We start from the raw sequence: 456,763 nt of genomic DNA on the forward strand, positions 1-456,763 counted from the left end.
GTCAGCATCCGGGCTGTCGTAATATCCATTGCCCTGGCGATAGCCGGTTTGATTGCGCGCAGGGTCTTTCAACGCCTCCAGTGCGGCAGCGTGCTGACCATATTCTGCAACCAGCTCGGTGATATCAAATCCCTCCATCCCCGGCGACAAGGCATAGGCCGGGCGGGTCAATCCGCCTGCCCTTTCAAACGCCTCAAGCCGCGCACGCTCGTCCAGTTCTGTGACCTTATCGACGAGCTTCACCCCCAACTCATCAAGGGCTGCATTGATCTGTGGGAATTTTCTGGGTTTCACGGACGGCTCCAATTTGCGGTTCGCGTGTTCCATACCCGTGCGGGCCGGGCTTGTGCAAGATGAGCCACCCCAAACGCTTGGCAAAACAGAAATTTCCGTATTCACTGGTCGGATTAGTAGTACGAGGGTCGCCATGCAGCAGGAATTCACGCTGGGCATAGAAGAAGAGTATCTGCTGGTCGATCGCGACAGCCTGCAACTTGCGCAAGCACCCACTGCCCTGATGGAGGCTTGCCAAGCGGATTTCGAAGGACAGGTCAGCCCCGAATTCCTGCAATGCCAGATCGAAGTCGGCACCCGGCCACATTCAACAGTCAAATCAGCCCGAGAAGACTTGAAACGCCTGCGCTCATGCGTTGCGGGCCGGGCTGCAGAATACAACCTCGCGCCAATTGCCGTGTCCTGCCACCCGTTTGCCGACTGGAAGAAACAGCACCACACCCGCAAAGATCGCTATGACGCGCTGCAACATGCCCTTGGTGGCGTGGCCCGGCGCATGTTGATCTGCGGGATGCACGTTCACGTTGGTGTCGAAGACCCTGCCCTGCGGGCCGACCTGATGCCTCAGCTGTCCTACTTCCTGCCGCATCTGTTGGCCTTGTCGACGTCGTCGCCCTATTGGAACGGAGAGGACACTGGCCTGTCATCTTATCGCCTGACCGTTTTTGACAACCTGCCGCGCACGGGTTTGCCGCCGGTTTTGGCCAGCTGGTCGGATTATGAACGCACTACCGGTATTCTGGTCGAACTTGGCGTGATCGAGGACACGACAAAAATCTGGTGGGATCTGCGCCCGTCACACCGCTTTCCCACGCTGGAAACACGGATCATGGATGTGCAGCCACGTATGGAACACACACTGTCGCTGGCAGCCTTAGTCCAGGCCCTGACCCGAATGCTGTGCCGCCTGAAGGACCGGAACTTGCGTTGGCGGCACTATGACCAGTTCCTAATCAGTGAAAACCGTTGGCGCGCGCAGCGCTATGGCGTGGGCGAAGGTCTGATTGACTTTGGCGACCGTTCAATAAAACCCATGCCCGAGTTGATGGGCGAACTGATGGGAATGCTGGCTGAAGACGCCGAGGCACTGGGCACCATGACCGAGCTGGCGCGTCTGCAGCAAATCGCACAGACCGGCACGTCGGCCACCCGACAGCGCCGCGTCCATGCCGAAGCTGCAGCACGCGGCGATGATCCCGGCAAAGCCGTCGTGCAGCACCTGATCGAAGAATTTCATCACGATCTTTAATGCCCCTGCCGATTGCTGGCCGTGCAAAATTTCTGTAAGAATTCAGAAATAAACAGTCGTTCAATTCATTTGGCAGCGTGGGAGGCAAGCCTTGGATTTCGCACTGACAGAAGAGCAAACCGCAATCTTCGACATGGCGTATGATTTCGGGCAGGACAAGATCGCCCCGAACGCACGCCAGTGGGAGGCTGACGGAACCATCCCCAAAGACCTTTGGCCGCAAATTGGCGAGTTGGGGTTCGGCGGGCTTTATGTCTCGGAAGACAGCGGCGGGTCCGGCCTTACCCGTCTGGACGCGACATTGGTGTTCGAAGCGCTGTCAATGGCTTGCCCTTCCGTCGCGGCCTTTCTGTCGATCCACAACATGTGCGCCAAAATGTTGGACAGTTTCGGAAGCGACGATCTGAAATCCCGCATCATGCCGGATGTGCTAAGCCTCAATACCATCCTCAGCTATTGCCTGACGGAACCCGGATCAGGCTCGGACGCGGCTGCACTGAAAACCCGCGCGGATCGCACGAATGAGGGGTATACGCTGAACGGCACCAAGGCCTTTATCTCGGGTGGTGGTTACTCTGATGCCTATGTCTGCATGGTGCGCACCGGCCAGGATGGGCCAAAGGGCATTTCAACGGTTTATGTCGAGGACGGCACGCCGGGCCTCAGCTTTGGCGCGCTGGAACAGAAGATGGGCTGGAAATGCCAGCCGACAGCGCAGGTGCAATTCGATGACTGCCACATCCCGGCCGGAAATCTGGTGGGCACCGAAGGGGATGGGTTTAAATATGCGATGAAAGGTCTGGATGGCGGGCGGCTCAATATCGCCTCTTGTTCCCTGGGGGCTGCCCAGTCCGGGCTCAACATGACCTTGCAATACATGTCTGAACGCAAGGCATTTGGCCAATCGATTGACCAGTTTCAGGCGCTGCAATTCCGGCTGGCGGATATGGAGATCGAACTGCAAGCCGCCCGTACCTTCCTGCGGCAGGCCGCCTGGAAGCTGGATCAGGGCACGCCCGATGCCACCAAGTTTTGCGCCATGGCCAAGAAATTTGTGACCGAGACTGGATCGAAAGCTGTCGACCAATGCCTGCAATTGCATGGTGGCTATGGTTATCTGGCCGATTATGGCATCGAAAAACTGGTGCGCGATCTGCGCGTTCACCAGATTCTGGAAGGCACCAATGAAATCATGCGGGTCATCGTCGCCCGTCAAATGCTTGCCGAACACTGAGGAACACATGCCAGACATCGACATCCGCATCACTGGTCGCGCCGGGCGCATCACCCTGACCCGACCAAAGGCCCTGAACGCGATGACCTATGATATGTGCATGGCCATCGACACGGCCCTGCGCAACTGGCGCGAAGATGATGCCGTGGATCTGGTCATTATGGACGCCGAAGGCGACAAGGCCTTTTGTGCGGGCGGCGATATCGCCGACCTTTACGCGTCAGGTTGCAAGGGGGATTTCGATTATGGACGTACCTTCTGGCGCGATGAATACCGGCTGAATGCGCTGATCTTCGAATACCCCAAACCGGTCATCAGCTTTCTGCAGGGTTTCACCATGGGCGGTGGCGTGGGCATTGGATGCCATGGCAGCCACCGGATCGTTGGGGAAAGCTCGAAGATTGCTCTGCCGGAATGTTCGATTGGGCTTTTGCCGGATGTTGGCAGCACATTGATGCTGGCGCTGGCCCCCGGTCGTCTAGGCGAATACCTGGGCACAACCGGTCATCGCATGGGCCCCGGAGACGCCGTCTTTGCCGGTTTTGCCGACCACTTCATCCCGATATCGGATTGGTCCGCCTTAATCGAGATGCTCGAGGCTTCGGGTGATGCCGAACTGATTGCAAAACATTCCACGCCGCCGCCCGAAAGCACGTTGGAACAACAGCACTCCGTTATCGAAGCCCTATTCGCCGGGGAAAGCCTCGGCGATGTCCTAAACGCATTGACCCATTCCAGCGACGCAATGGCTGCGGACGCGCTGACGCTGATGGGCCGCAATTCGCCGCTGTCGATGGCTTGTACGATCGAAGCGCTGCATCGCCTACGGGGGCCCAGCCTGACGCTGCGCAAGGCGTTGGAACTGGAATACCGCTATACGTTCCGCGCGATGGAGCATGGCGACTTTCTGGAAGGAATTCGCGCCCAGATCATCGACAAGGACCGTAATCCACAATGGCGGTTTGCCGACCAATCCGTACCAGCGGTGGCGGTGTCGAAAATGCTGCAGCCACTGGGCAAAGACATGCTGACATTTGAGGAGGTTTGAGAGATGAAAATCGGGTTTATCGGTCTGGGCAACATGGGCAATCCAATGGCCGCCAATCTGGCAAAAGCCGGGCATGAGGTGACTGGTTTTGACATGGCCGAGGTCAGCGTCTCTGGTGTTGCCATGACCGGTTCGGGTGCCGAAGCTGCCGCAAACGCCGATATCGTCATCACCATGCTGCCAAACGGAAAAATCTTGCGCGCTGTCGGAGATGAGATCATCCCTGCAATGCAATCCGGGTCTGTGTGGATCGATTGTTCAACCGTCGATGTCGACAGCGCCCGCGCCGTCGCGGATCAGGCAAAACAGGCTGGAATTCTGGCGGTAGATGCCCCTGTTTCGGGTGGTATCGGCGGCGCAGCGGCTGGCACTTTGACTTTCATGGCAGGTGGCAGCGATGCCGCATTTGCGAAAGCCGCGCCGCTGTTCGATATCATGGGTCAAAAAGCCGTTCATTGCGGTGAATCCGGCGCCGGTCAGGCTGCCAAGATCTGCAATAACATGATCCTCGGTGTCACCATGATTGCCACGTGCGAAGCTTTTGCCCTGGCAGATAAACTGGGCCTGGACAGGCAAAAGATGTTTGATGTGGTCAGCACATCCTCGGGCTATAGCTGGACCATGAACGCCTATTGTCCCGCGCCCGGCGTGGGGCCGGAAAGCCCAGCAGACAACAATTACCAACCCGGTTTCGCCGCTGAATTGATGCTGAAAGACCTGCGTCTAAGCCAACAAGCCGCCGAAAGCTCGGATGCCGATACGCCGATGGGTCAGGCCGCAACCGCGCTTTATGAACAGTTCGTTGAGTCTGAGGGCGGATTGGGCATGGACTTCTCTGCCATGCTGCCGCGGTTCGAAAAGCGCGGTCGTAGTTAGGCGCGCTGCGTGGGCGGCTTCTTGCCCACGGGGTTGACCATACAGGAACCAACGGCCATTTGTCTTTAACTACGGCATGTTTGCAGAGGGAAGTTAGATGTCGCGAGTCTTAACTATTTCCACGTCAATCCTCGCGCTCGCGCTCGGCGCTGGGCTTGCCGACGCCGGGAACGGCAAAGGGAAAGCCGGGCATTGCCCTCCTGGACTGGCCAAGAAAGCCGTTCCGTGTGTGCCGCCGGGTCAGGTTAAGAACCTCTATCGCACGGGCGACTACATCAACCGCGACTATCGCTGGATCAACGACCCGTATCGCTATGGGCTGAACCGTGGCAGCTACATCCGCGCAGGTGACTATGTCTATCGCGTCGATCCTGATACACGAAAAGTGCTGAACCTAATCGGTGCGGTGGCTGACATCCTCAACTGAGGATCAGCCCCCTATTCCGCAGCAACACGCGCGCCCTCAAGCATCTGCTTCAGATACCGCCCCGTATGGCTGCGTTCCACTGCAGCCACATCCTCGGGCGTGCCTGTCGCGACGATCTCACCACCACCATCGCCACCTTCGGGGCCGATATCAATGATGTGGTCGGCGGTTTTCACAACGTCCAGGTTGTGTTCGATCACCACAACCGTATTGCCCTGATCGACCAGTTCATGCAGCACTTCCAATAGCTTACGGACGTCTTCGAAATGAAGACCGGTGGTCGGCTCGTCCAGGATATACAAAGTCCGCCCGGTTGAACGCTTGGACAACTCCTTTGACAGCTTCACCCGCTGCGCCTCGCCACCAGACAGCGTAGTCGCCTGCTGACCGACCTTGATATAGCCAAGCCCGACTCGTGCCAACGCATCCATCTTGTCGCGGATCGAGGGCACGGCCTTAAAGAACTCCTGCGCATCTTCCACTGTCATATCAAGAACATCGGCGATGGACTTACCCTTGAACTTGATCTCGAGCGTTTCGCGGTTGTAGCGCGCGCCCTTGCAGGTTTCGCAGGTGACGTAAACATCGGGCAGAAAGTGCATCTCGATCTTAATGACGCCGTCACCCTGACAGGCTTCGCACCGGCCACCCTTGACGTTAAAGCTGAACCGACCGGGCTTGTAGCCGCGCGCCTTGGCCTCCGGCAGACCGGCGAACCAGTCGCGGATCGGGGTGAAGGCCCCGGTGTAAGTTGCTGGATTCGAACGTGGAGTCCGTCCGATTGGACGTTGGTCAATATCGATGACCTTGTCCAGATGTTCCAGTCCCTTGATTGTCTCACAGGGTGCCGGGGTCTGACGCGCACCGTTCAGACGCATCGAAGCGGTTTTGAACAACGTCTCAATCGTCAATGTCGATTTGCCACCGCCCGACACTCCGGTCACGCAGACAAACTTACCCAGAGGGAAATCGGCGGTGACGTTCTTCAGGTTGTTGCCCGTCGCCTTAACCACCGAGACCTTTTTCTTATTCCCCTTGCGCCGTTCTGTTGGAACGGCAATTTCCCGTGTGCCTGCCAAATACTGGCCGGTCATAGAGGCTGCATCTGAAGCGATCTGTTCAGGTGTGCCCTTACTGACTACCTGTCCGCCATGAACACCGGCTCCAGGTCCTATATCAAACACATAGTCGGCCTCACGGATTGCCTCTTCGTCATGTTCGACGACGATCACCGTGTTGCCCTGATCGCGCAGGTTCTTGAGCGTGCCCAGAAGGCGGTCGTTGTCCCGCTGGTGCAGCCCGATTGAGGGCTCATCCAGCACGTACAGAACGCCGGTCAGGCCGGAACCGATCTGGCTGGCCAGACGAATCCGCTGGCTTTCGCCCCCGGACAGTGTTCCACTTGAACGGGACAACGTAAGATATTCTAATCCAACGTTATTCAAGAATCCCAACCGTTCACGAATCTCTTTCAGAATCGCCCGTGCGATCTCATTCTTCTGAACGCTGAGATGGTTCGGAGCATCCTCGACCCAAGCCAGAGCCTCTTTGATCGACATCTGAACAACCTGCCCCACATGCAGACCTGCGATCTTGACGGCCAAAGCCTCGGGGCGCAGACGATAGCCGTGGCATGCGCCGCACGGCCGGTTGTTCTGGTAGCGTTCGAACTCTTCCCGAATCCAGGCGCTGTCGGTCTCGCGATAACGGCGCTCCATATTGGGAATCACGCCCTCGAAACTGCGAGTGACCTGATACACCCGACCGCCTTCGTCATAACGGAACTGGATTTCCTCATCGCCAGACCCGCGCAGAAACACCTGTTGTACCTTTGTGGGCAAATCTTTCCATGGGGTGTTCTTGTCGAATTCGTAATGGCGGGCAATCGCCTCGATCGTCTGCAGGAAATAGGGTGACTTGCCTTTGCGCCACGGGGCCAGTGCCCCGTCGTAAAGCTTCAGCGTCTGATCCGGCACCACAAGACGTTCGTCAAAAAACAGTTCGACCCCCAGGCCGTCACAATCCGGGCAGGCACCAAAAGGCGCATTGAATGAGAACAGGCGCGGTTCAATCTCGGGGATCGTGAAGCCGCTGACCGGGCAGGCAAAATTTTCACTGAATGTAATGCGTTCTGGATCACCTTCGCGCGGGGCGGTTTCCAGAACCGCGATCCCATCTGCCAAATCCAAAGCGGTGCGCAAACTGTCGGCCAGTCGAGTCTCCATCCCTTCGCGCACGACCAGGCGGTCGACCACAACGTCAATGTCGTGGCGGAATTTCTTGTCCAGCGTGGGCGGCTCGTCCAATTCGTAGAACTCGCCATCCACCTTGACGCGCTGAAATCCCTGTTTGCGCAGTTCGAGGAATTCCTTTTTGTATTCTCCCTTGCGGTCCCGCACGATGGGGGCCAGCAGATAGCCGCGCATGCCCTCCTCCATCGTCATGATGCGGTCGACCATGTCCTGTACCTGCTGTGCTTCGATGGGCTGCCCAGTAGCCGGACTATAGGGTGTCCCCGCGCGCGCAAATAACAGACGCATATAGTCGTAAATCTCGGTCACCGTCCCAACGGTCGAACGCGGATTTTTCGACGTGGTTTTCTGTTCAATCGAAATCGCCGGGGACAGGCCGCTGATATGGTCTACATCCGGCTTTTCCATCATATCCAGGAACTGACGCGCATAAGCCGACAGGCTTTCGACATAGCGACGCTGACCTTCGGCATAAATCGTATCAAACGCCAAAGACGACTTGCCAGAACCCGACAACCCGGTGATCACCACCAGCTGATCGCGCGGGATATCCACGTCAATGCCCTTGAGGTTATGCTCGCGCGCACCGCGCACCTCGATATTTTTCAGCTCAGCCATTTTGGCCCCCAACACACAAGTGTCCTAGAAATAGGCGAGCGGCTCCGAGTCTCCAATAGAAAAGTTAGAACAAAGTGTGAACAATCGGATTATTGCCGACATCTCCTGACAGTATGACCCCGATCCGATGCGTGCCCCGGAAGGGGTTGATTGAATATTCGGTATTTCAGGAAAATGGCGCGGTTGACGGGGCTCGAACCCGCGACCCCCGGCGTGACAGGCCGGTACTCTAACCAACTGAGCTACAACCGCGCATTTAGGGTCTATGTGCGATCCATTAACCCGGATCAAAGGCTGGCAGCGATGGCGCGGTTGACGGGGCTCGAACCCGCGACCCCCGGCGTGACAGGCCGGTACTCTAACCAACTGAGCTACAACCGCCCGCTGCCCGTTCGTTGCTGAACGTTGGGGTGTATTATGGCCACGCCCCGGCATCGTCAAGCGGGGTTTTGAAGTTTTTTTAAAGAAGGCAGAAATTGTTTCCGGGCTTCGCGACACACCTTCTTCGGAACCAGACCTTTCCGAAGCTACCGCAAGACCCCAAACACACTTTATCTAAAATGATTCTTAAACATGGAAATGTCGAAATATCCAAGGATTTTTCCTTCAATCGATTCCATCGAAGTACACTCATAAGTTGTATGCTTTCTAAAAAACCCGAACATAATCCTCGATATATCTGTATCTAGCAAAACGACCTTTTGGGCGGCTTGAAACCCCCGCCATTATTCAGCCACATTGCGTGTGCAAGAGGCGACACTGCCCCCACAAAATCAAAAATACGTGTCGGCAAACTTGCGCAGGCAAGTCTCGAAGTGAAGTATCCCAGCGGATAACAAAATCTCGGGTTACGAGATCGGAAGGAAGCTTAACGCAATCAAAAGTCATGATTTGTGATGACCTATCGGTTGCGTTGTTAATGATGGAAATAGCGGAATGTCAGTTGCAAATCAGAATTACCCGGGCGCCAGCCCAACCGGTCATGAATATGTTGACGGATTGATTTGGGGGACCTCTTGGAACCTTGGCACAAATAACGGAGGACCGGCTGGCACGATTACCTATTCATTCGGGGACTCGTCGGTTCAGGGCTTCGTAGATTTTCTCCCCCATGAAAAACAGGCGTTCCGCCAAGCCCTGGCCGTGATCGAACAATACATCCCGATTGATTTTGTCGAGGTCAATTTCCTATCGCCTCAGGGGACGCCTTATTACGAAAACATCTCGTGGGGTCTAGTTACAACCCAATCCCTTGATGGCGGCCTCGGCGCACACCAAGTGCCCGGAAGCGATCCCATTCTGCAAGGGTTTGGTATCAACACCCTGTTTGGCTGGTTCGCATACGATACTCCTCTGTTCAGCCAATCCGCGCTGGCAAAGGGCGGCGAAGGATTTGCAACCATTGTGCATGAGATCATGCATGGCCTCGGCCTTGCACATCCGCATGACAATGGTGGACAATCAACCGTCTTCGATGGTGTGACACAGGCGTTCGATGACTATGGAACCGATGGTCAGAACCAAGCCGTCTACACGATCATGTCCTATAATTCTGGCTACCCGCAGGTTGTGCCACTGCCTTCGTTCAACTACGGCGGCGTAGCCTCGCCCATGGCACTGGACATCGCCGCTCTTCAAGCGATTTATGGAACCACGTCAAACAATACGGGCAACAACGTCTATTCTTTGAAAGGGTCCAATGCTCCCGGCACCTATTGGGAAGCGATCTGGGATACGGGTGGAACTGATACAATTTCAGCCAGTGGCCTTTGGAAAAGCGTGAGGATCAGCCTGAAGGCAGCTGATCTGGAAGGCCACGATGCTGGGGGAACGCCGTCGCACGCGGCCGGGGTCAGCGGTGGCTTCACGATCGCCAATGGTGTTGTCATTGAAAACGCTGCTGGTGGCCACGCCGGAGACTTCCTTTATGGCAACGACGTTGCAAACCTCATGGTCGGTAATGGTGGCAATGACCTGATTGCAGGCGGAAATGGCAACGACACCATTAAAGGCGGCCAAGGAAACGATTTCTTGATCGGTGGTCAAGGCAACGACACCCTGACCGGCGGCAACGGTTTGGACAATTTCATCATCAAAGACAGCGATGGCAACGACACCATCACAGGTGGCCTTGGGATTGATACCCTCTCGTTCAACGGCTCATCTGCTGCGACCGTGGATCTGTCGGTTACGACCGCTCAGGATACCGGATACGGCATGGATACGATCACCTTGGTCGAAAACGCCGTAGGAACTGCGCAGGACGATCAGCTTACTGGCGATGATCTGGCAAACACCTTTATTGGTAACGATGGAAACGACACGCTTGACGGCCAGAAAGGCGCGGATCTGCTTCAGGGTGGCGTTGGCAAAGATACGATTTCCGGTGGCAATGGTTGGGATACACTGCGTGGTGGCAACGGCTCTGATATCATTGACGGTGGTCTAGGAAATGATGCGATCTTCGGTGGCAAAGGGATCGACACGATCATCGGCGGCGCCGGCGTGGATACGATGACCGGCGGTATCGGAACGGATACGTTTGTTTTTAATGATATCACCGACAGCGGTACCAAAGGGTCTCTGGCCGACAAGATCACGGATTTCACCCAAGGCGAAGACAAGATCGATCTGAGCGGTATCGACGCCAGCACGGTTCTTGTTGGCGATGACGCTTTCGTCTTCAACGGCACGACCCCAATCGGATCGTCCGACGAAGGTGAGATCTATTTCGTCAAGCAGGACAACGCTGGCACGGCATTCGACCAGACCCTGGTTTACGTTGACACAGACAATGACAGTGATCCTGAGATGGTCATCAAGCTATCTGGTCTACACGACCTGACAGCGAACGACTTCATCCTGTAAGGCTGTATGCGAAATCAACAGGCAGCAGGTTTATGCTGCCTGTTTTTTTGTGTCCGCAGCATAGAAATTTTACCCTTTGGGTACCCTTGCAAGCCTGCGGAACACTCTGTATTAGGCGCGCTTATGGGTGATTAGCTCAGTGGTAGAGCGCTTCGTTCACATCGAAGATGTCAGGAGTTCAAATCTCTTATCACCCACCATTCCTCTCATTGGTAGGCACCATCCAAATTTCCTTGTCTTGACGGATACTTGCCAGATTTCTCCTGGGCTGCGTATCCTGTTTTGGACGGCCGCATAATTTTGTGGCGCCTTGGGATGGAGTAGGATCGTGGCCAGATTGAAGCGGGACATCGGCCTCGTTGGGCTAACCTTCATCTCGGTTGGTGGAATCATTGGCTCTGGGTGGCTATTTGGTCCGCTGCTGGCGGTGCAACATGCAGGGCCTGCTGCCATCTTTTCATGGATCATTGGCGCCGCGGCCATGTTCATTCTGGCAATCACCTTCGCCGAAATATCGGCCATGCTGCCGATCCCAGGGGGCATCGCGCGGGTGCCGCAGTTTTCACATGGCAATATCGTCTCGATGACGATGGGTTGGACCGCCTGGATCGGCTATAACACCACCGCCCCGATCGAGGTCGAGGCGATGCTGAAGTACCTGGCCCCCTACGCCCCTTGGCTCCACACAGCAGACACAGGTGACCTGTCTGGCGCGGGAATCACCGTGGCGCTGTTCTTCATGCTGCTGTTCGTCGCGGTTAACGCGTTAGGCGTCAAGTTCTTCACTCAGGTGAACGCGACGCTGACATGGGCCAAGATCGCAATTCCAATCGTATTGGCCGCCTTGTTGATCGGCAATCGGTTCGACACTCAGAACTTCACTCAACCAGATGGATTCGCACCCTATGGGCTGCAAGGCATCATGGCTGCTGTCTCGACCGGAGGCGTTATCTTCTCCTTCATCGGCTTTCGTCATGTGGTTGATATGGCCGGTGAGGTTCGAAACCCCAAATTCGCCATCCCTGCCGCACTGATTCTGTCCATCGTGCTTTGCGCGTTGATCTATGTGGGCTTGCAAATCGCCTTTATCGGTGCACTCGACTCGAAAATGCTGAGCAACGGTTGGGCCAGCTTGAGTTTCGGCGGTCAGGGCCCGTTGGACGGCGTCATCATATCGGTCGGGTTTGTCTGGTTCCTGAGCGTACTGAACATCGGGTCGGTCATCGGTCCGTTCGGCAATGGCCTTGTCTCAACCGGATCAAATGCGCGGATCGCTATGGCTTTGGCAAAAAACGGATTTTTACCGTCACGCCTGATGATGCTGTCGTCGTTCGGAGTGCCCCTTTGGGCACTGGCACTGAATTTCCTGATCGGTACCCTGTTCCTGCTGACGGTTCCCTTTACCACTGTCATCGCCTTGAACGGCGCCGCCATCGTGCTGTCTTTTGCAGTCGGCCCTATCGCCGTCGTGTGCCTGCGCCATCTGATGCCGGATCGCCCCAGATCCATCCGCATCCCCGCCGTGAAACTGGTTGCGGTCTCGGCCTTCGCCATCGCAACCCTTGTGGTTTATTGGAGCGGTTGGGACACGGTCTGGCGTCTGGGTGTCGCCCTTGCCATCGGGATGGCCCTGCTGCTGGTACGGTTCCGCAACAGGTTGGATGAGATGGACGTGACCGAAGCGCTATGGCTGCTCCCTTATCTGGTGGGTGTCGGCCTGATCTCATATCTCGGACAGTTCGGGGATGGCGCGCTGAAGCAAATCCCGTTTGGGTGGGATATTGCGCTGTGCGTGTTGTTTTCTGCTGTGATCTTTGGGTTGGCAGTACGTTCTGCCCTGCCCCAGGAAAAGTTCCAGGAATACATCGACGAAGAAGAGATTCTGGACCCGAAAAAACCCATCATTGGTTTGTAAAAAAGGCGGGGTCTCCCCCGCCTTTGATTTGCTCAATGCGCTGTTGCCGATGGGCTGGCACCTTCGGCCGCTTTGGCTGCTGCTGCGGCGGCCTCTTCTGCGGCTTCATCCCATTCGACAGGCTCAGGCTCGCGGATCAGCGCGTGTTTCAGAACTTCCGAGACATGTGTAACCGGGATGATTTCCAACCCTTCTTTCACGTTGTCCGGAATTTCCGCCAGATCCTTTTCGTTTTCTTCCGGGATCAGAACGGTCTTGATACCACCGCGCAGAGCCGCCAGCAGCTTTTCTTTCAAACCACCAATCGGCATCGCGTTACCACGCAGTGAAACCTCACCCGTCATCGCGATATCCTTGCGCACCGGAATACCGGTCAGCACAGACACGATCGAGGTCACCATCGCCAAACCGGCGCTTGGGCCATCCTTGGGCGTGGCACCATCCGGCACGTGGACGTGAATATCCAACGTGTCGAATTTCGGCGGCTTCACCCCGATCTGGGGCGAGATTGACCGCACATAGGACGAAGCCGCGTCAATGGATTCTTTCATCACATCGCCCAGCTTACCGGTGGTCTTCATCCGACCCTTACCCGGCAGTTTCAGCGCCTCGATATGCAGCAGGTCGCCACCTACGGATGTCCACGCCAGACCGGTGACCACACCGACCTGATCATCTTGTTCGGCCAGACCATAACGGAATTTCGGCACGCCCAGGAATTCATCCAGATTGTCAGGCGTAACAATGACTTCTTCCGCCTCATTCTTGATGATCTTGGTCAGCGATTTCCGCGCTACCTTGGCGATCTCACGCTCAAGGTTCCGCACGCCCGCTTCGCGAGTGTAAGTGCGGATCATCTTTTGCAGCGCCTCATCCGTCAGTTCAAACTCCTTGGCTTTCAGACCATGGTTTTTCACTTGTTTGCTGATCAGGTGCTGCCTGGCGATCTCGCTCTTTTCTTCTTCGGTGTAACCGGCCAGCGGGATAATCTCCATCCGGTCCAGCAGAGGCCCTGGCATGTTGTAACTGTTCGACGTGGTCAGGAACATCACATTGGACAGGTCATATTCGACCTCAAGGTAATGGTCCATGAACGTGCTGTTTTGCTCAGGATCCAACACCTCAAGCATGGCCGAGGCCGGATCGCCACGGAAGTCCTGACCCATCTTGTCGATCTCGTCGAGCAGGATGAGCGGGTTCGTAGTTTTTGCCTTTTTCAGCGCCTGGATGATCTTGCCGGGCATCGAGCCGATATAGGTCCGACGGTGGCCGCGAATCTCGGATTCGTCGCGCACGCCACCCAGCGAGATGCGAATGAACTCGCGCCCCGTTGCCCGTGCAACCGATTTACCCAAGCTGGTCTTACCAACACCCGGAGGACCGACAAGGCACAGGATCGGGCCCTTCAGCTTTTTCGAACGCTGTTGAACTGCCAGATATTCGACGATCCGTTCCTTGACCTTTTCCAGGCCATAGTGATCGGCATCCAGAATGTCCTGCGCCCGGCCCAAATCCTTTTTGACGCGGGATTTGGTGCCCCACGGCAGTGACAGAATCCAGTCCAGATAGTTACGAACAACGGTGGCCTCAGCCGACATTGGGCTCATGTTGCGCAGCTTTTTCAGCTCGCCTTCAGCCTTTTCACGCGCCTCTTGCGACAGCTTGGTCTCGTTGATCTTGGCTTCCAGCTCAGCGACTTCATTACTGCCGTCCTCGCCGTCGCCAAGCTCCTTCTGAATGGCCTTCATCTGTTCATTCAGATAATACTCGCGCTGCGTCTTCTCCATCTGGGATTTGACGCGCGTCTTGATCTTTTTCTCGACCTGCAGAACCGACATTTCGCCCTGCATCAGACCATAGACCTTCTCAAGCCGCTCGCTAACGCTGAGGGTTTCCAGCAGTTCCTGCTTTTGCTCGACCTCGATACCCAGATGACCTGACACAAGGTCGGCCAGCTTGGCAGGTTCGGCGGTTTCACCAACGGCGGTCAAGGCTTCTTCGGGGATGTTTTTGCGCACTTTTGAGTAGCGCTCGAACTCATCCGCAACGGTGCGCAGAAGCGCCTCGGTCGTGGTGACATCGCCCGGAATTTCGGTCAAATATTCGGCACGAGCCTCGAAAAACTCTTCATTTTCAAGGAACTCGGTGATCTGCACGCGTGCTTGACCTTCGACCAGCACCTTTACGGTACCATCGGGCAGCTTCAGCAACTGCAAAACATTGGCCAGAACACCCGAGCGGTAAATTCCGTCTTCTGCCGGGTCATCATCACCCGGATCAATCTGGCTAGACAGCAAAATCTGTTTGTCGTCCTGCATCACCTCTTCCAGTGCGCGGACGGATTTTTCCCGACCCACGAACAGCGGTACGATCATGTGCGGGAACACCACAATATCGCGCAGCGGAAGTACGGGGTATGAGGAATTAAGGGGCTCTTGCATGCTCAATCCTTATCGTTGGCAAGATGGCTCCGGTCCCTGTTCAGGCAACGCTCGGCCATCTCCTGTCTTGGACGTTAAAGGTGGGGCCTCATCGCCCTTTTTCAACCTTACCGCCATGTATCGCGATTCAGAATGGCCCGAGGTTTAGCGGACTGCAAGGCGTCCAACGAACATATCCACGGAATTTAACAAAACATGCCAACAAGGTTTAGAATGCGTGCGTTAGAACACCCTTTGAACTGCACGAGACAGAAAAAACCCGTGCCCGTCCTCATTTTTGCACTCCAAACCCGTCTTCGAGGAATGGCAAACAAATCCACCGAATTTACCAGTCACACCATATTCGGCCCGATCAAATCCGTCGCGATGACGGTTGAGAGGACGGCACAGCATTTCGACCGGCCCGGTATTTGCCATGAAGAAATCATGCCCCCAATCGGATTGGCAATTAGACGGGCGCGGCATGGCTGGATCACCCCGGCGCTCGATGATGGTGCAGTAGATATCTGCGGCGTTCAGCTCTTGCCCGACCGAGCATTGGATGTTTTCCGACGGAGTTTCAAAAGTCCAGACGTCGGCATAAGCCGACGTCACAATCGCAGATAGAACAAGTAAGAATCCAAATAGGCGAGGCATCGTAACCCCCAACGAAAAACAGAAAATTTCTTGGTTAATCAGTCTGTAGATTACCAAAAAATCAACGTTCTGTCATCAAGGGTTCAGCGCTACAGCGGTTCGATATCGCCTTGCGCGCTCTGTGCGTGAAACTCTGCCTGCCATGCCTCGAATGTTCCGGCTGCAATGGCATCTCGCATGCCCTGCATGATTTCCTGAAAGTAATGCAGGTTGTGCCAGGTCAACAGCATGCCCGAGATCATCTCCTTAGACCGGAACACGTGATGAAGGTAGGCCCGCGAATAGTTCGAACAGGCCGGGCAAGAGCATGCCTCATCCAGTGGTCGCGGATCATCGGCGTGACGGGCGTTCTTAATGTTCACAACGCCATAGCGAGTGAACACCTGGCCAGTGCGCCCCGAACGTGAAGGCAAGACGCAGTCCATCATGTCGATGCCACGCGCAACTGCGCCGACGATGTCGTCCGGCTTGCCGACCCCCATCAGATAACGCGGTTTATCGGTGGGCAAGAAGTCAGGCGCATAGTCGAGGCAATCGAACATCGCTTCCTGCCCCTCACCCACAGCCAGACCACCGACTGCGTAACCTTCGAAACCGATGGCTTTCAGGGCCTCAGCGCTTTCTTCGCGCAAGTCCTGTTCCAAACCGCCTTGCATAATGCCGAACAACGCGTGACCAGGGCGATCCCCGAAGGCTTCGCGTGAGCGTTCGGCCCAACGCATCGACAGGCGCATCGACTCGGCGATGCGGTTGCGGTCGGCAGGCAAGGCGGGGCATTCGTCGAAACACATGACAATGTCAGACCCCAGCAAGCGCTGAATCTCCATCGACCGTTCCGGCGTCAGCTCGTGTTTGGATCCATCGACATGGGATTTGAACGTCACGCCCTTTTCGGTCAGCTTGCGCAGACCGGCCAGTGACATGACCTGAAACCCACCCGAGTCCGTCAGAATGGGTCGGTCCCAGTTCATGAATTTGTGCAACCCACCCAACCGGTCGATACGTTCCGCCGTGGGACGCAGCATCAGGTGATAGGTGTTGCCCAGCAGAATATCCGCCCCGGTCGCCCGCACACTTTCCGGCATCATCGCCTTGACCGTCGCTGCGGTGCCCACTGGCATAAAGGCCGGCGTGCGCACTTCACCCCGCGGCGTGTTAATCACACCGGTTCTGGCCTTGCCATCGGTGGCTTTCAGGTCAAATGAAAAACGCTCGGTCATGGGGGGGTGCCTCGGGGTCTCTGAACCGGGCAGCATTTGCCCGATCTGTCGGTCCAATGCAACCCGTCAGGGAAGCGAGGCGACGCGGTCTGTGAACAGATTCACCACCCCTGCCCCATCTACATCCCGACACACACGAACCGGAGGTCGCGAAGGATCGGGACGAGTCGCGCCAACTTCAGCCCCCTCGGTCGCCACGCGCAACCCTGTTTCGACCATATCGAACATTGGTTCATGGGTGCAGGCAATCACAGCCGTCGAGTCGTGTAACCCACATCCCTCTAGCCCGCCAACCTCTTTGTAGAACTTCAAATAGAACCGAGAGATATCGCGCAGGAACCCTCCCATATTCGGTGATCGGCCCGCCAACGCCTCGAAATCCGCGGTTTCATAAAGGGTTTTCAACGTCACATCCAAACCCACCAATACGGTCTGTGGTGGTGCGGCAAATACCTTATCTGCAGCCTGGGCGTCGTGATAGATGTTGGCTTCGGCGAATTGAGTGACGTTCCCGGGGCAGTAAACCGCGCCCCCCATGATCACCAACCGTTTGATATTTGTCGCAAACTGCGGATCCAAACGCATAGCAGCGGCGACATTCGTCAGTGGACCAACTGCGCAAACGACTAACTCGTCCTTATGCTCACGCGCCATATCGACCAAAAACTCAGCTGCTGTCAGCGTATGATTGGCCCCAATCTCTGGAATCTCGGTCACATCGCCAAAACCTTCAGGCCCATGCACATGATCCGAGGGGTCATGACTACTTTGTCCCACTGCAAAGGCCGCACCTTCGGCCACTGGTACTTCCAACCCCAGTTTATCCAGCAAAAACCGCGCATTGCGGCTGGATTGGTGAATGTGTGTGTTACCGAAAACCGTCGTCAGACCGATCAGGTCAATCTCGGGCGCGGCGGCGGCATAAGCGATGGCCATGGCATCGTCGATGCCGGGGTCTGTATCAATGATCAGTTTCATAGCGCCCGATACCGCAAACAAGACGGGATGCAAAGCGGTCACATTCCTGAACTTCCACCCCGCATCCGCAGCTTCAAAGATTTGCATCTGCGACTGTTCACCCCATACCAGAGTTGAAATCGGGCGACTCAATCCCCACATGTATACCATAGTACACAATAAAAGAGGACAGATATGATCGAAGACCAGATTATTGGCTTGCTGACGTCCAATATCATTTACGTGCTGGCGGCGGTGCTGATCGTCGTTGTCATTTTCAAGGGCATTAAAATCGTCCCTCAATCGGAAAAATACGTGGTCGAACGGTTTGGCCGCCTGCATTCGGTGCTTGGCCCCGGCATCAATTTTATCGTTCCTTTTCTGGATGTTGCACGTCACAAGATATCTATTTTGGAACGCCAGCTGCCCAACGCGACCCAAGATGCGATTACCAAAGACAATGTTCTTGTGCAGATCGACACCTCGGTGTTTTATCGCATTCTCGAACCGGAAAAGACGGTGTATCGTATCCGTGATGTAGACGGTGCGATTGCGACAACTGTGGCCGGTATCGTACGGGCGGAAATCGGTAAAATGGACTTGGATGAGGTCCAATCGAACCGCGCACAACTGATCGAACGCATTCAGGAAAGCGTCGAAACCGCCGTGGACGACTGGGGTATCGAAGTGACCCGGGCCGAGATTCTGGACGTGAATTTGGATCAGGCCACCCGCGACGCGATGCTGCAGCAGCTGAACGCGGAACGCGCCCGCCGTGCGCAGGTAACCGAGGCCGAAGGTCAAAAGCGCTCGGTCGAGCTGCAGGCAGATGCCGAACTGTATGCCGCCGAGCAAACCGCCAAGGCGCGCCGCATTCAGGCCGAGGCTGAAGCTTATGCAACCGGCGTGGTCGCCAAGGCCATTCAGGATAACGGCATCGAAGCCGCGCAGTATCAGGTTGCCCTGAAACAGGTCGAGGCTCTGAACGCCCTGGGCAACGGCACCGGTTCGCAAACGATCGTTGTGCCCGCCAATGCGCTGGAGGCCTTTGGCGACGCCTTCAAGATGCTTAAAGGAGGAAAATAATGGCTGATCCCTTCTGGCTGACCTGGTGGCTATGGCTGGCCGGAGCGCTGGCCTTGGGTATCCTTGAGATCGTACTGCCCGGCTTTATCTTTCTGGGCTTTGCGATCGGGGCCGCTGTTACAGGGGTGTTGCTGGTTATCCCCGGTCTCACACCGTCTCTGCCAATCCTTCTGTTGATCTTTGCGGCACTGTCGCTGATCGCCTGGTTGGTGTTGCGCCGGGTGTATTCCCTGCCCCATGGTCAGGTGAAAACCTTCCGGCACGACATTAACGATTAAAAGTTTCTGGCGCCCCTCAGGGGGCGTCATTGCGCCTCTGGACGCTGCCGTTGGCTTTCCCTATATAATTGCTCAGGTAACAGACCCGAGGCACAAATGACTCATCCGAGTGAACACCTAGAAGGCACCCCACTGATTGCACCTTCGAGCGTTGAACACCCCCTATATGACAACGTGGTAGAAGCATGCCGCTCGGTCTTTGACCCTGAAATTCCAGTGAATATCTACGACCTTGGTCTGATCTACACGATTGACATCACTCAAGAAAACGCGGTGAAAATCATCATGACGCTAACCGCACCCGGCTGCCCGGTTGCCGGTGAAATGCCTGGTTGGATCGTCGAAGCGGTAGAGCCCGTCGCGGGCATCAAAGAGGTTGACGTCGAGCTAACATGGGAACCCCCCTGGGGCATGGAAATGATGTCCGACGAAGCGCGACTTGAGCTTGGCTTTATGTAAGCCGGGCAAATATCCCCCTGACATAAAAGCTTTATATTTCTGTCATCACCGCGTTGAAAAACCGTTACCAAAACCTGGTGATAGTTTCCACGTGTCCATGCTTGCACCCCACCAAGCGCTGGCCGGGCCTGTGCTTGCCCCCCCGTTAAAGACCCGGCTTAACGACCAGAACACTAGACCGCTCTTGCCCGAGAGCGGTCTTTTTCATGGCAAAGCACAACTTATTGCACGCCACATTTGGATTTAATTTCCGCCGCTCGTTCATCCAAGGCTTCTACATAATCGCCTGACAACATGGACAATCTCTTGTTTTCGGTTCCTGTTATTAGACCCAAAAGCGCCCCAGCGGGCAGAATTGATACCACACTTTCCACTTGCTGATCCTGCGCATGCTTTTTTTCGGCTGCAATAGCGCGCAAGTCGCCTTCGGCAGTTGCACAATTAACGGGATGCCTTTTTAACTTTGCCTCAGCCAAGGCCGCGCTTGAAAGTAACGGAGACATGGCAACAACTGACGCCAATGTAATGCTTTTGCAGGTAAATTTAATCTTGGTCATTTTGCTTCACCCTATATCTAACTGCCTGAAATTGCCCATGCTCAGCTAAGGTCAGCTTGTTTCAAAACGCAAGAACAATCCCCAAAGTCGCGAATTGTTAGGTAAGAATGGCTGCTATGCCTTGAGCCATTGCCTGGTCGGCACTAAATTGAAGGCTACGCGCGACAACGGAGATCACAATGTTCGGCATTCCCGGCAAACAGGCCGTGACCATGACGCCTAAGGCGGCAGAGCAGATTGCCCGCCTGATGGATACTGGCGGCCATGCGGGCCTGCGCATCGGCATCAAAAAAGGTGGCTGCGCTGGCATGGAATACACGATGGACTATGTCGATCAGCCAGAAACGAACGACGAAGTCGTAGAACAGGATGGCGCGCGGATCATGATTGCACCGATGGCGCAGATGTTCCTGTTTGGAACCGAGATCGACTATGAGGTCTCGCTGCTGGAATCCGGGTTCAAGTTCCGCAATCCAAATGTCGTTGACGCTTGTGGGTGTGGCGAATCGATTAAGTTCGACGAAAAACTGTCTTCTCAACCTTAAGTCCCCCGAAGTTAACGACCCCCTACCTTCGACTGCGGTGGAAGCTGCCGTTTTGATGGCTGCGCTGGAACCGCAATTGTCAGCCCGAGCTGGCGATGCTATCCGGTTCCAGAATTTACGAATTTCAAGGAGATCGGGATATGCGGCGCAAGCTGGCGGCTGGGAATTGGAAGATGAACGGAACCACAGCAGCGCTGAGCGAGTTGGACGCTCTGGCCCGCGCCTTTCCTTCGCCGACGATCGACATTCTGATCTGCCCGCCTGCAACGTTGCTGCACCGTGCCGTCGAAACTGTACGCGAGACCGGTGTCGCCACTGGAGGACAGGACTGTCACGCTGCGCCCTCGGGCGCGCACACGGGTGATATCAGCGCGGATATGCTAGTCGATGCCGGAGCCAATGCCGTCATTCTGGGCCATTCCGAACGTCGCGAAGATCACGGTGAACAGAACGAAACCGTCCGCGCCAAGGCCCGCGCAGCCATGGATGCCGGGTTGAAGGCGATCATTTGCGTCGGCGAAAGTCTGGAACAGCGTGAGGCCGCCAATACGCTGGATATCATCGGCGGCCAATTGTCGGGTTCGATCCCGGATCAGTCGACCGGTGAGAACCTGATCGTCGCTTATGAGCCGATCTGGGCCATCGGCACAGGTAAGGTGCCTACGCTGGAAGAAATCGGAGAGGTTCACGACTTTATCCGCAACCGTCTGGAGCGGCGCTTCGGCGAAGGAGTCGGGCGGTCCGTGCGCCTGTTGTATGGGGGTTCGGTCAAGCCCAACAATGCCGCCGATATCTTTGCCGTGTCGAATGTGGACGGCGCGCTTGTCGGTGGCGCCAGCCTGAAGGCGCAGGACTTCTCGGGCATTATTGATGCGCTGCAAAAGGCCTGAGCGGTAGCTCAGGCCAGTTTCATTGTCACCAGACCTGTCACGATCAGAACCGCCGCGATGATACGCGCGGCATTTACTGTTTCGCCCAACAGCATGATTCCGACAAGAAACGCCCCTACTGCGCCGATGCCGGTCCAGATGACGTAGGCCGTGCCCAAGGGCAGTGTACGCATCGCCATGGCCAGCAAACCGAACGAGCCAACCATGGACACCCCCATGATGGCGGTCGGCCAAAGCCGCGTGAAACCCGCGGATTGCTTCATGGCGACGGCCCACACGATTTCAAGCAGGCCAGCGAACAACAGATAAATCCAGGACATAGGGACACCTCGAAACTCTTCGGGTCGTCCCGTATGATCACCCTAATGGGGAGGTCGTCCTCTGCCACCGATGTGGGAAGGTTGGCCACAACTTCAAGTGGCTGGCAAAGAAAAAGGCCGGGCAGATTGCGCTGCCCGGCCTGAACGAAGGGTTCTCTTCGCTAGTTCGTTATGATTTCCGGCCCCATGAAGGTATTGGGCAGGAAGGTCGATATCCACGGGATATACGTCACCATGATCAGGAAGACGAACAGGACGGCCAGGAACGGCAGCGCCGCCTTCACCACACCCATCATCGGCATGCCCGCCACGCCGGATGTCACGAACAGGTTCAAACCGACTGGGGGCGTGATCATCCCGATCTCCATGTTCACCACCATGATGATGCCCAGATGGATCGGGTCGATGCCCAGCTCAATCGCAATCGGAAAGACCAGTGGTGCAACGATGACCAGTAGACCCGAAGGCTCCATGAACTGACCGCCAATCAGTAGGATCACGTTAACCACGATCAGGAACGTCACCGGCCCCAGACCAGCCGAGAGCATGGCGCTGGCGATGTGCTGTGGCACCTGTTCGTCTGTCAGCACATGCTTCAGGATCAGCGCGTTGGCAATGACGAACAGCAGCGTGACGGTCAGCTTACCGGCCTCGAACAAGGTGTGTTTGGTGTCAGGGTGGAAGAAGGCCGTGATCAGTGCATAGGGTTTCTTGATCAGCGACAGGTTCGCCTGACCCTCTTCCGTGCTAAGTGGCCCCATATCCTTGTAGACAAAGCTAGCAATCAGGAACGCGTAGACGGCCGCCACAGCCGCAGCTTCGGTTGGGGTAAAGATACCGCCATAGATCCCGCCAAGGATGATGACGATCAGGAACAGCCCCCAACCGGCTTCGCGTGCCGAGGTAAAGACCTCGCCCCACCCTTTCCATTCACCTTTCGGCAGGTTCTTGACCTTAGCCATGACATAGATGGTGATCATCAGCATCAGACCGGCCATCAGGCCCGGAATAACACCGGCAAGGAACATACGCCCGACCGAGACTTCAACGGCCGCGGCATACACAACCATCACGATTGACGGTGGGATCAGAATGCCCAGCGTACCCGCGTTACAGATCACACCGGCGGCGAATTCCTTGGAATAGCCCACTTGGCGCATCCCGGCGATCACAATCGAGCCGATGGCCACAACAGTTGCCGGAGACGATCCGGACAGCGCCGCGAACAACATACAGGCAAACACGCCCGCGATTGCAAGACCGCCCGGCAAGTGGCCCACACAGGCAATCGAAAACCGGATGATCCGCCGCGCTACACCGCCCGTCGTCATGAATGATGACGCGAGGATAAAGAACGGGATCGCCAGCAGTGTGAAATGCCCCTCAAACGCTTCGAACAACGTGCCAGCCACCGAAGCCAGCGAACTGTCGGAATACATCAGCAGGAACAGGGTCGAGCTTAGGCCCAGAGCCACCGCAATCGGAACCCCGATCAGCAGCAGGCCGATGACCATCGAGAAAAGGAATACAACGTCCATCAGTCATGCTCTCCTTGCTGAGCGCGCACTTCTTCGATCTCGTCCTCAACCTCATGGCTGGCGACAATACGATCGGCCTCGCCCCGCCAAATCTGAATGGCGGCCTGCGTAAAGCGGATCACCAGCAGCAGCATCGACAACGGTAGGATGAAATACGGGACGACTTTAGGCAGTTTCTCGTAGGCCTCGTCGTAGTTGATCATCGCTTCCAAGAATCGCAGCGGCGCGACCATGGGGATATCGTCGACCTCGTAGAAACTCTGACTGCGGGCGTCGAAATTGAAACCTGTCGGGAACCAACGGCCCGACGTGGGCGGCAGGTCAGCGAATACAGCCCAATAGTCATACGCGCCTTTGAGCATCAGCAGCGAAAACACCAGACAGCACCCCACTGCAACTAACGCCAGAACACGACGTGGCGCCGGGGCCAGCATATTCAGGATGGCATCCACACCCAGATGCGCGTGCTTTTTCACCGCATATGACGCCCCCAGCAGCACCAGCCAGCCAAAGGTGAACACCGTCAGCTCAAGCGCCCACAGAATGTTGGAATTGAACACGAACCGCGCGATCACATTGGCAAAGGTCACGGCCGTCATCAGGCCCAGCAACAACGCGATCAGGGTTTCTTCGATATGGTCGACCAGCCCGCCTTGGCCGGATTTCGCACCAGACATCTCTTTAGTCCCCGCAAATTTTTTGTGATGAGAGTGATAGCGGGCGGGCCTGTTATGTCGGCCCGCCCGGCCTGCGCGTCAGCAACTCCCCAGCCCCCTGACGCGCGGCCTCAACCGGGATCAGAACCCGGCGTTGATTGCCTGAGCAGCGTCGATCTTGTCCTGACCCACGTCGTCGGCGAACTTGTCCCAAACCGGTTTCATCGCATCGACCCAGGCCTGACGCTGTTCGGGGTTCAGATCACGAATGATTCCACCCGCGTCGGTGATCGAGGCTTTGGCCGCTTCGTTCACAGAAAAGGCTTCTTTGTTCCGGGTCTCGGTAACCTCTGCCAGAATGGTCAGAAACTGTTCACGCACTTCTGGATCAAGGCTGTCCAGCCAATCCACCGAGGTTACGACCAGATAGTCGATAATGCCGTGGTTGGTCTCGGTGATGCCGTCCTGCACCTCAAAGAACTTCTTGCCATAGATGTTCGACCAGGTGTTTTCCTGCCCGTCCACAACGCCCTGTTGCAGCGCGCCGTACACTTCCGAGAATGCCATTTTCTGCGGGCTGCCGCCGATGGCCTCCATCTGTGCAACCAGCACGTCCGAAGACTGTACGCGGAACTTCAGGCCATCCGCATCCGACGGATCGACCAGCGGCTTGTTGGCCGACATCTGCTTCATGCCATTGTGCCAGAACGCCAGACCTTGCAGGCCACGGCGCTGCATGCTGTCTTTCATTGCCTGACCTTCCGCCGAGGCCTGGAATGCATCCACAGCGTCGATGTTCTTGAACATGAACGGCAGGTCAAACAGGCGGAACTGCTTAGTGAACTTCTCGAATTTCGACAGCGACGGTGCAGCCAATTGCACGTCGCCCTGCAGCATCGCCTCAAGCACCTTGTCGTCGTTATAAAGTGTTGAGTTCGGATAGACCTCAACGCACATCACGCCGTTCATCTCATCATTCACGCGCTGTTCCAGCAGCGATGCCGCGATGCCTTTGGGGTGCTTATCAGTGTTCGTCACATGCGCAAACTTCACAACGATTTCACCATCGTCGCAAGCCGCCATGCCAGTCGTCGCAATTGCGGACAGTGCAATCGCCGTTGCAGCGGTTGTCAGAAATTTCATCAGCCTTTTCCTCCCGGACTTCCTAGATACTCCAATTGGCGCTTGATTAGCGCCGGATGCCGGGAAGTGAACTGAATCAGCAGGTACGGCTCAACGATTTGTTACAACGCGCCACATTCGAATTTTTTCCCTTTTAAATTAGTCTGTTAAATGGTGAGCTTTCGATTAACCTATAACGCAATATGACCCGCTGTGTGAAAATCCGCACACGCCTGACGATCGTTGTGCGGATTTTCGCACTTCTCTCGAATCACTTCGAGAGAATCAGGTCTCTCTTGGCTTGATCCAACCGCAGCCCGCGCCAGCGGGCTGCCCTGCCCAACGCCTTTAACCGCATGATAATGCGGTCAAAGGGGACGGGAGAACCTGCGACTACCTGCGGTAATCCTCTGGGCGAATCTGATATCTGGCCAGTTTGTCATAGAAGGTTTTGCGCGGCAGCTTCAGCGCCTTTGCCGCCTCTGATGCCTTTCCGTTGTGCCGCCCCAGCGCTGCAATCAGCAATGACCTCTCAACCCGCGCCATCTGTTCGCTCAGCCCCAAGTCGACGGCTTGTGAAACCTCTTCGGGCATCCCCAGAACAAACCGCATCGCCGCAGACATCAAGGATCGCGCGTTCCCTGGCCATTCTCTGACCATGAGCGTGGCGAGATGATCCGATGTTATCTCGGGTTCCGCAATGCCCGACTGTTCGGCGGCCTGAGCCACATAGTGGCGAAAGATCACCGGTATATCCTCTGGCCGTTCCCCCAAAGACGGAATGCGCACGCGCATCACATCCAAGCGATAGAACAGGTCCGCATGAAACCGCCCCTCAGCAGACAGTGCGGCCAAGTCCGCCGTTGTGCCCGCCAAAATACGCGCACCCACGCCCTGCTCGACCAACTCCAGCGCGGCATACTGAGTGGCCTCTGGCATAGCTGAAATCTCATCCAAAAACAGTGATCCCCCCGCGGCATCTTCGCAGACCTGGATCAGCGCCTCAGGCGTCAAACCCGATGACGGCTGTTTCACGAACGAGCCATGAACCTGCGGCGACATCAGATGAACGACCTCGGCCACTTTCGAAATCCCGCTGCCTGCGGGCCCGGTAACCAGCACCTCGGCCCCGGTGGGGGCGACAGTCCGAACACGCTCTCTCAACGCTTCGGCCTGTGCGGATAGACCGAACAGCAACCGCGCGGCCGGATCTCCGCGCATCAGTTCGTTCTTCAAGGCTCGCCGTTCCAAAACCTGAGCGCGAGCAGCAAAAGCCTTATTTAACACCTCAAGCAGGTCCGCAGCCGCACAGGGTTTTTCCAGAAAATCGAAAGCGCCCTGTCCCATGGCCCGCACTGCCATGGGAATATCCCCTTCGCCTGTCAACAGAACAACCGGCAGTTCCGGGTCGACCTCATTGGCGTAGTTCAAAAGGTGAAACCCGTCCCGCCCCGGCATGCGGATATCCGACACGATCACACCCGGAAAATCATCACGAATGTGGTCCTTGGCCGCCACAAACGACCCCGCCGTGACCGGATGGTATTCTGCTAATTCCAGCGTCTGCGCCAATGCCTCGCGAACGGCGGCGTCATCATCGACCAATAGAACCTTGCGCGTCATGCCACTTTATCTTCCCGGTAATATTCAAGCTCGACCGTAAACATCGCACCTGTTCCGGCGTTGAACCCCCGAATGTTACCGCCAAAACTCTGTACCAGACCATACGAGATCGAAAGGCCAAGACCCATCCCTTCGGACGAACCAACAGCCTTTGTCGTGTAGAACGGCTCGAACAGTTTTTCCGTGTTTTCAATGCCCGGCCCGATATCTCGCACAGTAACAGTCAGCTTCTTTCCGTTGTTGATTGCAACTCGAATAAGCCGATCATCCTGCTGGCTCATCGCGTCTGCGGCGTTGTTGATCAGGTTTACAAAGACCTGAACCAGCCGCACTTCCCCGCCCCACGCATATACCGGCGTTTCTGGGGGATGCCATTCCATCGTGACGCCCTCGGTACGCAGGCGCGCTTCGGTCAGCTCCACAGCCGTGTCAATCACCTGCACCAGATCGACCTTGCCCATTGGCTCACTTTCGTTGCGGGCAAAAGCGCGCAGGTTTTTGATGATCCGCGCCATCCGGGCGGCCATATCAGAAATGCGTGTCAGGTTTTCGCCAGCCTTTTCTGCGCGACCTCGCGACAGGAACGCAGCCCCATTGTCAGCAAATTGACGGATCGCCATCAGAGGTTGATTCAATTCATGACTGATGCCTGCCGACATCTGACCCAATGCGCTTAGTTTGCCGGCCTGAATAAGTTCCTCTTGCGCGTGTTTCAACGCGGCCTCAGCCTCTTGCCGCTCGTGAACCTCGCGGCGCAAAGCAGTGTTGACCGCCGTCAGAGCATGGGTGCGCTCGGCGACGCGAATCTCAAGTTCCGAATTGGCCTCGGCCAGGGTACGCCTGCGCTCGGTCGCCAGAAACAGCAGGGCGCCAAAGGCCAGGCAGATCGCCGCAACGGTAGCCGCCTGCAATCCGGCCAGTCGCCGTGCGGGCGCCACATCCATGACCACTTCGCCCGTCATACCGATCACCGGCAAATCCCGACTGAGATGTAAGGCGCGCTGCGGCAGATATGGCCCCCACCCCAGCTGCCATAACTCGAACGAACCAAGGCGGGTTTCGGAAAACACAACCCTTTCACCGCTCGGAGGGATCAATCCCAATTGCCCCTCTGTGCGTTGCCAAAATAACAGTTCGGATCGGTTGGAAATGAACACCAAGCCGGTGCGATCAACAAAATACACGGCTTCTGTACTACCGCGCCAGGTCTGCTCGATACCCTCGACATCGGCGATGACGATCAAAGCGCCTAAGACTTTACCATTGGGTGCAAAGTCCGGCGCAGCGTAGGTGAAAATCCGGCTTCCCATCTTGGGCAGGACGCCGTGGGAACTGCCTAATGCGCCTTGCATCGCACGTTCGAACGCAGGTTGACCCGAAACATTGCCGCCTACAACGTCATGCGCTGCCGCCAATACGCGCCCCGAAGCATCAGCATACAAAACATCGACAGCCGCAGTTTTGTCAGCAACCTCCAGCAACAAGGCACGGGCAACAGCCAAATCCACAGGATTGTTCAGGTTGCGCAATTCAGGGTGCCCTGACATTAGAACGGCCAGCTCCTGATACACCTGCAACTGAGTACTGAGCCGATCTGCAGCCAATTCCAGATCCGCTTCTGCCTTTTCACTCAGCTGCGACAGCGCCTGCCGATACCCATAAGACCACACCCCGGCGGACAACAGCCCGACGGCACACAGAAAACCCAAGATCAACCAAACCCTTTGCATGACTTAGGGTCTTGCATTCGACGGACCACATGGCAAGTCTGCCGAGCATGAAGACGGTGTTCCAATCCCCGGTCGAACCGGATTTTTTTCAAAACCCCTATCCGTTCTATGACGCCGTCCGTGCGCATGGGGACCTTGTATATTGGGAGGATTACCAGAAGGTCGCAGCAGTTTCGCACCGTGCTGTACAGGCCTTCCTGAAAGATCGCCGCTTTGGTCGGGAGGTTCCCACCGAACTGCAACGCCCTGGGCCCGACCACTTGGCACCCTGGTTGATGACCGAGGCGCATTCCCTGCTTGAGGCTGAACCACCCCGCCACACGCGGCTGCGCGCACTGGTCATGCGCGCCTTTACGTCGCGTGCGATTGTCGCGTTGGAACCTTCCATCCAAGACCTCAGCCACAGCTTGATCGACCAATTCCCCGGCACGCCTTTCAACCTGCTGGACGCGTTTTGCACGCAGGTTCCCGTGATCACCATCTGCCGTCTTCTGGGTGTACCCGAAGAAATGTCGCCGGATCTGTTACGATGGTCGCATGCCATGGTGGCAATGTATCAGGCCAACCGGACACGCCAGACCGAGGACAAAGCCGCAGACGCCGCGCGTGATTTTACACTTTTCCTCACTGACTATATCGAACAGCGCCGGACCGATCCCCAGGACGATCTGATCACCCGCTTGATCGCGGCCGAGGAAGAGGGTGAAAAGCTTTCGCACGATGAACTGGTCGCCACCTGCATATTGCTGCTGAATGCGGGGCATGAGGCGACGGTTCATTCATTGGGCAACGGTGTGAAAACGGTTCTGCAACTAGGATTTGATCCCCGAACTTGTGATCCGGACAAGTTGGTCGAGGAAATCCTGCGTTACGATCCGCCCCTTCATATGTTCACGCGCTATGCGTATGAAGATGTTGAGGTTTTCGGCCACGACTTCAAACGTGGAGAAGAGGTTGCCCTGCTACTGGGTGCCGCAAACCGTGACCCTTTGATCTGGAGCGATCCGGGGCGCTTTGACCCCTCGCGCCCGATTGTCACCAATACCAGTTTCGGTGGCGGTTTGCATTTCTGCGTCGGTGCCCCGCTGGCCCGGTTAGAGATGCGAATTGCGTTACAAGCGTTGTTCGACCGATGCCCAGAGTTGCGCTTGGTCGACGAACCGGGTTATTCGAATACCTATCACTTCCACGGGCTGACCCGGTTGATGGTTCAGCTCTAAGCGGCTTTAGCTTTCGATCAGCGCATTCAGCGGCAGCATTGTGGTGGATTTGATCTCTTCCATCGACAGCAAGGCGGTCACGTTATGCACGCGCACCTCGGAAATTAGGGTCTGATAGAAGACGTCATAGGCCCGCGCGTTTTTGACCCGCACCTTCAAGATATAATCAATGTCACCGGCCAGTCGGTGTGCCTCTTGCACTTCGGGCCGGTCACGCAGGGCCTTGAGGAACTTGCGCTGCCATTCTGCCTCATGTTCAGAGGTTCGGATCAGAACGAAGAATGTGGCCTCAAACCCCAGCGCTTCGGCGTCCAGCAAAACGGTCTGCTGACCGATGACTCCGGCCCCTTTCAGCTTGCGGATTCGATTCCAGACGGGGGTCTTGGAGCTACCGACACGGGCAGCTATTTCATCCAGCGATTGGCTGGCATCGCGCTGTAGCTCGGCCAAAATTTTCCGATCCGTGTCATCTATCCGCACCGACATTCCAATTTTCCCTTTGTTTCGAAACCAGCGTCCCAATTGGCGATGCCAGAAGAACATTTGTCCTTATTTGGTCGCCCATATGGCGCATTACCGGGAATATTTCCTATATTGCAGGTCAAGTCAAACCAAGCGGAACAGAACATGCAGTTTACGCATTCATATGATGGCACAGGGCACGTCGACTTTGTCGGCGCAGGTCCGGGCGATCCGGAATTGCTGACGCTCAAGGCGCTGAAAGCCTTCGCGCGCGCTGACGTCGTACTGCATGACCGCCTGATCAGCGCCGAGGTTCTGGAACTGGCTGGAAAGACCGCTGTTCTGGTCGATGTCGGCAAGGCCGGGTTTGGTTCGTCATGGAAGCAGGAAGACATTGATGCCCTGCTTGTGGATTACGCTCTGAAAGGTCAGCGCGTGGTACGGTTGAAGTCTGGCGATCCGACCGTTTTCGGGCGCCTGGATGAAGAGATCGAAGCGGTTCAGGCCGCAGGCATCACCTGGCAAATCGTGCCTGGCATCACTGCTGCGTCGGCAGCCGTCGCCGGGATTGGTCAAAGCCTGACTCGCCGTGGCCGCAACTCGTCCGTGCGCATCCTGACCGGCCATGACATGAAAGGATTTGCCGATCACGACTGGACGGCGCTGGCACGTGCTGGTTCCGTTGCGGCGATCTATATGGGTAAGAAATCCGCCCGCTTCATTCAGGGCCGCCTGATCATGCACGGTGCCGACCGGGACACGCCGGTGACGCTGGTCGAAAATGCCTCGCGCCCCGATCAACGCATTCTGGCTACCAATCTGGACCAACTGCCCAATGACCTGGCCGCCGCTGAAATGGACGGCCCCGCCCTGACCTTTTATGGCCTCGCCCCGCGCCAAGCGGCCCAGGCCCTGACCGAATTCAAGAAGGAGCACGCCTGATGGCCCGCGCTTTTACCCCCAAAGTAGTGACCGCCAACGATCTGTTGGAAGGTGACGTCATTTACCTGACCGAGGACGACCGCTGGTCGCGTGATCTGCGCGAAGCGGAACTGATCACTGACGAAGCACATGCGCAGGTTCGCTTGCTGGATGCCCAACGCCAGGCCAACAAGATTGTCGGTGCCTATCTGGCGGATGCCGTCGCTGGCGCAACCGGCCCCGAACCCACCCATTTCCGCGAGGATTTCCGCCGTACCGGCCCGTCAAACTATGCCCACGGCAAGCAGGAAACAGCAACGCAGCCCCGGGCCTGACCTCTGGCCTAATCTCTCCCCTTCAAGGCCCCTTGGTATCGGGGCTGCAACTAAGGACAGCTAGACATGTATCGCTACTCCGAATTTGACCACGATTTTCTGGCAGAGCGTAACGCACAGTTCCGCGCCCAGGTCGAGCGCCGCATTGACGGTTCGCTGACCGAAGATGAATTCAAGCCCTTGCGCCTGATGAACGGCCTGTATCTGCAGTTGCACGCCTATATGCTGCGCGTCGCGATCCCTTACGGCACGCTGTCCAGTGCGCAAATGCGCCAGCTGGCTCTGCTGGCCGAGAAATGGGACAAGGGCTATGGCCATTTCACCACCCGCCAGAACATTCAGTACAACTGGCCGAAACTGAACGACGTTCCGGATATGCTGGACGCGCTGGCCGAGGTTGGCATGCATGCCATCCAGACCTCGGGCAACACCATCCGCAACGTGACAGCCGACCATTTTGCCGGCGCCGCGGCTGATGAGGTCGCCGATCCACGCCCCTATGCCGAACTTCTGCGCCAGTGGTCCACCGACCACCCGGAATTCCAGTTCATGCCGCGTAAGTTCAAGATTGCCATCACCGGCTCGGAAGAGGACCGCGCCGTGATCAAGGCGCATGACATTGGCCTGCAACTGATCGAGCGTGACGGCGTTCTGGGTGCTCGCGTTATCGTGGGTGGTGGTCTGGGCCGCACGCCGATGATTGGCAAGGAACTATCCGAATTCGTCGCCTTTGACGACCTGTTGGCGTATCTCGAAGCCACCGTTTCTGTGTGGAACCAGATCGGTCGCCGCGACAACAAGTACAAGGCGCGCATCAAAATCACCGTGCATGAGCATGGTATCGACGCCATCCGCGCCAAGGTGAACGAACGCTTCCTGAAGGTTCGCCCGCAGTTCAAAGGCGCGGATATGAACCTGCTGGAAGAAATCAAAGGCCACTTTGCGCCTCCGGCCTTCCGTGAAGGTTCGGTTGCCTCGTTCGAGAGTGCCTACACCAATGATCCGGTTTTTCGGTCGTGGGTCGACACCAACATCGCGCCACACAAGAACGCAGACCATGCGATCGTCACGATCTCGATCAAAAAGCACGGCCAGACGCCGGGCGATGCAACTGCCGAGCAAATGCGCGTAATGGCCGATCTGGCCGAAGAGTTCGCCTATGACGAACTGCGCATCAGCCATGAGCAGAACGTGATCCTGCCGCACGTCCACAAGTCGGACCTGCCCGCGATCCACGCGAAGCTGAAAGAGTACGAGCTGGCGACCGCCAACATCGGCCTGATCAGCGACATCATCGCCTGCCCTGGCATGGACTACTGCGCCCTGGCGACAGCGCGCTCAATCCCTGTTGCCCAGGAAATCGCGACTCGCTTTGATGACCTCAAGCTTGAGCATGATATCGGCCACCTGAAGATCAAGATCTCGGGCTGCATCAACGCCTGTGGTCACCACCACGTTGGTCATATCGGTATTCTGGGTCTAGACCGTGCAGGCGTCGAAAACTACCAGATCACTCTGGGTGGTGACGGCACCGAGAACGCGGCCATCGGCGATCGCACGGGTCCCGGCTTTGCCTATGACGAAATCGTGCCTGCCGTGGAACGCATCGTTGACACGTATCTTGAGCAACGCGAAAGCGCAGAGGAAGAATTCCTGCAAACCTATCGCCGGGTAGGCATGGCACCATTCAAGGCTGCCCTCTACCCCGAGGCGCAGGCCAATGCCGCTTGACCTAATCCAGACGGAACTGGGTAAAGATCGTGCTGAACTGACCGAACAGGTCGAAGCACTGAACGCCCAGTTCCGCCATCACAGCGCTCATGATGTGATGCACGGCGCGATTGAAGAGATCGACGAGCTTGCTCTGGTCTCAAGCTTTGGGGCTGAATCGGTTGTGCTGCTGCATATGGCGGCTGTGGTGAACAAGGCCACACCGGTTTTGTTTGTGGATACGCAAATGCTGTTTACCGAAACGCTGGAATACCAGCAGGAGGTGAGCGAGCGTTTGGGCCTGTCGAATGTCCGCATCATTCGGGCCGAGGACGAAGACCTTGAGCGTGACGACCCATACGGTGCTTTGCGGCTGAACGACATGGATGCGTGCTGCAACCTGCGCAAGACCTTCCCGCTGCAAAAGGCACTGGCGGGATTCGACGGCTGGATTACCGGGCGCAAACGGTTCCAGTCCGGCTCGCGGTCCGCCCTGGATTTCTTTGAGGTCGAGGACGGAACCGGTCGGATCAAGGTCAACCCGCTGGCCCATTGGGCGCCCGAAGATGTGCGCGCCTATATGGAAGAGAACAACCTGCCCCGGCATCCGCTGGTGGCCAAAGGATACCCTTCGATCGGTTGTGCGCCCTGCACCTCGCCGGTCAAAGAGGGCGAAGATCCCCGCGCCGGACGTTGGCGCGATCAGAACAAGGAAGAATGCGGCATCCATTTTGTCGATGGTAAGATGGTGCGCGCAGGAGAGAAAACATGAACGTAATCGTAACGGATACGGGGTTCGCCCCCGATGACTGGACCGATGGCTTTGTCACACTGGAAGATGCGGCCAATGACGTGGTCGCACTTGACGTGGCCTCGGATACGGACCCGGATGAGTTGTTTGACCGCCTAGGCAACGCCAAAATGGTGCGTGTGGATTTTCCATCCTCGGCCGATGGTCGCGGCTTCACCATTGCTCGCGTCCTGCGCCTGAAGGGCTACACCGGGCGCTTGCGTGCCAAGGGCCATGTGCTGGCCGACCAATATGCGATGGCCCGCCGCAGTGGCTTTGACGAGGTCGAGATTGATCACGCGCTTGCCAACCGCCAGACGGAAGATCAGTGGCTGGCCCGCGCTAACTGGAAAGATCACCACTATCAGGACCGCCTGCGCGGCTGAGATCGCAATCGCCAGCTTGTGACTAAAGGGGGCAAACTGTCCCCTTTTCCTGCCTTGAAACAACGTTTAAACGGAGATGCCGGTCACGCTGACCGACAGTGAAACCATGACAGAGATGAAGCCCGTGACCGAAGCAACCGCCGTGAAGGCCCCCGTTCTGCCGGACGCCCAGACCGTAACCGACGTCAAACACTGGACCGACAGCCTGTTCTCGTTCAAGGTGTCGCGCCCTGCCTCGCTGCGGTTCCGCTCGGGTGAGTTCGTTATGATCGGCCTGTTGGGCGACAACGGCAAGCCGCTGTTGCGCGCATATTCCATCGCCTCGCCATCTTGGGACGAAGAGTTGGAGTTCTACTCGATCAAGGTGCAGGACGGCCCGCTGACTTCGAAACTGCAGCACATCAAACCGGGTGACCAGATCATCCTGCGGCCCAAACCCGTTGGCACGCTGGTCCATGACGCCCTGCTGCCTGGCAAACGCCTGTGGTTCTTCGCCACTGGCACCGGCTTTGCGCCCTTCGCCTCGTTGCTGCGCGAGCCGCAGACCTATGAGGATTATGACGAGGTCATCATTACACACACCTGCCGCGAAGTGGCGGAACTGGAATACGGCCGTCAACTGATTGACAGCATCCGTCAGGACGAGATGCTGGCCGAATTGATGGGTGAAGGCTTTGCCGACAAGATTCGCTATTACCCCACCACGACCCGCGAAGAGAGCCCCAAGATGGGCCGCATCACCAACCTGCTGAAGGACGGGACCGTGTTTTCCGATCTGGGCATCGAAGGCGGCATCAACCCTGACACCGACCGTGCCATGGTCTGCGGTTCGCTGGCCTTCAACCTGGACATCAAGGCGATCCTGGAAGAGTTCGGCCTGCGCGAAGGCGCCAATTCCGAACCCAAGGAATTCGTGATCGAAAAGGCCTTTGTGGGCTGATCTTCTGTCGCGGGCCGCTGGAATTACCGTGGCTCGCGCATAAACCCGCTGCAAACCTGTGAATTTCAGCCATTTCCGCGCGGATGGCGCTTGAAACGGGCCGCGCAGCAGTCTAAATTTCGGGCTCGAAATTCTGCAATCATCAAAGGAATGAACCAATAGCTCGCAGACCTCACAACGCGCCGCCGCAGCGAGACACCGGCCCGCGCGTCAATGATAAGATCCGTGCCCCCGAAATTCGCCTGATTGGCGCCGAAGGTGAAAACGTCGGGGTGGTTCATCCCGCCAAAGCAATGCAAATGGCCGCCGATGTCGGACTTGATTTGGTTGAAATCTCGCCCAATGCGAACCCGCCTGTCTGCAAGATCATGGATTTCGGCAAGTTCAAGTACGAACAGCAGAAACGCGAAAGCGAAGCACGCAAAAAGCAAAAAATCATCGAGGTGAAAGAGGTCAAATTCCGACCCAACACCGACACGCATGATTATGATGTGAAAATGCGCAACGTGTTCAAGTTTCTTGAAAACGGCGACAAGGTCAAAGTCACCCTGCGTTTCCGTGGTCGTGAGATGGCGCACCAGAACCTGGGCCGTGAGTTGTTGGAACGCGTGGCCGAAGACGTCAAGGATCTGGGCAAGATCGAAAACATGCCCAAAATGGAGGGCCGTCAGATGATCATGATGATCGGGCCTCTGCCGCAGAAATAAAGTTCTGACAGAATGAATGATCAAAGCCCCCTTTTCATAAGGGGGCTTTTTTCATTTCAAGCGCGCTGTCCCACACCGCTAGATCACGGACGCAATAGCCTTGCTCAGCTTGCTGACCATCTCATCAATCTGCGCGTCTTCGATGATGAAGGGCGGTGCCAACAGGATGTGATCCCCCAGTTGCCCATCGCGTGTGCCAGACATGGGATAGCAGATCAGGCCTTCGGCCAGCGCGGCCTTTTTGATCTTGCCAGCCACCCCAAGCGCGGGGTCAAGCGGTGCCTTGGTGTCACGATCCGCCACCAGTTCAATGCCCCGGAACATTCCCCGACCCCGAATATCTCCGACATTCGGATGCTGGCCCAAAGCAGCCTCAAGTTTGGATTGGACCCTTTGACCCATGACCGCCACCCGAGCAGGCAGATCGCGTTGTGTCATTTCGCGGACAACTGCCAGGGCTGCCGCTGTCGCGACCGGATGGCCGATATAGGTGTGGCCGTGCTGAAAAAAACCAGACCCATTGCGGATCGCATCAAAAATCTGTGCGGTACACATCATCGCACCGATGGGTTGGTATCCAGCGCCCAACCCTTTGGCGATGCATAGAATATCCGGGGCAACCCCATCGTGATCACAGGCAAACAGATGCCCGGTCCGACCCATGCCGCACATCACCTCATCCAGGATCAACAACACACCATACTGGTCGCAGATTTCGCGGATGCGTTTGAAATACCCTTCAACCGCTGGCACCGCGCCCAAGGTTGCGCCAACAACCGGCTCGGCCATGAACGCCATCACGGTATCAGGACCCAGCCGCAGGATCTCGGCTTCAAGCTCATTGGCCACGCGCTGACCGTAGTCAAAGCTGCTCTCGCCGTCGGGTTTCTCCGCGTATTCATAGCAGGGCGCGATATGAGTCATCTCGATCAGCATCGGTGCGAACTGCGCCCGCCGCCACGCGTTGCCTCCGGCTGACAAAGCCCCCAGAGTGTTCCCGTGATAGCTCTGCCGCCTGGCAATTACATGTCGCCGCTCAGGCTGGCCAATTTCCAAATAGTACTGCCGCGCCAGCTTGATCGCAGCCTCGGTCGCCTCGGATCCACCCGACACGAAATACACCCGGTCCAAGTCACCCGGAGCATGCTCGACCAGCAAATCCGCCAACGTTTCGGCCGGTTCCGAGGTCATGAACCCGGTATGCGCAAAGGCGATCTGCTCGACCTGTTCCTGCACTGCCCCGATGACGGATGGGTTGGAATGCCCCAGACACGACACCGCAGCATCACCACAATCCAGATAGCGGCGGCCCTGCGCATCAATCAGGTAACACCCGTCCCCACCAGCCGCGATCGGCAGCTCTGATTTTGTATGGCGTGGAAATACGTGACTCATTTGACTGCCCTTTCCAGCTTGTCAACAAGCGCCGACACCGACGCGGCATTGTCTTGCCACAGGGTCCCGCTCTCATCCGTCAGGCTGTTTTCAAACCCGACGCGAACGTCCCCGCCCTGCCCAGCAGCGTATGCCAGACAGGCATGTTCATGCGCGCCAAAGGCACACACCATCCATGGCGACGACCCTTTGGGAAATCTGTCCAGGTCCTGCGGGGTAGATTGCTGGCCGGCCGTATAGCGCCCCAGAACAAAAATACACTCCGCCTGATTTTCACGCACAATTCCGGCCTTTTGCCATTGCGCCAGCAAATCGGCATCGTCAGCATCGTACAGAATATGCTGCACCCGCGTCCCCTGCGCGGCACACAGGCCGTAAACCCGATCGGCCAATTCAGGCGAGCGCGCAATCTCCCGTATGGAAATCGACGCCCAATCCGGGCACACCTGCTCCAGACACGCAAACTGGGCGACCACATCGAACACGCCCGCGGCCTCGGTCGTGATTTGCAGGTCCAGCCCGGGTACACTCTGACGCAGCGCGGCCATCGTTTCCCGGTATTGACCAGCGTCCAGAGAATGCTGCCCCTCCGCATCCCTGATATGCAGATGCAATCCGTTCGCGCCCGCCGCAAAACAGGCGCGTGCGGTCTGGATGATCTGATCAGTGGATACCGGCAATTCCGGGTGATCCGACACCCCACGCCGCGCGCCATTTGGGGCGACAAGAACATAGGGCCGTCCGACAGTTTGGATTTTTGATTGCGAGTCCGACATGCACATTCCTCGGCTAATACTTGCCCTATCTAATCTGCCAAAAATTGTTTTTTACTTGCTATTTGCATAACATTTGTTTTTTTACAGCTATGAACAGCACACCAACCCAGATCATCGACCATCTGCGTCAAGAGATTGAACAGATGCCAGCTGCCCTGCAAGCTGCTGCCAAATACATCATCGACTACCCCGGAGATTTCGGCCTTGATCCGATCCGTACCACAGCCACCCGGATCGGCGTCAGCTCGAATGCTCTGGTTCGATTGGCCCAACGCATGGGTTTCGATGGTTTCGAGGCCTTCCGCACCCCATTCCGCAATGCTCTGGTCACCGACAGGGAAAGCGATTTGGGACAAGATTGGTTGAGCGCCCTGCAGTCCGAGGATACCCATGGCTCCAACCAAGCCAAACTGGCACAGAACGAACAGAACGTCGTCACACGGTCGCTGCGCCTCATGAAACCCGATAAAGTGCGCGAGGCCATCCAGTACATGACCAGGTCTCGCCGGTGTTTCGTGACGGCCACGCGTGCCAGCTATGCGCTGGCCTATTATTTTTCCTATACAGGGCGCATGGCGCATCCGGGCATTCAACTGGTGCCGCGCCATGTGGGATCCGCAACTGACGACCTATTGGATGCGGACCAACAGGATTGCCTGATCGCTATCACTGTTCATCCCTACTCGGCAGATACAATCCAATCGATGCGAATTGCGAAGCAACAGGGGCTGCGCCTGATCCTGATCTCGGACAGTGACGTGATCGCACCTGGGATCGAGCCTGATGTTGCCTTCACCGTCAGCACTCGCGCCCTGCATCCGTTTTCCTGTTTCGCCGGCGCAATGGCCGTACTGGAGTGCCTGCTGGGTCATCTTTTTGACGCAGGAGGTGAAGCTGCCCGTCAACGGCTGGAAGCCTATCAAAAAGCTCGCGAAGACACCGGCGCATACTGGCAGCCCTCAAAACCCCCAAAACTACGCCGTACGTAAAAAGCCCCGACTTGCGGCCGGGGCTTCAAGGGTTTTCTACCATTCAAATACAGGCTTCGACGGCCCGTTTTGTCATGACACCAACAAGATGCGCGCGGTATTCTTTGCTACCATGCAGATCACCGATCATGTTTGCCGGATTGATACGTAGATCCATCAGAGCATCGGCCCTGAACTCTTTGTTCAAAGCTTCCTCCGCTTCGGACCAACGGAAGACACCGTCTTCACTGGCGCCGGTTACAGCAACGCGAACCCCATCTGCAAAACGTGCAAGGTAGACACCCACCAGTGCAAACCGCGACGCAGGCTGCAGGAACTTCTGGTAGCTCGCCGCCTGTGGCACCGGGAACCGGACTGTGGTGATGATCTCACCTTCATCCAGTGCGGTCGAGAACATCCCTTCAAAGAAATCATCCGCCGCAATCTGGCGCGTATTGGTGATAATTGTCGCGCCCGACCCCAAAACGCCCGCCGGATAGCAAGCTGCTGGATCGTTATTGGCAACCGAACCGCCAATGGTGCCGCGATTGCGCACCGCGGGGTCACCAATCTGACCAGCCAACGCCGCCAGTGCAGGATAGCTGCCCGCCGCCTCTGCCGCGACGGTTGCATGTGTTGTAGCTCCCCCAATCGACACCGAGCCGTCGTCGTCGACACATACACCCTTCATCTCGGCAATCCCGCTCAGCGAGACCAGAGCGGAAGGTGCCGCCAGCCGTTGTTTCAGCGTCGGAATCAGTGTTTGCCCGCCTCCTAGGGCTTGGGCATCCTCAACCGCCAGAGCAGCAACTGCATCCGCAATGGTCGAGGGTTTCTCAAACTCGAAATTGTACATTTCGTCTTCCTTTCCGAAAGGCGCGGAACCGCCCTTCATCTGGCTGTAATTATTTCGGAGAGCGCGAGGGGCAGCCCCTCGCACCCCAAACCACTCAGCTGTTCATCGCCGCCCAAACGCGCGATGGGCTCATTGGCATGTCGATGTGATCCACCGCCTTTCCACCCGAGTTCAGCGCATCCAGCACCGCGTTCACCACTGCGGGTGGTGAACCGATCGCGCCAGCCTCACCACAGCCTTTGACACCCAGCGGGTTGTGCGTGCAGGGCGTTTGGCTGGAGTGGTCGACCGCATAGAACGGAACATCATCGGCACGCGGCATGGCGTAATCCATGTAGGAGGCGCTCAGCAGCTGGCCGTTCTCGTCATATGCGCAGTTCTCTAACAGCGCTTGGCCAATGCCCTGACCGATACCACCGTGCACCTGGCCATCCACAATCATCGGGTTGACGATGTTGCCGAAATCGTCCGCGGCAGTGAACTTTTCGATGCTGACCTGTCCAGTTTCCGGGTCGACCTCAACTTCACAGGCATAGGCCCCTGCGGGGAAAGTAAAGTTGGCCGGATCATAGAACGCGGTTTCCTCCAGTCCCGGTTCGACCTCCAGCGGGTAATTGTGCGGAACATAAGCCGTGAGGGTCACATCTCCCCAAGCAACCGATTTATCGGTTCCTGCGACACTAAACTGACCGTCCTTGAGTTCGATATCAGCCTCGGACGCCTCAAGCAGGTGCGCCGCGATCCGTTTGGCTTTCTCGATCACCTTCTCGGTTGCTTTGACCATGGCCGAGCCGCAAACCGCCAACGAACGAGAACCATAAGTGCCCATGCCGAATGGAATCTTGGAGGTATCGCCATGCACGATCTCGACCATCGACTCATCAATGCCGATCATGTCAGCCACAACCTGCGGAAAGGCGGTTTCATGCCCTTGCCCATGGCTGTGTGCACCAACCATGACACTGATCGAACCGGTCGCGTTCACCCGAACGGTCGCCGCATCATAAAGACCCGCACGAGCGCCAAGCATGCCAACGATGTTCGAAGGCGCGATACCGCAAGCCTCAATATAGCAGTTGATGCCCAAACCTCGCAGCTTGCCCTTTGCCTCGCTTTCCGCACGACGCGCGGCAAACCCTGCAAGATCGGCCGCAGTCTCAAGCTTGTCCATCGTCCCGTTGTAGTCCCCGGTGTCATAGGTCAGCGCCACCGGCGTGTCATAAGGGAACTGGGTGACAAAGTTCTGACGGCGCAGGGCAATCGGATCGACGCCCAACTCGCGCGCGGCCTTGTCCACGACACGCTCCAGTTGGAATGTCGCCTCGGGCCGCCCTGCTCCTCGGTACGCATCCACCGGCACCGTATTGGTGAACATCGCCTTCACGTTCACCTGAATAACCGGCGTCTTGTAATTGCCCGCCATCAGCGTGCCGTGCAGCCATGTTGGAACCGAGCTTGAGAACGTCGACAGATAAGCGCCCAGATTGGCAAAGGTGTTGGTGCGCAGACCGACAAAGTTGTTATCTGCATCAAGCGCCAGCTCGATGGTGCTGACGTGATCGCGGCCATGGGCGTCCGACATAAAAGCCTCGGACCGGCTGGACGACCATTTGACCGCACGGTTGCAGGCCTTGGCGGCGAAGGTGCAGAACGCCTCTTCGGCATAATGGAAAATCTTGGTGCCAAAGCCGCCGCCGACATCCGGGGCCACAACGCGCACCTTATGTTCGGGCAAGCCCAGAACAAATGCACACATCAGCAATCGGATCACATGCGGGTTTTGTGACGTTGTGTACAGCGTGTATTCATCCGTGCCGCGCTTATATTCGGCTACGGCCACGCGCGGCTCCATCGGGTTCGCCACCAGACGGTTGTTCACAAGATCCAACGTGGTCACATGCGCCGCATTGGCGAAAACCTCGTTTACCTTGGCATCATCTGCCTCACCCAACTGCCAGTCATAGCAGATGTTGTTCTTCAGATCGTCATGAACCAGCGTCGCGCCACCCTGCGCGGCGGCTTTCATATCCATGACGGCAGGCAATTCCTCGATGTCGACGTCAATCGCCTCGGCGGCATCACGTGCCTGTTCAAGACTGTCAGCGACAACCGCCGCAATCGGGTCGCCCACATGGCGTACCTTGCCTTGCGCCAGAATGGGGTGCGGCGGCTCTTGCATAGGCGCGCCATGCTTGTCGGTGACTTCCCAGCCGCAGGGCATTCCCCCCACACCTTCGAAATCTTTACCGGTGAATACCTTGACCACGCCGGGCATACCCTCGGCGGCCGAGGTGTCGACGCTTTTGATCCGTCCATGCGCGATGTCGGAACGCAAAAAATGTACATAGGCCTGGCCGGCCACGTTAATATCGTCGGTATAATTGCCGTCTCCGGTCAGAAAGCGCACGTCTTCGCGGCGCTTGGAACTGGCTCCGATGCCACTGTCTTTGGGCATTGCTTGTTCTCCTCCCATTAACGGATGCTTATGCACCCTTTGTCATCCCACGGGCGTCTCGCTTACGCCCGCAGCGGCATCATTCGGCAGCGATGCTGCTGACGTCCTGGCCTGACGCGGCCATGATCGCCTTAACGATGTTGTGGTATCCGGTGCAGCGGCACAGGTTGCCTTCCAGATACTTGCGGATTTCAGCTTCGGTCGGGCGCGGATTGTCTTTCAGCAACGCAGCCGTACTCATCACCATGCCTGGCGTACAGAAACCGCATTGCAACCCGTGATGATCCTGAAAGGCCTGTTGGATAGTGTTGAGCGAACCATCGTCGTTGGCCTGCCCTTCAATCGTGCCGACATCTGCGCCGTCAGCTTCTAGCGCCAGCATGTTGCAGGATTTGACCGCCTCGCCATTCACATGGACCACACACGCGCCGCATTGTGCAGTGTCGCATCCTACATGCGTTCCGGTCAGTGACAGATGATCGCGCAGAAAACTGGACAGCAATGTCCGGCCCTCGACATCACCGCTCACGGATTTTCCGTTCACGGTCATTGAGACCTGTGTCATTCGCTCCTCCCAAAATGAAACTCCCTGGCCCGAGTTAAACACGGGAATTTTTGTTTGAGAACAAAAATATTTAGCGATTTGTCCAGGAGGTCATTTGGCTAGCCTTCATAAGTATTACGTTGACTCAGAAAGGCAAATTATCGCCGCGATGCCCGCGGTTGCGGCCGCGTCGGAATCTCTTTAAGCAACCCACCCACGCCCATTGCGGCAATGTCTGTTCCGGTCGTGTTGATCCCGCAGGCGACACGGGACAGCACCCAATCGGCCCCGTTCAACGCTGGTGACCGCGCGCATCCCGGCAACCCGATCACCGGTCGCGATCCAAGCGAGCCAAGAAATAGCAGATTGCCCGGATCGACCGGCATGCCGAACCGATCCACTTGCCCACCTGCAGCCCGCACCGCCTGAGGGGCGACATCAGCCACATCCGAGGTGGCCGACCCGGTCAGGATCATCGCTACCTGGCCTTGTATCTCAGAGACAGCTTGCGCAATCGCATCCGTCTGGTGCGGGACGATGCGGACATCGGTCATCTCCATCCCCAGTGCCTCGACCCGGCCCCGGATTGCGGCAATGCCTTTTTCATTCGAAGGCCCGCCGGGAATGTCGGTCACCACCAGCCCGGCTTTTTTGTAAACTGGTGTGGCAAGGCGGATGGCACCCTTTGCCACGTGTGAGGCTTCAAGAACATCCGCGCTTGGAACGGCATAGGATATGACTTTGATCGTCGCGACCATACCTCCGGCGCCCATCTGCTGATGTTGCGGCACGGTGGCAACTGTGATCATTGGGTTGACCTGATTGAACGCCTCAAGCGCTTCGACTTTTAGAACCACAACACCCGGCCCGTCCGCTAACAGATTCACGCGCCCGGTGAACGGTTGGGTCACCCTGAGCGCGGCAGCTTTCGGATCGGGCGCCAGGGCATCGGCCAGCATCCCAGCGGCCTTGTCCTCATGACAATCTCCGGGCTCCAGCCGGGCGACCGTGACGGCCTCATACCCAGCGGCGGCCAGTTGTTCCTGATGCTCGGGCGTCAGAACGATCCCTTTGCGCAGCTTGGCGTCCTGGACCTGCACGGAATGCGCAAGGATGGCTCCGGCAGCTTGATCGACGGGAACGGAGCCGAACTTCACGCTTTGCCTCGCAGCACGGCTGTCATTTGCGCCAAAATGGCCACGGCGATTTCCGAAGGCCCCGCAGCCCCGATATCCAACCCGATGGGGCCATGAATGCGGGCGATCTGTGCGTCGTTAAAGCCGGCCTCTTTCATCCGTGCCACCCGCTTGGCATGAGTTCGGGTAGATCCCAGGGCGCCGATATAGAACACGCCCGCCTGCAAAGCTGATTCCAAGGCTGGATCGTCCAGCTTTGGGTCATGGGTCAACAGCACCACCGCCGTGCGCGCGTCCAAGCCCAGTTTGGCCACCGCCTCATCCGGCCAATCGGTCAATATCTTCTCACCCGGAAATCGTGCGTCCGAGGCAAAGGCGTCGCGAGGATCGATGATAACCGGGTCATACCCGGCGATACGCGCCATCGGCACTAACGCCTGCGCGATATGTACTGCGCCAACAATGATAAGCCGCAGCGGGGGATTATGGACCGCGACGAATGTTTGGCCATCTTCCTCAAACCCCGAACGGTCCATACGCAACCGGTCTGCATAAGCGTTGCGGCGCAGGGCTCGATGACCGGTTTCGATGTTCACTTCGTATGCCACGGGGTCACGCCCGGCACGCGCCTTAACCAGCTCCCGCAGCATAGGTTCGGGCAGCACGCTGCCCACCGGCTCGACCAGAACCCGGATAGTACCACCACAGGCCAGACCCACGGCAAAGGCGTCCTCGTCGCTGACGCCGAATTCCAACAGGCGCGCTTCGCCTTCGTCGATCGCCTCCAGCGCCTCGACCACAACGGCGCCTTCGACGCAACCGCCCGAGACCGAGCCTTCGATCCGTCCATCCGCACCTATGACCAGTTGCGCACCAACACGGCGCGGGGCACTGCCCCAGGTCTCCACCACTGTGGCCAGGGCTGTGGGCTGCCCTTCACTGAACCAGCGCAAGGCCGTTTCCGGGCTGTTGTCGAATCTGTCCATTAACACTCTCCGCCAGCGTTCTGACCCAACATAGGCAGGTTTCGCCATATGAAAAGGAAACCCGGTCATCAACTCTGTGCGTGAGTTCGAAGTTCGGAACCTTCGGCGCAATTTAGCCCGGATACCCGCCATAACCGCAAGGGATTGATTGTCACGGAGCCTGATTCTAGCTTACACGCGCCACTAGTGCATTCTAGTATGCGCATATTTTATTTTCGCAAGGGAGACAGAGACTTGAAACGCATTTTTACACTCGGAACAGCAATTGCCCTGTTGGCGTCAACCGCAGTCAGCGCGGACACATTCCTGCGTTATGGCGAAGTTGAAGGGTGGAAGGTCTTCATCGACCAAGAAAAGAAATCCTGCCTGATCGAGGCCGTAGATAGCGCTGAAAACGTGGTGCAGATGGGGCTGACCGAAGATCGTGGCGTAGGCTATGTGGGCGTATTCACCAAAGCCAAGACCGACATCAAGCGTGGCGAAAAAGAAGCCGTGGCGATTCTGCTGGGCGACAACGTTTATGTCGGCGAAGCCACCGGCATGAAGGGTAACATTACCAAGGGCTATTCTGGCGGCTATGTTCTGTCAGATGATCCCCAATTCGCTGAGGATATCGCAAAACAAAAGGTCATGATCGTGTTCCCGGAAAAGGAATTCGCCTTCACCGTTGATTTGACCGGCACCTACAAGGCCATGGAAATGGCGCGTAAGTGCAACGAAGAACAGCTGGGCTAAGGGTCAGCCGGAAAGCGCGGTCATCAGCCGCGCTTTCTCACCCATATCATCAGGCTTTGAGATTGCGGCGGCTAGGTCTTCCAGTGACGCAATTGAATGACCGGCGCGGAAACTGTCCACATGCGGCAGCATGGCCACCACGCCCTGCGCCTTGGGCATGAACCCATCCCAACGCAACAGAGGATTAAGCCAGATCAGGCGGCGAGACGACAGATGAAGCCGTTCCACCTCTCGACCCAAGGCGTCGGGGTCACCGCGATCCAGCCCGTCTGAGATCAGCAAAACCACCGCCCCCTGCCCCATAACCCTGCGCGACCAATCGCGGTTGAACGCGTGCAGGCATTCTCCGATCCGGGTTCCGCCCTCCCAGTCTTGCGCTTCGGCACCAGCCGCAGCAAGTGCTGCATCCACATCGCGTTGTTGCAAATGACGGGTGATGTTGGTCAGGCGTGTGCCAAAGGTAAAGGCATGCACCTTGGCCCATCCCGCCCCCTTGGTGTTCGAAACAGAGTGCAGGAAGTGCAAGATAAGCCGGCTGTATTGGCTCATCGATCCCGAAATATCACACAGCACCACAAGGTTGGGCCAACGCGGCTTGGGCTTTAGGCGGGCGATATCGCGCAGTTCTCCGCCTTGACGCATGGCCGCTCGTAAGGTCCGCGCACGGTCAATCCGGTGCCCCAGATGGCTGGCTTGCCCACGGCGAGATTCGATCGGCTTTACGGGCAAAGCCAATCGCGCCAGCATGCGTTTGGCCTGCGCGATCTCGGCAGTACTCATCTGTTCGAAATCCAGGCTGCGCAACAATTCCTCGGTCGACGCGGTTTTTGAGGCGTCGATCTCCAGCTCTGTTTCGCCCTCGCCCTCATCAACGTCTGGCGGGTCACGTTCGACTCCGTCCAACAACGCCTCAGCCGCACGCTTTTCGGCGGCGTCGGCCTTGCGTTCCTCTTGCACGCCACGGATCGCGGGCAACATCAAGGACATCATATGTTCAAGATACCGCGGGTCGCGCCAATACAGACGAAAGACCTGCGCGAACACCATGCGATGTTCGGGGCGGTTCACGAAACAAGCGTGCAAAGTCCAGTAGAAATCCTGTTTCTCTGTAAATCCTGCTGCCTGAACGGCACGTATGGCATCAACCACCCGACCTGTCCCGATGGGCAAACCGGCCTTGCGTAAGGCTCGCGCAAAATGAGTGATGTTTTGCGCCAGCTTTGGATCGTCGGGGATATCAAGCGGCAGTTGTTCGGCCATCAGGCCAATTCCAAATCAGCTTTCGCCTGATCCAAAATCCGCTTAGCCTCGGACCCCTGCAGCTTTTGAATGTCGTCTTGGTATTTCAGGATCGCGCCCAGCGTGTCGCCGATCACTTCGGGGCTTAGGTTGATCACGTCCAGCGCCAGCAAGCATTTGGCCCAGTCTACCGTCTCGGCCACGCCGGGTTTCTTGAACAAATCCTCGGTGCGCAGACGTTGGACAAAAGCAACGACCTCACGGCTGAGCGCCTCGGCCGCTTCGGGGGCTCTGGTGTGAAGGATTTCGATCTCACGGTCGAAATCGGGATAGTCGACCCAGTGATATAAGCAACGCCGTTTCAGCGCGTCATGCACTTCGCGCGTGCGGTTTGAGGTCACGATCACGATCGGTGGCTCGGGCGCTTTGACAGTACCCAGTTCGGGAATGGTGACCTGAAAATCGCTGAGCGCTTCAAGCAAAAAGGCCTCAAAGGGTTCGTCGGTTCGGTCCAGTTCGTCAATCAGCAGGACCGGCGCACCATTTTCGTCCGGGCGCATGGCCTGCAGCAATGGGCGCTCGACAAGGTACTCATCCGAGAACAACTCAGACTGCAAGGTCCCGCGATCTGCCCCGCCCGCCGCCTCGGCCGTGCGGATTGCCACCATCTGTGCCGGGAAATTCCATTCGTACACAGCCGAGGACGCATCCAGCCCCTCATAACACTGCAGTCGGATCAGCCGCCGGTTCAGCCCGGCGGCCAGTGCCTTGGCAATCTCGGTTTTGCCAACTCCGGCTTCGCCCTCCAGAAACAAGGGGCGACCCAGTTTCAGCGAAAGGAACACAACCGTAGCCAACGCCCGCCCGCAGACATAGCCCTGCGCGCCCAGCATTTTTTGAACGGCGTCGATGGAATCCGGCTGTGTCATGTCAATCTTCTCCTTCGCCTCAACTGGTCATGGCTGTGTTCAAGCGTCAAGGCCATAACCTTTCCAGACATACGGTGATCTGAGTCGTTGACAAGGTCTTTTCCGGCGGCGGGCTCTGTGCTAGCCGGTGCGCCATGACCGATAGCATCACGATCCGCCGCCCCGACGACTGGCATCTGCACTTGCGCGACGGCGCTATGCTGCAGGCCGTCTTGCCCGAAACCGCGCGACATTTTGCCCGTGCCATCATCATGCCGAACTTGGTGCCGCCTGTCGTGCGCGGCGATCAGGCCGCCGCTTATCGCGACCGTATCCTGGCTGCCCTGCCCGATGGCATGAGCTTTGAGCCGCTGATGACGCTGTATCTGACCGAAGACACCGATGCCGACGATGTCGCCGCCGCGCATGCCAGCGGGTTGGTCAAAGCGGTCAAACTGTATCCGGCGGGCGCCACGACCAACTCAGCCTCGGGCGTGCAGGATTTCGACAATGTCCGCTCGGTGTTGGAAAAGATGGCCGAGATCGGACTGCCCTTGTGCGTCCATGGCGAGGTCACCGACCCTGAGGTCGACATCTTCGACCGTGAGGCCGTGTTCATCGACCGTATTCTGGATCCGATCCGCAAGGCGACACCCGGACTGCGCGTGGTGATGGAACACATCACCACCAAAGACGGTGTGGACTATGTGAAATCGAACAACGCTGATCTGGGCGCGACCATCACGGCGCACCACCTGATCATCAACCGCAACCACATTCTGGTCGGTGGGATCAAACCGCACTATTACTGCTTGCCTGTCGCCAAGCGAGAGGAACACCGACTGGCGCTGCTGGCCGCTGCAACCTCGGGCGATGCGCGGTATTTCCTGGGCACCGACAGCGCGCCGCATACGGATGCCAATAAGGAAATGGCCTGCGGTTGTGCCGGCTGTTTCACCGCGACAAACACAATGTCGCTGGTGGCCGAGATGTTCGAATCCCAAGGTGCGCTGGACAAGCTGGAAGGCTTCGTCTCGCTCAACGGGCCTGCGTTCTACCGCCTACCGGTGAACGAAGACACCATTACCCTGACCAAAGGCGCCCCCGTGGAATACCCGAACAAAATCGAGACCGAGGACGGCCCCGTGACGGTGTTTGAGCCGGGCTTCGCTTTGCACTGGCGCGTGGTTTAACCCGCCAGCATCCGTGCCAAATCGCGGGCGCGACCGCCGGTGCGCAGCATCGACCAGATCGCGTCCGCCTCTTCGCCACCGATCAGCTTGCCTGCCTTACCGCGCACGCGGTCTTCGCGATCAGACAGGGTCATCGGTGCCATCAGATCATGCGTTACCTCAAGCTGCGCACCGTCACGGCGCAGCAGGGTCAGATGCGCCTGCGTTTCCGTCAGGGTCTCATCCGCCTCAACCGCGATCCTGTCGCGTAAAGATATCAGTCGCGGGTCAGCACAGACCTTTTCCGAATAGCTGCCCGGCAAGGCCGTATCATGGCCAAGCGCCTGCATGGCGATCACGGTGCGATATGAAAACTTCGCCCCCAGCCCGGTCGTCGGAGACATCTGGTTACAAACGCTCATCCAGCGCGGGTGGGTCTTGATCTTGATCTCGGCCACTTCGGGTTCGGCGATATCCAGATCACGCGCGGCCTCAAGCGCGGCGTGTAGGCCGTGGCAACAGGCATGGAACTTATGGCTGACTGTTTCGAACAGCCATTCATCGCCCAACCCATCTAAAGCGGTTTGCGCATCCGCCTGGCCGCTATGGGTCGCACCAAACCCATACTGACCTTCCAAAGCGTTCATGTTCGGCGTGAAGCCTTTAGCGATCAGCAACGCTGCCTCGACCCCGGCCGAGGCCGCAAGCCCTGCATTATAGGGCTTTCCCATTGTTCCGAATTGCGTCTTGAGGCCAGCCGCGCGGGTGGCCGTCAACCCAAGCGTTTTTTGCATCTGATCCGCGTCGAAGCCGAGGATGCGCCCTGCCGCAACGGCCGCACCGAACGCGCCTGCCGTAGCGGTTTGGTGAAACCCCGCCTGATAGTGATCCCTTCCAAGCCACAGCCCTACACGGATCGAAACCTCCATCCCCACCAGCGCGGCTTCGAGGAAATCGACTAGGATGCGGTCATCCCATTCACTCAGCGCCAGCGCGGCGGGCAGAATCGCAACAGAAGGGTGACCGATATGGGCAAAGTGCGTGTCATCGTAATCCAACGCATGCGACACGGTGCCATTGACCAATGCCGCCCCACGCAACGGCGCCGCCTCACCGCCAAAAAGATGCGCCTGCGCGGCGCCCTCTTCGCCTAACACAAGGTCACGCACCGTTTTAGAGACACGCTCATAAACCCCGGCCCGACCTACAGCAATCCAGTCTAATACAGACAAAGACGTGACGACTCGCGTTTGCATTGTCGTCTCGACGGGTCCGGCAGCAAACCCTGCAAGTGATGTGGAAAAATCGCTCATGGGCGCAGTCTAGCGTGCGCCGTATGCGGGTAAAGACCTAGCCGTACAAATCCGCAGCACGGGTTTCGAACGCCTGCACGATCCGGTGCATGGCCTCGTTGAACACAACACCGATGATACCTTGCAGGATGGCGTTCTTGAATTCAAAATCCACATGGAAGGACACGTTGCAGCCCCCCTGAGGCGCGTCTGCGAACTGCCAATCGGATTTCATGTATTTGAACGGGCCGTCCAGATATTCCGTGTCGATCTTCATCTGATCAGGAAACAGCGTCACCCGGCTGCCAAACCTTTCACGGAAAACTTTGAACGAGATGATCAGGTCCGCCTCCATCACCTGCGCCTCACCCGCGGCATAGGTCCGGCGAATACGGGCCGCGGCACACCAGGGTAGAAATTCGGGATACTTCGCCACGTCCGCGATCAGGTCGTACATCTGCTGCGCCGTATACGGCAGGTGGCGGGTTTCCGAATGAGTAGGCATGGCGTCCAGTATTAACAGGTGACAATGGCGCGTGATTTCGTATGTTGCGCGCCAAAGATCAAGGGGGCAGCGATGAGCGACCGTGCATATGTGATAGATGAGATGATCTCGGCGAAGGCCATCGCCGCCCGGATCGAGGAGTTGTGTCGCGAAATCAGCACTGAATACAAAGACACCGACAAGCTGGTCGTGGTCGGCCTGTTGCGCGGTAGTTTCGTCTTTATTGCCGACCTAGTGCGCGAGCTGGACCTGCCGATCGAGGTGGATTTCCTTGAAGCTTCATCCTATGGCGATTCAATGGAAAGCAGCCGGGAAGTTCGCATTCTCAAGGACTTGCGCGGCGCTATCGAAGGGCGCGACGTTCTGGTCGTCGAGGATATCGTCGATACCGGTCACACACTGAACCACGTCACCCATTTGCTGCAAAGCCGTAAACCCGCGCGACTGAGATCTATCGCTCTGCTAGACAAACCCAGCCGGCGCGAGGTCGATTTCCGATCCGACTGGATCGGGTTCGAGATTCCGGATGAATTTGTTGTGGGTTATGGAATCGACTACGCGCAGCGCAATCGTAACCTGCCGTTCATCGGCAAGGTTCGCTTCACAGAGGATTGATCGGGCCCAGTACCTGTTGAATGGCGGCTACGAAAATCCCGGTACCGACCGGGATCAGCGCATCCGGGAAATCGTAGTCTGGGTTGTGCAGTTGTGGGTGACCCACTCCTGAGCCCAGCCAGAACATAGCAGCTTTGGCGTCTTTGCCGAACTGCCCAAAATCTTCAGAGAACTTCTGCGGGTAAGCCGTCACTTCACAAGGTACATCCGCTTCAGAGCAAGATCGGCTTAGGATATCGACGGCGTCAGACGCGTTCACGCAGGCTTCGAAGACGTCTTCATAGGTGATCTCGTATCTAAGCCCTTGATCCAACGCCGCTTGCGCAACCAGCGCCTCGGCCTCTTCGATCAGACTTTGCATCCGCGCATCAGCGACGGTGCGCAATGTCACCCACAGCTCGGCCCGGCCCGGCGCCACGCCAAAGGTCGGTTCACCAAGATTGACATGCGTCACGGTCGTCAGCGCGAAATTGGCGTCCAGCGAACCGCCATTTCCCAGCCGTGCCATTTGCGGCATCAACGCGGCCAATGCCCCCGCGGGTGAGATCCCATCCTGCGGCGCCGCCGCGTGCGAGGTCTTACCCTTCAAAACAACCTTCATCCCGCGCGACGCACAGTTTGCCGGACCCTCACACAGCTGTACGTCCCCCAACGTCAGCCCTGGTAGATTGTGCAGGGAAAACAGGTAATCCGGCGCGATCTCCGAAAACTTAGGGTCGGCCCGGTAGGCGATAGCCCCTCGCCCGGTTTCCTCGGCAGGTTGGAAGATTAATACTACCCGTCCCTGCAGAGGACGGTTTTGATTTAAGTGATCTGCTACACCAAGAACCATCACCATATGGCCGTCATGCCCACACAGATGCCCCTTGCCCGAAATGCGTGAAGCATAGGCTGCTTCGGACTGCTCTTGAATGGGCAAACCATCAAGCTCGCATCGAATGGCAACTGTCGGTCCGGCCTGCCCGCTGTCGAACACACCCGCCACGCCGTGCCCACCGATTCCAGTCAAAACCTGATCTGCGCCACGGGCACGCAATTCGTCCGCGATCCGAGCGGCCGTCAACTCTTCCTGGCCCGAAAGTTCCGGGGATTGGTGCAGTTCGTGACGCAGGCGGGTAAGCTGCGCGCGTGTGTCAGGTGTCACCCTTGCTCCAACTTCTTCTGGCGTGCATCGCGCAGGCGGGCAAAATCGTCGCCCGCGTGGTAGGACGACCGAGTCAGAGGCGTTGCCGACACCATTAGGAAGCCCTTGCCAAAGGCTGCTTTCTCATAAGATGCGAACTCTTCCGGCGTGACAAAGCGGTCGACGCCATGGTGTTTCGGCGTGGGCTGCAGGTATTGGCCGATGGTCAGAAAATCGATGTCAGCGGCGCGCATGTCATCCATCACTTGCCGGACCTGCTGTTCGTCTTCCCCCAGACCGACCATGATGCCCGATTTAGTGAAAATCGAAGGGTCCATTTCTTTGACCCGCTGCAACAGGCGCAGCGAATGGAAATAGCGCGCACCGGGGCGCACTTCGGGATACAGCCCTGGGACGGTTTCAAGGTTGTGGTTGAACACGTCCGGCTTGGCTTCGACTACAACTTCCAGAACCGAGGGGTCACACTTCAGAAAATCTGGCGTAAGAATCTCGATCGTTGTCTTAGGCGAACGGTGCCGTACGGCGCGAATGGTCTGCGCGAAATGCTCCGCCCCACCGTCGGCCAGGTCATCGCGGTCCACAGACGTTATGACCACATGGTTCAGCCCCAGTTTCTGCACGGCGTGTGCCACGCGTCCGGGCTCAAACGCGTCCAGATCATCTGGGCGGCCGGTGGCAATGTTGCAGAATGTACAGCCGCGGGTACAGATCTCGCCCATGATCATCATGGTGGCGTGGCCCTGGCTCCAGCATTCGCCCACATTCGGACACCCGGCCTCTTCGCAGACCGTAACCAGATTGTTCTCGCGCATGATTTTGTGAGTTTCGGCATAGCCCTTACCACCGGGTGCCTTTACGCGAATCCACTTCGGCTTTTTCGGTTGCGCATTGTCCTGACGATGCGCCTTTTCGGGATGACGTTGTTCGGGGATCTTCAGATCACGCACGGTTTGCTTTCCTGACTTTGGGTCATTTTGCTTCGACATAATATAAACTGCAGCGGTTAGCTACGCCACCCATGCATAGCTGCCATAACAGCGCACTATGCAAATGCAGAAGATCACCCAGCAAATCCCGACAAAGTTTTATTGAAAACAGCACGCTTTGAGGACTTCACAAGAATTCGCGTTCGCAGCAACAATCACGTTGAAGCTAATTTAGAACTGTTTTAAATCTTCAGCAGTTCACAGATGAATCACAGGAAATTGAGCATGAAATCCGGTACTAAACTGCCTGACGTAACCTTTCACACCCGCGTCCGTGACGAGGCTGTCGAAGGCCCCAACCCGTTCCGTTGGGAAGACAAGACCACTGCAGATTACTTTGCCGGTAAACGGGTGATCCTGTTCTCGTTGCCCGGCGCATTCACCCCTACCTGTTCGACCTACCAACTGCCCGGTTTTGAAAACGGTTATGCCGAATTCAAGGAAAAAGGCATCGACGACATCTATTGCATGTCAGTGAATGACAGCTTTGTCATGAACAAATGGGCACAGGACCAAGGTCTGGAAAACGTCAAGGTCATTCCAGACGGATCTGGAGAGTTCACTCGCAAGATGGGCATGCTGGTCGACAAGGACAATCTGGGTTTTGGCATGCGCTCGTGGCGCTATGCCGCCATCGTCAATGACGGTGTGGTTGAGGCATGGTTCGAAGAGCCCGGCCTGATGGATAACTGCCCTGAAGACCCCTATGGCGTGTCGTCCCCGGACAACCTTAAAAAACACCTGAACGAAGCCAAAGAACCCGCACTGGCCTAAGCTTCGCGCTAAATCAAAGCAAAGGCCCGCCCATGGCGGGTCTTTTCATTTCAGGCGCGTGTTGCGGTGACGATGCCTTCTCCGACTTGGCGGATGACCTGAGCCAGACCGTCGAACCAATCCTCGCCCACAGTCGATGCACGCCGGACCAGACCAACCGTCCGCGCCGGTTGCGGCGTGCCAAAGCGCAGCAGTTTCAATCCGGGAACAGCGTCAGATTCCGCGCGCGCGGCCAGTTCGGGCATGAGAGTCAGACCAAACCCCTCAGCCACCAATCGTGACAACGTCGCAAGCGATGACGCACCCATATTGATCAGGCCGCTGCTTCGATCCCGACCGCAGACCTCAAGCGCCTGATCGGTCAGACAGTGACCGTCATCAAGCAACATCAGTTGCGCGGTCTGCAGGTCCAGCGGCCGTAATGCTTCGGGATTGGGGACCATGCCCTTCAAGCGCGCTGAACTGCCAGCCAACAGGAAGCGATCCTGAAACAGAGGCAGCTCAAACAACTCACTCCCACCGGCGGGCAAAGCCATGACGCCGGCGTCGATTTCCCCGGCGCGCAGCATAGTCAGCAAACGCTCTGTTCTGGCTTCGCGCACCTGCACGCGCAACGACACATCGGACGATCGCAACCCAGCCAGCACACCCGGCAGTAAATACGGCGCGATCGTTGGGATGATCCCGATCGCCAACGACCTGTGCCCCCCAGAGCGATCCTTGGCAAACTGATCTAACCTGTCCGCCGCTCCAAGAACCTGACGCGCATGATCCAGCACGTCGCGCCCTAGCGGGGTCAGCAGAATATCACGCGCCTGACGTTCGAAAAGCGGACCGCCCAAACTGTCCTCTAACGCCTTGATCTGCACGGACAAGGCGGGCTGAGACACGTGGCACACCTGGGCGGCCCGACCGAAATTGCGCTGTTCTGCGACTGCACTGAAGTATTTCAGCTGTCTAAGGGTAAAATTCATAACCTTTGATTATCACCCATCCACCCAAGTGCAACCAAAACATATCGCACCGTTATCCGATCATGCGATTGCGCTCGGACTGCCCTTCATAATGCCGCTTGAGCCGCTGCAACGCGATCCGCAACACGATCTTGCCCGAGCGCGCCGACCAGCCCATCCGCTTTTCCGCAAGCTCTAGCCCTTCGAGGTAGCAACAGCAGCGCAAAGCAACATCGCTGAGACCCGGACCCAGATCTGACAAAGCATGTTCAACCCGATCCCGTGCGTCCGACGCCCCGTGCCCAGCATGGGCTTCACTGTTGAAACCACCGCGCCCCCCTGCAGTCAGAAAATGGTCCCAATTCTGTGCGACCTGAGGACCAATCTGCGCCAGTTCGAAATCCTCACGCAGGCGTTCGCCCGCCGCCACAAGTGTTTCATCAAGAAAAGGCTTTCCGTCCCGATCTCGCCGACGTGCCAATGCGATCAGGGGGCTTTCCGCTGCACTATAACGAATCCGCCGAGGCCGGTCGGGTTTTGCAGTCACGCTCTGACAGGGCGCCATTTGCGCTTGGAACGGCGCTTGTGCATCTGCCATTCCAAATTCACTACGCTCACGCGCTTTGTTCTCGGCCTCGGCAATAAGGCGGCTCAGTGCCGAGCGGCCCGACGAAGAAATCCGATACCGCGAAATCCGTCCGGGATTGTCGCAGGAAATCCAGTCTTTCAGCGCCAGCGCCTGCGCAATCTTGCAATCCACAACCGCTGTTCGTGTGGCGCCGCTGTCTCCGGTGTCGCGGACCACCACGGCCTTGTCCATTTCCTCAGCCACCGCAAGCACTGACCCCGTTTCACACAAACGGCGCAAAATTCGCAGTGCCTCGCGGTAAAATTCTTCGTCCTTGGCGGCGGCGGTTTCCTCTTCGGTCACAGCCAAGGCCCCGAATTGGATCGGGCCCGTGCCATCGGCTGAATCCGAGAAATGCGTTTCCGCCAGAGATTGTAGCGCGGCATCCACCAAGGGATCGTCCCGTCGCATTTCGATGCGCCTGATTTGTCTAAGTATGGTCGAAGCATGGCACCCTGCGGATCGCGCAATATCGCGGATCGACTGTCCGGTCTCTGTGTGGGCAAGGTATCGTTGTGCCCCCTCAGGTACCCAAGCCGGAATGGTGAATGCCATGTTGTTTTCCATAGTTACTTGCCCTCGTCGACACAACAATCTGTTTTCAATCGCCCCCGATGAATTTGTTAACCAATTCTAACTAGAGTTGCTTTCGTTACTCGTTCGTTAACCCGCAGCGACAAGGACCAGATTTGATTCAAAAACATAAACACTCATGAAGTCAGAGTTCGGCGCGAACCCAATCAAGGCAACACCCGCTTAGGTTGTGTCACACATTCAGGGACGTTCACTCACACAAGGGAACCCCGGAATGCAGGACCTGATGACCATGATTACCACCCTCCGCCGCCCTCGCCTGTTGGCACGGGCCGCGAAACACGGGGCGCAGGACTATGACCGGGATCGGCACCTGCAGCGCATCCTTGGCTATGGATCACTACCCGGCACGGGCGCGGCTCTGATGCGGCTGATGGAAATGGAGCGAGAGGTTAACGCGCAGCGCGTAGAAGAGGACGCAGCCTATTCGCTGGTCCGTCATTTGGACCTGCTGATCGCGTTGTTGGGCGAGGCGCAGCTGTTTCAGGCCAGCCGCGCCGCGCAATATCAGTGATCAGGTAAAGGCATCCGGCATGGATGCTTTTTTCTTGTCAATGTACTCGTTCAGAGCAGCATTGATTGCCGGGTCGAGTTGCGGTTGCTGGTAGTTGGCCAGCAGATGCTCGACCCGAGCAGAGGCCAGTTGACGCGTGTCACGCCCGCCTTCATCTTCCCAGGTTTCGAACGGTTTGTAGTCCAGCATTTCCGACTTCCAGAACGCGTCCTTGAAGTTCGCCTGCGTATGCGCACAACCCAGATAGTGGCCGCCAGGACCGACTTCGCGGATCGCATCCATCGCCTGCGCGTTCTCGTCGTAAGCCACGCCTTTGGCCAAGCCGTGCAGCACGCCAAGTTGATCCGCATCCATGACGAACTTCTCGAAATCCGCAACCAGACCGCCTTCGAGCCAACCGCAGGAATGCAGCATGAAGTTCACGCCTGACATCAGGCCCATGTTCAGCGAGTTTGCTGTTTCGTAAGCAGCCTGCGCGTCGGGCAGTTTCGAGCCACAGAACGACCCGGCCGAGCGGAACGGCAGGTTTAGGCGACGCGCCAGCTGACCCGCACCATAGGTGACCATCGACGCCTCAGGCGTACCAAAGGTCGGCGCGCCCGAGTTCATATCAATCGACGACACGAAGGCCCCAAAGATCGCCGGGGCACCCGGACGGATGATCTGGCTATACGCGACACCGGCCAGAACTTCGGCCAGAACCTGCGTCAGCGTCCCTGCCACCGAAACCGGTGCCATCGCGCCACCCACGATAAAGGGAGAGATAATGCAGGCCTGATTGTTAGCCGCGTAAACTTCAAGCGACCCCATCATCACGTCGTCGAAGGTCATCGGCGAGTTGATGTTGGTCAGCGAGGTCATCACTGTGTTTTCCTGCACGAACTCTTTGCCGAACAGGATCTCGCACATCTCCACCGAATCCTGCGCCCGGCTGGGATCGGTGACCGAGCCCATGAATGGCTTGTCCGACAGGGTCATATGCGCCATCAGCATGTCCAGGTGACGCTTGTTCACCGGCACGTCGGTCGGTTCGCACACAGTCCCGCCCGAGTGGTGCAACCACTTGGACATATAGGCCAGTTTCACGAACTTGTTGAAATCGTCCATGGTCGCATAGCGACGGCCACCTTGCGCGTCGCGCACGAATGGAGGGCCGTAGACCGGCGCCAGCACCAGATTGCGCCCCCCGATGACAACCGATTTTTCGGGGTTGCGCGCGTGTTGTGTGAACTCGCTGGGGGCAGTTTTGATCAGCTCGCGCGCCAGACCGCGCGGGATGCGAACACGTTCTCCATCGACATCGGCTCCGGCATCTTTCCAGCGCTGCAACGCACCTGGATTGTCGACGAAATTGACGCCGACCTCAGCCAGAATGGTTTCCGCATTGGTTTCAATGATCTCCAACGCTTCCGCGTTGAGGACCTCGAAATTCGGAATATTCCGTTCGATGTATTTTGCAGTTTCGATTCGAACTGCGGTGCGCTCGGCCCTGCGGGCGGCACCACCACCGCCTCTGGCTCTGCGTCGGGTGTTTGCCTCTGCCATGAGATAATCCCGTTAGTCATGTTCACGTTGCAAATCGTGTTACCGGAACCGCAGATCACACCAGACGTGGATTACGGCGCTATAGGGGTAAAAGCGACATGATCGCCTATTCGATGTCGTTTGAACCACTAATTCCTGACGCTCATGATAAAAGCATGGAACCGAAATCGCAAAATCCGTCTAACCGCTAGCTGAGCGAAAACTCCTTTACGCGACAGAATTTGGGTACGTCGCATTTCGCAAGATGGTTGTGAGAAATCTAAATTGACGGGCTGACAAACCTCAAAGGTTTTTACGCATCGCAACCGAATTCCCGGCGACTTCAGTTTCGATCCAGCCGAGATGCGCGTAAATCGCCCTCGTATCTTGCATCAGACGATGGGTACGCAGTTCCATAAAGGTGCAGCCAACTTCGCGCGCTTCGGCCTCGGCGCGTGACAGCAGTTTTCCAGCGACACCTTGTCCTTGGGCCGACGGTGACACGGCCAGATTGATAACCTTCATCACAGCACCCTGTTGCGCAAACACAATAACACCAGCCAACCCATCATCGCAGCGGGCCAGGACCACGCGACGTTCCGCAATATCTTGCGCCAAACCACTCATCACATCAGGCAGATCATCGATAGAACTACGCGCTTTGGCATAAGCCGCCCTGATGCAGTCTGTGACCGCCTCGACGTCATCCTGCGTTGCATCCGTGAAACGAATGACGGCCATTGATCCCATCTCCTTCCGCATCTGACTGAAATCGCCTTCATAACGCTTGCACATAACCGCCGCGCGACCTAAGAGCCAGTCATGAGCCAGACATCCCATGACCGCCTTCTGATCATCGACTTCGGCAGCCAGGTGACGCAGCTGATCGCACGCCGCCTGCGCGAGTTGAATGTCTATTGTGAAATCCACCCCTATCAAAACGTCACGATGGACTTTGTACGCGAAATGGCGCCCAAGGCCGTGATCTTTTCCGGTGGGCCGGACAGCGTGACGCGCGAGGGGTCCCCCCGCGCCCCGCAAGAGATTTTTGACTATGGCGTGCCGATCCTTGGCATCTGCTATGGACAGCAAGTCATGATGCATCAGCTTGGCGGCAAGGTCGAAAGCGGCCACGGCACTGCCGAGTTCGGTCGCGCCTTTGTCACTCCGAAAAGCCAACTGGATATTCTGAACGGCTGGTTCGCGGATGGCGACGAACAAGTCTGGATGAGCCACGGAGACCACGTCAGCGACATCGCCCCCGGGTTCGAGGTCTTCGGCACCTCACCCAACGCGCCCTATGCGATCACGGCTGATACCAACCGTCACTTCTATGCGGTTCAGTTCCACCCCGAGGTGCACCACACGCCCAAAGGCGCGAAACTGTACGAAAACTTCGTAAAGCTGGCTGGCTTCAACGGCGATTGGACCATGGGTGCCTATCGCGAACAGATGATCGAAAAGATTCGCGAGCAAGTCGGCGACAAAAAAGTCATCTGCGGCCTGTCCGGCGGCGTCGACAGCTCGGTCGCGGCGATCCTGATCCATGAAGCGATTGGTGATCAGCTGACTTGCGTGTTTGTCGATCACGGCCTGTTGCGCAAGAACGAGGCCGAAGAAGTCGTCGGTATGTTCCGCGACAACTACAACATTCAGCTGATACACGCAGATGAAAGCGACCTGTTTTTGGGAGAGCTGGACGGCCAATCCGACCCGGAAACCAAACGCAAGATCATCGGAAAGCTGTTCATCGACGTGTTCCAGAAACACGCTGATACGATCGAAGGGGCCGAATTCCTGGCCCAGGGCACGCTCTATCCCGACGTGATCGAATCGGTTTCGTTCTCGGGCGGCCCCTCGGTCACGATCAAATCGCACCACAATGTCGGAGGCCTGCCTGAAAAGATGGGCCTGAAACTGGTCGAACCCCTGCGAGAGCTGTTCAAAGACGAGGTTCGCGCACTGGGCCGCGAACTTGGCTTGCCGCAGAGCTTCATCGGGCGCCACCCCTTCCCCGGGCCGGGTCTGGCGATTCGCTGCCCAGGCGAGATCACCCGTGAAAAACTGGAAATCCTGCGCGAGGCCGACGCCATCTATATCGACCAGATTCGCAAACACGGTCTGTATGATGATATCTGGCAGGCTTTTGTTGCCATCCTTCCGGTACGCACCGTCGGTGTGATGGGTGACGGACGCACATATGATTATGCATGTGCGCTGCGGGCTGTAACCTCGGTCGATGGCATGACCGCCGACTACTATCCGTTCAGCCACGAATTCCTCGGTGAGACCGCCACGCGGATCATCAACGAGGTCAAGGGCATCAACCGATGCACATATGACATCACCTCGAAACCTCCGGGAACGATTGAGTGGGAATGACAAAAAGCCGGGCTTTGACCCGGCTTTTTTGTTTAAGTCCTGCAAGAAACCCATAGGTTTTAAATTAGAATTTCGCGATTCCCGCAGGCAGGTAAATGGACAGCAGCAGACCGCAGATCGGCAAAGCCGCGCTTTGGATGACGGGGGCAATTGCCTCTTTCTCATCGATGGCGGTTGCCGGCCGCGAATTGAGCGTGGCCCACGATACATTCGAAATCATGTTTTACCGCAGCCTCGTCGGCATCCTCGTTGTAGCGGTGATTCTGACACTGTCGCGCAAATGGGATCAGGTCTCGACATACAGACTGGGGCTGCACGGCGTCCGAAACCTGACGCATTTTATTGGTCAGAATTTGTGGTTCTACGCGGTAACCGTCATTCCTCTGGCACAGGTTTTTGCGCTTGAGTTCACGCAACCCATCTGGGTGATCCTGCTGTCTCCGCTGCTGCTGAAGGAACGGCTAACACCTGTACGCGCGCTGTCTGCCTTGATTGGTTTTGCCGGTGTCCTGCTTATTACCCGCCCCGGTGCCGTGCCTCTGAGCGCTGGTATTTTGGCTGCTGCCATGTCTGCGGTATTCTTCGCATTTACAACGATTTCCACCAAAACCCTGACCCGTTTTGCCAGCATTGGATGCATCATGTTCTGGCTGACCGTCATGCAGGCTGTCCTGGGATTGATGGCCGCAGGGATCGATGGGCAGATCGCTCTGCCAACCGCGAACACGATCCCCTTCCTGGTATTGATTGGGTTGGCAGGACTACTGGCGCATTATTGCATCACCAACGCTCTGGCTATTGCGCCTGCGACTGTGGTTGTACCGTTCGATTTTGTCCGCCTGCCCACAATTGCCGTGATCGGAATGATTCTGTACCACGAGCCGCTGGATCACTGGACGCTGCTAGGGGCCGTCGTGATCTTTTCGGGCATCTTTTTGAACGTGCACGCCGAAAATCGTAACAGTTTGGCAACAGTTTCCCGACACACTCACCCTGAATAACGCACCGTCACTAGTTGACGGTAATATAACCCTCAAGAAAGTATCGAGCACCACAAGACAGATCGGCCTTCACCACTCGATAGTCCGGTCTGAATAACAGGACACCTTTTGGGAGGACAGAATGAAAAAAGCGCTTCTACAGGCGTGCGCGGTGTGCGTTGGGACAACAGGAGCTTACGCCGGCGGTCTGGATCGTAGCGGACAGGGTGTCAATATCCTGTTCGAAGAGGGATCAGTTGTACAATTCCGTCTCGGCTATACTGATCCAAGCGTAAGCGGCACTCAAAATGGCGTGGATTCCGGCAATGTTGCCGAGTCATTCTTCACACCGCATTTAGCCTATAAACATGCTTTTACAGACAGGCTGGATTTCGCACTGGTCTATGATGAGCCGTTCGGCGCGGATATCGAGTATCCGTCAAACTACCCGTTGTCGATTAACCCGACAACGCCGTTTGGTGGGCGCACGGATGTTCTGCGCGCCAAAGCGGATGTGGACGCAATTACTGCGCTTGTTCGGTATAAATTCGACGGTGGCTTCAGCGCTATCGGAGGTCTGCGCGCGCAACGTTTGAAAGCCAACGTGGCAGTACCCGCCGCTGCGGGGTACGAAGTCGACACAGATTCTGACATCGCATTTGGGTATGTCGTCGGCGTTGCGTGGGAAAAGCCAGAAATTGCCGCACGTGTGGCTCTGACTTACAACTCAAAAATCACACACGATTTTTCCCAGACAGAGTCATTCAACTTCGTGCCGCCTGTATTCCCGCCTAGTGCGGTACTGGTCACAGCGGAAACCGAGTCTGAGATTGAATCACCTCAATCCATCAATCTGGATTTCCAAACCGGTGTAGCCCCCAAAACATTGCTGTTTGGTTCAATTCGATGGGTGGACTGGCCGCAAACTGTTTTTGCGCCGCCCAACTATGTCAACATTGTCGGGGATAACCTCGTCGACTACGAAGATGATACGTTCACGTATACGCTGGGGCTCGGCTATCAGTTCTCGGAAGAGTTTTCGGGTGCGGTAACTGCTGGATATGAAACATCCACTGGTTCCGAAGTCACAAATTTGGGCCCGACAGATGGGTTCTGGAGCCTTGGGCTCGGTGGAACCTACTCTCTCGAACGCGCTCAGATTTCCGGTGGTGTCCGGTATACAGACATTGGAGACGCCACTACCACCACCGGGGGAGAATTCAGCGGCAACAGCGCTTGGAGCGTCGGCTTCCAAATCACCTACTCGCTGGGCTGATCCGCAACAGAGTGAAACGTTGGACCCCGCCCTTCCGGCGGGGTTTTTCTTTGCGGGCTATCCAAAATATGAATTCCAGAAACCTCATTGCGTTAAAGCCACAGTTTCCGTGAATTCGTCGGTATCACAATCTCACATTAGTTTTCTCTCTGTCGGTCCCTGGCCGGATCAACTAGGGGACCGGCACAACAAAAAAAGAGGACACTACATTGTTGAATCCAGGCAAAATTTCAATATTAGCAATGATTTCACTGACCCCGGCTATTGCAGGCGCACAGGAATTTAACGGTGCTGCCACCTTGGGCTATGGACAATCTTCCATTTCCAACGGCGGTGGCGATTTCGGCACCTTCACCGGCGATTTCACCGGTACTTTGAGCTTCGACAACGGTCTGCACTGGGGCTTTGACGCCAAGTATTACAAGGCCGATCCCGACAATGTTTCCGGGGATGTTTCCCTGTGGGATCTGGGCACGACATTGAACTACCAATTTGACAACGGCGGCGTTCTTGGTGGCTATCTCGACTATGCCGATTTCGATTCTGGTCTGGGGCTCAACCTTTCCAGCGATGTGACTTCGTACGGTATTTCGGGCGGGTATGTCGTTGAAAATGCCGGGTTCGAAGCCTGGATCGGCGAATCGGAAACCTCCCCAAGCCTGCCAAACGGCACGGATTGGACCGATTTCGGCGCACGATTCCGCTATCAAGTGTCGGATAGTGCCGTATTCGGCGGTCACTATGTTCGCAGCGACGTGTCAGGTGGTGGCGTAAACCTTGACCTATATAGTGTTGGCCTTGGCGGTTACTATCGGTTCAACAGCGGTTGGGGGACTTATGCAGGTCTCGTGCATCAGTCGTTTAGCGATCTTGATTTGGACTACACAACGCTTGGCATCGGCGTGGATTATAACCTGCTTGAGATCAGCGAGATCCCAGGCCAAGTGTCTCTGGAGTTGGCCAGAACGGATATCGATGTCGGCGGTGCAAGCGGCGATATCGACACCCTTCGCTTTGGTCTGACCTTCCCTCTTGGCGGTCGCACTTCCTCCACTCCGCTCAACAGCGTAGCGCGTGCGGCGATGGCCCCGCGTCACAACGCTCTGACAACGCTGGAAGACACCACTTTCTGAGGGTTTAGTACAACCTGCAAATCTCTGGAAAACCCTGCCTGTGCGGCAGGGTTTTTCTTTGCGCGGTTTCCAACTCGGTAGAATCTTGGAAAATAAAAACGGGCAAGGCCGTACTAATACACCTTTCCCCAACGAATTGGGCGAACTTTTTTGCTTGGCGTGTTCTGGGCTATGCTGATGCGTTGGCTGGTTACCCCAATCCAGCGTTTAACTTTTTTGCGCCGTCCGCGCCTTTGTATGGCTTTTTTGTTATGGGTCTGTTGGACGAAGCGGCTCCGTTTTCCCTGCGGGCCGGGGGCGATTTCATATCTAGACCGTACTGACCTGGGCTCTAAAGTCAGTGACGACGGTTTTTGGCGTCACCACAGGGGCATTGTTTTTTAAACGATGAGCACCTGATCTGATCTCTCGCCATAAAGGTGGGGCTTAGATACTAGACGGTGCAGCCGCCATCAGGCCGTTGATCCAAATCCGTTCGGGTACACACGATTGACGCCACCCGCTGCCCGTTTTAGCAAGGTCGGAAAAAAGGACGGCGGACAATGATCTACAGCTCGGCAAAAGATTGGCGCAACGCGGCGCGAAAAAAGGTGCTGTTCTTTGGCATGTCGGGCCTGGGCAAAACCTATGTGTCGAACGTGCTGCGCGACTCGGGCGATTGGTTCCACTATTCGATCGATTACCGCATCGGTACCCGGTACATGGGTGAATACATCGCCGACAATGCCAAAGCCGAGGCGATGAAAGTCCCCTTTCTGCGCGAACTGCTGTTGTCGGATTCGATCTTTATCGGCTCGAATATCTCGTTCGAGAACCTGACGCCTGTCGCCGCCTATTTGGGTAAGCCCGGAAATCCGGCGCTAGGTGGTTTGGAACTGCCCGAATACAAACGCAGGCAGGAACAATTCCGGCAGGCGGAGATTCACGCGCTTCTGGATACCGAGTATTTCATCGACCGGGCACAACGTCTGTACGAATACCCGCATTTTATCTGCGACACCGGCGGGTCGATCTGCGAATGGGTAGACCCGGAAAATTCTACAGATCACGTGTTGTCCGAACTGTCTCGCCAAACCTTGATGATTTGGATTCAAGGGGATGAAGATCACACGGCAGAGCTGATCAGCCGCTTTGATAAAGCGCCCAAACCGATGTCTTATCAGCCCGAATTTCTGGTCCGTGTTTGGGAAGACTATCTGACCCAGTATAACTGCCGATCCGAGGATGTAGACCCCGACGCGTTCATCCGCTGGACTTACGCGCAGGCGCTGGCGCATCGGCAACCCCGCTATCAGGCGATGGCGGACAATTGGGGTGTAACAGTCACCGCTGATGACATGCACAAGGTCCGTGATGCCACTGATTTCGATGAGTTGATCGAACGCACCCTTGAGACCCGCGCAAACCGGGCTTAATTACCGCCTCTACACTGTAACTCCAAAGGCTTGTACCTGATGCCGATCAAGATCCCCTCTGACCTGCCCGCATTTGAAGTTCTCACCCAAGAGGGCGTATCGGTCATGGCCGAGGATCAGGCAATGCGTCAAGACATTCGCCCCCTGCGGATCGGGTTACTGAATCTGATGCCCAAGAAGATTCAGACTGAAAATCAGTTTGCCCGCCTGATCGGGGCGACTCCGTTGCAGATCGATTTGTCGCTGATCCGGATGACGGAACACCGCACCAAGAACACCGCGGCCGAGCATATGGCCGAATTCTATCGCCCTTTTCAGGAGGTGAAGGACGAGAAATTTGACGGGCTGATCATCACCGGTGCCCCGATTGAGCATTTGGAATTCGACAACGTCACCTATTGGGACGAAATGCGCGAAGTGTTCGAATGGACGCAGACCAATGTGCATTCTACCTTTGGTGTGTGCTGGGGTGGAATGGCGATGATCAATCACTTCCATGGCGTCAAGAAACATATGTTGGACGCTAAGGCGTTTGGTTGTTTCCGGCATGCGAACCTTAATCCGGCCTCGCCGTTCCTGCGCGGATTCTCGGATGATTGCGTGATTCCGGTCAGCCGCTGGACGGAAATGAAACAAAATGAGATTGACGCCGCTAACGGTTTGGTAACTCTGCTGGGCAGCGACGATGTCGGTCCCTGTCTGGTCGAAGATCGGAACCATCGTGCCATCTATATCTTCAACCATTTCGAATATGACAGCGATACGTTGAAACAAGAATACGACCGCGATGTTGCCAACGGCACGCCGATCAACGTGCCCATGAATTACTATCCGGACGACGATCCAAGCCAGACACCACAGAACAGATGGCGCAGCCATGCGCATTTGCTCTATGGCAACTGGATCAGCGAGATTTATGGGACAACGCCCTATGATATCAATCGGATCGGTGTCGATCAGACCGATCTGAGGGCCTGATCCGGTGATGCGCGTCGGCCTCATAGCTTTGACTTTGCTGGTCTTGCTGTGGGCCCTCGCACTCTGGCGCGCTGGTCGGAATGAAGCCCGTGCCGAAGCCGCCTTTCCCCCCGAAGGTCAAATCGTCGAAGTCAATGGCATCCCAGTGCATGCGGTGGTGATGGGTGAAGGCCCGGATGTTGTGCTGATCCATGGGTCCAGCGGCAACACGCGCGACATGACCTTTGCCCTGGCTCCTATCCTGGCGGAAAACTACCGTGTGATTGTGTTTGACCGACCGGGTCTGGGGTATAGCGCCAGCTTCAATCCGGACGGTGAGACCATTGAGGAGCAAGCGGAAATCCTGCAAAAGGCTGCCGCGCAACTAGGTGCGGAAAAGCCCATCGTCGCAGGGCAAAGCTATGGCGGATCCGTCTCACTTGCTTGGGCTGTTACGCGGCCAGGCAATATCTCGGGGCTGGTCCTGATCGCAGCTGCCGCCATCCCGTGGGAGACACCTCTGGACGGATTCAACACATTGGCGGCGACACCCACCGGCAATGTCACCGCCCTGCCCCTGATCACTGCCTTTGTGCCCGAATGGTACGTTGAAAAAGCTTTGGACAAGGTGTTCGCACCGCAGACCGCACCCGAAGGATATGCCGACCATTTCGGCCCCGGACTAACCATGCGCCGGGCTTCGATGCATGCAAATGCCAAGCAGCGCGCCAATTTGCTGGAAGAAGTCCGCGCCCTACAACCGCGATACGGCGAGATCGACGTGCCGACCGAGATCGTCCATGGTACCGCCGATGATACCGTTGGGTTGGGCTGGCATTCACATCGACTGATCGAACAAATCCCCGGCGCGGAACTGATTGAACTGCCTGGAATTGGGCACATGCCACAGGTCGTTGCTGCACCAGAAGTTGCTGCCGCCATCGACCGTGCCGCACAACGAGCGGGTTTGCGTTAGACCCGTCGCTAATCCATAGTAGGATATGGATTTTATGGCGAGGTAACACATGGCCCGTTCCGAAAAAGGCTCCATCGAAAAGTACTTTAAGAATGACGCCCCGAAAGAGGTGCGTTCGGCCATCGAAAAGTCCGAAAAAGGCGACATCCTGAACCCCACCTACCCTTACGACGAACGAATGAAGCGTAAGGAATACGAAAAACAGATGGAAAAGCTTCAGATCGAACTGGTCAAGATGCAGTCCTGGCTCAAGGAAACTGACCATCGCATTTTGCTTATTTTCGAAGGTCGGGACGCCGCTGGCAAAGGGGGCACGATCAAGCGGTTCCGCGAAAACCTGAACCCACGCGGCGCACGCAATGTTGCGCTAAGCAAACCCTCGGACACTGAGCGCAGTCAGTGGTATTTTCAACGCTATATCGCACATCTGCCTGCCGCTGGTGAGATCGTGTTCTTTGACCGCAGCTGGTATAACCGCGGTGTTGTTGAAAACGTCTTTGGCTTTTGCACAGCAGAAGAACGTGAACGGTTTTTCCGACAGGTCCTGCCGTTGGAAACCGGTTTGGTGAATGACGGGATCAAACTGTTTAAATTCTGGCTCAATGTCGGACGAGCAGAACAGCTCAACCGTTTTTTGGCGCGTGAAACCGACCCACTGAAGCAGTGGAAACTCAGCCCGATTGATATCGCGGGTCTGAACAAATGGGATGAATACAGCCAGTCGATCGAAGAAACCCTGACGCGCAGCCACACGGAACACTGCCCCTGGACCATCGTGCGATCCGACGACAAGAAACGCGCGCGGCTGGCGGCCATTCGTACGGTTCTGCACGCGCTGGACTATGACGAAAAGGACGAAGACGCCATAGGCGCGAATGACCCCGATATCTGTGGCGGGCCAGAGATTTGGGATGCGTGACAGGTGGTGGACGAATGTCTTTTCGCGAATTATGTCATGAATTCTATAACTTGAAAAAGGGCACCTGAAGCAGGAATGACAAAACGCGGGTATCACCACGGGAACCTGAAACAGGCTTTGATCGAGGCTGCCCTGTCTCTGATCGAAGAAAAAGGTCCGACCGGCTTTACCCTGTCCGAAGCTGCGAAAACCGCCGGCGTCACCCCCGCTGCGGTTTACCGGCATTTCCACGGGCGCGAAGACCTGATCGCCGAAGCCGCCCGGCAAGGGTTCGAGATGTTCTCGGATCTGATGCAATACGCCTATGACAAGGGCCAGCCCTCGGCGCTCGCCGCGTTCGAGGCGACAGGCCGTGCCTATCTGGCATTTGCCCGCAAACATCCTGGCCACTACATCGCGATGTTCGAAAGCGGGATTTCGATCAATCGAACGCCTGAACTATCCTTGGCCGCAAACCGTGCCAAAGCAGTACTGGAGAAAGCGGCGGCTGATCTGTCGCAACACATTCCACCGGAAAAGCGCCCGCCCGCATCCATGTTCAGCGCCCATATCTGGGCCATGAGCCACGGCGTTGTTGAACTTTACGCCCGCAACACTGGCGCCAGTTCCCCATTTTCACCCGAAGACTTGCTGGAATCCGGCATCGGCATTTATTTGCGGGGTTTGGGGTTGGTGCCGCAGGACGACTGACAATCAGAACCTGCTCAGCGGCTGTGGTGCGCTGAGGCCAGAGGTGACGTTAATCAACTCCATTTCCCCCATGCCTTTGATATCCACGCGCCCGATATCCGCGACCTGGAACTCATCAATCAAGGCAAATTTCATCTCTTCTGGGGCGACGATATGCATTGGGTTTGCAAAGACTTGCAGGCGCGAAGCAATGTTCACAGCCGGACCGAACACGTCATAGACGTATTTCTGTATCCCAACGACAGAGCCCACCGCAGCCCCCATGCCCAAGCCGATCCGGGCCTGCCATTTATGGGGGTGACTTTCATTGCGCCGCTCCAGATACCGCAGGAAGCGAACGGCGCAATGTGCCACGGCCGTGGCATGATCCGGTGTCGCGTCAGGCATTCCAGACACCGCCAGATAGGCGTCACCGATGGTCTTGATCCGCTCGCATCCGAATTGTTCGACGATACGGTCGAACGCAGTGAAGATGTCGTTCAACTCGCTTAACGTGACGGTTGGATCGGTCTTGGCGGCGAAATCGGTAAAGCCCACGAAATCCAGCATCACCACCGACACCTGATCATATAGCTGAGGCGTGACGACACCGAAGGTCTTGAACTCTTCGTACACTGCCCGCGGCATAAGGTTCAGCAGCAACCGCTCGACACGCTCTTTCTCACGCTCCAATTCGCGCGTGTTGCGTTCGACCATCGTCGAGTAGCTATCGATCATGCTTTCCAGCTCGCGGATGCGAGTAATGTTCTGGCATTCCACAACCAAAACCTGTTCAGACAAGCCATTCGCAAGCGATACAGCCGTTGCAAAAATCAGCGTTCTGCGTTTCGGCTTGATCTGCAATTCAACGGTGTATCGAAGCCCCGATTGCTTGACGTCCTCCAATTCACGCTGATCCAAAGATGGGAGCAAATCCAGCAGAGTCTGTCCTTCGGTCGGAACCCCAAACCATTCGGCAAACGGCCCATTGTGAAACACAAAACTCAGGTCTGAGGCACGCACAACAGCCACGCCAACTCCGATCGCCCGTAGCAACTGTTCGTTTATCGCTGAAATACTCATGCGGCGTCACGGGTTACAATAATTGCGCGTTTGGATTCAATGGCGTTCAAGGCGATCTTGATGTGACCGTCTTCCATACCGTGCATAGAAAGGGCCTCGGCAAATAGTTCGGCCATCTCATCAAAATCCGCATGAGAGATATTCAGGTGTCGATGAACCGCCTCAATCCTGTCATCGCTAAAGGAAGCAGGACCACCAACCAGAGAAGACACGAACTTGGTCTGGTGATCGATCAGGCGCGGCATGTCGATGTCTTCGAAATGACCACCGATCTGATCGGAGTCCAATGCCATTTCATAGAACGTCATAACGATCCGACTGATCGTTTTGAATCCGCCGTATCTTTCATAGATTGTCTGACTCACACCGCACACCCAAGCTTCAACCACAAAAACACTGAAAGCTTATATCAAACTGACAGTTTTGTTAACGCTTATGCGAGGGTTACCAGATCAATGGTCACGAACGCCCTTTGGGCGGCCTATGTAACTAGTTAGACGTTCAGGTCTTCGGCGCAGGGAATAAAGCCCGCAAACCCACCCTGTGCCAACAACCTGTCCTGCCCGCCTGCGCGCCAATACAGTTTGCGCCGCGCGGCTTGCAGCTCGCGGCGTAAACGGAACCCCAATGGCCCCTTGTCCAACCCGCTGTTGGTTTTCTGATCCTGCGACCGCTCGCTAACCTTGACGGGTTCGGCAGTCTGTTCCTGCTGCTTGGACCACATCATCTGCACCCCCACCGCCGGAAAACACTGACACATGCGCCAGTCGGGACGTGGGAGCGAGATAAAGTCGTCCAGATGGTCCGAATACTCCTCAGACCAGGACAGCAGTTTGCGACAAGCCGCTTGCGTCAGAATGTAGGCAGCAGAACTGGGCGCCATTTCCAACATTGGGCGAACTGGAACGTCTGCAATCGACTCAAGCGGCCCGAACCGCATGGAACGTGGCGAATAATCCAGCTTGATCAGATCAAAACCCGCATCATCCGCCAGCAAAGCCGCGATGACGGCCCCGGCCTGAGCCGACATTTCAACGTCATCCTCAAAAATCGCAACCTTGCTCAGGTTCTGATCCACAGCAACCCGCCAAACGGCGCGGTGGCTTTCAAAGCAGGCGATTTCGCTTTGTGTAAGCCCCCATCGGGTACCGGTGCCGGGAACGTAGCAATTGTCATCCAGTGCGCCGGGTTGCTGACCGTCCACTGCGCTGAACCGCTGTGCGCCACGCAATCCTGTGTCGGCGAACTGACCTTCCATGAACTCGGCTCGCTCGGGCACCCGATCCAGGTTAATAAAATAGGCAGCAACTCCCGATGGCAGTTCGTAATGTCCCACGGCGCATCCTTTCAAACACTGTCGTCAGATACACACCGCTGAGCCGGACAATCAACCCCACCAGGGCATGACCACGCTGACCCTTGCCGTCAACGTGAGGCAGGAAAGGCAGATCGCCCTTCCTGCCGATCCGATCAGGTGCTGATCGTGTTATGTTCGGGGCCATAGGGGAAGCCGGTGATGTTTTCGGCACCAGAATCCTCGACCACAAGGATGTCATGCTCGCGATACCCGCCTGCGCCTTTCTGGCCTTCGGGGATCCACAGCATCGGTTCAATGGATACGACCATACCGGGCTCCAGCACAGTGTCGATGTCTTCGCGCAGCTCAAGCCCAGCCTCGCGACCGTAATAGTGGCTGAGAATGCCGAAGGAATGACCATAGCCGAACGAGCGGTATTGCAGCAAACCTTCGTCAGCGAAGAACCGGTTGATCTCTTCACAGATTCCAGAGCAGGTCGCGCCGGGTTTGATCAGGCTCAGGCCCAACTCATGCGCAGCGACATTCGCCTTCCAGATGCGCAGGCTTTCGGCGTCGGGTTCACCCAGAAACAAGGTGCGTTCCAGCGCAGTGTAATAGCCCGAGATCATCGGGAACGTGTTCAGCGACAGGATATCGCCCTTTTGCAGCGCCCGTTTTGTGACCGGGTTATGCGCCCCATCGGTATTCAGACCGGACTGGAACCAAACCCACGTGTCGCGATATTCTGCATCTGGATAGGCGCGCGCAATCTCAGCCTCCATCGCGTCGCGACCGGCCATGGCGATCTCAATCTCGGTCGCGCCTTCGCGGATCGCGGCGTGGATGGCCGCGCCACCGACATCAGCCGTACGCGCACCACCTTTGATCAGATCAATTTCTTCCGCGGATTTCACCATGCGCGCAGCCATCGTATCCGGTGCGATATCCACCAGTTCCGGCCCGCCCAACATGTCCAACGCCGTATCGCGCATTGCCAGTGTCATGTGATCGCCCTCGATGCCGATCCGTCCCGCAGGCCCAATCAGGCTGGCCACCGCACGCCAATAGTTGTTCCGTTGCCAATCGGTATAGATCACATTCTCTTCGACCGAGCGCCTCCAAGGCTGGCCAGCGTCAATATTCGCCGAAACCGTGGTGCAGCTTTCTTGGGTGACAACGCAGCCATACGGGCGTCCAAACGCGCAATACAAAAAGCCCGAGTAGTAGGCGATGTTGTGCATCGACGTCAGCAGCACCGCCGGGATATCACGTGCCGCCATCGTCGCACGCAGGCTGGCCAGACGTCGGTCATATTCTGCCTTGCTGAACGGGAGCGGCGCCTTGTCACCATTGTGGCTGGTGAAGAACTCGGGGCGATTGTTCAGGTCTTTCATCATCTCTCTCCTCAATGCCGGACAGGCAAAGCCCGGCCACAAGTCCCGGCGTTCAGGACAAGCGGCCTCGGGAACCGAGAGCCATGCACCCCGCGTCGCGTCACGACGCCATCGTGACCGAGGTGCATGGTGAAATCGCTAAATCAGCTTTCGAGTCGCGTCAAGCCGGGCTGAGACCTCGCAAGCGTTCAGACCGGCGCCGCAGCAGTTCGACCGTGGTCAGCAGCGCAATCGAGATCACAACAAGAATGGTCGCAACCGCCAGAATGGTCGGGCTGATCTGCTCGCGCAGGCCAGTGAACATCTGCCAGGGCAACGTTTTCTGACTGGCCGAACCGACGAACAGAACCACAACAACCTCATCAAACGACGTGATAAAGGCGAACAAGCCACCCGAGATTACGCCCGGCAAGATCAGCGGCATCTGGATTTTGAAGAAGGTCCGTACTGGCCCTGCCCCCATATTCGCCGCGGCCCGAGTCAGGGATCGGTCAAACCCGACCAACGTCGCCGTCACCGTAATGATAACGAACGGAATACCCAGAACCGCATGAGCCAGAACAACTTTGATGTATCCGACAAAGTTCTTGTCCATGCCCAATGTTCCCTCCATGAAACGACCGATGTCGCTGTAGAAAAAGAACATACCCGTGGCCGAAATGATCAGCGGCACAATCATGGGCGAGATCAGGATACCCATGATCGCCCGACGACCGGGCACGTGCGACTGGCTGAGACCAATGGCAGCAAGCGTCCCCAGTGAAACCGAAATGATGGTCGCGATTGGCGCGATAATCAGCGAGTTTTTGAAGCTGCGCTGCCATTCATTGTTGGTGAAGAAATCACGGTAATGCTTCAGCGAGTAGCCTTCGGGGTCCAAACGCAGCATCTCAGGCGTGAAGGTAAAGAAGTCCTGCGCGTTGAACGATAGCGGCAAAACCACAAGGATGGGCGTGATCAGGAACACGAAGATCGCGCCGCAGATAACCCGAAACAGGTAATGTCCAAACACCTGCTGGCCCGTCAAATAGGGCAGCAGCCTTTGCCGATAGCGCCCCTCGTACAGCCAGAAGATGAAGAAGGCAAAGAACCAACCGGCCAACAAGCCGACGATCAACCCCGTAAATCCGGCGAACAGAAAACCGATCACCCCCATCCCAAGAATGGTGATCCAGCGTGCGACACGTTCATTGTCCAGAACCGTGATATAGACCCAGGCCAGCGCCGCCATCAGCGCGGCACCTATCAGGATGCCCAGCAGGGCACTGCCCTGCCCGGCCCCGACGAACATGCCGAGGAAACCTCCGGCGGCGGCGACTGTGGGCAGAACCATCGACAACGGCTTGCGGGATATTGGTGTAAGTGCTGCCATGATATTTTATCCCAATTTCACGTTATCGATGCCCACGATCTTGTCGTAGCACCAGTACAGAAGCATGACGACCGCCAGCAGGATCGTCCCCAACGCCGCAGCCAGTCCCCAGTTCAGCGAGGACGAGATGTGATACGCAATCCGGTTCGAGATGAAGACACCCTTGGTGCCACCCACGATCTCGGGCGTGATGTAGTAGCCAATGGCCAGAATGAACACGAGGATCGAACCGGCCCCAATTCCCGGAATTGATTGTGGGAAGTAAATCCGCCAGAAAGTAGTCCAGTTGGTGGCCCCCATCGACTTGGCCGCACGGGTATAAGACGGCGGGATCGTCTGCATCACCGAATACATCGGCAGGATCATGAACGGCAGCAGGATATGCGTCATCGCGACGATCGTGCCGATCTGGTTGTTGATGATCACAAGTCGCGCATCATCTGCGACCAACCCAAGCCAAACCAGAGTTTCGTTAATGACACCTTGTTGTTGCAGCATCACTTTCCAAGCCGAAGTTCGCACCAGAAGCGATGTCCAGAAGGGCAACAGCACCAGGATCATTAGCATGTTTGAAACACGCATCGGCAAATTCGCCAACAGGTAGGAAACCGGATAGGCCAGCAGGATACAAGACCCAGTAATGATCAGGGACATGAACAGCGTACGGCCAAACAGCTTTACAAGTATCTGCTTGTCTTCCGGCTGCGCAGCAACTCCGTCGGGCGTCAGCCTTAAATCGACGGCGGCAAGAAAATAACCGGGGGTCACGTTTCGGGAATGGGTCTTGATCACACGCCAGTTTTCGACGTCCCCCCATCCTTTGTCCGCGTCAATAAGCTTTTCTTTGAACGGCGCATCCGCTTCAGGGTCCCATTTCCGGATTTTTCGACCGGATTTACGGAACAGGGACGAGATGCCCGGTTCTTCATAGTTCAACCGTGATCCCAACCGGGTGTGTTTCTTTTCAGCAACCGCAATGATCATGTCATTGACAAAGGCGTCATAGACGGCCTCGTCCGGCAGTTCGCCGCTTTTTTCATCCCAATTTTCCAACGCCACGACCGTCAGAGGCAGCGTTTTTTCCACGATACCGTTTTCCACCGAACGGAACAGCATCGACGCAATCGGAATTATGAACGAGAACAGAACGAACAGAAGAAGGGGCGCAATCAATAACAGAGCGCGCAGCTTTTGCCGTCTTAGTGAACGTGCCAGAGATTGCTTGAGCGGCGTTCCGTCCGCGGCCAGCATCGGTCCTGCGTTTTGGCTTGCGTCAGTCATCAGTGCCCCTTGGTTTTATGGGTCAAGGGGCAGCGTGCCGCCCCCTGACTGGTTTTTTGAACTTGAAAGGTTACTGCGACAGCCAAGCCTGGAAACGTGCGTCCAGATCATCGCGGTAGTCAGCCCACCATTCGTAGTTGTTCACAAAGGTGTTCTTCGCGTTACGCGGATCAGTCGGCATGTGCGGTGCCATGTCGATACCCAGATCGGCATGCTTATCGACCAGAGGCGCCGAGGACTTACGTGCCGGACCATACGAGATGTATTTTGCCTGATCCGCCAGACGCTGTGTATCGGACGAGAACCGGATGTAATCCAAGGCCCGTGCCTCACGCTCAGGGCTCAGACCAGCTGGGATCGCCCAGCCGTCCAGATCAAACATCTGCCAGTCCCAAGCCATGCCAACAGGCTGATTCTGCTCGACAATCATCGAGAACAGACGGCCATTATAGGTGGACCCCATAAAGATCTCGCCATCAGCCAAAAGCTGGACCGGCTCGGCGGCGGCCGACCACCAGATCGTCTGATCCTTGATCGTGTCCAGCTTGGCCAACGCACGTTCAACACCCTCTTCAGTTTCAAGCGTGTCGTATACGTCTTCGTAAGCTACGCCATCACAAAGCAGGGCCCATTCCATATTGGCGATTGGGCGTTTGTTGAGTGCGCGTTTGCCTGGATACTTCTCAAGGTCGAATACATCGCACGCTCCGGTCGGAGGCTCTACACCTTCTGGCACCATATCGGTGCGATAGCCGAAGGTTGTCGAGTATACGATCGTCGGAATATAGCAAGGTGAGACAAGTTGATCACCAAAGTCCTCAGACGCAGGTGTCCCATCGGGCGCAGGGGCCAAATGCACGTCCGGGTCGATTTCAATGATCAGACCTTCGTCGCAGGCACGAATATTGTCAGCGGCTTCAAGATCGACAACGTCCCACGTGACGTTGCCCGCTTCGTTCATAGCGCGCAGCTTAGCAACACCTTCGGGCGAGCTGTCATCATTCAGAATGGTAACACCAGTCTTTTCCGAATAGGGCTCGTGATACGCTTTCAACTGCGATTTGGAATACGCGCCGCCCCAGGAGACGATTGTCATCTCTTCGGCCATAGCGCCACCAGCAATTGCGGCAACCGCACTCGCCAATAGAGTGGTTTTGGTAACTTTCATTGTTAACTCCCTGTTATTCCCGTTAATTTTAGCTTTTCAGATCAGGTCACGGGGTGCCTGATCATCTGATATCCCGCGCGTCCGGGCAGAGCGCGCGGGTATTTCCTTGCTCAGGCGTCAAGCGCCCGGCAATCATGGGCCAGCCAGCCGATTTCAACCTCTTGGCCCGGCTGCAGTTTTACCGCATCCGGCGCGTTTCGGGTTTTGATGATGAAATCGTCGTTCCCCGCAACAGACAGGCGGAAGCGGAACACGTCACCCATATAGATGAATTCTTTGACCGTTGCCTTCAGCGTATGCGCATCGGCGTGCAGACGATCTTTGTTGAACTCGACCCGTTCGGGGCGGATGGAAACCTTGGTCCGATCTCCCGGGTTGTGGACGTTTACCGGTTTGGCGTCAATCTCAGACCCATCGTCCAAAGCCACCACGCATGAATCGCCGTCGATGGATTTAACAACGCCTTCCAACGTATTGTTTTCGCCAATAAACTGCGCAACGAAGCTATTTTCGGGCTCTTCGTACAGAAGATCGGGTGGGGCCAATTGCTGAATGCGCCCATCGTCAAACACTGCGACACGGTCCGACATCGTCAACGCTTCGGTCTGGTCGTGTGTCACATAGACCGTGGTGATCCCAAGCTCATGCGCCAGTCGGGTGATTTCAAACTGCATATGTTCGCGCAGCTGTTTGTCCAGCGCGCCCAGCGGTTCGTCCATCAGCACCAGTTCGGGTTCGAAGACCAGCGCCCGCGCCAAGGCGATACGCTGTTGCTGACCACCCGAAAGCTGCGCCGGGCGGCGGCTGCCAAAGGCCCCCATCTGAACCATATCCAGCGCGCGCTTGACCTTTTCCTCGCGCTGATCCTTGCCCATTTTCCGCACTTCCAAAGGAAAGGACAGGTTTTCGGCCACGGTCATGTGTGGAAACAGGGCATAGTTCTGGAACACCATCCCGATGCCACGTTTATGCGGGGGAATATTGTTGATCGGTTTCCCGTCCAACATGATCTCGCCATGTGTGGCGGTTTCAAACCCTGCCAACATCATCAGGCAAGTTGTCTTGCCAGACCCTGACGGGCCCAACATTGTCAGAAACTCACCTTTTGGTAACGAGAGGTTTAGATCTTTTACAACGAGTATTTCACCATCATAAGACTTTTGGACACGTTGAAACTCGACGAACGCAGCGTCATTGGACATATACCGACTTGGCTCCCTGTGCGGTCTGTTGGTTGCCCGGTTTATCCGGATCTCAAAGACCATTGGGGACATTTAAGGACATGCAGGGCGCGCCGCGCAACCAAAAATATATTTGAAGCACTACAATTTTGGATACGGTCACCCCTTCAATGATGCGAATTCAGTTCCCGCATGTGCCACGCAAGGCTTTGATTGCTGGACAAAACCGGCTTTCCTAGCCGCTCCTGAATCTCACGGATCGCATCAAAAGTTCTTAGATTTGTGCAGCTTAGAAAAATAGCTTCAACCGAAGAATCAGCACCAAGCTTGAGCGCTGCATCAACCACAGAGCGCCGCGAAATGCGCACAACTTTCGATTCTTCAGCCTCTCCGAACGAGCCGAAAACATCCATTGAAACCCCATTTTCGGCGAATGCCCGACGTAATGGTTCGTTCACATCTTGTATATATGGCGACAGCAGCGCGAATTTTGAGACTCCCAAATGCGCCGCGCAGGCCGATGCGGCACGCAAAGGGTTGGTGACCACAGCAGTATTGCAGGTCTCTTGCACCATACGCTCGACCTGTTCGGATCCGATGACGGAACTGGCGGATGTGCATCCATATCCAACCACCTTGTAGGGGCGAATTTTCGGCAGCAAATCCGCCGCTGCGGGCAAAGCCTTTTCCATTTGCGCCAAGGTATCAGTCGTAACCTCTGTCCCACTTGGAATACGCGAGACATAGATCGGATAGGTTCGATCGGCGAAATAGGCATTGAACTCTGGCTCAATGGTCTCATCCGTTTGCAAAACGATCAGGCCCATTGGTGAGGCAGCTGGATCATCCGCATCCAACGTATAGGGAAGATAGCTCATATCTGGGGCAACTCCGGGCCGACTCTTGGGCTGATAAAGCGCGGTGCGCCTTGCGTGATGACGATATTTTCTTCGTGGACCAGTATTTTATCGCCCACGGCGATGCCTGGCTCTAATGTCAGGACCATCCCGGGTTCCAATACCGTGTGATCCGATGGGATCAGAGAAGGCCATTCCGTCAACGACATGCCAAGGCCATGTCCCAACCTCCCTGCACCGGTGTCTTCGCTGTTTCGGGACAAGATCGCGTTCATTGCGTGGAACAGATCAGCTGCAGTTGCGCCTTGGCGTGCCGCTTCAAACCCCGCATCTGATGCTTCGATCAACGTGGCATAAGCGTCGCGCACCTGCGCCGACGCCTGCCCGACCGACCAATTTCGGTCGTAATCGCAAAAATACCCGTCCCACACCAAACCCGTGTCCAGCATTAAAACATCCCCCGGCACCAATGCGGTTGGACGGGCTGGAGAAATCACATCGGCATACCCGCCCTGCTCGGCCCCGCCAGCCAGATACGGCACCCAATCCGCGCCTTCCTCAAGGCACAGCATCTGAAAACGGCGGAACACCTCGTCCAAAGCAACATCTTCAGCGGCGATCTCGGGCACGCGTTGAAAAGCCCTGCCCCCGATTGCGCAGGCGGTTTCGATCTTGGCGATCTCTGCCTCGGATTTCACCATCCGCAACGCACGGAGAATACCTCCGTCGCTGCCCAGACGACGGGAACCCAACCTTTCCTGCAACCTGTTAAGATCGGCCATAGGCATGCGAACATGGGTTTCGTGACCGTCCGGCAGACCGATTACCGCATCTGCAGGGCAGATTTCGCACAAAGCGTCGGCCAGCAGGCTAACACCATCGTCGGTCAAGTCCGGTGCACTCCAGGTGCGAATGTCTTCGATCCAGGTTGTCGCCATCAATGCCGACCCGATCGAGGGGATGACAGCGATCGGTTTGCCAGTTGCGGGCACGATCAGGTACCACGGACGTGTCGGGCTTTCCCAAAATCGGGTCAGGTATCCTGTAAAATAGCGAACCTCGGGTTCTGTGGTCAGCAACAGCGCCGACAGCCCCACTTGCGCCATCCGATGTTGCGCACGCTCGGTCCGCGACTGGAATTCGGACGCTTCAAAGCCCCTCATTCGGCAATCTCTGAAATAATGCACAGAACACGAGCATTTGGCTCGATGCCCAGACCCGCCCGCGCATCTGCATTCATCACGGCGGCAACCCCCGCCCCGCCCGAAGCCGTTGTAGCGATGCCAGCATCGGCCATTGCGGGAAGATGTTCAGTCACCTGCTCATCGGTTAGGGTCAGGAAACTGTCGGCATCCCTGGCCAATCCGTTCAAGGCAATCAGAGACGGTTCCTTGCAATCGAGACGCCCCATGACGCTGTCCGGACCATCGGCGAACACGCAGGCGCCAGCCTCAATACTGGCTTGCAAGGCCGGAGCTGCATCGGGTTCGACAACGATGATCTGAGGTTCTTGCCCCCAAGCCGTCCTCATATAGGCTGCGGCCGCTCCGGCCAAACCACCAACACCGGCCTGCAACATGATATGGGTCGGCACTTGCGGGCATTGGCGCACAGCTTCGGCGGCCATCTGCAGGTACCCCTCCATCAGAGTATGCGGCAGTTCGTAATACCCCTCCCACGAACTGTCCGACAGCAATATCCATCCGTTATCCCGCGCTGCTTTACTTGCAGCCTCCATGCTGGCGGCATAGTCCACGCCCTCGCGCACAACATCAGCACCCTGAGCGCGCAGGCGTTCGGCAAAACTTTCGGGTACGGTGTCTGCGATATAGACGACAGAATTGGCCCCGAAACGGCTCGCACCGGACGCGACGCTTAGGCCGTGATTGCCTGCGCTGGCGGTGACATAGGTCCGACCCGCCAGTGTCGAGGCGTCCGGGTTTTCCGCGATATCCGCCGCATGGCGCGCGATGACATAGGCCGCACCCAAGGCTTTGAACGACCCCAGATCCATCCGACCACGTTCATCCTTTGCCCACAGGTGTGCGACATCGGCCAACCCCTTCACTTCGGTCAGAGGCGTTTCTTTGTCCGACAGGCAGCGTGCGATCAATTCTGACGCGCGCGCGACATTGGTCGAAGGGTACGGCGCGGCCTCGATCAGTTTCTGGCCGCCGCGATGAGGGTTGGATGTGATTTTCAATTGAGCGTCTTTCCTGAGTTGCCCATTGACGTGATCGGATTCGTCAAGTTCTGTCAACAAAACTCGGTCACCACAGGAGCGTCCCATGGCCCATGCCAATCCGGCATTCAGCCCATCTGAGTATGATCGTCGGCTGGCAAAGACGCGTGCTGCCATGGCAGCAGCTGGTCTGGATGCGCTGTTCATTGAAGACCCGTCTAATATGACATGGCTGACGGGATATGAGGGTTGGTCATTCTACGTGCATCAGGGCGTATTGGTTCTGCATGACCGTGATCCGATTTGGTGGGGCCGCAATCAGGACGCCAACGGTGCCCGGCGCACGGTCTGGATGAAAGACGATCGGATTCGCGGGTACGCGGATCACTATGTGCAATCGACCGCCCGCCACCCGATGCAGGACCTTGCGGCTTTGATCCAGGACTGTGGACTGGCAGCGGGTCGGATCGGTGTCGAATTGGACAACTACTATTATTCGGCCAAGGCGCATCTGACCTTGATGGCCGAACTGCCGCAGGCCGAACTGGTCGACGCGAATGGGTTGGTGAACTGGCAACGCGCGGTGAAATCAGACGAGGAAATCACCCTGATGCGCAAGGCCGCGCGCATCTCGGAACATGTCACCGACGGCGTGATTGACCGGATTGAACCCGGATTGCGCAAGAACGAACTGGTCGCGCAGATTTATCACGATGCAATCTCGGGTGTGGGCGAAGACTGGGGGGATTACGCTGCCATCGTGCCCTTGCTGCCTTCGGGCAAGGATGCTGCCGCACCGCATCTGACATGGGATGGTGCGCCCTTCAAATCCGGCGAGTGCACGTTCTTTGAACTCTCTGGCTGTTACCGCCGCTACCACACGCCTTTCTGCCGGTCAGTTTTTCTGGGTCAACCGCCCGATTTTCTGTTGCGAGCCGAGGCGGCGCTGGTCGAGGGGCTTGAGGCTGGGCTGGACGCCGCCCGCGCGGGCAATCAGGCACGTGACATCGCGTTGGCCCTGGCCGCCCCGCTGGAGCGCGCCGGGATCGAACGCGGTGCGCGATGCGGCTATCCGGTTGGCCTCAGCTATCCGCCGGATTGGGGCGAGCGCACAATCTCTTTGCGCCCCGAGGATGAGACCGTTCTGGAACCCGGCATGACCTTCCACTTCATGCCCGGTCTTTGGATGGACGACTGGGGGCTTGAGATCACAGAGTCGATCCTGATCACCGAAACCGGAGCCGCGGAATGCTTTTGCAACCGGCCCCGAAAACTGTTCGTAAAGCCATGACCCTGCTAAGAACCACGGAAATCCTTGCCGATCTGATCGCCTTTGAAACGGTATCCGCTGACAGCAACCTTGAGATCATCCGCTATCTGACCGACCGCCTTGAGGCTTTGGGCGCGCGCTGTATCGAAACGCGGGATGCAACGGGCAAAAAGGCCAATGTCTTTGCCACGCTCGGGCCGGAAATGGCGGGTGGCATTTTGCTGTCAGGCCATACGGATGTGGTTCCGGTGGCCGATCAGGACTGGACAACGAACCCGTTTGAGATGACCGAAAGGGACGGCAAACTCTACGGTCGCGGCACCTGTGACATGAAAGGGTTTATCGCCGCCGCATTGGCCTTTGCCGAGACCTTGGACGTAAGCAAACTGACCCAACCGCTGCATTTCGCCTTTACCTATGACGAAGAAACCGGCTGTCTGGGCGCGCAGAACCTTGTCAGTGACCTATCCGAACGCGGCATCGTACCGGACATCGCCATCATCGGCGAACCAACCGAGATGCGCGTGATCGAAGGGCACAAGGGCTGCTTCGAATACACCACCAGTTTCGTTGGGCTTGAAGGGCATAGTTCGGCCCCTGATGACGGCGTCAATGCGGCTGAATACGCGGCGCGCTATATCGGCAAACTACTGGAGCTGCGTCATATCTTGAAATCGCGCGCGCCAAAGGGCAGCCCGTTTGAACCGCCCTGGACCACGGTCAATGTCGGGCGCATCTCGGGCGGTGTTGCCCATAATGTCATCGCCAGCAAAGCCGAGGTCGCGTGGGAAATGCGCCCCGTTCAATCCAGCGACGCCGAACTGGTCAGAAGCACCCTATCAGATTACGTCAAGCACAGCTTGTTGCCCGAAATGCAGGCCGTCCACCCCGACGCGAGCATCACGCAAGAAGCCGTGGCCGAGGTCGAAGGGCTTGAACCCATGGACGAAAACGCCGCGCGCGAATTGGTGGCCGAACTGACCGGCGCCAATGGCACTGGCGTCGTCGCCTTCGCCACCGAGGCCGGCCTGTTCCAACAACTGGGCGTACATGCCATTGTCTGCGGGCCGGGCTCGATCACCCAAGCGCACAAAGCGGACGAGTATGTCGAGATCGAGCAGCTTGATCTGTGCTGCCGAATGCTGAACCGCCTGGGCCGCCGCCTGATCGCTTAACCAGCTCCGTGTGTGCGGTTATAGGCCGAGCGCGCGGGTTGCACATGCGCGGCGCGCGCATCCTCGCCCGGATCATAGACCTCCATCACCAGCGGATAGCAGGCGGCAGCGTCCGAGGAATGCTCCGACGAACAATCCCCTCCGGGACAGGCCGAAAGACCGACGATCAAATCGATCTCGGCGTAGAACTCAAGATAGTCGCCGGGGCGCACCGGGCTTGCCTTCATGAAATACTGCCCGGTGTCTCGGGTGAACCCGGTACACATGAACACGTTCAGGACGTCATGCACCAGCATCTCGGCCTCGTGCAGCGGCAGGATGCAATGGCAGGCCAGCGCACGGGTCAGGTTGGAATGGCAGCAATAATGGTAATCGTCGCCGGACAACAACCGCCCCGTATAGGGATCGCAGCGCGTGCCGATTACGTCATGGACCGAACCGCCGAACGCGTCGAACCCGTACCAATCCAGCGTATCATCGACGACAGTCGCTATAGGGCGCATGTTGGGAAAGCTCGACCACATGCGATCCCCGGTCGACAGATGGGTGCCGTGCAGAGCGCGGGTTTTGCCGGAATAGAACCGCTCGGACAGGTCGTGCTTGTTCCACATGTTCAGGTCGCCGACCTGCGGCCCATCGACCGACAAGACACGAACAAACGCCCCGGCGGGCACGTCGATGCAGGCCGCATCACGTGGCGCTGCGATAGCCTCGGCCGTTTTGCTGGCTCCTTGCCGCAGTTTGGTCAACGCGGTCAGGTCCGGTTGCGTCAACGTCTCGGGCGGGTAGCAAATGACCGGTTGGATGGCCTTGCGGTCATCTGCATCCGTTGGTGCCGCAAAGTTCGGGTTTACCAGTTTCATCAACGCTCTCCCCATGCTTTTGCACAGGCTTAGCGCATAATGAACGGGTTCGCCATCGGCTCTTGCGCGGTGTTGATCCAGGTTGTTTTGGTTCTGATGTAATCCAATATTGCCTCAACCCCGGCCTCGCGCCCATAGCCCGATTGGTTGAACCCACCAAAGGGCGCAATCGGTGAGATCGCACGATACGTATTCACCCAGCAAATCCCTGCTCTGATCCGTTTCGACACCCGATGCGCCCGCGCGAGATTCTGCGTGAACACGCCTGACCCCAGCCCATAAGGTGTGCTGTTCGCCAGCGCGATCGCTTCATCCTCGGTATCAAACGGCAACAGAGACATCACTGGCCCGAACATTTCGACCTTTAGCGTTTCTGTATCAGCCGAGGCGCACTGAACCAGTGTTGGCTTCATGTAATTCCCCGGTCGATCCGCGATCTCGCCCCCAAAGCGGACCGTCGCGCCCTGCCCGCGCGCTTTGGCCAGCGTTTCCTCGATCCGTCGCACCTGTGTTGCAGTGCAGAGCGGCCCCACATGCGTTTCCGCCTGCAGTGGGTCACCCAGCCGGATGCCGCTGGCCTTTTGCTCAATCCGTTCGATCAGCGGTTCCAGAATGGATCGATGCACCAAACCTCGTGTTCCTGCTACGCAACTCTGCCCCGAGGCGCCAAAGTTCCCGGCGATCAGACCATTGGCCGCGCCATCCAGATCGGCATCTTCAAACACCAGAATAGGGGATTTGCCCCCCAGTTCCAACGAGGTGACAGCAAAGTTCTCGGCCGAGTTGCGCACCACATGCCGCGCAGTCTCTGGCCCACCCGTAAAGGCAATACGGTCAATATCCGGGTGGCGGGTCAGCGGAATGGCGCAGTTTTCAGCGTCACCTGTGATGACCGAGACGACACCGGGTGGAAACCCGGCCTGTTCAACCAACCGCGCAAACTCCAGCATCGGCGCAGGCGCAATTTCTGAGGCCTTCAGAATAACCGAGCACCCCGCCGCCAGTGCCGGACCCAATTTGGTCGCCGTCAGGAACATCTGCGCGTTCCATGGCACGATCGCAGCAACAACTCCGATAGGTTCGCGGGTCGTAAAGACGTGCATGTCGGGCTTGTCAATAGGCAGAACCGTTCCTTCGACCTTATCCGCCAGACCCGCGAAATAGCGGTAGTAGTCCGCTACATAACCCGTTTGTGCCGAAGTTTCCGCCAGCAGCTTGCCGCTATCGGTCGTCTCCAGTTCACCCAACTTAGTCGCATGTTCGGCCACCAGATCGGCCAGCCGGTACAACAGCTTGCCGCGTGCGGTCTGCGTCATATCCCGCCACGCCGGATCGTCCAAAACGCGTTTGGCAGCCGCAACTGCGCGATCGACATCCGCGGCCGAGGCACAAGCGAACGTGGCCCATCCCTGCCCCGTCGCTGGGTTTTCTGATGTCATGGCCTGTGCGTTTGACCCTTCGGACCATTTGCCATCAATGAACAGTTGAAAATGCGGAAGATTTCCCATGGTGGTCCTCACTGAAAAGCTGGCATAACGTCATCGATGAACCGCGCCAGAGAGGCGCGTTTACGTTCGTTGGTCATGCCGCTGTCGACCCAGAACGAAAACTCATCATATCCCAGATCCTCGTACCGTTTGATCCGGTCAATCACCTGCTGCGTGGTTCCTACGGTCAGATCGCGGCCCAGCTTTTCGGTGGTATACATCGGGTTGGCGTCCATTTCGGCCTGCGTGATCGGTTCGATCAAGCCCTGCTGGATTGGTCGTTTATTCAGGAACCACGCACCGAAATAGTTATAGTAGCGCCGCAAATCCTGAATGCCCTGCGCCACGTCATCGTCATCCTTGCCGACATAAGTGTGATGCAGCAACATAATCTTGGGTCGCGGTCCTGCATAGCTATCGCAGGCATCGTTGAACCGACCCATCAGTGTTTCGATCTCCTCCATCCCCTGCCACAGCGGCGTGACCTGAATGTTGAATCCGTTATGGACGCCAAATTCGTGGCTGTTCGGGTCTCGAGCGGCGATCCATATAGGCGGGCCACCATCCTGCAACGGTTTCGGGGCCGAAGTCGTGGCCGGGAAGGTGTAGAACTCACCATCATGCGCGCAGTCCCCTCGCCAAATTTGCGGCAATAGTGGCGTAGACTCTCGCATCCTTTGGCCGGCTTCCCAAGCGTCCATCTCGGGCATCAGACGCTCGTATTCAAAGGAATAGGCCCCGCGTGCAATGCCCAATTCGATCCGACCCTTGGTGATCTGATCTGCCGCTGCGGCCTCACCGGCCAGCTTGATCGGATGCCAAAATGGCGCGACCACCGTACCCGTGCCAAGGCGCACATTCTTCGTATGATGCGCCAGATCGACCAGAGACAGGAACGGATTCGGCGCAATGGTGAATTCCATGCCATGATGCTCGCCCGTCCAAACCGCGCGCATGCCGCCCTCATCGGCCATTTTCACCAGACTAACGAACTCGTCATACAGAACGTCATGCGGCTGATCCGGCGTCAGGCGTTCCATATGGGCAAACAGCGAAAACTCCATCAATCGGCTCCTTTAGCGAAAACTGTGAATGTCGCCGCGTTCGGCGTCGCCCAGATACAAGGCGAAATCCCCGGTCTGAACCTCGCGTGCAAAGCGGGTCATCATGTGGTGAATGCCTTGGGTGGCGAAGGTCAGGTTGGGCAGGTTCGCAACCGGTACCCACTGGGCATTCGTAGATGCGCAGGGCTGATCTGCTGACGCCAGGAAAAACGTATATTGCAGCTTGGTCTCGGCGTCATTGAACGACGAATAGACCTGTTCGATCCGCGCATGGATACCGCGTTCCGACAACCCCTGCGCCAGCCTGTTCCGTTGACCACCAGTCTCAGCCCCCGAGACTTGAACCGGGCGAAACGCAGCGCCATGGCGTTCCAGAAGCACTTGGTCGCCAGCAGTAATAATCGCACCGCAAACCGTTGGGACTTTGGCGTCCATCTCGGCCTCAAGACCCAGGCTGAAATACGATCCGCCCACATAGCCCAATCCGTCGCCCGCAACGTGTGAGAATTCAAGCACACGGCCCATCAGGATGGTATGATCGCCTGCCGGAATGGCCTGATGGGTTTCGCAACAAAACTGCGCCACCGCTCCGTCAATCAGCGGCAAGTTATGCTCGCCGTTATGATGGGGAACTTTCGCGAACCGGTCGCCTTTATACCCTGCAAAAGTGTTCGAAACCTCTTGCTGACCTTCAGCCAGAATGTTGACGGCGAAATGACGGCAATCGGTGAACACTTCATAGCTGGACAGGAACTTGCCTGGGCACACCAGCAGCAGCGGCGGGTCTAGAGACACCGAGGAAAACGAGTTTGCCGTGAATCCAACCGGCACGCCATTTTCATCGCGGGTGGTCACCACTGTCACGCCGGTCATGAAGCTGCCAAAGGCATCGCGCAGGGCGCGTGGGTCCAACGTGGTCATGTCAGGCACTCCTGAACAAAGGGCAACAGCGTGGCGTTGACCTGCGCCGCATGGGTCATCGGCATCATGTGTGCTGCACCGGGGATGATCTCTGCCCGCCCCTTTGGTGCAAGGCTGGCCATCTGTAGCGACATAACGGGGGTCGAGTTCGGCTCATCCGCGCCGGTCACAAACATGGCCGGACATGTAACCGCAGCCAACTGCGCTTCGGTCGGGCCGTCGCTTTCGGCAAAGACCGTATAGGCCGCCTTATAGGCGCGTGGATCGACCTCTTGCAGCCATCGCGCGCAGGCGTCGCGTTCCGTTAATGCACTCTCTGCAAACCACCGGCGCAGAGTGACCGAGGCGTCGTTCGGCTGCTGCGCATCAAGCGCATGAGCCCGCGACAAAACCGCTTGTCGCGCCGCGTCAGAGCGCTTGTAGATGGCGTTCAGGGCCGCAACCCCTTTGACATTTCGATTGTCCGAGGCCGCTATTTGCGTCGCAATCAGCGCACCCATCGAATGCCCGATCAGCACCGCAGGCTCGTTCAACAACGCGGCAATCGGCGCGGCGAAGCTATTCAGTCCACTTGACGCGGTAAATGGCGTTTCCCCGTGACCCAGCATGTCCGGGCAAACCACGCGATACCCAGCAGAAACCAAAGGCTCGATCTGCCCGCCCCATGCTTCGGCCCGCAGACCGACGCCGTGCAACAGCACGACCAGAGGCCCCTCGCCCACGTCAATCGCGGCCAGATCATCGAACTTAGACCGAGGCCGGGTTGTCCACGTCATGACCCAAATCCTTCAAGTCCTGATAACGATCCCCGATCCGGTGGTGCGGACGCCCCGTCGTCGCCCCGCCCAGCACAATTACAACCTCATCAGCGCGCGGTGCGTCGGGAATGGCGAATTGCAGCGTCAGATAATGCGACCGGCGACCGGCATCGTTCTTGTCCATCAGCGGCACCATGATCGGTGCGTTGGCTGGCCCTCGGGTATTGGTGAAAGACAGGTAGGATTTCGCTCCAACCGCCTGCCGGAAATGATTACCGAAATGCAGCGTGTGGATCAGGCCCGAGGCATGCTCGACCTCTCCGTCCAGCCCGACAACAGCGGCCTTACCATAGGCTTCGATTGCATCGCCGCTGCCAGCCAACGCAATCATTCGTCCGGTCAGTTCCTCACCTAAAACAGGGGCAAAGCGCAGAATCTCAGGCCTCAGGTCCTCGACATAACGTCCGGCCCACGGGTTGGTGACCACAGCCGCCACCGCGAACATCCGCCATGGGCGGTCTGCCTTGCGAAACCCTTCAACCAGAACCTCTTCGTCGTAGGTCACGATTTTTCGAATATTTGGCTGCACAAACGCCCCCTGTGATTGATTGGCGAACTATCCTCGGCCAGGGGCTGCTTTGACAAACGAAAGAACTTTGGTCTTAGGTATTAGTGACTCTAATATGTAGGTTACAAATGCCCAAAACCCTGCCCCCGCTCACGTGGTTCAGATCGTTCGAAGCCGCCGCACGACGGCTCAGTTCCACCGCAGCCGCTGATGAGATCGGCCTGACGCAATCCGCCGTCAGCCAACAGATCAGATCGCTGGAAACGCGGTTGGGTGTGGTGTTGTTTCACCGCCACGCGCGTGGCCTGTCGTTGACCGACGAGGGCCGCAAGCTGCTGCCACAGGTCGAAGCCGCGCTGGAGATGCTGCACTCGGCGGCGTCACCGTATCTGGCCGAGGAACGCGCGCGTCACCTTACCGTTGCGGCGTCGGTCAGCGTGCTGGAATGGGTGATATCCCCTGCGTTGCCGCAATTCCGGTCGCGAAACCCGGACACATCCGTGCGTTTTGTCAGCACGATCTGGCCGGATGAATACTCGGCCTCTCGCGCGGATATCGAAATTCGGTTCGGGTCTGCGAAACAGGTGGGTCGGGACGCAACCGAACTGTTGCCCAATGACCTGATCGCCGTTAAATCACCCCAGTTGGACGGCGACCTACCGGACCTGCCGTTGATCGAGGCGGTCGGCACATCCGGCAATTGGTCGTCCTGGTCCGAGGCAACTGGGTACAAAATCCCAAGCCCCACCTTCTACGTGGATTCTTACGGTCTCGCTCTACAACTCGCCACCACTGGAAACGGGGTGGCTTTGGTCAACGCTTTGGTCGCGGAACACGCATTGCGCACCGGTCGGGTCATACGTGCCACCGAAGCCTCGGCCTCCGCAACCGAAGGGTATTTTCTGGCGGCCCAACGCCGCTCGCCCGAGGTAGACGCATTTCTGGAATGGTTTTCCGGCGCACTGCCTGAGGTAAGTCGCATTTAACGTCTGATTCAAACAAGTGGATGTCGCATCTGAGGATATCCACAGGCCGTATTTTAGTGAATTCTGGCGAAAAAGGTCCGATTCATGCGATATTCCGGCTTCCGAGTCATCAAAGAGGCGCTCACCGGCCACAAAGGGTGGAAACCGGTCTGGCGTGAGCCCGACCCCAAGGCGCATTACGACATCATCGTCATCGGCGGTGGTGGTCATGGGCTGGCAACAGCGCACTACCTGTCCAAGGTCTATGGTCAGCGCAATGTGGCAGTGGTCGAAAAAGGTTGGATCGGCGGCGGCAATGTGGGGCGGAACACGACGATTGTGCGCTCGAACTATATGCTGGACGGGAATGAACCGTTCTACGAGTTCTCAATGAAGCTGTGGGAAGGGCTTGAACAAGACCTGAACTACAACGCCATGATGAGCCAGCGCGGGATCATCAATCTGTTCCACACCGACGGTCAGCGAGACGCCTATACAAGGCGCGGCAACGCGATGATCCTAAATGGCGCGGATGCCGAGTTGCTAGATGCGGATCAGGTCCGCAAAGAGCATCCCTATCTAAATTTCGACGATGCCCGCTTTCCGATCAAGGGCGGCTTAGTTCAGCGCCGCGCGGGTACTGCCCGTCATGACGCGGTGGCCTGGGGGTTTGCGCGATCGGCTGACCTGCACGGCGTCGACATCATCCAGAATTGCGAGGTCACAGGCCTGCGGATTGAGAATGGCAAATGCCTGGGCGTTGAAACGACTAAGGGCTTCATCGGCGCGAACAAAGTAGGCTGCGCGGTTGCGGGCAGTTCCGGCCGCGTGATGGGAATGGCCGGAATGCGATTGCCCATCGAGAGCCACGTTTTGCAGGCGTTTGTTTCCGAGGGTCTGAAACCGGTTCTGCCCAGTGTCATCACCTTTGGCGCGGGCCATTTCTATGTCAGCCAATCCGATAAGGGAGGGCTGGTCTTTGGCGGTGATATCGACGGCTATAACACCTACGCCCAACGCGGCAACTTGCCCGTGGTCGAGGATGTTTGTGAAGGCGGCGTGGCCTTGATGCCAATGATCGGCCGCGCCCGTCTGTTGCGGATGTGGGGCGGTGTGATGGACATGTCGATGGATGGCTCGCCCATCATCGACCGTACGCCGGTCGAGGGGCTCTATTTCAACGGCGGTTGGTGTTACGGCGGGTTCAAGGCAACCCCAGCCTCGGGTCATTGCTTTGCGCATCTGTTGGCGAAGGACGAGCCGCACCCGGTAGCCACCGCCTACCGCCTCGACCGGTTCCAGACGGGCCGGATGATCGACGAAAAAGGCGTGGGCAACCAGCCCAATCTGCACTGAGGGGACTGTACAATGATTATCAACCATCCCCTTTTGGGTCCGCGCGATGCCTCGGAGTTCACATATCTGGGTGATGCCTCACTGATCGATCGCCCGGACTGGCAGTCTGAAAACGCAGCTGAGGCGTTCTATGAATACGGCTATGTCCGCGACAACCCGGCCGGTGAGCATCAGGAACTGTGGTATCACGAGGCCGGAGACCGATCCTGGCTGGTCGTAACGCGCAACACGCTGACGCATGAGATTTCAAAGGTGGAACTGGCCCGTGACGTGGCCCGCGCACGGGGGCGGTCCAAATGACGCAGACAAACCGGCTGAATGGCGGCCAGATCGACCGCAACACCTCTTTGTCCTTCAAATTTGACGGGCGCAGCTATACGGCGCATCCCGGCGATACTCTGGCCTCGGCCTTGCTGGCCAATGACGTGCGGCTGATCGGGCGGTCGTTCAAATACCACCGCCCTCGCGGGCTGCTGACCGCCGGGTCCGAAGAACCCAACGGCATGGTCGAACTGCGCACCGGTGCCCGCAAGGAACCCAACACCCGCGCCACAACAATTGAAATGTTCGACGGGCTTGAGGCGAAGTCGCAGAACCGCTGGCCCAGCCTGAAATTCGACGCGCTGGCCGTGAACGATATGTTCTCGAACTTCCTGTCGGCAGGGTTTTACTACAAGACCTTCATGTGGCCTGCCGCGTTCTGGGAAAAGCTCTACGAACCGATGATCCGCCGCGCCGCCGGTTTGGGATCGCTGTCGCAAGAGGCTGACCCGGATGAATATGACAAAGGGTTCCGTCACTGCGATCTGCTGATCATCGGCGCTGGACCCTCTGGCCTGATGGCTGCCCTGACCGCAGGACGTGCCGGGGCAGACGTTATTCTGGCGGATGAGGATTTCACCCTTGGTGGACGTCTAAACAGCGAGACCTATGCGCTGGGTGACCACAGCGCCCCGGACTGGGCGGCTCAAGCGGTTGCAGAGCTATCGTCTTTGCCCAACGTCAGGCTTATGCCGCGCACCACAGTCATCGGCGCGTTTGACCATGGCGTCTATGGCGCAGTGGAACGGACTGGGGATCATTTAGCCACCCTACCAGTGGGCAAACCCCGTCAGATTCTATGGCGTATTTACACTCAAAAAGCACTGCTTTGTGCCGGAGCCACGGAGCGCCCCATCGCGTTCGAAAACAACGACCGGCCCGGCATCATGATGGCCAGCGCATTGCGAACCTATGCCAACCGGTTCGCTGCCACCGCGTCGCAACGTGTGGCGATCTTTACCAACAATGATGACGGCCATCGCACCGCAGCCGATCTGCATGCCAAGGGCGTCACAATCACTGCCGTCGCGGATGTGCGCGAGGACGCACCTACCTGCTATGATTATGAGGTCCTGAAAGGCGCACAAGTTATTGATACCAAAGGCCGCCACGGGCTGACCTTTGTCGAGGTCGCCTTGGCTGACGGCTCAACCCGTACTCTGGAAAGCGGGGCGCTGGGCGTGTCCGGCGGCTGGAACCCGAACGTGCATATGACATGTCACCAGCGCGGACGCCCGATCTGGGATGACGCTTTGGCCGCCTTTGTGCCCGGAGAAAACCTGCCCGTCGGCCTGTCGGTTGCTGGTGCTGCAAACGGGGTGATGTCGACACATGGCGCCCTGCAATCCGGTGCGGAAGGCGCGGCCAACGCGCTGGAAATGACAGGTGTCCTGCCCGACTTGCCCGAAGCTGAGGATGCTCCTGTCTCGCAAACGCCATTCTGGTATGTGCAAGGATGCAAGCGCGCCTGGGTGGATCAGCAGAACGACGTAACCGTTAAGGACGTCAAGCTCAGCTATCAGGAAGGGTTCCGATCAGTCGAGCACCTGAAACGCTATACCACGCTGGGCATGGCAACGGATCAGGGCAAGACCTCGAACATCACCGGCCTTGCGATCATGGCCGAGGTGGCCGGCAAGTCGATCCCCGAGGTCGGAACCACCATATTCCGCCCGCCTTACACGCCCGTGCCGATTGGCACTTTCGCGGGCCGGATGAAGGGGCAGGAATTTCACCCGACCCGCCTGACGCCCTCGCATTATTGGGCCAAGGAACGCGGCGCCGTGTTTGTCGAGGTTGGCAACTGGCTGCGTGCGCAGTGGTTCCCCCTGCCCGGTGAAACCCATTGGCGGCAGTCCGTGGATCGTGAGGTACGCCAAACCCGCGCCTCGGTCGGGGTGTGCGATTGTACGACACTGGGCAAGATCGACGTGCAGGGCACCGATGCGGCCGAGTTTCTGAACCGCATCTACGCCAATGGCTTCGCAAAGCTGGCCGTAGGAAAAACCCGGTACGGACTGATGCTGCGCGAAGACGGAATGGTCATGGATGACGGCACCGCCGCGCGGATGGCCGAGGATCACTTCGTCGTCACCACAACCACGGCGAACGCTGTAAGTGTCTACCGCCACATGGAATTTGCGCGCCAGTGCCTGTATCCGGACATGGATGTGCAGTTGATTTCAACCACCGAAGCCTGGGCACAGTACGCCGTGGCCGGCCCCAATTCGCGCAAACTGCTGCAAAAGATCGTGGACCCAGAGTTTGATCTCTCGAACGACGCCTTCCCGTTCATGGCCTGTGGCAACGTCACCGTCTGCGGTGGGCTACGGGCGCGGTTGTTCCGAATCTCGTTCTCAGGCGAGCTGGCCTACGAAATCGCGGTGCCCTCACGTTATGGCGACGCGCTGATGCGGCGGCTGATGGCCGAGGGTGAGGAATTTGACGTGGTGCCATACGGCACCGAAGCGCTGGGCGTGATGCGGGTCGAAAAAGGCCATGCCGCAGGAAGTGAACTCAACGGCACCACCACGGCACTGAACCTTGGCTTGGGCAAAATGGTGTCAAAGAAGAAAGACAGCATCGGTTCGGTCCTGTCCGAACGCGAAGCTCTGGTCGAGCCGGATGTCCTGCGACTTGTCGGGATCAAACCTCTGCAACCCGAAGATAAGGTCACAGCAGGCGGACATCTGATGAACAGCGAAGGCCTAGTCGATGCGGCGCATGATCAGGGGTATGTCACTTCGGCTGTCTACTCGCCGATCCTCAACAGCAATATCGGTCTGGGCCTTGTGAAAAACGGGGCTGAGCGGCTGGGCGAGAAAATGCGTCTGGTCTCCCCCCTGACTGACCTGACCGTCGAGGTGGAACTTGTCTCGGCCCATTTCGTCGACCCTGAAGGAGAGCGTCTACGTGCATGATCTTGTTGCTATAACCGCCCTGGGCGGGACTGACCCGCACGTGGACACCGTCGGAGGTGTCACATGTACCGAAATGCCCGGCGTGGCGCTGGCTTCGGTCGCGGCCCGGATGGGGCAGGAAGACAATACTGCCGCTTCTCTGGCCACGTTGATCGATGCCCCCACCCCCGATATTGGTCGCTGGGCCGGTACAACGATCAGCGCGTTCTGGGCCGGCCCCGATCAATGGATGATTGAGGCCCCCTTTGACACCCACGAAGCGCTTGCCGAACAGGTCAAAACCGCCACGGGAGATGCCGCCTCGGTCACCGAGCAAACGGACGGCTGGACGCGGTTCGACCTGAACGGAGATCATATTCCTGCGGTTCTGGAACTCCTGTGCCAGCTTGATCTGCGCAAGCTTGACCCAGGCAGCGCGGCGCGCTGTTCGATCCATCATATCGGTTGTTTTGTTCTGTGCCGTACACCCGAGAGCTTCAGTTTCTACGGTCCACGATCCTCGGCCGGTTCACTGCATCATGCCCTTTTGACGGCGATGCGCTCGGCACTTTGATCCATCGGTCAGACCGACGGGAGCGGCGCGTTATCTTCAACGCGAAAACGGTTGATTCTGCGGCGATCTTCGCTGGGGCTTAACCCGAAGGCCGCCCGATAATGCGTCACCAGAGGCGCGACAGAACCGTACCCGACGGCTGAGGCGATCTGGGGGATCGGGTCTTTGGTATAAACCACCATCTGCCGCGCAGCCTTCATACGCATGGCGCGGTAATAGTGGCTGGGGCTTTGACTGGTTGCCTGTTTGAAAGCCCTTTCGATCTGTCGGGGCGTCACCCCCATCCGCTGCGCCACCTCTGCCACGGAAATCGGCTCGCTCATATGCGCAGCGAACAACGCAACACTGCGGGAAACCAGAGGCGGCAGGTTATCGCCCGTGTCGGGCGCAGTTGCTCTGGGTACCTGCTGTTGCACACCGGCGCCGCGCATCATCGGGTGCTGGAACCAACAGGCGACTTCATGTGCGACGTCCCCACCCAGCCTATCCTGAATAAGATGCAATGCCAGATCAAACCCTGCCGCCGCGCCCGAAACGGTTGTTCGACTGGCATCTCTGACGATCACTTCACTGCGGGCATCCATGTCAGGGAATTCCGCTTCGAACGCGGCCTCATAACACCAATGAACCGACACCGGATGACCTTGCATGACACCCGACCTAACCAACGGAAAAACACCCGCGCTGATCCCGCCCAGAACCGTCCCGTGGCGGCCTAGACTGCGCAGGGCACCGTTGCCAAAACTCGGGTTGTCGAAGACCGAAGTCGGACTGCTGAGAAGGAAAACAATGTCAATGTCCTTGCAGGCTGCCAGAGATCGCTCGGCTTCGAATCCGACACCTGCGCTGGATTGGACCTTTTGGCCATTCTCGGAAATCAGCGACCAGAGGAAAGCTTCTTGCCCCGCGATTTCATTGGCCGCCCGCAGAGGCTCGATCACCGAGGTCAGGCAAGCCATGGGAAAGCCATCAAACAGCAAAAAGCCAATCTCGATTCTGTTTTCAGTCCGCATGGACCTGTCCTAGCAGGAAATCCGCCGCTGCCCTAAGCGAAGTTTCAAGCCCAGCGGATCAACCCGATGATGGCTGATGTTGCGTAAAACCCCTGTAGCAAAAGAAATGTCCAGCGACGATCGATCACAGCCCAGGCTGCGAACAGACCCGACGACAATAGCAGAAGCGTAAAACCCAACAGCTCCGCCCCGATATTCGAAGCGATCAGCAAGGCATAGGCCATCGCCAAAACGGACCCGGTGATTTCAAACACCGTAGTCAGATTGCGACGCGAGGTTTCGAGTTTTTCCATGCTTCACCCCTGTCCTGCCATGCGGTTTATCGGAGCGGGCTCAGTGATAAAAAATGTCATTTTGGGCCTTTGATGTTTTGTCTTTTCCTGTGACTAGACCAAGGTTATCATGTGACTCAAATGAATGATTGTCATTCGGTGATCGTATTTTGTCATATGGCGACACATGAACGAACGTCTGGAAATTGACGCCCTGCGCGCCTTGCTGGCCATTGCGGCACATGGTGGCGTGACCCGCGCAGCGGAACATCTGGCGCTGTCTCAATCTGCGGTCAGCCACAAAATTCGTCGGCTAGAGCAGGCGTTGGATTGTAACTTGCTGGCCCGCCGCGCCGGTGGCCCCTTGTTTACCGAGGCCGGTCAACGGCTGTGCGACTATGCACGCCGGATCACTGATTTGCATGACGAAGCGTTGTCATCTTTGGGCAAGAAACCTCTGACCGGAACCATCCGCTTGGGCATGACCGAGGACACCGCCACAAGCGACATCGCCCGAATTGTGGGTCGTTTCACGCGGTTGTACCCTGACATTCGTGTCCGCACCCGCACCAGTCAAAGCCTAAACGTGCAGACCTGGTTGAAAGCCGGAGAGTTGGATGTGGCGGTGATGCAGATCTTTCGCCAGGACATTCTGCCTGACGATTTGATCCTGTTTGAAGACACGCTGCACTGGGTCAAATCGCCGGAATTTCACTTGGATTTATCCTCACCCGTGCCATTTCTCTCCTTCGATAGCCAATGTTTTTACAAACAATGGGGCATGGGACGAAAGCTGCACCAGTTCGACAATGTTCTAGAGTGCCCGAGTGCGGCGGGCATCCAATCGGCGGTGCGGTCGGGTTTGGGTGTTGCATTGTTGAACGGTATGCACATCACTTCGGACATGGAAATCATCGACAAGCTTTTCCCTGTCCCGCCCCGTATCGCCTTTGTCGCGCGCACGCATCTAAAGCGCCGAAACCCGGCTGCAATAGCTCTCATTCAAGAAATCCGTAAAGAGGTTGAGACCACGATGCCTGTGACCGACGCAGGCTGAGTTAACTCGCCCCGAGATTGAACGCTTTGGACATGCGTTCCCGGCGACGTTCGATCGATTTGTGAAACGCCAACTTGCTGAACAAAACAAGCGGGAACATCACCCGTTCCCCTAGCCCGTCGATGATGACCAGCTTTCCGCCGCGTTCCTGCGCGCGGACGATGTTTTCAAACCCCATGTCACCGACAATGATCTGCCCTTTTTTGAGATCGTCCATCAGTTCCATGAACTCATCATGCAGCCGTTGGCGCGCCTCCCTGTCCGACGCAACCGCGCGCTTTTCGGATTGCAGGGTCGGCGCAAGCCCACCATCTGAACCGGTCAGTTTTTCAACAACCAATGCCGGGCCTTGCGACGTCGGCGCATACCCCATGAACCGCGCGAGGCGTTCGATTTCCGGGCAGCCGCGATTCAACGCGGCCAGATATTCGTTCGCTTCTCGATTCCACTGCCGCAGATTGCCATAGCGCCAGGCCGCATATCGCGGAATCGTATGATGTCGAATAGGTTCATCCACCCGAACTTTCAACAACGCGCCTTCAATTTCAGGGTGTTGGAAAATCTTGTAGTTGCGGCTTTCGCGCAGCGGGGTGTGGCCGCTTAGGTCAATCATGTCTGTCAGGTCCCAATCATGAGAAACGTGCGCCGCAGGGGCACTTAGTGCTAAAATCAGTGCCCTTCATAGGGCGTTCTGATTTCCGTGACAATTCACCTTTGTTTCAGCCTGAACTAGCGATGACGCTTCCTGAACCTGTTTGATCAACCAGTTCCGAACCGCCTCGGCGACCTTTGCCTGTCTGGGCGTGCGTTGGGTGACGACGTGGTACCCCTCTTGCACCGGGGTTGCAAAAGAAACGGGTTGGCACAAGCGCTTGGCCTCAAGGTCCCCAGCGACAAATTCCCGGTTGGCCAGCGCGATGCCTTGCCTGGCGATTGCTGCATCGATGGCCAGCGAAGTCTGGCTGAACGCCATGGTCTTTAGCCCGGATACAGGCACCTCTCCCAAAGCGGCCTCCAGAAACAGGGGCCACTGGCCATGGGTGTCTTCGAGCAGAACATGGTTGATCAGGTCTGCAGGCGACTGAATGGGGCTATGCCCTGACGCGAGATCAGAATGGCAGACAGCGATCAACTCTGCAGAAAACAAAGGCTCGGAGACCAATCCCGGACCAAACGGTGGCTTACCCTGCCGGATCGCGATATCGACCCCGTCCGTCTGGAAATTCGCCAGCGTGTTCGACGCATCCAGACGTAGCCGGATATCGGGATGATCCTGTGCGAAATACCCCAATCTCGGCACCAGCCACCGTGTAGCAAAAGAAGGGGTTGAACTGATCGTGGCAACAACGTCTTGCGGTGACAAGTTTGCGGTTGCCTCGGCCATCAAGTCAAAAGCGCGACGGAGCGGTGCAAGATAGGCCCGGCCCTCATCAGTCAGGGACAGCCCTCTGGCCTGCCTGTGGAACAGCTTGATTTGCAATACTTCCTCAAGCGCCCGCACCTGTTGGGCCACAGCGCCTTGCGTGACGCCCAACTCATCAGCGGCCCGGCTGAAGTTCAGATGGCGCCCTGATGCTTCAAACGCCTTTAATGCGTTCAAGGGGGGTAAATTACGCATGGTTAGGGATTCAACACGATAGATTTTCTACAAGGTTAAGGCAGAATTACTGATTGGTCAAACGCCACCGCTGACGCCATTTTTCATCCTAGATAGACATAATGAGGTGCAACATGTCGGACAACAAAGTCGCAATCATCATGGGCGGCGGCAGCGGCATGGGCGCGGAAAGCGCCCGTCGTTTGGCAGCTGATGGGTTCAACGTCGCCATCCTGTCATCATCGGGTAAAGGCGAAGCATTGGCTTCTGAATTGGGTGGCATCGGCTTGACTGGCACCAACAAGTCCAGTGCAGACATGCAAAGGTTGGTGGACATGGCCATGGACCGCTGGGGTCGCGTGGATGTGTTGGTGAATTCAGCTGGTCACGGCCCCCGCGCCCCGGTTCTTGAGATCAGTGATGACGACTGGCACGAAGGGCTAGAGGTCTATTTCCTCAACGCGGTAAGGGCCGCGCGGATCATCACCCCGATCATGATCGACCAAAAGTCCGGAGCAATCATCAACATCTCGACCTTCGCGGCGTTCGAACCCGACCCGGTGTTTCCAACGTCTGGTGTGATGCGGGCGGGTCTGGCAGCCTACACCAAATTGTTCGCGGACAAACATGCGACTGAAAATGTGCGCATGAACAACGTGCTGCCGGGCTTCATTGACAGCCTGCCGGAAAACCCGGACTGGAAGGCCCGCATCCCGATGGAACGATATGGCAAGGCCTATGACGAAATCGCAGCAACCGTAGCTTTTCTAGCGTCGGACGGTGGAGCATATATCACCGGCCAGAACATCCGAGTAGACGGTGGACTGACACGGTCGGTGTAACACCGGCGACCGCCCTGCCCCGGCTCATAACGCTGTACGGTCATTTGCTGTTATCCGCCGGGCTCTGGGACTGGGCCTTTTGACCGGCCCAAAGCCCTATATCGTCGCCGTCGATAATGATCGCCAGATCCCAGAATTTTCGGATCTCTTCTTCAGCGAACTGCGCAGCCATCGGTTCATCCGGTACGCGCTCAACGCGGAAGCCGAACTGCTCAAATCCGCTGTAATCTATGCGGCTTAGAATGACCGGATACACCTCGCGTTCCAACGCGGCTGCGGCAAGAAATCTTGCCACATTGTATACTGATTTCATGGGGCTCACGATCCGAACACCGATATGCGTTGGCCCGCCCTCATCCCGTTCCCAAAGAGCAACGGAAGGGATCAGGCCCATTTCAGGAAATACAACATTCCCGTGCGGCTTGGGTTCTTGATCGCCAGAGATCAGATCATCCAATTGAACAGGTCGTTTAGGCGTTGTTCTGCTTAGGATATCGTACCATGAAATATCTGTCATTTTCTGCACTTGGCCTCTGCAATGATTTCGGCCGCTTTCGCCGCCCCCGGTTCTGGCAATTCAATTTTATTCAACGCGGTCCGATAGACCTCCAGATCACCTTGATCCAGGCAGTCTGAAACCGTTCGCTCGAGTTTCATGAACTCTTTCTCGGTGATGATCGCGCACAGATCGCGGTCAGCCAACGCCTGGGCGCGTCGTTCCTGATTGTCCAGATACGGTGCTGATTGGGGGATCAGGATTGCCGGAATCTTGTTGTACAGGATCTCGAGAACAGAATTGTATCCCGCCGCCGAAATGACCAAATCCGCGGCCAGGCAAAGGGTTGTGGCCTCAAAGGTCTGAACAACGTGAGTATTTGACCAACCGAAGGTGGCCGGCTGAACCTTGCTGCCCGGCCAGGTTACGACAAGATGCAAACAGTCTGACCGGTCCTCAAGCATCCCGGAAATTGCCTGAAGTTGCGCCGACCGGTCCGACGCCACGCCGCCGCCTAACATGCTGACAACCAGATGATCAAACTCACGCCCGAACCGTTCAGCCAGCCGACCCCTAAGTCCTTGGCGTTCATCACCCGACTGGACCACACGGCGAAAGATCGGGCCAACGTTGCGAACGTGATCGCCGTAACTGTAGGTGTCGTTTAGCTCTTCAAAGGCTTCGGATGGCACTATGACCTTGTCGAATACGGCCTCACGCTGGAGCATTCTTGGCCTGGACCGCCCATCAGGCCACAACCCACGCCGTATCCAAACCGCCGACAAGTTGCGCTCAAGGATCGTTCGGTAGACGGAATCAAAGACATAGCCTCCGTCAAACACCAACCTGTCATTTTCCTGCAGAGCTGCGCCAAGTCGGCGGTAAGTCAGGATATCGTTGCCATTAAAGTTGGCTGATACTTCAGTCCGCTGAACCAGAGGGATACTGTCCATGCCTTCGCGGCGCACAAGTGGAACGCAGCTGGGAAAGGCCGCAAAAATCGGGGCTATATCATCCGGCAATTCTTTGGCAATGATAGCGCATCGCTGAGCGTGTCCCAATCCAACCCCGTTGGTTGGAAAAAACACTGTTCGCTGTGCCATTCGAATAGGTTCGCGTTTTTGGGGCTTTAGGTCTGCTGCCTTTTCCAACCGGGAAATGTCCACCGAATGCAGCCACTGGGATTTTGTCGCCTGTTCAGCCACCCCGGCAAGGTTCTCAAGTATCTTCCCTGTGAGGTACCCGTCCAGCGCAAGCGGCGTTTTGGGCCCGATCAAAGCCGGGGCGCCGGAGGACACAATGGCCTCATCATCCGTGCAATCTATCGCGACCCCACCAGTGGCGATCAGCTCGACTGCAAGTGCGGCCATGCGAACCCCGGCGACACCATGACCAAACATCACCAGGACATCTGTCGTTTTTGCCAAAATACGGGCGGAAAGATCGGTATACAAAATAGTCGGCAGATCATGAAAGGGCGACTCATTGATCACCTTGTTCTGCGCCCCGTTGACGATAAGTTGCAGAGTATAGTCACTGCGATTGCTCATCCGGGCCAAGCAAGAGAGCGTCTCGGGTGCGTCAAGTTCCATGGACCCCAAGACCACGGCGACATTTGGCTTTTCGACCGCCGAACGAGCCGTTGGCCGAATGTCTGCGACCAAGGGACAGGCCGCCGAAGGTAACATCGAGCGCGGCTGGAAGTCCGTAAGGTCCAACACCGTGGCTTCACGCCCAAGGGCATATGCCAGACGCGCCTTTGCACCGATATAACTTTGCTGCGTTTCGAAACGGCCCGTGGCAACCACTGGTACGTTTGCCGCCAGTTGCCTTTGCCGCAGGGACGCAAGAAGAAGATCATCAATCTCTTCGGCGCCAAGCACAAATACCCTTTCGACCTCATGCTCGCCCGGATCGACCAGAAACTTGGCAGCATCGTAAACCCGGCCGCGACCTGCGTCTTTCGGCAAGTATTCGGCATCGATACACACGTTAAAACCGCGTGCGGTCAGCTGATCGGCAAAGATCAATTGCGCATCAAAGGTCCGCAGCGAGCGCGTGCCGGCCTCGATAAAAATCATTTCATAACCCCGCTGTCTGCGGTCAGGACATTTGACAACATTGCCCTGAAACTCTCTGCCGAATAACGCTCCAGCACCTTTTGCGACCGTGAGACCTGTTCATGATATCGCTGCGGCTCAACGACCAGATCAGATATGACCCGGTCCACGTCGCCCGGATGACACGTAAGGACACCATCGCCGAAATTTGCCCCGGTTTCCGGATTGGTAAGAACCACTTTGCCAGCGGCCAGCGCTTCGGTCACGACGCGACCAAAGCTTTCTTGCCAGGTCGGCGCCGTAAAATAGACGTAGAAATCGATCATTCCAAAAAACTCGTCCACACTAATGGCGTCAAAAGGCAGCAAGGTCCAATGGGCCCGAAGAACACCCGCGTTTAGCATGGCATCAGCACCCAGAATGACATTGCTTTGAGAATGCTCGGGAAAGCACATGTCGAGGTCGGAAAGCGATGGGAACTTTTCAAACCCCGGTCGTGAATGCCTGCCCCGACGGTCCTGTGGCTTTTCGCACGGAGGACTTACATCCGTATGGCAGATGTTGAACCAGTCGGTGTCCCGAACCCTCCACAGCCTTGCTAAGCGCGAGCTGTCCAACCAATCGTTCACGGTCTTGCGATTATGGGGTGAAATCGGAGCCAGGGTGCGCCTCAGCACAAAAGATGACGCCTCAATCTGGTTCAGGCAGCCGGAAACGTCGAACCCTTCCTCGCCGCCCGGACGCAAGAAATTTTCATGAGTCACCACGATCAGATCACGGGCAAAAATTTTTGTGTTCAGTGCCTCGTTGAACTTTAGAAACGATGGATTGTGCAGGATCACGTAATCTGCACTAATACGCGGTGCATCCCAAATCAACGGGATGTGCAATTCGTCCAGCACCTGCCGCAGTGCCGGCGCAACAGATTGATTTTCGCCAAATGTTCGCGAAGTTATCGCGTGCACCTCTAGCGTTCCAAGGTCCACAGCCACCCGTAGTTCGGCCGCAACTGCTGCTGACGTTCCACCGGAAAACCGCGGTTCAATGATGTAGGCGATCTTTGGACGCACTGAGCAATTGATGGCCTCAAGCGCCGACATAAGCTTTAATGCGCCAGCTCGTTGTCGGTCGCAGCAGCCGCGGTACCGGCTGTCGGTCCGGCGGTATAGCCAAAGTTCAAAGTGCCCGTGGACGCGGCCTCGTAAAAGGTGCGCAATTCGACCGACAGTTCATCGGTTCCGGTCAGCAATCCGGGGTTTCTTTCCAGATACGAGCGTAGCGCCTGGGTGTCGTTGGCCGACAAGAGTTGATCGATGGCAAGGAGATGCTCAAGCGTGATCTCAGCGCGCGCATCCTGCGCCGTCGTCAGAAATAGTAGCGCGGTTACTATGCCAATAAGTCTGCTTTCAGTCATTTTACAAAAACCCGTCGATACTTTTTAACTTTACACAATTCAACTTAGTCCTTCGCACTTACCCTATAATAACGCCATTAGTTTGTCGTTGTCCTGAGTTTTTTCAGAACCTGACTTTTAAGGCGGTTAACCGGGCTACTTTGGGTTGTGGACCGGCGGCTTTTCTTGGCCACCCGTTTGACCGGAGCTTGCCCTAGACCTTCGCCGGCCAAATACAATTCGATCACCCCGGTGGGTGTTTTGGATTTCGATCCCGTGAAATCGCGCAACAAGGCGCCTGCGTCCTTAGCAAGGGCGGCAGCTTTGGCCGCATCCTGTCTGTGATAAAACCGCACATTCGATTGGGATACTTTGTAACCAACGCGCGCCGTTCCGCTAAGTTCATGTCCCGTCGTTGTTAATTCAGCAACAAATGAGTCCACAGCATCATTGGGAATCTTGTTTGGCGCGTAGAGCCTGAATGACGCGCCGCCACCACTTGCACTCGGATTCGATGGCTTGGCATCTTCGCCCGGTAGCGCCGCAATATCCTCGGCAGGCAATGCCGCGGGCGTGGCCGAATCCAGCGAGGTTGGCATCTGTTTCAAAGTAAGCGCCTGTGGGATTGGCGGGCTAAGCGCCACGTCTTCCAGCAGGATAGAAGGATCAGATGAAACGACTTTCAAAGGACGCTCAGCAAGATTACCGGCCAAAGGACGATCTGGCTGAGGTTCCAGGATCCGAATTGACAGCAACTGGTGATCTTCTGCGGCCTCCAAAGCCACCGGAGATTGCAACGACACAAGCTGTGAAGACACGCTGGGCGCGCGCTGCGGGGGAATGATCTGGTCGATCGAAATCGTCAAAGGATCAATTTCTGTGGAAATCTCATCCACCAAGGCAATCCGCGTGGCGAAAAGCTCTGGTTCAAGTTCATAAGGCAGAAAACTCGGGTTTGCCTCTTGTTTTGGTAGGTCACCAGCCCCACCCACCGGCAACAGCGGTGGTTCAAGCGCCGCAACAAATGACAAAACGCTAGGCGGCACGCTTGAGGTGCTGGGCTCAACAACCTCGGTGTTAGAAGAAACAGTATTCGAACGCCGCGAGGGCGGAATCGGGTCAATCGAAATCGCCACTGGATCAAAGCCTGCCGAAACTTTGTCCAGCAAAGCGATCGACGTAGTAAAAAACTCTGGTTCGAACTCATAAGGCAGGAAACTGGGATTAGCCTCTCGTCTCGGCAAATAGCCAGCGCCGCCTACCGGTAGTAACGGTGGTTCAAGCGTCGGAACATACGACAGAACGCTAGGGGCCAGACTTGGAGTGCCGGGCTCAACGATCTCGGCCGTTTCCGCCAACTCGGACTGAAGGGGCGCTGATGAGGCAAGACTGCTCAAATCCTGCGTCTCTTCCAATTCTGCGCCGGATGACGACGGCAATGATGACGCGTCGAACAAATCGGCGGAAATGACAGTTTCGCCCCCTGCTCCACTCGGCACATCAGGTTGCGATGGTCCGGTTTGGCCAAAATCGTCTGCCGCTGCACCATCAGTAGACCCAATAGCCGCGCTTTCAATCGGGTTCGATACACCCAATCCGAACAAAGTCAGAAATATCGAAGACGAAGCAACCACACCGATGGTGCATCCAAGGGCCACCAAGCTCCACCTGATCCTGCGCCGCGTCCGTTGGTGATCTTTCAGCTGTTGCAGGAGCTTTTTGGACAGGCGATGATCAACTTCCTCGGAAGACAGTATTAAACTTAACTCTGCCCTCGTCAGCGCGCTTAAGGACGCGTCTTCGCTGACCAGAGCGTCATCAGACGGGCCCGGCCTCCCTGCGTCCTTTTCTTCCAGAACGCTCTTGGCTGTTGCTTGGTCTGGTTTAGCAGCTGCACGATCAGTCTGTTCACGATTGGTCGGCTTGTCTTTCTGTCTGGGTGTCCGTGTAGAGGTTGCTTTGTCTCCGCCTTGCAGATCTCCCTGACGAGCCTCAGGACTACTGGGGTCTGCTTTTTTCGACTCGGCTGCACGACGGGCAAGCACTTCATTTCTTTTGTGTCTTGCTTCCTCGACCTGAGCGGACCATGGCTTTTGCTTGCTTTGGGCACGCTCATTTGTGGTTGATTGGTTGGTCCTACGGCGAACCGGTTTGGGTTGTTGACCCTCTTTGTTTTGCTGCGCAGGCGCCGAAAGGTTTTTTTCTCGTTCTACCCGCGCTTTTTCAAGCACCTTCTGCCACTCGGGGGATTGCACAAAATCATAAATATCCGCCGTTTGATTGGCAGTTTTCTTGGCAACTTTAGGTCGAGTTCTTGGGCCGTTAGCCTTTGTCATAAATTCCCCCGACTGGCCGCCGAAACAGGCCCTAATTTATTGTAAATTCGACAAACCGATTACGCCTTAGCGCCGAAAATTCTAAAAGATTATGTTCAAACTATAAAAAGATGGCCACTCGAAAACAAGTCGACCGAACCCGCAATCGCCCGGTCACATAGGCAATTGGCCTTGTGAAATGGGTTCTCAGGTATCCGAAACCGTCCACCAAAGCGCCACTGATGCCTAGTGTTCCAAAAAATTTTGTTCCAATTCCTATTTCAAGATAGGCTGTGGAAAATTGGTGGGGGCCACAGGACCACTCTGGTCGCACTGTCGGAGGAACTTAGCTAAACGCTTGGATTTTAATGGAAGATATCCAGAACCATCCGGACCTATTTACTCTGATTGACCACCCCGATCCTGCGTGTGGCAACATGGTCGTGGTGGACTGGACGCTCGGGAATTCGTGCAGCTATGCGTGCAGTTATTGCCCAAAGGCTTTGCACGACGGTTCGCTTGAGTGGCAGAAAACCGGTGACGTTCTGAATCTGTACCGTCAATTAAATCGACACTATGTGGATGAATTAGGCAAGATTGTCTGGCTGCAGTTTACAGGCGGCGAACCCACAATGCATCCTCGCATCATTGATCTGCTAGGTCATGCGTCCGATATAGGGTTCAAGGTCAGCCTGATCAGCAATGCGTCGCGCACACTTCGGTTTTGGGAGATGATCAACAGCCGCCTGAACAGCGTTATCCTGACCTATCATGCCGAATTTGCAGAGCTGAGCCATTTTATCCAAGTGGCGGGTACGATGACTGACCGTATCACCGTTCATATCAACGTGACGATGCATCCAGATCGTTTTGATCAGACGCTTGAAGATGCGCGGGAATTACGCGCGGCGCTGCCCACCGCTTCGATTTCCTTGAAACCGTTGCGGAAAGATTTCGGAGTGCAGCTGTACGACTACACCGACGACCAGTTGCAGGTTCTCGCGGTGGGTTTGCCCTCGGACAGGGCCCCGGTTGGTGAAGAACCTCGATCAGTGATGCGCGCAACCACGCGGTCGGGCCACACTGAGATACTCCGCCCCAATGACTTCCTTCTTAGGGATATGAACCGCTGGCGTGGATATAAATGCAACGTAGGGCTTGAATCCCTTCGGGTCCGGGGGAATGGCGAAATCTTCCGGGGCGTTTGCGGCGTTGGGGGCAGAATAGGGACTCTCGGCGACGCGCTTGACCTGCCTCGCGATCAAATTCGATGTACAAAAGACGCATGCTCTTGTCTGGCCGACATCCTGATCCGTAAGGAGATGTAACTTCCCCGCAATTAATAGGTCAAAGTTCAAATGCGGAAATCAGGTAAGGATGGCGGAGAGACAGGGATTCGAACCCTGGAGACGGTTTCCCGCCTACACACTTTCCAGGCGTGCGCCTTCGACCACTCGGCCACCTCTCCGTGCGCGCGATATTTGGACCATCGCCGAGGGATTTGCAAGGGGCGATTAAAGCGAAAATTCAACCTTCCGCAGTTCCGCCACAGACCCCGTTACAGCTCATCCCTATCACCGTCTGCCAGATCGGCCTCGGTCATGTCCGCAGGCTTGGAAGACAGGGGTTCGGTAGGTGTTTTTTCCGTTGCAGGTTCGGTTTCTTGCGCAGGCCCCTGCCCTCGCAGCGTCTCAGGATTGCGCAGCCAGACATCGCGCTGCGCGAAGGGGATTTCAATACCTTCTTCGACAAACCGGCGGTTGATTTCGTGGTTCATATCCGATTTCACCGAAAGCACCCAGTTCACGTCGCGCAAGATGGCGCGAATTTCAAAATCCAGCGAATCCGCACCAAAGCCCTGAAACACCACGCTGGGCGCTGGATGCGCCAGAACCATCGGATGGGAATTGGCAATCTCACCTAAAATCTTCTCGACCACGCGGGTATCCGTGCCGTAGGCCACGCCCACCGGCACGATAACGCGCCCGATCGTGTTGCCCCGCGTGTAGTTCGTCACCACCCCGCTGATCAGGTCCGAGTTGGGAACGATCACATCGGTACGATCAAAAGTCTCAATCCGCGTAGACCGCACCGAGATATCGCGCACATAACCCATCATCCCATTCACATCGATCCAGTCCCCCTTGGAGATTGGACGCTCGACCAGCAGGATTATCCCCGACACAAAATTCGACACGATGGTCTGTAGTCCAAAGCCGATCCCAACCGACAGCGCGCCGGCGACAATGGCCAGCGAAGACAGATCAAACCCCGCCAACATGATGGCCACCAGCGCGGCCAGGAATATCCCCACATAGCCGGTGCCCGCGGCAATCGCGTTCTGACCGCCCGGATCAATACTGGTCTTGGGCAGCAGCGAATTGCGCAGCCCGCTTTGCAACAGCCGGGTCAAGCCATAGCCGATGACAAACACGATTAGGAAGGTAAAGAAGTTGCGGGGCGAAATCGTAACGCCGCCAATGTCAAAACCAAGCAGCAAACGCGACCAGACTTCAAGCAAGTCAGTCTGTCGTGCGCCCCAATACAGCGCCAGAACCGGCAAGGTCAGAATGGCGATTATAAACCCGGCCAACACCGAAAACAGTGAGTCCCGCGCCGACTCACCTTGCCCGCTGAGCCAGCCGTAAACCGAGGTGATAAAGCGATGAAAGATCGTCAAAGCCGCAAACAGAACCAGCGTTTTCACCGCCGGGAAAACGATCCCCTCGGCTGCGTTGGTATATCCAATAGCCGCCAAAATCGGGCTCGCGATCCCCAGCAAAAAAATCGCCTTGCGCAGAAAGTCCATCAGCTGGGTCAGCCCGGCACTTCGCGGCGTTTCACCAGATTGCCCATCTTCGGCTTCCGGTTTTGAGGTCTGAATCCGGCGGATACGCAGAAGAACCAGCGCGGTTCCCACTACCACAGGAAAGCTGATAACGGCCCGGGTCGCGTCCGAAATGTTTTCGATCTGATCAAACAGCAGCCCGAATTCGTACACGATCAGGAAGATCGCCAGAATATCCAAGTATACCCGCAACTGCGTGACACTTTTGCGGGACAAGCGGTTAAAGTTCTGTGCCGCCTGCGAGATGTGAACCTGACGTCCGATCCAGTCGTAATAAAATATAATCGCGGCCCAATAAGGAACATTCTGGATTAATAGCGTTCCGCGCAATCCCGGCAGGCCAGTCATGATGATCGCCTGAACCAGCAACCAGACACCCAGCCATGGCAGCAGAATCCGCAGCAGTGAAACCAGAAACGACCACACGCCGCTGCCCCGGCCGCCCAACTGCCGCAGATATTCACCTGCAGCCTCGGACCAGTAACGTCCGTAGTACAGTAAAATCCCTGCCGCGACGGTCAGAAAGAAAATGCCCAGCCCGCGCTCTTTCAGGTGTCTTTGAACGATGTTGGTTTTCAGGTTCAGCGCAGATTCATTGATCAGGCCTCGCACGGCCTCGACAATATCGACCCAGGCTGGGCCCCAATAGACAGGGTTAAGCGGCGATACACCGCGTTCTAAAAGCTCTTTTGTCTGCCGCTCGCGCAACAGGCTGTCTATCTCGCTGATCAGGCCGTTGGCGCGGCTGAACGCTTCTTCCGAGATGATTTGCGGCACCTGCAGGCTGGTCAGTTGGTTTTCCAGATGCTCGCGAAGCTTGGCAATCTCTTCGGGTTCGGTCGCATCCCCTTCGGGGGCTGGCCCCAACGCCTTGATCTGCGCGTCCAGCGTCTGGATACGGTCGGTATTGGCGCCACGTGCCTTGTTGAAATCCTCACGATAGTTGTGGATTTCAGCCCGCAGGTTTTCCAATGCCGCGTTTGACGTGCGATCGGATTCGATATCCTTCTCGGCGCGATCCGCCGTCTCAAGCCAGTTCTGGTAATATTCGCTTTGCCGATCAGTTAACTGGGCGGCAACGGGGCCACCCAGCATGGCAAAACAAACCAGAAAGAAGGCTAGAAACAGGCGAACCTGCCGCAGCATCATACGTCCTCGAATACGCCAGGAATGCTGCGTGGGGCTTCGGTCATCCAATCTGGCACCGGCAGTTCCTTTTCACGCAGGAATTCGGGATTGAACAGTTTGGACTGATAGCGCGTGCCAAAGTCGCACAGGATCGTCACAATGGTGTGGCCCGGCCCCAGATCCTTGGCCAGACGCACCGCGCCCGCCATGTTGATCGCGGTCGACCCGCCCATAACCAGACCCTCCTCGCGCAGCAGATCAAAGATGTATGGCAGCGCCTCGTTATCGGTCATCTGGTACGAGAAGTCTGGCTTGAACCCTTCAAGGTTCTTGGTAATGCGCACTTGACCGATACCTTCGGCGATCGAGCTGCCCTCCATAGCGATTTCACCAGTGGTGTAGTACGAATACAGTCCTGCCCCCATCGGATCGACCAGAGCGATCTTGACGCCCTTGGGCTGCAACGCGTCGGCCACGCCGGCCAGCGTACCACCCGAACCTACGGCGCTGACAAAGCCATCAACCTTGCCGCCTGTCTGCTCCCAAATCTCGGGGCCGGTGGTTTCCACATGGGCCTGACGGTTGGCAACGTTGTCGAACTGGTTGGCCCAGATGGCGCCATTGGGTTCCGTCTGCGCCAGTTCCTCGGCCAGACGGCGCGAATAATGCACAAAGTTATTGGGGTTGCGATACGGGGCGGCCGGAACCTGAACCAGTTGCGCGCCCGCCAGACGCAGCATGTCTTTCTTTTCCTCGGATTGGGTTTCCGGGATCACGATCACCGTTTTGAATCCCATCGACGCCCCCACCAATGCAAGGCCAATACCGGTGTTACCGGCCGTGCCTTCGACAATGGTTCCGCCGGGCTTCAGCTCACCGCGCGCAATTGCGTCCTTGATGATGTAGAGCGCCGCGCGATCCTTGACCGATTGCCCCGGGTTCATGAACTCGGCCTTCCCGAGAATCTCGCAACCGGTCTCTTCACTGATGCGCTTCAACCGGATCAGCGGTGTTTTCCCGACTGCGTCGGCAAGGTCTCGTGCAATGCGCATGGCGCCCTCATTTCATTACGTATCAACGAAGATTTACAGATGCCGTGCGACAACCACAAGCGGCGATAGTTAACCGCGCAAACGATCGCGATGCCGGGCCAGCCAATTTGCCATCATCAACAGGGGCAAATCCTTGAATTCGTTGTTGTCGACCTTTTTAAGGAACGCGTCATATGGCAGGATTTGTGTGCGAATATCCTCACCTTCTGTAGCAACGCCACCATTGTCGATGGTCCGGGTCAAATCAGCCAACCCAACATAAAGGTAGACATACTCGGTCGATGACCCGCTCGAGGAGTAGGCACCGCCTGCATATTCCAAGGCGTTCAGCGACACCTGCGCCTCTTCCTGCACTTCGCGGTGGGCGGCCTGATCCGGCGTTTCACCGGGGTCGATCATGCCTGCTACCGGCTCCCACATCCACGGTTCGGGATCGTCTATCAGAAAAACCGGCGCGCGGAATTGTTCAACCAAAAGAACAGTGTCGCGCACCGGGTCATAAGGCAGAACAACGACGGCGGCCCCCTGCATCAATCCGCTCCGGTGCAGCACGGGACCCATCGTTCCGTCATGCTGGCGGTGCTGCACATCCAATTCTTCCACACCGAAATAATTGACATAGGCCCGCCGATGGCTTTGCACGATCACATCTTTTGCGACGTCACGCGGATCGCCCGTCTGGCGTTTTCGCGCAGCCAGCTTAGCCCAAGCCCGGGTGCGGATCGGCGCAAAGTTACGAGCGATCGTGGTTGCGTCGACCTTACCGTAATAGGCCAGCTCTTCTTGTGCAGCCAGCAAGGTCACTTCGGACCATTCATCAACCCAGGCCTGCAACGACCACGGCTTGTCTGGTGTCCACAATTCGGGTTCGGGAAAGAACACACTAGCCTCGGCGCGTGAGCCGTCAGCAACGTCCACACCGTGCGGGCTGAGGTCATAGTCGAAACCACCTTCGTAAAAAGCCAATCGTTTCAGGTCTTCGGCGCTGAAACCCTGAACCAGCAACCCCATGGCCTGACTGCCCTTTTCTGGAACAATCATCGGGAAGGCCTGGCCTGCCACGCCATAAACCGCATGGTCCGGCAAACTGGCCTGAGATATTTTTATTTGTGACAGCGGGTGGCCAAGCACACATTCAAGCAGCGGCAAATGCCTGAGCGTGCCGTAAAAAAACAAATCGGACACTAGAGTAAAGCTCGTCTAAATTCTGGTGAGTTATCGCCAGCGACGGCCGGCTTCTTCGGTTGCAAGCCCTGCGATAAGAGCTCCGATAGCCAAAGTCCACAGAATTTCCGGAACGATGAGCAGTTTGCCGTACTCAACACCAATCTGGAAAATGGCCGTGAGCGCCTCAAACGGGCCGTCATAGCGATGACGCATGGCCAGTCGGAACATCTCGTAGCAGCCCTGAACAAAAAGGGCCCAGAATACCAATGATACAACCCCAGCGATGCCATTATTGACCGCGGCGGTCCAGCCGCGACCAACGCGCTTTCCCATCACCTTCCAACCACAGGCCACTGCAATAATCATGTTGACATAGGTGAACCAGCCATAGTCCTTGCCCTCTTCGCCGTTGCTGATAATCATGCTCGACACGATAAAGGCCACTGCCAATAGGCATAGTGAAGCAACAAGTCGCGGCGCAGTGGGCATTCGGAATTTCCCTTTGTTAACTGGGTTTTGCTATAGTGATCTGTGTCACATCGCAGTTGCCAGTGTCAAAGGCCGCGCCACACGCGGTTAAATAATAGTTCCACATGCGCCGGAAACGCTCGTCAAAGCCCATTTCGGAAATTTCGTCCCATTTGTCGTTGAACGTCTCGTACCAACGACGCAATGTCAGGTCATAACTTTTACCGAATTCCCGCGATTTCACGACGTTCAATCCTGCCTCTGCCACCTGCTGTTTCAGGATCGTCGGCGCGGGAAGCATTCCGCCGGGAAAGATATATTTCTGAATAAAATCAACGCCGTTCTTGTAAATGTCCCACCGGTGATCAGCGACGGTTATGATTTGAAGGGTCGCGTGCGCACCGGGTTTTAGCCGATCACGCACAGTCTCAAAGTAAACCGGCCAATATTTCTGTCCGACGGCTTCGAACATCTCAATCGAGGCGATGCCGTCATACTGGCCACGCTCGTCGCGATAATCTTGCAATTTGAACTCAACAAGGTCAGAAAGTCCTGCTTTTTCAATTCTTTGTCGGGCAAAGTTTAACTGTTCCTGGCTGATCGTCAAACCTGTGACCCGAAGGCCACGCTCTTTTGCGGCATATTCAGCGAAACCGCCCCATCCGCAACCGATCTCAAGGATGTGGTCACCGGGTTTGGCACCCATTTCATCGACTAGGCTGGCATATTTCGCAGTCTGCGCTTTTTCCAGGCTTTCCTGTCCTGTTTCGAACAGCGCGCTGGAATAGGTCATCGTTTCATCCAGCCACAGCCTGTAGAAATCGTTCCCCAAATCGTAATGGTACGAGATGTTTTTCTTGGCCTGTCGACGGTTGTTGTTGTGCAACCAAAATCGAAGGCGTTCATAGGCTTGCACCAGGAACCTTCCGGTGAAATCGTCATACACCGTCTCGGTCCCTAAATGCACCAGATCCATGAACGATCGCAGATCGGGCGTGCTCCACCCACCCTCTAGGTAAGAATCCGAAAAACCCAGCTCACCCTCTCGGATCAAACGCGCAAATACGTCGGGATCGTGAATGTCCACGCGCGCCACTGGCCCCGGCTTGGCACCTTCGGATCGGAACACGCGCCCATCGGGCAAAGCGATATCCATTCGCCCCGAACCCATCCGGTTCAACATTTTGAACACTTGAGCAAAGTACCTGGGCAGGTCTTTTTGCCCTTCAGTTGTCGTCAGGATCATCCGCTCTCCCCTGTGCGGCCGCAGTTAAAAGCTAGGCCGAGTTTGTGTTTCTGGCAAGTTTTCAGTTCCTTACCCGGTTTTTCGGCCTTCATAAGCCGCCAAGGCCCGTGCTCGGCCAGTGGCCAGATCAACCATTGGTGAAGGGTAATTTTCCGCCGGATCAAGCGCCCACGAATGCGGTACCGCCCGGAAATAAGCCACCGCCGTAGCCGAAGGCTTGGTCTGCCCTTCGGCGATCCAGTGTTTTAGATAAACACCATCAGGATCAAATTTTTCCTGCTGTGTCAGTGGGTTAAATATCCGAAAGAACGGTGATGCATCGGGACCCGAGCCTGCAACCCACTGCCAACCCATAGCATTCGCCGCCGGGTCCCAGTCTATCAGGCAGTCGGCAAACCAGTTCATTCCGATTTTCCAGTGCGTCATCAAATGCTTGGTCAAGTAGCTTGCGACGATCATGCGCGCCCGGTTGTGCATACGACCGGTCACATACATTTGACGCAATCCCGCATCGACAACAGGAATACCGGTGCGGGCCTGTCGCCAAGCAACAACTGAGGGATGATCGGCGTCCGTGTTCCAAGGGAAACTGTCCCATTCTGGTTTCCAGTTCCCGCTGAGCAGACGCGGTGTGTGATACATCAAGTGATACGCAAACTCACGCCAAACTAATTGACGCAAGTAGGCGTCTGTCCCTTGCGTGCCGTTCATCGCAGCCCGCTGTACCGCATACCAGACACTGCGGGGCCCGATTTCGCCAAGCGATAGGTATTCGGACAGATCCGAGGTGCCCTCCAAATCCAAACAGTCCCGATCGTGCGAATAGTCTTGGATTCGGTCCAGAAACTCGTGCAAAGCCTCAAAGGCGGCATTCTCGCCGGGGCGGACAAAAGGTGCGACCACGGCTGCGCCCCGGTTCATTGCCGCACCCAGGTTCCAATCGGTCAGGTTTTCCGAAGTCGGCCAAGTCAAGGGTGCTTTGATCGACGGTACACCTTCAGGCGTGGCGACTTCTCGACCTTGAACGGATCGCCACATCGGTGTGAACACACGAAACGGCTGGCCTGTTTTGGTAGCTACGGTCCAGGGCTCAAACAACAAGTGACCCGCAAAGGATTTGGCTTCTACGCCCTGCTCTGCCAAAGCAGACTTAGTGCGTGTGTCACGGTCGATGGCATCAGGATCATACGCTCGCGTCCAATAGACGCCGCTGGCTCCGGTTTCTGCGATAAGGTTCTGCAAAACAGTCAGCGCGTCCCCGCGCCGCAGGATTAACCGGCTGCCAATGTGCGACAGAGATTGCGCGAAGGCCTCAAGCCCCAGCCCAAGCCGCCATTTCGGCGCGGCACCGAGCGCTTGAGCCAAATCATCCAGTATGAAAACCGGAAGAATAGGACGACCCGTTTGGGCCGCGGCACTTAGCGCGGGATGGTCCGACAGACGTAAATCCCGCCGGAACCACATGATGATCGGTGATTGTTTGTTTTCCATGACCGCCCGGCTGCTTTCTTCGCATTACGAAGCCGAGCAGAAACCGGATCACAAAACGGCGTCAAGTGCGCCCAATAACTGATCAATTTCCTTTTGCGAGGTATAGTGCGTAAAGCTGACCCGTAGCACGCCCTGATCCAAATCCACACCCATCGCCTGCAACGGGCGCACGGCGTAAAAATCGCCGCCTCCTGCCATGATCCCGTGTTCAACCAGATCGGTGGCTACGGCTTCGGCATTCCGGCTCAGCGACAACGCTACGGTCGGAGCGCGACGTGTAGCATCTGAGGTACCGATCAAGCGTACGGCATTTCGATCCTTGACCGCGTCCAATACGGGCTGCAGCAGCGCAACCTCCTGACCGCGCAACAGGTCATGCACAAAGGCTCCCCGTTCGGTTGCGTTACTCTTGGGGCCATTATGGTGGTCGCACAACAGATCAACGTAATCCGCCATACCTGCACTGGCCGCGATCTGAGCGTGATCCGGGCCCGCCGGGGTGAAACGCTTGTACAGCGCGTCTGCATTAAAATAGTGCGCCTGGTTTGGCAGCAGCTCACCAAGCGCACGCCTGATCACCATGCAACCCTGATGCGGACCGTAGGTCTTATAGGCCGAGAACAGATAGATATCCGGCCCCAGATCGCCGACATTTGGGAACCCATGTGGCGCGTATGAAACGCCATCTACACAGACAAACGCCCCCGCCGCATGGGCAATGGCGGTGATTTCGGTGACCGGGTTGATCTCTCCGATCACGTTGGAACAATGCGGGAAACAGACCAGACGCACCTTCTCGTCCAGCAGGTTCTCAAGATCCTGCGGGTTGAGCGAACCGGATTCCGGGTCGATCTGCCATTCGCGGATTTCAAACCCGTCTTCGACCAGGCGCCGCCACGGTCCCGAGTTGGCCTCGTGATCCTGATTGGTGACAACGATGGCATCGCCCGGCTGCATCCATTGGCGAAATGCCTGCGCCAAAACATAGGTGTTCTGAGTGGTCGAAGGGCCAAAGCTCAGCTCATCGGTGTTCACGCCCAGAATCGCAGCCATGCGTGCGCGGGCTTCATCCATCTCTTCGCCTGCCAGACGGCTGGCGTCATAGGGGCCGTAGGGCTGCACTTTGCGTTGAGTATAGTAGCGCGTCAGCCGGTCCAGCACCGGCTTACAAGTATATGACCCGCCTGCATTTTCAAAGAACGCCTGACCTTGCAGGCTGGGCTCGGAAAAAGCCGGGAACTGCGCCCTAACGAAATCGATATCAAGAGTGCCCATGGCACGTCGCTCCTTGCTCATGCTGCTTGTTCCGATGACGTGCCCGTGCATGATTTCGGACAACTCGGAAATCACGGCAGGTCTTCCAGCCCAGCCACAGCCCCAGTCAAACAAACAGAAGCACGGGCAGTCTTTCGGGACCAAATCTGGCAATCAAAAGACGCGGATACATAGCCAGCGGCCCTAAGCTCGGTCAACCCGGCATGAAACAAAAAAGCCCCGGCGCTTGTCCGGGGCTTTCGAAGGGCTGAATTGGATTCAGCGGCGTCGCTTTTCGTTCGCAAGACCGATGAATATCGACACGCACATCAGCACCAGAACGATCGCAAACGGGAAGCCTGTTGCAATCGCAGCAGCCTGCAGCGCACCCAGGCCGCCACCCAGCAACAGAACGATCGCGATAGCGCCCTCCAGAATGCACCAGAACACACGCTGCGCCGTCGGCGCATCGGTTTTGCCACCTGCCGTGATTGTATCAATCACTAAAGAGCCGGAATCCGAGCTGGTGACGAAGAACACAACCACCAGAACGATGCCAACGAAGGACAGCAAACCTGTCATCGGGAATTGTTCAAACATGGAGAACATCTTGAGTTCTAGCGCAGCATCCGACAGGGCCTGCCCCGAACCGGACATAACCTGATCCAACGCGGCTCCACCAAAAACGCTCATCCACAGGGCACCTACAACGGTTGGGATCAGGATCACGCAAGTCACGAATTCGCGCACGGTTCGGCCGCGCGAGATTCGGGCGATGAACATGCCGACGAAAGGTGACCAGGAGATCCACCACGCCCAGTAGAAGGTGGTCCAGCCCTGCATAAAGTTGGTGTCTTCGCGACCGACCCAGTTCGACAGTGCAGGCAATGCGACGACGTATTCAATCAGGCTGTCGAAGAAGCCGGTCAGAATCGCCACGGTAGGCCCAAGGATCAGCACCAGCAGCAACAAGGCCGCGGCCAGGATCATGTTGGCCTCGGACAACCGCTTTACGCCCTTATCGAGGCCAGCAACCACTGAGATCAATGCGAATGCCGTGATCAGACCGATCAGCAGAACTTTCATCCCGTCCGTGATCGGAACATCGAACAGATAATTCAGACCAGCCAGCGCTTGCGTTGCACCCAAGCCCAGCGATGTCGCCAAACCGAAGATCGTGGCGAACACGGCTAGAACGTCAATGATGTGACCCAACGGACCCCATGTCGCCTCGCCAAACAGCGGGTAGAACACCGACCGCATGGTCAGCGGCAGACCGCGATTAAAGCTGAAGAACGCCAGCGCCAGTGCCACTACCGCATACACGGCCCAAGGGTGCATACCCCAGTGAAAAATGGTGGCTGCCATCGCCAGCTTCTTCGAGGCTTCGGGGTCCTCCAGACCGGCACCTAACGGTGCCCAGTCGGTGCGAAGGCCATCCTCGCCAGCGGCAACCCCGCCCAGCGACGACCCGTAATGCGAGATTGGCTCGGCCACGCCCCAGAACACCAGACCGATGCCCATACCAGCAGCAAACAGCATCGAGAACCACCCGGCATAGCTGTAATCCGGCTTGGCATCATCCCCGCCCAGACGGATCGAACCATACGGCGTGACGATCAGCAGTAGTGAAAACACGACAAAGATGTTCGCCGCAATCATGAACACCCAGTCGAAATTGCTGGTCAAAGCCGGTCGAAGCCACCCAAAGAACTCGCTCGCCTGCTCGCGGAACACCAGCGAGAAGAACACGAATGCAATGATGGTTAGCCCCGAAACGGCAAAGACCGGATTGTGGACGTCCAGCCCCATGATCTGAACGTTGTCCTGACCGACTTCATAGTCGGTTTCCGTATTGTCGGACATTATCTTTCCTTCCCCTTATCGATGCGCAGGACATCCAATATCCGGATCGGCAAGGGCGTAACTGAGAAGACCACCTATTACTTAAAAGCGACAAAATGCGTAAAAGTGACAGGCTTGCTTCATATGACCGCCATGACGAAAATCGGTCGCTGTAAATGAAAACAGGCCGGGCAACCGCCCCCGGCCTGCACACAAAAAGCTGTCGAAGAATTCAGCCCTGAACCTTGGTATAGGTCCCCTCACCCGCCAGAATTCCGCGGAATCCGCCCGGCTCATCCAAGCCGAATACGATCAGCGGCAGGTTGTTGTCGCGTGCCAGTGCAATGGCCGAGGCATCCATGACACGCAACCTTTTGGCTAGCACGTCATCATAAGTGACCGTGTCGTATCTCACTGCGTCCGCGTGTTCTTTGGGGTCTTTGTCATAAACCCCATCCACACCGTTTTTGCCCATGAAAATCGCCTCACACGCCATTTCATTGGCACGCAGGGTCGCGGCGGTGTCGGTGGTAAAATACGGGTTGCCAGTTCCCGCAGCAAAAATGCAAACCCTCTTTTTCTCAAGGTGGCGCACAGCGCGACGGCGAATATAGGGCTCGCACACCTCATCCATGCGAATGGCCGAGATGACACGAGTGAACACACCGATTTCCTCAAGTGCCGACTGCATCCCCAGCGCGTTCATCACCGTGGCCAGCATGCCCATATAATCGGCTGTTGTGCGCTCCATCCCCTGTGCTGAACCGCTGAGGCCGCGGAAAATGTTGCCACCGCCGATGACCATGCAAATCTCGACCCCCAGATCATGCACCGACTTGACCTCTTGTGCGATGCGCTGAACGGTGGGGGGATGCAAGCCAAACCCCTGATCGCCCATCAACGCCTCGCCCGAGATTTTCAGCATCACGCGATTGTACTTGGTTTTGGCGGTCTCGGTGGATTCGAGGGTCGGGGAAAGGCTCATGTTGCGCTCCGGGCTGGCACGGGTTTATTTTCCGGCGCAAAATGAAGCAAAACCTCCGCAGGTTCAATGCGATTGGTGACGATTGAGGCAGCCCGAATGGACAATAACGACAGATCGCAGATTTGGGACCGCCTGCCCCCCATCCCCGACGACAAACCGGTGTTGATTGCTGGGCCGACCGCCTCGGGCAAATCGGCCCTGGCCCTGCAGATTGCCGAGACGTTCGGCGGCGTGATCGTCAATGCGGATGCGAGCCAAGTCTATGACTGCTGGCGTGTAATTTCGGCCCGCCCTTCGATCGAAGAAGAGGCCCGTGCGCCGCATCTGCTTTACGGCCACATCGCGTATGATCAGGAGTATTCGACGGGTCATTGGCTGCGCGAGGTAACGCCACTGCTGACCGGGGGGCAGCGCCCGATCATCGTGGGCGGCACCGGCTTGTATTTCTCGGCGTTAACCGAAGGGATGGCCGACATCCCCGCCACGCCGCTGGAAATCCGAGCCGAGGCAGATCAACTGGACCTGACCGCATTAATTGCTGGTGTCGATACGCGGACACAGGAACGGATCGACACGCAGAACCGCGCCCGTGTTCAGCGAGCTTGGGAGGTGCAGCGGGCTACCGGACGAAGCCTGAGCGACTGGCAGGCTGAGACACCGCCGCCCGTTCTGAATTTGATTGACACGGTTCCGATCGTTTTTGACGTGGATAAACAATGGCTTCTTGATCGCATCACCCGGCGGTTCGATCTGATGCTGGACTCTGGCGCGCTGCAAGAGGTCGAAGCGATGCGAGACCTCTATGATCCGACGTTGCCCGCCTTCAAAGCCATCGGCGTTCCCGAATTGCTGGCCTATCTTGAGGGTCATCTTACGCTGGACGCCGCCAAAGAGCATGCAACGATTGCCACTCGCCGATTCGCCAAACGTCAGCGCACCTGGTTTCGCGCACGGATGAAGAATTGGAATCAGATAGATTTCTCAAAACGATACAAGCCGTAGTTCAAACTTCATCGCCGAGAATCCTTTCCAGCGATTCCCAAAAACGCCAATTGTTTCGGTTCACGACTGTATACATCGCTTGAAATAAGACGCTGCGGGCCCGAGACAACAGCAAACACTCCCAGCCATGTCGTTTTTGTGCCATCTACGTCGATTTCGAACATTGACCTCATTTGAATTCTAGGGCGGAATAGCCCCATGGGGATGATGAAAATCCAACGAGTATTCCGAGAACCTGCTGTTCGCCTCAATATGGTCTGAACGGTTCCAACCTTCTTCAATAAAAAGAACATGTCACAGGGAGAGACATCGATGAATAAGCAAACCTTTACCGGAGCACCGATTCACTGGGCGGCAGAGATGCATGCTCAGGAATATCGGGACGGCAAATTAAGCCGGCGCGAGTTTCTGACCCGCGCCACGGGTCTGGGTGTTACTGCTGTAGGTGCTTACGGCATGATTGGCTTGGCAGCCCCTGTCCGCGCCGAGGGCGAAGATACCAGACAAGAAGGCGGCACCCTGCGCGTCCAGATGAGCGTTCGTGCCCTGAAAGACCCACGCACGTATGACTGGTCGGAAATGGGCAACCAAACCCGCGGCACAATGGAATACCTGGTCGAATACAACTCGGACGGTACATTCCGCGGAATGTTGCTGGAAGGTTGGGAAATCAATGATGACGCCACTGTCTACACACTGAAACTGCGCCCGGGTGTGAAGTGGACCAACGGCGATGATTTCACTGCAGATGACGTGGCACGCAATATTGCGCGTTGGTGTGACAAAAGCTCGGAAACCAATTCGATGGCAGGTCGCTTTGCGACACTGATCGACGCGGACACCGGCCAGGCTATCGAAGGCTCGATCGAAGTTGTTGATCCGACGACGGTGAAACTGAACCTGCCAAGCTCGGATATTTCATTGATTGCCGGCATGTCCGACTATCCGTCGGCCATCGTGCATAGTTCGTTCAATGAAAACGACCTACTCAACAACGTCGGAACCGGTCCCTACATCCTTGAAGAGCTGGAAGTCGGGGTCAAATGCACATTGGTGCGCGCACCTGACCACACCTGGTGGGGTGAAGAAGTGTTCGGTCCCGCGACATTGGATCGTATCGAATATATCGACTACGGCACCGATCCGTCGGCATGGCTGGCAGCCCTGGAATCGGACGAAGTCGATATGCTGCACGAATCCGTTGGTGAATTCATCGATGTGATGGACGGCCTCGGCTATGAGAAATCCGAAGTGATCACCATGGGAACCCTCGTGATCCGTCCCAATCAGCTGGCCGAAGTTGACGGCAAACAGGTTTATGCCGACAAACGCGTGCGCAAAGCTCTGCAAATGGCGGTGGACAACAGCGTTCTGCTTGAATTGGGCTATGGCGGCCGCGGCACGCTGGCTGAAAACCACCATGTCGGGCCTATCCATCCGGACTATGCAGAACTGCCCAAGCAAACGGTCGATCCGGCTGGGGCGAAAAAGCTCATGGAAGAAGCTGGCATGGCTGATTTCGAGCACGAACTGCTGTCGATTGACGACGACTGGCGCCGTAACACAACCGACGCTGTTGCCGCGCAGCTGCGGGACGCGGGCATCAATGTAAAACGCACGGTTCTGCCGGGGAACACCTTCTGGAACGACTGGACGAAATACCCCTACAGTTCAACCAACTGGAACCACCGCCCTCTGGGCGTACAGATCTGGGCATTGGCGTATAAATCCGGTGAAGCTTGGAACGAGTTCGGTTGGGCCAACTCCGAATTCGACGCCATCCTGACCGAAGCCCTGGCCATTGCCGACGCCGACAAACGGCGCGAAGTGGTCGCCAAAGGCGAGGCGCTGATTCAGGAAGAAGGCGTGACCATTCAACCCTACTGGCGCGCGCTGTATCGCCATATGAAAGATGGTCTGGTCGGAACCGATATGCATATCGCTTTCGAACATCACCACTACAAGTGGGGCTGGTCGGCCTAAAACCTGTCAGACAATCAACGGGGGCGCCTGATCCAGGCGCCCCTTTCCAGCCGCAGACAACCCGGCGTCAAGTCGGAAGTCCGAGGCCAGAAAATGGTCCAAAGATCTGCGGAACACCCGAAAAACAGGGGCCATCATGGGACTATTCATCCTCCGACGGTTTGGCGTCATGCTGTTGACAGCATTGTGCCTGACGTTCGTGGTCTTCTTTCTGACCAACCTATACCCAAACTTGGAAAAGCTGGCCAAAACCCAGGGCAACCAACGGATGTCCGACGAACAGGTCGAGGCCTGGCTGGGTAATCGTGGCTACCTGCAACCCACGCTGGTCAAATATGGCCAATGGCTGGGCGTGGCACCGGGGTTTTCCAAAACTCTGGATGACGGCACATTCGTGGGCACCTGCACCCGACCCGGATTGACCGAGGAAACCACGCCCCGGTTTTGCGGAATCCTTCAGGGGGACTGGGGCTATTCCACTGTTTTCAAGGATGAGGTCGGCACCATTGTCGCCAAGCGATTGGGCAATACCGGCTACTTGATGATGTGGGTTTTGATCCTGATGGTCCCATCAGCCCTGTTGGTGGGCGTACTGGCCGGGATGCGCGAAGGCTCAGCGCTGGATCGGTCTCTGTCCACGTTCTCAATCATAACGACGGCGACGCCAGAATATGTGTCGGGCGTGATCTTCATTGCCATCTTCACCTCATCCACCGTTGGTCTAAAATGGTTCAAAGGCACTGCAACGCAGGCGATGGACAATCCGACCTTCGAGAACTTTTTCCTGCCGGTACTGACCATTGCGTTGTATGGCATGGGTTATATCGCCCGAATGACCCGCGCCTCGATGACCGAGGTGATGACAGCGCAGTACATTCGCACCGCGCGGCTGAAAGGCGTATCCTTCCCCAACATCGTCATGAAACACGCGCTGCGCAATGCGCTGATCGCGCCCTTTACCGTCATTATGCTGCAGTTCCCATGGCTGCTGAACGGCGTAGTGATTGTTGAGACGCTGTTCAACTACAAGGGCTTCGGTTGGGCACTGGTGCAGGCGGCGGGCAACAACGACATCCAGTTGCTGTTGGCGATTTCGGTCGTGTCGGTCTTTGTGGTGCTGTTGACCCAGCTGATCTCGGATATCGGCTATGTCTACCTCAACCCGCGCATTCGCATTTCTTAAGGAGGGTTAGAACATGGAACCACTTACCTGGACCGGCTCTATCGCCTTCCTGAACCCGCTGCTGATGATCGCAATCGCAGCCCTTCTGGTCTCCATCGTGACTTGGATAGTTGGCAGTATCGTACTGCCCGAGGCGCCGATGAGTGTGAATCTGGACGGCACGCTCAGCTCAGGATCGGGCATGCGTGGGTTGACGCAAAAGGCGCTGCGCTACAGCTTTGCTGCCTGTGTCGCGCTTGCCGTGGCCTATATCGTGCTGGGCATCGTGTTGGGTACCAGCGCGGGGATCATCGGTGCGATCTCACAGCAGTTTCTACCTGTCTGGCTGTCGCTGATCATCCTGTACGCCATGTCGATCGCGTTTAAGCGGCGTCTGGGCCTTTATGGCAAACTGTTCGACAGCCCCATCGGCATGATCGGCTTCGGCCTTGTGATGTTCTGGGTTTTCACCGGCATCTTTGGGGCATTGGACCTGATCGTTACCCATGACCCGCTGTCACAGATTTCTGGGATGAAAAACAAAGTTCCCGGAACACCTCTGCCCAGCCCGGAAGAGGGGGAATACACCTGGTATCTGTTGGGGGGTGACAACCTTGCCCGCGACGTCTTCAGCCGCATGGTCAAAGGTGCCTGGATCGTGGTGCAGATTGCGCCGCTGGCAACGTTGTTTGCCTTTATGGTCGGGATCACTCTGGGTCTGCCCGCGGGGTACTATGGCGGTCGGTTGGATACGTTCCTGTCCTTCCTGGCCAACCTTATCCTGGCCTTCCCGGTGATCTTGCTGTTCTACCTGCTGGTGACACCGGAAATCGTAGCGACGGGCGTGCCGAACTATATGGCTGCTGTGTTGTTCGTCTTTCCGATCCTATTCATAGGCGTTCTGCTGAATTCACGCTATTACACGCGACCGAATTTCCGCACACCGCTGCTGATCGGGGTTTTGGGCGTTGCGATCTGGTTCTACCTGTCGCTGATCTCGACCGGTGGTTACATCATCAATACCGATAGCTATCGCATCTGGGGACTGCCGACTTATCTGGACCTGTTCGATATTCCTGGCGGCATCCTGGTGGTGTTCGTATCCGTTGTGTTCGTGAATTCACCCACCGTGTTCCGCATCGTGCGTGGTTTGGCGTTGGACATTAAGACGCGAGACTATGTGGCGGCGGCGCAAACCCGTGGAGAAGGTCCATGGTACATCATGCTGTGGGAAATTCTGCCAAACGCGCGCGGTCCGCTGATTGTCGATTTCTGCCTGCGGATTGGCTACACCACCATCCTTTTGGGAACCTTGGGTTTCTTCGGGCTGGGGCTGCCACCGGAAAGCCCAGACTGGGGTTCGACGATCAACGAGGGGCGCAAGCTGTTGTCGATCTATCTGCACCCTGCCCTTCCGCCTGCGCTGGCCCTGTTGTCACTGGTTCTTGGATTGAACCTGCTGGCGGACGGCCTGCGTGAGGAAAGTCTGAAGGACTGATGTGATCGAGGCCGGGGGCCCTGCCCCCGGACCCCCGAAGTATTTTCGAAAAGATGAAAATGGTCGCTTGATCGATTTCATCAGGGAGTAGGAAACGATGAACAAACTGGCGGATTATGACGGCCCGATCCTCGAGATCGATAAGCTGTCGATTTCCTTCTTTACCCGTCTGCGGGAAATTCCGGCCGTGATGGATTTCTCGGTCAGTGTGCAACCGGGTGAAGCTGTAGGATTGGTCGGTGAGTCAGGATGCGGCAAATCCACAGTGGCATTGGGTGTCATGCAGGACTTGGGCAAAAACGGTCGGATCGTCGGCGGCACCATCAAGTTCAAGGGGCGTGATCTGTCCGAGATGACCTCGGACGAGTTGCGCGACATTCGTGGCAATGAGATCGCGATGATCTATCAGGAGCCGATGGCCTCGCTGAACCCGGCGATGAAGATCGGCAAGCAGCTGATGGAAGTGCCCATGATCCACGAAGGCGTCGGCGCAGAAGAGGCCTATGCCCGCGCGCTTGAGGTGGTCACCGATGTACGCTTGCCCGACCCTGAGCGTATGCTGAATTCCTTCCCCCATCAGTTGTCGGGTGGTCAACAGCAGCGGATCGTCATCGCCATGGCGTTGATGTCAAAACCAGCGCTGCTGATCCTGGACGAACCAACCACCGCGTTGGATGTGACGGTTGAGGCCGCCGTGGTAGAGTTGGTCAAGGATCTAGGAAAGAAATACGGCACCTCGATGCTTTTCATCTCGCACAATCTGGGTCTAGTGCTTGAGACCTGTGACAGGCTGTGCGTGATGTATTCGGGTGAAGCGGTCGAGCGTGGCTCGATTCATGATGTGTTCGACGAGATGCAGCATCCTTACACGCAGGCGCTGTTCCGCTCGATCCCCTTGCCCGGCGCTGACAAGAACGCACGCCCGCTGGTGGCCATTCCGGGGAACTTCCCTCTGCCGCATGAACGCCCGCCGGGCTGTAACTTTGGTCCGCGCTGCGACTATTTTGAGGAAGGCCGTTGTGACGCGCAAAACATTCTGATGGAGCCGGTACCGGGCAATGATCGGCACCACACGCGCTGTCTGAAGTTCCAGGAAATCGATTGGAACGCACCGATCACCGTGGCTGAACAGAAGGAAAAGGGCGAAATCGGGCGCACAATTCTGAAGATGGACAATCTCAAGAAATACTATGAGGTGGCCGCAAATGCCCTGTTCGGGGGTGGAGAGACCAAAGTTGTAAAAGCCAATGAAACGTTGAGCTTCGAGGCCCACGAGTCCGAGACACTGGCCATTGTGGGTGAATCCGGTTGCGGCAAGTCCACCTTCGCCAAGGTGTTGATGGGGCTGGAAACGGCCACCGACGGTCAGATCCTGCTGGACAACCGCAATATCGAAGCTGTCCCGATTGAGGAGCGCGACACCAAGACCGTGGGCGAGGTTCAGATGGTGTTCCAGAACCCGTTCGATACGCTGAACCCATCGATGACTGTGGGTCGTCAGATCATTCGTGCGTTGGAAATCTTTGGCGTCGGCAATTCCGAGGCTGAACGTAAGCAACGTATGCTGGAACTGCTGGACCTGGTGAAGCTACCCCGCGCCTTTGCGGATCGAATGCCGCGCCAGTTGTCGGGCGGACAGAAGCAACGTGTCGGTATCGCCCGCGCCTTTGCAGGGGACGCTCGCATTGTGGTGGCGGATGAGCCGGTCTCGGCCCTGGATGTGTCCGTTCAGGCGGCGGTGACTGATCTGTTGATGGAGATTCAGCGCGAGCATAAAACCACGCTGCTGTTCATCAGCCACGACCTGTCCATTGTGCGTTACCTCAGCGACCGGGTGATGGTGATGTATCTTGGCCATGTGGTCGAACTGGGCACCACTGATCAGGTCTTTGCCCCGCCCTACCATCCCTATACCGAGGCTTTGCTGAGCGCGGTGCCTATTGCCGATACCTCAATCGAGAAGCAGCACATCGTACTTGAGGGCGATATCCCGTCGGCCATGAATCCTCCGCCGGGTTGCCCGTTCCAGACCCGGTGCCGTTGGAAATCCGAAGTTCCGGGCGGGTTGTGTGAACGCGACGTACCGCCAGTGAAAACTCTGGCCGATGGTCATCAGGTGAAATGTCATCTGGCCGAAGATATTCTGGCCCGTATGGAGCCGGTCATCAAAATCGCCGCGGAATAGGCTTCAAAATTGGTGCAAAGGGCGTCGGTTTCTGATCGGCGCCCTTTGGCATTACTTGAACAAATTTTCTCATAAGCATTTTAGCTAAATGTACCTGGTCAAAAGAGACCTAAGCATCGAATTTAGCTCAACCGCCCCAGATAACCTTCACGTAGTTCTGGGTTTCCTTGTAAGGTGGTACGCCGCCATGTTTCTCAACCGCCTGAGGTCCGGCATTGTAGGCCGCCAGCGCCAGACGCCACGATTTGAACTTGCGGTATTGCCAGGATAGATACCGCGCGCCACCTTCCAGATTTTGCTGTGGATCATGCGGATTCACACCCAAAAGCTGCGCTGTACCGGGCATCAACTGTGCCAGTCCCAAAGCGCCTTTGTGTGATACTGCACGTGGATTCCAACCGCTTTCTTGTTGAACCAAGCGCAGGAAAAGCTCTTCCGGGACGTTATGTTTGCGTGCCGCCTGACGCGCCAGTGTCATATACTGACCGCGATACTTCCCGGTATAGCGTTTGTTAAACTTCGGTTGAGCAGTCTTGGGTTTAAGCCGTTCGGAATCCCGATACTGGGTTGCGGCGCGCGTGTCCAAAATCTTGGATTGTTTAAGGAAAATGTCCTTCCGGCTTTTGGTCGACAACGTTTGCGCGGCCACCGGAACCGAGACCAGAGCAACACATAAACCAACAAAACAACCAACCAGAAAACGCATTAAAGCCAATCTCGCTTAGTCAGGAACCTTATGGAGTATAGATATCTCAGTTTATAATGAAAGCATGGTTAACCGAACCTGAGTAATTTCTTGCTCAGTGTTGCATGCAGTAACTGTGTTTCAACCAAGACGCAGGCCGTATAGGGTCGCTGGGAAACACTGCGCCAGATTCGGCGCGCATACGTCAATTCAAAACGGGGAAATACATGGCGGGTTCAGTCAACAAGGTCATTCTGGTCGGAAATCTTGGCCGCGATCCCGAAGTCCGGACATTCCAGAACGGTGGCAAGGTTTGCAATCTGCGCATCGCAACATCCGAGACCTGGAAAGACCGCAACACAGGTGAGCGTCGCGAACGTACCGAGTGGCACTCGGTCGCGATCTTCAACGAGGGGCTTGTCCGTGTGGCCGAGCAATACCTGCGCAAAGGGTCTAAGGTTTATCTTGAAGGCCAACTGCAGACCCGCAAATGGCAGGATCAATCCGGACAGGATCGGTATTCGACCGAGGTTGTTCTACAGGGCTTTGGCTCTACCCTTGTGATGTTGGATGGCCGCGGCGAAGGCGGCGGCGGTGGCGGCCAATCGGGCGGTTACGGCGGCGGTCAGGCCGGGGGTGGATACGGCGATCCTTATGGCGCACCGTCCAGCGCCCCTGCCCCGGCATCCGGTGGAATCGACGACGACGAGATTCCGTTCTAAGCGTAGCGGAGGCAAATCATGACATGGTCCTTCTCACTCGGCCGGTTTCTGGGGTCCGAGTTGAGGGTCCATGTCACCTTTTTCCTGCTGCTGGCTTGGGTCGGTTTCGCCGCCTATTCCCGCGGCGGGCTGCCAGCCGCCATCGAAAACCTGATCTTTGTGCTGGCTTTGTTTGCCTGCGTCGTCGCGCATGAATTCGGCCATGCGCTGATGGCACGGCGATACGGCATCAAAACCCCAGACATAACCTTGCTGCCAATTGGCGGTCTGGCGCGGTTGGAACGGATGCCCGAAAAGCCGATGCAAGAGGTTTGGGTGGCCCTTGCCGGTCCGGCGGTGAATATCGTCATCTGGATCATTCTGGTCGCGCTGGGGGCCGGTATGCCACTTGAGACAATGGCGCAGATCGACACCACTGTTCCGGGTCTGTTGAACCGTCTGGCATATGTGAATTTGCTGCTGGCCGCCTTCAATATGATACCAGCTTTCCCAATGGACGGCGGGCGGGTGTTCCGCGCCTTGTTATGTCTCAAAATGGATCGGGTGAAGGCAACCAAGATCGCGGCAATCGCAGGACAGATCGTGGCTGTCGCCTTTGGCTTTTGGGGGCTGAGTACCGGCAACGCCATTCTGGTCCTGATTGCGGTTTTCGTTTTTGTCGCCGCCAATTCCGAAAGTCAGGACGTGGCCATGCGTTCGGTCGCGCGGCGGGTTCTGGCGCGTGATGCGATGATCACTGAATTCCACGCTTTGTCCCCGTCCGATACGCTGGCGACGGCAGCGCAGGCAGTCATACACACGACGCAGCACGAATTTCCCGTTTTGGATGATGAAGGTGCATTGCTTGGGTTTGTCACCCGCGGTCGTCTTTTTGCAGCCCTAGCCGGGGAAACTCCGCGGTCCGACCCCGCCACGTCGGTCATGGAAACCAATATCCCAAGGGTGCAACTGACCAGCGGGCTTGAGATGGTTCTGGAAACGCTCCACAAGGGCGCACCGGCTATCGCCGTCTGCACGCAGACTGGTAAAATGGTCGGCTATATCACCCGGGAAAACATTGGTGAGTTGATGGTGATCCGGGGGCGCTGATCAGGCCGTCGCCAGGGCGTCTTCCAGCACGGATATCACCGCCTCACGCGGGACGTCCGATGTCACGAAAGCTTCACCGATCCGACGTGCCAGGATGAACCGCAATTGACCGTCGATGACCTTTTTGTCCTGCGCCATCAGATCGACCAAGGCTTCGGCCCCAGGCAGGTCGCCGGGGATGTCATTCAGATCGGTTTTCATGCCCATAGCGCGCAAATGTGCCCGCACGCGGCTGGGGTCTTCCTGTGAACACAGACCCAGGCGCGCCGACAGTTCGAACGCCAGCGCGCAGCCAATGGCGACGCCCTCGCCATGCAGCAGACGGTCGGAATAACCAGTGGCAGCCTCAAGCGCGTGACAGAAGGTATGACCAAGGTTCAGCAACGCGCGGTCGCCCTGCTCAGTCTCATCCCGCGCCACGATATCGGCCTTCATCTGCACCGAACGGGTTACGGCCCGCACCCGTGCGGCCATATCACCGCCTGAGACATCCGTTCCGTTGGTTTCCAGCCACTCAAAGAACGCTGCGTCTCCCAGCAGGCCGTACTTCACCACCTCGCCATAGCCTGACAAGAAATCGCGCGGGGTCATCGTCCCCAACACCGAAGTATCTGCCAGCACCAGCGACGGCTGATGGAATGCCCCGATCAAATTTTTGCCCTGCGGCGCGTTGATCCCGGTTTTGCCCCCCACCGAACTGTCGACCTGCGCCAGCAGCGAGGTCGGGATTTGCACAAACCGTACTCCGCGTCGCAAAGCCGCAGCGGCGAACCCCACCAGATCGCCAATCACACCGCCACCAAAGGCAACGACGACGTCGCGGCGTTCAATTTTCTCAGCCAGCAACCACTCTACAGTGCGTTCGAAATGCGGCCAGCTTTTGGTCGCTTCACCAGCGGGCAAAGTCAGCGACGTCATCTCGATCCCGGCGTGGGCTAAACCGTCACGCAAAGCGTCCAGATGCAGCGCGCCCACGTTCTCGTCCGTCACAACCGCCACTTTGGGCCGGTGCAACAACGGTGCGATCCGTGTACCGGCCTGAGCCAGCAATTCCGGGCCGATTTCTACATCATACGAGCGCTCGCCCAGCTCTACATGTACGGTTTGATGCATTACTTCCGTTCCAAAACATCGGGGCGTGTTGCCAGCGCATCCACCACCCGGTTCACCATATTCTCGATCGAGGTCTCGCCGTCGGACTCGGCGATCAAATCCGCCTTCGCATAAACCGGGACACGCTGTTCATACAAGCCGCGCAAAGTCGCATAAGGATCAGAGGTACGCAGCAAGGGGCGCGTGTCTTTGTGTTTGACGCGATTCCACAAAACCTCGAGTTCGGCCCGCAGCCAGACCGAGACCCCGCGTTCCGTGATCATTGTGCGGTTCTGTTCCGCCAGAAACGCGCCGCCACCGGTCGATAGGATGCCTTTTTCCTCATCCAGCAAACGCCCGATAATCTGAGATTCCTTAGCGCGGAAAAACGGTTCTCCGTCACGTTCGAAAATCTCGGGGATGGTCATATTGGCTGCCGATTCGATCTCGGCGTCGCTGTCGAGAAAGGGAACGCCCAGCCGCGCGGCCAGCGCACGGCCCACCGCCGTCTTTCCCGCCCCCATCATGCCTACAAGTACAACCGTTTTGTGCAGTGCAAAGCCCGCATCTGTGTCCGAGCTGTGGGTGTTATGCTTAATTTCGCTCATTTCACTGTGAATGACGTGATCTTAGGAAAAATGCTAGCTATAACTATGACAAAAGAGAAAATTGGGGCAGCGTTGAGCAATGGGCCGTCTAATCAAGTTCCTGTTATATCTGATTTGCCTGGGTTTTATCGGGCTGGTGGCATATGCCTATCTTGGGCCGTTTTTCGGTGCGGATTTCTCGGCGCCGCAAGACGAGATACGAGAGCCGGTAATCCTGAATGTCGAATAAGGCCGCAGTGTTCGCACTGTGTTTGGCCGGTTCGGCGCAAGCGCAGCAGGAACCTCTTTCTGTCATTGATTGGTTGAGCAACCCGCCAGAAAACCTGCCGGGAACCGTTTTGCTGGAACCGCCCGTGACACAGACCGGTGTGCGGCCAGATATCGAAGTCACACCGCTTGAGGCGCTGTCGCAACCGCTGGGGTTGGTGTCGTCCTCTGTAACGGGCCTGCCTGTGAGCCTATGGCAGAACAGTGATCCCGAACGGTTGGCGCAGCTGATCGCTCGGGTTCCTGTTAAGTACAACCCAGCAATGCAGCGGCTGTTATTCACGCTGCTATTGTCCGAAGCGCGGGCCCCTGCCGGGCCGAGTGCGGAGGAAACCCTCTTGTTAGCTCGCCTCGACCGCTTGATGCAGCTGGGCGCCGCCGATCCGACGCAATCGCTGGTGCAACTGGCCGGACCCACCGACAGCCGCGCGCGGTTTCAGCGTTGGTTCGATGCAACGCTACTGACCGGGGATGAGGATCGCAGCTGCACAGCGCTCATCGCGCAACCGCACCTATCGCTGGATTATGCAGCCCAGATTTTTTGCAAGGCGCGCCGAGGCGATTGGAACTCTGCCGCGCTAACGCTTGAGGCGGCCCATGCGCTGCAAGTCTTGCCCCCCGAGGATCTGGATGTGCTGGACCGCTTCCTGAGCCCCGAGCTGTTTGAGGATGCCGATTACCTTCCCCAGCCCGACAATCCCGATCCGCTGACTTTTCGATTGTTTGAAGCGATTGGCGAACGTTTGCCCTCGGCCCCTCTGCCGCGGGCTTTTGCCAACGCTGACCTGCGCGATGTGGCGGGCTGGAAAGCCCAGATCGAAGCGGCCGAACGCCTGACGCGGATTGGCGCGCTGACCCCTAACCAGCTATTGGGCTTGTATACCGAGCGTGCCCCGGCGGCGTCGGGTGCGGTCTGGGACCGGGTGTCAGCCATTCAGAAATTCGAAAACGCGCTGGAAACTGGTAAACCCGAAGCCATCGCCATGGCATTGCCCCTTGTGTGGGAACAGATGCGCAGTGTCGGGCTTGAGGTTCCCTTCGCCGATTTATTTGCTGGTCGCCTGTCACAAGTCTCTCTGCCGGATGACAAAGCCGAAAACCTGCGGTGGCGTATCCTGCTGCTGTCCGATCTCTATGAAACCGCAGCCGAGTCTCCGCCGGACAAATCAGAAGATGCGCTTTTTCTAACCGCTTTGGCGCAAGGTGATCCGGGGCGTGCGCGCAGCCCTTCACCTTTGGCCGATGCGGTGGCTCAAGGCTTTGCCTGGGCGGCGCCGATCCCATCGGACATTCAGGCGATGCTGAACAACAACCAGCTGGGCGAAGCTATTCTTGAAACGATGGAAATGTTTGCTCATGGCGCCAGGGGCAATCTGGTCGATCTGACGGCTGCCATTGCGACCCTACGCCAGGTGGGCCTTGAGGATACGGCGCGGCGTGCGGCCCTGAACCTTTTGATCCTGCAGGGCACATGATCATGGCGTCCCCGGCAACTTCTGAGCTTTGGATTTCCTCCTTCCTGCAAGCGCAGGCGGCCGAGCTTGGGGCAGCCAACAATACCCTGTTGGCCTATGGCCGCGACCTAAAGGATTTCGCCGCCTGGCTGCAGCGCCGCAAAACCAACTTTGCCGAGGCAGAGCGGGATCAGATCGAGGCATATCTGATCGACTGCGACACCCAAGGTCTGGCGCAGTCCACCCGTGCCCGACGATTGTCAGCGATCAAACAAATCTACCGTTTCGCGTTCGAGGAAGGCTGGCGCGACACCAACCCCGCCATTCAGATCAAAGGGCCCGGACGCCAAAAACGCCTGCCCAAAACGCTGGACGTACCCGAGGTGGACCGGCTGCTGCAAGCTGCCCGCCAGACCGGGCGCACTAAGGCCGACCGGGTGCGGAATACCTGCCTGATGGAAGTTCTCTATGCCACCGGTATGCGGGTGACCGAACTGGTCTCATTACCTGTGTCGTCAGCCCGCGGCGATCCGCGCATGTTGCTGGTGCTGGGCAAAGGCGGAAAAGAGCGGATGGTACCCCTATCTCCACCTGCACGTGACGCATTGGCGGTCTGGCTAAAGGTGCGGGATGAAGCCGAGGATCAAGTGGTTGCCGATGGCGGCCAGCGATCCAAGTTCCTGTTCCCCTCACGCGGCAAATCCGGGCATCTAACTCGGCATATGTTCTTTCTGCTGGTCAAGGAATTGGCCGTTCAGGGCGGCGTGTCACCGGAAAAAGTCACGCCGCACACGCTGCGCCACGCATTTGCGACGCATCTACTGGCCAACGGTGCCGATTTGCGGTCGATCCAGACCCTGCTGGGGCACGCGGATGTGGCGACTACCGAGATTTACACTCATGTTCTCGACGAACGTCTGGCCGAGCTGGTGTTAGAGCATCACCCACTGGCGAAAGACCCCGACAACAAGGGCTAACCCCTTGATCCGCAGGGGGCGCGCCCCCATAACGGATGCAGCAACACCAACAACCAAGGACCAATGGAACCCTCTTCTTCTCTGATCGACGGCGCATTCTGGTTTACCACAGGCGCCATTCTGCTTTTGCTCGTCCTGTCGGGCTTTTTCTCGGGTTCTGAAACGGCATTGACCGCATCGTCACGCGGCAAGTTGCGGGCGCAGGCCGACAAAGGCTCACGCGGGGCGCAAAAGGCGCTGGACATCACCGATGACAATGAACGGCTGATCGGCTCGGTCCTGCTGGGCAATAACCTTGTGAATATCCTTGCCGCCTCGCTGGCCACGGCCTTGTTCACCCGGTTGTTTGGCGAAAGCGGCGTGGCGCTGGCAACGCTTGTCATGACTTTGCTGGTACTGGTTTTCGCCGAAGTTCTGCCCAAGACCTATGCCATTACCAACGCGGAAAAAGCGGCAGCATTGGTCGCGCCGATCATCAGTATTGTGGTGACGGTTTTCTCGCCCATGGTCGCAGCCGTACGCCTGCTGGTGCGCGGTGTCTTGCGCTTGTTCGGTGTTCGGATCGACCCGGACAGCAACATTCTTGCCGTACGTGAAGAGATCGCGGGCGCGCTGCAGCTGGGCCATTCCGAAGGTGTGGTAGAAAAAGAAGACCGCGACCGCATCCTTGGCGCGCTGGATCTGGGTGATCGGACGGTGGAAGAGATCATGCTTCACCGCTCGAACATCGAGATGATCGATGCCGACGACGCGCCCGAGGCCATTCTGCAACAATGTCTGAAAAGCCCGCACACCCGTCTGCCCGTCTTCCGGGATGAGCCCGAAAACATCGTGGGTGTCGTGCACGCCAAGGACCTATTCCGCGCCATGTATGCCCATGCAGGTGCCAGTGAAAGTGACACCAACCGGCTAAAAGAATTCGATATCTCCAAAGTGGCAAACGACCCGTACTTTGTGCCGGAAACCACGACGCTGGACGACCAAATGCGGGAATTCCTGCGGATGCACAGCCATTTTGCACTGGTGGTCGACGAATACGGATCATTGCGCGGTTTGATCACGCTGGAAGATATCCTGGAAGAAATCGTGGGGGAAATCGCCGACGAGTTCGATATCGAAGAAGACGTTCCGGTGACCCGCACTGAAGACGGGCAGTATCTGGTCGAAGGCGCAATGACGATCCGCGACGCAAACCGCGCGATGGACTGGTCATTGCCAGATGATGAGGCGAATACAGTCGCCGGGCTTGTCATACATGAGGCACAGATGATCCCGGTAGTAGGTCAGGTCTTCTCATTCCACGGGTTTCGGTTCGAAGTCACCGCGAAGGACGGCAACCGGGTGACCGAGTTGAAAATCCGACCGCTGTAACTCGGCTAAAGAAAAAACCGGCGCCCACCATCGGGCGCCGGTTTCATTTCCGGGGTTACGCGAACCAGGTACGGCTAGCGACATAGCCATCCATCAGGTCACCGTTCGCATGTGCGGACCAACCCGTCACCTTGTCCGAATATCCGTCGATGAACTGATTGAACATCGGGTTGATCAGACCGCCCTCTTCCCAGACGATGCGCGCCATCTGGGCGTAGATGTCTTTGCGTTTAGCGGTGTCCAACTCGGCACGGGCTTTCAATACCAGCGCGTCGAACTCTTCGTTCTTAAAGTTGGTGTCGTTCCAGTCTGCGGTCGACAGATAGCCAACCGACCACATCTGATCCTGCACCGGACGCCCACCCCAGTAGGATGCACAGAACGGTTTGTTGTTCCACACTTCCGACCAGTAGCCGTCCGCCGGCTCACGCTGAATCTCAAGCGGGATACCAGCCGCTTTTGCCGACAGCTGGAACAATTGCGCCGCGTCAAGTGCACCGGCAAACGCGGCGTCAGACACATGCAGAACGATGGGCGAGCCGTCATGACCCGACGCTTTGTAATGCTCAGCTGCCTTGGCCAGATCGAACTGGCGCTGCTCCATCGACGCATCGAACAGCGGATAGGCTTCGTTGATCGGAATATCGTTCCCGACCGAGCCAAAACCGCGCAGAACCTTGTCGACCAGCTCCTCGCGATTGATGGCATATTTCAGCGCCAGACGCAGGTCTTTGTTGTCAAACGGTGCGGTGTCGGTGTGCATGACAAAGATGTAATGCCCCCGGCCCGAGGTCGCGTTGATGGTGACACCCGGCGCGCGGCCAAACAGCTTGGCGGTACGCGGTGGCACCACGTTAATGGCGTGTACCTGACCGGCCTGCAATGCTGCCGAACGTGCAGTGTCATCGTTCAGAACAAGGATCTCATGGCTGTCATAATGGCCAACGCTTTCATCCCAGTGGTTGGCGAACTTCTCGAACGCATAGCGCACTCCAGGTTCATCTGCGGTCACCTTGTAAGCACCGGTCGAAACCCCCTCGCCGGGGTTATCGATCCCGCCACCCGGCTGCATGACCAGGTGATAATCCGACATCAGATACGGCAGGTCTGCGTTGGGTGTGGTCAGCTTGATCACCACATAGTCACCGTCGACCCGCACATCCTCGATCCCGCGCATGATGCCCAAAGCACCCGACTGCGAATCTTCGTTCGAGTGGCGCGCCAGGGTCTGCTGTACATCTTCAGGCGTCAGTGTCTTGCCATTGTGGAATTCGACGCCTTTGCGGATCAGGAAAGTCCAGACCTTACCGTCCTCATTCGCTTCCCAGCTTTCCGCCAGGCTGGGTGCGATCCCACCATCAGTAGTCACCACGGTCAGGGTGTTTCCATAGGCCCGCAGCGCCTTGGCTGTCACATGCGACGCCGACAATGCCGGGTCCAGTGAGTTGGTGCTTTCACCGCCCGTCAGCCCCAAAACGAAATGGCCCCCTTTTTTGGGCGTCTCGGCCAGACCGGCCTCGGCCCAGATCAGGTTCGCAGCAGTGGCTGTCAGGCCAAGTGCTGCGGCTTTGGCCATGAATTCACGGCGGCTCAACGCTTGGGGTTGGGGATCAAACTTGCTCATCTTATGTCCTTGCAGAGTAGTTACACAGGGTCCTTCCCGGATGCCTGGTAGATCGATTCCGTAACAGAACCGCTACACCCTTTAGCGGATGTTTTCCGCAGATGCGATTTGCTGCGGCGACACGTTTTGTCGCATTCAGAATTGCATCCTGTTCCTCACTGATCAGACTGGCAAAAACACTGACGGAGGCCTTCATGAAACTTGAAACCCGCGTAGCAGTTATTGGCGGTGGCGTCGTCGGTTGTTCCGTGCTGTACCACCTGACCAAACTGGGGTGGTCCGACGTCATGCTGCTGGAACGCTCAGAACTCACCAGCGGCTCAACCTGGCACGCGGCGGGCGGGTTCCACACGTTGAACGGTGACACCAACATGGCCGCGCTGCAGGGGTACACGATCCGCCTGTATAAAGAGCTGGAAGAGATCACCGGTATGTCTTGCGGTTTGCACCACGTAGGTGGCGTGACTTTAGCCGACAACCAGGACCGGTTCGACATGTTACTGGCCGAGCGCGCCAAGCATCGGTTCATGGGATTGGAGACCGAGATCGTCGGGCCGGACGAGATCAAGAAGATCGCGCCCATCACCAATACAGACGGCATCATCGGTGCGCTGTATGATCCGCTGGACGGGCATCTGGACCCATCGGGCACCACTCATGCTTATGCCAAGGCAGCTCGGATGGGTGGGGCCACAATCGAAACGCATTGCATGGTGCGCGAGACCAACCAGCGCCCCGACGGCACTTGGGATGTGGTCACCGATAAGGGCACCATTCACGCCGAACATGTAGTCAACGCCGGTGGCCTCTGGGCGCGCGAGGTTGGCGCGATGGCCGGTGTCTATTTTCCGCTGCACCCAATGGAACATCAGTATCTGGTGACAGATTCGATCCCGCAGATCGAAGCGATCATCGACGCTGGCGGAGAACACCCGCATGTCATGGATCCAGCCGGGGAAAGTTATCTGCGGCAAGAAGGGCGCGGGCTGTGCATCGGGTTCTATGAACAGCCCTGCAAGCCGTGGGCCGTCGACGGCACCCCGTGGGAGTTCGGGCATGAACTGCTGCCAGACGACTATGACAAGATCACGGACAGTATCGAATTCGCCTATCGTCGCTTTCCTGTTCTGGCCGAAGCCGGGGTGAAATCGGTGATCCACGGACCGTTTACCTTTGCACCGGACGGGAACCCTCTGGTCGGGCCGGTACCGGGCATGCGAAACTATTGGTCGGCCTGCGGCGTGATGGCCGGATTCAGCCAGGGTGGCGGAGTTGGCCTGACGTTAGCGCAATGGATGATCGAGGGCGAACCGGAACGTGATGTCTTTGCGATGGACGTGGCCCGGTTCGGAGATTGGATCAGCCCCGGGTACACCCGCCCGAAAGTGATCGAAAATTATCAAAAGCGCTTCAGCGTCGCCTACCCGAATGAGGAACTGCCCGCCGCGCGCCCGAACCGAACAACCCCGATGTACGATATTTTCAGCGATCTGGGCGCTGTCTGGGGTCAGCAATACGGATTGGAAGTCCCGAACTATTTCGCCCAAGGGGACGAGCCGGGCTATGAAACTCCCTCATTCCGTCGCTCGGACGCGTTTGACGCGACTGGGCGCGAAGTGCGCGCCGTTCGCAACAGTGTCGGCATCAACGAGGTCCACAATTTCGGCAAGTACCGCATTACCGGCCCTACGGCCCGCGCGTGGCTGGATCGGATTATGGCCGGGCGCATTCCACAACCTGGCCGAGTGTCTCTGACCCCGATGCTATCACCCAGGGGTAAACTGATCGGGGACTTTACCGTTTCGTGCCTGACTGAAGGCGAATTTCAACTGACCGCGTCATACGGCAGTCAGGCGTTCCACATGCGCTGGTTCCTGACACAGCAGCAGGACGGCGTACAAATCGATAACATCAGCGACCGGTTGAATGGGTTTCAGATCGCAGGCCCGAACGCAACGCAGGTTCTGGCAGCCTGTACTCGAGAGGAAATTTCTGACCTCCGCTTTCTAGACGTACGGCGTATGACCGTCGGTATGACTGACTGTATCGTGCAGCGCGTCAGCTATACCGGCGATCTGGGGTACGAGATTTATTGTGATCCGATGGCACAAAGACAGCTCTGGTGGGTTCTATGGCAGGCCGGACAACCGCACGGGATGGTGCCGTTTGGAATGCGCGCGATGATGAGCCTGCGTCTGGACAAGTTCTTTGGCTCGTGGATGCGAGAATTCTCGCCTGACTATACCGCCGCGGAAACAGGTCTGGACCGGTTCATATCATTCTCGAAAAACGCTGATTTCATCGGCCGAGCCGCCGCTGAGCAAGACCGATCGCTGGGACCGGCGCGCAAATTGGTGGCATTTGAAGTGGACGCCGAAGACGCCGATGTGAATGCGTATGAACCGATCTGGTTGGACAGTAAGGTTGTTGGCTTCTGCACGTCTGGCGGATACTCGCACCATGCCCAAAGATCGGTTGCAATGGGGTTCTTGCCCGTGGACCGGGTGACTGACGGGCTGCAGGTTGAAATCGAAATCCTTGGTCAGTTGCGCAAGGCTCGGGTGATCTCGGAAACACTATTTGACCCAGATGGCGCGCGTATGCGGGGATGACTCTGCCCTGTTGCGGCGGCATTGTGGCGGTATGACAGAAATACCCATTATTCTATTGGCCGCTGGGCAATCCAGCCGCATGGGCGGCCAGGACAAGCTGTTGCAGATCATCGACGGCCAACCCTTGCTACGTCGCGCGGCATTGATTGCCGGGCAAGCCGCACCAATCATCGTCGCATTACCCCCCGCCCCACATCCCCGATACGAAGCGCTTGATGGTCTGGACGTGCAAAAGGTCGAAATTCCGGATGCCCACGAAGGTATGAATGCCAGCCTGCGTGGCGCTCTGGCGCATGTGCTACCCGAGGCCAAAGCCGCAATGATCTTGTTGGCAGATTTGCCGGACATCACAACCGAAGATTTGCTTGCAGTGCTATCCGCAGTCCAGGCCCACCCGGACAACCTGATATGGCGCGGCGCCACAGAGAACGGCAAACCAGGTCATCCGGTCATCTTTGATCGCAGCCTGTTTGATCAGCTCAGCCGTCTGACAGGAGACGAAGGTGCGCAATCCGTGGTGCGCGCGCATGCGGACAAGGTGCATCTGCACGCCCTGCCCGGCCAACACGCGTTGCTGGATTTGGATACGCCCGCGGATTGGGCGACATGGCGCGCAAAGCGGACCATCTAAAATCGACAGGTCTGAAAGTAAGTCGGCCCGGTCGATAACGACCGGGCCGGTACCCAAAACAGGACTACCACTTTTCATCAATCCCGGAAACGCGGCCAATAATGTCTGTCGACACTCTGGCTATTCCGCCGCCGAACCTAAACAAGACCCCCTCGTTAACATGCCGCTCAGCGTTTCCAGTGACTGTGACAAGCCTTGGGCACCCCCTAGTGCCTTTGGCTCCCCCTCGCTTGGGCACGTTCATCGTCACCCATCCGTTGGATTCAAACAACGTAAAATTGGAAAGAACGGTTAATTTTGCCGATATCAGGATGGTTTTTCCGCAACATTTATTAAGCGTGAATCAACCATAAGATGAGTGCCATTTTTGCTCGAAACACCACATTTCACCATTAAGCATAAACCTAATGTGCTATCTGGTCTAAATGTTATAAATTGTTTTCGATAACCGCATTAACACTTGAAGGTCGACACAACCAAGACGGTATCACCTGAAAATCGGAGTTTGCGACGGCTGACTTGTTAACGATTTTGATTCAATTCAACCTTTTTCGCGCTTTGGCGTCCAAACCGGCAACAATCCACCGATTCGTGCTCAGTGATTCGCACAAATCCTCCGACTCCAGTCCTCGAACGTCGCGATAGAACCGCTAGTTTGTGGCAAAATTAAGATATCTTAACAATTCGCTCAGGAAACACACAGAGTGAAGGCGCATCTCCTGTTTCAACGCGCGGCCGCACCCGCGTGATATAAACAGGAGATAAAAATGAGCATCCGCAAGTCCTCACTTCTTTTGCCCGGGACAGCCAGTTGGGTTGGCGCTGGCGCACTGAGCGCCGCATTGCTGGCGACCACCGCCCTGCCCTCGATGGCCGACGAAGCACTGGCCGATCTTGTTGAAAATGTATCGCCCTCGGTCGTCACCATCATCGCCGAACAAGGTGCCACACCGGTTCCCACGCAGGGACAGGAGTTTGACTTTGACCAACACCCGTTCGGAGAATTTTTCAAACGCTTCGGCGCGCCCGAAGGGTTTAACGCCCCGCAGCGTGGACCGGCACAAGGTCTGGGTTCGGGTTTCGTTTTGGATGAAGCGGGTTACATCGTTACCAATCACCATGTCGTAGACAATGCCGAGTCCGTAACGGTTCGCATGTCGGACGACCGTACGTTTGACGCCGAGGTTATTGGCACCGACCCGCTGACCGACATCGCAGTTCTGAAGATCGACGCAGATGAAACCCTGCAGGCGGTTGAACTGGGTGACAGCGACGCCATCCGCGTGGGCGAAGACGTCGTAGCCATCGGCAACCCGTTCGGGCTGCATTCAACCGTGACGACCGGTATCGTATCGGCCAAAGGGCGCAACATCTCGCAAGGGCCGTATGCTGAATTCATTCAAACCGACGCAGCTATCAACAAAGGCAACTCGGGTGGTCCGCTGTTCAACATGGAAGGTGAAGTCGTCGGCGTAAATTCGGCGATCTACTCGCCCACCGGTGGCTCAGTGGGTCTGGGGTTTGCGGTGACATCGAACATTGTGGAACACATCGCGGCCGACCTGCGCGATGACGGCCAGGTCAGCCGGGGTTGGCTGGGTGTGTCGATCCAGAATGTCAGCCCCGAGCTTGCGGCAGCCATGGGCATCGATAGCTCAATCGGCGCGCTGGTTGCGGACGTTGTTGCCGACAGCCCGGCCGAGGGCGTTCTGCAACAGGGTGATGTCATTCTGACCTTCAACGATGAAGTGGTCGATTCCAGCAGCGATCTTCCGGTCCTTGTCGGCACCACCAAAGTGGGCACTGACAGCGTTCTGACCGTTCTGCGCGATGGCAAGGAACAACAGATCGAGTTGACCGTCGGCCAGCATCAAAGCGCATCGGCCCAGATCGATAAGTCAGTGGACGAAACCGTCTCGGGCACTGCTTTGGGCGTAACTATTGCACCGCTGACCGACACCAACCGCGCCGAGATGGGTGTGGCTGATAATGTCGATGGTGTGATCGTCACTGACCTGAAACCCGATAGCCCGGCAGCCAAAGCCGGTCTGCAACGGGGCGATGTGATCGTGAAACTGGGCGGCCAGGAAACCGCAACACCGGACGCGTTGAAGGCCGCTCTGGACAGCGAAAAAACCGACCCCGCGCTTGTTCTTATCAATCGCGGTGGAAACCAGATCTTTGTAGCGGTGGAAATCGCCTGATCTGACACCAGCGCGCGCCACGTGATGGGGAAATCTGGCGGGCGCCTCCTCGGTGGTTTGAATTGTCCGCAAACCTCCGAGACTGCCGGGTGCGATACACCGCACCCGGCAGATTGATTAGCCAACCCATGTGCTTTGCCTAAAAATTGTGTTTAAATCCCGGTAGAAAGGAACTCGCATCATGAGCCGTCGCTTGCTGATCGTCGAAGATGATGAAGACACACGAGAGTTCATCGCCAAGGGATTTGGCGAAGAAGGTTATGTCATCGAGCAGGCCGAGGACGGCCGGGAAGGTCTTTACCATGCCACCGACGGCGGGTTTGACGCGGTTGTTCTGGACCGGATGTTGCCGGGTTTGGATGGCCTGTCGCTGATCAAATCGATGCGTGCGGCGGGCGTTAAAACGCCGGTTCTGATGCTAACCGCCATGAGCGCCGTTGATGAACGTGTCAAAGGGCTGCGTGCCGGTGCGGATGACTATCTGGTCAAACCGTTCTCGTTCCAGGAATTGCACGCCCGGATCGAGGCCCTTCTGCGCCGACCGCAAGAGGCCGAGGAAAGCCCGACCCTGAATTGCCGCGACCTTGAGATGGACCTGCTGACCCGCAAGGTCACCCGCAACGGGCGCGAGATCACCCTCACCCCGCGTGAGTTTCAGATCCTCGAGTTTTTCCTGCGCCGGAAGAACCGCGTGGTATCGCGCACCATGCTGCTTGAGGGGGTTTGGGACTATCACTTCGACCCCAATACCAATGTGGTCGATGTCCATATCTCGAAACTGCGGCGTCAACTGGACGAAGGCGGCGAGCCGCCGTTGATTGAAACCGTCCGGGGCGCCGGTTACATGATATCTGATGGATAACCTGCGACTTTCCTTTAACAATTCACGCACACGCCTCGTACTGGCCAGCATGGTCCTCAGTACCTTGCTGACCGCGACCGTGCTGGCGTTGGTCTATGTAACGGCGAACCGCAGCATTGAAAGCGAGACGCGCTCGGTCGTGTCGGCAGAACTGACAGGGTTGGCGGATGAATACGAACGCCGAGGCCTGATCGGGTTGATGCGGGCGATTGAGCGGCGTCTTCCAACCGCCGCAGACCGCGATGCGTTATATCTTCTGACCGATCGCTTTGGCGTCAATCTGGCTGGCAACCTCAAACAATGGCCCGAGAATATCGCAGCCGGAAGCGGCTGGGTCGATCTGGAACTGCGCCGGGCCGAAAATGATGAATTGGTGCCCGTCTCGGCCGCCTCGGTTCGCCTGCCCGGCGGTGAACGCCTGCTGGTAGGACGCGACGCACTGGCGCGGCAGCAATTCGACCGGGTTCTGCTGCGGTCGGTCGGCATCGCGCTGGCAATTGCCCTGGCGCTGAGTGTACTCACCGGTTGGCTATTCACCCGTCTGGTCTTTTCTCGCTTGTCCGATATCGCCAACACGGCAGAGAACATCGTATCGGGCGACCTAACCCGGCGCATGCCCCTGCGCGGCACTGGGGACGAATTCGATCAGGTATCCGGGACGCTCAACACCATGCTGGACCGGATTGAGGAACTGGTTAGCAATCTACGTACAACGTCAAACTCAATCGCCCACGATCTGCGCTCGCCCCTGTCGCGGTTGAAGCAACGAGTTGAAACGCTGTCTGACCCTTCGAAAACGGATCAAGAGCGCGAGATTGATATCGCGCGGGCCAGTGTGGAAATCGACCATGTGTTGCGAGTATTGGGGCAACTGACCGAAATCTCACGCGCCGAAGCTGGTGTTGGTCGGGAACAATTCGAACCGGTCGATCTGCAGCAACTGGTGGCGGATGTAGTGGAGCTTTACGATCCCGTGGCAGTCGATCAGGGTATCCAGCTTGAGGTCACGGGCACAGCAGCGCCAATACCGGGGCATCGCCCGCTGTTGTCCCAGGCCCTTTCGAACCTGCTGGAAAACGCGATGCGCTATGCGCCGCAGGACACCACTGTCACGATCCACCTTTCCGAAGATGGTGCCTATACAAATCTGAGCGTTCGCGATCGTGGTCCCGGCGTTCCGCAAGAAGACCTGCCGCGCCTGCAAATGCCGTTTGTCACACTGGACCCGGCCCGAACCGAGCGGAATGCCGGTCTGGGCCTGGCCCTTGTCGCTGCGATTTCCCACATGCATGGCGGCGCGTTTGAAGCCAGCAATTGCAATCCGGGGCTTGAAGCGAAAATCAAATTGGCGCGCAAACCCTAAGTGGGTACGCCGTTGATTGCCATTGTCTTGTTTTTATAACGTTTATCAGCAGTAACATCCTCACCGAACCAATCCGGCGGAGTGTAGGCCATAGCCTCGACTTCGGTCTCAAATTCCACCTCGACCAATTGCAGCGGGGCCAGATCGCCCTGAAACACGTCCAACTCAAACACGCGCCCGTCGGACAACTGGCCTGTGAAACGTTCCTTTTCCACCCGGCGCCCATCAGTTTCCGGCCAGAACGTTTCGAATTGCTCGGCCGTAATTTCAGCCTCACGCTCGACCCGCACCATCGCGCCGCCACCTTTGAGGGTTAGGAAGAACCGGTCATTCTTTTGACGCAGGCGCAGTTCGGTGGAATCGTCGGGCGCTGTCAAATATCCCTGCCGCACGACAGCTTTCTCTGCGCCGCTGAGGTCCGGCAGGTCCGCGACCAAAAACTTGCGTTCAATTTCCATGCTCATTTGCTTGAAATCACTCCGTTTTCCAATTCATCGAACAACGACTGATAAGCAGAACTGGCGTCTCTGCGACCAGCAAAGATACTGACCGGGGCGCGGTTTTGGCCCATACGTTCGATATCGGCGGCAAAAGGTATTTCGGTTTGCAGGAACCGTTTTTTATGCTGTTTACGCATCTTCTCCATCGTTTCCAGATGCAAGGTTTTGCGCCCCTGCACCATCGAAAAGAACGCCCTAATCTTTTTCTTGGGCAGCTTCTGTTGGTCAAAGAAGGCCACCAACTGCGCAAGCGTTCGCTCGGACAAAGTGGTCGGAATGACCGGCACCACGATCTGATCCGCCGCCTTAAAAACGTTCTCGGACAGGGTCGAAAAATTCGGGGGGCAATCCAGAATGATCACGTCGTAGTCACTGCCGGCAGCGGCCAGAGCCTTTTTCAACCGGGATCGCTTGTTTCGCATACGCGATAGGAACACGTCAAAGTCGCGGAAGGTCAGGTTCGCTGGCAACACGTCCAGCCCTTCGAAATCACTGGCCTTGATAGATTTGGTGAACCGGGAAACATCCTCGAAAAACCGCGCGTCGGTCAACTTTTTTGAAGGTTTTACCCGAAAATAGAACCCCGCCGCACCCTGCGGATCAAGGTCGCACAACAACACGGTGTACCCTGCTTGCGCATAGGCATAGGCCAGGTTTACCGAGGTTGCGGTTTTACCCACACCGCCCTTGTTGCTGTAGCAGGCAATGATCTTCACCAGTCAATCCTCCTTTTGGCGAAACAGGGCTCGGAACAGGTTCTGAATCTCGGGGCTATCGAAATGCCGAAAATTGGCAATCACGTGGTCGCGTTCAGCTTTTTGGCGCTGATCGAGTACGGCGATCAACCCTCCGACGGCCATGGCAAGCGGCGTACTTGTCCGATTCCGGACATCACTTTGAGTGGAAACAAAGTTAAGCAGCGCCTCTTGTTGTACCGAATAGTCATTGAACAAACCCAAATTATCTTGCATTTTTTTCAATGGCTTAATGAGCATTTTGAAATCACGCTTGTCGAACAAAGGCGCAAAGAACTCCATCAGATAGCGCAGCTTCTTGCAATCTATACGCAGCTCATGCACCACCTCGTCTGGAGTTTTCGGGGTAATCCCACGGGCAAGCTTGCATACTTTTCGGTAGCGTTTCCAGATCAACGAACGGGCATAGTCATAAGCTTTGCGCTCGGCGTTGGGTCCGGGTTCCAACCGTTTAGTATCAGCAAACAGTGCTAGAAGTTGCTTCATCTGTCTGCCATAGGCGGCACTACGCAAACGCCGACTCAGCACAGCGAGTTCGCGGTTGCGCTCTTGTTCAAACTTCACGAACATCGCCTCGATACCGGGATGAAGGTTGGACGGAATCAGATTGAAGTAAATGTCTTTTTCCAGAAGGTAGACATCCAAATCTCGCACCCGCCCGGTAGACGCCATCAGGTCCGAGAATTCGCGTTTTAGTGCGCTTGTCTGCTCTGGCGAAAACACGCCTTTGAACAGGCTCAGCACGGACCGCACGCGCCTGAGCGAGACGCGATAATCATGCAAAAATTCCGTGTCTATATCCGCGACAATTCCCGCCTCGTTCTTGCGCGCGACCTCCAGATAGGTGCGGATGATATCCACCGCCACTTCGATCGAGGGTTCCTGTTTGCCCAACTCGATATCGGGTTTGGCATTGTAGGCAGGGAAATCTGCAAAAAGGCCTTGCATGACCACCTCTGCACCTGACGCGCCAGCCGCCAATTCCTCTAGCGCCGAACAGACCTTTTGAAAGGCGCGTTTATACCCGCGCAGGGGTTGAACGGTCAGGATCGTCACCTGCCCGTGGTGTGTGCCCAAAGTCAGGGCGCGGCCGCGAACTTGTGTTTTTTGCAGATCGTCCAATACGGCAAAAGTGCTGCCTTTGATGGTGCCAGAGCCGATACACATAAGCGCGCGCAACTTTGGGAAATCTTTCAACGCCGCGCGGACAGGTCCATCCGGCAAGTCCTGTACGAACATGCCTGTGCCGCCGCCATCCTGAATCAAAAAGTCCCTGTCGTTCAGCAGCTGCAACGAGCCGCCTGTTTCGATCAATAACCGGCCTTTGGCCCGTAGCGACTGATCATGGCTGTCTAGCAGGTCAAAGGAGCGGGCAGCGGAAAGCGGTTCAAACGCGATCGTCAACCCATTAACTAATCCTGAGAATTCGTCCTGATCGAACTTGCCTGAATGGACGAACACCCTGCGTTTCCGCCCCATCACCCGCGCCTCGTTTTCAAGGCATCAAGGCTTCGTAGTGCCGTGCCATCGAACTGCCAGCGCGGGTTCTTGCCGTGTCTCTTAGCGGTCTCCCGGTTCTTGAACATCGGCACCCTCATGACAGCATGGTGCCATGAAATCGCATACTATTCCGTCTGGCAAGCTTGATGTCTTACTGACCGTGCGTCAGGTCGACAGCCCCTAAACACCCCGCTAAAAGTAGCGTATGTCCGACCCTATCTCCTCAATCCGCAACCTCGGCCCGGCTTACGAACAAGCCTGCGCCCGTGCAGGTATTCATTCGGCACGGGAATTGCGCGAATTAGGTCCCGATAAAGCCTATTCCCGGCTTTTGCAGACAGGAACCAAGCCGCATTTCATCGGCTACTACGTGCTGGTCATGGGGTTGCAGGGCCGCCCGTGGAACGATTGCAAGGGCGATGAGAAAAAGGCCCTGCGGCAGCGGTTCGATGCCATTAAGGCCAGCGTCACCGCGATGCCTGAAACCCAGATGATCTCGGATCTGGATGCAATCGGTGTGCGGGTGTCTGCCGACGACCTCAAGCCGAAAAAAAAGAGCCGCACCCGTAAACGGGAGCGGCTCAAGAATCCGATCTGACGGCGGCTTAGCCGACCAGTTCGATGCCCGAGAAGAAGTAAGCGATTTCAACCGCTGCAGTTTCCGGAGCGTCCGAACCGTGGACCGAGTTTTCACCAACCGATTCAGCAAACTCGGCGCGGATGGTGCCGGGGGCTGCGTCTGCAGGGTTGGTTGCGCCCATGACTTCGCGGTTCTTTGCAATGGCGCCTTCGCCTTCCAGAACCTGAACAACAACCGGAGCCGACGACATGAATTCGCACAGTTCGTCATAGAACGGACGCTCGGCATGCACGTCATAGAACTTGCCAGCCTGAGCTTTGGTCATGTGGATGCGCTTTTGCGCAACGATGCGCAGGCCGGCTTCTTCGAACTTGGCGTTGATCTTGCCAGTCAGGTTGCGGCGGGTTGCATCAGGTTTGATGATCGAGAATGTGCGTTCCAGTGCCATGTCGGCCTCTCCTTAACATAAGGCGCGGGGTCGCGCCGAAATCCATCGCGCGCCGCGTAGCACGGTCTGTCTGATATGAAAAGGACTATGATGCGCAGCGGCTCAGATCGTCTCGGGCAGTGGGTCCTGACGGTCAACCCAGCGCACATAAACCACGGCCAACAGTCCGGCAAAGCTGCATGCCCACATCATACCCAAAACCAGAAACGGCCCGTTGTCGGGGCTGACCCATAACCCGGTCAGCGAGGTCAGTACCGCCCCAAGCGCCACGATCATCGCACCTGACAAGCCAGCGGCGCTGCCTGCCAGTTTGGGCCGGACAGACATCAGACCGGCCGAAGCATTGGCGTTGGTCAATCCGTTGCCAAAGCCAACAAAAATAGCCGACCCGAAGAACACCCAGACCGAGCCCAGATCCGCAAGAAACAGCAGAAGACCCAAAAGTGGCCCAGTCGACGCGACGATGCGTCCGATCAGGATCATGGTTGTCAGTGGTGTTCTGGCGGCGATCCGACCCGTGATGAAATTCCCCACCATGAAGCCACCGGTGATGATGCCGATCCCCAATCCCAACATCGCGGGGCTTAGATCGAACCAAGCAGCGGCGACAAGGGGCGCGCCGGTGATGAAACTGTAGAACCCGCCGATCGAAAACGATGCACACAAGGCATAACCCCAGAACCGGCGAGCACGAAAAAGGTGGGGGTATTCACGCAACTGCGCCGCGAAGGTTGAAGAACGGTTGGTATTGGTCTCACCCATATCGACCCACAGCAACAGCAGCATCCCCGCCCCTAAGCCCGAGTACAGAACAAAGCCTGCCCGCCAGCCGAAAAGGCCGTCCAGCGCACCGCCTAGCATTGGCCCAAGCATCGGGGCCAGCGCCATCGCCATGGCCACATAGCCCAGTTTGCTGGCGGCCTCGTTCGGCGGGTACATGTCCCGGATTGCGGCGCTCGACAGCACAGGCCCGGCAACCACAGCCGCCTGCAACAGACGAAAGCCCAGAAAGGCCCAGATTGATTCAGCCAAAACGCAACCAACCGAGGCCACAACAAAGACCGACATACAGATCAGCAAAACGGGCATGCGACCAAATCGGTCGGACAGCGGCCCCATGATCAGTTGCAATACTGCTGACACCGCCAGATATCCGGCCACCGACAGGTTCACCAATGCATAGTCGACCTGAAAATCCCCGGCCATTCGGGCCAGCGACGGCAGGAACATATTCAGCGTCAGCACGGAAATCGCCGTGGCGAACACCAAAGTGATCAGAGAGGGAGGCGAAGAAGCCGCGCGCATGTTAAAACCGTCAAAATCCAACCGGACCAGCGCTAGCACATAGGCTGATCGATGAACATGCCAACCCGCTGGCGGCGTCTGACATGCTCTGTTATGAGCGGCTCATGTTACGGATCGAAGACATCACCTATGCGGTCGAAGGCCGCCCCCTGTTTGACGGTGCCAGCGCCACCATTCCCGATGGACACAAGGTTGGTCTGGTTGGGCGTAACGGCACCGGCAAGACCACTCTGTTCCGCTTGATCCGGGGCGAGTTGGCGCTGGAATCGGGCAATATCGTGTTGCCGAAACGCGCACGGATCGGCGGCGTGGCGCAAGAGGTCCCCTCGTCCGACGTGTCGCTGATCAACACGGTACTGGCCGCCGACACCGAACGCAGCGCCCTAATGGCCGAGGCCGATAGCGCCGAAGACCCCGCGCGCATTGCCGAGATTCAGACCCGGCTGGCGGATATCGACGCGTGGTCTGCCGAATCCCGCGCAGCCTCGATCCTCAAGGGTCTGGGGTTCGATGACGAAGACCAGCTGCGCCCCTGTTCGGATTTCTCGGGCGGTTGGCGGATGCGCGTGGCGTTGGCAGCAGTGCTGTTTTCGCAGCCCGATCTGCTGCTGCTGGACGAGCCGACCAACTATCTGGACCTAGAAGGCGCACTGTGGCTGGAAAGCTATCTGGCCAAATATCCGCATACGGTGATCATCATCAGCCACGACCGCGGGTTGCTGAACCGTGCGGTGGGCTCGATCTTGCATCTGGAAGACCGCAAACTGACCTACTACGCGGTGCCTTATGACAAATTCGCCGAACGCCGGGCGGAACGGCTGGCGCAAGCGGAATCGGAAAACGCCAAGGCCAAGGCCCGCATCGCTCACCTGCAGAGCTTCGTGGACAGGTTTCGGTACAAAGCATCCAAAGCCGTCCAGGCCCAGTCGCGCCTGAAGATGATCGAACGCATCCAGCTGGTCTCGACCCCACAAGAGGCCGCGCTGCGGGCGTTTTCATTTCCTGAGCCCGAGGAACTGTCCCCTCCGATCATCCAGATCGAAGGCGGTATGACTGGCTATGGCGAAACCGAAGTATTGCGCCGTCTGAACTTGCGCATTGATCAGGACGACCGCATCGCGTTGTTAGGTAAAAACGGTCAGGGAAAATCGACGCTGTCCAAGCTGCTATCCGACCGCCTGCCCCTGATGGCGGGGAAGATGACCCGCAGCAACAAACTCCGCATCGGGTATTTCGCACAACATCAGGTGGATGAGCTTCATGTGGACGAAACACCGCTGGACCACCTGCGCCGTCTGCGCCCAGATGAGGCACCGGGCAAATGGCGATCACGTCTGGCCGGGTTCGGGCTGAACGCGGATCAGGCGGAAACGCTGGTTGGGCGCCTTTCGGGCGGCCAAAAGGCCCGCTTGTCGTTGCTGATCGCAACCATCGACGCGCCTCATATGCTAATCCTGGACGAACCGACCAACCACCTGGATATCGAAAGCCGCGAAGCGCTGGTCGAGGCGCTGACTGAATACTCCGGCGCAGTCGTTCTGGTCAGCCACGATATGCATCTACTGTCACTGGTTGCTGACCGACTTTGGCTGGTCTCGGACGGAACGGTCAAACCCTTTGACGGAGACCTTGAGGCTTATCGCGCCATGCTGCTGGCCCGTGACAAACCGGTCAAAGAGAAACCCAAGGCGGCGAAACCCAAACGCCCTTCGCGTGATACGATGCAGGCCCTGCGCGCCGAACTGCGCAAATGCGAGGACCGGATTGAAAAGCTGACGGACATGCAGGAGAAACTGTCCGCAAAACTAGCAGATCCAGCATTGTACGAAGATGACCGCATCAACGATCTGGAAACCTGGAACCGGAAATTTGCCGAAGTGGTTGAAGCCATGAAAAAGGCCGAGACTTTGTGGGTGGCAGCCGCCGAACGACTTGAACAGGCAGAAACAGCAGCATGATAGACAGCGCATTCCTTATCACCGCGTTCACGACGCTTTTCGTGGTCCTCGACCCGCCGGCCCAAACGCCTATCTTTGTGGCGTTGACCCAGGGCATGGACTGGCACACCCGTCGCTCAATCGCGATCAGGGCCTGTTTGACAGCAGGTGTGATTTTGGCCGCCTTCGCCGCCTTCGGTGAGGCCCTTCTGGGGTTTGTAGGCATCTCGATGGAAGCGTTTCGCGTCGCAGGGGGCGTTCTGTTGTTTCTGACCGCGCTCGACATGCTGTTTGAACGCCGCACCAAACGTCGGGAAAACAGTGCCGAGGAAGAGGAACATCCGGATCCATCGGTATTTCCGCTGGGTATTCCACTGATCGCTGGCCCCGGCTCGATTGCGACCATGATCCTGCTGGCAGGTCAGCAGCCCGGTATTCAGGGCTTGGCCGTGGTCGTCGGAGTAATGCTGGTCGTGTTGGCAATGGTCTTTGTGATGTATCTGACATCTGGGGCGGTGGCACGTGTATTGGGCAAAACCGGGCTGAATGTGTTGACCCGGCTGCTGGGTATGCTGCTGGCGGCGCTGTCGGTTCAGTTTATTTTGGACGGGCTCAAGGCCTTTGGTTTTGCGTCGTAAATCCCCATATAGATTAAAGTGAGCGTGGTAAGGGGTACGGCATGGACGGCGACAGCATTGGACGTTTGGTATATCTGGCCGTGCTTGGTGCGGCGGTGGTGGCGTGGTTCGTCTCGCAGAACCGTCAGTCTCTGAACAAGACCATGCAACAGGCGATGGCCTGGGTGTTCATTTTCGTCGGTGCCATTGCCGTTGTCGGACTGTGGGAAGACATCCGATCAACCGTTGGCCCTGCCCCGCAGATGACTGTCACTGGCGAAACGATCGCGGTGCCTCGGGCACGTGACGGCCATTATTACCTGCCCGTTGTGGTTAATGGAGAGCCGATAACCTTTCTTGTCGACACCGGTGCCAGCCAGATCGTGCTGAGCGATCAGGACGCCCGACGCATTGGTATTGACCCTGACCAACTGAACTATCTCGGCCGCGCCTCGACCGCAAATGGAGAGGTCCGCACCGCACCCGTTCGGCTGGATAGCCTTGAGCTGGGGCCGATCACCGATCACAACGTCTCGGCCTGGGTCAACGAAGGCGATTTGCGCCAATCGCTACTGGGCATGGATTATCTGCATCGCTTTTCGAATATCCAGTTCGCGGATGGCCGTCTGATCCTGTCTCGTTAAAGGGTCTGCGGCGGCATTTCCGAATTGAGAACAAAATAAGAACATGCTAAGCTGCGGGCATGTCTATAAACCTTCTTGGCCGCAAACCTGCGCGTGAGGCGCCGGGGCTGACCTTACACCCTCAGATCACTCTGCAGCTGGCCCGCGTGCATGAGGCCTGCGGCCCCGCCCGGCGCAGCTTTGCCATGTGGTTGGCCGGCCAGGCGCAGGGGCCGGTGCTGTGGATTTCTCCAGCTTGGGAGTCCGGCCAATTGAACCCGGACGGGATGATGCCCTTTGCCGATCCTGCCCGGTTCCTGTTCGTCCGCCCCACCCGCGCCGAAGACCTGCTGTGGTGCATGGAAGAGGCGCTGCGCAGCGGGGCCATTCCGCTGATCATCGGCGACCTGCCGGGCGCACCGGGGCTGACGCCGGTGCGGCGCATGCATCTGGCTGCTGAACAGGGTGGCACGATGGGGCGGGCGCCGCTGGGGCTGCTGCTGACGCCCGGCGACGGTGGCGCGCAGGGGGTCGAGACCCGCTGGCACATGGCCGCGAACCATCAGGGCGAGGCCCGCCGCTGGACCCTGACCCGCCGCCGCGCCCGCGCCCTGCCCCCGGTCAGCTGGCGCGCCACCCAGATCAAACCACGCGCCGGGCTGAATCTGACCCGGACCGAAGCCGAAGATGTTTAGGTGTGACACATCACGCAGTTCACGCAACTTGTGACTGGCAAAAGCCGGACCCCCGCCCTAGCGTGCCAGCATGAGCCATCCAATCCATGACAGCCGATATTCCTGGCTTCGCCTTCTGATCACGCTTGGCATCGCCATGGTGGCGAATGCCGGTATGTGGGCGGTGGTCGTGGTGATGCCCGCAATCGAGGTACAGTTCAACGCCGGAAGAGCCGAAGTGTCGATGCCCTACACGCTCGCCATGATCGGCTTTGCGTTTGGTAATATGTGGCTGGGGCAACTGGTGGATCGGCTGGGCGTGACCAAAGCGCTGATCGGGGCTTCTGTGCTAAGTGCAGTCAGCTATCTATTGGCGACATTGGCCCCGAACATGTTGATGCTCTCGGTGGCGCATCTATTGATGGGCTTGGGCGCATCCATCGGGTTTGGCCCCTTGATCGCGGACATTTCCCATTGGTTCATGCGGCGACGCGGGATCGCCGTCGCGCTGGTCGCCAGCGGAAACTACCTGTCTGGGGCCATCTGGCCCACCCTGCTGGCCGGAATTCTGGCCCGAGAAGGGTGGCAGCAAGTCTATCTGACATTGGCCATCGTGACACTGATCGTTGTTATACCTCTTTCCTTACTACTAGGCCGTAAGGTTCCGGACGAAGCCCACAGTACTGCAGCTGCTACTGCTCAAATTAATACGCGCAGCGTTGGAATACCTCCGCGCACCCTTCAATACATCCTGGGTCTGGCCGGGATCGGCTGTTGCGTAGCCATGTCCATGCCACAAGTTCATATCGTGTCCTATTGCGTCGGGCTGGGCTATGGCCCTGCGGTCGGGGCCGAGATGTTGTCACTAATGCTGTTGGGTGGTGTCCTCAGCCGGATCGTTTCGGGGTTGGTCGCCGACAAGTTGGGTGGGATCAGGACCTTGCTTATCGGTTCTACCCTGCAATGCATCGCCCTGTTTCTATTCCTGCCCTATGACGGGATGATCTCGCTTTATGTCATCAGTATGCTGTTCGGGCTGGCGCAAGGTGGGATCGTGCCCAGCTATGCCTTAGTGGTGCGCGAATACATGCCCCCGAAAGAGGCCGGCGCACGGGTGGGGTTCGTCCTGATGATGACCATCATGGGTATGGCTTTGGGCGGGTGGATGTCCGGGTGGATATACGACGTGACGGGAAGCTATCAGTTGGCCTTCGTCAACGGCCTTCTTTGGAACGGGTTGAACATCGCCATCCTGCTGGTGCTGCTGCACCGCTCGCGCCCTCGCGGGCACGGGGCGTTGGCATGAGCCTGCTGTCCCGGCGCATCGTTCTGGCCGGGTTGGCCGCCTTGCCCATGGCGCGTCCAGCCCAAGCTGCGCTTACTCAATACGAGCTGGTGTCACAGGGCACATCCGTCGACTTTACCTTTGATCTGTCGGGCCTTGCACAATCCGGTACCATGCCAATCCAGTCGGCGGATATTCAGATCGACTTGAGCAATCTGATCAACAGCCGCGTCAGCGTGACCCTGAACGCGGCTGAAGCCCGCACCAGATTGCCCTTTGCCCGAACCGCAATGCTGAGCGCCGGGGTGCTGGACGTTGAGAACTTTCCAACCATTCACTTTACGTCAACCAAGGTGCAGCTTGGAGAAGGCGGTCGAATTTCGCGCGGTGCAGAGGTTACCGGAGACCTGACCCTGCGCGGTGTCACCCGCCCGATCACCCTGCAAGCCAACCTTCACCGACCGCCCGGCAGCGCCGCAAATATCCTGGATATGCTCTCGATCCAATTGACCGGCTCGCTCAACCGTCACGACTATGGGGCGTCCGGCTATGCCGATCTGGTACAGGACACCGTCGGGCTAGACATCCGGGCTGAAATCAAAAAAGCCGAATAGGCAAAAAACGACGTCCCCGCGTCGATTAGGCGCGCGCATCACCGGCAAAATTCGCCAAGGTGCCCCCATCATGCGTACGATCATTTCTTTTGCCGCCCTCTTTCTTTCAGTCATTCTGCTGCAACTTTCCACAGGTGGCGTCGGGCCGCTGGACGCCATCTCGGGCATTACACTGGAATTCACGACCGAGCAGATCGGTCTGCTGGGCTCGTCCCATTTCCTAGGCTTTTTCATTGGTTGCTGGTGGGCCCCGAGACTGATGGGGAATGTCGGCCACTCTCGCGCCTTCGCGGTCTGCACGGCTTTGGGTGCAATGGGGTTGATCGGGCATACCCTGACCGACAACCCCTATCTATGGGCCGCATTGCGGATCGCTTCGGGCACCTGTGTGGCGGGCTGCTATACCGTGATCGAGGCCTGGCTGAATGCCAAGGTCACCAACGAAACCCGTGGCCGGGCGATGGGGACCTATCGGTTCGTGGATATGGGGGCGTCACTGGGGGCACAGTTGATCATCGCCGTGCTGCCGCCCGCCTCATACGTGTCTTATAACCTGTTGGCGATTTTGTGCTGTGCCGCCCTGCTGCCGCTGACCCTGACCCGCGCCAGTCAGCCGATCACACCTAACGCCCCCCGCTTGCGGCCCAAACTGGCCTGGCGCAGTTCGCCCCTTGCTGTGGCAGGTGTGATTGTTGCGGCGCTCAGCTCAGCCTCGTTCCGAATGGTCGGTCCGGTTTATGGGCAAGAGGTCGGACTAGGCGTGGATCAGATCGCGTTCTTCCTGGCCTCATTTGTTCTGGGTGGGGCGCTGGCGCAATATCCGCTGGGATGGTTGGCCGACAAATTCGACCGGCGCTGGGTACTGATCTGGTTGTCCGGTGCTGCCGTGCTTAGCTGTGGCGTAACAATGGCCGCCAGCGGAACCGGCACCTTGGGCGTCATGCTGGCCGCTGCCATTTTTGGCCTGACAACTTTCCCGATCTTCTCGGTGTCATCGGCGCACGCAAATGACTTTGCTACCACCGAGGAACGGGTCGAATTATCAGCCGCTTTGATGTTCTGGTACGCGCTGGGGGCTATTGCTTCGCCCTACATTTCGTCCACCCTGATCCAGCAATTCGGTCCAAGTGCCCTGTTTGCCTTTGTGGCAGCCGGGCATCTGGTTTTGATCGTGTTTGGCCTGGCCCGGATGCGGTCCCGCCCAACACCGGACGAGCGGACCAACTATGTTTACGCCCCACGCACTTCGTTCACCATCGGGCGGTTGTTGAAAAAGTCGCGCGAAGATTAAAGGGCCGGGAAATCCCGGCCCCTTATTCCGTTATTGCTGTGTCGGCGGTGTTTCGTCTTCCACCACCTCGGCCACTTTGGCGGGTTCAACCGACTGCTCCAGCGCGCCGTTCACCACGCCACCGACGCCTTGCTCCATCGACAAACCAAGTTCTTCACCCAGCTTCTTGAGCGCGGGCATCTGCACCGCCATACCCATGATCGAATCCAGCGCCTGATTGACCACCGGCTTGTCGCCATTTGCAGCCCCGCCTCCATTGGCAGCGCCGATGCCGCCGACCTGATGGATCTTGATCGAGTCGATCTTTTCAGCCGGCTTCACCATTTCCGAGATGATCGACGGCATGGTTTCGATCCGGGTCAGATCAACCTTCATGCGGATCTGTTCGGGCGACAGGGCATTGTCTGCCTCAACGATCGCGCGCTTACCTTCCGCTTCGGCCAGCATGTCGTTCTTCTTGGCCTCGGCGCGGATATTCAGCGCGTCCGCTTCGGCCTGCGCTTCTTCACGGCGGGCTTCGGCGCGGTCGGCGGCGGCCTCTTTCTCGGCCTTTGCGGCCAAACGGATCGCGGTGGCCTGACGTTCGGCTTCACGCGTGGCTTCGATCAGTACGATCTGCTTTTGACGCTCGGCCTCGGCCACTTCGCGGGCAGTTGCCACGGCTTCGGTCGCCTTAGTCGCTTCAGCACGAGCCAAGTCAGCAGAGGCACGTGCGCGGCTTTCCTCTTCGGATTTCTGCGCGATGATGATCTGGCGTTCTTGCTCAGCCACTTCCAGTTCCCGCTCTTTCGCGATTTCGGCATCACGGATATTGCGCTCACGCTCGATCTCGGCGGCCCGAATGGCTTCCTCACGGGCGATCCGGGCGCGTTCGGTTTCACGCACCGAATCTTCGGTTCGCGCCGCAATTTCAGCCTCTTGTGCCACGCGCAAGGTTTCCACCTTCTGCGTCTGCTCGATCCGCGCCTGCGCTTCATCCTGCTCGATCAGCAGTTTCTGACGTTCCGCTTCCATCGCGGCACGGCGAACCTCAACCTCAGCTTCAGCGTCGATCTGCGCGCGTTCTTTCTTGGACACGGCGATGACCTCTGCCAGTTTGCGCATACCTACCGCGTTAAACGCGTTGTTCTCGTCCAAGGCCTCAAACGGCGTCTGGTCCAGCGCCGTCAGCGAAACAGATTCCAGCGACAAGCCGTTCTTCAACAAGTCCTCAGACACCGCATTCTGCACCTCTTGCACAAAGTCGGCGCGGTTTTCGTGCAGCCCGTCCATGGTCATTTGAGCGGCCACAGCACGCAGACCGTCGATCAGCTTACCTTCGATCATCTCGCGCAGTTGCTCGACGTCAAAAGTGCGACCACCAAGTGTTTGAGCCGCGCGCGAAATACCTTCTTCGGTGGCCATGACCGAGACGTAGAATTCCACGCCAACGTCCACACGCATCCGGTCCTTGGTGATCAGAGCAGCCTCGCCGCTGCGCTGCACTTCAAGGCGCAAGGTCTTCATGTTGACCGGGCTGACCTCGTGCAGCAGCGGTACGATGATGACGCCGCCATCCATGATGACTTTCTTGCCACCTGCCCCGGTTTTCACCAGACTGACCTCTCGGGTCGCGCGGCGATACAGACGGCCAAGCACAAGGCCGATGAACAAAACGACTGCTAATAAGGTCACAACTGTGACGGCCAGGAATGGTAGTTCCATGCTAAATCCTCCAGGTTGGGGTTTGAAATTTTGTTAGTCTGACAAGCCGACCAGAACGAACCGGTCACGCCGTCGGTCACGCAAAACCAGCACTTCGGTGCCTTGTTTCAGCGCATCCTTGTCCTGCAACGGTTCCGCGCGAAGGTAGTGAGAGTTTCCAAAACGGTCGGTGACGCGGACCTCAGCCGGACGCCCGCGCGAGGCCGTTCCTTGCGTGATCATGCCACGACGGCGTGCAAGCATGCGTTCCGACATCGCCTCGGTCTCGGTTTTCGGCAACAGGCGGGCAAAGACACCACCAAAGCCGCGCGCAAACCACAGGGCAAAGGCACCGGCCGGAAGTGCCGCCATCCAGCTTGGCAGGTCAAAGCCCAGCAGATCGCGCAGCGCCAATTGCAGGCCAATTCCCGACAGGCCGAATCCAGCCAGCAGAACCGCCAGCCATATCATGAATGGCACCTTGCCGATCCCAAGCCACGCCAAAGGACTCGAAGGGGCTGCGCCCGATACGTCCGCCTCAACCTCGGCCAGTTCGAATTCGCCCAGATCAACATCCGCGTCGACATCCAGGTCAAAATCACCAATGTCCAGATCGGGACCGTCAACCACATCCAGATCGACCTCGGCCTCGCCTGCCATAAGACTTCCGCCCAGAACCAAAGCGATCAGTTCCAGCCCAAGAAGACCGAACAGAAGCGCAAGCGCCAAGGTAAAGGGCACAAATGCGCCCTCTAGCAAAAAGTCAAACATCAGTAGGTTGCCCTCGTTTTATGTATACTTTTGTATACATTAGATAGGTAGCGATAACACAAATTCAAGTAGCCGTGATTCCATTATTCAACCTAGGGGTATTGTGGACCACCAGCCGGATGCAATCGCATTCCTCTGCCAGATGGATTTTCGGGGTTGTTGTTGTTTTAAATCGCCCCTGCGCGAAACCCGGGGTTTTGCTGGCCGGTTACATAAGGTAGACGGGCGCGCAGATAGATACGTGGAAACGCAAAATGGCTCGGATTCTCATCACCTCGGCGATCCCTTACATCAACGGGATCAAGCACCTCGGCAATCTGATCGGCTCGCAATTGCCTGCCGATCTGTACGCGCGTTATCAGCGTGGCCGGGGAAATGAGGTCATGTTCCTGTGCGCCACGGATGAACACGGCACCCCCGCCGAACTGGCCGCCGCCAAGGCGGGTAAACCAGTGGCCGAATATTGCGCCGAGATGTACGGCGTTCAGGCCGACATCGCCAACCGCTTTGGTCTGAGCTTCGATCACTTTGGCCGTTCGTCCAGCGATCAGAACAAGAAGCTGACCCAGCATTTTGCAGGTAAGCTGGATGACGCCGGACTGATCCGCGAAGTCACGGAAAAGCAGGTTTATTCCAATGCCGATGGCCGCTTTCTGCCCGACCGTTATATTGAGGGCACCTGCCCCAATTGCGGCTATGAGCGCGCGCGCGGCGACCAGTGTGAAAACTGCACCAAGCAGCTGGACCCGACCGACCTGATTGAGCCGCGCAGTGCGATCAGCGGTTCTACCGATTTGGAGGTGCGCGAAACCAAGCACCTGTATCTGCGTCAGTCGGCCATGAAAGATCAGCTGGACGCCTGGATTGACAGCAAGACCGACTGGCCGATCCTGACGACCTCCATCGCAAAGAAGTGGTTGCACGATGGCGACGGTCTGCAAGATCGCGGCATCACCCGTGATCTGGATTGGGGCGTACCGGTCAAGAAAGGTGATCAGGACTGGCCGGGGATGGAGGGTAAAGTCTTCTATGTCTGGTTCGACGCGCCCATCGAATACATCGCCTGCGCCAAAGAATGGGCCGATGCAAACGGCAAAGCCGACGCCGATTGGCAGCGCTGGTGGCGCACCGACAAGGGCGCGGATGACGTGCGCTATGTGCAGTTCATGGGCAAGGACAACGTGCCCTTTCATACGCTGTCCTTCCCGGCCACCATTCTGGGTTCGGGTGAGCCGTGGAAGATGGTCGACCACCTGAAATCGTTCAACTACCTGAACTATGACGGCGGCCAGTTCTCGACCTCTCAGGGCCGCGGCGTCTTCATGGATCAGGCGCTTGAGATTCTGCCCGCTGATTACTGGCGCTGGTGGCTGCTGAGCCATGCGCCCGAAAGCAGCGACAGCGAGTTCACGTGGGAGAACTTCCAGCAATCTGTGAACAAAGACCTTGCGGATGTACTGGGCAACTTTGTCAGCCGGATCACCAAATTCTGCCGGTCTAAATTCTCTGAGGCCGTGCCAGAGGGCGGTAGTTTTGGTGAACGTGAAAAGACCCTGATTGACGATCTCACAAAACGCGTTCGGGCCTATGAAGGACATATGGAGGCGATGGAGGTTCGCAAATCCGCGCAGGAATTGCGGGCGATTTGGGTCGCGGGCAACGAATATCTACAGGCCGCTGCCCCTTGGTCAACCTTCAAAGAAGATCCGGAACAGGCCGCAGCTCAGGTACGTCTGGGGTTGAACCTGATCCGCCTGTATGCTGTTCTCAGCGCCCCCTTCATCCCCGAAACGTCGGCCCGGATGCTGAGCGCGATGAATACTCTGGACACCAGCTGGCCCGACGATATTGCGGCTGCGCTGAAAGCACTGCCCGCTGGGCATGCCTTTACGGTACCAGACGTGCTGTTCGCCAAAATCACTGACGAACAGCGCGAAGATTGGGAAAACCGGTTCGCCGGCGCGCGCGAATGATCTGATGCAACATCTGAAATTGGAAACGGGGGCCAAACGGTCCCCGTTTTCCGTTGTCTCAACTGAAGCCAGCCATGCGACCACAGGCAAATCGGCCTAAGTCGGCCTGTTGACGAGAAAATTCCCGCAAGTCTCTGCCCGTTCGTCGTATTCAAGAAGCTTGAGATATAATCCCAAAACGGTCATCCTGACCTGAATTCAGTCGACTCGCCGGGGCGGCCAACCTGCCCGGGCGCAAAATCCTTATAATGAACGAGGCGCCTGCCATGTCCCTTGCATTGAAGAACTTAAATATCCGTCACAGCGGACCAGTCCAGGCCTTTGCTGTCTTGGTTTATCTGGGCATGGCACACACAGCCACAGCACAAGACCAAAGCGACGCCCCGCCGCCCAAAGTTTCGATCGCGGCTGCGTATACTGAGGAAATCACCGAAGAGGCCAGCTTTATCGGCCGCGCCGAGGCCCTGAACAAGGCCGACATCGTGGCGCGCGTCAGCGGGTTTCTGGAAAGTCAGAATGTCGAAGACGGCGCGCTGGTGAAACAGGGCGATTTGCTGTTCACCATTGAGCCCGACCTTTATGAAGCGACGGTAGAAGCACGCAACGCCGACCTCGACAAGGCCGAGGCCAATCTGGAACTCGCCAAGGTCGAACTGGCCCGTAAACAAGAGCTTTACGAACGAGACGCCACCCCTGAATCCGAACGCGATATCGCCCGCGCGAATGAACTGGTGGCCGAAGCACAAGTCAAAGCTGCCAAAGCCGCGATCCAGCAGGCCGAACTTGATCTGAGCTACACCAAAATCCACGCCCCGTTTGACGGGCGCATTGGTCGGGTTGCAATCAGCGTCGGTGACGTGGTCGGTCCGAACAACCCGCCGCTGGTCAATATCGTCAGCGAGGCGCCGATCTATGTGAATTTTTCACTGAATGAAAAGCAGTTTACCTCGGTTCTTGAAACCGTGGGTGAGAACCCCGCATCCCTAAGCGAAAGCGACAAAAGCCCGAATGTTCATATAGATCTGCCAAACGGCTCAGAATTGGATGAAACGGGCAAAATCGTGTTTGTCGACAACCGAATCGACCCTCTGACCGGTGCCATTACGATGCGTGCCGAATTCTCGAACGCCGACCGGTTGATCGTGGACGGTGCATTTCTGAACGTGCGGATCGAGGCCCTGCAACCCACGCTTGAGGTTCTGGTGCCACAGGCCGCACTGCAACGTGATCAAAGGGGTGAATTCGTACTGGTCGTCAATGACCAGCAAATGGTCGAACAGCGTTACATCACCACCGGCGACAACGAAGGAACAGCTGTGATCGTCAAAGACGGCCTGCGCGAAGGCGAAAGCGTCATTGTCGAGGGCCTGCAAAGGGTTCGTCCCGGGGTTGCCGTCGATGCCGTCGTGGCATCTGAGCAGCCGGGAGAGTAACAGATGTTCTCAGCCCTGTTCATCAGCCGGCCCAAGCTGGCGCTTGTTATTTCGCTTGTCCTGACCATCATGGGCGCCATCGGCTATCTGGTTCTGCCAGTGGCCCAGTTCCCCGACATCACGCCACCGGTGGTCAGCGTAACGACCACCTATACCGGTGCCAACGCCGAGACCGTTGAAAACACCGTTGCCGCGCCCATTGAGGCGCAGGTGAACGGTGTGGATGACATGATCTACATGACGTCCACCTCGGCCGATAACGGCTCGTATTCATTGAATGTCACCTTCGAGGTCGGCACCGATCCCGATATCGCCTCGGTGAACGTGCAAAACCGCGTGGCACAAGCGATGTCCTCGTTACCGGCCGAAGTGACATCTTCGGGCGTGGTGACGCAGAAGGCGTCCACCAACATGCTGCTGCTGGTGACGCTGACCTCGCCCGAGGGAACGTATGACAGCGTGTTTCTGTCGAATTATGCCTCGATCAACCTGAAAGACGCACTGGCGCGCGTTCAGGGCGTTGGTAAGGCGGACGTTCTGACCAATCTGGAATACGCCATGCGGATCTGGATGGACCCGGATCAAATGGCCGCGTTGTCCATTACTCCGGGCGACGTGATCAACGCCATCCGCGAGCAGAACGTCGAAGTATCGGCAGGTTCGATCGGTGCCCCACCAGTGCCCGAGGGGCAGACATTTCAGTACACGATCAAGACCAAGGGCCGCCTGACCTCGGCCGAGGAATTCGGCGAAATTGTCATCCGCACCGGCGATGCAGGATCTATCGTGCGGGTCAAAGATATCGCACGGGTGGAACTGGGTGCAGAATACTATGCGGCGTCCGGCTATTTCGATAGCGTTCCGGCCACCGTCATTGGTATTTATCAGGCCCCTGGCGCAAACGCGCTGGCGGTTTCTGAACGTGTCGAGGCCGAATTGCAGCGGCTGTCTCGCAGCTTCCCTAACGATGTAGAATATGACGTTCCCTTCAACACCACCGACTTTGTGGAGCAATCACTGAACGACGTGGTGACGACCCTGATCTTGACGTTCACGTTGGTAATCTCGGTTGTGTTTGTCTTTCTGGGCAGTTGGCGGGCGACGATCATCCCGGCTGTTGCGATCCCGGTCTCTCTGATCGGTACATTCGCGTTTTTGCTGCTGTTCGGAATGTCACTGAACACGATCTCGCTGTTTGCGTTGGTTCTGGCCATCGGCATCGTGGTGGATGACGCGATTGTTGTGGTTGAAAACGTCGAACGGATCATCGCGGACGAAGGATTGCCCCCAGCAGAAGCAACCCGAAAGGCCATGGGACAGATCACCGGCCCAGTTATTGCTACCACGCTGGTTCTGCTGGCCGTGTTCGTACCGGTGACTTTCATGCCCGGTATCTCGGGGCGGCTGTATTCACAGTTCGCGGTAACCATCTCAACCGCCGTTGTGATTTCCTCAATCAACGCGCTGACCCTGTCGCCAGCCTTGTGCGGCCTTGTTCTGAAGGCGCGTTCGGGGCCACCCAAGGGGTTGCTGGCCGTGTTTGAACGCTTCATCGGCACAATCCGCAGCGGCTATGTCGCCATCGTGCGCAAACTGTTGATCCTGCCGGTCGTCGGTCTGGGCGTTATCGTTGCGCTGGCGATGGGCACCGGGACCATCATGTCCAACACATCCAGCGGCTTCCTGCCGCTTGAGGATAACGGTTACCTGTTCGTCGACATTCAGCTGCCAGACGCGGCAACGCTGGAACGGACCGAGGTCGTCTCGGCTCGTGTGGATGATCAGATTCAGCAGATCCCTGGCGTTTCAAGTACCGTTCTGATCAACGGATTTTCGATCCTGAATGGCACCACCACAAATGGCGCGGCGATCTTTGTGAACCTCGAAAACTGGGATGATCGTCAGGACGATGACCTGAGTGCGGATGCTATTCTGCAAAAGGTTCTGGCGATTGCGTATGGTGAATCCGCCGCCTCGATCGTGGCCTTTAACCCGCCGCCTATTCAGGGCCTTGGCAATTCGGCCGGAGTCGAGATGGAGGTGCAACAAACCGGGGGCGGCACACCGCAGGATCTGGCCTCGGCCGTGGGGTCGTTCGTCTACGCAGCGAACCAGCGGCCCGAAATCGGGCAGTCCTATACGACCTTCCGCGCAAACGTGCCGCAGTTGTTCGTCGATCTGGACCGCGAAAAAGCCAAAACACTGCAAGTGTCCGTGGCCGAAGTGTTCCAGACCATGCAGGCGCAGTTGGGGTCGTACTACGTCAACGACTTCAACCTGTTCGGACGGGTGTATCGCGTGATGATCCAGGCCGATGGCAGCTATCGCGACAATGTCGAAGATATCTCGAACCTTTATGTCCGCTCGGAACAAGGTGAGATGGTGCCACTGGGTACGCTGATCGACGTGGAAAACGTGCTGGGACCAGTGCTGCTTAAGCGGCACAACCTGTTCCGGTCGGCGACCGTTACAGCTGTACCAGCGCCGGGCTTGTCCACTGGCGATGCTATCAACGTGATGACCGAGGAATCAGCGACCGCCCTGCCCCCGGGATACGCGTTCGAATGGACTGGTACGGCGCAGCAGCAGTTGGCCTCGGGCAGTCTGGTGATTGTGATCCTGGGGCTGGCGATCTTGTTTGGCTATCTGTTCCTTGTGGGGCAATACGAAAGCTGGTCGATGCCGGTGTCGATTCTGCTGTCGGTGATTGTGGCCCTGTTCGGGGCGGTGGCCGCCGTGGCCATCGTGGGCAGTGATATCAACCTCTACACACAGATCGGGATGATCATGCTTGTGGGGTTGGCATCGAAAAACGGCATTCTGATCGTTGAGTTCGCGATGGAGCAACGGGCAAATGGCCTTTCGATCCGGGATGCCGCCGCCGAGGCAGCCTATCAGCGTTTTCGCGCGGTGATGATGACCGCCCTGTCCTTCCTGCTGGGCGTTGTACCGCTGCTAGCAGCGAGTGGTGCGGGTGCGGCCAGCCAGAAAGCGATCGGTGTTGCCGTCTTTGGCGGGATGCTGGCAGCCACGCTGGTTGGTGTCATTCTGGTGCCGGTTCTCTATGCCCTGATGCAGAGTCTCAGGGAATGGATCAAGGGCACCAAGAACGACCCCGGTCCCTCGGAAGAAACAGCGTAATAATAAAAGCCCCGCCAAATCGGCGGGGCTTTTTCTTAGGCAGCAGCCTGAGCGCTGCGATGGTCCATCCAATCCTGTATCCGGGCGATCTGCTCAACGCTCAGACGCAAGCCCAGCTTGTTTCGACGCCAGACGACATCCTCGGCCGTGCGGGCATATTCTTTATCCATCAGCCATTCCAACTCGCGCGCAGTCAGTGTGGCACCAAAGTCCTCTCCCAAGTCTTGGGCGGATTTCGCATCCCCTAGAATGATCCTGGCCTCGGTGCCGTAGGCGCTCACAAGACGCTCGGCCCAGGCGCGCTCCAAAAAGCCAAAGTCAGCTTCCAACCCAGCCACCAGATTTTGCACCCCGTCGACAGGGAAATCTCCGCCAGGCAAAGCCACACCAGCCGTCCAGGGACCGGGTAAGTCCGGGAAATGCTCGGCTGCTTTCTCCAACGCACTCTCGGCCAGACGTCGGTAGGTTGTGATCTTGCCGCCGAAGACATTCAGCACCGGTGCCCCGCCTTGCGCGTCCACTTTCAACGTATAGTCCCGAGTCGCGGCGGTGGCGCTACTGGCACCGTCATCGTACAGCGGGCGGACACCTGAGTATGTCCAGACGATTTCATCTCGCGTCACTGGCGTCTTGAAATATTTGGTCGCAAACGCGCACAGATATTCCTGTTCCGCCTCGGTACACACCGGAGATTCAGATGGATTCGGATGATCCTGATCTGTCGTGCCGATCAAGGTGAAATCACGCTCGTACGGGATGGCGAAAATGATGCGCCCATCCTCGCCCTGAAAAAAGTAACACTTGTCGTGGTCAAACAGCCTGCGGGTCACGATATGACTGCCCCGCACCAACCGGACGCCCTCGCGCGAATTCACGTGGATTTTCGATTGAATGATATCCCCAACCCAGGGACCACCAGCATTGATCAGCATTCTAGCCTTGATCACGCGTGTCTCGTCACTGTCGCGGTCCCGAACCGTCACCTCCCATAGGTCGTCTACGCGCTTCGCCGCCAGAACCTCGGTGCGAACCATAATATTAGCACCGCGTGCCGCGGCATCGCGGGCGTTGAGAACGACAAGGCGCGAATCCTCGACCCAGCAATCGGAATACTCATAGGCGGTCTCAAACTTGTCCTGCAGCGGTCGCCCTTCGGGTGCTGTTTTCAGGTTCAGAGACGCCGTGCCCGGTAGAATTTTACGCCCACCCAGATGGTCGTACATGAACAACCCCAACCGGATCAGCCAGGCCGGACGACGACCCTTCATCCAAGGCATCACGGTGCTTAACAGGCGCGAGGTCGGCGTTTCGGAATCGAACCGCATGTCTGCGTGGTACGGCAGCACAAATCGCATCGGCCAGCTGATATGCGGCATCGCCTGCAGCAAGGTTTCACGTTCGATCAGGGCCTCGCGGACAAGGCGGAATTCAAAGAACTCCAGGTACCGCAATCCGCCGTGAAACAGTTTGGTCGACGCCGACGAGGTTGCCGAGGCCAGATCGTTCATCTCGGCCAGAGTCACCGACAGCCCGCGCCCCGCTGCATCGCGTGCGATGCCGCATCCATTGATGCCGCCGCCAATGATAAAAAGGTCTGAGATCTGGTCGTGTGACTGTTCCATATCTGGATGATTCCCGTTTGCCGAAAACGCGTGCTCATTAACCGTACAGGCCCGCGCTTCGTCAATGTTTGTTTTCGTTTTTGTTCGTTTTGCCACAAAATACTTGCTTTTTTGTGCATTCGCCCAGCACACTATTGCAATTCAACGGAAACAGAACAAAAACGAACACATCATAATTGGAGCCAACCGTGTCCCTTTCCTTTCGCCAGTCAGACATTCTGAACATCGCTAAACAAGATGGCCGCGTGATGGTCGAAGACCTAGCGCTGCGGTTTGATGTGACGGTTCAGACCATCCGCCGCGATCTTTCGGAACTTGCTGACATGGGTAAACTGGACCGCGTGCATGGTGGTGCTGTCCTTCGTTCGGGGGTGTCGAATATCGGGTATGAGGATCGCCGGGCGCTTCACGCAGACGCCAAGACGAGCATCGCGCAACTTTGCGCGCAGGATATTCCCGATGGCGCATCTGTGTTCCTGAACATCGGCACCTCGACCGAGGCTGTTGCCCGGCAATTACTGAACCACAAAGACTTGATGGTGGTGACCAATAACATGAACGTCGCCAATATTCTGGTCGACAACCCAAACTGTCAGATTGTTGTGGCGGGCGGTGTGCTGCGCCGTTCGGATGGGGGACTGGTCGGCAACCTGACGGTTGCTACCATCGAACAGTTCAAGTTCGACTATGCCATCATCGGATGTTCGGCGTTGGATGCCGAAGGTGATCTGATGGATTTTGACTTTCAAGAAGTCCGGGTCAGTCAGACCATCATTGCCCAAGCCCGCCGAACCTGCGTGGTGGCCGATCACTCCAAATTCCAACGTTCAGCCCCCGCCCGAATTGCCTCATTGTCCGATGTCGATGTGTTCTATACCGACAAAGCCCTTCCCAATTCTCTGACCAAGAAATGTTCCGAATGGCGAACACAATTAAAGCTGTGCGCCTGACCCCAAGTAATTCGCATTAAACGGGAATTTCCTTCGCGACTTCTTGCCAGAACCAAATTCACCTGACACACTCCCCCATATTGCAATCGTCGCACGGGAGGGGAGAACCGAGCCATGATAGCGCTTTTATTTGCGTTACTTACAGCCACGATGGGACTGAATTACTTTAATCGGACAACAGCGGCCAATGTGCTGTTCTTTTTCACGCTGGCGTTGAGTGTGTATTGGCTGAAATTCCATGCCACCAGCCAACTGACGATCCAATTGTAAGGGGGCCGCGATGACACCGGAACTTTCACGCAATCTCAACGCTCTTGGTATGCTGGCTGTCAGTCTGGTGTTGGTGCTGGCCTATTTCTACCAGCTTAAACTCGATGAACTGCCCTGCCCTCTGTGCCTGTTGCAAAGGGTTGGACTGGTGGCCGTGGGCGTTGGTCTAGGCCTGAACCTGCTGTACGGAGCGCGGCCGCAGCACTATGCGATCATGCTGCTTGCGGCACTGTTCGGCGGCAGCGTCGCCGTACGCCAGATTCTGCTGCATATCGTACCGGGCACAGGTCACTATGGGTCACCGGTTCTGGGGTTGCACTATTATACTTGGTCCGCGATCTGCTTTTTCCTGATCTTGCTGGGTACGGCCTGTATGCTGCTGTTTGACCGGCAATACGCCGAAAACACCCAACAGCCGCGTTTTGGTGGCAGCGTACTGGCCAAAAGCGCGTTCTTTATCATGCTGGGGCTGGCGGCGCTGAATGCGGTCTCGACACTGGTGGAATGCGGGCCTGGAATCTGCGCAGACCCACCCACCAGCTACAAATTGATTGACGAACTGGGCACCGACGGCTGAGGATAGGACAACCTGCCCAAAAGGAGGCACGAGCATGGGACTATTGGGGCAGCCACTTGGCTACTATGACTACCTGACTTTCGTGGCATTGATCCTGCTTCTTGCGGCTGTGATGGCGCTGATCCTGTTCATCATGGGGTTACCGGGGCGGATCGCGATCAAACGCAATCACCCCCATGCCGAAGCCGTCAAGATCATGGGGTGGATGGGTTTTCTGGCTGTTGTGCCGTGGGTGCATGCCTTTATGTGGGCCTTCCACGATGGCGTCACAGTCGACATTCGGCGCACACCTGATGACGAAAAAGATGCGATCCGCAAGGAAATCAAGCGGTTGGGCGGAACGGTGAACGAAGAATACAGCGATCCGCTAGACCCTGACGAGACGCAGAAAAGCTAAGGCCAAAGGAAGTCACAGAATATGTTTGTCGCCCTCGGCATTACGCTGTTCTACATCATTTTCGTCTGGTTCATTTTCTTCAAAGCGAAGTTACTGAAGTTCAACATCACCTGGGGTGTCGTTTCATTCTGGGTCGGCGCGCATCTGCTGCTGATTTTCCTTGTCGCACTGCGCTTTTTTCAACCGTTTTCGCTCGACAGCCACGTAGTACGTTCGACCATCCAAATCGTGCCGCGACTGACTGAGCCGACGATCCTGACCGAGGTGCTGGTCGAGCCGAATACCGAAGTGAAAAAGGGCGATCCCCTCTATCGCTTTGACGACACGGTATTCGCTTTGGAAGTTGAAGAGGCGACCGCTCAGCTGGTGGCAGCCGAGCAGAATGCCAAAATCCTGGAACAGGACGTGATCGCGGCGTCCGAGGCCATCGAGCGCGCAAATGCGCAGCTGGCCTACGCGCTGACCCAACAGGCGCGGTACGAGAACCTCGTGCCTGCTGGTGGCGCAAGGCAGGACGAACTGGATCGCTGGGATGAGCAGGTCACCGAGGATCAGGCACAGGTCAAAGAGGCCGAGGCCAATCTCGAAAAGGCCCAACTGGCGCTGGATTCCCAGATTGACGGGGTCAATACCGGCATCGTTCAGGCGCAGGCACAGCTAGATAAAGCCCAGTATTTTCTTGATAACACGACGATCTATGCACCCGAAGACGGTATGATCGTCTCGCAACAGGCGCGTCCCGGTCTGGTTGTTGGCGATATCCGGTTGGGTGCAATTGCCAGTTTCGTGACCAAGGATAATCCTTACATTCTGGCCACCTATCGCCAGCAGAACCTGAAATTTGTCGAGCCCGGTCAGGAGGTAGAAGTCGCGCTGGACCTTTATCCCGGCGAGATTCTAACCGGCAAGGTCGAAGCAATCTGGTGGGCCACACGTCAGGGTCAGTACCTGCCCTCAGGCCGCCTGCCCGGCTTTGAGTTTCCAAAACTACCGGGTCGCATCGCGGTGCAGATCTCGGTCGACATCCCAGACGGTCACACATTTCCCGCCGGCGGCCACGCGGCGGTCGCCATCTACACCGGTCAGGGCAAAAGCTTTGAATTCCTGCGCCGCATCAATATCCGCCTGTATTCCTTCGCCAACTTCATCCGACCACTGGATATCTGAGGACACATGACATGACCCGGGCCAGACTTCACCGCAGATTGATCGGCACCGCCCTATGCGCGGCCCTGCTGGTCGGCTGCACGCCAGTTGGCCCGGATTTCGTGCGCCCGAACTCTCCGGTCGTGAAAGAATGGATCGAGGTGAACAGCCCCAGCGCCGGACCCAGCGGCCTAACCTCGCGCAGCGCGCCGGTGGTGAAATGGTGGGAGACGTTCAACGACCCCACCCTGAACAAACTGGTGGCCGAGGCTTATGCCCAGAACCTTGATCTACAGGTGGCAGGTGCCCGTGTCCTGCAGGCTCGCGCGCAGTTGGGGATTGCGTTCGGCGAGCTGTATCCGCAATCGCAAGCCATCGGCGGATCAATCGAGCGGCGCCAAATCAGTGACAATCTTGGGCCGATTTCGGATGTAAATCGGATCATCCCCTTAGATACCGAGTTTTCGACATCTCAGGTCGGGTTCGATGCGCAATGGGAGCTGGACGTCTGGGGTCAGCAAAGGCGCGGCGTTCAGGCGGCGCGGTCCAATCTGGCGCTGCAGGTGGCAAATTACGACGACGCACTGGTGACGCTGACCGGCGATGTCGCCGCCCTGTACGTAAATATCCGCGCTTTGCAGGAATCTCTGGCGGTCGCGCGTGAGAACATTCAGCTGCAACAGGCGTCTGCTGATCTGACGCAATTGCGCTTTGACAACGGTGTGACGACCGAGCTGGACGTGCAGGAATCCACTGCCCTGCTGAACAACACCAAGGCGCTGGTCCCCGAAATTGAAAGCGATCTGCAACAGGCCAAGAATGCGCTAGCTGTGTTGCTGGGGGCAACGCCCTCGCGCATGACCAGTCTGCTGGGTAATTCGGGGCGCATCCCTTCAGCCCGGTCGAATGTAGCCGTGGGTGTTCCGGCCGAGCTGCTGCGTCGCCGTCCCGATGTCCGCGCGGCCGAGTTGGCGGCGGCAACGCAATCGGCCGAGGTCGGCATTGCGATGGCTGATCTGTACCCGCAATTCATTCTGTCTGGGTCCATCGGCCTACAAGCCTCGGGCGGGCGGGATTTGTTTTCCGCAGCCAGCACGACCAGTCTGGCCAATGCAGGTGTGGTCTGGAACGTGCTGAACTACGGCCGGATCAAGAACAACGTCCGTGCGCAAGACGCGGCTTATCAAGCGCTGATCGCCAACTACCAAAACACTGTTCTAACCGCCTATTCCGAGGTGGAAAGCGCGATGGTCGCCTATGCCCAATCGCGCAAGCAGGTGGGCTTTTACGAAAACAGCGTCACAGCGTCGCGCAAGGCCGCCCAGATTGCGGTGGATCAATATCGCGACGGTATTGCCGATTATTCCCGCATCCTGAACACTCAGACCGCGTTGCTGCGGTCGCAGGCCAATCTGATCGAGGCGCGGCAACAGGTCTCGAGCAATCTGGTTGCCGTGTACAAGGGGCTGGGCGGCGGCTGGCAGATTCGCAAAAATCAGGAATTCCTGCCTGAAACCGTGCTGGCCGAGATGGCATACCGCACCGATTGGGGCGACCTACTGCAACAAGACCCGACGCGGGCAAGCCTCAACTAATCGCTATTTGGTCAATCCGCGCAGCCCGCCGGAAATCAGGATGTTCACTTCATACAGGATGCGCGGCGCTGCAAAACCGCCCGGGCTGGCCAGATAATTCGGGCTCCATTCCGGGTCGAACTTCTGCTTGAAGGATCGCAATCCTTCAAAGTGATAAAACTGTTCGCCATGCTCATAGACGAACCCGCCGACACGGTTCCAGAACGAAGCCAGTTGCCGGTTCTCGATCCCCGAAAACGGCGCCGCGCCCAGCGAGAACCAGTGGAACCCCTGCTCTGCCCCCCATGACATCATCTCGGCAAACAGCGCGTCCATAATGAAGTTCGAGCCGTCAGGTGCGTAGCGCATCAAATCCAGCGACAGTTCAGATTTATGGCCGCCTTGGAACAGATTGGCAAAAGCCACGATCTTGCCTGTGTCCCCATTTCGCAGCACAGCAAAATCGAAATAGGACAGGTAGTCATCGTCGAACCCGCCTAGGGCAAATCCCTTTTCCTCACCCGCTTTATGCTCGAGCCAGTCGTCAGAAATTTTGCGTAGCTCCGGCAGGACCGGGGTCAGTTCTTCCTTTGGGATGATCTCGAACACATACCCTTCACGCTCGGCCCGGTTCTTGGCCTGGCGGAACCGTTTGCGGGATTTGCCATCCAGCGAGAAATCTTGCAGCGGCACCCGCGCGACCTCACCGATTTTCAAGATGGACAGACCCAGATCCAGAAAGGTTGGCAGATATTTGGTAGAAACGCTGTAAAACGCACAGAGCTTGCCCTCGCGATCCGCCATTTCGCGCAGCTGCCAGATCAGTTGTTGACCGGCTTTTTCATCGCCAACCGGCTCTCCCTTGGTGATTAGAGCGTTGCCGGTGTCGGCATAAGCAAGAAACGCGGATTCATCGGGCGCGATCAGAAACTGCTTGTCACCGGTCAGTGAAATCTGCGCTTCGGTATCTTCGCTTTCCAATGCCAACTGTTCGACGGCAGGCGGTATTTCTGTGCGTACCGGTTCAGGGATTTCCCGCCCGAAGAGTGAGTTCACAGCCACCACACCGAGTATGACCGCTACCACCAAGCTGGAACGCAGGAACCGTGAGGCGTCGCCGCTCCACGCGAAATCCCACCACAGGGCGTTCTGGTATTCGACATGCGAATAGGCAAACAGCCCGATCCAGAAAATGACCGCCAACAGGGCCACTACGCTGACCAGCCACGGGATGTTCAGCCGAAAAATCGACGCGCCGCTGACTCGGTAAAACGCACCCCGGAATGTGGCCAGCACCGCGATTGAGGCCAGCATGCCGATCGCCTCGTGCGTATCCAACCCCTTGGTCAACGAGGCAACGAAACCGGCTACCATCAGCAACATCGCCACGATCCAGGCACGATAAAGTTTGCGGAACAAACCGCGCGAAATCAGGATCAGAAGAACACCTATTGCACTGCCTGCCAGATGTGAGGCTTCGACAAAGGACAAAGGCAGAAAATCTCGCAAAACACCAAGGCTTTGACTGCTGGACGGTAAGGCCCCGGACACCAACAGGATGATCCCGGCAACCGCCGTCACGCCTGCGGCAACCATCGGCACAATCGGCCGGATCGCGCGATAGACCCACGTGGCCGCGCCACTGATATGGTGGCGATGCGTCAGCGCCGAGGCCACAGCAATCGACACGCTGGCAATGACAAAAGGCAGAAATGTGTAGACCAGACGATACAGCAGCAAGGCCGCGATTACGTCAGACCGGCCAGAGGCACCCAAACCTGCGATCAATGTCGCCTCGAACGCGCCAATGCCGCCCGGCGCGTGACTTACAATCCCAACGGCAATAGCCCCAATAAAGATCGTGAAGAAATAGGGGTAGCCGACCCCAAGGTCATCGGGCATCAGGGTATAAAGCACCATCGAAGCGCCAAACAGGTCCCCGATCGCGGCCAGCGTTAGCAAGCCTGCCAGTTTGCCGCCAGGCAAGTTGAACCCAAATCCGCCATAGGCCAACTTGCGCCCGCCACGCGCGAGCCAGAGGAACAAGGCCACCAGCGCGGCCAACAGGCACAGACCGATTATCGTCTCAGTCGTGTCGCTGATCGGTAGAACATTTGAAATACCATCGGGATGCAGGGTAAGCAGTATGCCCAGCAACAGCACCAGCCCGGACCAGAACGCGATCCAAGAGGTCGCGATGACCCCGGCAACCCGGCTTAGGTCCAACCCAAGCGAGGCGTAGATGCGATAGCGGATCGCCGTTCCGGTAATGTAGGAAAAGCCTAGGCAGTTCGATACGGCATAACCACTGGCTCCGGCCATGCCAGCTACGGTCAGGGGAACCTCTCCGTCCGCCACGCTTTGTACGGCCAGCACGTCGTACATGGACAAGGACAAAAAGCTGAAACAGGTCCAGCACAGGGCGATGAACATCAGTTTCCAGGATGTATTTGCCACATCCACCTGAACATCGGTCCATTTCACGTGCTGGGACAGTTCGTGCAGTACGACCAGTGCAATCAACGTCACCAGGATCGGAACCGCAATTCTGACCGCGGGCTTTTCAAGGAACCCGGTGACCCGCTCGGCCAGACGAACGGCCCAAAGCTCTTTGTCTGTCTCCTGCGTGGTCATGGTTCCCCCCTGCTCTGAGGCACTGCAACGATCCTGTGCGTGGATCGGCGACGCAGGGCAACCTTGGCACAATTTCCTTGAACGTCAAAGCACTACAAGGGATCAGACCCGCCCTTTACGCGTGGACAGCAACAGATTGGTCTCGGACCGAGTTATCCCCTCCATCCGCCGGATCTGAAACAAGACCTCGTCCAGTTCGGCCAAAGTTTCGGTGCCGATCTCGGCAATCAGATCCCAACTGCCGTTGGTCGTATGCACGGCGCGCACTTGGCGCAGGGCCGCGATTCTGGCCATCGTGCGTTCGGTCCCGCGGCCTTCGATCTCAAGCATCATAAGGCCCCGCACCGGGCTTTCCGCCACATCCAAACGGGTCAGGACGGTAAAGCCCACAATCTCGCCCGATTGTTTCAGACGCTGCAGGCGGCTGCGCACCGTGGTGCGGGTGACGCCCAGCGTCTCGGCCAGTTCAGACAGCGAGGCCCGCGCGTCCCGGTGCAGCGCATTCAGCAACCTACTGTCCAAATCGTCCATAGTCATTTCTCATTTCGCTTATTGAGGTTTCATTTTGAACATTTTGCTCTCTTTTCGCAACCCACCCTGCGGAACTAAACAAACATATGGACAACAAACACGTTATATTGGTCGGCGCCCCGATGGACGCTGGCAAGCGTCGTCAGGGCTGCCGAATGGGGCCTGACGCCTATCGAGTGGCCGGTCTGGATCAGGCTTTGGCCAATCTGGGTCATCAGGTTTCAGACATTGGCGATGTCCAGCCGGACAGCACGGATGTGGCTGAGGACACACATCTGTTCGCCCTGCCCGAGGTTATCGGCTGGACCAACGCGCTAAGCCGTGCGGCGCAGGAAACTGCCCCCAAGGGTCTGCCGATCTTTATGGGCGGCGACCACGCGCTGTCGATGGGAACCGTTGCAGGGATGGCCGCCCATGCCCAGCAGATCGGACGCCCTCTGTTCGTGCTTTGGCTGGATGCCCATAGCGACTTTCACACCCCCGACAGCACTGGCAGCGGCAACCTGCACGGTACTCCTGTCGCCTATTTCACCGGCCAGGCGGGTTTTGATAATTTCCCAACCGTACCCGCCCCGGTTCCAACAGATCGCGTGGGCATGATTGGCTTGCGCTCGGTCGATCCTGCCGAGCGCGCACGGCTTGAGGAAGATCACGCCATGCTGGCCGATATGCGCAGCATTGACGAACACGGAATCAAAGCCCCATTGAACGCGTTTCTTGATCGGGTCCGGGCGGAGAATGGCATCCTGCATGTCTCGCTGGATGTCGACTTTCTTGATCCCTCGATCGCCCCTGCCGTCGGCACCACCGTCCCCGGCGGCGCTACCGAACGCGAGGCGCATCTGGTGATGGAGCTGCTGCACGAAAGCGGCCATGTCTGCTCTTTGGACCTGGTCGAGCTGAATCCGTTTCTGGACGAACGCGGCCGTACCGCAAAGCTGATGGTCGATCTGGCCGCCTCATTGTTGGGCCGCCGCATTTTTGACCGCCCAACACGGAGCTTCTGATGCACTCTCTGCAAGCCCCCCCTGCCGTCGTGATGATCCGGCCCCATGCGTTTGCTTCTAACCCTGAGACGCGCGACGACAATGCGTTTCAGACATTGGCCAACCGCTCGGCCGCGGCCACCTCTGCTCAGGCGCGTGATGAACATGATCAGGCGGTCGCATTGCTGCGCGATGCGGGTGTAAAGGTTCATGTCTTCGACGATCACGGGGACCTCGACACACCCGACAGCGTATTTCCGAACAACTGGTTCTCGACCCATCCCGGCGGGCATGTGGCGATCTATCCGATGTTTGTACCGTCGCGCAGGCGGGAACGCCGCGCGGACGTCATTGAGATGCTGAAACAGGAATACCGTGTTCAGGACGTGATTGACTATTCCGGGCTTGAGCAGGACAAACTGGCGCTGGAAGGCACCGGAGCAATGGTTCTGGACCACGTCGGCCGCGTCGCTTACACAGTCAAATCCAACCGTGCCGATCCCGTTTTGTTGGAGCGTTTCTGCACCCATTTCAATTATGAGCCTATTGTGTTCGAAGCACATGATGCCGAAGGGCGAGATGTCTATCACACCAATGTTCTGATGGGCATCGGCAGCGAGTACGCGCTGATCTGTCTGGACATGATCACCGATCCGGACCGGCGCGCGACCGTAAAAGCCCGGTTGGAAGAATCCGGTCGCACGGTCATTGACCTGACCCACGAACAGATCGCCGAATTTGCGGGCAATGCCATCGAACTCAGCGGTCGGGATGGCCTGGTTTTGGCGCTGTCGAGCCGGGCGCTTGCCGCCCTGACCCCGGATCAACTCACAACAATCGAAGCCAGCGCAACGCCGCTGCCGCTGTCGGTTCCCACAATTGAAACTGCCGGTGGATCCGTGCGCTGTATGATTGCAGGCATCCACCTGTCCCGTCGATAGGAGACCCCAATGCAACCATCAGAAAAGGCGCTTGTGCCCTTTGTATCCGTCGACAACATGATGCGTCTGGTGCATCACGTCGGGCTTGAGAAGATGATCACCCAAATCGCGGCCCAGATCGAATCCGATTTCAAGCGTTGGGAGAGCTTCGACAAAACCCCACGCATCCCGGCCCACTCACCGCATGGCGTGATCGAATTGATGCCCACATCGGATGGTGAGGCCTACGGATTCAAATACGTGAACGGTCACCCCAAGAACACCTCCGAAGGGCTGCAGACCGTGACCGCTTTTGGCCTGCTGGCTGATGTCTACACCGGCTATCCCACCCTGCTGACCGAGATGACGATGCTGACCGCCCTGCGTACAGCCGCAACCTCGGCACTAGTGGGCAGTTACCTGGCACCGAAGTCTTCGTCGGTTATGGCCATGATCGGCAACGGCGCGCAATCAGAGTTCCAGTGCCTGGCTTTCAAGGCCATGTGCGGGATTGATACGGTTCGTTTGTATGACACCGATCCGAATGCCACCAAGAAATGTGCCGCAAACCTGCAAGGCAAAGGACTGACAGTAGTGCCCTGCAAAACCGCCGAAGAGGCCATCGAAGGCGCACACATCATCACGACCTGCACCGCCGACAAGAAATACGCCACGATCCTGACTGACAACATGGTCGGCCCCGGCGTTCACATCAACGCCATCGGCGGAGACTGTCCCGGCAAAACCGAATTGCATCGTGATATCCTGTTGCGGTCGGAAATCTTCGTGGAATACCCCGAGCAGACCCGTATCGAAGGTGAGATTCAAGCACTGGACGACACCCACCCAGTGACGGAGATGTGGCAAGTCATGACCGGTCAGGCCAAAGGGCGCAGCGACGACCGGCAAATCACCCTGTTCGACAGCGTCGGCTTTGCGATCGAGGATTTCTCGGCCCTCCGCTATATCAAGTCCGCGATTGAGGACACTGATTTCTTTGAACCTTTGGACATGCTGGCCGATCCTGACGATCCGCGCGACCTGTTTGGGATGCTGATGCGGGCAAGCTAAAGAACCCGCAACTGGTATTACCTCGCCCCCGGTTCATCACCGGGGGCTTTTTCTATCCGGCCAGTGACGGCAGGAAGAGGACGATGGCCGGGAACGCCACAAGCAACGCGATGGTAATCGCGTCGGCGATGAAGAACGGTGTCACGCCTTTGAAGACGTCCTGAACGCTCAGGTCCGGGCGCACGCCGGCGACGACAAAGCAGTTCAGGCCAATAGGCGGCGTGATCAGGCAGAATTCGGCCATTTTCACAACCAGAATACCGAACCAGATCGCACACATCGGCCCCGACATGCCAAAGGCACTTTCAGCGGCGCTGACGGCTTCCCCACCGTTCAGAGCCATGACGGCCGGGTACACGACCGGTAGCGTCAGCAGCAGCATTCCGATGGCATCCATGAACATGCCCAACACCGCATAGGCCAGCAGGATGCAAATCAGGATCAGCATCGGCGACATCTCAAGCGAGGTGATCCAGTCCGAAAACGCGCCCGGCAGGTCGGCGAAACCAAGGAACCGCACGTAGATCAGCACGCCCCAGATGATCGAAAAGATCATCGCGGTCAGTTTGGCGGTTTCAAGCAACGCGGATTTCAGCTCGGTCCAGCGCATGCCGTGGAACAGGGCAAAACAGAAGACAATGAAGGCACCGATGGCACCACCCTCGGTTGGCGTGCCCCAGGCCTTTTCTCCGAACGGGTTATAGACAAAGCAGATAATGATCAGGATCACAGCCACAATCGGCAAGGCACCGGGCAAGGACGCAAAGCGCTGTTTCCATGTAAACCCCGTGACCGGAGGCCCAACGGTTTTGAAAATCACCGCTATTCCCACAATAAGCAGCCCATAGATAACTGCCGAAAACGCCCCCGGGATGAACCCGGCCAACAGTAGCTTACCCACGTCCTGTTCAACGATGATGGCATAGATCACAAGAATGGCCGAAGGCGGGATCAACGAGGCCAGCGTACCCCCGGCAGCAACGACCCCAGCAGCGAATTGCTTGTTGTAACCGACTTTCAGCATCTCGGGGATGGCGATGCGGGCGAAAACCGCGGATGTGGCGACCGACGCGCCCGACACGGCGGCAAACCCGGCTGTCGCGAACACGGTCGAAACTGCCAGCCCACCCGGCACCCACGCCACCCAGCGTTTGGCCGCCTCGAACAATGCCTTGGTCAGGCCCGCGTAATAGGCCAAGTATCCGATCAGGATAAAGGTTGGGATCAGGCTGAGCGTATGGGCGGCCACCTTGGAATGCGGCACCTGCCCGGCCGTTTTCACCGCAACTGTTAAGGCTTTGCCAAACCGGTTGGGGTCATATCCGAATTTGGCCCAGAAGATCCACACCAGCCCGACCAACCCGGCAAGCCCAGCGGCAAAGGCGACCCGCATCCCTGTGACGACCAATACAAGCAGGCCACCTGTAACCCACAGACCAATATCTATTGTGTCCATGCGTTAGTCCTGCCCTTCGAATTGCTCAGCCTCGGCAGCGGCCTGCGCCGCAGCATCCTGAATCAACGGCACGGCCACCGGATGTTCGAGCCCCAGCAAAAAAGCACGCCCATATCCCCAGACCTGCAACATCAGCCGCGCGCACAGGACCGAAAACGCCACTGGCGCCAGCAGCTTGGCGGGCCAAAGCGGAATGCCAATGTCAATTGAACTGTCACGGCTCCACAGCGGTGCACCAAAATCGAAAGAGCGGTCGAAATGGGACCAGCTTCCCCAGACCAGTGCCAGCATAAGCACAAGGATCAAAACTACCGAGATCAGTTCGAACAGCCACAAAGCCCGCCCGTGCAGACGCGCGATTACGATATCCATTCGGATATGACCGCCTTCGCGCTGCACGTATGAGATTCCAAGGAAAGCAATCAGCGGCATGGCCTGTTCGATCCAGTCCACATAACCGGGCAAAGGCGCGTTAATCGCGTTGCGGCCACTGACCGAAACCACCGCAAGCACCATAAGGCCAAAAACGGCAAGCCCGCTGATCAATGCCAAAAACTGCTCTAACCTCAAGAGCTGACGATCCAGCCAACTGAGCCGACTGCCGTCCTCAAGCACCGTGGCTTGTCCTGCCATTCCGGTGATCCCCTGTTTTTTGATGAGTGTCCGGGTGCCCGGTCAGGCACCCGGAAAAGGAACTCAGTTTCCGCCGCGCTGTTGCTTCAGCGTAGCTTGAACCAGATCATAGAGGTCCTGCGCTGGCAGACCCTGTGCTGACATATCCGCAATCCACTGTTCACGGATCGGATCGGCTGCCTTAGCACGGAATTCTTCAAGAACGGCATCGTCGATCTCAACTTTTTCAACGCCCTTCTCAGACAAAACGCTATCCCACTGCTCAAGCAGCCCGCCGTAGTTCGCAAGGTAATGATCAATCGCCTCGTCGATCGAACTGTTCAGCGCCTCCTTGTGCTCCGCAGGCAGCGCTTCATAGGCTTCGATATTCACCACCACCGGGCAGTTGACCGTGCCGGGGTTCAGGTTAGCGGTCCACCAGTCGGCTTCATTGATGGTGCCGAAAGACAGGTGAGCGTGTTGGGCAAAGGCAACCGTGTCGACAACACCTGATTCCATCGCGTTGAACGCTTCTGTTGCTGGGACAGAGGTCGGCACACCGCCCACAGCCTCGAACGCCTGCCCCAGGCCACCAGTGGCACGTACACGCATCCCGTCAAAATCCGCCAATTCGTCGCGCGGATCACCAGTACCGACCAGATTGTACTGCGGCATTGGTGAGGTCATGATGATGCGCGCGTTCCACTGCGCCATCTCATCCTTAACGGCCGGGTGATCGTAGACCGCGTGGCTGACAGCCACTTCTTCGTCAAGATTGTTCACGCCCAAAAACGGCAGCTCAAGCACGGTGATCGCTCGGTTCTTGTCGCGGTGATACCCGGCGCAGAATTGAGCCATTTCAAAAGCACCGATTTCAATGCCGTCCAGATTTTCCTTGGGCTTTGACAGGCCACCGTAGCTGACGTTGATGGTGAACTCGCCACCCGTCTTTTCGCCAACCAGTTCGGCCAACTTTTCGACATGTTCAGTAAAGGCGCGCCGCTTGCCCCAAACCGAGGCATTCCATTCGGTTGCAGCAGCCTCTGAGACGAATGCAACACCCAAGGCGGCGACGGCCGCGCCGCTCAACATCTTTTTCATCATGAATTCTCCCTTTGTTGCGCTTCTTCTCCAAGCGCTTGCGATCAAAGCTAGCGCCAACATTGATGTGTGCCAACCCCGGACAAATTCACCAAGCACCAGAAGACAGCGCTAACAACCAATAGGTGTATCCAAGATTCAAAAATTACGGTTGATCATCTGCATCCACCAATCAAAAATTTCATGACACTTACTATTTTGGTTTTATTTATTTTTTTGAAATTCATAGTGGTTTTATTTACTATTATTTGCACACTAACAAAATTTCTTTACAAACAAATCTAAAGATATCGGTAATTTATTTAATTGTTTTCAGTTTCGCTTATTATTTGACGTGGGGAGGAAACGGGTCGACATCGCCCGTTCCGCGGGCAAGATTTGGCCCAGTGAAATAAAGTCCAGAGGGAGGAGCCTCAGAATGACAACCGCTGCTCAAGCAGATGCCAAGGTCTATCCGCCATCCGCAGAAACCGTTGCCCGCGCCCATGTCGATGCCGACGCATACACCCAGATGTACAACGCCTCGATCGAAAATCCTGTGGCGTTCTGGGATGAGCAAGGCAAACGAGTAGATTGGATCAAACCGTATACACAAGTCAAAGATGTCAGCTATGATTTCGGCTCGGTTGGAATAAACTGGTATGCCGACGGCACACTGAATGTGGCAGCCAACTGTCTGGATCGCCATCTGAAAACACGCGGCGACCAGACCGCGATCATCTGGGAGCCGGATGACCCGAACGACGACGCCCAGCACATAACCTATGCCGAGCTGCACCGCCGCACCTGCCGAATGGCCAATATTCTGGAATCTCTGGGCGTTCGCAAAGGTGACCGGGTGGTGATCTATCTGCCGATGATCCCCGAGGCAGCCTATGCGATGCTGGCCTGTGCGCGTATTGGCGCGATCCATTCCATCGTATTCGCGGGCTTTTCGCCCGACGCGCTGGCAGCGCGGATCAACGGCTGCGATGCCAAGGTGGTTATCACGGCGGATGAGGCCCCGCGCGGCGGTCGCAAGACCCCTCTTAAGTCCAATGCGGATGCCGCTCTGCTGCACTGTAAAGACACCGTGAAATGTCTGGTGGTCAAGCGCACCGGCGGCCAGACCACATGGGTTGACGGCCGCGATTTCGATTACAACGAAATGGCGCTTGAAGCGGATGACTATTGCGCGCCCGCCGAGATGAACGCCGAAGACCCTTTGTTCATCCTGTATACTTCCGGATCAACCGGTCAGCCCAAAGGCGTGGTGCATACCACTGGTGGCTATCTGGTCTACGCAGCCATGACGCATCAGATCACCTTCGATTACCACGATGGCGACATCTATTGGTGTACCGCAGACGTAGGCTGGGTCACCGGCCACAGCTATATCGTCTATGGCCCGCTGGCCAATGGTGCGACGACCCTGATGTTCGAAGGCGTGCCGACCTACCCCGACGCTGGCCGTTTTTGGGAAGTCTGCGCCAAGCACAAGGTAAACCAGTTCTATACCGCCCCCACGGCGATCCGCGCATTGATGGGTCAGGGTACCGAATGGGTCGAAAAGCACGATCTGAGCGATCTGAAAGTGCTGGGCACCGTGGGTGAACCGATCAACCCCGAAGCGTGGAACTGGTATAACGAGGTTGTCGGCCAGGGCAATTGCCCCATCGTCGACACATGGTGGCAGACCGAAACCGGCGGTCACCTGATGACCCCCCTGCCCGGCGCACATGCGATGAAGCCCGGCTCGGCGATGAAGCCGTTCTTTGGAATTCAGCCTGTCGTTCTTGACCCGCAATCGGGTGTCGAAATCACAGGAAACGGGGTCGAGGGTGTGCTGTGCATCAAAGACAGCTGGCCCGGACAGATGCGCACCGTCTGGGGCGATCACGAGCGGTTCGAGAAAACCTATTTTGCCGACTACAAAGGCTATTACTTCACGGGCGACGGTTGCCGCCGGGATGAGGATGGCGACTACTGGATCACTGGCCGCGTCGATGACGTGATCAACGTCTCGGGCCACCGTATGGGTACGGCCGAGGTAGAAAGCGCGCTGGTGGCGCACGCCGCCGTGGCCGAAGCTGCTGTTGTCGGTTATCCCCATGATATCAAAGGGCAAGGCATTTATTGCTATGTCACTCTGATGAACGATCGCGAGCCTTCGGATGAGCTTCTGAAAGAGCTGCGCACTTGGGTTCGCACAGAAATTGGCCCGATTGCCAGCCCCGATGTGATCCAATGGGCCCCCGGCCTGCCCAAGACCCGTTCCGGCAAAATCATGCGCCGTATCCTGCGCAAAATCGCCGAAAACGACTTTGGCTCGCTGGGTGATACTTCGACCTTGGCCGATCCGTCGGTGGTCGAAGATCTGATCGAAAACCGCGCAAGTAAGTGAGGATGTGATGGACGCTGCCACGACCACCACCCCCGCCGTTCTGATCCTTCTCGGCCCTCCGGGCGCCGGGAAGGGCACGCAGGCGCGGATGCTCGAAGACACGTTCGGGCTTATACAACTCAGCACCGGCGACCTGTTGCGCGCCGCCGTTGCCGCCGAGACCGAGGCCGGACTTGCTGCAAAGGCCGTTATGGAAGCTGGCGATCTGGTCAGCGACGAGATCGTCATCGCTATCTTGCGCGATCGGCTGGATGAACCGGACTGCGCCAAAGGCGTCATTCTGGACGGCTTCCCGCGTACGACCGTGCAGGCCGAGGCGCTGGACGGTTTGCTGTCGGAGAACGGCCAGAAAATCAGCGCCGCAATCAGCCTTGAGGTCGAGGACGCCGAAATGGTCACCCGCATCTCGGGCCGTTATACCTGCGCAGGCTGTGGTGAAGGGTTTCATGACACGTTCAAGGTCCCCGCGGTCGAGGGCAAATGCGACAAATGCGGCCATACCGAGTTCAAACGCCGCGCCGACGACAACGCCGAAACTGTTGCCTCGCGCCTTGCTGCCTATCACGCCCAAACCGCGCCGCTGATCACCTATTATGAAACCCACGGCGTTCTGCAACGCACCAACGCAATGGGCAAGATCGAAGACATCGCGAGCGACCTCAAGGATATCGTGGGTGGCGCGATGAGTTAAGGGGAGGAGAAAAGCCCCCCAAGGCTTTGATCCAACAAGAGAATACTTCAATGGACCCGCCTTGGCGGACCAGAGGAGTCTTGCCTGACATCATGCTGGTGCCAGGCACAATCGAGAAGCGGCCCAAGTCACTGGAGGAGTTGGGCACGGGCCGCCCAACGAGGAAGCGAAGGAGGAACCCGCAATGGCGGATCAATCAACAAACTCCGCGCAGGCTGCCGAGGCCGACAAGGGCTATTGGCAGGCCAACCTGCGTCTCATCTACATCAGCCTCGTGATCTGGGCGCTGGTGTCTTTTGGATTCGGCATTCTGCTGCGTCCGCTGCTGTCTGGTATCGCCGTTGGCGGCACGGATCTGGGCTTTTGGTTCGCTCAGCAGGGATCAATCCTGGTCTTTCTGGTGCTGATCTTCAACTACGCCTGGCGCATGAACAAGCTGGACGCCGAATACGGCGTGGATGAGGAGTAAACCCCATGGACCAGTTTACTATCAACCTGCTGTTTGTCGGCGCGTCCTTTGCGCTGTACATCGGCATCGCGATCTGGGCCCGGGCGGGTTCCACATCGGAATTCTACGCCGCCGGTCGCGGCGTTCACCCGGTCACCAACGGTATGGCAACAGCGGCCGACTGGATGTCGGCGGCTTCGTTCATCTCGATGGCGGGTCTGATTGCCTTTACCGGCTATGACAACTCGACCTTCCTGATGGGTTGGACCGGTGGGTACGTGCTGCTGGCACTGCTGCTTGCTCCTTACCTACGTAAGTTCGGCAAATACACCGTATCGGAATTCATCGGCGACCGCTTCTACAGCCAGACCGCACGTATCGTTGCGGTGATCTGTCTGATCGTGGCCTCTGTGACTTACGTAATCGGTCAGATGACCGGCGTTGGCGTGGCCTTTGGCCGCTTCCTCGAGGTGTCCAACACATCCGGTCTGCTGATCGGTGCCTGTGTCGTGTTTGCTTACGCGGTGTTCGGAGGGATGAAGGGTGTGACCTATACTCAGGTCGCTCAGTACTGCGTGCTGATCACAGCCTATACCATCCCGGCAATCTTTATCTCGCTGCAGCTGACCGGCACGCCGATTCCGGCGCTGGGTCTTTTCAGTGATACCGCCAGTGGTGAGCCTCTGCTGACCAAGCTGGACGCAATCGTGACCGAGCTGGGCTTTGCCGACTACACAGCGCACCATTCGAACACGTTGAACATGGTGTTGTTCACGCTGTCGCTGATGATCGGTACTGCTGGTCTGCCGCACGTGATCATGCGCTTCTTCACCGTGCCTCGCGTGGCTGACGCCCGTTGGTCGGCTGGCTGGACGCTGGTCTTCATCGCGCTGCTGTATCTGACCGCCCCTGCGGTTGGTGCAATGGCCCGCCTGAACATCACCGACATGATGTGGCCCAATGGTGGCATCGAAGGTGGTGCCGTTTCGGTCGAGGAAATCGACACGGATCCGCGTTATGACTGGATGCAGACATGGCAGAAAACCGGGCTGCTGGATTGGGAAGACAAGAACGGCGACGGTAAAATCCAGTACTACAACGATCAGAATGCAGACATGCAGGTGCTTGCCGAAGAAAAAGGCTGGGTTGGTAACGAGTTGACCAAGTTCAACCGCGACATCCTGGTTTTGGCCAACCCCGAGATCGCCAACCTGCCAGGTTGGGTGATCGGTCTGGTCGCTGCCGGTGGTCTTGCGGCTGCTCTGTCGACCGCTGCGGGTCTGTTGCTGGCGATCTCGTCGGCTGTGTCCCACGACCTTGTCAAAGGCGCGATCAACCCGCAGATCTCGGAAAAAGGAGAGCTTCTGGCGGCGCGGATCGCAATGGCCGTGGCCATCGTTGTTGCAACCTATCTGGGTCTGAACCCACCGGGCTTTGCAGCGCAAACTGTAGCCTTGGCCTTCGGTCTCGCGGCAGCCTCGATCTTCCCGGCGCTGATGATGGGGATCTTCTCGACCCGCATCAACAACACCGGCGCGGTTGCTGGTATGCTGGCAGGTCTGACCGTGACCCTGGTCTACATCTTCCTGCACAAGGGCTGGCTGTTCATTCCGGGCACCAACTCGTTCACCGATGCTGATCCGCTGCTGGGTCCGATCAAGTCGACCTCGTTCGGTGCAATCGGTGCGATGATCAACTTCGGTGTCGCCTACGTGGTCGCTGGTATGACCAAAGAGACCCCGCAGGAGATCGTGGAATTGGTCGAAAGCGTTCGCATTCCCCGTGGCGCTGGCGCAGCTCAGAATAAATGAGCATGATGCGGCATATGGATAACACCCGTGTGCCGCGTCTTTCGACCTACTGTTCCCGCCCGGCATTCCACCGGGCGGGATTTTTCAAATGGAAGCCCAGGATTGTCTGATGCCCCTGTCCCATGACCAGATCACCCGGTTTCTGAAATCCGTACACCCCTATGACGCCTTGCCGCCTGACACGCTGGACGATCTGGCCAACCAGATCGAGGTGTGGGAGGTCGATGAAGGGTTTCCCGTGTATGAGCTGGGCAACACCCTACCCGGCATATTTGTGATCTATGAAGGACAGGTTGAGATCACGGATGAAAACGGCGCTGTCGTTTCGCATCTGGGACTGCGCAATTCCTTTGGGGAACGTGGTCTTCTGAAGGACGGCAAAGCTGCAACCCATGCACATACGCATACGCCGTCCGTTCTGATGGTTCTGCCCCCCAACGTGGTGCGCGGGCTGATCGACGGCCATGATGTTGTCGCCAACTTCTTCAACCGTACGCGCGGGGAACGTGCCGGTCCGCAAAGCTTGGCGACCAGCGCGATTGACGTTTTGATGGCCCACAACCCGGCCACCTGTCCTCCGGACATGCAAGTTCAAAAAGCCGCGCGGGTGATGCGCGATCGCCATATCTCGTCTCTGTGCGTGACCCAAGACGACACGCTGCTGGGCATCGCAACGCTGCGGGACGTAGCCGGAAAATATGTGGCGGACAACATGCCCGAAACAACGCCCGTTTCAGCGATCATGACACATGATCCCATCACTCTTTCACCCTCCGATATCGGATCGGACGTGTTGCATGTGATGATGGAGCGCGGGATCGGCCATATCCCGATCTGTGAAGGCGGCAAGCTGGTCGGTATCGTCACGCAGACCGATCTGACCCACTATCAGGCCGTAAACTCGGCCGAACTGGTTCGGCGGATCGCTCATGCCAACTCTGCGGGTGAAATGGCACTGGTCACGGCTGAAATTCCTCAACTTCTGGTGCAGCTGGTGGCCAGCGGTAACCGGCATGAGATCGTTACCCGTCTGATCACCGACATCGCCGATACTGTGACCCGCCGTCTGCTGGCGCTGGCAGAAAAGAAATTGGGCCCGCCGCCCGTGCCTTATTTGTGGCTAGCCTGTGGTTCGCAAGGGCGGCAAGAGCAGACCGGCGTATCGGATCAGGACAATTGCCTGGTGTTGGACGACAACATGTCTGACGGCGACATGGCCTATTTCAGCGAACTGGCAAAATATGTTTCGGACGGGTTGGACACTTGCGGGTATTTCTATTGCCCGGGCGACATGATGGCGACCAATCCCCGCTGGTGTCAGCCGGTGCGGGTATGGCGGGATTATTTCAACGGCTGGATCGCCAAACCGAACCCCGAGGCGCAAATGCTGGCCTCGGTCATGTTCGACCTGCGCCCCATCGGCGGCGCGTTCGAACTGTTCGAGGATCTGCAAGCCGACACGCTGGCTGCAGCCAACGCGAATTCGATCTTCGTGGCGCACATGATTTCCAATTCATTAAAGCACACGCCCCCGCTCGGCCTGTTACGAGGTTTTGCCACCATCCGCTCGGGCGAACATCGCAACACGCTTGATCTGAAACATAACGGCGTTGTGCCGGTGGTTGATCTGGCCCGCATCTACAGCCTTCAGGGTCAGTTGCCCGAGGCCAACACCCGCGCCCGCTTGAAAGCCGCCGAAGCGGCCCAAGTTCTTAGCCCTTCGGGCGCGCGGGATATTCTGGACGCCTATGACTTGATCGCTGAAACACGGTTGGAACATCAGGTGAGGCTGGTCAAATCCGGCAAAAACCCCGACAACTATCTTCCACCATCGACTTTGTCTGACTTTGAGCGAAGTCATCTGCGAGACGCCTTTGTCGTCGTAAAAACAATGCAGTCGGCGGTGGGCCATGGCAAAGGTATGCTGAACTAGGCAGACCCAAACGGGCGCAAAAGCGTTAAACCAGGAGAAAAACATGTTTCTGGAACTGATCGGCACCATCTTTGCAGGGATCGCCTTTGCTGGAGTGGTGATGGGAGTGAACAAACTGACGGGTGGTCGCCTGCCCCGCTGGGCCGCTCCGGTCGCGGCTGGGTTGGGTATGATCGGCATGACCATCGCCAGCGAGTATTCCTGGTACAACCGAACCACTGAAACGCTGCCGGAAGAAATGGAAATCGTGCAAGAGGTTGAAAGCCGGGCCTTCTATCGCCCGTGGACCTACGCCGTACCGTTCGTCAATCGCTTTGCCGCGATCGACACCGCCTCGGTCCGCACCAACGAGCAGGTGCCGGATCAACGCCTTGTGGACATGTATTTCTTTGGTCGCTGGTCCCCGATCTCGAAACTGCCGGTGGCCGTCGACTGCGCCACCAACAGCCGTGCCAGCCTGGCCGATGGAGCCGAGTTCGGTGACGACGGCCAATTGCTCAATGCCGACTGGCTGACCGTCAACGCCGAGGACCCCATCGTCGAGGCCACCTGCGGAGTGTAACATGCTGACCCGGCTTAGCCTGCGCGTCCGAATTTTTCTGTTCTTCTGCTTGATGGCAGTGGGCGCGCTGGCCGTTAGCTCTGTGGCACTTTGGGTAAGCTATCTGCGTGTCGCTGATCCTGCGTTAGCAAGTGCTTTTATCCTGGCTGAAATCCTTATGGGTTTCGGCTTCATCGCCTTGATCATTGCCGTCTGGCTGCTGTTTGACGACAACGTGGCAAAGCCCATCGAACGTCTATCGGCCCAGCTGCGCGCCCGCGCACATGCGGGCGTAAGCACGGATATGGACATGCAGGCCGCGCGTTATCTGGGCGACCTGGCCCCAGCGGCAGCCGGGTTGGCGGATCAGCTGTCAGGCAAGACCATGGATGTGGCTCAGGCCGTGGCTGCTGAGACTGCGCATCTGTCTGCTGAAAAACAAAGACTGACGGCCCTGCTGACCGAGATTCCGGTGGCGATGGTGCTGGCCAGCCCCACCCACAAAATCGTGCTGTACGATGGGCAGGCCGCCGGAGTGCTGGCCCAAATCGCCCATCCCCGCTTGAACGCCTCGCTTTACGAATACCTACAGCCCGTGCCACTGCAACAAGCCTATGAGAAACTGTCAAAATCCGGGCTTGAGGTCGATTGCACCCTGACCAGCATCGACGGCGCGCAAACCTATTCCGCCCGCATGAAGCCGCTGGGCGACGCGCCCGGCTATCTGCTGATATTCGACGAAAGCGCCGCTAATATCGCACCCGAGGCTGCGCGCCCACTGGTATACGACTTTGACTTGCTGAACAGCGCGGTCGCGGGCGAGTTCGAATCTCTCGCCCTTCGCGATCTGTGTTTTGTGGTGTTTGACACCGAAACCACGGGACTACTGCCGCACAAAGACGAAATCGTCCAAATCGGCGCGGTCAGGGTTGTGAATGGACGCATCGTTCAGGGCGAGCGGTTTGATATGTTGGTTGATCCGGGCATGCCGATCCCGCCGGCTTCGACCAAAGTTCATCATATCAGCGACCACATGGTTCAGGGCGCGCCGGATATTGCTGCGGCGGGGCGCACGTTCCACCAATTCGCGCGGGATGCGGTGATCGTGGCCCATAACGCGCCTTTCGATATGGCCTTTCTGCGGCGCCATGCAAAACGCATGGATGTCGACTGGGATCACCCCATCCTCGACACTGTTTTGCTATCCGCCGTCCTGTTCGGCGCCAGCGACAAGCACACCCTGGATGCGTTGTGTGACAGGTTAGAGATTGCCATTCCGCACGACCTGCGCCACACCGCCCTTGGCGACGCTGTCGCCACAGCGCAAGCACTGGTCAAGATGCTGCCGATGCTGCAAGCCCGTGGCATGACAACCTTTGGCGCAGTCATCGAGGCAACCCGTCAGCATGGCCGCCTGCTGGAAGATTTGAACTGAACGTCAAAATATTCGCTCAAGATTCAGCTTTTCATGGACAATTCCGGCAGACCGTGGCACCTGATGCGCGGCCACTGCACGAGCGGACAATGACTGAAAAGACCTTCACCCCAACTCCTGACCAAAGTACCGCTTTTCGCGAAGCGCTGGGGTGTTTCGGAACAGGTGTCACCGTCATCACGACGAACACCGAAAACGGACCGCGTGCGATAACCGTCAACTCGTTTTCATCGGTCTCGCTGGACCCGCCGTTGGTGCTGTGGTGCCTGGCAAAGGACTCGTTCCGGTTCAATTCCTTTAATGCCTGCCAACACTATTCCATTCACGTTATGGCACAGGAACAGCAGGATCAGGCGCTGCGGTTCGCGCGTGATGGGTTGGATTTCTCGCACGTGGATTGGGACGCGGATCACAAAGGCAGACCGCAACTGAACGAGTGTCTGGCCCGGTTCGATTGCCAGTTACATGCCAAGCACGAGGCTGGAGATCACTTGATCCTGGTTGGTGAGGTTGAACAGGTGATGTATCGCACGGGCAAAGGGCTGATCTTCAAACGCGGTCAGTTCGGCGGCTTCGCGGACCTGCTGTAACCTTCATTCATCAAGCGAGCCGTGAACGGCCAGCGCCTCAAGCTGTGTTTCTTGTGGGGTGATAATTCGAAACGCTTCGTGTACGCCCGTGTCGGACAACTCACGCGCTACCGTCAACAGTGTGTTCGGGGCGTGTTCTTCGCAAAGCTCACTCATATGGACGAATTCGGCCTGTGCCACACCCAAGGCCGCTTCGACTGAAGGCGCACCGTAGAATTGCACAAAATGCTCGGCCAGAGTTTGCACGATCTGGTCCAACTCGGCCTGTTCGATCTGGGTCACGGCGACAAATGTCACGCGCCCAAAGGTTTCGACGCCCAACCAACCGTTTGAAAACGCCTGCCGCGACTTACCTTCCAGATCGGCCTCACCCCAGTTCGAGAATTCAAACCCGCCTGATATGCACCATTCCCCCGTCCGCGCCGGGGAATGGAACACGTTCATGTCGCTTTCATCGAAATGGATCGCACGGGCCAGTTTCATCATTGGTTCTCCAATAGTTCGGTCAGCGGGCGTAAACGTGTTTCATCGCCGTCACGGATCAGCATACCGAACCGCTCATCGGTGCCCAGAAACACGCCCGTCTGTCCGTAGGGCTCTCCGACGCCGCGCAGCAGCCCCATCCATTCGCCGTGCAAAGGGGCGTTGCCGTCCTCTTGCCAGCGATTGAGCCAGGTCAGCATATGCCGCGACCAGCTTTCAACCAGTTGTGCTGCTGAGACATCGGCGCACCCTTCGTCATACAGTGCGGTGACATCCGGCGTTTTCCCCGGATCATCCCCGGTTTGCAGCAACGCCAGTTCCCAACTGACCACCAGCCAATCGGGTTCTTGCCCGGGATCGCGGCCTGAGGCGGCGGTGCGGAACATTCCACACTTCGCCCCGTTCACGCAAATCAGTCCATCCCAGCCCAAATGCACGGCAACCTCGGGCGGAGCCAGCGCACCCAGCGCGTTCTGAAACCCCACGGCGCACAAAGGCAGCATCGCCATAGCGTCCTGCAAAGGCACCTCGGGCGCAAAAACGATGGCAACGCGCAAGCGGTCGGCCTGAATGTTGTAAACCACCGTCCCCGCGTCGCAGCCAAGCGAGGCCATGGCTTGGGCGCGGTCGAACGGGTCTTCCCCGCCCTGCACAGGATGGCCCGTCAGCAATGGCGGAAAGACCGGTTGGTTCATGCGTTACCCTTGGCGATCATATCGCGGGCGACTTTGCGGAATGCCTCAGCCTGCGGGCTGTCGGGTTTGCTGACCACGATGGGCGCGCCCCCGTCCGCAGCGACCCGGATATCCAGATGCAGGGGGATTTCACCCAGCAGCGGAACACCCAGCGCTTCGGCCTCGGATTTAACACCGCCGTGGCCGAACACGTGCTCCTCATGCCCGCAGTTGGAGCAGATATGGGTCGACATGTTTTCGATCATGCCAACGATAGGAGTCTTGAGCTGGTTGAACATGTCGATCCCTTTGCGGGCATCGATCAAGGCCACGTCCTGCGGGGTAGATACAACAATGGCACCGTCCACCTTAAACTTTTGGCTCAGCGTCAGTTGCACGTCACCGGTGCCTGGCGGCAAGTCCACGATCAGCACGTCCAAAGCGCCCCACTGAACCTGGCTCATCATCTGTTGCAGCGCGCCCATCAGCATTGGGCCGCGCCAGACAACCGCTTGCCCTTCATTGGTCATCAGACCCATCGACATCATGGTAACGCCGTGATTGCGCAGCGGCAGGATTGTCTTTCCGTCGGGGCTGGCCGGACGGCCCGAGACACCCAGCATCCGGGGCTGCGACGGGCCATAAACATCAGCGTCCAATAGACCGACACGACGACCCTCGGCCGCCAGCGCACAGGCAAGGTTGGCCGAAACGGTGGACTTACCTACCCCGCCTTTACCCGAGGCAATGGCGATTATTCGATCCACCCCCGGTACGGCCTGCGGGCCGGTTTGCGATGGCTTGGGTTTCGGTTTCAGATCTGGCGGAGCCTTTTCCGAATGCGCGGTCAGCAGAGCAGACACATTGGCCACACCGTCTGCCAACTTTGCGGCCTGCTCGGCGGCGGCACGAACGGGCTCCATTCGCTCGGCCTGTTTCGGATCAATCTCAAGTACGAACCGAACGGTGTCACCTTCGACATTCAGCGCGCGCACCACTCCGGCGCTGACGATATCCTGCCCGGATACAGGGTCAGTGATCTTTTTCAGGTTTGCCAGAACCGCGTCACGAACACTCATGCCATTACCCCTTTAATTCCACCCACGATGAGGTTGCGTTTCATTGCATGTGTCTCCGTCTCATTCAGTTCATTTGACGCAATCGGGACCAGACCGTTAGGTTGGGCCATGCGCTTTGTCCTTTTGTGCCTGAGCCTGACGCTCTCTGCCAGTCCCTCTTGGTCGCAGGAGGCCATTGGCCTTGCCGCCCCGACGGAAGTAACAGACTCTGGTCTGCTGCAACATATCCTTCCTCGCTTCTCTCTCAAGACCGGGATACGCGTTATTGCGGATGACGGGGGTATTTTGGTGCTGGAAACATCCCCGCCGGGCGATCCAGTCTTTGCACGCGGCGGAGTGGTGTACCATCTACGGATCGAAGACAACGCCCGGCACGAACGGTTCCGCGACTGGCTGCTGTCCGATATCGGCAAGAATACGGTCGAAAGCTTTGTCCCTGACCAAGGGGCACCCTTCTCTGCGAGTTTCGAAGTAACGGCAACCCAGCAGGAAACCGTGATCGAAGGCGACGCTGCCCGGGGCGCGGAACTGTCGATGACCCATTGCGGCCGGTGTCATGTGATTGGGCCGCAGAACCGGATGAACGGTCTGGGCTCAACCCCATCATTCGCGGTGCTGCGATCGATGCCGGACTGGTCTGAACGGTTTGAGGCGTTCTTTGCCCTAAACCCTCATCCCGCCTTCACACAAATTGACGGGCTGACACCGCCGTTTGCCCCTGAACGCCCCTCGCCCATTCACCCGGTCGAGATGACGCTGGAAGAGCTGGAGGCCATTCTGGCGTTTGTTTCTGCCATCCAGGCCGCTGATTTGGGCGCACCGCTACAGCTTCAATGATCCTTTCGCTTTGAGAAATAATCCTCGGTCGTGACAACCTTGGGTCTTGGATTGGACTGGAACGGATTGTCTGATTGCTGAAACTGCGCGTTCACTCGGCAATTGTCACACATCTGGATCATCCGGGCCTTGTCCGAGGTGGCAAACATCGGATGCGTGCCAGACAGCTTTTCCATGATCCGTTCGACCGTAGATTTCACACCGAACAACGCACCGCATTCAACGCAGGCAAAGGGTTCTTCCTCATTCAGCACCTGCTGAGACAAGGCTGCGTCGCTCAGGTCCAGTTGCGGGACAAGGGTAATCGCATCCTCGGGGCAAACGCCCTTGCACAAGCCACATTGCAAACAGGCGTCCTGCTGAAAGTTCAGCTGCGGTTTGTCCGGGTTGTCAGCCAACGCACCTGACGGGCACAGCGACACGCAGCTGAGGCACAATGTACAGGCGTCCGTATTCACCGCCACCGCCCCGTACGGAGCATTTTCGGGTAATGATAAAGGTGTATCCGCCTGCGGATTCAACGCCTGTGCGGACAAGCGCGCGATTTGTCTGCGGTTGCCCAGCGGCAGCACCGGATCGGACAGCGGTGACGGAACATCCTGCGCATATAGCAGGTCTGCCATCGCATCGGGGTCGGCCTGATCAATCAAGGACAATCCATCTGGTCTTGCAATTGCCTGCGCCAGAACCAATTCACGATCCAGCGCGTCGCGTTCGGTGGTTGGGGCCAGAAGGATATCGACACGTGCGAACCCATGCGCCAATGCGGCCAGCATTTCGGCGTGGCCGAACCCCGAAATCACGTTTAACTCAAGCGGGATGACATCTGCGGGCAAGCCGCGCCCGAACCGGGCGGCCAGCCGGATCATCTCAGCCCCGTGGGCATCGTGGACCAACAAACGGGGCGACGTCCCCCCTGCCCGCCGATAGGTCCGCGCCAGAATGTGCATGCGTGACAACAGGGCAGAAACTGGCGGGTCCTCGTATGTGATTGCGGTCGATGGGCACACCGCCGCACATTCCCCGCATCCGGCGCAGACCATTGGGTCAATGGACACATGTTCCTTCGCCGGCACGATCGCACCCGTCGGACAGATATCCAGACAGTTGGTACAGGCGACCTGCTCGGCACGGGAATGGGCACACAGCGTTTCTTCGAGCCGCACGTAAAGCGGCTTTTCAAACGTGCCAACCAGTTGCACTGCCTCATAGGCCAACCGTTCCACAGCAAGCGGGTCTTTGGGATCGGCGCGCAAATAGCCTTCGCGTTTGGCCGGGGCCTGAACGAAGGCAGTGCCGCCGGACAGGTCTATTATAATATCGCAGGCCGAGTGCGCCCCATCGCGGGCCTCAGTCCAGGTAAACGCCCCACGACCGCCCGGTTTCAGCTGTTGCAAAGCGTCCAGCCGCAACGTAAACCCGCCCAGCGCGCCGTTCAGCGACTGAAGTTGGCCGCGCACCACGTCAAATGACCGCGAAACCGGCGACGCGTCATCGGTCACCAGCACCGTCACAGCCAAAGTGTCCGACAGCCGGGCCGCCAGATCAAAACTCACCTCACCTGCCCCGACAATGAAACAGGTGCCTTCGCTAAAGACGTCAACGCTGGGCGTGATGGGCTGAGGCAGCAGCGCCTCAGCCGCCAAAGCGGCCATCTTGGGGGTCGCATCGCTGCTCTGCTCTGACCAACCGGCGCGGTCACGCAAGTCGACAAACCCCGGCATGTCTATATTCAATTCGTCTGCAAGGTCCCGGAACACATCTTGCTCCTGCCCGCAGGCAATCACCGTATCCCCGTCCTGCATCAGGGATGCAGCGGTCTCCAACTCAGCCGTACACAGGGCCGTATGAACCTTTGAGCAGGCGATCCCACAAGCGGATGCGATTTTCTCGGCCTCCAGATCCTGCGTTCCGGCGCAATCGCATAGTATTAGTTTTGTGCCCATGGCATCCCCTCCCCATCCTGGTTTCAGCTTAGGGTGTCTTGGAAAAGTGGCAATGCCCCATGGCAAATCTTTCGGCATGGCCGGGTCTTCAATGCCTCTCGGGTTCGTAAACAATCGGTGATCAGATCATTAGCCCAGCAATTCAGACTTGGCACATGGTTGCTTTGTGTACCATAGTAGACCCAGGGGAAGGCAGGGGAGAGCCTTCCGGGGAGGACTAAGTGGCCAAGGCCGCAAGCCAGATTGAAATGCCAATCGGCGTCGTCGTGCGCAAAACACCCGGTGTAACCCGCTGGGCGAAATGGAACTGGCGCGCCGTTGCCGTGCTACCCGGTGCCGGGCCAGCGGATTGGCTTGAGATGCGCCGCGAGGGTGAAGCCGTGGAGTACCACGCCGCCACCCTTCCCTTGACGCTTTGGGCTGATGAAACTGAGGCCTACATGGTCAACCTGTCCGACGGACAACCTTCGATCTACCTTGTTCTTCGCGATGCGCTGGATGGCGAACGCCCGATGGATGCGGTGCTGGTCACGGCGTCCCCGTTCGAAGGGCAGGATTATGCAGATACCGGCGAAGAGATTGTCGAAAAAATCCCGATGACTGAAGGGCTGATTGCCTGGGTTCGGGATTTCGCGCTGGAACACCACCGTGATGAGGTTTTCGTTAAACGCCGCCGCGACAAGAAACGGACGGACCTTGTAGAGGACGGCAAGGGGGATGCGCGTATCCGGCAGACCTCGGACGTTTACCGCGCACCGCGGAGGCTGTTGCAATGACCCAAGCTCGCGATTTCTGGACACGCCGCAAAGCTGCCGTTCAGGCCGAAGCCGAGGCCGAGGTCATCGCGAGTGAAGAACAGGTCATCGCCAGGCAATACGCCGAGTTGGAAGAAAAGAGCGACGCCGAGATTTTGGCACAGTTCAACTTGCCCGACCCCGATCAGTTGCAGGCTGGGGATGATGTCTCGGGGTTTATGGCAAAGGCCGTCCCTGACAGGTTGCGCCGCCGTGCCTTGCGGCGGCTGTGGCGGCTGAACCCGGTATTGGCCAACGTGGACGGGCTTGTCGACTATGGCGAGGACTATACCGACGCGGCCTGTGTGATCGAGAACATCCAGACCGCCTATCAAGTTGGCAAAGGAATGCTGAGCCACATCGAAGCATTGGCTGCAGAGGCCGAAGAGGATGCCCCCGAAATCGAACCCTTGGTGGATGAAAGTGAAACCCTGGCAGCCGAAGAGGAACCGGAAGTGGTTCCATCCCCAGCTCCTGCCCAGGTGGCCGTGGCATTTACCGATGAGGTGGACGAGGCAGCGCCGCAGGTTGCCCCGCGCCGCATGAAATTTGAATTCGAAGGATGACGAAATGACCGCAGGCAATGCGCAAAATCTGGAAGTCTCGGCCGAAGATCGCCTGCGCGCGGATTTCTACAATTTTCTGGGTCTGCTTCTGTCAGGCCCACCAGATCAAATGCTGCTAGATCAGGTCGCGGGTCTGACCGGGGATGGCACAGACCTGGGTCAAGCCATTCAAGCCATGGCGCGTGTGGCCAAAGTCACCAAACCCGCCGCCGCGGAACGGGAATTCAATGCGCTGTTCATCGGACTGGGCCGGGGTGAGCTGCTGCCTTATGGCAGCTATTACCTGACCGGTTTTTTGAACGAGAAACCTCTGGCGCAGTTGCGCAATGACATGGCCGTCCGCGGGATCACCAGAGCGCAGAACGTATTCGAGCCTGAAGACAACATTGCCTCGCTGATGGAAATGATGGCAGGCATGATCGTTGGCCGTTTTGGCGCACCCGCCACGGTCGAGGATCAAAAGGCGTTCTGGAACAAACATATCGGCCCCTGGGCCACACATTTCTATTCTGATTTGGAAGCAGCCGAAGCGTCGGTTCTCTATGCCTCGGTCGGCACAGCCGGTCGGGTGTTTATGGAAATCGAACGCGAGGCCTTCCGAATGACGGCGGTGTGAACCACCGCAACTCGCCAGCGCCCGAATTGGCGCTAGATCGCAAATGGGAAAGGAGAAGCCCATGAGCAAGACCAAGGAAGAAGGCGCCTCGCGCCGCGACTTCCTCAAACTGGCCGGAACCGCAGCGCCCGCTGCTGTTGCCGCAGCCACACTAAGCGGAAAAGCCGAAGCAGCCGAGCTGCCCACGGACGAAACCCGCATGCAGGACACAGCGCACACCCGCGCTTACCTGGACAGCGCGCGCTTCTAAGCCGCCTCGACTGCGCCCGGTTCACCGACCGGACGATGTCACCAACCGACTGACGGTTGCGATTGGCCCTGACGTCGGCATCAGCAGTACCAAGCCAGCCGTGGCTTACACGGCGCGCAAGGGAGGAAAACAATGCTAAGGAAAAAGACCAACGGGGTTGCGAGACGCCCCCAGCGGACAAGTATCCTGTCCCAGGTCGGCGAGAAAACCGTCGATCGCCGCGCATTCCTGCGTGGATCGGGCCTGACGATCGGCGGCCTTGCCGCGATCAGCGCCACGGGTGGAACCGTGACGCCAGCCAGCGCCCAGACAGCGGCCAATCAGGCCGTTGAAAACATCAAATCCGTATGCACCCATTGTTCGGTCGGCTGTACAGTCGTCGCCGAAGTGCAGGACGGCGTCTGGATCGGGCAGGAACCCGGTTGGGACAGTCCGTTTAACCTGGGTGCGCACTGCGCCAAGGGGGCCTCGGTTCGCGAGCACGCCCATGGCGAACGCCGGCTGAAATACCCGATGAAAAAGGAAGGTGGCGAGTGGAAACGCATCAGCTGGGAAGAAGCGATCAACGAGATCGGCGACGGCATGATGAGCATCCGCGAAGAGTCGGGGCCAGACAGTGTTTATTGGCTGGGTTCCGCGAAGCACAATAACGAACAGGCCTATCTGTTCCGCAAGTTCGCCGCCTACTGGGGCACGAACAACGTGGACCATCAGGCGCGTATCTGCCACTCGACCACTGTTGCGGGTGTTGCGAATACATGGGGCTACGGCGCCATGACCAATTCGTATAACGACATGCACAACAGTAAGGCGATCTTCATCATCGGCGGTAACCCGGCTGAGGCGCACCCTGTCTCGCTGCTGCATATATTGCGCGCGAAGGAGCAGAACAACGCACCGCTGATTGTCTGCGACCCGCGTTTTACGCGCACCGCGGCCCATGCAGATGAATATGTTCGCTTCCGCCCCGGCACAGACGTTGCGCTAATCTGGGGCATCCTGTGGCACATCTTCGACAACGGCTGGGAGGACAAAGAGTTCATCCGCACCCGTGTCTGGGGCATGGACCAAATCCAGGAAGAGGTTGCCAAGTGGAACCCGGAAGAGGTCGAGCGCGTCACCGGTACGCCCGGTTCGCAGCTCAAGCGCGTTGCCCGCACCATGGCCAACAACCGGCCCGGCACAGTCGTTTGGTGTATGGGTGGCACCCAGCACACCAACGGCAACAACAACACCCGCGCCTACTGCGTGTTGCAGCTTGCACTTGGCAACATGGGCACCTCGGGTGGTGGCACCAACATCTTCCGCGGTCATGACAATGTGCAGGGCGCGACGGACCTTGGTGTTCTGTCTCATACCCTGCCCGGCTATTACGGCCTGTCCGCAGGTGCATGGGGTCACTGGGCACGTGTCTGGGGTGAAGAACCCGAATGGCTGGCTGGTCAGTTCGCCACGATCAAGGACAAGGAAGGCAAGGATAAACCGCTTCAGAACGAGCGCGGTATCCCTGTCTCTCGCTGGATCGACGGTGTTCTGGAAGACCCAGCAAACATGGATCAGGACAACAACGTTCGCGCCATGGTTCTGTGGGGTCACGCGCCGAACTCGCAAACGCGTGGGCCGGAAATGAAGACGGCGATGGAGAAGCTGGATATGCTGGTCGTGATCGACCCGTACCCCACCGTCTCGGCCGTTCTGCATGACCGCACCGATGGCGTTTACCTGTTGCCTGCCTGTACGCAGTTCGAAACCCGTGGCTCGGTCACGGCCTCGAACCGCTCGCTGCAGTGGCGCGACAAGGTGGTTGATCCGCTGTTCGAAAGCTTGCCGGACGAGGTCATCATGGCCAAGTTTGCCAACAAGTTCGGCTGGGCGGACCGGTTCTTCCGCAATATCGAAATGGAAGACGCCGAAACCCCGAATGTTGAAAGCATCACGCGTGAGTTCAACTCGGGCCTCTGGACCATCGGCTATACCGGTCAGTCGCCGGAACGTCTGAAAAGCCATATGGCCAACCAGCACACGTTCGACAGAACGACGTTGCAGGCTGTTGGTGGACCAAACGACGGCGAATACTATGGTCTGCCATGGCCCTGCTGGGGCACGGCCGAGATGGGTCATACGGGGACTCCAAACCTCTATGACATGTCCAAACCGGTGGCCGAGGGTGGCCTGACCTTCCGCGCCCGTTTCGGGGTGGAACGCGATGGCGACAACCTGCTAGCCGAAGGGGTCTATAGCGTTGGGTCGGAAATTCAGGATGGATATCCCGAATTCACGATGCAGATGCTGATGGATCTTGGTTGGGATGGCGATCTGACGGATGAGGAACGCGCAGCAATCGACGCTGTTGCGGGTCCGAAGACCAACTGGAAAACCGACCTTAGCGGCGGCATCCAACGGGTCGCGATCGAGCATGGTTGTGCGCCCTTCGGGAACGCCAAAGCCCGTGCGGTCGTCTGGACCTTCCCGGATCCGATCCCACTGCATCGCGAGCCGCTATATACCAACCGGCGCGATCTGGTGGAGGATTATCCGACCTACGAAGACCGTCAGGCCTATCGCCTGCCTACCCTTTACGCTTCGATCCAGAAGAACGACTTTTCAAAGGATTACCCGCTAATCCTGACGTCTGGTCGTCTGGTCGAATATGAGGGTGGCGGCGAGGAAAGCCGATCGAACCCGTGGCTGGCCGAACTGCAACAGGACATGTTCGTCGAGATCAACCCGCGAGATGCCAACAACCTTGGTATTCGTGATGGGTCTCAGGTCTGGGTCGAAGGTCCCGAGGGCGGCAAAGTCAAGGTGATGGCGATGCTGACCAACAGGGTCGGTGCCGGCGTGGCCTTCATGCCATTCCATTTCGGCGGCCATTTCCAGGGACAGGACTTGCGGGACAAATACCCCGCTGGCGCTGATCCCTACGTGCTGGGTGAAAGCTCCAACACCGCCCAGACCTATGGCTACGATTCAGTGACCCAGATGCAGGAGACGAAATGTACTCTCTGCAAAATCTCGGCAGCGTAAGGAGGACGATTTATGGCTAGAGCAAAGTTTCTCTGCGACGCTGAACGCTGCATCGAGTGCAACGCCTGCGTCACCGCGTGCAAGAACGAGCACGAGGTCCCATGGGGCATCAACCGCCGCAGGGTGGTGACGATCAATGACGGCAACCCGGGCGAACGCTCAATCTCGGTGGCCTGCATGCATTGCTCGGATGCGCCTTGCATGGCGGTGTGCCCGGTCGACTGCTTCTATCAGAACGAAGAAGGCGTCGTCCTGCACTCCAAGGACCTGTGCATCGGTTGCGGCTATTGCTTCTATGCGTGCCCCTTCGGCGCGCCGCAGTATCCACAGGCCGGAAACTTCGGATCACGCGGCAAGATGGACAAATGTACCTTCTGCGCCGGTGGTCCCGAGGAAACGCACTCGACCGCAGAGTTCGCCAAATACGGCCGCAATCGGATCGCCGAGGGCAAACTGCCCATCTGCGCCGAGATGTGTTCCACCAAGGCCCTGCTCGCCGGTGATGGCGATGTGGTTTCGGCCATCTACCGTGAACGCGTCGTGGCGCGCGGGTTTGGCTCGGGCGCCTGGGGTTGGGGCACGGCCTACGACCAGAAAGACGGTTAAGACCGTTTCGAAATTGGCGGTTCCGTAGTGGCAGCTACAGGACCGTCACAGCCCGGCCAAACCACTTGGCCGGGCATAAGTTGGCGTGACCAACCTGAACGGAGTATTTCATGACCGAAGATGTTTATTGGCTGCTGAAACTTGACCTGCAAGCAGATCAGGATGACATATTCGATGCGCTAATGGCTGAAATGGTGGATGCAACACTGAATGAAAGCGGTGCGAAGTCCTATGAATGGCACCGCAGCGGATCGGCAGTTCACATATTTGAACGATACGCCAGTTCTGATGATGCGATGATCCACATGCAAAACTTCGGGGCAAATTTCGCAGATCGTTTTCTGGCAATTCTGACACCAACTCAGCTGGACGTTTACGGCCCCGCTAAAGAAGACCTGCACGCGGCGCTTACGCCGGTTGGAGCGGTCTTTCACAAACAAGTCAGCGGCTTTGACCGATAGACACGAACGACACAGGAGATTCGACAGATGCGCCTGATCTTAATGCTGCTGATCCCCCTATTCCTCACCAGTGTCGCCTTGGCTCAAGAAAGTGCGGATGTCCCGACTGAATCCGAACGCAGCACCACTGGCGGCGCCACGACACTGGAAGACATTCTGGCCCGCCAGCGTGGTGAAAAGGTCGACAATCGCTATCGCTCGGACAACACCGGTCAAGGCAATGCTGAAGGTCTGCTGGGCCAGTTAGGAACACGCGGCGTTGCCTCAGACAGTGATGTCTATCGCGCGATCCGGTATGGCTCGGCCGATACAACAGTTTCATCCAAGGGACCTGCGGCTGGCATTCTAATCCAGGACGGTGGCATGTGGTGGCTGAACTTCCGCACAGGCCCCTTGCGCGAATACGGAACGTATATCCTGGGCGGAATGGCGGCCATCATCGTGTTGTTTTTCCTGATCCGCGGAAAAATCCGCATCGACGGAGAAAAAACCGGCCGCACCGTAACCCGCTTTAACAGCTTTGAGCGGTTCGGGCACTGGCTGTTCGCCGGGTCTTTCCTTGTACTTGGCCTGACCGGCCTGCTGACCCTTTATGGCCGTGATTTCCTGATCCCGCTTTTTGGGAAAGAAGGGTTTGCCACCATCGCGCAAGGCTGCAAATGGTTACACAACAATCTCGCATGGGCATTTATGCTGGGTCTGGTCATCGTCACCGTGAACTGGATCGCCCACAACATCCCCAACCGGGTGGACTTGAAGTGGCTGGCCGCCGGTGGGGGCCTTTTCACTAAAGGTAGCCATCCGCCTGCCAGGAAGTTTAACGCAGGACAAAAGGTCATCTTCTGGGCCTGTATCCTGCTGGGCGTTTCGATCAGCCTGTCCGGGCTGTCGCTGCTGTTCCCGTTCGAACTGCCGATGTTCGCCAAGACCTTCTCGGTCGCCAATTCCACCGGTATTCCACAGATGTTTGGCCTGAATTTGCCAACCCAGATGTCCCCACAGGAGGAGATGCAATACGCGCAGGTTTGGCACGTGATGATCGCCTATGTGTTCATCGCCATCATTATCGCCCATATCTATTTGGGTTCAGTGGGCATGGAAGGTGCCTTTGACGCAATGGGTACCGGCGAAGTCGAAGAGCAATGGGCGCGCGAGCATCACTCGCTGTGGTTGGAAGAGGTACAAGAAAAAGAGGCCGGTAAGGCAGCGGCCTCACCCGCAGAATAGATGCGTGGGCTGGTCCTGGCCCTGGCGCTGGTCCCCCTGCCCGCCATGGCCGAGTTTTTTACGCTCAAGGGTCACGGCGGGCCGATCATGGGGATCGCCACAGCACCGGACGGACGGATCGCCACGGCAAGTTTCGACAACTCGGTTGGCTTGTGGTCGAACCGTACGCCCGAATGGCTGGAAGGGCACGAGGCTGCGGTCAACTCGGTCGCGTTTAACGGGCGCGCGATCTATTCGGCAGGCGATGATTTCACCCTGCGCCGCTGGCCGGGCGGAGAGGTTGTTGGCCAGCACAAGGGCAAAATCGTGGGGGTCGCGGCCTCGAAAACGCATGTCGCCACTGCCAGTTGGGACGGCACCATTGGACTCTGGCCCGAAGATGGATCAGCCGCACAAACGCTTACGGCGGGCAGCGGTGTGAACGCCGTAACTTTTTCACCAGATGGTGCAACGCTGTACTCGGCTGGCATAGATGGAACACTGCGAGTTTGGGATGTAGCCAGTGGACAGGAAATCCGGCGACTGGTGGAACACGGGTTCGGGATCAATGAATTGGTTCTGAACGCCGCCGACAACTGGATTGCCTATGGCGCGGTCGACGGTGTGACCCGCATTCTGGACCTGACCACCGGCGAAGAACGTGATTTTACCCTGGATCGCCGCCCCATTCTGGCCTTGGCCCTTAGCCCGGATCGCAGCCTTTTGGCCGTGGGTGATGGTGAGGGCTACATCATGGTGATCGACACAGTCGAATGGCACATCGCGCAGGACTTCCGCGCCACTCTTCGCGGGCCGGTTTGGGCGCTGGCCTTTTCTACGGACGGTCAGAACATCCATGCGGGCGGCATTGACGAAGCTATGTATAGCTGGCCGGTTTCATTCCTCGGCGATCGCGCACAGATGGCAGCCACCGAGCCCAGTTTCCTGAAGAACCCCGAAGAAATGAGCAACGGGGAACGGCAATTTTCCCGCAAATGTTCGATCTGCCACAGCCTGACGCCTGATGGGCAAAGACGTGCAGGGCCGACTTTGTATGGTGTCTTCGGACGCAAGGCCGGAACGCTGGCTGGATATTTCTACTCGGATACGCTGCAAGACTCTGATATCGTTTGGAATGACGAAACGATAAATGCCCTTTTCGACGAAGGGCCAGACCACTACATACCCGGATCGAAGATGCCGATGCAGCGGATTACTCAGGCCCAGGACCGCGATGACCTGATCGCCTTTTTGCGCCGCGCAACGGCACCGGAGAATAAGACCGGAGGAGACCAATGAAAGCCTTTCTTGCCGCTGTGGCCGTAATGGTCGCAATCACCGTCGCTGCACCCTATGCACTGCAACAGGTCGGCTTCAGCGCCGCCGATGCGGGAACCGGTTCGGCTGTGCGCCTCGACTGAATGTCCGAATACCTGACCACAAAAGAGCTGGCCGACCTGCTGCGCATTGGCGAGCGTAAGGCCTATGATCTGGCCTCATCCGGCGAAGTCCCGTGCGTGCGCGCCATGGGCAAGCTGCTGTTTCCTCGGGCCGAGGTCATCGCCTGGCTGAACGCATCCCGGTCGGGTCCGCAAGTGGCGGAACCTGCCCTGCCCCCGATCATTGCTGGCAGCCATGATCCGCTGCTTGATTGGGCTTTGCGCGAAAGCGGTTCGGGTCTGGCCACGTATTATGACGGTTCCTTCGACGGGCTGACCCGTCTGAAGGACCGCAGCGCGCAAGCTGCGGCACTGCATATTCATGAGGATCAGGGGTTCAATACGCAATCCCTGCGCGCCAATCTGGGTGAAGCCCCGGTGGTTTTGTTTGAAGTCGCGCAGCGGCAACGCGGATTGCTATTGGCACCGGGCGTCACCGGTATCACTGACTTTGCCGATCTGAAAGGACGGCGGGTGATCCTGCGGCAGGACAGCGCCGCCAGCCAACGGCTGTTCGACGCACAGCTAGAAGCCCACGATCTGACACGCGACGATCTGGACGCCCTACCCGCCTGCACCCGGACCGAAGAAGAACTGGCCATTGCCCTGCATGACAGCAAGGCCGAAGCCGGGTTTGGGTTGGGTGCCCTGGCCAGCCTATACAATCTGGGCTTCGCGCCCACCCATACTGAACGGCTGGACCTGGCCATCTGGCGCCGCGCTTATTTCGATGACCCGATGCTGAAACTTCTCAGCTTTTTTCAGTCTGAAAGTTTCGCCAACCGTGCTGCCGAATTCGGTGGTTATGACTTGTCCGAGTTGGGCTCGATCCACCACAACGGCGCAAGCGGCTGACCCCGATCACTCGGCATTGGGAAAGAACAACTGCTCACCATCCAGCTTGTAAGACGCAATGGCCGCCTGCCCGTCGGGGCCGATCAGCCAGTCAATGAACCGTTGACCCGCTGCGGCCCGGACCTGCGGATGCTTATCCGGGTTCACAAGGATGATACCGTACTGATTGAATAGACGCGGGTCACCCTCGACCAGAATCTCTAGATCCCCCCTGTTGCCAAAGGATTGCCACGTGGCGCGATCCGTCAGCACATAGGCCCCCATCCCGCTGGCCACGTTTAAAGTCGCCCCCATGCCCGAGCCGGTCTCGCGGTACCACGTCCCCGATGCGGCGGTCGGATCGGCACCCGCCCAATCCCAAAGGCGCATCTCGGCCTTGTGCGTTCCGCTGTCATCTCCGCGCGAGGCAAAGGGCGCTTCGGCTTCGGACACCGCAACCAGCGCCTCAACGATATCCATGCCACCCCGCACCTTGGCCGGATCGGATTTTGGCCCGACCAGAACAAAATCGTTGTACATCACGTCAAACCGCTCGACCCCCCAACCGTCGTCAACGAATTGTTCCTCGGCTGGTCTGGAATGCACCAGCAACACGTCCCCATCCCCGTTGATGGCATTGCGGATCGCCTGACCGGTGCCCACGGCAACAACACGTACGTCAATACCCGTCTCGGCCTCGAACCCCGGCAGGATGTAATCCAGCAAACCCGAATTCTGAGTGGACGTTGTCGATTGCACCACGATAAAGGGTTCCTCGGCGTTGGCGGACGCAGCGGTCAGACCTACGGCGAAAAGAGCTGCTCGAAAAAAAGTACGGATCATTTAGATCTCCGTTATTGTTTAAGTGACTAGCCCGCCAGCCAGATATCGGCGTGCGGCGTCGCTTTTGGGGGCATCCAGTACCTGTTTGGCCGCCCCATGTTCAACCACGTGACCACCCTGCATCATCACGATATCGGCGGCTAACCGCCGGGCCTGCCCGATGTCATGCGTCACCATAACGATGCGGACACCCCGGGTTGAGGCGCGCAGGATCATTCTTTCGATCATCTGCGTGGCATTGGGATCAAGCGCGCTGGTGGGTTCGTCCAGAAACAACGTCTCAGGGTCCAGCGCGAGGGCGCGTAGAATGGTCAGCCGCTGCGCTTCTCCCCCTGACAGGGACCGGGCGGATTGGCGGGCTTTGCCATCCAGGCCGCCTTCGGTCAGCAATTCCTCGATCCGGGACTTGCGCGTGTTGCGCGGCATTCCCTGGCGCTTCAGCACAAAATCCAGGTTGGAAGCAACGGTCCGGCGCAACAGCACGGGCTGCTGAAACACCATCGCCTGCCTCGCCTTGTGATCAGCATTCAGCTCGACACCATCCTGCCGAACTTGCCCGCGATCCGGTACGATCAGCCCATGCAGACAGCGCAGCAGCAGGCTTTTGCCCGATCCATTCGGCCCAAGGATCAAGGTTGGCCCCGGACCATCAAGGATAAGCTGCGGCACATCCAACAAGGCCTTGCCTTTACGGGTGATCCGCATCCCATCAACCGACAAACAACTGGCCAATTGCAAAGTCAAATCACGCATGGCGCAACCCCTCCTGCTCGGCTCGCAGGCTGAGCGTGCTGACCATGGCGTTCACCGCCACCGCGATACCGATCAGGATCGCCCCCAGTGCCAACGCCAGCGCCAGATTGCCCTTTGAGGTCTCCAAAGCAATGGTCGTCGTCATAACACGCGTCACGTGATTGATGTTGCCGCCAACGATGATCACCGCACCGACCTCGGCAATGGCCCGACCAAACCCAGCCAGCAGTGCGGTCACCAGCGCCAATCGCGCATCCCACAACAGCACCGGAACCGATGCCAGCCGGGACACCCCCAGTGAGCGGAGCTGTTCCGAATACTCCTCGGCCAGCAATTCGACCACTTGCCGGGTCAACGCTGCGATGATGGGGGTAACTAGAACCACCTGCGCTATGATCATCGCGGTCGGTGTATACAGTAACTCAAGCACACCCAGCGGCCCAGAACGCGACAGCATCAGATAGACCAGCAGCCCGACAACGACCGGTGGGAACCCCATCAAAGCATTCATCAGCACGATCAGAATTCGACGTCCCGGAAACCGAGCGACCGCCAAAGCCGCACCAACGGGCATGCCAATCAACGCAGAAATCAGCACGGCAAAGATGGAAACTTTCAGGGACAGCAACACAATCGCCCACAACTCTGCATCCCCGTTGAGGATCAGAGTCATCGCCAAGTTGAATTCTGATGCAAATCCCTGCATTTCCTACCACATAACGAGCATTTCGTACAAAATGCGCCTAATTTCATAAAGATACTAGACCATTTACTCACCAAGTACAGACACGATTCCGACATCCCCAAACGAAAACGCGGCCCCGGTTGGGGCCGCGCGTGTTCAGGCAATTGGCTTGGTTCAGTTCAGCGCCGCGTCGGTAATCTGATGCGTCCAGGCCCCATCGGGCTGCTTGGTGATCACTGGGTCAGACCCACCTGCCAGCAAGGTACCCACGGTACGTTCAAAATCGGCCGGATCCAACGCGCCATTCGAACCCGCGGTCAGTTTGGCTATCTCGCCCATCATGCGCTTCTGATGCTCTTCGGTCTGGGCACCGGTCGCGTCATTCTCAAGCACGATGTCGGCTGCCTCATCAGGGTGTTCTTCAGCGTATTTCCAGCCTTTCATCGAAGCACGAACAAAACGCTCCATTTTTTCAACAAAGGCCGCGTCACCCAAGTTTTCCTCAAGCACATACAAACCGTCCTCCAGCGTCGCCACGCCCTGGTCTTCATACTTAAAAGTGACCAGCTCATCCGGGCTGACGCCAGCATCGATGACCTGCCAATATTCATTATAGGTCATGGTGCTGATGCAATCGGCCTGACGCTGCAGCAAAGGATCAACGTTAAAGCCCTGTTTCAGAACCTCGACGCCGTTTTCACTTTTGCCACCGGTGTCGATACCCAACTGGCTCATCCAGCTCATGAACGGGAATTCATTACCAAAAAACCAAACACCCAGCGTGCGGTTCTTTAGATCCTCGGGCGAGGAAATCCCGGCATCTTTCCAGCAGGTCAACATCATGCCTGAGCTTTTGAACGGCTGCGCGATATTCACCAGGGGCAGACCCTTTTCGCGTGCGGCCAGTGCGGCGGGCATCCATTCGACGGTCACATCCGCACCACCCCCGGCAATGACCTGAGTCGGTGCGATATCCGGGCCGCCAGGCAAAATGGTGACGTCCAGTCCTTCTTCCTCGTAGAACCCTTTGTCTTTGGCCACATAGTAACCCGCGAACTGCGCCTGAGTGACCCATTTGAGTTGCAAAGTCACCTCATCTGCGGCCAGCGCTGCGCTGGCAGTCAGACTAAAGGCAGCAATCACCCCGCTGAGTAGCTTGTTCATCTTCATATCTCCTAGTTGTTGTTGGCGCCCCATTTTCGGGGTCTGTTAATTTCCATTTATCCGCGTTGCGACGGGTGCCAGAATGTCACCCCCTTTTCGATCATGGCGACCAGCCCATAAAACGCCGTCCCGGCCAAAGCAGCCACGACAATCTCGGCCCAGACCATATCCAGTGACAGTTGCCCGACACTGGTCGATATCCGAAAGCCCATGCCCAGAGTTGGAGAGCCAAAGAACTCGGCCACGATAGCGCCGATCAGCGCCAGAGTGGTAGAAATCTTTAGCCCATTGAAAACAAACGGCATCGCAGCGGGCAAACGTAACTTCAGAAAGCTCTGCCAATAGGTCGCGGCATAGGTCTCCATCAGGTCGCGCTGCATGACGGTGGCTTCTCGTAGACCGGCAACGGTGTTCACCAGCATGGGAAAGAACACCATCACCACGACCACTGCTGCCTTGGAGTGCCAGTCGAACCCGAACCACATCACCAGAATGGGGGCCGTCCCGACAATAGGCAGGGCCGCTACAAAGTTCCCGACTGGCAACAATCCGAGGCGCAGGAAATCCCAGCGATCCACGGCAATCGCCATCAGGAAGGCCGATCCGCAACCGATAATGTAACCGCTCAGCGCGCCTTTGATGATGGTTTGCACGAAATCCGCCCACAGGATTGGCAGGCTGTCAGCAAAGCGCACAGCGATCACTGACGGTGCAGGCAAAATGACCAACGGCACATCAAGCCCGCGCACCAGCAGTTCCCAAATTGCAATCACGGTCAGTCCAAAGATCAGCGGCGCCAAAAACCGCACCGTCTTTGTATCGGCATAAGGTCCACTGGCCAGGCGGCTGTTCAACCACCAGCCAAACAGCCAGACGCCAATTGCACCAAGAACAGGTATCATTGCGCCATCCCCATCCGTTTCAGGACCGCGCGCTCGATCAGACCCAACAGCCCGACCAGACAGGCCGCCAGGATGGCCGCCGCAAACAATGCCGACCAGATTTGCACGGTCTGACCGTAATAGCTGCCGGCCAGTAGCCGCGCACCCAAACCAGCCACGGCCCCTGTCGGCAGCTCTCCGACGATAGCCCCAACCAGTGAGGCCGCGATTCCGATTTTCAGCGAAGTAAACAGATACGGCATCGACGCTGGTAAACGCAGCTTCCAGAACCCCTGAGACCGACTGGCGTTATACGTGCGCAACAGGTCCAATTGCATCGCATCGGGGCTGCGCAGCCCCTTCACCATACCGACCACGACGGGGAAAAAGCTAAGGTAGGCCGAGATGATCGCCTTGGGGATGATCCCCTGAATACCTATCGAATACAGCACCACGATGATCATCGGGGCCAGCGCGATGATTGGAATAGTTTGGCTAACAATGGCCCAGGGCATGACCGACAGGTCCATCACTCGGCTGTGTACAATTCCCACTGCCAGCAGAATGCCCAACCCGGTGCCAATCGCAAAACCCAGAATAGTGGCGCTGAGTGTCACCCAGGAATGATAGATCAATGATCTTTTCGAGGTGATTTTCTTCTCGACCGTGGTGTCCCACAGCTCTTCGGCCACCTGATGCGGTGCGGGCAAACGCGGTCGGTCCTGTTCCCATGTCTCATCAATGGCATAGGGGTTGTCGATGACCAACTCGAACTCGCTCATGTCGCGGCGGTCAACAGCTTTGGGCGGATCGACCTGTTCCCCGGCTCGTTCGAATTCAGTCAGAACGCCTTTGATGTTCATCGGCACGCTGGCGGCATACCAGAACAGGATAATGACGCCTACAACAGTCAAGACGGCCCAGACAGCTTTGATCCCTGCACTAGTCATCCGTATGCCCCGCCCTCAGACCCTCGCGCACACGATGGGCGACTTCGATGAATTCCGACGTGTCGCGAATATCCAGCGGCCGTTCCTTTGGCAGAGGGCTATCGATCACATCAGTGATCCGTCCCGGTCGCGGGCTCATCACCACGATCTTTGTGCTGAGATACACCGCCTCGGGGATCGAGTGCGTCACGAAACCGATGGTCTTTTCAGTGCGCGCCCAAAGTGCCAGAAGCTGTTCGTTCAGGTGATCGCGCACGATCTCATCCAGCGCGCCAAAGGGCTCATCCATCAAAAGGATATCGGCGTCAAAAGCCAGCGCCCGCGCAATGCTGGCACGTTGCTGCATGCCGCCAGAAAGCTGCCAGGGGAATTTCCCGCCAAATCCCTCTAGATCAACAAGTTCCAGAACTTTTTTAACCCTCTCTTCCTGCTCGCTGGCGGAATAACCCATGATTTCCAAGGGTAGTTTAATGTTCTTGGCAATGGTCCGCCAAGGATATAGCCCCGCCGCCTGAAACACATAGCCATAGGCCCGGTTCCGCCGCGCCTCATCCGGGGTCATTCCGTTGACGGTTAACATTCCCCCTGTCGGTGTTTCCAGCGCCGCGATACAGCGCAGAAAGGTGGTTTTTCCACAGCCCGAGGGGCCGATGAAGCTGACGAAATCGCCTTTGTCGACTGTCAGGTTCACATCCTTGAGCGCATGGATTGGCCCGTCGTTTGTTTGGAAGGTAAGGTCCAACTGCCTTGCCTCGATTACGGGCTGGGTAGTGCTTTCAGTATTCATTCCATTGCCTTGAAAAGGTTTGGCTTTAGGGTGCCTTGGTGACAATCCCTGCGCAATCAGACACCCGTCGCCGGAATGCCCGTCCGCTCAACCGGGCGCGGCGCAGTCAGCTCTTTCCACGTACTCAGCGCCTTGTTCACGTGACCATTGGGCTCGCGCGCTACAAACTCTCCATGCCCTTCCTGCGTGCGGATTTCACCGTCATGCACGGCCACCTGTCCACGGGTCAGCGTAAAGCGCGGCAGACCTTTGACCTCTTTACCCTCGAACACGTTGTAGTCGATCGACGATTGCTGGGTATCAGCGCTGATCGTTTTTGCTTTCTCAGGGTCCCATACAACGATATCGGCATCCGCCCCCACAAGGATCGCACCCTTTTTAGGATAGCAATTCAATATTTTGGCGATGTTTGTTGAAGTCACGGCCACAAACTCATTCATCGTCAAACGCCCCGTATTCACACCATGGGTCCACAGCATCGGCATCCGATCCTCCAGCCCACCGGTCCCATTCGGTATCTTGGTAAAGTCACCGACGCCAAAACGCTTTTGGTCGGTGGTAAAGGCGCAATGGTCAGTGGCCACAACGCTCAATGTCCCGGAATGCAACCCGTTCCATAGACTGTCCTGATGCTGTTTGTTCCGGAACGGGGGGCTCATGACGCGCCGCGCCGCGTGGTCCCAATCCTGATGGAAATACTCGCTTTCATCCAACGTCAGGTGCTGGATCAGAGGCTCACCCCACACCCGTTTTCCATTCATCTTGGCCCGGCGAATGGCTTCATGCGCCTCTTCACAGGATGTATGCACCACGTAAAGCGGCACGCCCGCCATATCGGCAATCATAATGGCCCGGTTGGTCGCCTCGCCTTCAACCTGTGGCGGTCGCGAATACGCATGCGCTTCGGGGCCTGTATTTCCTTCGGCCAGCAGCTTGGCGCTTAACTCAGCCACGACATCGCCGTTTTCAGCATGCACCATCGCGATGCCACCCAACTCAGCCAATCGCTTGAACGAGGCAAACAACTCATCGTCATTCACCATCAGTGCGCCCTTGTAGGCCATGAAGTGCTTGAACGTATTGATGCCGCGCGTCTCGATCACCGTTTTGATGTCGTCAAACACCTGTTCGCCCCACCAGGTCACCGCCATATGGAAGGAGTAATCGCAGTTTGCACGGGTCGACTTATTATCCCAGCGCTTCAAGGCATCAAGCAGACCCTCACCGGGGTTTGGCAGCGCGAAATCGACCACCATCGTGGTGCCCCCGGCCAGCGCCGCTCGCGTCCCGCTTTCGAAATCATCGCTGGAATAGGTTCCCATGAACGGCATCTCAAGATGCGTGTGCGGGTCAATCCCACCGGGCATCACGTAACACCCCGTCGCATCAAGCACTTTGTCGCCCTTAAGATCCATTCCGATCTCGGTGATCACACCGCCTTCGACCAGCACATCCGCCTTATAGGAAAGATCGGCGGTCACGACGGTTCCGTTTTTGATAACAGTGCTCATTTTAATCTCCCTGACGCGGTCTGCGCCGCTTGCTTCAACTGGCCAAAATACCTCGGGTGAGTCGCTTTTCGGGCGACAGGGGCAGCGTCCCTTACTCCACAATCTCTGCGGTTTCGACGACCGCATGAAACAGAACATCTGCCCCGGCGGCCGCCCAGTCTTTACTGATCTCTTCGGCCTCGTTGTGGCTCAGCCCATCAACGCACGGACACATGACCATCGCGGTTGGTGCCACTCGGTTGATCCAGCACGCATCATGTCCTGCGCCCGAGATGATGTCGGTGTGCGAATACCCCAACCTCTCTGCCGCATCGCGAACCGCCTTTACGCACCCCTCGTCGAACGTCACAGGGTCAAAGCCGCCAACTTTCTCGAATTCGATCTGAAGGCCCATCTCTTCGACGATATCTTCGGCGGCAACACGCAGGCGGTTAACCATGTCGGTGATCACGTCCAATTCGGGTGAGCGGAAATCGACCGTGAAAACAGCCTTGCCGGGGATCACGTTGCGAGAGTTCGGATAGACATCGATATGCCCTGCTGCACCGACCGCATGGGGCGCATGCGACCAGGCGATTTCATCCACTTTCTCAAGGATGCGTGCCATTGCAAGGCCAGCATTCTTGCGCATTGGCATCGGGGTCGACCCAGTATGGGAGTCCTTGCCCGTCACGGTAATCTGTGTCCAGCTCAGGCCCTGCCCATGAGTAACAACGCCGATGTCCTTACCCTCGGCCTCAAGGATCGGCCCTTGTTCGATATGCAGCTCAAAGAAAGCGTGCATCTTACGTGCGCCGACCTCTTCGTCGCCCCGCCAGCCGATGCGATTCAATTCATCGCCAAACTTTTTGCCCTCGGCATCCTCGCGGTCATAGGCCCAATCCTGCGTGTGCATTCCAGCAAAAACGCCCGAAGACAACATAGCCGGCGCGTAACGTGTGCCCTCTTCGTTGGTCCAGTTGGTCGCCACGATAGGATGTTTGGTTTTGATGTCCAGATCATTCAGCGTCCGTATGATCTCTAACCCGCCCAGCACGCCCAGCACGCCGTCATATTTCCCGCCGGTCGGCTGCGTATCCAGATGTGAACCTACATAAACCGGCAGAGCCTCGGGGTCAGCCCCCTCTCGGCGAGCAAACATATTGCCCATTTGATCCAGGCCCATTGTACAGCCCGCGTCCTTGCACCATTTCTGGAACAAGGCGCGCCCTTCAGCATCCTCATCCGTCAGGGTCTGGCGGTTGTTGCCCCCAGCAACACCGGGGCCAATCTTTGCCATCTCCATCAGGCTATCCCAAAGTCTGTCGCCATTGATCCTGAGGTTTTGCGCCGGAGCTGCCATTGGTGTCTTCCCTGTTGCTTGCGATTTGGCTCGCTTTTGGTGTCTTGATTTGACCATCTGGTCAAACTCACGCTATCACGGGTTCGAGATCAGTCAAGAAATTGCATGGTGCCGCCGGAATTTTCGGCATAATTGGCCCCCGCATGGCAAAAAAAGAGACACGCTGGAAACATGCCCAAGGATCGCGCCCCGACCCGAATACAGAGAAAGAACCGCGCTGCGATTCTCGAGGCCGCGCTGAACGTGTTTTCCGCCCACGGATTTCGCGGCGCAACTGTTGATCAGATTGCTGCCGAAGCTGGGCTAAGCAAGCCGAATTTACTGTATTATTTCCCGTCGAAAGAGGCGATCCATACTGCCCTGCTTTCGGGGCTGTTGGACACATGGTTGGCCCCCTTACACGAGTTGGATGCCGACGGAGACCCGATGGAGGAAATCCTGTCCTACATCCGCCGCAAATTGCAGATGAGCCGTGAGTTGCCGCGTGAAAGCCGCCTGTTCGCGAACGAGCTTGTTCAGGGCGCACCGCGCATTCACGAGGCTTTGTCGAATGACCTTAAGGCGCTGGTGGACGATAAAACCACGATCCTGACGCAATGGATGGATGAGGGCAAAATTGCGCGCCTGCATCCCTATCATCTGATCTTTTCAATCTGGGCCTTGACGCAGCACTACGCCGATTTCGATGTGCAGGTCCGTGCCATTCTGGGCAACGAGGATCCGTTCGCAGGTGCTGAACCGTTTATTGATACGCTTTATCGCAAACTTCTGGCACCCTAGAAAAACAGTCTCACGGAACCCTTGGCAGACCATTCCATCTTGCCATGATATACTGGGTCAATTGAGGTGACTTTCATGCGGCAGCAACACCGAAAGGAAGGTGACTGCATGATCATTCGCATATTTCAGGTCGTTACACGCCCCGGCAAAGAAGAAGAGTTCGGGAAGTTCTTTCACGAGACGGCGATCCCGCTCATGAAGGGAACGAAAGGGATAGTTCAGGTCATACCCGGGGCGCCGCGTGCCGATACACCCAGAGAGTTTAGTTTTGTTATGGTTTGGGAAGACCTTGAGTCTCTGAAGGCTTTTGTAGGTGACGATATTTCCAGCCCTCATATTGATCCTATGGAAGCTGAACTGGTCGAGTCGCGCTCAATCAGACATTATGAGCTTGTCGACAGTTAGCTTACGGCGATTTTCCATCTAGTTCGCGATTCCCAATGGATAGCTTTGGCTTTACGAGCGGGCGCGTTTCAGAAGGGCTTCGGTCGTTTTTTGATTCCCGATAGCCTATCGAGAGCGAACATTGACCAGACCTGCAGGATCGCTCAAATTTTCTGAGCCATTTGAAAAGGGCTGGCCTATACCAGCCCCTTGTCTTTGTTTCAGTTAACCAATCTACTCGGCCGCTTTCGCCATTGGATTATTGGGATGCGTCGTCCAGTTGGCATAGCCAGGCTGCACTTCATCTCCGGTACGCGGATCGACCTCACCGGCTGTCATCGGCTCCATTGAGATACACCCGTCCACCGGGCAGACATCCACGCACAGATTACAGGCGACGCATTCGTCATCCATGACCTCAAAAACCCGATCTTCGGACATTGAAATCGCCTGATGGCTGGTGTCTTCACACGCGGCATAGCAGCGACCGCATTTGATGCACTGATCTTGGTCGATCTTGGCCTTGGCAACGTAGTTCAGATTCAGATACTGCCAGTCGGTCACATTCGGCACAGCAAGACCTACGACTTGCGATACGTCTGTATAGCCCTTTTCATCCATCCACTTGGACAGTCCGGCAGTCAGTTCGTCGATAATCTTGAACCCATAGGTCATTGCGGCGGTACACACCTGCACGGTCCCACATCCCAACGCCATGAATTCAGCCGCATCGCGCCACGTGGTCACGCCACCGATACCGGATATCGGCAGGCCCTGCGTGGCTTGGGCACGGGCAATTTCGGACACCATCGACAGGGCAATCGGCTTTACCGCCGGGCCACAATACCCGCCGTGGCTGCCCTTGCCATCAATCGACGGCTCGGGGCTGAATGTGTCCAGATTGACGCTGGTGATTGAGTTGATCGTGTTGATCAACGACACCGCGTCCGCGCCGCCATTTCTAGCCGCCTCAGCTGGCTTGCGGATATCGGTGATGTTCGGCGTCAACTTTACGATAACCGGGCGGTCGTAGTACTGCTTACACCAGCGGGTCACCATTTCGATATATTCTGGCACCTGCCCCACGGCCGAGCCCATACCGCGCTCGCTCATCCCATGCGGGCAACCGAAGTTCAACTCGATCCCGTCTGCGCCGGTTTCTGCCACACGCGGCAAGATGGCTTTCCATGCCTCTTCTTCGCACGGCACCATGATCGAAGCGATCAGCGCACGGTCCGGGTAATCTGCCTTGACCCGCGCCATTTCTTCAAGGTTCACCTCAAGCGGGCGATCGGTGATCAGTTCGATGTTGTTCAGGCCCAGCAGCCGACGATCAGCGCCATAAATCGCGCCGTAGCGCGGCCCGTTGACGTTTACGACCGGAGGTCCCTCGGCCCCGAGCGTTTTCCACACAACTCCGCCCCATCCGGCCTCAAAAGCACGGCGGACGTTATATTCCTTATCCGTCGGTGGCGCCGAGGCCAACCAGTATGGGTTGGGGCTGGAAATACCCAGAAAGTTTGTTGTCAGATCGGCCATAGCTTCTCCCTTCCCGGCTCAGCCGGATTTCTTGAATATCATTTCGGTCGGGCGAATGCGCCCGGCCTTGAGGTTCATGACGTAGTTTTGAAACTTTTCGGGCGCCGTCTCGCCCATCATAAGGTGGATGCCCAATGGGGGCGGGCCGCTCTCGGCGATGCGCGCGAAAACTTCTTCGAAAAAAGCAAGCGCGAACTCGGTCCGGTCTGTCTCGGCTACCAGCTCAAGACCCGCCGAGGCCGCCGCGTTCTTGTAAACCTCCGGCATATCTACAAATGAGGTCTCGGCAACAGTTGACCAGGGCAGAGGAAAGGCCAGCGGTTCGTCCACGTCCCCTCCCATCACATCAAACAGGGCAAAGGAACCATCCCAGGCCAGAGCGCGCGACACTTCTGCAAAAAGACCCGCCTTGTCTTCGATGTTCATCCCAACGTGCATCATAACGGCAAGATCAAAACCCGCATCGGGCACGGGCATATCCAGTGCGCTACCCACCAGAAAACTTGTTTTGTCGGAATGCCCGACAAGTTCACTCAATGCAGTGGCCGTTTCGACAAATTCAGGCGTCAGGTCGACCCCGGTCACTGTCGAGTCATAGCGATCCACGATGTAGCGCGACGTCCCGCCGATGCCGCTCCCGACATCCAGGACGCGGGTCGCATGGGTCGGCGAAAGCTGGGCAAACAGGTTGTCCGTTGCCAGAACCCCGCCTGTGTGGAACTCATCACCAGCCTTGAGGTCTGCAACCGTGGCCGCGTTTGGGTCAATGCCACTTGCCTTTAGTGCCTCACGCATACGCTCCGTGAGGGCACCGGTTGTGTAGTGTTGCGCAACAGCTTTTTCGATCTGGGACATGAGAATACCTCAGCAGCGAATGGGATGGGGTGAATGCCCCATCCTATCACGAAACAAGCGTTGCGTGGATGTCCATCGCCGCATCGCGGCCTTCGGCCACGGCGGTTACGGTCAGGTCTTCGCCACCAGCTGCGCAATCGCCCCCGGCCCAGACGCCATCCATCGAGGTACGCCCAGCGCCCGTCACAGCGATCTTGTTGCCGTCCAGCGTCAATCCATCCGGTGCGCCATCCAGCGTCTGGCCAATCGCCTTGAGGACCTGATCGGCGGGCACGCGGATGATTTCTCCGGTCCCCGACAGCTGGCCGTCATGGCTGGATGTGTACTCCAGCTCGATCTCTGCCGCTGCTCCGTTTCCATGAACGGCAACGGGTTGCACATTGGTCATGATCTTGACGCCGTGGGATGAGGCGAGGTCCTGTTCATATCGGCTGGCCCCCATCGCATCGCGGCCACGCCGATAAGCGATGGTGACATGCTCAGCCCCCAGCAGTTTTGATTTCACTGCGGCGTCAACGGCCGTCATTCCGCCACCGATCACCACGACGTTGCGACCAACCGGCAAATGCGCCAGATCAGAAGCCTGGCGCACATCCGAGATGAAATCGACGGCAAAGCGCACGCCATCCAGATCAGCCCCTTGTGAGCGCAGGGCGTTCACGCCGGCCAAACCGATGGACAAAAAGACAGCGTCGTAATTTTCGACCAGACCGTCCAGCGAGATACCCTCACCCAGAACCGAGCCGGTCTCGATCGTGATACCGCCGATCTTTAGCAGCCAGTCCACCTCGGCCTGTGCAAAGTCATTGGTCGACTTATAAGCAGCGATGCCATATTCGTTCAGACCGCCCGGCTTGGGTTTGCCCTCGTGGATCACCACGTCATGCCCAAACATCGCCAACCGGTGCGCACAGGCCAGACCCGCAGGCCCTGCCCCGATCACAGCAACAGTCTTGCCTGTTGACGCAGCGCGTTCAAACGGGTGATCCCCGGAAACCATCACGCTGTCCGTCGCATAACGCTGAAGGCGGCCAATCTCGACCGGGGCACCCTCGGCCGTTTCACGTACGCAGGCCTCTTCGCACAATGTCTCGGTCGGACAGACACGGGCGCACATGCCGCCCAGAATGTTCTGCGCCAGAATGGTTTCACCCGCCGCCTCAGGTTGCCCTGCCTGAATCTGACGCATGAACAACGGAACATCGATATCCGTCGGACAGGCCGTCACACATGGCGCGTCATAACAGAAATAGCACCGATCTGCGGCCACTGCGGCCTCATGCGTGGCCAATGGCGGGTGCAAGTCCGTGAAATTCGATGTCAGCTCATCGCTGGAAAGCCGCCCGGAGACAATGCCGGGGGCAATCTGGCCCTGTGCCATCGCTCTACTCCCTGTAGATATGTTCGTTATGTTCTCAGCTTGCCACAATCTGATTTTTTATCAATTGGTAAAATTTAGAAAATCATCAAAAAATCAAAAAATCCGGAAAATTCCACCCGTTTTACTGAGGAAATCGCCTGTTTTATTGGCATTCGATACTCCTGTTGTGCCCAAAGACTGATTGCGCAGGGCAGACTGCAGCCACGAATTCCGGTTTTTCCGGCATCTGGTTTTGACGGAGCCAGCTGCGTAATGTAGGTCAAACTCAACCCGAGCAGCGCCGGTCAACGGCCAGATACCTGAAAGTCATTCGATGCAGGCCACCCACCCGAAGTTCAACATCGTCATCATCGGGCAAAACAACCGGCTACAGTATGAGGCACTGCTGTTTGCCGCCTCTCTGCGCCATAGCTCACCGAATTTCGAGGGTCGGCTGTTTGTGGCGGTACCACAGCCCGGCCAGCGCTGGCCGCAAGACCCAAGCATCCGGAACGAGGACGTTCTGAAAGCGTTGCGGCAACTGGATGCGGAAATCCTGCCATTCGACAACCATGTCTTCGGCAACAGCTATCCCCACGGCAACAAGATCGAGGCATTGCTGGCGCTGCCAGAAGGCGAGCCTTTCGTGTTCTTTGACAGCGATACGCTGATCACCGGTGATCTGGCTTCGGTACCGTTTGATTTTGACCGACCTGGCGCCTCGCAAAAGGTCGAAGGGACGTGGCCCAAACCCACCCTGTATGGCCCTGGTTTCGATGGTATCTGGAGCGCCCTCTATCACCGGTTCGAACTGGACTTCGAAAGCTCATTGGATACCAGCCAGCCCGAGAATTACTGGCGGCGGTATTTGTACTTCAACGCGGGCTATTTCTATTATTCCTGCCCGCGCAAGTTCGGCACGCGTTTTCTGGACTTTGCCCGCACGATCCGGGATGGGAATATCCCCGAACTGGCCGGGCAGAACCTTGACCCATGGCTGGATCAGGCCGCGCTGCCGTTGGTTGTCCATTCCTTCGGTGGCGGGCGGGATACCCTGCCCCCGGGCCTGCTGGATGGATCGGTCAGCTGCCACTATCGTCTGTTCCCCCTGCTCTATGCCCGCGAAAGCGACCATGTGATTGAGGTGCTTGAAACCGTCGTGGCCCCCAACCGGGTCAAGAAGGTTCTCAAGGGATATGACCCGATCAAAAAGCTGGTTTTGCAGCGTAAGGGCCACAAGATCCGGGACCTGTTCGACCGTGATAACCTGCCCCAGCGCGAACAGGTCATTCGCAATACAATCAAGAACAAGGGCCTGTGGATGCGCTGACAGGATTGTTGTGCGCACGCGCTCAATCGCCTAGAGATTCAGCAACAAACATTCCAACAGGAGATTTTAGCAATGTCTGACGGCCCTACCTACGGTTTTGACACACTTCAGATTCACGCGGGCGCACGGCCCGATCCGGCAACGGGCGCGCGTCAGACTCCGATTTATCAAACGACAGCTTATGTGTTTCGCGATGCCGATCACGCGGCGGCGCTGTTCAACTTGCAAGAGGTTGGCTTCATCTATTCCCGCCTGACCAACCCTACTGTGGCCGTATTGCAAGAACGTATCGCCACACTGGAAGGCGGAGTGGGCGCAGTCTGCTGTTCTTCTGGTCATGCGGCACAGATCATGGCGCTGTTCCCGCTGATGGGACCGGGCTGCAACGTGGTGTCCTCGACGCGCCTTTATGGCGGCACGGTCACGCAGTTCAGCCAGACGATCAAACGCTTTGGCTGGTCGGCCAAGTTTGTCGACACCGATGATCTGGACGCCGTAAAAAATGCCATCGACGAAAACACCCGGGCGATATTCTGTGAATCAATTGCCAATCCGGGTGGGTATGTGACCGACATTCAGGCCATGGCGGATATCGCTGACGCAGCAGGTATCCCCCTGATCGTCGACAACACCTCGGCCACACCGTACCTATGCCGCCCCATCGAACAGGGCGCGACGCTGGTTGTGCATTCGACGACCAAGTACCTGACCGGCAATGGCACGGTCACCGGCGGCTGTATCGTGGATTCGGGCAAGTTCGACTGGTCGGCGAATGACAAGTTCCCTTCGCTCAGCGAACCGGAACAAGCCTATCACGGACTGAAGTTCCACGAGACCTTTGGCCCGCTGGCTTTTACCTTTCACGGTATCGCCATTGGCCTGCGCGATTTGGGCATGACCATGAACCCGCAAGCCGCGCATTACACGCTGATGGGGGTTGAAACCCTATCCCTTCGGATGGAACGCCACGTGGAAAACGCCCAAAAGATCGCTGCCTGGCTCGAAGCAGACGACCGCGTGGACTATGTGACCTATGCGGGTCTGCCCTCCTCGCCCTATCATGACCGGGTGAAAGCACACTATAAAAAGGGTGCCGGCGCATTGTTCACCTTTGCGGTCAAGGGTGGTTATGACGCCTGTGTCAAACTGGTGAACGCGCTTGAGATTTTCAGCCATGTCGCCAACCTTGGCGATGCGCGGTCGCTGATCATTCACTCAGCCTCGACCACCCACCGTCAGTTGACGCCTGAACAGCAAGAGGCCGCAGGTGCAGGCCCCGGCGTAGTCCGCGTCTCCATCGGCATCGAAGACGCAGACGACCTGATCGCCGATCTGGATCAGGCGCTGGCCAAGGCAACGGCCTGAGTCATGAGCGGCCACGATACCAACGAACTGGGTCAACCCATCGGTCTGCCGGTTTCGGGCGAATTCCCGCGTCCCACGCCGCCCTATACACCGATGGAAGGTCAGTATTGTTCCGTCGTGCCGCTGGACGTGAACCGGCATGCGCCCGGACTTTACCGGGCGTTTGCCAACGACGCGGATGGGCACAACTGGACCTATCTGCCCTACGGTCCCTTCGACAGGGAGCAGGATTTCGAGGATTGGACCCGCGCCACATGCATGGATGCCGATCCGATGTTCCACACGGTCTTAGACGAAGACGAAACGCCAATTGGCATGGCTTCATTTTTGCGGATCGAACCCGCGGCAGGTGTGATCGAGGTCGGCCACATTCACTTTTCACCCCTGCTGCAGCGCAGCCCAAAATCGACCGAGACCATGTATCTGATGATGCGCCGCGTCTTCGACGAGTTGGGCTATCGCCGCTATGAGTGGAAATGCGATGCCCTGAATGCTGCTTCCTGCCGTTCGGCTGAACGATTGGGTTTTACATTCGAAGGCATTTTTCGGCAGGCCACCCATTACAAAGGTCGGAACCGGGATACGGCCTGGTATTCGATCCTCGACAGTGAATGGCCGCGGATCAAGGCCGCGTTTGAGGCTTGGCTATCACCTGACAATTTTGACCAGACGGGCCAACAGCGACAACCGCTGCAGGCCCGCAGTCAAGGCAAAGGATCACTCGGCCATCCCGAATTCCATCGACACGTTGACCGAGACTGAAATCTCACCCCCCGCGACAGGCACACCGCCCCCTTCGGCCATGGCCATCGCACGCATCTGCGGTGCGGGGTTGATTCCTCCGACCCGCTCGCTGATCTGCTGAACCTGACCCAGAGTTACATCGGCCGCCTGTGCCAGTTGTTCCGCCTTTGCAGTTGCTTCGGCAACAGCTTTGGCTCGCGCCTGCGCCTGCAGCGGTGCGGGGTCCTGCACACCAAAACTGAGCCCACCGAAATCATTCGCACCGTCCTGAATGACCCCATCCATGATCGTGCCCAACTGTGTCAGGTCACGGACACGGACCTGCACATTGTTCGATGCCACAAAGCCGGAAATCTCGGGCCGTTCACCACTTTGATTGTTGCGCCCGGACCAAACCGGCGACAACGACAGATCGCGGGTTTGAACGTCGCGGGATTCGACGCCCATATCCTCAAGCCGTTTCAGAATCTGCGCCACCGCATCAGATGTCGCCTGCATCGCATTTGACGCCTGCGGATCCTCGTTGGTGACACCCAATGTGATGGTTGCCATATCCGGTGCAGCCTGAACGGTGCCGGTTGCATCTACCAAGATGCGACGTTCTTCCGCATGGGCCATACCTGCAGCTGTCACGGCCAGCATTGCGGCCAGAAAAGCGATTTTCTTCAAGGTCTTCCCTCCAATATCTTCTGTACTAAGATGGGGCCGCCAGGGTTTATCAGACAAGGGGAAGCGCTGGCTTTTTCTTTCCCTCGGCGAGATCCTGCTTTAATGTCAGCCTGCGGACGAAAAGTCGTTTGCATCGATGCTGACAATTATGGTTCCTCGGGAATATGAAACCCGCCTTTGCGCTGTCTTTTTCTGCAACCGGAATATCTGTGCACCACCAATCCGATGAGGATTGGTTTTGCATTGGTAAGGTTGCATTGGACGCGCCGGACCTGAATGCGCAACTTCACGCCCTGCGGGAAAAAGCATTTGCTTTGGAAAACAACCTACGGTGCAAGGTCATAATCCCGACCGAGCAGGTGCGTTTTTTGTCGGTGGAAACTGACAATCAGCCCTTGGGAGAAGACGCAAAGGAAAAGCTGGCCGAGGCTACGCCATATACGGTCGAGGACTTGGTTTTTGACACCGCGACCGTCGGCCCCACCACCTATGTCGCCGCCGTGACGCAACAAACACTGGATGAGGCACGCGACTTTGCAACCGAACACGGTTTCATACCGGTTCATTTCACTACAGATACCGACGCCAGTTCTTTCCCTTCTGAACCATTGTTTGGGGCTTCAGAAACTGTACCCTTTTCGACCGAGGCCAAAGATGAGGTTCAATCGGACGCAGCAGAACCAAATGTACATCCCATCGCCGCAGAAGCAGCCCCGGATGTATTCCGATCTGCGCCGGCGGCCTCCGCCCCCACCAAAATACCCACTGAGGTATTTACAAAAAAGTACGTTGTACCAGCCACGGCAGCGCTGGGGATAGCGGCAGTGTTGGGCGCATGGGCGCTGATCGGATCAAACGAGACACAAACAGCCGAACCGGAAACGGCACAGGTAGAAGACGCCCTGCCCGCACCCACCCCTCAGGCCAGTGTCGAAACCGAGAACCCGACCACGCCCGGAGTGCCACCTGCCGAAACGGCTGAGCTTGATACGGACGCCACCCTTTCTGAACAGGACGCACCTGCCCAAAACGAGAATATTCAACCCGATCTTTCGCCCACGGACACAGCTATTCTCGAGGCCTTAAACATCGCCCCGACAATCGTGGAAGAGGTTGCCCGCGACCCTGTGATCCAAGCAACGTCAGCCCAACCCGGTCTTGAGATCATCGCGCCAGATCCCCTGTTACCCCCGGCTTTCCCCCCCCAGGATGAGCCGTATCTGGCTTCGGTCGACAACTCCAACCTGTCGACTGACGCCGTTGCCCTGCCCGCGGCACAAAGCTTTGACACAGATGAACCCTTTGAACAGGTTGTACTGCCCAGCACCGCCGGCGCCCAGTTCGAGCTTGATGATCGCGGCCTGGTCACACCCAGCGCCGAGGGGACGCTGAACCCGGACGGTATTGTCGTCTATCTCGGGCGCCCTTCGAAGACACCACCCGAGCCACCTGTCCGGTTCGAAGAGGAACCCATCCTTGAGGAAACTCCTGACAGGTTGGCCGGGCTGCGCCCAAAGCCCCGCCCCAGCGATCTGATCGAACAGTTCGAACGTCAGCAGTTGGGCGGACGAACGCGTGAAGAACTGGCGGGGCGGCGCCCCAAACTGCGCCCTGCCTCACTGCAACAACAGCCGCAGATTGACTATACCCCCACTGCACTGGCGGTGGTGCGCGTGCCGCGACCAAAATCCCGCCCGGCAGGTCTTGCACCACCTACCGGGACGCAAACCGCCAATCTGGGGTCAACGGCGGCCATCGGTCAGGTCGAGGCCGGGTCATTCCAACCCAAAGCCGTTGCTCCAAAGATTCCGTCTGCCGCTTCGGTCGCGCGTCAGGCGACGATCGACAACGCGCTAAACCTGCGCAAACTGAACCTGATCGGGGTTTATGGAACACCCGCCAACCGCCGCGCGCTGGTGCGGCTGCCTAGCGGTCGTTATAAGAAGCTGAAGGTCGGTGACAGGGTGGACGGCGGCAAGGTCATCGCAATTGGTGACAGCGAATTGCGCTATCAGAAAAAAGGCAGGAACCTGACGCTGAAGATGCCGCGCAGCTAACGCGGACGCGAACGCCCGCATTATGCTTTAACACACGAACTCAAGCCGCTGAAATTTCGCCGCTTTCGATCTGTTCGCGTTCGATAGATTCGAATAGGGCCTGAAAGTTTCCCTCGCCAAACCCATCGTCGCCCTTTCGCTGAATGAACTCGAAAAAGATCGGGCCGATCACAGTTTTTGAGAAGATTTGCAGCAAGATTCTGGTCTCGCCGCCATCCAGAACACCTTCGCCGTCAATCAGAATGCCGTGCTTCATCATACGGTCCAACGGCTCGTCATGGTCGGCAACCCGTTCCTTGGACATCTCGTAATAGGATTTGTTCGGGCCAGGCATGAATTTCAAACCCTTCTCGGCAATCGCGTCGGTCGAGGCATAGATATCTTCGCTGCCCACTGCGATATGCTGGATCCCCTCACCTTTATACTTGTTGAGATAGGACACGATCTGCCCGGTTTCGCCCCGATCTTCGTTAATCGGAATGCGAATGCGTCCACAAGGCGACGTCAGAGCGCGGCTGAAAAGGCCGGTAAATTTGCCCTGAATGTCAAAAAAACGAATTTCGCGGAAGTTGAACAGAGTTTCGTAGAATTCGAACCACTTATCCATATTCCCGCGATAGACGTTGTGCGTCAGATGATCGAGGTAATAGAAACCGTCGCCACGCGGCTTGGACTGTGTGGTCCAGGTGAACTCTTGGTTATATGGCGAAGTGTCGTGGTACTGATCGATGAAATAGATCAGCGAGCCACCGATCCCCTTGATCGCCGGAACATTCATGACCTTGTCCGCCGCATCATAGGGTTCTGCACCTTTGGCCACAGCGTGTTCATAAGCTTTTTGCGCGTCCACAACGCGCCAGCCCATCGCCGAAGCACAGGGGCCATGTTCTGCAGCAAAGCGGGCCGCAAAACTTTCAGAGTCAGCGTTGAGGATATAGGTCACGTCACCCTGCTGCCACAGCTCGACCGTGGGCTTATCCTTGTGGTGGCCGACTTTTTCATAACCCATTCTGGCAAACAGGTCGCGCAACTCCTGCGGTTCGGGGTGGGCGAACTCTACAAATTCAAACCCGTCCGTACCGACCGGGTTTTCTTTGCTGATCACAGATTTCGGGGCGTTGTGGGGGAAAGGACCCATGGCGCGTCTCCTTAAAACAGGAATTTCTTTGCTGATTCCAAAATATGCCTTAACTGGCGCTGTTTCTGCGCATAGTTTTCGTGTAAACTAGGCAAGAGTGCGCAAATTCCGCATGTTTGCGCGAAATTTTGGAGATTTTCCGCATATGTTGGATTCCACCGATATGCGCCTGTTATCCGCTTTGCAGGTGGATGCCCATCTAACTGCACATCAACTGGGTGAGATGCTGAACCTGTCGCCCAGTCAGGCCGGGCGGCGGCGGCAACGGCTAGAGGCCGAAGGATACATCACCGGATACGCGGCGCGACTGGACCCGCTGAAACTTGGGCTGCATGTTCAGGGATTCGTTCAAGTACATCTGGGCACCCACGGCCCCGAACAATCGCAGAGCTTTGCACGAATGGTGGACACGCGGCCTGAGATCACCAGCGCCTGGACGATGACAGGTGAGGCAGATTACCTGCTGCATGTCTATTGCGACGATCTAGCCGCGCTCAACCGCTTGCTTCACCAGGTGATCCTGCCGCATCCTGCCGTGGCGCGGGTTCAAAGCCAAATCGTGATGGACCAGCTCAAACGCGACGCCCCGTTGCCCACCTGACCCGACCGAAAGGACCGACATGGACGACTTCCTCTATCAGGCTTCGATCTATCTGGCAGCTGCCGTGATCGCAGTGCCGCTATCGGCGCGTCTGGGATTGGGGTCGGTGTTGGGATATCTGGCCGCCGGGATCGTCATCGGACCCATATTCGGGCTGGTTGGTGCGGAAACAGAAAGCCTGCAGCATGTGGCCGAGTTCGGCGTAGTTATGATGCTGTTCCTGATCGGACTGGAACTTGAACCGCGCGCGCTTTGGGACATGCGCGACAGGCTTTTGGGGCTGGGCGGCCTGCAGGTCGGTCTGTCAACTGCCGCCATTGCTGCTGTTGCTATTTATGCGAACCACCCATGGTCCGTGGCGTTGGCCGTTGGTCTGACCCTGTCGCTATCCTCGACGGCGATTGTGCTACAGACCCTGTCCGAAAAAGGGTTGATGCAGACGAACGGAGGCCGCGCCACGTTTTCCGTGCTGCTGACGCAGGATATCGCAGTGATCCCCATTCTGGCCTTGCTGCCGCTGTTGGCGCTGCCAGCCATGCCACATATCGAAAGCGACGGATCGATCGACCGCGGCGCGAAGGACTTGCACGACACGGCGCATCACAGCTTATCTCTGGTCGAGGGCCTGCCCGGTTGGGCCGTCACGTTGGTCACCCTTGGTGCCATCGCGTTTGTGATCCTTGCCGGCGTCTACCTGACGCGCCCCCTGTTCCGTTTCATCCACGCCACCCGCCTGCGCGAGATGTATACTGCGCTGGCCCTGATGATCGTCGTTGGGATATCCTTCCTGATGACCCTTGTTGGTCTGTCCCCCGCCCTGGGCGCTTTCCTGGCAGGCGTTGTTCTGGCCAGTTCGGAATTTCGGCACGAAATGGAAAGCGACCTTGAGCCCTTTAAGGGTTTGTTCCTAGGCCTGTTCTTCATCACCGTTGGTGCCGGAATTGACGTCGCCTATTTCTTCAACGACCCGCTTGAGCTGATCGGACTGGCGCTGCTGGTCATTCTGACAAAGGGGGCCATCCTGTATTTGGTCGGGCGCGCCTTCAAGCTGCGCGGGCGCGATCACTGGCTATTCACGCTGGGTCTGGCCCAGGCGGGTGAGTTCGGATTTGTCCTGCTGGCCTTTTCCACGCAGCAGAACGTAATCCCACCTGATTTGTCGCAGAAACTGCTGATGATTATCGCCCTGACCATGCTGATCACTCCGCTGTTGTTCATCATCTACGACCTTCTGTCCCGTCGGATCAGGGAGAATACCCCGCAGGTCGAACCTGACGAGATCGACGAGAAAGGCCCGGTGATCATCGCGGGCATTGGACGTTTTGGTCAGATCGTGAACCGATTGGTGCGGGCCAGTGGGTTCAAGACCATCGTTCTGGATCATGATATCGAGACCATTCAACTCATGCGCCGCTTTGGCGTCAAAGGCTTCTTGGGCGATCCGACACGGCCCGAGTTGTTGCGTGCAGCGGGGCTTGATAAAGCCGCCGTTCTGGTTGCTGCAATGGACGACCGCAAGACTGTGACCCGTCTGGTCAGCTTTGCACGTCGCCAACGCCCGGATCTGCACATCATCGCGCGCGCGCATGACCGCACCCATGTGTATGAACTGTACCAGGCGGGCGCGAATGATATCGTGCGCGAGATGTTTGACAGCTCACTGCGCGCCGGTCGCTATGTGCTCGAGAATATCGGCCTCAGCGAATATGAGGCCGCACAAGCCGAGCAGACCTTTTATCACCACGACCGAGCCTCGATCCGGGATCTGGCCGAGCTTTGGATTCCCGGCATGCCGACGGCGGAAAACAAGAAATACATCGAGCGCGCCCAGCAATTCGAGAAAGACCTGGAAACCGAACTGCTGGAGCTGGCTGAGAAACACGCTCAGAAATCGGCCTGATCCTTTTTGGCGGACCAGGCCGTCCGGTTCAGCCGCCGGACACGCCGGCTTCAGCAAAGGTTGCCATGCCTGAATGACAGGCAACCGCGCTTTTGAGGATATTGATCGCCAGTGCACCGCCCGACCCTTCGCCCAAGCGCAGCCCAAGGCTCAACAGTGGCCGTTTGCCCAGCTTCTCCAATACCGCACCGTGTGCGCCCTCGGCACTTTGATGGCCAGCTACAGCGTGATCCAAAGCCCCGGCAGACACATCGGCCAGACAGGCCGCCGCAGCCGAGCAGATGAAGCCATCCAAAATGACCGGAATACACAGAACACGGGCTGCTGCGATCGCTCCAGCCATGGCCGCAATCTCACGCCCGCCCAGACGGCGTAGGATCTCCAGTCCATCACCCGATGCAGCGTGCAAGGCCACGCCCTCGGCCACCACGCGGGTTTTGTTCGCCAACCCGGCGTCATCCACACCGGTGCCACGCCCTGTCCAGTCCGAGGCTTCTCCCCCGAACAGAGCGCACGCGATTGCAGCAGCCGGGGTTGTGTTGCCGATCCCCATCTCTCCGACGACTAGCAGGTCGGACTTAGGGTCAACAGCTGTCCAACCGGTGCGCAAGGCGTACAACAGGTCATCCTCGGACATCGCCGGGCCTGCGGTGAAATCCGCCGTTGGCCGGTCCAATTCCAACGCATGCACATCCATGGTGGCCCCTGCGGCCTTGGCCAATTGGTTGATTGCCGCACCGCCATGTTCAAAGTTCATGACCATCTGCACGGTCACATCTGGTGGAAAAGCCGACACACCCTGCGCCGTCACCCCGTGATTTCCTGCAAACACGATAACCTGCGGTGCCAAGATTTGCGGGCGGGCATCGCCACGCCAACCGGCATACCAGATCGCCAATTCCTCAAGCCGCCCCAGCGCGCCGGGCGGTTTGGTCAGCTGTCCGTTCCGGTCAGCCGCGCCCTGCAATGCGGCATCATTCGAACCCGGCGCCTGACTCAGGGCATCGCGGAGTGTTTTCAGGTCATTAAGTTCAGGCAGCATCCAAAGCCTCGTTGCATCAGAGTGGTCCTGTGTGTTTAACCGAAGCGTCCGATCCAACAAGACCCCGAAAGGCGCGGGAGTGCATAAAAACGACACCAAGCTGTTTTCCGTGTGGGATATACCACTGGCGCTGGTCCTGCTGACCCGCCTACCGCTGCCGCGGCTGCCGGAAAACACCTATGCACGGCAGGCCAGCGCCGCCTGGGCGTTTCCCGTGGTCGGTTTGACTATAGGGCTGCTGGCTTGCGCGGTTGGTTGGGCCACGATGGCTTTGAATTTACCCGCTATGGTCAGCGCGGTTTTCCTGGTTGCGGTTCTGATCATGACCACCGGTGCGATGCACGAAGATGGTTTGGCCGATACCGTAGACGGACTTTGGGGTGGATTCACCCAGGAGCGCCGATTAGAAATTATGAAGGACAGCCATATTGGCGCCTATGGTGTTCTGGCTCTGATCTTCACGCAGTTGATACGCGTCGCTTTGATTGCAACCCTGTTAACGGCAAGCAACTATGCCGCGATCCTTGCGGCCTGCATCTTGTCCCGCGCGATTATGCCGGTTCTGATGAATGCCCTGCCAAATGCGCGCAATAGTGGTCTGAGCCACTCGGTCGGAGGGCCGCGAGGTTTGACGGTTGCGGCAGGTTTTGGATTGGCTTTGCTAGGCGCGGTACTTTTGATGGGCGCAGCGGCCATTCCGCCAACTCTCGTCGCTGCGCTGGTTGTTGCGGTGCTCGCCGGGGTCGCAAAGGCCAAAATCGGTGGTCAGACCGGTGATATCCTAGGGGCTTCGCAGCAATTGGCAGAACTGATATTCATGACCGCGGTCGTTGCCGCGCTTTAGGCCGTACCACCGGTTTCGATACGCAGCGTTTCGCCGCAGTGCTTGCAATGTACCGCGTCAGGATCATGCCGATAAAGGCCACAGCTGGGGCACTTGTGGCGCACTTTCTGCGGCATGAAAACAGCCTGCGCCAGACGTACGAACAGCGCCACACCCACAACCATTATGAAGACTGAGAACAACTTGCCCGCCGGTGTCGCCAAGGTGATGTCGCCAAACCCCGTCGTCGTCAGCGTGGCCATGGTGAAATAGAGCGCATCAATGTATGCATGCGGGCTGCTATCAGGAATGAAGAACACCAGAACCGCCGTTGAGGTCGCGAATACGAATACAAGCAGATTGATCGCCGCGATGACGGCATCCTCATGCGTTCGGAAAAACTGACTGTCGCGCCGCAAATCCCGCAGCAAGTGATAGGAATGGATCAGGCGCAGGGCGCGCAATATTCGCACGAAGGCCAAGTTTCCGGGCAAGAACGGCTCAAGCAGCAGCGAGGCGATCACGACGATATCGGCCAGTGTGTAAATCTTGCACAGAAGTTTCCAGCGGTCTTTCGAAATCCATAACCGGGCCAAAAAATCCAGCAAGATGAGAAACCCGACGCACAGACTGGCAAGCGTGATCCACGGCCCATGCGGCACATTCGCCGTGGACACGAAGAACACGATCGACGCGGCGTCAAACAGGATCAAGCCATAGCGAAACCAAACCGAAATCGGGTCATGCGCGATGTACAGAAACTTAACGGTTTGCTTTATCCTGGTCATGTATCCGCCTCTGACTACAGGAAAATTAGCGGCAAAAGCGGATTTCACCAAGACAAGACACAAAAAAAGGCCGCCCCCTTTTCAGGAGCGGCCCCAATTTCAGAATTGCCAGATATCAGGCGGCAGCAGCGCGCGAGGTCAGCACCTCATCAACTTGCTTGGCGGCCGAAACCTCACCGGCGCCGGACACAGCGGCCACTTCGCGGGTCAGACGCTCTAGCGCGGCTTCGTACAGTTGACGCTCGGAATAGCTCTGCTCGCGCTGATCGTCTGTGCGGTGCAAGTCGCGCACCACTTCGGCAATCGAAATCAGATCGCCCGAGTTGATTTTTTGTTCATATTCCTGCGCCCGGCGCGACCACATGGCGCGTTTCACCTTGGCCTTGCCCTTGAGCGTCTTCATCGCCTGGCTGATCACATCAGGTGAACTGAGGGACCGCAGGCCGGATTCGGTGACTTTGTTGGTCGGCACCCGCAGGGTCATCTTGTCTTTTTCAAAGGAGATGACGAACAGCTCAAGCGAATATCCCGCGACTTCCTGCTCTTCGATCGAGATAATCTGACCAACGCCATGCGCAGGGTAGACAACATAGTCATTCGGGCGGAACTCAAGCTTTTTCGACTTAGACATACAGGTTCATCCTTGGTTATAGAGTAAGATGCGGACAACAAAACAGCCTAGCCGGTGCCATTTCGGCCCCGTCAGGTGGCTTATTTGTCAAAAAATCAGAACTCCAAAGCACACATACTTACGGAGTACATCCCCATCTCATTCATCATTCAGCTTTCGATTATATCACAAAATTACGACATCTGAAAGGGCACGCCCAGAAATGGCCGTGAAACCTTATAAGTTTCAAAGCGTTGCAACTTGTTTCTACACCTGAACCGACAAGTTCAGAGAGCGAATCGCTTAGCCGCCTTCGCCGGGCGCTTCTGAGAAATACTTCTCCATCTTACCCTCTTCGCCGTCGCGCTCTTCGGCCTCGGGCAGCGGGTCTTTCTTGGTCACGATCACCGGCCATTGTTCCGAGTATTTCCGGTTGAATTCCACCCACTGGTCCATCCCCGGCTCAGTGTCAGGGCGAATGGCGTCAGCGGGGCACTCGGGCTCACACACGCCGCAGTCGATGCATTCATCGGGATGAATGACCAAAGTGTTCTCACCTTCGTAGAAACAATCCACCGGGCATACTTCGACGCAGTCGGTGTATTTGCAGCCAATGCAGTTTTCGGTGACAACATAGGTCATAGTGGGAATCCCGTTTGCGGTTTGGGCGTTTAGCTAATCCAGTATTATACTGTCTTCAAGGGCGGATCAGCCACTAGTGGTACGAGAAAGATCAAGCGCGCGCCGATCTTTCTTGGTTGGACGACCTTTTCCTTCGAATCCGGGGTTTCCGGGCGGCGCGTCCTTCTTTTCGGTCATATCGAAGTACAGTGTTTGCGCTTCGGGTGCAGGGCCACGGCGTTCGCCCAGCTTTTCCACTCGAACGACGCGGACAATTCGCCCCTGCGGAAAGGTCAGAACATCACCGGGTCCTACAGCTTGCGCCGGTTTCAGAACCCGGTTTCCGTTCAACCGAACATGACCGCCGCTGACCTGTTTGGCGGCCAGGCTGCGGGTCTTGAAGAACCGCGCCTGCCAAAGCCATTTGTCGATCCGCAGCTTGGCCTCAGCCATCGGCGTTTAGTTACCGTCTTTCAAACCCATTAGCGCAGCTGCAAACGGGTTATCGGGGTCGATCGCCTTTTCTTTCTTGGGCGGTCGGGAGGAGAAGGTCTTGGCCCCTTGCGGCTTGCCACCCTTCTTGCCCTGCGGTTTGCCGCGACCATCCTGCGGTTTACCGCGCGGCTTGCCTTTGCCCTGCCCCTGCCGCTGTTCACGACGCGGGCCACGGTTGGCCTGACGCTGACGACCCCAAGTGAACGTATAGAACACCTCGACCTCGGGTTCATCCGTTGCCGGAGCCTCGGCTGCCGCCTCGGTGCTGTCGGTGGCCTCGGCTGGCGCCTCGGCGGGGGTGACGACCTCTTCGGTTGCCGATTCTGGTGCCGGGGATTCTTCGACAGCGGGTTGCTCGACCGCATTGGTCTCAGGAGTTTCGGCAGGTGCCGCTTTCACCTTTTCACGCTCGCCACGCTCGGCTTTATAGCCCAGCCCCTGCATAAGGTCAGCGAACTGTTCCAGCGTCATACCGGTGATCGACAGCATGTCGGGCTTGGCTTCAAACCCGCCACGGCTGTCTTCGGCGCGCAACATGTCGGCCAGACGTTCCAGCATGTCGATTCGGATCGAGCGCTCGCCCGCATCGCGGTAGCCGCACATGGTGTCGTACCCTTCGGGTGCATCCTTCGCGACCGGTACGGTGACAAGACCCGGAGGCGGTGCTTCGGGGAATTCCTGCAGCCCATTGGCCAGAGCCCACAAAACCAGACGCAGACGCGTCGGCGCAGGTTTCAGCAGCAGCGGCATGAAGATGGTGAACTGACCGAACCGGATGCCGTGCTTGCGTAGCGCGCCGCGGGCGTCCTGATCCAGATCCTTGACCTCTTGCGCGACGCCTGCACGCGGCAGCACGCCCAGTGCCTCGACCATGCGGAAGGCGAAGCCCTTGGCCACTCCGGACAGTTCCTCGTCCCGCGACAGGTTCAGCAACGGTTCGAACAACGCGGCCACTTTACGGTCGATGAAATGCTGCAGACGGCGCTGCACTTTCTGCTCAACCTCTGGGCCTGCGGCCTCATCCACAAACACCTCGACCATTGGCTTGAGCGGTTCAGCCCCGGCAACCAGTTTGCCAACGGCATATTCGCCCCACATCAGGCCGCCCTGATCGGTAAAATCAATTTCGGTATCGGGCGCATTGTAGAAGCGATCGGCGCGCAGATGGAATTGCGGCGCGAGTGCTTGCAAAGAGGCCGATTTCAAAGCTTTCGCCTCGGTTCCTTGCGCGCTTTTGTCCGGGATAAACCGGAACCCTTCCAGACGACCGACGAATTCGCCTTCGACGGTCACTTCACCCTTGTCATTTACTTCGGCCAAAAGGGCCTCCTTCTGTTTGAGCCGGCGCAGCAACACTGACGTGCGCCGGTCCACAAATCTTTGAGTCAAACGATCATGCAATGCGTCTGACAGCCTGTCTTCTACAGTGCGTGTTTCGTCACGCCAATGTGATTCGTCATGCACCCAACCGTTTCGCTGCGCAACATATGTCCAGGTGCGAATATATGCCAACCTTTTAGACAAAGCATCGATATCTCCGTCGGTTCTGTCGATCCGGCGGATTTGCCGCGCCATGAAATCATCTGGGATCGAACCGCGTTCATGCAAGTGGCCATAGATCACTTCGAGCAGGCTGGCGTGTTCTGCGTGGCTGATGCCGCGAAAATCGGGGATTCGGCACACATCCCACAACAAACGGATCGATTGACCATCACTGGCGCGGGCGGCAACCTCGGTCACTTGCGAGAGTGATTTCAGCACATTCAGATCGTCTGCAGGCCGCGCCTTGACCAGATGTTCGTTATTCGGGCTGACCTCAAGCGAGTCGATCAGTGCGTCAATCGAGCCAAATCGCAAAGCAGCATTCCGCCAGTTCAGCTTTTTCATCGGCGTAAAGCGGCTGTCCATGATCGCCTGCGCCACGCCGTCTTCCAGCGGTGGGGCCTCACCGGTCACGCCAAAAGTGCCGTCCGACATGCCGCGCCCGGCCCGACCTGCGATCTGCGCCAGTTCGTTCGGGGCTAGAGGGCGCATTCTGCGTCCGTCAAATTTGCTCAGGGACGAGAACGCCACATGGTTCACATCCAGATTCAGGCCCATACCGATGGCATCGGTGGCGACCAGATAGTCGACCTCGCCATTCTGATACAAATCGACCTGCGCGTTCCGTGTGCGCGGGCTGAGGGCGCCCATGACCACGGCCGCACCACCCTTTTGGCGGCGCAAAAGCTCAGCAATGGCATAGACGTTGTCGACCGAAAATCCGACGATTGCGCTGCGCGCGGGCATGCGGCTGATCTTTTTCGAGCCGGAGTAGACCAGCTGCGACATGCGATCGCGCCGCACAAACTGCGCTTCTGGCACCAGCGCTGCAATAGGCCCGCGCATGGTGTCAGCGCCCAAAAACAATGTCTCACTCGTGCCACGCGACCGCAGCAGACGGTCGGTAAACACGTGACCACGCTCAGGGTCGGCACAAAGTTGGATCTCGTCGATCGCCACAAAATCCGCACCCATGCCTTCGGGCATCGCCTCGACCGTGCAGACCCAATATTGGGCACGGGGCGGCACGATCCGTTCCTCGCCCGTGACCAGAGCCACGACAGAAGGGCCGCGAATGGCGACGATCTTGTCATAAACCTCTCGCGCCAGCAGACGCAGCGGCAGACCGATCACTCCGGTCCGATAGCCCAGCATCCGCTCGATCGCGTAATGGGTTTTACCTGTGTTGGTCGGGCCAAGTACGGCCACGCTTCGGGATGACCCGCTCACCTTTGCCCCCTGCCCCGGTTCTTTAGAGGGCCGAGCCCTCGACCTGAGGCTTCAGTCGATTCACCGCATTGGTTACTTCTTCATGATGAGGATGTATAGCCAGCGCGCGCTCATACGCATCCAGTGCCTTGTCGGGCTGTTCGATGATCTCAAAAATCAGGCCAAGCCCGAAAATAGCCTCGTAGTTATTCGGGTTCAGAGTAAGCGCGTGTTCCAGATCAGCCGCGGCCATGCCAAAGCGATCCATCCCAAAAAACGCCGAAGCACGCAGATGCCACCCTTCAGCAAAGCCGGGCGCGTGATCAGTCAGGGCCGTAAGGTGTTCAACCGCGGTCAACACATCCCCGTCATCCAGCGCCTCGCGCCCGCGTTCCAGCAACAAATCCGCCGAGGCTGAGCCCGATTGCGACCACAGAGCTTTGAGTTGACGGTCGATACCAATCGCCTGTTCCGGCGTGGATAGCGCCAATTGCTGTAGCAAGATGTCCTCGTCCCGCGAATCCGCCTGTTGTGCCACCGAACTGGTGGAAAACATGACCGTGACAAAAAGTGCCGTGACGGTACGTTTGAGATTGTTGATTGCAATGCCCATAACAATGTTCAGTGTAGCGTTGCGACCGGGGATGTCCATTCACGGCGCAGAAACAATATGAGGAACACCATGAGCGACATTCTTGAAAAAGCCGCAGCCGCGCTGAACGAAAAGCTGTCCGGCGGCGATTTCGACGCATCGGCCAAATTTGCCATCGCCGATCTGGGTGCTATCGTACTGGACGCGGACGGCGCACGTGTCAGCGATGACGACGCAGATGTCACCCTGAGCGCAGATGCGGATACGTTCGAACAAATCCTCAGCGGCGACCTGAACCCCACCGGTGCGTTCATGTCGGGCAAGCTGAGCGTGGATGGAGACATGGGTATTGCCATGAAACTCGCCTCGGTGCTGGCCTGATGAAGTTCTCGCCGGCCCCTTTCTTTGAAGACGTGGCCGGCGGGCCTGCCGGTGGTGCGGCCCATTGGGTGACGACTGCGGACGATACGCGTATCCGTGTGGGTCACTGGTACCCCGAAGGTGCAACAAACGGCACGGTGATGATGTTCCCCGGCCGGACAGAATACATCGAAAAATACGGTAACACGGCGGTTGAATTTATCGACCGTGGGTTTGCCGTTCTGGCCGTCGACTGGCGCGGTCAGGGGTTGGCAGACCGTTTGCTGGACGATCCCCGGGTCGGCCATGTCGATCAGTTCACCGACTATCAACAAGACGTGCATGCCGCCCTGGAACTTGCCGTCCAACTTGATTTGCCCAAACCCTGGTACGTGATCGGCCATTCGATGGGCGGCGCAATTGGTCTGCGCGCGGTGCTGGAGCGAGATGTTTTTGCAGCCTGCGCCTTTACCGGCCCGATGTGGGGGATATTTTTCACTCCGATCATGAAACCGCTCAGCCGGTTGACGGCCTATTGGGGGCCACGAATTGGGCTGGGTGAGAAAACGCCTCCGACCACGTCGCTGGAAAGTTACGTCGCCTCACAACCCTTCGAAGGCAACATGCTGACGCGCGATGCGGCGATGTATCAAATGATGAAAGACCAGCTTGAGGCGCACCCGGAACTGGCCCTTGGCGCGCCTTCGACCATTTGGCTGCGCGAAGCGCTGGACGAATGCGCCTGGCTGATGGAACAAACCGCGCCCTCCACACCTGCCCTGACCTTCCTTGGCAGTCACGAGCAAATCGTTGACCGCAAAGCGATCCGGGCGCGGATGGCCAACTGGCCCAGCGGCACACTGGTTGAAATTCCCGATGGCGAACATGAGGTACTGATGGAGGCGCCTGACGTGCGCGGGCCCGTCTTTGATCAACTGACGGTACATTTTTTGGCCGCCCACTCGGACGCACCGACCTCGGCTGCTCTTTCCAGCTAAACAAAACCTCACGCAAAGGCGGCTTGTGATCCGGGTCGCCCGCGCCTAGATGTTTGCCAAAGCAGATATTCCGAGGTGATCCATGCGCGACCTTCCCTTTCCCGTCCGTGACGCAAACGCAGCCGGAGGCACCGGCGATCTTGGCAACCTGCCGGAATGGGATCTGACTGACCTCTACAGCTCGGAAGAAGCGCCGGAACTGGACCGCGATCTGGAATGGCTTGAGGGTGAGTGCGCGTCCTTCGCCGCCGACTACGAAGGCAAGCTGGCTGATCTGGATGCCGAAAGCCTGCTGAACTGCGTGCAGCGCAACGAAAAGATCAACGCCATCGCGGGCCGCATCATGTCCTTTGCCGGTCTGCGCTATTACCAACTGACCACAGATGCTGAGCGCGCCAAATTCCTGTCGGATATGCAGGAAAAGATCACAATTTACACCACGCCGCTGGTGTTCTTCACATTGGAAATCAACCGCATCGACGATGACGCGCTGAAAGCGAACTTCGACGCAAATGCCGATCTGGCCCGATATGAGCCCGTCTTCCGCCGCATTCGCGCGATGAAGCCCTATCAGCTGTCTGATGAGTTGGAAAAATTCCTGCACGATCTGGGCGTTGTAGGTGACGCTTGGGAACGCCTGTTCGACGAAACCATCGCCGGGCTGACATTCACCGTTGATGGTGAAGAACTGAACATCGAAGGCACCCTGAACCTGCTGACTGAACAGGACCGCTCCAAGCGTGAGGCGGCGGCACGCGAACTGGCGGCTGTGTTTCAGGACAACGTCAAAACCTTCGCCCGCGTACACAACACGCAGGCCAAGGAAAAGGAAATCGTCGACCGTTGGCGCAATATGCCCACGGCACAAACCGGTCGCCACCTTTCAAACGATGTCGAACCCGAGGTGGTCGAGGCCCTGCGCGAGGCTGTCGTGGCTGCATACCCCAAGCTCAGCCACCGTTACTATGAACTAAAGCGCAAATGGCTGGGTCTGGATGTGATGCAGGTCTGGGACCGCAACGCGCCCCTTCCGATGGAAGACACCCGCATCGTCGGGTGGGATGAAGCGGAAAAGACGGTGATGGACGCCTATAACGCGTTTGATCCTCGTATGGGTGAGATTGCAGCGCCATTCTTCAGCAAGGGCTGGATCGATGCCGCCGTGAAACCCGGTAAGGCACCGGGTGCGTTTGCGCACCCAACCGTCACGGAAGTCCACCCCTATGTCATGCTCAACTATCTGGGCAAGCCGCGCGACGTGATGACCCTTGCGCATGAACTGGGCCATGGCGTGCATCAGGTTCTGGCCGCAGATCAGGGTGAGATGCTGTCATCCACCCCGCTGACCCTGGCCGAAACCGCCAGCGTATTCGGCGAGATGCTGACTTTCCGCAAAATGCTGGATCAGGCCGAAACGCCGGAACAGCGCAAGGTGCTGCTGGCCGGCAAGGTCGAGGACATGATCAACACGGTCGTCCGCCAGATCGCGTTCTACGACTTCGAGTGCAAACTCCACGCCGCCCGCCGCGAAGGTGAGCTGACCCCGGACGACATCAACGCCCTGTGGATGAGCGTTCAGGCCGAAAGCCTTGGCTCGGCATTCGAATTCATGGACGGGTATGAGACCTTCTGGGCCTATATCCCGCACTTCGTCCATTCACCCTTCTACGTCTATGCCTATGCCTTCGGCGACGGCCTGGTGAACGCGCTGTATTCGGTTTACGAAAGCGGATCGGAAGGGTTCGAGGACAAGTACTTCGAAATGCTGCGCGCAGGCGGATCGAAGCACCACAAGGAACTGCTGGCCCCGTTCGGGTTGGACGCCAGCGATCCGAAATTCTGGGACAAGGGCTTGTCGATGATTTCGGGCTTCATCGACGAATTGGAAGCGATGGAAAGCTGATCACTTCTGACTTTTGGTCGTCAGGAACACGGCGGCTACGATCAACACCGCCCCAAGGGCTGCAATCGGCGTGATTGCGGCCCCGAGAAACAGCGCCGAGTTGATGAACGTGAACACGACCGAGGCGGCGAACATCAAGGTCGCTGTCAGCGTCGACACCCGCGCGGCGGCCTCGTACCACAAGTAATAGGCCAGCGCGGTCGGAAGCACCCCCAGCAGGAGCAGGAAGACCACGTCATTTGCCGTCGGAACTTGCAACGAAAACACGGCCAGCGGCAGCAACAAAACGCCAGAGCATAGGAATATCCCGAAGAGGAAATTCAGACGCTCTGCGGTTGATTCCGAATTGCGCATCGCGCGGCTGCTTGAGATCAGAAATACCGCCCAGCTGAGGCCCGCACCGATTTCAAGCAGATCGCCGAACAAGGGGTCTCCGCCCCCTTGGAAATCCTGATAAACTGTTAGAAAAACGCCCAGAATTGCCAACGCTGTGGCCAGAACATCGGTGCGTGTGACGGGGGTGTCGGCAAAGAAGTACAAAAACACCAACACGAAGAATGGCGCCGTATTTTCAAGCACCATCGCATTGGCCGCACCGGTATATTCCAAGCCGATATGGAACAGGACGTAGTTGACGACCGTCGACAGAACCGCCAGCCGAAAGTTCCAGTCGCTCAGACGGATCGACACGGCAACCCGCATCACGCGCAGCATGCAATAGATGGCCATTGCGGCAATGAACAGGCGCGTCACCGCAATTTGCAGCCCGCCCAGATCGCTGGTCAGATAGCGCACGATGACGCTGTGTGTGCCCCAAAGGAAGGCGGCCAGAAACCCAAGCACCAGACCATTTTGAAAAAGCTTGGTGTCGGGCATCCCTCGGATCCGCTTACTTCAACTGACTGTCTTTAGAGCCACGCCGATTGATCCCAGAACGCGCTTTGAAAGCCCCATCCCGTTCCTGCTGGCAATCCAGACACAGCTTGACGCCCGGCAAGGCCAAACGCCGTTTCTCGGGGATCGGTTCCTCGCATTCGGCGCAATGGGTCAGGCTTTCGCCCACTGGCTGCTTTTGCGCCTGCATCCGGGCAAGCTCATCCGAAATGGATGCTTCGATCTGTTCACTCACTGCGCCGTCACGCGCCCAACCGCCTGCCATGGCGTCCTCCTGATCAGGTGCACGCCAGATTAGCCGAGCCGGACGCGACGTGGCAAGTCAGAGGGAAACCGCCCCTTCCAGCACGCGATCGATCATCTCCTGCGTCCCGCGTGAGAATTCAAGCGGACATGGGAATTTGACACCTTCGCGCACGGATCGGCAAAACGCCTCGACCTGCAGCTTGTAATGGTCATCCCCGGGAAAGCGCGTGACCTGAAGTTCCAGCCCGGGACGGTGCAATTCCACGCGCGCCTCACCAAAGACGCGTGCGTTGAACGGAGCTGTCAGGCGAATAACCCCACCTTCACCGTGAAACACCATCTCTTGATGCGGATGCATGCGGATCGAGACATAGGCGGAATAGGTAAAATCCGGAAATTGTGCGCGAATCTCCGTGAAAGTGTCGATCCCTTCCTGCCATCGGATGGCTGACTCCACCCGCACAGGTTCCTGCCCTGTCGCAAACCGCGCGCCGCCGATCACATAAACACCGATGTCGCGCAGCCCGCCACCGCCGGTCTCGGCACGATTGCGGATGTTTCCGGTATCCGCGCGATTGTCGAAACTGAAGGCACCGGTCACATGCACCAATTTGCCGATGGCCCCATCGGAAATCAACTTTCGCACCAATTGCCACTGCGGATGATGGACGATCATGTAAGCCTCGGCCGCCAGCAGCCCGGTCTTATCCCGTTTTTTGATCAGGATGTCGAACTCGGCCCCGGTCATGGCCATCGGCTTTTCACACAGTACATGCTTGCCCGCTTCTAGTGCCTTCAGACTCCATTCCACATGCAGGTGGTTGGGCAAGGGAATATAAACAGCCTCAATCTGAGGGTCCGCAAGCAACGCGTCATAACAGTCATAAACCACCAAGTCAGAACAAAAGGCCCGAAACGGTTCAGCCTTGGCAGCGTCTGACGTGGCCAGCCCGGCCAGACGCGCGCCGTGGGCCGCATGAATCGCCGGTGCCATGAATTGCCGCGCGAACTTGGCAGCACCCAGAACGCCCCATTGAACTGGTATATGCATAATTTCCTCCGACATGCGTAATCAGGGGCGATCCAATCGTTATCGCTAACAGCCCCATTTCCTGACCTTCTAGCAACCATCCGACGTTAAGTCAGGCTTTTATCTGCATGGAACCTTCGTAGTCTGCCCCCAATGGTTGAAAGGGAGTGAGAATGAAACGGGTCCTCAAGTGGATTGGCGGTCTGCTGTTGCTTGCAGTTGTGGTCGGTGCCGTCGTGTTTTTCGGATTTCTTCCGTCTTACATTGAAGCTGATCGGAACAACGTGATCGCCCATGCCCCCTATGCGGTGTCCGACGATGCCGCCGCATTGCACGAAACCCTGATCGTCGGCGACTTACACGCGGACCCCCTGTTGTGGAGCCGTGATCTGACCGAACGCGGTACACGTGGGCAGGTAGATATCCCACGACTGATCGAGGGGAACGTCGCGCTACAGGTCTTCACCGCCGTCACCAAATCCCCTGCCGGTCAGAACTATGACGCGAACTCGGCTGAGTCTTTTGATAACATTACCCTTTTGGCCATCGGACAGTTGTGGCCATTGCGCACGTGGGACAGCCTGAAGGAACGCGCCGTCTATCAGGCGGAAAAGCTACATCAGTTCGAAGCGGCCTCGGACGGGCAGCTGAAAGTCGTCAAGACAAGGGCTGACCTGGACGCCGTGCTGGCTGCCCGTGCGGCAGGCCAACCCGTTGTCGGAGGCATCCTGGGCATTGAAGGCGCGCATGCGCTAGAGGGCGATCTGAACAATCTGGACGCTCTGTTCGACGCCGGCCACCGAGTGTTTGGACTGCACCACTTTTTTGACAACGAACTGGGCGGATCATTGCATGGGGTGGGCAACGCTGGCCTGACAGAGTTCGGCCGTCAGCTTGTGGCAGACCTGACGCTACGGCCCGTAGTGATCGATTTGGCCCATTCCAGCCCTCAGGTCGCGCGTGACGTGATCGATATGACTGATGTTCCCCTGATCGTCAGCCACAGCGGCTTGCACGGATTCTGCCCGGTCAAACGCAATTATCCCGACGATCTGATGCAACAGATTGCCGCCACCGGCGGTGTAATCGGCATGGGCTATTGGGCGGACGTAACCTGCGGGGACATCACCCCGACCGGCATCGCCAAGATGATAAAGGCAGCCATCCAGACCGTTGGCGAAGACCATGTCTCGTTGGGGTCAGACTATGATGGCTCAGTAGAAACCGCATTTGACACATCGGAATTGGCGGCCCTGACCTCGGCATTGTTGGATCAGGGATTGACCGAAGCTCAGGTTCGGAAAGTGATGGGTGAGAATATGGTGAGAGTTTTCCAGCAACAATTGAACTAGTTGCACCTTGTGATTCAAATTGTTGAAATTTAAATGAGATTCGGCGCCGCCAAACCGGATCTTATCCAGGCTCTCAATTGATAAATCCGAATTTCGTGATCCGTTTTCCAACTCACTCCGTAACAACTTTACCGCCGGGGAGAGATACCTGACCTATCAGTATTACTCCCGACCAAAGGCGCGCAACCGGGTGGGAGATAAACCGATATGCCAGCTAATACAGAACTACCTTCGATTACCGGAAAAGTCCTGGAACTAAGCGGGGACCCGGGAACCTTCGACCATAACGCTCATGATTTCGACATCCTTCGCGAGGCTGTTCTTGCAGCAGGTCTGGACGGAGCGTTGGCCGACCCCAACGCCGATCTGACCGTTTTTGCGCCGAAAGATGCGGCATTCATCGGATTGGCTCAGGCTTTGGGCTTTGAAGGCTCGGACGAAGCCGGAGCGCTGAATTACATCGTGAAAGCCCTGACCCTCTTAGGCGGTGGCGATCCGATACCTCTGCTGACCGAAATCCTAACCTATCACGTCGTCGATGAGTCATTCACGAAACAAGAGGTCGTCAGTTTGGGTGACGGTGCGGCCATCGAAACGCTGCAGGGTGGTGAAGTGGAACTGAACCTTTCCAGCATGCCACCCAGCTTGGGCGATGCGGACCCGGGAATCGACGATCCAGGTCTTGTCGGTTTCGACGTTCCCGCCTCGAACGGGATCATCCACGTTTTGGATGGGGTACTACTGCCAGTTTCCGTGACCGGTATCCTGGGCCAGAAGAATACAGATTTCATTCTGGGAGATGACTCGGACGAATTCCACTTCACCGGTCGTGGCAAGGATTTTGTGCATGGTGGTGGCGGAAATGACGTCATCGGCGCCGGTCGCGGTAAGGATATTGTTCTAGGTGGTGATGGCAATGACACCATTTTCGGCGGTCGTGGCATGGACATTCTGCGCGGCGATGATGGGAACGACAAAATCTTTGGCGGTCGCGGCAAAGACCTGATCGATGGCGGCGCTGACGATGACTTTTTGGTCGGCGGCCGTGGGCGTGACACTTTTTTCTTCGAAGAAGGCGACGGAGAAGATACCATCCTCGACTTCGAGATCGGCAAGGACAAGATCGACCTCAGCGGCTACGACGGTATCGACAGCTTCGAGGATATCGAAGACCACATCGAAAGCGGGTTCTTCCGCACCACAATCGAGTTGGGAGATGGCGACAGCATCGATCTACTTGGTGTTGGAAACGGTCAACTGTCGGAAAGCGATTTTATCTTCGCTTAAACAAAAAAAGCCCGCCATCCACGGCGGGCTTTCTTTGCTTGGGTCCGTCTCAGACGTTGCCCAGCATCCCTTTTTCACGCGCCAATTCGCGCATTTTCTTTTGGAGCTTCTCAAACGCACGAACCTCGATCTGACGAATACGCTCGCGGCTGACATTGTACTGCGTACTCAGGTCCTCCAGCGTGACGGGCTGATCCATCAAGCGGCGCTGAGTCAGGATGTCCTTTTCCCGATCATTCAGGACTTCCAGAGCAGCCGCCAGAAGCTCGCGCCGGGCGTCCAGCTCGTCGCGGGCTTCGTAATCGCCAGCCTGATCGGCATCCTCATCCTCAAGCCAATCCTGCCACTGCATGGTGCCTTCGCCTTCGGACCCAACAGTCGCGTTCAACGAAGCGTCACCACCGGACATACGGCGGTTCATGCTGATGACTTCTTCTTCGGTCACGCCCAGATCATTTGCGATCTGCTTGACGTTCTCGGGACGCAGGTCGCCTTCTTCCAGCGCACCAATGCGTGCCTTGGCTTTGCGCAGGTTGAAGAACAGCTTTTTCTGCGCGCTGGTCGTGCCCAGTTTCACCATGGACCACGACCGCAGGACGTACTCTTGGATCGAGGCGCGAATCCACCACATGGCATAAGTCGCCAACCGGAAACCTTTTTCCGGATCGAACTTTTTGACAGCCTGCATCAGGCCCACGTTGGCCTCGGAAATCACCTCGGCCTGCGGCAAACCATAACCGCGATAGCCCATGGCAATCTTGGCCGCCAAGCGCAGATGCGATGTGACCATTTTATGAGCCGCTTCAGTATCTTGCTCTTCGACCCAACGCTTCGCCAGCATGTACTCTTCTTCCGGCTCCAGCAGCGGAAACTTGCGAATTTCCTGCATATAGCGGTTCAGGCCGCCTTCTGGCGTCGGCGCGGGGAGATTTGCGTAATTTGCCATGATTCATGTCCCTCCGACAAATGTTTAATTCGTTAACATGGGATATGGGAGGTCGTCCCAATCCGTTCAAGAGGTACCGTTAACAGTTTGGAATTAACGATAGATAAAGGAAACCAAAGAAAGTCTTAATCACGTAACTTTGCGCATTATGTCAGCGGTGCGCGAAGCTGTTCAATCAGTTTCTGCATATCTTCGGGCAATTCGGCCTCAAACCGCAGGTTTTCACCAGTTACCGGGTGTTCAAAACCCAACACAGCGGCGTGGAGTGCCTGCCGCGGAAAGGCTCTCACGGCCTCGGCTGTGGTCGCGCTGAACGCCTTGGCGGCCAGTTTTCGCTTGCCGCCGTAAACCGGATCGCCCACCAAACCGTGCCCGGCATGGGCCATGTGCACGCGGATCTGGTGCGTGCGCCCGGTCTCCAACCAGCATTCGATCAAAGCCAACCCTGCTGGTGATCCAAAAACCTCAACCAGACGTGCCCGCGTCACCGCATGACGCCCGCCATGAAACAGCACCGCCTGCCTTTGCCGGTCGGTCTTGTGCCGTGCCAGTTGCGTGGTCAGGCGCATGATGTTTCCGGGCTCGAAGCTGACGCCTTTGACACCGCGCAAACGAGGGTCATTCGCATCCGGCACGCCGTAGCAAATCGCGCGATAGTAGCGCTCGACCGTGTGCGCCTCGAACTGTGCAGCCAGACCGTGATGGGCCGCATCGGATTTCGCCACCACCAGCAGGCCGCTGGTTTCCTTGTCGATGCGATGCACGATTCCGGGACGCTTGACCCCGCCTACCCCTGACAAGTCGTCACCGCAGTGATGCAGCAACGCATTGACCAATGTACCGCTCGGAGACCCCGGCGCAGGATGCACAACCATGCCCGCCGGTTTGTTGATAACGATCAGGTCTGCGTCCTCAAAGACAATCTCCAACGGGATATCTTCGGGACCAATATGGCTGTCCTCTGCCTCATTCACGGTAATCGCCACGGATGCCCCCTCGGCCACTTTGGCTTTTGGGTCGCGCGCCTCGATGCCGTCAATCAGAACAGCGCCCTGATCAATCAGCCGGGCCAACCGCGTGCGCGAGAGGTTTTCATCGGCTGGCACATCCCGCGAAAGCGCCTTATCAAGACGAGGCGGCGGATCGGCCGCAATCTGAAATTCAATCTGGCGGGTGCCCATGACTGTCCCTTCCGAACCCCAAGAACCGCAGGAAACACCGCAGCTTCGCCTGCTGCGGAGAATGGTCATGTTGTTGACCGCGGTGATGATTGGCGGGGTTCTAGTGACATTCGCGCTGATTGTCATCCGACTATCGGACAGAACCCCCACCCTGCCCGATCAGATCGAGCTTCCAGACGGCGCCAAAGCACAGGCAGTGACAATCGGCAGCAACTGGTATGCGGTGGTGACCGATGACAACCGTATTTTGATCTTTGACAAAACAACCGGTCGCCAGCGTCAGGAAATCACCATCGAACGGTAGGGTTCAATCCTCTAGCGCCATGCGAAAGACGATCTCGGACGCGCGGCGCAGGGCGTCGTATTCCTCGGGCGTGTCGCGTCGGAATTTCTGGTCTTCTTCGTTTAGCTCAACCGGTTCAAACAACCTTGGCCGGTCGGGAAAGAACTCTTGCTGGAATGTGACGTCTTGCTTGGTCAAATACTCATCCAGCCAGGCCCGCTCGTCCGGCTCCAGCACATCATAGCGCCGGATCATGACCGGATCACTGACCACGCGCCGACGCAGCTGGCGACTTTCCTTGCGCCCCATGGAACGTGAGACAATGCCAAATGCTTCGCTGGCCACACGCGACTGAGATTGGTTAGCGGGCCGTTTAGCCGCCGTGCCGTCCGGCAAAGGCACGCCTATGCGGGACATGAAATCATCCACGATATGGCCTTGGACCATCTGCGCGCGATCATACATCATCGGGACAATCGTAACGCCCGGAAAAGCCTGCCGGATTTGGTCCAGTTTCGCCGAAAAGGTGAAGGTGTCAGGGTCATTCTTTATTCTCACCAGCCTGTCCCGGACATATTCCGACGCGCTGGTGCCCATACGGCCGTTCTTAGCGCGCTGCTTGTAGTCGGCCTCGAAGAAATCCGAGTAGCGGCGGCAATAGTAGGTGATCCTTAAGTCGCGAGAGGGGATTTCCGCGAAAACCTGTGCCAACTTGTTCAAGTCGCAGGAATAGAACATCTCTGAAGATACCAGGCAGGTCTGATCGCTGTGCGCCTCATACTCGGTTGCCATCAACGCGCGGAACGGGTCCATCGACTCATTGGTCTGATTGATGCGAAAGGCGATGATGTTGTGGCTGATCGCCAGACGTCCGCTCCCTTCCAACCGACGACGGCCCGCCTCAAGATAATGCAAGCCGACATCAGCCAGTAGGGCCTTGTTCTGACGCACATATGCCTGCAACGCAGTCGTGCCGGTCTTGGGCATACCTATATGCAGCCAAAGCATCACAGGCCTCCTGTTTCAAAGAGAATTCCGTTCATTCCCTGTGACTGGCGGCAAATTCGGCCGTCATCTGCTGCATAAGGTCCTGCATCTCGGGCAGTGCCCGGAGGTCGGAAATCTTCTGCCTGTGCAGATCGCAGGACAAATGATGCAGCCGGGCCGTTTCAGGATCTGACAGCAACTCGTAATAATGTTCGCGCTTGCGATCCAGGATGACATCGATCGAGCCATCTTCCTCGGCGTTTTGGTTCATCATGTTCCAATAGTCCATGCCAAGGCTTTCTCCCAGATGGTGGGCCCGCCCGCGCATTTTCTTGACCAGGTAGCTTTCACAGGACTTCAGCGCATAGTGATTGATCTGCACCAGATCATACCCAATGGAATCCCGTGCCGAGCGCCAACTGGCACTAAAATACCGGTCCGGCATCAATTGCCCCGATCCGTTGTACCAGTGACAATCTTCCATGGTCTCAACTGTCGGGCGTTTGGGTCGATGAACCCCCAGCGCACTCCAAAGTTCGCGCTGAAACATCGTTTTGAAACCCCAGGCTTGCGGTGGACGGTATTTCTGCTCTTGCGCCGCTCGTCGAAACTGGTCCGACAGGAATCGATCCTCATATCGAACGACACCAGCATTTCCGAACAGGCGCCATGTCATCGAAATCATCTTGGCGTCCGGGATGGCATCGGTCAGAGCGCGCAACGTGTTGTCACCGGTTTTGACGTTGATGTGTTCATCAGCGTCAATCACAACCACCCAGTCTTGCGGCCGCGCCACCTCCATCGCCAAGAATTTTTTGTAGGCGCGCTTTTGGGGGCTGGTCTGACGGCGCGAGTTGTTGTCGACATGAGTGAGGATGCCCCTTTCATCCAACCGGTTCAGCAAAGCATCCGTACCATCCGTGCAGTCGTTGGTCATCACCACTATTTGGTCGACGCCAATTGCCCGGTTATGGGCCACCCATTCCAGCACAAAGGGGCCTTCGTTTTTCATTGGGGTTACGCTGATAAATCGGGGGTCCTGATCGGTCATGACTGACTGCCTGTTCATTTATTGTTGCCCCGACACTCTCGGAGGTAGCATTTGGAAATTTTGGGTAAATTACGTTCTATTGCGCTCGCAACCAAGTGAAATCCAGCCATCTACCCGCCTGCCCGTTTCAATTGATTGGTAAAGCGTTTGTAGGTCGGGCACAGATCTCTGGCTTTTTGCAGATACGCCCGGGCTCTTTCCTTTTCACCGCGTTGCAACAGAATTCGGCCGGCCTCACCCTGAACGGAAGCGGTGTCGTGATCAATTTCAGCCGCCTGAATAATCTGGTTCCGCCCCTGCTCTTCCGCGCCGTTTCGCTCTAGAAACCGGCCCATCGCAAAAATCAGAAACGGGTTTCCTGGATCACAGGCCAAAGCCTCTGCCATCGTCAAACGAGCTGAGGCGCGATCACCTTCGGCTTCGTAAAGTTCAGCCAAACGCTTGTGGTAGAGAGGATTATCAGGAACGTTCGCGGTAATATTTCGCATTATATCAACCGCCTGCGCCGCATGGAGTTCTCCCAAATGCATATTCAACACCGTTGCGAAACTCTGCACTCGGGGATCACAGTCCGGGATATCAGTCATACGCACCAGCCCGTCATGCAACTGCTTTAAGCGGTGCTGGCTGTCAAACAACCTGCGCGCTTTTTGATCCAGCGCCAAATCCGACCAGTCCAATAGAAGGAAATCGAAATTGCACGGCAAACGCACCAGTACGTTGCGTTGCGCGACGTGGGAATTGAAGTTGAACCAGGGTCTGCGGATCACCTTTTGCAAAGACCAGTCCGTCGGTGGAAACAGCCGAAGGGCAATCTGATCCCGGTACACAACCCGCGACCCGAAAACCAGAACGTCCGGCCTAATCGGTTTGGCCCAAAAGGCTTGGCTGAAGGCCTGACCGGCCTGCCAGCGCTTTCGCATTTCTCCCAGTGCAGCGGACTTTAGCGCGCTTAGTACGGCGTAGTCTTCGGGCCAGACATTTTGATTCTCCAAAGCAAAATCGGCCATTTCCTTGGCCTCTGCCCATCTGCCCAGATAAAACAGGTTGAGCGCCTGCAGCAGTGGCAGAAATGCATTGTCCGCACCTGCATCCAATATCTTCGCGGCAAGCTCGAGGGACTCTTGCGTTCGGTCTTCTGCATTCAGTCGGTTCAAGTGGAAGAGAGCTTTGGCATAGATATGCGCAGCCTCGGATGCGCTCAGAAACTCATCAGACTGCTGATGGAGCCTGATCAATGCTGCTTCGTTGGCAGCCTCGATCTCAGCCTCGCTAAGCACATCGCGAAACACCACGCGTTGTTGCCCAGAGATTCTTGCAGCGGCCATCGAAAAGGCCGAAATAACAGGCGCAATCACCTGATCGGCCCGCGACATCGCATAAAGCTCGAGAAAGTCGCGCTGCGCGCGGGTCATGCCCGAGACATCCGCGATGTCCGACATTTGCAGCAGTTGCGGAAACCGCTTTTGAAACCGGGTGATCAATTCAGCCTGATCCGAAAACATGATGGCCGTTTGCCCGTCGGCTTTCTCCAGATGTGCCTCGTAAAGCTCTTCGAGTTCGATCTTGGCGGGCCAGGTTGTGTGTTTCCACGGCGAACCGTTCAGAATGTCGCCCCGCCGGATGTGATAAGCCGTCACCCCCTGTCCCGACAGCTTTTCATCCGCCCGGTCCATGATGGCGCGGATTTCGTCCTTAAAGCCGATCTGATGGATGAAATCCCGATACCGAGGGCGGATCGCTTCGATATCCTCCCAGGGAAAGGCCAGCACTTCGAACCCTTCCTCAACCACAACCGACCGGCCCGAATTGAGATGCGCGATCAGGCGGTCAGGGGTTTTGTCCCCCTGAAAGGTCCAGATTGGCAAAGCCTTGTCGCTGAGTTTTTCAAACGCCTTTGTACTGAGGAATTGTGCATCCATCCAATCCTGAGCAAACAGTTCCTGCGGATGATCCAGCTCGGGTGCATCCGATCCTTTCGGAAACCAATTGACCTTGTAAGTGGTGTCAAAATCCTCGGCCAGACGAATGCAGGTCAGCATCATCAGCAGGCGCGCGCCCATGCGGTCTTTGCGCTGGCCGATGAACACTCCTTTCGCAGGCGTCATTGGGACTTCTCTGCCTCAACCAATGCGGCGCGACGCAGTATGCGGAATTTATGGCGCGCCTGACCCACCAACTTTGGATGACGTTCGCCTGCCTGCGCCTCAATCGCGCGCATCACCATCGGCAACCGGCGCCGTGCGCGCATCATCTGATAGAAATCACCTGCCTCAAGCGATCCGTCCATAGCCTTCTGCATGACGGGCTTGAGGATACCCAGCTTGCGCAACATAGGGGCTGCAAAATGGTTCGAAAACCATGTCTTAAGCAGCATGACATTTTCACCCTTCAGCCGAGTGACCTGCTGCCGGTCAAGGTCGAAAAACGGGTCATAGAAGACATAGGCCTTACCCGCCTGCTTCACCGTCTGCGCGGCGTCACCATATGGCAGATCCCAATCCTGCACCCGCCCGAAACGATACCGCGTTTCCCACGGGACCAATCGTTCATCCAGTGACGTCTGAGGGTTAAATGCGATCACATTTGCGCCCGGGACCAATTCAGAAAAGGTCAGCGCCCCGAAGCCGCCCATCGAGGCCCCGGCAAAGACGACCTGGTCGAACTGATCGAAAAACCCTTCGGCTGCGCGGTTCTGGAAATACGTGATGATCTCTGGATCTCGATACCAGGCCTTGGTGCGCGCGAATATCCCCATATGCGACCAGCCCTCATCACGAAAGAACTTCCAACCCCAGGGTTCACGCGCAAAGGACAGGTCGTTCGCATTGGCGATATTGTCAAAACTGACAACCAGTTGCGAGGCAGAGCGTTGATGAAACAGCACCGAATGGCGTTCCAGCTTTTGCAGGAAACCGGCCCCATCTCCACCAGGATAGAGTTCGACAAACCACGGCGGTGCAGGGTCGGTCAGAATACGTTCATACCCCGTCTTGCGGTCGGGGTGATCGGGTTTCAACTGCTCTTTCGAAAGGTCGTCTGCCATGATCTTCAGATAAGATTATCCGCCAGCCAAACCCGAAAATCCACCCAGTCAGGCCGCATTTTTATCTCGGCGACCTTGGCACGGTGCCAGTCACAGGCCTTTGCGTGCAGCGCGCCCAACGTCTCGTCCGCCTTCAGCTCTGCCAACAATGGCGCCGCGCGCCGTGCGATGGGCTGAATGGATTGGTCAGCTTCTTTGTTGGCATTCATGTCCTGCCAGTAGGATTGCCCCTGATCCACTTTGATATGGTTGGTCCTCCCCCGGTCTCGCTTGATCAGAAATCCGTCCAGCGATCGAACCGAGTAATGATGCAGGCGCCCAAGTGAATGATCGAACCCACGCCAAGCGCGCCAGCCCACCTTTTCGGCCGGAAACAGCTTGCCCCCGGCGTCAGACCAGGCAATCTCACTTTCCTTGCCTTCTTCCATACCCTTTGGGCGATGCGGGCCAAACCGGGTGAATTTGCCATTGTTGCGAAACAGGGTTTTAAGTCCAAACGCCCGGCCCGAATGGTATGGAAACTCCTGATCTCCCATCGCGAAGGTTTCGGTTACGGGCCTGTCTTCAAAACTGATATTGCCGGAACTGCCAAACAGTTTCCAAGCAAATGAAATCGCATCCACCTGCCGCCCTGCACGGTTTTCGACCTCGGTGATCAACGCGTCAAAGCTGTTGTCGCCGTGGCGGATGTTCCAGAACTCATCCACATCCAGACATAACAGCCAATCCGCTTCCTTGACCTTGGGCTGACGCCGCGCCCGACGCAGCATCTGATGCTGTGGATTGCCCCCCTCTTTCACCTCGTTCGAGACATGGGTGGCCAACCCCAACTCCTGCAGTCGGCGGGCAATATCGTCGGTGCCATCGTCGCAATCGTTGGTGAAGATCACAAAGTGATCGACCCCCAATGTTTTATGAAACGCGACCCATTCCAGCATATAGGGGCCTTCGTTCTTCATAGTGGTGAATACGGTAATGGCCTGAGACATTAATACTTCCCGACTTGCGTTGACCTTCGTCATACACAACCCAGAAGGCGCGGGCGAGACAGGAATTGGAGTAATCAGCAATCCGGCACAAACTGGTGCAACTCTACCCCGATCCAAAGGGCTGATCGCCATGAATTAAGAAGAGAATGGTGCGGTCGAGATGCATTGAAGACTTGAACACGCATACTTCTGACCGTTTCTGTTTGCTTCAAAAAGTCGTCTAGGTTACTGAAAAATATAAAAATGTGGCTTCATTTCGCTTCAGAGTGGTTCACTGTGTCTCACACTAAAAGGTGGACCATAGGGTGGACCAAATTCCAGCACTCAACAAGCTACCATCATTGCAAGTGAAGAACACTCAAACCGGCTAGTGCTTGGATGGCGAGTACCTCTGGCTGCCAAAAACGACGGTGATGCTGGCAAGTAGTGCTTCGGGTTCCTATCCACAGGCTTCGCAGAGGGATGGGGTGGGGTGCTCTGTCAGCCATAGCTCTAAAGATTCACGCCAAGAAGTAGAGAAATGGCGACCCGTAGCCCGTAAAGGCAAAGACCCCATCAAAGAACAAGAAGGGATACGCCGGGAAGCTGCTTAGACCGATCACGCTTTGACCGTGGTCGCGAAAGAAACCTTCAGGAAATTAGAGAGAGGCGAATACGCCAGATCTCGCATCAGATCAAATTTCGAGAAGAAGCTTACGGGTTCTTTCTCCGAGTTGTTGCCGCCGGGTAGGCACTGAGAACGGACAAAGTAGGCCAAAAGCACAAAGGTTGAACGTCTGATGAACGAGCGCGCGGATCGATTTAAACCAGCAAAATGAAAAACTCAGGGCGTTCTAATGTATTTTTTACACCAACAGCCTAGTCTCAATCACCATCCATAAATGCAGTTTTTCAACCAATATTCGCCGCTCGGCCTTCCGACATTTCAGCCATTTCGACGGCCTTGTCTATCAAGAACAACGCCTCCATCTTGGTTTTGGCTTTAAGCATAACTTCTTCGCTAACTTGGAAGCCAATTGGCCGACCTGAAGTGGTGTCACCGGAAACTTCTTTCAATGCCTCCGGAAGCGGAGCTCCTAACTGGTCCACGCTCAAATTAACTTGATTGTCGTAGATCACCAAGAACACGCCATTTCCCCAATAGGTCGCCACTTTACGCCCTTCCTGACTAGCTGACAGAACCGCTGTACCAGCTAAAGTCATGGCACTACGGAATTCACTGACCGTGCTCGTCTCATAGATTTGTTCGGCGCCTATACATTTCACCGCCACAAGCTTTGCAGCCATGGAGTGCATCGTTGAAAGCTGAATTACGTAGTTCTCAAATTCAGCTAACCCAATGAAACCGGGCAAATCTCCGAAACATTGCGGATCACTTAAGCGAACGTCCGGACTATTGCCAAAACACAACTCAAAATCCGCTTCAGCTTCCAGCACTTCGATTGCCGCTCTGCGTTCCGCTGCCATTCTATAGGCGTCAGACAACCTCTGCTTCAGATCAGAGAACTCAAAAGGCTTTGTAACGTAGTCCGTCGCCCCAACTCCGAATGCTTCGTCGATGTACTCTTTTTGCACCATGGCGGTCACCATGATAATAGGCGTGTAAGTGTAATCTGGTAATTTTCGCACTTCTTCGCAAAGAGTTATGCCGTTCATTTGCGGCATCTGCACATCCAGTAGCAAGCAGTCGAACGCTTCGTTAGGTCGTGACAGTATTTCAATGGCCTCTCGCCCACTTCTGGCGGTGACGACGTCTTTATAACCGAACGCGTCTAGAACTCTATCTAGCAACTCCAGGATGCTAGGATCGTCGTCTACAGCAAGAATACGCATAACTTTTCACCAACCTTTTACACCTCACCAAACGTTGGGCATTGCAGACTTCAGGCAACGGTTGGCTCGCGCATGATACACTCAGGGTTTTCTCATCCTCTCTTACGAAGACGGCAAAACGGTGACACAAGGTGGGCTTCCTTATGTCTGTGCATTTTTTTTAACTTGCGCAATTCTTCCCGTGCGAGAGCGCATACTGAAAAGCAAATCCCTCCAATTCTTGATGCCATTTTAACTTTGCTCCTCTCAGCCGTCACGACTGCCTCAAAATACTATTGGATAGCGAAACCGCGCCTGATCCGGGCGAGAATTTGAAAGGAATACATAAGAGAAGCTGTATTTTTTCAAAATGTTGCCAGACATGGGGAAAAAAGTGGAACCTGCGGGAGAAAATAGAAGCCAAGAACTTTCTAGAGTTTTTGGTCAATTAGCGAAGGTAACCAAAGGAAGGGAGGAGATTTAGACACACCTATCCATCTATTCGGGCAACTACCGCATAGGGTTGTGGACTTGCTGAGTTGAATCTTGCCATAAGTGTGTCAGAAATATGAGTAAAATATGGACCAACCACTCAGGTATAAGCAGACATACCCGGTCCCGGAGGAGCTTCCGGAACTGACACCTGCTAACGGCACTTCAGGCGCACCAAATACTTTGGCGCGACTAGAAATATTTGCTGCCAATAGCAGTCCGCCAATGCCACGTGGCAACATTGGCCATATTCGCGCGACTACACTTAATTTTCGCAATATTTCCGAGCATGGCACCCTTCTGACAAAATACCTTGAAACCAGAAAATCAATTTTCATTGACCAGTTAAAGTGGCAAGTTGGCGAAGCTGACGGGATGGAATTTGACCAATACGACACGCCAGCCTGTCGATGGGTTGTGTTGCATGAATTCGGTGAGGTCTTAGGAGGTGTGCGACTTCTGCCCACGACTGCAGAGTGCGGGGTATACAGTTATATGCTGCGCGACGCGCAAAGAGGTATCCTTAAAGGAATACCAACTGACGTTCTATTTATTGACGCCCCGGTAAAGCGCTCGGTTTGGGAAGCATCCCGTTTCTTCGTGGCAAAGGATGTTGCATCGTCACGCAGGCTTCCGGTTCAACAGGAGTTGTTTCACCAGATGACTACTGTCGCGATGGAAGGTGGTGCGACCAGCATCCTGGGCATCGTCCCCTCAGTCTGGGCACGGTGGTCACGGCGACTGGGCATCAATGCCTCGCCTGTCGGCGCAAAGTTTTCCATCGATGGCACCATCAGTCAGTCGGTTTTATTCAACATCCACAAGTAAATGGAACACCTCATCCACTAGATTGTCTTATTTACTCTTGGACGCCCGACGCATATTTCATTGCAACTAAGGTTGATTTTAAGACTATTGGGAGAACTCGGCTGTATTGCATTTTCGTGGGTTTCCAGAGACGATGCTTAGACTTCCAACCGTTGTTCAATTCCGTAGTTTTGCGATCGTAGACTGCCCTTTAGCGCCAACAGATTGCCGAAAAAATAACGTTAAGAGAAAGCGACGCTAGTTCACAACAATGACTGGCAATTCGTTATTGAGGCCGTTGGCGCCAAATAAAGGTCAAGAAAAAGCCCCTTTCTAAGAAGACTTTCTCCATTTTTGCCGCTGTTTCGGCCCACTCTCCTCATAAGTTTATCCCGTTATGAGGATATCAACGGTTCACCAGTTATGAGACATTCCACATTTGGCAGTGATCGGTTCCAAAGAAATTTAGAGCATCGAGCGCAAAGAAAGACCGCACTTACTGTACTGGCGGTTGATGATGATCCTGACATTTTGAAATTGCTCCAGTCAGCACTTCCTGAACTCGAAAACTGCAATGTGGCTGCTGCCAGTTCAGCTGATGAAGCGCTTGGGATGATAGAAGCAGCAGAATCCCCGTTCGACTGTCTGCTTGTTGACATTCAGATGCCTGGAACCTCAGGGATAGAATTGCTTTCGCAAATCCGAAACCTGCCGGAAAATCTGGAAACACCTGTCATAATGCTGACTGCACTGGATGACAGGCACAACATCGAGAAGGCATTTTTAGAAGGCGCGTTTGATTATGTAACTAAACCCTTCGACTTCTTTGAATTGCGCAGCCGTATGAACGCTGCTCACCTTCTGATGATGGAAAGAAGGAAAACCCAATCCTCATCGGCGTCGATAGAAAACCTTCGCAGTGAATTGGATTTCAACCAGAAATTCAATTTCAAGGATCCTTTGTCTATCGACGAGCAGGAACAATGCTTGGGGTATGTCGAATTCGATAACTATGTCGAGCAGCTTTCACGGAGGCGTCGATTTGACACCTGGGTCACCGCAATCAAATTTCGTGACGCCGAGTATCACTTTGATCTGAAGAATTTTGGTGATTTTCGGCGATCTGTTTCCGACATTGGATTCTGCATTGAAAGAACAACACAGGCTGCTGGAGGAATTTATTCCTATCGCGGGAGTGGCGCATTTCTCGTTGTTACACATGGGCGGGAACGCACCCAGAATATTCCGACCGAAGCTTTCCTAAACCAAGAACTAGGGACTGTTCTCAGCAACCGCTGCGCATCTGTCCATCTTAAAGTGGTGAAAGGTACACCGGTATCGCTTCGTTCTTTTACGAAGGTTGGAGCATTCGCCTCTTTGGACACGGCTATCAAAAAAGTGAATCATCGTGAGGCCAATCTCAGAAAGGGTCTGGTTACAACCTCTTCCACATTTTCAGAGCCCACACCGCATCGCAAAGAAATGGTCAACGATAGATTGTTTGATGTAGTCTTGCGTGAGCTGTACGGCGATAACACTTACCTCACTCGCCGGCAGTAAGCTAATTCTATCGCCAGGCCTGACGTCGATCAAAGGTCAGGCACTGGAGTTTAGATATCAACTTTATTCGCGAACCCGTTCGGCATTGAGGATGAGTGGGCCACTGGTACGCATGGTGAATGTCAAAACTGGTTCCGGTAATTCAGACTCTGTAATCGAAAAATTTATTCGACGGAGCACCGAAGCCATAAGTACCATGATTTCAGTTTCAGCGTACTGAGCACCAATGCAGATTCTGGGACCATCTCCAAATGGAATGTACTGACCTCGAGGTAGTGTAGATCCCAAGAACCGTTCCGGTCGATAGTGGTCAGGAGCATCCCATAGTTTTTCGTTTCTGTGCAAAGAGTAAACTGGGAAGAACAGCGCGTCACCATTTGCAATCTTTACCCCTTTGATTTCAAGGTCGGCAGTTGCGTCTCTAGCAAAGAACGCGGCTGAAGGGTAAAGCCGCAGCGTCTCTTTTACATGGGCGCGCAGGAGTGGCATTGCCTCCAGGTCAGAAAACTCCATTGGACCTTTGGGGCGAACCGACCGAATTTCTTGTCTAACCCTAGCTTGCATATCTTGGTGCAACGCCAGCAGATAATACCCCCAGGCCAGAGCGTTGGCGGAAGTTTCATGACCAGCGACGACAAAGGTTAAAAGGTTGTCAACGGTTGTCGCTTCATCCTCGAAATCTGTTTTCAACGCCTCAATCATGAAATCGAGGAAATCCTGTGGCTCGCTGCGGCATTCGGAGCGACGCTGATCAATAACCTGTCTGGCAAGGTTCCGCATATTAGTCACCGGGGCCAGGCTGCGTAGCCAATTCTTGCGCGGCACCCACTTTGGCAAACCCATTAAATCGAAAAGAGACAAATCAGAAATGTACTCAAAATACTTGATCAGCCCCACGCGTATTTGCTCTGAACTGACTTTCTTGTTACCCGAAAAAATCACCCTGGAAATATTCGTCAACGTTGATGCAGGTGCAATTTGTGCAACATCTACGGGGCCTTCGTGTTCCGCCAATGAATCTGCAATCTCGACACCAGTCTCTGCAAAATGCCGAGCCAGAACCGGGAGGTTCCTGGCGGCGAATAGTGGAGAATACCTACGCCGCTGCTGACGCCATTTTTCCCCTTCAGAGAGTATCAACCCGTTGCCTACAGCCGATCCAATAATGTCTTTAGTGAACTTGGCTTTGGGAAACGAACGGCCCTGCCCGACAAGTAGCTCGGTTATTATTTCAGGATCGCAGATATAGTGTATGTTTAAAGGCCCACGAACATAAGTTTCACGCAGGGTTTCGGCCGGGATGACTTCAAACATGTTTCGACCAGCGGACCTTGCAAACTGAAGCAGTGTCACCGGCTTTTTTGCAAGCCTAGCCGAAACAGGAGCGACAGCGCCCTGCCCCAACTTCGTAAATTCAACTGCAGTCAAACCCCAACCCTTTTAGATTTTCTCCTTCTTTATGGCACATTAAGATAAAAAAAATTGCACTTAGCAACGAGATCGTCAATTCTGGGCGCCCCACACTGCATTTGCGCAACAAAAATTTTTCAACCTCTCACATCAGAATCTTGCGTGAAACGCCAACAATCACGGTGGCCTTCAAAGGATTAGCGCCAAACTGTGAACCCAATTCAGACCAACTAAGTCCTCATTATGCCGCTAATGGTACTGTCCAAGCGCGAAAAACGAAGACATCTAGATGACAGCCATCGACGCCAATCTGCCGGACCGGGATTCTGGTGAAACGGAAAACCGGCTTCTGCAAAACATAATAGATTATACTGCCATGAGCTTTGCGCTTCTGTGGCAGCGGCAGGCTATTTATCTGGCCACGACCATTTTGACTGCGTTCTTCTTCGATCCCGTTAACGCCATGCTGTTCTATGGGACAATCCTCATATGCGAAGCGCAAGATTTATTGCTGGCCAAACGCGTACCGCGCTTAAAGCCAGATCAGCACAAAGCAATTGGTATGATGGTTGCTTGGATTCTGTTGAACACGATCCTCAGCTCAACTGCAATCTGCCTGTATGCTGTTTCAGTTGCTTTCGCACAACCCGCCGGCGGTCACTTTACTCCAATGTTCTTCTTGTTTGCTGCGGCGTTGTTTGCTGCAATGAACAACCATCAGTTTCTGTGGGCAATGATTGTCCGTCTGACCATGTACGGCGTATCGTTCATGTTGATTGTCGTCAAAGATATCTGGACCGAACGCCCCGAGCTTTCATCTGAACTCTGGCTGCACTTCTTCACCGTTATCTTTGTAATGTACTTTCTGATTGACTGTTCGATGGTGTTTCTGAAGCTCTACCGCAGGAACTTGGAACAACTCGAAAAGCTCAAAGCAGAGCACGAAAGAACAAAAGCGGCCTACATTGCGAAAACTCAGTTCATATCGACAGTTAGCCATGAACTGCGTACGCCTCTCACTTCGATCAAGGGATCACTTGACCTAATCAACACAGGCGCATTGGGTGAAGCTCCAGAATCAATGCAAAGCCTCATTCATTTAGCAGGTAAAAACTGCGAACGGCTCGCATCCTTAATCAATGATGTGCTGGACATTCAAAAAATGGAAGCGGGCGAGATGAACTACCGTGAAGGAACTGTTGATGTACATGCGCTGATTCAGGAAGCGATTGCCTGTAACATGGGATACACCAGTGCTCACAACGTAGAAATTGTAGAAGACTTAAGGGGAAACAATGATCTGTACGTTAAAGGTGATGCCTCCCGCCTTCTTCAGGTGTTGGCCAACATTATCTCCAACGCAGCTAAATTCTCCCTTGATGGAGGCGAGATAACCGTCGGATGCGAGAAAGTCGGCATGAATATTCGCCTCTTCGTCAAAGACCATGGCATCGGGATACCTGAGGGGTTCCATGACAAAGTATTCGATCGCTTTTCCCAGATAGACTCCTCCGATGAACGTCACGCAGGCGGTACCGGACTCGGGATGCACATTTCAAAGGAAATTGTTGAGCATTTTGGCGGTACAATAGACTACAGAAGCAAACTTGGTGAAGGCACAGAGTTCTTTGTTATGTTTCCCGCGATAAGCGGGCACGAGGTAGGTTCCGCCGGAGCCGAGCACACCTCACTAACCTGCGCCGCGCAACCGGAGCAACGATAACGAATTCCTGCCAAGCAATTTCGATGGCACATCACTTTGCATCTTTGAAGCAATCCCGTGATTCAGTAGCGGATTTTCAGTGGTGAAGTTATCCCTATGATCACAAGACCTCGTGGCACACTCGAGATCGTCAGTGGTAAAATGAGGGAGCCTGCATATTGCCAAAGCAACTCCAAAAAGAAAATGCTGTCCCGATCATACGATCGAAACAGCACACTCGTTACCAAATACACTTCCGAAGATGCAGTAGATTCACAACTTTCGGCAAATAGGCCTACTACTTGCAGGCCGCGATATTACTACGAACATCATAAGGGATGAGCTGTCCGAGCACCGAGAAATTCTCGTGTTTTGTTCGTTTTAGTTGTTCTAATTGATGTAAACCGGAAACAAAAAAGCCAATGACCGCCGGACTGTCAACATATTCAGCTGCTTCATCGATTGGGCGCACTCTATTTGAACTAATTCACTCAAGTTTTGACGCCCAACTCAGATTGTATGGTCGTCGCAGTTATTAGGCCCGTGTTGCACGTTTATCTCAATACTCGCGGCTGATCAGCCTTCACATGTGCGGCAGCTAATTACGTTGACGCCCTCATACAGCCTTTTAACCAGCAGTGGAGATTCATCCTCGATAAACAGTAGTTGGTGGAAGCCATTTATGTACTTGATCGGTTGTCGGCACTCTACTCGACGATCGGAGGCATCAGCGCACGCGTGCAGAAGCAGCGAAAGCGACTACGTTGCGCCGATGACCAAATCACAAGCCTTTAGGTGGACCAAGATCGTTCACGCCAACATGATAAATTGAAATTACACAACGAGATGAATTATTTGGTGCGGTCGAGAAGACTCGAACTTCCACGGGAGTTACCCCACAGCGACCTCAACGCTGCGCGTCTACCAATTCCGCCACGACCGCACTGCCAGTGACTTAGTAGTGGGGCGTATAGACGCAGATGATCAGGATGTGAAGAGACAAAAACACGCCAGTTTGAATTCCCCGTCTGTATTCATATCTGTATCGTCAACGTATCCTTCATCTTCCGCTCAGGAGTCTGAACATGACTGCCGCAGATCCCCGCCCCGTCCTTCAGATCGACATCATTTCAGACGTCGTCTGCCCCTGGTGTATCGTCGGATTTCAACAGCTTGATCTGGCTCTGAAGCAGGAAAATGTTCTGGCGCGCCTTAGATGGCATCCGTTCGAACTGAACCCGACCATGCCGCCAGAAGGCCAGAACCTGCGCGAGCATATCATGGAGAAATACGGCTCGACCGCGGAACAAAGCCAACTGAATCGGGATCGGCTGACGCAGTTGGGGGTCGAGCTGGGGTTTGCGTTCAATTTCAATGAAGACAGCCGAATGGTGAACACCTTTGCGGCCCACCAACTGTTGGACTGGGCCGAAGCTCAGGGCCGCCAGCATCCGCTTAAACTTGCCCTGTTCAAGGCGTATTTCACCGACCAGAAGGATGTGTCGAAGATTGATGTGTTGCTTGAAGCAGTTGCAGAGGCCGGTCTGCCCGTTGACGCGGCGCGATCTGCGCTGGAATCCGGTGCGCATGTCGCCGCAGTACGTAAGAAGCAAGAGTTCTGGACCAGCCGGGGCATTTCCGGTGTCCCGTCAATGGTGTTCGGCGGCAAATATCTGGTGACCGGGGCGCAGGGCACAGACACCTATGCCCAGATTCTGCAAAGGTGCCTGGCCGAGGCCGCCTGACCCCTTCCCCTTGCCGCACCTGCGCGATATGGAACCGCCATGGAATGGAAGATCACCGACGGGTTAACCGATTACACCGAAGCCGTCGCCTTTATGGAGGCGCGCGTCGCGGCCATCGCTGCGGGCGAGGCGGACGAGTGTGTCTGGCTGCTGGAACACCCGCCGCTCTATACGGCAGGCACCTCGGCCCGGTCCGAGGATCTGACGGATCCAGATCGCTTTCCGGTCTACGAAGCCAAGCGTGGTGGAGAGTATACTTATCACGGCCCCGGTCAGCGCGTGGCTTATGTCATGCTGGACCTGAACAAACGCGGTAAGGACGTGCGGGGCTTTGTCAAAAAGCTTGAGACTTGGGTGATCGCAGCCTTGGCCGAGTTCAACGTTAAAGGCGAAATTCGCGACGGCCGTGTCGGCGTGTGGGTGCAACGTGATGACAAGCCGCTTACGGTGACCGGCCAGCCAGCCGAAGACAAGATCGCAGCCATTGGATTGCGCCTGCGCAAATGGGTCAGCTTTCACGGTATCTCAATCAATGTTGAACCTGATCTTGAGCATTTTTCCGGCATCGTCCCCTGTGGAATCAGCGAGCATGGTGTGACGTCTCTGGTCGATCTAGGCTTGCCTGTAACGATGGCCGACGTGGACGCTGCCTTGCAAAAAACCTTTGCGGAAAGTTTCGAAACGGCGATCGCATAGCCTGAATTCGAATCGCTAAACGCGGCAAGGCGAATTGACAATTCCCCCTAAGAATTCCCTTTGTTTCCGAACCCGTATGCAATCTGCCATTTAGCCCGTTAATTTTGAGTTTATTTGGCGGAAAGCTCACTCAGAACGATACAAATTGCGCGTTAACGGGTAGTCTAACTTTACCGTTCTAGAGTGAGTGGTGTGTTAAACCGGTGATCCCTGAAGACCTGGGTGTCGGAAAAAGTGTTTGTTTACGAGTCTGCCGTTCCGACCCCAAAATCGGAACGGCAATTCCTTTTCAGGACCCTTGCAAATTGTCATGTCCAAACCGGGGCAATGCTGCATGCGTTTTGCCCGCGCGCTCCAACTCCAATGTGACATGCCCGATTGCGAACCGCGACCTCAGGGTTTCTTTCACCAACAATCTTATGGTTTCCGCGTCTGTCCAGCTTTGGGCGTCGATCTCAAGATGCGCGGTCAGGGCTGGTTCCTGCTCCTGCATGCTCCAAAGGTGGATATGGTGGACACCGGCCACTCCTTCAGTGGCTTCGATCGCGGTGGCCACATCCTCGGGCGACAGATTGGGCGGCGCGCCCAGCATCAGCACCCGGATCGTTTCTCCGATCTCAGATTTCACGTGCCACAGGATGTAGACCGAGATCAGGATCGTCACCGCAGGGTCGACCCAGGTCCAGCCAAACAGTATGACGGCCGCACCTGCGACAATGACGGCAACCGATCCAAGGGCGTCAGCGACATTGTGGATAAAGGCCGCACGAATGTTCATGCTGTCCTTCGACATCGAATAGGTCAGCGCAGCGGTGATAAGGTCGACGACCAAGGCAAGCGCGGCGATCCAGACAACCATCCAGCCGTTGACAGGCTCGGGCTGGAAAAACCGCATGACACCTTCGTACAACAGATACACCGACAACACGATCAGTGTGGTGTAATTGACCAGCGCCGCGACCACCTCAGCCCGGCCATAGCCAAAACTCATACGCGGATCGGCGGGGCGACGGGCAATCTTACGTGCGAAAAAAGCGATGATCAGGGCGATAGCGTCCGAAAAATTGTGCAACGCGTCTGCAATCAGTGCCAGAGACCCGGAAAGGATGCCGCCGATGACTTGCGCCAGGGTCAGCAGCATGTTCACCCCTATCGCCCCTGCGACGCGCATATCGCCTGCGTCCGGGTCGATATGGTGATGTTTATGTCCCTCGTGGCCGTGATGATGTGCCATGGTGCCGGTGTTCCTTGTTTTGGCGGGACAGTACATGTAATTCCTCTAGTCACTAGAGGTTCAAGAGAGGAAAGCCGAAAAATGTACTCGATCGGAGAGCTTTCCCGGCGAACCGGCGTCAAAGTGCCCACAATCCGGTTTTACGAAGACAAAGGGTTGCTGCCAAAGCCGGAAAGAACGGCTGGAAATCAGCGCCGGTATGACACTGCCGTATTAAATCGGTTGCAGTTCATTCGCCACGGGCGAGACCTTGGCCTGCCTTTGAGCGATATTGAGGCACTGTTATCCTTGGAAGGCGCGCATGGCGATGATTTGAACCGGGCACATGAAATCGCCGAACGTCAATTGGCGGATGTACGCGAGCGTATCGCCCAATTGGTCAGGCTTGAGGCGGAACTGACCCGTATCGCCTCGGCTTGTGACGGTGGGCACGACCATGTTTGCGCCGTGCTCCACACGTTCGGCGACCACAGCGCGTGCCTTGGGCCGCACGACGGCAAGGGGTGATCAGACCAGCGCTGCTTTGATCTTGTCCGCATGCTGGGCGATCAGGTCGAAGTCACCCATCTTGCCCGGAGGCCGCATGGCAACACCTTCCTGACGCGGCAGGATGTGGACATGCAGGTGAAACACCTCTTGTCCGCCTGCGGCCTCGTTAAATTGCTGAACGGTGACCCCGTCTGCGTCAAACGCCTTGACCACAGCGTTCGCCAGCTTCTGCACGGTTGCCGTCACGGCAGCCAGTTGCGCAGGTGATGCGTCCAGCAGGTTCCGGCAGGGTGTTTTGGGGATCACCAACAGATGCCCGTCGGACCGCGGCATGATATCCATAAAAGCCAGCGTTTCGTCATCCTCGTACACGCGGGTCGCGGGAATTTCCCCGCGCAGGATCTTGGCAAAGATGTTGTCGGGATCGTAAGCGGCCATATCTTGTCTCCGGTTTCGGGAATTGGGGATAGTACTGCGACCCACACAACCGGGGGTCAAGGCGGAACTCTGCCACGCCGCACGAATGGGCAGAAGCGGACCCTTGAAATTTTGACAGCCATCGCCAGATAGGGCCTGACTGAGACCAAGAATTCGCGGGATTTCCTCCCACCCGCGACAATTATTCTTGATCCAGATCAAACTCGGCCATTGAAGGTGCCCCCTTCGCCCTCTAAAACCAGCAGGAATCCCGCGCGCCAGAGAGGTCTGGCTGCGCGGTGCAGTTGCAACAGGAGGCACCTAAATGGCAGACGCAGCCATTCATGGTCACGAGCATGAAGATAATCGCGGATTCTTTACCCGCTGGTTCATGTCGACCAACCACAAGGACATCGGGATTCTGTACCTGATCGTCTCGGCACTAGCCGGTCTGATCTCGGTTCTGATGACCGTTTACATGCGGCTCGAGCTGATGCACCCCGGTGTGCAGTTCATGTGCCTGGAAGGCTTCATGGCCGACCCGTGTACCCCGAACGGACACCTGTGGAACGTGATGATCACCTACCATGGTGTTCTGATGATGTTCTTCGTTGTCATCCCGGCTCTTTTCGGCGGATTTGGCAACTATTTCATGCCGTTGCAGATCGGCGCGCCGGATATGGCGTTCCCGCGGATGAACAACCTGTCCTTCTGGCTGTACGTCGCCGGTACCTCGCTGGGCGTGGCTTCGTTGCTGAGCCCCGGTGGGAACGACCAGCTTGGTTCGGGTGTCGGATGGGTTCTATACCCGCCGCTGTCCACGACCGAGGGCGGCATGTCCATGGACCTTGCGATCTTCGCCGTACACGTATCGGGCGCCTCCTCGATCCTCGGCGCGATCAACATGATCACCACCTTCCTGAACATGCGTGCCCCTGGCATGACGCTGTTTAAGGTGCCGCTATTCAGTTGGTCGATCTTCGTCACTTCGTGGCTGATTCTTCTGTCGCTGCCGGTTCTGGCCGGCGCGATCACCATGTTGCTGATGGACCGCAACTTTGGCTTCACCTTCTTTGACCCGGCAGGTGGCGGTGACCCGATCCTGTATCAGCACATCCTGTGGTTCTTTGGCCACCCGGAAGTGTACATCGTGATCCTGCCCGGCTTCGGCATCATCAGCCACGTGATTGCGACCTTCGCACGCAAGCCGATCTTCGGTTACCTGCCAATGGTCTGGGCGATTATCGCAATTGGCGTTCTGGGCTTCGTCGTATGGGCGCACCACATGTACACCGTTGGCATGTCGCTGCGTCAGCAGGCGTACTTCATGTTGGCCACAATGGTCATCGCGGTGCCGACAGGCGTCAAGGTCTTCTCATGGATTGCCACAATGTGGGGCGGTTCCATCGAGTTCAAGACGCCGATGCTGTTTGCCTTCGGCTTCCTGTTCCTGTTCACCGTTGGTGGTGTGACCGGCGTTGTACTGTCGCAGGCAGGTATCGACCGCGCCTATCATGACACCTACTATGTCGTTGCGCACTTCCACTATGTAATGTCGCTGGGTGCTGTTTTTGCAATCTTTGCCGGTGTCTACTTCTACTTCTCAAAGATGACTGGTCGTCAGTACTCAGAGTTCTGGGGCAAGGTTCACTTCTGGCTGTTCTTCATCGGCGCCAACCTGACCTTCTTCCCGCAGCACTTCCTGGGCCGTCAGGGCATGCCCCGCCGCTACATCGACTATCCTGAGGCTTTCGCCCAGTGGAACTTTGTATCGTCGATTGGTGCGTTTATTTCCTTCGCTTCGTTCCTGCTGTTCTTCGGCATCGTGATCTATGCCCTGCTGCGTGGCGCGAAAGAGACCCGTCCGAACCCTTGGAACGAATACGCGGACACGCTGGAATGGACCCTGCCCTCGCCGCCGCCTGAGCATACGTTCGAGCAGCTGCCAAAGCAGGAAGACTGGGACAAAGGCCACGCGCACTGATCCCGCAGTCCGATAAACCCATTAAAGCCCCGCCTTGAGCGGGGCTTTTTTTTGTGTCCGGTCTCTGCACCCTGTCCGGCACGTGCATAGACACATCCAGCACCATGGGAATAGTATTCAAAAACAGGAATTCAGGGCGCCCCGGCGGAAGACACGCAAACCATGATACTTCATGATGGCATTTCGATTAGAAAACTGCTCAAAGGTTCGGTCGGTTTTATCGGTATCGTTCTGGCCTGGATTTTACTGGTTCAGGTGATCGATGAACTGACGCCGATTGACCTGATTTCGAATCCCAGCCCACCAGTAGCGATGTTGGGTTTGGCAGTGGCGTTTTTTCTGGGCTTCAAGAACACTTCCACCTATGGCCGCTGGACCGAAGCCCGCGGGGTTTGGGGTGATATCGCCAATACAAGCCGGGACTGGGGCAATACGATCAGTACCTTGGTTCAACCAAATGGCTCAGTGATTGAAGAAGACCTGCGCGATGAACTGATCGAGCGGCACATCGCCTGGATAAACATGCTGGCCTATCAGCTGCGCCAACCTGCAATTACCGGTCGCAAACGCAGGCCATGGATGTTCGGCCACAAGCCCGTATCAGGCCACGAAGACCTGCATCAAAATCCCGAAAGCTGGCGGAGTAGTCAACTTGAGGCGGATTTGCCGCTGTTAGAGGACAAGACCAACCGCGCGGCCTGTCTTATCAACCTGCAGGCCCGTCGTTTGTCAGATATGGCGCAACAGGGAAAGATCGACCCCTTCTGGCACGTGGCGCTGATGGATCGCTTATCCCGGTTTACGACGGCGCAAGGCCAGTGCGAGCGGATCAAAAACACTCCATTCCCGCGTCAGGTTGCCGAGGTCGGCCGCCTGTTCAGCTGGATATTCATTTTCCTGTTGCCTCTGGCCTTCAACGACGAACGTTCCATCATGGTGGGCACCGATGCCTCGATGATAAGAACAGTGCTGTTCGACTGGATGACCTTTGCCCCTGTCGGCGCGCTGGTTTGCTGGATCTTCTTTGTGACCGAGCGCGTCAGTGCCTCGATGGAGGATCCGTTCGAAGGGGATGTCACCGACGTGCCAATCTCGGCGCTGTGCCGAACAATCGAGATTGATATGCGTCAGATGACCGGCTGCGGTGTTGCGCCCCAACCCGCGCAACCTGTCGAAAAAGCCCTGTTTTGAACAACGTGCCACCACGCTGGTGAACCGCGTGTTTCAGGCAAAATTCGAAAATCCGACCATTTTAGGGTATGATAGGTGAAGGAACTCTGAGATCGGAGTGATTACATGCCCGAAATTGATTTTTGGTATTCCATTGGCAGCACCTACAGCTTCCTGACGATCATGCGGCTGGATGATTGGTGCGACGAACATGACGTTGCCGTAACTTGGCGGCCCTTCAACGTACGCACGGTCATGGCGGATCAGAAGAATATTCCCTTTGCAGGTAAACCGGTGAAGTCCGCATATATGTGGCGCGATATCGAACGTCGGGCCGCAAAATATCACATCCACGCCAAGCTGCCTGTACCCTACCCGATCTCGGACCTGGCGCTTGCCAATCAGGTTGCCTTGCTGGGTATGGGCGATGGCTGGGGTAAGAATTTCACGTTGGCCCTGTATCGCATTTGGTTCGAAGAAAATATCGAAGCCGGCAGCGAAACCGCGATCTCAGAAGCGCTGCACAGATGCCAGCAGGACCCGCGCCTGGTACTGTCCCGCGCTCGCAGCCCTGATACCGTGGCCGCACTTGAAGCGGAAACCGAACGGGCCGCCAAGCTGGGTGTTTTCGGCGCCCCCAGCCTTGTCGTCCGCGGCGAGGTTTTCTGGGGAGATGACCGACTGGACGACGCGCTATCCTGGGTGCGTGTTGGCCACGTTGCGTAATCATTTCCCTTCGAAACGCCACAGCATTGCGCTACATATCAGCCATGCCCTACCGATGGACAAAAACGTCTGAAACTGAACAGGAATTGCGCCTCTGGCCGCATAATTCACTGCCTCCACGCGGGGCGATGATCGTGATTCTGTCTGTGTTTCTGTTTGGACTGATCCCGCTGTTGGCAGTGCTTGGGTCGATCATCCTTTGGGGGCTTTTGCCTTTCCTGCTAGTAACCGTTCTGGGACTGTGGCTGGCGATCCAGACCAACTATCGCGCGCGCAGCGTGTTCGAGATTCTGACACTGACTGGCACGCGGGCGCACCTCGTCCACCTTGACCCGCGCAGCGGTCAGCAAGAATGGACCTGCAACCGCTATTGGGCCCGCCCCGAAATGCATAAACGCGGTGGACCTGTCCCGAATTACGTGACGCTGACCGGAGATGGGCGCGAAGTTGAAATAGGGTCATTTCTGTCCGAGGAAGAACGCATCGCGCTATACGACGACCTGATACAAAAACTGCGCGAACCGGTCGCGCAGTAAAAGCCGTTTCAGACTGAAAGAAGGATCAGCAACCGCCGCCTGTTGCCGCGCAAAGCTGATCTTTGACCATCGGCCCGACTTTGCCAAAATCCATCTGGCCGGTGTACCGGGTCTTAAGTTCTCCCATCACTTTGCCCATGTCGCGGATCGAACCCGCACCTGTCGCAGTGATTGCCGTTTGAATGGCCTTGGAAACCTCGTCATCGTCCAATTGCTTGGGCAGAAACTCCTCGATGACTTCAACCTCACGCAACTCGCGCTCGGCCAAGTCCAGCCGTCCGCCTTCTTCATAGGCGCGCGCGCTTTCCTTGCGCTGTTTGGTCATTTTACCAAGAATTTCAAGGACCTCGGTATCGCCGCAGCCCTTGGCCTCTTCGTTTTCTGCAGCCCGCGAGGCAATATCGCGGTCCTTGATTGCGGCATTGATCAAGCGCAGCGTCGACAGACGCTCGGCATTCTTGTCTTTCATTGCTTGCTTCAGGGCTGAGTTCACCCGTGATCGCATATCCATATGTTCTGTCCATCCCCATGGAAAAGGAACCCTGACCATATCGAAACAAAAAGCGTGATACAACAGGGGGTGAATATCGCTAAGTAATTGATTTTTCACAATAGCCCAAATTTTGAACAGACTTGACCCAGCGCCACAACCCCCTTAGGTATGCGCCGATTTACCCAGCAGGAGAGTCGCCCCATGGCCCAGAACGCCCCGTCCAAGCCCACCGCATGTCTGGCTTTGGCCGACGGAACATTGTTCTACGGGATGGGCTTCGGTGCCACCGGCCAAACCGTGGCCGAGTTGTGCTTTAACACTGCCATGACCGGATATCAGGAGATCATGACCGATCCCTCTTATGCCGGTCAGATCGTGACCTTTACTTTCCCCCATATCGGCAATGTCGGTGTAAACCCCGAGGATGACGAAACCGGCGATCCGGTTGCTGCCGGGATGGTGGTAAAATGGGACCCGACCGATGCGTCCAACTGGCGCGCAACTGAAGAGTTGAAGACCTGGCTGGCCAGCCGTGGCCGCATCGCTATCGGCGGTGTGGACACCCGCCGTCTGACGCGCGCCATCCGGCAGCAAGGCGCGCCGCATGTGGCGCTGGCCCATGACCCCGAGGGCAATTTCGACATCGCTGCGCTGATTGCCGCTGCGCGGGGTTTTGCTGGGCTTGAAGGCATGGATTTGGCCAAAGAGGTCACCTGCGCCCAAAGCTATCGCTGGGATGAGATGCGTTGGGCCTGGCCCGACGGATACACCCGTCAGGAAGCCCCCGTGCACAAGGTTGTCGCCATCGATTACGGTGCCAAGCGCAACATCTTGCGTTGCCTGGCGTCGGCTGGATGCGATGTAACCGTATTGCCCGCCACCGCGACAGCGGCCGAGGTACTGGCCCACAATCCTGACGGAGTGTTCCTCTCCAACGGCCCCGGCGACCCGGCCGCAACGGGCGAATACGCCGTGCCGATGATCAAAGAGGTTCTGGACACCACCGAACTGCCGGTCTTTGGCATCTGCCTTGGCCACCAAATGCTGGCGCTGGCGCTTGGCGGTCAGACCGTCAAGATGAACCACGGCCACCACGGCGCCAACCACCCGGTCAAGGATATGGACACTGGCAAGGTCGAGATCACCTCGATGAACCATGGCTTTGCGGTTGATGCACAATCCTTGCCCGACGGCGTGGTGGAAACGCACCGCTCGCTGTTTGACGGGTCAAACTGCGGTATCCGCATGACCGACCGTCCGGTTTATTCGGTACAGCACCACCCCGAGGCCTCGCCCGGCCCACAGGACAGTTATTATCTGTTTGAACGCTTTGCTGAGGCAATGGCAGCCCAGAAAGCACAGGCATAATAGCCAGTTCGATCATAGTTAACCTGGTGTTAACCTAAATTGCGCAACCCTGACGTCTGGTAACCGCGTCAGGGTTGTTTCATTATGGTCGAATTAAACCTGCAGCATTTCGCGCGTGCCGCACCGATCCCTGCGCAAGACCGTAAGCCATTGGGGGCGTGTCTGATTGATCGAGGTCTGATCACCCGGTCACAACTGGACGAGGCGTTGTTTCTGCAATCCTGGCAACAGGCACTGCTGGGCGAAATTCTGGTGGCCGAAGATTGGGTCACCCGTAAGGATATTCTCTGCGCGCTGTCCGAACAAACCGGTCTACAGATTGCCGATATCAACAGTTCGCCCCCGCCCCTGGAATTGTGTCAATTTAAACCAGTTGAATTCTGGCTGAAACATAACGTCATTCCCTGGCGCCGCCTGGGTCCAATCCTGCTTGTGGCAACTGCGCGACCCGATCTGTTCCCCGCCGTGCGCAGCGGGTTTGAGGATGCCGGTTACACCGTCATGCCGGTACTCGCCGGTGCCGATCAGATCGACAACACCATCGCGCGCATTTACGCCTCTCCGCTTGCCCAATCGGCCGAGACGCGCGTGGAGCTGGATCAAAGCTGCAGATCATGGACCCCGAAATCTCGTATAGGACCCGCCCTTGCCCTAACAGGGCTTACGGGGCTGTTTGCTGCTTTCCCCACGACAGGGCTGACCGTTCTGGTCGCCGCCGCCGTGATCAGCCTTGTCTTGTTTTTGTGCCTGCGCCTTGCCGGGCTGCTGGCCTTTGTCTGGCATTCGGCAAAACACCGGCCCAGGGCAAACCCAGCAGCTCCGCCACAAGCGTTGCCTTGTGTGTCGATCATGGTGCCGCTTTATAAGGAACGTGAAATCGCCGACGCGCTCATTCATCGGTTGCAACGGCTTACTTACCCCAAGGCGCTGCTGGACATTATTCTGGTGCTTGAGGAAACCGACGAGGTAACACGCGCCACTCTTGCTCAGGTTGCTCTGCCCAGTTGGATCAGAACCGTCGAAGTGCCCGAGCTGAACGGTCTGACCACCAAACCCCGCGCCATGAACTATGCGCTGGATTTCTGCCGCGGCGATATTCTGGGTGTCTGGGATGCCGAGGACGCGCCGCAGCCTGATCAGATCGAACGTGTCGTCCGCCATTTCACCCAGGCGGACGAAGATGTTGTCTGCTTGCAGGGCGTATTGGACTACTACAACCCTCGCACCAATTGGCGGTCCCGTTGTTTTACCATTGAATACAACAGCTGGTTTCGGGTCGTCCTTCAGGGCGTCGCGCGGCTTGGTCTAGTTGTGCCCTTGGGCGGAACCACGTTCTTTTTCCGCCGTGACAAGCTGTTGGAGTTGGGCGGCTGGGACGCCCACAACGTCACCGAGGACGCCGATCTTGGTGTGCGCCTTTCGCGCGCCGGCTATCGCACCGAAATGGTGGACACCGCCACCTATGAAGAGGCCAATTTCCGCGCCTGGCCCTGGGTACGACAAAGATCACGGTGGCTAAAAGGGTTCATGGTGACCTACCTGGTTCACATGCGGGCCCCCACGCGGCTGCTTCAAGATCTAGGGCTATTTCGGTTTTTAGGCGTGCAGGCCTTTTTCCTGGGAACTGTCGGGCAATTCCTGCTGGCACCGGTTCTGTGGCTGTTCTGGCTGACAAGCTTTGGCTTGGCCAGCCCGTTAGACCCTTTTCTCTCTGACGCGGTTCTGGCAGCACTGATCGGCCTTTTTCTAAGCGCCGAGATCACCAATATTGCAGTTGGCGCCATCGCCGTTTCAGCACGTGAAAGACGGTTTCTATTGCCGTGGGTGCCGACCATGCCGCTGTATTTCCCATTGGGTGTTCTGGCGGCCTATAAAGCCTTATGGGAATTGGTGCTGAACCCGTTCTTCTGGGACAAAACGCAACACGGGCAGGCCAGTGAAGAAAGCCTGCCGCCCGCCTGATCAGTTCTCGCGCAGAACCGCGTCCTGTTTCAGCCGCGTCATGAACGCCACAGAAATGTGATCCTTGAGCGCGCGTGCCGCGGCCTCTTCGTCACGCGCAGCGATGGCTTCGACAATTCCCTTATGTTCGCTCTGCGCAATCTCACCGCGCCCTTGCACCGCCAGCGACGTCGTGGCCATCAGCGCCATGGTGCGATGCACAAGATCCAGCTGCTGCACCAGATAGCGGTTGTGCGAGGCCAGATGTATCTGCTCGTGAAACCGGCGGTTCGCCCGAGACAAAGCCTGAGGGTCGTCGACCAGCGCGTCATCCTCGGTCACCATTTCCTGCAGCACTTTGATTTCTTCTTCGGTTGCGTGCTTTGCGGCCAGCTTGGCCGCTAACCCTTCCAACTCGCGTCGTACGACGTACAACTCGGCCATCTGGTTGTGGTTCAGCGAGGCCACGATCAGTGACCGCCCGTCCCGCTCCAAGAGGGATTGCGTTTCAAGTCGCTGCAGAGCTTCGCGAATAGGTGTGCGCGATACACCGAACCGTTCGGCAAGCTCGCTTTCGACCAGACGGTCGCCAGGCTTGTAAACGCCTACGTCGATCGCTTCGAGAATTAGGCTATAGGCGTCTTTGGACGGCTGTCTGGACTGGGGCATATGGTGGTTTGTCTCCTCGTTCGGATATGTCTATCCGTCACTTGCCCTGTGGATCAAGAGCAGCATTGAAAACCGTGCCTTTGCGGCCTAAACAAACCCCATGGTCAAACCAGCTTTTGCTCACGTCACCCAATGGGTGTTCGACCTCGACAACACGCTCTACCCGCCGCATATGCGCCTGTTCGATCAGATCGAGGTGTTGATGACGGATTACGTGGTACAGGCTATCGGCGTTGACCGGGCCGAAGCGGATCGGCTGCGCTCACATTACTGGCGGCAATACGGAACTACGCTGGCTGGGCTGATGGCCGAGCATGATCTGGATCCCGATCCCTATCTGCACGCCGTCCATCAGGTCGACATGAGCCACATAGACCCCGATGCCGAACTGGCCGATCACATCCAATCCCTGCCCGGTCGTCGGATCGTGTATACCAACGGCAGCGCGCCCTATGCGGAACGTGTACTTGAGGCGCGCGGCCTCAACGGTCTGTTCGATGCGATCTACGGGGTCGAACACGCCGGTTATCGCCCCAAGCCCGAACAGGCAGCGTTTGAGGCGATCTTTGCGCAAGACGGAATCGATGCTGCGCAGGCCGCCATGTTCGAGGATGACCCGCGCAATCTGGCCGCCCCGCATGCAATGGGAATGCGCACCGTCCACGTCGCGCCCGAGCCGCACGAGGCGGACCATATCCACCATCACACCGACGATTTGACCGCCTTTCTGGCTCGCCTGCGATAGGCTGTCACACTGCGACGATCCGCACATTCTGCAGGTGCGAAATCGATCCTATATGCGCCTCAGCGACGAACAGAATCGGAGACCCCATGAGCGCGATCGAGATGCCTCGGCGCCTGCCCATCTGGCAGCGCCTGTTGTTTGCAATCCCCGTTTTCGGCTGGCTGGCCCGCGATGCCGCCAATGGAACGGCCGAAGATTGGTATTACACGGCAGCCGCCATTTTCAGCATGTGGGGATGTTCGGCGCTGCTCTTCGGCCTGCCTGGGCTTTACATCCCGGCCGTCATGATGGTGCCGATGATGTTCATCCTGCTCATCCTGATCTCGCGCGGCTGACACACGGGACAGGATGTCACTTGGCACCGGCCTTGGAACCGAACTAGGTTCTGCCCAAGACTCGGAGACCAAGGCCATGACTGACAGCTGTGATATCCTGATTTCTGGCGGAGGAATCGCCGGACTGACCGCTGCGGCGGTCTTTGGAACTGCCGGGTTCGACGTGGTTTGCGTCGACCCCGCACCACCGATTACCGAACGAGATGTGGACGGATCCGACCTGCGGACCACCGCCTTTTTGCAACCTGCGCATGGGTTGTTGGCGCAATGCGGGCTGTGGCAACGGCTGGACGAATACGCGGCACCCCTTCAGATCATGCGAATCGTGGATGCAGGAGGCGACGTTCCCGAACCCCGCGTAGTGCGCGATTTCAACGCTGCCGATATTTCGGACCAACCCTTTGGTTGGAACCTGCCCAACTGGTTGCTGCGGCGCGAGATGGTGACCCGCCTGGCCGAACTTCCCAATGTCGATTTCCGCCCCGGCACCGGTACCGTCAGCCTGTTTACGCGCACCGCCGAAGCCCGTGTGGGGCTGAGCGATGGCAGCCGTATACGCTGCAAGCTGGTGATCGCCGCAGACGGGCGCAATTCCCCAATGCGTGAGGCAGCTGGAATCAATGTTCACACCACACGTTACGGTCAGAAAGCGCTGGCCTTTGCCGTGACACACCCGATTCAGCACGACAATGTCTCGACCGAGATTCACCGTTCGGGTGGACCGTTCACTCTGGTCCCCCTACCCGACTGGCAGGGGCAGCCTTCCTCGGCGATTGTGTGGATGGAGCGCGGCCCTAGGGCCGTTGAACTACTGAATACCGACCCCGAAGCGTTCGAAGCACTGATGACCGAACGCTCGTGTGGGTTGTTCGGGCCGCTGAAACTGGCCTCACGCCGGACGATCTGGCCCATCATCAGCCAGTCGGCGGAACGGTTGTCGGGCGAAAGGGTTGCTCTGATGGCCGAGGCTGCCCATGTGGTGCCCCCCATCGGCGCGCAGGGGTTGAACATGTCGCTGGGTGATCTGCGCACCTTGCTGGATCTGGCACAAGCCCGCCCCGAAGGTCTGGGCGATGCGCAGATGTTGGACGCTTATCACAAGGCCCGCCACACCGAAATCGAGATGCGCGTTAAAGGTATCGACCTGCTGAACCGCGCCTCGATGATCGAGGCGCGCCCGCTGCGGGATGCGCGCGCGATGGGGTTGAACGCGCTCTATTCCCTACCGCCCGTGCGAAAAACGTTGATGCAGATGGGCCTCGGCGTGCGCTGAGGCCCTGCAATCAAAGAACCTGGTCCAATACGCGCTTGAGCCGCGCGATTGTGCCATCAACGTCATAAAGCTTGTCCAATCCGAACAGCCCCAACCGGAACGTGCTGAACCCTTCGGGCTCATCACATTGCAGCGGAACACCTGCCGCGATCTGCATACCCAAAGCGGCGAATTTCTTGCCATTCTGAACTTCGGGGTCCGACGTGTAGGTGACCACAACCCCCGGCGCGCCGAACCCGTCTGCCGCGACCGAGATCAGCCCTTTGTCTTTCAGCATCGCCCGCACTCCGTTGCCCAAGGCCCACTGAGCGTCCCGCAGTTTTTCAAAACCGTAATCACGGGTTTCAACCATGGTGTCCCGGAACGCCTGCAGCGCGTCGGTTGGCATGGTCGCGTGATACGCGTGCCCCCCGTTCTCATACGCCTGCATAATCTGTCGCCATTTCTTCAGATCTACAGCGAAACTGTCAGACGTTGTCTCCTCCAGCCGCGCTTCGGCTCGCTCGGACAGCATGACCAGACCGGCGCAAGGCGAGGCGCTCCACCCTTTCTGAGGGGCCGAAATCAGGACATCCACGCCGGTGGCCTTCATATCAATCCAGGCACAGCCCGAAGCGATGCAATCCAGCACCATCAATGCGCCAACCTCATGCGCGGCCTCCGCCATGGCAGTCACGTAATCGCTCGGCAATATGAGGCCTGCGGATGTTTCCACATGCGGTGCAAATACGACATCGGGGCGTTGCTCGCGAATTGTTGACACCACCTCTTCAATCGGTGCCGGCGCAAATGGGGATGGGCTGGAGTTTCCGGTTTGCCGCGCCTTGAGTACGGTCGCCGATGCCGTCAAATCCGCAGATTCGATTATCTGGCTCCAACGATAAGAAAACCACCCGTTGCGCACGACCAGAACATTGGCGTTACGCGCGAATTGGCGCGCCACAGCTTCCATCCCATAAGTACCGCCACCAGGGATCACCGCAACGCCATCGGCGTTGTAAACATCACACAAGATGGACGAAATATCGCGCATGACAGTCTGAAACCGGGCTGACATGTGGTTCAGCGACCGATCCGTAAAAACAACCGAAAACTCTTCGAGCCCGTTCGGGTCGATACTTTCCAAAAGCGCGGGCATGATGTGTCCTTTCAAACTGTCCTTCAGAATTTTGAGGCCTTTTTCGAGAATGGTACAGCCCCAGTCTCGTGCTGATAATTGACGCAACGGAAGTCAAAATCCTAACAAAAAATTAACCACGAATAGCTCTAATTGAACAACTCGTTGACGCCAAATAGTGTCACCACCCCTTTACACCCAGAGGTGTTTCTGAACAGATACATACACTTTGTACAAGAAAGGTATTGCTTCTCGTGACTGCTCAAAAGCGGATCAGTTTTCAGGTCGTACGTGACGAAGTTAAGCGGCGAATTGAAAGCCGGATTTGGCCACAAGGATCTCTGCTGCCGACAGAAACGCAGCTTGCTGAAGAATTCAATTGCGCGCGTGCAACGGTAAACCGCGCCCTGCGCGAGCTTGCCGAGCAAGGGTTCGTAGAACGCAAACGCAAAAGCGGCACGCGGGTAAAAAAGGAGCCCAGCAAACACGCCAAGCTGGAGTTTTCTCTGGCCCGTCAATCGGTTGAGAATCAAAACTCAATCTATCGCTATGCACTTGTTGAACGGAATGTCGTATCCAGCCCCGGTTGGCTGGCCTCGCAACTCAGCGTTTCGCCCGACGCGCGGGTGCTGCATGTGATCTGCATGCACTATGCGGACAACCGCCCCTTTCAGCTAGAGGAGCGCTGGATCAACATCGACACAGTACCTGACGTTGAGCATGCGGATCTCAACACGCGGGGCCCCCACGAGTGGCTGCTGAACGTTGCCCCCTTTACCGAGGCTGAGGTTGCATTCTGCGCAATTTCCGCCGACGGGAGACTGGCAGAATTCATGGGCACCACTGCTGGAACGTCGATGATTCAATTGGAACGCACTACTTGGAAAGATGGTGTTCCGATGACCTTTGCCCGGATGACGCATCACCCCGGCTATTGCATCCGTACCAAATATTGACCCGGTTTAGCCGATTGGGCCGGGCAAGCGCTCTTCGCTCAGCAATACGTTTGCCTCGACCTCACCCGCGCCGGGTAAGGTCATGATCCGCCGTCGCAGCACCCGTTCGAAATCGGACAGATCACGTGCAACTACCCTCAGGCGATAGTCGTAAAGACCCAACACATGTTCGACCGTCTGCACCTCGGGGATGGCGCTGACGGCGCGCTCAAAGTCTTCAAGGCTGACTTGTCCCTTGCGCGCCAGTTTGACGCCCAGAAACACGGTCACGCCGAACCCCAATGCCTCGGCATTCAGACGCAGGCGACGGCCCTTGATGACCCCTGCTGATTCCAGCCGGCGGATGCGCCGCCAGGTTGCCGGTTGGGACAACCCCAGCTTGCGCCCCAACGCCCCGGCGCTTTGCGTGGCATCCTGTACCAGCGCACGCAGGATGGTCCGGTCGGTTTCGTCCAGTTCGATCATACCGGCAACACCTCGTTCCGCTTGACCCGCGCGATATGCATCAGCGCTTCGATATCGGCTATGTGCGGCAGGGTAAGAATACGATCGCGATAGATTTGCTGATAGTGCGTCATGTCGCGTGCAATCACCGACAGCCTCACGTCCACACGCCCCAAAAACGTCTGAATTTCAATAACTTCGGAAACACTCCGCGCGGCAACAGTGAATTCGTCAAACGCGCGCGGCTGGGTTTTGTCCAGCGTCACGCGCAGTGAAACCTCGACCGCATATCCCATCGCCGGCCAATCAATGACAACCTCTTGCCCCAGAATGACACCCGAGGCCTGCATCTTTTCAACCCGGCGCCAGCACACTCCCTGACTGATCCCGCAACGCTCGGCCAATTCGGCCATGGTCAGGGTCGGTTCGGCCTGTAAGTGACGCAGAATGCGCCTGTCCATATCATCCAACATGATTTTTCCGGTTAAGTCAGATACCGCGCATAAATTTTCGCATTTCGCTTCAATAGTCGATTGTAAAGCGCTCGCCAATAGCTTTGGACCCTATTAGAACCGCAGCAACCGCATATGAAAGGACCGAAAACATGCGCGTCTATTACGATCGCGATTGCGATATCAACCTGATCAAAGACAAAAAAGTAGCGATCCTGGGCTATGGCTCGCAAGGTCACGCTCATGCGCTGAACCTGCGCGACTCGGGCGCCAAGAACCTGGTTGTCGCTCTGCGCGAAGGGTCGGCATCCGCCAAGAAAGCAGAAGCCGAAGGCCTGACCGTCATGGGCATCGCCGAAGCGGCGGCCTGGTGTGACGTCATCATGTTCACCATGCCCGACGAACTGCAGGCCGAAACCTACAAGAAATACGTGCATGACAACATCAAGCCGGGCTCGGCCATTGCCTTTGCCCACGGCCTGAACGTCCACTTTGGCCTGATCGAGCCGAAAGAAGGTGTCGACGTCATCATGATGGCCCCCAAAGGCCCCGGCCACACCGTGCGTGGCGAATACGTCAAAGGCGGCGGCGTACCCTGCCTGGTGGCCGTGGATAGCGACGCAACCGGCAAGGCGCTGGAAATCGGCCTGTCCTATTGCTCGGCCATCGGTGGCGGCCGTTCGGGTATCATTGAGACCAACTTCCGCGAAGAGTGCGAAACCGACCTGTTCGGCGAGCAGGCCGTTCTGTGCGGCGGTATCGTTGAGCTGATCCGCTGCGGTTTTGAGACTCTGGTCGAAGCGGGCTATGCGCCTGAAATGGCTTATTTCGAATGTCTGCACGAGACCAAGCTAATCGTTGACCTGATTTATGAAGGCGGCATCGCCAATATGGATTACTCGATCTCGAACACTGCCGAATACGGCCAGTACGTCACCGGCCCGCGCATTCTGCCCTATGAGCAGACCAAGAAGGCGATGAAAGAGACCCTGTCGGACATCCAAACCGGTAAGTTTGTGCGTGACTTCATGCTGGAAAACGCGGTTGGTCAGCCAACCATCAAAGCGGCACGCCGCCACAATGACGAACATCAGATCGAGCAGGTTGGTAAGAAACTGCGCGACATGATGCCGTGGATTTCTGCTGGCAAGCTGGTAGATCAGGAAAAGAACTGATCCTGACTGTTCTAATCGAAGGGGCGGCCAAGTGGCCGCCCTTTTTCGTCACAACCGCTTTTGACCCCAAGGCGCTATATGATTGACCAACCCACGTCCCGCGATTGGAGCGGCGTGATCGCTTTAGGCCTCATATGGGGCGGCACGTTTATGGTCGTCGCAATGGCGCTTGAGGGATACGGGCCAGTGACAGTCGCTACGGCGCGCACGACGCTGGGTGCCGTGACATTACTTGGGATGATGGCGTTGACCGGTCGCAAGCTGCCGACGGGCGATCTGAACTTGTGGGGGTTCATCGCCATTATCGGTCTGCTGTCTACCGCCCTGCCCTTCATGTTGCTCAGTTGGGGGCAACAATATGTGGCCTCGGCCTTTGCCGGGCTGTCGATGGCGGCAATTCCGCTGATGGTTCTGCCATTGGCCCATTTCTTTTCAGACGAGCCGCTGAACGCCCGCAGGTTCCTTGGAGTCTCACTGGGATTTTGCGGTGCTTTGGTGTTGATCGGGCCGGGTTTGGCGCAGATCGGACAAGGGGCTGAGCCGTTGGCGCAGCTGGCCTGCATCGGCGCGGCTTTGTGTTACTCCTGCGCGTCTATCTTCACACGGCGTTGCCCACCGATTGATCCTGTGGTGCTGGCGGCGCTGTCCTTGGTGGTGGGCGCCGTTCTTTTGTTACCCATCATGCTGGTGACCGAAGGCCTTCCACGTTGGGAAGGAACGCGCCCCGGTCTAGCCATTGTAGCGCTGGGGCTGGTGCCGACCGCCTTTGCCACCTTGCTGCGCGTATCGATCATTCGCAGCGCCGGGTCCGTCTTTCTGACGCTGGTCAATTATCAGGTGCCAATCTGGTCGATGGTTTTCGGCGCCTGGATCTTGTCCGAGGCCCTGCCCCTGCGCTTTTACATCGCGCTCACCATGATTCTGACCGGGCTGGCCATCAGCCAATGGTTTAGCCTGCGCAAGATGCTGATCGGGCGTTAACCGGCGACCGCCTCGACCTCGGCCACGATACCGTCGACGACTTGTGTCAACAGGGCATCATCCTCGCATTCTGCCATCACGCGGATCAGGGGTTCCGTCCCCGACTTGCGGATCAGCAGCCGGCCTTGCCCGTTCAGGCGCGCCTCGGCATCCGCAATGGCCGCTTTCACGGCGCTGGTTTCCAGTGGGGTTTGCCCCTCGCCGTAACGCACGTTTTTAAGCAGTTGTGGAACGGTTTCGAATTGCACCGACAGCTCGGACGCCTTGCGACCAGAATGCACCATCTCGGCCAGGAAATGCAGACCGGCCATCAGACCGTCACCGGTGGTGGCATAATCGCTCATGACGATGTGGCCTGACTGCTCACCGCCCAAGTTGAACCCGCCTTCGCGCATCCTTTCGACGACATAGCGGTCACCAACGGCTGTGCGTTCCAGACGCAGCCCTTGCGCGGCAAGATGCCGTTCCAACCCAAGATTCGACATGACCGTCGCAACCAGCGCGCCACCTTCAAGACGATCCGCCTTGGCCCAACAGGTCGCCAGCAACGCCATTAGCTGATCTCCGTCAGCCACCTGCCCGTTTTCGTCAACCATCACCACGCGGTCGGCGTCACCGTCCAGACAGATACCCACATCCGCGCCGTGCGCGACAACCGTTTCGGCCGCCAGCTGAGGTTTGGTCGAGCCGCAATTCAGGTTGATATTCTTACCGTTTGGCGCGATTCCGACCGGAATGACATCTGCCCCAAGCTCCCACAAAACCTCGGGCGCCGTGCGGTGGGCCGCGCCGTTGGCGCAATCGACCACTACTTTCAGCCCGTCCAGACGCAGATCGCGGGACAGCGAGGATTTTACCCGCTCACCATATCGGAACCGCGCATCATCCACCCGCCGGGCACGGCCAATGTTCTGTGCTTGCGCCGGTTTGACACCCTCTTCGATCAGACGTTCAATCTCCAGCTCAGCCTGATCGGACAGCTTGTACCCGTCGGGGCCAAAGAACTTGATACCGTTATCCTCAGCCGGGTTGTGACTGGCCGAAATCATCACCCCCAGATCCGCGCGCATCGAGCGGGTCATCAACCCTACCGCCGGTGTCGGTACAGGACCCAACAGCAGCACGTTCATCCCTGTCGAGGTCAACCCAGCAGTCAGCGCGTTTTCCAGCATATACCCGGACAAGCGCGTATCCTTGCCGATCACCACCCGGTGCGCACCGGATCGATCGCGACGGAAATACCGCCCCACGGCAGCCCCAATGCGCAGGGCCATTTCGGCCGTAATCGGATGAGTATTGGCGGTGCCCCGCACCCCATCGGTTCCGAACAGCTTGCGCATTGTCTAACTCCGTAGTTACTCGTCTAGGACGGGATTACCGGACGGCGGCCCACAGACGCAAGGCCTGAGCGGTTTGAGCCACGTCATGAACACGCACGATCTGCATGCCTTGCGACAATCCGGCCAGTGCTACAGCGATTGATCCCGGCGCGCGGGCATCCTTGCGCGGCTCTTGCCCGATTTGCCCGATAAAGCCCTTGCGCGAGACGCCCAGCAGAACCGGGCATCCCAAGCCATGGAAAAGGCTAAGATTTTTCAACAGTGTCAAATTATGCGCCTGGGTTTTACCGAACCCGATACCCGGATCGACCAAGATCTGATCGCGGCCCAGCCCAATCTGCTCCAGCTTTTCAACCTGACCTTCAAGGAAATCATAGACGTCCAGCGACACGTCATCATATTGCGGATCGTCCTGCATCACAGTTGGATCGCCCAGCATATGCATCACACAGACAGGCGCGTTAACCTCGGCGCAGAACGGCGCGAGCTGCGGATCAAAGGTAAAGCCCGATACGTCATTGATCAGCCCCGCACCCGTCGTCCACGCAGCCCGCGCCACGCTGGCCTTGCGGGTATCGATGGAAATCAGAGCATTCGTCTTGGCGCGAATGGCTTCTATCAGGGGTTGCGTCCGGGCGATTTCCTCATCCTCGGGAACATAGGTAGCCCCCGGTCGGGTCGATTCACCGCCGATATCCAGAATGCTGGCACCATGCTCCACCATCCGCTTAGCAGCGGACACTGCCGTTTCAACCGAGTTGTGCACCCCGCCGTCCGAGAAGCTGTCGGGCGTGGCGTTGAGAATTCCCATGATCTGCGGGCGATCCATCGCCACACCAGCAATCTCTGCGCGTGGGCGCGTCAGACGGTTCAGTGCATCGGCTGGAATATCCCGCGCCGTGACAATCGTCGGCGCATCCGTGCGGGACATCCGTTCTGCATGGGTGAACCACAATTCCTGCCCGGCAAGAGAAACCGCCCCGTCCGGGCGTACAGACCCGTGCTGTACCAGCGGTCGAAAATACGCAGTCACAGTTGCGCCTGATCCACTGGAATAGCGCGCAGAGGCGTCTTTGGAGCGTTCGGCAAGGCACCGCCGATCACCATCATTTCGCTGGCTTCAAAAGTGGCCGCAAACCAGGCTGCCAAGGCTACAGCGTCCGAAGGCGCCGCCGAAGGGCCATCAACCGCATCCAGCACAATCTTTGATGGGGCCCAGACACAAATCTGCCCATTCTTCATTGCCCAATCCAATTCCGTCCGCGTCGACACCACCACACAGCGATGATCCCGTGCGGCCAGAACCCAGGCGTTTTGCTCGATCGCCAGCAGATCAATCCGGCGTTGGGTCATCGCGTGACCAGTCTGTGGCAGCGTCAGTTTCGATGCGCCAACACACAGGATCAGCGGGCGCTGACGGTTCTCCAACTGATCAATCCAACCCGTCAGGTTGGCGGATGAAATGGCCTCGTTCGACAGGAATACCAACCGCGGATGGGGGCGTTCTTCTTCGACCACATCGTGGTGGAGCGTGTCCTTGCCGCGCACGATTTCGACACCCAGCGCGCCCGGTCCACGATCAAGTTTTTCGATGCGAACAAAAGCTCTTACAGCCTGAGGCTCAAGCAAAATGCGCTCTGCCACGCGATCCGCCAACGTCTCAAGCAGGTTCAGACGTTCAGCGGCCAGTTCATGGGCAATCGCCTCGGTCACTCGGTCGTATGACAGAATGCGATCAACATCATCGTCAATCGGATCGGTCAGCGGCCGAACCTCTACAACAATGTTGAAGCAGATACGCTGTGTGGTGCCACGTTCGGCCTGAAAGGCACCTATCTCAACTTCAACGGTATGATCCCTGAGCGAGATGCGATCCAGCGGGCCGCGCGTCGCGGTCGCTTCTGACCGTTCAGACGGGTGCGCAAAGGCAAGGCGGATTTCAGAGCTCATTCGGCGAACCTTTTCGGGCTTGGTAAACTAGTCTACCAAATTTATAGGATGCGCGCGCATATAGCATCGCAACAAACGCCATTCTAGTCGTTGATTGCGGCGTCAGGTTACGCGAAACCAGCTCATCATCCCGGATGCGGCGTGCCCCAGCATATGGCAATGCAGCAACCAGTCGCCCGGATTGTCGGCCACAAGGGCGATTTCACGGGTTTGTCCGCGCTCCACCAGCACCGTATCGCGCCATGGGCCAAGGCTGCCGTCGGGCAGGATTAGCCGAAAATGGTGCCCATGTAGGTGCATAGCATGCGGAAAAGCGGTTTCGTTGACGAACTCGATCCGGTGGGTACTACCGCGCTTCGCATCCAGAAAAGGGTCCAACGGGCGTTCAGCATACCCGTTCAAGGCCCAAAACCGGCCCAGTTGCGCCAATTCGCGGCCAGAAAGCTGCGTGTCGCCAAGCTGCGCGGATTCCAGCCACCGCATCGCACCACCCTGCAACGTCATCCGATGAACCGGCGCGCCGTCCAATACCACCTGCGCCAATGGATTCGCGGGCAAGGGCACAACGCCTGACCGGGCAGTCGTTGCCGAAGTACCGGAAACCGGGAACCGCACCAGACCAAAGCCCCCGTCCCGCTCGCGACTGATCAGCCCGGCGACGGTGTCAGATTCCGCTGTTACGTCCACAATCAAGTCCGCGCGTTGAGCCGGGGCGAGTGGAAAACCTTCCTCAACCTCTAACGGGCTTTCAAGCGGCATTCCGTCCAGCGCAACGATCCATCCTGCCACCCCATCCAGAGCCAGATCGTAGATTCGCGCGTTAGAGGCATTGATCAGCCGCAGGCGCAAACGCTCGTGGCGGCGCGCGGGAAAAACAGGATCAAACTGGCCGTTGACCGAGATCAAGTTCCCCAACCGCCCGGCATGGCTTTGATCATGACCGTTGTCGAAATCCTCAACGATATGTCCGGTGTCTGGGTCCAGTCGCCAATCGTCCAGCATCAGTGTCAGGTCTTGGTCGACATCTGGCCCTGTAGCCTCTTCAACGATCAGCGGGCCGTATAAGCCGCGCGCCACCTGCTCGACCGAGCGGTTATGCGCGTGATACCAATAGGTTCCCGCGTCCGGGACGACAAAGTCATAATCGAACCCCTCGCCCGGTGCGATCACATCTTGCGTCAGGCCCGGCACACCGTCCATCGCGTTGTCGATCCGGATGCCATGCCAGTGCACTGTTGTTGGCTGAGGCAGCTCGTTCACCAACCTGCGCTGAACCCGCGCGCCCTGAGGCAAACGGATTTCCGCACCAGGTACACCACCACCATAGGACCAGACAGGCGTTTGGGGAAAACCATTCGGGGCGATCTGCTGCATCGCGGTCTGTGCTATCAGATCAGAGCTTGATGCGCGGGCCGAGTGTGGCAGTACCGCCAGTGCGGCTGCTGATTGCAGAAATTGTCTGCGTGTAAACGTCATTGCGGGCCTCCTGGCCCGCAACATAGGTTATAAAACGCCCCGCGCCAGCAAGGTTCCAGCGCGGGTGCGTCAATCAGTTGCTCGCTGTTCGATAATTATGCCTGTAGAAAATATGAACTCCGATCCGCGCGGTTTCTTTATACACGCGCGACCAGGACGGACGAACCGCCGTGGTGTGATAGTGTGTGGCACCTTCGGTCAGTTCTTTGGTGACACCGTCGATGGCCGCACGCGCAACTTTAGCTACGCGCTCATACGCCTTCTTTTCGCGGATCACTTCCTTTTGGCCATCACAGGTGTAAGTGAACTGGCACTGGTATTTCTTACCGGTTCCCTGCTTGATCACGCCGCACAGCGAGTCCGGGAACCGGCCACTGTCCACGCGATTCAGGATAACCTCGGCCACGGCAAACTGTCCGCGCACGCTTTCACCACGTGCTTCAAAGTACAGCGCCTCAGCTAGACATTTAAAATTCTCGTCCCCGGTTGCCTTGGGCTGTTGGTCCAGCCAATCCTTCGAGTACGACATTTTTTGAGGCTCAAGCTCTTTTCGGGGCTTGAACAGAGTCAGATAGTCGCGAAAATTCTGCCCGGGCACTTCGGTCCGGGTGACAAGTTCGCGTTCGGCAGTATCGGTGGCTTTCTTTTCAGCGAAAGACACACTTGGCAGCATGGTTGCCGCCAACGTGGCAGCAGCCAGTATGTATCGTAGCATCAGATAACCTCGCACAGGCACATATCGCGCCGTACCCTCCCCCGGCGGGCGCGACGAGGCATTTAGCGCAGTCCGGCGCAGACGTCCAGATCAGAAGAAAACGCAAGTGGAAAATCGCCCGTGGCGAAAATTAATTCTGCCACAAGGTTGCTTAAAAACCACTAATCCTAGGGCAAACAGCCTGTGTCAACCCCCAAGTCTGGACGAAATCGCCAGCTGAGCGGAAGCCAGCCGAGCGACAGGCACCCGGAACGGAGAGCATGACACATAGTCAAACCCCAGATCGCGGCAGATGGCGATTGATTCGGGGTTGCCGCCATGCTCGCCGCATACTGAAAGGGTAACATCCGGCTGGGCCTCACGTCCACGTTCCGCGCCGAGTTTCAGCAATTCTCCGACCCCGTCGGGGTCAAGCACATGGAACGGGTCCTCGACAAAAACGCCCTGACGAACATAGTCAGACATGAACCGGCCGGCATCGTCGCGGGACAGGCCATAGGTCATTTGTGTCAGGTCGTTGGTACCAAAACTCAAGAACGCGGTCTGAGGTGCAATTTCATCCGCTCGCAGACAAGCCCGAGGCGTTTCTACCATGACACCCAGGCGGTATTCGAACTCTTGCCCTTGTTCGGTTGCAACCGAGGCCGCGACCGTATCGATGCGGGATTTGACCAGCTCAACTTCGCGCTTGGCCGAAACCAACGGGATCATCACCTCGGGCACGACGGGGGCGCCGTCCTTGCTGGCCTCAAGCGTCGCTTCAAAGATAGCGCGGGCCTGCATGTCGTAGATTTCGGGCACTGTCACCCCCAAACGCACACCGCGCAGACCCAGCATCGGGTTGTATTCAGTCATCGCCGCAACACGCCGTTCGACATCCGACACAGGCAAATCCAGCGCCTCGGCCAGCTCGCGCTGTCCACTGCGCGTGGTCGGCAAAAATTCGTGCAAAGGCGGGTCGAACAAGCGGATACAGACGGGCTGACCTTCCATGATACGGAACAGCTGAACGAAATCCTCGCGCTGCATGGGCAGCAGACGCTCCAGAACCGCCGCGCGACCCGATGAAGTTTGCGCAAAAATCATCTCGCGCATCACGATCAGACGACCGGGATCGAAGAACATATGCTCGGTCCGACACAGGCCGATCCCCTGAGCCAAAAAGTTCCGTGCAGTCTGTGCGTCGGCCGGTGTATCCGCGTTGGCGCGGATGGCGATGTCGCGTTCATCATCCGCCCAGCCCATAAGCGTTTGAAAACAATCGTCCAAAGCCGCCTCAAGCATCGCGGGCTGTCCGGCCAGAACCTGTCCCGAGGACCCGTCGATCGTCAAAACATCACCCGTCTTGAACACCCGCCCATCAGGGGCCGACAGCAGCCTTTTCTTGGTCTGAAACCGCATCTCGGACGCACCAACGATACAGGGCAAGCCCAAACCGCGCCCAATCACGGCGGCGTGGCTGGTCATACCGCCCTTTTCGGTCAGTACGGCAACCGCCGCATGCATCCCGCGCACATCTTCGGGCGAGGTTTCGCGGCGCACCAGAATACACGGCTCACCCCGCGCAGCGCTGGCCTGAGCCTCGGCGGCGGTGAACACGATTTTGCCGGTCGCAGCCCCCGGGCTGGCGGCAATACCGGTGGTCAGAACATCCCGCTCTGCTTCGGGGTGAACCTGCCGGTGCAGCATCTCATTCAGGGAATGCGGGTCGACCCGCATCACTGCTTCTTGCGGCGGAATGATGCCATCTTCGGCCAATCGAACCGCGATCCGCATCGCCGCCCGTGCGCTACGCTGTACGCGGACGCCGTCCAGAATATGCACATGACCATTCTCGATAACGAACTCGACCTGCATTTCCTCGCGCAGCTTGGCGCGCATAAAGGCTGCGTGGGCCTTGAGTTCGGCAAATGCCTTTGGGGCGACTTCTTCCAGTGATTTCCCGCGCGGGTCCTTTTCCAGATACAGCGCTGCCACATCCGCACCCAGCGCATCGCGGCCTTGGCTTTGACTGAGATAACGACCGGTGATTTGCGGCAACCCAGTTGCAGGATCAATCAGTTGCAACACACCCGAGCCGCACTCACCCTGCCCTACGCCGGGGATCATTTCCTGAATGACCAAGCCCAACCCGGCATCCGCCGGCGCCCCCTTGGCCTGTCGCAGCAACCGTGCCGAGGTTCCATCCCACGCCCGCGCCATCGATCGAAGGACGGCAATCAGCTGCTCGCCCCGGTCTTGGGGAAATGCCTCGTCCGTTTCATCCTCATAAGCGCGCAAGGATTGGCTCAGCCCTTCGCTGCCATCCGCGCTGATATCGTCGAAAACATCCGCGTCCAAACGGGCCACATGAATTGCGTAGCTTTGAACAAAGCGCAGGTACAGCGCGGCGGCGGCCTCGGCGCCCATCGAATCCGACAGGTCCACATAGCGCGCGTCGTTCATACCGATGTTCAAGATCGCACCGGGGCCACCCCAATCGGGGTCTTCGGAACTAGGCCGGACGCACAGCAACGCCGTCTGTTCAAACTGCTCCAGAACTGCGGCGATATCCGGTACCTGCCCTTCGGCAATCCGATGTACCGCGTCAAAGGACAGCGCCACCGTTCTCGGCACCGGAAGGTCCAAACGGACTAGACGTTGCAGACATTTCGCTCGCCCGCCGTGTGTATTGGCGGCCACGGGCGCTTCGGTCGTTATCAGAGTGGTATGCGGATTATTCTGCACTGCAGCACCTTTTGGTTTCACCGCAGCATAAGCCCTTGCACCAATGGCGCAAGGGTGTTCTGGATTAACCTTCGATCTTGCTGAGGTCCGCCACGGAGGAGCAGACCTGACGGATTTGGCTCAGCAGGTTCAGACGGTTGCGGCGCAGAATGTCGTTGTCCGTATTCACCTGAACCTCATCAAAAAACGCATCGACCGGACCGCGCAGCGCCGCCATAATGGTCATCGCCTTGGGGAAATCCTCTGACTTCAGCGCCGTCCCGATCTTGCCCCGCGCCTGATCCAAGGCGGCGAACAAGGCCCTTTCGCTGTCCGTCTCAGCGAATTTCACGTCCGCGCCATAAGAGTATTCGACGCCATCCTTCTCCTCGGCCTGCGTCAGAATGTTGTTGGCGCGTTTGAATCCTTGGACAAGGTTCTCGCCATCCTCGGTCGCAATCACCGCATTCAGCGCACGGGCGCGTTTGACCAGCAGGTTCAGGTCATCATTGCCGTCCATTGCGATACAGGCGTCGATGATGTCGTGACGGATACCCTCGTCGCGCAGGAAGACTTTGAGGCGGTCGTGGAAGAAGGAGAGGATGGACGACGACGCGTTGCTAATCTTCTTCGAGATTCCTTGAAGGATGGAACCATCACTCACATCCGGTTCAAATGGATTATCGGCGCTTTCAGGAATTTGCCCAATCACTGATTTGAACGCCGCCTGAAATACCCCGTACTTAGCGATCTCCTGAAGCGTACTTTCAAGTGTGAATAGGTCTTGTTCATCGCCGGATACCCGAAGACCCTCAAGTTCATATGACAGCAATTGGCGGTCTACGACACCGTTAATCGGCAAACGCAGATCATTCTCCAAGACCAACCGAATAACCCCCAACGCCGCACGGCGCAGGGCAAACGGATCTTTCGACCCGGTCGGCTTCTCATCAATCGCCCAGAACCCGGTCAGCGTGTCCAGCTTGTCGGCCAGTGCCACGGCCACCGACAGCGGCGCTGTCGGCACGTCATCTGACGGACCAAGCGGTGAGTAATGCTCCTGCGCAACGGCGGCCACGGTGGCGTCTTCGCCTGCGGCTTCAATATAATACCGCCCCATAAGCCCCTGAAGTTCGGGGAATTCATAAACCATTTCCGAGTTCAGATCAGCCTTGGCCAGACGCGCGGCTTTCTCGGCCTGATCCGCATCCGCGCCCGTCACCGGGGACAGTTCGCGAGCCAATACCGCGATGCGGTCGATCCGCTCGGCCTGTGTGCCCAACTTGTTGTGGAAGGTCACATTCTCCAGCGCGCGGGTCCATTGGGCGATGTCCGATTTGGCGACGCGCAAGTCGTTTTCCCAGAAGAACTTGGCATCCGCCAGACGGGCCGACAGCACCTTTTGGTTCCCGGCCAGAATGGTCGCGCCATTGTCGGCAGTTTCGCGGTTGGCGACGGTAACGAACCGCTCGATCCGACCGGTCTTTGGATTGCGGACCGAGAAAAATTTCTGATGCTCTTTCATCGAGGTCTGTAGCACCTCAGGAGGCAGTTCCAAAAACTCTTCGTCAATCTGCCCCATCAGCACTACGGGCCATTCGACCAGACCGGCAACCTCAGCCAGCAGGCCCTTGTCATCGACCACTTCCAGACCGGCAGCAAAGGCCATGTTCTGGGCGTCGTTCCAGATATGTTCAGCGCGGTCAGAGGGGTTCAGCACCACAAAGGCGCGTTTCAGTTTGGCAGCATAGTCATCGAACGACGTGACCGCGAAGCGATCTGGCGCCATAAAGCGGTGACCCGCAGTGGTGTCGCCCGCTTTGATCCCTTCGACCTCAAGCGGCACGACTTGCGCGCCAGCCTCATCGGACAGAATGCACAAGATTGAGTGCAACGGGCGCACCCAGCGCAGCGAACCGCCGCCCCAGCGCATAGACTTGGGCCAGGGAAAGTTTCGAATGGTGGTTTCAAGCACCTCGGCCACAATCTCGGCCGCGGGGCGTCCGGCTTTTTCGATAGTCGCGAAATAGACCGCGCCTTTGGGTGTATCGCGTTCTTCCAACTGATCGCGGGTCAGGCCCGCACCGCGCAGGAAGCCTTCGATGGCTTTGTCCGGTGCGCCGACTTTCGGCCCTTTGCGCTCTTCGCGGATCGTTGGGCTCTCAGTCAGAAGACCTTCGATCGCCAGCGTCAGGCGACGCGGCGTGGTCAGGGCGGCAGCCCCGGCATAGGTCAGACCGGCCTCAACCAAACCGTCGGTCATCCGTTTTTTCAGGTCCTCACCGGCGCGGGTCTGCATGCGGGCGGGGATTTCCTCGGAAAACAGTTCGATCAGCAGGTCGGGCATTTTCGGTCCTTAGAAATTAACGATCGTCTGAATGACGATGGCATTGGCGATATCCACAAAGAAGGCGGATACAAGGGGCAGCACGATAAAGGCAATAGGCGACGGGCCATATCGCTTGGTAACTGCGGTCATATTGGCGATAGCGGTCGGGGTCGCGCCCAGTGCAAAACCGCCAAACCCCGCAGACAGTACGGCGGCGCGATAGTTGCCGCCCATCACCGGGAACAACACCCAAATCACAAACGCCACAGTAAACAAGGTCTGCGCACCCATGATAACGACGATGGCCAACCCCAGTTCGGCAATGGTCCAAAGCTGCAGGCTCATCAGCGACATGGCCAGAAACGCGCCCAGCGAAAACTCGGATATCAGCGCCAGCGAGGGGGTCCGGGACACCGGCGGCGCGTTGGGGGCCAGAGCTGCGCGAACATTGGCAATGACGATCCCCATGATCAGGCAGGGCACGAACAAGGGCAGTTTCAACCCGGTAGCCGCGATTGCCTCGCTCAAAAAATAGCCGAAGATGATCGCCAGATTCAGATAAAGCAACACGCGCATGATGGTCAGGTGGTCGATCATGGTCTCGGCCTCAGTGGCATCATCCGGCAGCCCAACTGTGTGTTCTTCGTCCGGGCGTTCCGGGGTCAACTTCTTGCCTTCGACCAAAAGACGGGCAATCGGCCCGCCCACCAGCGCAGCCAACACAAGGCCAAGCGTCGCCACGGCCACGCCGAGTTCAGTCGCGCCCTCAAGCCCGGTGACTGCACCAACCTCGGGGGCCCACGCGATGGCGGTACCATGCCCGCCAATCAGAGACGCAGAGCCAAAGAGAACCCCAGCTTGGGCCGGGTAACCAAAGGCAACCGCTCCGGCGGCACCGACGGCATTCTGGGCAACGATTGTCACCAACGTCAGAATGAGCAGCAGGAACAAAGGCTTGCCGCCGGAAATCAAATCGGCAAGCCGCGCATTCAACCCAATTCCGGCAAAGAACACGATCAGCAGAAAATCCCGCGAGGCAAGGTCGAACGTCAGCTCAAGCCCTGCCACGACATACAGAATCAGCAATACAAGAGACGCCAGCAACCCGCCGGTGACAGGCTCAGGGATATTGAATTGACGCAGCGGAGCGACCCGAGAGTTGATCTCGGCCCCTATCAGATAGACCGCAATGCCAAGCGTGGCGGTCAGAAAATTGGGAATGTGAAGCATTTCCTCGACTTCGGGCATCTCAGTCCCCCGGCCGTGGCGGGCATTCCTCGCCCACAACCGTTCCATCATAGGCTTTTTCACCGCAATTGTTCAGCGCGTGCCAGACATAGCCTTTGCCATCTGCCGTCACGGCCACAATGCGGTCCACGCCATAGTGTATGTTCTTGGCCCCCATAAAAGCTTGCGCCTGTCCAGACTTCAGAGCCTCGGCAATGGCAACCGCGTCGTAGCAGTCAAACCAGCCCGGCGCGGTCAGCGGTTCGGGGTTTTCGACCGGCTGAAAAGCCGCAAGTTCATCGCTCGTCATCTCGGTCTCAAAACACGCCCGGTATCGGATCGGAGAGCTGTCCGCATCAATCGCGTGAAACGCCGTGTACGGGATCGGCTGGGGTTCCTCTGCCCCCTCGACAAGCAATTCCACGTCCTTCCCTGGCTGGGGCGCGACGTCATAGTAGAACCCGTACACCTGAAGGTAATACATGCCCACCCCGGCCAAAGCCGCAGAAACAATAAGGATGATTGCAAGCAGTTTTCCGGTCATCTTCTCAACATCCCGATCACGCGGCCTCTTTCAACTTGGCGGAAAATAGGCCAGTTTCCAAACTGATACAGGTCGGAACGAGGCTATTCGAATGGACATGACCCTTGCCGTTGGGTTCTTCGGCGCGCTGTTTGCGATTATGAACCCGATCACCAACCTGCCCGTTTTCCTGAGCGTCACCGACGGCCTGACGCCCGCTGATCAGCGCAAAGTCGCGGCGAAAACAGCCACGTATTGCCTGATCCTGGGCGGAGCCTTCGCAGCTATCGGCAACCAGACGCTTGGCCTGTTTGGGATCAGTGTCGACGATCTGCGTGTCGCGGGTGGTCTGGTCGTTCTTATGATTGGCCTGAACATGCTGAACGGCAACGAAAGCACCTCGCACCACGGAACCAAGGGGGAAAAGCAAGCCTACCCCGAACCCGCGACGGTGGCGTTTTACCCGCTGGCCTTCCCCATTCTGGTCGGGCCCGGCACGATCACAACGTTGATCCTGTACGCTCACCATATTTCCAAGCCCATGGACGCCATCATCTATGCGGGCGTGTTTCTGGTGGTTCTGTTTTTGTTGTTCATCACCTTCTGGAACGCTTCGGCCCTGGCCAAACGCCTGTCCGACAACGCGCGCGTAATCATGAGCCGTTTCATGGGCATGATCCTGTCGGCCATCGCGATCAGCATGATCGCGGATGGCCTGAAAGTGCTGTTGCCGGGATTGGCCTGAGCGCGCCATCAGGCCTCGAACCCGGCTGCCCCGGTCTGTACAAACGCATCGGCACATTGCTTGGCCAGCGCCCGCACGCGACCAATATAGGCCTGCCGTTCCGTGACCGAGATCACCCCCCGTGCGTCCAATAAGTTGAACATGTGGCTGGCCTTGATGCACTGATCATAGGCCGGGTGCGCCATAATAATACGCTTGCCGGTTTTTGGGTCGTCATGCTCCTGCGCCAGAATGGCGGCGCATTCGGCCTCGGCCTCTTCAAAATGGCGCAGCAGAACTTCGGTGTTGGCCACGTCAAAGTTCCAGCGTGCGTATTCCTCTTCGGTCTGTTTGAAGATGTCGCCATAGGTCAGCGGGCTGGGTGATTGCGGATCGTTAAAGGGCATGTCCATCACGTGATCAATGCCCAGCACATACATTGCCAGACGCTCCAGACCATAGGTCAGTTCACCCGAAACGGGTGTGCAGTCATGGCCGCCGACTTGCTGAAAATAGGTGAACTGGCTGACTTCCATGCCGTCACACCAGACCTCCCAACCCAGACCCCAGGCGCCCAGTGTGGGGCTTTCCCAGTCATCTTCAACAAAGCGGATGTCATGCAGGTCCATATCTATACCGATGGCCTGTAGGCTGCCCAGATACAGCTCTTGTAGATCCGGCGGGCTGGGTTTGATCAGCACCTGATACTGGTAATAGTGCTGCAACCGGTTGGGGTTTTCACCGTATCGCCCATCGGTTGGTCGGCGCGAGGGTTGCACATAGGCCGCCGCCCACGGCTTTGACCCCAAAGCGCGCAGCGTGGTGGCCGGGTGGAACGTACCTGCACCGACCTCCATGTCATAGGGCTGCAGGATCGCGCAGCCTTTCGAGGCCCAATAGGTCTGAAGTCGCAGGATAATTTCCTGAAAAGAACGTGGTGCGCTGGACGGTTCGGTCATGACATTCCCTTTGGACGCCCCTGCGCCCGGTTCCGGTCGGTTTTGTCCTTCCTATGCAAGGGGCCAAGGGGCGTCAACGGGCCAATCGGGTTGGGCTGTCACTGCACCGCCACACTGGAAATTCCCCGTATTCCAGGCATGGCTTTCTGCGGTTCAATTCGCGTAGTCTGCCGCAAAGCTAAAACACTGCGAACACGGGCAGACAATGACACGCATATTCACTGCAATTCTGTTTCTATTTTCAATGGGCGCAAGTGCCGTATCAGCGCAACAAGACGCCGGCGTTTGGGTCCAGGTCGAGGCGCGCCCTTCGCTGCGCGAGGCACAAGAGCGCGCGCAGGCTTATTCAAGCCTCTTGCCAGACGTAAACGGGTTTCGCCTGAACTCTGGCTGGTATGCCATTGTAATCGGGCCTTATTTGCGCAGTGACGCTGAGCAGGTTCTGGACGTTTACCGGGCCGAAAGGCAGATACCAGCTGACAGTTACATAGCCTTCACCAGCTCTCTGGGTCAGCAGTTCTGGCCAGTCGGTGCGAATATCCTGAACCGGGGCGTGGTGACACCGCCCGTCGAAAACACTCCACAACCGGAAGCGACCGTTTCGGGGTTGTCGGCTGAGCCCGCAGATGAAACCCGCTCGCAAGCCCTACAGTCCGAACGCCTGCTCACTGCGCAAGAGCGTCGGGATCTGCAGACAGCCTTGCAGGCCGCAGGGTTTTACAACGCCACTATCGACGGCGCGTTTGGTCAAGGCACGCGCCGATCGATGGGTGACTGGCAACGATTCAACGGTTTTGAAGCCACCGGCGTTCTGACCACAGCGCAGCGCAAGTCGCTGATGGATGACTATAACGCGCCGCTGATCAGCGTCGGCATGGCGCGTTATTCAGACCCGCAGGCCGGGATTGATCTGGATCTGCCATTGGATGCTATTGCCTTTGATCGCTATGAGGCCCCATTTGCGCATTTCAAAGGCACCACTGACTTGGATGCTAAGGCGCTGCTGATCAGTCAGAAAGGCGACAAGGCCACCCTGCGCGCCCTGTACGAGGTGATGCAGTCGCTAGAGATCGTCCCACTGGACGGCCCCCGACAATTGCGCGGTGATCGCTTTACACTGGAAGGTCGCGGGAACGGGGTTGTCTCGTACACCCAGGCCGCGCTGAAGGACGGCCAGATCAAAGGCTTCACGCTGGTCTGGCCCGAAGGGGATGAAGCCCGCCGGGCACGGGTTCTGGCCGCGCTCAAGGCCAGCTTCACCACAAACAGCGCCGTTCTAGACGCAGGGGCCGGTGCAAATGCCGAGCAACGGATCGATCTTGTTTCCGGCCTGCAAATCCGCAAGCCGCGCCTGTCCCGGTCCGGCTTTTTCACCGATGCTAGCGGTACAATCCTGACGGTATCCGAGGCCACCGACAGCTGCACCCGGATCACCCTGAACGACGATCAGGAAGTTCAGGTCGCCTGGGCCGATGCTGATCTGGGTGTGGCCGTTCTGCGGCCCCGGAACAACCTTGCGCCGATCAGCGTCGCGGAATTCGGCACCGATCAACCGCGCATCCAATCCGAGGTCGCAGTGTCGGGCTTTTCGTATCAGGGCGCATTGGGGGCGCCGACGCTGACCTATGGCCAGATTACTGACGTGCGCGGCCTGAACGGAGAAGACGGAGTGAAACGTCTGGCGATGGCCGCCCAGCCGGGCGATGCTGGCGGACCTGTTTTCGATGACGCCGGTCAGGTTGTCGGCATGTTGCTACCCACCCCGTCCGATGGGCGCACCCTACCCGCCTCGGTCAGTCTGGCAGCCACGGCTGAGCGGTTGAACGCGGCGCTTGAACAGGCAGGCGTCTCAGGCCAACCGGGTCAATCGACTGCCGAGATCTCACCCAACGAACTTAGCCGCAGAGCCAATGGAATGACTGTTCTGGTGCATTGTTGGGATTAATTTGATCCCCAAAAGTGGAACGCCGCCCCTTTGGGCGGCGTTTTTTTTGTTTACACGATATCAGGCGTTACGCGGATCAGGGTTGGAACCGGCGCGTCAAAGGCCGCGCGCACTGCAGTCTGCATCTCTGCCAAACTGGTAGGCGCGGCAGACAGGGCCCCGAAAGCCTCAGCCAGTTTGCAGAAATCCGGGTTGTGGGCGATCACCGCGTTCGGCGCGATCTGACCTCGGACCATGCTGTCCTCGATCTCTTTCAGCTTGCCGTTGTCCCATAGGATAATGGGCAGTGAAAGACCCAGCTCGACCGCTACACCAAGTTCCATCATCGTATAGTGAAACCCGTAATCCCCGGCGATCACGGCTGTTGGTTTGCCCCGACGCGCAACCGCACCGCCAATACCAGCGGGCAAGCCATATCCCAGCGTGCCAAAGCCGGTCGGGTGATGCCAGTGATAGGGATAGGCCATGTCCCAGACCTCTTTCCCGGCATAGGCGATTTGGGTCATGTCGGAATAGATCATCGTATCCGCCGGCATGGCATCGCGCAGAGCATCAAGCACCGGAACGATCCCCGGCCGCTCGGCATCGACCTCGGCGCGCCAGCGTCTGCGTGCGTCGGTGATTTCTTCCGGCGTCCAACCCGTTGCAGGTTTTACCTTGTCAATCGCACCCCACAAGGCATGCGCAAAGCTTTCCCCATCAGCCTGCAGCTTGATGCCTGCACGATGGTGATCGGACAGAACCCTAGGATCAAGATCGACCCGCACCAGATGAGCGCTGTGCCCCAGGTTGTCGCGCCACAGATCGACCTCGCCCAGTTCGGCACCTACGGCGACTACAAGGTCAGCGGACCCAATCACCTCGGCGCTGCCGGGGCGCGTCAGCATGGCACCAAAGTCCAACGCATAGCCCTGCCCGGCCATCCCACGCCCAGCAAAAGTTGTGAAGCAGGCTGCTCCCAGTTCCGTCAATATCTGCCGCCACAGATTAGACCGCGCGCCACCGCCCAAAATGAACAACGGCCTGCGCGCGATATTCAACAAAGACATGACCGGAGCAATATCGGGCGGCAAAACCTTGGTGCGCAGCCCCGGCTGATTGGGAAACGGCGCGGGGTCGGCATCGGCCTCAAGCTGGGCAATCGGCACCTGAATATGTTTGGGGCGCGGTCGGGACAGTTCGAACTCTTCAAAAGCACGCTCGACCAGACCATAGGCGGCCTGTGCGGAATTGGCCTGCCGCGACCAGTCAGTCACGGTTTCAGCCGCCCCAAGCTGATCCTTCATCTGATGCAATTGCCCATGCACCGCTTGCGTTTCATCCAGACAAGAAGACATCACCAGCAGTGGCACCGAATCCGTATAGGCCTGCCCCATCGGTGTCATGATATTGCACAGCCCCGGCCCGGTGATCACATAGGCGACGCCCGGCTTGCCGGTCGCGCGGGCATAGCCATCGGCCATGAACCCGGCCCCCTGTTCATGCCGGGCCAACACATGTGTGATGCCAGCTTCTTCGATGCCGCGATACATTTCCTGATTGTGAACACCCGGAATGCCAAAAATCACGTCAACGCCCCGATCTTTCAACATATGCGAAATCTGGGCCCCCAAGGGTCTTTTCATTAGTTTCTCCAGAATTGGACGGTGAACAACGCGTAGACGGCCAGCAGTTCCAGCCGTCCGACCAACATGCCGATGGACAACAACCATTTGGCGGTGTCATTCAGCCCGGCGAAATTTCCTGCCGGACCGATCTGGCTGCCCAGTCCCGGCCCCACATTGGCCAGTGCGGTCGCAGCCCCCGAAACCGAAGTGATGAAGTCCAACCCCGTCAGCGCCAACGCCCAGGCCAGCACACCCAGCGACAGCACGAAGAACATGAAAAAACTCATCACCGAAGTCAGGACATCCGTCCCGATCGTGCGCCCGCCATATCGCGGGGCAAAAACGCCATGCGGTGACCGGATACGGCGAATTTGCGTTTTGATCGACGCAAACAGCAGCTGATACCGGAAAATCTTGATCGAACAGGCGGTCGAGCCCGCGCATCCGCCGATCAGACCGATCAAAAAGAACAGCATGACCGGGAAACTGCCCCACGTCATGTAATCAACGCTGGCATAACCCGTACCCGAAATGATCGAGGTGATGTTGAACAGCGATTCCCGGAACGCCTGTTCCCAATGATGTGGAAAGACTACGGTTAGGAACACCGCCATGACCACGACCAGCACCAGGATTGTCGCCAGGAATGTCTGTATCTGGCTGTCCTGCCACAGTGAGTTCGTGTTGCCATTGGCGAATTGAACATAGCGCACGAAAGGCAGCGCCGCGAGGATCATAAAGACCGCAGCCGCATACTCGGTCGGCCCCGAGAAACTGCCGAAGGACGTGTCGTAGTTCGAGAACCCTCCGGTCGCGATGGTTGTCATCGCATGCACCACGGCATCGAAAAACCCCATCCCCAAGCCGGCGTAGACAAGCGCGCAGACAAAGGTCAAAAAGACATAGATCAGGGATATCTGCCCAGCGATCTCTTGCGCGCGCGGCAGGATTTTCCCCATGGTTTCAAACCCTTCCGAACGGAAGATCTGCATCCCCCCCACGCGAAGTTCGGGCAGGAACACCATGGCGACTACAATAATCCCAATGCCGCCCAGCCATTGCAGCAATCCGCGCCACAACAGCAAACCCTGTGGCAGATTATCAAGCCCGGAAATGACAGTCGAACCAGTAGTGGTCAGCCCCGACATTGCCTCAAAATAAGCATCGACAAAGCGCAGCTCGGTCTCGCCGAATAAAAACGGGATTGCGCCGAAAAAGGGCAGCGCCACCCAAACGCCGGTGGTCAGCAAAAAGGTCTGACGGATCGTCAGACCTTCGCCCACTCCGTTCGAACAACTGATGGACAGGATAACGCCCGTCAGCATGGTGATCACGCCGCTTCCCAGAAAAACAGGCCATTCGCCCCGGCCTTCGATGAAATCCGCAAGCATGGGAAGCATCATGGTCGCCCCAAGAATGGCGACCAACAGGCCAATCACATATCCAACCGGGCGCATATCCGTCATGAGGCGCAGCGTTGGCGCGCCTGCACGACTGTGTCAAGCGGATGTCCCGTTTACTCGTCGGTTTTGCTGACGGGTGTGGGCATTGCGGGCGGTTTTGAAGGCGCGCGCGTCCGGTTCTGAGGTGCCGCAGACTTGGCTGTATTCGCCAGAGGCGCCACAGGTTTCGCCTCGGCTTTGGGGGCCACAGGCTTGGCGGCAGGTGCAGCCGTTGGTTTTGCCGTCACCGATTTCGCCGCCTGCACTTTGGGCGCGGCCGGCTTGGCTGTGGCCTTGGGTGCGGCAGGTTTCGCTACTGCCTTTGGAGCCACGCGTTTTGCGGCAGGTTTGGGTGCGGCAGGTTTTGCCTCGGGCTTGACGGCCGCAGGTTTAGGCGCTGCAACCTTGGCCACTGCTGGCTGGGAGGCCGCATTTGCTACAACCGGTTTAGGTGATTCGGCTTTTGGGGTCGCTGCCGTCTTGGCCCGAACGCGCGGCTTGGACTTTGGTGCGACGGTCGTTTTGACCTTGGCTACAGGCTTGGCAGCTGCCGCCTTGGATTTGAATTCCGGTTTCTTTTTGGCAGGTGCAGGAACCGACGAAGACGCGTGCAGAGCATTCACTGGAACGAAAGGCAGCTCCATGGCCGAATTCGCCAAAATCTGCATGATCTTCAGTTGGTTGCTGACTGCATAACCGGCCAGTCGAATGGCCGCCGCCTGAAACTCAAGCGGTTGGGTAATCGGATTCATTAGTCATTTCTCCTGTAAAAGCGAAGCAACCTTCCAAGAAAAGAACCGCTCTGCCCCACCCCGGTATTAGGGGCGAGTGACCAAGGCCTGAAATCCCCGGACATCGCACGTCGCGGCTTCCTTTTCAGAGTGGCCCGAGGGCTGACACGCCCTCACACCATGGCTGCGTTCACGGATAGTTTAACGCGAAACACACTGCGCGTGCAGAAATATTGCTGCAATGCGGCAATTTTTCGCCAATTGGATCAAAATGAGACAACAGGATGCTCTTTTCGATCTACCCGATGTGAAACAGGGTCGAGAACAAGCGTGGATCCAAGCTGGCGGAAACAAAGGTTGGCCCTTCGGTCAGCACCGACACTGCGTCGTGGCTGTGCAGGCTTTCCTGATGGCTGGCCACAACACGGAAATCACCGACATGATGATCGGCCAGAAGCTCGGCACAAAACAAGCGCGCGGCGTCTTCGACAAAGATTGGGTTCGCGGCATTCAGCTCGGCAAAGGCCTGTTCGTCCTCGCGCTTGACCATCACTTGCGTTTCGGTCGGTACTGCGCGGCGGCACAGGGCAATCAGATCTTCGAACCACAGGCAATCTGCTTTGCAATCAACAACAACGGAAATCCGCGCAACAGAACGCTGGGAATGCGGTGTCGCCAGTTGCCCCCGTGTGGACCGCGCATGTTCGCTCAGCTCAAGCGAACATGGACAGGTGGACGAATAGACATAGTCCAGATGGATGATCTTCTGACGTACGCCGTTTTGTTCGACCAGTTCCAACGCGATGTCGTAATACTGATACCCTTGCAAACCCGATCGCAGGCTTTCCACCCGGTCCGGGTAGGAAAACCGCATCTGGATACGCGCATCGAAACTGTCCAGATCGGTCATATAATCGTCCAGCGCAGCCTCCATGACCTCAAAACTGAACGTACGCTCGGCATGTTTGTAGAACGAGCGCATGATGCGGGACATGTTGATGCCCTTCTTTTCGGCATCAAGGCTGACCGTTCCGGTGACCGAGGTTTCAAGCGTGAGATCCTCACCATGTTTACGGTGGAACCGAATCGGCAAACGGAAATTAGAAATGCCCACATGCTGAATTTGTTGCATGGCCCCGCGGATCAGGCTGGACGGTCCGTTTTGAAGGTCCGGCAACGATGCCCGATAGGCCGCGTCAACTGTGAAGTCTTCGGCATATTCTCGCGACAGCGAAGGATAATTCACCGGAACCAGTCCAGTCACGAGGCGCGCAATTGCAGGATCAAGCTGGCTGATCTCAGCTTCACTCGCGGACTCGGCCCATTTGCGCAGCGTTCTAAGCGCGGCGGCGGCGTCTTCATTGTCAGGTGCGTCTTCAATGGTGCGGGGGTACACATTCATCGAACGGGGTTCCTCGATTGGTCGCCGGACTATATACAGGTTCGACGCTTTTTCCAGTTTAACCGTATACGCATCAAAGTACGGCCCGGATGAAAATCCGCAAACATCGCGGGAGTTACGCCGCGTTTACGCAGTTTCACCCAAGGCATAACAGGATATAGAGCGTAGTTAGCGCTGAGAAACGTCCAAAGCGCGCTTAATATCGGCAAGCAGGTCGCCCGCATCCTCCAGACCGATGGACAGGCGGATCAGGCCGGGAGTAATGCCCAACTCGTCTTTCTGCTCATCGCTCAGCCGTTGGTGGGTCGTGGTCGCCGGATGGGTCGCAATCGACTTGGCGTCGCCCAGGTTGTTCGAAATCACCGGAATCTTCATCGCGTTGAGGAACGCAAACGCAGCCTCCTTTCCGCCCTTGATATCCAGCGACAGAACGGTGCCGCCCTTACCGCCCAACTGTGATTGAACCAGCGCATTCTGCGGATGCGTCTTTAGCCCCGGATACAATGTGCGTTCCAACGCGGCGTGACCCTCCAGTGCCTCAGCCACGATCTGGGCCGTCTCAGCCTGAGCATTGACACGCAGGGTCATCGTTTCCAGACCTTTCAGCATGATCCAGGCGTTAAACGGGCTCAGCGCCCCACCGGTGTGCTTCAGATAAGGCTCAACGGTGCCGCGGATGAAGTCCTTGGTGCCGATGATTACGCCGCCCAGCGCACGCCCCTGCCCGTCGATATGTTTGGTCGCCGAATAGATCACAACATCCGCGCCCTGCTCGATCGCACGCGAAAACACTGGGGTCGAGAACACATTGTCCACGACCACCATCGCACCAACCGCATGGGCCAGTTCGGCGACGGCCGAGATGTCGATCACCTCAAGCGTCGGGTTCGACATGGATTCAAAGAACACAGCCTTTGTGTCGGGCCGGATCGCCGCTTTCCATTCGTCCAGATTGGTGCCGTCTACGAAAGTTACATCTACACCAAACCGGGTCAGGATGTTCTCGACAATATACAAGCATGAGCCGAACAGCGCCTTAGCCGAAACGATGTGGTCGCCTGCCTTCAGCATCGAGGTCAGCGCGCCATTGACAGCCGCCATGCCCGAAGCTGTGGCGAAAGCATCCTCGCCCCCCTCAAGCGCCGCGATACGCTGCTCGAACATCGACACGGTGGGGTTGCCATAGCGGGCATAGATGAATTCATCCGGGCCACATTCCAGAAAACGGGCCTCGGCCTGTTCGGCATTCTCATAGACGAACCCCTGGGTCAGAAAGATCGCCTCGCTAACCTCATTGTATTGGCTGCGACGGATGCCGCCATGGACGGCTTGGGTGCGTTTGTTCCAGCTTTCGCTCATGTCATTCCTCTCGACCTTTGCCCGGCAAAGGCATCAAAAAAACCCCAGACGCGGTCAAGCGAAAGGGGCCTTTCATCCTGACCTTTTAGCGGTGTTGTTTAGCGTGGCCCGCAATCCGGTAACAAATCGCCACGTAGCTCTGCGAGAGGCAATACGCTTCGGGCGGTTTGCCGTCAAGCCCGGCGTTCCCCCGGTCACGGTTGCGTAATCGGCTCTTGCCGCCCCGTCAGAAACCCGCATGATCCATTCAACAAAAGGAGGGCACATGGCGGACCCGATTGATCTGTATTTTTGGCCTACCCCCAACGGGTGGAAGGTATCCATCGCGTTAGAAGAGATGGAGTTGCCCTATTCCACGCATCTGATCAACATCGGCAAGGGCGATCAGTTCGACCCCGAGTTCCTGAAGATTTCGCCCAACAACCGTATGCCTGCAATCTTTGACCCTGACGGGCCCGACGGCGCGCCGGTTTCCGTGTTCGAAAGCGGGGCAATCCTGATGTATCTGGCTCGCAAGACCGGGCGGTTTTATGGCAATACCGAGCGTGACCGGATCGCGGTCGAAGAATGGCTGATGTGGCAGATGGGCGGCGTTGGCCCGATGGCCGGTCAGGCGCATCACTTCCTGAAATACGCACCCTACATGGACCCACCGCAGGACCTGCCCTATGCAAAAGACCGCTACCGCACCGAGGTCGGGCGTTTGTACGGCGTGCTGGATCGACGGCTGGCCGACAACGAATATGTCGCGGGCGACTTCTATTCCATTGCCGACATGTCAATCTGGGGCTGGGCCAGCCTATGGGAAGGCCAGCAGCAGGTGTTAGAGGACAAGCCGCACTTTACCCGCTGGCTGGAGACGGTCAGTGCCCGTCCCGGCGTCCAAGCCGGTCGCGCACTGCATGCCGAATTGCGTGGAGATAATCGTGACAAGCAGTCGCAAGAGACCTTGTTTAAGCGATAAATCAAATCGATCCAATGTCTGCTGTGAGCCCAGTTCGACCGATGCTGCAATGCGCATAGATGTCTGGTCATAGATTTTGCAAGGATGATGTTGATTGAGCGTTTTGCATGGTTGGATCTTAGGCAGTCCTGGATTTGTTCATTTTCGGGTGTTGTCGACCTAATAAACAGGAATAGAAAGCATAGCGAATCCGGCGAAATTGGGGGTAACGCAATCCCACGCGGTACAAGCGAAAGGCTTCAATCATTGATTTCTATAACAATAAAAAATGCCCCCAGATTTGGGGGCGAGAGTTATAAGAGGAGCGATTACAAGAGATGCCTTATTGTGGATTCACAACCAAAGTACCGGAATTCATGGCGTCGATCAGTTTGTTAACTTCATCGACAACGTCCACTGGGATGTCTGGGTGGAACGACCCGATCCGCATGGCCAGTTCATTGCCCATATCCGCCCGGTAGAGCGCACCTTCCAGTTTGCCAGCAGCTGCCAGTTCCAGGTAGGACCGCATGTTGCCTCGGACATCCAGAATAGCGGACTGTAGGATTTCCGGCCATTCGTTGATCGCATCACGATAGATGCCGATGCCATAGACGCCTTTTTCCTGAACGGCCTGCATGGAGCCCAGCGTCGCGCTGTCCATTGTCGGCCAGACGACATCGGCGCCTTGGGAAATTTGGTTCAAAGCAGCTTCTTTGCCCTTGGCGATGTCATCCCAGTCGCCGGTCCAGGTAACCAAAACTCTGATGTCCGGATTGGCCGCTTTGGCCCCTGCTTCATATCCAGCAACCGTGTCGGTCGTGAATTTGAACTGTTGCGCCGCGATGATGCCGATGGTGCCTGTGTCTGACATGGAGCTCGCGACGTAGCCCATTAGATAAGCGATTTGGCTGAAGTAGAAATCCGCGTTGGCAATGTTGTCTTTTGTGCCCAGTCCGTTGTTCACCATGAACATGGTTTCCGGGAAGCGTGCTGCGACGCGTTCCACTGCGTCCTGGAATTCTCCGCCGTGACCGATCACAAGGTCATACCCCCTGCGTGCGTAGTCGCTCAGGACTTCGATTTGTTCCGGTTGATGCACGCTTTCGGAAAAAGCGGCTTCAAAGCCAAGCACTTCACCTGCCTTGGTGAGACCTTCGAATCCGGCTTGGTTCCAGCCATTATCAGAAATCGATCCGGGCATAACGATCGCGGCGCGTTCGATCCCGTCAGCGACCGCAGGCCCGGCCAACATCAGTGCCGCAAGCCCCGCCAATAGTTTGGACTTTAATTGCATTGTTGTTCTCCCATATTGGATATGTGTTGTCAGGGTGACGGGAGGATCGCGACGTGAAAAACGATGGTTTCTCACGTCACGGCTGAGATTTATCGATGCTCCCGGTCGTAGGGGAGTCCAACGCTTGCAGGTGCGCTGGCCTTGGCGCCGAGGACCACAAGTGCGATGAGCGATGCGAGGTAAGGCAAGATCAGGAAGAGCTGATAGGGAACCTCTGGCGAGGTGAATTGCAGTTTGAATTGCACCGCATCACAGAAGCCGAAGAAAAGCGCCGCGCAGATCGCGCCGATGGGCGACCAACGTCCTAAGATGATTGCCGCAAGCGCAATGAAGCCTTTGCCCGCACTCATGCCTTCCGCAAACACATAGACTTGCGATAAGACCAGATGCACCCCAGCAAGTGCCGCGAGGGCACCGCTGACTGCAATTGCGAGATATTGCATGCGAAAGACAGGAACCCCAGCCAAGTCCGCGGCCTTCGGGTTTTCGCCAACGGCGCGAAGGTCCAGACCCTTGTGGGATTTCATCAGCCAGAACCAGGCGGCTATTGCCAATCCGATCAAAAGGTAGAACAGCGGATCCTGGGCAAACAGGGACGGGCCAACTACGGGAAGATCTGACAAGTAGGGAATATCGATCTGCGAGAACCCGTTTACCCGCGCCCCTCCGGCCTGAGCTCCAAATATCTGACGGGACAGAAAAGCTGTGAGTCCAGCCAGCAGCAGGTTGAGCGCGATACCGCCAACCAGCTGGTTGATGCGCAGCCGGATCGACATATACCCAAGCAGCAGGCCTGAGATCAGGCCGCAAATGATCCCGCATCCGAGCCCGATCATGGCGGAGCCCGTTGCGAAAGAACCAGCAGCGGCGCCAAGCGCACCGGCGAGGATCTGACCTTCGAGGCCGATGTTGTACAGCCCGCCACGTTCCGCAATCACCCCGCCAAGGGCAGCAAAGGCAATTGGCGTACCCAATCGGGCGGTTCCGGCAAGGACGTCGCCCAGCAAAACAAGATCAATCATAGCCTATGCCTCTTTGTTTTGGCGTTGTGGTTGGCGGCGCAGCCGCAGGTTTTTTGCCAGGGGTTTCAGAACGGATGTTGACTTGGTTCGCGGTGTCACGAGGGCGGCGGCGACCAAAACCACAACAAGCCCCTCGACCACTTCGATGACGGAACTGTCGACCCCGACGGCACGTTGCATCGTTCCCGCGCCGGCAGAAAGCCCGGCAAGGAACAGCGCGGTCAACGGCGCGACAATTGGGTTAAGAGCCGCAAGGAAGGCGACGACAATTCCGTCATAGCCGTAGCCATCGCTAAACAGGTGGAACAGGCGGAACTTCAACCCAATCACCTCGATTGCGCCGGCCATGCCTGCAAGGCTGCCGCCAATCAACATGGCGCGTATGATGGTCTTTTTCTGGTCCACACCGGCATAGGCCGCAGCGCGGGCATTACGCCCCACTAGGTCCAAGTGGAAGCCCGATGGCGTGAAGCGCAGCCAGAAATACAAGATAACCGTCATAGCCAGCCCGAATACAAAGCCCACATGGGTATCAGATCGCGGCATCAGAATAGGCAGGCGATAGGCTTCTGAGACTTCCTCCGAATAAGGATATGGCGCGCCTTCGGCCAATAGCGGCCCGGCCACGGCATAGCTGACGATGTGGATCGCAATGAAGTTCATCAGCAGCGTGACAATGACCTCATTCGTACCCCGATAGGCTTTTAGATACGCGGGAATTGCCGCCCAGAACGCCCCGCCGGCGGCGGCGGCGACAAATATCAGCGGCACGCCAAATAGACCGGGCAGATCGGGGATCGCCAAAGCGAAGACGGCGCCGAACAACCCACCAATATAGATCTGCCCCTCGCCACCGATGTTGAACACACCGGCGCGCATCGGAATGATTACGGCCAGCCCCGCCAGAAGCATCGGTGAGGCTTTGACCAGCGTATTGGAGAAACCCCAGTAATTCAGGAAGGATTCCAGAAACAGAACCTTATAGGCCTCAAACGGGTTGTGTCCGTCGAGCAGGATCAGCACGCCGCCAACGCTCAGCGCTAAAAGTAAAGCAATCGCAATCCGGCGTTGCGTGGTAAATCTGTTCATTGTACCTCCTCCGGCGCTGCGGTCATCAAGAGCCCAATGTCTTGAAGAGTTGTGTTTTCTGGATCGACAACACCTGTGATCCGCCCAAAGGCCATCACGGCGACGCGGTCAGAGATGTCGAGCACATGTTCAAGTTCAGTGGAGATATAGAGAACCCCCACGCCGCTTTGGGCGACGGCGCGGATCTGGTTCTGAACAAATTCCGTTGCGCCGACATCAAGCCCTTTAGTCGGCTGTACGACGACCAAAAGATTGCGCGCCCGGGCCACTTCACGGGCCAAAACGATTTTTTGTTGATTGCCACCGGATAGAGCCGAAGCGTTCAATTTTGGGTCAGGGGGCCTAATGTCAAAGGCCGCGACCACGTTGCTTGCGATCTCGTGCATCGCGCGCCGGGAAATCAGACCGCCAGACATGAACCTGTCTTCGCCAATGGATCGAAATGCCATATTTTCTTCGACACTGAGCGACAGGACCAAGCCTTCGGCATGGCGGTCCTCGGGTACGAAGCCTATGCCGTCTGCAATGCGCGAAGCGATGGAGGCGCTTGATATCTCCGTGCCATTAAGGTGGATGGCGCCGCTGGTTTGCCTTTTGAGGCCAGTGATCACCTCGCTCAACTCCGTCTGGCCATTGCCGTCGATCCCAGCGATTCCAAGAATTTCGCCAGCCTTCACGGAGAGGGTCAGATCCTGCAGGATTTCCGCCCCGCCTGGATCGATCAGGCAGACATCAGAGACAACCAGAGCGTCCGGTGCTGAGCTGATGTCATTGCGCGCCTTTTTGGCCTTGAGCATCACGACCGTTTCGCCGGTCGGCTTGTCTCCCATCATAAGCGCTGACATCTGGGCCATGGGCGTGGTCGCAACCGGAAGAACTCCCTCGACACGCCCATGGCGCATTATCATGACGCGATCGGCAATTTCGCGGATTTCATCGAGCTTGTGGCTGATGAAAAAGACAAGGCAGCCGTTGGCGACCAACTTGCGCACTCCTTTGAGAAATGGCGCGACTTCGGTCGGGGCAAGAACGCTGGTGGGTTCATCCAGGATCAGGATCGATACATCGCGAAACAGCGCCTTAAGGATTTCCACCCTTTGCTTCATGCCCACAGGCATTTCCGTGACACGGATGTCGAAATCGACGTTAAAGTCAAAGTCGCTGCAAAGCTGCCGAATGCGCGCCCGCGCTTCGGCACCCCGCTTTGTGCTGGGCAAGCCGATCAGAATGTTCTCTTCGGCGTTCATCGCGCCGACCAGGCTGAAATGCTGGTGGATCATGCCGATCCCATGCTCAATAGCTTTTGCTGGGCTGGTCACCGAAACAGGTGTTCCGCCCAATTTGATTTCGCCGTTATCGGGCTGATACAGGCCGATCAAAACGCTTGCGAACGTGGTTTTACCTGCTCCGTTCTCACCCAAAATCGCAATGCACTCGCCCTTCGAGGCCAGCAGATTGACATTGTGCAATGCACGAACGGCGCCAAACGACTTGTCGATGCCAGTGACTTTCAAAAATGGATCCAAGACAACCTCCCAACTTTCACGCAAATTCAAGAGAGAATGCCCTATCTTCTCAAATTAGATGTTTTCACCTCACAGCTGAGAATTTCGCCCACATGTGAGCCGGCAATCGGGTTAAAGTGGAGCGACGAATTAGCATCGCATCAGGAGAGCAAAGCCGCGCGTCATGGCGAAGATACCGTCGTTGAAAAGTATTCAGGCCTTCGAAGCGGCCTGCCGGCATCTGAGTTTCAAGGATGCCGCCGATGAACTATGCGTCACTCCGACTGCCATTTCTCATCAGATCAAATCGCTGGAGGATCAACTTGGGGTGCCCCTGTTTCACCGGCTTACCCGCGCCTTGAAACTGACGGAGGATGGGGCCAACTACGCGCCCCACATCATTGAAGCCTTCAAGAACATTGAAGCCGCCTCTCTCGCGCTGGAGGAAGACGACCTTGCGGGCACATTGACAATCTCAACAACCGGGTCTTTTGCCGCCAATTGGCTTAGCCCGCGGCTGCGAGGCTTTTACGAGAAATACCCGGATATCTCGGTAAGGGTTCTGTCTAGTGATCAACTGGTGGATTTCAAATCCAGCGATGTGGATGTGGCTATTCGGTATGGCTTTGGCGATTATCCTGACAGCAATGTGGCTTGGGTCTTGAATGACTGGGTGGCCCCTGTCTGTAGCGTGGAAAAGGCGAAGTCACTGGGTTCCCCCGAAGATCTTCTGAAGTCTCGTCTGATCGAATACCAATGGAGCGGGTTTTCTGATGCGGATCCGAGTTGGGAGCGATGGATGGACGCGGCTGGCTTGCAAACTAGTGACGTCGAGCCCTATGTCACCTATTCCGAGGAACACATCTGCTTGCTGACGGCAAGCGATGGTCATGGTGTGGCCTTGGTCAGCCTTTTGGCCGCCGCGCGTTTTCTGGAACGCAATATGCTGGTCGCCCCCTTTGACGCGGCATTGAAGAACAAGAGCTATTTTCTCGTCTGCCCGGAAACTTACGCCAATCGTGCACGCGTTCGTGTGTTCCGGGAATGGCTATTGGACCAAGCAGATGAGTTTCGCGACAGCGTCGTCGGTCAAAGGTTTTTTGAAGAATAGCGCGTCTGCAACGATCTAATCCGTCGCTTGAATTTTTGTCATTTCTAAATTGCCGAGAAGCATGCGTTTCTGAACCCCTAATCAGGAGTTCTTGCGCATGCATAGTTTTGACCCTTCCCAACCCGATGGTTTCAATCAAACTCTGGACAGCACGGTCTCTGCCGACGGCGTCCCGGTCATTGCAGAACGGTATACAGTGCCAGCACGTCGCGGCGTCGCGGTGCGTTTGACAGCCGAACAAACTTTGACCATCACCAATCCGACCGGCTGGCAAGTCTGCGATTTCTGGGCGTTCAATGCGGCAGAGCTGCATGAATATTTGTCCATGCCGCATGTGCATACGGATCTTCTGTCTGTTTTCCCAAAGATCGGTGACAGGTTGGTCAGCAATCTGCGCAATCCTCTTCTGACGCTGACCCAAGACACATCGCCGGGTGTTCATGACACAACGATCGCCGCTTGCGATGCCAACCGGTACAAGCAAATGGGCGTCACCGATTACCACGACAATTGCGCCGACAACTTGAGGCAGGCCTTGCTTGCTATCGGGAAAAAAGCACCGCATGTGCCAGCTCCGTTCAATCTGTGGATGAACGTACCAGTTCACCCAGATGGCAGCCTTGCCTGGGCTGCGCCAGTGTCAAAGCCGGGGGACAGCATGACCTTCAAAGCTGAGATGCCAGTCTACGTCGTTATGTCGGCCTGCCCGCAAGATATCACTCCAGTCAACGGGGACGAAGGCAAGCCGAGCGCACTGGAATTTGTTGTTCATGACGGCTGATGGCGGCGACATATTTTCTGCCCGCTGGATCATCGAAGATGCCTTTCACAGTCACGACGACTTCGCGCTTTATGTTCTAGACGGCAGAATAGGTGGATTGGCGCCTCTGGCCGTATTGAAGTCACGTTATCCCAGCGCAAGGGTGCACTTGGACACAAACACGGCGATCCTGCCCGGGTTTGTGAATGCGCATCACCATTGCTATGGGGTGAACCTGATAAACCAAGGGATACGGGATGACCTGTTAGAGCCTTGGATTTTCGCCTCCGCTGGCGCAGCCGACGTTGCGCCGCGCCTCGCCACCGAATACGCGGCAATGCGCTTGCTGAAGAATGGGGTAACGGCTGTTGTGGATGCCTGCACCGCGGGTCAGACAGCGGCCATTGCCGAAGCGAAGATATGGGACAAAATCGCCGTATATAACGGGCTTGGCCTGTCTTGCGCCATCGCGCCGGGCGAGAGATGGCACAACCAGCTTGTACATCCATATGGGCAAAGCCAGTCGTTTCTGACTACCTTGCCCGAGGTTCTGCGATGCAAACTGCAGCGCCAGCACGTTGCGCGCGCACGTATTGAACCGCAAAGTTTTGTGCGGCTTCTGTCCCGGATGCATGGCGAATACGCGGCTTCAGAATGCGCTGATGTGTGGTTTGGTCCCACGGCACCGCATTGGACGGGCCGAGAGACCCTGCGCAACATCGCCAGGAAGATTCGCGAAAGTGGCCAGCGCATTCACACCCATGCCGAGGAGTCTCGACTGCAACACCTGTCGGCTACAGCCTGGAGTTTTCAGGGTGCCATTGCAGAATTGGGCAAAGTTGGCCTGCTCACTGACGGCTTGTCTTTGGTGCATATGGTCTGGGCGGACGAAAAAGATCTGGCGCGAGTGGCCGAGGTGCGGGCGCATATCGTGTGTAATCCCAGCTCCAATTTGCGGCTGCGTTCCGGCATTGCACCCGCGCCATTGATGAAGCGGATGGGCATCAACCTCGCACTGGGGATGGATGGGACCAGCCTGGCAGGTGATGACGACATGTTCGCCGAAATGCGTCTGGCGCAAAGCCTTTATTGGTCAAGTGATCGGGCGAACCCTAGCCTGACCGCGAAGGATGTTTTCGACATGGCCACTATGGGTGGCGCGCGTTTGATGGGAATGGATCACAGCATCGGAAGCCTGTCCGTCGGCAAGCGCGCCGACTTTGTGATCCTGCGCCTGGACCGTCTTGAAGGTCCCTGGTTGGACCCCGGCATTGATCCGGTTGAGCTGTTGGTCAGCTCGGCAAAATCTACGGATATCCAGAGCGTCTTCACCGGCGGACAACTGGCCGTTTCGCACGGCGAGACCAAAAAGTGCGACGAAAAGATAATTCTTCAAAACATCACCGACGGCATGCAGCGCGCCGCGGATCAAAGGCTGAGCGCTAGTGAATATGCCGCCGTCAAATCCGCATTGCAGCGCTGGTATGACGATTGGCTGACGAACAACGCCCAGCAATTGTGACAGAGGAGCAAGACCATGCAGAAGAAAATAATCTGGCCAAACGGCGCGCGATGCGCCTGTGCGATCACCTTTGATATCGATGCGGACAGCCTGATCCATATCGCAAGGCCGGTCGATGGGCATGATCGCCTCTATCCGATCTCCATGGGGCGCTACGGGCCGACGGTTGCCATCCCTCGGATTCTAGAAACCTACAAACGTCTCGGGCTGAAACAGTCCTTCTTCGCCCCCGGATGGGTCGTGGAGCAATATCCAGATGCAATGCAAGCCATCCTGAAAGATGGTCATGAAATCGGCCATCATGGCTATTTGCACGAAGACCCGACAAACCACAGCGCGTCTGAACAAGCCTATTGGTTCGAACGCGCGCTGGAGTCGCATAAGCGGGTTCTGGGCAATGTTCCAAAAGGCTATCGCGCACCGGTTTACAATGTGACGCAAGCCGTCATCGACCTGCTGAACAAGCATGAATTCGACTATGACAGTTCGCTGATGGCGGATGATGTGCCATACCTCATGCGATCAGGCGGCCGGACTTTGGTCGAACTTCCATCGCATTGGGGGACCGACGACTGGCCGCAATTCGCCCACTATGAGGAAATTGGTTACATGATGCCCGTCGCCGGGCCACGCGCCGGGCTGACCCCATTTTGGGAGGAATTCGAAGCCCAATACGAAGAAGGTGGCTTCTGGATTGGCATCTGGCATCCCTTCCTGACCGGGCGTTTGGCGCGGTGGCGGCAGGTGGAAGACTGGATGGATTCTGTCTTGAACAGGGGTGACGTCTGGTTCGCTACTCTCGGAGAGATCGCACAGCACGTGCGCATGCAATATGAGGCAGACCGGCAAAGCGTACGGGTTGAAGAACTGCCTTATTATCAGACTCCGGTTCTGACGGCATGAATATCCTTCAACGGACGCGCGACTTTCTGGATTCGCTCGACGCGCATCGCGAGATATTCCTTAGCGTTGCGCCAGATAGACTGTTGCAGGATGCCCGATCCGCCGCCGCGCGGCAGGCCGAAGGAAGGCTGCTTGGCCCGTTGGACGGCCAGTTTCTTGCGGTCAAGGCCAATATCGACGTGCAAACGTTCCGAAGCCATGCGGGATCCTTGGCCATCGATCCTCAACCAGCAGACAATGACGCCCCGATCGTCGCCAGGCTCCGTTCTGCGGGCGCGATCGTCTTAGGCCATGTGAACATGTCAGAGTTCGCCTTCTCGGGGCTCGGAGTTAATCCGCATTTCGGCACCCCTCTGAATGTGTTGGACAGCACAATGGTGCCTGGAGGGTCCTCGAGCGGATCGGCGTCAGCCGTTGCCATGGGCTTGGCCGACATCGCATTGGGCACAGATACCTCCGGCTCCGTGCGCATTCCGGCCGCCTGTCAGGGCCTGGTGGGGTTTCGCCCAACTATGGACCGCTATGAAAGCGCCGGGATTTTACCTCTGGCGCCTTCTATGGATACGCCAGGCTCACTCGCTTTAAACGTCAGTCAGATTTGCGCTGTGGATCGCGCTTTGTCGGATTGCAAAGAAACCGGGCACGCCCGCCGTCAAATTCTGTGCCTGAGGGAAGATGCCCTGGTGGGATTCACCCCGGAAATCAAGGCTATGTACGAACAGGCTCAGCAGCATTTGTCCGAGCATGGCATCGAATTGGAAAGAGTTGATATCCGAAGTTTCACTCGTGTCACGGAGGTCTTCCAAACCTGCGGAACGCTGGTGAGTGCCGAAGCCTTTCGTCTTCTGCCAAGTTTGGTCGGAGACCAGCAGGCCAGACTGGACCCAAATGTGCAGGATCGGCTTGCTCAGGCGGCTTCAATACTTGGCAAAGATCTGCAGGCATTGCTCGAAATCCGGCGGGCCCTCATCCCGGACTTTGGCAGGGAACTGGCAGGGAAGATGCTGCTTTACCCGACATTGCCGTCGTACCCGCCGTCTGTTCAGGCCGTGACCCTCGATAAAGGGGTCTTTGCACGGGAAAACGCCCTTATCCTGTCGGTATCGATGAAAGCTGCTTTCCTCAATGCGCCAACAATTTCCATTCCATTTGGAGAACGGAGACCGGGGGTCAGCCTATCCTTGAGCGGCGGCGCAAACAGGGACGCGGATGTACTTGCGACGGCGTCTTATCTGGAGAAGATTTTTTCAGCGATTAGAGATGGCTGAGGTCATTTCACTCCATTCAGAATTCTCTTCATTTGTACCTGCGCGTCACTGGCTTCACCTTTGAATGGTCCATTGCAAACTGACTAGGTGACAAGATGACCACAATCCTGAGAATTGACGCCAGCGTGCGCCATACCGACAACCCTGTTGCGGCCTATAACTCCATTTCCCGCGCTTTGGCGGACAGTTTCGTGGAAGAGTGGAAAACGGTTGATCCCGACGTTGAAATTATTGTGCGTGACGTCGGAATGACCCCGCCAGATTTCATTTCCAACGATTGGATCGCGTCCGTCTTTACAGCAGAAGAGGAACGTACTCCTGAACAGAGCGCTTTGGTCAGTTTGTCTGACACGCTGATTGACGAGCTCGACCGCTCCGACATCCTGCTGATTTCGACGCCCATGTACAACTACGGCATGCCCGCAGCGCTGAAGGCTTGGTTTGATCAGATCATCCGGATCAACAAGACGTTTACGTTTGATTTGGCGCGCGGCGACTTCCCTCTGGAACCGATCATGTCCGGCAAAACCCTGGTGCTGCTGACATCGGCTGGCGAATTCGGCTTTGAGGACGGTGGGATTCGCAATGACTCGGGTCACCTTTCTGCGCATATCAGCACATTGCGCAAGTACCTGGGCGCAGAACGCATGTTCGAAGCTGCGGCCGAGTACCAGGAATTCGCTGATGAGCGTCACAAAGCTTCGGTCGCCTCAGCTCAGGCCCAAGCACGCCACATTGCGCGTGAGCTTGCCTGAACGTTAGCCAGTTTATGGAAAGGAGAACCTGTTGAAATGAACAGGTTCTACATTTCCAACTTGTCACAACTCAAGGTGTGTGAGGCAGGTGGTTGTGTCTTGCGCTTACTTGAGTGGCTCAAGTCGCTAAAGATACGAAACGACAGCGAATGTAGTAGTAAACCTTCATTTCGGATTGGCAGACAGTTTTAACCAATTTCTTGATTCAACATCCCCGCATTCGAACTCTTGGTTCTAAAGGGGACTTTGCTACGCTGCGTTCGAACGGCAGATTTGTCCGCATTGCAGACCTATCCCCCGCCCGCACCATCACATCCAGCTCCGCGAGATATCCTCAACATCTCTGCGTTCAAATTGGGCACCAAATGCGCACAGCATTTCGACATGCGCTGTGGCAACAAGGGAAAGCCAGCACAGAGCAATTTGTTCAAGCGATGAGAAATCCCTGCTATACTCTGGCTTTGAATAGGAAAAGGATTTTCAAAGCCTAGACTGGTCCACGCCTCGACACCTGCTTTGAGGCTGGTCAGGCGACCATCGGTCGGGCCGGAAAATGAACGAGTTGTTTTATGCGAGTTTTAACCCCTCTGTTTATTTTATGCGCAGGAATGGCGAGTGCCGCGCCAGATTGCGAGGAGCCTGCGCAGGCTCAACCGCATGAACTGGTGGCCTATGACCTGTCCGCTGAATTGGACGTCCTGTTGGAGGAAGACGCCGTCGCAGCCCCCGCCAAGCGCGAACTGACTGTATCACCCAGACCGCGACTGCGACCCTGCAAATTCCGTCAGATCGAGGTTGGCCGCGAACGGATGCGCGATCGCGGTGCGGTGTGTGGTGACTGGACCATTCTCGGCGAGAGCCGAAAACCCTTTAGAGGAAAGTACAGGGGATGCGGCATTGCCGATCCCGTGCGTATCCGCGTGGTGTCTGATGTCTTTCTCAGCCAATTGGCGCTGATGGATTGCGAAACCGCCATCACGCTCAAGACTTGGCTGGAGAACACGGCCAAACCGACCTTTGCGGATCAGGGTGGCGGTTTGAAAGGAATTCGTCTGGCCGGCCATTATGCGTGCAAGACACAGAACAATCAGCCGCGCGCGCGAATGTCGGAACACGCCCGCGGTCGCGCGATTGATATCTCATCTTTCGTACTCATGGATGGCACTGTGATCACGGTACGCGACGGGTGGACAGCTGAAGATACAAGCGACGCCATGCGTGAGCTTCATGCAGGTGCTTGCGGTCTGTTCGGCACAGTTCTGGGTCCGGACGCCGACCGCTATCACAAAGGGCATTTCCATTTTGACACAGCGCGCCGCCGCAGCGGATCTGTTTGTCGCTAGAGGCCTAACCCTCCCCCCGTACCAATACATCCAGCATTGATGAGATATCCTCGATCTCTTCCGCGATCACATGGGTCACCGAATGCGCCCGCTGCATCCGGCCCGTGACCCGCAACAGGCGCCCGGAAATCACCGCGCGGCGGAATTGTTCGTAGATTTTCCGCCAGACGACCACGTTCACGATACCGGTCTCATCCTCAAGCGTGACAAAGATCACCCCCTTGGCTGTCCCCGGTCTCTGCCGCAGAATCACCAGCCCGGCGACAGCCACGCGCGCGCCTTCGGGCGGGTCGTCCAGCCGGTTGGCTGGCAAACAGGTCGGCGGGCGCGGCCAGTTCCGGTTTGAAACCGCAGGATGAACAGGGGCAACAAGCATGAGAACAAAAATAGAACAAACTGCAGGAAAGTCCAGACACGGCGTGTTGAGTCGCAAATGGTACTGGAAAGACCTAAACGCCTTCACTAAGGAAGAATTCGAAAACCGAAAAAGGAAGACGCACGCAATGGCAAAGATCACCTATGTCGAGCATGGCGGTACCGAACATACAGTCGAGGTCGCCAACGGGCTGACAGTCATGGAAGGGGCCCGCGACAACAACATCCCCGGCATCGAGGCCGACTGCGGAGGCGCGTGCGCCTGCTCGACCTGCCACGTCTACATCCACCCCGACTGGGTCGAGAAAGTCCCAGGCAAGGATGACATGGAAGAAGACATGCTGGATTTTGCCTATGAGCCCGACCCGACCCGTTCGCGCCTGACCTGCCAGATCAAGGTCACGGATGAGTTGGACGGTCTGGTGGTACAGATGCCCGAAAAGCAGATCTGATGCTTTCCAAAGCGCCGCGTCTGCCCGCCTGTCTGTGGCAACATCGGGCACGCGGCGCGGTGCTGGCGTTGAGTGTGTGGCTGGCGGAGATGGGACCAGCAGCTGCAGACACCATCACAAGCGCCCGCTTCACTGAGCCAACGACGCGCTATGCCCACGGCGTACTGGGCGACGACATCGAATATGGCGCGCTTGAACTCAAAGTTTCGAATACGTCAACTAAAACGCTCTTCATCCAGCCGGTATACAAACGCTCGGTTCTGACCATCAAGTTGCCGCTTGATCGCGTCTTTGAAGACCTCAGTCCCCGTCTAGTCGATATCAATCTAGATGGATCAAACGAAGTGATCGTCGTGGAGTCCAACGTCCATGCCGGTGCACAACTCGCAATCTATGATGCACGCGGAGAAAAGATCGCAGCCACGCCCCACATTGGGACCCGCTTTCGCTGGCTCGCTCCAATTGGCGCTGCAGATCTGGATGGTGACGGGCTAGTCGAGATTGCTTACATCGACCGCCCGCATCTAGCCAAAACCCTGCGCATTTGGCGATTTCAGAACAACGCACTGACCGAGATCGCAACCCTACCCGGTCTGACCAATCACCAGATTGGAGAGGACTTCATCACCGGTGGCATTCGCAAATGCGGAGGAAACCGTGAAATTATTGTGGTCAACGCTGACTGGAGCAGCATTGTCAGCGTCAACTACGATGATGGCTGGAAAAAACGGGAACTGCTGCCCTTTACCCCATCCGCAATGAAAGGGGCACTGACCTGTCCAAAATAGAACCGACCGCAGCCCGCGCCAACTGGCTGCCCGGCCCAAGGCCTTTGGCGGTGCATCTTTGATGCAGCGTCAGGACGCGGGAGCGTTTTGGATCAAAGCGCCCGCCAGCCAATGTCGCGGCGGAAAAACCCATCGGGCCAGTCAATCCCGTCGACCGCCGCATAGGCCCGGTCCCGTGCCTCTTGCAATGTGCCTCCACGGGCAGTGACATTCAGTACGCGACCGCCAGAGGCCACGATCTGACCCTCCGAAGCCTTGGTTCCGGCGTGGAACACCATATTCCCGCTATCCTCGGGAAGGCCCTCCAGACCATTGATCACACTGCCCTTTTCGTACGCACCCGGATATCCATTCGCCGCCATCACCACGGTCAGGGCATGATCATCCGCCCAGTTTACCCGCGCCTCGGCCAACCGGCCCTCGGCAGCGGCATGCATCAGATCCATCGCCTGCGCACCGAGGCGCATCATAAGAACCTGACACTCGGGATCACCAAAGCGCACATTGTATTCTACCAACCGAGGCTGACCGTCCTTGATCATCAGACCGGCATAAAGGACGCCCTGAAACGGCATACCACGACGCTTCATTTCGGCCACGGTGGGCTTGATAATCTCTTCCATCGCGCGTTCTTCGATCTCAGCACTCAAAACCGGTGCCGGTGAATAGGCGCCCATACCGCCAGTATTCAGTCCGGTATCACCCTCGCCCACGCGCTTGTGGTCTTGTGCGGTGCCGACGGACAGGATGTTCTCGCCATCGCACAGCACGAACAGTGACGCCTCTTCTCCATCCATGAACTCTTCGATGACAACCTCGGCCCCTGCCCCGCCAAAAGCACCGCCGAACATGTCGTCGATGGCGTCCAAAGCGGTTTGGTCATCCATCGCCACGATCACGCCCTTGCCTGCGGCCAATCCGTCAGCCTTGACGACAATCGGAGCCCCTTGTTCGCGAATATAGGCTTTGGCTGGTTCAGCCTCGGTAAACCGCGCATAGGCTGCGGTCGGTGCGCCCGACGCATCGCAGATTTCCTTGGTAAAACTTTTCGACGCCTCCAACTGGGCTGCCGCCGCAGAAGGCCCAAAAACCAGCACGCCTGCTTCGCGCAGGCGATCCGCCACGCCGGCAGCCAAGGGTGCCTCGGGGCCTACAATCACGAAGTCAATCGCGTTTTCCTCAGCAAAACTAACGACGTCCCCACCGTTCTCAATATCCAGCGCGGCACAATCCGCGATCAGCGCGATCCCGGCATTTCCCGGCGCCACGATCAGACGGTCACATTTGGGGTTCTGCATCACCGCCCAAGCCAGGCTGTGTTCCCGCCCACCACTGCCGAGAATGAGGATATTCATGAATGCTCTCCGATCTGCTTGGCCTCGCCTTGCGCGCGTTCTAAGCTGGCCGGGCATTTGACACAAGGCGCTGAAATGTCCGACCTGCTTGACGACCCTATTCCCGGCCAAAACACCCCTGAATACACTGTCTCGGACATCTCGGGCGAGGTGAAACGCACGCTAGAAGGCACGTTCGGCCGAATCCGTGTGCGCGGCGAGGTCGGGCGCGTGTTCAAGGCGCGCTCAGGTCATCTCTATTACGACATCAAGGATGACCGGAATGTGCTGGCCTGCACCACATGGAAAGGCCAGATCTCGGGCTTGTCCGTTGTCCCTGAAGAAGGGTTGGAGGTTGTGGTCACCGGTCGACTGACCGCATTTGGCGCGCAGTCGAAATACAACTTGAACGTCGATGAGGTCGCCGTTGCCGGACAAGGCGCGCTGATGGCGTTGCTGGAGAAACGCAAGAAACAGCTTGAGGCCGAAGGGCTGTTTGCCCCCGAGCGTAAAAAACCGCTGCCCTATCTGCCACAGGTCATCGGTGTTGTGACCTCTCCCTCAGGGGCGGTGATCCGGGACATACTGCATCGCCTGCGGGATCGGTTCCCGCGTAAGGTTCTGATCTGGCCAGTCGCTGTGCAGGGGTCGAACTGTGCCCCCGAAGTTGCAAATGCGATCAACGGGTTCAACAAATTAACACCCGGCGGGGCTCTGCCGCGCCCCGACCTGATCATCGTCGCCCGAGGCGGAGGATCGATCGAAGATCTGTGGGGCTTTAATGAGGAAATCGTGGCGCGCGCCGCTGCGGGATCAGATATCCCGCTGATCTCGGCCGTGGGGCACGAGACGGACACGACGCTGATTGACTACGTCTCAGACCGCCGCGCGCCCACCCCGACCGCCGCTGCCGAACTGGCCGTACCTGTACGGATAGAGCTGCTGGCCTGGACCGGCGAACAAGGCGCACGTCTGTCGCGTGCCGCAACCGATGCGGTCCAACGTCGGTCGCAGCGCCTGCGCGACCTATCGCGTGCGCTACCGCGACCGGACAGCCTGTTGAACACCCCGCGCCAACGGCTTGATTTGATTGCAGATCGCCTGACCCCGGCGCTTGAGCGCGGTGTGCAGAACCGCCGCCTACAAGTGGTTAAACTTTCCGCCCATTTGCGCCCTTCGACCTTGCGCAATCTTGTTTCAAGCCGACAAGAAGCCGTGCGAAGTCTGTCGTCACGCCTGTCCTTGCGTCCCATTCAGCGTGAAATCGAGATACAGCGCCAGTCCATCACCCGGTTGGCCGAGCGTATGAACGCCGCCCAAACAACGCGCCTGGACCGGATGCGACAAAAGCTGGACGCCACCGACCGCCTACGCGAAACGCTCAGCTACAAGGCAACATTGCAACGGGGTTATGCCGTGGTCCGCGCCGAGGATCAGGTTGTCACGACAAAAGCTCAGGCTGCAAAGCATGGCTCACTTGAGATAGAATTCGCCGATGGCGTGCTGACCACCGGTCAAACAGCTGCCCCACGATCAGCTACGAAAAAAACGCCCAAAAAAGACGCGCCAGATCAGGGTTCATTGTTCTGAACCGATCTCAGACACCAACATCCGGCCCATAGCAGATCATCTCTTCGTCGACATCCTCGGCCTCATAAAGCTCGGTTTCTTCCGGGTCGCCTTCGAATTGCGCGATCAGACCACCCCCTGATCGGGTGAACACCCAGCATTGTGGGTCCAGACGGTCTTCGTAGATGAAACAGATCTGGGCATCCTTTTCGTACCAGACGCCATGCTTGCAATCGCCATCCAGAAACGACCAGATGACGCGGCGATTGGGCAAGTACCGTTCGACGCCATATACCTGCCCCTGAAAACCGTAGAACAGGGTTTTCCCCCGCGTGTAGTCGTCAAAATCCGCACCCGACAGGGCTGATTGAGCCGTCGCTGAATACGCGGGCAGCAGAAGAAGAATCACAAGATATCTGAGCATAGCCACATTGTGTCAGAAGCAATTGTCCGGCGCCAATCACCATTTCCGCAGGATCCCTGCCTCAACGTCACGGTTGAGGTGAATCAAAAACCCGTCACAAGCTACTGAAAACGGAGAGGTATCTATGACAACTGTACTGTTCTGGCTCGCGGCTGCTTGTGCTTTGGCCTACCTACCGCTGTCGCCGCGTCCGGCCAGCACATTGCGATCCGTGTTGAAAACTGCATCCGTCGCACTGCTGGCCGTGACTGCCTTGTTGGGTGCAGGTCCGCTTCTTCTGGTGGTCGCGCTCTTATTGTGCGCCATTGGCGACGCGCTGTTGTCGCGCGAAACTGACAGCACTTTCATGTCCGGGATTGGGGCCTTTGCCGCAGGTCACCTTGCATATATCGCCCTGTTTCTCACTCATCCTTCAAGCAATCTTGCCCTGATTTTCGACCAGCCTGGATATTTCTGGTCCCTTATCATTCTAGGCATTGTCGCCGCCACCCTGTTGGCCCCACGGGCCGGGAACCTCAAAGGCCCTGTTCTGGGCTATATTCCGATCATTCTGGGGATGGGCGTCGCCGTACTGACCCTGCCCGAAACCGGCGCCCTGAGATGGGCCTTGCCTGCAGCTCTGGCCTTCATTGCCTCGGATCTTATCTTGGCAACCGAGAAGTTCCTGCTGCCCAAGGGCCACCCCGCCCTGAAGATCACGCCTTATCTGGTCTGGCCACTTTATTGGGGTGCTCAGGCGGGTCTGCTGATTGCGTTCCTCTGACCCTTTGCAACTGCCGCAAATCCGCATTAGGTGAGGGGAACACCTGCGGAGACCAAAAATGGCGTTTTTCTCAAAGCTCAAGGACAAGTTGTTCAAATCCTCGTCCCGCCTCGAACAGGGGCTTGAGGCCATTGTTGAAGATGGGGGCGAGGAAACAGTCGCACCCGACCCGATCATCCCGGACCCCGAGCCGCAGCCGGAACCCGTACCGGAAGTTCCCCAACCAGTCCCAGAGGTGCCCGAACCTACGCCAGCGCCGCAACCGGTTGAGGTACCCGAGCCCGCGCCTGTTGATCCGACACCTGCCCCCCCGCCCCCCGAGGCGACACCTTCCAAAGGCGTGTTGGGTCGATTGTTCGGTCGCAGCGAGGCCAAAACCGCCGTGCGCCGTACGCTGGACGACGACATGCTGGAACAGCTCGAAGAGCTGCTGATCGCCTCGGATATGGGCGTAGATACTGCCTTACGTGTCACCGCCAACATGGCCGAAGGGCGCTTTGGCCGCAAACTCTCGACCCAGGAAATCAAACAGCTTTTGGCGCAGGAAGTGGCCCGCGTAATGGAGCCAGTCGCCAAACCCCTGCCTATCTATGCCAAACGTCCGCAAGTGGTGCTGGTCGTCGGCGTGAATGGCTCAGGTAAAACCACAACGATCGGCAAACTGGCCAGCCAGTTCAAAGCTGCCGGCAAAAAGGTCGTGATCGCTGCGGGAGATACCTTCCGCGCTGCCGCTGTCGAACAGCTGCAAGTCTGGGGCGAACGCGCGGGCGTGCCCGTCCTGACCGCCCCTGAAGGGTCCGATCCGGCCAGCCTTGCCTTCGACGCGCTCACCAAGGCGCAAGAGGACGGAGCCGACCTGCTGATGATCGACACCGCCGGTCGGCTGCAAAACCGCGCCGACCTGATGGAAGAACTGGCTAAGATCGTCCGTGTTATCCGTAAGAAAGACGAAACCGCACCGCACAACACATTGCTGGTGCTGGACGCCACCACCGGTCAGAACGCGCTGAGCCAGGTGGAAACTTTCCGCAATCTAGCCGATGTCTCGGGCCTGGTGATGACCAAACTGGACGGCACGGCCAAGGGCGGCGTTCTGGTCGCACTGGCTGACAAGTTCGGCCTGCCCATTCACGCCATCGGCGTCGGAGAGCAGATTGATGACCTCGCTGCTTTCGACCCCGAAGAATTCGCCGCCGCGCTCACTGGTCTGGATCAGTCCTGAACCGCAGCTTTATCTGGCCTCAAATACCTTCCGGGGGTCTGGGGATGGAAAATCCCCGCCCCCTCCCAGCGAAATGATCTGACACTTGAGCGACTGGCTGATCTCTCTCGAAGGCACGGAAGCAGGCCATCAACTCGCCCTGGGGCTTGCTTTGATGGCCGCCTTTCTGCACGCAGTGTTCGGCGCCCTGCAAAAAGGCCGCCACGATCCATGGCTATCACGCGGTGCGATCGACGCTAGCTATTGCCTGATGGCCGCCCCGTTCGCTTTTTTTGTAGTACCGTGGCCAGAACCCTACATGTGGCCAATCTTTGCCACCGTCTGGCTGATCCATGTCGCCTACAAAGTTCTGCAGGCGATGGCCTATACCAAGGGCTCTTACACTGTCGTCTATCCGGTTGTCCGCGGCACAGGCCCCCTGTTCACCGTCATCGGTGCCTACCTGCTGTTCGGAGAAACCTTCACCGGTACCCAGTGGTTCGGCGTGGCTGTCCTGCTGGCTGGTATCTTTGGATTGGCCGCCTATAACTTTCGGTTTCTCGAAACCAACCGCGACACGCTGGGCATAGCGCTGGTATTGGCCGTTTCGACCGGCTTGTTCGTGGCGCTTTACACCACCTATGACGCCTATGGCATCCGCGCCACTGCCGATCCGTTCACCTTTCTGGCCTGGTTCTTCATGATCGACGGTGCGACCATGCCGATCTATGCCTTTCTGAGATGGCGCGCGATGATCAATCGGCCTACCATTGGGCCTTTGATGCTGCGCGGCCTTGCAGGCGGCATTATCGCCCCAATGTCTTTCGGAGCCATCATGCTGGCCACAAGGCTCGACAAGGTCGGCGAAGCGGCAGTCCTACGTGAAACCTCAACCGTCTTTGCGGCCCTGATCGGATGGCTGGTGTTGAAGGAAACCGTGGGGCCACGGCGGATTGCACTGATGGCATTGATTGCACTCGGCGCCGTAATAGTTGAAATGGGCGGGTAAGCAGCAGGAAACCACTATGTCAGGCAAAAAAGAGATCAACCCGTTTCTGAAACAAGTGCTGGAGCTTGGGCCTCCACTGGCTTTTTTCTTCATCTACCTACGCCTGCGCGACGACAGCTTCCTGATCGGCGGCATCGAGTATTCCGGTTTTATCATTGCCACCATCCTTTTCGTGCCGCTGATGCTGGCCGCGATGGGGGTTCTTTGGTTCCTGACCGGTAAGCTCAGCCGGATACAGATTTTCACCGCATTCATGGTCATCTTCTTTGGCGGCCTGACCGCCTGGTTCAATGACGAGCGGTTTTTCAAAATGAAAACCACGCTGGTCTACGGCTTCTTTTCAATCATGCTTGGCATCGGTCTGCTGCAAGGCAAATCCTACCTCGCCTATGTCCTGGACGAGATGCTGCCGATGCGCCACGAGGGTTGGATGATCCTGACCCGGCGACTCTGCGGTTGTTTCGCGGTTCTGGCGGTGGCCAACGAATTTGTCTGGCGGACGATGTCCACCGACCTTTGGGTCAAGATCGAAACATTCGGCTTTCCCATAGCGCTGATGGTGTTTCTGATGCTGCAATTCAATCTGCTGCAAAGCTATATGGATGACCCCGACCACCAGTAGATGAACCGGTTGGGAAGGCGTTCGCCTCATACGTTTGCGATGGTTTGTCGGCCGATGCCGACAAAAACCTTGGCTTAACGCCGAACCTGTGGAAAGTTGTGTCACCACCAAAACACTCACAGCCGGAGAATCTGGAACTCATGACGGCTTTCCCAGACAGCGGCTTCCTGTCCGAGGCATCCGACGGGTTGAAAGCCATGCTTTCCGCCCAGGCGACTGAAATCGCACTGGAACGTGGTGACGTCCTGTTTGAACAGGGTGACGAGGGTGACGCATTGTACGCCATTCTCGAAGGTACGCTTGAGGTGTCCTTTCTGGCCATGAGCGGCCGCAAGCTGTCGCTGACCCTTATGCGCCCTGGTGAGGTGTTCGGAGAGATTGCACTGTTCGACAGCGGCCCTCGCACAGCCACCATCGCCGCGGCAGAATCCTCGCGCATTCTGCGTGTCCGGCAGGGGGATGTGATGGAGCAAATTCGCCAGCACCCCGATCTGGCGGTTGACTTGATCCGATTGGCCGGTCTGCGCATGCGGTGGATGGGGTCGCAGCTGAATGAGCAGGTGTTCCTGCCGATGCCAATCCGGTTGGCCCGCAAGCTGTTACACCTGTCCGGACTTCAGGATGACCCATCGACCCGGATCACCCTGTCGCAAAGCGAACTTGCCGAATTCGTTGGCGCCACGCGCGAGGCGGTGTCCAAGACGATCTCGACCTGGAAACGCGACAACGTGGTCGAAGCTTCGCGTGGCGGGTTGATGATTCAGGATTTCCAAGCCCTGCGCGAACTGGCAGAATCCGACCTGATCTGATCCCTGTGACCTGCTTCACAGACCTTTTACAACATCAAGACTAATCTCTTAGTTGTTACCGTAGGAGGTCAGAGAATCATCCCCGATATCTGTCCACTGACCTCTCCCTGTATCAGAGCCATGCGCCTCCCCGGCGTGTGGCTCACCTTTTTTCCACCCCCCAAAAACGCAAAAAAGCCGGAGCGATAACCCCGGCCTTTTCGTTTATTTAGGTGTCAGTTACTCGCCCAGGCTCAGCGCCACAAAGCGCGGTTCACCGCCACGGCGTACTAGCAACAACAACGACTTGCGGCCTGCCTCACGCGCTTCTTCCATGCGGGCCTCGAGATCTTCAATCGAACTGACCTTCTGCTGACCGGCTTCGGTAATCAGATCACCGGCGCGCAGCCCCTTGGAATAAGCTTCGGACGCTTCGTCCACCGCAGTCACAACCAGCCCTTCTGCCTCCGCATCCAAATCAAGATCGGTGCGCAACGTATCCGTCAGGGGTGAAATCGTCAGGCCCAGAATATCGGCGTTTTCCTCAGGCGCGGCATCTGGTGTTTCCTCTTCCTCGCTATCCGCGCGTTCCGCTTCCTCTCGACGGCCCAGCGTGACCAAAACGGTCTGAGTGCCCCCGTCGCGATGCACCACAACACGAACCGACTTGCCAACCGTAGTCTCGCCCACCTGACGCACCAGACCGCGCGTATCTTCGACCTCCACCCCGTCAAAGCTGAGGATAACGTCACCCGCAAGCAGGCCCGCATCTTTGGCCGGACCGTCCGGTACATCGCTGATCAGCGCGCCGCCAGGTTTGTCCAGCCCCATCGCCTCGGCCATGTCCTCGGTCACGTCTTGAATGCGCACGCCCAGCCAGCCACGGCGGGTTTCACCGAATTCGCGCAGTTGGTCGACGACCTTAACGACCACGTTGGACGCCATCGAGAACCCGATCCCGATGGAGCCGCCATTGGGCGACAGGATCGCGGTGTTCACGCCGATCACCTCGCCGTTCATATTAAACAGCGGCCCGCCCGAGTTCCCCCGGTTAATGGCTGCGTCCGTCTGAATATAGTCGTCATAAGAACCGCTCAGCGCCCGGTTGCGGGCCGACACGATACCAGCCGAAACAGAAAAGCCCTGTCCCAGCGGGTTACCCATGGCAATCACCCAATCCCCCACACGCGCAATGTCGCTGTCACCGAATTGCACATATTGCAGCGGACCCGAGGCTTCGACCTTGAGCAGCGCGATGTCTGTTTTTTCATCTGTGCCAATCACCTTGGCGGGCAACTCTTTCTTGGGCTGGCCGTCGCCTGGAAAGAATTCCACAAGGATTTCATCAGCTTCCGCAATGACGTGGTTGTTGGTGACGATATAACCGTCCTCGGAAATCACAAAACCCGATCCCAGCGCATTGCTGCGGCGTGGGCGGTCGCCCTCTTCACCATCTCGGTCCTGAAACTCGCGAAAGAAATCCTCGAACGGAGAGCCTTCGGGCACGATCCCTTGCGGGCCAGTTTGCCCTTCGATCAGGGTCGATGTGGTGATGTTCACCACTGCCGGGCTGATCTTTTCGGCCAGCGGCGCCAGGCTTTCGCTCCGCGCCTGCGCGGCGACGGATTGGGCCAGAACAAGCAACATCCCCGCAAAGGCCAACCACATCAGCCGCATGAAACCAACACTGTCGTCCCTTTGGACGGAAATACTGCGCGCTTGTGCCTGCACTTGGGAACTCCTTGTCGAACAACGTCATAAGGGTGCCGCATAGCAACCCCTCTTGGAAACCAATGTAGTCAGTTTACCCAAGCCCGCAACTCGGGATCGCGGGGAATTCACCGGCAATTGGAATCAACGTGTCAAAACCCGAGCTGAAATGCACCCCACAACAACACCAGACCGCTGACAACACACAGCAGACCGGCCAGACGACGGGCCTGTTCAGGCAGTGACCGAAGCGCCTCAAGCACACGTTCAATAAGCGAAGGGGCCAGCGCATAGGCCAGCCCCTCGACAATCAGTACCAGCCCGAAGGCCAGAAGGATCAGGCCCATTACCGACCAGCCTGCCCGGTGGGTGACTTCAGGTAATTGAAGAACTCGGAGTCCGGGCTCAGAACCATCGAACTGTTGCTACCGCCCAACGCATTTTCATAGGCCGACAAAGAGCGGTAGAATTCAAAGAACTCAGGGTCCGCGCCGTAAGCTTCGGCAAAGATCGCGTTACGTTCGGCATCTGCTTCACCGCGGATGATCTCGGCCTCACGACGAGCATCCGACACCAGTTCAACCACAGTACGATCCGCCTGGGCGCGCACTCGCTGGGCCGCCTCGTTACCACGGGCGCGTTCATCGGTCGCCTCGCGTTCACGCTCGGCCTTCATCCGGTCAAAGGTGGCCTCAAGGTTGGCTTGCGGCAGGTCAGTTGCTTTCAAGCGCACGTCGATGACGTTAACGCCCAGCGCCTGCGCTTCGGCAATCGCGCTATTGCGGATGCGCAGCATCAAGGCGGCACGGTCGGAACTCAGGATATCGCGGGACGAAACCGAACCCAGCACTTCGCGGGTTTCGGCGCGCAAGATGCGATCCAGACGATCCTCGGCGACCGGGATACCGCCAACACCGACGGCCTGACGGAAGCGGTTCAGATCGGAAATCCGGTAACGTGCAAACGCATCAACAACCAAACGACGGTCATCCAGTGGCGTTACTTCAAGCGGCTGCACGTCGATCGATAGGATACGGTCGTCATAGCGTACAACTTCCTGAATCAGCGGAATCTTGAACGCCAAACCGGGCTCTTCCTTAACCGCAACGACGCGGCCAAATTGCAGAACCAGCGCACGTTCACGTTCGTCCACGATGAAAATCGAGGACAGGCCGATTACACCCAGGATCACAACCAAAATGAGGATTATAGGTGACTTACGCATCAGTTGCTCTCCTCAGTCTGATTGCGGCGCAGCTCATTGAGCGGAAGATAAGGCACCACGCCCTGCCCCGACCCTGTCGAGTTCTCGTCGAGGATGATTTTATCCACGTCGCCCAGAACCTGCTCCATGCGCTCCAGATACAGACGCTTGCGCGTCACGTCGGGTGCCTTGGAGTACTCTTCCAGAACCGCGCTAAAGCGGCTGGCCTCACCCTGCGCGCCATTGATCTGCTGGGCGCGATAGGCTTCGGCCTCTTCCAGAACCTGTGCGGCTTCACCTCGCGCCTCGGCCAAAACGCGGTTGGCATAGGCATCCGCAACGTTCTGCAGGCGGTCACGTTCTTGCGCCGCCGCCTGAACATCACGGAACGCTGCGATCACGTCCTGTGGAGGGTCAGCCTTGTCAAAGTTCACGCGGACAATGTTCACACCAGAATCGTAGCTGTCCATTGTCAGCTGAATCAATTCCTGCAACCGGTCTGCGATAATGCCCCGGTCCCTGTTCAGAATCGGTGCCAACTCGCTTTGTGCGATGATCTCGCGCATCGCCGATTCAGAAACGGCCCGAATCGTCTGACGCGGATCGCGCAGGTTAAACAGATATTTAGCCGGATCGTTGATGTTCCAGACAACCTGATAGTCGATGTCGACCACATTTTCGTCGCCAGTCAGCATCAGACCATCGTCACTGCCGCGCGCACCGCCCATGTCTTCATTCTGTTCACGGGTTACCGGGATCACCTCGGCGGTCACAAACGGCCAAGGCGCAAAGTTCAGACCCGGATTCCCAACGGCCGAAAATTCACCCAAGAACAACTCAACCGACTGTTCTTCCGGTTTGACCGTGTAGAAGCTTGCAGCTCCCCACAGACCCGCGGCAACCAGCAAACCAATCACCACCGTGCCTTTGGTGAAAACCGGACCACCGCCGCCCGCTCCCTGACCGCCGCCACGGCCACCGCCGCCGCGACCGCCCATCAGAACGCGCAGCTGCTCTTGGCCTTTTTTCATCAGCTCATCGATCTCGGGGATCTGCGGGCCGTCGCCTTCGGGAGGCTTGCGTCCGTCCCCATTATTACCCCGATTTCCTCCGCCTCCAGAAGAGCCTCCGCCCCCCCAGGGGCCACCGCTGTTGCCCGCCATATGTATCTGTTCCTTCGTGTTGGACCGTGTGATCACGGTGTCCCTTGTAACTTGTGTGCGCGCGCTTGCAAATCAAGCAGTGCGAACAGGTTGCCGCATTGTCACCAGTTCTTCGGCCATAACCGGGTGAACGGCAACCGTGCGGTCGAAATCTTCCTTGGTTGCACCCATTTTAACGGCGATTCCTGCCAGCTGGATCATCTCGCCCGCGCCCGGTGCCACGATATGGCAACCCAACACCTTGCGGGTCGCCTGACTGACGATCAGCTTCATCAGCACCCGCTGCGTTCCACCCGCAAACGCCTTTTGCATCGGCTTGAACGAGGTTGCATATACCTCGACCGGTTCTTGCGCGGCAGCGTCTTCCTCGCTCAATCCCACGGTACCGAACTCCGGTTGGGTGAAGATCGCGGTCGGGATCAGCTCGTGATCGACCGGCGTCGGGTTGCCTTTGAACACTGTTTCGACAAAAGCCATGCCCTCGCGGATCGCAACCGGTGTCAAATTCACCCGATCTGTCACATCCCCAATTGCAAAGATCGAAGGCACGCCCGTCTGGCTGTATTCGTCCACAACGATCTCGCCCTTACGACCCCGTTCAACGCCCACTGCCTCAAGCCCTAGGTTGTCGGCATTGGGCGCACGACCAGTGGCGTACATGACAACATCGAATTGATCCTCGGTGCCGTCGGTGGCTTTGACGCGAATTTGGTCACCTTCCTTGGTCATCTCCAACACATTGGTGCCCAGACGTACATCAATACCGTTCTGGCGCATTTCCTCGCAGATCAGGCCGCGTGCTTCCTCATCAAAGCCGCGCAGAATTTGCGCGCCGCGGTAGAACTGAGTGGTCTTCACACCCATCCCGTTCATGATCCCTGCGAACTCGCTGGCGATGTAGCCGCCACCGACGATCAAGATGGATTGAGGCAATTTCTCAAGATGGAAGATTTCGTTTGAGGTGATGGCCAGATCCGAGCCCGGAAACTCGGGCACGACCGGACGACCGCCGGTGGCGATCAGGATGTGCTTGGCCGTCTTACGCGTGCCATCGGCCAGCTCAACCGTATGCGCATCAACCACATGGGCACGCTGATCAAAGCTTTCGACACCGTTGTTTTTCAGGATATTGCGATAAACACCTTCAAGCCGATCCAGTTCCGCGACCAGCTTGTCGTGGAACGTGTTCCAATCAAGCCCGCCGGGTTTAACATCCCAACCATAGGCTTGCGCGTCCTGCATTATCCCTGAGAACTCACTGGCAAAGACCATTAGCTTTTTCGGAACACAGCCTCGGATGACACAGGTCCCGCCATAACGATCCTCTTCGGCCAGCGCCACCTTGGCACCATTCTCACCAGCAGCCACACGCGCTGCGCGAACCCCGCCCGAGCCGCCTCCGATGACGAACAGATCATAATCAAAGCTCATTTACCGTGCCTCTTTCAGTTTTCAGCAAGCGCCATCAAAGCGACGCCACGGGTGTATCTTATTGCTCACCACAGTCCAGACCGTTCTGGTGAGACAGTTGATCTTGCCAGGACGCAAAAAAAAATCGGCCAGTAATGCTCAACCGTCCTTACGAACCGCTCAGATATGGGTTTCGCCATAGATTGCAACTGGAGGGGCATGCTCTCGAATGTGCCGTCCGGTTTTTGGAAACTGACTTCGCCGAATTGTAATGCCGAAAGCTCTGACATTCGTCAGTCAGCCAAATCCGAGAACAGGTTCTCACCACTGTCCACCAATTCGTCCAGCTCGGTGGTACCCGCGTTGATGTCGCGCAGTTCGACCCGGCCGTCCCCGTGGCCAATCACGACCTTGTCACAGATGTCGATGAACAACCCGTTCTCGACCACACCTGGCACCTGATTAAGCACCAGCGCCAACTGGCGCGCGTTGCCGATGCGCTGCAGGTGCAAATCCAAAACGTGGTTGCCTTCATCTGTCACAAAAGGGGCTTCACCATCCATCCGAAGCATGGCCGAAGTGCCCAGAACATCCATCGTGTCCAGCACCTCTTGGATCAAAGTGCGGGTGGTTTGCCAACCAAAGGGGATCACCTCGACCGGCAAAGGGAAGGCGCCCAGGGTTTCGACCTCTTTGCCGGCATCGGCGATGACGACCATCTGGTCGCTGGCCGTGGCGACGATCTTCTCCTGCAGATGCGCGCCACCGCCACCTTTGATCAGGTTCAGTTCGCCATCGAATTCATCCGCGCCATCAATGGTCAGATCCAACCACCCCGCCTGATCCAATGAGACCACTTCGATCCCGACTTCGCAGGCCAGTTGCGCGGTGCGGATCGACGTCGGAACACCCTTGATCCGCAGCCCTTCTTTTTTGACCCGCTCACCGATGCGACGCACCATCCAAGCGGCTGTTGACCCTGTCCCCAGACCTACACGCATTCCGTCTTGCACCATGTCAGCAGCGCGACGAGCGGCGACATATTTGGCGTTATCGATGGGTGACAGATCACGGGTCATGGCAGCGTTTCCCTTTATTACTGCCAGACTTATACGAAATGCGGCCACCAACCGCGAGTGCCAAATCGCCGCCATCACGCGTAAACATGCGTGGAAAATACGCGTTTCCGAAGGGAAACGTCGCAATCGAGGCTTCCGGCATTCGCCCCGCAAGTTACATAGGGGCCATGACCGCGCCCTATCGCCTTCATTATGCCCCCGACAACGCCTCGCTGGTGATCAGACTGGTGTTGGAAGAGATGGGCCTTCCTTTTGAGACCGTACTGGTGGACCGCCGCCGGAACGAACAGGACAGCGCGGCCTATCGGGCCTTGAACCCGAATGGATTGATCCCGGTGCTGGACACCCCGCAAGGACCGATCTTTGAAACGGCAGCCATTTTGTTGTGGCTGGCGGATACGCACAAGCAACTGGCCCCTGCCCCCAACAGCCCGGATCGGGTGGCGTTTCTGAAATGGCTGTTTTTTGCGTCCAACACGCTGCACGCCGATCTGCGCATTCTTTTCTATGCTGAAAAGTACATCGACCCCGTGCAGGCCGAGACCCTGCGTGAAGGCATCCGCCCGCGCCTGCGCCAACATTTGCGGGTACTGGATGCCGAAGCCCAGAAAGCGCCGGATTGGCTGCAGGCCGACACCCCATCGGTTTTAAGCTTTTATCTGGCGTGCCAAATGCGTTGGATGGCGCTGTACCCCGCCAGCGCGGATCGCAGCTGGTTTCAGCTCAGGGACACGCCCCATCTGCAGGACATCCTGACGCGGCTGGATTCCCGACCTGCAACCCAAGCCGCCATCGCGGCCGAGGGGTTGGGGGTTACGCCGTTCACCTCACCACGTTACGCTACACCTGAAGAAGGCTCAGCTACCTGATATGTTTCTATCTGTCTTCGATATGTTCAAAGTGGGCATCGGCCCGTCATCGTCTCATACCATGGGGCCGATGGTGGCCGCCGCGCGTTTTCTGGACATGATGCGCGCGTCCCCGTTCGAATTTGCGGGGCTGCGCGGATCGCTGCACGGCTCGCTGGCTTTTACTGGGGTCGGACACGCCACCGACCGTGCCACCATTCTGGGACTGGCCGGGTTTGTGCCCGACACCTACGACAACGATAAGGCCGAGGCCGCGCTGGCCGAAATTTCCAAGACGCACTCGGTGACGCCCGAAGGGTTGCCGACGCTTCAGTTCAACCCAAAGACTGACCTGATCTTTGACTATGACAACAACCTGCCCGGCCACGCCAATGGCATGATCCTGATGGCCACCGACGCACAAGGCGATGTGATCCTGCGGCAGGTTTACTACTCGGTCGGCGGTGGCTTTGTCCTGACCGAAGAGGAACTGGCCGAAGGCAAGGCAACCGACGAGGGCGACCCGGTCCCGTTCCCGTTCAAATCCGCCGCCGAAATGCTTGAGATGGCAAAGACCAGCGGCAAAAGCATCGCTCAGATGAAGCGCGATAATGAAATCGCGCGCGGCTGTGCCGATAGCTTTGCCAAAGGCACTGCGCGTCTGTGGGAAGTTATGAACAATTGCATCGAGCGCGGCCTGAATACTGACGGCATTTTGCCCGGTGGCCTGAACGTGCGACGCCGCGCCAAAGGCATTCACGATGCTCTGCTGGCCGAGCGGGGCATGAACCTGAACGCGCCGCACACCATCAATGACTGGATGAGTGTCTATGCCATGGCGGTGAACGAGGAAAACGCCGCTGGTGGGCAAGTCGTGACCGCCCCGACCAATGGCGCGGCAGGTACGATGCCTTCGGTGCTGCGCTATTACCTTGATCACGTGCCCGGCGCGTCGGAAAGCCATATCGAGGATTTCCTTCTGACCGCTGCCGCCATTGGCGGACTGGTGAAATATAACGCCTCGATCTCTGGCGCCGAAGCGGGCTGTCAGGCCGAAGTCGGAAGCGCATCAGCCATGGCTGCGGCAGGTCTGTGTGCCGTCATGGGTGGAACACCGGAACAGGTTGAAAACGCAGCTGAAATCGCGCTGGAGCATCATCTGGGCATGACCTGTGACCCGGTTGCCGGGTTGGTGCAGGTTCCGTGTATCGAACGCAACGGACTGGCGGCGATCAAAGCCGTTTCCGCAGCATCGCTGGCGTTGCGTGGCGATGGAAAACACTTCGTACCGCTGGATTCCGTGATCGAGACTATGCGCCAGACCGGCCATGATATGCACGAGAAATACAAGGAAACGTCACTGGGCGGCCTGGCGGTGAACGTACCCAACTGCTGATGCCGCAGTAAGGGGGATATCATGCGGGGACATTGTCTGTGCGGCACCATCCGGTACGAGGTTACGCCTCCGGTCCTGTCCTGCGTTACCTGCCATTGCGACAGTTGCAGACGGCAATGCGCCGCGCCGATGACCACCTATTTCGGCGTGCGCGACGGCCAGTGGCGCTGGACCGGGGACGAGCCGAAAACCTTTACCTCTTCGCCCGGAGTCACCCGCAGTTTCTGCCCCAATTGCGGCACTCCGATATCATTCCGATCACAAGCCATGTCGGACGTGCTGCATCTGTACGTGGCAACACTGGAAGACCCAAACCAGTTGGAGCCAACGTTGCACGTGGCGCATGAGGAAAAGCTGAACTGGCTGATACTGGGTGACGGCCTGCCCACTTGCATCGGTCCAGACTATACCAAGGTTCAACCCCTGCCCTAGACGCTTCCCACCGGGCCCCAAACCCCGTAGCGTCGCCCGTATGACACAGGATCGTCCGGTCTTTGGCATCATCCTGATGCTTGGCTTTTGCATCATCGCGCCGATGGGCGACGCGATGGCAAAGCTGTTGGCCGAAACCACACCTGTCGGCATGCTTGTCTTTGTCCGCTTCGCCGTTCAGGCGCTGGTGCTGGTCCCACTGGCCGTATTGACCGGGCGATCCCTGCGCATGCGTGGCCGTATCCTGTGGCTGACATTTATTCGCACGGTTCTGCATATCCTCGCCCTTTCAGCCATGTTCAGCTCACTGCTTTTCCTGCCGCTGGCCGACGCGATCGCCATCGTCTTTGTCATGCCGTTCATAATGTTGATCCTGGGCAAATACATACTGAAGGAAACCGTTGGCCCACGCCGCCTGATAGCCTGCGCCGTTGGCTTTGTTGGGACCTTGCTGGTCATTCAGCCCAGCTTTGTACAAGTGGGGGCCGCAGCCCTGCTACCGCTTGTGGTAGCTTTGCTCTTTTCCCTGTTCATGCTGGTGACGCGCCAAATCGCCAAAGAAACAGACCCAATCACCCTACAAGCGGCATCGGGCATGATGGCTATAATCCTAATGCTGCCAGTTCTGTTGGCCGGAACAATCGGCGGCAGTTGGGCCGTATCGCTGATCTTACCTCCCCCGGACATTCACCTTTTGCTGATCGCAATCGGGCTGCTGGGAACCGTCGCGCATCTGTTGATGACATGGTCGCTGCGCTTTGCGCCGTCGGCAACGCTGGCCCCGATGCAATATCTGGAAATTCCAATGGCCACCCTATTCGGCTGGCTAATCTTTCATGACCTGCCCAACGGGATCGCGGCCATCGGCATAGCCATCACCATTGCCGCGGGCCTTTACGTCATTCTGCACGAGCGGGCCAACGCCCGGTCAGCTCCGACAGAAACGCCTGCATGATCTGATCCAAGGCGTTGCGCGGAACCATGACCAAAAGGCCGGGCCTGTCCACCTCCAGTTCTACATCAGCCAACGCGCGATTGGAGGTCCCGACGCGACCGCTCGGCTCTAACACCAGATCATCAATCGGCCATTCCAATCCACGGCTGCGCCCCGTTACCCTCTGAAACGGAAACAGCGAAACCACATCGCCGGGTGAAAGGTCAAAAGCGATCCGCGGTGGGGCGTGGAACACGACTTCATGCTCCCCTAGCAAAATGCACGGACGATCCTGAAGTCGGATCAAAGCGCTCAGCACCGCCAATTGGTGATCCAGCCGCCCGCCCAGAAACCCAACCCCTAGCACTAGCGGCGCCTCGACACTGCGCAGGGTCTTGTCGAAATCCGTGCTGTCCTGCTCGCGGATCGGAAACAATCGCTCTGCCGGAATTCGGTCGCGATAGGCGCTGCTCAGCGAATCAAAATCACCGATAACCGCATCCGGCATCCGCCCCGAATCCATCAGCGGGATCGCTCCGCCATCCGCGGCAACAACGGTATTGACGCGAATCAGCGCCAAATTTAGGTCATCTGGACCGATTTCTCCGCCTCCGACCACTGCGATTGGCTCCTCAGACCGTACAATCGACTGATTTTTTTTAAGATTGATCATTTTTCCCGGATTTGGACACATTGAGACCACAAAATGGTAGGTTCATGCAGAGAGTTTCGAGCCATAGGTGTGCCCTCTATTGGGTGGGTGGCTCTTGTAGTTTGTAGAGGACGTGCGTCTGATGGTACAGAATAACAAGGTTTTGACCGTTTCTTATGGAACCTTCTCGTGCACTTTGGAAGGCTTTGATGATTCCTTTGAAACGATGAAAGCGATTGCCGAATACTTCCGCGATCTCGCGGCTGATGATCGCTACTTTGGTTCTGAACCCCCACAGCCTGACACCGAAATGCTGACACGGATCGCGCAGCGTGACGCATCCCGCAGGGTCGAAGCCAGTCAGAACGACTCTGGCCTGCTGATCCGCGCAACCGAAGAAAACGCCCCATCCCCCCAATCCGCCGCCAGCGCTCAGGGTTTGAATGTTATCGACACGCCGCCCTCTTCTCAGCCCGTTTTTTCTGACGCGGAAACCGTAGAAGATGCCCCGGCGCCTGCCGCTGACAGTATTGCCGCCAAGTTGCAGCGCATCCGGGCCGTTGTCTCTCACTCCGAAGAAAACTCGGTCATCTACACGGAAGACGAAGACACGACCTTGATGAAAAGCGCCGCTCCGTCTGATGCAGTGGCTGCGGCCTTCGCAGCTGGTTCGCTTGACCCCGCGGATCTGGACGACACTGAAGAGGCCAGCGCGCACGTCGAAACGCAAGACGAAGCACCGAAAACAGAAGAAGCCGAGGCTGAGATGCCTCAGATCGAAGAATACGAAGCACCTGCACTGGAAGTCGAAGCCGAGGATCTGGATTCAGAGGTGTTTGACGCGACATCGGAAGACCAGACCGAAGCGGAAGAGGAAGACACATCCGACGTGCTGTTCTCGGACCTTGAAGACATTGCGAAAAGCGATTCTGAAGAGGAAGCCAACATTCTCGATGACGGCGGCGCAGATGAAGACGTCGTCGAAGCCACCGACGAAGGTGTGTTGACGGAAGAGGATGAAGTCGACCTGCTGGAAGAGATTTCAAGCGTGGAAGCTGTACTGGCAAAACGCTCGGCCAATACAGACACTGAAACGTCAGATCTGGATCGGGACGTATCGCGCCTGATGGATAAGGCCGGCGAACAGTTGAACGACCCGGACACCAGCGATCAGCGCGAGGCCTACACGCATCTGCGGGCGGCCGTCGCCGCAACCGAAGCTGAACGTGGCGACGGTAAGGCCACAGCACAGGACAGTGAAGAACAGGGCTATCGTGGAGATCTTTCCTCGGTCGTCAGCCCTCGCCGCCCGGAAATTCAGGTCACCAGCATGCGCCCCAGCAGTGACGATGCAGCCCCTCTTAAGCTGGTCGCTGAACAGCGCATCGACAATCAAACCGTAGACGCCGGACCAGTTACCCCTCGCCGCGTAAAATCCGAAACTGAAGCCGAAGACGAAACACCCGAGGAAGGTGGCTTTGCTCTGTTCGCGCAGGAACAGGGCGCGCAGTCCCTCCCCGACTTGCTTGAGGCTGCCGCCGCGTACCTGTCGTTCATCGAAGGTCAGGAACAGTTTTCGCGCCCGCAGTTGATGAACAAAATCCGTTCGCTCAAGCAAAATGACTTCAACCGCGAAGAAAGCCTGCGGTCCTTCGGTCAGTTGCTGCGCGATGGAAAGATTGAAAAAGCGGGCGGCGGGCGTTTCGCGGCCTCGACCCAGATCGGGTTCCGCCCGGATGACGAGCGCGCCGCGGGATAATCCCCCCAACTGGTACAATAGAAAAAGGGCCAGAGGTTACTCTGGCCCTTTTCTCTTCATCACCTGAATTGCCGGTGATCAATCCGAGTTTTGCTCTGGGTCTTCTTTGCCAACACCTTTGAAAACAAATTTGAACGGCAGCGCCCACACGATGCCTAAACCAACATAGACCAGCAGTTCCAACCAAATGGGCGGACGGTCGAGCCAACTCACCACCGTTACAACCGCCACAATATAGATGGGAAGCCCAATCAACAGCAGCACCAGCGACCAACGCCGCCGGGCCTTGTAGCTCAGACCGGATTTACCGTGATCGCTCATCAGTCGGCAAACGGGTCAGTCACCAGAATGGTGTCGTCCCGCTCCGGACTGGTAGACAGAAGGGCCACGGGACACTCGATCAACTCTTCAACGCGACGTACGTATTTGATCGCGTTGGCAGGCAGATCGGCCCAGCTGCGTGCGCCTTCGGTGGATTCACTCCACCCCGGCATTTCTTCGTAGATGGGTTTGCAGCGCGCTTGTTGATCAGCTGCGGTAGGCAGATAGTCCAGACGCTCGCCATCCAGCTCATACCCCACGCAGATTTTCAGTGTCTCAAACCCGTCCAGCACGTCCAGCTTGGTCAGCGAGATGCCGTTTACACCACTTGTCGCGCAGGTTTGCCGCACCAAGCAGGCATCGAACCAGCCACAGCGACGTTTGCGGCCTGTGGTTGTGCCGAATTCGTGTCCACGTTCACCAAGGCGTTGACCGTCCGCGTCATCCAATTCGGTCGGGAACGGTCCTTCACCCACGCGGGTCGTATAGGCTTTGACGATACCGAGAACGAAATCAATCGACCCTGGACCGATACCCACACCAGTCGCCGCCTGCCCCGCGATCACATTGGACGAGGTCACAAACGGATAGGTGCCGAAATCAATATCCAGCAGCGCGCCTTGCGCCCCTTCAAAAAGGATACGCTTACCAGCCTTGCGCTTTTCGTTCAGCACCTTCCAGACCGGAGCGGCAAACGGAAGAATTTGCGGCGCGATCTCTTTCAATTGGGCGATCAGCGCGTCCCGGTCAACGGGCTCGATCCCAAGCCCCTTGCGCAGCGGGTCGTGGTGTTGCAGTGCACGATCCACGCGCGCCTCAAGCGTGGCTTCATCAGCAAGATCGGCAACACGAACAGAGCGACGGCCCACTTTGTCCTCATACGCCGGACCAATTCCGCGACCGGTCGTCCCGATCTTGGTGCCCTTGCTGGCAGCTTCTTCGCGCGCACGGTCCAGCTCGCCATGGATAGGCAGGATCAGCGGCGTATTCTCGGCAATCATCAGAGTCTCGGGCGAGATATCGACACCTTGCGCCCGAATGGTTCCGATTTCCTTGATCAGGTGCCACGGGTCCAACACAACACCATTGCCAATGACACTCAGCTTGCCGCCCCGCACGACGCCTGAAGGCAACGCATGCAGCTTGTAAACTTCACCATCAATGACCAGCGTATGACCGGCATTATGCCCGCCTTGAAAACGCGCGATCACGTCTGCCCGTTCGCTGAGCCAGTCGACGATCTTGCCTTTTCCTTCGTCGCCCCACTGGGCGCCGACAACAACCACATTGGCCATATCCGGTCCTTTTGCGCTGAATTATCAAACTCGGCTCATATAGCGGGGTCAAAGCGGCAGGGAAACCGGTAATTCGCCGCAGTTCAGAACCGCGCAATGTGCGGTGCCTCCGGCGGGGATAGTTTCGGCCAGATAAAGTATGGCTCCCCTGTTCATCCGGCCTCAAATATCTTGGAGGAGTCGCCCAGAACAGGCGGCGGGGGCAGCGCCCCTCCTATTCGCCTGCCGCCAAATGCACCGGTTGACCGTGTGGCGTCGTCAAATAAGCCTCTTCCCAAGCATTTCTCATGCGTTGAATGTCACCTGGTAACGTCGAACCTTGTTCGACCAACAATTGCTCCAAGTTCTCCAGCCACGCGTGAAAATAATCATTCCCGCCATCCAGTTCCTTGTCCAACCCGTGCAATTTCAAAGTATGCGAAAATCGATCGGCCCAATCTGACCACTCGAATTGTCCAGCTTCGTTCAATGCAACTGTCAGGGCGAAGACCTGCGCATGCCAGGGTTCGGCAAAAACCGGCTCTGGTGCGGAATGGGTGGTACAGGTGCTCATACGGGCTCCAGATAGCTTTGCCACAAGTCCAGAACGACCTCGTCTTTGGGATGCTCCGGGTCAGCCCACAACTCGGACGCGGCAAATGCCACCGCATAAAGGGGTTCTGGCGCCTCGCCCAAACCATGTGCATTTGAATCTGGCAACACATGCGTACCGTGCAGCCGCAAAATTCGGCCATTTGCACCCGATGCATAGATTGGCAGTCGCGTATGGCCGCCACTCACTAGACGATTGGCTGCCGGATCCACAGTTCGGACATTCTGCCCGACTTCAAACTGTATCGGCACGTCCGAAGCCCGGTCTGCTGGCCCGCCTTTGGCCAAGGCTCCCGAGACGGTCCCGGCTTTCAGAACACGGGCTGCCAACGGGTGTGGGTCGTCGGTGCCTGCGCCCGACAAATCATCCAAGGTCAGCACCCCCTTTTCGACCAGCAGGTCGGCCAGACCGGATATCCACTTTTCATAGTAAGAGAACCGTGCGTAGTCCTTGGGCGACAGCGTTTCGCGCGCGTGGCGCGAGACATCAATATTCCATTGCCCCAGAAACCCGGCCGCCAGGGTCACGGCCAAGGCACGACCATGCCAGTCCTCGGCAAAGACCGGGGCGCCTTCGGCCTCGGGCGTAACCGGACCGTCCCCAAACCGACCACCCATATCGTGAACACGGGTCATGACGGCACCTTAGGCAGGCCCGTGCCAATCATGCTGTCACGGGTAACAAGCGCAGCAAGGTCCTCTTCTCCCAGCCCTTCTGTGCCTTCCGGGCGCATGGGAAGCACGAGGTAGCGAATCTCTGCGGTCGAATCCCATACCCGCACGGATGATTCTGGCGTCAATTCGACACCGAATTCGGCCAAGACTTTGCGCGGCTCACGTACCGCTCGAGCGCGGTAGGCGTCGGACTTGTACCAACCCGGTGGAATACCCAGCAAAGGCCACGGGTAGCAGCTGCATAGGGTACAAACGACCATGTTGTGCTGTTCCGGCGTATTCTCGACCACTACGATATGTTCGCCCTGCCGCCCGTAAAACCCAAGATCAGCGACAACAGACGTCGCGTCTGCAAGCAGGGCTTGCTTGAACGCAGAATCGCCCCACGCCTTGGCGACAACGCGCGCGCCGTTCTGTGGACCGATCTTGTTTTGATACGTGTCGATAATCTCATCCAGCGCCGCCGGGTCGATCAGACCCTTACGGGTCAGAATCGTCTCAAGCGCTTTAACTCGAAGCGCGGGATCGGGCGGCAACAGGGCGTGCGGGTGGTCGTGATCGTCATGAGGCATGGCCGCAGCCTGCGTTACGTATCATCCGCCTGTCCAGTCCCTTTGCTGTGATCTGGAATATCACCGTTCGTGATGCCAACTCATCCCTTGCCCCCGAAGGCAAACTTGCATAAGTACCACGCGATACACGCCACGCTGTACAGGAACACCATGGAAAACGTCGTTCTCATCATCCACCTCCTCTTGGCCCTGGGCCTGATTGCCGTTGTTCTGATGCAGCGGTCCGAAGGCGGTGGCCTTGGTATGGGCGGTGGTGGCGGTGGCGCCATGACAGGTCGCGCGGCAGCGACCGCTTTGGGCAAGGTGACCTGGATTCTGGCAGCCTGCTTTATCGTGACCTCGATCACGCTGACCATTTTGGCGGCTCAGAAGTCTTCGGGCAGCTCGGTTATCGACCGTTTGGGCGTTCCGGCACCTGCGGCAACTGAAGAAAGCACCCCGGCGGTTCCATCGGCGGATGATCTGCTGCCCCCGGCGCAGGGCGACAACGCGCCTCTGATTCCTCAGGCCAACTGATCCACAAAACCTAGAAATCTGAAAGAGAGCTGCAACAGCATCTTGCGGTTCTCTTGCGCTATTGGCGCGAATCCTTTATACGTGAAGTCCCGTGATGCAGCGGTTTTTCGGAACCGTCGGGCAGCTGATTTTGACGTCTCACGGGAGCAGCCGAAAAACATGGCGCGTTTTATTTTCATCACTGGTGGTGTGGTTTCGTCCTTGGGCAAAGGGCTGGCTTCGGCGGCTCTGGGTGCCCTGTTGCAAGCCCGGGGATACTCGGTGCGTTTACGCAAGTTGGACCCCTATCTGAACGTTGACCCTGGCACGATGTCGCCCTTCGAACATGGCGAAGTATTCGTCACTGATGACGGGGCTGAGACTGATCTGGACCTGGGCCACTATGAGCGTTTCACTGGCGTGGCGGCCCGCAAAACCGACTCGGTCAGCTCGGGCCGGATTTATTCCAACGTGCTGGAAAAGGAACGTCGCGGCGACTACCTTGGCAAGACCATTCAGGTGATCCCCCACGTGACTAACGAGATCAAGGATTTCATCGCTATCGGCGAGGATGAAGTTGATTTCATGCTGTGTGAAATCGGTGGCACCGTCGGCGATATCGAGGGTCTGCCCTTTTTTGAAGCCATCCGTCAGTTTAGCCAGGACAAGCCCCGTGGTCAGTGCCTGTTCATGCACCTGACCTTGCTGCCCTACATCAAGGCGTCTGGCGAGTTGAAAACCAAACCGACGCAGCACTCAGTCAAGGAACTGCGCTCGATCGGTTTGGCACCCGATATTCTGGTCTGCCGGTCCGAGGGCCCGATCCCGACCAAGGAACGTGAAAAGCTGGCCTTGTTCTGCAACGTGCGCCCCGACAGCGTAATTGCGGCGCAGGACCTTTCGACTATCTATGACGCCCCGCTGGCTTATCACCGCGAAGGTTTGGATCAGGCCGTACTGGACGCGTTCCAGATCAGCCCGGCCCCTAAACCCGATCTGACCAAGTGGGAAGACGTCAGCGACCGCATCCACAACGCCGAAGGCGAAGTTAAGGTTGCCATCGTGGGTAAATACACTCAACTGGAAGACGCCTATAAGTCGATTGCCGAGGCACTGACCCACGGCGGCATGGCCAACCGGGTCAAGGTCAAGGTCGAATGGGTGGATGCCGAAGTTTTCGATACAGAAGACGCCGCCCCCCATCTGGAAGGCTTCCACGCAATCCTTGTGCCAGGCGGATTTGGTGAACGCGGTACCGAAGGCAAAATCAAAGCGGCGCAATATGCGCGCGAACACAAAGTGCCGTATCTGGGCATCTGTCTGGGCATGCAGATGGCCGTGATCGAGGCTGCGCGAAATGCGGCGGGGATCACCGAAGCCGGGTCCGAGGAATTCGACCACGAGGCCGGGAAAAAGCGTTTCGAGCCGGTAGTTTATCACCTGAAAGAATGGGTGCAGGGCAATCACAAAGTCGAACGTAAAGTCGGCGACGATAAAGGCGGCACCATGCGTTTGGGCGCCTATGACGCGGTACTGGCCGAGGGCTCGAAAGTGGCCGAGGTGTACGGTGGCACCAATATCGAAGAACGCCACCGCCACCGTTACGAAGTGGACATCAAATACCGCGAAAAGCTGGAAAAGGCGGGCCTGAACTTTTCGGGCATGTCACCGGACGGACGTTTGCCCGAGATCGTTGAATGGTCAGATCACCCTTGGTTCATCGGCGTGCAATATCACCCCGAACTGAAATCCAAACCGTTTGACCCGCACCCCTTGTTCCGCGACTTTGTGCGCGCAGCCAAGGACAGTTCGCGGCTGGTTTGACCTCGGACAAATCACTGTATTGTGTTGGTCGGCGCGAAACATCTTTACGCGCCGACTATTTGCACGGTTAACTGCCGCCATAGCAGCGACAGGAGACCGGCATGACCAACCAGATTACCCAAGCAGAAGAATTCGCCGCCCTACACAAAAAGGGCGAGCCGGTCATCCTGTACAACATCTGGGATGCGGGCAGCGCCGGGGCTGTCCGCGATGCGGGGGCCAAGGCAATTGCGACTGGCAGCGCGCCGGTTGCGATGGCGCAAGGGTTCGGGGACGGGCAGAAAATCTCACTGGATGCTGCCCTGGACAATGCACGCCGGATCGTTGCCGCGGTGGATCTTCCCGTGACGCTGGATTTCGAAGGCGCCTATGCTGAGGATGTGCTAAGCGTCGCCGCCAATGTTCAACTTGCGCTGCAGACCGGTGTCATCGGCTTTAACTTTGAAGACCAAATCGTTGGCACCAGCGACCTCTACGACATCGAAACGCAGGAAGCACGCGTCCAGGCAATGCGCGAAGGCTGCGATGCTGCTGGCATCCCGGCCTTCATCAATGCCCGCACGGATATCTTCTTGAAAGCCAAGCCCGACACTCATGATAATTCGATGCTGGACGATGCGATCGCACGGGCCAAGGCCTATGCCGATGCCGGGGCCAGCGGGTTCTTTGCGCCGGGTCTCAAAGACGAAGGGCTGATCGCTCGGCTCTGCGAATCGACCGAGTTGCCCGTCAACATTATTGCCCTTCCCGGCACCCCCGATACGGCCACTCTGGCGTCACTGGGCGTGGCGCGGGTCAGCTATGGCCCTGTCCCCTATCGGCAGATGCTGGGCTGGCTGCAAGAGCAGGCAAAACAGGCGCTTCAGGCGGGTTGATCCATCCGCAGGTGGATCGCGCTCAGCGTGTTCCTGCCAAATCCGACAGTCTTGCGACCATTCTGCCTATGACGGGTGGTCTGTGCTTGGCGGCCCACAAAATATGGAATAACCTGAGCGCATGTTGAAGAAGTTCTTTCAGGCTTTTCGCCCACCGCAGCACGATAAACTGCCCGACCCGGATGCCGAGCTGGCTCTGGGTGCGCTTATGGTGCGTGTGGCGCAGGCGGATCGTGACTATAAGCTTGAGGAAATCAGCCTGATCGACCGCATCCTTGCGCGGCTCTATCAACACAATGCGATCGAAGCTGCCAAGGTTCGCGCGACCTGCGAAAAGCTGCACGCCGCCGCACCTGAGACGGACACATTCGGCAAGCTGATCCGCGAAACCACCGACCTTCACGAACGCCTTGCCGCGTTGGACGCCCTGTGGGAGGTCGTTCTGGCCGATGGCGATACAGACGAAGGTGAGATTAAGATCGTGGAAGAGGCACGCATCGCCATGGGCCTTAGCTTCAATGACAGCCAGACCGCCCGCGAGCGTGTTCAAAGAAGCTTGGAAGAGCATTAAGCCCCATCTATATCTAACCCATGTTTAGTGATTTCCTGTCCCGGCTGACACAGCCCGCCCCCGACCCGCTTGCCGATGATGATGCCCGTCTGGCCTTGACGGCCCTGCTGGTGCGCATCGCCAGATCCGACAACGACTATGCCGATACCGAGATGGCCCGAATCGACAAGATTTCAGCCGAACGTTATGGCCTGTCCCCGTTCGAGGCCGCCGCCCTGCGCGCCCGGGCCGAAGACCTAGAGTCTGAGGCCCCCGACACGGTCCGTTTCACCCGCGCGATCAAAGAGGCCGTGGCCTATGACGACCGTCTGGCCGTGGTGCAGGCGATGTGGTCCGTCGCTTTGGCCGACGGACAGCGCTCGGGCGAAGAGGATTCGCTGTTGCGGCTGGTGGTCAGCCTGCTGGGCGTCAGTGACGTAGATTCCGCCCTGGCACGTCAAAAGGCCGCCAAGTCGTGATCGCGATGCTGGGCATGTATGACATGCTCGCATTACAGCCTGCGAATGATCGGTTATGGGCGTTGATTCGCGATCACCTGGGCTTTGGCCCGGATCAGCTAACGCGAGACACCGATTTCTGGGATGTCTGGCAACACCCCGACCTGACCTTTGCGCAGACCTGCGGCATGCCTTACCGCACCCGCCTACATGGCAACGTACAGCTGGTCGGCACCCCGGACTATGGGCTTGAGGGGTGCCCGCCCGGTTATTATCACTCCGTTTTTGTGGCCCGAAAAAATGATCCGCGCGATCTGCACGGACTTTCGAACGGCACGTTTGCCTATAACGAGGGCCTGTCACAATCGGGGTGGGCTGCGCCAATGGTTCATCTAGAGGCGCTCAACCTGTGCCCCAAAACCATACTTGAAACTGGTGGGCATGCGCTTTCTGCCGACGCTGTGGCCGATGGCCAGGCTGACTACGCGGCGTTGGATGCATTGACCTGGGAATTGCTCAAGACGCATTCCGACCTTGACGCGTCCCTACGCGAGGTTGGAACGACGCCGCCGACGCCCGCCCTACCCTATATCACGGCCATCGGGCAGGATGCACCAGGTATCGCCCGCGCTGTTCGCGCAGCAATTGATGACCTGAACCCACAAGATCGCGACCTGCTGCATCTCCGCGGCCTGATCACCATCCCTGCCGAGAACTATTTGTCAGTCCCCAATCCGGTCCGAGATTGTGCCATCTGACCCAATCGGTGATCATTTTGGTTAGTACGTTTGGTCAATTTGACGGTTTCAGCACCCGATGATGTCAATTGCGCATTGCATTGCCCCGATTTTTGCGCCCTATTACCGCACCAACACCGACAACACATGGGCCACCCGTGACAGATTCCACTCCCGTTATCGAAATCAAAAACCTCCACAAAAGTTTCGGCCATCTCGAGGTGCTGAAAGGGGTCGATATTACGGCAAGACGCGGGGATGTGGTTTCGCTTATCGGATCGTCCGGGTCCGGCAAATCCACACTGTTACGCTGCTGTAACCTTTTGGAAGACAGCCAGCAGGGCGAGATTCTGTTCAAGGGTGAACCCGTACGCTGGGCCGGTGACCTTCACCATCGCCGCCCCGCCGACCCAAAACAGGTGATGCGCATCCGCACCAACCTGTCGATGGTGTTTCAACAGTTTAACCTGTGGGCTCATATGACCATCCTGCAAAACGTGATGGAGGCCCCGGTAACCGTTCTGGGCCGCGACCCGAAAGAGGTCGAGGATAGCGCCCGAAAATACCTGGCGAAGGTTGGCATTGGCGATAAGTGCGATGTCTACCCGGCGCAGCTTTCGGGCGGTCAGCAACAGCGCGCAGCCATCGCCCGCGGCCTGTGTATGGAGCCCGAGGCGCTGTTGTTCGACGAACCCACTTCGGCACTGGACCCGGAACTGGAACAGGAAGTGATCAAGGTGATCAAGGATTTGGCCGCCGAAGGGCGCACCATGATCATCGTGACCCACGACATGAAAATGGCGGCCGACATCTCAAGCCACGTCGTGTTCCTGCATCAGGGCCTGATCGAAGAAGAGGGCCTGCCAGAAGATGTCTTTACGTCCCCCGAATCCGAACGGCTTCGGGGCTTTCTATCCGCCACTCAGGCGGCTTAACTTCAGGACAGAAAACAAAACTGGGGAGTATCCAATGAAAAAACTGATTCTGACTACTGCAGCACTGGCGCTTGGCGCTGGTATGGCCATGGCAGACACCATCCGCCTGGGCACCGAGGGTGCCTATGCACCGTGGAATTTCGTCAATGACGCGGGCGAGATCGACGGGTTCGAGCGTGAGCTGGGCGATGAGCTGTGCAAGCGTGCCGACCTGGAATGCGAATGGGTCAAGAACGATTGGGATTCGATCATTCCGAACCTGGTGTCGGGCAACTACGACGCGATCATCGCAGGTATGTCGATCACCGACGAACGTGACGAAGTCATCGACTTCACCCACAACTACACCCCGCCGGATCCGTCGGCCTATATCGCCATGTCCGATGGCGTTGATCTGGCAGGCGGCGTGATCGCGGCGCAGACCGGTACTATTCAGGCCGGTTACGTTGCTGATTCCGGCGCAACTCTGGTTGAGTTCGCAAGCCCGGAAGAAACCATTGCCGCCGTACGCGGTGGTGAAGCGGATGCAGTTCTGGCAGACAAATCCTTCCTGGTGCCTTTCACCGAAGATGGCTCGGGTCTAGTCTTTGTTGGCGACGAAGTTCCGCTGGGCGGTGGCGTCGGCATGGGTATCCGTGAATCCGACGGTGAGTTGAAAGAAAAGTTCAACACCGCCATCCAGTCCATGAAGGACGACGGCAGCCTGAACGAGCTGATCACCAAGTGGGAAGTGTCCTCGACCTTCTGATCTTACATTCAGCGGCGCGCCTGATCTTTGGGCGCGCCGCCCATGCGCCCTTGCCAGTCAAAGAGGCCCGCCATTTTCTCGTTCTGCACTGATCCCGAAACACTCGGCACGTTCCGCTGGTTCTCGTGTTATCTGACCAACGGTGTGCATTGGGTGTTCTACCTGTCCTTCTTCAAGGTCTTGCTGTTGCTGGCCATTACGGCGCCGGTCGCGCTGGGTTTTGGTTTTTTGGGCGCTATGGCGGCTCGGTCGCATTTCTTGCCGCTCAGCCTGCTGGGCAAAGGTTATATCGCCGTCGTGCGCGGTGTGCCGGATATTGCCTTCTTCATGTTCTTCGTGATCGCACTGGATCAGGCGTTCGAATGGACTCGTCATCAAATATTGTGCCCGGAATGGACTGATCCGATCCGACAGGGCAATGACTTTATCGTCTGTCAGGCCGCCAAGCTGCCGCTTGGCACTGCCCCCGAATGGGTACACGAAACTTACGGCTTCTTTCTGGCCGTCATCACATTCTCAATCGTTTTCGGCGCCTTTGCCGCCAACGTACTATTTGGCGGTATGCGCGCTGTCCCACGTGCTCAGCTGGAAACGGCCGAGGCCTATGGCATGACCCGCCGCCAGACTTTTTGGCGTATTCTCGTGCCGCAGATGTGGGTATACGCCCTGCCCGGCCTGTCAAACCTATGGATGGTACTGATCAAGGCTACACCGCTGCTGTTCCTGCTGGGCATCGAAGATATCGTCTATTGGGCGCGCGAGCTGGGTGGGTACAAGAACCCGAAATTCACCCAATACCCGCATGGCGACTGGCGCATGTGGTACTTCCTAGCCCTTCTGGTGTTCTACCTGGGCATGACCCGAGTCTCGGAAATCGGTCTTGAACGGCTGATGCGCCGCCTGTCCCACGGTCAGGCGACCTCGGGCGGAGAGCTGCTGCGCAAGGAGACCACCGCATGAGCTGCTTGCAAACGATCCAGGATTACGGCCTGCGCTCGATCGGGATTGGCGAACGTCTGTTGCCACGAAACGATTTTACCCTGTGCGAACAGTTTACCCTGATCGGCTCGGGCATGATCTGGAACATCTATTTCGGGATCATGGCGCTGGTGACCGGGTTCTTTCTGGCCACCGCGCTTGCCATGGGCAAGGCTTCCACGAATAAGTGGCTGCGCAAACCGGCAGAGTGGTTCATCTTCTTGTTCCGAGGCTCACCGCTGTTTATCCAGTTCTTCTTCGCCTATTTCTTCTTCCTGTCGCTGAAGCAGAGCTATCCGTTCCTCGACGCGCTCACCTCGGCCTGGCTTGGCGCGCTGATCGTGCTGTTCTTCAACACCGCCGCTTATTCCGGCGAGATCTTCTATGGCGCGCTGCGGTCGATCCCCAAGGGTGATATCGAGGCTGCTGATGCCTATGGCATGACAGGCTGGGCACGGTTCCGCCGCATCGTGTGGCCAACCATGCTGCGGCTGGCCTGGCCTGCCTATACGAACGAGGCGATCTTCCTGTTCCATGCCACTACGCTGGTGTTCTTCTCGGCCTTCCCGGTCTGGCAGCAACGTGGCGATGCGCTGTACTACGCGGGCTATTTTGCGGACAAAACATTCAACCCGTTCATCCCCTACCCGATTCTGGCCTTCTACTTTATCCTGCTGACCCTCGTGGTCATCTGGAGCTTTGGCCGCGTGAATAAGCACTTGAACCGACATTTGCCCGCAGAAAAGCGGAGCAAAATGAAGCTGAAACTGAACCTGGCGCGCTAATCACAGGCGCGCCAGCCGTCAAAACTGCCAACAACTACAGCAAAAACAGTCACTGCTCCAAGCAGCACATTTTGCACGTTTTTTTCAGACTATATTGAGGGAGATGGTACCGCCTCCCTGGCTTGAACAGGGGACCTCTGGATCCACAATCCAGCGCTCTAACCAACTGAGCTAAGGCGGCACTCGTGAGGGGCGATGTACCGAACGCATCCAAGGAATGCAAGAGGATTAAAGCCGAATTTTCCAGCTTTGTTCGACAAGATCGACACCAAAGGAATGCACTGGCTTACTGTCCAGCAACTGCCATCCATTCGCACGATACAGCGTACAGGCCGCCCTGTGGCTTTCGTGGGTCCAAAGCCGCATTTCCGCGTACCCTGCACCACGCGCATAGCCCATACAGGTGTCCAGCATGCGCTTTCCCAACCCCCTCCCCCGTGCTTCGGGCAGCAACAGAAAGAGCCGTAGTTTTGCAGTTTGTTCGTCCAATGCGACGCAGAATATGCTGCCAAGTCTTTGGCCGTCGCTTTCCGCTATCCAGCCGCGTTCACACGTCGGATCATGGCTGGCCACAAAATCCTCCAGAATGCTCTGCACCAAAGCGCCGAACGAGGAATCAAACCCCTCGTCGCGCGCATAATACCGGCCGTGCTGCTCTACTAGCCAGGGTGCATCAGTGGCGCGAAAGGGTCTGATCTGAATATTCTCCATACCTCATCAGACCGCAAAGGCAGCTTGATTCTCAACCCTTTGCGCGTTAGCACGAACGCCTAGTCCCGGAGGCGAACATGGGCATCAATACCGAACGCGACATTCAGGCAAACCTGCAGATCGGGCCCACTGATCACGGCATGGTGCGGCTATTCATCGAGGCAGACAACATCGAAATCCCAATGGATTTCGACCCCGAAGAGGCCGAGGAAATCGCGGATGAAATTCGCGCTGCTGCTCAGGCCGCCCGCGCTGTCCAAAGCTAATCGCTTAAATCCTGGGATCACGTAGCGCTTGCAACCTGCGCGCCGCGTCGGTTGCGAATTTCTGGATCATCTTCTTGCGCCGCGCCGGTGCAACCTTGTCTTCCGGCGCCATGCGCACAATCTCGGCGTCATAAGCGTCGGCGATGATCAGACCGGTTTCCGCAGGAAGCAGATCGGTTGGAAAGTCGATATCGACGGCCCAGAAGAATCGATCACACCACTCCAGATAGCCCTGCCATTTGGAATCGGACTGATAATCCGCCCGACTGGATTTACATTCGATCACCCAAAGCTCGCCCTTAGGGCCCAGCCCCATAACATCGACGCGCAGCCCACGCATCGGTACGAATTCTTCAACTGAAACAAAACCATGCGCCGACAAATGGCGGGCCACGCCGCGGGCCAGCTTTTGTCCGGGTTGCAGATCGAGTGTCATTTTAGAAATGTGAACAATTCGTGAACAAAAATCAAGAACCACTTCAGGCTTGACACAATACCATTTGGTACTGCATTAAATGTGATACCAAAAGGTATTACGAATGGTGAAGCACATGCAGCCTCAAACCCAAAACGCATTTCGTGCGCTGGCCGACCCTACCCGCAGGGACATCGTTCAGATGCTCGCCGCGCAGGACATGACCATCGCTCAATTGACCGAACGGTTCGACATGACCCGCGCCGCCGTCAAAAAGCATCTGACTGTCTTGTCGGATGGCGGTCTGATCTCGGTCGAGACACGCGGGCGGGAACGTATCAACCGACTGGAACCAATGGGGATGGCCCCTGTTCTCGACTGGTTCAGCTATTTCGACCAGTTCTGGGACGACCGCCTGAACAAACTGAAAGAAGCCATTGAAAGGAAAGACACATGACACATACCGTTCTGCAAAAAACGATCTTTCTACGGGCCGAGCCCACAACCGTCTGGGCCTATTTGACGGACCCCGACCGTCTGGCCGAATGGTTTCACAAACCCGAACGCCCGCTGGCCGCCGGACAAAAGCTTGAGATGTTCGGAACAACCAGTGGTGATCTGTTGATCTGGGGAGAAGTGCGCGTTGCACGCCCACCTGAATACCTGGAATACACATTCACCGTCAAACCCATGGGGGACGCCGTCAGCGTGGTGAAATGGACGCTCGAACCCGTTTCGGGCGGCACACGGCTTGCGTTGCAACACGAAGGGCTGCCTCAGAGTGCCGAAGCCTTTGGTCTGATCCTGTCGCTCGATAGCGGCTGGGATGAGCATTTCGTCAAAATGCGCACCGCCCTGCACGAAACAGTCGATGCCTGACCCCTTGTGCAAACCCGCCGCAACCCCTACTTAGGCGCGTGGCGGGTTCTGCCCTTCTTGTGATAGGTAGCATTCTGGTGGCCTTAAGCAATTCCGAGGGGGCTGGCTCTGTTCAGGTCCTGGCCTGATTACCTGGCGCCCACCTGTACATACAGGTCCTCGGGAATCACACCGCACGGTTGACTGGCGGTCCCGCCACATTTTTCTGAACAAAATTACTTCGGCGCAGGCGCGTTCTGTTGAACTGCAACAGGTTCAAAGCTGTGTACGACGGGTGAGCCACGACGCGGACCACCCGGTTTCTCTGCCATGCTCATGATGGAATAGGCAAATTGAACACCTGCGAAAACAATGCCGTTCATGAACCAGATCATGAACAGCGCCATCAGACCGATATCCGATCCGCCAATTAAACCGCGCAAATTGGCCACGTTAAGCGCCAACAGCACCCCGACAAAGATGGCCGAGATGACAAATCCCCAGATAACCTGAGTGATGTACAATCGGATCAGTTTGGGCATGGCGGACCTCATTGCGCTTGTAGAGTCAGTTTAGCGCGTGTCGGACCATGGTAAAGGCGTCAGAACGCCTCGGGCTGGGCCTCGCGCGCCATGTGATCCAGCACGGCGTTGACGAATTTTGGCTCTTTGCCTTCCGGGAAAAAGGCACGGGCTACATCGACGAACTCGGTAATGACGACTTTGGGCGGAGTGTCGCCCTGAGTCAGCTCCGCCCCGGCGGCACGGAACGTGGCGCGCAATGTCGGGTCGATGCGCGCAATGGGCCATTTGGCGACCAACGCGCGGTCGGTCATCTGGTCAATGGGCGCCTGATAGTTCACGGCGTCCTCGACCAGTTTGCGGAACACGCGGATATCGCCGTCCAACATCTCTTCGCCCTCATAGACAGCGCCGAACCGGTGATCCAGAAACTCATTCACAACCTGTTCGGTCGTCTGACCCGACTGCTCCATCTGGAACAGAGCCTGCACGGAATAAAGCCGGGCGGCGGATTTCATTAGGCGTTTCTGGTTGGCCGGTTTCGGCGCGTCTGTCTGGGTCATGCTGTCGTGGGTCCATTGCTGTCGCCCGCCACAAGGATGGACTCGGACGGGGGCTTGAAGCCAACGCCCTTTTGTGAGGCGCCCCACTTACGGCTGAGCGCGATCAGATGCAAGGCCGCAGCGGCTGCCCCACCACCTTTATTCATCTTTTCTGGATTTGCGCGGACTTCGGCCTGATCGTCATTTTCCACCGTCAGAATACCATTGCCGATGAGCAGACCTTGCAAACCCATCAGTTGGATGGCGCGACTGGAGTCATTGCACACCGTTTCATAATGCGTGGTCTCGCCACGAATGACGCAGCCCAGCGCGACGTAACCGTCGAAATTACACTGACGGTCCGCCATAGCGATGGCGGTCGGGATTTCCAACGCGCCGGGTACTTCGACCACGTCATAAGTACCACCAGCCGCTTCGATCTCGGCTTTTGCACCGGCTACCAGATTGTCGGCGATGGCGCGATAGAACGGGGCGACCACAATCAGCAGTTTCGCCGGTTTGTCAAAGGTTGGTGTCGGCAGGACGCCGTGTTTGTCTTGTTCAGCCACGATCAGTCATCCTTAAGGATTGAGCGGGTGCCGACGATGGACAGGCCAAAAGCGTCGAGCCCCAGGTATACGGTTTCCGGCGAATCTGTCAGAAGTACCAACTCCTGGATACCCATCTTGGACAGGATTTGCGCGCCCAGGCCGGTTTGCTTGATGGTGCGCGGGCCTTCGTCCTCGACCGCGTAGAGCGAGTTGCGCGGCTGACGGAACAGGCACACCACGCCGCGGCCCTCTTCGGCGATCTTTTCCATTGCCCGCGGTAGTTCGCGAGAGGATTTCGGGCCCAGACCCAGAATATCGGGTGCTTCGTGCAGGGCGTGTGTGCGGGTCAGCACCGGGTCGGGTGTGGTGATGTCACCTTTGATCATGACGACATGTTCGATGCCGTGGGTCTGATCGGTGAAAATACGCAGCTCCCACTCTCCGCCATATTCCGAGATAACAGTCTCGCGCGATGTTTCGACCACCAGATTGTCATTGCGAGACCGATACGCAATCAGGTCGCTGATCGTGCCGATCTTCATGTCATGTTCTTTGGCGAATTCGACCAGATCAGGCAGACGCGCCATGGTGCCGTCAGGCTTCATGATCTCACAGATCACACCCGAAGGGTTCAGCCCAGCCAGACGCGAGATATCCACGGCGGCCTCGGTGTGGCCCGCACGGACCAGCACCCCGCCGCGCTTGGCGCGCAGGGGAAAGATGTGGCCGGGGGTGGCGATATGCGCCATCGTGTTCTGTTCGTTAATCGCAGTGGCGACCGTCAATGCCCTGTCAGCGGCGGAAATGCCGGTCGACACGCCCTCACGCGCTTCAATCGAAACGGTGAATGCAGTTTCGTGTCGGGATGAGTTGTTCACCGCCATCATCGGCAGTTCAAGGGCGTCCACCCGTTCGGCCGTCATCGGCAGGCAGATCAGCCCGCGCCCATGTGTGGCCATAAAGTTGATCGCGTCGGCATCGGCAAACTCGGCGGGGATCACCAGATCGCCTTCGTTTTCACGATCCTCGTGGTCGACCAGAATATACATCCGGCCCTTGCGCGCCTCGTCGATGATGTCTTCGATCGGGCTGATCGCGTCGCGCAGCTGGGCTTCGACGGGTCCTGGGGTTTCAAAGCTCATGAGGCAGCCTTTCACAGAGCATGTTTGACCCGGTGGATAGACTACCAGACGGTCAAAGGCCAGAGCACTTGCGGCACCAGGCAATCCCGGCGCGACGTAGTTTCAGGACATTTCGGCCAGGCGCGCGACGTAGCGGGCCAGTGTGTCGATCTCAAGGTTCACCTTGTCACCAACCCCTACATAACCCCAGGTTGTGACTTCCTTGGTGTGGGGGATGAAATTGATGCCGAAATCACAATCATCCACATCGTTGACGGTCAGCGAGGTTCCGTTCAATGCAACCGAACCTTTTGGCGCGATAAACCGGGCCAGTTCTTTGGGGGCACGCAGGGTGACGCGCGTGCTGTCGCCTTCGTCCTGCACGGCGACCACCTCGGCCACACCGTCCACGTGACCTGAAACGATATGACCGCCCAGCTCATCCCCGACTTTCAGGGCGCGCTCCAGATTGACGCGCTTACCGACCTGCCAACTGTCCAGATTGGTTTTCGAAACCGTCTCAGCGCTGATCTGCACGTCATACCAATCATCGCCCAGCGCGATCACGGTCAGGCACACGCCATCACTGGCGATCGAGGCGCCGATATCAATTCCCGCCGTGTCGTAATCCGTTTTGATCCGTGCCCGCAGATCGCCTTGCTGATCCAGCTCGGTGACGGTGCCGATATCGGTTACGATCCCTGTAAACATTCTGCTAACCCTCAGCTCTTAACCTGATCCAGTGTTCCAAGCCGAGGTAAGCGCAAGCGGCGTGACGGGCAAGCCCCACCTTGCCGGGAAAGGTCGAAACAGGCATAATTTCCTGAACAAAAGGCAAGAGCAGTAGTGATGTCACCCGACGCCAAAGGCCTGAACCGCCGTGTTTTCCTGTTTTTGCAGGGACCGCATGGCCCGTTTTTCAACGGGCTCGGGCGTATGCTGCGCTCTACCGGGGCCGAGGTTTGGCGCGTGGGGTTCAACGCCGGGGATCAGGCGTTCTGGTTTGACAAGGCCTCGTACATCCCATTTCTCGACACGCCCGAGCTTTGGCCGGACAGGTTGTCTGAGTTGATCGCAGATCGCGAAATCACGGATATTGTCCTGTACGGCGACACGCGCCCAATTCACGCCAGCGCCGTTAAGATTGCCCAAGCCAACGGCGTCACTGTTCACGTGTTTGAGGAAGGTTACCTACGCCCCTGGTGGGTAACGTATGAGCGGTTCGGCTCAAATGGAAACTCACGCCTGATGTCTTTGGGCGTCGATCAGATGCGACATGCACTGAATCAGTCGACGGCGCAGACACCACCGCCACCTTCGCATTGGGGGGATATGCGGCAGCACATCTTTTATGGGGCGCTCTATCATTGGTTTGTATTGTTTCGGAACCGACGTTATCGAAACTTCCGGCGGCATCGCGACCTACCTGTATCAAAGGAATTTGGCTTGTATTTTAAACGGCTGGCACTGATGCCGTTTCACCGACTTCAACGCCGCTGGGCCACAGCGCGCGTTCTGGGGAGCAGTCACCCTTACCATCTCGCGCTGCTGCAACTGGGGCATGACAGCTCGGTTCAATCCCATTCGGACTATTCCTGCATGTCCGACTTTCTTGCGGATGTAATCTATGGTTTTGCCAACGGCGCGCCCGCGCATCATCGGTTGGTGGTGAAAGAACATCCGCTGGAAAACCACCGCGAACCACTACGCCACCGTGTGTATGCGCTGGCTCAAGCGAATGGAATTGCGGATCGCGTGCATTATGTGCCCGGCGGCAAGCTCGCCAAGCTTCTGGATGGTGCGAGTTCTGCCGTGACGATCAATTCTACTGCCGGGCAGCAGGTTTTGTGGCGTGGCATCCCGCTGCGCATCTTTGGCAAATCGGTCTATGACAAACCCGAATTCGTATCGCGCCAACCATTGGCGGCGTTCTTTGCCGACCCGATGCCCCCGGATCAGGATGCCTATCAGACCTATCGCCGGTTTTTGTTGAAAACGAGTCAGGTGCCCGGAGGATTCTATTCCCGCCGGGGCCGCAGGCAGCTTTTGCGTGGCGTGGCGGATATGATGCTGAACGCCGCAGACCCCTATCAATCTGTCCTGTCCCACAAAGAGGCGCAGACGCCACAGTTAAAGCTTGTTGAGTAAAACTGGCCGGTTGGCGCTAGAAGTTATCGCGCGAACCGGGTAGCCTGCGCCCAACAAAAGACCATAACAAAAACGACCGAGGATTACCGGCAGTGCAGCGCTTTCCAATCCGATGGATACGGGGGTTATCCCTTGTGACCGCAATTGGCCTGTTGGCCGGGTGTCAACTTCCGAAATCAGGACCCAACAAGTCCGAAATTTTGGCGGGCTCCACGGAAAAAGGCGGCAATGCTTTTGTGGTCGAAGTTGATGACCGCGTCGCAAAGGCCACTTCGGCCATCCCTCAATACGGGTTTTCGTCCTCTTTTCGCAGTGCGCAACGCCTGGCGGCAGACACTGTTCGCCCCGGTGACGTCCTTGGTTTGACGGTCTGGGAAAACGTCGATGACGGCTTGTTGTCCGGTGAAATAAGCTCCTCCACTATCCTAGAACAGATACAGGTCGACAGCGACGGTTTTATCTTTGTGCCGTATGCCGGACGCATCCGGGCCTCGGGCAACACGCCCGAGCAACTGCGCCAACTGATCACCAGCGAATTGCAGGAACAGACGCCCGATCCACAAGTCGAGGTCCGCCGTGTCGCAGGGGATGGCGCAACCGTTTCACTTAGCGGAGAAATCGGGGCAGCGGGCATTTATCCAATCGAGCGGCCAAGCCGTACCCTGTCCGGAATGCTGTCGCGGGCCGGCGGCGTTGCCGTGGGTTCGGACATCGCGCTGGTGACGCTGATCCGCGGAAATGACCGCGGGACGGTCTGGTATGACGATCTGGTGCGTAATCCCCAGTTGGACGTCGCGCTGCGCGGCGGAGACCGCATTCTCGTCGAAGCTGACAGCCGTTCCTACATCGCGCTTGGGGCCACCGGGCAGTCGCGCGTGGCATTCGACACACAAGACCTTTCGGCGCTTGAAGCTCTGGCGCAAGTGGGCGGCTTGCAATCCCTGTCCTCGGACCCGACCGGTATTTTCGTACTACGTAAGGAACGGCAGGACATCGCGCGCAACGTCATGGGGCGCCAGGATCTGCAGGGTGATCAGCGTATGATCTATCTGTTGAACCTGACCGCGCCCAACGGATTGTTCGTCGCTAGGGACTTCGTCATCCGTGACGACGACACGATCTATGTGACCGAAGCCCCGTATGCACAGTGGAGCAAATCGATCTCTCTGATCGCCGGTGGCCTGACACCGGTTGCAAACGTCGCCACGCTGACGGGCGGCTGATGCAACTTGACCCAACAGCCGGGGCACAACGGACCCGGTTGCTTGTCTATAACGGTGGTTTCCTGACCCAACGCCGCATACGGCGCATCCTACACTTCAATGGTTACGACATCCGGCTGGGTCTTCCCCGCGACGCAGACGTAGTGGGTGTTTGGGGCAACAGCCCAACTGCGCATCGCGGCTTTAGCATCGCGGCCCGACACAACGCACCGATTCTACGTGTCGAAGACGCCTTTTTGCGCTCGTTACATCCAGGGCGGACGGGTGAGCCGCCGCTGGGTCTGTTGCTTGATCGGTCGGGGGTTCATTTCGATCCTGCGCAGCCTTCGGATCTTGAAACCCTACTGGCCACGCATCCGCTGGACGATACCGCCCTGCTGAACCGGGCCCGGTATGGGACCGAAAGGATGCGCGAATTGCACCTCAGCAAGTATTCTGCCGTCGATCCCACCCTGCCCCCACCTGAACCGGGTTACGTTCTAGTGGTCGATCAGGCGCGAGATGATGCCTCGGTCACGGCCAGCGAGGGTGATGACGCACGCTTCCGCGAGATGCTGGTCATGGCACAAGAGGAAAATCCCGGTGCCCGTGTCCTGATCAAGACACATCCCGAAACCGCTGCCGGATATCGCAGCGGGTATTACTCGGATCAAGATATGACCGACCGGGTTTCGTTTGTAACCGAGCCCATCAGCCCATGGACTCTGCTAGAGGGTGCGGTCGGCGTCTACACCCTGTCATCGCAGTTGGGCTTTGAGGCTATAATGGCTGGCCACAAGCCGCGTGTCTTTGGCCAGCCCTTCTATGCCGGATGGGGGCTGACACAGGATGAGGTCTATTTCCCTCGCCGCCAGCGCAACCTGACCCGGGCACAGTTATTTGCCGCAGCGATGATCCTCTATCCTACATGGTACGACCCATACCGGGACCAGTTGTGCGAGTTGGAAACTGTGCTGGATACGCTCGAGGCGCAAACGAGGGCGTGGCGTCAGGATCATAAGGGGTGGACAGCCTCCGGCATGCGGCTGTGGAAGCGCAAACACCTGCAAGAGATGTTCGGTCGCGAAAAGAAGATTCGCTTCACTCCGACCCCGCCCGATACACCCGACTGTCCGCATATGGTTTGGGCCAACCACGCCCGCGATGCGGAAGACGCGATCAGGATCGAGGACGGTTTTCTGAGGTCCCGCGGGCTTGGCGCCAATCTGGTGCCGCCCCTGTCTTTGGCAACGGACGACCTGGGCATCTACTACGACCCGACACATCCAAGCCGGTTGGAGGAATTGATCACCGCACGTGAAACCCTGCGCCCGGATCAGGAATTGCGAGCCGAACGGTTGGTGGCGCAGATCGTTTCGGGCCAACTCAGCAAATACAATACCGGCGGAGCGCCCCCGGAACTGCCCGAAGGGCATCGCATTCTGGTTCCGGGTCAGGTCGAGGATGATGCCTCAATCCTGCTTGGCACTACGACTGTCCACACAAACACCGACTTGCTGAGGGCCGCGCGTGAGGCGAACCCAAATGCGATCTTGATCTATAAGCCGCATCCTGATGTCGAGGCCGGACTGCGCGAAGGGTCGATTGACGACGAAAGTCTCGCCGACGTGATCGCCACAGACACCGATCCAGCCGCGTTGCTGGCCCAAACACACGAAGTCTGGACGATGACCTCTTTGCTTGGGTTCGAGGCCCTGTTGCGCGGGGTCCGTGTGACCTCGCTTGGGGCCCCGTTTTATGCTGGGTGGGGGCTGACGAACGATTTAGGAACGGTACCGGCGCGACGTGGCGCAAGACCGTCCATCTTGGGTTTGGTTCATGCCGCGTTGATCGATTATCCACGATACCACGATCCGCTTACCGGATTGCCCTGCCCCGTCGAGGTCGCGTTGCAACGCCTGACAGAGGGCAATGAACGCAAGGGCGGTTTTTCTCTGCGCTTGTTATCGAAACTGCAAGGCGCGCTTGCCACGCACGCTCGCCTATGGCGTCGCCGCTAACGCAGCGCCCTCGCCCAGCGATGCAAAACATCCGGCCCGATGGCGCGGGTTTCGATCAGGTCAAACCGGGGGGCGGCGTCCAACTTGTCCAGCCCCATTGATCCAATGGCGGGCAAGCCTTCGGCACCAATTGTCAGCCCCGCGCTAAAGCCCACCAGCTCATCCACCAGATCATCGGCCAGCAAGGACGCCGCAAGCGCCGACCCACCTTCGCAGAAAACGCGCGTCAACCCGGCCTGGCCAAGTTGTTGTAACAGGTCAGCGGCATCTATGTGATGTTCCTGCAGCGCACAGGGGATCAGACGTGCGCCCAGCCCCTCCCACGCGCGGGCCCGATCGGCATCCGGGGACGGACCATGGCATAACCAAACCGGTATCTCAGCAGCCGTACGTGCCAATTGCCCCATCAGCGGAATATCCATGTGGCGTGACACTACCACTCGCACTGGCTGCGCCTCGACCCCCAGATCGCGAACAGTCAGAGACGGATCATCAGCCCTCGCTGTCCCTGCTCCGACTATCACCGCATCATGACGCGCGCGCATCGCGTGGACCGCCCGCCGCGCTTTCGGTCCCGTAATCCACTTGCTGTGACCGGTCGACGTCGCAATGCGCCCGTCAAAACTGCTGGCCAGTTTGAGCGTCACAAACGGGCGCCCCTGTTCGGTCTTCAGGAAAAACCCCGCGTGATCACGTGCGGCTTGTTCCGCCAAAACACCGGTGGTGACCTCAATCCCAGCCTCGCGCAACATGGCAAACCCCTGCCCTGCGACGCGCGGATCGCTATCCTCAATCGCGGAAACCACCCGCGACACACCTGCCTTGATCAGCGCCTCGGCGCATGGCGGTGTTTGACCGTGATGAGAACAAGGTTCCAGTGAGACATACGCAGTTGCGCCTCGCGCGGCCTCGCCCGCTTGGGCCAACGCTTGGGTTTCACCATGCGGTCGACCACCGGGTTGGGTCCAGCCACGCCCGACGATCCGACCGTCGCGCACGATAACACACCCTACCGCAGGGTTGGGCCAACACGTGCCCTGACCGCGCTGCCCCAATGACAAGGCCAGCGCCATATATCGCTTATCTGTTTCGCTCACTCGTCCGTCGAAGGCTGCGGCGGGCGCAGTTCGTGGACAAACTCCTCGAAGTCATCGGCCGCCTGGAAATTCTTGTATACACTCGCAAAGCGAACATAAGCCACGGTGTCGATCCGCGCCAGAGCTTCCATAACGATCTCACCGATCTTGCTGGACGGGATATCGGTTTCACCCATGCTTTCCAGACGGCGGACAATGCCCGAAATCATCTGGTCGATCCGGTCAGGATCAATGGGGCGTTTCTGCATCGAAATGCGGATCGAACGTTCCAGCTTATCCCGGTCGAAATCCTCTCGTTTTCCGTTGGTTTTGATCACCACCAGATCGCGCAATTGTACACGTTCATATGTGGTAAAACGCCCCCCACAAGCGGGACAAAACCGACGTCTGCGGATCGCGACGTGATCCTCTGCCGGGCGTGAATCTTTGACCTGAGTGTCGATATTACCGCAAAACGGGCAGCGCATTCGCCCTCTCCTCGTCCCTTGTTCCGCTTCTTATTGTAAGCGCAGTGGCTTAGTTATCCACAACTATAGGGCAGCCGCTAGGATTTGGGTAGTCGGAAATTTTAACCGCTAGATCATGAATCTACGCGAAATGCGCCGCAACCTTTCGGTGATGCGGCGCAGTTCGATGTTCAAACAGATATATACCCTGCCAAGTGCCCAGAACGGGTTGTCCGGACACCACAGGAATCGACAGGGAAACCGGCAAAAGCGCGGCTTTGATATGGGCTGGCATATCATCGGGACCTTCATAGGTGTGCCGCAGATACGCCATCGACGGGTGATCCGACGGCGGCACCAGCCGATCGAAGAACGCACGCAAATCCGCCTGCACTTCGGGGTCCGCGTTTTCCTGAATGACCAGCGAACAAGAGGTGTGCCGCACGAACAGTGTCAGCAACCCATCCCCCCCGATTGAGTTCAGCCAGTCACGCACATCCGGAGTGAACTCATAAAGTCCGGGACCCCGCGCTGAAATTAAAAACTCGGTCTTCATTAGGTGGACAGGCCTGTATTAGTCAAAGATTGGCCGAGCAGTACACCGGCCATTGGCGGCCGAAACTGACATACTGAAACCCGGCTGAAACCCCGCCGAGAAAACACCACTGCTTTGCTGCTGAACGGTCTCCGGTGCCGTAAGCGAAAACTGCACGGCTGTTCTGCGCCCCGTGGCCTCGCTTGGACCATAACCACGCTTGACGTAAATCCGCTGTTGCCAACTGGCGCCCAGTGTTCTGCGGGCAAAATCTGAGGCGGCACACCAATACCCGTCTATATCGGTCCGTCCGCGCGGGATCACCTCAAAGACTGTGTTACTAAGCGCTACGGTCTGATAGCCAAACCGAGCGAACGTCGCCGACGCCGGCGTGGTCAACACGAACGCCGCGAATACCGCGTAAGTCATAACCTTTTTCATAATCACACTCTTTCCTGTTTCGAGGTAGGTATTGACCTAGTGTACTCTAAATTCAAACAAAGCCGGTTCACGATGAATTCAATCCGGGTCCATCTGTACGTGAACAAGTTTCAACCAGCCGCTATACCGGATCAATACCCCAAGGCCCGGCACTTTGGCCGAGACATCAAAGCAATAATCCCCTGTTTCGCTCTGCCATTCTACGGTTGATGAGCGTGGCAGCAAAAATGCCGGGCAACGAAGACCCAAAATGCTCAGGCCCCGGATGTGGATCAACAGGTGTTCAGCTTCGACCTCGGGCTCCAGCCACAGCGTCAGCCAGCCCAGCTTTTCACGAACGCAATCTGCGCCGTGATCAAATGTCAGGAGGGATCGAGTCGTGTGGCCATCAAAATCACGTACCCACTGCCATGTGTCATCGTCACGGTCTATCCGAACTTGCACCGGTATGTCGTTGGCGCTTCGAGGAAACCGTCCGAGGTGCAAAGCAAGCCTGATCAGCCACCCTCGTCCCTCGACAATATCGCACCGTCCCACGTAGTGACCTGTGTTGGAATGCAACTGCTTAAGGGCCAAGGGCACTTCTACCCCGGCCGGAAGGGATTGCAAAAACGGATCGGGTTCCACTCAAAATCCCTCGGGCAAAAAACGGGATCGCAGTGCGGCATCCGGGATCATACAGGTCGGATTGCGTCCGAATAACTTGTACCTGTTACGTGCAATGGCATGATACAGCGGGTCTTTGATCCAACTGGGCAGGAACCTACAAAAAGACAAGATCGGCCAAATCCCCGGCAGCGCGCCCATCGCCGCGGCGAAGGCATCCAAACGTTGATGTACATTGCCGTTCACGATCACCAGGTTGGTTTCAAAATCCTGCATGGGCAATCCAAGCTCTTGGTACAGCCTTTGCCCTAGCGGCGATTGCGCCGTTGCGAATTTAAAACGCTGCGCTTTATCCCTCATCGTCATGAATTGAAAAAAACCTGAACACAGAACACATTCTCCATCAAAAACAATGATATACTGAGCATCCACCAATTCTGAGACGGCAAAGTTTGGCATATCTGTTGCGCCCGTTAGCTTTCCTACCCGCACCCTTTCACCATGGTCCGGACCGGGCAATGCGACATGAGGCCGTCTGATTCAAACGCGTGAATGTGCCGGGGAGCCACCGGTTTTGGTGGTTTTTTTTCCAGGGCTCTGACCTCATCCCCACAAGGTGCTAACCCGACAACGGACGGGAAATACAAAATGTCTGACCTTGGGTCTTGTGTTTGCCGGCCAAAACCATTCGAATTCCAGACATTGAAGCAATACATGGGATCGACAAACGCCCAATACGCAACAACGGCATTAAACCCGATTGAAAACACGGTGGAACAGCCATGGAAGTTGATATCGCCCGCATTCAGTTATTGACCAAAGCGCTTGATCAACGAACAAACGGCACCGAAGCATCTGACCGTATACTGGAAAAGTGTAAACTCTCACGGGATAGAATTGCAGCGCCGACAACAACGTGCAGCGCCCATCAAGAAGCCCTGTTTGCACGCTATGCCTGCGATACCGTCGGAGATATTACATTTGCCGCGCAGACCGGGTTGCAGTTTTCTTCGTCCTCTAGCCTGACGGCGTATATCAGTAAGTATTCGCGCGACCTGCGGCAGGTGATCGAGAATACCTCGCGCTTTCATATGTTCATCGACCCGGCCATAGCCTTTGCACTGCGCCTTGCCGGAAACTTTGCCACCATTGAGGCCGAATGGAAGGATGCCAGTTTTGCCCGGTATCACCGCCGGACCGAATTCCTCATGTTCGCCGGATTGGCCCGCATGCGCACCCTGACGCAATCGAATTTCCGTCCGATTGAGATACGGTTTCAGCACGAGGTTGGGAAAAACAGAGAGAAATTTCAAAAACTTGCAGGGTTTCCCGTTGTTTTCGGTGCAGAGAGACTGGAAATCGTCTTTGCCGTATCCTCGTTGGATTTGCCGGTTCCGACCTACGATTCAAACCTGCGCGCGCACCTTCTGGAATATGGTGAACGTGTCCTGGCAGAGCGACGCTCGCCCAAGCAAAAACTGCGCGCGCAGGTCGAAGGGCTGATTACCCGCTCGCTGCCCGGCACTGTCATTCACGCCGATGAGGCCGCCGCAAATCTGGGGATGAGTCCGCGCACCTTCACACGGCGGCTCAAGGAAGAAGGGGCAACCTATCGCGATATCGTCGATGACCTAAGGTGCGATCTGGCGCAAACCTTTATCACCAACGGCATGGCGCTGTCCGAGATTGCCTATTCGCTGGGCTACGCCGATCAACCGGCCTTTTCGACCGCTTTCAAACGCTGGACCGGTCAGGCCCCCAGCACTTTCCGCAGTCGTCTGGATTAATCGGATGCGCTATATGGCAAGTGGCCGGGGGTCATCAGCCGCAAAGCCTCACCCCGGCCTGTCCCATGAGTGGACAATGCGGATATAAAGAGGTGCAGGGGTCTTGCCTTGTGACTTCCCGCCAATTTGATCTTTCCAATGGACAATGTGAAAGCGCGTGGGGTGAAAGAAAAAAGGCGCCACTCTCGGGGCGCCTTGGTTTTATTGATCCAGGAAAGACCGCAGTTTTCGCGACCGGCTGGGATGTTTCAGCTTGCGCAACGCTTTCGCTTCGATCTGACGGATACGTTCGCGGGTCACACTGAACTGTTGACCGACCTCTTCCAGCGTATGGTCGGTGTTCATGCCGATGCCAAAACGCATGCGCAGCACCCGCTCCTCACGCGGGGTGAGCGAGGCAAGAACCCGTGTCGTCGTTTCCTTGAGGTTTTCCTGAATGGCGCTGTCCAGCGGCAGCACGGCATTCTTGTCCTCGATGAAATCGCCCAGCTGGCTGTCTTCCTCGTCGCCAATCGGCGTCTCAAGGCTGATCGGCTCTTTGGCGATCTTCATCACCTTGCGAACCTTTTCCAGCGGCATTTGCAGCTTTTCAGCCAGTTCTTCTGGCGTCGGCTCGCGCCCGATCTCGTGCAGCATCTGACGGCCGGTCCGAACCAGCTTGTTGATCGTCTCGATCATGTGGACCGGAATACGGATTGTACGGGCCTGATCCGCAATTGAGCGCGTGATCGCCTGACGAATCCACCAGGTCGCATAGGTCGAGAACTTATAGCCGCGGCGGTATTCGAACTTGTCTACCGCCTTCATCAGGCCGATGTTACCTTCCTGAATAAGATCAAGGAATTGCAGGCCGCGGTTCGTGTACTTTTTGGCAATCGAAATCACCAGACGCAGGTTTGCCTCGACCATTTCCTTCTTGGCCTGCCGCGCCTCTTTTTCACCCTTCTGAACTTGCTGCACGATGCGGCGGAATTCGGGGATATCCAGACCGACATATTGCCCGACCTGAGCCATATCGTTGCGCAGTTCCTCGACTTTGGCAGTCGAGCGTTCGATGAACATCTGCCAACCCCGACCGGGTTTTTCAGCCATCTCGGCCAGCCAGTTCGGGTCCAGTTCACGGCCACGATAAGCGTCGATAAACTCGCGACGATTGATACGGGCTTGGTCCGCCAGCTTCACCATCGCGCTGTCCAGCGACATGATACGACGGTTGATACCGTAAAGCTGGTCGATCAGCGCTTCGATACGGTTGTTGTGCAGGTGAAGACCGTTCACCAGTTCAACAATCTCGGCCCGTAGCTTTTGATAGGTCTCTTCGTCCTTGGCGCTGAACGTGCCATCTTCGTTCAGCGTGGCCGAAATCCGGCTGTCCTGCATTTCCGAAAGCATCGCGAAATCGGTCGAGATTCGCTCCAGCGTGGTCAGCACCTGATCTTTCAGGGCCGCTTCCATCGCGGCCAGAGACATGTTGGCCTGATCATCTTCGTCATCATCGTCATCATTGGCGATCGGATTGCCATCCGCGTCCAGTTCCGGTCCGCTGTCCTTGGCTGGCTTTGCCGCCTGTACGGCTGACGTGTCGACGACCGGTTCTTCGACATCGCCGTCTTCGTCCAACTGGTTGCCAAATGTGGCCTCCAGGTCAATGACGTCACGCAGCAGAATGTCTTCGGACAACAATTCGTCGTGCCAGATGGTAATCGCCTGGAAGGTCAGCGGGCTTTCGCACAGACCGGCGATCATGGTGTTGCGACCGGCCTCGATCCGCTTGGCGATCGCAATCTCGCCCTCACGGCTTAGCAGTTCGACGCTGCCCATCTCGCGCAGATACATGCGCACGGGGTCGTCAGTGCGGTCCAGCTTTTCCGTTGCAGCACCGGACAACGCAACCTCACGGTTGCTTTCCGTGGTGGTCAGTTCGGTCGAGCCTTTGTTCTCTTCCTCTTCGGCCTCTTCATCTTCGATGATGTTGATGCCCATTTCGGACAGCATCGACATAACGTCTTCGATCTGTTCCGAGCTGACCTGGTCAGGCGGCAGCACCTGATTGAGCTGGTCGTAGGTGATGTAACCTTTCTCGCGGGCCTCGGCGATCATCTTCTTGACGTTGGCCTGGCTCATGTCCAACGAGATTTCCTGTTCCTGCTCGTCGGATTTGCGGTCTTCGTTCGTATCCTTGGCGGCCATTCAATGCTCCTGCAGGGATGGGTGATTCGTTTCAACCGAATCATTAGCGCGTAGAAGTGATTCGGCCACCCGTTTACCTGTTTTTCTTTTCCAGTGCCTTACGAAAACACCACTTCACCGGCGTTTCCGTTCAAAATTGATGCCCGACATGATTGCCTTGAACGCATCTTTCTCGTCGCGGTTGATCCGCGCGCCATTGTCGGCGATGTCGAAAACGGCCCTGTCCTCGTTCTGGCTGCGGCTTGTGCGGTTGCGTTCTTCGGCGGCTTGCGCCAATCGGTACGTCAACGCCTCATCGGCCAGATCGGACAGTTCCTCTGCAGCTTCGGCAATCTCAGCATCCAACCCCCGGAGCGCTTTGATCTTTGCGAGTTCCTCGGCCAGCGTCATCTCGGCCTTTTCAACGTCGCCTGGTTTGTACACACAAGGGATTACTGCGACATGGCGAAGGGCCAGCAGGTTTTCAAGGGCCTGGGGCCCCAAAGTTTCGGCAATGTGGTCTTTCAGGTTGTCAGGATCATCAATCGCGTGCCGCAGGATCGCATGGCGCAGGGCTGCATGGTCGGAATCGCGGCACTCCATATCCTCCAATTGATGCTCAAACTGCACAACGACTTCGGGGTTAAGCGCAGCAATTGCAAGAATAGCCGCTTCGCGCAGTTGAATCTCGGCACCTTCAGACGAAGCCAAAAACGATGCCCGCGCGTCAGGCGTTGCTGGCTGTTTCTGCGGTTGCCACTTGCCCCGAGGTTGCCATTGGCGGTTCCCAGATTGCCGCTGCGGGCGGAACAATTGCCACCGCAGATCCTTAATCTCTTGCCCGTAATGAGAGCGGATCGAAGGGTCACGGATCAGTTTGATCTTGTCCCTCAGCACCTTATCCAACGCTGCCTTACGTTCCGGGCTGTCAAAGACCTTGCCTTCGGTTTCGCGCTGCCACAGTAATTTGACCATCGGAATGGCCCCATCCAGCACGGCCTGCACCGCCCCTGCCCCTTCGGCACGCAACAGATCGTCGGGGTCCTTGCCTTCGGGCATCAGGGCAAAGCGCAGGGATTTCCCGGCCTCCAGCAACGGCAGAGCCAGATCAACCGCCCGCATGGCGGCCCGCAGACCCGCCGTATCGCCATCCAGTGCAATGATCGGCTCGTCCGAGATACGCCATAGCAATTGCAACTGATGCTCGGTAATCGCGGTACCTAGCGGCGCGACCGAGGCACCAAACCCAGCCTCTGCCAGAGCAATCACGTCCATGTACCCTTCGGCCACGACCAAGGGCAGCCCTTTGCCCGCAGACTGCCGAGCGGGCCCGTGGTTATAGAGGCTGCGTCCCTTGTCGAACAACTCAGTCTCGGGCGAGTTCAGATATTTGGCGTTGTCGGCCGGGTCCATCGCCCGCCCGCCAAAGGCGATGCAACGCCCGCGCGGGTCGCGGATCGGGAACATGATCCGATTGCGGAACGTATCATAAGGCTTTTTGCCCTTGTTCGACGGCTTAGCCAAACCCGCGCCAAGGATCAAATCCTCGGCCACGTTCTTGCCCCGCAGATGGTCCCACAGCGCCTGCCAACCATCCGGGGCAAAGCCAATTTCCCAGCGCTCCAACGCCTGCGCATCCAATCCGCGGCGTGACAAGTAATCGCGCGCCGCCCCCCCCGCCCCGGTCTTCAGTTGCAGGCGGAAGAATTGCACCGCCTGCTCCATCACCTCGGCCAGTTGCGACCGGCAGTCCTGCTTTTCCTGTGCTTTGGGATCGCGCGCAGGCATCGGCATCCCGACCTCGCGCGCCAGAATCTCAACTGCCTCGATGAACGACACATTTTCGGTCTCCTTCACGAAGCTTATCGCATCGCCTTTGGCGTGACAGCCAAAGCAATAATAGAACCCCTTTTGGTCATCGACATGGAAGGATGCGGTCTTTTCGTGATGGAATGGGCATGGCGCCCACATGTCGCCTTTGCCCTGATTGGACTTGCGGGCATCCCACATGACCTTGCGCCCAACGACCTGAGACAAGCTCAGGCGGGTGCGCAGTTCATCTAGAAATCCGGGGGGCAGCGACATCTTAGTTGGTGATGTTGTTTTTTAAGGCCTGTATCTCATCCCAATTGTCCACACATTGTTGGTAGAGGATTTCACCAAGGTCCTGCTTGCGTAATTCTCGCTTTTTTAGCTCGTAAACCCATGGGGCTAACCCGGGGATCGCGGAATTGTAGTTGGATGGCCATGGCGGATTGCTTGACACAATAGTCTCAGCAACGTCAGCTTCTTTCACCCGATCCAGCCGGGCCTGTTGAATTGCTCGAACGACGTCAGCTTGATACCCACAGCTTTCTTCCTTGGTTTCCTGAGCCATTGCAGGTGTCGACAAAAGGATAAAGGCGAGCAAGGGACGAAACATTGTACGGCTCCGGAATCAGTTGAGTTCCGTAGAGTCTAACCCTCAGAAGCGGCACCTGCTATCACCCTTTTCGACGAAGGAGCCATATTTGATCGGCGGGGCGTCAAAACACCCCACCGACGAAAGTGTTATAGCCCTTTGGCGCGGTAGCTTTTCGAGACGCGATCAATGGCCACGATATAAGCCGCCGTCCGCAGATCTTCGACATCATCACGGCTGTGCCAGACCTCGCGCATGGATTGGTAGGCAATGCGCATCGTGTCATCGAGGCCCGAACGAACCAATTCCAGCTCATCCGCACCTTTGAGGTATTTGGCCTTAAAGTCCGGGGACATCGACCACGCATCGCCCAGATACCGATCCAGCCGCTCCAACTCGCTGACGATCAGCTCGTGGCGGGCTTCTTCCTGACGACGCTGCATCCGGCCAAAGCGGATATGGCTGAGGTTTTTCACCCATTCAAAGTAAGACACCGTCACACCGCCGGCATTCGCGTACATGTCCGGAATGATCACGGTGCCTTTTTTGCGCAGGATTTCATCCGCACCCGCCGTCACAGGACCATTCGCCGCCTCGATGATCAAGGGTGCCTTGATCCGTTCGGCGTTGGATAGGTTGATGACACCTTCAAGGGCCGCCGGAATGAGGATGTCGCAGTCTGCTTCCAGAACCTCGGCACCTTCGGCAGAATGCGTTGCATCCGGATAGTCGCTAACACCGCCATGCTTGACGATCCACTGCCGGACCGATTCAACGTCAATCCCGTCGGGATTATAGAGCGCACCATCCCATTCAACGATACCGACAATACGAGAGCCGTCCTCTTCACTCAGGAACTTTGCGGCGTGATATCCCACGTTGCCCAACCCCTGCACGACAACGCGTTTGCCGTCCAGCTTGCCGGACAGGCCTGCCTTCTGCACGTCCTCAGAGTGGCGGAAGAACTCACGCAATGCGTATTGAATGCCCCGCCCTGTGGCTTCGACACGTCCGGCGATACCACCGGCATTCAGCGGCTTGCCGGTGACACAGGCACGCGCATTGATATCGGTTGTGTTCATTCGTGCGAACTGGTCAGCAATCCACGCCATCTCGCGCTCGCCCGTGCCCATATCGGGCGCAGGCACGTTCTGAGACGGGTTGATCAGATCGCGCTTGGCCAATTCATAAGCAAAACGCCGCGTGATCTGTTCCAACTCATGTTCTTCATACTGCCGGGGATCAATGCACAAGCCACCTTTCGAGCCGCCAAACGGTGTCTCAACCAATGCACACTTGTAAGTCATCAGTGCCGCCAGAGCTTCGACTTCGTCCTGATTCACGGCCAGAGCATAGCGAATACCGCCCTTGACCGGCTCCATATGCTCAGAGTGAACCGACCGATATCCGGTGAAAGTATGAATCTCACCCCGCAGGCGAACGCCGAAACGCACGGTGTAGGTCGCGTTGCAGACCCGGATTTTCTCCTCCAACCCCGGAGGCAGGTCCATCAGGGACGCTGCCCTGTTGAACATGAGGTCCACACTCTCGCGAAAGCTGGGTTCTTTAATGGCCGTCATTTAATCCTCCGTGCCAGCGAACGGTTTACGTTCTGACGTTTTGTCGCACCCATTGGGTAAACGATCAATAATTAAGCAGAAATAAAACTCGAAAAACGCATCAAAAATACTGTGACGGTCGCTGAGTCGCCCAATTCGACACCTAGTATCGAAATTGTCGCCCAACCGAAGACAGAAGCGCTCATCGCCCGCGAATTATCCCGCTTTTGCTTGTAAATCAGTCAAGTCAGCAGCTTTTTCGCCTAAATCCCGCCACGATTCGGCGTTAATTTTTGAGAGTTAATATTTCCTTAGCAGTTTGGATGTCTGCTCAGCGAGGTCATCAAGATGAATAAGCGCGTATTTCAAAGCGGCTCAAAGAGATCTGAAAAAAAGGCTTCGGTCGCCCGCCGTTTCGCCAAAGACGAAGGTGGTGCGGTATTCACGCTTTTTGTGCTTATCGGCCTTCTGATGATGTTTGCGACAACCGGTCTGGGCGTCGACATCATGAAGTTCGAGCGCGAGAGAGCGACGATGCAAGCAACGTTGGATCGCGCTGTCCTTGCTGCTGCCAACTTGGATCAAGTTGATGTAGACCCCAAGCTGGTGGCTGAAGAGTACATCAAGAAATCTGGGTTGGGTGACGTCAACTACGACATCGAGGTCATTGAAGGCATCGGATCTCGGAAAGTGATCGCGTCGGCAGATAAAACCGTCACAACAAACTTCATGAGGTTTGTGTACATCGACACTTTGACCGCCTCAGCGACAAGTACCGCGGAAGAATCTGTTGGTTCTGTTGAAATTTCCCTAGTTCTGGACATGTCCGGTTCGATGACTCGGGCATCCGCCACGGAAGGCCGATCCAAAATTGCGGTTCTGCGCGATGCGGCTAAAAGTTTCGTGGACACAATGTATGAGAAAGAAAATCCGGATAAGATTTCAATCTCGATCATCCCCTACGCCACGCAAGTGAACGCGGGCGAGGATATTCTGGGCAAGTTCACAAACGTAACAAATGAACACAATTACTCGCATTGCCTGAACTTTAGCTCATCAGATTTCCGGCAGGCTGCTTTGGACCCAACCGCCTCGTTTGACCGCACCGCCCATTTTGATCGCTATCGGACAAGCAGAACGCAATGGGAAGAACCCAGGTATCTTACTTGCCCAACGCGGGACGGTAGTGAAATCACCGCTCATACAAACGATATCGATAAATTGCATGACCGGATCGACGATCTTACGGCGCAGGGCAACACTTCGATCGACATCGGCGTAAAGTGGGGCATGGCGTTGCTGGACCCCGATTTTCAGGACATCATAAATGACTTGTCGACACAGAGAGTCAGCTCGTCTTCGACCGAGACCATTGTTCCTGCTACTTTCGGTGACCGTCCGAAAAACTATGAAGACGATGTAGAAAAAATTCTCATTGTGTTTACCGATGGCGAAAATACCTCACAATACAGGCTGGAAGAAGATCTGCGTGACGGGAATTCGGATGTCTGGTTCAACGCTGGATACACGCATTGGGACGGCAAAGTAGGTGAATACAGCGTCAGAATTACGGAACCTGGCGTAGAACCGCCCGTTTATTATTGGTCCCGTCAGCAGGAATACCGTAACCACCGTCATGGCGATCAAGAGGATGGTGATGCCATTCGCCTGACTTATCCTGAATTGTTCAACCGTGCGTCTCTGCGCTGGAACGCCGAAAACAACTACCGCTTTGACAGCAATCGTATCAACAACTGGTATTACGGTGCATATAACTCTATCGGTTCGTCCACTAAAAATATTCGCACCTCGGATATTTGTGCGGCCGCTAAAAATAAGGGTGTGATCGTCTACGGCATTGCCTTCGAAGCACCTGCAGTCGGCGTGACCACCATCGAGGATTGCGCCAGCAGCCCCAGCACAGTTTATGCAGTCAACAGCGATGGGACGTTGGGCAGCGCCAATCTGACCCTTCAACAGGTGTTCGAATCCATCGCTGCTTCGATCAAACAATTGAAGTTGACGCAATGACCCGTGGGTTTCTGAAAAATATACTACGGTTCAGACGGTCCGAGAAAGGCGGGTTGGCGGTTGAGTTCGTCATCCTGTTCCCCTTGTACCTCGTCGTCATACTGTGCGCCGTGGAATATGCACTGGTTTCCGTAAAACAAGTTATGCTGGAACGTGCTGTCGATATGGTTGTCCGTGATATTCGCCTTGGGACCGGATCAGGGCCCACGCACGATCAAATCAAGGATGCAATTTGCGAAAGATCCCTCGTAATTGACGATTGCACGAGTAACTTGCAGCTGGAAATGATCCGTCAGAGCGCCTTCACTGGCGTCACGCTGCCTGTGTCACCGGACTGTACGGACCGTGCGGAACCGACAAAACCCGTTCGGGAATTCACGAATGGTCCGGCAAATGAGCTGATGATCTTGCGCGCTTGCGCACAGATTGATCCGGTTTTCCCCGGATCAGACATGGCAGTCGCCTTAGTCAGTGACGATGGTGTGATCTCTCTAACTTCAACGACCGCTTTTGTTCAGGAGCCTTGATACAATGCGTTTTCTTACTAGAATCCGACAGTATCTGAGAAGCTCCGCACGGCGTGAGAGCGGGAGCCTCACCCTGGAGTCCCTGCTGTTATTCCCGATCTTCGTTATGACGATCTCGCTGACCTACACGTTCTTTGACGGCTTTCGCCAAAGCACTTTGAACGTGAAAGCCGCGTATACGGTCAGCGATCTGCTCTCGCGGGAAAAAGACACTGTTACTGACACTTACATCGAGTCCATGCACACCCTGATGCAACGGATGGTAAACAGCACCGCCGAGATGAGATTGCGTGTGTCATTCATCCGGTATTTCGAAAACGGTGGCGACGACTACTACGATGTGGAATGGTCAACAACCTGCGGATTTCCCGGGATATGGGACAACGGCAATATCGACAGATTGCGCGACCGACTTCCACCCATGGCCGACCTAGAGCCGATGATTATCGTGGAATCGTCAAACGATTATGAATGGACAGTCAAGCCCGCCTGGCTGGATACCGACTATCAATTCGAGAACTACATCTTCACGCGTCCGCGCTTCGAAAATCAGATTATTGGGGTTGTTTCTCAACAGGGCTGCCAGTCGTAACCAGAGCCTGCAGTATTTCGCACATAAACTTGGTTTCGGCGGCCGTTGTTACCCCGCCGACACCCACCCGGCGTCCCAATCGCCACCACAGGCCAGGCGCCCAGCTATTTTCGGCACTTTGCCGTGTCTTTAGAAGAAAACCGTTTGAGGGTTTGAACGCAAAGACACCCCGGTCAATACTCTCGATATCTTCGACTTTGGCAATCAGCCGCCCTGCCCCGGTTCTGAGTTCGGTTTGCGTCAACTCGATCGCATCATCGGTCGCGAACCACATTCGGTAGGCCAACCAGAAAGACGCACCACCCACCACAAGCAGGAAAACCAGCCATATCGGTTCGGATGGATGTGACAACGCGACATATAGAACAAGTACACCGACACAGCCCAACATTCCGGTGCCCAGCCAACGTCTGGCGATTGAGGGCCTGATGGTGGCCAAAACCTCTTGTTGCATGTGACTCCCCGATTTTTTTGCCACGGTTTAACGGTTTTGTTCCGGGAAGGACAGAGGGGTAGATTTCCGCACAGCACCCGTTCTTTTCTGCTGATTGACCAGACTTGCGCTTACCATACATGCAAACCAAAGCTATTGGAGGTCACAATGTCCCTACGACCAGTTTTGGAAACCCGCAAATCCACACCAACGCTTGAGGGCGCGGGGGTCAAATTGCACCGCGCGTTTGGCTTTCAGGACCCATCTGAACTGGACCCATTCCTGCTTTTTGACGACTTTCGCAATGAAAACCCGCAGGATTATCAGGCGGGTTTCCCATGGCACCCTCATCGTGGCATCGAAACGATCACCTATGTTCTGGCTGGCACAGTTGACCACTCGGACTCATTGGGCAACAGCGGGACATTGGGCGCCGGAGATGTACAGTGGATGACAGCCGGGTCTGGGATTTTGCATCAGGAAATGCCGACGGGTAACGCCGCTGGCCAAATGCATGGTTTCCAGTTGTGGGGCAACCTGCCCTCGACACAGAAAATGACTGCGCCGCGCTATCAGGACGTGCAAAGCAAAGACATCCCGGAAATCACCGATGATGACGGAACAACTGTGCGTGTGATTGTAGGAGAGTTCTGGGGCAAGACCGGCCCGGTCGATGGGATCGCGGCCGACCCGCAATATCTGGACATTCAGATCCATGCAGGGGTCAAGAAAACATTCCGGATAGATACCTATCGCCGTGCCTTCGCATATGTGTTTGAAGGTCAGGCTGCGTTTGCCGATGCCTCGCAACCAACCGGCGTTCTGCTGGAAAAAGAGGTTGCAGGGCAAGAAGTTAACATTCGGGACATGTCCGGCGATCGAACCCTTGTGCGCTTTGGCAGCGGCGATGAGATCACAGTGCAGGCCGGCCCTGAGGGTGTGCGTTTCCTTTTGATCTCAGGTGCTCCGATTGCCGAACCTGTAGCTTGGCATGGGCCAATTGTCATGAATACTCAGTCTGAATTGGAACAGGCCTTTCGCGAATTGCGTAATGGCACGTTCATTCGACCGGCTCACTAAGTGGAGACCGACCGACGCACCATGTCCCAATAGACCTGCTCGACTTCGTCCAGCGACAAGCGTCCACCTGCGCGATACCAAGTCATCACCCCGTTCAGCATGGCAATAACGGCGAGGGTGGCGATCTTGGTATCCGCGATATCGAATACCCCGCCCTGCTGCCCGCTGCGCAAGATGGTCTCTAGCGCGTTTTCATAGCTGCGGCGCAAGGCCTCGATTTCCGAGAAGTTTTCCGGTGTCAGGTTGCGCAATTCCATATAGGCAATGAACACCTCATCTGGGCGCTCCAGGTGAAAACGGATATGAAACCCTACGAACTGGCGCAACGCCTCGGACGCATCGGCAGGATGGTCAAGATCGTCATAAGCCAAAAGCAGCTCTTGCATGTGTTCGTGCATCAGACGGTATAGCAGGCTTTGTTTATCCGGCGTGTAGTTATACAGAGCTCCTGCCTGCACCCCGACCTCGGACGCGATCTGGCGCATCGAGACGGCCGCATAGCCGTGACGGGCGAACAAACCCAGCGCCGCTTTGCGGATGCGTGGGCCGGTAATATCGGAATGTGAACCTTGCGTACGTGCCATTCCCACACCGTATCTGAACGTTTGTTCAGATAGAACCCCGCTTGAACCAAACCACTAAAAGGTGCATCACAGTTTCAGTTGATGTTGAAAGAGTTCTGCATGAAACCCCTGCCTTTGCTGATACTGATGCTCGCATGTGCCGGATGCACCGATATTCCAGAATTGGAAGGGCGCGAGTTGCCGGAGCTGGAGTCGGCACGCTATCCTAAACTTATCCCGCTGCAGGAAAACCTGGGCCCCGCCGTTGATCCGGTGAACGAGGCCGCCGTGGTCGAAGAAGACTTGATTGCGCGGCGTGAGGAACTTGAGAAAAAGTCAGAAGAACTCCAGAACGCGGAAATCAACTAAGCCCCTACGATTCAGCCCCGTCCGGGACCAGGACGCATTGCACCCTAGCGCTGAACCCGCTAAGGCAGCGCTGAACGGGCAAACGGCCCGAAACCACGGAAATTTCGAGCGGAAAGGAACCCACGGGATGACACAGGCGCTGCGGCTGGGAATTGCGGGCTTGGGAACGGTTGGCGTGGGTGTCGTAAAGATCATCCGCCGCCACGCAGACCTGCTGCAGGCACGCACGGGCCGATCTGTCGAGATCGTTGCCGTTTCGGCGCGCGATGCGAATAAGGATCGCGGTGTGAACCTGTCGGACTACGCCTGGGAAACCGATCCCGTGGCGTTGGCGAAGCGCAATGACATCGATGTGTTTGTCGAACTGATCGGCGGCGAAAACGGCCCGGCCAAAGCCTCGGTCGAGGCGGCGCTGGCCACTGGCAAGGACGTGGTGACCGCCAATAAGGCGCTGCTGGCGATCCACGGTCAGGACCTAGCCGAAAAGGCCGAAGCAGCTGGTCGTGTCATCCGGTTCGAGGCCGCCGTTGCAGGCGGTATCCCGGTGATCAAGTCGCTGACCGAAGGGCTGGCCGGAAATGAGATCACCCGCGTCATGGGCGTGATGAACGGAACCTGCAATTATATCCTGACCCGCATGCAATCGCAGGAGCTGGGCTATAACGCGCTGTTCGAAGAATGCGCGCAGCTTGGGTACCTTGAGGCCGATCCGAACCTGGACGTTGGCGGCATCGACGCGGCGCATAAGCTGGCGTTGTTGTCTTCGATCGCTTTTGGCACCAAGCCGAACTTCGATGGAATCCAGATCGAAGGCATTCAGCAGATCACCCTGGAAGACATTCATCAAGCCGCCGATATGGGCTATCGCATCAAACTGCTGGGCGTCGCGCAACGCTCGGCCCGTGGTTTGGAACAGCGTATGCAGCCGTGCCTTGTGCCCAGCAGCTCGCCCTTGGGGCAGTTGGAAGGCGGCACAAACATGGTGGTGATCGAGGGCGACGCGGTCGAGCAAGTCGTGCTGCGCGGCCCCGGAGCTGGCGAAGGCCCTACGGCAAGCGCAGTGATGGGCGATGTCTGCGATCTGGCACGCGGGCTGCAAATCCCGACCTTTGGTCGCCCCGCAACCTCGTTGCAAGATGCCAAGCCTGCGGTGACCGGACTGCCCGCCCCCTATTATCTGCGGCTTGCCCTCTTCGATAAACCTGGAGCGCTGGCCAAAGTGGCGGCTATTCTGGGCGATGCAGGTGTTTCAATCGACCGGATGCGCCAATACGGGCATACGGAAAGCACCGCTCCGGTTCTGATCGTCACCCACAAAACCACGCGCGCCACGCTGGACGTTGCCCTGAACGGGCTACGGGACACCGATGTGGTGGCGGATGAGCCAGTTGCATTGCGCATCGAAGAGGTTTGACCCTTGCGGCCTGCCCAAGACGCAGGCTATGCCGAAGAAAACGCCGATACTGACCTGAGGATAGTGAAAAATGAGTGCTGCCAAGATTGATTTCAACGACCGACTGTTGTCTCTGGGCCTTGCGCGGGTCGCAGAACAGGCCGCACTGGCGTCCGCCTCTCTGGTTGGGCGTGGCGACGAAAAAGCCGCCGATCAGGCAGCAGTAAACGCCATGCGCGAACAGCTGAACCTGCTGGATATCGCGGGTGTGGTTGTTATCGGCGAAGGTGAACGCGACGAAGCGCCGATGCTGTATATCGGCGAAGAAGTCGGCACCGGAAACGGACCTGGTGTGGATATCGCGCTGGACCCGCTGGAAGGCACCACCTTGACCGCCAAGGACATGCCAAATGCGCTGACCGTGATCGCCATGGGCCCGCGCGGCTCGATGTTGCATGCGCCGGACGTTTACATGGACAAGCTGGCCATTGGTCCGGGGTTCGCCGAAGGTGTGGTCAATCTGGACATGTCGCCCCGCGAACGGGTCGAAGCACTGGCCAAGGCCAAGGGTTGTGAGCCTGCCGATATCACCGTCTGCATTCTGGAGCGTCCCCGTCACGAAGCGATGATCGCTGAAGTCCGTGAAACCGGCGCCTCGATCCGCCTGATCACCGATGGTGACGTGGCCGGTGTCATGCACTGTGCCGAAAGCGAAGAGACCGGCATCGACATGTATATGGGTTCGGGTGGCGCGCCCGAAGGCGTTCTGGCTGCAGCTGCGCTTAAATGCATGGGCGGTCAGATCTTTGGCCGCCTGTTGTTCCGCAACGATGACGAACGCGGCCGCGCCGCCAAGGCAGGCATCACCGATCTGGACCGCGTTTATTCCCGCGACGAAATGGTCACTGCCGACGTGATTTTTGCTGCCACCGGTGTCACCGGCGGTTCGCTGTTGCCGCGCATCAAGCGCGAACCCGGCTGGGTCGAAACCACCACGCTGCTGATGCGGTCGAAAACCGGCTCGGTCCGCCGCATGTCGTATCGCACGCCAATGTGGCCCCACGACAAAGCGTGATGGTTTGCGCCATTGCCTTCGGCGAGAGTATTTGGAAAAAGATGAAGAGGCCGGATCCGAGAGGGTCCGGCCTTGGCGCATAAGAGGCACACCATGAGTTATCTTGGGGTTGAGCAGTCACTATCCGGGCGACGTTGGGTCGGCCCAGCGCCCGACGTTGAGCGGGCCGCGGAAATGCTGATCCAACAGGCCGGTCTGCCCCGCGCGGTGTGTCAGGTTCTGGCGCGACGCGGCGTCTCTGCTATGGAGGCGTCCGGGTTTCTGGAACCCAAACTGAAAGAACTGCTGCCTGACCCGCGCGACATGAAGGATATGGAAAAAGCCGCAATGCGATTCCTGTTAGCGGTCACGAACAATGAGCGGATCGCAGTGTTCGCGGACTATGACGTAGATGGCGCCAGTTCTGCGGCTTTGCTGCTGGTTTGGCTGCGGCAGATGGGCCTGCAGGCTACTTTGTACGTGCCCGACCGAATTGACGAGGGCTATGGCCCCAACGTGCCCGCGATGCAGGAACTGGCCGCCACGCATGACCTGATCATCTGCGTCGATTGTGGCACGCTGAGTCACGAACCGATTGCAGCAGCCAAGGGCGCAGATGTGATCGTGTTGGATCACCACTTGGGCGGCGAAACTCTGCCCGATTGTGCCGCCGTGGTGAACCCTAACCGGCAGGATGAAAGCGGCGATCTGGGCTTTCTCTGCGCCGCCGGTGTCGTGTTTCTGATGCTGGTCGAAGCCGGACGTCAACTGCGTGAGGCAGGTGTAAAGGGGCCTGACTTGATTGGTCTGCTGGATCTCGTGGCGCTGGCGACCGTGGCTGATGTGGCCCCGCTGATCGGAGCTAACCGGGCGCTTGTGCGACAAGGCCTGAAGGTTATGGCCCAACGGCAAAGGCCCGGTCTTGTGGCGCTGTCGGATGTGGCGCGCATGGACTCGGCGCCTAACAGCTATCACCTGGGGTTTCTGCTGGGTCCGCGCGTGAACGCGGGCGGGCGCATTGGTCAGGCGGACCTGGGCGCGCGGTTGCTAAGCACAGAATCGATGCATGAGGCGCAGGCGCTCTCGCAACGCTTGGATGAATTGAACACCGAGCGTCGTGACATCGAAAACGCCGTACGTGCCGCAGCGTTAGAGCAGGCCGAGGAACGTGGTCTGGATGCGCCGCTTGTTTGGGCTGCGGGTGAAGGCTGGCACCCTGGCGTGGTCGGCATCGTGGCCTCACGCCTGAAGGAGAACGCCAACTGCCCCGCGATTGTCATCGGTTTCGACGGGGATGAGGGCAAAGGCTCGGGCCGTTCGATCTCGGGCGTTGATCTGGGTGCGTCGATCCAGCGGCTAGCGGCCGAAGGGTTACTGGTGAAGGGCGGCGGCCACAAGATGGCGGCGGGGCTGACCGTGATGCGCGACCAGTTGGAACCTGCCATGGCGCGGCTCAGCGAATTGCTGGCCAAGCAAGGCGCGGGTGACGGCGGTCCGGCCGATTTGAAACTGGATGGCACCCTGATGCCTGGTGCAGCCACTATTGATCTGATCGAACAGATCGAAAAGGCAGGTCCGTTCGGGGCCAGCGCCCCAGCCCCGCGATATGCGCTGCCCGACCTGCAGGTGCGTTTTGCCAAACGCGTTGGTGAATCCCATCTGAAACTGTCCCTGTCCGACGGTGTTGGCGGCGGTCTGGATGCAATTGCCTTTGGGGCCTTTGACGGTCCGATGGGCGAAAAGCTGTCAAATCACGGCGGCGCGCGCTTTCATTTCGCCGGGCGGCTAGAGGTGAACTCATGGGGTGGACGCCAAAGTGTGCAACTTCGGCTGGAAGACGCAGCAGAGGCGATTTAAGCCCGATTTCGGGTCTGGGAAAAAACTTTCCCATCCTTGCATTTTTCGGCTTGCGGGGGTCCGGGTGAAACCGTAAAAGGCCCTCCACAAGCCAGCGTGGCCCGTTCGTCTATCGGTTAGGACGCCAGGTTTTCAACCTGGAAAGAGGGGTTCGATTCCCCTACGGGCTACCACTTGTGCTTGCGCCATACCAAATGGCCCGTTCGTCTATCGGTTAGGACGCCAGGTTTTCAACCTGGAAAGAGGGGTTCGATTCCCCTACGGGCTACCACTTCCCTATTTAGACACCAAACTTCTCGCGGCACAGATTTTGTATCTGCCCCCAGATCGACTTGAATTCCGGTGTGTTTTCCGCCGCATAGTGAAAGTTCTTCATCAATCCTGTGAGCTGCGTAAACACCTGCCGAACCTCGGCCTTGTCAGCGAACTCCGCAGTTGATTGGGTCACGTCGTAGACCAGCTTGAAGGTCATTTTCTGACGTTCCAGCGGCACCGTCGCGTCCACTTTGTCAAACGCGTCCTGCTGCAGATAAACCATATCCACAAACAGCGCTTTTTGCTGGGTTACGAAATCTTGGATCGTGACGCCCTCTTCCCCCGTCACCTGCATCATCTGATCGACCTGTTCGCCTTTTTCGATCAGGGCCAGCAAATCCCGGACCTTGCCGGTCCAACCCGGTTCGGCGTTTTTGTCGTACCAGTCGGACAATTGATCCGTATAGCGCGACCAACTGAGCATCGGATCGACCGCAGGATAAAACCGCTTGTAGGCGCGTTCCGAAGACAGGCCGAGGAAACATTTCACTGTGGACAGGGTCGATTGCGTGACCGGCTCGTCAAAGTTGCCGCCGGCGGGGGAGACGGTTCCGATCAAGGTAAGGCTGCCCAAATCGCCGTCATTGGTTTTCATTGCTCCGGCACGCTCATACAGTCCCTTGATCGAGCTTTCCAGATAGGCAGGAAAACCCTCTTCGCCCGGGATTTCTTCAAGTTTTCCGGATGTTTCGCGCATCGCTTGCGCCCAGCGGCTGGTACTGTCGGCAATCAGCAACACGTCATAGCCCATCTGTCGATAGTATTCGCCCAGCGTAATACCGGTGAAGATCGAGGCCTCGCGCGCGGCAACCGGCATGGACGACGTGTTGCAGATGATGATCGTACGATCCATCAGACTGCCACCCGTGGTTGGGTCGGTCATCTTGGGAAACTCGTGGATCGTCTCAACCACTTCACCCGCACGTTCGCCACAGGCTACGACAATGACGATATCCACCTTGGCATTGCGCGCGATCAGGTTTTGCAGAACGGTTTTGCCCGCCCCAAACGGCCCAGGAATACAGGCCGTCCCCCCGCGTGCGATGGGAAAGAACGTGTCGATCAGGCGCTGGGAGGTCAGGACCGGTTCGGTCGGATACAACCGCTCGGACAGCGCGCGTTTCAGAATGCTTTCCGATAAAGGCCGCCGCACTGGCCATTTCTGGCATAAGGTCAGCGTGTGTTCGCCGCCTTGCTCATCTTCCAGACGGGCCACTATGTCGTGGATCGTGGCCGCGCCTTTTTGTACCCAGATGACCTTGTAATCACCCATCCAGTTAAACGGCAGCATGATTTTGTGGGTGAAATGTCCCTCGGGGACCGTTCCGATGCTATCACCGGCCGTCACCGTATCCCCGACCTTGATCGAAGGGCTGAACGACCATTTTGCCTGATCGTCCAGCGGTGCCACATCCGCCCCGCGGGGCAGGAAGGTGCCAAAATCAGCCGCTACTTTGGGCAAAGGCGATTGCAACCCGTCGAACACCTGCCCCAACAAACCCGGCCCCAGCTCGACCGACAGCAATTGGCCAGATTGTTCGACCGGGTCGCCCACGGCAACCCCGTCGGTGCTTTCATAGACCTGCACATCCGCCGTATCACCACGCACCCGCAGCACCTCGGCCTTCAGGCGTTCCTGCCGCCCACCTGGCCCGGGGCGTGTTGGCAGAATAAAGACCACTTCGTTCTTGACCAACTGCCCGGGTTGCCCCGAGGCGTCATGGTTGGCCCGTATCTGCACCAACCCCTCTTGCACCGAGACGACACGGGCGGTGGCGGTCTGTTCGGCAGAGGTTGGGGCGGTCATGCGTTAGCTCCGTCAAAATTGATATCGGCGACATTGGCCATGGCCTGCTGGGCCAGATGCTCAAATCTTTTGGCCGCCTCCTGCGCATTGCTTTGCGCCCAGCGGTCGAAAATGTTCCAGATCAGCACGTAGATCACCACTGCTTCGAAATCGAAATAATGGCGGGCAGCGTGGCGTTTCAGTTGCTTGTGGCTGACCGACAAGAGCAGCCGCTCCAAGCCCAAAGGATCTGCGGCGTCCAATAGTTGCTGGGCCTCCTTGATCCAAGGCATCGGACCTTCCAATCGAAAGCTCGGGTCGTTCCAATTGGCAGGGATATGGCGGACCCAACGCCCCATACCGAACGATCCGGCAGGTGGGCTGACCCCCTGTTTGCGCAGGCGCAGCGCGGCCACTACAGTACGCAAGTCCATCCGCTCAATAAGCATCTTGCGCAAGGTGGGCTGCGAGATATCGTGCAACGCCTCGTTGCAGCGCCCAATGGCCTGCGCGTCGGTTACCCCGATGTCGTAGTCGCCCCAGTTCAAAGCATGCTCCAACACCTTCAAAACGCGCGCATCCTCGGGTGTCAGCGCCGTTAAACGCCGATCCAGCCGCAACCGCGACAAGGGCGGCTGTTTGGCGACAAACAACCGCTCCGACCCCGGTAAGCTGCTGATCAGCGCGATATAGGCGTCAGGGTTTGGCATTCTAACGGATCACCCCCTCCAGAACGGCCCGGAAACGCGGCTGTAGATGCTCCATCAGCAACGAGGCCACCGCTTTATCCGTCAGATCCAAAGCCACGCCTTGATCGTCTGCCCGCACCTGTATGCCACCCTCGGCATCATCCGAGGCGTGCAGTTCGACCTGCTCGCGCAGCATTTCAGCGGTCAGACCCAGTACGTATTTGGTAAGCTTGCCAGATTGGATATCGTCGGCATTCTGTTTGATATCCTCTTGCGTGGCGATCTTCGCGGGCAAAATGACTTCTACCTTTCCGTCCAGATTGGCGCCTTCTGCCGCACGGCCCACAACTTCGAGTATCATCTGCTTCAGCAGGTCTGGATCGGCCATTTCCTTGGTGACCAAACGTTCGACATCTTCGCGAAAGCGGTCCGTCAGGCCGGCTTTCATGGTCAGCACCGCATCCCGCATGGCAGTGTTCAGCGCCTCTTCGCCCGCTGCACGGTAGTTGTCAGAATCCGTGCGGGCCTTCTTTTGATACACGTCCGCCTCGCGTTTGGCGTCGGCCAGAATCTTTGCCGCTTCGGCCTTGGCATCGGCGCGCAGTTTATCTGCATCCGCCTGGCCAGCGGCCACCCCATCGTTGCGCAACTTGTCGATCAGCGCGTCAACACCGTGAGAGATCATGCCATCCTGTGCCATCAGCTTATCCCCGCGCTGATGACCAAGGCAAAGACAAAGGCGAAAACGCCAAAGCCTTCGATAATCGCGGCCGGTGCCAACGACAGCCCGAAGATTTCCGGCTTTTCCTTGGTTGCATTGATCGCTGCTGCACAGGCCCGGCCCTGCCAGATACCGCAATACATCAAGGCGATGCCCGACAAGATGCCGATCCCGAACAACCCGCCCGCATTTTCAGGCGTCACCTCACGGTTCAGGGTGAACATGATGACGATGCCGTAGATAACCATGGTCGACGGAAAGGCCGAAACGCCGACGAACCGGCCATAGCCCCCCTCTGTCTCGGTCATGGCGCCGATGCTGGCCATACCAGCAATGGAGCAGCCAATGGCGCTTGCAGCCGCACCTAGTGCCATCGGTGCGTAAATCCCCAGCCAACCCAATGTAAGAACAAGCTCATTCATTCCTGAACCTCCTTGCGGGCAAACGGGCGAAAGACGATGCCTTCGTCCGGCAAACCCCATTTAAAGAATTCGATGTAATTAAGACGCAGCCCGTGGACGACGCCGCTCATCATCGCTAGGGCGAAGTTCAGGGCGTGACCGACGATCAGGATCAGCAGAGCGAACAGGATCCCGGGTCCCTTCAGCGCGTGCATCACTGACACCGCCAGATCGTTGAATGTGATCGCCAGCGAGGCCGAGGCCAAGCCCAGCGCGAACAGGCGCATATAACTGAGTACGTCACCAAACGCCCCCATCGCTCCGGCCAGGGCTTGGATGCCGCCAATCAGACGCCATAACCAATCGATTGGCTTGTTGATCTGGCGATCGCTGGAAAACCAAAGGATCGCCAGAACGCCCGCGCTAAGGATCACCGCACCGGGTGTTGCAGAGTTTCCCTTCACATAGCTGAGCCACAAAACAAATCCGCCAATCAGTGCAGCGATCCAGCCCAGATTGGCAATCGCATTGCGCTGTCCCCAGGCAGCGTGGGCGGCCAGTGCATTGGCCAGCACCAGATGCAGAACTCCCACAACAATCGAGACCATCATCATGGCACCAAAATTGTTCAGATCGAGCAGTTTCACCTTGGCGAGGATCGACCCTTCCGGCGGTGACACACCGAAATAACTGCCCACCAGAACGCCATATACAATCGTCGCGCCCGAAATGATCAATCCGTACCGACGCCATGATTTCTGCCCGGCAGTTCCGTCCATTCGTTTCCAAAACAGCAGCAAGCCCAGCAGTATGGTCGCGCCGTACCCTGCATCAGCTACAATCATGGCAAAGAAGAACGCGAAGGACACGGCGACGATGACGCTTGGGTCCCAATCTTTGTAACCTGGAACTTGATAAAACAGCGCCAAATCTACGGCAGCGTTACGTTTTTCCGGCTGCTCCAACAGAGTGGGTGGCGAGTCTTCGGGGCCTGGGTCCTCGATCAGAATCGCGGCGTCCTTACCCTTCGCCATGTCCAACACGGCATCAACGCGATCTTCTGGCACCCAGCCCTGAAGGGCAAACATCGCCTCTTCGTCGCGCACTTTCTGCGTCGCATGGGCAAGCTCTGCCGCGCTCTCAGCCACCGAGAGGTTACGCCGCATCAGCGTCAAGTAGCGGGTCTGGGCGACCCGTTCGGCCTCAAGCGCTTCGATGGCAATTTCCGCCTCTTCCAACTGGGCCTCAAGCTCATGAATGGGCAGTGACCCCGTATGGGTGCGCGGTACTGGCAGAATGTCGTCGACGGGCTCATCCGACGAGATCAGGACCGCATAGATAAACCGATGATCATGCTCCAGAATCGCCCAGGGCAGCGTCAGGTCATTCAAAGCATCTCGACGCTTTAACGGCAGTTGGTAGAACCATAGCCGGTTGCCCGCCAGAACGTCATCGGGCGGAAAATCCAGATCGCCCCACGGCCGCACCTTCGCAATGCGATCGGCCAGAAAATCCCGCCTGTCTGTCATGTCGCGGCTGCGTTGCATCAGGTCGCGCACATCCTTGACGAACTGATCCATATTAAAGTCCGTGTCGCGCTGAATTTGGCGGCGTGGCTCAGGTACATCTGTCAGGAATCGCAACGCCTTATAGGCATCTCTTGCACCGCGCGCGCTGATCTTTTCCGGCTCAGATGGTGGCGGGGCCAGTGGCAATACATGCATGCACCCCAGTTCCTGCAAAGCCTCAAGCGTTGCTGTTTTCTGCGCTGCTCGTCCTACCAGCGAGAGCTTTTTGAGGCGGGCGATACTCATGGCGCCGCCTCTTGCGCATGTTTACGCTTGGAGATTTTCGAGCGGACGACGGCCTGCATCTGCTCATCACTCAGGTAGATGCGGATCTTCTTGATATTGGCCTTGGCGCGCGGGATCAGAACCTTTTCGAACAGGTTCACCCGCTGCGTGATCGTGGCAACAGCCTTGTCGAAAATCCTGACCCTCTCCTCGGCTACTTTGACCCGCAGGCGCGCTTCGATCATGTCATGCAGCAACTGCGCCGCAGCATCCACCCAATGGGGTTTTGCCAACAGCGAATAGGGGCGCACTGCAACCTCGATCCGGTCCAGATCAGGCATTTTGACGCCCACCACGTTGACCTCTTTGACCCTGTAGTCTTTCAGTTCCACCAGCCCGTCCAGATCGATGCTTTGCTGTGCCAGCATTGGCAGTTTTGCCCCCACCTGCTGGGCCAGCTCTTGCACCTCGTCCTCTAGCCGTCTCACCTCCTCACGGGCTTTCACACGTTCCGCCATCAATTGCTGGCGCTTGAGGTCCAGTGACGGCAGGAACCGCTCATAGCTTTTCAGCTGCGTCTGCTCGCGGGCGAGCGACGATTTATTCAGCTGCAACCGCGCCATCGGCATCCTTTGGGAAATATTTGTCGACCAGAGATTGCTTCATCAGCAATTGTTCTGGGGCAAAACACTCAGCCAGGGTTTTCCAGCCCAGATCAAGCGCATCCTCCAGCGGGATCGAGACGTTGATATCCATGAAACGCTTACGGAACAGCGCGCCAAACTTCAGCAGTTGGTGATCGTAATCCGACAGGTCAAAGGCCATCGCCTGCTTCTGCGCGGCGTCCCGGCTTTCCGAATAAAACCGAATCATCGTGTTCATAATCTGCCCGTGGTCTTCGCGGGTCGTCTTACCAACTACGTTCTGCTTGAGGCGCGACAGGCTGCCGAACGGGTCGATCACACCCGAATGCAGGTAAATCTGGCCTTCGGTGATATAGCCCGTGTTGTCCGGCACCGGATGGGTCACGTCATTGCCTGGCATTGTCGTCACGGTCAACACGGTGACCGACCCGCCCTTGGCGTAATCACACGCCTTTTCGTACCGGCGCGCCAACTGCGAATAGAGGTCACCCATATATCCGCGCTGCGATGGAACGCGTTCCTGACTGATCCCCACTTCTTTCATCGCATCGGCGAAAGCGGTCATGTCAGTCATCAGAACCAGCACGCGCTTGCCCTCTTCCACCGCGAATTTCTCGGCCACGGCCAACGCCATATCCGGCACCAATAAACGTTCGACCAGAGGGTCCATCGCCTGATTGACGAACATCACGGTGCGCGAGAACACGCCCGCATCCTCAAAGGAGGTGCGGAACGTGTAATAGTCATCAAAGATCAATCCCAGCCCGCCGAACACCACGATATCGGCATCCGCCTGAATACCGATTCGGCTGAGAAAGGCGTTGAACGGCTCACCTGAGACCGAGAAAATCGGGATTTTCTGGCTTTCGACAAGCGTGTTGAACACGTCGATCATCGGCACATCCGTGCGGATCATCTTGTTGGGAACCGCACGCTCGGCCGGGTTTACGGTGGGACCACCGATGTCGATGCGCGGCTCGGCAGTCAGGTCGGGTCCGCCGTCGATCGCCACCCCCGCCCCGTCGAACACGCGCCCCAAAATGTTGGCCGAATAGGGCGTCTGCATTGGGTGGCCAAGAAAGGTCGCCGTCGCCTCGGTGGATATGCCTTTGGTGCCCGAGAACACCTGCAACGTCACCACGTCCCGATCAATTAAGATCGCCTGAGCCAGAGTTTTGCGGCCATCCACCGTCTCGATCACCGCCAGATCGTTGAAGCGAACGGCTGGGTCGCGCGCGCCATCAATCGGCACCCGAACCTTGATCGTGTCACCGACAATTTCCAGAACACGCGTGTACTTCAACAGGCTTCGGGACATCACTTACCCCCATGCGTCAAAGAGATTTTCAGTAAATTCGCCACGGTGGTCAGTGGCATTTTTTGTAATTGTAAGGACAGCTTACAACGAATTCAGAAATTGGCAACCGAGGATAAATCAACCCTTCGAAACCGGCGGAATTTTCATTTACTAAAAATTTAGTTTGACAGGTGCGCAGAAAATCGCTGATGCTGTCGGTCATCCGGTTAGCACCGGACAACCATAATTTTTGGGAGGAGACAGATGCGGAGACATCTACTTTCCGCAGTGGCGGCGGCTGCCGTCATTGCGGGGCACGGTCCCGTTTGGGCCGACGAAGCCGCAGCACAACGTTGGATCGACGACGAATTCCAGCCATCGACCTTGTCGAAAGACGAACAGATGTCGGAAATGCAGTGGTTCATCGAAGCTGCACAGCCTTACGCTGGCATGGAAATCAACGTCCTGTCCGAAGGCATCCCGACACATTCTTACGAATCCGAGGTCCTGACCAAGGCGTTCGAGGAAATCACTGGCATCAAGGTCAACCACCAGATCCTCGGTGAAGGCGAAGTGGTTCAGGCGGTTCAAACCCAGCTGCAGACCGGCCGGAATCTGTATGACGGCTATGTCAACGACAGTGACCTGATCGGCACCCACTCGCGCCTGCAACTGGCCTATCCGCTGACCGACATGATGGCTGGCGATTGGGCGGCGACAACTTCGCCGACGCTGGATCTGGATGACTTCATGGGCATTCAGTTCACCACCGGTCCGGACGGCAAGCTGTACCAGCTGCCTGACCAGCAGTTCGCGAACCTTTACTGGTTCCGCAAGGACTGGTTCGACGACGAAGCCAACAAAGCCGCGTTCAAAGAAAAGTACGGCTATGACCTGGGTGTTCCGGTCAACTGGTCGGCTTACGAAGACATTGCCGAATTTTTCACCAATGACGTGAAGGAAGTCGACGGAGTGGCGATCTATGGCCACATGGACTACGGCAAGCGCGCACCTGACCTTGGTTGGCGTATGACCGATGCGTGGCTGTCAATGGCCGGTGCCGGCGACGTTGGCGAGCCGAACGGCATTCCGGTTGATGAGTGGGGCATCCGCATGGAAGCGGGCACCTGTAACCCTGTCGGTGCATCCGTGTCCCGCGGCGGCGCTGCAAACGGTCCCGCTGCGGTCTATGCGATCCGCAAATGGGATGAGTGGCTGCGTGCCTATGCGCCTCCGGGTGCGGCGTCCTATGACTTCTACCAGTCGCTACCAGCGCTTAGCCAAGGCAACGTCGCCCAGCAGATCTTCTGGTACACCGCCTTTACTGCCGACATGGTGAAGCCGAAATCCGAAGGTAACAACACCGTGGATGACGAGGGCACGCCGCTGTGGCGGATGGCACCCAGCCCGCACGGCCCCTACTGGGAAGAAGGCCAGAAGGTTGGTTATCAGGACGTGGGGTCTTGGACCTTCCTGAAATCGACCCCTGCGGATCGTGCTCAGGCGGCTTGGCTCTATGCTCAGTTCGTGACCTCCAAGACTGTCGATGTGAAGAAGTCCCACGTGGGTCTGACCTTCATCCGCGACAGCTCGGTCAATCATGAGTCCTTCACCGAGCGCGCACCCAAGCTGGGTGGTCTGGTCGAGTTCTATCGCTCGCCTGACCGTGTGGCATGGTCGCCCACCGGCATCAACGTGCCGGACTATCCGAAGCTGGCCCAGATCTGGTGGCAGCAGATCGGTGACGTGAACTCGGGTGCGTTTACCCCGCAAGAGGCGATGGACCGTCTGGCTGAAGAGATGGACATCACCATGGCCCGTATGCAGGCCGCGGACGAAAGCGCCGGTGTCTACGGTGGTTGTGGTCCACGCCTGAACGACCCGCAGGATCCTGCCTTCTGGCTGGAAAAAGAGGGTTCGCCAAAGGCCAAGCTTGAGAACGAAAAACCGCAAGGCCAGACCGTCAACTATGACGAACTGGTTCAGCGCTGGCAGGCTCAATAGACCATTGAAACCCCGGGGGTGCCGGTTCAGGCATCCCCACCCCAAAGACCAGTGCGATGCACTGAAGGACCGGAACTCACGGACATGATCGAATTACAAGATGCCACCAAACGGGTTGGCAACGTCATCCATATCAAACCCACCAACCTGACGCTGCAAACGGGCCATTTCAACGTGCTGTTGGGCGCGACGGGCTCGGGCAAGACCTCTCTGATCAAGATGATGGCCGGGCTGGACCCGATCGCCTCGGGCAAGGTTCTGATGGATGGGCAGGATGTGACACGGCTGAACACGCAAAAGCGTCAGATCAGCTTGGTACACCAGTTCTTCGTGAACTACCCGCATATGAGTGTTTTCGACAATATCGCCTCGCCCCTGCGCGTGGCTGGTATGGCGCAATCCGAGATCGAGGGCCGCGTGGAAGAGGCCGCCGATCTGCTGCAATTGCGCCCGATGCTTAACCGTCGCCCGCATGAGCTGTCGGGCGGGCAACAACAACGTACCGCGCTGGCCCGTGCCATCGCGAAAGAAAGCCGCGCCGTGTTCCTGGATGAACCGTTGGCGAACCTTGACTACAAATTGCGCGAAGAACTGCGCGAACAATTACCAGACCTGTTTGCAGGTCGCGGTGCCGTCGTGGTCTATGCCACCTCGGAACCAGAAGAGGCCCTGCTGTTAGGTGGGTACACCGCTCTGATGGAAGACGGCCACGTTACTCAGTTCGGCCCAACCGCTGATATCTATCGCAATCCCGAAAACATCGCCGCTGCGCGGGTGTTCTCGGACCCGCCAATCAATGTAGCTCGAGTCTCGGTCACTGGCGCTCAGGCGCAACTGGCGGGCGGGGGCGGCTGGACCGTTACGGATATGGCTGATGGAGAATACATGGTTGCTGTGCGTCCGCACCGCGTGACCCCGGTCCGCACCTCGGACGCAGATGTGGAACTGACCGGTCGTGTGATCGTCACTGAACTGTCCGGGTCCGATTCCAGCGCGCATTTCCAACATGGAGATGAAGCGTGGGTCTCGCTGGCTGCCGGTGTGCATCCCTATCAGGTCGGTGAGGATCACAGCTTTTACATGAACCCGGCGCATTGCCGGTATTTCGGCCAAGACGGCAAAAGGGTGGCCTGACATGGCACAGATCAAGCTTTCAAACCTGCGACACAGCTATATGCCAACGCCAAAAGGCCCGGAAGATTACGCGCTGAAGGAAATCGATGTGACCTGGCGCGATGGTGGGGCCTACGCGCTGCTCGGCCCGTCGGGCTGCGGCAAGTCCACTCTGCTGAACATCATCTCGGGTCTGTTGACGCCGTCCGAGGGGCAGATTCTGTTCGATGACCGCGACGTCACCTCCCTGCCCCCCGATCAACGCAACATTGCGCAGGTGTTCCAGTTCCCGGTGATCTACGACACGATGACGGTGGGTGAAAATCTTGCCTTCCCGCTGAAAAACCGCGGCGTGGACCCAGCGACAATCAAACGTCGTGTGGATGAGATTGCCGAAATGCTGGACGTCACGGATATGCTCAACACCCGCGCATCGGGCCTGAGCCCTGACAACAAACAGAAAATCTCGATGGGGCGCGGTCTTGTGCGCGATGATGTAAACGCGGTGATGTTTGACGAACCGCTGACGGTGATCGACCCGCATCTGAAATGGAAACTTCGGTCAAAGCTGAAAGAACTGCACCAGCGCGTGCAGGCCACGATGATCTATGTGACCCACGACCAGACCGAGGCGCTTACTTTCGCGGACGAAGTCGTCGTAATGCAGGAAGGCGAAGTGGTTCAGATCGGCACTCCAGTCGAACTGTTTGAACGCCCCCAGCACACATTTGTCGGACACTTTATAGGTTCACCCGGTATGAATGTCCTGCCCTGCGAGGCCAAAGGCGACCGCGCCGTGTTCGAAGGCCACGAGGTGATGCTGGAAGGTCCCACCCTTGGTGACGGAGGCCGTACACACTTGGGAATCCGCCCTGAGTATGTGGGTTTTGGGGACACCGGCATCCCGGCGCATGTGACCAAAGTGGCCGATATCGGCCGCCACTTTGTTGTCAGTGCGATGGTCGGGAACACGGCCCTTAAGGCTGTGACCGAACACAGTGTACCCGAGCCCGGATCACAAGTCTTTCTGCAATTCAAACCTGAACAATCCCGCGTCTATCGTGACGGCTGGATCGCAACCGAGGAGCGGGTGCAATGAGAACCGAAAACCAAAAGGCATGGTTCTTTGTCTTACCCGTTCTGGCGCTGGTCGCGTTCAACGCGCTGGTGCCGATGATGACCGTGGTCAACTACTCGGTGCAGGAAACATTCGGCAACAACCAGTTCTTCTGGGAAGGTCTTGGTTGGTTTGAACAAATCTTGCGATCTGACCGATTCCAGGCCGCACTGGGGCGGCAGTTTCTGTTCACCTTCCTGATCCTGATCATCGAGGTCCCGCTGGGTATCTTCGTGGCCCTGTCGATGCCACGCAAAGGGTTCTGGGTGCCGGTTTGTCTGGTGCTTATGGCGCTACCGATGCTGATCCCGTGGAATGTGGTCGGCTCGATGTGGAATATCTTCACCCTGCCCCAGATCGGCCTGTTGGGTTACTTTCTGAATGACGTCTTGGGCATCAATTATGACATGACCCAACAGCCAATCTCGGCTTGGATCACTGTCGTCGTCATGGATGTCTGGCACTGGACCTCGCTGGTGGTCTTGCTGTGCTATGCGGGGCTCGTGTCGATCCCTGATGCGTACTACCAAGCGGCCAAGATCGACGGTGCCACCCCGTGGTCGGTGTTCCGCTATATCCAGTTGCCCAAGATGAAAACGGTTCTGACCATCGCAGTCTTGTTGCGGTTCATGGATAGTTTCAACATCTACACCGAGCCATTCGTTCTGACCGGCGGCGGCCCCGGCAACTCGACCACCTTGCTTTCGATCGACCTTGTGAAGATCGCGCTGGGGCAATTTGACCTTGGTCCTGCGGCCGCGATGAGCCTGATCTATTTCGCCATCACGCTGCTTGTGTCGTGGCTATTCTACACTCTGATGACAAAGGATGACGCAGAATGAAAAAGCGTTCCATCATCCCGATCCTCTATATCGCATTCCTGATGCTACCGATCTATTGGCTGGTGGCGATGTCCTTCAAGACCACGAATGAAATCCTGTCGGGCTTTTCCCTGTTTCCCCAGACCTTTACGTTGGAAAATTACATCACCATCTTCACTGACCCAACATGGTATTGGGGCTACATCAACTCGATCACCTATGTGACTCTGAACACGGTGCTTTCTGTCTGCGTGGCTTTGCCTGCCGCCTATGCGTTCTCGCGCTATCGGTTTCTGGGTGACAAACAGCTGTTCTTCTGGCTGCTGACCAACCGTATGGCCCCAGCGGCGGTCTTCGCCCTGCCGTTTTTCCAGCTTTATTCGTCGATCCACCTGTTCGACACGTATCTGGCCGTGGCGTTGGCGCATACGCTGTTCAACGTACCGCTTGCGGTGTGGATTTTGGAAGGCTTCATGCGTGGCATCCCGAAGGAACTGGATGAGACGGCTTATGTCGATGGTTATTCCTTCCCGCGTTTCTTCGTGACCATCTTCCTGCCCAACATCAAAGCGGGCGTGGGCGTCGCGGCGTTCTTTTGCTTCATGTTCTCATGGGTTGAGATGCTGCTGGCCAAAACCCTGACCGCGGTCGAGGCCAAACCTATCGCAGCCGTGATGACCCGCACCGCGTCCAGCGCGGGGTATGAGTTGGGCCTGCTGGCCGCCGCCGGAACGCTCACCATCATCCCTGGCGCCATCGTCATCTGGTTTGTCCGCAACTACATCGCGCGTGGTTTCGCGATGGGTCGTGTATGAGGTTCGAAATGCGAAAATTGCTACTCATCCTTCCCTTCCTGCCCTCGACGGCTTTTGCACAGGCTCAGGCCGGATGGGGCAATGTCGGCCAGCAAGAGGAAAAGGGCTTTTCCTGGACCGCACCCCTGTGGCCCGATTTCTGGATGGCCTGGACCCCGGCCACATTGGCCGTATTCGTAGGCATCTTTTCGGCCATTGCCCTGATCGGCGTTCTCGAAGGTTTCAAGTACCGCGACGGCATCGAACGACGGGGTGTTTTAGGCCTGACAACCACGCTGGGCGACCGGCTGTTCATCACCCTGCTGGGATCAGCCTATATCTTTCTGGCCTGGCTTGGTCTGGTGGGTCAGCCGGTCTGGACACCACTTTTTCTGTCCGTCGGCTGGGGCATCTTCGTCTTCTGGAAAGTTTAAGCTTTGCGAAACAGCGAAAGGATGCTTGTCTGTCAGGCATACTAAAAAATGCGACACGAAAGACCGATGCGAAAGAAAAAAACAACAAACCTGCTGACCGAAGTAGAACTTGAGTTCATGAACGAGCTCTGGGCGCTGGGTCAGGGCTCGGTCCGTGACGTGCTTGATCGCCTGCCAGCCGAACGCAATCTGGCTTATACATCTGGCGCCACCATCCTGCGTATTCTCGATGAAAAAGGATTTGTCGAAAGCCGCAAGGATGGAAAGACGCTGATCTATACGCCGCTGCTGGAGAAGGACAGATATCAGGCGCGGTCGCTGCAAAACTTGTCGCGGACCCTGTTCGACGACACGCCCGCCACACTGGTCGCGCGATTGGTTGACGACGCAGGGCTCAGCGAAGCCGATCTGGAGGAAATTCGAGCACTGGTAGAGAGGAGACTGCAAAATGACAGCGGTTAAACCGGTTCTCGACGCGTATCTGGAATTGAATCTGGTCCTTGGGTTAGCCGCGCTTGTGTGGCTGGCAGCCCGAGGCATTCTGTCCAAAACATCCTTCAGCCACGGATTTGTGGCGCAACTGCGCGCGCTCAAGGCGCTTTGCCTGTGCGTCGTCCTCAGCCCCGTTCTGGCATTGGGTGTGTCCGTGCTGGCCACTCACACCCCGGCAAAAGGCACTGTAGCCATCGGTGACATCGCCGTGGCGGCCTATCTGCGTGGTGATATTGCCATGCCAGCCACCCAGTTCGAAGCCTTGCTGAACACACGCCAGCGTTGGGTCGATGTTTTGTTCAGCGGGGATCACCCCGTTGTTTTGGTGATCCTTGCGCTGTTGGCGCTGGCAGCGTTGATTTATACCCTGCGCGTCATCCGCGACGGGCTGTCGATCCGCGAGACAGTGAACACCAGCTTTCTTTGGCGACGCTCTGCCAAGGTGGACATCCGCCTGTCCGACCGCATCGCCGTTCCCTTTGCTGTACGCGGCCTGCGTCGACGCCATGTAGTGCTGCCCAGCCATCTGCTGGATTCCCCGCACGAAATGCGCTTTGCCCTTGCGCATGAGCTGCAACACATCCGCGCCGGTGATGTAGAGTGGGAGCTGGGGTTCGAACTGCTGCGTCCCCTTCTTTTCTGGAACCCCGCCTATCTGGTCTTAAAATACCAGTTCGACCGCCTGCGTGAGTTGGCCTGTGATCAATCGGTCGTTGCCCGCAAAGGCATCGACACGCAGGACTACACCAGCTGTCTTTTGGACTATTGCGCCCGAACAGTTGTGCGCGGCAGCCCGCGTGTGCTGAATGTTGCTCTGGTTACGGGAGGCAAAGCTAAGCGGGTTCTGCGGCAACGCGTAATCGCCCTGGCCGATGCGCCTGCGGTTAACTCATCTATGCCGTTCATGTTCCTAGGCCTGACCATCTTGTTTGCACTGGTGCTGGGCCTCGGTGCCGCTTCGATCCAACAGACCGAGGATTGGAGCCACGACCGGCTGATGCTGTCGACTGTCGTCAACCTGGAACGGCTAGAGGCGCGCAATCAGGGCAACTGATTGAACTACCAACCTCGCCGCCCAAACAGCGCTTGCAACCGCGTCTGCCCGGCAAACGGGTCCATCGGTTGCGGCGTAGCCAGTTTTGATACGACCCGGCGGACCAGAACCCAGCAGACCCCCGCAAAGATCACGCCACCCAAAGCCTGCCCCAGCAGGACCCCCGGTGCCCCTGCGATATAGGCACCGGCCACAGCAAAGGGCCATGTGCCCAAAGTATGCCGCCCCCAATTCACCCAAGTCGAATACACAGGGTGACCCAGATTGTTGAAACTGGCATTCGCAACAAAGATCACACCGTTAAAGAACGACGCCAAGGCCAGCGGCCCGCAAAACAGGTAGATCAGTGTGCGCGTTTCCCCCTGCGCCTGAAACAGATCGGCAATCGGCGCGCGCAATAAGAATAGGGTGACGGCCATCAGGCAGACATAAACAGCGGTGAATTTGACCCCGGCCAGAAAACTCTGCTTTACGCGGTCGAACTGCCCCGCCCCGAAATTCTGCCCGACAATAGGTCCAATGGCCCCGGACAGGGCAAAAATGACCGAAAATGCCACGGGCAATAGCCGCCCGATCACGGCCATGCCAGCCACCGCATCCGTTCCGAACTGTGCAATCTCGCGAATGACGATGGCATTGCCGATGGGGGTGGCGATATTGGTCAGAACGGCAGGTACGGCAATTGCGCTGACCGGACGAATATCCGCCCCAAGCTGCTGCAAAGAGGGCCGACCAAACCCGCGGTGTACCCGCACCGCCGGTCTGACCGTCGCGATCAACATGCAAATACGCGCAATCACCGATGCGATGGCCGCCCCATCCAGCCCCAGCCCGACAGCAAAAATTAGGATCGGGTCCAGCACGGCGTTTGCCACACCACCATAAATCGTGGCCAACATCGAACGCCGGGCATCTCCGTAAGCGCGCAGAACCGCCATACCGGTCATCGCCACAGCCATCACCCACATGGTTGGCAAAATGATCGAAGTATAGCGGGCAGCCAACCGCAGCACCTCGCCTTCTGCGCCCAGAAGCGACAGAAAGAACGTCAGATTGAACAGGACGATTACAGACACGATCAACCCGACGACGGCACCCAGAACAGCCACACTGGTGCCGAATTGGCGGGCTTGTTCGTGCCGCCCAGCGCCAAGTTCCCGAGCGACCAGGGCCCCTGCCGCAATCGAAAGGCCAACATTGACCGAGTTGGTAAAGAACAAAAGCGTCCCGGCATAGCCAACAGCTGCGGCCAGCGCATCGTTTCCCAACATCGAGATGAAAATCATGTCGACGAAATCAACGGCGAAAATTGCCATAAGACCAATACTGGTGGTCAAGGACATCCGGGTCACGTGCCCCATCAGGCTGCCCGTCAGAAAGACCGCCTTGCTGTCAGATTGTGTCGCCATGCCTTATTAGCCTTTTTAAATGCGGGCACTTCTCTGGTTCTGTTGGGGGAACTGCCCGGTAAACCCCCAGTTCCTCTTGCACTACCTGAGAGCCGTACAGGAACTGCAGGACAAATTCGGACCACACTGACCGTACGGCATTTGCGTCCAAGGCGACAAACCGACCTTCAGGTGACAGTTTGACGATCCCATGAACCGCTCAAAATCTGTTTCGCGCAAGGGGTGAATACCTCCAGCCCCTTGAATTTCGCCGGTTTGCGGTACCCCGGCAACCTGACTAATCTAGACCACAACAAATAGGGGCGTGAGTCATGAAAATTGTCTCAGGTGGACAGACTGGCGTAGATATGGCTGCTTTGGAGTTCGCACGCCAAAACGGTTTTGCATACGGTGGCTGGGTCCCCAAAGGGCGCATGAACGAGGATGGAAGGATTCCGGCCCAATTCGACGGTCTGACCGAAACGCAATCCGAAGACGTTGTAGAACGCACTCGCTGCAATGTCTTATCGAGCGATGCTACCTTGATCTTTGTGGATGGCTCAATCAGCCCCGGCACGCAGCAAACTATTGTTTTCGCAGAAGAAGCTGGAAAGCTACATCTGACCGTCGACGTCAGAAAAGGAATAGCGACCAGTGCCGCGCATGTCAGTGAGTGGCTGCAGGCAAACCCGGTGTCGGTTCTGAACATCGCCGGCCCCCGCGCCTCGGAAGCACCACAAATCGGGGCGCAGGTCCGGGCGGTGCTGGATCGGATTTTGAGTAAACTTAAGAAGTGAAATCCAAGGGTTAGTTTCGTCGCTCATTCTCATGGAAAATACCTGCCAATCTCGGGAAATCGCTGCGCTATGTCGGTTGCTGTTTTTGCCCCGAACACGGGCGTTGAATCACCGGCAAGAATTGCGTCGGTCTGGGCGCGTGCGGCATCGATCAGGCTGGGTGATCCCGCATCCGACCACGCCTGTGGCGTCGTCCGATCCGCAAGTGCGGGATAGTAATAGTCGCTTTGCATACGGCCCAGGGTTTGACTCGCGCCCAGAAAATGCCCCGGACCTTTCAGGCACATGTCGCGGATCACATCGAAGGCGAGCGCATCCTCAGTGATCTCAAACCCGCGCGTCGCACGCATCACCGATCCAATCAGGTCGTTATCCAGGACAAAACTTTCCTTGCTCGCCGCCAGAAGCGAGCCGTACATGCCAGCGGCTTCGTAAATCAGATTGGCCCCCGCCAACGCGCTGAGCAATTCGGTGATGCCCTTTTCATACCCTGCCTGAAAGTCTGGCAGCTTGCTGTCCGTCATCCCCGCGCTCACCGCACAGGGAATGCCATAATATTGCGCCATCTGCGCACAGGCCGCCATCAGCACGCCCTGCTCGGCACTGCCACCGGACATCGCGCCGGTGCGTAGGTCGCTGACAAAGGGCAAGGCACCAAATAACGCCGGGTGCCCGGGATTCAGCAGGTTCAGATAGACCAACCCGGCCAGAACTTCGGCTGTTTGCTGAGCAACGGCGCCCGCCAAAGGCGCGGGGCTTGTCGCACCCGCCTGCCCTGCCGACACCAGTTTTAACGGTGTCCCGGTCTCGGCTGCGCATTCGATTATTCCCAGTGCTTCGGCAGCAAAAGTCAGGGGCGGCACGATAAAACACGTGGAAACACAGCAGAACGGCCTTGCCCGCCAAGCCGCTTCGCCGCCCGCAATCATATGGAACATCTCAATCGCCGCACGCATTGTTTCGGCAGAACTGAAGGACGTTCCGATTGGCTTGGCGGTACCCGCTGCGCAGGCGAAGGCCGTGCTCATCTCCATTGCATGCGTGTCAGGAATATCCCGGGCGACCACGGTGCGCTGAAACATGTGAATGTTGGGCAGCGCTTCGGCCAACCGCGCCATGTCGTGCAGGTCCTTCAGCGTGCTGTCGCGCACCTCACCCGTCGCGCTGTCGACGATATGGACCGCCGCGCCCGAGGTACCAAGGTGGATGCGCGTACCGCTTGGATCAAGGTCGTATTCCGGCCGTTGACCGTACAACGTGAAACCCCGGCCAACCGTTGTGAACACTTGCTCCACCAACTTGGACGGAAACAAGAGCCGACCAGCATCCGAAACCACCCCCCCGGCAGCAACGACGGTGTCGACACAGCGGGGCGTCGCGTTGGCCATGCCAATCTCGGCCAGAATGCGACGTGCGGTTTTGTCGATGGCAGCAATCCCGTCAGTTGTGATTGGGCGATATCGCCCACCTTCGATGCCCGGCCAGATCGCGGTGGTTGGGCCAGTTCCCGCCCCACCCTTTCGCTGAGCCTTGCGGGCGGCCCGTCCTGATCTTACGCGGCTCATGCGTATTCTCCCTGACGGCAGAACAACGAGGACACGGCAGGTAGCTCGGGCCAGATCCGCAACTTTTCGACCCAGCTTTCGGGCACTGGCCCGGTATTGGCCGCAAACTTCTCCCAAAGCTGTGATTGTGACATCGGCGACTGCGGCGCACCTGTGGGAAAGCTGCAGCTTTCCTCGATGATCTGCCCATCTTGGAACGTCACCACAAGCCGGTCTGGGTCCTTGGCCGAATAGTTTTGACCGGACTGATTGGGCGCAAAAGCATGCACGCGAGACTTGCCAATCAGGCGTTCAATCATCGGCTTCTTCCACGCCTGCTGCGTGAGATCGGCATGCGTCAAATTACCATTTACCAACCCCATGACCGCTACAAATGGCAGGCTGAACAGAGCCTCTGGGATGGACCTGGGTTGCACGAATGGCAGCACGGCGGCGTGAAAATCGGGCACATAAAGGTCAATCGCGGTGATCTTCGTCGGATCAATCCGGCCATAAACGCGACGTGCGCAGGTCATGATCCGATGGGTATACCCGCAGCTTGGCCAGGGTTTCAGAACCAGCCCGTATTCGGCCAGAGCGTATCCCGTTCCCAGTTTGCCCAGCGCCGCCTGCAACCGATCAGGCACAAGCCCGCCCATCAAAACCGCCTGCCCCCGCTCATGATCCAGCACATGTGCTTGACCGGTGACACCGGCGCGAGCCAAACAGGCGGCCTCGACCCCTGCTCGTGCAGCGAACCCCGCCTGAACCGGCTTGGCATTAGAGCCGAACTGACAGGTATATCCACCAATCGCACTGATTGAGAGAGACATCGCATGGGTCGTTTCCGATGCGTCCAGCCCCATCAATCGCGCGCAAGCTGCAGCAGCGGCCGGAGCCCCAAAAGTCGCGGTAGAATGCCAGCCAGCGTCGTAATGTTCGAAATTCAACGCCTCACCCAGACGTGCGATGACTTCGAACCCCGCCAGATAGGCTTGCGCCAGATCACGACCCGTTGCCCTGGACCCCATGACGGCAAGCATCGCGGGAAATAAAACAACGGTCGGGTGCGTGTTGCCGGGCAGTTCCCAATCGTCAAAGTCCAGCGCGTGTCCCGCAACTGCATTCAGAAACGCGGCATGCGGGCGCGAGGTTGTCATTTTGGCACCCAACACCTCAGTTCTGCCTTCCACTGACATAGCTTGCACCGCTGCGCGTGTTTTGCAGGCCACTTCGGTTCTTACACCTGCCAGAATGCAGCCCAGCGTATCGATCACCCCATCGCGCAGCACGGCCAGGGTATCCGGGTCGGGCATAAGCGGATCGTCGACCACAAAGCGGGCCAACCGACAAAGGGCGGGTCGGGTCATGGCACACCTTTGTTTAACAGGATGACACCCGTGGTTTTCATTCAGAAAAACCTTCATCCGGCGTCTGGCACGGCGGATCCAATGCTTCGGCCTGCATCCGTGATTGCGGATCACTATGAACTGCTATCTGCACTTTCATGACGCACCTCATTCTTGGAATGCTGTTATTCTTCAAGAATGCTAATTCTGCTTGTTTTTTCCGGAAAGATCGAAAAACCTTATACTCGACATTCCATTGAGGAATGATATGGCCGCGCCAAATTGGAAACTACTTACTGCTTTTGAGGCAGCTGCACGACACCGCAGCTTTACGCGTGCCGCGCAAGAACTGAATGTTCAGCAACCGGCGATCAGCCGCCGCGTTGCCGCGCTTGAAACGGAACTTGGCGTCAGACTGTTAAATCGGACCCGCCCCAACGTCTCATTAACACGCGAAGGCGAAGTTCTGTTCCGCGCCGTTGCCAGCAGCATTCTACAGGTTAGCAGCGCGGCAGAACAGATTTGCCGCCGTCCGGACAAAGATGTTGTCACCGTCAACACCACCATCGGCTTCGCCAGCTGTTACTTGATGAAGCGCCTGCCCGCCTTTCGTACCGCGCATCCCGAAATCTCGGTCGAGTTGATTTCCCGGGACCAAAACAACGCATATGGGCCTGATGCCGACATCATCATTGCGTTTGACCAACCGGACAGGTTGCCGGGGGTCAGGCACCGCCTGATCTTTCAGGAAACCATGGTTGCAGTGGCGCATCCTGAAGTCGCGAACACCATCCTTGACACCCCGACGGCCCTGGCGCAAAGCCCGCTTCTCCATCTTACAATGGGCAATCACACCGACGACTGGAATACGTTCTTCGCAGATACTGGCCTTACACCGCCCCCGCCAGTGTCCGAGCGGAAATTCACTAGCTTCATGGTCTACCTGCAGGCTGCTTTGAACGGGGATGGTGTGATCCTGGGATGGCAAACACTGTTGCAGGACCATTTTGACCTTGGACAATTGACGCCGGTGACGTCACGGCGCCTAAATACTGAACGGGGGTACTTCGTGTGCCTGACAGAGCGCGCGCAACGCAATGCGGCTGCTTTGAAAATTATGGATTGGCTTGCAGACGCCACCCCATAAGCAGCAAGCCGTCTTACTGCAGGCTGCCCAACAACTCGCTTTGGTAACCAAACAGCGCAGGCAATCCTCCGGTATGCAGCATGACAACCTTCTGTCCTTGTTGGATTTTCCCTGTTTCAACCAAATGCAACAACCCCGCAAAGGTCTTTGCGGTATAAACGGGATCAAGGAATATTCCTTCTGTCCGGGCCATCTTTTGCAATGCGGCTTGTGTCATGGCGCTCAACTTGCCGTAGCCCGGGGGCAAGGCCTCGTCCATAACCTCAATTCTGTCTTTCAGAGGGTCCGCTTCGATGCCCAGCAAATCTGCTAGCTTTTGCAGGACAGTTTCCATGCGCGCATGCTGTTGGGTTTTGTCGCGACGCACGCAGACACCGAAGACCGGCGCGGACACCTCTGACAGCGCGACGCCGGTTAGCAAGCCACCATGTGTCGCCCCACTGCCCGACGGCACGACAACCGCATCAAAATCACGCATCTGCTGGCACAGTTCCTGACCCGCTGTAACATACCCCAAAGCACCCAACGGAGGGTGATGTAGCCCCAGATGAATGACGTAAGGCTTGCGCCCCTGTGCCTTTAACTCATCCGCGCGCGCATGCAGGGCTGCATCTGCCCCGGCTTCGTCCTCACCCAGAGGATAGCTCATGTGTTCCGCGCCGAGAATTTTGGCCAACAGAACATTCCCCGAGGTGTAATAGTCGGGGGCCATGTCTGGCACACGCTCTTCCAGTTGCAGGACCGACTGCATGCCCAACCGTGCAGCTGCTGCGGCGGCGGAACGCACATAGTTGGATTGGACCGCACCTGTGATCAGAACAGTATCAGCGCCTTGCTGTATGGCGTCACCGAAATAGAATTCGAGCTGCCGTGTCTTGTTTCCCCCAAAACCAAGCCCCGTCAGGTCATCGCGTTTCAGCCACAGATCAATGCCCAGTTCGTTGGACATTTTGTTCAGGCGCTCCAGCGGCGTTGGGCCGGACATAAGCTTAGCGCGTGGGAATTGGGCCAGTATATCAGTGCGTGTCATCATTTGCCCCTCAGAGATAAGCCATCGCATAGGCACGTTGAAAGAGAACACAGCAGGCAATCAGCGAAACCAGCCGAATTGCAGCAGTGATAAGTGGTTGCGGCAAGTACGGGCCAATGGCGCGGCCGATCAGGCTACCGACCAAAGTAACCGAAGCGAACGCCCATAACTGCGGCCCGAACGGGTTTGTCTGCACCGAAGACAAACTATGCAGCAAAAACGCGGTGCCATAGGCGACCAGAGCAATGGGTTGGACCAGCTTCGCGACTTCCTTGGCCTGATGACCTTTCGCAATCAGACCGAACACCATCAGGGGCCCGGGCGTCGCTGCCCAAACGGTTGCAAGCCCGGATAACCCTGACACGGCTGAGAAACCCGCCGTACCAATGGCGCGGTGAAACGGGATAAGGGTTGTAATCAACCCGATCAGTAGCAAGCAGGCCGTCAGGGTCAGAACGAACACGTCGCTTAGAAACGGGTAGATTGCCAGGCCAGCGATCACACCGACAAGGCAACCGGCAATGCCGATGAGGGTTGTCTTTCGTTCGATCGCAAGGATGCGCCGGTCAGTGGCGACCACGGACACAATGGTGTTCAACAGCAATAAAACGGGCACGGCTGTCGATGTACCCAACATGATCATCATTGGCGGGCCTGCAATGATGCTGAACCCGATCCCTACCCCGACCTGAAGTACTGCGCCTAAGCAGATGGCGACCATCAGGATGGATAGTTCGACAGACACTTCCACACCCCCTTGGTCATTGTCACCCCTTGCAAGGATTGGCATATCCGCAATTGCGGACCGGGGTCCATGCCTTTCCGATATGGCACGAAGCGCCTGGCCTGCAGATTTTTACGTCCAGGGCATGATCCCGGAATACGCGCTGCGCGTGGCAACGGAATGCGCCATCTGAGCCAATGTCGTCAGATCAAATACTGGCAGCTGAAGTTCTTGCTGAATCCGCGCGGCGTAGGGCGGCAGATCGGTGCATTCCAGAACGATGGACCGGATGTCAGGCGACTGCCGTTTCAGGTTGCGCACTGCATCCATCAATTCGGCCTCGATCAGATCGGTGTCCATACGGGTTCTTGTGTTGCGCAGGATCACTTCGGCGAATTCACTGGTGTGCTCCAACCCTTGTACGACCACGGGAATACCAGCCGCTCCGACGCCTTCGAAATGCCGGTCCGTCAGTGCCGATGCATCTGCGGTCACCACGCCCACCGGCGCGTTGGCTCCGGTCATGTGAAAGGCCAGAGGCACCTGGATCAGGCTGGACGCAAATACAGGAACAGACACTGCTGCTGCCAGTTCCTTCTGAAACAGGGCGAGAAAACCACAGCTGCCGGTAATGGCTCGTACGCCTTCAGCTTCTAGCCTCTGCGCACCTTTGATGAATGGGTCAAGCAGCTCGGGTGTGGGGTTGTTCAGCAGGGTCGGGACAGTAACGCCGTCGATCATTTCATAAAGGACCGGAAACGGCAGGCTGGACGGATTCTTGATATGCCCCGGAGGTTTGGGGAAATAGCTCTCAAGACAAAGAACGCCTATTGAGGCCCCACAGATATTCTGACCGCCTTCATAAATCGGCATGGTATTCAAATCCTTTCAAGGTGAGTGTGCCGCAGGTTCAAAACCGGGTCGGTGAAAATGGCGCCAGATCGACGTTGGGCTTGCGTCCCGACACAAGATCGGCAACCAGTTCGCCGGTTTTAGGGGCCATCATCAGGCCATAATGGGAATGCCCGAACGCCGTAAAAAGCCCGGCCTGCCCGTCAAGTTGCCCAATCGCAGGAAGGCTGTCTGGGAATGAAGGCCGCCGACCCATCCAGAACTGTGCCTGGCTGGTATCAAGATCCGGCACCATCGCCTTGGCTTGCTCTGTCAGAATTTTTTCTTTGCGCGGATCGGCCGGTGCGTCGACCTTTGCAAACTCGGCCGTTCCGGCAACCCTAAGCCCATCGACCATCGAGCTGGCAACGACCTTTGCATCCACATCCATGACCGAATTGTTCAGGCTGGCAGCAGGGTTCTGAAACTGAACATGGTATCCCCGCTCGGCGACAAGCGGAACGGTTAGACCCAGCGGTTTCAAAAATTCAGCAGACCATACGCCAGCCGCCAGAATGATGTTGCGCGCGTGCAGCGTTTCTTGCGGTGTGGACAGATGCCATCCGCCACCTTGGGCAAAGGTCAGACCAGTGACCTCGGTCTTTACGATCTCTGCCCCCTGCGTGCGGGCTTTTTCCGCCAGAACCGCGCCAACGCGACCCGGCGAGGTTAAACGGGCCTGACCTTTGATCAGCACCGCCGCTTTGAATTCGGACGTCAGCGCAGGTTCAAGACGCCGCAGTTCGTGCCCGTCAACACGCTCAAGATCACCACCTTTTTCCTGACGGATAAGATAGTCGAGACCTTCCAAATCAGCCTGTTCGGGACGACGGAATGCATGAACATAGTAGCTGTCGGTAATCAGATCTTCGCAGCCGGTGCCTTGCAGATGCCGACGGTACAGGTCAATTGACGGGCGACACAAAAGATCCATCGCATCCGACACTTCGCGAACGGTCTTTTCGCCGGAATTGCCCAGAAAACGTAAACCCCAGGGGATCATCTTTGGCCAGAAATTAGGCCGGACCGAAAGAGCGCTTTTCGGATCCAAAAGCATCTGGGGAAGTTTCTTCCAGATCCCCGGCATCGCCTGCGGGATAATCGACCAGGGCGAGACCACACCCGCATTCCCGAACGATGTTTCCTGACCCGGCTCGCCCCTATCGACAAGCCGGACCGGAATGCCACGTTCCTGCAGCGACAGGGCGCAGCAGATGCCGACGATGCCAGCACCGATGATGGTGACTTGTTCTGTCATTTCATCAAGCCGTTGAGTGACTGCGATTACGCGCGATTAATTGTGTGACAATGACGGGTGAAGCCACGGCCAGCGCGACCAAATCGGCGGTCAGCGTCGGAGCCACGAAAATGATCCCGGCAACCGCCATCAGGATACGCGACACCATGTTCAATGGGGTCAGCCAATATCCCACGACAGCGGCAGACAGAGCGATAACCCCGGCGATACAGCTGGCGGCGGTATATGTGAACTCCCACAGATCAAACCCGGTCGAAGACACGAACAGAAGAACCGGTGCGTACACAAAAGCCATCGGGGCGATGACCTTGCCGAGGCCAAGAGTAAATGCGGACAGTCCGGTACGGAACGGGTTCGAATTGGCAATCGCCGCCGCCGCATAGGCCGACGTACAGACCGGTGGCGTGATTTCCGAGACCACCCCGTAATACAGCACGAACAGGTGGCTGGCGATGGGCGGCACACCAAGCTGCGCCAACGCAGGCTGCGCGACGGACACCAGCATGATGTACAGCGCCGTGGTGGGGATACCCGCGCCCATCAGGATGCAGACGATGGCGATGAAGACCAGCGAGATGAACAGTTGCAGGTCTTCCATCGCAAACAGTTGGAAGCTGCCGAACGAGATCATGTTGTACAGATCCGACGCCAGATTGCCTGCGCCCTGCGTCACCATAAACCCGATGCGGAACCCGATGCCGGTAGTGTTGATCACTCCAACCACGATGCCCACGGCTGCGGCAGCGGCACCCACGGCCAGCGAATATTTCACGCCCAACTCGACCGCCTGCAGCATCTCCGGCACTTCGATCCGTTTTTGCGGGTTGAGCGTTGCGACAACCGAAAGGCCGCACAGAATGGCCGTCATGGTCAGATCAAATCCGCCATCCGAGAATTTCCAAAGGACAAAGGCCAGGAAGGCGGCTGCGTAGATCAACGTTGGAGGTTGCTTGATCCGCGACATGCCCGCAATCACTGCCAGCGAAATACCACAGAAGGCCGACATGAACGGCGTGTAACCGGTGAACAGAACCACCAGCAAACCGATCAGAGGCACAATGTTCGCCCACCCTTCGGCCCACACAGCCTTGAGCTGCGGCAACTGCTCTTTGGCCAGACCCTGCAGGTTCAGTTTACGCGCCATCAGATGCACAACGGCGAAGACGCCGACATAGTGCAGGATCGCTGGGAAGATCGCCGCAATCACGATGGTGGTGTACGGAACCTCAAGGAACTCGGCCATGATAAACGCCGCAGCGCCCATGATCGGCGGTGTAATTTGACCACCAGCCGAAGACGCGGCCTCGACCCCGCCTGCAAAATGGCCGGGGTATCCTAGGCGCTTCATGTTTGGGATAGTCAGCGCGCCGGTTGATACGGTGTTGGCCACCGAAGAACCCGAGATCGTGCCGAAGAAGGCCGAGGATACCACCGACACTTTTGCCGGACCGCCAGTATAGCGGCCCGCCAAAATCGTGGCGTTATCGATGAAAAGCTGTCCCAGACCTGTGCGCTGCGCAATCACGCCGAACAGGACAAAGTGAAACACGATTGTTGAGACAACCCACAGAGTGACGCCATAAATACCCTCTTGCGGGAAATACATCGACGACACGAAAGTTTTGAAGTTCACACCGGGATGTTGCAGCAGACCGGGGAAATACGGCCCCAGCAGCGCGTATGAAATGAATACACAGATGATCAGCGGCAAAACCCAACCCAGCGTGCGGCGCGCGATGTCTAGCACCAGCAGAATGATGACGACGCCCAGGAACACGTCATAGCCGTTTGGGTTGCCCATTCGGAACGTCTGCTCCTCGATCCCCAAAAAGGGAATGCCACGCCAGGCGAAGCCGACGTACAGCGCGGCAATGATACCCAGCGCCATGAAGACCAGATCGTAAAGGGGGATGTTGCCGATGCGGAACCGGCTGACTTTGAGCGCATACAGGCTTTGCGATCCGATAATCGGAATGGTCGCGTAAACCAGAATGAACAGCAGGGCGAGATAGATGCCCATATGCCAGTGGTCGGCAGGCAGGCCGAACCCGGCAGTAAAGAATTCGTAAAACGCAAAGATCAGGGCAACAACGCGCAGGACCTTACCGGTGGTTGGTGTGACCTGCCGAACAGCGGCGCCTTCGTCGAACTGTTCTTCGATGGCCGCAAGTTCTTCGGCCGTCAGTTCGTGGTCATCAAGTTTCTGGGTCTCGGTCATGATGGCCCCCTGATTTCGCATAATTCAAGTGTGCGGTGCCCCGAAATGGGGCACCGAACGATAGGTTACGGTGAGATTTGATTATTGAAGAAGCCCAGCTTCTTTATAGAACTTCTCGGCACCCGGATGCAGCGGAACGCCCAGCGCTTCGACGCCGTCCAGCGCGGTATCCGGCGTGATCTGCTTGCCTTTGGCATGGCCATTGTCCAGCAGCTTGCGTGTGTTGTCGTTCCACATCGCCTTGGTCAGTTGATAGACCAGATCATCCGACAGGTCCGAGGACACAACCAGCATCGCGCTGACCGCCGGGGTCTTGGTTTCGCCATCGATACCTTCATAAACACCACCCGGAATGGCCGAGGGGATATAGGCCGGAATGATCTCGTTGATCTTGGCCAGATCTTCGTCACTGAAGGAATGCAGGTTCATACCCTTGGTCGAGGACAGCTGTACCATCGCGGCAACCGGCCAGCCTGCGGCATAGAAGTAGGCGTCCAGCTGACCATCGGCCAAACGCTCGGCGCTTTGGCTGTTGTTCAGCTCGGCTTCGTCCATGTTGTCGCGGTTAACACCCCAGGCGTCCAGCATCTGCAGCACGGCAACCTGCGTGCCGGAGCCAGCCTGCGCGATACCGACACGCTTGCCTTCCAGATCACCCAGATCGTTGATCGTCGATCCGGCGGGCAGCACCAGGTGCAGGTCTTCGGGGAACAGATTGGCGACAATGCGCAGCTTGGGGTGCGGTTTGCCTTCGAACTTGCCCTCACCCAGATACATCGAGCGGGTGACATCCGCCGCCGCAAGGCCAGCTTCCAACTCACCGTTCTGAACAGCCGCGTTGTTGAACACCGACGCGGTGGTCGATTGTGCAATCGCGATCAGACCAGGAACACCGCACTGGCCGCCTTCTTCACAGGGGCGCGAACCCGGAGGGGCCGAGATACCGTTTGCGATGGTGCCGCCGATGGGGAAGTAGGTTCCGCCAGCACCGCCGGTGCCGATGCGGAAAAAGGTCGGGTCCTGCGCCAACGCCGGTGCGGCCAGCGCGCCAGCCAAAGCCAGTCCAGTCAAGCATTTCACTAGTTTCATTGTCATCTCCCAAGTTGGAACGTCGGATTCGGTTCGCCCGACTTCGATCCTGCAAGCGTAAAGGCAATTCTCATAAATACAAATTTGTTATATTTCACAAAATTAAATTTTAACTTATACATTGAGCATGAACCTCACCCAACTCACCGTTTTTCGCGAGGTGATGGAGTCCGGCTCCATCTCTCAGACTGCCAAGAAATTGCATCGGACGCAGCCTGCTATCAGCCTTGCCCTCAAGAACCTCGAAAAATCTTTGGGCCTGACATTGTTTGAACGCAAAGGACGTCGGCTGGTTCCGGTCCCCGAGGCGCATTACCTTCTGGCCGAGACCGCAGGCATTCTGGATCGCCTGTCAACGATCTCAAACACCATGGAGGGTTTGATCAAAGGGCATTCCGGCAGCCTGAATATCGCAACGATGCCGGGCCCTTCGGCCTTTTTGTTCCCGCGGTTCATCAGTCAGTCGGTGGGTGAAAACCCGGACATTCAAATCACGTTGTCCTCGCGGAGCTCTCCGCAAATTATGGAACTTGCGGGAACGCAGAATATCGATTTCGGCTTTGCTGATTTCGAGCATTCAGCCGGACGAAAAGCACAATATTCGGTCGAACTGATTCAGGCAGACTGTTTCTGCGCAATAGATTGCGATCATCCGCTTGCGTCCCAGGACAGCATTACGATTTCCGATTTGGACGGAACGCCGATGGGCGGGCTATACGCAACCCATCCGTTTCAGCGCAAAGTCCGGCGAGAGTTTCAGGACATATCCGCCAACTATAACCCGACCGTGACCTGTCAGTATTTCCTACCGCTCATTCCGTTTGTAAGTTCGGGCCAGTGCTGCACGATAGTTGATCCGCTGACCGTTGCAACGGAACGTGAGATGAACCTGTCCAACGACAAGGTTGTGTTCGTGCCTTTGGGCAATCCGCTCAGGTATGAATATGCGATCCTTGAACCCGCTCACCGCCCGCCGTCTCAGTTGGCCTTAAAGATCAAGGCTGGTTGGAAAGCCGAAGTTCTAAAAATGCTCGAGGAAGTGAAGGCCAACCCCCACACAGAATGGGTTGGTGACGTGCGTGGCCAGAAGGTTTAACTGTCTTTGAAAGACGGGCAATGGTTTATCCGAAACCGCCCAAATCAGCGAATTTCAAGCACCTGAAAAGCCTAATATCTTTAGACTTTTCATGCGGCTAAACAGGATACTTATATCGCCAGATACTCTTCCCGAAGATTGGTATCTTCCAGCACCTCGTTCGCAGTCCCGTCAAACACAATGCTCCCAGTATCCAGAATAATCGCCCGGTCCGCCAGTTCCAAAGCACGAACGGCGTTCTGTTCGACGATGATCGTGGTCATGCCCTGTTGCTTGACATGAATAAGCGTTTTTTCGATCTCGTCGACGATGACAGGGGCCAAACCTTCATAAGGCTCATCCAAAAGCAAGACCTTGATGTCTCTGGCCAGTGCTCTGGCGATTGACAGCATCTGTTGTTCGCCGCCGGACAACGTAGTTCCCTCTTGTTTGCGGCGCTCGCCCAAGCGCGGGAACAACTCGTATAACCTTTCCAACGACCATCCAATCGGCGGCGCGATTTGCGCAAGCTGCAGGTTTTCTTCGACAGTTAGGCCCGGAATAATTCGCCTATCTTCCGGGACAAGACCAAGACCCGCAGCAGCCGCTTCGTAGCTTGTCATATTGTGCAGCGGTTGGTGATCCAGCCAGATTTCGCCATGCCTTACTTCCGGCTCTCCGACCCTTGCGATGGAACGGAGCGTCGAGGTCTTGCCAGCGCCGTTTCGCCCAAGAAGAGCTAGAATCTCACCTTCATGTACATTGAAGCTGACGCCCTGAACTATGTAGCTTTCTCCGTAGTATGAATGCATATCCCACACCGAAAGAAACGCAGGTGCGGTACTGGCCCTGTTCGCGTTTTTCGAAAAGTCAGGTTTCTCGTTCATAGCTTTTCCTTACGCTGCTTCGCCCAAATAGGCCTCTCGGACCTTTGGGTTGCCACGAATGTTTTCAGGCGTGTCTTCAACCAGGGGTGTGCCTTGCGCCAAAACCGTGATGCGTTCGGCCAGGCTGAAGACCACGTGCATGTCATGTTCAATGATCGCGATGGTGATGTCGCGCTCGTCCTTGATTTGCTTCAGCAGATCAATGGTATTGTTGGTATCAGCCCGCGCCATGCCCGCCGTGGGTTCGTCCAACAGCAGCAAGCGCGGGTTCTGACTGAGGCACATGCCGATCTCTAGCCGCCGCTTGTCACCACGAGACAGCGAAGCGGCGTGCATTTCGCGTTTGTCAGCCATGTTCATCTCTTCCAGCATCGCCTCGGCCTGTTCCACAACCGCCTTTTCATTGGCGATGGTCTCATAGGCATGCATCCGAAAAGCCCCATCCCGCATTGCGAAGATCGGGATCAACATGTTTTCCATCACCGTCAGCTCGCCAAATATCTCGGGCGTCTGAAACACGCGGCTGATGCCCATCTGGTTAATCTGGAACGGCTCCAACCCAAGTACCGAATTGTTGTTGAACAAAACGGACCCGGTGTCCGGCATCAGCTTGCCCACCAAACAATTCAACAGCGTCGACTTACCTGCACCGTTGGGACCGATGATGGCGTGGACCGAGTTCTCTTCGACATTGAGGTTTACATCCGTCAGCGCCTTGAGACCACCGAAGCGCTTGCTGACATCTTTGACTCTTAGAATTGCCATGGTTCGCCCCCTACTCGGCCGGTTCTGTTTTGCCCGACGTTGCATCGTCGGTATTAGATTTCTTGCGCTTAAAGCGGTTGAGCAATCGTTGGCCACCTTCGACAAGACCGCCTGGCAGATAGATGACGACCAGCATAAACAGGATGCCCAGCGTCAAATGCCAACCTTTACCGATGAACGGATGGATCACGAAGACAACCGCATCCTCCAGCCCATCAGGCAGGAATGCGAACCAGCTGTGCAGGACGTTATCGTTGATTTTCGAGAAGATGTTCTCAAAATACTTGATAAATCCAGCACCCAGAACCGGACCGATCAGTGTTCCAGTGCCGCCAAGGATAGTCATCAGGACCACCTCTCCCGAGGCTGTCCATTGCATCCGTTCAGCACCAGCCAGCGGGTCCATCGCGGCCATCAGACCACCGGCCAGACCGGCATACATGCCCGAGATTACAAAGGCCGCCAGCGTGTAAGGCTTCGAGTTCAAACCCGTGTAATTCATCCGCTGTTGGTTCGATTTCACCGCCCGCAACATCATGCCAAAGGGCGACCGGAAGATGCGGATAGACAGGTAGAACACCACCATCAGGACAACCGCGCACAGGTAATAGCCCGCGTTGAAATCAAAGCTCCACGCGCCCACGTCCATTGTGTAGGTCGCACGCATCGGCAAGCCGAACAGGTGCGGCAGGTCCGGCGCATTGGCGCCCTGCAGGATCTGCGGATCATCTGCATAGACTTGCAGGCCGGTTTCCCCGTTCGTCAGGTTAAACTTGGGGTTCGATAGCACCGAGTAAGCCAGCGCAAAACTCATCTGCGCGAAGGCCAGTGTCAGGATTGAAAAGTAAATTCCTGACCGGCGCAGGCTGACAAAGCCGATCAGCAGCGAAAACAATCCGGCGACGACCACACTTAGCGCAATGGCCGGAATGATGTTGTAGCTGAGTAGCTTGAACATCCAAACGGCGGAATAAGACCCCACCCCCAGAAAGGCCGCGTGACCGAAAGACAGGTATCCCGTCAAACCGAACAGGATGTTGAAGCCGATGGCGAAGATGCCAAAGATCACGAACCTCTGCATCAGATCCGGGTAACCCGCATTGAACTGCGCCATGGCGCTGCCTTCGGGGAACGGGTTCAGGATGAAGGGGGCCAGCAATGTCAGGATTGCAACGATGATCAGCAGGCCGGTGTCTTTTTTGTTTAGTCCCAGCATGGGCTTATTCCTCCATCACGCCCTTGCGGCCCATTAGACCGCGTGGACGTGTCAGCAGCACGATGATGGCGACAAGGTAGATGATGATCTGATTGATGCCCGGGATCGTAGTGGTTGCCCAGGTTGTCGAGGCAAAGCTCTCCAAAATACCCAGCAAGAACCCGGCCAGCACCGCGCCTGGCAATGAACCCATGCCGCCCACAACGACCACAACAAAGCTGAGAACCAGAAAGTCCATGCCCATATGGTAATTTGGCGGATTAAGCGGGCCGTACATCACCCCGGCAAGGCCGGCCACGGCAGCGGCGATGCCGAACATAATGGTGAACCGGCGGTCGATGTTGATACCCAGCAGACCGACAGTTTCGCGATCCGCCATCCCGGCACGCACGACCATACCAAACGTAGTGAATTGCAGGAATGAGAACACCGCACCGATGATGCCCACCGCAAATCCGAAATAGACCAAACGCCAGATCGGATAGATGATCGCGTTGGGGTCGAACCCAACCATGATGCCCAAATCGACCGACCCGCTCAGCGCATCTGGCGGCGGGGTCTGGATCGGATTAGCGCCGAAGAAATACTTGACGATTTCCTGCAGCACGATAGCCAGTCCAAAGGTCACAAGGATCTGATCCGCATGAGGGCGCTTGTAGAAATGCTTGATCAACCCACGCTCCATCACATAGCCAACCAGCAACATGATGGGGATCGCAAAAAGGATCGCCAGCGGAACGGACCAGTCAATGATGGTGGCTCCGACCTCGGGGCCGAACCAGGCCTCGACATAAGGCGTTTCAACTTTCAGCGGGTTGCCCAGAAAGTCCTTCTGGGTTTCGTCAAGCGTTTCGAAACTCAGGTTAAGAAGCTTCTGTAAGGTCACCGCACAGAACGCTCCGATCATGAACAGCGCCCCGTGGGCAAAGTTCACAACACCCAGCGTTCCGAAAATCAGCGTCAGGCCCAGCGCGATCAGCGCATAGGCCGAGCCCTTGTCCAGCCCGTTGAGAATTTGCAGTAGGATGGCGTCCATCGGCCCCACCTCAAGATTGGTCAGTGTAATTGAGTGGTCGTGACCGGGTTTTAGCGCCCGGCCACAAGGGGTCTGGCCGCCGAGACCGGCGGTCAGACATCAGCCAAAGGCCTTAAGCGCCCGGGTTGCACTTACCCAGTTCACCACCGGCGAACATCGGGTGTTCCGGATCGTACTCGACCTGCGCACGCGGCGTGATCTCGACGATTTCCAGCGTGTCGTACTCGTTGGTCGGGTTCTCGTTGCCCCGCACGACCAGCACGTCCTTGAAACACTGGTGATCCGCACCGCGATACCAAGTCGGACCATTGCCCAGCCCGTCGAACTCAAAGTCTTCCAGAGCTTCGACAATACCGCATGGATTGAAGGTTCCTGCCCGCTCACACGCATCCGCATAAAGCAGAACTTGCGCATAGCAGGTCTGGGCCGAGTTGGACGGAGGCTTGCCGTACTTCTCGCCAAAGGATTTCACGAAGGCTTTGGTGCCCTCATCCTGCAGCTGCCAGTTCCAGTTCATCGATCCAAGGACGCCTTTGATGTTTTCACCCGCACCAGCGGCCATCAACTCAGAGTACAGTGGCACGACGATCTTGAAGTCCTTGCCATTGGCGACCTTATCCAGCAGGCCGAATTGAATTGCGTTGGTCAGCGAATTCACCATGTTCCCGCCGTAATGGTTCAGAACCAGAACATCCGCCCCCGAGTTCAGAACCGGGGCGATATAGGACGAAAAGTCCGTTGACGCGAGTGGTGTCTTAACCGTGTTGACCGTTTCCCATCCCAAGGCTTCGGTCGAGGCGACGATCGACTCTTCCTGGGTCCAACCCCAGTTATAGTCGGCCGTTAGGTGATACGCGCGACGTTCCTTGCCCATCTCAGCTGCCAACACCGGTGCAAGCGCTGCACCCGACATGTAAGCGTTGAAGAAATGACGGAACCCGTTGGCTTTTTTATCCTTGCCCGTGGTGTCGTTCGCGTGGGTCAGACCCGCCATAAAGATCACGCCGGCCTCTTGGCACAGGCCCTGAACCGCGACAGCCACGCCTGAAGACGAGCCACCGTTGATCATGATCGCGCCGTCTTTTTCAATCATCGATTTGGCAGAGGCACGCGCGGCGTCCGATTTGGTCTGCGTGTCACCCGTAACAAATTCGACTTTCTTGCCAAGGATGCCGTTCCCCTGAAGCGCCTTGGATGTGAAGGTATTAAGGCAACCCCCGTCCCCTTCGCCGTTCAGATGTTCGACCGCCAGTTGCTGAGCAAGCAGTTCGTCATTGCCTTCTTCGGCGTAAGGTCCGGTTTGCGGAACATTGAAACCCAAAGTGACAGATGCCCCTGTCGGCTCGTTGGTGAAAGCAGCAGCCGACGAAGCCGTAAAGATTGTAGGCAGGGCCAGACCGGTACCTGCAACGGCACCAGACTTCAGCACGCCGCGGCGTGTGACAGATTTGTTGGTCATTCATTCCTCCCATTTTCGTTCTTTCGCCCTCTGGCTCCTCTTCCAGCGGACAAAAGCGCACTTTTGTGCATCTCAATAATGGAAAGCGGAATGAAAATTCCTCAATAAATTCCTATTTTTGAAACATAATTTTGTAAAAAAATTCACGAATAATAATATTTTTTGTAAATAATATGGTGCGCCACCATTTAGCATTGCCGATTTTCATATGCTTAGGTGTGAATTTCAGTGGCAACAATTTTCGGCCTTCACCACCCGATAGATCCGCAATCATACATCTCGGCTGAACGTCCAAACCGGCCTCGCCCTAAGATTGCATCCAGTGGACACATGACGTTCAAAGATCGGGATTTCAACACCTGAATTTCTACGCCAGAAGCGCTAAGCCCCAATCCGGAAATGAAACCTGGCTTTAGAAGTCACAGCCGCTCGGGCCAGCAACCCCAGCGGCACCAAACTGGGAAAGGTTCGGTAAAACGACTGCGTGTCTGGCTGCGTCCGAGACTGTCGGATCAGCTTGTGCGTTGCTTATAATACGTGTCTTTGTGAACGATCAGCCCATCGCGGTAGGTCAAGATGTCGACGCTTAGAAACTCTTCCTTGGTACCATCCTTGTGCGTGGCCGTGCGGCGATATTCACAACAGGCTTTGTTTCCAGAAATGGTGCAGTCAAGTGTTTCCCAATGCACGTTCGCAACCTTTTCAAACAGGGTTGAAAAGGCGTTGCGAATGGCCTCGGCACCTTCCAGACGTATGCCATGTTCTTCGGGGCCAACGGCATGGTCAAATGTCGCGTCGTCTGCAAAATGCTTCATCACAGCGTCAATGTCGTTCGCGTTAAAAGCGTCGCCGACCGAGTCGACAAGGTCACGGGTCAAAGCGGTCATGATTGCAGTCCTTTTCCTTGAAGCATGTCGCAAGTGTGTTTGAAGAAGGGGCTTGCCGGGTCGACAAGCACATTCAGTTCGTCAAAGTGATCCACGCCCGGCACGAAATAGAGACCCACCTTGCGATCTGCTGTTTCGTATTTTTCGACATACATGCATGCCTGTCGGTGGAATTCCTCGGTTTCCGCACCGCCGACCACAACCAGTTGAGGCGCATTGGTGACCGGGGGGTGGTTGGTCATCGGGCTTTCAGCCTCGGCTTCTGTTGGATCCATGCGGATGCCCGCATTCAGCGCTTCGGTCAGACGGACCGGTTCGAGATAGCTGAGCGGTGACACCGGGATACCGGATTTTATCAAGTCCGCGGGAAGATCATCACCAAACGCAGGCCAATCAGTCGCCATCATCATCTGGGTGATATGTCCGCCAGCGGAATGACCCATCACGGTGATGCGGTCTGGATTGATGCCCAGATCGCGCGCGTTGCGCCAGATATAGGCCATGGCCTCACGCGCTTCTTCTGAAATACGCGTAATGGTCACGGATGGGCAAAGATCGTAGCCAACGACGACAACATTGAACCCCGCGGCAACAAAGGGTGGCGCTATGAAACTGTAAATCGATTTGTCACCACGCTGCCAATAGCCGCCGTGGAAATAGACCAATGTCGGCGCAGCCGCGTCCAAGCAGCGGAAGACATCCAACCTTTGCTTCTCGCCTTCCCCATAGCGGAGGTCCAGGCTGCAATCGCAGGTGGCGCGCGCTGTCTCGCTATCGCTGCTCCAACCGGGAATGACGGTCACTTCATAGTCCGGTCGCCCTGCCCTTAGATTATATTGAGCGTCGAATTCATCAGGGCCGAAGCGTGTGTGAAAGGTCAGATGATCGCTCATGATGAAGCCTCGGGTTGGGGCGCGGAGAAGAACGCGCCGCGGCAAAAGACAAGGGGCGGAGCGGGCGCGTGGGCGTAGTTGATGACGCGGCCCAAGAGGATCTCGTGATCGTCTGCGTCGACCCTGCTGTGAACCGTACACTCCAATTGCGTCGAGGCACCGGGGATCAAGGGGGTCGCGGTTCCGGGGATCCAATCGGTGTCGGTAAATCGGTTTTCGACATCGCTTGCAAAGTGCATAGCAAGGTCTTTCTGCTCGGCCGACAGGATATTGACCGCAAAATGATCCGATTGCGACAGCGTTGGGAAGACCCGGCCTGACTTTGCAACACAGACCGAGATCACCGGCGGCTGCAATGAGACCGAAGTGAATGAGTTGGCGGTCAGGCCCCACGGTTCTCTGTCCGCGTTATAGGTGGCTACAATGGTAACACCCGTCGGAAAGGCGCCAAGTGCGCGGCGATATTCTCGGACGTCCATCATAGCACCCCTTCGCTGGCACAGGCTTTTTCCAAGGCAGCCCATTCATCGGGGTTGGTCCCGAACGGGCGCATGACGTGATCCTGATAGGCGGGGCGTTCCGCCAGTCGCTGATACCAGGCCTCGACATTCTGCAAGGACGGGCGGTCGACCTCGACGTTAAAATAACGATAGGCCACACATCCCAAGGGAATATCCGCCATGGTGAAGCTGTCGCCGCAGACATAGGTGCGCTCCGCAAGGTGCCGGTCCAGAAGGGTCAGGGCCTCGTGCGCCTCATCGCGCAGCTTGGCGATCTTTTCAGGGTCACGCTTGCCCGGTTGCGTGCGCACCGTTGCGAAGAACAGATAGATCACCGGCCCAAAGGCGCGGCTTGCCGACCACTCCATCCATTGATCCGCAATCGCGCGGGTCTGAATATCGGACGGGCTCAGCGTTCCTGCCCCGTATCGATCACAGAGGTAGCGTACGATGGCAAGGCTTTCCCACAGCGCAAAATCCCCGTCGCGGATCGCCGGGATCATCTTGTTGGGATTGATCTGCGCATACATCTCGGTGTCGAGCTTGCCAAAGCTGCCCCCGGCAAGTTGCAGCGCGTAGTCCAACCCCAGTTCATTCGCTGTCCAGATCACCGGAATGACGTTCGACGAATAGGGTCGCCCCCAAATCTCAAGCATGTTCCAGCATCCTTTTTTGCGCGATGGACTGCGTGCCGAACCTGGGAACGACATGCTCAAACAGACGATGCCAGCTGGCCAGAATTTTCTCGTAAGGAACGCCGGTATATTGCTGCATCAGCATGAGGTGATCGAGGCCGATGGTTTCCTGCCGTTCTGCAAAACGATCCGCAACATATTCGGCATCTCCCACCACAATGATCCCGCGTTTATTGAGGAAATCAAACCAGTCCATGTCCTCATCTTCGGGGGTCATCTCTTCGCCGACATCCAGATAGCCGTGCTTGGTCCATTCCCCCTTGGGGCGCGACCCGCCGAGAAATTCGTAATAGGCATTGATCGGACCACGGATTGTGTTCACCGCTTCTTCCATGCTTTCACCGACATAAAACGCTGTGCAGACACCAACGCCCTCGCCAAGACTTACCTCGCGCCCTTCGCGTTGCGACAGGGCCTGGCGGTAGGGCTCCCAACAGGCCAGCGTCACCTTGGGGCCAGCCGCCATCGAGATCACGCCCCAACCGCGTTCCCCGGCCAGTTTGAATGTGGGCGGTGCATTTGACATCAGCCAGACCGGAGGGTGAGGGTTGGAATAGGGGCGCGGATGCACATACATCGCTTTGTATTCGCCATCTTTATCGTGATAACGCGGATCCAGAGGGTCAAAGAACCGGTTGCTCTCTTTCCAGCCGGGAACAGGGAATTGATAGAACTCACCATGATGGGTGAACGCTTCGTTGGTCCAGGCTTTCAGGATAATCTCAAGGCTCTCCTGATACAGCCGCATAACCTTGGCATTGTCGCGCCGGTCCGCATCTTTATTGAACTGGAGGGTCGAGCGTTCATTGATGCCCTTGGCGACGCCGAAATCAAAACGGCCCAGCGTCATATTATCCAGCATCGCGGCATCTTCAGCCACGCGCAAAGGATGCCAGTCAGGCAAAATGATGGGCGCTGTTCCAACCCGCAGCGTCTTGCAATGCGCGGCAACGTGGGTCCCCATCTGGATCGGGTTGGGCGGCGCATTCATGTAACCGTTATGGGCAAAATGATGCTCGGTGAACCATGCGGTCGTGAACCCTGCCTGCTCGGCCAGCGAACACTGTTCGAGGATCATCTCCAGCGTGCGCGTCCATGGAATCGTCTCACCGGGGCTAAAATTGGCAATCAAATCAAAGCGCATAACTTTCTCCCAGCCGATGGAAAATCAGTTGATTTTTCCCCTTCTTTTCAACTAAGTTGATTTGAGCTCGAAAAGTCAACTAAAATCATTTATTCTGAAGTCATGAATAGTGACGTGTCTCAGACCGACGCCCAAAGGCTCGGCAGTGAAATTCGCGAAGTGCGCAAAGCGCGTGGATTGACCCTACAACACCTGTCCGAGGTGGTGTCGTGCTCCAAAGCCTATCTCAGCCGAATTGAACTTGGGGCGGCCAAGGTGTCGAACGACCTGCTTGGCGAAATCAGCGATGCGCTTGCAGTAGAACCCAATTGGTTCTTTCCCAAACAGGAAGGCAACGGGCCTCTTGAGCGAAAGCACGTCGTGCGACGCGAAAACCGTAGGGCGCTGTCCGCGATGTACACGCGCTCAACTGATGAATTAGGTTTTGAGGACGAGTTGCTTTCAAGCACATTGTCCGGCCATTGTTACTTGATCCTATCACGGTTCCGCCCCGGCGCAGGAGAACCACCCGAGCCACTCAAAGGCTATTCTTTTGAAGGTGAGCAACACGCCATAGTTCTTAGCGGTGAAGTTGAGCTACGTCTCGGGGACGAAATCATTTCATTGCGCGAAGGAGACAGCTTTTCCTACCCATCCATGATCGCGCATCGCTTTCGCAACAAGACGGAGAAAGAGGCAACAATGGTTTGGGCGATGTCACCGATACGCATCACGTGGTGACTGTTGGCCGGAGGTTGCCAAAGCCAGAAATTTTCAATTGTATTGTGAAAAGTCGGCACACTGGCCGGTTCAAAAGGCAGTCAGAAGGTGGTCGATTTCGCCTTTTTTATGGCGGTGCTGTCAGATGAACTCTAACCAGTCTCAGTTTGCCGTGGAAACCGCGAACCTATCCGGAACAAAGTTGACGCCACTCTCTAAGAGCGGCGGTGCGTGTCAGCTTGAAGGTATCTCTGCTGGCTAGCGATCTTTCCTGGTTGAAGTGGTTGTAGACGGAGGAATGGACGGAGACGAATTTTTGCAAACTTCGCATGCGCCTGAAACGTTGCATCGCGCGTTCGTGTCGTCGGAACGGCAGGTGCGAGTTCTCAACCCGGATATTGAGCCACCTGCCCGTCTGCTGTTTTTCGGTAGCACCAAGCTCTCTGAGAGCAGCCCGATACGATGCGAAGCGATCCGTGACGACGTTTTCCGCTTTACCGTGTCGCTTCATCAATTTCTTGAGGAATTTCAGTGCTGCAGCTTTGTTTCGGCGTTTTGTGACAACGGCTTCCAGCACCTCACCTTCGTGATCAACAGCCCGCCAAAGATAATGCCGTTTGCCATTCACCTTCACGAAAACCTCGTCCACGCGCCACTTCCATTTGGAGAATGCGCGCAGTTGCTGAACACGCTTTTTTCGGATCTCAGCAGCAAACATCGGGCCAAACCTGTTCCACCAATACCGGACAGTTTCGTGACTCACGTCGATGCCTCGCTCGTGCAACAAGTTTTCGACATTCCGAAGCGAGAGCGGGAAACGGATGTACAGCATCACCGCAAGGCGGATGATCTCAGGACTGGTTTTGAAATACTTGAAAGAGGCAGGATTGGTCATGGGCAAAAGCTACGAAAGCCCCCTGCCCGCCTCAAGCCAAGTTCTTCTGACAAGACCTTACTTTGGGCTCCTTCGCAGTCATTGGCGGACCTGCAGCATTACGCCAGCCGACGTCGGCCCAGAGCCGACTTTGACTACAGGTTCTGATTGCGGCTGTGCGGCCCTTCGAAGCTGCCATTCGCTGCCGCTGCATGATCAACGACAGAACGAATTCACACAACGCACAACATAGCCGCCAATCTCGCGGAATACCCTGCCGCAGTTTAAGACCTGCCTTTCGGCCAATGATCCTGCAGCAAAACTATGGCAGTGCGTCCGGCCTCCAGAGCTCGGTCCGCCTCGTCTTCAGTTCCTGCCAAACGAGCCAGAGTGATCGTACCCATCAGGAGTGCCATCGCAGCCAGGCCCTGGTCCGAGCCGGTTTCCGGCGTGTCCCGCAAAAGGGCCGCCATGCGATCCGAAGCTTGAGCGCCCGCGTGCCTAGATGCGCCCTTGGTGCGGGCAAGCTCGGTTCCCATCGCCGCCAACGGGCATCCATGCCGACTGTCTTGAACATGAGCTTGGGACAGGTACTTGGCTATGTAGTCCTGACGTTCCTTCCCTCGCCCTTCGCTGGATTCCTCGCGTTCCATGCCTGAAACAACATCGTCGATCGCGTGCCGGAAGGCTGTCGCGATCAAATCCTCTTTCGACTCGAAGTGCCGGTAGAAACCACCATGTGTCATTCCGGCTGCCTTCATGACGTCAGCGACGCTTGTCGCTTCGACCCCGCGTTCGCGGAACAACTGTGCTGCAGCATCCAGTATCCTGTTGTGACTGCGCTTTTTTTCCGCTTCCGACATTCTCGGCATTTTCGCGCTCCTAGGCGGGGTTGACAATTAAGATTACATGTATCATCTAAATTATAGATTGCAAGCATCATCTAAAGGAGTGCGCCCGTGCCTGCCAAGCCTAAGATCCTCGTCACCAGCGCAAGCGGTAAGACCGGGCTGCAAGTCGCGCTTCAGCTCAGAGCCAAAGCCTATCCTGTCCGCGCTTTCATACGGCAGAGGGATCATCGCTCTGATATTCTCGAACGCGCGGGCGCTGAACTATTCGTGGGTGACCAGTATTCCCTGAGCGACATGCGCTCGGCGATGAAAGGCGTGCAGCGGGCGTATCAATGCGCTCCCACAGCACCCAATGGGCTGCACTTCAGTGCGGTCTTCACCGCTGCGACTTACGAAGCAAAGGTCGAACACGTCGTTACACTTAGCCAATGGCTTTCGAGCGTAGATCACCCATCACTGTTTACACGTGAAGTATACCTGGGCGATATCCTGATCGGCATGCGTCCCGAGATGTCTGTGACCACGGTGAATGTCGGCTGGTTTGCCGAAAACTACCTGATGGTACTGGGCATGGCGGCCCATCTTGGGACGTTCACGATGCCGCTCGGCGACGGCGACGTGAAGAAGAATGCCGCCCCCTCAAACGAAGACATTGCCCGCGTGGTTGTCGGTGCCTTGACGGATCCGGCACACCATGCAGGCAAGACTTATCGTCCCACGGGTCCAACGCTGCTGTCGCCCAACGAGATCGCCGAAGCAATGGGCCGCGCGCTGGGGCGGCGGGTACGCTATGTCGATATTTCCGAACGAATGATGATCAAAGCGCTGAAAGCCCTTCGCCCTGCAAACTATTCGGAAGCGGCAGTCACCCAGCTTGCAATCTATTCAGAAGAGTACAGGCGAGGCGCCTTCGCGGTGAATGCCCCAACCGAAGACGTGTTCCAAGTCAGCGGGCACGAACCAGAAGCCTTCGAAAGCATTGTACGACGCAAGGTTGCTGAACAACCCGACCTGGTGCGCAGCCTGTCCGGCAGCATTGGCGCGATCGGCATTTTCCTGAAGATTCTCACGACGCGCCCGTTCGATCTTGATCACGCTCAGAAGCAGCGAGACTACGTGCAACTCTCATCCGCTTCGTACTGTCAGGACAATGCGGCCTGGACAGAAAAGCACCAACCCAAGGACGTACAAACCGAACCGAAGCGTGTTGCCTGAGACCGCAAACGACGAAGGATTGTCTCCCAAGACGAAAGGACCTCTAAATGAACATTCAGGACGAACTTATCACTCGAAACCAGGAATTCTCTGCGGGCTTTGACAGTGCTGACCTGCCGATCCTGCCAAAGTTGCGAACGGTTGTTCTGACCTGCGGTGATGCCCGGGTCGATCCCGCGCACATCCTCGGACTGGAGCTTGGCGACGCGGTTGTGATCCGAAACAATGGCGGACGGGTTACGCGCGCCGCAATCGAAGAAATCGCCACCCTCGCCTTTCTGGTGAGCGCTATGACGGAGGGCCGCGAACAGGGGTTCAACGTCATCCTGATGCAGCACACACAATGTGGAGCCGAGCGGCTGTCCAATCCGGACCTTCAGGACGCGCTGTTAAAAAAGCTTGGGATTAACGTATCCGAATACGCAATCACGGATCAGGAAAGCGACCTTTCGGCAGACATCAAGCGTCTAGCGGCAGCACCGGAGGTACCGGACGCGATCACCGTCTCGGCCTTGCTTTACGATGTCGCCACTGGAAAAGCCCAAGAGATTACTCCAGCCGCTTCACTGGGGACAATCCGGGCCGAGGCGAGCGTATCGCAAACTGCGGCTCGAGCATGACGGTCTGCCCACCCCCAATTCACGTAAAAAGACGCATATCGAAAGGATCGATCAGATGACCCCCACAGTGATATTCCTTCTTCAATTCGCGATGAGTCTCTTTGTCGTTGCTCTGATCGCGGCATGGTACGTTGCACCTTGGCTTGCACGGCTGTCGGTGGCTGCGGCGCTCTCAATGCTGCTGCTGCCGCATGCTTTCCGACACATCGGAATGAGCTTCATGGTACCAAATCTCAACAACGGAGGTTTGCCCGAGGTGTTCGCAACCAGCGCCAGCTATGGCGATCTACTCTCGGCGTTTCTGGCAATCGCCGCGCTTATCGCTTTGCGATGGAGATCAGTGGTTGCCCTTCCGTTGGTGTGGGGTTTCAACATCCTTGGTACTGTCGATCTGGTGAACGCCTTGCGCCAGGCCGAGGCAATTAACTACTTTGGCCCCACTTGGTTCATTCCAACATTCTTTGTGCCGGTACTTTTGGTCACGCATGTGATGATCTTTGCACGGCTGTTGAAGGCAGATGGCCCCAAGACAGCCTCGGCATGAGAGGACAGGTATTGTTCCAGGGCAGGCAGCGCTGCTGCCCGCCCCAACTGAGTCTCACGGCCCTTTCCGGACCTTCGTCCCACCCTCACGATGTTGCAGCCGCAATCCGGTTACCGGTCTTTCGCTGCGATTGCGCGCTATGGTGCTGTCCGAACTCACAGTTTGGGGGACGAAGCGTAAATTCGCTACAGTTGACGCAAAAGTCAGCTTAGATGCCCAGTGTGCTGTCAGCGACCAGAAAGCCTGAGTCAACATTCAACAGAATTGTATCGCGCGCGCTCCTTACCTGTGCGGACCGCCTCTTCGTGCATCGGTTTCAACTGTGGTGCACTCCGCATGAAATCCACAGCCCTGGCCGCGATCATCATCGTAGGTGCATTGAGATTGGCGCTTGTAATCTCTGGCAAAACCGAAGCATCCACTACGCGCAAGGCTTCAATTCCGTGCACACGAAATTTGTTATCAACCACCGCCAGTCCATCATAGCCCATCCGACAGGTGCACGACGGATGAAAAGCGGTTTCCACTCTCTCGCGCAGCATGGCCTCGATATCCTCACTTGTTCGACAATCGGCACCCGGAGTCATTTCCGCGCCGCGAAATTCGTCAAAGGCCGGTTGCGCCACAAGCTCTCGCGCGCGGAGCACACCTTCTCTCATTTCGCGCAGGTCGTCGGGGTCGGCAAGATAATTGAAATGCAACCTTGGTGGCCCCCGAGGCGTGGTGCGGTTAAGTTCGATGTAGCCTTTCGTTCGTGGTCTTGCATGATCTACGTTGACTGAGAACGCCTGATTGATCGTGATACGATCCCCTTGAACCGTAAATCCCAAGGGGCCGAAATGGTACTGAAGATTGGGATGGGAAACATCATCATTGCTGCGTATGAGGCCACCCGCTTCCCATATATTGGACGTAGCGATGCCCTGGCCGGTCAGGGCCCATTGCACCCCTGCGGTCGCCCTGACCAAAGGATTGCCGATGCGGTGAAATGCAAGCCGTTTGCGGCAGGCAAACTGCAGCTTTATCTTGGCATGATCCCGAAGATTTTGGCCAACGCCAGGCAAATCAGCAAGAACTTGGATGCCGCAATCACGCAAGTGATCCGCCGGACCTATACCGGACAACATGAGCAATTGAGGCGAGTTGATCGCTCCGCCACACAAGACAACTTCTCGTTTCGCCCTTACAGTCTTATGCTCCCCAGCCAGCTGGAACGTCACACCCTCAACGCGGTGACGGCGAATTTCCAGTTTTTCGACATGGGCTCCAGTTTGCATTTTGAGGTTCGGGCGCCGTAACGCCGGGGTCAGGTAAGCTGTTGCGGCGCTGCACCTGCGATTGCGGCTTTTCGTAGCGTCATAGCGCGCCACGCCCTCAGGATGCTGACCGTTCAGATCATCACTTGCTCCCTGTCCGGCTTGTGCGCCAGCCTCAAGAAAAACGTCGTATAGTGGGTCAGTGTTATCTGTGCGCGTTACTTTTAGAAGGCCCGAGTTTCCTCGCCAATCATTGGCTCCTTGATCATAGCTTTCGGCTGCCTTGAAATAAGGAAGGCAGTCGGCATACCCCCAACCCGCAAGTCCATGATCGCGCTCCCAGCGGTTAAAATCATCTGGATGGCCACGCATATAGACCATTGAATTGATCGAAGAAGACCCTCCCACAACTCGCCCTCGCGGGGTTGGTATCCGGCGGCCATTCAACCCGGCTTCGGGTTCCGATACGTAATTCCAATTGATCCGTTTGTTTCGGAAGGCCCGATAAACTCCGGCGGGAATTTGTATCATGACGTTACGGTCAATTGGCCCGGCTTCGAGAAGTAAGACAGAAACTGACGAATCGCGACTCAATCCTTCGGCAACGACACAGCCGGCCGAACCGGCGCCAACAATGACAAAATCGTATTCGTCTATCTTCATGCAATCCTCGAAACATGCTCATGCACAATGCATTAACTCTGTCAGAGAAGAAAGAAGTCCATACACAGCCTGAAGTTTAGACCAGTGTCTGCTTTAGGTCAGATTGCAGCAGTTGGTGCTGTCAGACTAATTCGAACCAGTCTCAGTTTGCCGCGGAAACCGCAAACCTATCCGGAACAAAGTTGACGCCACTCGCTAAGAGCGGCGGCGCGGGTCAGCTTGAAGGTATCTCGGCTTGCGAGCGATCCTTCCTGGTTTAAGTGGTTGTAGACAGAGGAGTGGACCGAGACGAATTTCTGCAAATTTCGCATGCGCCTGAACCGTTGCATCGCGCGTTCGCGTCGTCGGAAAGGAAGGTGTGAATTCTCGACGCGGTTGTTGAGCCACCTGCCCGTCTTTTGTGTTTCGAGCGCGCCCAGCTCTCTGAGCGCGGTTCTGTATGAGGCGAAGCGATCCGTGACGACGTTTTCCGCTTTACCGTATCGCTTCATCAATTTCCTGAGGAATTTCAGTGCAGCCTGCTTGTTTCGGCGTTTGGTGACGATTGCTTCCAGCACCTCGCCTTCGTGATCAACGGCCCGCCAAAGATAATGCCGCTTACCATTTACCTTCACGAAAACCTCGTCCAGGTGCCACTTCCATTTAGAGACTGCGCGCAGCTGCTGAACACGCTTTCTTCGGATCTCAGCAGCAAACGTCGGGCCAAACCTGTTCCACCAATACCGGATAGTTTCGTGGCTCACGTCGATCCCGCGTTCGTGCAGCAGATCTTCGACATTCCTAAGCGAGAGCGGGAAACGGATGTACAGCATCAGCGCCAAGCGGATAATCTCGGGATTGGTTTTGAAGTACTTGAAAGAGGCAGGTCTGGTCATAAGAAAAAGCTGCGCAACACCCCTGCCCCGCTCAACCCAAGTTCTTCTGACAAGACCTTTTGAATGATCCACACGAGCGTGAAAGCGTACTCTTCCCGCACACATGGGCAGCCGAAAAGGCGCTGCCGCAGTTGCAGGAGCACATTGCAACCTTCGAGGAACACCCTCCAATCCCACCGGGAACGCCTGATCCGTACGAACCACCCAAAAACTGAACGGCGGCTTTGTCCGCAAAGCCGTCATCCGACATTTTTTGTCAGATGACCGCGTTGAGCCCAAAACGAAAGTTTACTCGCCTAAGGCGAAGCGAGTGGTTTTGGACGATTTTGCATTAGCCTGATCCCAAGTAGCAGAGACAAACATCCAAACGCCAATCCCATAGCGAGGGCATTGGCAACGAAGATACCGCCAAACAGGGATATCGCTGTTCTTCCCGCCTGCTCGATAGACGTGTCTACTACGATCGATACCCAGTCTTTCAGGTATAATGCGAACAGGATCGAAAGCCCTACGGGCGAAATGATAAGCGCTGCACCGAGAGAGGCCAATCCTCGCCCAAGGACGGCTCGCAGTGTTGATCCTTTCAGTACTATTGCGGCTGTGGAAGCAAAGACGACAAGCGCAGAGAGCAGGACGAGCAATATGTGGACAATTGGGAAGAGGTCTTTCGTAACAGTTCCTGTAAGGGCCGAAGTGAATGGCAATAGAACGAAGGTCGCAAACCCTGCTGCAAGGAGCCCTGTGAATAGCTTTGGCAACATGCCAGACGAGCGGCTATCGCCCAGCTTTTGTTGCTTAGGTAGAGTGGGCAGAGCCGGGTCAATCTGATCCCACTTCACAGACATTTGTTTTTGACGAGAAAGCATTACAGCCCCCTTGCATTGTTGAGTTTGAGACGGCCCAGCCAGCCGCGTGTTATTGAAAGTCTGGTGAGCTGGAACGGGGTTTCTTTCGGCGCTTGGACTAATGTTTGCGCGAGCTGGACATGCCGACGCGCGAGCATTGGTATCTTTGCAATTTTAGGTGATGAACAACCTGATAACGTAAGCGACATTGGCTAGGCACAAGACGCTGCCGAACCATATCGCGCCGAACCAGAAAACTTGCTTTATCAGTTTCAATGGAAGCTCTCCTCTGGATCGATCTTTCCGCGGAATACCCAGTACGTGTAGGCGGTGTAAGCAAGGATCACAGGCAGCAGAATGACGGCTCCGACCAGAGCGAAAGCCAAACTGCTGTCAGGTGCTGCGGCTTCGGCAATCGTGAGGCTTGGGGGTAGCATATAGGGATAGAAACTGATCCCAATGCCAATGAAGCACACGACGAACAAGGCAATGGCGCAGAAGAAGGGCTGATAGTCGCGCTGTGTCTTCAGGCCGCGATGAAGCATCCAAGTAATGAGAGCAACAACAGCCGGCACACACACAGAGAAAACTACACCGGGCCACGAAAACCATCTGATCAGATAGATCGGATCTTGGAACGGGGTCAAAAGACTGACGAGGCCAATCAACCCGAGCGTCATGAGCATCAGTGGACGTGCATAGGAACGCATCTGGTGCTGTATTCCGCCCGTTGTTTTCATATTGAGCCAGGTCGCGCCCAGCAAGGCATACCCGATCACCAAGGCCACACCCGATAGGACAGAGAACGGCGTCAGCCAATCCCACTGTGCACCTGCGTACAGCCGATCTTCGACCGGGATGCCCTGAACCAGCGCGCCAAGCGTGATGCCTTGGCAGAAGGCAGCCACGGTTGAACCGCCGTGAAACGCGACATCCCACAGCCAGCGCCCACGCACCGTTCGCCACCGGTATTCGAAGGCGACACCGCGGAAAACAAGCGCAAGAAGCATGATGATAACGGGCAAATAGATCGCGGGCATCACCACGGAATAAGCCAGCGGGAAAACAGCAAACAAGCCTCCGCCGCACATGACCAGCCAGGTTTCGTTCCCGTCCCATACCGGAGTGACTGAGTTCATCATAACATCCCGATCTTTGTCGGTTTTCGCGAATGGAAAGAGGATTCCAATTCCAAGATCGAAACCGTCCAGGATCACGTAGGTTAAAACGGCAAATGCTATTATGCCTGCCCAGATTGTCGAGAGTTCAAGCATTACGCTGCCTCCGCCAAAGTAAAGATTTCAATGGGTTTGTGACTTTGCTGGATACCTTCGACAGGTGGCTTTCCCATGAGGCGCAGTATGTAGAACGTGCCCGCTCCAAACACGGCGAAATACACTACGATGAAGGCTATCAAAGACGCGGCAACAGAAGGTGCATCCACTTGTGAGAGTGAGTCCGATGTCCGCATCAGCCCGTACACCGTGTACGGCTGGCGCCCCACTTCGGAGGTAATCCAACCGGCCAGTACCGCTACAAACCCGCTGGGCGCCAATAGAACGGATGTCCGGTGCAACCAGCGATCTTCGTTGAGGCGGCCGCGAACCCGCTGAACAAGCGACCACAAGCCGATGCCCAGCATGGCAAAGCCGATGGCGAGCATGATGCGGAAGCTGTAGAATACAATCGCGACCGGGGGTTCTTCGTCATCGGGGATAGTGTCCAGCCCGTCAAGCGGCGCGTTGGGGTCATGTTTCAGGATCAGCGATGATAGTTTCGGGATTTCGATGGCGTAGTCCACGCGCTTCTCATCCTCGTTTGGAATACCAAACAGGATCAGTGGGGCACCTTCGGGATGGCTGTCGAAGTGACCTTCCATCGCCATCACTTTCTGCGGTTGATGCTCCAGCGTGTTCAAGCCATGGAGGTCGCCGGCAACGATCTGCAGAGGCGTGACCAGAACGGCGATCCACATTGCCATCGAGAACATTCGGGTGACCTCGGTCGTGCGATTGCGGCGCAGCAAGTGCCATGCCGCAACCCCGGCCACCACAAATGCAGTGGTGAGATAGGCGGCTAGAACCATGTGTGTCAGGCGGTAGGGGAAGGACGGGTTGAATACAATCGACCACCAGTCAACGGGAATGAACTGCCCCAGTTCATTGACGTCAAACCCAGACGGGGTTTGCATCCAAGAATTGACCGACAAGATCCACGTAGCCGATATCAGAGTGCCAAGAGCGACCATCGCTGTGGCCATCATGTGCAAGCTCGGACCGACGCGTTCGCGACCGAACAGCATAATGCCGAGGAAGCCTGCCTCCAGGAAAAAGGCCGTCATGACCTCGTAAGCCATCAATGGCCCGATTACAGGGCCTGCGGTATCCGAGAATGTGCTCCAATTGGTACCGAACTGGTACGACATCACGATTCCGGACACGACACCCATCGCAAAACCAACTGCGAAGATCTTTTTCCAGTAGTTGAACAGGTTGAGGTAAGTCCTGTCCCTGCGCCATAGCCAGAGGCCATTGAGCACGGCCAAGAAGCTTGCCAAGCCGATGGAAAAGGCCGGGAAGATGATGTGAAACGACACAGTAAAGGCAAACTGGATGCGTGCCAGGGTCTCTGCGTCAAAGTTTGCGAATAAGTTCATTGCCGTTTCCTTTGGCATTGGGTTGCAAAGTGCGGCAGTGAACAGAAGTACCTCGGCTGCCAGCTCATCGATGTCATTCAGATGAGCCGGATTTGGGTTGTTGCCTGTTTCAGTTCATTTGGGTTCTGGACGGTTGTTTTTGGGTTTTGGACAAAACCCAGTTCCCCTTGGCTGGGACTGAGGCTGAAAGTCAAAACCGCGCCTTCAGGAAACAATTGCGTTCGAGGGCTCAAAACAAAGTTGCCACCCGGCTCGTTTGTGAGCTGGATGGCAACCTATCAGAAACTGTGCGAGTTCTGTGCGGGATGGTCAGTCAAACTGCGTCTGGATGCTAACAGCGCATGCTGACCGGTCGGGTTTGTTCGGCTGTGTTTCTCCTTGTTTGCTTCACTTGGGGTGGTGTCTTAGTCGTTCCAGTCTTTGTGTTCTTCTTTAAAGTCGTCGCGACGCTCCTGGGCTTCGTCCTGCGCGTCTTCGAAATTGTCCTTTTGGATCGCGCCGCCTACGGCTCCGACTGCGGCACCAGCGGCCGCGCCACCTACGATGCTTTCGCCTGCGATACCGGCGACAGTGGCGCCGACAACTGCACCCTTGATCGCCTTGTCGGTGACGTAGTCAGCATGAGCTGTTGCCGCCATGGTGATCAGAAGTGCGCCTGAGATCGGGGCGATAATGAATTTCTTCGAGGTCTTCATAGGGTTCATCCTTGTTCTGGGTTAGCAACCACCGCGGCTGCTGTGTGCCATTGAACTAGGTGACCCGATGGCCCGCTTTCTTTTGGAGACGGGACAAGGTTTTGTGGATCTTGGACATCTTTCGATCCCCGGTGCCAGCCCCTCTAGCGACCAGCTTTACGGAATCTGGCAGGCGTTTCACCTGTCCAGCGCTTGAACGCCACCGAAAAGGCGGCCTGATCCGCAAATCCAAGCATGAAGGCAACACGGGCAACACCCTCACCGCTACGCAGCATGCGTTTGGACAGGTCGCACAGCACACCTTCCAGAAGAGCCTTAAAGCTTGTTCCCTCGGCCGACAGGTGCCGTGTCATGGTCCGACGCGTCAGGCCAAGTTCTCCGGCTATATCGTCGCCGTTTGGTATCGGTCCGGGAAGACGTTCGCCGAGCATATCCATTATGCGGTCGGACAGACTACGGACTGCATCAGGCTGCGCCTTCAGTTGCTCTTCTCCGTGCCTTTGTAAATGTCCCAATAAGGTGGGGTCTGCCGTTGGTATCCGAAAGCTCATGCCGTTAGCGGGCAGAGCCAAGGCGTATCCGGACTTGAAGCCTACGACTTCACATCCCGCCAATTCGGCCAGCCGCCGGCAGTGCTCGGCATCGTCCGTTTCCAACTCGATAGAGATCGGGGCAAGCCCGCCAGAGGTGATTTGTTGAACTCGCTTATAAAGGCCGAATATCAGCATTTCGCGATGACGAGGATATTGATGTGCCGGGATTACATTGCTCTCCAGAGTGATCCTTGGCTCGTCGGGCGCCCCCACCACGTCCAGACTCAAGTCAGGGTCTTGCATTGCGTAAAAACGTTGCGTAAGCGCCAGCGCGTCTTCGATCGTTTCGGCTGCACGAACGATGTAAGCCAAAAGCGTTCCGGGACCTTGCGCCGAAAGCCCAACGCGCGCGGCAAAAGTTTTGTCTTCCAAAACCCGGCAGGCAGTTTCAACTGCGCCCGCCTCATGTAGCAGCTCGACAGTTGCGTCGGGGCTATCGCCGATATCAACGGGTGCCCCCGCCATTTCCAGGACTTCGGGAAACGGAATGCGCGCGCCGGGTTCTTGAGAATAACGCAGCCCGACGTTTCGCAGTCTGTAAGTGCTGATGCGTGGCACTTTCGCGTCCTCCCCTGAATGGCACGCAACTCCCTGCAGTCACAGCAATTGTCCAGAAGCCAACAACAAATGTCCAGAACCCTCAGGATTGCAGGCGCGACGACGGTTAGGTCCGGGTCATCAGAAAGGAAACGACCATGATCTACTTCGCAAGGTACTACCGCGTACTGAAGGCAATCCAAAACTCCGCCAAGCAAGGGTGGTCCGGGGGGAACATCCACGGTCTGCGCAGTTCGCCACTTGGCGAGAAAACACCGAACGGACGTCGTTGGGATCCACCCTACTCCCCGCAGGAACAGCCCTCAGAACCCGCACAACAACCCACCGAGAATTGACGTTCTCCAAACACTGAAAATCTACATGCGCAGCGTGGCTGCGTAACAAAAGGACTGAAACATGAAACCACCCGCGTTCCTGATGGCGCCCTTAGTTGGCGTCATTTCAACTCCGGCCTTTGCCGCTGGCGGCGATCCCAGATGGTGGGTCGCGCCCAACCAAACCGACACCTATGCATGGGTAGGCTTGGTCGTTCTCGCCCTTGCGATCCTGCTGGTCGTACATCTGTACGCGCGCTTTGAACGTTACACCGAACACAAGTCAATCGGCACTCCGCTGCGCACAACTATTCCGACAATGCTCACTGTCGCCTTGGCGTATGAGCTGATGCCTGCCCTGAGCCACTTCAGCAGTCTACTGCCGGGTGCCTTAATCCTGACCGCAATCGCTCGCGACTTCATGTTGTGGTGGCGTCCATCGAAAGAGGAGTTGGCAAAATGATTGAGCTTCTAGTAACCTCTTTTCCGTTTGTCCTGCGCGTGATTTATCTGAAATGGCGCGGGCTACCGGTCACCCTCTACAATGTTCACCGAGCGCTCTTCATGTGGTTCGTTCTCGCCCTGATCGTGTTCTTTGCTGTATTCTACTACTATCCCAAGTCCTACACCGGCCTCGTGCCATTCAGAACTGTTCCGGTCGTCGCCGAGAACGGCGGAACCGTTACGGACATCTATGTAAAGGGCGGCGATCGTGTCGAACCGGGCGATCCACTGTTTGCAGTCGAGAATGCGTCGGAACAAGCCGCTGTAGATTTTGCGATGCGCAAAGTTGAAGAGATTGAAAGCGCGAAACTGGCCGCTGAGTTGCAGGTCCAGACCGCGCAGGCCGTGGTGGATGCCGCAGTTACCGCTAGAGAACAGGCTGAGCTGGTGCTGATGGATCACGAGGCACTTCAAGCAAAGGGCTCTGCAGCATTTCAAGTGAGCCAGCTGGAGCGCGCTCAAGCAACTTTGAGCACTCGGGAAGCTGAGGTTGAGGCTGCTGAAACGCAACTTGGTGTGGCGCAAGTTCAGGCGACGGCTGTTCTGCCCGCCCAACTTGCATCGGCGCGTGCATCGTTACAGCAGGCTCAGGTGGAACTCTCAAAGACCCTGACGCGCAGCTCTGTCGATGGTGTAGTTGAACAAGTTACCCTGAATGTTGGTTCACGCGCAGCGCAAGCCGCAATGAGCCCCGCCATGCTGATTGTACCCGACCGAAAAGATGTAGAGAAAGGACGCGTCGTAGCCGGCTTCTCACAGGTTTCTCGCACCGAACTGTACGAAGGTATGGCCGCAGAGGTGGCATGCGAAAGCAACTTCAACATCTCGATGCGCAACACCGTTCTTCCTGCAAGGATCGTACGTATTCAGGAGCAGATTTCTTCGGGTCAGCTCGCGCCAAGCGGTCGCCTGATTGAGCCGAGTGAAAAGGCGAAACGGGGTCAGATCGTTGTGCATCTCGATCTGGTGCACCCAGAACACCGCGAACTTTTGGTGCCAGGTAGTGGTTGCATCGTCCAATCCTACACCACCAAATTTGAAGGTGACATGGAAGGAACACTTGTTGCCCACGGGATCCAGGCTATGGGTATCATCAAGGCAGTCGGTCTGCGGGTTAAAGCTTGGTTCGGTCTGACTTCGGGTATCGGCTTGATCGGTGGTGGACACGCCTGATTTTCCAAAGACCCTCCTATTCAGTAAATGCGGCTCCCGATAAACGTTGGGAGTCGTTTCTTCTGTTTTGTAAACAGATCACATGCCAAAAAAATGTGAATTCTGTTTCGGCTTTCTGATACCCGGCGAACGGTAGGTAGGTCCGCTCAGGTAATCTTTTGCAGGAAAATGACGACCACATACAGTAGACCGGAATGTCAGTTTTGACCGCATAGCCGCCGTCGGTTGATCGCGCAGCAGCAGTCACTATGGGCTCGAAGCGGCCATTCGCTGCTAGTTGCTCGTACGACTGCTTTGCGGACAAAGTGGTCGTTAGACTCCGGCGATCCAAGACCTTTTCTTACACAAAGAAGAAGCATTAATCCTCATTTTTTAAGTTAGCAAATTGTGTACTCAACCAGCGAGGCGAAGTGAGGTTGTCGCCATAGCGCTCCTCAATTCGGCTTTCAATCTTTTAGATATCTCGCGATCTTTGAAGTATTCAGTTTGAATGAATGTAGAAGGTCTAAAGTCCGGATCGTGAAGCAACAAATCGCGAACTGCTCGTTCAAGCTTGCAGTCATTATTCAAGTGAGTTGCGGCCGCAGTCCGATAAGCTGCCGCCCGCCGAGTGAGCCTCGCAAATTCATCCACGGTGTTAAAACAAGCCTCAAAATCATGCATGACATAGTAGGCAATTGCCTCTAGTTCGCGGCAATATTCGGGCAAAAAGGGATCAAGCATCTTTGCACGCTTTTGGTACTCAAGAGCAGTCTTTCCATCTCCGAGAAAGTTATGGAGTTCACCGGTTCGTCCGACAATGAACGCGTGATTGGGGTTTAACTCCAGAGCGCGATTGAAGTGGAACTTAGCCCGTTCAAAGTCACGAACATAGAGCGCCAAGGAACCGGCAATTCGATGGCTTTCAGCGTCCGTTTCATCCAGCTCGACAGCTAGGTTCCCTGCTTCGACCAACTCATCCCATACATCTTCACCGGTCCATTCTGCTACTGTAGCGACAGCGCACGCCCTCCACGCATGAACTCGACCATATCCTGGATCTCGTTTCAGCGCTTCGTCAAACCAATGAACTGCTTCCTGTGCATTCTCCTTTGTGACTCCACCAATCCGGTGATAGTACAAACCGCGGATTAAACATTCATAGGCTTCCAGGTCACCCGGACGTTTGCGCTGTGCCGTGGCTTCCATTTGCCGTTCGATCTGGCCAGCCACACTAGCGACGATTTTGGCAACAAGGTCATCTTGGAAATCGAAAAGATCCTCCAGATTGCAATCCGCCCGCTCTGCCCAAAGCTGTTCGCCTGACACTGCATCCGTCAGATACGCGTTGATCCGTATGCTATTTCCCAGCTTGCGAACCCCGCCCTCAAGACAGAAACGCACACCGAGTTTCTGTCCAAGTTCACGAGCGTCCGCCGCAACCCCTTTTAACCCAAAACTAGTATTCCTGGAGATCGTGAGAATGTCAGGGAACCGGGACAACTCTGTAATGATGTCTTCCGTCAGGCCATCGGAAAAATACTCCTGCTCGGGATCATTGCTCATGTTCTTGAAGGGAAGCACAACAATTGAGTTGGTGGACTTTTGAAGTTCCGCCACGTAGGGAAGGCTACTGTCCTCGATAAGGGCGGTTCCGCAACTGTGCGTGCCAAGCTCGCCTGCAACAGCGTAGACCGTAATTGGTTCGGAAATATTTTTAAGCTTTCGGGTGCCCTTGTTCTCAAATTTTAGCTGGGCCGACCGCTTGGCGTGATCGAACACAGCATTGCTTACGAGGACCGTACCCGGCTCGGCTTCAGACTCAATACGACTCGCTACATTTACCCCATCGCCAAGCAAATCGTCGCCATCTACTACGACATCGGCAAGATGGACCCCAACCCTGATTTCTAGTCCAATCTCTCGCTTGGTTACTGGTGCAGCGAGTTGAAGTTGTAAGTTGTAAGCACAGCGAACAGCCGCCACCGGGCTAAAAAACTCCAAAAGAAAGCCATCACCCGCGCGGTTGAAGACCCGCCCATTGTGCGTGGACGCAACAGTTCCGATTAACTCGTTTAACAGGGTAACACGATTTATCGTGTCGACTTCATCTTCACGCATTCGAGTGGAATAACCGACAACATCAGCGGCCAAGATCGTAGACAATCTCCTATTCATATTGAAGGTTCCTATTGCGCATAAATTTTAAGCCCTAATGCACGATTGCCCCATAGTAAGCCATTTGACTTCAAGAGTCTGCAAGGGGTGCTGTCAGACGAATTCTAACCAGTCTCAGTTTGCCGCGGAAACCGCAAACCTATCCGGAACAAAGTTGACGCCACTCGCTAAGAGCGGCGGCGCGGGTCAGCTTGAAGGTATCTCGGCTTGCGAGCGATCCTTCTTGGTTGAAGTGGATGTAGACAGAGGAGTGGACCGAGACGAATTTCTGTAGACTTCGCATGCGCCTGAACCGTTGCATGGCGCGTTCGCGTCGTCGGAAAGGAAGGTGGGAATTCTCAACGCGGTTGTTGAGCCACCTGCCCGTCTGTTGTTTTTTGAGCGCGCCCAGCTCTCTGTGCGCGGTTCTGTATGAGGCGAAGCGATCCGTGACGACGTTTTCCGCTTTACCGTATCGCTTCATCAATTTCTTGAGGAATTTCAGTGCTGTCTGCTTGTTTCGGCGTTTGGTGACAACGGCTTCGAGTACCTCGCCTTCGTGATCGACGGCCGCCAGAGGTAGTGTCTCTTGCCATTCACCTTCACGAAAACCTCGTCCACGTGCCACTTCCATTTGGAGAACGCGCGCAGTTGCTGAACACGCTTCCGTCTGATCTCAGCAGCAAACATTGGGCCAAACCTGTTCCACCAATACCGGACAGTTTCGTGCCTCACGTCGATGCCTCGCTCGTGCAACAGATCTTCGACATTCCTAAGCGAGAGCGGGAAACGGATGTACAGCATCACCGCCAAGCGGATAATCTCGGGATTGGTTTTGAAGTATTTGAAAGAGGCGGGTCTGGTGATGGGCAAAAGCTACGCAACACCCCTACCCCGCTCACGCAAAGTTCTTCTGACAAGACCGGGCCGACAACGGATTCGTTTTCTGCAACCCTACGGGTGAGATTCTGGTATTAGAAAACGTGACCAAAATTGCAGGGTCGATCCGTGACGCTGCTGGGGTATCGCAGGACGTTTCGCCCTTCCACGGTACACGGCACTATGCGTTGACCCAGTTGCACAAGGCTGGTGTTGATGGCCTGACTATCCGTGCGCGGGCCGGTCATGCCGACATCAGATCAACGCAAGGATACATCACTGTTGACGATGATGATGACCGCAAAGCAGCCGCTGCGGTCCGTGATTCACTGCTGTAATGCAAATGAAACGCAAATGGTGACTAGCTGGAAGTGGTGTGGCCGACCTGTAAATCGTTGATAAGTGGCGGGGAGACAGGGATTCGAACCCTGGGAACGCTCTCACGTTCAACGGTTTTCAAGACCGCCGCATTCGACCACTCTGCCACCTCCCCGCGTGGGGCTGGGTCTAAGGCCAACTGAAATCGGTGGCAAGAGCAAATAGGGAATTCTCGCCTAAGCATGTGCAGTGGTCTTTCCATGACACCTCACCCACGTTATGCTTTGCAGGAAAGACCGTAACAGACCGGCAAGACAGAACCGGCAATTGGCGGCGGGGTTCAGGAAACGAGACCCCTTCAGGCAAGGGATGACAAAATGAAGCGAGCGACTGAGACACGCTTAAAACCGCGATCGTGGGCGGTGCTGGCGGTGACATTGGCAATTCTGGCGGGGTGTGACGAGACACTGTCGACCGAGGAAGCATTGTCGGACGCACCAAGTGACGGCACCCAGACCAGCGGTACCGTCGAACTGTTTCCCGGTCATTCAGACAAATCAGGCGCAACGGTCGAAGCGCCAGAGGCCTTCAATGTGACCGAAGCCGCTCTGTGGGATGGGCGTCCGTCCTTGGGCGGTATCTGGGTTGCCCACCCGGATGTGACCCAACCCGAACGTGTTGTCATCAAGAATCCGAAAAACAACAAATCTGTGAATGGCGCCTTGTTCCGGCGGGAAAGAAACCTGCCCGGCCCGGCTTTACAACTGTCCTCTGCGGCCGCTGGCAAGCTGGGTATCCTTGCAGGTGCGCCGACCAAGGTTCAGGTTACTGCCCTGCGGCGCAAACCCGTAGAAAAAGAAGAACCCAAGCCCGAAGAAACCGCGACAACCGAGAATAAATCGGTCACCGATGAAGCAAAATCAAAAGACGCAGCCATAGAAACGGCTACGGCAGATGCCGAAAAGCCCACAAAGCGGAAATGGTGGCAAAAGAAAGAAACGGTTGCCGCAGCAGGTGCAGCCGGAGCCGCTGCAGCGGCAACAGGCGATGCCGCAGCTGAAGCAACCGCCGATGCCGCGGAAGACGTGGTTGAAACCGCAGCTCAGGCCACACCGTCCTCTACTCAATCTGAACCCGAAGTCAGCCCGTCCGAGGAAAAGCCCGCCAAACGGAAGTGGTGGCAAAAGAAAGAACCGGTTGCCGCAGCAGGCGCAGCCGGAGCTACCGCGGCGGCAACAAGCGACACCGCAGCTGAGGCAACCGCTGATGCGGTGGGAGAAGTGGTAGAAACCGCAACTCAACCCACCGCGGCCCCCTCTCTGTCTGACCCCGAAGTCACCCCACCCGAGGACAAACCGGCCAAGCGGAAGTGGTGGCAAAAGAAAGATCCTAACGAGATCACTGAAACGCCGCTTGACCCCGTTGCAGGTGCTGCAGCCGCGATTGAAGCGGCCGACCCCACCCCGGTAAGCGCGCCTGCTCCCGCGGCTCAGGATCCAGCACCACGATCTCTGACCAAGCCGTTTGTTCAGGTTGGAACCTTCAATGTCGAAGCCAATGCCAAGAGCGCGGCGCAAAAAATTGAGCGGAACGGAATGACTGCCAATGTTCGCGAGCTGAAGACCGACGACAAAACGGTCTGGCGCGTGCTGGTTGGCCCGGCAAAAACCCGCTCGGAACGCAACGCATTGCAAAGCGACGTCAGAGACCTTGGGTTTTCCGACGCGTTCTCTGTCAAGAATTGAAACAAAGGAGGCCCCTCGTGCTGTCCTCACTGCGACCATCCGTTTTGACCCTTGGGCTGGCTGTGTTTGCCCTGCCCGCCCAAGCCTTTGATACAACAGCCCGCGCGGCATATGTGGTAGATCAGACTACAGGTACGGTTCTACTGTCCAAAGAGGCCGATCTGCCCCTACCGCCTGCCTCTATGTCCAAGCTTATGACGCTTTACGTGGCGTTCGAGGCACTGCGCGATGGCCGCCTGACACTGGATGAAACACTGCCGGTTTCGGAACACGCCATGAGCTATGGCGGCTCAACCATGTTCCTGAACACGCAGGACCGCGTCCGGGTCGAGGACCTGTTGCGCGGCATTATCGTATTGTCGGGCAACGACGCTTGCGTGGTGATCGCCGAGGCGCTCAGCCCTGACGGAACCGAGGCTGGGTTTGCCCGATACATGACGCAACGTGCGCAGCAAATGGGCATGAACAATTCCAACTTTGCTAACTCGAACGGCTGGCCCGCTGCTGGTCATATGATGTCCACCCATGACCTGGCTGTGTTGGCAAATCATCTGATTTCGGATTTCCCGGAATACTACCCCCTGTTCGCCGAGGAAGAGTTTGAATTCGATGGCCGCGCGCCGTCGAACAAACGCAATCGCAACCCGCTGCTCAAGCTGGGGATCGGCGCCGACGGTCTGAAGACCGGCCACACGCAAGAGGCCGGGTATGGCCTTGTCGGGTCGGCCAAACAGGGTGACCGTCGGGTGATTTTTGTACTCTCAGGTCTCGACAGCACTGGCAAACGGGCAGAGGAGGCTGAGGCCGTGGTTAACTGGTCGTTTCGAAATTTTGTCGAGAGGACAGTTGCCAACGCGGACACGCCAATAGCCGAGGCCAAGATCTGGATGGGCGCGCAAAAGACCGTGGGTCTGGTCCCGGAAGAGGACCTGTCGCTGCTGTTCCCAGTTCTGGGTGACAAGAATATCGAGGCCGAGGTTGTCTATGACGGGCCGGTCAACGCGCCAATTGAAAAGGGCCAACAAATGGCTGAGCTGGTTATCAAACCGGAAGGATTGCCGGAAATCCGCCGCCCATTGGTGGCGTCTGAAAGCGTCCCGGCCGGAGGCTTCGTGGTGCGTATGATGACCGTGGGCGGTATCTTTCTGACCGATGTGATCGGCAATCCACTGGACGCATTGTGACAAAGCCCGGGTTGTTTCTGACCTTCGAAGGCATTGATGGATCAGGCAAATCATCGCAGGCACGCATGCTGGCCGAGCGTTTGCGCGATCTTGGTCATGAGGTCGTGCTGACGCGCGAACCCGGTGGCTCGGTCGGGGCCGAAGAGATCCGCCGCCTGGTTTTGGAAGGCGACCCCGACCGCTGGTCGGCCGAAACGGAATTGCTGTTGTTCACTGCCGCGCGGCGGGATCATTTGGAACGCACAATCGAGCCCGCTCTTGCCGCTGGCAAAGTGGTTATCTGTGACCGATTTGCCGATAGTACTCGCATGTACCAGGGCCTGTCGCGCGGCGATTTGCGCGGGGTGGTTGATCAATTGCACAGCTTGGTGATTGGGCGCGAACCCGATCTGACACTGCTGATCGACATGGACCCACAAACCGGTCTGGCCCGCGCCAAGGGGCGACAGGGCACAGAAGAACGGTTCGAAGATTTCGGCATCGATCTGCAGCAAAAGATGCGCGCCGGATTTCTGGCGCTGGCCGATGAGTTTCCGGACCGCTTTCGCGTGATTGACGGCAACCGCGACATGGACAGCGTTGCACAGGATGTGACAGATATCGTTCTGCAAGCTTTGTGACTGACGATAGATGAGCGACGATACCCCAACCCCGGATCAGGCCCCCGGTGCCCCGCACCCGCGCGAAACCCAGCAACTGTTTGGGCAAGCTGCGGCTGAACAGGCATTTCTGAGCGCCTACACCTCGGACCGGCTGCACCACGGCTGGCTTTTGACTGGCCCGCGCGGGGTGGGCAAGGCAACCCTGGCCTGGCGGATTGCACGGTTTTTACTGGCAACGCCGCCGGTAGAAGAGGATGGGCTGTTCGGTGCCCCTCCGCCACCTGAAACCCTTGCGATTGATCCCGAACATCCGGTCGCGCACCGCATTCTGGCCGGGGCCGAGCCGGGGCTGGCCGCCATCACCCGATCCGTGAATGATCAGGGGCGGTTGCGGAACGAAATCGTCGTTGATGATATTCGCAAGCTGGGGAAATTCTTCGGACTGTCCTCGGCCGATGGCGGGCGGCGTGTCGTAATCGTCGATTCAGCGGATGAGATGAATGTCAGCGCGGCTAACGCCCTGCTGAAAATGCTCGAAGAGCCACCTGCGCGCACGACATTACTGTTGGTTTCGCACCAGCCGTCACGCCTGTTGCCAACGATCCGATCCCGTTGTCGAACCCTGCGCCTTTCTCCACTTGGACCTGAGGATATGCAAGCCGCCCTCGTGCAAACGGGTGCGGACCTGCCCGCGCAGAACGACCATTTGGCGGCGCTGGCCGCCGGGTCGGTCGGCGATGCGGTGCGGTTGATCAATCTGGGTGGGTTAGAGATCTATGCTGAACTGATCGCCATTCTCGGCACTCTGCCGCGCATGGATCGCCAGCGCGCGCTGGCCCTGGCCGAAGCCGCTGCCCAACGCGGTGCGGCAGAGCGGTTCGAACTGCTGCTGACCCTGATCGACGTCGTCCTGTCGCGCCTGGCGCTGACCGGCGCAACCGGTGCGCCGCCACTCCCCGCGGCTGCGCCGAATGAGGCGGAAACGCTGTCACGTTTGTCCCCATCTCCGCATCAGGCCCGTCAATGGGCCGAGGTTGCGGCGACAATCACGGCCCGCGCGCGCCATGGTCAGGCGGTGAACCTTGACCCTGCCGCTCTGGTCCTAGATACGGTGTTCAAGATACAGGAAACCGCCGGTCAGAGCAGATGAGCGACACCCCCCAGATCACCGACAGCCATTGCCATCTGGACTTCCCCGATTTTGAGGGGCAGCTGGACCAGATCATCGCCAATGCCGCCGAAGCAGGCGTGACCCGCATGGTCACGATCTGCACCCGCTTGCGCAACGAACCCACCATTCGTGCCATTGCCGAGGCACACGCGCCGATCTTCTATGCCGCAGGCACCCATCCCATGAGCGCCGCGGATGAGCCGATGGCCACGGTCGACGAACTGATCGCGCTGTCCCGGCACCCGAAATTTGTCGGCATCGGCGAAACCGGTCTGGATTACCACTACACCGCTGACTCAGCCTCGGTGCAAAAGCAATCGCTGCGCGTTCATATCGAGGCCGCCCAGCACACCGGTCTACCGCTGATTATCCACGCCCGCGCAGCTGATGATGACATGGCGCGCATTCTGGCCGAGGAACACCGCAATGCGCCCTATTCCTGCGTAATGCACTGTTTCTCATCCTCGGCGGAACTGGCCCGCGCCGCGCTGGATCTGGGCTTCTACCTGTCCATGTCCGGCATCGCCGCCTTCCCCAAAAGCCAGGAATTGCGCGATATCTTCGCTGCCGCGCCGGTCGACCGCGTTCTGGTGGAAACTGACGCCCCCTATCTGGCCCCACCGCCTTATCGCGGTAAACGTAACGAACCGGCCTATACCGCCCACACCGCCCATAAAGGGGCGGAAGTGTTCGGGTTGGACTATGCCGATTTCGCTGCCCAGACGCAGGCCAATTTCGACCGTCTGTTCACCAAGGCCGCAACCTACAAGGCGGCTGCATGACCCAGCTGCGCTGCACCATCCTTGGCTGCGGCTCGTCCGGCGGCGTACCGCGACTGGGCGGGCATTGGGGGGATTGCGATCCGCAGAACCCCAAGAATATTCGCCGCCGCTGTTCGATGCTGGTTGAACGTGACGGGCCGGATGGCACGACCACGGTGCTGATCGACACCACCCCCGACATGCGCAGCCAATTGCTGAGTACTGGAACAGGGCGTTTGGATGGCGTGGTTTATACTCATTCCCATGCCGATCACGTCCACGGCATCGATGACCTGCGCATGATCGTCTATAACATGCGCGAGAGAGTATCGGTCTGGGCCGACGGTGATACGCAGAACGCCCTGCTGGGGCGGTTTGGGTATGCCTTCATCCAACCCGAAGGCTCTCCCTATCCGCCGATCCTTGACTTGAAATCCATCGACGGCCCGTTCGAAATCGACGGCCCCGGCGGTTCGATCCCGTTTCACCCCTTCAAGGTCAATCATGGCTCGATCGATTCTTTGGGTTTTCGGATGGGTAAGCTGGTGTATCTGCCGGACGTCGCCGAACTTTATGACGACGCATGGCCTATGATGGAAGGGCTGGACTGTCTGGTCATTGACGCCCTGCGCCGCAGCCCTCATCCCACACACGCCCATCTGGATAAAACGTTGGAATGGATCGATCAGCTGAAACCCAAACGAGCGGTTCTGACCAACATGCATATCGACCTCGACTATGTCACGGTTGACGCCGAAACCGCCGATCACATCACCCCTGCCTATGACGGTATGGTGATCCTTCAGGATTTATAGGGCACTGCCGTTGCAGCCCGCGAAACACTCTGGGGCGGCTGGATGCTGCAAACTCTGATCGAAGTTATCCTGCCGGTATTTCTTGTGATCGGTGCCGGATACACCGCGACCCGTCTGGGGTATTTCAAAGAAGCCCATGTCGAAGGGTTGATGAAATTCACCCAGGGCTTCGCGATTCCCTGCCTGCTGTTTCTGGCCATCGCACATCTGGATCTGAGCGCCAGTTTCGATCCCCGGCTACTGGGCAGCTTTTATGCCGCCGCAGCCCTGTGTTTCACCGCCGGGTTGTTCGGCGCCCGCCTGATCTTTCACCGCGAGTGGGAAGATTGCGTCGCCATCGGCTTTTGCTGTTTGTTCTCGAACTCGGTTCTGCTGGGCCTTCCGATCACGGAACGCGCCTTTGGGTCCGAGAATTTGGACGGGAACTACGCCATCATCGCCTTCCATGCGCCATTTTGCTATGCCATCGGCATCACGGTGATGGAAGTTGTCCGAAACCGGGGGAATGGCGGCAGGCGCATGATCCGGTCGGTGATGTCGGCAATGTTCCGCAATGCGCTGATCCTCGGTATCGCGCTGGGATTTATCGTTAACCTTTCAGGAATTGGCGTACCTTCAGTTTTGGACGAAGCGCTTGGCCTTATTACTCGTGCCGCCCTGCCCGGCGCCCTGTTTGCGCTGGGCGGAGTTCTGGTCAAATACAAGCCCGAGGGCGATCTGCGCGCGATTGCCTATGTCTGCTGCATTTCATTAATCCTGCACCCCGCCCTGGTTTGGCTGTTTGGGACCTCTGCTGGTCTGCCTCAGGATTTGTTCCGCTCGGGCGTTCTCACAGCGGCGATGGCGCCCGGCTTCAACGCTTATATATTTGCCAACATGTACGGACACGCAAAACGGGTGGCAGCCTCATCCGTTTTGATTGGAACGGCGACCTCGATTCTGACGGTCTGGTTCTGGCTGACACTTTTAGGTTGATGGCACCTTAGTTTGGATTGACTCTGGCGCGGCGGGACGCACCTATCGGTAAAGCTAACAGGACAATTCGAATGCACCACGCCCTTATCGTCGCCCATGGCCAACCGTCGGACCCGACCCCGGCCGAACAGGTCTTAGCCGAGTATGCCGCCGAGGTCGACGTACTGTGCGCAAAGGTGACTGTGCGGTCGGCAACGCTGGCGGCACCGGGTATATTCGAAGAGCGTGTTTCAAAGCTGACAGATGACGCAGTGATTTACCCGCTGTTCATGGCAAAAGGGTGGTTTGTCACCAGCGCCCTACCCAAACGCCTTGCCGGGCGAAATCTACGCATTCTGGACCCGCTTGGTGTCGACCCTGACCTACCAGAACTTGTGGCCGGGGCGCTGCGCGACAGGTTGGTGGAAAACCAGTGGACGGCGCAGGAAACGGATCTCGTTGTGGCGGCTCATGGCTCAGGTCGCAGTCGCAACCCGTCTGCCGTTGCCCTTGCTTTCGCCAGCACGTTAGAAAAATATCTGGCATTCAGGTCCATTCGTGTGGGTTTTGTCGAAGAACCCCCTTCCATCTCCGAGGCCGCGTCAGGTTTGTCGGAGCAAGCTATTTGCCTGCCCTATTTTGCCTGCACCGGCGGTCACGTTCTTGAGGACCTGCCGCAAGAGTTGGCTGAAGCCACGTTCAAAGGACAACTCATGCCAGTTGTCGGAGAGCTGCCACCGATCAAGCGCCATATTGCAAACACTCTGAGCCGTGTGTTCGATTAGGCTTGATCGCATCTAAGCCGGGTCCGCGCGATTTTAATCCAAACGAACCCCGGATGCCGGGTCGCCTTGCCGACGCCCCACCAGTGTCGAGTATAAGCAATGCCGAGATCTGCCTTTCCTCTTCGCCTCATACAGCGCCAAATCAGCCGCGTTCAGAATTTCCGCAGATTTGGGGGGCGAAAACTGCGTGGACAACGCGGTCCCGATACTGGCTGATATCCGACAGGGGTTTTTTTCGAACACCATTGGTTTTTGCAGCCGGTCAATAAGACGTGACGCAATTGCTGAGAGGACAGATTCATCCATCAAACCCTTGATGATAATAACGAACTCATCCCCGCCAATGCGAGCCACTGTGTCATCGTTGCGGGTTTCCTCTACCATGATCCGGGCGGCCTGCTGCAACACGTGATCCCCCGCTGCGTGCCCATATTGATCATTGACCGACTTGAAGAAATCCAAATCCAGATGCATCAGGGCGAAAGGCGAATTCCCGGATATCAGATGGCCCAGAACCACGTCCATGGCCCGACGGTTCTTTAACCCGGTCAGCATATCGGTAAAGGCTTGTTCTTCGGCGGCCAACATCGCCCCTTGCAGCCGCAGGTTAAGCGACCGCGAAGCCTCCATCGCGGCCGATTTAGCCTCGACCAGGTACAGCAGTTCGATTGCAAGGTCGGTGCCAGAAAAGTCCGCACTGGTCAGCGCATAATCGCGTACAGCATCCAAAATCGAAATGCCGAAGGACAGGTTAATTACTGCGCCTTTTCCGTTGGGCAGTGGCGCAACCAATCCCTTCAACACCGTTCGTGGCGTATCATGGAGTTTCAGGTGCAGTTTTGCGCCAGCCAATGACATCAGAGCCGAAAGGGTTGTGACAGCGCGCGGGCGTATCAACTCGAATACATCCAGAAATTCTTTCCCCTCCATCGGTTGATCCGGGCGAAGTTTCTGCAACGTCGGCCCTACGCGTGTTATCCGCCCAGTTTCGCTCACCAGAACGAACATTGGACATAGTGTTTCCAGCAAAGAACCCAGATCGCCAGTATCCATCATGATTTGCGCGCCCCAAGATCGAAATGACGCCCTTCGGCAAAAGCGCTTTCCACAAGTACGACTGAGATGACTTCGGCCTCGCCCTCTTGCCCGTCATGGGACAACATGGCCAAGGCACCGTAATCGTCGGCCATGGCGCGCAAAACCCCGACCATAACGCTGGAATATCCGGCCAATCCGGGATGACAATACAATTGATATTCTGTTGGGCTCACCTCAATAAGCTCCAACATTGGCAGACAAAGGTCGGAAACTGCCAAACGGACGCGGTCGGACAAGTCATCCAGGGAATGCAGGAACTCTACATAAGTGACGCCGCCAAAGCGCAGCAGACGGCGCAGATCCTCCATATTCGGGTGAGACACCAGATATGTTCCCAAGTCCTCGAGTATTTCGGCACGTGGGCGCATTAGTTCGCCGCACAGTGCGTCCAAAACCCGGGCAGTCATGTCGTCATCGTAGACGAGCATGGCCTCGAACTCGGTAAATCCCAGCTCAGCCATCTCGGTCACGTGCAACCAGCACGTCTGCCCGTAGGTCGCGCATACGAAGGATTGTACCGCCCGATTGATCAGACCATGCATAAAATGCCCCAGATTGGTTACTTCTCCAATCTGGCCCGAGATTCCTTAACAAACCCCCAAGATAGGACGTTGGATTCCAACAATCTGAACAAATATCACAGTGGAAGTCTTTGACAGAGAACTAGAAATCCGTCGGCGCCCCACCTTCGGCCTTGCGACGGGCGACAAAGTCGGCAAGCTCATCCCGGATCGCATCATCCAGCGCCGGTGGTTCAAAGCTGGTGATGATCTCTTTGAACATGTGATGGGCCCGCTCCGCCGTCCAAATGCCACCCGCAACATTCCACCCCTCGAAGTTCTTCCAATCACTCAGAAAGGGTTGATAGAATGCGGTGGTGTAGCGGTCCTGAGTGTGCTGAATACCAAAGAAATGTCCGTCATTGCCCACCGACCGGATCGCATCCAACGCGATTTCATCTGGACCGGTCGCGGTAATTTCAGGCTGCATATAGCGCTGAATTTGCTGTAATATTTCACAGTCCATGATGAATTTCTCGGGGCTGGCGATCAACCCTCCCTCAAGCCAACCTGCTGCGTGGTATACCATATTGGTACCCGACTGAACGGACGCCCACAGAGAGTTCGAGGTCTCCCAAACTGATTGGCCATCGGGCACGTTTGCGGCACACACCCCCGACGACCGCATCGGCAGGTTGTAGAACCGTGCCATTTGCCCAGTCATCTGGGTGGAACGCATGTACTCCGGTGTACCAAAGGCAGGTGCGCCTGACTTCATATCCACATTGGATGTGAACGTCCCGATTACGCAGGGAATCCCCGGGCGCACGTATTGGAACAGAGCGATTGCGCACAAGGCTTCGGCCAGCGATTGCGCCACAGCCCCCGCCATCGTTACCGGAGCCATTGCACCAGCCAACGTGAACGGCGTCACAACAATCGCCTGCCCCCGCCGCGCCAAACGCAAGCAACCGTCAATCATCGGGTGGTCGTGTTTCAGCGGTGAGGTCGAGTTGATGTTGGAATACATCCGAGGCGTTGCCTCGAACTCCTCGTGGCTCAGCCCGCCAGCGATGCGGACCATCTCCATCACATCTTCGACCCGTTCCTTCCCGAGGCAATAGGCATGCATCGCCTTGTCGGTCAGGGTCAGCTTGTCATAAAGCACATCTAGGTGCCGGACACTGGCATGTATATCGACGGGTTCAACCGGATACCCGCCCGCAAAGTGAATGCAATTGAAATATTGCGTCAGTTTCAACAGGTTGCGGCACATATCTCGACTGCCGGGAACCTTGGTACCGATCTCCATATCCCAGTAATTCGGCGGCGATGATACGTTGCCGAACACCATGTTCTTTCCGCCGATCTCAATCGTGCGGTCCGTATTTCGTGGAGTAATCGTAAAGCTTGAAGGGGCTTTGCCCACCATCTCCATGACAAAGTCCCGGCCCATGCGAACATTGTCGCCCTCGACCGTACACCCTGCCTCGCGCAGAATGCCTTTGGCTTCTTCGTTGTAGAACTCGATCCCGATCTCTTCGAGGATGCGCATGGCCCCTTCATGGATCGCCTCGATCCCGTCCTGATCCAACGGTTCAGTCGGGCGGTCGATATTGATTGGCGGGCTCCACGGCATCTGGTCGATTACCGCAGTACCTCTGCGTTCAGCAGCCCCGGCACGTCCACCACCACGACGCCTACGAGTTTTTGTGTCTGCCATCTGATCCTCCGGAGCTTGCTCTATCACAAGCAAGCCCCGAAGGTCGGGGGCTGGCCGCTCTGTCTGCGACAGACTTTGTCGGTTTTTTATCCCGAAGCGACGAAATTGGCTGGAGCGTGATCAGTTTTTCGCCAACCAGTCGGGAATGTGCCCGATATCCGGCAACACGACATCCGCCATGGGCGCCAGTGCTTCGGCCGGGGCCATGCCCGTGAGAACGGCAATTGTCGTCATCCCGGCAGCGCGACCTGCTTGCAGGTCGTGCAGGCTGTCGCCCACCATGGCCACCTGTTCAGGTGCCACGCCTACATGTGTCGCAAAGGCAAGCAACTGCCCGGGCCCTGGTTTGTACCCGTGGCCGCTGTCATAGCCCGCGACAAAGTCGAAATGATCGCGAATCCCGACCGAGGATAAATGCTGTTTCGCTGGCATCTCACCGTCATTTGTGGCCACGCCCAGCTTTAGCCCAGCCTGTTTCAAACCTTCCAGAAAGGGGGCCAATGGCACGGCCTGCGCCTGCGGAGCCGACGCCGATTCGGTGTTCAGAACATCGACCAGATCTTCCTGCGTCATGTCGGGAAGATGCGGAACCAAGGCTTCGGCTATTTCATCAACCGTACCGGCGATGACGATGCTGTCCTCGGAATAGGTGGCCTTTTCCAGGTCAAAGCCGATAACACGCCCCAATTCTGAAGCGCGTGCAGGGTCTCCGTCGGCCAGGCGCGACACGACATTGCGCCCGAAAGCCCCCCAGGTGTTGGCAAAGTCAAACAAGGTGCCGTCCTTGTCGAACAGGATCGCGTCGATAGGCATTGCATGCTCCTGCAAAGTTGTGGGTCAGGTCCAGTGGACGTCAGCGCCACCGGACAAAACCGCGCGGGCCTGTCCAGGCAGGTCATAGGGCACGGAATTCGCGTCACAGAAGGCGATTACCCACGAGTCGTCAAGCATAAGAAACTCCAGCACCGACCCCAGAAACTCGGGCTCGCCTGCTCTTTCGCGCAGGTCCTGTGTCGATGCACCGGTTGAGCCAAGGAAAATTGGCAGCAATTCTTCATTGCCCACCAGCCAACCCAGAACATTGAGCGCCAGCGTTTCGGCAGATTGGGCGTTCATTGACATAAAATAGCCCCGGATCAGGTCTTGGAAAGGGTTTGTTAACCAGACTCATAAACACTTTAGCAACGCATGCAATCAATGGTGACCGATATGTCCGTGCAGGGAACCATCCTTGTCCTCGACGAGGCCTCAACCAATCGCATCATGCTGAAGGTTCAGCTAACTGCGGCTTGGTATCACGTTGTTCAGGGTGAACGGCTTCAGGGTCTGCCCGGGCTTTTACGGCGTGCCAGGCCCGACCTGGTACTGACCTCGCAAACCTTGCCGGACGGCACTGCCGCTGACGTAAAGAAGCTTGTCATGGCAGACCCGGATTTGACCGATGTGCCGGTGGTTGCGATCGCACAGCAAAACGACAAGGCCGCGCGGTTGAAGGCGCTGGCTGACGGCTTGGACGATGTTCTGGCCCACCCGTTCAAGGATACGTTCCTGCTTGCGCGGGTTCGCAGCCTGTTGCGCGCGCGCGCCGATACCCAAGAATTGCAGGTTGGAACCAGTTCGCACCCCATCGGATTTGCCGAACCCAGCTCTGCGCTGATCATGCCTGCGAAAACCGGTCGAGTCGCTATTCTGACACAATCGTCATGCACCAGCGCTTTGTGGAAAAAGGCTCTATTCAAGCAAACACCGCACAACCTATCCGCTCATACAACATCCAACCTTCGGGGTATTCTGTCGGGACCTGTCCCTGATGCCATCGTGTTCGAGGTCAGTGCAAACCCGTCGGACCTCAAACTGCTGGCCGATCTGAAATCGCGAAGCACTACGCGGCATACGGTTCTGATTGGTGTTCTTGAGGAAGAGAATACCGAATTGGCATCCGAAGCGCTTGATCGGGGTGCCGACGCGATTTGCATGGGTAGTTTCTGCCCCGAAGAAACGCTGTTGCGCCTGGAAAACCAGATTGCGCGAAAGGCCCGGCTGGACCAGATGCGCGCGTCGCTCAGGCGCGGGTTGGAGGATTCCTGGGTCGATCCGTTAACCGGCCTGCACAATCGCCGATATGCGATGCGCGCGATGAATCAGATCATGCACAAGGCTGCGCGGACCGAGCAAGGTTTTGCGGTGATGCTGGCTGACCTGGATCACTTCAAGTGTATCAACGACACCTTCGGCCACACCGGCGGGGATCTGGTGCTGGCCGAGGCAGCGGCCCGGATGAAACAAACGATTGGCTCGGCCGGGTTCATCGCACGAATCGGTGGCGAAGAGTTCATGGTTGGCCTCGCCGAAACAACGCAGGCCAAAGCACTGAAATTAGCAAGAAGCTTGTGTGATTGCATCCGTGACAAACCTTTTGAGCTGCCAGACGCTCCTGCCCCAATACCGGTCACGATCAGCATCGGACTAATCGCAGCCCAACCAAACGGGTGGTCGCAATCTCATCAACTACCCCGGTTGGAGGGGCTGATCAAATCGGCCGACACCGCGCTTTATGCTGCCAAGTCGGCTGGGCGCAACCAGGTTCGGGTCCGGCAGAGCGCAGCCTGAACCGATCAATCCTTGTGCTTGCGCCCATGCGCCTTGCGCTCGACCACTTCCTGCAGCCGGTCCGCGTAAGCCTGACGTTCCGCGTCAGTCATCGCGGTGATGCGGCCCAGCCATTTATCCTGTAATGCGCTTTGCAAT

The 456,763-nt window shown here is 57.1% G+C and carries 432 protein-coding genes, 9 tRNA genes, 1 pseudogene and 1 riboswitch (2 of these 443 running past the window's edge); of the genes and pseudogenes, 212 read left to right on the forward strand and 230 right to left on the reverse strand.

The genetic code is table 11. The features are described 5' to 3' along the window. Positions 1-294, reverse strand: the 5' portion of a protein-coding gene (locus ACR0AL_RS03710; protein ID WP_170348578.1) for a class I SAM-dependent methyltransferase. 558 nt of this gene lie to the left of the window's left edge; the window shows 294 of its 852 coding nt (coding positions 1-294); it begins with the start codon at positions 292-294; its stop codon lies beyond the left edge, outside the window. 133 nt (positions 295-427) lie between these two features. Here ACR0AL_RS03710 and ACR0AL_RS03715 point away from each other — a divergent pair, with 133 nt between their 5' ends. The 5 genes from ACR0AL_RS03715 to ACR0AL_RS03735 all read left to right on the forward strand — a co-directional run bounded on the left by ACR0AL_RS03715 (position 428) and on the right by ACR0AL_RS03735 (position 5,128). Beyond that, positions 428-1,543, forward strand: a complete 1,116-nt coding sequence (locus tag ACR0AL_RS03715; RefSeq protein ID WP_170409689.1) for a carboxylate-amine ligase — start codon at positions 428-430, stop codon at positions 1,541-1,543. A gap of 91 nt (positions 1,544-1,634) precedes the next feature. Beyond that, the gene (locus tag ACR0AL_RS03720; RefSeq protein ID WP_480662004.1) at positions 1,635-2,777 is read left to right on the forward strand and encodes an acyl-CoA dehydrogenase family protein; all 1,143 of its coding nucleotides are present in this window, start codon (positions 1,635-1,637) and stop codon (positions 2,775-2,777) included. Positions 2,778-2,784: 7 nt separating this feature from the next. Beyond that, entirely contained in the window at positions 2,785-3,825 is a 1,041-nt protein-coding gene (locus ACR0AL_RS03725; protein ID WP_480662006.1) for an enoyl-CoA hydratase/isomerase family protein, read from the forward strand. Between the two features lie 3 nt (positions 3,826-3,828). Further along, positions 3,829-4,701 carry a 3-hydroxyisobutyrate dehydrogenase gene (mmsB, locus tag ACR0AL_RS03730; protein ID WP_170348574.1) on the forward strand — a complete coding sequence of 291 codons (873 nt, stop codon included), beginning with the start codon at positions 3,829-3,831 and terminating at the stop codon, positions 4,699-4,701. A gap of 97 nt (positions 4,702-4,798) precedes the next feature. After that, entirely contained in the window at positions 4,799-5,128 is a 330-nt protein-coding gene (locus ACR0AL_RS03735; RefSeq protein ID WP_480662008.1) for a hypothetical protein, read from the forward strand. A gap of 11 nt (positions 5,129-5,139) precedes the next feature. On the opposite strand, the gene uvrA is transcribed toward ACR0AL_RS03735, so the two are convergent. The 3 genes from uvrA to ACR0AL_RS03750 all read right to left on the reverse strand — a co-directional run bounded on the left by uvrA (position 5,140) and on the right by ACR0AL_RS03750 (position 8,379). After that, positions 5,140-7,998 (reverse strand): excinuclease ABC subunit UvrA, encoded by a 2,859-nt coding sequence (gene uvrA / locus ACR0AL_RS03740; RefSeq protein ID WP_480662010.1) that lies wholly within the window; start codon positions 7,996-7,998, stop codon positions 5,140-5,142. Between the two features lie 175 nt (positions 7,999-8,173). After that, positions 8,174-8,250: transfer RNA gene (locus ACR0AL_RS03745), tRNA-Asp, on the reverse strand. Between the two features lie 52 nt (positions 8,251-8,302). Continuing rightward, positions 8,303-8,379 (reverse strand) — tRNA-Asp (locus ACR0AL_RS03750). A gap of 555 nt (positions 8,380-8,934) precedes the next feature. Here ACR0AL_RS03750 and ACR0AL_RS03755 point away from each other — a divergent pair. The 3 genes from ACR0AL_RS03755 (at position 8,935) to ACR0AL_RS03765 (ending at position 12,781) form a co-directional block, all read left to right on the forward strand. Further along, a complete protein-coding gene (locus ACR0AL_RS03755) occupies positions 8,935-10,866 on the forward strand; it encodes a M10 family metallopeptidase (protein WP_170348571.1) in 1,932 nt (643 codons plus the stop codon). 125 nt (positions 10,867-10,991) lie between these two features. Continuing rightward, positions 10,992-11,066 (forward strand) — tRNA-Val (locus ACR0AL_RS03760). Positions 11,067-11,194: 128 nt separating this feature from the next. Beyond that, the gene (locus ACR0AL_RS03765; RefSeq protein WP_480662012.1) at positions 11,195-12,781 is read left to right on the forward strand and encodes an APC family permease; all 1,587 of its coding nucleotides are present in this window, start codon (positions 11,195-11,197) and stop codon (positions 12,779-12,781) included. 32 nt (positions 12,782-12,813) lie between these two features. On the opposite strand, the gene lon is transcribed toward ACR0AL_RS03765, so the two are convergent. The 4 genes from lon to ACR0AL_RS03785 all read right to left on the reverse strand — a co-directional run bounded on the left by lon (position 12,814) and on the right by ACR0AL_RS03785 (position 18,056). Next, positions 12,814-15,222: an endopeptidase La gene (lon, locus tag ACR0AL_RS03770; protein WP_480662014.1), complete on the reverse strand. Its 2,409-nt coding sequence runs from the start codon at positions 15,220-15,222 to the stop codon at positions 12,814-12,816. A 222-nt stretch (positions 15,223-15,444) separates the two neighbouring features. Beyond that, a complete protein-coding gene (locus tag ACR0AL_RS03775) occupies positions 15,445-15,858 on the reverse strand; it encodes a DUF6636 domain-containing protein (protein ID WP_170348568.1) in 414 nt (137 codons plus the stop codon). Between the two features lie 89 nt (positions 15,859-15,947). Beyond that, on the reverse strand, positions 15,948-17,078 hold the full coding sequence (tgt, locus tag ACR0AL_RS03780; RefSeq protein WP_480646546.1) for a tRNA guanosine(34) transglycosylase Tgt: 1,131 nt from the start codon (positions 17,076-17,078) through the stop codon (positions 15,948-15,950). A 66-nt stretch (positions 17,079-17,144) separates the two neighbouring features. Then, positions 17,145-18,056, reverse strand: a complete 912-nt coding sequence (locus ACR0AL_RS03785; protein ID WP_170349397.1) for a nucleoside hydrolase — start codon at positions 18,054-18,056, stop codon at positions 17,145-17,147. 174 nt (positions 18,057-18,230) lie between these two features. Here ACR0AL_RS03785 and ACR0AL_RS03790 point away from each other — a divergent pair, with 174 nt between their 5' ends. The 3 genes from ACR0AL_RS03790 (at position 18,231) to ACR0AL_RS03800 (ending at position 19,858) form a co-directional block, all read left to right on the forward strand. Beyond that, positions 18,231-19,121, forward strand: coding sequence for an SPFH domain-containing protein (locus ACR0AL_RS03790; RefSeq protein WP_170348566.1), 891 nt, complete (start codon positions 18,231-18,233; stop codon positions 19,119-19,121). Continuing rightward, positions 19,121-19,399 carry an NfeD family protein gene (locus tag ACR0AL_RS03795; protein ID WP_170348565.1) on the forward strand — a complete coding sequence of 93 codons (279 nt, stop codon included), beginning with the start codon at positions 19,121-19,123 and terminating at the stop codon, positions 19,397-19,399. Before ACR0AL_RS03790 ends, ACR0AL_RS03795 begins: the two co-directional genes overlap by 1 nt. Positions 19,400-19,495: 96 nt before the next feature. Next, a complete protein-coding gene (locus ACR0AL_RS03800) occupies positions 19,496-19,858 on the forward strand; it encodes an SUF system Fe-S cluster assembly protein (RefSeq protein ID WP_170348564.1) in 363 nt (120 codons plus the stop codon). Positions 19,859-20,079: 221 nt separating this feature from the next. Here the strand turns inward: ACR0AL_RS03800 and ACR0AL_RS03805 are convergent, their stop codons facing one another. After that, positions 20,080-20,415, reverse strand: a complete 336-nt coding sequence (locus ACR0AL_RS03805) for a hypothetical protein (protein WP_480646544.1) — start codon at positions 20,413-20,415, stop codon at positions 20,080-20,082. 179 nt (positions 20,416-20,594) lie between these two features. On the opposite strand from ACR0AL_RS03805, the gene ACR0AL_RS03810 reads away from it, so the two are divergent. After that, positions 20,595-20,960 carry a HesB/IscA family protein gene (locus tag ACR0AL_RS03810; RefSeq protein ID WP_480662016.1) on the forward strand — a complete coding sequence of 122 codons (366 nt, stop codon included), beginning with the start codon at positions 20,595-20,597 and terminating at the stop codon, positions 20,958-20,960. Positions 20,961-21,100: 140 nt separating this feature from the next. Then, positions 21,101-21,850 carry a triose-phosphate isomerase gene (gene tpiA, locus ACR0AL_RS03815; RefSeq protein WP_480646542.1) on the forward strand — a complete coding sequence of 250 codons (750 nt, stop codon included), beginning with the start codon at positions 21,101-21,103 and terminating at the stop codon, positions 21,848-21,850. An 8-nt stretch (positions 21,851-21,858) separates the two neighbouring features. Here tpiA and ACR0AL_RS03820 read toward each other — a convergent pair whose 3' ends face one another. The 6 genes from ACR0AL_RS03820 to ACR0AL_RS03845 all read right to left on the reverse strand — a co-directional run bounded on the left by ACR0AL_RS03820 (position 21,859) and on the right by ACR0AL_RS03845 (position 28,839). After that, positions 21,859-22,170 (reverse strand): DMT family transporter, encoded by a 312-nt coding sequence (locus tag ACR0AL_RS03820; protein WP_170358254.1) that lies wholly within the window; start codon positions 22,168-22,170, stop codon positions 21,859-21,861. A 161-nt stretch (positions 22,171-22,331) separates the two neighbouring features. Then, positions 22,332-23,708, reverse strand: a complete 1,377-nt coding sequence (locus ACR0AL_RS03825; RefSeq protein ID WP_170348559.1) for a TRAP transporter large permease — start codon at positions 23,706-23,708, stop codon at positions 22,332-22,334. Continuing rightward, the gene (locus ACR0AL_RS03830) at positions 23,708-24,385 is read right to left on the reverse strand and encodes a TRAP transporter small permease (RefSeq protein WP_170348558.1); all 678 of its coding nucleotides are present in this window, start codon (positions 24,383-24,385) and stop codon (positions 23,708-23,710) included. Before ACR0AL_RS03830 ends, ACR0AL_RS03825 begins: the two co-directional genes overlap by 1 nt. A gap of 120 nt (positions 24,386-24,505) precedes the next feature. Further along, positions 24,506-25,507: a DctP family TRAP transporter solute-binding subunit gene (locus ACR0AL_RS03835; RefSeq protein ID WP_302476798.1), complete on the reverse strand. Its 1,002-nt coding sequence runs from the start codon at positions 25,505-25,507 to the stop codon at positions 24,506-24,508. 372 nt (positions 25,508-25,879) lie between these two features. Beyond that, complete coding sequence (locus ACR0AL_RS03840) at positions 25,880-27,109, reverse strand: sigma-54-dependent transcriptional regulator (protein ID WP_480662018.1); 1,230 nt, start codon at positions 27,107-27,109, stop codon at positions 25,880-25,882. Beyond that, positions 27,106-28,839 carry a sensor histidine kinase gene (locus ACR0AL_RS03845; protein WP_480662020.1) on the reverse strand — a complete coding sequence of 578 codons (1,734 nt, stop codon included), beginning with the start codon at positions 28,837-28,839 and terminating at the stop codon, positions 27,106-27,108. Before ACR0AL_RS03845 ends, ACR0AL_RS03840 begins: the two co-directional genes overlap by 4 nt. Before the next feature lie 47 nt (positions 28,840-28,886). Here ACR0AL_RS03845 and ACR0AL_RS03850 point away from each other — a divergent pair, with 47 nt between their 5' ends. Then, entirely contained in the window at positions 28,887-30,059 is a 1,173-nt protein-coding gene (locus ACR0AL_RS03850) for a cytochrome P450 (protein ID WP_480662541.1), read from the forward strand. A 6-nt stretch (positions 30,060-30,065) separates the two neighbouring features. Here the strand turns inward: ACR0AL_RS03850 and ACR0AL_RS03855 are convergent, their stop codons facing one another. After that, positions 30,066-30,545 (reverse strand): Lrp/AsnC family transcriptional regulator, encoded by a 480-nt coding sequence (locus ACR0AL_RS03855; protein WP_170348555.1) that lies wholly within the window; start codon positions 30,543-30,545, stop codon positions 30,066-30,068. 141 nt (positions 30,546-30,686) lie between these two features. Here ACR0AL_RS03855 and cobA point away from each other — a divergent pair, with 141 nt between their 5' ends. The 7 genes from cobA (at position 30,687) to infC (ending at position 36,310) form a co-directional block, all read left to right on the forward strand. Continuing rightward, a complete protein-coding gene (cobA, locus tag ACR0AL_RS03860) occupies positions 30,687-31,463 on the forward strand; it encodes a uroporphyrinogen-III C-methyltransferase (RefSeq protein ID WP_170548636.1) in 777 nt (258 codons plus the stop codon). After that, entirely contained in the window at positions 31,463-31,777 is a 315-nt protein-coding gene (locus ACR0AL_RS03865; protein WP_170348553.1) for a DUF2849 domain-containing protein, read from the forward strand. Before cobA ends, ACR0AL_RS03865 begins: the two co-directional genes overlap by 1 nt. Positions 31,778-31,843: 66 nt before the next feature. Continuing rightward, positions 31,844-33,508: a nitrite/sulfite reductase gene (locus ACR0AL_RS03870; RefSeq protein ID WP_170348552.1), complete on the forward strand. Its 1,665-nt coding sequence runs from the start codon at positions 31,844-31,846 to the stop codon at positions 33,506-33,508. Then, positions 33,498-34,259 (forward strand): phosphoadenylyl-sulfate reductase, encoded by a 762-nt coding sequence (locus ACR0AL_RS03875; protein ID WP_170348551.1) that lies wholly within the window; start codon positions 33,498-33,500, stop codon positions 34,257-34,259. Before ACR0AL_RS03870 ends, ACR0AL_RS03875 begins: the two co-directional genes overlap by 11 nt. Then, complete coding sequence (locus ACR0AL_RS03880) at positions 34,256-34,663, forward strand: DUF934 domain-containing protein (protein WP_170348550.1); 408 nt, start codon at positions 34,256-34,258, stop codon at positions 34,661-34,663. Before ACR0AL_RS03875 ends, ACR0AL_RS03880 begins: the two co-directional genes overlap by 4 nt. A gap of 106 nt (positions 34,664-34,769) precedes the next feature. Next, positions 34,770-35,603, forward strand: coding sequence for a ferredoxin--NADP reductase (locus ACR0AL_RS03885; RefSeq protein WP_170349391.1), 834 nt, complete (start codon positions 34,770-34,772; stop codon positions 35,601-35,603). A 245-nt stretch (positions 35,604-35,848) separates the two neighbouring features. Further along, positions 35,849-36,310 carry a translation initiation factor IF-3 gene (infC, locus tag ACR0AL_RS03890; RefSeq protein ID WP_238528775.1) on the forward strand — a complete coding sequence of 154 codons (462 nt, stop codon included), beginning with the start codon at positions 35,849-35,851 and terminating at the stop codon, positions 36,308-36,310. Positions 36,311-36,388: 78 nt separating this feature from the next. On the opposite strand, the gene ACR0AL_RS03895 is transcribed toward infC, so the two are convergent. Continuing rightward, positions 36,389-37,705: an aspartate aminotransferase family protein gene (locus tag ACR0AL_RS03895; RefSeq protein WP_170348549.1), complete on the reverse strand. Its 1,317-nt coding sequence runs from the start codon at positions 37,703-37,705 to the stop codon at positions 36,389-36,391. Further along, on the reverse strand, positions 37,702-38,481 hold the full coding sequence (locus ACR0AL_RS03900; RefSeq protein ID WP_170409662.1) for a beta-keto acid cleavage family enzyme: 780 nt from the start codon (positions 38,479-38,481) through the stop codon (positions 37,702-37,704). Before ACR0AL_RS03900 ends, ACR0AL_RS03895 begins: the two co-directional genes overlap by 4 nt. A gap of 89 nt (positions 38,482-38,570) precedes the next feature. Between ACR0AL_RS03900 and ACR0AL_RS03905 the strand changes: the two genes are divergently transcribed. Beyond that, positions 38,571-39,470 (forward strand): MurR/RpiR family transcriptional regulator, encoded by a 900-nt coding sequence (locus tag ACR0AL_RS03905; protein WP_480662023.1) that lies wholly within the window; start codon positions 38,571-38,573, stop codon positions 39,468-39,470. A gap of 43 nt (positions 39,471-39,513) precedes the next feature. On the opposite strand, the gene ACR0AL_RS03910 is transcribed toward ACR0AL_RS03905, so the two are convergent. From ACR0AL_RS03910 to ACR0AL_RS03930, 5 genes are all read right to left on the reverse strand, one after another. Continuing rightward, complete coding sequence (locus ACR0AL_RS03910; protein ID WP_480662025.1) at positions 39,514-40,305, reverse strand: FAD binding domain-containing protein; 792 nt, start codon at positions 40,303-40,305, stop codon at positions 39,514-39,516. Positions 40,306-40,399: 94 nt separating this feature from the next. Beyond that, entirely contained in the window at positions 40,400-42,760 is a 2,361-nt protein-coding gene (locus ACR0AL_RS03915; RefSeq protein WP_480662027.1) for a xanthine dehydrogenase family protein molybdopterin-binding subunit, read from the reverse strand. A 79-nt stretch (positions 42,761-42,839) separates the two neighbouring features. After that, complete coding sequence (locus ACR0AL_RS03920) at positions 42,840-43,325, reverse strand: (2Fe-2S)-binding protein (protein ID WP_170358232.1); 486 nt, start codon at positions 43,323-43,325, stop codon at positions 42,840-42,842. Positions 43,326-43,462: 137 nt separating this feature from the next. After that, a complete protein-coding gene (locus ACR0AL_RS03925; RefSeq protein ID WP_480662029.1) occupies positions 43,463-44,461 on the reverse strand; it encodes a molybdopterin-binding protein in 999 nt (332 codons plus the stop codon). Continuing rightward, on the reverse strand, positions 44,458-45,426 hold the full coding sequence (locus ACR0AL_RS03930) for an XdhC family protein (RefSeq protein ID WP_170409654.1): 969 nt from the start codon (positions 45,424-45,426) through the stop codon (positions 44,458-44,460). Before ACR0AL_RS03930 ends, ACR0AL_RS03925 begins: the two co-directional genes overlap by 4 nt. Positions 45,427-45,660: 234 nt before the next feature. Here ACR0AL_RS03930 and ACR0AL_RS03935 point away from each other — a divergent pair, with 234 nt between their 5' ends. Continuing rightward, positions 45,661-46,161 carry a hypothetical protein gene (locus ACR0AL_RS03935; protein ID WP_170375108.1) on the forward strand — a complete coding sequence of 167 codons (501 nt, stop codon included), beginning with the start codon at positions 45,661-45,663 and terminating at the stop codon, positions 46,159-46,161. Positions 46,162-46,164: 3 nt separating this feature from the next. Here ACR0AL_RS03935 and ACR0AL_RS03940 read toward each other — a convergent pair whose 3' ends face one another. Together ACR0AL_RS03940 and ACR0AL_RS03945 are read right to left on the reverse strand one after the other, a co-directional pair. Beyond that, entirely contained in the window at positions 46,165-47,421 is a 1,257-nt protein-coding gene (locus tag ACR0AL_RS03940) for a vWA domain-containing protein (protein WP_170348540.1), read from the reverse strand. Next, positions 47,421-48,329: an AAA family ATPase gene (locus tag ACR0AL_RS03945; RefSeq protein ID WP_170348539.1), complete on the reverse strand. Its 909-nt coding sequence runs from the start codon at positions 48,327-48,329 to the stop codon at positions 47,421-47,423. Before ACR0AL_RS03945 ends, ACR0AL_RS03940 begins: the two co-directional genes overlap by 1 nt. A 134-nt stretch (positions 48,330-48,463) precedes the next feature. On the opposite strand from ACR0AL_RS03945, the gene pyrC reads away from it, so the two are divergent. Continuing rightward, complete coding sequence (pyrC, locus tag ACR0AL_RS03950) at positions 48,464-49,501, forward strand: dihydroorotase (protein ID WP_170348538.1); 1,038 nt, start codon at positions 48,464-48,466, stop codon at positions 49,499-49,501. Here pyrC and ACR0AL_RS03955 read toward each other — a convergent pair. Together ACR0AL_RS03955 and ACR0AL_RS03960 are read right to left on the reverse strand one after the other, a co-directional pair. Continuing rightward, on the reverse strand, positions 49,498-50,793 hold the full coding sequence (locus ACR0AL_RS03955) for an MmgE/PrpD family protein (protein WP_170348537.1): 1,296 nt from the start codon (positions 50,791-50,793) through the stop codon (positions 49,498-49,500). The two genes, pyrC and ACR0AL_RS03955, sit on opposite strands and share 4 nt — an antisense overlap. A 37-nt stretch (positions 50,794-50,830) precedes the next feature. After that, the gene (locus ACR0AL_RS03960) at positions 50,831-51,277 is read right to left on the reverse strand and encodes a type II toxin-antitoxin system RatA family toxin (RefSeq protein WP_170348536.1); all 447 of its coding nucleotides are present in this window, start codon (positions 51,275-51,277) and stop codon (positions 50,831-50,833) included. Positions 51,278-51,349: 72 nt separating this feature from the next. On the opposite strand from ACR0AL_RS03960, the gene hpt reads away from it, so the two are divergent. Beyond that, positions 51,350-51,892 (forward strand): hypoxanthine phosphoribosyltransferase, encoded by a 543-nt coding sequence (gene hpt / locus ACR0AL_RS03965; RefSeq protein WP_170348535.1) that lies wholly within the window; start codon positions 51,350-51,352, stop codon positions 51,890-51,892. Here the strand turns inward: hpt and ACR0AL_RS03970 are convergent. Together ACR0AL_RS03970 and lipA are read right to left on the reverse strand one after the other, a co-directional pair. Continuing rightward, positions 51,879-53,036: an amidohydrolase gene (locus tag ACR0AL_RS03970; RefSeq protein WP_170348534.1), complete on the reverse strand. Its 1,158-nt coding sequence runs from the start codon at positions 53,034-53,036 to the stop codon at positions 51,879-51,881. The genes hpt and ACR0AL_RS03970 overlap by 14 nt on opposite strands. Next, a complete protein-coding gene (lipA, locus tag ACR0AL_RS03975; protein WP_170348533.1) occupies positions 53,033-53,983 on the reverse strand; it encodes a lipoyl synthase in 951 nt (316 codons plus the stop codon). The genes ACR0AL_RS03970 and lipA overlap by 4 nt, the downstream gene beginning before the upstream one ends. A gap of 264 nt (positions 53,984-54,247) precedes the next feature. Here lipA and ACR0AL_RS03980 point away from each other — a divergent pair, with 264 nt between their 5' ends. Next, positions 54,248-54,796, forward strand: a complete 549-nt coding sequence (locus ACR0AL_RS03980; RefSeq protein WP_170348532.1) for a peroxiredoxin — start codon at positions 54,248-54,250, stop codon at positions 54,794-54,796. Between the two features lie 50 nt (positions 54,797-54,846). Here ACR0AL_RS03980 and ACR0AL_RS03985 read toward each other — a convergent pair whose 3' ends face one another. Beyond that, the gene (locus ACR0AL_RS03985) at positions 54,847-55,770 is read right to left on the reverse strand and encodes a hydrogen peroxide-inducible genes activator (RefSeq protein ID WP_170348531.1); all 924 of its coding nucleotides are present in this window, start codon (positions 55,768-55,770) and stop codon (positions 54,847-54,849) included. A 52-nt stretch (positions 55,771-55,822) separates the two neighbouring features. After that, positions 55,823-56,944: a DUF6456 domain-containing protein gene (locus ACR0AL_RS03990; protein ID WP_170348530.1), complete on the reverse strand. Its 1,122-nt coding sequence runs from the start codon at positions 56,942-56,944 to the stop codon at positions 55,823-55,825. A gap of 241 nt (positions 56,945-57,185) precedes the next feature. On the opposite strand from ACR0AL_RS03990, the gene ACR0AL_RS03995 reads away from it, so the two are divergent. Next, the gene (locus ACR0AL_RS03995; protein WP_170375086.1) at positions 57,186-57,485 is read left to right on the forward strand and encodes a DUF6477 family protein; all 300 of its coding nucleotides are present in this window, start codon (positions 57,186-57,188) and stop codon (positions 57,483-57,485) included. Here the strand turns inward: ACR0AL_RS03995 and ACR0AL_RS04000 are convergent, their stop codons facing one another. Together ACR0AL_RS04000 and ACR0AL_RS04005 are read right to left on the reverse strand one after the other, a co-directional pair. Next, positions 57,486-59,030 carry a trimethylamine methyltransferase family protein gene (locus tag ACR0AL_RS04000; protein ID WP_480662031.1) on the reverse strand — a complete coding sequence of 515 codons (1,545 nt, stop codon included), beginning with the start codon at positions 59,028-59,030 and terminating at the stop codon, positions 57,486-57,488. A 282-nt stretch (positions 59,031-59,312) separates the two neighbouring features. Next, positions 59,313-59,750, reverse strand: a complete 438-nt coding sequence (locus ACR0AL_RS04005; protein ID WP_480662033.1) for a GNAT family N-acetyltransferase — start codon at positions 59,748-59,750, stop codon at positions 59,313-59,315. Positions 59,751-59,831: 81 nt separating this feature from the next. On the opposite strand from ACR0AL_RS04005, the gene guaA reads away from it, so the two are divergent. The 9 genes from guaA to ACR0AL_RS04050 all read left to right on the forward strand — a co-directional run bounded on the left by guaA (position 59,832) and on the right by ACR0AL_RS04050 (position 69,737). Next, a complete protein-coding gene (gene guaA / locus ACR0AL_RS04010) occupies positions 59,832-61,391 on the forward strand; it encodes a glutamine-hydrolyzing GMP synthase (protein ID WP_480646504.1) in 1,560 nt (519 codons plus the stop codon). Positions 61,392-61,486: 95 nt separating this feature from the next. Beyond that, complete coding sequence (locus ACR0AL_RS04015; RefSeq protein WP_170348525.1) at positions 61,487-62,392, forward strand: DMT family transporter; 906 nt, start codon at positions 61,487-61,489, stop codon at positions 62,390-62,392. Between the two features lie 121 nt (positions 62,393-62,513). Next, complete coding sequence (locus ACR0AL_RS04020) at positions 62,514-63,647, forward strand: OmpP1/FadL family transporter (RefSeq protein ID WP_170348524.1); 1,134 nt, start codon at positions 62,514-62,516, stop codon at positions 63,645-63,647. 242 nt (positions 63,648-63,889) lie between these two features. Then, entirely contained in the window at positions 63,890-64,780 is an 891-nt protein-coding gene (locus tag ACR0AL_RS04025) for a hypothetical protein (RefSeq protein WP_480646502.1), read from the forward strand. Between the two features lie 542 nt (positions 64,781-65,322). Then, positions 65,323-66,195, forward strand: a complete 873-nt coding sequence (locus tag ACR0AL_RS04030) for an ATPase (protein WP_480662035.1) — start codon at positions 65,323-65,325, stop codon at positions 66,193-66,195. A 39-nt stretch (positions 66,196-66,234) separates the two neighbouring features. After that, the gene (gene metA / locus ACR0AL_RS04035) at positions 66,235-67,173 is read left to right on the forward strand and encodes a homoserine O-acetyltransferase MetA (RefSeq protein ID WP_170375071.1); all 939 of its coding nucleotides are present in this window, start codon (positions 66,235-66,237) and stop codon (positions 67,171-67,173) included. Positions 67,174-67,180: 7 nt separating this feature from the next. Next, positions 67,181-68,128: an alpha/beta fold hydrolase gene (locus tag ACR0AL_RS04040; RefSeq protein WP_480662037.1), complete on the forward strand. Its 948-nt coding sequence runs from the start codon at positions 67,181-67,183 to the stop codon at positions 68,126-68,128. A gap of 49 nt (positions 68,129-68,177) precedes the next feature. Continuing rightward, the gene (gene ppk2, locus ACR0AL_RS04045; protein ID WP_170348519.1) at positions 68,178-69,047 is read left to right on the forward strand and encodes a polyphosphate kinase 2; all 870 of its coding nucleotides are present in this window, start codon (positions 68,178-68,180) and stop codon (positions 69,045-69,047) included. A gap of 75 nt (positions 69,048-69,122) precedes the next feature. Beyond that, complete coding sequence (locus ACR0AL_RS04050) at positions 69,123-69,737, forward strand: TetR/AcrR family transcriptional regulator (protein ID WP_170348518.1); 615 nt, start codon at positions 69,123-69,125, stop codon at positions 69,735-69,737. Positions 69,738-69,740: 3 nt separating this feature from the next. Here ACR0AL_RS04050 and ACR0AL_RS04055 read toward each other — a convergent pair whose 3' ends face one another. The 11 genes from ACR0AL_RS04055 to ACR0AL_RS04105 form a co-directional block, all read right to left on the reverse strand. After that, a complete protein-coding gene (locus ACR0AL_RS04055) occupies positions 69,741-70,799 on the reverse strand; it encodes an adenylate/guanylate cyclase domain-containing protein (protein ID WP_170348517.1) in 1,059 nt (352 codons plus the stop codon). After that, positions 70,796-71,164, reverse strand: a complete 369-nt coding sequence (locus ACR0AL_RS04060; protein ID WP_170348516.1) for a group I truncated hemoglobin — start codon at positions 71,162-71,164, stop codon at positions 70,796-70,798. Before ACR0AL_RS04060 ends, ACR0AL_RS04055 begins: the two co-directional genes overlap by 4 nt. A gap of 128 nt (positions 71,165-71,292) precedes the next feature. Then, positions 71,293-72,135, reverse strand: a complete 843-nt coding sequence (locus ACR0AL_RS04065; protein WP_480646491.1) for a glycosyltransferase family 25 protein — start codon at positions 72,133-72,135, stop codon at positions 71,293-71,295. Between the two features lie 134 nt (positions 72,136-72,269). Continuing rightward, a complete protein-coding gene (locus ACR0AL_RS04070) occupies positions 72,270-73,490 on the reverse strand; it encodes an aminopeptidase P family protein (protein ID WP_480646489.1) in 1,221 nt (406 codons plus the stop codon). A 160-nt stretch (positions 73,491-73,650) separates the two neighbouring features. Then, a complete protein-coding gene (locus ACR0AL_RS04075) occupies positions 73,651-74,862 on the reverse strand; it encodes an ABC transporter permease (RefSeq protein ID WP_170358184.1) in 1,212 nt (403 codons plus the stop codon). A 6-nt stretch (positions 74,863-74,868) separates the two neighbouring features. Beyond that, complete coding sequence (locus tag ACR0AL_RS04080) at positions 74,869-76,143, reverse strand: ABC transporter permease (protein ID WP_170358182.1); 1,275 nt, start codon at positions 76,141-76,143, stop codon at positions 74,869-74,871. Positions 76,144-76,213: 70 nt separating this feature from the next. After that, on the reverse strand, positions 76,214-77,311 hold the full coding sequence (locus ACR0AL_RS04085) for an ABC transporter substrate-binding protein (protein WP_170348511.1): 1,098 nt from the start codon (positions 77,309-77,311) through the stop codon (positions 76,214-76,216). Positions 77,312-77,421: 110 nt separating this feature from the next. Further along, on the reverse strand, positions 77,422-78,513 hold the full coding sequence (locus ACR0AL_RS04090) for an ABC transporter ATP-binding protein (protein ID WP_170348510.1): 1,092 nt from the start codon (positions 78,511-78,513) through the stop codon (positions 77,422-77,424). Positions 78,514-78,659: 146 nt separating this feature from the next. Beyond that, positions 78,660-79,370, reverse strand: a complete 711-nt coding sequence (locus tag ACR0AL_RS04095; RefSeq protein ID WP_170513693.1) for a maleate cis-trans isomerase family protein — start codon at positions 79,368-79,370, stop codon at positions 78,660-78,662. After that, complete coding sequence (locus ACR0AL_RS04100) at positions 79,367-80,512, reverse strand: M24 family metallopeptidase (protein WP_480662040.1); 1,146 nt, start codon at positions 80,510-80,512, stop codon at positions 79,367-79,369. Before ACR0AL_RS04100 ends, ACR0AL_RS04095 begins: the two co-directional genes overlap by 4 nt. Next, positions 80,509-81,552 carry a pyridoxal-phosphate dependent enzyme gene (locus tag ACR0AL_RS04105; protein WP_170349389.1) on the reverse strand — a complete coding sequence of 348 codons (1,044 nt, stop codon included), beginning with the start codon at positions 81,550-81,552 and terminating at the stop codon, positions 80,509-80,511. The genes ACR0AL_RS04100 and ACR0AL_RS04105 overlap by 4 nt, the downstream gene beginning before the upstream one ends. Positions 81,553-81,637: 85 nt before the next feature. Here ACR0AL_RS04105 and ACR0AL_RS04110 point away from each other — a divergent pair, with 85 nt between their 5' ends. Both ACR0AL_RS04110 and argE read left to right on the forward strand, forming a co-directional pair. Next, the gene (locus ACR0AL_RS04110; protein WP_170348507.1) at positions 81,638-82,822 is read left to right on the forward strand and encodes a M24 family metallopeptidase; all 1,185 of its coding nucleotides are present in this window, start codon (positions 81,638-81,640) and stop codon (positions 82,820-82,822) included. Continuing rightward, entirely contained in the window at positions 82,780-83,976 is a 1,197-nt protein-coding gene (argE, locus tag ACR0AL_RS04115; protein ID WP_438826479.1) for an acetylornithine deacetylase, read from the forward strand. Before ACR0AL_RS04110 ends, argE begins: the two co-directional genes overlap by 43 nt. Here argE and ACR0AL_RS04120 read toward each other — a convergent pair. The 6 genes from ACR0AL_RS04120 to ACR0AL_RS04145 are packed head-to-tail and all read right to left on the reverse strand — an operon-like array spanning position 83,973 to position 89,658. Further along, positions 83,973-84,839 carry an urea carboxylase-associated family protein gene (locus tag ACR0AL_RS04120; protein WP_480662042.1) on the reverse strand — a complete coding sequence of 289 codons (867 nt, stop codon included), beginning with the start codon at positions 84,837-84,839 and terminating at the stop codon, positions 83,973-83,975. The two genes, argE and ACR0AL_RS04120, sit on opposite strands and share 4 nt — an antisense overlap. A 29-nt stretch (positions 84,840-84,868) precedes the next feature. Then, positions 84,869-86,347: an aldehyde dehydrogenase gene (locus ACR0AL_RS04125; protein ID WP_480662044.1), complete on the reverse strand. Its 1,479-nt coding sequence runs from the start codon at positions 86,345-86,347 to the stop codon at positions 84,869-84,871. Positions 86,348-86,355: 8 nt separating this feature from the next. After that, complete coding sequence (locus ACR0AL_RS04130; protein ID WP_170358165.1) at positions 86,356-87,390, reverse strand: LLM class flavin-dependent oxidoreductase; 1,035 nt, start codon at positions 87,388-87,390, stop codon at positions 86,356-86,358. Positions 87,391-87,402: 12 nt separating this feature from the next. After that, the gene (locus ACR0AL_RS04135; RefSeq protein WP_480662046.1) at positions 87,403-88,311 is read right to left on the reverse strand and encodes a flavin reductase family protein; all 909 of its coding nucleotides are present in this window, start codon (positions 88,309-88,311) and stop codon (positions 87,403-87,405) included. Beyond that, positions 88,308-89,087 carry an alpha/beta fold hydrolase gene (locus tag ACR0AL_RS04140; RefSeq protein WP_480643729.1) on the reverse strand — a complete coding sequence of 260 codons (780 nt, stop codon included), beginning with the start codon at positions 89,085-89,087 and terminating at the stop codon, positions 88,308-88,310. The genes ACR0AL_RS04135 and ACR0AL_RS04140 overlap by 4 nt, the downstream gene beginning before the upstream one ends. Further along, positions 89,059-89,658 (reverse strand): amino acid synthesis family protein, encoded by a 600-nt coding sequence (locus tag ACR0AL_RS04145; RefSeq protein WP_170505080.1) that lies wholly within the window; start codon positions 89,656-89,658, stop codon positions 89,059-89,061. Before ACR0AL_RS04145 ends, ACR0AL_RS04140 begins: the two co-directional genes overlap by 29 nt. 107 nt (positions 89,659-89,765) lie before the next feature. Here ACR0AL_RS04145 and ACR0AL_RS04150 point away from each other — a divergent pair, with 107 nt between their 5' ends. The 5 genes from ACR0AL_RS04150 (at position 89,766) to ACR0AL_RS04170 (ending at position 95,753) form a co-directional block, all read left to right on the forward strand. Beyond that, positions 89,766-90,623 carry a LysR family transcriptional regulator gene (locus ACR0AL_RS04150; protein ID WP_480662048.1) on the forward strand — a complete coding sequence of 286 codons (858 nt, stop codon included), beginning with the start codon at positions 89,766-89,768 and terminating at the stop codon, positions 90,621-90,623. 84 nt (positions 90,624-90,707) lie between these two features. Next, positions 90,708-91,958 (forward strand): sarcosine oxidase subunit beta family protein, encoded by a 1,251-nt coding sequence (locus ACR0AL_RS04155; RefSeq protein WP_480662050.1) that lies wholly within the window; start codon positions 90,708-90,710, stop codon positions 91,956-91,958. A 12-nt stretch (positions 91,959-91,970) separates the two neighbouring features. After that, entirely contained in the window at positions 91,971-92,258 is a 288-nt protein-coding gene (locus ACR0AL_RS04160) for a sarcosine oxidase subunit delta (RefSeq protein WP_170393802.1), read from the forward strand. Continuing rightward, the gene (locus ACR0AL_RS04165) at positions 92,255-95,200 is read left to right on the forward strand and encodes a sarcosine oxidase subunit alpha family protein (protein WP_480662052.1); all 2,946 of its coding nucleotides are present in this window, start codon (positions 92,255-92,257) and stop codon (positions 95,198-95,200) included. The genes ACR0AL_RS04160 and ACR0AL_RS04165 overlap by 4 nt, the downstream gene beginning before the upstream one ends. Continuing rightward, positions 95,193-95,753 carry a sarcosine oxidase subunit gamma gene (locus tag ACR0AL_RS04170; RefSeq protein ID WP_480662054.1) on the forward strand — a complete coding sequence of 187 codons (561 nt, stop codon included), beginning with the start codon at positions 95,193-95,195 and terminating at the stop codon, positions 95,751-95,753. The genes ACR0AL_RS04165 and ACR0AL_RS04170 overlap by 8 nt, the downstream gene beginning before the upstream one ends. An 8-nt stretch (positions 95,754-95,761) precedes the next feature. Here the strand turns inward: ACR0AL_RS04170 and ACR0AL_RS04175 are convergent, their stop codons facing one another. After that, positions 95,762-96,766 carry a GlxA family transcriptional regulator gene (locus ACR0AL_RS04175; RefSeq protein ID WP_480636437.1) on the reverse strand — a complete coding sequence of 335 codons (1,005 nt, stop codon included), beginning with the start codon at positions 96,764-96,766 and terminating at the stop codon, positions 95,762-95,764. A 44-nt stretch (positions 96,767-96,810) separates the two neighbouring features. Continuing rightward, positions 96,811-97,059 (reverse strand): hypothetical protein, encoded by a 249-nt coding sequence (locus ACR0AL_RS04180; RefSeq protein WP_170348495.1) that lies wholly within the window; start codon positions 97,057-97,059, stop codon positions 96,811-96,813. A 166-nt stretch (positions 97,060-97,225) separates the two neighbouring features. Between ACR0AL_RS04180 and ACR0AL_RS04185 the strand changes: the two genes are divergently transcribed. Further along, a complete protein-coding gene (locus tag ACR0AL_RS04185; RefSeq protein WP_170348494.1) occupies positions 97,226-98,095 on the forward strand; it encodes a LysR family transcriptional regulator in 870 nt (289 codons plus the stop codon). A gap of 1 nt (position 98,096) precedes the next feature. Here the strand turns inward: ACR0AL_RS04185 and ACR0AL_RS04190 are convergent, their stop codons facing one another. After that, positions 98,097-98,708 (reverse strand): YrbL family protein, encoded by a 612-nt coding sequence (locus tag ACR0AL_RS04190; protein ID WP_170348493.1) that lies wholly within the window; start codon positions 98,706-98,708, stop codon positions 98,097-98,099. Between the two features lie 66 nt (positions 98,709-98,774). After that, positions 98,775-99,713 (reverse strand): transcriptional regulator GcvA, encoded by a 939-nt coding sequence (gene gcvA / locus ACR0AL_RS04195; protein ID WP_170348492.1) that lies wholly within the window; start codon positions 99,711-99,713, stop codon positions 98,775-98,777. A gap of 113 nt (positions 99,714-99,826) precedes the next feature. Here gcvA (ACR0AL_RS04195) and ACR0AL_RS04200 point away from each other — a divergent pair, with 113 nt between their 5' ends. Further along, complete coding sequence (locus tag ACR0AL_RS04200) at positions 99,827-100,534, forward strand: SDR family oxidoreductase (protein ID WP_480662056.1); 708 nt, start codon at positions 99,827-99,829, stop codon at positions 100,532-100,534. A gap of 40 nt (positions 100,535-100,574) precedes the next feature. Here the strand turns inward: ACR0AL_RS04200 and ACR0AL_RS04205 are convergent, their stop codons facing one another. The 5 genes from ACR0AL_RS04205 to ACR0AL_RS04225 all read right to left on the reverse strand — a co-directional run bounded on the left by ACR0AL_RS04205 (position 100,575) and on the right by ACR0AL_RS04225 (position 106,141). Continuing rightward, a complete protein-coding gene (locus ACR0AL_RS04205) occupies positions 100,575-101,051 on the reverse strand; it encodes a hypothetical protein (protein ID WP_170348490.1) in 477 nt (158 codons plus the stop codon). After that, complete coding sequence (locus ACR0AL_RS04210; RefSeq protein WP_480662058.1) at positions 101,048-103,111, reverse strand: glycosyltransferase; 2,064 nt, start codon at positions 103,109-103,111, stop codon at positions 101,048-101,050. The genes ACR0AL_RS04205 and ACR0AL_RS04210 overlap by 4 nt, the downstream gene beginning before the upstream one ends. Then, a complete protein-coding gene (locus ACR0AL_RS04215) occupies positions 103,108-104,190 on the reverse strand; it encodes a glycosyltransferase family protein (RefSeq protein WP_480662060.1) in 1,083 nt (360 codons plus the stop codon). The genes ACR0AL_RS04210 and ACR0AL_RS04215 overlap by 4 nt, the downstream gene beginning before the upstream one ends. A gap of 5 nt (positions 104,191-104,195) precedes the next feature. After that, entirely contained in the window at positions 104,196-104,504 is a 309-nt protein-coding gene (locus ACR0AL_RS04220) for a hypothetical protein (protein ID WP_480662062.1), read from the reverse strand. Positions 104,505-104,581: 77 nt separating this feature from the next. After that, positions 104,582-106,141, reverse strand: coding sequence for a hypothetical protein (locus tag ACR0AL_RS04225; protein WP_480662064.1), 1,560 nt, complete (start codon positions 106,139-106,141; stop codon positions 104,582-104,584). 1,025 nt (positions 106,142-107,166) lie between these two features. Between ACR0AL_RS04225 and ACR0AL_RS04230 the strand changes: the two genes are divergently transcribed. After that, positions 107,167-108,126, forward strand: a complete 960-nt coding sequence (locus ACR0AL_RS04230) for a radical SAM protein (RefSeq protein WP_170348485.1) — start codon at positions 107,167-107,169, stop codon at positions 108,124-108,126. Positions 108,127-108,176: 50 nt separating this feature from the next. Here the strand turns inward: ACR0AL_RS04230 and ACR0AL_RS04235 are convergent. From ACR0AL_RS04235 to pyrH, 10 genes are all read right to left on the reverse strand, one after another. Beyond that, a tRNA-Ser gene (locus ACR0AL_RS04235) sits at positions 108,177-108,266 on the reverse strand. A gap of 90 nt (positions 108,267-108,356) precedes the next feature. Further along, positions 108,357-110,792 (reverse strand): DUF3772 domain-containing protein, encoded by a 2,436-nt coding sequence (locus ACR0AL_RS04240; RefSeq protein ID WP_480662066.1) that lies wholly within the window; start codon positions 110,790-110,792, stop codon positions 108,357-108,359. Continuing rightward, positions 110,792-111,826: a cysteine synthase A gene (locus ACR0AL_RS04245; RefSeq protein ID WP_170348483.1), complete on the reverse strand. Its 1,035-nt coding sequence runs from the start codon at positions 111,824-111,826 to the stop codon at positions 110,792-110,794. Before ACR0AL_RS04245 ends, ACR0AL_RS04240 begins: the two co-directional genes overlap by 1 nt. A 69-nt stretch (positions 111,827-111,895) precedes the next feature. After that, entirely contained in the window at positions 111,896-113,011 is a 1,116-nt protein-coding gene (locus tag ACR0AL_RS04250) for an NUDIX domain-containing protein (RefSeq protein ID WP_170348482.1), read from the reverse strand. Positions 113,012-113,041: 30 nt separating this feature from the next. Continuing rightward, positions 113,042-113,482: a TrgA family protein gene (locus ACR0AL_RS04255; RefSeq protein ID WP_170348481.1), complete on the reverse strand. Its 441-nt coding sequence runs from the start codon at positions 113,480-113,482 to the stop codon at positions 113,042-113,044. Between the two features lie 16 nt (positions 113,483-113,498). Then, positions 113,499-114,707 (reverse strand): SAM-dependent methyltransferase, encoded by a 1,209-nt coding sequence (locus tag ACR0AL_RS04260; RefSeq protein ID WP_170348480.1) that lies wholly within the window; start codon positions 114,705-114,707, stop codon positions 113,499-113,501. A gap of 69 nt (positions 114,708-114,776) precedes the next feature. Beyond that, positions 114,777-116,198: a cryptochrome/photolyase family protein gene (locus ACR0AL_RS04265; protein ID WP_480662068.1), complete on the reverse strand. Its 1,422-nt coding sequence runs from the start codon at positions 116,196-116,198 to the stop codon at positions 114,777-114,779. A gap of 48 nt (positions 116,199-116,246) precedes the next feature. Then, complete coding sequence (locus tag ACR0AL_RS04270) at positions 116,247-117,473, reverse strand: aminotransferase class V-fold PLP-dependent enzyme (RefSeq protein ID WP_480662543.1); 1,227 nt, start codon at positions 117,471-117,473, stop codon at positions 116,247-116,249. A gap of 258 nt (positions 117,474-117,731) precedes the next feature. Beyond that, entirely contained in the window at positions 117,732-119,318 is a 1,587-nt protein-coding gene (locus ACR0AL_RS04275; protein ID WP_170348477.1) for a BCCT family transporter, read from the reverse strand. Between the two features lie 211 nt (positions 119,319-119,529). Next, the gene (pyrH, locus tag ACR0AL_RS04280) at positions 119,530-120,282 is read right to left on the reverse strand and encodes a UMP kinase (RefSeq protein ID WP_170348476.1); all 753 of its coding nucleotides are present in this window, start codon (positions 120,280-120,282) and stop codon (positions 119,530-119,532) included. A 96-nt stretch (positions 120,283-120,378) separates the two neighbouring features. On the opposite strand from pyrH, the gene miaA reads away from it, so the two are divergent. From miaA to ACR0AL_RS04305, 5 genes are all read left to right on the forward strand, one after another. Next, positions 120,379-121,284: a tRNA (adenosine(37)-N6)-dimethylallyltransferase MiaA gene (gene miaA / locus ACR0AL_RS04285; RefSeq protein ID WP_170393767.1), complete on the forward strand. Its 906-nt coding sequence runs from the start codon at positions 120,379-120,381 to the stop codon at positions 121,282-121,284. Positions 121,285-121,596: 312 nt separating this feature from the next. Beyond that, complete coding sequence (locus ACR0AL_RS04290; RefSeq protein WP_170348474.1) at positions 121,597-123,267, forward strand: ABC transporter substrate-binding protein; 1,671 nt, start codon at positions 121,597-121,599, stop codon at positions 123,265-123,267. 136 nt (positions 123,268-123,403) lie between these two features. Beyond that, on the forward strand, positions 123,404-124,450 hold the full coding sequence (locus tag ACR0AL_RS04295) for an ABC transporter permease (protein ID WP_170348473.1): 1,047 nt from the start codon (positions 123,404-123,406) through the stop codon (positions 124,448-124,450). 13 nt (positions 124,451-124,463) lie between these two features. Next, positions 124,464-125,927 carry an ABC transporter permease gene (locus ACR0AL_RS04300; RefSeq protein ID WP_170348472.1) on the forward strand — a complete coding sequence of 488 codons (1,464 nt, stop codon included), beginning with the start codon at positions 124,464-124,466 and terminating at the stop codon, positions 125,925-125,927. Positions 125,928-126,024: 97 nt separating this feature from the next. Continuing rightward, positions 126,025-128,112, forward strand: coding sequence for a dipeptide ABC transporter ATP-binding protein (locus ACR0AL_RS04305; RefSeq protein WP_480662070.1), 2,088 nt, complete (start codon positions 126,025-126,027; stop codon positions 128,110-128,112). Positions 128,113-128,239: 127 nt separating this feature from the next. Here ACR0AL_RS04305 and ACR0AL_RS04310 read toward each other — a convergent pair whose 3' ends face one another. Further along, positions 128,240-128,818, reverse strand: coding sequence for a lytic transglycosylase domain-containing protein (locus tag ACR0AL_RS04310; RefSeq protein ID WP_170348470.1), 579 nt, complete (start codon positions 128,816-128,818; stop codon positions 128,240-128,242). Between the two features lie 206 nt (positions 128,819-129,024). On the opposite strand from ACR0AL_RS04310, the gene ssb reads away from it, so the two are divergent. Then, entirely contained in the window at positions 129,025-129,519 is a 495-nt protein-coding gene (gene ssb, locus ACR0AL_RS04315; protein ID WP_170348469.1) for a single-stranded DNA-binding protein, read from the forward strand. 18 nt (positions 129,520-129,537) lie between these two features. Continuing rightward, on the forward strand, positions 129,538-130,608 hold the full coding sequence (locus tag ACR0AL_RS04320) for a site-2 protease family protein (RefSeq protein ID WP_480662072.1): 1,071 nt from the start codon (positions 129,538-129,540) through the stop codon (positions 130,606-130,608). Here the strand turns inward: ACR0AL_RS04320 and aroB are convergent, their stop codons facing one another. Further along, entirely contained in the window at positions 130,609-131,721 is a 1,113-nt protein-coding gene (aroB, locus tag ACR0AL_RS04325) for a 3-dehydroquinate synthase (protein ID WP_480662074.1), read from the reverse strand. Beyond that, positions 131,721-132,308 carry a shikimate kinase gene (locus ACR0AL_RS04330; protein ID WP_480662076.1) on the reverse strand — a complete coding sequence of 196 codons (588 nt, stop codon included), beginning with the start codon at positions 132,306-132,308 and terminating at the stop codon, positions 131,721-131,723. Before ACR0AL_RS04330 ends, aroB begins: the two co-directional genes overlap by 1 nt. Positions 132,309-132,387: 79 nt before the next feature. Here ACR0AL_RS04330 and ACR0AL_RS04335 point away from each other — a divergent pair, with 79 nt between their 5' ends. From ACR0AL_RS04335 to ACR0AL_RS04350, 4 genes are all read left to right on the forward strand, one after another. Further along, positions 132,388-132,537 carry a hypothetical protein gene (locus tag ACR0AL_RS04335; RefSeq protein ID WP_170348465.1) on the forward strand — a complete coding sequence of 50 codons (150 nt, stop codon included), beginning with the start codon at positions 132,388-132,390 and terminating at the stop codon, positions 132,535-132,537. Beyond that, a complete protein-coding gene (locus ACR0AL_RS04340) occupies positions 132,527-134,050 on the forward strand; it encodes a hypothetical protein (protein WP_170348464.1) in 1,524 nt (507 codons plus the stop codon). The genes ACR0AL_RS04335 and ACR0AL_RS04340 overlap by 11 nt, the downstream gene beginning before the upstream one ends. Positions 134,051-134,052: 2 nt before the next feature. Beyond that, positions 134,053-135,006 (forward strand): tyrosine recombinase, encoded by a 954-nt coding sequence (locus ACR0AL_RS04345; protein WP_170374983.1) that lies wholly within the window; start codon positions 134,053-134,055, stop codon positions 135,004-135,006. Between the two features lie 63 nt (positions 135,007-135,069). Next, positions 135,070-136,377, forward strand: a complete 1,308-nt coding sequence (locus tag ACR0AL_RS04350; RefSeq protein ID WP_170348462.1) for an HlyC/CorC family transporter — start codon at positions 135,070-135,072, stop codon at positions 136,375-136,377. A 55-nt stretch (positions 136,378-136,432) separates the two neighbouring features. Here the strand turns inward: ACR0AL_RS04350 and ACR0AL_RS04355 are convergent, their stop codons facing one another. Continuing rightward, complete coding sequence (locus tag ACR0AL_RS04355; RefSeq protein ID WP_480662078.1) at positions 136,433-138,001, reverse strand: ABC transporter substrate-binding protein; 1,569 nt, start codon at positions 137,999-138,001, stop codon at positions 136,433-136,435. A 194-nt stretch (positions 138,002-138,195) separates the two neighbouring features. On the opposite strand from ACR0AL_RS04355, the gene ACR0AL_RS04360 reads away from it, so the two are divergent. The 5 genes from ACR0AL_RS04360 to ACR0AL_RS04380 all read left to right on the forward strand — a co-directional run bounded on the left by ACR0AL_RS04360 (position 138,196) and on the right by ACR0AL_RS04380 (position 145,673). Continuing rightward, positions 138,196-140,613 carry a GcvT family protein gene (locus ACR0AL_RS04360; protein ID WP_480662080.1) on the forward strand — a complete coding sequence of 806 codons (2,418 nt, stop codon included), beginning with the start codon at positions 138,196-138,198 and terminating at the stop codon, positions 140,611-140,613. Positions 140,614-140,644: 31 nt separating this feature from the next. Continuing rightward, complete coding sequence (locus ACR0AL_RS04365) at positions 140,645-141,244, forward strand: nucleotidyltransferase family protein (RefSeq protein WP_480662082.1); 600 nt, start codon at positions 140,645-140,647, stop codon at positions 141,242-141,244. A gap of 767 nt (positions 141,245-142,011) precedes the next feature. Further along, on the forward strand, positions 142,012-143,448 hold the full coding sequence (locus ACR0AL_RS04370; protein ID WP_170348458.1) for a DegQ family serine endoprotease: 1,437 nt from the start codon (positions 142,012-142,014) through the stop codon (positions 143,446-143,448). Between the two features lie 181 nt (positions 143,449-143,629). Then, positions 143,630-144,310: a response regulator transcription factor gene (locus ACR0AL_RS04375; RefSeq protein WP_170348457.1), complete on the forward strand. Its 681-nt coding sequence runs from the start codon at positions 143,630-143,632 to the stop codon at positions 144,308-144,310. Further along, on the forward strand, positions 144,303-145,673 hold the full coding sequence (locus ACR0AL_RS04380; RefSeq protein WP_170393748.1) for a sensor histidine kinase: 1,371 nt from the start codon (positions 144,303-144,305) through the stop codon (positions 145,671-145,673). Before ACR0AL_RS04375 ends, ACR0AL_RS04380 begins: the two co-directional genes overlap by 8 nt. On the opposite strand, the gene ACR0AL_RS04385 is transcribed toward ACR0AL_RS04380, so the two are convergent. Genes ACR0AL_RS04385 through ACR0AL_RS04395 form a run of 3 tightly spaced genes read right to left on the reverse strand, consistent with a single transcriptional unit; the run spans position 145,670 to position 148,389 of the window. Continuing rightward, on the reverse strand, positions 145,670-146,137 hold the full coding sequence (locus ACR0AL_RS04385) for a CYTH domain-containing protein (protein WP_480662084.1): 468 nt from the start codon (positions 146,135-146,137) through the stop codon (positions 145,670-145,672). The two genes, ACR0AL_RS04380 and ACR0AL_RS04385, sit on opposite strands and share 4 nt — an antisense overlap. Then, positions 146,134-146,889, reverse strand: coding sequence for a ParA family protein (locus ACR0AL_RS04390; RefSeq protein ID WP_480662086.1), 756 nt, complete (start codon positions 146,887-146,889; stop codon positions 146,134-146,136). Before ACR0AL_RS04390 ends, ACR0AL_RS04385 begins: the two co-directional genes overlap by 4 nt. 3 nt (positions 146,890-146,892) lie before the next feature. Next, entirely contained in the window at positions 146,893-148,389 is a 1,497-nt protein-coding gene (locus ACR0AL_RS04395) for a CHAD domain-containing protein (RefSeq protein ID WP_226688556.1), read from the reverse strand. 244 nt (positions 148,390-148,633) lie between these two features. Between ACR0AL_RS04395 and ACR0AL_RS04400 the strand changes: the two genes are divergently transcribed. Next, complete coding sequence (locus ACR0AL_RS04400; RefSeq protein ID WP_170358087.1) at positions 148,634-149,026, forward strand: TfoX/Sxy family protein; 393 nt, start codon at positions 148,634-148,636, stop codon at positions 149,024-149,026. Positions 149,027-149,033: 7 nt separating this feature from the next. Here ACR0AL_RS04400 and ndk read toward each other — a convergent pair whose 3' ends face one another. Both ndk and ACR0AL_RS04410 read right to left on the reverse strand, forming a co-directional pair. Continuing rightward, a complete protein-coding gene (ndk, locus tag ACR0AL_RS04405; RefSeq protein ID WP_008757405.1) occupies positions 149,034-149,456 on the reverse strand; it encodes a nucleoside-diphosphate kinase in 423 nt (140 codons plus the stop codon). A 102-nt stretch (positions 149,457-149,558) separates the two neighbouring features. Beyond that, entirely contained in the window at positions 149,559-150,761 is a 1,203-nt protein-coding gene (locus tag ACR0AL_RS04410; RefSeq protein WP_480662089.1) for a multidrug effflux MFS transporter, read from the reverse strand. 104 nt (positions 150,762-150,865) lie between these two features. Here ACR0AL_RS04410 and ACR0AL_RS04415 point away from each other — a divergent pair, with 104 nt between their 5' ends. The 7 genes from ACR0AL_RS04415 to ACR0AL_RS04445 all read left to right on the forward strand — a co-directional run bounded on the left by ACR0AL_RS04415 (position 150,866) and on the right by ACR0AL_RS04445 (position 157,802). Continuing rightward, complete coding sequence (locus tag ACR0AL_RS04415) at positions 150,866-152,719, forward strand: ABC-F family ATP-binding cassette domain-containing protein (protein WP_480662091.1); 1,854 nt, start codon at positions 150,866-150,868, stop codon at positions 152,717-152,719. Next, positions 152,716-153,336 carry a MarC family protein gene (locus tag ACR0AL_RS04420; RefSeq protein ID WP_170348449.1) on the forward strand — a complete coding sequence of 207 codons (621 nt, stop codon included), beginning with the start codon at positions 152,716-152,718 and terminating at the stop codon, positions 153,334-153,336. The genes ACR0AL_RS04415 and ACR0AL_RS04420 overlap by 4 nt, the downstream gene beginning before the upstream one ends. Before the next feature lie 41 nt (positions 153,337-153,377). After that, complete coding sequence (locus ACR0AL_RS04425; RefSeq protein WP_170348448.1) at positions 153,378-153,959, forward strand: retropepsin-like aspartic protease family protein; 582 nt, start codon at positions 153,378-153,380, stop codon at positions 153,957-153,959. Between the two features lie 59 nt (positions 153,960-154,018). Further along, positions 154,019-154,633, forward strand: coding sequence for an ImuA family protein (locus ACR0AL_RS04430; protein ID WP_480662093.1), 615 nt, complete (start codon positions 154,019-154,021; stop codon positions 154,631-154,633). Between the two features lie 70 nt (positions 154,634-154,703). Then, positions 154,704-155,918: an MFS transporter gene (locus ACR0AL_RS04435; RefSeq protein WP_480662095.1), complete on the forward strand. Its 1,215-nt coding sequence runs from the start codon at positions 154,704-154,706 to the stop codon at positions 155,916-155,918. Then, positions 155,915-156,511: a YceI family protein gene (locus tag ACR0AL_RS04440; protein WP_170348445.1), complete on the forward strand. Its 597-nt coding sequence runs from the start codon at positions 155,915-155,917 to the stop codon at positions 156,509-156,511. Before ACR0AL_RS04435 ends, ACR0AL_RS04440 begins: the two co-directional genes overlap by 4 nt. A 70-nt stretch (positions 156,512-156,581) precedes the next feature. Beyond that, complete coding sequence (locus ACR0AL_RS04445) at positions 156,582-157,802, forward strand: MFS transporter (protein ID WP_170348444.1); 1,221 nt, start codon at positions 156,582-156,584, stop codon at positions 157,800-157,802. A gap of 30 nt (positions 157,803-157,832) precedes the next feature. On the opposite strand, the gene ACR0AL_RS04450 is transcribed toward ACR0AL_RS04445, so the two are convergent. Next, complete coding sequence (locus tag ACR0AL_RS04450) at positions 157,833-159,506, reverse strand: flotillin family protein (RefSeq protein WP_480662097.1); 1,674 nt, start codon at positions 159,504-159,506, stop codon at positions 157,833-157,835. A gap of 33 nt (positions 159,507-159,539) precedes the next feature. Beyond that, on the reverse strand, positions 159,540-160,256 hold the full coding sequence (locus tag ACR0AL_RS04455; protein ID WP_170505033.1) for an OB-fold-containig protein: 717 nt from the start codon (positions 160,254-160,256) through the stop codon (positions 159,540-159,542). 254 nt (positions 160,257-160,510) lie between these two features. On the opposite strand from ACR0AL_RS04455, the gene metG reads away from it, so the two are divergent. The 3 genes from metG (at position 160,511) to ACR0AL_RS04470 (ending at position 166,803) form a co-directional block, all read left to right on the forward strand. Further along, positions 160,511-162,229, forward strand: a complete 1,719-nt coding sequence (gene metG / locus ACR0AL_RS04460) for a methionine--tRNA ligase (RefSeq protein ID WP_480662099.1) — start codon at positions 160,511-160,513, stop codon at positions 162,227-162,229. Positions 162,230-162,495: 266 nt separating this feature from the next. Next, entirely contained in the window at positions 162,496-163,662 is a 1,167-nt protein-coding gene (locus tag ACR0AL_RS04465) for an efflux RND transporter periplasmic adaptor subunit (protein ID WP_170348440.1), read from the forward strand. 3 nt (positions 163,663-163,665) lie between these two features. Continuing rightward, positions 163,666-166,803 carry an efflux RND transporter permease subunit gene (locus tag ACR0AL_RS04470; protein WP_170374950.1) on the forward strand — a complete coding sequence of 1,046 codons (3,138 nt, stop codon included), beginning with the start codon at positions 163,666-163,668 and terminating at the stop codon, positions 166,801-166,803. Positions 166,804-166,838: 35 nt separating this feature from the next. Here ACR0AL_RS04470 and glpD read toward each other — a convergent pair whose 3' ends face one another. Next, positions 166,839-168,425: a glycerol-3-phosphate dehydrogenase gene (gene glpD / locus ACR0AL_RS04475; RefSeq protein WP_480662102.1), complete on the reverse strand. Its 1,587-nt coding sequence runs from the start codon at positions 168,423-168,425 to the stop codon at positions 166,839-166,841. A 188-nt stretch (positions 168,426-168,613) separates the two neighbouring features. On the opposite strand from glpD, the gene ACR0AL_RS04480 reads away from it, so the two are divergent. The 6 genes from ACR0AL_RS04480 (at position 168,614) to ACR0AL_RS04505 (ending at position 173,360) form a co-directional block, all read left to right on the forward strand. After that, entirely contained in the window at positions 168,614-169,375 is a 762-nt protein-coding gene (locus ACR0AL_RS04480; protein WP_480662104.1) for a DeoR/GlpR family DNA-binding transcription regulator, read from the forward strand. A gap of 114 nt (positions 169,376-169,489) precedes the next feature. After that, positions 169,490-169,645 carry a DUF5993 family protein gene (locus tag ACR0AL_RS04485; RefSeq protein WP_170331252.1) on the forward strand — a complete coding sequence of 52 codons (156 nt, stop codon included), beginning with the start codon at positions 169,490-169,492 and terminating at the stop codon, positions 169,643-169,645. Between the two features lie 10 nt (positions 169,646-169,655). Further along, on the forward strand, positions 169,656-170,222 hold the full coding sequence (locus ACR0AL_RS04490) for a disulfide bond formation protein B (RefSeq protein WP_170348436.1): 567 nt from the start codon (positions 169,656-169,658) through the stop codon (positions 170,220-170,222). Between the two features lie 34 nt (positions 170,223-170,256). After that, on the forward strand, positions 170,257-170,619 hold the full coding sequence (locus ACR0AL_RS04495) for a DUF3302 domain-containing protein (protein WP_170348435.1): 363 nt from the start codon (positions 170,257-170,259) through the stop codon (positions 170,617-170,619). A 21-nt stretch (positions 170,620-170,640) separates the two neighbouring features. Then, on the forward strand, positions 170,641-171,786 hold the full coding sequence (locus tag ACR0AL_RS04500; RefSeq protein WP_480662106.1) for an HlyD family secretion protein: 1,146 nt from the start codon (positions 170,641-170,643) through the stop codon (positions 171,784-171,786). Between the two features lie 11 nt (positions 171,787-171,797). Then, on the forward strand, positions 171,798-173,360 hold the full coding sequence (locus ACR0AL_RS04505) for an efflux transporter outer membrane subunit (protein ID WP_480662108.1): 1,563 nt from the start codon (positions 171,798-171,800) through the stop codon (positions 173,358-173,360). A gap of 3 nt (positions 173,361-173,363) precedes the next feature. Here ACR0AL_RS04505 and mprF read toward each other — a convergent pair whose 3' ends face one another. Both mprF and ACR0AL_RS04515 read right to left on the reverse strand, forming a co-directional pair. Further along, positions 173,364-175,973 (reverse strand): bifunctional lysylphosphatidylglycerol flippase/synthetase MprF, encoded by a 2,610-nt coding sequence (mprF, locus tag ACR0AL_RS04510; RefSeq protein ID WP_480662110.1) that lies wholly within the window; start codon positions 175,971-175,973, stop codon positions 173,364-173,366. Positions 175,974-176,075: 102 nt separating this feature from the next. Then, on the reverse strand, positions 176,076-176,504 hold the full coding sequence (locus tag ACR0AL_RS04515; RefSeq protein ID WP_058280995.1) for an Lrp/AsnC family transcriptional regulator: 429 nt from the start codon (positions 176,502-176,504) through the stop codon (positions 176,076-176,078). A gap of 86 nt (positions 176,505-176,590) precedes the next feature. Here ACR0AL_RS04515 and rocF point away from each other — a divergent pair, with 86 nt between their 5' ends. From rocF to ACR0AL_RS04530, 3 genes are read left to right on the forward strand one after another with little or no spacing between them, the layout of a single operon-like run. After that, positions 176,591-177,511, forward strand: a complete 921-nt coding sequence (gene rocF, locus ACR0AL_RS04520; protein ID WP_170374938.1) for an arginase — start codon at positions 176,591-176,593, stop codon at positions 177,509-177,511. Further along, on the forward strand, positions 177,511-178,431 hold the full coding sequence (ctlX, locus tag ACR0AL_RS04525; RefSeq protein ID WP_480662112.1) for a citrulline utilization hydrolase CtlX: 921 nt from the start codon (positions 177,511-177,513) through the stop codon (positions 178,429-178,431). The genes rocF and ctlX overlap by 1 nt, the downstream gene beginning before the upstream one ends. Before the next feature lie 9 nt (positions 178,432-178,440). Continuing rightward, a complete protein-coding gene (locus ACR0AL_RS04530; protein WP_480662114.1) occupies positions 178,441-179,481 on the forward strand; it encodes an ornithine cyclodeaminase in 1,041 nt (346 codons plus the stop codon). A gap of 52 nt (positions 179,482-179,533) precedes the next feature. On the opposite strand, the gene ACR0AL_RS04535 is transcribed toward ACR0AL_RS04530, so the two are convergent. From ACR0AL_RS04535 to ACR0AL_RS04545, 3 genes are all read right to left on the reverse strand, one after another. After that, on the reverse strand, positions 179,534-180,937 hold the full coding sequence (locus ACR0AL_RS04535) for a TRAP transporter large permease (RefSeq protein WP_480662116.1): 1,404 nt from the start codon (positions 180,935-180,937) through the stop codon (positions 179,534-179,536). A 3-nt stretch (positions 180,938-180,940) separates the two neighbouring features. After that, positions 180,941-181,570 (reverse strand): TRAP transporter small permease, encoded by a 630-nt coding sequence (locus ACR0AL_RS04540; RefSeq protein ID WP_226688562.1) that lies wholly within the window; start codon positions 181,568-181,570, stop codon positions 180,941-180,943. 63 nt (positions 181,571-181,633) lie between these two features. Then, positions 181,634-182,650 carry a C4-dicarboxylate TRAP transporter substrate-binding protein gene (locus ACR0AL_RS04545; RefSeq protein ID WP_170349382.1) on the reverse strand — a complete coding sequence of 339 codons (1,017 nt, stop codon included), beginning with the start codon at positions 182,648-182,650 and terminating at the stop codon, positions 181,634-181,636. Positions 182,651-183,068: 418 nt separating this feature from the next. Between ACR0AL_RS04545 and acs the strand changes: the two genes are divergently transcribed. The 8 genes from acs to ACR0AL_RS04585 all read left to right on the forward strand — a co-directional run bounded on the left by acs (position 183,069) and on the right by ACR0AL_RS04585 (position 192,482). Then, positions 183,069-185,033, forward strand: coding sequence for an acetate--CoA ligase (gene acs, locus ACR0AL_RS04550; RefSeq protein WP_170348426.1), 1,965 nt, complete (start codon positions 183,069-183,071; stop codon positions 185,031-185,033). A gap of 7 nt (positions 185,034-185,040) precedes the next feature. Beyond that, positions 185,041-185,724: an adenylate kinase gene (locus ACR0AL_RS04555; protein ID WP_170348425.1), complete on the forward strand. Its 684-nt coding sequence runs from the start codon at positions 185,041-185,043 to the stop codon at positions 185,722-185,724. A gap of 184 nt (positions 185,725-185,908) precedes the next feature. Continuing rightward, the gene (locus ACR0AL_RS04560) at positions 185,909-186,193 is read left to right on the forward strand and encodes a DUF4212 domain-containing protein (RefSeq protein WP_170348424.1); all 285 of its coding nucleotides are present in this window, start codon (positions 185,909-185,911) and stop codon (positions 186,191-186,193) included. A gap of 5 nt (positions 186,194-186,198) precedes the next feature. Continuing rightward, entirely contained in the window at positions 186,199-187,983 is a 1,785-nt protein-coding gene (locus ACR0AL_RS04565; RefSeq protein ID WP_170348423.1) for a sodium:solute symporter family protein, read from the forward strand. Positions 187,984-188,092: 109 nt separating this feature from the next. Then, a complete protein-coding gene (locus ACR0AL_RS04570) occupies positions 188,093-189,916 on the forward strand; it encodes a DUF294 nucleotidyltransferase-like domain-containing protein (protein ID WP_480636357.1) in 1,824 nt (607 codons plus the stop codon). A 43-nt stretch (positions 189,917-189,959) separates the two neighbouring features. Then, positions 189,960-190,478: a hypothetical protein gene (locus ACR0AL_RS04575; RefSeq protein ID WP_480646399.1), complete on the forward strand. Its 519-nt coding sequence runs from the start codon at positions 189,960-189,962 to the stop codon at positions 190,476-190,478. Position 190,479: 1 nt separating this feature from the next. After that, positions 190,480-191,892, forward strand: coding sequence for a 3'-5' exonuclease (locus ACR0AL_RS04580; protein WP_170348420.1), 1,413 nt, complete (start codon positions 190,480-190,482; stop codon positions 191,890-191,892). An 89-nt stretch (positions 191,893-191,981) separates the two neighbouring features. Beyond that, positions 191,982-192,482, forward strand: a complete 501-nt coding sequence (locus ACR0AL_RS04585) for a flavin reductase family protein (RefSeq protein WP_480646397.1) — start codon at positions 191,982-191,984, stop codon at positions 192,480-192,482. A 3-nt stretch (positions 192,483-192,485) separates the two neighbouring features. Here ACR0AL_RS04585 and ACR0AL_RS04590 read toward each other — a convergent pair whose 3' ends face one another. The 3 genes from ACR0AL_RS04590 to ACR0AL_RS04600 are packed head-to-tail and all read right to left on the reverse strand — an operon-like array spanning position 192,486 to position 194,718. Next, positions 192,486-192,965, reverse strand: a complete 480-nt coding sequence (locus tag ACR0AL_RS04590; protein WP_480646759.1) for a DUF6505 family protein — start codon at positions 192,963-192,965, stop codon at positions 192,486-192,488. Next, on the reverse strand, positions 192,965-193,660 hold the full coding sequence (locus ACR0AL_RS04595; RefSeq protein WP_170532897.1) for a biotin/lipoate--protein ligase family protein: 696 nt from the start codon (positions 193,658-193,660) through the stop codon (positions 192,965-192,967). Before ACR0AL_RS04595 ends, ACR0AL_RS04590 begins: the two co-directional genes overlap by 1 nt. After that, entirely contained in the window at positions 193,657-194,718 is a 1,062-nt protein-coding gene (locus ACR0AL_RS04600; protein WP_170393693.1) for an Mrp/NBP35 family ATP-binding protein, read from the reverse strand. Before ACR0AL_RS04600 ends, ACR0AL_RS04595 begins: the two co-directional genes overlap by 4 nt. 108 nt (positions 194,719-194,826) lie before the next feature. Here ACR0AL_RS04600 and ACR0AL_RS04605 point away from each other — a divergent pair, with 108 nt between their 5' ends. Beyond that, positions 194,827-195,555: a c-type cytochrome gene (locus tag ACR0AL_RS04605; RefSeq protein ID WP_170393691.1), complete on the forward strand. Its 729-nt coding sequence runs from the start codon at positions 194,827-194,829 to the stop codon at positions 195,553-195,555. On the opposite strand, the gene ACR0AL_RS04610 is transcribed toward ACR0AL_RS04605, so the two are convergent. Then, positions 195,549-197,501 (reverse strand): 4Fe-4S binding protein, encoded by a 1,953-nt coding sequence (locus tag ACR0AL_RS04610; RefSeq protein ID WP_480662118.1) that lies wholly within the window; start codon positions 197,499-197,501, stop codon positions 195,549-195,551. The genes ACR0AL_RS04605 and ACR0AL_RS04610 overlap by 7 nt on opposite strands. Before the next feature lie 221 nt (positions 197,502-197,722). Here ACR0AL_RS04610 and ACR0AL_RS04615 point away from each other — a divergent pair, with 221 nt between their 5' ends. The 11 genes from ACR0AL_RS04615 (at position 197,723) to ACR0AL_RS04665 (ending at position 207,321) form a co-directional block, all read left to right on the forward strand. Further along, positions 197,723-198,277, forward strand: a complete 555-nt coding sequence (locus ACR0AL_RS04615) for a DUF3305 domain-containing protein (protein ID WP_170348414.1) — start codon at positions 197,723-197,725, stop codon at positions 198,275-198,277. Beyond that, positions 198,274-198,861, forward strand: coding sequence for a DUF3306 domain-containing protein (locus tag ACR0AL_RS04620; protein ID WP_480646389.1), 588 nt, complete (start codon positions 198,274-198,276; stop codon positions 198,859-198,861). The genes ACR0AL_RS04615 and ACR0AL_RS04620 overlap by 4 nt, the downstream gene beginning before the upstream one ends. A 4-nt stretch (positions 198,862-198,865) precedes the next feature. Beyond that, a complete protein-coding gene (locus ACR0AL_RS04625) occupies positions 198,866-199,477 on the forward strand; it encodes a TorD/DmsD family molecular chaperone (RefSeq protein WP_170358029.1) in 612 nt (203 codons plus the stop codon). A 61-nt stretch (positions 199,478-199,538) separates the two neighbouring features. Continuing rightward, positions 199,539-199,727: a twin-arginine translocation signal domain-containing protein gene (locus ACR0AL_RS04630; RefSeq protein ID WP_170348411.1), complete on the forward strand. Its 189-nt coding sequence runs from the start codon at positions 199,539-199,541 to the stop codon at positions 199,725-199,727. Between the two features lie 132 nt (positions 199,728-199,859). Then, positions 199,860-202,754 carry a formate dehydrogenase subunit alpha gene (locus tag ACR0AL_RS04635; protein ID WP_170348410.1) on the forward strand — a complete coding sequence of 965 codons (2,895 nt, stop codon included), beginning with the start codon at positions 199,860-199,862 and terminating at the stop codon, positions 202,752-202,754. A 12-nt stretch (positions 202,755-202,766) separates the two neighbouring features. Beyond that, on the forward strand, positions 202,767-203,360 hold the full coding sequence (fdh3B, locus tag ACR0AL_RS04640; RefSeq protein WP_037307340.1) for a formate dehydrogenase FDH3 subunit beta: 594 nt from the start codon (positions 202,767-202,769) through the stop codon (positions 203,358-203,360). A 110-nt stretch (positions 203,361-203,470) separates the two neighbouring features. Then, positions 203,471-203,821, forward strand: coding sequence for a putative quinol monooxygenase (locus tag ACR0AL_RS04645; RefSeq protein ID WP_170348409.1), 351 nt, complete (start codon positions 203,471-203,473; stop codon positions 203,819-203,821). Between the two features lie 27 nt (positions 203,822-203,848). Next, complete coding sequence (locus tag ACR0AL_RS04650) at positions 203,849-205,048, forward strand: formate dehydrogenase subunit gamma (RefSeq protein ID WP_480662120.1); 1,200 nt, start codon at positions 203,849-203,851, stop codon at positions 205,046-205,048. Next, entirely contained in the window at positions 205,049-206,326 is a 1,278-nt protein-coding gene (locus tag ACR0AL_RS04655; protein WP_480662122.1) for a c-type cytochrome, read from the forward strand. Then, the gene (locus ACR0AL_RS04660) at positions 206,323-206,448 is read left to right on the forward strand and encodes a hypothetical protein (protein WP_480662124.1); all 126 of its coding nucleotides are present in this window, start codon (positions 206,323-206,325) and stop codon (positions 206,446-206,448) included. Before ACR0AL_RS04655 ends, ACR0AL_RS04660 begins: the two co-directional genes overlap by 4 nt. Continuing rightward, the gene (locus tag ACR0AL_RS04665) at positions 206,449-207,321 is read left to right on the forward strand and encodes a substrate-binding domain-containing protein (RefSeq protein WP_480662126.1); all 873 of its coding nucleotides are present in this window, start codon (positions 206,449-206,451) and stop codon (positions 207,319-207,321) included. It abuts the gene before it with no gap. A 6-nt stretch (positions 207,322-207,327) separates the two neighbouring features. Here the strand turns inward: ACR0AL_RS04665 and ACR0AL_RS04670 are convergent, their stop codons facing one another. From ACR0AL_RS04670 to ACR0AL_RS04710, 9 genes are all read right to left on the reverse strand, one after another. After that, positions 207,328-208,143, reverse strand: coding sequence for an ABC transporter substrate-binding protein (locus tag ACR0AL_RS04670; protein WP_480662128.1), 816 nt, complete (start codon positions 208,141-208,143; stop codon positions 207,328-207,330). An 18-nt stretch (positions 208,144-208,161) separates the two neighbouring features. After that, positions 208,162-208,896, reverse strand: coding sequence for an ATP-binding cassette domain-containing protein (locus tag ACR0AL_RS04675; protein WP_480662130.1), 735 nt, complete (start codon positions 208,894-208,896; stop codon positions 208,162-208,164). Continuing rightward, a complete protein-coding gene (locus ACR0AL_RS04680) occupies positions 208,889-209,602 on the reverse strand; it encodes an ABC transporter permease (protein WP_170348403.1) in 714 nt (237 codons plus the stop codon). The genes ACR0AL_RS04675 and ACR0AL_RS04680 overlap by 8 nt, the downstream gene beginning before the upstream one ends. A 153-nt stretch (positions 209,603-209,755) precedes the next feature. Then, a complete protein-coding gene (locus ACR0AL_RS04685; RefSeq protein WP_170409475.1) occupies positions 209,756-210,745 on the reverse strand; it encodes an ABC transporter substrate-binding protein in 990 nt (329 codons plus the stop codon). Between the two features lie 56 nt (positions 210,746-210,801). Continuing rightward, positions 210,802-211,647: an ABC transporter permease gene (locus ACR0AL_RS04690; RefSeq protein WP_170348401.1), complete on the reverse strand. Its 846-nt coding sequence runs from the start codon at positions 211,645-211,647 to the stop codon at positions 210,802-210,804. Continuing rightward, on the reverse strand, positions 211,644-212,561 hold the full coding sequence (locus ACR0AL_RS04695) for an ABC transporter permease (RefSeq protein WP_170349379.1): 918 nt from the start codon (positions 212,559-212,561) through the stop codon (positions 211,644-211,646). Before ACR0AL_RS04695 ends, ACR0AL_RS04690 begins: the two co-directional genes overlap by 4 nt. A 7-nt stretch (positions 212,562-212,568) precedes the next feature. Next, on the reverse strand, positions 212,569-213,363 hold the full coding sequence (locus ACR0AL_RS04700) for an ABC transporter ATP-binding protein (RefSeq protein WP_480662132.1): 795 nt from the start codon (positions 213,361-213,363) through the stop codon (positions 212,569-212,571). A 56-nt stretch (positions 213,364-213,419) separates the two neighbouring features. Continuing rightward, a complete protein-coding gene (gene hydA / locus ACR0AL_RS04705; protein WP_170357995.1) occupies positions 213,420-214,874 on the reverse strand; it encodes a dihydropyrimidinase in 1,455 nt (484 codons plus the stop codon). A 91-nt stretch (positions 214,875-214,965) separates the two neighbouring features. Beyond that, positions 214,966-216,216: a Zn-dependent hydrolase gene (locus ACR0AL_RS04710; RefSeq protein ID WP_170348398.1), complete on the reverse strand. Its 1,251-nt coding sequence runs from the start codon at positions 216,214-216,216 to the stop codon at positions 214,966-214,968. Between the two features lie 171 nt (positions 216,217-216,387). On the opposite strand from ACR0AL_RS04710, the gene ACR0AL_RS04715 reads away from it, so the two are divergent. Both ACR0AL_RS04715 and ACR0AL_RS04720 read left to right on the forward strand, forming a co-directional pair. Continuing rightward, complete coding sequence (locus ACR0AL_RS04715) at positions 216,388-216,996, forward strand: TetR family transcriptional regulator C-terminal domain-containing protein (protein ID WP_170348397.1); 609 nt, start codon at positions 216,388-216,390, stop codon at positions 216,994-216,996. Between the two features lie 108 nt (positions 216,997-217,104). After that, positions 217,105-217,401 (forward strand): putative quinol monooxygenase, encoded by a 297-nt coding sequence (locus ACR0AL_RS04720; protein ID WP_170348396.1) that lies wholly within the window; start codon positions 217,105-217,107, stop codon positions 217,399-217,401. A 213-nt stretch (positions 217,402-217,614) separates the two neighbouring features. On the opposite strand, the gene preA is transcribed toward ACR0AL_RS04720, so the two are convergent. From preA to ACR0AL_RS04735, 3 genes are read right to left on the reverse strand one after another with little or no spacing between them, the layout of a single operon-like run. Further along, a complete protein-coding gene (gene preA / locus ACR0AL_RS04725) occupies positions 217,615-218,919 on the reverse strand; it encodes an NAD-dependent dihydropyrimidine dehydrogenase subunit PreA (RefSeq protein WP_480646372.1) in 1,305 nt (434 codons plus the stop codon). An 18-nt stretch (positions 218,920-218,937) separates the two neighbouring features. Next, a complete protein-coding gene (locus tag ACR0AL_RS04730) occupies positions 218,938-219,774 on the reverse strand; it encodes a methyltransferase domain-containing protein (RefSeq protein WP_170357977.1) in 837 nt (278 codons plus the stop codon). Between the two features lie 46 nt (positions 219,775-219,820). Next, positions 219,821-221,155: an NAD(P)-dependent oxidoreductase gene (locus tag ACR0AL_RS04735; protein WP_480662134.1), complete on the reverse strand. Its 1,335-nt coding sequence runs from the start codon at positions 221,153-221,155 to the stop codon at positions 219,821-219,823. 313 nt (positions 221,156-221,468) lie between these two features. Here ACR0AL_RS04735 and ACR0AL_RS04740 point away from each other — a divergent pair, with 313 nt between their 5' ends. From ACR0AL_RS04740 to ACR0AL_RS04750, 3 genes are all read left to right on the forward strand, one after another. Further along, on the forward strand, positions 221,469-222,464 hold the full coding sequence (locus tag ACR0AL_RS04740) for a hypothetical protein (RefSeq protein WP_170374890.1): 996 nt from the start codon (positions 221,469-221,471) through the stop codon (positions 222,462-222,464). A gap of 72 nt (positions 222,465-222,536) precedes the next feature. Beyond that, complete coding sequence (locus tag ACR0AL_RS04745) at positions 222,537-223,829, forward strand: O-acetylhomoserine aminocarboxypropyltransferase/cysteine synthase family protein (RefSeq protein WP_170357970.1); 1,293 nt, start codon at positions 222,537-222,539, stop codon at positions 223,827-223,829. A gap of 3 nt (positions 223,830-223,832) precedes the next feature. After that, positions 223,833-224,591: a GNAT family N-acetyltransferase gene (locus ACR0AL_RS04750; RefSeq protein ID WP_170348390.1), complete on the forward strand. Its 759-nt coding sequence runs from the start codon at positions 223,833-223,835 to the stop codon at positions 224,589-224,591. On the opposite strand, the gene ACR0AL_RS04755 is transcribed toward ACR0AL_RS04750, so the two are convergent. Further along, positions 224,547-225,242: an SIMPL domain-containing protein gene (locus tag ACR0AL_RS04755; protein WP_170348389.1), complete on the reverse strand. Its 696-nt coding sequence runs from the start codon at positions 225,240-225,242 to the stop codon at positions 224,547-224,549. The two genes, ACR0AL_RS04750 and ACR0AL_RS04755, sit on opposite strands and share 45 nt — an antisense overlap. Positions 225,243-225,451: 209 nt before the next feature. Between ACR0AL_RS04755 and ACR0AL_RS04760 the strand changes: the two genes are divergently transcribed. Continuing rightward, complete coding sequence (locus tag ACR0AL_RS04760) at positions 225,452-227,299, forward strand: hypothetical protein (protein ID WP_368040126.1); 1,848 nt, start codon at positions 225,452-225,454, stop codon at positions 227,297-227,299. Between the two features lie 40 nt (positions 227,300-227,339). On the opposite strand, the gene hppD is transcribed toward ACR0AL_RS04760, so the two are convergent. Beyond that, positions 227,340-228,437 carry a 4-hydroxyphenylpyruvate dioxygenase gene (gene hppD, locus ACR0AL_RS04765; protein WP_170348387.1) on the reverse strand — a complete coding sequence of 366 codons (1,098 nt, stop codon included), beginning with the start codon at positions 228,435-228,437 and terminating at the stop codon, positions 227,340-227,342. A gap of 145 nt (positions 228,438-228,582) precedes the next feature. On the opposite strand from hppD, the gene ACR0AL_RS04770 reads away from it, so the two are divergent. Together ACR0AL_RS04770 and ACR0AL_RS04775 are read left to right on the forward strand one after the other, a co-directional pair. Further along, a complete protein-coding gene (locus ACR0AL_RS04770) occupies positions 228,583-229,038 on the forward strand; it encodes an Lrp/AsnC family transcriptional regulator (protein ID WP_058281113.1) in 456 nt (151 codons plus the stop codon). Positions 229,039-229,057: 19 nt separating this feature from the next. Further along, the gene (locus ACR0AL_RS04775; protein ID WP_170348386.1) at positions 229,058-230,938 is read left to right on the forward strand and encodes a monovalent cation:proton antiporter-2 (CPA2) family protein; all 1,881 of its coding nucleotides are present in this window, start codon (positions 229,058-229,060) and stop codon (positions 230,936-230,938) included. Between the two features lie 28 nt (positions 230,939-230,966). Here ACR0AL_RS04775 and cobT read toward each other — a convergent pair whose 3' ends face one another. After that, positions 230,967-231,980, reverse strand: a complete 1,014-nt coding sequence (gene cobT / locus ACR0AL_RS04780) for a nicotinate-nucleotide--dimethylbenzimidazole phosphoribosyltransferase (protein WP_480662136.1) — start codon at positions 231,978-231,980, stop codon at positions 230,967-230,969. A 79-nt stretch (positions 231,981-232,059) separates the two neighbouring features. On the opposite strand from cobT, the gene cobS reads away from it, so the two are divergent. Then, positions 232,060-232,824 carry an adenosylcobinamide-GDP ribazoletransferase gene (cobS, locus tag ACR0AL_RS04785; protein ID WP_480662138.1) on the forward strand — a complete coding sequence of 255 codons (765 nt, stop codon included), beginning with the start codon at positions 232,060-232,062 and terminating at the stop codon, positions 232,822-232,824. On the opposite strand, the gene ACR0AL_RS04790 is transcribed toward cobS, so the two are convergent. The 6 genes from ACR0AL_RS04790 to ACR0AL_RS04815 form a co-directional block, all read right to left on the reverse strand. Then, complete coding sequence (locus ACR0AL_RS04790; RefSeq protein WP_170357955.1) at positions 232,821-233,591, reverse strand: potassium channel family protein; 771 nt, start codon at positions 233,589-233,591, stop codon at positions 232,821-232,823. The genes cobS and ACR0AL_RS04790 overlap by 4 nt on opposite strands. Positions 233,592-233,706: 115 nt before the next feature. After that, entirely contained in the window at positions 233,707-234,222 is a 516-nt protein-coding gene (locus ACR0AL_RS04795) for a CarD family transcriptional regulator (RefSeq protein WP_170348382.1), read from the reverse strand. Between the two features lie 282 nt (positions 234,223-234,504). Continuing rightward, positions 234,505-234,843 carry a ferredoxin FdxA gene (gene fdxA / locus ACR0AL_RS04800; RefSeq protein WP_170348381.1) on the reverse strand — a complete coding sequence of 113 codons (339 nt, stop codon included), beginning with the start codon at positions 234,841-234,843 and terminating at the stop codon, positions 234,505-234,507. Positions 234,844-234,909: 66 nt separating this feature from the next. Beyond that, positions 234,910-235,275: an RNA-binding S4 domain-containing protein gene (locus ACR0AL_RS04805; RefSeq protein ID WP_480662141.1), complete on the reverse strand. Its 366-nt coding sequence runs from the start codon at positions 235,273-235,275 to the stop codon at positions 234,910-234,912. A gap of 6 nt (positions 235,276-235,281) precedes the next feature. Then, positions 235,282-238,089, reverse strand: a complete 2,808-nt coding sequence (locus tag ACR0AL_RS04810; RefSeq protein ID WP_480662143.1) for a helicase-related protein — start codon at positions 238,087-238,089, stop codon at positions 235,282-235,284. Positions 238,090-238,111: 22 nt separating this feature from the next. After that, entirely contained in the window at positions 238,112-238,720 is a 609-nt protein-coding gene (locus ACR0AL_RS04815; RefSeq protein WP_480662145.1) for a tetratricopeptide repeat protein, read from the reverse strand. A 30-nt stretch (positions 238,721-238,750) separates the two neighbouring features. Between ACR0AL_RS04815 and ACR0AL_RS04820 the strand changes: the two genes are divergently transcribed. From ACR0AL_RS04820 to ACR0AL_RS04830, 3 genes are all read left to right on the forward strand, one after another. After that, on the forward strand, positions 238,751-239,041 hold the full coding sequence (locus ACR0AL_RS04820) for an SCP2 sterol-binding domain-containing protein (RefSeq protein WP_058280950.1): 291 nt from the start codon (positions 238,751-238,753) through the stop codon (positions 239,039-239,041). Next, positions 239,041-240,018 (forward strand): alpha/beta fold hydrolase, encoded by a 978-nt coding sequence (locus ACR0AL_RS04825; protein WP_480662147.1) that lies wholly within the window; start codon positions 239,041-239,043, stop codon positions 240,016-240,018. The genes ACR0AL_RS04820 and ACR0AL_RS04825 overlap by 1 nt, the downstream gene beginning before the upstream one ends. Before the next feature lie 82 nt (positions 240,019-240,100). Beyond that, positions 240,101-241,921, forward strand: a complete 1,821-nt coding sequence (locus tag ACR0AL_RS04830) for a M3 family oligoendopeptidase (RefSeq protein WP_480662149.1) — start codon at positions 240,101-240,103, stop codon at positions 241,919-241,921. On the opposite strand, the gene ACR0AL_RS04835 is transcribed toward ACR0AL_RS04830, so the two are convergent. The 3 genes from ACR0AL_RS04835 to ACR0AL_RS04845 are packed head-to-tail and all read right to left on the reverse strand — an operon-like array spanning position 241,922 to position 244,112. Beyond that, positions 241,922-242,797, reverse strand: a complete 876-nt coding sequence (locus ACR0AL_RS04835) for a DMT family transporter (RefSeq protein ID WP_480662151.1) — start codon at positions 242,795-242,797, stop codon at positions 241,922-241,924. It lies immediately after the preceding gene. A gap of 13 nt (positions 242,798-242,810) precedes the next feature. After that, positions 242,811-243,080 (reverse strand): DksA/TraR family C4-type zinc finger protein, encoded by a 270-nt coding sequence (locus ACR0AL_RS04840; protein WP_170348374.1) that lies wholly within the window; start codon positions 243,078-243,080, stop codon positions 242,811-242,813. A gap of 57 nt (positions 243,081-243,137) precedes the next feature. Continuing rightward, positions 243,138-244,112, reverse strand: a complete 975-nt coding sequence (locus ACR0AL_RS04845; RefSeq protein WP_480662153.1) for a Gfo/Idh/MocA family protein — start codon at positions 244,110-244,112, stop codon at positions 243,138-243,140. Between the two features lie 152 nt (positions 244,113-244,264). On the opposite strand from ACR0AL_RS04845, the gene ACR0AL_RS04850 reads away from it, so the two are divergent. Next, positions 244,265-245,443 carry a dipeptidase gene (locus tag ACR0AL_RS04850; RefSeq protein ID WP_170374862.1) on the forward strand — a complete coding sequence of 393 codons (1,179 nt, stop codon included), beginning with the start codon at positions 244,265-244,267 and terminating at the stop codon, positions 245,441-245,443. Between the two features lie 207 nt (positions 245,444-245,650). Further along, positions 245,651-246,730, forward strand: a complete 1,080-nt coding sequence (locus ACR0AL_RS04855; protein WP_170348371.1) for a fasciclin domain-containing protein — start codon at positions 245,651-245,653, stop codon at positions 246,728-246,730. Positions 246,731-246,779: 49 nt separating this feature from the next. On the opposite strand, the gene rpoH is transcribed toward ACR0AL_RS04855, so the two are convergent. Together rpoH and ACR0AL_RS04865 are read right to left on the reverse strand one after the other, a co-directional pair. Continuing rightward, positions 246,780-247,676 carry an RNA polymerase sigma factor RpoH gene (gene rpoH / locus ACR0AL_RS04860; RefSeq protein WP_170348370.1) on the reverse strand — a complete coding sequence of 299 codons (897 nt, stop codon included), beginning with the start codon at positions 247,674-247,676 and terminating at the stop codon, positions 246,780-246,782. A gap of 146 nt (positions 247,677-247,822) precedes the next feature. Further along, on the reverse strand, positions 247,823-248,857 hold the full coding sequence (locus ACR0AL_RS04865; protein WP_170357934.1) for an RluA family pseudouridine synthase: 1,035 nt from the start codon (positions 248,855-248,857) through the stop codon (positions 247,823-247,825). Here ACR0AL_RS04865 and ACR0AL_RS04870 point away from each other — a divergent pair. Continuing rightward, complete coding sequence (locus tag ACR0AL_RS04870; RefSeq protein WP_170348368.1) at positions 248,856-249,161, forward strand: DUF6476 family protein; 306 nt, start codon at positions 248,856-248,858, stop codon at positions 249,159-249,161. The genes ACR0AL_RS04865 and ACR0AL_RS04870 overlap by 2 nt on opposite strands. A gap of 3 nt (positions 249,162-249,164) precedes the next feature. Here ACR0AL_RS04870 and ACR0AL_RS04875 read toward each other — a convergent pair whose 3' ends face one another. The 6 genes from ACR0AL_RS04875 to ACR0AL_RS04900 all read right to left on the reverse strand — a co-directional run bounded on the left by ACR0AL_RS04875 (position 249,165) and on the right by ACR0AL_RS04900 (position 257,046). Further along, positions 249,165-250,148 carry a hypothetical protein gene (locus tag ACR0AL_RS04875; protein WP_480662155.1) on the reverse strand — a complete coding sequence of 328 codons (984 nt, stop codon included), beginning with the start codon at positions 250,146-250,148 and terminating at the stop codon, positions 249,165-249,167. 31 nt (positions 250,149-250,179) lie between these two features. Further along, positions 250,180-251,178, reverse strand: coding sequence for a glycosyltransferase family 2 protein (locus ACR0AL_RS04880; RefSeq protein ID WP_480662157.1), 999 nt, complete (start codon positions 251,176-251,178; stop codon positions 250,180-250,182). A gap of 110 nt (positions 251,179-251,288) precedes the next feature. Continuing rightward, on the reverse strand, positions 251,289-253,286 hold the full coding sequence (locus ACR0AL_RS04885) for a hypothetical protein (RefSeq protein ID WP_480662159.1): 1,998 nt from the start codon (positions 253,284-253,286) through the stop codon (positions 251,289-251,291). After that, positions 253,283-254,224: a hypothetical protein gene (locus tag ACR0AL_RS04890; protein ID WP_170348364.1), complete on the reverse strand. Its 942-nt coding sequence runs from the start codon at positions 254,222-254,224 to the stop codon at positions 253,283-253,285. Before ACR0AL_RS04890 ends, ACR0AL_RS04885 begins: the two co-directional genes overlap by 4 nt. Before the next feature lie 5 nt (positions 254,225-254,229). After that, the gene (locus ACR0AL_RS04895; protein WP_480662161.1) at positions 254,230-255,213 is read right to left on the reverse strand and encodes a glycosyltransferase family 2 protein; all 984 of its coding nucleotides are present in this window, start codon (positions 255,211-255,213) and stop codon (positions 254,230-254,232) included. Between the two features lie 891 nt (positions 255,214-256,104). Then, positions 256,105-257,046 carry a response regulator gene (locus ACR0AL_RS04900; RefSeq protein WP_170348362.1) on the reverse strand — a complete coding sequence of 314 codons (942 nt, stop codon included), beginning with the start codon at positions 257,044-257,046 and terminating at the stop codon, positions 256,105-256,107. Between the two features lie 558 nt (positions 257,047-257,604). Between ACR0AL_RS04900 and ACR0AL_RS04905 the strand changes: the two genes are divergently transcribed. Together ACR0AL_RS04905 and ACR0AL_RS04910 are read left to right on the forward strand one after the other, a co-directional pair. Beyond that, positions 257,605-258,345: an acyl-homoserine-lactone synthase gene (locus ACR0AL_RS04905; RefSeq protein WP_254437169.1), complete on the forward strand. Its 741-nt coding sequence runs from the start codon at positions 257,605-257,607 to the stop codon at positions 258,343-258,345. Between the two features lie 402 nt (positions 258,346-258,747). Continuing rightward, positions 258,748-259,884, forward strand: coding sequence for a response regulator (locus tag ACR0AL_RS04910; RefSeq protein WP_480662163.1), 1,137 nt, complete (start codon positions 258,748-258,750; stop codon positions 259,882-259,884). Between the two features lie 63 nt (positions 259,885-259,947). On the opposite strand, the gene ACR0AL_RS04915 is transcribed toward ACR0AL_RS04910, so the two are convergent. Continuing rightward, positions 259,948-261,312 (reverse strand): cytochrome P450, encoded by a 1,365-nt coding sequence (locus ACR0AL_RS04915; protein ID WP_480662166.1) that lies wholly within the window; start codon positions 261,310-261,312, stop codon positions 259,948-259,950. A 271-nt stretch (positions 261,313-261,583) separates the two neighbouring features. Here ACR0AL_RS04915 and ACR0AL_RS04920 point away from each other — a divergent pair, with 271 nt between their 5' ends. Then, a complete protein-coding gene (locus ACR0AL_RS04920; protein WP_480662168.1) occupies positions 261,584-263,017 on the forward strand; it encodes a sensor histidine kinase in 1,434 nt (477 codons plus the stop codon). Positions 263,018-263,852: 835 nt separating this feature from the next. On the opposite strand, the gene ACR0AL_RS04925 is transcribed toward ACR0AL_RS04920, so the two are convergent. Continuing rightward, a tRNA-Leu gene (locus ACR0AL_RS04925) sits at positions 263,853-263,939 on the reverse strand. Positions 263,940-264,081: 142 nt separating this feature from the next. Here ACR0AL_RS04925 and ACR0AL_RS04930 point away from each other — a divergent pair. Next, a complete protein-coding gene (locus ACR0AL_RS04930) occupies positions 264,082-264,741 on the forward strand; it encodes a DsbA family oxidoreductase (RefSeq protein ID WP_170348358.1) in 660 nt (219 codons plus the stop codon). Between the two features lie 39 nt (positions 264,742-264,780). Beyond that, complete coding sequence (gene lipB / locus ACR0AL_RS04935; protein ID WP_170409416.1) at positions 264,781-265,437, forward strand: lipoyl(octanoyl) transferase LipB; 657 nt, start codon at positions 264,781-264,783, stop codon at positions 265,435-265,437. A 289-nt stretch (positions 265,438-265,726) separates the two neighbouring features. On the opposite strand, the gene ACR0AL_RS04940 is transcribed toward lipB, so the two are convergent. Next, the gene (locus ACR0AL_RS04940; protein WP_480662170.1) at positions 265,727-266,671 is read right to left on the reverse strand and encodes a cation diffusion facilitator family transporter; all 945 of its coding nucleotides are present in this window, start codon (positions 266,669-266,671) and stop codon (positions 265,727-265,729) included. Between the two features lie 81 nt (positions 266,672-266,752). Here ACR0AL_RS04940 and ACR0AL_RS04945 point away from each other — a divergent pair, with 81 nt between their 5' ends. Then, positions 266,753-267,178 (forward strand): MerR family transcriptional regulator, encoded by a 426-nt coding sequence (locus tag ACR0AL_RS04945; RefSeq protein WP_170348355.1) that lies wholly within the window; start codon positions 266,753-266,755, stop codon positions 267,176-267,178. On the opposite strand, the gene ACR0AL_RS04950 is transcribed toward ACR0AL_RS04945, so the two are convergent. Continuing rightward, a complete protein-coding gene (locus ACR0AL_RS04950) occupies positions 267,179-267,598 on the reverse strand; it encodes an HIT family protein (protein ID WP_170348354.1) in 420 nt (139 codons plus the stop codon). It abuts the gene before it with no gap. Between the two features lie 304 nt (positions 267,599-267,902). On the opposite strand from ACR0AL_RS04950, the gene ctaD reads away from it, so the two are divergent. The 4 genes from ctaD (at position 267,903) to ACR0AL_RS04970 (ending at position 271,993) form a co-directional block, all read left to right on the forward strand. After that, complete coding sequence (gene ctaD, locus ACR0AL_RS04955) at positions 267,903-269,561, forward strand: cytochrome c oxidase subunit I (RefSeq protein ID WP_170348353.1); 1,659 nt, start codon at positions 267,903-267,905, stop codon at positions 269,559-269,561. A 162-nt stretch (positions 269,562-269,723) separates the two neighbouring features. After that, the gene (locus tag ACR0AL_RS04960) at positions 269,724-270,752 is read left to right on the forward strand and encodes a bestrophin family protein (protein ID WP_170374823.1); all 1,029 of its coding nucleotides are present in this window, start codon (positions 269,724-269,726) and stop codon (positions 270,750-270,752) included. Positions 270,753-270,857: 105 nt separating this feature from the next. After that, complete coding sequence (locus ACR0AL_RS04965; protein WP_170348351.1) at positions 270,858-271,457, forward strand: 2-hydroxychromene-2-carboxylate isomerase; 600 nt, start codon at positions 270,858-270,860, stop codon at positions 271,455-271,457. 44 nt (positions 271,458-271,501) lie between these two features. Next, on the forward strand, positions 271,502-271,993 hold the full coding sequence (locus ACR0AL_RS04970) for a DUF2244 domain-containing protein (protein WP_480662172.1): 492 nt from the start codon (positions 271,502-271,504) through the stop codon (positions 271,991-271,993). Between the two features lie 25 nt (positions 271,994-272,018). Here the strand turns inward: ACR0AL_RS04970 and ACR0AL_RS04975 are convergent, their stop codons facing one another. Further along, a complete protein-coding gene (locus tag ACR0AL_RS04975; RefSeq protein WP_170348349.1) occupies positions 272,019-272,504 on the reverse strand; it encodes a GatB/YqeY domain-containing protein in 486 nt (161 codons plus the stop codon). Positions 272,505-272,687: 183 nt separating this feature from the next. Here ACR0AL_RS04975 and carA point away from each other — a divergent pair, with 183 nt between their 5' ends. Together carA and ACR0AL_RS04985 are read left to right on the forward strand one after the other, a co-directional pair. Next, positions 272,688-273,854, forward strand: coding sequence for a glutamine-hydrolyzing carbamoyl-phosphate synthase small subunit (carA, locus tag ACR0AL_RS04980; protein WP_170348348.1), 1,167 nt, complete (start codon positions 272,688-272,690; stop codon positions 273,852-273,854). A gap of 84 nt (positions 273,855-273,938) precedes the next feature. After that, positions 273,939-275,816 (forward strand): glycosyltransferase, encoded by a 1,878-nt coding sequence (locus ACR0AL_RS04985; protein ID WP_480662174.1) that lies wholly within the window; start codon positions 273,939-273,941, stop codon positions 275,814-275,816. Here ACR0AL_RS04985 and ACR0AL_RS04990 read toward each other — a convergent pair whose 3' ends face one another. Continuing rightward, entirely contained in the window at positions 275,817-276,464 is a 648-nt protein-coding gene (locus tag ACR0AL_RS04990; RefSeq protein WP_170348346.1) for a GntR family transcriptional regulator, read from the reverse strand. Between the two features lie 100 nt (positions 276,465-276,564). Here ACR0AL_RS04990 and ACR0AL_RS04995 point away from each other — a divergent pair, with 100 nt between their 5' ends. The 3 genes from ACR0AL_RS04995 (at position 276,565) to ACR0AL_RS05005 (ending at position 278,817) form a co-directional block, all read left to right on the forward strand. Further along, positions 276,565-277,209 (forward strand): pyrimidine 5'-nucleotidase, encoded by a 645-nt coding sequence (locus tag ACR0AL_RS04995; RefSeq protein ID WP_480662176.1) that lies wholly within the window; start codon positions 276,565-276,567, stop codon positions 277,207-277,209. A gap of 86 nt (positions 277,210-277,295) precedes the next feature. Beyond that, positions 277,296-277,544, forward strand: coding sequence for a hypothetical protein (locus ACR0AL_RS05000; RefSeq protein ID WP_170348344.1), 249 nt, complete (start codon positions 277,296-277,298; stop codon positions 277,542-277,544). 76 nt (positions 277,545-277,620) lie between these two features. Next, positions 277,621-278,817 carry a UbiH/UbiF family hydroxylase gene (locus ACR0AL_RS05005; RefSeq protein ID WP_480662178.1) on the forward strand — a complete coding sequence of 399 codons (1,197 nt, stop codon included), beginning with the start codon at positions 277,621-277,623 and terminating at the stop codon, positions 278,815-278,817. Positions 278,818-278,827: 10 nt separating this feature from the next. Here ACR0AL_RS05005 and ACR0AL_RS05010 read toward each other — a convergent pair whose 3' ends face one another. Next, entirely contained in the window at positions 278,828-279,955 is a 1,128-nt protein-coding gene (locus ACR0AL_RS05010; protein ID WP_170548288.1) for an aminotransferase class V-fold PLP-dependent enzyme, read from the reverse strand. A gap of 233 nt (positions 279,956-280,188) precedes the next feature. On the opposite strand from ACR0AL_RS05010, the gene ACR0AL_RS05015 reads away from it, so the two are divergent. Further along, on the forward strand, positions 280,189-280,890 hold the full coding sequence (locus tag ACR0AL_RS05015; protein ID WP_170357886.1) for a GntR family transcriptional regulator: 702 nt from the start codon (positions 280,189-280,191) through the stop codon (positions 280,888-280,890). Between the two features lie 6 nt (positions 280,891-280,896). On the opposite strand, the gene ACR0AL_RS05020 is transcribed toward ACR0AL_RS05015, so the two are convergent. Together ACR0AL_RS05020 and ACR0AL_RS05025 are read right to left on the reverse strand one after the other, a co-directional pair. After that, on the reverse strand, positions 280,897-281,355 hold the full coding sequence (locus ACR0AL_RS05020; protein WP_170374819.1) for an Lrp/AsnC family transcriptional regulator: 459 nt from the start codon (positions 281,353-281,355) through the stop codon (positions 280,897-280,899). Beyond that, positions 281,352-281,807, reverse strand: coding sequence for an Lrp/AsnC family transcriptional regulator (locus tag ACR0AL_RS05025; RefSeq protein ID WP_170348339.1), 456 nt, complete (start codon positions 281,805-281,807; stop codon positions 281,352-281,354). Before ACR0AL_RS05025 ends, ACR0AL_RS05020 begins: the two co-directional genes overlap by 4 nt. A 92-nt stretch (positions 281,808-281,899) precedes the next feature. On the opposite strand from ACR0AL_RS05025, the gene ilvC reads away from it, so the two are divergent. Then, entirely contained in the window at positions 281,900-282,961 is a 1,062-nt protein-coding gene (gene ilvC, locus ACR0AL_RS05030; protein WP_170410595.1) for a ketol-acid reductoisomerase, read from the forward strand. Positions 282,962-283,039: 78 nt separating this feature from the next. Beyond that, entirely contained in the window at positions 283,040-283,942 is a 903-nt protein-coding gene (locus ACR0AL_RS05035) for a DMT family transporter (RefSeq protein ID WP_170548284.1), read from the forward strand. Here the strand turns inward: ACR0AL_RS05035 and glmM are convergent. From glmM to ACR0AL_RS05080, 9 genes are all read right to left on the reverse strand, one after another. Continuing rightward, positions 283,939-285,282, reverse strand: coding sequence for a phosphoglucosamine mutase (glmM, locus tag ACR0AL_RS05040; protein ID WP_170348337.1), 1,344 nt, complete (start codon positions 285,280-285,282; stop codon positions 283,939-283,941). The genes ACR0AL_RS05035 and glmM overlap by 4 nt on opposite strands. 34 nt (positions 285,283-285,316) lie before the next feature. After that, a complete protein-coding gene (folP, locus tag ACR0AL_RS05045; protein WP_480646326.1) occupies positions 285,317-286,315 on the reverse strand; it encodes a dihydropteroate synthase in 999 nt (332 codons plus the stop codon). Continuing rightward, entirely contained in the window at positions 286,312-287,232 is a 921-nt protein-coding gene (locus ACR0AL_RS05050; protein WP_170348335.1) for a dihydroneopterin aldolase, read from the reverse strand. Before ACR0AL_RS05050 ends, folP begins: the two co-directional genes overlap by 4 nt. A gap of 102 nt (positions 287,233-287,334) precedes the next feature. After that, positions 287,335-288,708: a multicopper oxidase family protein gene (locus tag ACR0AL_RS05055; protein WP_480662182.1), complete on the reverse strand. Its 1,374-nt coding sequence runs from the start codon at positions 288,706-288,708 to the stop codon at positions 287,335-287,337. Positions 288,709-288,781: 73 nt separating this feature from the next. Then, positions 288,782-289,423 (reverse strand): cell wall hydrolase, encoded by a 642-nt coding sequence (locus ACR0AL_RS05060; RefSeq protein WP_170357870.1) that lies wholly within the window; start codon positions 289,421-289,423, stop codon positions 288,782-288,784. Positions 289,424-289,609: 186 nt separating this feature from the next. Then, entirely contained in the window at positions 289,610-292,171 is a 2,562-nt protein-coding gene (locus ACR0AL_RS05065) for a putative PEP-binding protein (protein ID WP_170348332.1), read from the reverse strand. Positions 292,172-292,214: 43 nt separating this feature from the next. Beyond that, positions 292,215-294,476: a glycine--tRNA ligase subunit beta gene (gene glyS, locus ACR0AL_RS05070; protein ID WP_480662184.1), complete on the reverse strand. Its 2,262-nt coding sequence runs from the start codon at positions 294,474-294,476 to the stop codon at positions 292,215-292,217. Positions 294,477-294,485: 9 nt separating this feature from the next. Continuing rightward, positions 294,486-295,706, reverse strand: a complete 1,221-nt coding sequence (gene gltS, locus ACR0AL_RS05075) for a sodium/glutamate symporter (RefSeq protein WP_170409391.1) — start codon at positions 295,704-295,706, stop codon at positions 294,486-294,488. Position 295,707: 1 nt separating this feature from the next. Beyond that, positions 295,708-296,229 (reverse strand): DUF6446 family protein, encoded by a 522-nt coding sequence (locus ACR0AL_RS05080; RefSeq protein ID WP_170348329.1) that lies wholly within the window; start codon positions 296,227-296,229, stop codon positions 295,708-295,710. Between the two features lie 91 nt (positions 296,230-296,320). On the opposite strand from ACR0AL_RS05080, the gene ACR0AL_RS05085 reads away from it, so the two are divergent. Further along, a complete protein-coding gene (locus tag ACR0AL_RS05085) occupies positions 296,321-296,953 on the forward strand; it encodes a MarC family protein (RefSeq protein WP_170348328.1) in 633 nt (210 codons plus the stop codon). Positions 296,954-296,961: 8 nt separating this feature from the next. Here ACR0AL_RS05085 and ACR0AL_RS05090 read toward each other — a convergent pair whose 3' ends face one another. Beyond that, entirely contained in the window at positions 296,962-297,891 is a 930-nt protein-coding gene (locus ACR0AL_RS05090; protein WP_170348327.1) for a glycine--tRNA ligase subunit alpha, read from the reverse strand. A 205-nt stretch (positions 297,892-298,096) separates the two neighbouring features. Here ACR0AL_RS05090 and ACR0AL_RS05095 point away from each other — a divergent pair, with 205 nt between their 5' ends. Continuing rightward, positions 298,097-299,836 carry a serine protease gene (locus tag ACR0AL_RS05095; RefSeq protein WP_170374807.1) on the forward strand — a complete coding sequence of 580 codons (1,740 nt, stop codon included), beginning with the start codon at positions 298,097-298,099 and terminating at the stop codon, positions 299,834-299,836. 50 nt (positions 299,837-299,886) lie between these two features. Here ACR0AL_RS05095 and ACR0AL_RS05100 read toward each other — a convergent pair whose 3' ends face one another. From ACR0AL_RS05100 to metZ, 5 genes are all read right to left on the reverse strand, one after another. Then, the gene (locus tag ACR0AL_RS05100) at positions 299,887-301,461 is read right to left on the reverse strand and encodes a thiamine pyrophosphate-binding protein (protein WP_480646316.1); all 1,575 of its coding nucleotides are present in this window, start codon (positions 301,459-301,461) and stop codon (positions 299,887-299,889) included. Further along, a complete protein-coding gene (locus ACR0AL_RS05105) occupies positions 301,461-302,909 on the reverse strand; it encodes a TrkH family potassium uptake protein (protein WP_170348324.1) in 1,449 nt (482 codons plus the stop codon). Before ACR0AL_RS05105 ends, ACR0AL_RS05100 begins: the two co-directional genes overlap by 1 nt. Positions 302,910-302,959: 50 nt before the next feature. After that, the gene (locus ACR0AL_RS05110; protein ID WP_480662187.1) at positions 302,960-303,637 is read right to left on the reverse strand and encodes a hypothetical protein; all 678 of its coding nucleotides are present in this window, start codon (positions 303,635-303,637) and stop codon (positions 302,960-302,962) included. Positions 303,638-303,914: 277 nt separating this feature from the next. Further along, entirely contained in the window at positions 303,915-305,018 is a 1,104-nt protein-coding gene (gene folE2, locus ACR0AL_RS05115; protein WP_480662189.1) for a GTP cyclohydrolase FolE2, read from the reverse strand. A gap of 168 nt (positions 305,019-305,186) precedes the next feature. Beyond that, positions 305,187-306,377 carry an O-succinylhomoserine sulfhydrylase gene (gene metZ, locus ACR0AL_RS05120; protein ID WP_480662191.1) on the reverse strand — a complete coding sequence of 397 codons (1,191 nt, stop codon included), beginning with the start codon at positions 306,375-306,377 and terminating at the stop codon, positions 305,187-305,189. Positions 306,378-306,442: 65 nt separating this feature from the next. Then, a riboswitch (SAM riboswitch) is annotated at positions 306,443-306,520 on the reverse strand. Between the two features lie 122 nt (positions 306,521-306,642). On the opposite strand from metZ, the gene ACR0AL_RS05125 reads away from it, so the two are divergent. Beyond that, positions 306,643-307,341: a glutathione S-transferase N-terminal domain-containing protein gene (locus ACR0AL_RS05125; RefSeq protein ID WP_170374797.1), complete on the forward strand. Its 699-nt coding sequence runs from the start codon at positions 306,643-306,645 to the stop codon at positions 307,339-307,341. A 322-nt stretch (positions 307,342-307,663) separates the two neighbouring features. On the opposite strand, the gene ACR0AL_RS05130 is transcribed toward ACR0AL_RS05125, so the two are convergent. From ACR0AL_RS05130 to ACR0AL_RS05145, 4 genes are all read right to left on the reverse strand, one after another. Further along, positions 307,664-308,617, reverse strand: coding sequence for a BMP family protein (locus ACR0AL_RS05130; protein WP_170409375.1), 954 nt, complete (start codon positions 308,615-308,617; stop codon positions 307,664-307,666). Between the two features lie 89 nt (positions 308,618-308,706). Beyond that, positions 308,707-309,639: an ABC transporter permease gene (locus tag ACR0AL_RS05135; protein WP_170348318.1), complete on the reverse strand. Its 933-nt coding sequence runs from the start codon at positions 309,637-309,639 to the stop codon at positions 308,707-308,709. 3 nt (positions 309,640-309,642) lie between these two features. Then, positions 309,643-310,728, reverse strand: coding sequence for an ABC transporter permease (locus ACR0AL_RS05140; protein WP_480662194.1), 1,086 nt, complete (start codon positions 310,726-310,728; stop codon positions 309,643-309,645). Then, entirely contained in the window at positions 310,725-312,284 is a 1,560-nt protein-coding gene (locus ACR0AL_RS05145) for an ABC transporter ATP-binding protein (protein ID WP_480662196.1), read from the reverse strand. The genes ACR0AL_RS05140 and ACR0AL_RS05145 overlap by 4 nt, the downstream gene beginning before the upstream one ends. 133 nt (positions 312,285-312,417) lie before the next feature. Between ACR0AL_RS05145 and gcvA (ACR0AL_RS05150) the strand changes: the two genes are divergently transcribed. The 7 genes from gcvA (ACR0AL_RS05150) to ACR0AL_RS05180 all read left to right on the forward strand — a co-directional run bounded on the left by gcvA (ACR0AL_RS05150) (position 312,418) and on the right by ACR0AL_RS05180 (position 319,895). After that, positions 312,418-313,344 carry a transcriptional regulator GcvA gene (gene gcvA, locus ACR0AL_RS05150; protein ID WP_170348315.1) on the forward strand — a complete coding sequence of 309 codons (927 nt, stop codon included), beginning with the start codon at positions 312,418-312,420 and terminating at the stop codon, positions 313,342-313,344. Positions 313,345-313,441: 97 nt separating this feature from the next. Beyond that, positions 313,442-314,125 carry a DUF1989 domain-containing protein gene (locus ACR0AL_RS05155; protein WP_480662198.1) on the forward strand — a complete coding sequence of 228 codons (684 nt, stop codon included), beginning with the start codon at positions 313,442-313,444 and terminating at the stop codon, positions 314,123-314,125. Further along, the gene (locus tag ACR0AL_RS05160) at positions 314,115-315,626 is read left to right on the forward strand and encodes an amidohydrolase family protein (RefSeq protein WP_170348313.1); all 1,512 of its coding nucleotides are present in this window, start codon (positions 314,115-314,117) and stop codon (positions 315,624-315,626) included. Before ACR0AL_RS05155 ends, ACR0AL_RS05160 begins: the two co-directional genes overlap by 11 nt. A 15-nt stretch (positions 315,627-315,641) precedes the next feature. Then, entirely contained in the window at positions 315,642-316,529 is an 888-nt protein-coding gene (locus ACR0AL_RS05165; RefSeq protein WP_170348312.1) for a polysaccharide deacetylase family protein, read from the forward strand. After that, positions 316,526-317,797, forward strand: coding sequence for an amidase family protein (locus ACR0AL_RS05170; protein ID WP_170348311.1), 1,272 nt, complete (start codon positions 316,526-316,528; stop codon positions 317,795-317,797). The genes ACR0AL_RS05165 and ACR0AL_RS05170 overlap by 4 nt, the downstream gene beginning before the upstream one ends. A gap of 95 nt (positions 317,798-317,892) precedes the next feature. After that, a complete protein-coding gene (locus ACR0AL_RS05175) occupies positions 317,893-318,552 on the forward strand; it encodes an FMN-dependent NADH-azoreductase (protein WP_170348310.1) in 660 nt (219 codons plus the stop codon). A gap of 608 nt (positions 318,553-319,160) precedes the next feature. Next, positions 319,161-319,895, forward strand: coding sequence for an extensin-like domain-containing protein (locus ACR0AL_RS05180; protein ID WP_226688602.1), 735 nt, complete (start codon positions 319,161-319,163; stop codon positions 319,893-319,895). A gap of 4 nt (positions 319,896-319,899) precedes the next feature. On the opposite strand, the gene ACR0AL_RS05185 is transcribed toward ACR0AL_RS05180, so the two are convergent. Beyond that, positions 319,900-320,271: an OB-fold nucleic acid binding domain-containing protein gene (locus ACR0AL_RS05185; protein WP_170348308.1), complete on the reverse strand. Its 372-nt coding sequence runs from the start codon at positions 320,269-320,271 to the stop codon at positions 319,900-319,902. A gap of 127 nt (positions 320,272-320,398) precedes the next feature. Here ACR0AL_RS05185 and ACR0AL_RS05190 point away from each other — a divergent pair, with 127 nt between their 5' ends. Together ACR0AL_RS05190 and ACR0AL_RS05195 are read left to right on the forward strand one after the other, a co-directional pair. Further along, positions 320,399-320,722, forward strand: a complete 324-nt coding sequence (locus ACR0AL_RS05190) for a 2Fe-2S iron-sulfur cluster-binding protein (protein WP_170348307.1) — start codon at positions 320,399-320,401, stop codon at positions 320,720-320,722. Then, positions 320,722-321,510: an FG-GAP repeat domain-containing protein gene (locus tag ACR0AL_RS05195; protein ID WP_480662200.1), complete on the forward strand. Its 789-nt coding sequence runs from the start codon at positions 320,722-320,724 to the stop codon at positions 321,508-321,510. The genes ACR0AL_RS05190 and ACR0AL_RS05195 overlap by 1 nt, the downstream gene beginning before the upstream one ends. A 92-nt stretch (positions 321,511-321,602) precedes the next feature. Here the strand turns inward: ACR0AL_RS05195 and purD are convergent, their stop codons facing one another. Further along, entirely contained in the window at positions 321,603-322,865 is a 1,263-nt protein-coding gene (gene purD, locus ACR0AL_RS05200; RefSeq protein WP_170409356.1) for a phosphoribosylamine--glycine ligase, read from the reverse strand. A gap of 75 nt (positions 322,866-322,940) precedes the next feature. On the opposite strand from purD, the gene xseA reads away from it, so the two are divergent. Then, a complete protein-coding gene (gene xseA / locus ACR0AL_RS05205) occupies positions 322,941-324,434 on the forward strand; it encodes an exodeoxyribonuclease VII large subunit (RefSeq protein WP_170348304.1) in 1,494 nt (497 codons plus the stop codon). Positions 324,435-324,441: 7 nt separating this feature from the next. Here xseA and ACR0AL_RS05210 read toward each other — a convergent pair whose 3' ends face one another. Further along, complete coding sequence (locus ACR0AL_RS05210; RefSeq protein WP_170348303.1) at positions 324,442-324,837, reverse strand: hypothetical protein; 396 nt, start codon at positions 324,835-324,837, stop codon at positions 324,442-324,444. A 124-nt stretch (positions 324,838-324,961) separates the two neighbouring features. On the opposite strand from ACR0AL_RS05210, the gene ACR0AL_RS05215 reads away from it, so the two are divergent. The 5 genes from ACR0AL_RS05215 (at position 324,962) to ACR0AL_RS05235 (ending at position 329,241) form a co-directional block, all read left to right on the forward strand. Further along, positions 324,962-325,600, forward strand: coding sequence for a lysoplasmalogenase (locus ACR0AL_RS05215; RefSeq protein WP_170348302.1), 639 nt, complete (start codon positions 324,962-324,964; stop codon positions 325,598-325,600). Positions 325,601-325,658: 58 nt separating this feature from the next. Beyond that, the gene (gene ftsY, locus ACR0AL_RS05220; RefSeq protein WP_170348301.1) at positions 325,659-326,822 is read left to right on the forward strand and encodes a signal recognition particle-docking protein FtsY; all 1,164 of its coding nucleotides are present in this window, start codon (positions 325,659-325,661) and stop codon (positions 326,820-326,822) included. 85 nt (positions 326,823-326,907) lie between these two features. Further along, complete coding sequence (locus ACR0AL_RS05225) at positions 326,908-327,810, forward strand: EamA family transporter (RefSeq protein ID WP_170348300.1); 903 nt, start codon at positions 326,908-326,910, stop codon at positions 327,808-327,810. Positions 327,811-327,826: 16 nt separating this feature from the next. After that, complete coding sequence (locus ACR0AL_RS05230) at positions 327,827-328,432, forward strand: inner membrane-spanning protein YciB (RefSeq protein WP_170357834.1); 606 nt, start codon at positions 327,827-327,829, stop codon at positions 328,430-328,432. A 140-nt stretch (positions 328,433-328,572) separates the two neighbouring features. Beyond that, complete coding sequence (locus ACR0AL_RS05235) at positions 328,573-329,241, forward strand: Crp/Fnr family transcriptional regulator (protein ID WP_170348298.1); 669 nt, start codon at positions 328,573-328,575, stop codon at positions 329,239-329,241. A 219-nt stretch (positions 329,242-329,460) separates the two neighbouring features. Here ACR0AL_RS05235 and ACR0AL_RS05240 read toward each other — a convergent pair whose 3' ends face one another. The 6 genes from ACR0AL_RS05240 to rpiA form a co-directional block, all read right to left on the reverse strand. Continuing rightward, entirely contained in the window at positions 329,461-330,897 is a 1,437-nt protein-coding gene (locus ACR0AL_RS05240) for a DegQ family serine endoprotease (protein WP_217354016.1), read from the reverse strand. Positions 330,898-331,082: 185 nt separating this feature from the next. Further along, positions 331,083-331,277, reverse strand: a complete 195-nt coding sequence (locus tag ACR0AL_RS05245) for a DUF2065 domain-containing protein (RefSeq protein ID WP_480662202.1) — start codon at positions 331,275-331,277, stop codon at positions 331,083-331,085. Beyond that, positions 331,277-332,155: a protease modulator HflC gene (gene hflC / locus ACR0AL_RS05250; protein ID WP_170348295.1), complete on the reverse strand. Its 879-nt coding sequence runs from the start codon at positions 332,153-332,155 to the stop codon at positions 331,277-331,279. The genes ACR0AL_RS05245 and hflC overlap by 1 nt, the downstream gene beginning before the upstream one ends. Then, complete coding sequence (gene hflK, locus ACR0AL_RS05255) at positions 332,155-333,297, reverse strand: FtsH protease activity modulator HflK (protein WP_170348294.1); 1,143 nt, start codon at positions 333,295-333,297, stop codon at positions 332,155-332,157. Before hflK ends, hflC begins: the two co-directional genes overlap by 1 nt. Before the next feature lie 72 nt (positions 333,298-333,369). Beyond that, the gene (gene gor / locus ACR0AL_RS05260; protein ID WP_480662204.1) at positions 333,370-334,728 is read right to left on the reverse strand and encodes a glutathione-disulfide reductase; all 1,359 of its coding nucleotides are present in this window, start codon (positions 334,726-334,728) and stop codon (positions 333,370-333,372) included. Between the two features lie 272 nt (positions 334,729-335,000). After that, on the reverse strand, positions 335,001-335,786 hold the full coding sequence (gene rpiA / locus ACR0AL_RS05265) for a ribose-5-phosphate isomerase RpiA (RefSeq protein ID WP_170348292.1): 786 nt from the start codon (positions 335,784-335,786) through the stop codon (positions 335,001-335,003). A gap of 167 nt (positions 335,787-335,953) precedes the next feature. Between rpiA and ACR0AL_RS05270 the strand changes: the two genes are divergently transcribed. From ACR0AL_RS05270 to ACR0AL_RS05285, 4 genes are read left to right on the forward strand one after another with little or no spacing between them, the layout of a single operon-like run. Then, positions 335,954-336,655, forward strand: coding sequence for a glutathione S-transferase family protein (locus tag ACR0AL_RS05270; RefSeq protein WP_170374757.1), 702 nt, complete (start codon positions 335,954-335,956; stop codon positions 336,653-336,655). 1 nt (position 336,656) lies between these two features. After that, positions 336,657-338,030, forward strand: coding sequence for an L-serine ammonia-lyase (locus ACR0AL_RS05275; protein WP_170374755.1), 1,374 nt, complete (start codon positions 336,657-336,659; stop codon positions 338,028-338,030). Between the two features lie 21 nt (positions 338,031-338,051). Next, positions 338,052-338,462 (forward strand): GFA family protein, encoded by a 411-nt coding sequence (locus tag ACR0AL_RS05280; protein ID WP_480662206.1) that lies wholly within the window; start codon positions 338,052-338,054, stop codon positions 338,460-338,462. 40 nt (positions 338,463-338,502) lie between these two features. Beyond that, a complete protein-coding gene (locus ACR0AL_RS05285) occupies positions 338,503-339,417 on the forward strand; it encodes a DMT family transporter (RefSeq protein ID WP_226688608.1) in 915 nt (304 codons plus the stop codon). Here ACR0AL_RS05285 and ACR0AL_RS05290 read toward each other — a convergent pair. Beyond that, positions 339,362-340,069, reverse strand: a complete 708-nt coding sequence (locus ACR0AL_RS05290; RefSeq protein WP_480662208.1) for a thiamine diphosphokinase — start codon at positions 340,067-340,069, stop codon at positions 339,362-339,364. The two genes, ACR0AL_RS05285 and ACR0AL_RS05290, sit on opposite strands and share 56 nt — an antisense overlap. A gap of 121 nt (positions 340,070-340,190) precedes the next feature. Between ACR0AL_RS05290 and ACR0AL_RS05295 the strand changes: the two genes are divergently transcribed. Further along, positions 340,191-341,807: an RNA polymerase sigma factor gene (locus ACR0AL_RS05295; protein WP_480662210.1), complete on the forward strand. Its 1,617-nt coding sequence runs from the start codon at positions 340,191-340,193 to the stop codon at positions 341,805-341,807. Between the two features lie 78 nt (positions 341,808-341,885). Here the strand turns inward: ACR0AL_RS05295 and ACR0AL_RS05300 are convergent, their stop codons facing one another. The 5 genes from ACR0AL_RS05300 to nthA form a co-directional block, all read right to left on the reverse strand. Then, positions 341,886-342,128, reverse strand: a complete 243-nt coding sequence (locus ACR0AL_RS05300; protein ID WP_170357820.1) for a DUF2842 domain-containing protein — start codon at positions 342,126-342,128, stop codon at positions 341,886-341,888. Beyond that, positions 342,128-343,423, reverse strand: a complete 1,296-nt coding sequence (locus ACR0AL_RS05305; RefSeq protein ID WP_170348284.1) for an adenylosuccinate synthase — start codon at positions 343,421-343,423, stop codon at positions 342,128-342,130. The genes ACR0AL_RS05300 and ACR0AL_RS05305 overlap by 1 nt, the downstream gene beginning before the upstream one ends. A gap of 214 nt (positions 343,424-343,637) precedes the next feature. Further along, positions 343,638-343,976, reverse strand: a complete 339-nt coding sequence (locus tag ACR0AL_RS05310; protein ID WP_170348283.1) for a nitrile hydratase accessory protein — start codon at positions 343,974-343,976, stop codon at positions 343,638-343,640. Then, the gene (gene nthB, locus ACR0AL_RS05315) at positions 343,973-344,650 is read right to left on the reverse strand and encodes a nitrile hydratase subunit beta (protein ID WP_480662212.1); all 678 of its coding nucleotides are present in this window, start codon (positions 344,648-344,650) and stop codon (positions 343,973-343,975) included. The genes ACR0AL_RS05310 and nthB overlap by 4 nt, the downstream gene beginning before the upstream one ends. Next, positions 344,647-345,261: a nitrile hydratase subunit alpha gene (gene nthA / locus ACR0AL_RS05320; RefSeq protein WP_170348281.1), complete on the reverse strand. Its 615-nt coding sequence runs from the start codon at positions 345,259-345,261 to the stop codon at positions 344,647-344,649. Before nthA ends, nthB begins: the two co-directional genes overlap by 4 nt. Positions 345,262-345,411: 150 nt before the next feature. Between nthA and secG the strand changes: the two genes are divergently transcribed. The 10 genes from secG to ACR0AL_RS05370 all read left to right on the forward strand — a co-directional run bounded on the left by secG (position 345,412) and on the right by ACR0AL_RS05370 (position 353,646). Next, complete coding sequence (secG, locus tag ACR0AL_RS05325; RefSeq protein WP_058280875.1) at positions 345,412-345,777, forward strand: preprotein translocase subunit SecG; 366 nt, start codon at positions 345,412-345,414, stop codon at positions 345,775-345,777. Between the two features lie 159 nt (positions 345,778-345,936). Further along, positions 345,937-347,580 (forward strand): CTP synthase, encoded by a 1,644-nt coding sequence (locus ACR0AL_RS05330; protein ID WP_170348279.1) that lies wholly within the window; start codon positions 345,937-345,939, stop codon positions 347,578-347,580. Positions 347,581-347,681: 101 nt separating this feature from the next. Continuing rightward, entirely contained in the window at positions 347,682-348,455 is a 774-nt protein-coding gene (locus tag ACR0AL_RS05335) for an isocitrate lyase/PEP mutase family protein (RefSeq protein WP_170548220.1), read from the forward strand. A 121-nt stretch (positions 348,456-348,576) separates the two neighbouring features. Next, positions 348,577-349,026: a tellurite resistance TerB family protein gene (locus ACR0AL_RS05340; RefSeq protein ID WP_170348277.1), complete on the forward strand. Its 450-nt coding sequence runs from the start codon at positions 348,577-348,579 to the stop codon at positions 349,024-349,026. A 20-nt stretch (positions 349,027-349,046) separates the two neighbouring features. After that, positions 349,047-349,484 carry a tellurite resistance TerB family protein gene (locus tag ACR0AL_RS05345; RefSeq protein ID WP_170348276.1) on the forward strand — a complete coding sequence of 146 codons (438 nt, stop codon included), beginning with the start codon at positions 349,047-349,049 and terminating at the stop codon, positions 349,482-349,484. After that, complete coding sequence (locus ACR0AL_RS05350; RefSeq protein WP_480662214.1) at positions 349,481-350,221, forward strand: phosphate/phosphite/phosphonate ABC transporter substrate-binding protein; 741 nt, start codon at positions 349,481-349,483, stop codon at positions 350,219-350,221. Before ACR0AL_RS05345 ends, ACR0AL_RS05350 begins: the two co-directional genes overlap by 4 nt. A 137-nt stretch (positions 350,222-350,358) precedes the next feature. Then, positions 350,359-351,135: an ABC transporter ATP-binding protein gene (locus ACR0AL_RS05355; protein ID WP_480646280.1), complete on the forward strand. Its 777-nt coding sequence runs from the start codon at positions 350,359-350,361 to the stop codon at positions 351,133-351,135. Between the two features lie 34 nt (positions 351,136-351,169). Then, positions 351,170-351,883: a transporter substrate-binding domain-containing protein gene (locus ACR0AL_RS05360; protein ID WP_170348273.1), complete on the forward strand. Its 714-nt coding sequence runs from the start codon at positions 351,170-351,172 to the stop codon at positions 351,881-351,883. Positions 351,884-351,955: 72 nt separating this feature from the next. Beyond that, on the forward strand, positions 351,956-352,843 hold the full coding sequence (locus tag ACR0AL_RS05365; RefSeq protein WP_170349373.1) for an ABC transporter permease: 888 nt from the start codon (positions 351,956-351,958) through the stop codon (positions 352,841-352,843). Next, entirely contained in the window at positions 352,840-353,646 is an 807-nt protein-coding gene (locus ACR0AL_RS05370) for an ABC transporter permease (protein ID WP_170348272.1), read from the forward strand. The genes ACR0AL_RS05365 and ACR0AL_RS05370 overlap by 4 nt, the downstream gene beginning before the upstream one ends. Before the next feature lie 104 nt (positions 353,647-353,750). Here the strand turns inward: ACR0AL_RS05370 and ACR0AL_RS05375 are convergent. Next, positions 353,751-353,827: transfer RNA gene (locus tag ACR0AL_RS05375), tRNA-His, on the reverse strand. A 47-nt stretch (positions 353,828-353,874) separates the two neighbouring features. After that, positions 353,875-354,357, reverse strand: a complete 483-nt coding sequence (locus ACR0AL_RS05380; protein ID WP_480662216.1) for a GNAT family N-acetyltransferase — start codon at positions 354,355-354,357, stop codon at positions 353,875-353,877. A gap of 77 nt (positions 354,358-354,434) precedes the next feature. Here ACR0AL_RS05380 and ACR0AL_RS05385 point away from each other — a divergent pair, with 77 nt between their 5' ends. Beyond that, positions 354,435-354,623 (forward strand): DUF6324 family protein, encoded by a 189-nt coding sequence (locus tag ACR0AL_RS05385; RefSeq protein ID WP_170348270.1) that lies wholly within the window; start codon positions 354,435-354,437, stop codon positions 354,621-354,623. Positions 354,624-354,627: 4 nt separating this feature from the next. Here ACR0AL_RS05385 and ACR0AL_RS05390 read toward each other — a convergent pair whose 3' ends face one another. Then, a complete protein-coding gene (locus ACR0AL_RS05390) occupies positions 354,628-355,059 on the reverse strand; it encodes an MmcB family DNA repair protein (RefSeq protein ID WP_170348269.1) in 432 nt (143 codons plus the stop codon). 115 nt (positions 355,060-355,174) lie between these two features. Between ACR0AL_RS05390 and ACR0AL_RS05395 the strand changes: the two genes are divergently transcribed. Together ACR0AL_RS05395 and ACR0AL_RS05400 are read left to right on the forward strand one after the other, a co-directional pair. After that, the gene (locus tag ACR0AL_RS05395) at positions 355,175-355,495 is read left to right on the forward strand and encodes an ArsR/SmtB family transcription factor (protein WP_170348268.1); all 321 of its coding nucleotides are present in this window, start codon (positions 355,175-355,177) and stop codon (positions 355,493-355,495) included. Continuing rightward, positions 355,492-355,917: an SRPBCC family protein gene (locus tag ACR0AL_RS05400; protein ID WP_170348267.1), complete on the forward strand. Its 426-nt coding sequence runs from the start codon at positions 355,492-355,494 to the stop codon at positions 355,915-355,917. The genes ACR0AL_RS05395 and ACR0AL_RS05400 overlap by 4 nt, the downstream gene beginning before the upstream one ends. 215 nt (positions 355,918-356,132) lie before the next feature. Here the strand turns inward: ACR0AL_RS05400 and ACR0AL_RS05405 are convergent, their stop codons facing one another. From ACR0AL_RS05405 to ACR0AL_RS05425, 5 genes are all read right to left on the reverse strand, one after another. Beyond that, positions 356,133-356,438 carry a hypothetical protein gene (locus ACR0AL_RS05405; RefSeq protein WP_480662218.1) on the reverse strand — a complete coding sequence of 102 codons (306 nt, stop codon included), beginning with the start codon at positions 356,436-356,438 and terminating at the stop codon, positions 356,133-356,135. Between the two features lie 59 nt (positions 356,439-356,497). Further along, complete coding sequence (nusB, locus tag ACR0AL_RS05410) at positions 356,498-356,980, reverse strand: transcription antitermination factor NusB (protein ID WP_480662220.1); 483 nt, start codon at positions 356,978-356,980, stop codon at positions 356,498-356,500. After that, positions 356,977-357,528, reverse strand: coding sequence for a 6,7-dimethyl-8-ribityllumazine synthase (locus tag ACR0AL_RS05415; RefSeq protein WP_170513209.1), 552 nt, complete (start codon positions 357,526-357,528; stop codon positions 356,977-356,979). The genes nusB and ACR0AL_RS05415 overlap by 4 nt, the downstream gene beginning before the upstream one ends. Before the next feature lie 2 nt (positions 357,529-357,530). Next, positions 357,531-358,652, reverse strand: a complete 1,122-nt coding sequence (ribB, locus tag ACR0AL_RS05420; protein ID WP_425080865.1) for a 3,4-dihydroxy-2-butanone-4-phosphate synthase — start codon at positions 358,650-358,652, stop codon at positions 357,531-357,533. Positions 358,653-358,754: 102 nt separating this feature from the next. Then, the gene (locus tag ACR0AL_RS05425; protein ID WP_425080866.1) at positions 358,755-359,342 is read right to left on the reverse strand and encodes a riboflavin synthase; all 588 of its coding nucleotides are present in this window, start codon (positions 359,340-359,342) and stop codon (positions 358,755-358,757) included. 138 nt (positions 359,343-359,480) lie between these two features. On the opposite strand from ACR0AL_RS05425, the gene ACR0AL_RS05430 reads away from it, so the two are divergent. The 3 genes from ACR0AL_RS05430 to ACR0AL_RS05440 all read left to right on the forward strand — a co-directional run bounded on the left by ACR0AL_RS05430 (position 359,481) and on the right by ACR0AL_RS05440 (position 364,002). After that, positions 359,481-360,779 carry a capsule biosynthesis protein gene (locus ACR0AL_RS05430; RefSeq protein ID WP_480662222.1) on the forward strand — a complete coding sequence of 433 codons (1,299 nt, stop codon included), beginning with the start codon at positions 359,481-359,483 and terminating at the stop codon, positions 360,777-360,779. Positions 360,780-360,871: 92 nt separating this feature from the next. Next, positions 360,872-362,002, forward strand: coding sequence for a polysaccharide biosynthesis/export family protein (locus tag ACR0AL_RS05435; RefSeq protein WP_425080868.1), 1,131 nt, complete (start codon positions 360,872-360,874; stop codon positions 362,000-362,002). Continuing rightward, entirely contained in the window at positions 362,002-364,002 is a 2,001-nt protein-coding gene (locus tag ACR0AL_RS05440; RefSeq protein WP_480662224.1) for a capsular polysaccharide biosynthesis protein, read from the forward strand. The genes ACR0AL_RS05435 and ACR0AL_RS05440 overlap by 1 nt, the downstream gene beginning before the upstream one ends. Here the strand turns inward: ACR0AL_RS05440 and ribD are convergent. The 6 genes from ribD to ACR0AL_RS05470 form a co-directional block, all read right to left on the reverse strand. Then, positions 363,999-365,099 carry a bifunctional diaminohydroxyphosphoribosylaminopyrimidine deaminase/5-amino-6-(5-phosphoribosylamino)uracil reductase RibD gene (ribD, locus tag ACR0AL_RS05445; protein ID WP_480646263.1) on the reverse strand — a complete coding sequence of 367 codons (1,101 nt, stop codon included), beginning with the start codon at positions 365,097-365,099 and terminating at the stop codon, positions 363,999-364,001. The two genes, ACR0AL_RS05440 and ribD, sit on opposite strands and share 4 nt — an antisense overlap. Next, entirely contained in the window at positions 365,096-365,566 is a 471-nt protein-coding gene (nrdR, locus tag ACR0AL_RS05450; RefSeq protein ID WP_005983889.1) for a transcriptional regulator NrdR, read from the reverse strand. The genes ribD and nrdR overlap by 4 nt, the downstream gene beginning before the upstream one ends. 121 nt (positions 365,567-365,687) lie before the next feature. Continuing rightward, positions 365,688-366,101 (reverse strand): secondary thiamine-phosphate synthase enzyme YjbQ, encoded by a 414-nt coding sequence (locus ACR0AL_RS05455; protein WP_480662226.1) that lies wholly within the window; start codon positions 366,099-366,101, stop codon positions 365,688-365,690. Between the two features lie 18 nt (positions 366,102-366,119). Next, on the reverse strand, positions 366,120-366,521 hold the full coding sequence (locus ACR0AL_RS05460) for a hypothetical protein (RefSeq protein ID WP_480662228.1): 402 nt from the start codon (positions 366,519-366,521) through the stop codon (positions 366,120-366,122). 78 nt (positions 366,522-366,599) lie between these two features. Then, positions 366,600-367,148 carry a DUF4166 domain-containing protein gene (locus ACR0AL_RS05465; protein ID WP_480662230.1) on the reverse strand — a complete coding sequence of 183 codons (549 nt, stop codon included), beginning with the start codon at positions 367,146-367,148 and terminating at the stop codon, positions 366,600-366,602. Next, positions 367,149-367,586: a thiol-disulfide oxidoreductase DCC family protein gene (locus ACR0AL_RS05470; protein ID WP_480662232.1), complete on the reverse strand. Its 438-nt coding sequence runs from the start codon at positions 367,584-367,586 to the stop codon at positions 367,149-367,151. Positions 367,587-367,909: 323 nt separating this feature from the next. Here ACR0AL_RS05470 and ACR0AL_RS05475 point away from each other — a divergent pair, with 323 nt between their 5' ends. After that, a complete protein-coding gene (locus ACR0AL_RS05475; protein WP_170513183.1) occupies positions 367,910-368,914 on the forward strand; it encodes a helix-turn-helix domain-containing protein in 1,005 nt (334 codons plus the stop codon). A gap of 201 nt (positions 368,915-369,115) precedes the next feature. On the opposite strand, the gene rpoD is transcribed toward ACR0AL_RS05475, so the two are convergent. From rpoD to ACR0AL_RS05495, 4 genes are all read right to left on the reverse strand, one after another. After that, positions 369,116-371,104 (reverse strand): RNA polymerase sigma factor RpoD, encoded by a 1,989-nt coding sequence (gene rpoD / locus ACR0AL_RS05480; protein WP_170348252.1) that lies wholly within the window; start codon positions 371,102-371,104, stop codon positions 369,116-369,118. Between the two features lie 114 nt (positions 371,105-371,218). Next, positions 371,219-373,168 carry a DNA primase gene (dnaG, locus tag ACR0AL_RS05485; RefSeq protein WP_480662234.1) on the reverse strand — a complete coding sequence of 650 codons (1,950 nt, stop codon included), beginning with the start codon at positions 373,166-373,168 and terminating at the stop codon, positions 371,219-371,221. 1 nt (position 373,169) lies between these two features. Next, positions 373,170-373,505 carry a hypothetical protein gene (locus tag ACR0AL_RS05490; RefSeq protein WP_170348250.1) on the reverse strand — a complete coding sequence of 112 codons (336 nt, stop codon included), beginning with the start codon at positions 373,503-373,505 and terminating at the stop codon, positions 373,170-373,172. 128 nt (positions 373,506-373,633) lie between these two features. Further along, on the reverse strand, positions 373,634-375,064 hold the full coding sequence (locus ACR0AL_RS05495) for a Glu/Leu/Phe/Val family dehydrogenase (protein ID WP_170348249.1): 1,431 nt from the start codon (positions 375,062-375,064) through the stop codon (positions 373,634-373,636). A gap of 327 nt (positions 375,065-375,391) precedes the next feature. Here ACR0AL_RS05495 and ACR0AL_RS05500 point away from each other — a divergent pair, with 327 nt between their 5' ends. Genes ACR0AL_RS05500 through ACR0AL_RS05510 form a run of 3 tightly spaced genes read left to right on the forward strand, consistent with a single transcriptional unit; the run spans position 375,392 to position 378,193 of the window. Continuing rightward, the gene (locus tag ACR0AL_RS05500; RefSeq protein WP_425080875.1) at positions 375,392-377,074 is read left to right on the forward strand and encodes a TadE/TadG family type IV pilus assembly protein; all 1,683 of its coding nucleotides are present in this window, start codon (positions 375,392-375,394) and stop codon (positions 377,072-377,074) included. After that, on the forward strand, positions 377,071-377,601 hold the full coding sequence (locus tag ACR0AL_RS05505; protein ID WP_170348247.1) for a TadE/TadG family type IV pilus assembly protein: 531 nt from the start codon (positions 377,071-377,073) through the stop codon (positions 377,599-377,601). The genes ACR0AL_RS05500 and ACR0AL_RS05505 overlap by 4 nt, the downstream gene beginning before the upstream one ends. A 4-nt stretch (positions 377,602-377,605) precedes the next feature. Continuing rightward, the gene (locus ACR0AL_RS05510; RefSeq protein WP_170348246.1) at positions 377,606-378,193 is read left to right on the forward strand and encodes a TadE/TadG family type IV pilus assembly protein; all 588 of its coding nucleotides are present in this window, start codon (positions 377,606-377,608) and stop codon (positions 378,191-378,193) included. On the opposite strand, the gene ACR0AL_RS05515 is transcribed toward ACR0AL_RS05510, so the two are convergent. Further along, positions 378,156-378,647, reverse strand: coding sequence for a hypothetical protein (locus tag ACR0AL_RS05515; RefSeq protein ID WP_226688621.1), 492 nt, complete (start codon positions 378,645-378,647; stop codon positions 378,156-378,158). The genes ACR0AL_RS05510 and ACR0AL_RS05515 overlap by 38 nt on opposite strands. Positions 378,648-378,794: 147 nt before the next feature. On the opposite strand from ACR0AL_RS05515, the gene ACR0AL_RS05520 reads away from it, so the two are divergent. After that, positions 378,795-379,706, forward strand: a complete 912-nt coding sequence (locus tag ACR0AL_RS05520; protein WP_480662237.1) for a pirin family protein — start codon at positions 378,795-378,797, stop codon at positions 379,704-379,706. Here the strand turns inward: ACR0AL_RS05520 and ACR0AL_RS05525 are convergent. Beyond that, complete coding sequence (locus ACR0AL_RS05525; RefSeq protein WP_170348243.1) at positions 379,703-380,290, reverse strand: TetR/AcrR family transcriptional regulator; 588 nt, start codon at positions 380,288-380,290, stop codon at positions 379,703-379,705. The genes ACR0AL_RS05520 and ACR0AL_RS05525 overlap by 4 nt on opposite strands. A gap of 99 nt (positions 380,291-380,389) precedes the next feature. Between ACR0AL_RS05525 and ACR0AL_RS05530 the strand changes: the two genes are divergently transcribed. The 6 genes from ACR0AL_RS05530 (at position 380,390) to ACR0AL_RS05555 (ending at position 385,213) form a co-directional block, all read left to right on the forward strand. Further along, the gene (locus ACR0AL_RS05530) at positions 380,390-380,638 is read left to right on the forward strand and encodes a hypothetical protein (protein ID WP_170513157.1); all 249 of its coding nucleotides are present in this window, start codon (positions 380,390-380,392) and stop codon (positions 380,636-380,638) included. Between the two features lie 127 nt (positions 380,639-380,765). Then, on the forward strand, positions 380,766-382,052 hold the full coding sequence (locus ACR0AL_RS05535) for a homoserine dehydrogenase (protein WP_170348241.1): 1,287 nt from the start codon (positions 380,766-380,768) through the stop codon (positions 382,050-382,052). A gap of 70 nt (positions 382,053-382,122) precedes the next feature. Beyond that, positions 382,123-383,106: a class II fructose-bisphosphatase gene (gene glpX, locus ACR0AL_RS05540; RefSeq protein ID WP_170348240.1), complete on the forward strand. Its 984-nt coding sequence runs from the start codon at positions 382,123-382,125 to the stop codon at positions 383,104-383,106. A 93-nt stretch (positions 383,107-383,199) separates the two neighbouring features. Then, positions 383,200-384,942, forward strand: coding sequence for a single-stranded-DNA-specific exonuclease RecJ (gene recJ, locus ACR0AL_RS05545; RefSeq protein WP_480662239.1), 1,743 nt, complete (start codon positions 383,200-383,202; stop codon positions 384,940-384,942). A 98-nt stretch (positions 384,943-385,040) separates the two neighbouring features. Further along, positions 385,041-385,115 (forward strand) — tRNA-Glu (locus tag ACR0AL_RS05550). Between the two features lie 23 nt (positions 385,116-385,138). Next, a tRNA-Glu gene (locus ACR0AL_RS05555) sits at positions 385,139-385,213 on the forward strand. Positions 385,214-385,222: 9 nt separating this feature from the next. Here the strand turns inward: ACR0AL_RS05555 and ACR0AL_RS05560 are convergent. Genes ACR0AL_RS05560 through ACR0AL_RS05590 form a run of 7 tightly spaced genes read right to left on the reverse strand, consistent with a single transcriptional unit; the run spans position 385,223 to position 392,609 of the window. Then, positions 385,223-387,064 carry a V-type ATP synthase subunit A gene (locus tag ACR0AL_RS05560; protein ID WP_480662241.1) on the reverse strand — a complete coding sequence of 614 codons (1,842 nt, stop codon included), beginning with the start codon at positions 387,062-387,064 and terminating at the stop codon, positions 385,223-385,225. Next, complete coding sequence (locus tag ACR0AL_RS05565; protein WP_480662243.1) at positions 387,061-387,753, reverse strand: hypothetical protein; 693 nt, start codon at positions 387,751-387,753, stop codon at positions 387,061-387,063. The genes ACR0AL_RS05560 and ACR0AL_RS05565 overlap by 4 nt, the downstream gene beginning before the upstream one ends. A 1-nt stretch (position 387,754) precedes the next feature. Beyond that, positions 387,755-388,432 (reverse strand): hypothetical protein, encoded by a 678-nt coding sequence (locus tag ACR0AL_RS05570; RefSeq protein ID WP_425080881.1) that lies wholly within the window; start codon positions 388,430-388,432, stop codon positions 387,755-387,757. Beyond that, the gene (locus ACR0AL_RS05575) at positions 388,432-388,875 is read right to left on the reverse strand and encodes an ATP synthase subunit C (RefSeq protein WP_170348235.1); all 444 of its coding nucleotides are present in this window, start codon (positions 388,873-388,875) and stop codon (positions 388,432-388,434) included. Before ACR0AL_RS05575 ends, ACR0AL_RS05570 begins: the two co-directional genes overlap by 1 nt. Continuing rightward, a complete protein-coding gene (locus ACR0AL_RS05580; protein ID WP_480662245.1) occupies positions 388,872-390,668 on the reverse strand; it encodes a V-type ATP synthase subunit I in 1,797 nt (598 codons plus the stop codon). The genes ACR0AL_RS05575 and ACR0AL_RS05580 overlap by 4 nt, the downstream gene beginning before the upstream one ends. Next, entirely contained in the window at positions 390,665-391,270 is a 606-nt protein-coding gene (locus ACR0AL_RS05585) for a V-type ATP synthase subunit D (protein ID WP_480662247.1), read from the reverse strand. Before ACR0AL_RS05585 ends, ACR0AL_RS05580 begins: the two co-directional genes overlap by 4 nt. After that, the gene (locus ACR0AL_RS05590; protein ID WP_170357764.1) at positions 391,248-392,609 is read right to left on the reverse strand and encodes a V-type ATP synthase subunit B; all 1,362 of its coding nucleotides are present in this window, start codon (positions 392,607-392,609) and stop codon (positions 391,248-391,250) included. The genes ACR0AL_RS05585 and ACR0AL_RS05590 overlap by 23 nt, the downstream gene beginning before the upstream one ends. Positions 392,610-392,852: 243 nt before the next feature. On the opposite strand from ACR0AL_RS05590, the gene ACR0AL_RS05595 reads away from it, so the two are divergent. From ACR0AL_RS05595 to ACR0AL_RS05630, 8 genes are all read left to right on the forward strand, one after another. Beyond that, a complete protein-coding gene (locus ACR0AL_RS05595; RefSeq protein WP_170348231.1) occupies positions 392,853-394,592 on the forward strand; it encodes an ABC transporter substrate-binding protein in 1,740 nt (579 codons plus the stop codon). A gap of 84 nt (positions 394,593-394,676) precedes the next feature. After that, entirely contained in the window at positions 394,677-395,726 is a 1,050-nt protein-coding gene (locus tag ACR0AL_RS05600) for an ABC transporter ATP-binding protein (protein WP_170357763.1), read from the forward strand. Between the two features lies 1 nt (position 395,727). Then, positions 395,728-396,804: an ABC transporter ATP-binding protein gene (locus ACR0AL_RS05605; protein WP_170393468.1), complete on the forward strand. Its 1,077-nt coding sequence runs from the start codon at positions 395,728-395,730 to the stop codon at positions 396,802-396,804. Continuing rightward, a complete protein-coding gene (locus tag ACR0AL_RS05610; protein ID WP_480662249.1) occupies positions 396,801-397,664 on the forward strand; it encodes a carbohydrate ABC transporter permease in 864 nt (287 codons plus the stop codon). The genes ACR0AL_RS05605 and ACR0AL_RS05610 overlap by 4 nt, the downstream gene beginning before the upstream one ends. Then, positions 397,661-398,458 carry a carbohydrate ABC transporter permease gene (locus ACR0AL_RS05615; RefSeq protein WP_155139158.1) on the forward strand — a complete coding sequence of 266 codons (798 nt, stop codon included), beginning with the start codon at positions 397,661-397,663 and terminating at the stop codon, positions 398,456-398,458. Before ACR0AL_RS05610 ends, ACR0AL_RS05615 begins: the two co-directional genes overlap by 4 nt. An 8-nt stretch (positions 398,459-398,466) precedes the next feature. Next, on the forward strand, positions 398,467-398,871 hold the full coding sequence (locus ACR0AL_RS05620; protein WP_170348227.1) for a DUF2160 domain-containing protein: 405 nt from the start codon (positions 398,467-398,469) through the stop codon (positions 398,869-398,871). A gap of 66 nt (positions 398,872-398,937) precedes the next feature. Then, positions 398,938-399,333, forward strand: a complete 396-nt coding sequence (locus ACR0AL_RS05625) for a BlaI/MecI/CopY family transcriptional regulator (RefSeq protein WP_170348226.1) — start codon at positions 398,938-398,940, stop codon at positions 399,331-399,333. After that, positions 399,320-400,417: a M56 family metallopeptidase gene (locus ACR0AL_RS05630; protein WP_480662251.1), complete on the forward strand. Its 1,098-nt coding sequence runs from the start codon at positions 399,320-399,322 to the stop codon at positions 400,415-400,417. Before ACR0AL_RS05625 ends, ACR0AL_RS05630 begins: the two co-directional genes overlap by 14 nt. 5 nt (positions 400,418-400,422) lie before the next feature. On the opposite strand, the gene ACR0AL_RS05635 is transcribed toward ACR0AL_RS05630, so the two are convergent. Next, entirely contained in the window at positions 400,423-401,826 is a 1,404-nt protein-coding gene (locus ACR0AL_RS05635) for an MATE family efflux transporter (RefSeq protein WP_254437314.1), read from the reverse strand. 311 nt (positions 401,827-402,137) lie between these two features. Between ACR0AL_RS05635 and ACR0AL_RS05640 the strand changes: the two genes are divergently transcribed. Next, the gene (locus ACR0AL_RS05640) at positions 402,138-402,602 is read left to right on the forward strand and encodes a putative molybdenum carrier protein (RefSeq protein ID WP_170409275.1); all 465 of its coding nucleotides are present in this window, start codon (positions 402,138-402,140) and stop codon (positions 402,600-402,602) included. Positions 402,603-402,631: 29 nt separating this feature from the next. Here the strand turns inward: ACR0AL_RS05640 and ACR0AL_RS05645 are convergent, their stop codons facing one another. Further along, positions 402,632-404,167 (reverse strand): trimethylamine methyltransferase family protein, encoded by a 1,536-nt coding sequence (locus ACR0AL_RS05645; protein ID WP_480662253.1) that lies wholly within the window; start codon positions 404,165-404,167, stop codon positions 402,632-402,634. Continuing rightward, on the reverse strand, positions 404,164-405,516 hold the full coding sequence (locus ACR0AL_RS05650; protein WP_480662255.1) for an MmgE/PrpD family protein: 1,353 nt from the start codon (positions 405,514-405,516) through the stop codon (positions 404,164-404,166). Before ACR0AL_RS05650 ends, ACR0AL_RS05645 begins: the two co-directional genes overlap by 4 nt. A 247-nt stretch (positions 405,517-405,763) precedes the next feature. Here ACR0AL_RS05650 and ACR0AL_RS05655 point away from each other — a divergent pair, with 247 nt between their 5' ends. Continuing rightward, positions 405,764-406,642, forward strand: a complete 879-nt coding sequence (locus ACR0AL_RS05655; protein ID WP_480662257.1) for a LysR substrate-binding domain-containing protein — start codon at positions 405,764-405,766, stop codon at positions 406,640-406,642. 13 nt (positions 406,643-406,655) lie between these two features. Here the strand turns inward: ACR0AL_RS05655 and ACR0AL_RS05660 are convergent, their stop codons facing one another. The 6 genes from ACR0AL_RS05660 to ACR0AL_RS05685 form a co-directional block, all read right to left on the reverse strand. Beyond that, entirely contained in the window at positions 406,656-407,672 is a 1,017-nt protein-coding gene (locus tag ACR0AL_RS05660) for a D-cysteine desulfhydrase family protein (protein WP_480662259.1), read from the reverse strand. 10 nt (positions 407,673-407,682) lie between these two features. Continuing rightward, a complete protein-coding gene (locus tag ACR0AL_RS05665) occupies positions 407,683-408,417 on the reverse strand; it encodes a TSUP family transporter (protein WP_170348220.1) in 735 nt (244 codons plus the stop codon). A 111-nt stretch (positions 408,418-408,528) separates the two neighbouring features. After that, positions 408,529-409,269 (reverse strand): aspartate/glutamate racemase family protein, encoded by a 741-nt coding sequence (locus ACR0AL_RS05670; RefSeq protein WP_425080888.1) that lies wholly within the window; start codon positions 409,267-409,269, stop codon positions 408,529-408,531. 37 nt (positions 409,270-409,306) lie between these two features. Then, on the reverse strand, positions 409,307-410,545 hold the full coding sequence (locus tag ACR0AL_RS05675) for an NAD(P)/FAD-dependent oxidoreductase (protein WP_480662261.1): 1,239 nt from the start codon (positions 410,543-410,545) through the stop codon (positions 409,307-409,309). A 4-nt stretch (positions 410,546-410,549) separates the two neighbouring features. After that, positions 410,550-412,763: a TRAP transporter permease gene (locus tag ACR0AL_RS05680; RefSeq protein WP_480662263.1), complete on the reverse strand. Its 2,214-nt coding sequence runs from the start codon at positions 412,761-412,763 to the stop codon at positions 410,550-410,552. Between the two features lie 81 nt (positions 412,764-412,844). Then, complete coding sequence (locus ACR0AL_RS05685) at positions 412,845-413,852, reverse strand: TAXI family TRAP transporter solute-binding subunit (protein ID WP_170348216.1); 1,008 nt, start codon at positions 413,850-413,852, stop codon at positions 412,845-412,847. A 127-nt stretch (positions 413,853-413,979) separates the two neighbouring features. On the opposite strand from ACR0AL_RS05685, the gene ACR0AL_RS05690 reads away from it, so the two are divergent. Beyond that, positions 413,980-414,948, forward strand: coding sequence for a LysR family transcriptional regulator (locus ACR0AL_RS05690; protein ID WP_480662265.1), 969 nt, complete (start codon positions 413,980-413,982; stop codon positions 414,946-414,948). Positions 414,949-415,058: 110 nt separating this feature from the next. Here ACR0AL_RS05690 and ACR0AL_RS05695 read toward each other — a convergent pair whose 3' ends face one another. From ACR0AL_RS05695 to ACR0AL_RS05740, 10 genes are all read right to left on the reverse strand, one after another. Further along, positions 415,059-415,814, reverse strand: a complete 756-nt coding sequence (locus ACR0AL_RS05695; protein ID WP_480646222.1) for an ABC transporter ATP-binding protein — start codon at positions 415,812-415,814, stop codon at positions 415,059-415,061. Between the two features lie 9 nt (positions 415,815-415,823). Continuing rightward, positions 415,824-416,579, reverse strand: coding sequence for an ABC transporter ATP-binding protein (locus ACR0AL_RS05700; RefSeq protein WP_170348213.1), 756 nt, complete (start codon positions 416,577-416,579; stop codon positions 415,824-415,826). Between the two features lie 10 nt (positions 416,580-416,589). After that, a complete protein-coding gene (locus ACR0AL_RS05705) occupies positions 416,590-417,795 on the reverse strand; it encodes a branched-chain amino acid ABC transporter permease (protein ID WP_170393454.1) in 1,206 nt (401 codons plus the stop codon). Positions 417,796-417,799: 4 nt separating this feature from the next. Then, positions 417,800-418,831: a branched-chain amino acid ABC transporter permease gene (locus ACR0AL_RS05710; protein WP_425080889.1), complete on the reverse strand. Its 1,032-nt coding sequence runs from the start codon at positions 418,829-418,831 to the stop codon at positions 417,800-417,802. A gap of 112 nt (positions 418,832-418,943) precedes the next feature. After that, the gene (locus ACR0AL_RS05715) at positions 418,944-420,290 is read right to left on the reverse strand and encodes a substrate-binding protein (protein ID WP_170348210.1); all 1,347 of its coding nucleotides are present in this window, start codon (positions 420,288-420,290) and stop codon (positions 418,944-418,946) included. Positions 420,291-420,802: 512 nt separating this feature from the next. After that, entirely contained in the window at positions 420,803-421,177 is a 375-nt protein-coding gene (locus ACR0AL_RS05720) for a nuclear transport factor 2 family protein (RefSeq protein WP_170348209.1), read from the reverse strand. After that, positions 421,174-422,070 (reverse strand): alpha/beta hydrolase, encoded by an 897-nt coding sequence (locus ACR0AL_RS05725; RefSeq protein ID WP_480662267.1) that lies wholly within the window; start codon positions 422,068-422,070, stop codon positions 421,174-421,176. Before ACR0AL_RS05725 ends, ACR0AL_RS05720 begins: the two co-directional genes overlap by 4 nt. Continuing rightward, the gene (locus ACR0AL_RS05730; protein ID WP_170348207.1) at positions 422,067-422,552 is read right to left on the reverse strand and encodes a flavin reductase family protein; all 486 of its coding nucleotides are present in this window, start codon (positions 422,550-422,552) and stop codon (positions 422,067-422,069) included. The genes ACR0AL_RS05725 and ACR0AL_RS05730 overlap by 4 nt, the downstream gene beginning before the upstream one ends. Further along, positions 422,549-423,226, reverse strand: a complete 678-nt coding sequence (locus ACR0AL_RS05735) for a glutathione S-transferase family protein (protein WP_170348206.1) — start codon at positions 423,224-423,226, stop codon at positions 422,549-422,551. The genes ACR0AL_RS05730 and ACR0AL_RS05735 overlap by 4 nt, the downstream gene beginning before the upstream one ends. Further along, on the reverse strand, positions 423,219-424,409 hold the full coding sequence (locus tag ACR0AL_RS05740) for an LLM class flavin-dependent oxidoreductase (protein ID WP_170348205.1): 1,191 nt from the start codon (positions 424,407-424,409) through the stop codon (positions 423,219-423,221). Before ACR0AL_RS05740 ends, ACR0AL_RS05735 begins: the two co-directional genes overlap by 8 nt. A 114-nt stretch (positions 424,410-424,523) precedes the next feature. On the opposite strand from ACR0AL_RS05740, the gene ACR0AL_RS05745 reads away from it, so the two are divergent. Beyond that, positions 424,524-425,129, forward strand: a complete 606-nt coding sequence (locus ACR0AL_RS05745) for a helix-turn-helix domain-containing protein (protein WP_170374670.1) — start codon at positions 424,524-424,526, stop codon at positions 425,127-425,129. Positions 425,130-425,295: 166 nt separating this feature from the next. On the opposite strand, the gene ACR0AL_RS05750 is transcribed toward ACR0AL_RS05745, so the two are convergent. Further along, positions 425,296-426,003, reverse strand: a complete 708-nt coding sequence (locus tag ACR0AL_RS05750; RefSeq protein ID WP_480662269.1) for an IS6 family transposase — start codon at positions 426,001-426,003, stop codon at positions 425,296-425,298. 263 nt (positions 426,004-426,266) lie between these two features. Next, positions 426,267-426,854: a TetR/AcrR family transcriptional regulator gene (locus ACR0AL_RS05755; protein ID WP_480646216.1), complete on the reverse strand. Its 588-nt coding sequence runs from the start codon at positions 426,852-426,854 to the stop codon at positions 426,267-426,269. Positions 426,855-426,941: 87 nt separating this feature from the next. Between ACR0AL_RS05755 and ACR0AL_RS05760 the strand changes: the two genes are divergently transcribed. Genes ACR0AL_RS05760 through ACR0AL_RS05770 form a run of 3 tightly spaced genes read left to right on the forward strand, consistent with a single transcriptional unit; the run spans position 426,942 to position 429,212 of the window. Next, the gene (locus ACR0AL_RS05760) at positions 426,942-428,048 is read left to right on the forward strand and encodes an NmrA family NAD(P)-binding protein (RefSeq protein ID WP_480662271.1); all 1,107 of its coding nucleotides are present in this window, start codon (positions 426,942-426,944) and stop codon (positions 428,046-428,048) included. A gap of 47 nt (positions 428,049-428,095) precedes the next feature. Further along, positions 428,096-428,668: a carbonic anhydrase gene (locus ACR0AL_RS05765; protein ID WP_480662273.1), complete on the forward strand. Its 573-nt coding sequence runs from the start codon at positions 428,096-428,098 to the stop codon at positions 428,666-428,668. Between the two features lie 55 nt (positions 428,669-428,723). Continuing rightward, a complete protein-coding gene (locus tag ACR0AL_RS05770) occupies positions 428,724-429,212 on the forward strand; it encodes a hypothetical protein (RefSeq protein WP_480662275.1) in 489 nt (162 codons plus the stop codon). Between the two features lie 248 nt (positions 429,213-429,460). Here the strand turns inward: ACR0AL_RS05770 and ACR0AL_RS05775 are convergent, their stop codons facing one another. The 8 genes from ACR0AL_RS05775 to ACR0AL_RS05810 all read right to left on the reverse strand — a co-directional run bounded on the left by ACR0AL_RS05775 (position 429,461) and on the right by ACR0AL_RS05810 (position 437,353). After that, positions 429,461-431,131, reverse strand: a complete 1,671-nt coding sequence (locus ACR0AL_RS05775) for a choline dehydrogenase (protein WP_480662277.1) — start codon at positions 431,129-431,131, stop codon at positions 429,461-429,463. Between the two features lie 167 nt (positions 431,132-431,298). Further along, positions 431,299-432,006: an IS6 family transposase gene (locus ACR0AL_RS05780; RefSeq protein ID WP_480646209.1), complete on the reverse strand. Its 708-nt coding sequence runs from the start codon at positions 432,004-432,006 to the stop codon at positions 431,299-431,301. A gap of 296 nt (positions 432,007-432,302) precedes the next feature. Continuing rightward, on the reverse strand, positions 432,303-432,872 hold the full coding sequence (locus ACR0AL_RS05785) for a hypothetical protein (RefSeq protein WP_170348198.1): 570 nt from the start codon (positions 432,870-432,872) through the stop codon (positions 432,303-432,305). A 153-nt stretch (positions 432,873-433,025) separates the two neighbouring features. After that, complete coding sequence (locus ACR0AL_RS05790; RefSeq protein WP_170348197.1) at positions 433,026-433,127, reverse strand: DUF2474 family protein; 102 nt, start codon at positions 433,125-433,127, stop codon at positions 433,026-433,028. Further along, a complete protein-coding gene (gene cydB / locus ACR0AL_RS05795) occupies positions 433,124-434,125 on the reverse strand; it encodes a cytochrome d ubiquinol oxidase subunit II (RefSeq protein ID WP_480662279.1) in 1,002 nt (333 codons plus the stop codon). The genes ACR0AL_RS05790 and cydB overlap by 4 nt, the downstream gene beginning before the upstream one ends. Next, a complete protein-coding gene (locus ACR0AL_RS05800) occupies positions 434,125-435,507 on the reverse strand; it encodes a cytochrome ubiquinol oxidase subunit I (protein WP_480662281.1) in 1,383 nt (460 codons plus the stop codon). The genes cydB and ACR0AL_RS05800 overlap by 1 nt, the downstream gene beginning before the upstream one ends. Before the next feature lie 404 nt (positions 435,508-435,911). Beyond that, the gene (locus ACR0AL_RS05805) at positions 435,912-436,202 is read right to left on the reverse strand and encodes a glycine zipper domain-containing protein (RefSeq protein WP_058283947.1); all 291 of its coding nucleotides are present in this window, start codon (positions 436,200-436,202) and stop codon (positions 435,912-435,914) included. Positions 436,203-436,345: 143 nt separating this feature from the next. Continuing rightward, positions 436,346-437,353 (reverse strand): helix-turn-helix domain-containing protein, encoded by a 1,008-nt coding sequence (locus ACR0AL_RS05810; RefSeq protein ID WP_480662283.1) that lies wholly within the window; start codon positions 437,351-437,353, stop codon positions 436,346-436,348. A 396-nt stretch (positions 437,354-437,749) separates the two neighbouring features. Here ACR0AL_RS05810 and ACR0AL_RS05815 point away from each other — a divergent pair, with 396 nt between their 5' ends. Beyond that, positions 437,750-438,130, forward strand: a complete 381-nt coding sequence (locus tag ACR0AL_RS05815) for a hypothetical protein (RefSeq protein WP_170347760.1) — start codon at positions 437,750-437,752, stop codon at positions 438,128-438,130. Next, positions 438,127-439,344, forward strand: coding sequence for an HlyD family secretion protein (locus ACR0AL_RS05820; protein WP_170349366.1), 1,218 nt, complete (start codon positions 438,127-438,129; stop codon positions 439,342-439,344). Before ACR0AL_RS05815 ends, ACR0AL_RS05820 begins: the two co-directional genes overlap by 4 nt. 393 nt (positions 439,345-439,737) lie before the next feature. Here the strand turns inward: ACR0AL_RS05820 and ACR0AL_RS05825 are convergent, their stop codons facing one another. Next, on the reverse strand, positions 439,738-441,477 hold the full coding sequence (locus ACR0AL_RS05825) for an adenylate/guanylate cyclase domain-containing protein (protein WP_480662285.1): 1,740 nt from the start codon (positions 441,475-441,477) through the stop codon (positions 439,738-439,740). Positions 441,478-441,640: 163 nt separating this feature from the next. Next, positions 441,641-442,353 (reverse strand): annotated as a pseudogene (locus ACR0AL_RS05830) (IS6 family transposase). 110 nt (positions 442,354-442,463) lie between these two features. On the opposite strand from ACR0AL_RS05830, the gene ACR0AL_RS05835 reads away from it, so the two are divergent. Further along, the gene (locus ACR0AL_RS05835) at positions 442,464-442,697 is read left to right on the forward strand and encodes a tyrosine-type recombinase/integrase (RefSeq protein ID WP_368039709.1); all 234 of its coding nucleotides are present in this window, start codon (positions 442,464-442,466) and stop codon (positions 442,695-442,697) included. A gap of 65 nt (positions 442,698-442,762) precedes the next feature. Here ACR0AL_RS05835 and ACR0AL_RS05840 read toward each other — a convergent pair. Further along, a tRNA-Ser gene (locus tag ACR0AL_RS05840) sits at positions 442,763-442,852 on the reverse strand. 202 nt (positions 442,853-443,054) lie between these two features. Between ACR0AL_RS05840 and ACR0AL_RS05845 the strand changes: the two genes are divergently transcribed. The 8 genes from ACR0AL_RS05845 to ACR0AL_RS05880 all read left to right on the forward strand — a co-directional run bounded on the left by ACR0AL_RS05845 (position 443,055) and on the right by ACR0AL_RS05880 (position 450,694). Beyond that, positions 443,055-444,422 carry an SPOR domain-containing protein gene (locus ACR0AL_RS05845; protein WP_480662287.1) on the forward strand — a complete coding sequence of 456 codons (1,368 nt, stop codon included), beginning with the start codon at positions 443,055-443,057 and terminating at the stop codon, positions 444,420-444,422. A gap of 17 nt (positions 444,423-444,439) precedes the next feature. Next, entirely contained in the window at positions 444,440-445,606 is a 1,167-nt protein-coding gene (locus ACR0AL_RS05850; RefSeq protein ID WP_170409247.1) for a D-alanyl-D-alanine carboxypeptidase family protein, read from the forward strand. After that, complete coding sequence (gene tmk / locus ACR0AL_RS05855; RefSeq protein ID WP_170348190.1) at positions 445,603-446,226, forward strand: dTMP kinase; 624 nt, start codon at positions 445,603-445,605, stop codon at positions 446,224-446,226. The genes ACR0AL_RS05850 and tmk overlap by 4 nt, the downstream gene beginning before the upstream one ends. A gap of 10 nt (positions 446,227-446,236) precedes the next feature. Continuing rightward, the gene (locus tag ACR0AL_RS05860) at positions 446,237-447,358 is read left to right on the forward strand and encodes a DNA polymerase III subunit delta' (RefSeq protein WP_480662289.1); all 1,122 of its coding nucleotides are present in this window, start codon (positions 446,237-446,239) and stop codon (positions 447,356-447,358) included. Further along, positions 447,355-448,161 carry a TatD family hydrolase gene (locus tag ACR0AL_RS05865; RefSeq protein ID WP_170348188.1) on the forward strand — a complete coding sequence of 269 codons (807 nt, stop codon included), beginning with the start codon at positions 447,355-447,357 and terminating at the stop codon, positions 448,159-448,161. The genes ACR0AL_RS05860 and ACR0AL_RS05865 overlap by 4 nt, the downstream gene beginning before the upstream one ends. Beyond that, positions 448,158-448,955: an MBL fold metallo-hydrolase gene (locus tag ACR0AL_RS05870; RefSeq protein ID WP_480662291.1), complete on the forward strand. Its 798-nt coding sequence runs from the start codon at positions 448,158-448,160 to the stop codon at positions 448,953-448,955. The genes ACR0AL_RS05865 and ACR0AL_RS05870 overlap by 4 nt, the downstream gene beginning before the upstream one ends. A 42-nt stretch (positions 448,956-448,997) precedes the next feature. Next, entirely contained in the window at positions 448,998-449,930 is a 933-nt protein-coding gene (locus ACR0AL_RS05875; RefSeq protein WP_170374641.1) for an AEC family transporter, read from the forward strand. 71 nt (positions 449,931-450,001) lie between these two features. After that, a complete protein-coding gene (locus ACR0AL_RS05880; RefSeq protein WP_170360128.1) occupies positions 450,002-450,694 on the forward strand; it encodes a CbiX/SirB N-terminal domain-containing protein in 693 nt (230 codons plus the stop codon). Between the two features lie 33 nt (positions 450,695-450,727). Here the strand turns inward: ACR0AL_RS05880 and ACR0AL_RS05885 are convergent, their stop codons facing one another. The 5 genes from ACR0AL_RS05885 to ACR0AL_RS05905 all read right to left on the reverse strand — a co-directional run bounded on the left by ACR0AL_RS05885 (position 450,728) and on the right by ACR0AL_RS05905 (position 455,137). Beyond that, positions 450,728-451,750, reverse strand: a complete 1,023-nt coding sequence (locus ACR0AL_RS05885) for a GGDEF domain-containing protein (RefSeq protein WP_170348184.1) — start codon at positions 451,748-451,750, stop codon at positions 450,728-450,730. Beyond that, positions 451,747-452,334, reverse strand: coding sequence for a heme NO-binding domain-containing protein (locus ACR0AL_RS05890; protein WP_480646186.1), 588 nt, complete (start codon positions 452,332-452,334; stop codon positions 451,747-451,749). The genes ACR0AL_RS05885 and ACR0AL_RS05890 overlap by 4 nt, the downstream gene beginning before the upstream one ends. A gap of 121 nt (positions 452,335-452,455) precedes the next feature. Continuing rightward, positions 452,456-454,015 carry a trimethylamine methyltransferase family protein gene (locus ACR0AL_RS05895; protein WP_480646184.1) on the reverse strand — a complete coding sequence of 520 codons (1,560 nt, stop codon included), beginning with the start codon at positions 454,013-454,015 and terminating at the stop codon, positions 452,456-452,458. Between the two features lie 120 nt (positions 454,016-454,135). Then, entirely contained in the window at positions 454,136-454,828 is a 693-nt protein-coding gene (locus ACR0AL_RS05900; protein ID WP_480662294.1) for an HAD family hydrolase, read from the reverse strand. Between the two features lie 24 nt (positions 454,829-454,852). Continuing rightward, positions 454,853-455,137: a DUF3572 domain-containing protein gene (locus ACR0AL_RS05905; protein WP_480646180.1), complete on the reverse strand. Its 285-nt coding sequence runs from the start codon at positions 455,135-455,137 to the stop codon at positions 454,853-454,855. Between the two features lie 87 nt (positions 455,138-455,224). Here ACR0AL_RS05905 and ACR0AL_RS05910 point away from each other — a divergent pair, with 87 nt between their 5' ends. Continuing rightward, positions 455,225-456,625: a diguanylate cyclase gene (locus ACR0AL_RS05910; protein WP_480646178.1), complete on the forward strand. Its 1,401-nt coding sequence runs from the start codon at positions 455,225-455,227 to the stop codon at positions 456,623-456,625. Between the two features lie 5 nt (positions 456,626-456,630). Here ACR0AL_RS05910 and ACR0AL_RS05915 read toward each other — a convergent pair whose 3' ends face one another. Continuing rightward, positions 456,631-456,763, reverse strand: partial view of a periplasmic heavy metal sensor gene (locus ACR0AL_RS05915; RefSeq protein ID WP_170348178.1) — the final stretch only. The gene runs 341 nt beyond the window's last position; only the last 133 of its 474 coding nucleotides appear in the window; its start codon lies off the right edge, out of view — the gene reads right to left on this strand; its stop codon occupies positions 456,631-456,633.

The organism is Ruegeria sp. BB1, from assembly GCF_056539465.1.

What these genes read in the sequence shown, in the direction of transcription:
- ACR0AL_RS04555 (WP_170348425.1), top strand. Translation starts at nt 185,041, where the DNA reads ATGGACGCTGCCACGACCACCACCCCCGCCGTTCTGATCCTTCTCGGC.
- ACR0AL_RS04455 (WP_170505033.1), bottom strand. Translation starts at nt 160,256, where the DNA reads ATGTTTGACTTTTTGCTAGAGGGCGCATTTGTGCCCTTTACCTTGGCG.
- ACR0AL_RS04485 (WP_170331252.1), top strand. Translation starts at nt 169,490, where the DNA reads ATGATAGCGCTTTTATTTGCGTTACTTACAGCCACGATGGGACTGAAT.
- fdh3B (WP_037307340.1), top strand. Translation starts at nt 202,767, where the DNA reads ATGGCTAGAGCAAAGTTTCTCTGCGACGCTGAACGCTGCATCGAGTGC.
- purD (WP_170409356.1), bottom strand. Translation starts at nt 322,865, where the DNA reads ATGAATATCCTCATTCTCGGCAGTGGTGGGCGGGAACACAGCCTGGCT.
- cydB (WP_480662279.1), bottom strand. Translation starts at nt 434,125, where the DNA reads ATGCTTGAACTCTCGACAATCTGGGCAGGCATAATAGCATTTGCCGTT.
- metG (WP_480662099.1), top strand. Translation starts at nt 160,511, where the DNA reads ATGGCTCGGATTCTCATCACCTCGGCGATCCCTTACATCAACGGGATC.
- ACR0AL_RS03880 (WP_170348550.1), top strand. Translation starts at nt 34,256, where the DNA reads ATGAACGTAATCGTAACGGATACGGGGTTCGCCCCCGATGACTGGACC.
- hpt (WP_170348535.1), top strand. Translation starts at nt 51,350, where the DNA reads ATGAGCGACCGTGCATATGTGATAGATGAGATGATCTCGGCGAAGGCC.
- ACR0AL_RS04040 (WP_480662037.1), top strand. Translation starts at nt 67,181, where the DNA reads ATGCGCGTCGGCCTCATAGCTTTGACTTTGCTGGTCTTGCTGTGGGCC.
- ACR0AL_RS03825 (WP_170348559.1), bottom strand. Translation starts at nt 23,708, where the DNA reads ATGGACGTTGTATTCCTTTTCTCGATGGTCATCGGCCTGCTGCTGATC.
- ACR0AL_RS04825 (WP_480662147.1), top strand. Translation starts at nt 239,041, where the DNA reads ATGAAGTTCTCGCCGGCCCCTTTCTTTGAAGACGTGGCCGGCGGGCCT.
- ACR0AL_RS04805 (WP_480662141.1), bottom strand. Translation starts at nt 235,275, where the DNA reads ATGGCTGAGGCCAAGCTGCGGATCGACAAATGGCTTTGGCAGGCGCGG.
- ACR0AL_RS04880 (WP_480662157.1), bottom strand. Translation starts at nt 251,178, where the DNA reads ATGACCGATCAGGACCCCCGATTTATCAGCGTAACCCCAATGAAAAAC.
- ACR0AL_RS04020 (WP_170348524.1), top strand. Translation starts at nt 62,514, where the DNA reads ATGAAAAAAGCGCTTCTACAGGCGTGCGCGGTGTGCGTTGGGACAACA.
- ACR0AL_RS04690 (WP_170348401.1), bottom strand. Translation starts at nt 211,647, where the DNA reads ATGATACCTGTTCTTGGTGCAATTGGCGTCTGGCTGTTTGGCTGGTGG.
- glmM (WP_170348337.1), bottom strand. Translation starts at nt 285,282, where the DNA reads ATGCGCAAGCTGTTCGGAACCGATGGGGTGCGGGGCACCGCCAATACT.
- ACR0AL_RS05185 (WP_170348308.1), bottom strand. Translation starts at nt 320,271, where the DNA reads ATGCTTGTTGCCCCTGTTCATCCTGCGGTTTCAAACCGGAACTGGCCG.
- ACR0AL_RS05180 (WP_226688602.1), top strand. Translation starts at nt 319,161, where the DNA reads ATGGCGAGTGCCGCGCCAGATTGCGAGGAGCCTGCGCAGGCTCAACCG.
- ACR0AL_RS03840 (WP_480662018.1), bottom strand. Translation starts at nt 27,109, where the DNA reads ATGACGCGCAAGGTTCTATTGGTCGATGATGACGCCGCCGTTCGCGAG.
- ftsY (WP_170348301.1), top strand. Translation starts at nt 325,659, where the DNA reads ATGGCGTTTTTCTCAAAGCTCAAGGACAAGTTGTTCAAATCCTCGTCC.
- ACR0AL_RS05385 (WP_170348270.1), top strand. Translation starts at nt 354,435, where the DNA reads ATGGGCATCAATACCGAACGCGACATTCAGGCAAACCTGCAGATCGGG.
- ACR0AL_RS04290 (WP_170348474.1), top strand. Translation starts at nt 121,597, where the DNA reads ATGAATAAGCAAACCTTTACCGGAGCACCGATTCACTGGGCGGCAGAG.
- ACR0AL_RS04185 (WP_170348494.1), top strand. Translation starts at nt 97,226, where the DNA reads ATGAACGAACGTCTGGAAATTGACGCCCTGCGCGCCTTGCTGGCCATT.
- ACR0AL_RS05130 (WP_170409375.1), bottom strand. Translation starts at nt 308,617, where the DNA reads ATGCAATTAAAGTCCAAACTATTGGCGGGGCTTGCGGCACTGATGTTG.
- ACR0AL_RS05575 (WP_170348235.1), bottom strand. Translation starts at nt 388,875, where the DNA reads ATGAATGAGCTTGTTCTTACATTGGGTTGGCTGGGGATTTACGCACCG.
- ACR0AL_RS03795 (WP_170348565.1), top strand. Translation starts at nt 19,121, where the DNA reads ATGGCTGATCCCTTCTGGCTGACCTGGTGGCTATGGCTGGCCGGAGCG.
- ACR0AL_RS04995 (WP_480662176.1), top strand. Translation starts at nt 276,565, where the DNA reads ATGGTCAAACCAGCTTTTGCTCACGTCACCCAATGGGTGTTCGACCTC.
- ACR0AL_RS05195 (WP_480662200.1), top strand. Translation starts at nt 320,722, where the DNA reads ATGCTTTCCAAAGCGCCGCGTCTGCCCGCCTGTCTGTGGCAACATCGG.
- ACR0AL_RS04585 (WP_480646397.1), top strand. Translation starts at nt 191,982, where the DNA reads ATGACTGAAAAGACCTTCACCCCAACTCCTGACCAAAGTACCGCTTTT.
- ACR0AL_RS05610 (WP_480662249.1), top strand. Translation starts at nt 396,801, where the DNA reads ATGAGAACCGAAAACCAAAAGGCATGGTTCTTTGTCTTACCCGTTCTG.
- tpiA (WP_480646542.1), top strand. Translation starts at nt 21,101, where the DNA reads ATGCGGCGCAAGCTGGCGGCTGGGAATTGGAAGATGAACGGAACCACA.
- ACR0AL_RS05240 (WP_217354016.1), bottom strand. Translation starts at nt 330,897, where the DNA reads ATGCGGCTGATGTGGTTGGCCTTTGCGGGGATGTTGCTTGTTCTGGCC.
- ACR0AL_RS03910 (WP_480662025.1), bottom strand. Translation starts at nt 40,305, where the DNA reads ATGTACAATTTCGAGTTTGAGAAACCCTCGACCATTGCGGATGCAGTT.
- ACR0AL_RS03850 (WP_480662541.1), top strand. Translation starts at nt 28,887, where the DNA reads ATGAAGACGGTGTTCCAATCCCCGGTCGAACCGGATTTTTTTCAAAAC.
- ACR0AL_RS05310 (WP_170348283.1), bottom strand. Translation starts at nt 343,976, where the DNA reads ATGAGCACCTGTACCACCCATTCCGCACCAGAGCCGGTTTTTGCCGAA.
- ACR0AL_RS04650 (WP_480662120.1), top strand. Translation starts at nt 203,849, where the DNA reads ATGCGCCTGATCTTAATGCTGCTGATCCCCCTATTCCTCACCAGTGTC.
- ACR0AL_RS04960 (WP_170374823.1), top strand. Translation starts at nt 269,724, where the DNA reads ATGATACTTCATGATGGCATTTCGATTAGAAAACTGCTCAAAGGTTCG.
- metZ (WP_480662191.1), bottom strand. Translation starts at nt 306,377, where the DNA reads ATGAGCGAAAGCTGGAACAAACGCACCCAAGCCGTCCATGGCGGCATC.
- ACR0AL_RS04380 (WP_170393748.1), top strand. Translation starts at nt 144,303, where the DNA reads ATGGATAACCTGCGACTTTCCTTTAACAATTCACGCACACGCCTCGTA.
- ACR0AL_RS04345 (WP_170374983.1), top strand. Translation starts at nt 134,053, where the DNA reads ATGGCGTCCCCGGCAACTTCTGAGCTTTGGATTTCCTCCTTCCTGCAA.
- ACR0AL_RS04735 (WP_480662134.1), bottom strand. Translation starts at nt 221,155, where the DNA reads ATGGCACAGGGCCAGATTGCCCCCGGCATTGTCTCCGGGCGGCTTTCC.
- mprF (WP_480662110.1), bottom strand. Translation starts at nt 175,973, where the DNA reads ATGACCACGCAGGAGACAGACAAAGAGCTTTGGGCCGTTCGTCTGGCC.
- ACR0AL_RS05860 (WP_480662289.1), top strand. Translation starts at nt 446,237, where the DNA reads ATGAGCGACGATACCCCAACCCCGGATCAGGCCCCCGGTGCCCCGCAC.
- mmsB (WP_170348574.1), top strand. Translation starts at nt 3,829, where the DNA reads ATGAAAATCGGGTTTATCGGTCTGGGCAACATGGGCAATCCAATGGCC.
- ACR0AL_RS05685 (WP_170348216.1), bottom strand. Translation starts at nt 413,852, where the DNA reads ATGAAACTAGTGAAATGCTTGACTGGACTGGCTTTGGCTGGCGCGCTG.
- ACR0AL_RS04330 (WP_480662076.1), bottom strand. Translation starts at nt 132,308, where the DNA reads ATGAGCGAAATTAAGCATAACACCCACAGCTCGGACACAGATGCGGGC.
- ACR0AL_RS04200 (WP_480662056.1), top strand. Translation starts at nt 99,827, where the DNA reads ATGTCGGACAACAAAGTCGCAATCATCATGGGCGGCGGCAGCGGCATG.
- ACR0AL_RS04015 (WP_170348525.1), top strand. Translation starts at nt 61,487, where the DNA reads ATGGACAGCAGCAGACCGCAGATCGGCAAAGCCGCGCTTTGGATGACG.
- ACR0AL_RS04050 (WP_170348518.1), top strand. Translation starts at nt 69,123, where the DNA reads ATGACAAAACGCGGGTATCACCACGGGAACCTGAAACAGGCTTTGATC.
- ACR0AL_RS04605 (WP_170393691.1), top strand. Translation starts at nt 194,827, where the DNA reads ATGCGCTTTGTCCTTTTGTGCCTGAGCCTGACGCTCTCTGCCAGTCCC.
- ACR0AL_RS04150 (WP_480662048.1), top strand. Translation starts at nt 89,766, where the DNA reads ATGCCCAAAACCCTGCCCCCGCTCACGTGGTTCAGATCGTTCGAAGCC.
- ACR0AL_RS05630 (WP_480662251.1), top strand. Translation starts at nt 399,320, where the DNA reads ATGACAGCGGTTAAACCGGTTCTCGACGCGTATCTGGAATTGAATCTG.
- ACR0AL_RS05305 (WP_170348284.1), bottom strand. Translation starts at nt 343,423, where the DNA reads ATGGCCAATGTGGTTGTTGTCGGCGCCCAGTGGGGCGACGAAGGAAAA.
- ACR0AL_RS03715 (WP_170409689.1), top strand. Translation starts at nt 428, where the DNA reads ATGCAGCAGGAATTCACGCTGGGCATAGAAGAAGAGTATCTGCTGGTC.
- ACR0AL_RS03785 (WP_170349397.1), bottom strand. Translation starts at nt 18,056, where the DNA reads ATGAAACTGATCATTGATACAGACCCCGGCATCGACGATGCCATGGCC.
- ACR0AL_RS03920 (WP_170358232.1), bottom strand. Translation starts at nt 43,325, where the DNA reads ATGACACAGGTCTCAATGACCGTGAACGGAAAATCCGTGAGCGGTGAT.
- lipB (WP_170409416.1), top strand. Translation starts at nt 264,781, where the DNA reads ATGGAATGGAAGATCACCGACGGGTTAACCGATTACACCGAAGCCGTC.
- fdxA (WP_170348381.1), bottom strand. Translation starts at nt 234,843, where the DNA reads ATGACCTATGTTGTCACCGAAAACTGCATTGGCTGCAAATACACCGAC.
- ACR0AL_RS04630 (WP_170348411.1), top strand. Translation starts at nt 199,539, where the DNA reads ATGAGCAAGACCAAGGAAGAAGGCGCCTCGCGCCGCGACTTCCTCAAA.
- ACR0AL_RS04655 (WP_480662122.1), top strand. Translation starts at nt 205,049, where the DNA reads ATGCGTGGGCTGGTCCTGGCCCTGGCGCTGGTCCCCCTGCCCGCCATG.
- ACR0AL_RS05275 (WP_170374755.1), top strand. Translation starts at nt 336,657, where the DNA reads ATGTTTCTATCTGTCTTCGATATGTTCAAAGTGGGCATCGGCCCGTCA.
- ACR0AL_RS05395 (WP_170348268.1), top strand. Translation starts at nt 355,175, where the DNA reads ATGCAGCCTCAAACCCAAAACGCATTTCGTGCGCTGGCCGACCCTACC.
- ACR0AL_RS05090 (WP_170348327.1), bottom strand. Translation starts at nt 297,891, where the DNA reads ATGACCGAACCGTCCAGCGCACCACGTTCTTTTCAGGAAATTATCCTG.
- ACR0AL_RS05400 (WP_170348267.1), top strand. Translation starts at nt 355,492, where the DNA reads ATGACACATACCGTTCTGCAAAAAACGATCTTTCTACGGGCCGAGCCC.
- ACR0AL_RS04950 (WP_170348354.1), bottom strand. Translation starts at nt 267,598, where the DNA reads ATGGCCGCTTACGATCCCGACAACATCTTTGCCAAGATCCTGCGCGGG.
- ACR0AL_RS03775 (WP_170348568.1), bottom strand. Translation starts at nt 15,858, where the DNA reads ATGCCTCGCCTATTTGGATTCTTACTTGTTCTATCTGCGATTGTGACG.
- ACR0AL_RS04240 (WP_480662066.1), bottom strand. Translation starts at nt 110,792, where the DNA reads ATGCTGCGGCAGGTTCGCCTGTTTCTAGCCTTCTTTCTGGTTTGTTTT.
- ribB (WP_425080865.1), bottom strand. Translation starts at nt 358,652, where the DNA reads ATGAGCTTTGAAACCCCAGGACCCGTCGAAGCCCAGCTGCGCGACGCG.
- ACR0AL_RS04215 (WP_480662060.1), bottom strand. Translation starts at nt 104,190, where the DNA reads ATGTCGGCGCTTGAGGCCATCAATTGCTCAGTGCGTCCAAAGATCGCC.
- glpD (WP_480662102.1), bottom strand. Translation starts at nt 168,425, where the DNA reads ATGGAACAGTCACACGACCAGATCTCAGACCTTTTTATCATTGGCGGC.
- rpoD (WP_170348252.1), bottom strand. Translation starts at nt 371,104, where the DNA reads ATGGCCGCCAAGGATACGAACGAAGACCGCAAATCCGACGAGCAGGAA.
- ACR0AL_RS04000 (WP_480662031.1), bottom strand. Translation starts at nt 59,030, where the DNA reads ATGGCAGAGGCAAACACCCGACGCAGAGCCAGAGGCGGTGGTGGTGCC.
- ACR0AL_RS04005 (WP_480662033.1), bottom strand. Translation starts at nt 59,750, where the DNA reads ATGGCCGTCATTCGTTTCACGGATGCAACGCAGGATGACGTCGAGGCG.
- ACR0AL_RS04495 (WP_170348435.1), top strand. Translation starts at nt 170,257, where the DNA reads ATGGGACTATTGGGGCAGCCACTTGGCTACTATGACTACCTGACTTTC.
- ACR0AL_RS05605 (WP_170393468.1), top strand. Translation starts at nt 395,728, where the DNA reads ATGGCACAGATCAAGCTTTCAAACCTGCGACACAGCTATATGCCAACG.
- ACR0AL_RS05515 (WP_226688621.1), bottom strand. Translation starts at nt 378,647, where the DNA reads ATGCAACAAGAGGTTTTGGCCACCATCAGGCCCTCAATCGCCAGACGT.
- ACR0AL_RS03870 (WP_170348552.1), top strand. Translation starts at nt 31,844, where the DNA reads ATGTATCGCTACTCCGAATTTGACCACGATTTTCTGGCAGAGCGTAAC.
- argE (WP_438826479.1), top strand. Translation starts at nt 82,780, where the DNA reads ATGCTTTTGCAACCGGCCCCGAAAACTGTTCGTAAAGCCATGACCCTG.
- ACR0AL_RS04965 (WP_170348351.1), top strand. Translation starts at nt 270,858, where the DNA reads ATGCCCGAAATTGATTTTTGGTATTCCATTGGCAGCACCTACAGCTTC.
- ACR0AL_RS04910 (WP_480662163.1), top strand. Translation starts at nt 258,748, where the DNA reads ATGAGACATTCCACATTTGGCAGTGATCGGTTCCAAAGAAATTTAGAG.
- ACR0AL_RS05405 (WP_480662218.1), bottom strand. Translation starts at nt 356,438, where the DNA reads ATGCCCAAACTGATCCGATTGTACATCACTCAGGTTATCTGGGGATTT.
- ACR0AL_RS04840 (WP_170348374.1), bottom strand. Translation starts at nt 243,080, where the DNA reads ATGGCAGGCGGTTGGGCGCGTGACGGCGCAGTGAGTGAACAGATCGAA.
- ACR0AL_RS03790 (WP_170348566.1), top strand. Translation starts at nt 18,231, where the DNA reads ATGATCGAAGACCAGATTATTGGCTTGCTGACGTCCAATATCATTTAC.
- ACR0AL_RS04580 (WP_170348420.1), top strand. Translation starts at nt 190,480, where the DNA reads ATGCTGACCCGGCTTAGCCTGCGCGTCCGAATTTTTCTGTTCTTCTGC.
- ACR0AL_RS04095 (WP_170513693.1), bottom strand. Translation starts at nt 79,370, where the DNA reads ATGAGCTATCTTCCCTATACGTTGGATGCGGATGATCCAGCTGCCTCA.
- ACR0AL_RS04975 (WP_170348349.1), bottom strand. Translation starts at nt 272,504, where the DNA reads ATGGATATGCGATCACGGGTGAACTCAGCCCTGAAGCAAGCAATGAAA.
- ACR0AL_RS04670 (WP_480662128.1), bottom strand. Translation starts at nt 208,143, where the DNA reads ATGATCCGTACTTTTTTTCGAGCAGCTCTTTTCGCCGTAGGTCTGACC.
- ACR0AL_RS04030 (WP_480662035.1), top strand. Translation starts at nt 65,323, where the DNA reads ATGATCTACAGCTCGGCAAAAGATTGGCGCAACGCGGCGCGAAAAAAG.
- ACR0AL_RS05595 (WP_170348231.1), top strand. Translation starts at nt 392,853, where the DNA reads ATGCGGAGACATCTACTTTCCGCAGTGGCGGCGGCTGCCGTCATTGCG.
- ACR0AL_RS04100 (WP_480662040.1), bottom strand. Translation starts at nt 80,512, where the DNA reads ATGAGGGGCTTTGAAGCGTCCGAATTCCAGTCGCGGACCGAGCGTGCG.
- ACR0AL_RS05025 (WP_170348339.1), bottom strand. Translation starts at nt 281,807, where the DNA reads ATGTTGGATGATATGGACAGGCGCATTCTGCGTCACTTACAGGCCGAA.
- ACR0AL_RS04985 (WP_480662174.1), top strand. Translation starts at nt 273,939, where the DNA reads ATGGTCGAATTAAACCTGCAGCATTTCGCGCGTGCCGCACCGATCCCT.
- nthA (WP_170348281.1), bottom strand. Translation starts at nt 345,261, where the DNA reads ATGCCTCATGACGATCACGACCACCCGCACGCCCTGTTGCCGCCCGAT.
- ACR0AL_RS04160 (WP_170393802.1), top strand. Translation starts at nt 91,971, where the DNA reads ATGATTATCAACCATCCCCTTTTGGGTCCGCGCGATGCCTCGGAGTTC.
- ACR0AL_RS04645 (WP_170348409.1), top strand. Translation starts at nt 203,471, where the DNA reads ATGACCGAAGATGTTTATTGGCTGCTGAAACTTGACCTGCAAGCAGAT.
- ACR0AL_RS05490 (WP_170348250.1), bottom strand. Translation starts at nt 373,505, where the DNA reads ATGTTTCGTCCCTTGCTCGCCTTTATCCTTTTGTCGACACCTGCAATG.
- tgt (WP_480646546.1), bottom strand. Translation starts at nt 17,078, where the DNA reads ATGACCGAGCGTTTTTCATTTGACCTGAAAGCCACCGATGGCAAGGCC.
- ACR0AL_RS04300 (WP_170348472.1), top strand. Translation starts at nt 124,464, where the DNA reads ATGGAACCACTTACCTGGACCGGCTCTATCGCCTTCCTGAACCCGCTG.
- ACR0AL_RS04075 (WP_170358184.1), bottom strand. Translation starts at nt 74,862, where the DNA reads ATGGCAGCACTTACACCAATATCCCGCAAGCCGTTGTCGATGGTTCTG.
- ACR0AL_RS04750 (WP_170348390.1), top strand. Translation starts at nt 223,833, where the DNA reads ATGAGCGGCCACGATACCAACGAACTGGGTCAACCCATCGGTCTGCCG.
- ACR0AL_RS05865 (WP_170348188.1), top strand. Translation starts at nt 447,355, where the DNA reads ATGAGCGACACCCCCCAGATCACCGACAGCCATTGCCATCTGGACTTC.
- ACR0AL_RS05895 (WP_480646184.1), bottom strand. Translation starts at nt 454,015, where the DNA reads ATGGCAGACACAAAAACTCGTAGGCGTCGTGGTGGTGGACGTGCCGGG.
- ACR0AL_RS04070 (WP_480646489.1), bottom strand. Translation starts at nt 73,490, where the DNA reads ATGAAAGACCTGAACAATCGCCCCGAGTTCTTCACCAGCCACAATGGT.
- ACR0AL_RS03930 (WP_170409654.1), bottom strand. Translation starts at nt 45,426, where the DNA reads ATGGACAGATTCGACAACAGCCCGGAAACGGCCTTGCGCTGGTTCAGT.
- ACR0AL_RS04500 (WP_480662106.1), top strand. Translation starts at nt 170,641, where the DNA reads ATGTTTGTCGCCCTCGGCATTACGCTGTTCTACATCATTTTCGTCTGG.
- ACR0AL_RS04110 (WP_170348507.1), top strand. Translation starts at nt 81,638, where the DNA reads ATGGCCCATGCCAATCCGGCATTCAGCCCATCTGAGTATGATCGTCGG.
- ACR0AL_RS03995 (WP_170375086.1), top strand. Translation starts at nt 57,186, where the DNA reads ATGCAGGACCTGATGACCATGATTACCACCCTCCGCCGCCCTCGCCTG.
- ACR0AL_RS03915 (WP_480662027.1), bottom strand. Translation starts at nt 42,760, where the DNA reads ATGCCCAAAGACAGTGGCATCGGAGCCAGTTCCAAGCGCCGCGAAGAC.
- ACR0AL_RS04335 (WP_170348465.1), top strand. Translation starts at nt 132,388, where the DNA reads ATGGGCCGTCTAATCAAGTTCCTGTTATATCTGATTTGCCTGGGTTTT.
- ACR0AL_RS05285 (WP_226688608.1), top strand. Translation starts at nt 338,503, where the DNA reads ATGACACAGGATCGTCCGGTCTTTGGCATCATCCTGATGCTTGGCTTT.
- ACR0AL_RS04220 (WP_480662062.1), bottom strand. Translation starts at nt 104,504, where the DNA reads ATGACTGAAAGCAGACTTATTGGCATAGTAACCGCGCTACTATTTCTG.
- dnaG (WP_480662234.1), bottom strand. Translation starts at nt 373,168, where the DNA reads ATGTCGCTGCCCCCCGGATTTCTAGATGAACTGCGCACCCGCCTGAGC.
- gor (WP_480662204.1), bottom strand. Translation starts at nt 334,728, where the DNA reads ATGAGCTTTGATTATGATCTGTTCGTCATCGGAGGCGGCTCGGGCGGG.
- ACR0AL_RS05010 (WP_170548288.1), bottom strand. Translation starts at nt 279,955, where the DNA reads ATGCCCGCGCTTTTGGAAAGTATCGACCCGAACGGGCTCGAAGAGTTT.
- ACR0AL_RS04890 (WP_170348364.1), bottom strand. Translation starts at nt 254,224, where the DNA reads ATGGCAGACGACCTTTCGAAAGAGCAGTTGAAACCCGATCACCCCGAC.
- ACR0AL_RS05505 (WP_170348247.1), top strand. Translation starts at nt 377,071, where the DNA reads ATGACCCGTGGGTTTCTGAAAAATATACTACGGTTCAGACGGTCCGAG.
- ACR0AL_RS04080 (WP_170358182.1), bottom strand. Translation starts at nt 76,143, where the DNA reads ATGACTGACGCAAGCCAAAACGCAGGACCGATGCTGGCCGCGGACGGA.
- miaA (WP_170393767.1), top strand. Translation starts at nt 120,379, where the DNA reads ATGGACAATAACGACAGATCGCAGATTTGGGACCGCCTGCCCCCCATC.
- ACR0AL_RS04025 (WP_480646502.1), top strand. Translation starts at nt 63,890, where the DNA reads ATGATTTCACTGACCCCGGCTATTGCAGGCGCACAGGAATTTAACGGT.
- ACR0AL_RS05535 (WP_170348241.1), top strand. Translation starts at nt 380,766, where the DNA reads ATGACACAGGCGCTGCGGCTGGGAATTGCGGGCTTGGGAACGGTTGGC.
- ACR0AL_RS04635 (WP_170348410.1), top strand. Translation starts at nt 199,860, where the DNA reads ATGCTAAGGAAAAAGACCAACGGGGTTGCGAGACGCCCCCAGCGGACA.
- ACR0AL_RS04595 (WP_170532897.1), bottom strand. Translation starts at nt 193,660, where the DNA reads ATGAACCAACCGGTCTTTCCGCCATTGCTGACGGGCCATCCTGTGCAG.
- folE2 (WP_480662189.1), bottom strand. Translation starts at nt 305,018, where the DNA reads ATGAATGTGTACCCCCGCACCATTGAAGACGCACCTGACAATGAAGAC.
- hflK (WP_170348294.1), bottom strand. Translation starts at nt 333,297, where the DNA reads ATGGCGGGCAACAGCGGTGGCCCCTGGGGGGGCGGAGGCTCTTCTGGA.
- ACR0AL_RS05645 (WP_480662253.1), bottom strand. Translation starts at nt 404,167, where the DNA reads ATGAGCCGCGTAAGATCAGGACGGGCCGCCCGCAAGGCTCAGCGAAAG.
- ctlX (WP_480662112.1), top strand. Translation starts at nt 177,511, where the DNA reads ATGCACTCTCTGCAAGCCCCCCCTGCCGTCGTGATGATCCGGCCCCAT.
- ACR0AL_RS04885 (WP_480662159.1), bottom strand. Translation starts at nt 253,286, where the DNA reads ATGACGCCTGCGAAAGGAGTGTTCATCGGCCAGCGCAAAGACCGCATG.
- acs (WP_170348426.1), top strand. Translation starts at nt 183,069, where the DNA reads ATGACAACCGCTGCTCAAGCAGATGCCAAGGTCTATCCGCCATCCGCA.
- ACR0AL_RS05455 (WP_480662226.1), bottom strand. Translation starts at nt 366,101, where the DNA reads ATGAAGACCGAGTTTTTAATTTCAGCGCGGGGTCCCGGACTTTATGAG.
- ACR0AL_RS04165 (WP_480662052.1), top strand. Translation starts at nt 92,255, where the DNA reads ATGACGCAGACAAACCGGCTGAATGGCGGCCAGATCGACCGCAACACC.
- secG (WP_058280875.1), top strand. Translation starts at nt 345,412, where the DNA reads ATGGAAAACGTCGTTCTCATCATCCACCTCCTCTTGGCCCTGGGCCTG.
- carA (WP_170348348.1), top strand. Translation starts at nt 272,688, where the DNA reads ATGGCCCAGAACGCCCCGTCCAAGCCCACCGCATGTCTGGCTTTGGCC.
- ACR0AL_RS04180 (WP_170348495.1), bottom strand. Translation starts at nt 97,059, where the DNA reads ATGGAAAAACTCGAAACCTCGCGTCGCAATCTGACTACGGTGTTTGAA.
- ACR0AL_RS05495 (WP_170348249.1), bottom strand. Translation starts at nt 375,064, where the DNA reads ATGACGGCCATTAAAGAACCCAGCTTTCGCGAGAGTGTGGACCTCATG.
- ACR0AL_RS03940 (WP_170348540.1), bottom strand. Translation starts at nt 47,421, where the DNA reads ATGGCCGAACAACTGCCGCTTGATATCCCCGACGATCCAAAGCTGGCG.
- ACR0AL_RS04565 (WP_170348423.1), top strand. Translation starts at nt 186,199, where the DNA reads ATGGACCAGTTTACTATCAACCTGCTGTTTGTCGGCGCGTCCTTTGCG.
- ACR0AL_RS05660 (WP_480662259.1), bottom strand. Translation starts at nt 407,672, where the DNA reads ATGACACGCACTGATATACTGGCCCAATTCCCACGCGCTAAGCTTATG.
- ACR0AL_RS05680 (WP_480662263.1), bottom strand. Translation starts at nt 412,763, where the DNA reads ATGACCGAGACCCAGAAACTTGATGACCACGAACTGACGGCCGAAGAA.
- gcvA (WP_170348492.1), bottom strand. Translation starts at nt 99,713, where the DNA reads ATGCGTAATTTACCCCCCTTGAACGCATTAAAGGCGTTTGAAGCATCA.
- rpiA (WP_170348292.1), bottom strand. Translation starts at nt 335,786, where the DNA reads ATGACCCGTGATCTGTCACCCATCGATAACGCCAAATATGTCGCCGCT.
- ACR0AL_RS04125 (WP_480662044.1), bottom strand. Translation starts at nt 86,347, where the DNA reads ATGGGAAATCTTCCGCATTTTCAACTGTTCATTGATGGCAAATGGTCC.
- ACR0AL_RS04130 (WP_170358165.1), bottom strand. Translation starts at nt 87,390, where the DNA reads ATGGAGTTTTCGCTGTTTGCCCATATGGAACGCCTGACGCCGGATCAG.
- hppD (WP_170348387.1), bottom strand. Translation starts at nt 228,437, where the DNA reads ATGGGTCCTTTCCCCCACAACGCCCCGAAATCTGTGATCAGCAAAGAA.
- ACR0AL_RS03900 (WP_170409662.1), bottom strand. Translation starts at nt 38,481, where the DNA reads ATGTCGGACTCGCAATCAAAAATCCAAACTGTCGGACGGCCCTATGTT.
- ACR0AL_RS05290 (WP_480662208.1), bottom strand. Translation starts at nt 340,069, where the DNA reads ATGATCAATCTTAAAAAAAATCAGTCGATTGTACGGTCTGAGGAGCCA.
- ACR0AL_RS04385 (WP_480662084.1), bottom strand. Translation starts at nt 146,137, where the DNA reads ATGAGCATGGAAATTGAACGCAAGTTTTTGGTCGCGGACCTGCCGGAC.
- ACR0AL_RS05570 (WP_425080881.1), bottom strand. Translation starts at nt 388,432, where the DNA reads ATGGCACAGGATGGCATGATCTCTCACGGTGTTGACGCGCTGATCGAC.
- ACR0AL_RS04990 (WP_170348346.1), bottom strand. Translation starts at nt 276,464, where the DNA reads ATGCCCCAGTCCAGACAGCCGTCCAAAGACGCCTATAGCCTAATTCTC.
- ACR0AL_RS05335 (WP_170548220.1), top strand. Translation starts at nt 347,682, where the DNA reads ATGACCAACCAGATTACCCAAGCAGAAGAATTCGCCGCCCTACACAAA.
- uvrA (WP_480662010.1), bottom strand. Translation starts at nt 7,998, where the DNA reads ATGGCTGAGCTGAAAAATATCGAGGTGCGCGGTGCGCGCGAGCATAAC.
- ACR0AL_RS03985 (WP_170348531.1), bottom strand. Translation starts at nt 55,770, where the DNA reads ATGAATTTTACCCTTAGACAGCTGAAATACTTCAGTGCAGTCGCAGAA.
- ACR0AL_RS05005 (WP_480662178.1), top strand. Translation starts at nt 277,621, where the DNA reads ATGACTGACAGCTGTGATATCCTGATTTCTGGCGGAGGAATCGCCGGA.
- ACR0AL_RS04895 (WP_480662161.1), bottom strand. Translation starts at nt 255,213, where the DNA reads ATGTCTCAGGCCATTACCGTATTCACCACTATGAAGAACGAAGGCCCC.
- ACR0AL_RS03855 (WP_170348555.1), bottom strand. Translation starts at nt 30,545, where the DNA reads ATGTCGGTGCGGATAGATGACACGGATCGGAAAATTTTGGCCGAGCTA.
- ACR0AL_RS05060 (WP_170357870.1), bottom strand. Translation starts at nt 289,423, where the DNA reads ATGCTACGATACATACTGGCTGCTGCCACGTTGGCGGCAACCATGCTG.
- ACR0AL_RS05695 (WP_480646222.1), bottom strand. Translation starts at nt 415,814, where the DNA reads ATGAACGAGAAACCTGACTTTTCGAAAAACGCGAACAGGGCCAGTACC.
- ACR0AL_RS04770 (WP_058281113.1), top strand. Translation starts at nt 228,583, where the DNA reads ATGTTGGATTCCACCGATATGCGCCTGTTATCCGCTTTGCAGGTGGAT.
- ACR0AL_RS05330 (WP_170348279.1), top strand. Translation starts at nt 345,937, where the DNA reads ATGGCGCGTTTTATTTTCATCACTGGTGGTGTGGTTTCGTCCTTGGGC.
- ACR0AL_RS04930 (WP_170348358.1), top strand. Translation starts at nt 264,082, where the DNA reads ATGACTGCCGCAGATCCCCGCCCCGTCCTTCAGATCGACATCATTTCA.
- ACR0AL_RS05510 (WP_170348246.1), top strand. Translation starts at nt 377,606, where the DNA reads ATGCGTTTTCTTACTAGAATCCGACAGTATCTGAGAAGCTCCGCACGG.
- ACR0AL_RS04515 (WP_058280995.1), bottom strand. Translation starts at nt 176,504, where the DNA reads ATGGACGATTTGGACAGTAGGTTGCTGAATGCGCTGCACCGGGACGCG.
- ACR0AL_RS05360 (WP_170348273.1), top strand. Translation starts at nt 351,170, where the DNA reads ATGAAAAAACTGATTCTGACTACTGCAGCACTGGCGCTTGGCGCTGGT.
- ACR0AL_RS05430 (WP_480662222.1), top strand. Translation starts at nt 359,481, where the DNA reads ATGTCACCCGACGCCAAAGGCCTGAACCGCCGTGTTTTCCTGTTTTTG.
- ACR0AL_RS03725 (WP_480662006.1), top strand. Translation starts at nt 2,785, where the DNA reads ATGCCAGACATCGACATCCGCATCACTGGTCGCGCCGGGCGCATCACC.
- ACR0AL_RS04275 (WP_170348477.1), bottom strand. Translation starts at nt 119,318, where the DNA reads ATGTCCGACAATACGGAAACCGACTATGAAGTCGGTCAGGACAACGTT.
- ACR0AL_RS03895 (WP_170348549.1), bottom strand. Translation starts at nt 37,705, where the DNA reads ATGAGTCACGTATTTCCACGCCATACAAAATCAGAGCTGCCGATCGCG.
- ACR0AL_RS04205 (WP_170348490.1), bottom strand. Translation starts at nt 101,051, where the DNA reads ATGACAGATATTTCATGGTACGATATCCTAAGCAGAACAACGCCTAAA.
- ACR0AL_RS04270 (WP_480662543.1), bottom strand. Translation starts at nt 117,473, where the DNA reads ATGGGCACTCTTGATATCGATTTCGTTAGGGCGCAGTTCCCGGCTTTT.
- ACR0AL_RS04665 (WP_480662126.1), top strand. Translation starts at nt 206,449, where the DNA reads ATGTCCGAATACCTGACCACAAAAGAGCTGGCCGACCTGCTGCGCATT.
- ACR0AL_RS05270 (WP_170374757.1), top strand. Translation starts at nt 335,954, where the DNA reads ATGACCGCGCCCTATCGCCTTCATTATGCCCCCGACAACGCCTCGCTG.
- ACR0AL_RS05785 (WP_170348198.1), bottom strand. Translation starts at nt 432,872, where the DNA reads ATGCTTTCTCGTCAAAAACAAATGTCTGTGAAGTGGGATCAGATTGAC.
- ACR0AL_RS04875 (WP_480662155.1), bottom strand. Translation starts at nt 250,148, where the DNA reads ATGCTTTGGCTGCATATAGGTATGCCCAAGACCGGCACGACTGCGTTG.
- ACR0AL_RS05245 (WP_480662202.1), bottom strand. Translation starts at nt 331,277, where the DNA reads ATGGGCCTGATCCTTCTGGCCTTCGGGCTGGTACTGATTGTCGAGGGG.
- ACR0AL_RS05750 (WP_480662269.1), bottom strand. Translation starts at nt 426,003, where the DNA reads ATGACCAATCCTGCCTCTTTCAAGTATTTCAAAACCAGTCCTGAGATC.
- hflC (WP_170348295.1), bottom strand. Translation starts at nt 332,155, where the DNA reads ATGCGTAAGTCACCTATAATCCTCATTTTGGTTGTGATCCTGGGTGTA.
- ACR0AL_RS04945 (WP_170348355.1), top strand. Translation starts at nt 266,753, where the DNA reads ATGTACTCGATCGGAGAGCTTTCCCGGCGAACCGGCGTCAAAGTGCCC.
- nthB (WP_480662212.1), bottom strand. Translation starts at nt 344,650, where the DNA reads ATGACCCGTGTTCACGATATGGGTGGTCGGTTTGGGGACGGTCCGGTT.
- ACR0AL_RS05000 (WP_170348344.1), top strand. Translation starts at nt 277,296, where the DNA reads ATGAGCGCGATCGAGATGCCTCGGCGCCTGCCCATCTGGCAGCGCCTG.
- ACR0AL_RS05110 (WP_480662187.1), bottom strand. Translation starts at nt 303,637, where the DNA reads ATGAATCCGATTACCCAACCGCTTGAGTTTCAGGCGGCGGCCATTCGA.
- ACR0AL_RS04730 (WP_170357977.1), bottom strand. Translation starts at nt 219,774, where the DNA reads ATGTCCCAGATCGAAAAAGCTGTTGCGCAACACTACACAACCGGTGCC.
- recJ (WP_480662239.1), top strand. Translation starts at nt 383,200, where the DNA reads ATGAGTTATCTTGGGGTTGAGCAGTCACTATCCGGGCGACGTTGGGTC.
- ACR0AL_RS04540 (WP_226688562.1), bottom strand. Translation starts at nt 181,570, where the DNA reads ATGGCAGGACAAGCCACGGTGCTTGAGGACGGCAGTCGGCTCAGTTGG.
- ACR0AL_RS05055 (WP_480662182.1), bottom strand. Translation starts at nt 288,708, where the DNA reads ATGACGTTTACACGCAGACAATTTCTGCAATCAGCAGCCGCACTGGCG.
- ACR0AL_RS04230 (WP_170348485.1), top strand. Translation starts at nt 107,167, where the DNA reads ATGGAAGATATCCAGAACCATCCGGACCTATTTACTCTGATTGACCAC.
- ACR0AL_RS04360 (WP_480662080.1), top strand. Translation starts at nt 138,196, where the DNA reads ATGAAACTTGAAACCCGCGTAGCAGTTATTGGCGGTGGCGTCGTCGGT.
- ACR0AL_RS05710 (WP_425080889.1), bottom strand. Translation starts at nt 418,831, where the DNA reads ATGGACGCCATCCTACTGCAAATTCTCAACGGGCTGGACAAGGGCTCG.
- ACR0AL_RS05755 (WP_480646216.1), bottom strand. Translation starts at nt 426,854, where the DNA reads ATGCCGAGAATGTCGGAAGCGGAAAAAAAGCGCAGTCACAACAGGATA.
- ACR0AL_RS04775 (WP_170348386.1), top strand. Translation starts at nt 229,058, where the DNA reads ATGGACGACTTCCTCTATCAGGCTTCGATCTATCTGGCAGCTGCCGTG.
- ACR0AL_RS04430 (WP_480662093.1), top strand. Translation starts at nt 154,019, where the DNA reads ATGTCTATAAACCTTCTTGGCCGCAAACCTGCGCGTGAGGCGCCGGGG.
- pyrH (WP_170348476.1), bottom strand. Translation starts at nt 120,282, where the DNA reads ATGAGCCTTTCCCCGACCCTCGAATCCACCGAGACCGCCAAAACCAAG.
- ACR0AL_RS04055 (WP_170348517.1), bottom strand. Translation starts at nt 70,799, where the DNA reads ATGAGTATTTCAGCGATAAACGAACAGTTGCTACGGGCGATCGGAGTT.
- ACR0AL_RS05125 (WP_170374797.1), top strand. Translation starts at nt 306,643, where the DNA reads ATGGCGGACCCGATTGATCTGTATTTTTGGCCTACCCCCAACGGGTGG.
- ACR0AL_RS04855 (WP_170348371.1), top strand. Translation starts at nt 245,651, where the DNA reads ATGCCAGCTAATACAGAACTACCTTCGATTACCGGAAAAGTCCTGGAA.
- ACR0AL_RS05210 (WP_170348303.1), bottom strand. Translation starts at nt 324,837, where the DNA reads ATGCTCAGATATCTTGTGATTCTTCTTCTGCTGCCCGCGTATTCAGCG.
- ACR0AL_RS04445 (WP_170348444.1), top strand. Translation starts at nt 156,582, where the DNA reads ATGCGTACGATCATTTCTTTTGCCGCCCTCTTTCTTTCAGTCATTCTG.
- ACR0AL_RS05690 (WP_480662265.1), top strand. Translation starts at nt 413,980, where the DNA reads ATGAACCTCACCCAACTCACCGTTTTTCGCGAGGTGATGGAGTCCGGC.
- ACR0AL_RS05845 (WP_480662287.1), top strand. Translation starts at nt 443,055, where the DNA reads ATGAAGCGAGCGACTGAGACACGCTTAAAACCGCGATCGTGGGCGGTG.
- ACR0AL_RS04210 (WP_480662058.1), bottom strand. Translation starts at nt 103,111, where the DNA reads ATGATTTTTATCGAGGCCGGCACGCGCTCGCTGCGGACCTTTGATGCG.
- ACR0AL_RS05590 (WP_170357764.1), bottom strand. Translation starts at nt 392,609, where the DNA reads ATGTCCCGAAGCCTGTTGAAGTACACGCGTGTTCTGGAAATTGTCGGT.
- ACR0AL_RS05100 (WP_480646316.1), bottom strand. Translation starts at nt 301,461, where the DNA reads ATGAAAAGACCCTTGGGGGCCCAGATTTCGCATATGTTGAAAGATCGG.
- ACR0AL_RS04420 (WP_170348449.1), top strand. Translation starts at nt 152,716, where the DNA reads ATGATAGACAGCGCATTCCTTATCACCGCGTTCACGACGCTTTTCGTG.
- ACR0AL_RS04175 (WP_480636437.1), bottom strand. Translation starts at nt 96,766, where the DNA reads ATGCGGACTGAAAACAGAATCGAGATTGGCTTTTTGCTGTTTGATGGC.
- ACR0AL_RS05815 (WP_170347760.1), top strand. Translation starts at nt 437,750, where the DNA reads ATGAAACCACCCGCGTTCCTGATGGCGCCCTTAGTTGGCGTCATTTCA.
- preA (WP_480646372.1), bottom strand. Translation starts at nt 218,919, where the DNA reads ATGGCCGATCTGACAACAAACTTTCTGGGTATTTCCAGCCCCAACCCA.
- ACR0AL_RS04575 (WP_480646399.1), top strand. Translation starts at nt 189,960, where the DNA reads ATGTTTCTGGAACTGATCGGCACCATCTTTGCAGGGATCGCCTTTGCT.
- nusB (WP_480662220.1), bottom strand. Translation starts at nt 356,980, where the DNA reads ATGACCCAGACAGACGCGCCGAAACCGGCCAACCAGAAACGCCTAATG.
- ACR0AL_RS05425 (WP_425080866.1), bottom strand. Translation starts at nt 359,342, where the DNA reads ATGTTTACAGGGATCGTAACCGATATCGGCACCGTCACCGAGCTGGAT.
- ACR0AL_RS04355 (WP_480662078.1), bottom strand. Translation starts at nt 138,001, where the DNA reads ATGAGCAAGTTTGATCCCCAACCCCAAGCGTTGAGCCGCCGTGAATTC.
- ACR0AL_RS05625 (WP_170348226.1), top strand. Translation starts at nt 398,938, where the DNA reads ATGCGAAAGAAAAAAACAACAAACCTGCTGACCGAAGTAGAACTTGAG.
- gcvA (WP_170348315.1), top strand. Translation starts at nt 312,418, where the DNA reads ATGGCGAAGATACCGTCGTTGAAAAGTATTCAGGCCTTCGAAGCGGCC.
- ppk2 (WP_170348519.1), top strand. Translation starts at nt 68,178, where the DNA reads ATGGCCCGTTCCGAAAAAGGCTCCATCGAAAAGTACTTTAAGAATGAC.
- ACR0AL_RS05215 (WP_170348302.1), top strand. Translation starts at nt 324,962, where the DNA reads ATGACAACTGTACTGTTCTGGCTCGCGGCTGCTTGTGCTTTGGCCTAC.
- ACR0AL_RS04940 (WP_480662170.1), bottom strand. Translation starts at nt 266,671, where the DNA reads ATGGCACATCATCACGGCCACGAGGGACATAAACATCACCATATCGAC.
- ndk (WP_008757405.1), bottom strand. Translation starts at nt 149,456, where the DNA reads ATGGCACTGGAACGCACATTCTCGATCATCAAACCTGATGCAACCCGC.
- ACR0AL_RS04260 (WP_170348480.1), bottom strand. Translation starts at nt 114,707, where the DNA reads ATGATCCTGACGACAACTGAAGGGCAAAAAGACCTGCCCAGGTACTTT.
- ACR0AL_RS04305 (WP_480662070.1), top strand. Translation starts at nt 126,025, where the DNA reads ATGAACAAACTGGCGGATTATGACGGCCCGATCCTCGAGATCGATAAG.
- ACR0AL_RS04830 (WP_480662149.1), top strand. Translation starts at nt 240,101, where the DNA reads ATGCGCGACCTTCCCTTTCCCGTCCGTGACGCAAACGCAGCCGGAGGC.
- ACR0AL_RS04970 (WP_480662172.1), top strand. Translation starts at nt 271,502, where the DNA reads ATGCCCTACCGATGGACAAAAACGTCTGAAACTGAACAGGAATTGCGC.
- ACR0AL_RS04320 (WP_480662072.1), top strand. Translation starts at nt 129,538, where the DNA reads ATGACATGGTCCTTCTCACTCGGCCGGTTTCTGGGGTCCGAGTTGAGG.
- ACR0AL_RS04425 (WP_170348448.1), top strand. Translation starts at nt 153,378, where the DNA reads ATGGACGGCGACAGCATTGGACGTTTGGTATATCTGGCCGTGCTTGGT.
- ACR0AL_RS05340 (WP_170348277.1), top strand. Translation starts at nt 348,577, where the DNA reads ATGTTGAAGAAGTTCTTTCAGGCTTTTCGCCCACCGCAGCACGATAAA.
- ACR0AL_RS05175 (WP_170348310.1), top strand. Translation starts at nt 317,893, where the DNA reads ATGACCACAATCCTGAGAATTGACGCCAGCGTGCGCCATACCGACAAC.
- ACR0AL_RS04590 (WP_480646759.1), bottom strand. Translation starts at nt 192,965, where the DNA reads ATGAAACTGGCCCGTGCGATCCATTTCGATGAAAGCGACATGAACGTG.
- ACR0AL_RS04850 (WP_170374862.1), top strand. Translation starts at nt 244,265, where the DNA reads ATGAAACGGGTCCTCAAGTGGATTGGCGGTCTGCTGTTGCTTGCAGTT.
- xseA (WP_170348304.1), top strand. Translation starts at nt 322,941, where the DNA reads ATGTCCGACCTGCTTGACGACCCTATTCCCGGCCAAAACACCCCTGAA.
- ACR0AL_RS05300 (WP_170357820.1), bottom strand. Translation starts at nt 342,128, where the DNA reads ATGAGCGATCACGGTAAATCCGGTCTGAGCTACAAGGCCCGGCGGCGT.
- ACR0AL_RS03980 (WP_170348532.1), top strand. Translation starts at nt 54,248, where the DNA reads ATGAAATCCGGTACTAAACTGCCTGACGTAACCTTTCACACCCGCGTC.
- ACR0AL_RS04835 (WP_480662151.1), bottom strand. Translation starts at nt 242,797, where the DNA reads ATGCCCGACACCAAGCTTTTTCAAAATGGTCTGGTGCTTGGGTTTCTG.
- ACR0AL_RS04560 (WP_170348424.1), top strand. Translation starts at nt 185,909, where the DNA reads ATGGCGGATCAATCAACAAACTCCGCGCAGGCTGCCGAGGCCGACAAG.
- ACR0AL_RS03835 (WP_302476798.1), bottom strand. Translation starts at nt 25,507, where the DNA reads ATGAAATTTCTGACAACCGCTGCAACGGCGATTGCACTGTCCGCAATT.
- ACR0AL_RS03800 (WP_170348564.1), top strand. Translation starts at nt 19,496, where the DNA reads ATGACTCATCCGAGTGAACACCTAGAAGGCACCCCACTGATTGCACCT.
- ACR0AL_RS04680 (WP_170348403.1), bottom strand. Translation starts at nt 209,602, where the DNA reads ATGCAGGGATTTGCATCAGAATTCAACTTGGCGATGACTCTGATCCTC.
- cobT (WP_480662136.1), bottom strand. Translation starts at nt 231,980, where the DNA reads ATGCTGCCTGAACTTAATGACCTGAAAACACTCCGCGATGCCCTGAGT.
- ACR0AL_RS05345 (WP_170348276.1), top strand. Translation starts at nt 349,047, where the DNA reads ATGTTTAGTGATTTCCTGTCCCGGCTGACACAGCCCGCCCCCGACCCG.
- ACR0AL_RS03990 (WP_170348530.1), bottom strand. Translation starts at nt 56,944, where the DNA reads ATGGAAAACAACATGGCATTCACCATTCCGGCTTGGGTACCTGAGGGG.
- ACR0AL_RS05190 (WP_170348307.1), top strand. Translation starts at nt 320,399, where the DNA reads ATGGCAAAGATCACCTATGTCGAGCATGGCGGTACCGAACATACAGTC.
- ACR0AL_RS05725 (WP_480662267.1), bottom strand. Translation starts at nt 422,070, where the DNA reads ATGAGCGATCATCTGACCTTTCACACACGCTTCGGCCCTGATGAATTC.
- ACR0AL_RS03955 (WP_170348537.1), bottom strand. Translation starts at nt 50,793, where the DNA reads ATGAGCGATTTTTCCACATCACTTGCAGGGTTTGCTGCCGGACCCGTC.
- ACR0AL_RS05565 (WP_480662243.1), bottom strand. Translation starts at nt 387,753, where the DNA reads ATGCCAAACCCTGACGCCTATATCGCGCTGATCAGCAGCTTACCGGGG.
- ACR0AL_RS05460 (WP_480662228.1), bottom strand. Translation starts at nt 366,521, where the DNA reads ATGAAAAAGGTTATGACTTACGCGGTATTCGCGGCGTTCGTGTTGACC.
- ACR0AL_RS05635 (WP_254437314.1), bottom strand. Translation starts at nt 401,826, where the DNA reads ATGGCGACACAATCTGACAGCAAGGCGGTCTTTCTGACGGGCAGCCTG.
- ACR0AL_RS04820 (WP_058280950.1), top strand. Translation starts at nt 238,751, where the DNA reads ATGAGCGACATTCTTGAAAAAGCCGCAGCCGCGCTGAACGAAAAGCTG.
- ACR0AL_RS04795 (WP_170348382.1), bottom strand. Translation starts at nt 234,222, where the DNA reads ATGTCTAAGTCGAAAAAGCTTGAGTTCCGCCCGAATGACTATGTTGTC.
- ssb (WP_170348469.1), top strand. Translation starts at nt 129,025, where the DNA reads ATGGCGGGTTCAGTCAACAAGGTCATTCTGGTCGGAAATCTTGGCCGC.
- ACR0AL_RS03820 (WP_170358254.1), bottom strand. Translation starts at nt 22,170, where the DNA reads ATGTCCTGGATTTATCTGTTGTTCGCTGGCCTGCTTGAAATCGTGTGG.
- ACR0AL_RS04905 (WP_254437169.1), top strand. Translation starts at nt 257,605, where the DNA reads ATGGACCAACCACTCAGGTATAAGCAGACATACCCGGTCCCGGAGGAG.
- hydA (WP_170357995.1), bottom strand. Translation starts at nt 214,874, where the DNA reads ATGAGCACTGTTATCAAAAACGGAACCGTCGTGACCGCCGATCTTTCC.
- ACR0AL_RS05520 (WP_480662237.1), top strand. Translation starts at nt 378,795, where the DNA reads ATGTCCCTACGACCAGTTTTGGAAACCCGCAAATCCACACCAACGCTT.
- ACR0AL_RS05560 (WP_480662241.1), bottom strand. Translation starts at nt 387,064, where the DNA reads ATGACCGCCCCAACCTCTGCCGAACAGACCGCCACCGCCCGTGTCGTC.
- ACR0AL_RS04085 (WP_170348511.1), bottom strand. Translation starts at nt 77,311, where the DNA reads ATGAAAGTTACCAAAACCACTCTATTGGCGAGTGCGGTTGCCGCAATT.
- ACR0AL_RS05230 (WP_170357834.1), top strand. Translation starts at nt 327,827, where the DNA reads ATGTCAGGCAAAAAAGAGATCAACCCGTTTCTGAAACAAGTGCTGGAG.
- ACR0AL_RS05720 (WP_170348209.1), bottom strand. Translation starts at nt 421,177, where the DNA reads ATGACCGCTTTGACCCGTGACCTTGTCGACTCGGTCGGCGACGCTTTT.
- ACR0AL_RS05885 (WP_170348184.1), bottom strand. Translation starts at nt 451,750, where the DNA reads ATGATGGATACTGGCGATCTGGGTTCTTTGCTGGAAACACTATGTCCA.
- ACR0AL_RS04620 (WP_480646389.1), top strand. Translation starts at nt 198,274, where the DNA reads ATGACCCAAGCTCGCGATTTCTGGACACGCCGCAAAGCTGCCGTTCAG.
- ACR0AL_RS04140 (WP_480643729.1), bottom strand. Translation starts at nt 89,087, where the DNA reads ATGACGTGGACAACCCGGCCTCGGTCTAAGTTCGATGATCTGGCCGCG.
- ACR0AL_RS04700 (WP_480662132.1), bottom strand. Translation starts at nt 213,363, where the DNA reads ATGAATACTGAAAGCACTACCCAGCCCGTAATCGAGGCAAGGCAGTTG.
- rocF (WP_170374938.1), top strand. Translation starts at nt 176,591, where the DNA reads ATGGACAACAAACACGTTATATTGGTCGGCGCCCCGATGGACGCTGGC.
- ACR0AL_RS04710 (WP_170348398.1), bottom strand. Translation starts at nt 216,216, where the DNA reads ATGGCAGCTCCGGCGCAAAACCTCAGGATCAATGGCGACAGACTTTGG.
- ACR0AL_RS04470 (WP_170374950.1), top strand. Translation starts at nt 163,666, where the DNA reads ATGTTCTCAGCCCTGTTCATCAGCCGGCCCAAGCTGGCGCTTGTTATT.
- ACR0AL_RS05900 (WP_480662294.1), bottom strand. Translation starts at nt 454,828, where the DNA reads ATGCCTATCGACGCGATCCTGTTCGACAAGGACGGCACCTTGTTTGAC.
- ACR0AL_RS03905 (WP_480662023.1), top strand. Translation starts at nt 38,571, where the DNA reads ATGAACAGCACACCAACCCAGATCATCGACCATCTGCGTCAAGAGATT.
- ACR0AL_RS04570 (WP_480636357.1), top strand. Translation starts at nt 188,093, where the DNA reads ATGCCCCTGTCCCATGACCAGATCACCCGGTTTCTGAAATCCGTACAC.
- ACR0AL_RS04375 (WP_170348457.1), top strand. Translation starts at nt 143,630, where the DNA reads ATGAGCCGTCGCTTGCTGATCGTCGAAGATGATGAAGACACACGAGAG.
- ACR0AL_RS05095 (WP_170374807.1), top strand. Translation starts at nt 298,097, where the DNA reads ATGACACGCATATTCACTGCAATTCTGTTTCTATTTTCAATGGGCGCA.
- ACR0AL_RS05735 (WP_170348206.1), bottom strand. Translation starts at nt 423,226, where the DNA reads ATGCTTGAGATTTGGGGGCGACCCTATTCGTCGAACGTCATTCCGGTG.
- ACR0AL_RS05805 (WP_058283947.1), bottom strand. Translation starts at nt 436,202, where the DNA reads ATGAAGACCTCGAAGAAATTCATTATCGCCCCGATCTCAGGCGCACTT.
- ACR0AL_RS05650 (WP_480662255.1), bottom strand. Translation starts at nt 405,516, where the DNA reads ATGACCCGACCCGCCCTTTGTCGGTTGGCCCGCTTTGTGGTCGACGAT.
- ACR0AL_RS05500 (WP_425080875.1), top strand. Translation starts at nt 375,392, where the DNA reads ATGAATAAGCGCGTATTTCAAAGCGGCTCAAAGAGATCTGAAAAAAAG.
- ACR0AL_RS04295 (WP_170348473.1), top strand. Translation starts at nt 123,404, where the DNA reads ATGGGACTATTCATCCTCCGACGGTTTGGCGTCATGCTGTTGACAGCA.
- ACR0AL_RS04350 (WP_170348462.1), top strand. Translation starts at nt 135,070, where the DNA reads ATGGAACCCTCTTCTTCTCTGATCGACGGCGCATTCTGGTTTACCACA.
- ACR0AL_RS05655 (WP_480662257.1), top strand. Translation starts at nt 405,764, where the DNA reads ATGGCCGCGCCAAATTGGAAACTACTTACTGCTTTTGAGGCAGCTGCA.
- ACR0AL_RS05170 (WP_170348311.1), top strand. Translation starts at nt 316,526, where the DNA reads ATGAATATCCTTCAACGGACGCGCGACTTTCTGGATTCGCTCGACGCG.
- ACR0AL_RS04245 (WP_170348483.1), bottom strand. Translation starts at nt 111,826, where the DNA reads ATGCGCATTGCACGAGACCTTGCCGACGCAGTCGGGAAAACACCGCTG.
- pyrC (WP_170348538.1), top strand. Translation starts at nt 48,464, where the DNA reads ATGACCGATAGCATCACGATCCGCCGCCCCGACGACTGGCATCTGCAC.
- ACR0AL_RS04090 (WP_170348510.1), bottom strand. Translation starts at nt 78,513, where the DNA reads ATGTCCAATGACGCTGCGTTCGTCGAGTTTCAACGTGTCCAAAAGTCT.
- ACR0AL_RS04900 (WP_170348362.1), bottom strand. Translation starts at nt 257,046, where the DNA reads ATGCGTATTCTTGCTGTAGACGACGATCCTAGCATCCTGGAGTTGCTA.
- ACR0AL_RS03810 (WP_480662016.1), top strand. Translation starts at nt 20,595, where the DNA reads ATGTTCGGCATTCCCGGCAAACAGGCCGTGACCATGACGCCTAAGGCG.
- ACR0AL_RS04440 (WP_170348445.1), top strand. Translation starts at nt 155,915, where the DNA reads ATGAGCCTGCTGTCCCGGCGCATCGTTCTGGCCGGGTTGGCCGCCTTG.
- ACR0AL_RS04400 (WP_170358087.1), top strand. Translation starts at nt 148,634, where the DNA reads ATGTCCGACCCTATCTCCTCAATCCGCAACCTCGGCCCGGCTTACGAA.
- ACR0AL_RS05160 (WP_170348313.1), top strand. Translation starts at nt 314,115, where the DNA reads ATGACGGCTGATGGCGGCGACATATTTTCTGCCCGCTGGATCATCGAA.
- ACR0AL_RS05875 (WP_170374641.1), top strand. Translation starts at nt 448,998, where the DNA reads ATGCTGCAAACTCTGATCGAAGTTATCCTGCCGGTATTTCTTGTGATC.
- guaA (WP_480646504.1), top strand. Translation starts at nt 59,832, where the DNA reads ATGAGCCAGACATCCCATGACCGCCTTCTGATCATCGACTTCGGCAGC.
- ACR0AL_RS03735 (WP_480662008.1), top strand. Translation starts at nt 4,799, where the DNA reads ATGTCGCGAGTCTTAACTATTTCCACGTCAATCCTCGCGCTCGCGCTC.
- ACR0AL_RS03960 (WP_170348536.1), bottom strand. Translation starts at nt 51,277, where the DNA reads ATGCCTACTCATTCGGAAACCCGCCACCTGCCGTATACGGCGCAGCAG.
- ACR0AL_RS03865 (WP_170348553.1), top strand. Translation starts at nt 31,463, where the DNA reads ATGGCCCGCGCTTTTACCCCCAAAGTAGTGACCGCCAACGATCTGTTG.
- ACR0AL_RS05615 (WP_155139158.1), top strand. Translation starts at nt 397,661, where the DNA reads ATGAAAAAGCGTTCCATCATCCCGATCCTCTATATCGCATTCCTGATG.
- ACR0AL_RS04675 (WP_480662130.1), bottom strand. Translation starts at nt 208,896, where the DNA reads ATGCGTGATTTGACTTTGCAATTGGCCAGTTGTTTGTCGGTTGATGGG.
- ACR0AL_RS05020 (WP_170374819.1), bottom strand. Translation starts at nt 281,355, where the DNA reads ATGATCGAACTGGACGAAACCGACCGGACCATCCTGCGTGCGCTGGTA.
- ACR0AL_RS05670 (WP_425080888.1), bottom strand. Translation starts at nt 409,269, where the DNA reads ATGCCGATTTATGAAGGCGGTCAGAATATCTGTGGGGCCTCAATAGGC.
- ACR0AL_RS04715 (WP_170348397.1), top strand. Translation starts at nt 216,388, where the DNA reads ATGCCCAAGGATCGCGCCCCGACCCGAATACAGAGAAAGAACCGCGCT.
- ACR0AL_RS05770 (WP_480662275.1), top strand. Translation starts at nt 428,724, where the DNA reads ATGACCCCCACAGTGATATTCCTTCTTCAATTCGCGATGAGTCTCTTT.
- ACR0AL_RS04135 (WP_480662046.1), bottom strand. Translation starts at nt 88,311, where the DNA reads ATGACCACGTTGGACCCACGCGCCCTGCGCGATGCCTTTGGCAGCTTC.
- ACR0AL_RS05585 (WP_480662247.1), bottom strand. Translation starts at nt 391,270, where the DNA reads ATGGCGCGGTTGCAGCTGAATAAATCGTCGCTCGCCCGCGAGCAGACG.
- ctaD (WP_170348353.1), top strand. Translation starts at nt 267,903, where the DNA reads ATGGCAGACGCAGCCATTCATGGTCACGAGCATGAAGATAATCGCGGA.
- ACR0AL_RS05600 (WP_170357763.1), top strand. Translation starts at nt 394,677, where the DNA reads ATGATCGAATTACAAGATGCCACCAAACGGGTTGGCAACGTCATCCAT.
- ACR0AL_RS04435 (WP_480662095.1), top strand. Translation starts at nt 154,704, where the DNA reads ATGAGCCATCCAATCCATGACAGCCGATATTCCTGGCTTCGCCTTCTG.
- ACR0AL_RS03845 (WP_480662020.1), bottom strand. Translation starts at nt 28,839, where the DNA reads ATGCAAAGGGTTTGGTTGATCTTGGGTTTTCTGTGTGCCGTCGGGCTG.
- ACR0AL_RS04310 (WP_170348470.1), bottom strand. Translation starts at nt 128,818, where the DNA reads ATGCGTTTTCTGGTTGGTTGTTTTGTTGGTTTATGTGTTGCTCTGGTC.
- ACR0AL_RS04625 (WP_170358029.1), top strand. Translation starts at nt 198,866, where the DNA reads ATGACCGCAGGCAATGCGCAAAATCTGGAAGTCTCGGCCGAAGATCGC.
- ACR0AL_RS05295 (WP_480662210.1), top strand. Translation starts at nt 340,191, where the DNA reads ATGGTACAGAATAACAAGGTTTTGACCGTTTCTTATGGAACCTTCTCG.
- ACR0AL_RS05035 (WP_170548284.1), top strand. Translation starts at nt 283,040, where the DNA reads ATGATTGACCAACCCACGTCCCGCGATTGGAGCGGCGTGATCGCTTTA.
- ACR0AL_RS05640 (WP_170409275.1), top strand. Translation starts at nt 402,138, where the DNA reads ATGAAAATTGTCTCAGGTGGACAGACTGGCGTAGATATGGCTGCTTTG.
- ACR0AL_RS04190 (WP_170348493.1), bottom strand. Translation starts at nt 98,708, where the DNA reads ATGATTGACCTAAGCGGCCACACCCCGCTGCGCGAAAGCCGCAACTAC.
- ACR0AL_RS05105 (WP_170348324.1), bottom strand. Translation starts at nt 302,909, where the DNA reads ATGACGGATATGCGCCCGGTTGGATATGTGATTGGCCTGTTGGTCGCC.
- ACR0AL_RS04255 (WP_170348481.1), bottom strand. Translation starts at nt 113,482, where the DNA reads ATGCCCACTGCGCCGCGACTTGTTGCTTCACTATGCCTATTGGCAGTG.
- ACR0AL_RS05470 (WP_480662232.1), bottom strand. Translation starts at nt 367,586, where the DNA reads ATGCCAAACTTTGCCGTCTCAGAATTGGTGGATGCTCAGTATATCATT.
- ACR0AL_RS04600 (WP_170393693.1), bottom strand. Translation starts at nt 194,718, where the DNA reads ATGAGTGTTCGTGACGCGGTTCTGGCAAACCTGAAAAAGATCACTGAC.
- ACR0AL_RS05280 (WP_480662206.1), top strand. Translation starts at nt 338,052, where the DNA reads ATGCGGGGACATTGTCTGTGCGGCACCATCCGGTACGAGGTTACGCCT.
- ACR0AL_RS04340 (WP_170348464.1), top strand. Translation starts at nt 132,527, where the DNA reads ATGTCGAATAAGGCCGCAGTGTTCGCACTGTGTTTGGCCGGTTCGGCG.
- ACR0AL_RS03830 (WP_170348558.1), bottom strand. Translation starts at nt 24,385, where the DNA reads ATGTCTGGTGCGAAATCCGGCCAAGGCGGGCTGGTCGACCATATCGAA.
- ACR0AL_RS03945 (WP_170348539.1), bottom strand. Translation starts at nt 48,329, where the DNA reads ATGACACAGCCGGATTCCATCGACGCCGTTCAAAAAATGCTGGGCGCG.
- ACR0AL_RS05820 (WP_170349366.1), top strand. Translation starts at nt 438,127, where the DNA reads ATGATTGAGCTTCTAGTAACCTCTTTTCCGTTTGTCCTGCGCGTGATT.
- ACR0AL_RS05140 (WP_480662194.1), bottom strand. Translation starts at nt 310,728, where the DNA reads ATGAACAGATTTACCACGCAACGCCGGATTGCGATTGCTTTACTTTTA.
- ACR0AL_RS04740 (WP_170374890.1), top strand. Translation starts at nt 221,469, where the DNA reads ATGCAGGCCACCCACCCGAAGTTCAACATCGTCATCATCGGGCAAAAC.
- ACR0AL_RS05675 (WP_480662261.1), bottom strand. Translation starts at nt 410,545, where the DNA reads ATGACAGAACAAGTCACCATCATCGGTGCTGGCATCGTCGGCATCTGC.
- ACR0AL_RS03755 (WP_170348571.1), top strand. Translation starts at nt 8,935, where the DNA reads ATGTCAGTTGCAAATCAGAATTACCCGGGCGCCAGCCCAACCGGTCAT.
- ACR0AL_RS05880 (WP_170360128.1), top strand. Translation starts at nt 450,002, where the DNA reads ATGCACCACGCCCTTATCGTCGCCCATGGCCAACCGTCGGACCCGACC.
- ACR0AL_RS04415 (WP_480662091.1), top strand. Translation starts at nt 150,866, where the DNA reads ATGTTACGGATCGAAGACATCACCTATGCGGTCGAAGGCCGCCCCCTG.
- ACR0AL_RS05780 (WP_480646209.1), bottom strand. Translation starts at nt 432,006, where the DNA reads ATGACCAGACCTGCCTCTTTCAAGTACTTCAAAACCAATCCCGAGATT.
- ACR0AL_RS05390 (WP_170348269.1), bottom strand. Translation starts at nt 355,059, where the DNA reads ATGACACTCGATCTGCAACCCGGACAAAAGCTGGCCCGCGGCGTGGCC.
- ACR0AL_RS04720 (WP_170348396.1), top strand. Translation starts at nt 217,105, where the DNA reads ATGATCATTCGCATATTTCAGGTCGTTACACGCCCCGGCAAAGAAGAA.
- glpX (WP_170348240.1), top strand. Translation starts at nt 382,123, where the DNA reads ATGAGTGCTGCCAAGATTGATTTCAACGACCGACTGTTGTCTCTGGGC.
- ACR0AL_RS05155 (WP_480662198.1), top strand. Translation starts at nt 313,442, where the DNA reads ATGCATAGTTTTGACCCTTCCCAACCCGATGGTTTCAATCAAACTCTG.
- glyS (WP_480662184.1), bottom strand. Translation starts at nt 294,476, where the DNA reads ATGCCCGACCTGCTGATCGAACTGTTTTCCGAGGAAATCCCCGCCCGC.
- nrdR (WP_005983889.1), bottom strand. Translation starts at nt 365,566, where the DNA reads ATGCGCTGCCCGTTTTGCGGTAATATCGACACTCAGGTCAAAGATTCA.
- ACR0AL_RS05705 (WP_170393454.1), bottom strand. Translation starts at nt 417,795, where the DNA reads ATGCTGGGACTAAACAAAAAAGACACCGGCCTGCTGATCATCGTTGCA.
- ACR0AL_RS05165 (WP_170348312.1), top strand. Translation starts at nt 315,642, where the DNA reads ATGCAGAAGAAAATAATCTGGCCAAACGGCGCGCGATGCGCCTGTGCG.
- ACR0AL_RS05370 (WP_170348272.1), top strand. Translation starts at nt 352,840, where the DNA reads ATGAGCTGCTTGCAAACGATCCAGGATTACGGCCTGCGCTCGATCGGG.
- ACR0AL_RS04120 (WP_480662042.1), bottom strand. Translation starts at nt 84,839, where the DNA reads ATGAAACTGGTAAACCCGAACTTTGCGGCACCAACGGATGCAGATGAC.
- ACR0AL_RS03875 (WP_170348551.1), top strand. Translation starts at nt 33,498, where the DNA reads ATGCCGCTTGACCTAATCCAGACGGAACTGGGTAAAGATCGTGCTGAA.
- ACR0AL_RS04920 (WP_480662168.1), top strand. Translation starts at nt 261,584, where the DNA reads ATGACAGCCATCGACGCCAATCTGCCGGACCGGGATTCTGGTGAAACG.
- ACR0AL_RS04505 (WP_480662108.1), top strand. Translation starts at nt 171,798, where the DNA reads ATGACCCGGGCCAGACTTCACCGCAGATTGATCGGCACCGCCCTATGC.
- ACR0AL_RS05740 (WP_170348205.1), bottom strand. Translation starts at nt 424,409, where the DNA reads ATGCGCTTTGATTTGATTGCCAATTTTAGCCCCGGTGAGACGATTCCA.
- ACR0AL_RS04535 (WP_480662116.1), bottom strand. Translation starts at nt 180,937, where the DNA reads ATGGACACAATAGATATTGGTCTGTGGGTTACAGGTGGCCTGCTTGTA.
- ACR0AL_RS05890 (WP_480646186.1), bottom strand. Translation starts at nt 452,334, where the DNA reads ATGCATGGTCTGATCAATCGGGCGGTACAATCCTTCGTATGCGCGACC.
- ACR0AL_RS03885 (WP_170349391.1), top strand. Translation starts at nt 34,770, where the DNA reads ATGACAGAGATGAAGCCCGTGACCGAAGCAACCGCCGTGAAGGCCCCC.
- ACR0AL_RS04490 (WP_170348436.1), top strand. Translation starts at nt 169,656, where the DNA reads ATGACACCGGAACTTTCACGCAATCTCAACGCTCTTGGTATGCTGGCT.
- ACR0AL_RS05085 (WP_170348328.1), top strand. Translation starts at nt 296,321, where the DNA reads ATGGACATGACCCTTGCCGTTGGGTTCTTCGGCGCGCTGTTTGCGATT.
- ACR0AL_RS05475 (WP_170513183.1), top strand. Translation starts at nt 367,910, where the DNA reads ATGGAAGTTGATATCGCCCGCATTCAGTTATTGACCAAAGCGCTTGAT.
- ACR0AL_RS05800 (WP_480662281.1), bottom strand. Translation starts at nt 435,507, where the DNA reads ATGAACTTATTCGCAAACTTTGACGCAGAGACCCTGGCACGCATCCAG.
- ACR0AL_RS03805 (WP_480646544.1), bottom strand. Translation starts at nt 20,415, where the DNA reads ATGACCAAGATTAAATTTACCTGCAAAAGCATTACATTGGCGTCAGTT.
- ACR0AL_RS04790 (WP_170357955.1), bottom strand. Translation starts at nt 233,591, where the DNA reads ATGACCAGGATAAAGCAAACCGTTAAGTTTCTGTACATCGCGCATGAC.
- ACR0AL_RS05730 (WP_170348207.1), bottom strand. Translation starts at nt 422,552, where the DNA reads ATGATGGACGTCCGAGAATATCGCCGCGCACTTGGCGCCTTTCCGACG.
- ACR0AL_RS04745 (WP_170357970.1), top strand. Translation starts at nt 222,537, where the DNA reads ATGTCTGACGGCCCTACCTACGGTTTTGACACACTTCAGATTCACGCG.
- ACR0AL_RS05080 (WP_170348329.1), bottom strand. Translation starts at nt 296,229, where the DNA reads ATGACCGGAAAACTGCTTGCAATCATCCTTATTGTTTCTGCGGCTTTG.
- ACR0AL_RS05870 (WP_480662291.1), top strand. Translation starts at nt 448,158, where the DNA reads ATGACCCAGCTGCGCTGCACCATCCTTGGCTGCGGCTCGTCCGGCGGC.
- ACR0AL_RS04685 (WP_170409475.1), bottom strand. Translation starts at nt 210,745, where the DNA reads ATGAACAAGCTACTCAGCGGGGTGATTGCTGCCTTTAGTCTGACTGCC.
- ACR0AL_RS05910 (WP_480646178.1), top strand. Translation starts at nt 455,225, where the DNA reads ATGTCCGTGCAGGGAACCATCCTTGTCCTCGACGAGGCCTCAACCAAT.
- lon (WP_480662014.1), bottom strand. Translation starts at nt 15,222, where the DNA reads ATGCAAGAGCCCCTTAATTCCTCATACCCCGTACTTCCGCTGCGCGAT.
- ACR0AL_RS05765 (WP_480662273.1), top strand. Translation starts at nt 428,096, where the DNA reads ATGAACATTCAGGACGAACTTATCACTCGAAACCAGGAATTCTCTGCG.
- ACR0AL_RS04870 (WP_170348368.1), top strand. Translation starts at nt 248,856, where the DNA reads ATGACTGTCCCTTCCGAACCCCAAGAACCGCAGGAAACACCGCAGCTT.
- ACR0AL_RS04610 (WP_480662118.1), bottom strand. Translation starts at nt 197,501, where the DNA reads ATGGGCACAAAACTAATACTATGCGATTGCGCCGGAACGCAGGATCTG.
- ACR0AL_RS05715 (WP_170348210.1), bottom strand. Translation starts at nt 420,290, where the DNA reads ATGACCAACAAATCTGTCACACGCCGCGGCGTGCTGAAGTCTGGTGCC.
- ACR0AL_RS04845 (WP_480662153.1), bottom strand. Translation starts at nt 244,112, where the DNA reads ATGCATATACCAGTTCAATGGGGCGTTCTGGGTGCTGCCAAGTTCGCG.
- ACR0AL_RS05530 (WP_170513157.1), top strand. Translation starts at nt 380,390, where the DNA reads ATGAAACCCCTGCCTTTGCTGATACTGATGCTCGCATGTGCCGGATGC.
- ACR0AL_RS05620 (WP_170348227.1), top strand. Translation starts at nt 398,467, where the DNA reads ATGCGAAAATTGCTACTCATCCTTCCCTTCCTGCCCTCGACGGCTTTT.
- metA (WP_170375071.1), top strand. Translation starts at nt 66,235, where the DNA reads ATGCCGATCAAGATCCCCTCTGACCTGCCCGCATTTGAAGTTCTCACC.
- ACR0AL_RS05135 (WP_170348318.1), bottom strand. Translation starts at nt 309,639, where the DNA reads ATGATTGATCTTGTTTTGCTGGGCGACGTCCTTGCCGGAACCGCCCGA.
- ACR0AL_RS05525 (WP_170348243.1), bottom strand. Translation starts at nt 380,290, where the DNA reads ATGGCACGTACGCAAGGTTCACATTCCGATATTACCGGCCCACGCATC.
- ACR0AL_RS05700 (WP_170348213.1), bottom strand. Translation starts at nt 416,579, where the DNA reads ATGGCAATTCTAAGAGTCAAAGATGTCAGCAAGCGCTTCGGTGGTCTC.
- ACR0AL_RS04465 (WP_170348440.1), top strand. Translation starts at nt 162,496, where the DNA reads ATGTCCCTTGCATTGAAGAACTTAAATATCCGTCACAGCGGACCAGTC.
- ACR0AL_RS04865 (WP_170357934.1), bottom strand. Translation starts at nt 248,857, where the DNA reads ATGGGCACCCGCCAGATTGAATTTCAGATTGCGGCCGATCCGCCGCCT.
- ACR0AL_RS05580 (WP_480662245.1), bottom strand. Translation starts at nt 390,668, where the DNA reads ATGAGTATCGCCCGCCTCAAAAAGCTCTCGCTGGTAGGACGAGCAGCG.
- gltS (WP_170409391.1), bottom strand. Translation starts at nt 295,706, where the DNA reads ATGCCCGAAGTCGAGGAAATGCTTCACATTCCCAATTTTCTGACCGCC.
- ACR0AL_RS04530 (WP_480662114.1), top strand. Translation starts at nt 178,441, where the DNA reads ATGCAACCATCAGAAAAGGCGCTTGTGCCCTTTGTATCCGTCGACAAC.
- ACR0AL_RS04265 (WP_480662068.1), bottom strand. Translation starts at nt 116,198, where the DNA reads ATGGAAAACAAACAATCACCGATCATCATGTGGTTCCGGCGGGATTTA.
- ACR0AL_RS04155 (WP_480662050.1), top strand. Translation starts at nt 90,708, where the DNA reads ATGCGATATTCCGGCTTCCGAGTCATCAAAGAGGCGCTCACCGGCCAC.
- ACR0AL_RS04545 (WP_170349382.1), bottom strand. Translation starts at nt 182,650, where the DNA reads ATGAAAAAGATGTTGAGCGGCGCGGCCGTCGCCGCCTTGGGTGTTGCA.
- ACR0AL_RS04370 (WP_170348458.1), top strand. Translation starts at nt 142,012, where the DNA reads ATGAGCATCCGCAAGTCCTCACTTCTTTTGCCCGGGACAGCCAGTTGG.
- ACR0AL_RS04815 (WP_480662145.1), bottom strand. Translation starts at nt 238,720, where the DNA reads ATGGACATCCCCGGTCGCAACGCTACACTGAACATTGTTATGGGCATT.
- ACR0AL_RS05050 (WP_170348335.1), bottom strand. Translation starts at nt 287,232, where the DNA reads ATGAGCTCTGAAATCCGCCTTGCCTTTGCGCACCCGTCTGAACGGTCA.
- ACR0AL_RS05775 (WP_480662277.1), bottom strand. Translation starts at nt 431,131, where the DNA reads ATGAAGATAGACGAATACGATTTTGTCATTGTTGGCGCCGGTTCGGCC.
- cobA (WP_170548636.1), top strand. Translation starts at nt 30,687, where the DNA reads ATGCAGTTTACGCATTCATATGATGGCACAGGGCACGTCGACTTTGTC.
- ACR0AL_RS05380 (WP_480662216.1), bottom strand. Translation starts at nt 354,357, where the DNA reads ATGGAGAATATTCAGATCAGACCCTTTCGCGCCACTGATGCACCCTGG.
- ACR0AL_RS04660 (WP_480662124.1), top strand. Translation starts at nt 206,323, where the DNA reads ATGAAAGCCTTTCTTGCCGCTGTGGCCGTAATGGTCGCAATCACCGTC.
- ACR0AL_RS04450 (WP_480662097.1), bottom strand. Translation starts at nt 159,506, where the DNA reads ATGGAACTACCATTCCTGGCCGTCACAGTTGTGACCTTATTAGCAGTC.
- ACR0AL_RS05235 (WP_170348298.1), top strand. Translation starts at nt 328,573, where the DNA reads ATGACGGCTTTCCCAGACAGCGGCTTCCTGTCCGAGGCATCCGACGGG.
- ACR0AL_RS05905 (WP_480646180.1), bottom strand. Translation starts at nt 455,137, where the DNA reads ATGTCAATGAACGCCCAATCTGCCGAAACGCTGGCGCTCAATGTTCTG.
- rpoH (WP_170348370.1), bottom strand. Translation starts at nt 247,676, where the DNA reads ATGGCAAATTACGCAAATCTCCCCGCGCCGACGCCAGAAGGCGGCCTG.
- aroB (WP_480662074.1), bottom strand. Translation starts at nt 131,721, where the DNA reads ATGCATCAAACCGTACATGTAGAGCTGGGCGAGCGCTCGTATGATGTA.
- ACR0AL_RS04365 (WP_480662082.1), top strand. Translation starts at nt 140,645, where the DNA reads ATGACAGAAATACCCATTATTCTATTGGCCGCTGGGCAATCCAGCCGC.
- ACR0AL_RS04410 (WP_480662089.1), bottom strand. Translation starts at nt 150,761, where the DNA reads ATGCGCGCGGCTTCTTCGCCTCCCTCTCTGATCACTTTGGTGTTCGCC.
- ACR0AL_RS05440 (WP_480662224.1), top strand. Translation starts at nt 362,002, where the DNA reads ATGCAACTTGACCCAACAGCCGGGGCACAACGGACCCGGTTGCTTGTC.